395 protein-coding genes, 5 tRNA genes, 1 pseudogene and 1 riboswitch are annotated in these 453,712 nt (G+C 64.6%); of the genes and pseudogenes, 185 read left to right on the top strand and 216 right to left on the bottom strand.

Features of this window, described 5'->3' with window-relative positions; translation table 11 throughout:
- Window positions 1-325: 325 nt before the first annotated feature.
- From folE to JQK15_RS07310, 6 genes are all read left to right on the top strand, one after another.
- On the top strand, window positions 326-934 hold the full coding sequence (gene folE / locus JQK15_RS07335) for a GTP cyclohydrolase I FolE (RefSeq protein ID WP_017501203.1): 609 nt from the start codon (window positions 326-328) through the stop codon (window positions 932-934).
- Window positions 931-1,791: an SDR family oxidoreductase gene (locus JQK15_RS07330; RefSeq protein WP_010335387.1), complete on the top strand. Its 861-nt coding sequence runs from the start codon at window positions 931-933 to the stop codon at window positions 1,789-1,791. The genes folE and JQK15_RS07330 overlap by 4 nt, the downstream gene beginning before the upstream one ends.
- Before the next feature lie 84 nt (window positions 1,792-1,875).
- Window positions 1,876-2,652: an enoyl-CoA hydratase-related protein gene (locus JQK15_RS07325; protein ID WP_214864517.1), complete on the top strand. Its 777-nt coding sequence runs from the start codon at window positions 1,876-1,878 to the stop codon at window positions 2,650-2,652.
- Window positions 2,653-2,986: 334 nt separating this feature from the next.
- Entirely contained in the window at window positions 2,987-5,365 is a 2,379-nt protein-coding gene (locus JQK15_RS07320) for a TonB-dependent receptor (protein ID WP_214864515.1), read from the top strand.
- Window positions 5,365-6,606 carry a dipeptidase gene (locus JQK15_RS07315; RefSeq protein WP_214864513.1) on the top strand — a complete coding sequence of 414 codons (1,242 nt, stop codon included), beginning with the start codon at window positions 5,365-5,367 and terminating at the stop codon, window positions 6,604-6,606. The genes JQK15_RS07320 and JQK15_RS07315 overlap by 1 nt, the downstream gene beginning before the upstream one ends.
- A 119-nt stretch (window positions 6,607-6,725) precedes the next feature.
- Window positions 6,726-7,355, top strand: coding sequence for a class I SAM-dependent methyltransferase (locus JQK15_RS07310; RefSeq protein WP_010335391.1), 630 nt, complete (start codon window positions 6,726-6,728; stop codon window positions 7,353-7,355).
- 54 nt (window positions 7,356-7,409) lie between these two features.
- On the opposite strand, the gene JQK15_RS27260 is transcribed toward JQK15_RS07310, so the two are convergent.
- The gene (locus tag JQK15_RS27260; protein WP_214864510.1) at window positions 7,410-8,045 is read right to left on the bottom strand and encodes an RcnB family protein; all 636 of its coding nucleotides are present in this window, start codon (window positions 8,043-8,045) and stop codon (window positions 7,410-7,412) included.
- Window positions 8,046-8,204: 159 nt separating this feature from the next.
- Between JQK15_RS27260 and JQK15_RS07300 the strand changes: the two genes are divergently transcribed.
- A complete protein-coding gene (locus JQK15_RS07300; protein ID WP_214864508.1) occupies window positions 8,205-9,137 on the top strand; it encodes an ABC transporter ATP-binding protein in 933 nt (310 codons plus the stop codon).
- Window positions 9,134-9,904: an ABC transporter permease gene (locus tag JQK15_RS07295; protein ID WP_004212064.1), complete on the top strand. Its 771-nt coding sequence runs from the start codon at window positions 9,134-9,136 to the stop codon at window positions 9,902-9,904. Before JQK15_RS07300 ends, JQK15_RS07295 begins: the two co-directional genes overlap by 4 nt.
- 64 nt (window positions 9,905-9,968) lie before the next feature.
- Here JQK15_RS07295 and JQK15_RS07290 read toward each other — a convergent pair whose 3' ends face one another.
- The 5 genes from JQK15_RS07290 to JQK15_RS07270 form a co-directional block, all read right to left on the bottom strand.
- Complete coding sequence (locus tag JQK15_RS07290) at window positions 9,969-10,289, bottom strand: WYL domain-containing protein (RefSeq protein WP_214864506.1); 321 nt, start codon at window positions 10,287-10,289, stop codon at window positions 9,969-9,971.
- Between the two features lie 113 nt (window positions 10,290-10,402).
- The gene (locus JQK15_RS07285) at window positions 10,403-11,713 is read right to left on the bottom strand and encodes an MATE family efflux transporter (RefSeq protein ID WP_214864565.1); all 1,311 of its coding nucleotides are present in this window, start codon (window positions 11,711-11,713) and stop codon (window positions 10,403-10,405) included.
- A gap of 119 nt (window positions 11,714-11,832) precedes the next feature.
- Entirely contained in the window at window positions 11,833-12,762 is a 930-nt protein-coding gene (locus JQK15_RS07280; RefSeq protein WP_161733611.1) for a DUF808 domain-containing protein, read from the bottom strand.
- A gap of 118 nt (window positions 12,763-12,880) precedes the next feature.
- Window positions 12,881-13,123 carry a hypothetical protein gene (locus tag JQK15_RS07275; RefSeq protein ID WP_004212068.1) on the bottom strand — a complete coding sequence of 81 codons (243 nt, stop codon included), beginning with the start codon at window positions 13,121-13,123 and terminating at the stop codon, window positions 12,881-12,883.
- Entirely contained in the window at window positions 13,120-13,479 is a 360-nt protein-coding gene (locus JQK15_RS07270; RefSeq protein WP_017501193.1) for a hypothetical protein, read from the bottom strand. Before JQK15_RS07270 ends, JQK15_RS07275 begins: the two co-directional genes overlap by 4 nt.
- Before the next feature lie 104 nt (window positions 13,480-13,583).
- Here JQK15_RS07270 and JQK15_RS07265 point away from each other — a divergent pair, with 104 nt between their 5' ends.
- Window positions 13,584-13,853 (top strand): plasmid stabilization protein, encoded by a 270-nt coding sequence (locus JQK15_RS07265; RefSeq protein ID WP_214864504.1) that lies wholly within the window; start codon window positions 13,584-13,586, stop codon window positions 13,851-13,853.
- A 344-nt stretch (window positions 13,854-14,197) separates the two neighbouring features.
- Here the strand turns inward: JQK15_RS07265 and rplI are convergent, their stop codons facing one another.
- Genes rplI through rpsF form a run of 3 tightly spaced genes read right to left on the bottom strand, consistent with a single transcriptional unit; the run spans window position 14,198 to window position 15,450 of the window.
- Complete coding sequence (rplI, locus tag JQK15_RS07255) at window positions 14,198-14,794, bottom strand: 50S ribosomal protein L9 (protein ID WP_004212072.1); 597 nt, start codon at window positions 14,792-14,794, stop codon at window positions 14,198-14,200.
- A 13-nt stretch (window positions 14,795-14,807) separates the two neighbouring features.
- On the bottom strand, window positions 14,808-15,032 hold the full coding sequence (gene rpsR, locus JQK15_RS07250) for a 30S ribosomal protein S18 (protein WP_004212076.1): 225 nt from the start codon (window positions 15,030-15,032) through the stop codon (window positions 14,808-14,810).
- Window positions 15,033-15,045: 13 nt separating this feature from the next.
- Complete coding sequence (gene rpsF / locus JQK15_RS07245; protein ID WP_004212077.1) at window positions 15,046-15,450, bottom strand: 30S ribosomal protein S6; 405 nt, start codon at window positions 15,448-15,450, stop codon at window positions 15,046-15,048.
- Window positions 15,451-15,696: 246 nt separating this feature from the next.
- Here rpsF and JQK15_RS07240 point away from each other — a divergent pair, with 246 nt between their 5' ends.
- Window positions 15,697-17,100 carry a GntP family permease gene (locus tag JQK15_RS07240; protein WP_214864502.1) on the top strand — a complete coding sequence of 468 codons (1,404 nt, stop codon included), beginning with the start codon at window positions 15,697-15,699 and terminating at the stop codon, window positions 17,098-17,100.
- Between the two features lie 55 nt (window positions 17,101-17,155).
- Here JQK15_RS07240 and JQK15_RS07235 read toward each other — a convergent pair whose 3' ends face one another.
- The 7 genes from JQK15_RS07235 to JQK15_RS07205 form a co-directional block, all read right to left on the bottom strand.
- Entirely contained in the window at window positions 17,156-17,509 is a 354-nt protein-coding gene (locus tag JQK15_RS07235) for an RcnB family protein (protein WP_214864500.1), read from the bottom strand.
- Between the two features lie 177 nt (window positions 17,510-17,686).
- Window positions 17,687-18,403: a CPBP family intramembrane glutamic endopeptidase, BDIM_20840 family gene (locus JQK15_RS07230; RefSeq protein WP_069336820.1), complete on the bottom strand. Its 717-nt coding sequence runs from the start codon at window positions 18,401-18,403 to the stop codon at window positions 17,687-17,689.
- A gap of 25 nt (window positions 18,404-18,428) precedes the next feature.
- Window positions 18,429-18,605, bottom strand: coding sequence for a hypothetical protein (locus JQK15_RS07225; RefSeq protein ID WP_214864498.1), 177 nt, complete (start codon window positions 18,603-18,605; stop codon window positions 18,429-18,431).
- A 110-nt stretch (window positions 18,606-18,715) separates the two neighbouring features.
- Entirely contained in the window at window positions 18,716-19,921 is a 1,206-nt protein-coding gene (locus JQK15_RS07220; protein ID WP_004212085.1) for an ABC transporter permease, read from the bottom strand.
- Complete coding sequence (locus JQK15_RS07215; protein ID WP_214864496.1) at window positions 19,921-20,643, bottom strand: ABC transporter ATP-binding protein; 723 nt, start codon at window positions 20,641-20,643, stop codon at window positions 19,921-19,923. The genes JQK15_RS07220 and JQK15_RS07215 overlap by 1 nt, the downstream gene beginning before the upstream one ends.
- A gap of 4 nt (window positions 20,644-20,647) precedes the next feature.
- Window positions 20,648-22,195 carry an efflux RND transporter periplasmic adaptor subunit gene (locus tag JQK15_RS07210; RefSeq protein WP_214864494.1) on the bottom strand — a complete coding sequence of 516 codons (1,548 nt, stop codon included), beginning with the start codon at window positions 22,193-22,195 and terminating at the stop codon, window positions 20,648-20,650.
- Complete coding sequence (locus JQK15_RS07205) at window positions 22,185-23,636, bottom strand: efflux transporter outer membrane subunit (RefSeq protein ID WP_017501183.1); 1,452 nt, start codon at window positions 23,634-23,636, stop codon at window positions 22,185-22,187. The genes JQK15_RS07210 and JQK15_RS07205 overlap by 11 nt, the downstream gene beginning before the upstream one ends.
- 190 nt (window positions 23,637-23,826) lie before the next feature.
- Between JQK15_RS07205 and fabD the strand changes: the two genes are divergently transcribed.
- The 3 genes from fabD to fabG are packed head-to-tail and all read left to right on the top strand — an operon-like array spanning window position 23,827 to window position 26,307.
- Window positions 23,827-24,762 (top strand): ACP S-malonyltransferase, encoded by a 936-nt coding sequence (gene fabD, locus JQK15_RS07200; RefSeq protein ID WP_097382735.1) that lies wholly within the window; start codon window positions 23,827-23,829, stop codon window positions 24,760-24,762.
- Window positions 24,759-25,565 carry a crotonase/enoyl-CoA hydratase family protein gene (locus JQK15_RS07195; protein WP_214864492.1) on the top strand — a complete coding sequence of 269 codons (807 nt, stop codon included), beginning with the start codon at window positions 24,759-24,761 and terminating at the stop codon, window positions 25,563-25,565. The genes fabD and JQK15_RS07195 overlap by 4 nt, the downstream gene beginning before the upstream one ends.
- 1 nt (window position 25,566) lies before the next feature.
- Window positions 25,567-26,307, top strand: a complete 741-nt coding sequence (gene fabG / locus JQK15_RS07190) for a 3-oxoacyl-[acyl-carrier-protein] reductase (RefSeq protein ID WP_004212094.1) — start codon at window positions 25,567-25,569, stop codon at window positions 26,305-26,307.
- Between the two features lie 12 nt (window positions 26,308-26,319).
- On the opposite strand, the gene JQK15_RS07185 is transcribed toward fabG, so the two are convergent.
- The gene (locus JQK15_RS07185; protein ID WP_214864490.1) at window positions 26,320-27,543 is read right to left on the bottom strand and encodes a glycosyltransferase family 87 protein; all 1,224 of its coding nucleotides are present in this window, start codon (window positions 27,541-27,543) and stop codon (window positions 26,320-26,322) included.
- 207 nt (window positions 27,544-27,750) lie between these two features.
- Here JQK15_RS07185 and JQK15_RS07180 point away from each other — a divergent pair, with 207 nt between their 5' ends.
- The 4 genes from JQK15_RS07180 (at window position 27,751) to JQK15_RS07165 (ending at window position 31,637) form a co-directional block, all read left to right on the top strand.
- Window positions 27,751-27,984, top strand: coding sequence for an acyl carrier protein (locus JQK15_RS07180; RefSeq protein WP_004212096.1), 234 nt, complete (start codon window positions 27,751-27,753; stop codon window positions 27,982-27,984).
- Window positions 27,985-28,161: 177 nt separating this feature from the next.
- Window positions 28,162-29,421: a beta-ketoacyl-ACP synthase II gene (gene fabF / locus JQK15_RS07175; RefSeq protein WP_004212097.1), complete on the top strand. Its 1,260-nt coding sequence runs from the start codon at window positions 28,162-28,164 to the stop codon at window positions 29,419-29,421.
- Between the two features lie 109 nt (window positions 29,422-29,530).
- Window positions 29,531-30,502: an endolytic transglycosylase MltG gene (mltG, locus tag JQK15_RS07170; RefSeq protein ID WP_214864563.1), complete on the top strand. Its 972-nt coding sequence runs from the start codon at window positions 29,531-29,533 to the stop codon at window positions 30,500-30,502.
- A 60-nt stretch (window positions 30,503-30,562) separates the two neighbouring features.
- A riboswitch (SAM-I-IV-variant riboswitch) is annotated at window positions 30,563-30,671 on the top strand.
- Between the two features lie 39 nt (window positions 30,672-30,710).
- Window positions 30,711-31,637, top strand: a complete 927-nt coding sequence (locus JQK15_RS07165) for a homoserine O-succinyltransferase (RefSeq protein WP_214864488.1) — start codon at window positions 30,711-30,713, stop codon at window positions 31,635-31,637.
- Between the two features lie 10 nt (window positions 31,638-31,647).
- On the opposite strand, the gene JQK15_RS07160 is transcribed toward JQK15_RS07165, so the two are convergent.
- The gene (locus tag JQK15_RS07160; RefSeq protein ID WP_214864561.1) at window positions 31,648-32,067 is read right to left on the bottom strand and encodes a sugar transporter; all 420 of its coding nucleotides are present in this window, start codon (window positions 32,065-32,067) and stop codon (window positions 31,648-31,650) included.
- A gap of 107 nt (window positions 32,068-32,174) precedes the next feature.
- On the opposite strand from JQK15_RS07160, the gene JQK15_RS07155 reads away from it, so the two are divergent.
- Window positions 32,175-32,678 (top strand): 2'-5' RNA ligase family protein, encoded by a 504-nt coding sequence (locus JQK15_RS07155; RefSeq protein WP_164488926.1) that lies wholly within the window; start codon window positions 32,175-32,177, stop codon window positions 32,676-32,678.
- Between the two features lie 464 nt (window positions 32,679-33,142).
- Here the strand turns inward: JQK15_RS07155 and JQK15_RS07150 are convergent, their stop codons facing one another.
- From JQK15_RS07150 to JQK15_RS07125, 6 genes are all read right to left on the bottom strand, one after another.
- Window positions 33,143-34,369 carry an NAD(P)/FAD-dependent oxidoreductase gene (locus JQK15_RS07150; protein WP_214864559.1) on the bottom strand — a complete coding sequence of 409 codons (1,227 nt, stop codon included), beginning with the start codon at window positions 34,367-34,369 and terminating at the stop codon, window positions 33,143-33,145.
- Between the two features lie 123 nt (window positions 34,370-34,492).
- Window positions 34,493-35,530 (bottom strand): rod shape-determining protein, encoded by a 1,038-nt coding sequence (locus JQK15_RS07145; protein WP_004212110.1) that lies wholly within the window; start codon window positions 35,528-35,530, stop codon window positions 34,493-34,495.
- A gap of 144 nt (window positions 35,531-35,674) precedes the next feature.
- Complete coding sequence (locus tag JQK15_RS07140; RefSeq protein WP_214864486.1) at window positions 35,675-36,718, bottom strand: choice-of-anchor A family protein; 1,044 nt, start codon at window positions 36,716-36,718, stop codon at window positions 35,675-35,677.
- Window positions 36,719-36,940: 222 nt separating this feature from the next.
- Window positions 36,941-37,330 (bottom strand): DUF4440 domain-containing protein, encoded by a 390-nt coding sequence (locus JQK15_RS07135; RefSeq protein ID WP_214864484.1) that lies wholly within the window; start codon window positions 37,328-37,330, stop codon window positions 36,941-36,943.
- Window positions 37,331-37,473: 143 nt separating this feature from the next.
- The gene (locus JQK15_RS07130) at window positions 37,474-39,873 is read right to left on the bottom strand and encodes a TonB-dependent receptor (protein WP_214864482.1); all 2,400 of its coding nucleotides are present in this window, start codon (window positions 39,871-39,873) and stop codon (window positions 37,474-37,476) included.
- Window positions 39,874-40,105: 232 nt separating this feature from the next.
- Window positions 40,106-40,828, bottom strand: a complete 723-nt coding sequence (locus JQK15_RS07125) for a GntR family transcriptional regulator (RefSeq protein WP_214864480.1) — start codon at window positions 40,826-40,828, stop codon at window positions 40,106-40,108.
- 157 nt (window positions 40,829-40,985) lie between these two features.
- Here JQK15_RS07125 and JQK15_RS07120 point away from each other — a divergent pair, with 157 nt between their 5' ends.
- The 8 genes from JQK15_RS07120 to JQK15_RS07085 all read left to right on the top strand — a co-directional run bounded on the left by JQK15_RS07120 (window position 40,986) and on the right by JQK15_RS07085 (window position 51,646).
- Window positions 40,986-42,473, top strand: coding sequence for an aldehyde dehydrogenase family protein (locus tag JQK15_RS07120; protein WP_214864477.1), 1,488 nt, complete (start codon window positions 40,986-40,988; stop codon window positions 42,471-42,473).
- A complete protein-coding gene (locus JQK15_RS07115) occupies window positions 42,470-43,279 on the top strand; it encodes a carboxymuconolactone decarboxylase family protein (RefSeq protein ID WP_214864475.1) in 810 nt (269 codons plus the stop codon). Before JQK15_RS07120 ends, JQK15_RS07115 begins: the two co-directional genes overlap by 4 nt.
- A complete protein-coding gene (locus JQK15_RS07110) occupies window positions 43,276-44,031 on the top strand; it encodes an SDR family NAD(P)-dependent oxidoreductase (protein WP_214864473.1) in 756 nt (251 codons plus the stop codon). Before JQK15_RS07115 ends, JQK15_RS07110 begins: the two co-directional genes overlap by 4 nt.
- Window positions 44,028-44,837 carry an NAD(P)-dependent oxidoreductase gene (locus tag JQK15_RS07105; RefSeq protein ID WP_214864470.1) on the top strand — a complete coding sequence of 270 codons (810 nt, stop codon included), beginning with the start codon at window positions 44,028-44,030 and terminating at the stop codon, window positions 44,835-44,837. The genes JQK15_RS07110 and JQK15_RS07105 overlap by 4 nt, the downstream gene beginning before the upstream one ends.
- 20 nt (window positions 44,838-44,857) lie before the next feature.
- Window positions 44,858-45,643 carry an SDR family oxidoreductase gene (locus JQK15_RS07100; protein ID WP_214864468.1) on the top strand — a complete coding sequence of 262 codons (786 nt, stop codon included), beginning with the start codon at window positions 44,858-44,860 and terminating at the stop codon, window positions 45,641-45,643.
- Between the two features lie 238 nt (window positions 45,644-45,881).
- Window positions 45,882-48,167: a TonB-dependent receptor gene (locus JQK15_RS07095; RefSeq protein WP_251007620.1), complete on the top strand. Its 2,286-nt coding sequence runs from the start codon at window positions 45,882-45,884 to the stop codon at window positions 48,165-48,167.
- An 83-nt stretch (window positions 48,168-48,250) separates the two neighbouring features.
- Window positions 48,251-49,915, top strand: coding sequence for an amidohydrolase family protein (locus JQK15_RS07090; protein ID WP_502956793.1), 1,665 nt, complete (start codon window positions 48,251-48,253; stop codon window positions 49,913-49,915).
- 39 nt (window positions 49,916-49,954) lie between these two features.
- Window positions 49,955-51,646 carry an amidohydrolase family protein gene (locus JQK15_RS07085; protein ID WP_214864466.1) on the top strand — a complete coding sequence of 564 codons (1,692 nt, stop codon included), beginning with the start codon at window positions 49,955-49,957 and terminating at the stop codon, window positions 51,644-51,646.
- Window positions 51,647-51,688: 42 nt separating this feature from the next.
- Here JQK15_RS07085 and JQK15_RS07080 read toward each other — a convergent pair whose 3' ends face one another.
- The gene (locus JQK15_RS07080) at window positions 51,689-52,147 is read right to left on the bottom strand and encodes an Lrp/AsnC ligand binding domain-containing protein (RefSeq protein WP_017499923.1); all 459 of its coding nucleotides are present in this window, start codon (window positions 52,145-52,147) and stop codon (window positions 51,689-51,691) included.
- A gap of 304 nt (window positions 52,148-52,451) precedes the next feature.
- Here JQK15_RS07080 and JQK15_RS07075 point away from each other — a divergent pair, with 304 nt between their 5' ends.
- Complete coding sequence (locus JQK15_RS07075; RefSeq protein WP_214864553.1) at window positions 52,452-54,866, top strand: membrane-bound PQQ-dependent dehydrogenase, glucose/quinate/shikimate family; 2,415 nt, start codon at window positions 52,452-52,454, stop codon at window positions 54,864-54,866.
- A 92-nt stretch (window positions 54,867-54,958) separates the two neighbouring features.
- Entirely contained in the window at window positions 54,959-56,257 is a 1,299-nt protein-coding gene (locus JQK15_RS07070) for a carbohydrate porin (RefSeq protein WP_214864464.1), read from the top strand.
- A 26-nt stretch (window positions 56,258-56,283) separates the two neighbouring features.
- Here JQK15_RS07070 and JQK15_RS07065 read toward each other — a convergent pair whose 3' ends face one another.
- Entirely contained in the window at window positions 56,284-56,904 is a 621-nt protein-coding gene (locus JQK15_RS07065; RefSeq protein WP_214864463.1) for a TetR/AcrR family transcriptional regulator, read from the bottom strand.
- An 86-nt stretch (window positions 56,905-56,990) separates the two neighbouring features.
- Between JQK15_RS07065 and JQK15_RS07060 the strand changes: the two genes are divergently transcribed.
- Window positions 56,991-58,316: an NAD(P)/FAD-dependent oxidoreductase gene (locus tag JQK15_RS07060; RefSeq protein WP_214864461.1), complete on the top strand. Its 1,326-nt coding sequence runs from the start codon at window positions 56,991-56,993 to the stop codon at window positions 58,314-58,316.
- Between the two features lie 137 nt (window positions 58,317-58,453).
- On the opposite strand, the gene JQK15_RS07055 is transcribed toward JQK15_RS07060, so the two are convergent.
- Window positions 58,454-58,530 (bottom strand) — tRNA-Met (locus tag JQK15_RS07055).
- Between the two features lie 296 nt (window positions 58,531-58,826).
- Here JQK15_RS07055 and JQK15_RS07050 point away from each other — a divergent pair.
- The 4 genes from JQK15_RS07050 to JQK15_RS07035 all read left to right on the top strand — a co-directional run bounded on the left by JQK15_RS07050 (window position 58,827) and on the right by JQK15_RS07035 (window position 62,912).
- Window positions 58,827-60,236, top strand: a complete 1,410-nt coding sequence (locus tag JQK15_RS07050) for a circularly permuted type 2 ATP-grasp protein (RefSeq protein ID WP_004212139.1) — start codon at window positions 58,827-58,829, stop codon at window positions 60,234-60,236.
- Window positions 60,237-60,327: 91 nt separating this feature from the next.
- Window positions 60,328-61,260, top strand: coding sequence for an alpha-E domain-containing protein (locus tag JQK15_RS07045; RefSeq protein WP_004212140.1), 933 nt, complete (start codon window positions 60,328-60,330; stop codon window positions 61,258-61,260).
- A 20-nt stretch (window positions 61,261-61,280) separates the two neighbouring features.
- Window positions 61,281-62,147: a transglutaminase family protein gene (locus JQK15_RS07040; RefSeq protein ID WP_214864459.1), complete on the top strand. Its 867-nt coding sequence runs from the start codon at window positions 61,281-61,283 to the stop codon at window positions 62,145-62,147.
- Window positions 62,148-62,174: 27 nt separating this feature from the next.
- Window positions 62,175-62,912, top strand: a complete 738-nt coding sequence (locus JQK15_RS07035) for a proteasome-type protease (protein WP_004212142.1) — start codon at window positions 62,175-62,177, stop codon at window positions 62,910-62,912.
- 12 nt (window positions 62,913-62,924) lie between these two features.
- Here JQK15_RS07035 and JQK15_RS07030 read toward each other — a convergent pair whose 3' ends face one another.
- Window positions 62,925-63,641 (bottom strand): alpha/beta hydrolase, encoded by a 717-nt coding sequence (locus JQK15_RS07030; protein ID WP_214864457.1) that lies wholly within the window; start codon window positions 63,639-63,641, stop codon window positions 62,925-62,927.
- A gap of 201 nt (window positions 63,642-63,842) precedes the next feature.
- Here JQK15_RS07030 and trxB point away from each other — a divergent pair, with 201 nt between their 5' ends.
- On the top strand, window positions 63,843-64,805 hold the full coding sequence (trxB, locus tag JQK15_RS07025) for a thioredoxin-disulfide reductase (protein WP_159366519.1): 963 nt from the start codon (window positions 63,843-63,845) through the stop codon (window positions 64,803-64,805).
- 59 nt (window positions 64,806-64,864) lie between these two features.
- Here trxB and JQK15_RS07020 read toward each other — a convergent pair whose 3' ends face one another.
- Window positions 64,865-65,152 (bottom strand): acyl carrier protein, encoded by a 288-nt coding sequence (locus tag JQK15_RS07020; protein WP_214864455.1) that lies wholly within the window; start codon window positions 65,150-65,152, stop codon window positions 64,865-64,867.
- Between the two features lie 27 nt (window positions 65,153-65,179).
- Window positions 65,180-66,184: a GNAT family N-acetyltransferase gene (locus JQK15_RS07015; RefSeq protein WP_214864453.1), complete on the bottom strand. Its 1,005-nt coding sequence runs from the start codon at window positions 66,182-66,184 to the stop codon at window positions 65,180-65,182.
- 48 nt (window positions 66,185-66,232) lie between these two features.
- On the opposite strand from JQK15_RS07015, the gene JQK15_RS07010 reads away from it, so the two are divergent.
- From JQK15_RS07010 to JQK15_RS06915, 20 genes are all read left to right on the top strand, one after another.
- A complete protein-coding gene (locus JQK15_RS07010) occupies window positions 66,233-67,780 on the top strand; it encodes an acyl-CoA ligase (AMP-forming), exosortase A system-associated (RefSeq protein WP_214864451.1) in 1,548 nt (515 codons plus the stop codon).
- Complete coding sequence (locus JQK15_RS07005) at window positions 67,777-69,009, top strand: pyridoxal-dependent decarboxylase, exosortase A system-associated (RefSeq protein ID WP_214864449.1); 1,233 nt, start codon at window positions 67,777-67,779, stop codon at window positions 69,007-69,009. Before JQK15_RS07010 ends, JQK15_RS07005 begins: the two co-directional genes overlap by 4 nt.
- Before the next feature lie 130 nt (window positions 69,010-69,139).
- On the top strand, window positions 69,140-69,784 hold the full coding sequence (locus JQK15_RS07000) for an XrtA/PEP-CTERM system exopolysaccharide export protein (RefSeq protein ID WP_097382816.1): 645 nt from the start codon (window positions 69,140-69,142) through the stop codon (window positions 69,782-69,784).
- Between the two features lie 2 nt (window positions 69,785-69,786).
- The gene (locus JQK15_RS06995; protein ID WP_214864447.1) at window positions 69,787-71,307 is read left to right on the top strand and encodes an XrtA system polysaccharide chain length determinant; all 1,521 of its coding nucleotides are present in this window, start codon (window positions 69,787-69,789) and stop codon (window positions 71,305-71,307) included.
- Between the two features lie 14 nt (window positions 71,308-71,321).
- The gene (locus JQK15_RS06990; RefSeq protein WP_214864445.1) at window positions 71,322-72,260 is read left to right on the top strand and encodes an AAA family ATPase; all 939 of its coding nucleotides are present in this window, start codon (window positions 71,322-71,324) and stop codon (window positions 72,258-72,260) included.
- Window positions 72,257-73,861, top strand: coding sequence for a TonB-dependent receptor (locus JQK15_RS06985; RefSeq protein ID WP_214864443.1), 1,605 nt, complete (start codon window positions 72,257-72,259; stop codon window positions 73,859-73,861). Before JQK15_RS06990 ends, JQK15_RS06985 begins: the two co-directional genes overlap by 4 nt.
- A gap of 58 nt (window positions 73,862-73,919) precedes the next feature.
- Window positions 73,920-75,140, top strand: a complete 1,221-nt coding sequence (locus tag JQK15_RS06980) for an XrtA/PEP-CTERM system-associated ATPase (protein ID WP_037507928.1) — start codon at window positions 73,920-73,922, stop codon at window positions 75,138-75,140.
- Window positions 75,141-75,171: 31 nt separating this feature from the next.
- Entirely contained in the window at window positions 75,172-76,020 is an 849-nt protein-coding gene (locus tag JQK15_RS06975) for an XrtA system polysaccharide deacetylase (protein WP_214864441.1), read from the top strand.
- A complete protein-coding gene (locus JQK15_RS06970) occupies window positions 76,017-77,087 on the top strand; it encodes a FemAB family XrtA/PEP-CTERM system-associated protein (protein ID WP_214864439.1) in 1,071 nt (356 codons plus the stop codon). Before JQK15_RS06975 ends, JQK15_RS06970 begins: the two co-directional genes overlap by 4 nt.
- A gap of 60 nt (window positions 77,088-77,147) precedes the next feature.
- Entirely contained in the window at window positions 77,148-78,221 is a 1,074-nt protein-coding gene (locus JQK15_RS06965; protein ID WP_214864437.1) for a FemAB family XrtA/PEP-CTERM system-associated protein, read from the top strand.
- The gene (locus tag JQK15_RS06960) at window positions 78,218-79,447 is read left to right on the top strand and encodes a TIGR03087 family PEP-CTERM/XrtA system glycosyltransferase (protein ID WP_214864435.1); all 1,230 of its coding nucleotides are present in this window, start codon (window positions 78,218-78,220) and stop codon (window positions 79,445-79,447) included. The genes JQK15_RS06965 and JQK15_RS06960 overlap by 4 nt, the downstream gene beginning before the upstream one ends.
- Window positions 79,444-80,979, top strand: coding sequence for an exosortase A (gene xrtA / locus JQK15_RS06955; RefSeq protein WP_214864433.1), 1,536 nt, complete (start codon window positions 79,444-79,446; stop codon window positions 80,977-80,979). The genes JQK15_RS06960 and xrtA overlap by 4 nt, the downstream gene beginning before the upstream one ends.
- Window positions 80,980-80,989: 10 nt before the next feature.
- Complete coding sequence (locus tag JQK15_RS06950; protein ID WP_214864431.1) at window positions 80,990-82,885, top strand: XrtA/PEP-CTERM system amidotransferase; 1,896 nt, start codon at window positions 80,990-80,992, stop codon at window positions 82,883-82,885.
- A gap of 43 nt (window positions 82,886-82,928) precedes the next feature.
- A complete protein-coding gene (locus tag JQK15_RS06945; RefSeq protein WP_214864430.1) occupies window positions 82,929-84,299 on the top strand; it encodes a sugar transferase in 1,371 nt (456 codons plus the stop codon).
- Between the two features lie 2 nt (window positions 84,300-84,301).
- Complete coding sequence (locus tag JQK15_RS06940) at window positions 84,302-85,429, top strand: glycosyltransferase (RefSeq protein ID WP_214864428.1); 1,128 nt, start codon at window positions 84,302-84,304, stop codon at window positions 85,427-85,429.
- Between the two features lie 76 nt (window positions 85,430-85,505).
- A complete protein-coding gene (locus JQK15_RS06935) occupies window positions 85,506-86,258 on the top strand; it encodes a class I SAM-dependent methyltransferase (protein WP_214864426.1) in 753 nt (250 codons plus the stop codon).
- 14 nt (window positions 86,259-86,272) lie between these two features.
- Window positions 86,273-87,556 carry a hypothetical protein gene (locus tag JQK15_RS06930; protein ID WP_214864551.1) on the top strand — a complete coding sequence of 428 codons (1,284 nt, stop codon included), beginning with the start codon at window positions 86,273-86,275 and terminating at the stop codon, window positions 87,554-87,556.
- A complete protein-coding gene (locus JQK15_RS06925; protein WP_214864424.1) occupies window positions 87,553-88,692 on the top strand; it encodes a glycosyltransferase family 4 protein in 1,140 nt (379 codons plus the stop codon). The genes JQK15_RS06930 and JQK15_RS06925 overlap by 4 nt, the downstream gene beginning before the upstream one ends.
- Complete coding sequence (locus tag JQK15_RS06920; RefSeq protein WP_214864422.1) at window positions 88,689-89,435, top strand: FkbM family methyltransferase; 747 nt, start codon at window positions 88,689-88,691, stop codon at window positions 89,433-89,435. The genes JQK15_RS06925 and JQK15_RS06920 overlap by 4 nt, the downstream gene beginning before the upstream one ends.
- Window positions 89,435-91,177, top strand: a complete 1,743-nt coding sequence (locus JQK15_RS06915) for an MFS transporter (protein WP_214864420.1) — start codon at window positions 89,435-89,437, stop codon at window positions 91,175-91,177. The genes JQK15_RS06920 and JQK15_RS06915 overlap by 1 nt, the downstream gene beginning before the upstream one ends.
- 112 nt (window positions 91,178-91,289) lie before the next feature.
- Here the strand turns inward: JQK15_RS06915 and JQK15_RS06910 are convergent, their stop codons facing one another.
- Window positions 91,290-92,978 (bottom strand): amidohydrolase, encoded by a 1,689-nt coding sequence (locus tag JQK15_RS06910; RefSeq protein WP_214864549.1) that lies wholly within the window; start codon window positions 92,976-92,978, stop codon window positions 91,290-91,292.
- Between the two features lie 8 nt (window positions 92,979-92,986).
- A complete protein-coding gene (locus JQK15_RS06905; RefSeq protein ID WP_010339958.1) occupies window positions 92,987-93,856 on the bottom strand; it encodes an NAD(P)-dependent oxidoreductase in 870 nt (289 codons plus the stop codon).
- A gap of 97 nt (window positions 93,857-93,953) precedes the next feature.
- Between JQK15_RS06905 and JQK15_RS06900 the strand changes: the two genes are divergently transcribed.
- The 3 genes from JQK15_RS06900 to JQK15_RS06890 all read left to right on the top strand — a co-directional run bounded on the left by JQK15_RS06900 (window position 93,954) and on the right by JQK15_RS06890 (window position 98,811).
- A complete protein-coding gene (locus JQK15_RS06900; RefSeq protein WP_004212176.1) occupies window positions 93,954-95,201 on the top strand; it encodes a threonine ammonia-lyase in 1,248 nt (415 codons plus the stop codon).
- 123 nt (window positions 95,202-95,324) lie between these two features.
- Entirely contained in the window at window positions 95,325-96,143 is an 819-nt protein-coding gene (locus JQK15_RS06895; RefSeq protein WP_004212177.1) for an arginyltransferase, read from the top strand.
- A gap of 121 nt (window positions 96,144-96,264) precedes the next feature.
- Window positions 96,265-98,811 carry a sensor domain-containing protein gene (locus JQK15_RS06890; RefSeq protein WP_214864418.1) on the top strand — a complete coding sequence of 849 codons (2,547 nt, stop codon included), beginning with the start codon at window positions 96,265-96,267 and terminating at the stop codon, window positions 98,809-98,811.
- Here the strand turns inward: JQK15_RS06890 and JQK15_RS06885 are convergent.
- From JQK15_RS06885 to JQK15_RS06860, 6 genes are all read right to left on the bottom strand, one after another.
- On the bottom strand, window positions 98,792-99,169 hold the full coding sequence (locus JQK15_RS06885; RefSeq protein ID WP_214864416.1) for a VOC family protein: 378 nt from the start codon (window positions 99,167-99,169) through the stop codon (window positions 98,792-98,794). The genes JQK15_RS06890 and JQK15_RS06885 overlap by 20 nt on opposite strands.
- Before the next feature lie 66 nt (window positions 99,170-99,235).
- Window positions 99,236-100,090 carry an RcnB family protein gene (locus JQK15_RS06880; protein ID WP_251007618.1) on the bottom strand — a complete coding sequence of 285 codons (855 nt, stop codon included), beginning with the start codon at window positions 100,088-100,090 and terminating at the stop codon, window positions 99,236-99,238.
- Between the two features lie 136 nt (window positions 100,091-100,226).
- The gene (msrC, locus tag JQK15_RS06875; protein WP_004212182.1) at window positions 100,227-100,712 is read right to left on the bottom strand and encodes a free L-methionine (R)-S-oxide reductase MsrC; all 486 of its coding nucleotides are present in this window, start codon (window positions 100,710-100,712) and stop codon (window positions 100,227-100,229) included.
- Window positions 100,713-100,752: 40 nt separating this feature from the next.
- A complete protein-coding gene (locus JQK15_RS06870) occupies window positions 100,753-101,970 on the bottom strand; it encodes a glycosyltransferase family 87 protein (protein ID WP_214864413.1) in 1,218 nt (405 codons plus the stop codon).
- A gap of 87 nt (window positions 101,971-102,057) precedes the next feature.
- Window positions 102,058-102,483 (bottom strand): alternative ribosome rescue aminoacyl-tRNA hydrolase ArfB, encoded by a 426-nt coding sequence (arfB, locus tag JQK15_RS06865; RefSeq protein WP_010339963.1) that lies wholly within the window; start codon window positions 102,481-102,483, stop codon window positions 102,058-102,060.
- A gap of 16 nt (window positions 102,484-102,499) precedes the next feature.
- Window positions 102,500-103,180, bottom strand: coding sequence for an RluA family pseudouridine synthase (locus JQK15_RS06860; RefSeq protein ID WP_010339964.1), 681 nt, complete (start codon window positions 103,178-103,180; stop codon window positions 102,500-102,502).
- A gap of 86 nt (window positions 103,181-103,266) precedes the next feature.
- On the opposite strand from JQK15_RS06860, the gene JQK15_RS06855 reads away from it, so the two are divergent.
- Complete coding sequence (locus tag JQK15_RS06855; protein WP_214864411.1) at window positions 103,267-104,226, top strand: acyltransferase family protein; 960 nt, start codon at window positions 103,267-103,269, stop codon at window positions 104,224-104,226.
- Here JQK15_RS06855 and JQK15_RS06850 read toward each other — a convergent pair.
- On the bottom strand, window positions 104,223-104,909 hold the full coding sequence (locus JQK15_RS06850; RefSeq protein WP_214864409.1) for a TetR/AcrR family transcriptional regulator: 687 nt from the start codon (window positions 104,907-104,909) through the stop codon (window positions 104,223-104,225). The two genes, JQK15_RS06855 and JQK15_RS06850, sit on opposite strands and share 4 nt — an antisense overlap.
- A 119-nt stretch (window positions 104,910-105,028) precedes the next feature.
- Here JQK15_RS06850 and JQK15_RS06845 point away from each other — a divergent pair, with 119 nt between their 5' ends.
- On the top strand, window positions 105,029-105,775 hold the full coding sequence (locus JQK15_RS06845) for an SDR family NAD(P)-dependent oxidoreductase (protein ID WP_161732402.1): 747 nt from the start codon (window positions 105,029-105,031) through the stop codon (window positions 105,773-105,775).
- A gap of 12 nt (window positions 105,776-105,787) precedes the next feature.
- Here the strand turns inward: JQK15_RS06845 and JQK15_RS06840 are convergent, their stop codons facing one another.
- The 3 genes from JQK15_RS06840 to JQK15_RS06830 form a co-directional block, all read right to left on the bottom strand.
- Complete coding sequence (locus JQK15_RS06840) at window positions 105,788-106,342, bottom strand: hypothetical protein (protein ID WP_214864407.1); 555 nt, start codon at window positions 106,340-106,342, stop codon at window positions 105,788-105,790.
- A gap of 89 nt (window positions 106,343-106,431) precedes the next feature.
- A complete protein-coding gene (locus tag JQK15_RS06835) occupies window positions 106,432-107,292 on the bottom strand; it encodes a sigma-70 family RNA polymerase sigma factor (protein ID WP_214864406.1) in 861 nt (286 codons plus the stop codon).
- Window positions 107,292-107,747 (bottom strand): carboxymuconolactone decarboxylase family protein, encoded by a 456-nt coding sequence (locus tag JQK15_RS06830; protein ID WP_214864404.1) that lies wholly within the window; start codon window positions 107,745-107,747, stop codon window positions 107,292-107,294. Before JQK15_RS06830 ends, JQK15_RS06835 begins: the two co-directional genes overlap by 1 nt.
- A 171-nt stretch (window positions 107,748-107,918) precedes the next feature.
- Here JQK15_RS06830 and JQK15_RS06825 point away from each other — a divergent pair, with 171 nt between their 5' ends.
- The gene (locus tag JQK15_RS06825) at window positions 107,919-108,104 is read left to right on the top strand and encodes a hypothetical protein (RefSeq protein ID WP_251007617.1); all 186 of its coding nucleotides are present in this window, start codon (window positions 107,919-107,921) and stop codon (window positions 108,102-108,104) included.
- Between the two features lie 119 nt (window positions 108,105-108,223).
- Here the strand turns inward: JQK15_RS06825 and wrbA are convergent, their stop codons facing one another.
- A complete protein-coding gene (wrbA, locus tag JQK15_RS06820; protein WP_004212197.1) occupies window positions 108,224-108,823 on the bottom strand; it encodes an NAD(P)H:quinone oxidoreductase in 600 nt (199 codons plus the stop codon).
- A 130-nt stretch (window positions 108,824-108,953) separates the two neighbouring features.
- Window positions 108,954-109,673: a pirin family protein gene (locus JQK15_RS06815; RefSeq protein WP_069337233.1), complete on the bottom strand. Its 720-nt coding sequence runs from the start codon at window positions 109,671-109,673 to the stop codon at window positions 108,954-108,956.
- Between the two features lie 108 nt (window positions 109,674-109,781).
- Between JQK15_RS06815 and JQK15_RS06810 the strand changes: the two genes are divergently transcribed.
- The 3 genes from JQK15_RS06810 (at window position 109,782) to JQK15_RS27255 (ending at window position 112,445) form a co-directional block, all read left to right on the top strand.
- Window positions 109,782-110,675: a LysR family transcriptional regulator gene (locus JQK15_RS06810; RefSeq protein WP_214864400.1), complete on the top strand. Its 894-nt coding sequence runs from the start codon at window positions 109,782-109,784 to the stop codon at window positions 110,673-110,675.
- Window positions 110,676-110,963: 288 nt separating this feature from the next.
- Window positions 110,964-111,671, top strand: a complete 708-nt coding sequence (gene ctrA, locus JQK15_RS06805) for a response regulator transcription factor CtrA (protein WP_004212203.1) — start codon at window positions 110,964-110,966, stop codon at window positions 111,669-111,671.
- Between the two features lie 156 nt (window positions 111,672-111,827).
- A complete protein-coding gene (locus tag JQK15_RS27255; RefSeq protein WP_017502956.1) occupies window positions 111,828-112,445 on the top strand; it encodes a methyl-accepting chemotaxis protein in 618 nt (205 codons plus the stop codon).
- Window positions 112,446-112,536: 91 nt separating this feature from the next.
- Here the strand turns inward: JQK15_RS27255 and JQK15_RS06795 are convergent, their stop codons facing one another.
- Together JQK15_RS06795 and JQK15_RS06790 are read right to left on the bottom strand one after the other, a co-directional pair.
- Window positions 112,537-113,226 (bottom strand): hypothetical protein, encoded by a 690-nt coding sequence (locus JQK15_RS06795; protein ID WP_214864398.1) that lies wholly within the window; start codon window positions 113,224-113,226, stop codon window positions 112,537-112,539.
- Window positions 113,227-113,325: 99 nt separating this feature from the next.
- Window positions 113,326-114,648: a S8 family serine peptidase gene (locus JQK15_RS06790; RefSeq protein WP_214864396.1), complete on the bottom strand. Its 1,323-nt coding sequence runs from the start codon at window positions 114,646-114,648 to the stop codon at window positions 113,326-113,328.
- 87 nt (window positions 114,649-114,735) lie between these two features.
- Between JQK15_RS06790 and JQK15_RS06785 the strand changes: the two genes are divergently transcribed.
- Window positions 114,736-115,224, top strand: a complete 489-nt coding sequence (locus JQK15_RS06785) for an RNA polymerase sigma factor (RefSeq protein WP_004212209.1) — start codon at window positions 114,736-114,738, stop codon at window positions 115,222-115,224.
- The gene (locus JQK15_RS06780; RefSeq protein ID WP_214864394.1) at window positions 115,221-115,907 is read left to right on the top strand and encodes an anti-sigma factor family protein; all 687 of its coding nucleotides are present in this window, start codon (window positions 115,221-115,223) and stop codon (window positions 115,905-115,907) included. Before JQK15_RS06785 ends, JQK15_RS06780 begins: the two co-directional genes overlap by 4 nt.
- Window positions 115,908-116,063: 156 nt before the next feature.
- Here JQK15_RS06780 and JQK15_RS06775 read toward each other — a convergent pair whose 3' ends face one another.
- From JQK15_RS06775 to JQK15_RS06750, 6 genes are all read right to left on the bottom strand, one after another.
- Window positions 116,064-118,898, bottom strand: a complete 2,835-nt coding sequence (locus JQK15_RS06775) for a TonB-dependent receptor plug domain-containing protein (protein WP_214864392.1) — start codon at window positions 118,896-118,898, stop codon at window positions 116,064-116,066.
- 118 nt (window positions 118,899-119,016) lie between these two features.
- Complete coding sequence (locus JQK15_RS06770; RefSeq protein WP_214864390.1) at window positions 119,017-119,793, bottom strand: metallophosphoesterase family protein; 777 nt, start codon at window positions 119,791-119,793, stop codon at window positions 119,017-119,019.
- Window positions 119,794-119,826: 33 nt separating this feature from the next.
- Window positions 119,827-120,381, bottom strand: coding sequence for a dCTP deaminase (gene dcd, locus JQK15_RS06765; protein WP_004212213.1), 555 nt, complete (start codon window positions 120,379-120,381; stop codon window positions 119,827-119,829).
- A 7-nt stretch (window positions 120,382-120,388) separates the two neighbouring features.
- Window positions 120,389-120,862 (bottom strand): cytidine deaminase, encoded by a 474-nt coding sequence (locus tag JQK15_RS06760; protein ID WP_214864388.1) that lies wholly within the window; start codon window positions 120,860-120,862, stop codon window positions 120,389-120,391.
- Complete coding sequence (locus JQK15_RS06755; protein ID WP_004212215.1) at window positions 120,859-121,491, bottom strand: GH25 family lysozyme; 633 nt, start codon at window positions 121,489-121,491, stop codon at window positions 120,859-120,861. Before JQK15_RS06755 ends, JQK15_RS06760 begins: the two co-directional genes overlap by 4 nt.
- A gap of 64 nt (window positions 121,492-121,555) precedes the next feature.
- Entirely contained in the window at window positions 121,556-122,038 is a 483-nt protein-coding gene (locus JQK15_RS06750; protein WP_010339983.1) for a UPF0262 family protein, read from the bottom strand.
- A 121-nt stretch (window positions 122,039-122,159) separates the two neighbouring features.
- On the opposite strand from JQK15_RS06750, the gene JQK15_RS06745 reads away from it, so the two are divergent.
- Complete coding sequence (locus JQK15_RS06745) at window positions 122,160-123,647, top strand: replicative DNA helicase (RefSeq protein ID WP_010339984.1); 1,488 nt, start codon at window positions 122,160-122,162, stop codon at window positions 123,645-123,647.
- 37 nt (window positions 123,648-123,684) lie between these two features.
- Here the strand turns inward: JQK15_RS06745 and JQK15_RS06740 are convergent, their stop codons facing one another.
- The 10 genes from JQK15_RS06740 to JQK15_RS06695 form a co-directional block, all read right to left on the bottom strand.
- Window positions 123,685-124,080 carry an MAPEG family protein gene (locus tag JQK15_RS06740; RefSeq protein WP_004212218.1) on the bottom strand — a complete coding sequence of 132 codons (396 nt, stop codon included), beginning with the start codon at window positions 124,078-124,080 and terminating at the stop codon, window positions 123,685-123,687.
- Window positions 124,081-124,119: 39 nt separating this feature from the next.
- On the bottom strand, window positions 124,120-126,009 hold the full coding sequence (locus tag JQK15_RS06735; protein ID WP_214864386.1) for a CocE/NonD family hydrolase: 1,890 nt from the start codon (window positions 126,007-126,009) through the stop codon (window positions 124,120-124,122).
- A 76-nt stretch (window positions 126,010-126,085) separates the two neighbouring features.
- Window positions 126,086-127,897, bottom strand: coding sequence for a DUF885 domain-containing protein (locus JQK15_RS06730; protein ID WP_214864385.1), 1,812 nt, complete (start codon window positions 127,895-127,897; stop codon window positions 126,086-126,088).
- Between the two features lie 138 nt (window positions 127,898-128,035).
- Window positions 128,036-128,836 carry a phosphoadenylyl-sulfate reductase gene (locus JQK15_RS06725; protein ID WP_214864383.1) on the bottom strand — a complete coding sequence of 267 codons (801 nt, stop codon included), beginning with the start codon at window positions 128,834-128,836 and terminating at the stop codon, window positions 128,036-128,038.
- A complete protein-coding gene (locus JQK15_RS06720; protein WP_004212223.1) occupies window positions 128,829-129,269 on the bottom strand; it encodes a DUF934 domain-containing protein in 441 nt (146 codons plus the stop codon). Before JQK15_RS06720 ends, JQK15_RS06725 begins: the two co-directional genes overlap by 8 nt.
- Window positions 129,262-130,893, bottom strand: a complete 1,632-nt coding sequence (locus tag JQK15_RS06715; RefSeq protein ID WP_214864381.1) for a nitrite/sulfite reductase — start codon at window positions 130,891-130,893, stop codon at window positions 129,262-129,264. The genes JQK15_RS06720 and JQK15_RS06715 overlap by 8 nt, the downstream gene beginning before the upstream one ends.
- Window position 130,894: 1 nt before the next feature.
- Entirely contained in the window at window positions 130,895-131,191 is a 297-nt protein-coding gene (locus JQK15_RS06710) for a DUF2849 domain-containing protein (protein ID WP_004212225.1), read from the bottom strand.
- A complete protein-coding gene (cobA, locus tag JQK15_RS06705) occupies window positions 131,188-131,976 on the bottom strand; it encodes a uroporphyrinogen-III C-methyltransferase (protein WP_214864379.1) in 789 nt (262 codons plus the stop codon). The genes JQK15_RS06710 and cobA (JQK15_RS06705) overlap by 4 nt, the downstream gene beginning before the upstream one ends.
- A gap of 88 nt (window positions 131,977-132,064) precedes the next feature.
- Window positions 132,065-133,498: a succinylglutamate-semialdehyde dehydrogenase gene (gene astD / locus JQK15_RS06700; protein ID WP_125996973.1), complete on the bottom strand. Its 1,434-nt coding sequence runs from the start codon at window positions 133,496-133,498 to the stop codon at window positions 132,065-132,067.
- Between the two features lie 246 nt (window positions 133,499-133,744).
- The gene (locus JQK15_RS06695; RefSeq protein ID WP_026109459.1) at window positions 133,745-134,395 is read right to left on the bottom strand and encodes an RBBP9/YdeN family alpha/beta hydrolase; all 651 of its coding nucleotides are present in this window, start codon (window positions 134,393-134,395) and stop codon (window positions 133,745-133,747) included.
- A gap of 281 nt (window positions 134,396-134,676) precedes the next feature.
- On the opposite strand from JQK15_RS06695, the gene JQK15_RS06690 reads away from it, so the two are divergent.
- Window positions 134,677-134,925, top strand: coding sequence for a hypothetical protein (locus JQK15_RS06690; protein ID WP_214864377.1), 249 nt, complete (start codon window positions 134,677-134,679; stop codon window positions 134,923-134,925).
- A 1,407-nt stretch (window positions 134,926-136,332) separates the two neighbouring features.
- Here JQK15_RS06690 and JQK15_RS06685 read toward each other — a convergent pair.
- Window positions 136,333-137,730 carry a protein adenylyltransferase SelO family protein gene (locus tag JQK15_RS06685; protein WP_214864375.1) on the bottom strand — a complete coding sequence of 466 codons (1,398 nt, stop codon included), beginning with the start codon at window positions 137,728-137,730 and terminating at the stop codon, window positions 136,333-136,335.
- 37 nt (window positions 137,731-137,767) lie between these two features.
- Here JQK15_RS06685 and JQK15_RS06680 point away from each other — a divergent pair, with 37 nt between their 5' ends.
- The 8 genes from JQK15_RS06680 to JQK15_RS06645 all read left to right on the top strand — a co-directional run bounded on the left by JQK15_RS06680 (window position 137,768) and on the right by JQK15_RS06645 (window position 144,746).
- Window positions 137,768-138,637, top strand: coding sequence for an alpha/beta fold hydrolase (locus JQK15_RS06680; protein WP_214864373.1), 870 nt, complete (start codon window positions 137,768-137,770; stop codon window positions 138,635-138,637).
- 13 nt (window positions 138,638-138,650) lie between these two features.
- On the top strand, window positions 138,651-139,784 hold the full coding sequence (locus JQK15_RS06675; RefSeq protein ID WP_214864547.1) for a glycosyltransferase: 1,134 nt from the start codon (window positions 138,651-138,653) through the stop codon (window positions 139,782-139,784).
- Between the two features lie 93 nt (window positions 139,785-139,877).
- A complete protein-coding gene (locus tag JQK15_RS06670) occupies window positions 139,878-141,281 on the top strand; it encodes an NAD(P)H-dependent flavin oxidoreductase (protein WP_004212237.1) in 1,404 nt (467 codons plus the stop codon).
- Window positions 141,281-141,496, top strand: coding sequence for a DUF2093 domain-containing protein (locus tag JQK15_RS06665; RefSeq protein ID WP_048936921.1), 216 nt, complete (start codon window positions 141,281-141,283; stop codon window positions 141,494-141,496). The genes JQK15_RS06670 and JQK15_RS06665 overlap by 1 nt, the downstream gene beginning before the upstream one ends.
- 518 nt (window positions 141,497-142,014) lie before the next feature.
- A complete protein-coding gene (locus JQK15_RS06660; RefSeq protein ID WP_007712058.1) occupies window positions 142,015-143,127 on the top strand; it encodes an S-(hydroxymethyl)glutathione dehydrogenase/class III alcohol dehydrogenase in 1,113 nt (370 codons plus the stop codon).
- A gap of 26 nt (window positions 143,128-143,153) precedes the next feature.
- Complete coding sequence (locus tag JQK15_RS06655; protein ID WP_214864371.1) at window positions 143,154-143,534, top strand: VOC family protein; 381 nt, start codon at window positions 143,154-143,156, stop codon at window positions 143,532-143,534.
- A 14-nt stretch (window positions 143,535-143,548) separates the two neighbouring features.
- Entirely contained in the window at window positions 143,549-144,385 is an 837-nt protein-coding gene (fghA, locus tag JQK15_RS06650) for an S-formylglutathione hydrolase (RefSeq protein WP_214864369.1), read from the top strand.
- Between the two features lie 208 nt (window positions 144,386-144,593).
- Window positions 144,594-144,746, top strand: coding sequence for a hypothetical protein (locus JQK15_RS06645; RefSeq protein ID WP_010338958.1), 153 nt, complete (start codon window positions 144,594-144,596; stop codon window positions 144,744-144,746).
- Between the two features lie 164 nt (window positions 144,747-144,910).
- On the opposite strand, the gene purU is transcribed toward JQK15_RS06645, so the two are convergent.
- Together purU and JQK15_RS06635 are read right to left on the bottom strand one after the other, a co-directional pair.
- Complete coding sequence (gene purU, locus JQK15_RS06640) at window positions 144,911-145,780, bottom strand: formyltetrahydrofolate deformylase (RefSeq protein WP_017500643.1); 870 nt, start codon at window positions 145,778-145,780, stop codon at window positions 144,911-144,913.
- Window positions 145,781-145,832: 52 nt separating this feature from the next.
- Window positions 145,833-146,849: a DUF1338 domain-containing protein gene (locus tag JQK15_RS06635; protein ID WP_214864367.1), complete on the bottom strand. Its 1,017-nt coding sequence runs from the start codon at window positions 146,847-146,849 to the stop codon at window positions 145,833-145,835.
- Between the two features lie 88 nt (window positions 146,850-146,937).
- Here JQK15_RS06635 and gcvA point away from each other — a divergent pair, with 88 nt between their 5' ends.
- Complete coding sequence (gene gcvA / locus JQK15_RS06630) at window positions 146,938-147,837, top strand: transcriptional regulator GcvA (protein ID WP_069337259.1); 900 nt, start codon at window positions 146,938-146,940, stop codon at window positions 147,835-147,837.
- Between the two features lie 18 nt (window positions 147,838-147,855).
- Here the strand turns inward: gcvA and JQK15_RS06625 are convergent, their stop codons facing one another.
- Window positions 147,856-148,887: an SPOR domain-containing protein gene (locus JQK15_RS06625; protein WP_214864365.1), complete on the bottom strand. Its 1,032-nt coding sequence runs from the start codon at window positions 148,885-148,887 to the stop codon at window positions 147,856-147,858.
- A gap of 186 nt (window positions 148,888-149,073) precedes the next feature.
- Between JQK15_RS06625 and JQK15_RS06620 the strand changes: the two genes are divergently transcribed.
- The 3 genes from JQK15_RS06620 to JQK15_RS06610 are packed head-to-tail and all read left to right on the top strand — an operon-like array spanning window position 149,074 to window position 151,836.
- Window positions 149,074-149,793 (top strand): AAA family ATPase, encoded by a 720-nt coding sequence (locus JQK15_RS06620; RefSeq protein ID WP_004212248.1) that lies wholly within the window; start codon window positions 149,074-149,076, stop codon window positions 149,791-149,793.
- Window positions 149,794-149,808: 15 nt separating this feature from the next.
- On the top strand, window positions 149,809-150,405 hold the full coding sequence (locus tag JQK15_RS06615; RefSeq protein ID WP_214864362.1) for a hypothetical protein: 597 nt from the start codon (window positions 149,809-149,811) through the stop codon (window positions 150,403-150,405).
- Between the two features lie 33 nt (window positions 150,406-150,438).
- A complete protein-coding gene (locus tag JQK15_RS06610) occupies window positions 150,439-151,836 on the top strand; it encodes an SPOR domain-containing protein (protein ID WP_214864360.1) in 1,398 nt (465 codons plus the stop codon).
- Window positions 151,837-151,993: 157 nt separating this feature from the next.
- Here the strand turns inward: JQK15_RS06610 and JQK15_RS06605 are convergent.
- Both JQK15_RS06605 and JQK15_RS06600 read right to left on the bottom strand, forming a co-directional pair.
- Window positions 151,994-152,068, bottom strand: a tRNA-Asn gene (locus JQK15_RS06605).
- Between the two features lie 145 nt (window positions 152,069-152,213).
- The gene (locus JQK15_RS06600) at window positions 152,214-152,564 is read right to left on the bottom strand and encodes a cupin domain-containing protein (protein ID WP_199909659.1); all 351 of its coding nucleotides are present in this window, start codon (window positions 152,562-152,564) and stop codon (window positions 152,214-152,216) included.
- Window positions 152,565-152,748: 184 nt separating this feature from the next.
- Between JQK15_RS06600 and JQK15_RS06595 the strand changes: the two genes are divergently transcribed.
- Window positions 152,749-154,896, top strand: a complete 2,148-nt coding sequence (locus JQK15_RS06595; RefSeq protein WP_251007635.1) for a S9 family peptidase — start codon at window positions 152,749-152,751, stop codon at window positions 154,894-154,896.
- A 43-nt stretch (window positions 154,897-154,939) separates the two neighbouring features.
- On the opposite strand, the gene ilvD is transcribed toward JQK15_RS06595, so the two are convergent.
- The gene (gene ilvD, locus JQK15_RS06590; RefSeq protein WP_010338969.1) at window positions 154,940-156,793 is read right to left on the bottom strand and encodes a dihydroxy-acid dehydratase; all 1,854 of its coding nucleotides are present in this window, start codon (window positions 156,791-156,793) and stop codon (window positions 154,940-154,942) included.
- A 115-nt stretch (window positions 156,794-156,908) separates the two neighbouring features.
- On the opposite strand from ilvD, the gene JQK15_RS06585 reads away from it, so the two are divergent.
- Window positions 156,909-157,784 (top strand): LysR family transcriptional regulator, encoded by an 876-nt coding sequence (locus tag JQK15_RS06585; RefSeq protein WP_214864355.1) that lies wholly within the window; start codon window positions 156,909-156,911, stop codon window positions 157,782-157,784.
- A gap of 174 nt (window positions 157,785-157,958) precedes the next feature.
- On the opposite strand, the gene JQK15_RS06580 is transcribed toward JQK15_RS06585, so the two are convergent.
- From JQK15_RS06580 to JQK15_RS06545, 8 genes are all read right to left on the bottom strand, one after another.
- Window positions 157,959-158,513, bottom strand: coding sequence for a nuclear transport factor 2 family protein (locus JQK15_RS06580; protein ID WP_214864353.1), 555 nt, complete (start codon window positions 158,511-158,513; stop codon window positions 157,959-157,961).
- A 15-nt stretch (window positions 158,514-158,528) separates the two neighbouring features.
- A complete protein-coding gene (locus tag JQK15_RS06575) occupies window positions 158,529-158,942 on the bottom strand; it encodes an EthD domain-containing protein (RefSeq protein ID WP_214864351.1) in 414 nt (137 codons plus the stop codon).
- Window positions 158,943-158,958: 16 nt separating this feature from the next.
- Window positions 158,959-159,474: a nitroreductase/quinone reductase family protein gene (locus JQK15_RS06570; RefSeq protein WP_214864349.1), complete on the bottom strand. Its 516-nt coding sequence runs from the start codon at window positions 159,472-159,474 to the stop codon at window positions 158,959-158,961.
- A gap of 93 nt (window positions 159,475-159,567) precedes the next feature.
- Window positions 159,568-160,431 (bottom strand): SDR family NAD(P)-dependent oxidoreductase, encoded by an 864-nt coding sequence (locus JQK15_RS06565; protein ID WP_010338974.1) that lies wholly within the window; start codon window positions 160,429-160,431, stop codon window positions 159,568-159,570.
- A 79-nt stretch (window positions 160,432-160,510) separates the two neighbouring features.
- Entirely contained in the window at window positions 160,511-160,975 is a 465-nt protein-coding gene (locus JQK15_RS06560; RefSeq protein ID WP_214864347.1) for a VOC family protein, read from the bottom strand.
- A 3-nt stretch (window positions 160,976-160,978) separates the two neighbouring features.
- On the bottom strand, window positions 160,979-161,761 hold the full coding sequence (locus JQK15_RS06555) for a sterol desaturase family protein (RefSeq protein WP_214864345.1): 783 nt from the start codon (window positions 161,759-161,761) through the stop codon (window positions 160,979-160,981).
- Between the two features lie 98 nt (window positions 161,762-161,859).
- A complete protein-coding gene (locus tag JQK15_RS06550; RefSeq protein WP_214864343.1) occupies window positions 161,860-162,489 on the bottom strand; it encodes a TetR/AcrR family transcriptional regulator in 630 nt (209 codons plus the stop codon).
- Window positions 162,486-164,120, bottom strand: coding sequence for a Na+/H+ antiporter (locus JQK15_RS06545; RefSeq protein WP_214864341.1), 1,635 nt, complete (start codon window positions 164,118-164,120; stop codon window positions 162,486-162,488). Before JQK15_RS06545 ends, JQK15_RS06550 begins: the two co-directional genes overlap by 4 nt.
- A 199-nt stretch (window positions 164,121-164,319) precedes the next feature.
- Here JQK15_RS06545 and JQK15_RS06540 point away from each other — a divergent pair, with 199 nt between their 5' ends.
- From JQK15_RS06540 to JQK15_RS06520, 5 genes are all read left to right on the top strand, one after another.
- On the top strand, window positions 164,320-165,879 hold the full coding sequence (locus JQK15_RS06540) for an inorganic phosphate transporter (protein WP_502956796.1): 1,560 nt from the start codon (window positions 164,320-164,322) through the stop codon (window positions 165,877-165,879).
- A 67-nt stretch (window positions 165,880-165,946) separates the two neighbouring features.
- Window positions 165,947-166,906, top strand: coding sequence for a transporter (locus JQK15_RS06535; RefSeq protein WP_037519838.1), 960 nt, complete (start codon window positions 165,947-165,949; stop codon window positions 166,904-166,906).
- Between the two features lie 110 nt (window positions 166,907-167,016).
- Entirely contained in the window at window positions 167,017-168,189 is a 1,173-nt protein-coding gene (locus tag JQK15_RS06530; protein WP_214864336.1) for a hypothetical protein, read from the top strand.
- Between the two features lie 17 nt (window positions 168,190-168,206).
- Entirely contained in the window at window positions 168,207-169,400 is a 1,194-nt protein-coding gene (locus JQK15_RS06525; RefSeq protein ID WP_214864334.1) for a sulfotransferase family protein, read from the top strand.
- Entirely contained in the window at window positions 169,397-170,407 is a 1,011-nt protein-coding gene (locus JQK15_RS06520) for an alcohol dehydrogenase catalytic domain-containing protein (protein WP_214864333.1), read from the top strand. The genes JQK15_RS06525 and JQK15_RS06520 overlap by 4 nt, the downstream gene beginning before the upstream one ends.
- Here the strand turns inward: JQK15_RS06520 and pncB are convergent.
- The 3 genes from pncB to JQK15_RS06505 all read right to left on the bottom strand — a co-directional run bounded on the left by pncB (window position 170,404) and on the right by JQK15_RS06505 (window position 174,092).
- Window positions 170,404-171,708: a nicotinate phosphoribosyltransferase gene (gene pncB / locus JQK15_RS06515; RefSeq protein WP_214864331.1), complete on the bottom strand. Its 1,305-nt coding sequence runs from the start codon at window positions 171,706-171,708 to the stop codon at window positions 170,404-170,406. The two genes, JQK15_RS06520 and pncB, sit on opposite strands and share 4 nt — an antisense overlap.
- 84 nt (window positions 171,709-171,792) lie before the next feature.
- A complete protein-coding gene (locus JQK15_RS06510) occupies window positions 171,793-172,560 on the bottom strand; it encodes an enoyl-CoA hydratase/isomerase family protein (protein WP_214864329.1) in 768 nt (255 codons plus the stop codon).
- Window positions 172,557-174,092, bottom strand: coding sequence for a carboxylesterase/lipase family protein (locus JQK15_RS06505; RefSeq protein WP_251007616.1), 1,536 nt, complete (start codon window positions 174,090-174,092; stop codon window positions 172,557-172,559). Before JQK15_RS06505 ends, JQK15_RS06510 begins: the two co-directional genes overlap by 4 nt.
- Before the next feature lie 157 nt (window positions 174,093-174,249).
- On the opposite strand from JQK15_RS06505, the gene JQK15_RS06500 reads away from it, so the two are divergent.
- The 8 genes from JQK15_RS06500 to JQK15_RS06465 all read left to right on the top strand — a co-directional run bounded on the left by JQK15_RS06500 (window position 174,250) and on the right by JQK15_RS06465 (window position 184,006).
- Window positions 174,250-176,295, top strand: a complete 2,046-nt coding sequence (locus JQK15_RS06500; RefSeq protein WP_214864327.1) for a PQQ-dependent dehydrogenase, methanol/ethanol family — start codon at window positions 174,250-174,252, stop codon at window positions 176,293-176,295.
- 202 nt (window positions 176,296-176,497) lie between these two features.
- A complete protein-coding gene (locus JQK15_RS06495; RefSeq protein WP_010338988.1) occupies window positions 176,498-177,235 on the top strand; it encodes a TetR/AcrR family transcriptional regulator in 738 nt (245 codons plus the stop codon).
- A gap of 94 nt (window positions 177,236-177,329) precedes the next feature.
- The gene (locus JQK15_RS06490) at window positions 177,330-178,151 is read left to right on the top strand and encodes an enoyl-CoA hydratase/isomerase family protein (RefSeq protein ID WP_214864324.1); all 822 of its coding nucleotides are present in this window, start codon (window positions 177,330-177,332) and stop codon (window positions 178,149-178,151) included.
- A 3-nt stretch (window positions 178,152-178,154) separates the two neighbouring features.
- A complete protein-coding gene (locus tag JQK15_RS06485; RefSeq protein ID WP_214864322.1) occupies window positions 178,155-178,796 on the top strand; it encodes a flavin reductase family protein in 642 nt (213 codons plus the stop codon).
- Between the two features lie 141 nt (window positions 178,797-178,937).
- Entirely contained in the window at window positions 178,938-181,337 is a 2,400-nt protein-coding gene (locus tag JQK15_RS06480; RefSeq protein WP_214864321.1) for a CaiB/BaiF CoA-transferase family protein, read from the top strand.
- Window positions 181,338-181,373: 36 nt separating this feature from the next.
- Entirely contained in the window at window positions 181,374-182,381 is a 1,008-nt protein-coding gene (locus tag JQK15_RS06475; RefSeq protein WP_353047187.1) for an LLM class flavin-dependent oxidoreductase, read from the top strand.
- A gap of 2 nt (window positions 182,382-182,383) precedes the next feature.
- A complete protein-coding gene (locus JQK15_RS06470) occupies window positions 182,384-183,025 on the top strand; it encodes a nuclear transport factor 2 family protein (RefSeq protein WP_214864319.1) in 642 nt (213 codons plus the stop codon).
- A gap of 3 nt (window positions 183,026-183,028) precedes the next feature.
- Window positions 183,029-184,006, top strand: a complete 978-nt coding sequence (locus JQK15_RS06465; protein WP_353047186.1) for an NADPH:quinone oxidoreductase family protein — start codon at window positions 183,029-183,031, stop codon at window positions 184,004-184,006.
- A gap of 255 nt (window positions 184,007-184,261) precedes the next feature.
- Here JQK15_RS06465 and JQK15_RS06460 read toward each other — a convergent pair whose 3' ends face one another.
- From JQK15_RS06460 to JQK15_RS06415, 10 genes are read right to left on the bottom strand one after another with little or no spacing between them, the layout of a single operon-like run.
- Window positions 184,262-185,302 (bottom strand): SMP-30/gluconolactonase/LRE family protein, encoded by a 1,041-nt coding sequence (locus JQK15_RS06460; protein ID WP_251007615.1) that lies wholly within the window; start codon window positions 185,300-185,302, stop codon window positions 184,262-184,264.
- 1 nt (window position 185,303) lies between these two features.
- Entirely contained in the window at window positions 185,304-185,720 is a 417-nt protein-coding gene (locus JQK15_RS06455) for a Zn-ribbon domain-containing OB-fold protein (RefSeq protein ID WP_017500678.1), read from the bottom strand.
- Window positions 185,721-185,722: 2 nt separating this feature from the next.
- Window positions 185,723-186,871 carry a thiolase family protein gene (locus JQK15_RS06450; RefSeq protein WP_214864317.1) on the bottom strand — a complete coding sequence of 383 codons (1,149 nt, stop codon included), beginning with the start codon at window positions 186,869-186,871 and terminating at the stop codon, window positions 185,723-185,725.
- Window positions 186,871-188,946, bottom strand: coding sequence for a 3-hydroxyacyl-CoA dehydrogenase NAD-binding domain-containing protein (locus JQK15_RS06445; RefSeq protein WP_214864315.1), 2,076 nt, complete (start codon window positions 188,944-188,946; stop codon window positions 186,871-186,873). Before JQK15_RS06445 ends, JQK15_RS06450 begins: the two co-directional genes overlap by 1 nt.
- Window positions 188,933-191,020: a PQQ-dependent dehydrogenase, methanol/ethanol family gene (locus JQK15_RS06440; protein ID WP_214864313.1), complete on the bottom strand. Its 2,088-nt coding sequence runs from the start codon at window positions 191,018-191,020 to the stop codon at window positions 188,933-188,935. Before JQK15_RS06440 ends, JQK15_RS06445 begins: the two co-directional genes overlap by 14 nt.
- Window positions 191,021-191,025: 5 nt before the next feature.
- Window positions 191,026-192,561: an AMP-binding protein gene (locus JQK15_RS06435; protein WP_214864312.1), complete on the bottom strand. Its 1,536-nt coding sequence runs from the start codon at window positions 192,559-192,561 to the stop codon at window positions 191,026-191,028.
- Window positions 192,562-192,572: 11 nt separating this feature from the next.
- Entirely contained in the window at window positions 192,573-193,919 is a 1,347-nt protein-coding gene (locus tag JQK15_RS06430) for an MFS transporter (RefSeq protein WP_251007614.1), read from the bottom strand.
- Window positions 193,920-193,953: 34 nt separating this feature from the next.
- On the bottom strand, window positions 193,954-195,183 hold the full coding sequence (locus JQK15_RS06425) for an acyl-CoA dehydrogenase family protein (RefSeq protein ID WP_004212312.1): 1,230 nt from the start codon (window positions 195,181-195,183) through the stop codon (window positions 193,954-193,956).
- 44 nt (window positions 195,184-195,227) lie between these two features.
- The gene (locus JQK15_RS06420) at window positions 195,228-195,968 is read right to left on the bottom strand and encodes an SDR family NAD(P)-dependent oxidoreductase (protein WP_214864308.1); all 741 of its coding nucleotides are present in this window, start codon (window positions 195,966-195,968) and stop codon (window positions 195,228-195,230) included.
- 22 nt (window positions 195,969-195,990) lie between these two features.
- A complete protein-coding gene (locus tag JQK15_RS06415; RefSeq protein ID WP_214864305.1) occupies window positions 195,991-197,013 on the bottom strand; it encodes a phosphotransferase family protein in 1,023 nt (340 codons plus the stop codon).
- A 95-nt stretch (window positions 197,014-197,108) separates the two neighbouring features.
- Between JQK15_RS06415 and JQK15_RS06410 the strand changes: the two genes are divergently transcribed.
- The 7 genes from JQK15_RS06410 (at window position 197,109) to JQK15_RS06380 (ending at window position 204,496) form a co-directional block, all read left to right on the top strand.
- Window positions 197,109-197,828, top strand: coding sequence for a TetR/AcrR family transcriptional regulator (locus tag JQK15_RS06410; protein WP_214864303.1), 720 nt, complete (start codon window positions 197,109-197,111; stop codon window positions 197,826-197,828).
- Window positions 197,829-197,879: 51 nt separating this feature from the next.
- The gene (gene cofH / locus JQK15_RS06405; RefSeq protein ID WP_214864301.1) at window positions 197,880-200,300 is read left to right on the top strand and encodes a 5-amino-6-(D-ribitylamino)uracil--L-tyrosine 4-hydroxyphenyl transferase CofH; all 2,421 of its coding nucleotides are present in this window, start codon (window positions 197,880-197,882) and stop codon (window positions 200,298-200,300) included.
- Window positions 200,290-200,955: an NADPH-dependent F420 reductase gene (gene npdG / locus JQK15_RS06400; RefSeq protein ID WP_214864299.1), complete on the top strand. Its 666-nt coding sequence runs from the start codon at window positions 200,290-200,292 to the stop codon at window positions 200,953-200,955. The genes cofH and npdG overlap by 11 nt, the downstream gene beginning before the upstream one ends.
- 9 nt (window positions 200,956-200,964) lie before the next feature.
- Entirely contained in the window at window positions 200,965-201,738 is a 774-nt protein-coding gene (gene cofE / locus JQK15_RS06395) for a coenzyme F420-0:L-glutamate ligase (protein WP_214864297.1), read from the top strand.
- Entirely contained in the window at window positions 201,735-202,676 is a 942-nt protein-coding gene (cofD, locus tag JQK15_RS06390; RefSeq protein WP_214864295.1) for a 2-phospho-L-lactate transferase, read from the top strand. Before cofE ends, cofD begins: the two co-directional genes overlap by 4 nt.
- Complete coding sequence (gene cofC / locus JQK15_RS06385; RefSeq protein WP_214864292.1) at window positions 202,673-203,251, top strand: 2-phospho-L-lactate guanylyltransferase; 579 nt, start codon at window positions 202,673-202,675, stop codon at window positions 203,249-203,251. Before cofD ends, cofC begins: the two co-directional genes overlap by 4 nt.
- Window positions 203,252-203,323: 72 nt before the next feature.
- Window positions 203,324-204,496: an acetyl-CoA C-acetyltransferase gene (locus tag JQK15_RS06380; protein WP_214864290.1), complete on the top strand. Its 1,173-nt coding sequence runs from the start codon at window positions 203,324-203,326 to the stop codon at window positions 204,494-204,496.
- A gap of 46 nt (window positions 204,497-204,542) precedes the next feature.
- On the opposite strand, the gene JQK15_RS06375 is transcribed toward JQK15_RS06380, so the two are convergent.
- The 5 genes from JQK15_RS06375 to JQK15_RS06355 all read right to left on the bottom strand — a co-directional run bounded on the left by JQK15_RS06375 (window position 204,543) and on the right by JQK15_RS06355 (window position 209,661).
- The gene (locus tag JQK15_RS06375; RefSeq protein ID WP_214864288.1) at window positions 204,543-206,225 is read right to left on the bottom strand and encodes an acyl-CoA dehydrogenase family protein; all 1,683 of its coding nucleotides are present in this window, start codon (window positions 206,223-206,225) and stop codon (window positions 204,543-204,545) included.
- Complete coding sequence (locus JQK15_RS06370; RefSeq protein WP_007707227.1) at window positions 206,222-207,088, bottom strand: enoyl-CoA hydratase; 867 nt, start codon at window positions 207,086-207,088, stop codon at window positions 206,222-206,224. The genes JQK15_RS06375 and JQK15_RS06370 overlap by 4 nt, the downstream gene beginning before the upstream one ends.
- 12 nt (window positions 207,089-207,100) lie before the next feature.
- The gene (locus tag JQK15_RS06365) at window positions 207,101-207,883 is read right to left on the bottom strand and encodes an SDR family NAD(P)-dependent oxidoreductase (protein ID WP_214864285.1); all 783 of its coding nucleotides are present in this window, start codon (window positions 207,881-207,883) and stop codon (window positions 207,101-207,103) included.
- Window positions 207,880-209,133 carry a CaiB/BaiF CoA transferase family protein gene (locus JQK15_RS06360; protein WP_214864283.1) on the bottom strand — a complete coding sequence of 418 codons (1,254 nt, stop codon included), beginning with the start codon at window positions 209,131-209,133 and terminating at the stop codon, window positions 207,880-207,882. The genes JQK15_RS06365 and JQK15_RS06360 overlap by 4 nt, the downstream gene beginning before the upstream one ends.
- A 141-nt stretch (window positions 209,134-209,274) precedes the next feature.
- Window positions 209,275-209,661 (bottom strand): c-type cytochrome, encoded by a 387-nt coding sequence (locus tag JQK15_RS06355; protein ID WP_214864281.1) that lies wholly within the window; start codon window positions 209,659-209,661, stop codon window positions 209,275-209,277.
- A gap of 107 nt (window positions 209,662-209,768) precedes the next feature.
- Here JQK15_RS06355 and JQK15_RS06350 point away from each other — a divergent pair, with 107 nt between their 5' ends.
- On the top strand, window positions 209,769-210,665 hold the full coding sequence (locus tag JQK15_RS06350; protein WP_069338675.1) for a DMT family transporter: 897 nt from the start codon (window positions 209,769-209,771) through the stop codon (window positions 210,663-210,665).
- A gap of 67 nt (window positions 210,666-210,732) precedes the next feature.
- Here the strand turns inward: JQK15_RS06350 and JQK15_RS06345 are convergent, their stop codons facing one another.
- Genes JQK15_RS06345 through JQK15_RS06315 form a run of 7 tightly spaced genes read right to left on the bottom strand, consistent with a single transcriptional unit; the run spans window position 210,733 to window position 218,575 of the window.
- Window positions 210,733-211,932 carry an acetyl-CoA C-acetyltransferase gene (locus JQK15_RS06345; protein ID WP_214864278.1) on the bottom strand — a complete coding sequence of 400 codons (1,200 nt, stop codon included), beginning with the start codon at window positions 211,930-211,932 and terminating at the stop codon, window positions 210,733-210,735.
- A gap of 28 nt (window positions 211,933-211,960) precedes the next feature.
- Window positions 211,961-213,115, bottom strand: coding sequence for an acyl-CoA dehydrogenase family protein (locus JQK15_RS06340; RefSeq protein WP_214864276.1), 1,155 nt, complete (start codon window positions 213,113-213,115; stop codon window positions 211,961-211,963).
- Window positions 213,116-213,128: 13 nt separating this feature from the next.
- Window positions 213,129-213,953 carry an HTD2 family dehydratase gene (locus tag JQK15_RS06335; protein WP_214864274.1) on the bottom strand — a complete coding sequence of 275 codons (825 nt, stop codon included), beginning with the start codon at window positions 213,951-213,953 and terminating at the stop codon, window positions 213,129-213,131.
- Window positions 213,950-215,158, bottom strand: coding sequence for a CoA transferase (locus JQK15_RS06330; RefSeq protein ID WP_214864271.1), 1,209 nt, complete (start codon window positions 215,156-215,158; stop codon window positions 213,950-213,952). The genes JQK15_RS06335 and JQK15_RS06330 overlap by 4 nt, the downstream gene beginning before the upstream one ends.
- A 10-nt stretch (window positions 215,159-215,168) precedes the next feature.
- Window positions 215,169-216,188, bottom strand: coding sequence for an NADP-dependent oxidoreductase (locus JQK15_RS06325; protein ID WP_214864268.1), 1,020 nt, complete (start codon window positions 216,186-216,188; stop codon window positions 215,169-215,171).
- Window positions 216,189-216,195: 7 nt separating this feature from the next.
- Entirely contained in the window at window positions 216,196-217,347 is a 1,152-nt protein-coding gene (locus JQK15_RS06320) for an acyl-CoA dehydrogenase family protein (protein WP_214864266.1), read from the bottom strand.
- A gap of 46 nt (window positions 217,348-217,393) precedes the next feature.
- Window positions 217,394-218,575, bottom strand: coding sequence for an acyl-CoA dehydrogenase family protein (locus JQK15_RS06315; RefSeq protein WP_214864263.1), 1,182 nt, complete (start codon window positions 218,573-218,575; stop codon window positions 217,394-217,396).
- A gap of 370 nt (window positions 218,576-218,945) precedes the next feature.
- On the opposite strand from JQK15_RS06315, the gene JQK15_RS06310 reads away from it, so the two are divergent.
- The 3 genes from JQK15_RS06310 to JQK15_RS06300 are packed head-to-tail and all read left to right on the top strand — an operon-like array spanning window position 218,946 to window position 221,778.
- Complete coding sequence (locus JQK15_RS06310; RefSeq protein WP_214864261.1) at window positions 218,946-220,187, top strand: cytochrome P450; 1,242 nt, start codon at window positions 218,946-218,948, stop codon at window positions 220,185-220,187.
- Window positions 220,184-220,375 carry a ferredoxin gene (locus tag JQK15_RS06305; protein ID WP_004212347.1) on the top strand — a complete coding sequence of 64 codons (192 nt, stop codon included), beginning with the start codon at window positions 220,184-220,186 and terminating at the stop codon, window positions 220,373-220,375. Before JQK15_RS06310 ends, JQK15_RS06305 begins: the two co-directional genes overlap by 4 nt.
- Window positions 220,376-220,383: 8 nt before the next feature.
- The gene (locus tag JQK15_RS06300) at window positions 220,384-221,778 is read left to right on the top strand and encodes a M20/M25/M40 family metallo-hydrolase (RefSeq protein WP_502956790.1); all 1,395 of its coding nucleotides are present in this window, start codon (window positions 220,384-220,386) and stop codon (window positions 221,776-221,778) included.
- Window positions 221,779-221,800: 22 nt separating this feature from the next.
- Here the strand turns inward: JQK15_RS06300 and JQK15_RS06295 are convergent, their stop codons facing one another.
- Entirely contained in the window at window positions 221,801-223,276 is a 1,476-nt protein-coding gene (locus JQK15_RS06295; RefSeq protein ID WP_097382920.1) for an aldehyde dehydrogenase family protein, read from the bottom strand.
- Window positions 223,277-223,301: 25 nt separating this feature from the next.
- Complete coding sequence (locus tag JQK15_RS06290; RefSeq protein WP_251007612.1) at window positions 223,302-224,684, bottom strand: MFS transporter; 1,383 nt, start codon at window positions 224,682-224,684, stop codon at window positions 223,302-223,304.
- A gap of 364 nt (window positions 224,685-225,048) precedes the next feature.
- Between JQK15_RS06290 and JQK15_RS06285 the strand changes: the two genes are divergently transcribed.
- Window positions 225,049-228,054: a TonB-dependent receptor domain-containing protein gene (locus JQK15_RS06285; RefSeq protein ID WP_214864257.1), complete on the top strand. Its 3,006-nt coding sequence runs from the start codon at window positions 225,049-225,051 to the stop codon at window positions 228,052-228,054.
- 176 nt (window positions 228,055-228,230) lie between these two features.
- On the opposite strand, the gene JQK15_RS06280 is transcribed toward JQK15_RS06285, so the two are convergent.
- The 7 genes from JQK15_RS06280 to JQK15_RS06250 all read right to left on the bottom strand — a co-directional run bounded on the left by JQK15_RS06280 (window position 228,231) and on the right by JQK15_RS06250 (window position 234,279).
- A tRNA-Lys gene (locus tag JQK15_RS06280) sits at window positions 228,231-228,306 on the bottom strand.
- A gap of 59 nt (window positions 228,307-228,365) precedes the next feature.
- Window positions 228,366-228,441, bottom strand: a tRNA-Lys gene (locus tag JQK15_RS06275).
- A 121-nt stretch (window positions 228,442-228,562) separates the two neighbouring features.
- Window positions 228,563-229,675 carry a rod shape-determining protein RodA gene (gene rodA, locus JQK15_RS06270; protein WP_017499258.1) on the bottom strand — a complete coding sequence of 371 codons (1,113 nt, stop codon included), beginning with the start codon at window positions 229,673-229,675 and terminating at the stop codon, window positions 228,563-228,565.
- Entirely contained in the window at window positions 229,675-231,774 is a 2,100-nt protein-coding gene (mrdA, locus tag JQK15_RS06265; protein ID WP_214864255.1) for a penicillin-binding protein 2, read from the bottom strand. Before mrdA ends, rodA begins: the two co-directional genes overlap by 1 nt.
- Entirely contained in the window at window positions 231,771-232,298 is a 528-nt protein-coding gene (gene mreD, locus JQK15_RS06260; protein ID WP_017499256.1) for a rod shape-determining protein MreD, read from the bottom strand. Before mreD ends, mrdA begins: the two co-directional genes overlap by 4 nt.
- Window positions 232,295-233,215, bottom strand: coding sequence for a rod shape-determining protein MreC (gene mreC, locus JQK15_RS06255; RefSeq protein ID WP_004212358.1), 921 nt, complete (start codon window positions 233,213-233,215; stop codon window positions 232,295-232,297). The genes mreD and mreC overlap by 4 nt, the downstream gene beginning before the upstream one ends.
- Before the next feature lie 17 nt (window positions 233,216-233,232).
- Window positions 233,233-234,279, bottom strand: a complete 1,047-nt coding sequence (locus tag JQK15_RS06250) for a rod shape-determining protein (protein WP_004212359.1) — start codon at window positions 234,277-234,279, stop codon at window positions 233,233-233,235.
- A gap of 134 nt (window positions 234,280-234,413) precedes the next feature.
- Between JQK15_RS06250 and mutL the strand changes: the two genes are divergently transcribed.
- Complete coding sequence (gene mutL / locus JQK15_RS06245) at window positions 234,414-236,228, top strand: DNA mismatch repair endonuclease MutL (RefSeq protein ID WP_214864253.1); 1,815 nt, start codon at window positions 234,414-234,416, stop codon at window positions 236,226-236,228.
- A 10-nt stretch (window positions 236,229-236,238) separates the two neighbouring features.
- Here mutL and sppA read toward each other — a convergent pair whose 3' ends face one another.
- The gene (gene sppA, locus JQK15_RS06240; RefSeq protein ID WP_214864251.1) at window positions 236,239-238,122 is read right to left on the bottom strand and encodes a signal peptide peptidase SppA; all 1,884 of its coding nucleotides are present in this window, start codon (window positions 238,120-238,122) and stop codon (window positions 236,239-236,241) included.
- Between the two features lie 154 nt (window positions 238,123-238,276).
- On the opposite strand from sppA, the gene gpmA reads away from it, so the two are divergent.
- The 8 genes from gpmA (at window position 238,277) to JQK15_RS06200 (ending at window position 246,494) form a co-directional block, all read left to right on the top strand.
- Window positions 238,277-238,963, top strand: a complete 687-nt coding sequence (gpmA, locus tag JQK15_RS06235) for a 2,3-diphosphoglycerate-dependent phosphoglycerate mutase (RefSeq protein ID WP_017499252.1) — start codon at window positions 238,277-238,279, stop codon at window positions 238,961-238,963.
- Window positions 238,964-239,197: 234 nt separating this feature from the next.
- Window positions 239,198-239,686 carry a 5-(carboxyamino)imidazole ribonucleotide mutase gene (gene purE, locus JQK15_RS06230; RefSeq protein ID WP_010339039.1) on the top strand — a complete coding sequence of 163 codons (489 nt, stop codon included), beginning with the start codon at window positions 239,198-239,200 and terminating at the stop codon, window positions 239,684-239,686.
- An 8-nt stretch (window positions 239,687-239,694) separates the two neighbouring features.
- Window positions 239,695-240,765 (top strand): 5-(carboxyamino)imidazole ribonucleotide synthase, encoded by a 1,071-nt coding sequence (locus JQK15_RS06225; protein WP_159366387.1) that lies wholly within the window; start codon window positions 239,695-239,697, stop codon window positions 240,763-240,765.
- A gap of 124 nt (window positions 240,766-240,889) precedes the next feature.
- Complete coding sequence (locus JQK15_RS06220; RefSeq protein ID WP_214864248.1) at window positions 240,890-241,381, top strand: dihydrofolate reductase; 492 nt, start codon at window positions 240,890-240,892, stop codon at window positions 241,379-241,381.
- 188 nt (window positions 241,382-241,569) lie between these two features.
- Window positions 241,570-242,496 carry a bifunctional riboflavin kinase/FAD synthetase gene (locus JQK15_RS06215; RefSeq protein ID WP_214864246.1) on the top strand — a complete coding sequence of 309 codons (927 nt, stop codon included), beginning with the start codon at window positions 241,570-241,572 and terminating at the stop codon, window positions 242,494-242,496.
- Window positions 242,497-242,647: 151 nt separating this feature from the next.
- Complete coding sequence (ileS, locus tag JQK15_RS06210) at window positions 242,648-245,551, top strand: isoleucine--tRNA ligase (RefSeq protein WP_214864244.1); 2,904 nt, start codon at window positions 242,648-242,650, stop codon at window positions 245,549-245,551.
- Complete coding sequence (gene lspA / locus JQK15_RS06205) at window positions 245,548-246,060, top strand: signal peptidase II (RefSeq protein ID WP_214864242.1); 513 nt, start codon at window positions 245,548-245,550, stop codon at window positions 246,058-246,060. The genes ileS and lspA overlap by 4 nt, the downstream gene beginning before the upstream one ends.
- Window positions 246,060-246,494, top strand: coding sequence for a DUF3035 domain-containing protein (locus JQK15_RS06200; protein ID WP_004212371.1), 435 nt, complete (start codon window positions 246,060-246,062; stop codon window positions 246,492-246,494). Before lspA ends, JQK15_RS06200 begins: the two co-directional genes overlap by 1 nt.
- Window position 246,495: 1 nt before the next feature.
- Here the strand turns inward: JQK15_RS06200 and JQK15_RS06195 are convergent, their stop codons facing one another.
- The 11 genes from JQK15_RS06195 to JQK15_RS06145 all read right to left on the bottom strand — a co-directional run bounded on the left by JQK15_RS06195 (window position 246,496) and on the right by JQK15_RS06145 (window position 256,434).
- Window positions 246,496-246,828 carry an ArsR/SmtB family transcription factor gene (locus tag JQK15_RS06195; RefSeq protein ID WP_214864240.1) on the bottom strand — a complete coding sequence of 111 codons (333 nt, stop codon included), beginning with the start codon at window positions 246,826-246,828 and terminating at the stop codon, window positions 246,496-246,498.
- Window positions 246,815-247,270 (bottom strand): SRPBCC family protein, encoded by a 456-nt coding sequence (locus JQK15_RS06190; RefSeq protein WP_161733912.1) that lies wholly within the window; start codon window positions 247,268-247,270, stop codon window positions 246,815-246,817. The genes JQK15_RS06195 and JQK15_RS06190 overlap by 14 nt, the downstream gene beginning before the upstream one ends.
- A 64-nt stretch (window positions 247,271-247,334) precedes the next feature.
- The gene (locus tag JQK15_RS06185; RefSeq protein ID WP_251007611.1) at window positions 247,335-248,810 is read right to left on the bottom strand and encodes a DUF4403 family protein; all 1,476 of its coding nucleotides are present in this window, start codon (window positions 248,808-248,810) and stop codon (window positions 247,335-247,337) included.
- An 84-nt stretch (window positions 248,811-248,894) separates the two neighbouring features.
- A complete protein-coding gene (gene dxs, locus JQK15_RS06180; protein ID WP_037507026.1) occupies window positions 248,895-250,814 on the bottom strand; it encodes a 1-deoxy-D-xylulose-5-phosphate synthase in 1,920 nt (639 codons plus the stop codon).
- Between the two features lie 10 nt (window positions 250,815-250,824).
- Window positions 250,825-251,847 carry an AAA family ATPase gene (locus tag JQK15_RS06175; protein ID WP_214864235.1) on the bottom strand — a complete coding sequence of 341 codons (1,023 nt, stop codon included), beginning with the start codon at window positions 251,845-251,847 and terminating at the stop codon, window positions 250,825-250,827.
- Window positions 251,844-252,413, bottom strand: coding sequence for a nicotinamide riboside transporter PnuC (pnuC, locus tag JQK15_RS06170; protein WP_214864233.1), 570 nt, complete (start codon window positions 252,411-252,413; stop codon window positions 251,844-251,846). The genes JQK15_RS06175 and pnuC overlap by 4 nt, the downstream gene beginning before the upstream one ends.
- A 10-nt stretch (window positions 252,414-252,423) precedes the next feature.
- Window positions 252,424-252,891 carry a Fur family transcriptional regulator gene (locus tag JQK15_RS06165; RefSeq protein WP_017499240.1) on the bottom strand — a complete coding sequence of 156 codons (468 nt, stop codon included), beginning with the start codon at window positions 252,889-252,891 and terminating at the stop codon, window positions 252,424-252,426.
- Window positions 252,892-252,935: 44 nt separating this feature from the next.
- Window positions 252,936-253,265, bottom strand: coding sequence for a DUF423 domain-containing protein (locus JQK15_RS06160; RefSeq protein ID WP_125987811.1), 330 nt, complete (start codon window positions 253,263-253,265; stop codon window positions 252,936-252,938).
- Complete coding sequence (locus JQK15_RS06155) at window positions 253,262-255,064, bottom strand: cation:proton antiporter domain-containing protein (RefSeq protein ID WP_214864231.1); 1,803 nt, start codon at window positions 255,062-255,064, stop codon at window positions 253,262-253,264. The genes JQK15_RS06160 and JQK15_RS06155 overlap by 4 nt, the downstream gene beginning before the upstream one ends.
- Window positions 255,064-255,486, bottom strand: coding sequence for an iron-sulfur cluster assembly scaffold protein (locus JQK15_RS06150; RefSeq protein WP_214864229.1), 423 nt, complete (start codon window positions 255,484-255,486; stop codon window positions 255,064-255,066). Before JQK15_RS06150 ends, JQK15_RS06155 begins: the two co-directional genes overlap by 1 nt.
- Before the next feature lie 51 nt (window positions 255,487-255,537).
- On the bottom strand, window positions 255,538-256,434 hold the full coding sequence (locus JQK15_RS06145; protein ID WP_004212385.1) for a LysR family transcriptional regulator: 897 nt from the start codon (window positions 256,432-256,434) through the stop codon (window positions 255,538-255,540).
- Between the two features lie 99 nt (window positions 256,435-256,533).
- On the opposite strand from JQK15_RS06145, the gene JQK15_RS06140 reads away from it, so the two are divergent.
- From JQK15_RS06140 to JQK15_RS06130, 3 genes are all read left to right on the top strand, one after another.
- A complete protein-coding gene (locus JQK15_RS06140) occupies window positions 256,534-257,520 on the top strand; it encodes an aldo/keto reductase (protein WP_214864227.1) in 987 nt (328 codons plus the stop codon).
- Window positions 257,521-257,617: 97 nt separating this feature from the next.
- On the top strand, window positions 257,618-258,073 hold the full coding sequence (locus JQK15_RS06135; RefSeq protein WP_214864225.1) for a YaiI/YqxD family protein: 456 nt from the start codon (window positions 257,618-257,620) through the stop codon (window positions 258,071-258,073).
- Window positions 258,073-259,245, top strand: coding sequence for a BaiN/RdsA family NAD(P)/FAD-dependent oxidoreductase (locus JQK15_RS06130; protein ID WP_214864223.1), 1,173 nt, complete (start codon window positions 258,073-258,075; stop codon window positions 259,243-259,245). The genes JQK15_RS06135 and JQK15_RS06130 overlap by 1 nt, the downstream gene beginning before the upstream one ends.
- 164 nt (window positions 259,246-259,409) lie before the next feature.
- Here JQK15_RS06130 and JQK15_RS06125 read toward each other — a convergent pair whose 3' ends face one another.
- Window positions 259,410-261,128 carry an ATP-binding protein gene (locus JQK15_RS06125; protein WP_214864221.1) on the bottom strand — a complete coding sequence of 573 codons (1,719 nt, stop codon included), beginning with the start codon at window positions 261,126-261,128 and terminating at the stop codon, window positions 259,410-259,412.
- A 171-nt stretch (window positions 261,129-261,299) separates the two neighbouring features.
- Window positions 261,300-263,375: a transglycosylase domain-containing protein gene (locus tag JQK15_RS06120; protein WP_214864219.1), complete on the bottom strand. Its 2,076-nt coding sequence runs from the start codon at window positions 263,373-263,375 to the stop codon at window positions 261,300-261,302.
- A 107-nt stretch (window positions 263,376-263,482) separates the two neighbouring features.
- On the opposite strand from JQK15_RS06120, the gene JQK15_RS06115 reads away from it, so the two are divergent.
- Window positions 263,483-263,692: a hypothetical protein gene (locus JQK15_RS06115; RefSeq protein ID WP_004212393.1), complete on the top strand. Its 210-nt coding sequence runs from the start codon at window positions 263,483-263,485 to the stop codon at window positions 263,690-263,692.
- Here JQK15_RS06115 and JQK15_RS06110 read toward each other — a convergent pair.
- Window positions 263,689-265,008: an MFS transporter gene (locus tag JQK15_RS06110; RefSeq protein WP_136187142.1), complete on the bottom strand. Its 1,320-nt coding sequence runs from the start codon at window positions 265,006-265,008 to the stop codon at window positions 263,689-263,691. The two genes, JQK15_RS06115 and JQK15_RS06110, sit on opposite strands and share 4 nt — an antisense overlap.
- A 131-nt stretch (window positions 265,009-265,139) precedes the next feature.
- Between JQK15_RS06110 and pgsA the strand changes: the two genes are divergently transcribed.
- From pgsA to JQK15_RS06095, 3 genes are read left to right on the top strand one after another with little or no spacing between them, the layout of a single operon-like run.
- A complete protein-coding gene (gene pgsA, locus JQK15_RS06105; RefSeq protein WP_004212395.1) occupies window positions 265,140-265,703 on the top strand; it encodes a CDP-diacylglycerol--glycerol-3-phosphate 3-phosphatidyltransferase in 564 nt (187 codons plus the stop codon).
- Between the two features lie 5 nt (window positions 265,704-265,708).
- Window positions 265,709-265,969 (top strand): molybdopterin converting factor subunit 1, encoded by a 261-nt coding sequence (gene moaD, locus JQK15_RS06100; protein WP_214864217.1) that lies wholly within the window; start codon window positions 265,709-265,711, stop codon window positions 265,967-265,969.
- Window positions 265,966-266,409: a molybdenum cofactor biosynthesis protein MoaE gene (locus JQK15_RS06095; RefSeq protein WP_214864215.1), complete on the top strand. Its 444-nt coding sequence runs from the start codon at window positions 265,966-265,968 to the stop codon at window positions 266,407-266,409. The genes moaD and JQK15_RS06095 overlap by 4 nt, the downstream gene beginning before the upstream one ends.
- Before the next feature lie 4 nt (window positions 266,410-266,413).
- On the opposite strand, the gene JQK15_RS06090 is transcribed toward JQK15_RS06095, so the two are convergent.
- Complete coding sequence (locus JQK15_RS06090) at window positions 266,414-267,343, bottom strand: hydrogen peroxide-inducible genes activator (RefSeq protein WP_004212401.1); 930 nt, start codon at window positions 267,341-267,343, stop codon at window positions 266,414-266,416.
- Window positions 267,344-267,382: 39 nt separating this feature from the next.
- Window positions 267,383-268,156, bottom strand: a complete 774-nt coding sequence (locus tag JQK15_RS06085; protein ID WP_004212403.1) for a sulfite exporter TauE/SafE family protein — start codon at window positions 268,154-268,156, stop codon at window positions 267,383-267,385.
- Between the two features lie 188 nt (window positions 268,157-268,344).
- Between JQK15_RS06085 and epsC the strand changes: the two genes are divergently transcribed.
- The 4 genes from epsC to JQK15_RS06065 all read left to right on the top strand — a co-directional run bounded on the left by epsC (window position 268,345) and on the right by JQK15_RS06065 (window position 272,579).
- Window positions 268,345-269,061, top strand: a complete 717-nt coding sequence (gene epsC / locus JQK15_RS06080) for a serine O-acetyltransferase EpsC (RefSeq protein WP_097382942.1) — start codon at window positions 268,345-268,347, stop codon at window positions 269,059-269,061.
- On the top strand, window positions 269,061-269,408 hold the full coding sequence (locus JQK15_RS06075; RefSeq protein ID WP_069338373.1) for a DUF2794 domain-containing protein: 348 nt from the start codon (window positions 269,061-269,063) through the stop codon (window positions 269,406-269,408). Before epsC ends, JQK15_RS06075 begins: the two co-directional genes overlap by 1 nt.
- A 321-nt stretch (window positions 269,409-269,729) precedes the next feature.
- Entirely contained in the window at window positions 269,730-271,073 is a 1,344-nt protein-coding gene (locus JQK15_RS06070) for a UDP-glucose dehydrogenase family protein (protein ID WP_004212408.1), read from the top strand.
- Between the two features lie 360 nt (window positions 271,074-271,433).
- A complete protein-coding gene (locus tag JQK15_RS06065; RefSeq protein ID WP_010339068.1) occupies window positions 271,434-272,579 on the top strand; it encodes a family 16 glycosylhydrolase in 1,146 nt (381 codons plus the stop codon).
- Here the strand turns inward: JQK15_RS06065 and JQK15_RS06060 are convergent.
- The 18 genes from JQK15_RS06060 to JQK15_RS05975 form a co-directional block, all read right to left on the bottom strand.
- Window positions 272,564-273,499, bottom strand: coding sequence for a glycosyltransferase family 2 protein (locus JQK15_RS06060; protein WP_214864213.1), 936 nt, complete (start codon window positions 273,497-273,499; stop codon window positions 272,564-272,566). The genes JQK15_RS06065 and JQK15_RS06060 overlap by 16 nt on opposite strands.
- The gene (locus tag JQK15_RS06055; protein WP_214864212.1) at window positions 273,499-274,584 is read right to left on the bottom strand and encodes an acyltransferase family protein; all 1,086 of its coding nucleotides are present in this window, start codon (window positions 274,582-274,584) and stop codon (window positions 273,499-273,501) included. Before JQK15_RS06055 ends, JQK15_RS06060 begins: the two co-directional genes overlap by 1 nt.
- Window positions 274,581-275,702 carry an endo-1,4-beta-xylanase gene (locus tag JQK15_RS06050; protein ID WP_214864209.1) on the bottom strand — a complete coding sequence of 374 codons (1,122 nt, stop codon included), beginning with the start codon at window positions 275,700-275,702 and terminating at the stop codon, window positions 274,581-274,583. Before JQK15_RS06050 ends, JQK15_RS06055 begins: the two co-directional genes overlap by 4 nt.
- On the bottom strand, window positions 275,699-276,664 hold the full coding sequence (locus JQK15_RS06045; RefSeq protein ID WP_214864534.1) for a glycosyltransferase family 2 protein: 966 nt from the start codon (window positions 276,662-276,664) through the stop codon (window positions 275,699-275,701). Before JQK15_RS06045 ends, JQK15_RS06050 begins: the two co-directional genes overlap by 4 nt.
- Window positions 276,664-277,605: a glycosyltransferase family 2 protein gene (locus JQK15_RS06040; RefSeq protein WP_214864208.1), complete on the bottom strand. Its 942-nt coding sequence runs from the start codon at window positions 277,603-277,605 to the stop codon at window positions 276,664-276,666. The genes JQK15_RS06045 and JQK15_RS06040 overlap by 1 nt, the downstream gene beginning before the upstream one ends.
- Window positions 277,602-278,531: a glycosyltransferase family 2 protein gene (locus JQK15_RS06035; protein WP_017499216.1), complete on the bottom strand. Its 930-nt coding sequence runs from the start codon at window positions 278,529-278,531 to the stop codon at window positions 277,602-277,604. Before JQK15_RS06035 ends, JQK15_RS06040 begins: the two co-directional genes overlap by 4 nt.
- Window positions 278,524-279,906 (bottom strand): O-antigen ligase family protein, encoded by a 1,383-nt coding sequence (locus tag JQK15_RS06030; RefSeq protein WP_004212420.1) that lies wholly within the window; start codon window positions 279,904-279,906, stop codon window positions 278,524-278,526. The genes JQK15_RS06035 and JQK15_RS06030 overlap by 8 nt, the downstream gene beginning before the upstream one ends.
- Window positions 279,907-279,909: 3 nt before the next feature.
- The gene (locus tag JQK15_RS06025; RefSeq protein ID WP_010339075.1) at window positions 279,910-281,184 is read right to left on the bottom strand and encodes a polysaccharide biosynthesis protein; all 1,275 of its coding nucleotides are present in this window, start codon (window positions 281,182-281,184) and stop codon (window positions 279,910-279,912) included.
- Window positions 281,177-281,983: a WecB/TagA/CpsF family glycosyltransferase gene (locus JQK15_RS06020; RefSeq protein WP_214864206.1), complete on the bottom strand. Its 807-nt coding sequence runs from the start codon at window positions 281,981-281,983 to the stop codon at window positions 281,177-281,179. The genes JQK15_RS06025 and JQK15_RS06020 overlap by 8 nt, the downstream gene beginning before the upstream one ends.
- Entirely contained in the window at window positions 281,980-282,885 is a 906-nt protein-coding gene (locus JQK15_RS06015; RefSeq protein WP_004212423.1) for a P-loop NTPase family protein, read from the bottom strand. Before JQK15_RS06015 ends, JQK15_RS06020 begins: the two co-directional genes overlap by 4 nt.
- Window positions 282,882-284,237 (bottom strand): GNVR domain-containing protein, encoded by a 1,356-nt coding sequence (locus JQK15_RS06010; protein ID WP_214864204.1) that lies wholly within the window; start codon window positions 284,235-284,237, stop codon window positions 282,882-282,884. The genes JQK15_RS06015 and JQK15_RS06010 overlap by 4 nt, the downstream gene beginning before the upstream one ends.
- Complete coding sequence (locus tag JQK15_RS06005; protein ID WP_214864533.1) at window positions 284,234-285,646, bottom strand: AAA family ATPase; 1,413 nt, start codon at window positions 285,644-285,646, stop codon at window positions 284,234-284,236. The genes JQK15_RS06010 and JQK15_RS06005 overlap by 4 nt, the downstream gene beginning before the upstream one ends.
- A 5-nt stretch (window positions 285,647-285,651) precedes the next feature.
- A complete protein-coding gene (locus JQK15_RS06000; protein ID WP_214864203.1) occupies window positions 285,652-286,500 on the bottom strand; it encodes a polysaccharide biosynthesis/export family protein in 849 nt (282 codons plus the stop codon).
- Between the two features lie 19 nt (window positions 286,501-286,519).
- Complete coding sequence (locus tag JQK15_RS05995; protein ID WP_251007610.1) at window positions 286,520-287,677, bottom strand: hypothetical protein; 1,158 nt, start codon at window positions 287,675-287,677, stop codon at window positions 286,520-286,522.
- 261 nt (window positions 287,678-287,938) lie between these two features.
- Window positions 287,939-288,148 (bottom strand): hypothetical protein, encoded by a 210-nt coding sequence (locus tag JQK15_RS05990; protein WP_214864199.1) that lies wholly within the window; start codon window positions 288,146-288,148, stop codon window positions 287,939-287,941.
- A 168-nt stretch (window positions 288,149-288,316) separates the two neighbouring features.
- Entirely contained in the window at window positions 288,317-289,708 is a 1,392-nt protein-coding gene (locus tag JQK15_RS05985) for a sugar transferase (protein WP_004212431.1), read from the bottom strand.
- 286 nt (window positions 289,709-289,994) lie between these two features.
- Window positions 289,995-290,225 carry a hypothetical protein gene (locus JQK15_RS05980; protein ID WP_214864197.1) on the bottom strand — a complete coding sequence of 77 codons (231 nt, stop codon included), beginning with the start codon at window positions 290,223-290,225 and terminating at the stop codon, window positions 289,995-289,997.
- 97 nt (window positions 290,226-290,322) lie between these two features.
- A complete protein-coding gene (locus JQK15_RS05975; protein WP_214864195.1) occupies window positions 290,323-292,470 on the bottom strand; it encodes a TonB-dependent receptor plug domain-containing protein in 2,148 nt (715 codons plus the stop codon).
- Between the two features lie 75 nt (window positions 292,471-292,545).
- On the opposite strand from JQK15_RS05975, the gene JQK15_RS05970 reads away from it, so the two are divergent.
- Together JQK15_RS05970 and JQK15_RS05965 are read left to right on the top strand one after the other, a co-directional pair.
- On the top strand, window positions 292,546-293,073 hold the full coding sequence (locus JQK15_RS05970; protein ID WP_214864192.1) for a hypothetical protein: 528 nt from the start codon (window positions 292,546-292,548) through the stop codon (window positions 293,071-293,073).
- Window positions 293,070-294,056 carry a cytochrome-c peroxidase gene (locus JQK15_RS05965; protein ID WP_214864191.1) on the top strand — a complete coding sequence of 329 codons (987 nt, stop codon included), beginning with the start codon at window positions 293,070-293,072 and terminating at the stop codon, window positions 294,054-294,056. Before JQK15_RS05970 ends, JQK15_RS05965 begins: the two co-directional genes overlap by 4 nt.
- Here JQK15_RS05965 and JQK15_RS05960 read toward each other — a convergent pair.
- Window positions 294,051-294,428, bottom strand: coding sequence for a winged helix-turn-helix domain-containing protein (locus JQK15_RS05960; RefSeq protein ID WP_214864189.1), 378 nt, complete (start codon window positions 294,426-294,428; stop codon window positions 294,051-294,053). The genes JQK15_RS05965 and JQK15_RS05960 overlap by 6 nt on opposite strands.
- A 160-nt stretch (window positions 294,429-294,588) precedes the next feature.
- On the opposite strand from JQK15_RS05960, the gene JQK15_RS05955 reads away from it, so the two are divergent.
- The 3 genes from JQK15_RS05955 (at window position 294,589) to JQK15_RS05945 (ending at window position 299,142) form a co-directional block, all read left to right on the top strand.
- Window positions 294,589-297,030 carry a hypothetical protein gene (locus tag JQK15_RS05955; RefSeq protein WP_214864187.1) on the top strand — a complete coding sequence of 814 codons (2,442 nt, stop codon included), beginning with the start codon at window positions 294,589-294,591 and terminating at the stop codon, window positions 297,028-297,030.
- A gap of 62 nt (window positions 297,031-297,092) precedes the next feature.
- The gene (locus JQK15_RS05950; protein ID WP_099232697.1) at window positions 297,093-298,061 is read left to right on the top strand and encodes a magnesium and cobalt transport protein CorA; all 969 of its coding nucleotides are present in this window, start codon (window positions 297,093-297,095) and stop codon (window positions 298,059-298,061) included.
- A gap of 85 nt (window positions 298,062-298,146) precedes the next feature.
- Window positions 298,147-299,142 carry an AraC family transcriptional regulator gene (locus tag JQK15_RS05945; RefSeq protein ID WP_214864185.1) on the top strand — a complete coding sequence of 332 codons (996 nt, stop codon included), beginning with the start codon at window positions 298,147-298,149 and terminating at the stop codon, window positions 299,140-299,142.
- Window positions 299,143-299,146: 4 nt separating this feature from the next.
- Here the strand turns inward: JQK15_RS05945 and JQK15_RS05940 are convergent, their stop codons facing one another.
- From JQK15_RS05940 to JQK15_RS05925, 4 genes are all read right to left on the bottom strand, one after another.
- Entirely contained in the window at window positions 299,147-299,986 is an 840-nt protein-coding gene (locus JQK15_RS05940) for a TauD/TfdA dioxygenase family protein (protein ID WP_136187161.1), read from the bottom strand.
- An 18-nt stretch (window positions 299,987-300,004) separates the two neighbouring features.
- Entirely contained in the window at window positions 300,005-300,778 is a 774-nt protein-coding gene (locus JQK15_RS05935; protein WP_214864183.1) for an SDR family NAD(P)-dependent oxidoreductase, read from the bottom strand.
- The gene (locus tag JQK15_RS05930; protein WP_214864182.1) at window positions 300,775-301,530 is read right to left on the bottom strand and encodes an SDR family oxidoreductase; all 756 of its coding nucleotides are present in this window, start codon (window positions 301,528-301,530) and stop codon (window positions 300,775-300,777) included. The genes JQK15_RS05935 and JQK15_RS05930 overlap by 4 nt, the downstream gene beginning before the upstream one ends.
- 108 nt (window positions 301,531-301,638) lie before the next feature.
- Window positions 301,639-302,208 (bottom strand): TetR/AcrR family transcriptional regulator, encoded by a 570-nt coding sequence (locus JQK15_RS05925; protein ID WP_214864181.1) that lies wholly within the window; start codon window positions 302,206-302,208, stop codon window positions 301,639-301,641.
- 148 nt (window positions 302,209-302,356) lie between these two features.
- Between JQK15_RS05925 and JQK15_RS05920 the strand changes: the two genes are divergently transcribed.
- Genes JQK15_RS05920 through JQK15_RS05910 form a run of 3 tightly spaced genes read left to right on the top strand, consistent with a single transcriptional unit; the run spans window position 302,357 to window position 304,422 of the window.
- Window positions 302,357-303,529: an FAS1-like dehydratase domain-containing protein gene (locus JQK15_RS05920; protein WP_097382962.1), complete on the top strand. Its 1,173-nt coding sequence runs from the start codon at window positions 302,357-302,359 to the stop codon at window positions 303,527-303,529.
- Window positions 303,530-303,570: 41 nt separating this feature from the next.
- On the top strand, window positions 303,571-303,819 hold the full coding sequence (locus JQK15_RS05915) for a hypothetical protein (protein WP_004212448.1): 249 nt from the start codon (window positions 303,571-303,573) through the stop codon (window positions 303,817-303,819).
- Between the two features lie 12 nt (window positions 303,820-303,831).
- Entirely contained in the window at window positions 303,832-304,422 is a 591-nt protein-coding gene (locus tag JQK15_RS05910) for a TetR/AcrR family transcriptional regulator (RefSeq protein ID WP_214864179.1), read from the top strand.
- 38 nt (window positions 304,423-304,460) lie between these two features.
- On the opposite strand, the gene JQK15_RS05905 is transcribed toward JQK15_RS05910, so the two are convergent.
- The 4 genes from JQK15_RS05905 to JQK15_RS05890 form a co-directional block, all read right to left on the bottom strand.
- The gene (locus tag JQK15_RS05905; protein ID WP_214864176.1) at window positions 304,461-304,775 is read right to left on the bottom strand and encodes a hypothetical protein; all 315 of its coding nucleotides are present in this window, start codon (window positions 304,773-304,775) and stop codon (window positions 304,461-304,463) included.
- Window positions 304,776-304,900: 125 nt separating this feature from the next.
- Window positions 304,901-306,034, bottom strand: a complete 1,134-nt coding sequence (nagA, locus tag JQK15_RS05900) for an N-acetylglucosamine-6-phosphate deacetylase (protein WP_214864174.1) — start codon at window positions 306,032-306,034, stop codon at window positions 304,901-304,903.
- A complete protein-coding gene (locus JQK15_RS05895; protein WP_214864172.1) occupies window positions 306,034-307,077 on the bottom strand; it encodes an SIS domain-containing protein in 1,044 nt (347 codons plus the stop codon). The genes nagA and JQK15_RS05895 overlap by 1 nt, the downstream gene beginning before the upstream one ends.
- A gap of 8 nt (window positions 307,078-307,085) precedes the next feature.
- Window positions 307,086-307,829, bottom strand: a complete 744-nt coding sequence (locus JQK15_RS05890) for a GntR family transcriptional regulator (protein WP_010339098.1) — start codon at window positions 307,827-307,829, stop codon at window positions 307,086-307,088.
- 200 nt (window positions 307,830-308,029) lie between these two features.
- On the opposite strand from JQK15_RS05890, the gene JQK15_RS05885 reads away from it, so the two are divergent.
- The 4 genes from JQK15_RS05885 (at window position 308,030) to nagE (ending at window position 317,235) form a co-directional block, all read left to right on the top strand.
- Window positions 308,030-310,690: a TonB-dependent receptor gene (locus JQK15_RS05885; RefSeq protein ID WP_214864170.1), complete on the top strand. Its 2,661-nt coding sequence runs from the start codon at window positions 308,030-308,032 to the stop codon at window positions 310,688-310,690.
- A 130-nt stretch (window positions 310,691-310,820) separates the two neighbouring features.
- On the top strand, window positions 310,821-313,097 hold the full coding sequence (locus JQK15_RS05880) for a beta-N-acetylhexosaminidase (RefSeq protein ID WP_214864168.1): 2,277 nt from the start codon (window positions 310,821-310,823) through the stop codon (window positions 313,095-313,097).
- Entirely contained in the window at window positions 313,094-315,562 is a 2,469-nt protein-coding gene (ptsP, locus tag JQK15_RS05875) for a phosphoenolpyruvate--protein phosphotransferase (protein WP_214864165.1), read from the top strand. Before JQK15_RS05880 ends, ptsP begins: the two co-directional genes overlap by 4 nt.
- On the top strand, window positions 315,559-317,235 hold the full coding sequence (gene nagE, locus JQK15_RS05870; RefSeq protein ID WP_214864163.1) for an N-acetylglucosamine-specific PTS transporter subunit IIBC: 1,677 nt from the start codon (window positions 315,559-315,561) through the stop codon (window positions 317,233-317,235). Before ptsP ends, nagE begins: the two co-directional genes overlap by 4 nt.
- Here nagE and JQK15_RS27650 read toward each other — a convergent pair.
- Together JQK15_RS27650 and JQK15_RS27645 are read right to left on the bottom strand one after the other, a co-directional pair.
- Window positions 317,232-317,990, bottom strand: coding sequence for an ATP-binding cassette domain-containing protein (locus JQK15_RS27650; protein WP_502956795.1), 759 nt, complete (start codon window positions 317,988-317,990; stop codon window positions 317,232-317,234). The two genes, nagE and JQK15_RS27650, sit on opposite strands and share 4 nt — an antisense overlap.
- 330 nt (window positions 317,991-318,320) lie before the next feature.
- Window positions 318,321-318,713, bottom strand: a pseudogene (locus JQK15_RS27645) (ATP-binding cassette domain-containing protein); the annotation flags it as partial.
- A 393-nt stretch (window positions 318,714-319,106) separates the two neighbouring features.
- On the opposite strand from JQK15_RS27645, the gene JQK15_RS05860 reads away from it, so the two are divergent.
- The 7 genes from JQK15_RS05860 (at window position 319,107) to JQK15_RS05830 (ending at window position 330,740) form a co-directional block, all read left to right on the top strand.
- Complete coding sequence (locus JQK15_RS05860; RefSeq protein ID WP_037521545.1) at window positions 319,107-320,279, top strand: FAS1-like dehydratase domain-containing protein; 1,173 nt, start codon at window positions 319,107-319,109, stop codon at window positions 320,277-320,279.
- Between the two features lie 192 nt (window positions 320,280-320,471).
- Complete coding sequence (locus JQK15_RS05855; RefSeq protein WP_099230088.1) at window positions 320,472-320,819, top strand: hypothetical protein; 348 nt, start codon at window positions 320,472-320,474, stop codon at window positions 320,817-320,819.
- A complete protein-coding gene (locus tag JQK15_RS05850; RefSeq protein WP_214864159.1) occupies window positions 320,819-321,538 on the top strand; it encodes a ParA family protein in 720 nt (239 codons plus the stop codon). Before JQK15_RS05855 ends, JQK15_RS05850 begins: the two co-directional genes overlap by 1 nt.
- Window positions 321,535-325,911, top strand: coding sequence for a UDP-forming cellulose synthase catalytic subunit (gene bcsA, locus JQK15_RS05845; RefSeq protein WP_214864157.1), 4,377 nt, complete (start codon window positions 321,535-321,537; stop codon window positions 325,909-325,911). Before JQK15_RS05850 ends, bcsA begins: the two co-directional genes overlap by 4 nt.
- Window positions 325,908-329,276 carry a cellulose biosynthesis protein BcsC gene (locus tag JQK15_RS05840; protein WP_214864155.1) on the top strand — a complete coding sequence of 1,123 codons (3,369 nt, stop codon included), beginning with the start codon at window positions 325,908-325,910 and terminating at the stop codon, window positions 329,274-329,276. Before bcsA ends, JQK15_RS05840 begins: the two co-directional genes overlap by 4 nt.
- Window positions 329,276-329,740 carry a cellulose biosynthesis protein BcsD gene (gene bcsD / locus JQK15_RS05835; RefSeq protein WP_010339109.1) on the top strand — a complete coding sequence of 155 codons (465 nt, stop codon included), beginning with the start codon at window positions 329,276-329,278 and terminating at the stop codon, window positions 329,738-329,740. The genes JQK15_RS05840 and bcsD overlap by 1 nt, the downstream gene beginning before the upstream one ends.
- A complete protein-coding gene (locus tag JQK15_RS05830; protein ID WP_214864153.1) occupies window positions 329,730-330,740 on the top strand; it encodes a family 8 glycosyl hydrolase in 1,011 nt (336 codons plus the stop codon). Before bcsD ends, JQK15_RS05830 begins: the two co-directional genes overlap by 11 nt.
- 19 nt (window positions 330,741-330,759) lie before the next feature.
- On the opposite strand, the gene hutU is transcribed toward JQK15_RS05830, so the two are convergent.
- The 4 genes from hutU to hutI are packed head-to-tail and all read right to left on the bottom strand — an operon-like array spanning window position 330,760 to window position 335,968.
- A complete protein-coding gene (gene hutU / locus JQK15_RS05825; protein WP_214864151.1) occupies window positions 330,760-332,427 on the bottom strand; it encodes a urocanate hydratase in 1,668 nt (555 codons plus the stop codon).
- Window positions 332,428-332,433: 6 nt separating this feature from the next.
- Window positions 332,434-333,246: an N-formylglutamate deformylase gene (gene hutG / locus JQK15_RS05820; RefSeq protein WP_214864149.1), complete on the bottom strand. Its 813-nt coding sequence runs from the start codon at window positions 333,244-333,246 to the stop codon at window positions 332,434-332,436.
- The gene (hutH, locus tag JQK15_RS05815) at window positions 333,243-334,772 is read right to left on the bottom strand and encodes a histidine ammonia-lyase (protein WP_214864146.1); all 1,530 of its coding nucleotides are present in this window, start codon (window positions 334,770-334,772) and stop codon (window positions 333,243-333,245) included. The genes hutG and hutH overlap by 4 nt, the downstream gene beginning before the upstream one ends.
- Window positions 334,769-335,968: an imidazolonepropionase gene (hutI, locus tag JQK15_RS05810; RefSeq protein WP_214864531.1), complete on the bottom strand. Its 1,200-nt coding sequence runs from the start codon at window positions 335,966-335,968 to the stop codon at window positions 334,769-334,771. The genes hutH and hutI overlap by 4 nt, the downstream gene beginning before the upstream one ends.
- Before the next feature lie 96 nt (window positions 335,969-336,064).
- Here hutI and JQK15_RS05805 point away from each other — a divergent pair, with 96 nt between their 5' ends.
- Together JQK15_RS05805 and hutC are read left to right on the top strand one after the other, a co-directional pair.
- A complete protein-coding gene (locus tag JQK15_RS05805; RefSeq protein WP_214864144.1) occupies window positions 336,065-337,420 on the top strand; it encodes a formimidoylglutamate deiminase in 1,356 nt (451 codons plus the stop codon).
- Window positions 337,417-338,127, top strand: coding sequence for a histidine utilization transcriptional repressor HutC (gene hutC, locus JQK15_RS05800; protein ID WP_214864142.1), 711 nt, complete (start codon window positions 337,417-337,419; stop codon window positions 338,125-338,127). The genes JQK15_RS05805 and hutC overlap by 4 nt, the downstream gene beginning before the upstream one ends.
- A gap of 126 nt (window positions 338,128-338,253) precedes the next feature.
- On the opposite strand, the gene JQK15_RS05795 is transcribed toward hutC, so the two are convergent.
- Window positions 338,254-339,900, bottom strand: coding sequence for an amidohydrolase family protein (locus tag JQK15_RS05795; RefSeq protein ID WP_214864140.1), 1,647 nt, complete (start codon window positions 339,898-339,900; stop codon window positions 338,254-338,256).
- Window positions 339,901-339,973: 73 nt separating this feature from the next.
- Window positions 339,974-342,892, bottom strand: coding sequence for a TonB-dependent receptor plug domain-containing protein (locus JQK15_RS05790; RefSeq protein ID WP_214864138.1), 2,919 nt, complete (start codon window positions 342,890-342,892; stop codon window positions 339,974-339,976).
- A 294-nt stretch (window positions 342,893-343,186) separates the two neighbouring features.
- Between JQK15_RS05790 and JQK15_RS05785 the strand changes: the two genes are divergently transcribed.
- Complete coding sequence (locus JQK15_RS05785) at window positions 343,187-344,662, top strand: amidohydrolase family protein (RefSeq protein ID WP_251007609.1); 1,476 nt, start codon at window positions 343,187-343,189, stop codon at window positions 344,660-344,662.
- A gap of 42 nt (window positions 344,663-344,704) precedes the next feature.
- Here the strand turns inward: JQK15_RS05785 and JQK15_RS05780 are convergent, their stop codons facing one another.
- A complete protein-coding gene (locus JQK15_RS05780; RefSeq protein ID WP_214864136.1) occupies window positions 344,705-346,258 on the bottom strand; it encodes a S10 family peptidase in 1,554 nt (517 codons plus the stop codon).
- Window positions 346,259-346,363: 105 nt separating this feature from the next.
- Between JQK15_RS05780 and JQK15_RS05775 the strand changes: the two genes are divergently transcribed.
- Window positions 346,364-347,446, top strand: a complete 1,083-nt coding sequence (locus JQK15_RS05775) for an alpha/beta fold hydrolase (RefSeq protein ID WP_214864133.1) — start codon at window positions 346,364-346,366, stop codon at window positions 347,444-347,446.
- Window positions 347,447-347,450: 4 nt separating this feature from the next.
- On the opposite strand, the gene JQK15_RS05770 is transcribed toward JQK15_RS05775, so the two are convergent.
- From JQK15_RS05770 to JQK15_RS05755, 4 genes are all read right to left on the bottom strand, one after another.
- Window positions 347,451-348,953, bottom strand: a complete 1,503-nt coding sequence (locus JQK15_RS05770) for a peptide MFS transporter (RefSeq protein ID WP_214864131.1) — start codon at window positions 348,951-348,953, stop codon at window positions 347,451-347,453.
- On the bottom strand, window positions 348,950-349,381 hold the full coding sequence (locus tag JQK15_RS05765; protein WP_214864527.1) for a YybH family protein: 432 nt from the start codon (window positions 349,379-349,381) through the stop codon (window positions 348,950-348,952). Before JQK15_RS05765 ends, JQK15_RS05770 begins: the two co-directional genes overlap by 4 nt.
- A gap of 37 nt (window positions 349,382-349,418) precedes the next feature.
- Window positions 349,419-351,221, bottom strand: a complete 1,803-nt coding sequence (locus JQK15_RS05760) for a DUF885 domain-containing protein (protein ID WP_214864129.1) — start codon at window positions 351,219-351,221, stop codon at window positions 349,419-349,421.
- Between the two features lie 85 nt (window positions 351,222-351,306).
- Window positions 351,307-353,715: a glycoside hydrolase family 127 protein gene (locus JQK15_RS05755; protein ID WP_251007608.1), complete on the bottom strand. Its 2,409-nt coding sequence runs from the start codon at window positions 353,713-353,715 to the stop codon at window positions 351,307-351,309.
- A 115-nt stretch (window positions 353,716-353,830) separates the two neighbouring features.
- Between JQK15_RS05755 and JQK15_RS05750 the strand changes: the two genes are divergently transcribed.
- Window positions 353,831-354,847, top strand: a complete 1,017-nt coding sequence (locus tag JQK15_RS05750) for an Ldh family oxidoreductase (RefSeq protein WP_251007607.1) — start codon at window positions 353,831-353,833, stop codon at window positions 354,845-354,847.
- 15 nt (window positions 354,848-354,862) lie between these two features.
- Here JQK15_RS05750 and JQK15_RS05745 read toward each other — a convergent pair whose 3' ends face one another.
- Window positions 354,863-356,065 carry a M24 family metallopeptidase gene (locus JQK15_RS05745; protein ID WP_214864125.1) on the bottom strand — a complete coding sequence of 401 codons (1,203 nt, stop codon included), beginning with the start codon at window positions 356,063-356,065 and terminating at the stop codon, window positions 354,863-354,865.
- A gap of 3 nt (window positions 356,066-356,068) precedes the next feature.
- Window positions 356,069-357,319, bottom strand: coding sequence for an NAD(P)/FAD-dependent oxidoreductase (locus JQK15_RS05740; protein WP_214864122.1), 1,251 nt, complete (start codon window positions 357,317-357,319; stop codon window positions 356,069-356,071).
- A 69-nt stretch (window positions 357,320-357,388) separates the two neighbouring features.
- Between JQK15_RS05740 and JQK15_RS05735 the strand changes: the two genes are divergently transcribed.
- The 4 genes from JQK15_RS05735 (at window position 357,389) to JQK15_RS05720 (ending at window position 361,543) form a co-directional block, all read left to right on the top strand.
- Window positions 357,389-358,303: a dihydrodipicolinate synthase family protein gene (locus JQK15_RS05735; protein ID WP_125996849.1), complete on the top strand. Its 915-nt coding sequence runs from the start codon at window positions 357,389-357,391 to the stop codon at window positions 358,301-358,303.
- Window positions 358,303-359,310 (top strand): 4-hydroxyproline epimerase, encoded by a 1,008-nt coding sequence (locus tag JQK15_RS05730; protein WP_214864119.1) that lies wholly within the window; start codon window positions 358,303-358,305, stop codon window positions 359,308-359,310. The genes JQK15_RS05735 and JQK15_RS05730 overlap by 1 nt, the downstream gene beginning before the upstream one ends.
- Before the next feature lie 85 nt (window positions 359,311-359,395).
- Entirely contained in the window at window positions 359,396-360,046 is a 651-nt protein-coding gene (locus tag JQK15_RS05725) for a GntR family transcriptional regulator (RefSeq protein ID WP_004212495.1), read from the top strand.
- Window positions 360,047-360,097: 51 nt separating this feature from the next.
- Window positions 360,098-361,543: an amino acid permease gene (locus tag JQK15_RS05720; protein WP_214864117.1), complete on the top strand. Its 1,446-nt coding sequence runs from the start codon at window positions 360,098-360,100 to the stop codon at window positions 361,541-361,543.
- A gap of 52 nt (window positions 361,544-361,595) precedes the next feature.
- On the opposite strand, the gene JQK15_RS05715 is transcribed toward JQK15_RS05720, so the two are convergent.
- Window positions 361,596-363,461 carry a gamma-glutamyltransferase gene (locus JQK15_RS05715; protein WP_214864115.1) on the bottom strand — a complete coding sequence of 622 codons (1,866 nt, stop codon included), beginning with the start codon at window positions 363,459-363,461 and terminating at the stop codon, window positions 361,596-361,598.
- 80 nt (window positions 363,462-363,541) lie between these two features.
- Window positions 363,542-366,601 (bottom strand): TonB-dependent receptor domain-containing protein, encoded by a 3,060-nt coding sequence (locus JQK15_RS05710; RefSeq protein ID WP_251007624.1) that lies wholly within the window; start codon window positions 366,599-366,601, stop codon window positions 363,542-363,544.
- Between the two features lie 529 nt (window positions 366,602-367,130).
- Here JQK15_RS05710 and JQK15_RS05705 point away from each other — a divergent pair.
- The 11 genes from JQK15_RS05705 (at window position 367,131) to JQK15_RS05655 (ending at window position 385,012) form a co-directional block, all read left to right on the top strand.
- Window positions 367,131-369,020, top strand: a complete 1,890-nt coding sequence (locus JQK15_RS05705) for a gamma-glutamyltransferase family protein (RefSeq protein ID WP_214864111.1) — start codon at window positions 367,131-367,133, stop codon at window positions 369,018-369,020.
- A 13-nt stretch (window positions 369,021-369,033) separates the two neighbouring features.
- Window positions 369,034-371,988, top strand: coding sequence for an amidohydrolase family protein (locus JQK15_RS05700; protein WP_214864109.1), 2,955 nt, complete (start codon window positions 369,034-369,036; stop codon window positions 371,986-371,988).
- Window positions 371,989-372,062: 74 nt separating this feature from the next.
- The gene (locus tag JQK15_RS05695) at window positions 372,063-372,644 is read left to right on the top strand and encodes an ANTAR domain-containing response regulator (protein ID WP_010339138.1); all 582 of its coding nucleotides are present in this window, start codon (window positions 372,063-372,065) and stop codon (window positions 372,642-372,644) included.
- A complete protein-coding gene (locus tag JQK15_RS05690) occupies window positions 372,641-373,855 on the top strand; it encodes a CmpA/NrtA family ABC transporter substrate-binding protein (RefSeq protein WP_214864107.1) in 1,215 nt (404 codons plus the stop codon). The genes JQK15_RS05695 and JQK15_RS05690 overlap by 4 nt, the downstream gene beginning before the upstream one ends.
- A 219-nt stretch (window positions 373,856-374,074) precedes the next feature.
- Window positions 374,075-375,319: a nitrate/nitrite transporter gene (locus JQK15_RS05685; protein WP_214864105.1), complete on the top strand. Its 1,245-nt coding sequence runs from the start codon at window positions 374,075-374,077 to the stop codon at window positions 375,317-375,319.
- A gap of 81 nt (window positions 375,320-375,400) precedes the next feature.
- On the top strand, window positions 375,401-376,606 hold the full coding sequence (locus JQK15_RS05680) for a hypothetical protein (protein ID WP_214864103.1): 1,206 nt from the start codon (window positions 375,401-375,403) through the stop codon (window positions 376,604-376,606).
- 211 nt (window positions 376,607-376,817) lie between these two features.
- Complete coding sequence (gene nirB, locus JQK15_RS05675) at window positions 376,818-379,331, top strand: nitrite reductase large subunit NirB (protein WP_214864100.1); 2,514 nt, start codon at window positions 376,818-376,820, stop codon at window positions 379,329-379,331.
- Window positions 379,328-379,696: a nitrite reductase small subunit NirD gene (gene nirD / locus JQK15_RS05670; protein ID WP_004212514.1), complete on the top strand. Its 369-nt coding sequence runs from the start codon at window positions 379,328-379,330 to the stop codon at window positions 379,694-379,696. Before nirB ends, nirD begins: the two co-directional genes overlap by 4 nt.
- A complete protein-coding gene (locus JQK15_RS05665; protein WP_214864099.1) occupies window positions 379,696-382,305 on the top strand; it encodes a nitrate reductase in 2,610 nt (869 codons plus the stop codon). The genes nirD and JQK15_RS05665 overlap by 1 nt, the downstream gene beginning before the upstream one ends.
- Window positions 382,292-383,086, top strand: a complete 795-nt coding sequence (cobA, locus tag JQK15_RS05660; protein ID WP_214864097.1) for a uroporphyrinogen-III C-methyltransferase — start codon at window positions 382,292-382,294, stop codon at window positions 383,084-383,086. The genes JQK15_RS05665 and cobA (JQK15_RS05660) overlap by 14 nt, the downstream gene beginning before the upstream one ends.
- 192 nt (window positions 383,087-383,278) lie before the next feature.
- On the top strand, window positions 383,279-385,012 hold the full coding sequence (locus JQK15_RS05655) for a site-specific integrase (RefSeq protein WP_214864095.1): 1,734 nt from the start codon (window positions 383,279-383,281) through the stop codon (window positions 385,010-385,012).
- A 180-nt stretch (window positions 385,013-385,192) separates the two neighbouring features.
- Here the strand turns inward: JQK15_RS05655 and JQK15_RS05650 are convergent, their stop codons facing one another.
- A complete protein-coding gene (locus JQK15_RS05650) occupies window positions 385,193-385,552 on the bottom strand; it encodes a hypothetical protein (RefSeq protein ID WP_214864093.1) in 360 nt (119 codons plus the stop codon).
- 723 nt (window positions 385,553-386,275) lie between these two features.
- On the opposite strand from JQK15_RS05650, the gene JQK15_RS05645 reads away from it, so the two are divergent.
- Complete coding sequence (locus JQK15_RS05645) at window positions 386,276-387,604, top strand: hypothetical protein (RefSeq protein ID WP_214864091.1); 1,329 nt, start codon at window positions 386,276-386,278, stop codon at window positions 387,602-387,604.
- A 38-nt stretch (window positions 387,605-387,642) separates the two neighbouring features.
- Here JQK15_RS05645 and JQK15_RS05640 read toward each other — a convergent pair whose 3' ends face one another.
- From JQK15_RS05640 to JQK15_RS05625, 4 genes are all read right to left on the bottom strand, one after another.
- Window positions 387,643-388,452, bottom strand: a complete 810-nt coding sequence (locus tag JQK15_RS05640; RefSeq protein WP_214864089.1) for a PDZ domain-containing protein — start codon at window positions 388,450-388,452, stop codon at window positions 387,643-387,645.
- Window positions 388,453-388,737: 285 nt separating this feature from the next.
- Window positions 388,738-388,974: a hypothetical protein gene (locus tag JQK15_RS05635; protein WP_214864087.1), complete on the bottom strand. Its 237-nt coding sequence runs from the start codon at window positions 388,972-388,974 to the stop codon at window positions 388,738-388,740.
- A gap of 199 nt (window positions 388,975-389,173) precedes the next feature.
- A complete protein-coding gene (locus tag JQK15_RS05630; protein ID WP_214864085.1) occupies window positions 389,174-389,647 on the bottom strand; it encodes a Ros/MucR family transcriptional regulator in 474 nt (157 codons plus the stop codon).
- Window positions 389,648-389,902: 255 nt separating this feature from the next.
- Window positions 389,903-390,043 carry a hypothetical protein gene (locus JQK15_RS05625; protein ID WP_214864083.1) on the bottom strand — a complete coding sequence of 47 codons (141 nt, stop codon included), beginning with the start codon at window positions 390,041-390,043 and terminating at the stop codon, window positions 389,903-389,905.
- Window positions 390,044-390,217: 174 nt separating this feature from the next.
- Between JQK15_RS05625 and JQK15_RS05620 the strand changes: the two genes are divergently transcribed.
- Window positions 390,218-390,796, top strand: coding sequence for a recombinase family protein (locus JQK15_RS05620; protein ID WP_214864081.1), 579 nt, complete (start codon window positions 390,218-390,220; stop codon window positions 390,794-390,796).
- 26 nt (window positions 390,797-390,822) lie between these two features.
- Here JQK15_RS05620 and JQK15_RS05615 read toward each other — a convergent pair whose 3' ends face one another.
- The 6 genes from JQK15_RS05615 to JQK15_RS05590 all read right to left on the bottom strand — a co-directional run bounded on the left by JQK15_RS05615 (window position 390,823) and on the right by JQK15_RS05590 (window position 397,810).
- Entirely contained in the window at window positions 390,823-391,497 is a 675-nt protein-coding gene (locus JQK15_RS05615; protein ID WP_214864079.1) for a GIY-YIG nuclease family protein, read from the bottom strand.
- Between the two features lie 422 nt (window positions 391,498-391,919).
- Window positions 391,920-395,216 carry an NACHT domain-containing protein gene (locus tag JQK15_RS05610; RefSeq protein ID WP_214864077.1) on the bottom strand — a complete coding sequence of 1,099 codons (3,297 nt, stop codon included), beginning with the start codon at window positions 395,214-395,216 and terminating at the stop codon, window positions 391,920-391,922.
- Between the two features lie 65 nt (window positions 395,217-395,281).
- Window positions 395,282-395,680, bottom strand: a complete 399-nt coding sequence (locus JQK15_RS05605; RefSeq protein ID WP_214864075.1) for a plasmid pRiA4b ORF-3 family protein — start codon at window positions 395,678-395,680, stop codon at window positions 395,282-395,284.
- 173 nt (window positions 395,681-395,853) lie between these two features.
- Window positions 395,854-395,930: transfer RNA gene (locus tag JQK15_RS05600), tRNA-Pro, on the bottom strand.
- 135 nt (window positions 395,931-396,065) lie between these two features.
- The gene (locus JQK15_RS05595) at window positions 396,066-396,278 is read right to left on the bottom strand and encodes a hypothetical protein (protein ID WP_004212530.1); all 213 of its coding nucleotides are present in this window, start codon (window positions 396,276-396,278) and stop codon (window positions 396,066-396,068) included.
- 158 nt (window positions 396,279-396,436) lie between these two features.
- Window positions 396,437-397,810 (bottom strand): M20/M25/M40 family metallo-hydrolase, encoded by a 1,374-nt coding sequence (locus tag JQK15_RS05590; RefSeq protein WP_214864073.1) that lies wholly within the window; start codon window positions 397,808-397,810, stop codon window positions 396,437-396,439.
- A 102-nt stretch (window positions 397,811-397,912) separates the two neighbouring features.
- Here JQK15_RS05590 and ettA point away from each other — a divergent pair, with 102 nt between their 5' ends.
- Window positions 397,913-399,598 (top strand): energy-dependent translational throttle protein EttA, encoded by a 1,686-nt coding sequence (ettA, locus tag JQK15_RS05585; RefSeq protein WP_004212532.1) that lies wholly within the window; start codon window positions 397,913-397,915, stop codon window positions 399,596-399,598.
- 288 nt (window positions 399,599-399,886) lie between these two features.
- Here ettA and JQK15_RS05580 read toward each other — a convergent pair whose 3' ends face one another.
- From JQK15_RS05580 to JQK15_RS05560, 5 genes are all read right to left on the bottom strand, one after another.
- On the bottom strand, window positions 399,887-400,891 hold the full coding sequence (locus tag JQK15_RS05580; protein WP_214864071.1) for a cytochrome-c peroxidase: 1,005 nt from the start codon (window positions 400,889-400,891) through the stop codon (window positions 399,887-399,889).
- 238 nt (window positions 400,892-401,129) lie between these two features.
- A complete protein-coding gene (locus tag JQK15_RS05575) occupies window positions 401,130-401,573 on the bottom strand; it encodes a hypothetical protein (protein ID WP_214864070.1) in 444 nt (147 codons plus the stop codon).
- 495 nt (window positions 401,574-402,068) lie between these two features.
- Window positions 402,069-402,350 (bottom strand): acylphosphatase, encoded by a 282-nt coding sequence (locus JQK15_RS05570; RefSeq protein ID WP_214864068.1) that lies wholly within the window; start codon window positions 402,348-402,350, stop codon window positions 402,069-402,071.
- Complete coding sequence (locus tag JQK15_RS05565) at window positions 402,350-403,168, bottom strand: NYN domain-containing protein (protein WP_214864066.1); 819 nt, start codon at window positions 403,166-403,168, stop codon at window positions 402,350-402,352. The genes JQK15_RS05570 and JQK15_RS05565 overlap by 1 nt, the downstream gene beginning before the upstream one ends.
- 13 nt (window positions 403,169-403,181) lie before the next feature.
- On the bottom strand, window positions 403,182-403,820 hold the full coding sequence (locus JQK15_RS05560; RefSeq protein WP_010339375.1) for a carbonic anhydrase: 639 nt from the start codon (window positions 403,818-403,820) through the stop codon (window positions 403,182-403,184).
- 38 nt (window positions 403,821-403,858) lie between these two features.
- On the opposite strand from JQK15_RS05560, the gene lipA reads away from it, so the two are divergent.
- A complete protein-coding gene (gene lipA, locus JQK15_RS05555) occupies window positions 403,859-404,839 on the top strand; it encodes a lipoyl synthase (protein ID WP_010339374.1) in 981 nt (326 codons plus the stop codon).
- Between the two features lie 7 nt (window positions 404,840-404,846).
- Window positions 404,847-405,323 carry a type II toxin-antitoxin system RatA family toxin gene (locus tag JQK15_RS05550; RefSeq protein ID WP_026109377.1) on the top strand — a complete coding sequence of 159 codons (477 nt, stop codon included), beginning with the start codon at window positions 404,847-404,849 and terminating at the stop codon, window positions 405,321-405,323.
- Here the strand turns inward: JQK15_RS05550 and JQK15_RS05545 are convergent.
- Both JQK15_RS05545 and JQK15_RS05540 read right to left on the bottom strand, forming a co-directional pair.
- A complete protein-coding gene (locus JQK15_RS05545) occupies window positions 405,269-405,787 on the bottom strand; it encodes a CinA family protein (RefSeq protein WP_214864064.1) in 519 nt (172 codons plus the stop codon). The two genes, JQK15_RS05550 and JQK15_RS05545, sit on opposite strands and share 55 nt — an antisense overlap.
- A 7-nt stretch (window positions 405,788-405,794) precedes the next feature.
- A complete protein-coding gene (locus JQK15_RS05540; protein WP_214864062.1) occupies window positions 405,795-406,976 on the bottom strand; it encodes a bifunctional 2-C-methyl-D-erythritol 4-phosphate cytidylyltransferase/2-C-methyl-D-erythritol 2,4-cyclodiphosphate synthase in 1,182 nt (393 codons plus the stop codon).
- A gap of 116 nt (window positions 406,977-407,092) precedes the next feature.
- On the opposite strand from JQK15_RS05540, the gene dusB reads away from it, so the two are divergent.
- From dusB to hflX, 7 genes are all read left to right on the top strand, one after another.
- Window positions 407,093-408,115, top strand: coding sequence for a tRNA dihydrouridine synthase DusB (dusB, locus tag JQK15_RS05535; RefSeq protein ID WP_037506895.1), 1,023 nt, complete (start codon window positions 407,093-407,095; stop codon window positions 408,113-408,115).
- Window positions 408,112-409,221 carry a two-component system sensor histidine kinase NtrB gene (locus tag JQK15_RS05530; protein WP_069337056.1) on the top strand — a complete coding sequence of 370 codons (1,110 nt, stop codon included), beginning with the start codon at window positions 408,112-408,114 and terminating at the stop codon, window positions 409,219-409,221. The genes dusB and JQK15_RS05530 overlap by 4 nt, the downstream gene beginning before the upstream one ends.
- Window positions 409,221-410,663: a nitrogen regulation protein NR(I) gene (gene ntrC / locus JQK15_RS05525; RefSeq protein ID WP_214864060.1), complete on the top strand. Its 1,443-nt coding sequence runs from the start codon at window positions 409,221-409,223 to the stop codon at window positions 410,661-410,663. The genes JQK15_RS05530 and ntrC overlap by 1 nt, the downstream gene beginning before the upstream one ends.
- 98 nt (window positions 410,664-410,761) lie before the next feature.
- Window positions 410,762-413,017, top strand: a complete 2,256-nt coding sequence (locus tag JQK15_RS05520; protein WP_214864058.1) for a sensor histidine kinase — start codon at window positions 410,762-410,764, stop codon at window positions 413,015-413,017.
- The gene (gene ntrX / locus JQK15_RS05515) at window positions 413,007-414,380 is read left to right on the top strand and encodes a nitrogen assimilation response regulator NtrX (RefSeq protein ID WP_004212586.1); all 1,374 of its coding nucleotides are present in this window, start codon (window positions 413,007-413,009) and stop codon (window positions 414,378-414,380) included. Before JQK15_RS05520 ends, ntrX begins: the two co-directional genes overlap by 11 nt.
- Window positions 414,381-414,536: 156 nt before the next feature.
- Window positions 414,537-415,019 (top strand): RNA chaperone Hfq, encoded by a 483-nt coding sequence (hfq, locus tag JQK15_RS05510; protein ID WP_004212587.1) that lies wholly within the window; start codon window positions 414,537-414,539, stop codon window positions 415,017-415,019.
- 75 nt (window positions 415,020-415,094) lie between these two features.
- Window positions 415,095-416,426, top strand: a complete 1,332-nt coding sequence (gene hflX / locus JQK15_RS05505) for a GTPase HflX (protein WP_214864056.1) — start codon at window positions 415,095-415,097, stop codon at window positions 416,424-416,426.
- A gap of 99 nt (window positions 416,427-416,525) precedes the next feature.
- Here hflX and JQK15_RS05500 read toward each other — a convergent pair whose 3' ends face one another.
- From JQK15_RS05500 to JQK15_RS05455, 10 genes are all read right to left on the bottom strand, one after another.
- On the bottom strand, window positions 416,526-417,431 hold the full coding sequence (locus tag JQK15_RS05500) for a 5'-methylthioadenosine/S-adenosylhomocysteine nucleosidase (protein ID WP_214864054.1): 906 nt from the start codon (window positions 417,429-417,431) through the stop codon (window positions 416,526-416,528).
- On the bottom strand, window positions 417,428-418,759 hold the full coding sequence (locus JQK15_RS05495) for an NCS2 family permease (RefSeq protein ID WP_214864052.1): 1,332 nt from the start codon (window positions 418,757-418,759) through the stop codon (window positions 417,428-417,430). The genes JQK15_RS05500 and JQK15_RS05495 overlap by 4 nt, the downstream gene beginning before the upstream one ends.
- A gap of 124 nt (window positions 418,760-418,883) precedes the next feature.
- On the bottom strand, window positions 418,884-419,387 hold the full coding sequence (locus JQK15_RS05490; RefSeq protein WP_214864051.1) for a GNAT family N-acetyltransferase: 504 nt from the start codon (window positions 419,385-419,387) through the stop codon (window positions 418,884-418,886).
- Entirely contained in the window at window positions 419,360-420,130 is a 771-nt protein-coding gene (mazG, locus tag JQK15_RS05485) for a nucleoside triphosphate pyrophosphohydrolase (RefSeq protein ID WP_214864049.1), read from the bottom strand. Before mazG ends, JQK15_RS05490 begins: the two co-directional genes overlap by 28 nt.
- A gap of 135 nt (window positions 420,131-420,265) precedes the next feature.
- Entirely contained in the window at window positions 420,266-422,011 is a 1,746-nt protein-coding gene (locus tag JQK15_RS05480; RefSeq protein WP_214864047.1) for an ABC transporter ATP-binding protein, read from the bottom strand.
- Window positions 422,008-422,970, bottom strand: coding sequence for a phosphoenolpyruvate carboxykinase (ATP) (locus JQK15_RS05475; RefSeq protein WP_159366296.1), 963 nt, complete (start codon window positions 422,968-422,970; stop codon window positions 422,008-422,010). The genes JQK15_RS05480 and JQK15_RS05475 overlap by 4 nt, the downstream gene beginning before the upstream one ends.
- Before the next feature lies 1 nt (window position 422,971).
- Window positions 422,972-424,861 carry an asparagine synthase-related protein gene (locus JQK15_RS05470; RefSeq protein ID WP_214864045.1) on the bottom strand — a complete coding sequence of 630 codons (1,890 nt, stop codon included), beginning with the start codon at window positions 424,859-424,861 and terminating at the stop codon, window positions 422,972-422,974.
- Window positions 424,858-425,292 (bottom strand): lasso peptide biosynthesis B2 protein, encoded by a 435-nt coding sequence (locus tag JQK15_RS05465; protein WP_214864043.1) that lies wholly within the window; start codon window positions 425,290-425,292, stop codon window positions 424,858-424,860. The genes JQK15_RS05470 and JQK15_RS05465 overlap by 4 nt, the downstream gene beginning before the upstream one ends.
- A complete protein-coding gene (locus JQK15_RS05460; protein ID WP_004212598.1) occupies window positions 425,276-425,575 on the bottom strand; it encodes a PqqD family protein in 300 nt (99 codons plus the stop codon). The genes JQK15_RS05465 and JQK15_RS05460 overlap by 17 nt, the downstream gene beginning before the upstream one ends.
- 72 nt (window positions 425,576-425,647) lie before the next feature.
- Window positions 425,648-425,788 carry a lasso RiPP family leader peptide-containing protein gene (locus JQK15_RS05455; protein WP_004212599.1) on the bottom strand — a complete coding sequence of 47 codons (141 nt, stop codon included), beginning with the start codon at window positions 425,786-425,788 and terminating at the stop codon, window positions 425,648-425,650.
- Between the two features lie 167 nt (window positions 425,789-425,955).
- Between JQK15_RS05455 and JQK15_RS05450 the strand changes: the two genes are divergently transcribed.
- Window positions 425,956-427,116, top strand: a complete 1,161-nt coding sequence (locus JQK15_RS05450; protein ID WP_353047185.1) for a nucleotidyltransferase family protein — start codon at window positions 425,956-425,958, stop codon at window positions 427,114-427,116.
- Window positions 427,117-427,136: 20 nt separating this feature from the next.
- Here the strand turns inward: JQK15_RS05450 and JQK15_RS05445 are convergent, their stop codons facing one another.
- The 5 genes from JQK15_RS05445 to JQK15_RS05425 form a co-directional block, all read right to left on the bottom strand.
- On the bottom strand, window positions 427,137-427,922 hold the full coding sequence (locus JQK15_RS05445) for a class I mannose-6-phosphate isomerase (protein WP_251007606.1): 786 nt from the start codon (window positions 427,920-427,922) through the stop codon (window positions 427,137-427,139).
- Window positions 427,923-428,121: 199 nt separating this feature from the next.
- Window positions 428,122-429,219, bottom strand: a complete 1,098-nt coding sequence (locus JQK15_RS05440; RefSeq protein WP_214864041.1) for an acyltransferase family protein — start codon at window positions 429,217-429,219, stop codon at window positions 428,122-428,124.
- Window positions 429,216-430,439 carry a polysaccharide biosynthesis protein GumE gene (locus JQK15_RS05435; RefSeq protein ID WP_353047184.1) on the bottom strand — a complete coding sequence of 408 codons (1,224 nt, stop codon included), beginning with the start codon at window positions 430,437-430,439 and terminating at the stop codon, window positions 429,216-429,218. Before JQK15_RS05435 ends, JQK15_RS05440 begins: the two co-directional genes overlap by 4 nt.
- A gap of 40 nt (window positions 430,440-430,479) precedes the next feature.
- On the bottom strand, window positions 430,480-431,604 hold the full coding sequence (locus JQK15_RS05430) for a GumK N-terminal domain-containing glycosyltransferase (RefSeq protein WP_010335939.1): 1,125 nt from the start codon (window positions 431,602-431,604) through the stop codon (window positions 430,480-430,482).
- Window positions 431,601-432,623, bottom strand: coding sequence for a glycosyltransferase (locus JQK15_RS05425; RefSeq protein WP_234893225.1), 1,023 nt, complete (start codon window positions 432,621-432,623; stop codon window positions 431,601-431,603). Before JQK15_RS05425 ends, JQK15_RS05430 begins: the two co-directional genes overlap by 4 nt.
- A gap of 212 nt (window positions 432,624-432,835) precedes the next feature.
- On the opposite strand from JQK15_RS05425, the gene JQK15_RS05420 reads away from it, so the two are divergent.
- Entirely contained in the window at window positions 432,836-433,864 is a 1,029-nt protein-coding gene (locus tag JQK15_RS05420) for a glycosyltransferase family 2 protein (protein WP_214864036.1), read from the top strand.
- Here the strand turns inward: JQK15_RS05420 and JQK15_RS05415 are convergent.
- From JQK15_RS05415 to JQK15_RS05375, 9 genes are all read right to left on the bottom strand, one after another.
- The gene (locus JQK15_RS05415) at window positions 433,822-434,838 is read right to left on the bottom strand and encodes a polysaccharide pyruvyl transferase family protein (RefSeq protein ID WP_214864034.1); all 1,017 of its coding nucleotides are present in this window, start codon (window positions 434,836-434,838) and stop codon (window positions 433,822-433,824) included. The genes JQK15_RS05420 and JQK15_RS05415 overlap by 43 nt on opposite strands.
- Window positions 434,835-435,899 carry a glycosyltransferase family A protein gene (locus JQK15_RS05410; protein WP_214864032.1) on the bottom strand — a complete coding sequence of 355 codons (1,065 nt, stop codon included), beginning with the start codon at window positions 435,897-435,899 and terminating at the stop codon, window positions 434,835-434,837. The genes JQK15_RS05415 and JQK15_RS05410 overlap by 4 nt, the downstream gene beginning before the upstream one ends.
- The gene (locus tag JQK15_RS05405; protein ID WP_251007604.1) at window positions 435,889-437,934 is read right to left on the bottom strand and encodes a WecB/TagA/CpsF family glycosyltransferase; all 2,046 of its coding nucleotides are present in this window, start codon (window positions 437,932-437,934) and stop codon (window positions 435,889-435,891) included. Before JQK15_RS05405 ends, JQK15_RS05410 begins: the two co-directional genes overlap by 11 nt.
- Entirely contained in the window at window positions 437,820-438,530 is a 711-nt protein-coding gene (locus JQK15_RS05400) for a P-loop NTPase family protein (protein WP_214864030.1), read from the bottom strand. The genes JQK15_RS05405 and JQK15_RS05400 overlap by 115 nt, the downstream gene beginning before the upstream one ends.
- Window positions 438,527-439,888: an exopolysaccharide biosynthesis protein gene (locus JQK15_RS05395; protein WP_069337079.1), complete on the bottom strand. Its 1,362-nt coding sequence runs from the start codon at window positions 439,886-439,888 to the stop codon at window positions 438,527-438,529. Before JQK15_RS05395 ends, JQK15_RS05400 begins: the two co-directional genes overlap by 4 nt.
- An 18-nt stretch (window positions 439,889-439,906) precedes the next feature.
- Entirely contained in the window at window positions 439,907-441,052 is a 1,146-nt protein-coding gene (locus JQK15_RS05390) for an AAA family ATPase (RefSeq protein ID WP_214864028.1), read from the bottom strand.
- Window positions 441,053-441,244: 192 nt separating this feature from the next.
- Window positions 441,245-442,039 (bottom strand): polysaccharide biosynthesis/export family protein, encoded by a 795-nt coding sequence (locus tag JQK15_RS05385; protein ID WP_004207145.1) that lies wholly within the window; start codon window positions 442,037-442,039, stop codon window positions 441,245-441,247.
- A gap of 11 nt (window positions 442,040-442,050) precedes the next feature.
- Window positions 442,051-443,250 carry an outer membrane beta-barrel protein gene (locus tag JQK15_RS05380; RefSeq protein WP_214864026.1) on the bottom strand — a complete coding sequence of 400 codons (1,200 nt, stop codon included), beginning with the start codon at window positions 443,248-443,250 and terminating at the stop codon, window positions 442,051-442,053.
- Window positions 443,247-444,185 carry a glycoside hydrolase family 5 protein gene (locus JQK15_RS05375; RefSeq protein WP_251007603.1) on the bottom strand — a complete coding sequence of 313 codons (939 nt, stop codon included), beginning with the start codon at window positions 444,183-444,185 and terminating at the stop codon, window positions 443,247-443,249. Before JQK15_RS05375 ends, JQK15_RS05380 begins: the two co-directional genes overlap by 4 nt.
- Before the next feature lie 155 nt (window positions 444,186-444,340).
- Between JQK15_RS05375 and JQK15_RS05370 the strand changes: the two genes are divergently transcribed.
- Complete coding sequence (locus tag JQK15_RS05370) at window positions 444,341-444,916, top strand: hypothetical protein (protein WP_214864023.1); 576 nt, start codon at window positions 444,341-444,343, stop codon at window positions 444,914-444,916.
- Window positions 444,917-444,942: 26 nt separating this feature from the next.
- Here the strand turns inward: JQK15_RS05370 and JQK15_RS05365 are convergent, their stop codons facing one another.
- On the bottom strand, window positions 444,943-446,109 hold the full coding sequence (locus JQK15_RS05365) for an NAD-dependent epimerase/dehydratase family protein (protein WP_214864020.1): 1,167 nt from the start codon (window positions 446,107-446,109) through the stop codon (window positions 444,943-444,945).
- Window positions 446,110-446,379: 270 nt separating this feature from the next.
- On the opposite strand from JQK15_RS05365, the gene JQK15_RS05360 reads away from it, so the two are divergent.
- The 4 genes from JQK15_RS05360 to JQK15_RS05345 all read left to right on the top strand — a co-directional run bounded on the left by JQK15_RS05360 (window position 446,380) and on the right by JQK15_RS05345 (window position 451,258).
- Complete coding sequence (locus JQK15_RS05360) at window positions 446,380-446,946, top strand: acyltransferase (RefSeq protein ID WP_251007602.1); 567 nt, start codon at window positions 446,380-446,382, stop codon at window positions 446,944-446,946.
- Window positions 446,947-446,958: 12 nt separating this feature from the next.
- Entirely contained in the window at window positions 446,959-448,428 is a 1,470-nt protein-coding gene (locus JQK15_RS05355; protein ID WP_026109650.1) for a lipopolysaccharide biosynthesis protein, read from the top strand.
- Window positions 448,429-448,719: 291 nt separating this feature from the next.
- Complete coding sequence (locus JQK15_RS05350) at window positions 448,720-450,711, top strand: PAS domain-containing sensor histidine kinase (RefSeq protein WP_277788502.1); 1,992 nt, start codon at window positions 448,720-448,722, stop codon at window positions 450,709-450,711.
- Window positions 450,641-451,258 carry a response regulator transcription factor gene (locus JQK15_RS05345; protein WP_072894451.1) on the top strand — a complete coding sequence of 206 codons (618 nt, stop codon included), beginning with the start codon at window positions 450,641-450,643 and terminating at the stop codon, window positions 451,256-451,258. The genes JQK15_RS05350 and JQK15_RS05345 overlap by 71 nt, the downstream gene beginning before the upstream one ends.
- Before the next feature lie 3 nt (window positions 451,259-451,261).
- On the opposite strand, the gene JQK15_RS05340 is transcribed toward JQK15_RS05345, so the two are convergent.
- Window positions 451,262-451,483 carry a hypothetical protein gene (locus tag JQK15_RS05340; RefSeq protein ID WP_138984411.1) on the bottom strand — a complete coding sequence of 74 codons (222 nt, stop codon included), beginning with the start codon at window positions 451,481-451,483 and terminating at the stop codon, window positions 451,262-451,264.
- 318 nt (window positions 451,484-451,801) lie between these two features.
- Between JQK15_RS05340 and JQK15_RS26790 the strand changes: the two genes are divergently transcribed.
- On the top strand, window positions 451,802-453,187 hold the full coding sequence (locus tag JQK15_RS26790; protein WP_251007601.1) for a sugar transferase: 1,386 nt from the start codon (window positions 451,802-451,804) through the stop codon (window positions 453,185-453,187).
- Window positions 453,188-453,712 lie beyond the last annotated feature (525 nt).

The raw sequence follows: 453,712 nt of genomic DNA, 5'->3' as shown, positions 1-453,712 counted from the left end.
AAACCCGGCTGCCCTGCCATCATCGCCTCCGCTATCGTGCAAAGGCAGTGAATCACTTCAGGCCGTCAGGCGCCACGAGTTTTTCGAGGTGTCCAGCTTGTCTTCCTCGCCGAAGCGGGTCGACATGCCGGCTGCCAGAAGGACGGCGGCGATGCGTTCAGTGCGCATGATCTTGCGATTGTAATGACATTTTTATGTGGTGCGTTCCCGTTAGACTGTGATTTGCCACCACAGCGATGTTGTGTCCAGCCGGGGCAAAAGGGCTGGTCAGACGGGCACGCAGTCGCCATATGCCGGGGCCAACAATTATGGAGTGGCCCAGTTCATGGCATATGATCCCGATGCGGAAACCGTAGGCGAAGGCTCGAAGGAGCCGGTCCCGGCCGAAGTGTCGGAGGCGATCCGTACCCTCATCCGCTGGTCGGGCGACATGCCCGAGCGCGAAGGGCTGATGGAAACGCCCGAGCGGGTGGCGCGCGCCTGGCGCGAATATTGCCGCGGCTATAATGATGATCCGGCCTATCATCTCTCGCGCATCTTCCACGAGGTGGGCGGTTATGACGATGTCGTGCTGCTGAAGGACATTCCGTTCCAGTCGCATTGCGAACATCATATGGCGCCGATCGTCGGGCGCGCGCACATCGCCTATCTGCCCGGCGACTATGTGGTCGGCATTTCCAAGCTGGCCCGTGTGCTGCACGCCTATGCCAACCGGCTGCAGGTGCAGGAACGGCTGACCTCCGAAGTCGCCAATTGCATCTGGGAAAATCTCAAGCCCCAGGGCGTCGCCGTGGTGATCGAGGCGACCCATGGCTGCATGACAGGCCGCGGCGTGCGCACCCCCAATGTCATCATGAAGACCAGCCGCATGCTCGGCGTCTTCCGCGACGATGAAAAGTCGCGCGAGGAAGTGCTGAAGCTCATCGCCTCGTGAATGATGTGACCGGAGAGGGGGAGGGCGCCGAGCCCGCCTATCGCCCGATCGGCGGCGCGAAGAAGGATGCCGGGCCGACCGGCCCCTTGCCGCTGGCCTCGCGCCGGCTGGCGCTCGTGACCGGCGGCCATCGCCGGCTGGGCGGCATCATTTCGGCGGCGCTGGCGCAGGCCGGCTATTCGCTCGCCATCCATGGCAGCCATGACACGCGGCTGGACTCTCATCTGGCGATCGCGCTGGAGGAAAATGGCGCCGAGTGGGAAGGTTTCGTCGTCGACTTTGCCGATCCCGAAGCGGCCGAGGAACTGGTCGCGCAGGTCGCCGAACGGTTCGGCCGGCCGCCCGACCTGCTGGTCAACAGCGCGGCGATCTTCGGCCAGGACCGGATCGACAGCGTTACCGCCGACGATCTGATGCGCCATTATGCGGTCAATTGCGCGGCGCCCGCGATGCTGACCAAGGCGTTCGCGACGGTGCCGGCCGGGACCGGCGATCGCTGCATCGTCAATATCCTCGACCAGCGGATCGACCATCCCCATGGCGATCAGCTGGCCTATACGCTGTCCAAGCTGGCGCTGGCCGGCCTGACGAAGACGGCGGCCAGCAGCCTGGCGCCGCAGGTGCGGGTCAATGCGGTGGCGCCCGGCCTTACCATCGCCACGCCCGACTATGATGCGGAACAGATGGCGCGGCTGGAGCAACTGATGCCGCTCGGCCGGCTGCCGCAGGCGGAACAGATCGCGCAGGCCGTTCTCTATCTGGCCGGCGCGACGGCGGTGACGGGCCAGACCCTCTATGTCGATGGCGGCGCGCATATGCGCAGCTATGATCAGGATTTCATGCATCTTTGCCGATAGGATCGGCGAAATCGCCGCTCTGCAAAGGCTGGCGATCCGGTTTTGGCCGACATAGATCGGCGCTGACAGCTTAGGGAGACGGCAATGGCATATGAAACGATCCTGGTGGAACAGCAGGGCGCGGTGACGCTCATCACGCTCAACCGGCCGCAGGCGCTCAACGCGCTCAACAGCCAGGTGCTCGCGGATCTGGGCGCGGCCTTTGCCGCCTATGATGCCGACCCGACCCAGCATTGTGCGGTGCTGACCGGCAGCGAAAAGGCCTTTGCCGCCGGAGCCGACATCAAGGAAATGGTCGACAAGGAAGCGGCCGACTTCTTCCTGCAGGATTTCTTCTCCGACTGGCAGACCAAGGTCGTCGCCACCCGCAAGCCGTGGATCGCGGCGGTCGCCGGCTTCGCGCTGGGCGGTGGCTGCGAACTGGCGATGATGGCGGACTTCATCCTGGCGGCCGACACCGCCAAGTTCGGCCAGCCCGAGGTGAAGCTGGGCGTGGCGCCGGGCATGGGCGGATCGCAGCGGCTGACCCGCGCGGTGGGCAAGGCCAAGGCGATGGAAATGTGCCTGACCGGCCGGATGATGGGGGCCGAGGAAGCCGAGCGCGCCGGTCTGGTCGCGCGGATCGTGCCGGCGGCCGAGTTGCTGGAGGATGCGCTCAAGACGGCTGCGGCCATTGCGGCGATGCCGCCGATGGCGGCGATGGTGAACAAGGAAATGGTCAATATCGCGTTCGAGACCAACCTGGCCCAGGGCATTTTGACCGAGCGCCGCCTGTTCCAGATCCTGACTGCGACGCAGGACAAGAAGGAAGGCATGACCGCCTTTGTCGAGAAGCGTCCGGGCGTCTGGAAGGGGCGCTGAGGGATCCTTCTTCGAAAGAAGAGGGCATGCAATTTTTGATCCTCCCCAGGCCAGGCCTAGGAAGGATTTTTTGTGCGCGCGTGCGAGGAAGCGAGCATTGATTGCGAAATCTCAATGCTTTGAAGCGCCTCGTTCCGCTTGAGAAATCATCATAAGCGCGTGGTGGATTTTCCCGAAGGGCTCGTTTCAGATGACAAATGGATGACATGGCTGCGTTCGCCCGAAGGGATGATCGACAGGCCAGGGTCCGGAGGGGAATGGCGCGATAGCCCGAAGGGGCGGGCGCTCCTGATTGGCGCGAACTGCCCTTTTGCAGGGCCTACAGGGAGCCTCTATGCCTTCGATTTCGTCTGTTCGTCGCGTGTCTCGCGCTGCGCTGCTGCTTGCCTGCTGCGCGGGTGCCTTATCCTCTGCCGCCTGGGCGCAGGAGGCCGCTCCAACGGACGAAAATGACAGCATCACCGTGACCGGTCGTCGTATCTCGCAATCGTCGGAAGCGATCGGCGAAGACAAGATCAACAATGTCGTCGCCGTCACGCGCGAGGCGCTGCTGTCGGCGCCGTCGGGTATTTCGGGCCTGAAGATGCTGGAGCAGCTGCCCGGCTTCAACGTCCAGACCGATGGTGCGCTGGGCCTTTATGAATTTGGCAACAGCGTCCAGACCCGCGCCTTCAACCTCGACCAGATCGGCTTCGTGGTCGACGGCATTCCGACCGGCCGCAGCGACGCCTTCGGCGGCAGCCCTGTCTTCCGCTATGTCGACAATGAAAATCTGGGCGTGGTGGAAGCCTCCGTCGGCGCCGCCGATGTCGGCCTGCCCAGCTATTCCAGCCTTGGCCCGGTGGTGCAGTATAACAGCATTGCCCCGCAGGAGGAGATGGGCCTGTTCGTGTCGCAGAGCTTTGGCGACAATAATATGAAGCGCACCTTCATCCGCGCCAGCACTGGCCGGGTGGGGCCGTTCAAGGCCTATGTCAGCCGCACCAAGCTGGACAGCGACCTGTGGCGCGGTCCCGGTTCGGTCGATCGCGAACATTGGGAAGGCCAGATCCATGCCGATCTGGGCGGTGACAGCTGGGCGCGCTTCAAGTTCGTGTCGAACGACTTCTTCGATTATGACTCGCCGACGATCACCCGCGCCCAGTATAATTGCACCGCCACCAGCGTGGTCGGCGCCTGCGGCCGCGACTTCGCCTATATCGAGAATGTGCCCAATACCACGACCGGCTTCGCGCCGACGGCGGCGGGCGTCTATTATTCCAATTCCAACTACACCAATGTCTACAACCTCGCGATCAACGTGCGGAAGGACAAGCTTTATGGCGGCACCTTCCACCTGGGTATTGCCGATGGCGTGTGGGCGGAATCGACCCTCTATTATGAAGACAAGAATGGCTATGGCGTCTCGCCCGACAGCTATTCCAACTCGCTGAGCCGCTACACGGCGCAGGCGGCCGCGGGGCTGGACGTGACCGCGCCCAAGGGTGTGCAATATGGTCGGTCGGGCGTCGGCGGCGATCGCTATGGCGTGACCAGCAAGCTGCACTGGGAAAGCGGCAATAATGTCGTCGAAGGCGGCATCTGGGCCGAAGTCGACAAATATCACCGCACCCAGGCGCGCTACAACACGATGGACGGCGCCCCCGATGGCGAGCCCAATCTGGACGAGTTGGTCTATCTGCGCCGCGACTATCGGTCCAAGCGCGACACGCTTCAGATCTTCCTGAAGGATACGCTCAAGCTGATGGATGACCGGCTGGTTCTGGATGCCGGCTTCAAGGGGCTGATGCTGGACTACAGCCTTGGCGGCTATCGCGACTTCGACGACTATTATCGCGTCGTGGGTGGCACGGCGGTCGCAGGCTGGGGGCCACAGTATAACACGGCCCATTATCGCGACATGTTCCTGCCGATGGCGGGCCTGCTGTTCAAGATCAACGAGCGCAGCCAGATCTTCGCCTCCTATGCCGAGACGATGGCGCTGCCCAAGGGCATGGATGATATCTATGCCGTGACGCGCACCGGCACGTCGGCGCTGGTGCCCCAGCCCAAGGCGGAACGCGCGCAGAATATGGAAATCGGCTTCCGCACAAACCAGGGGCAGCTCTATGCGTCGATCGCGGGCTACTACACCAAGTTCAAGAACCGCATCCAGTCGATCACCACTTTCCAGGAAGGCGGCGGCAGCACCACCGAAACCTTCTACCAGAATGTCGGCCGGGTCGAATCCTACGGCGTGGAAGCCAGCGGCACCTACAAGCCGGCCTTCCTCAACGGCCTTGCCTATGCCAACGCCAACGTCACCTACAACAACGCCAAGTTCCAGGACGATATCGTCGCGTCGGTCACCTATGCGACCTCCGGCAAATATATCCCCGATAGCGCCAAGTGGATCGTCAGCGGTGGCGTCACGATCGAGCCGGCAAGCTGGCTGGTCGCCAACATCAGCGGCAAATATACGTCGAAGCGCTGGTCGACCTTCACCAACACGGCAGGCTCCAGCGTGCCGGCCTACACCGTGTTCAGCGGCTATGTGGATATTGGCGACGGCTGGAGCTTCGGCCCGGTGAAGAGCATCAAGGCGCGCTTCAACGTCGACAATATCTTCGACAAGGACACGCTGTCCTACATCTCCTCCTCGGTCACGGGTGACGGATCCTTCCGGCCGCTGTCCCCACGCACCTTCCAGTTCACCATTTCGGGCGAGATCTGATGCGGAATGCTTATCTTATGGGGGCAGCGCTGGTCGCGCTGCTCCCGATTGCGGCGCAGGCCCAGCCAAAATCTGCGACGGGGGGCGTGTCGAAACAGGTCTATCAGCTGCACCAGAAGCTGATCACGCTCGACAGCCATCTTGATACCCCGGCCTCGCTCGACCTGCCCGACTGGTCGATCGACGAGGAGCATGGCGTCCATAGCGACTATACCCAGGTCGACCTGCCGCGGATGAAGAAGGGCGGCCTGGATGGCGGCTTCTGGGCGATCTACACCGGGCAGGGGCCGCTGACGATCGAAGGCTTCCGCAAGGCGCGCGATTTCGCGTTGTTGCGTGGCATGTCGATCCGCTCGATGGTGGCGGCCGACCCCGACAATTTCACGCTGGCGCTGGAGGCGAAGGACGCGGCGCCGATCGCCGCGGCGGGCAAGCGTATCGTCTATATGTCGATCGAAAATGCCTATCCGCTGGGCGAGGATGTCTCGCTGATCAAGACATTCTACGACATGGGCGTGCGGGTGTCGGGCTTTGCCCATTTCGCGCATAACCAGTTCGCCGACAGCTCGACCGATCCGTCGAAGAAGCCGCGCTATGGCGGCCTCAGCCCGCTCGGCAAGGAATTGCTGAAGGAAATGAACCGCCTCGGCATCGTGCCCGACGCCTCGCACAGCAGTGACCAGGTGCTGGACGATCTGCTGGCGCTGTCGACCACGCCGGTGCTGCTGACCCATTCGGGCTGCAAGGCCGTCTATGACCATCCGCGCAACATCGATGACGATCATCTGAAGGCGCTGGCGGCCAAGGGCGGCGTGATCCAGATGAACGCCTATGGCGCCTATCTGCGCGCGTCCAAGCCCAATCCCGAGCGGCAGAAGGCGCTCATGGCGCTTTACAGCCAGATGCGGGAGGACGCCAAGGTTTCGCCCGAGGCGCGGACCGCGATGCTCGCCAAGCGGCAGGAGATCGACCGGCTCTATCCCGACACCGACCGGCCGACCTTCGACGATTTCATGGCGCATATGCTGCACGCGCTGAAGGTCGTCGGCCCCGATCATGTCGGCATCGGCCTGGATTGGGACGGCGGCGGCGGGGTCGTCGGCATGGAGGATGTGGTCGATCTGCCCAAGATCACCGACGCCCTGCTGAAGGCCGGTTATAGCGAGGCTGACGTACAGAAAATCTGGTCCGGCAATGTCCTGCGCGTGCTGGCCGCGGCCGAAGCGGGCAAGCAGAAATAAGGACTTGTGCCGGACCGGCCGTTGCTGGTCCGGCATGAAATCTTGTTAAGCCAATCGACGGGGGCGCTCCGGCCCGCTAAGGGGAGTCGGCACCAGAAAGGAGCGGTCGCATTTCGCCCATGCAGCACAAGCCGAAGCGCAGCCGGGCAATCGCCCTGCCGAACAGCGAGTTCCGCGCCCGCGCCACCGAATATCTCGATTTCCTCGCCGCCTGGGTGAAGAAGCCCCGGCAGACCGCCTCTGTCGTGCCCAGCAGCCGCTATCTGGCGCGGCTGATGGTAGCCGACATCGATCCGCAGGGCGGCCGCGTGCTGGAACTGGGCGGGGGCACCGGCGTCTTCACCCGCGCCATCCTGGAAACCGGACTTGCCGCCGACCAGCTGGAGGTGGTGGAGATCAACCCCGCCTTCGCGCGCGGCCTGCGGCGTCATTTCCCCCATGTCTCGATCCTGGAGACGCCGGCGCAGATCGTCTCGGTCGCGGCCGCCGGTGGCCCCGGCGACTATCAGACCGTGGTCAGCGGTCTGCCGCTGCTGGCGATGGACCGCGCGATGCACATCGACATATTGTCCGAAGCCTTCCGCATGCTGAAGCCGGGCGGCAGCCTGGTGCAGTTCACCTATTCGACACGGCCGCCGGTCAGCCGTGCGGTGCTGGACCAGCTAGGCCTGGAGGTCGTCCGCGCCGGCCATACGGTGCGCAATTTCCCGCCAGCGACGGTCTTCCGCTTCACTCGACGGGGCGAATGACCGGGGCAAGAGAAAAGGGCCGCATCGCATGATGCGGCCCTTTCTGTTTCTGTCTCAGTAGAAGGCGCCGTAGACGACATCGACCACGCGGCGCGATCGGACCTCGACCAGCAGCAGGTCGGGGCCATAGCGGATCCAGCGATAGCCATAGGGCGGCGCGCCCAGGCCCAGGCGCCAATAGTCGTTGTAATAATAATAGCTGGAGAAGAAGACCGCCGGCAGGAACAGGCCGACCGTCCAGCGGCGATAGCGATAGCCATGGGGATAGCGGAAGGCCGGGCCGGGGATCGGCCGGAAATTGGGCGGACGGCCGGCGCCGGGGCGATGCGGCTGGCCTGGCCGTGGTGGCTGGACGCCGGGACCACCGGGACGGGGCGGCTGCGGTGAAGGGCCACCCGGTCGGGGTGGTTGAACCGCCGGTCCACCTGGCTGGCCCGGACCGGGCGAAGGCTGTACGGGGCGGGGCGGTTGCGGGCGAGAAGCACCGGGCCGGGACGGCTGTGTCGACGGACCGCCGGGGCGGGAAGGCTGCGCTGATCCGCCGGGGCGTGAGGGGGCGGGGGCAGGGCGCGTGGACGGAGATGGTCTGGCGCCGCCATTGCCGGATGGCGGTCGGCCGCCCTGCTGGGCAATGGCGATATCGGGAACGACGATCAACGCGATCGACAGATAGAGAACTGCCTTTTTCATAGCCTTCTCCACATGGTGGGGTGTCAAGCCTATGCCCGCGCTTCACCGGCTTCAATCTTTTTCCAATATGTTGCCCGGCTTCGCTATTTGCCGCGCAGCCGGTTGCATGGCGCGGTCCGCCTCCTATCTTGCCGACACAAGGAAAGGGGGCGCTGCCGCATGGCATCCATCATCGAAATCAAGGGCCTGACGAAAAGCTATGCGTCGGGCTTTCAGGCGCTCAAGGGCATCGACCTGAATATCGAGGAGGGCGAGATTTTCGCGCTGCTCGGCCCCAATGGCGCGGGCAAGACGACGATGATCTCGATCATCTGCGCCAATGTCCGCCCCTCTGGTGGCACCGTGACGGTCGCCGGCCATGACATCATCCGCGACTATCGCGGCGCGCGCGCGGCAATCGGTCTGGTGCCGCAGGAGCTCAATACCGATCAGTTCGAGCGCGTGATCGACACCGTCACCTTCAGCCGCGGCCTCTTCGGCAAGCCGCGCAACGACGCCTATGTCGAAAAGGTGCTGCGCGACCTGTCGCTGTGGGACAAGCGCCACAACAAGATCCGCGAACTGTCCGGCGGCATGAAGCGCCGGGTGATGATCGCCAAGGCGCTGAGCCACGAGCCGCGCGTCCTGTTCCTGGATGAGCCGACCGCCGGCGTCGACGTTGAACTGCGCCGCGACATGTGGAAGCTGATCGGCGAACTGCGCCAGACCGGCGTCACCATCATCCTAACCACCCATTATATCGAGGAGGCCGAGGAAATGGCCGACCGGGTGGGCGTCATCAACCATGGCCAGCTGATGCTGGTCGAGGACAAGACCGCGCTGATGGAGAAGCTGGGCAAGAAGACGCTGTCGATCATGCTGGCCGAGCCGATCGAGGCGCTGCCGCCCGAACTGGCCGACTGGGATGTGGCGCTGAAGGCGCAGGGGCAGGAGATCGAATATCTGTTCGACACCCGCGCCGAACGCACCGGCGTCTCTTCGCTGCTACGCAAGCTGGGCGATCTCGGCATCGGATACAAGGATCTCAACACGCGGCAGAGCAGCCTGGAGGATATTTTCGTGAGCCTGGTCCATCAGGAGAAAGCGGCATGAACGGCCCCAATCTGCGCGCGGTCGCCGCCATCTACAAGTTCGAGCTGCACCGGTTCCGGCGCACCTGGCTGACCGGCCTGCTGGTGCCGGTCATCACCACATCGCTCTATTTCATCGTGTTCGGCGGGGCGATCGGCTCGCGCATGACGCAGATTGACGGCATTCCCTATGCCGCCTTCATCGTGCCGGGCCTCATCATGATGTCGATGTTCACGGAGAGCATCTTCAACGCCAGCTTCGGCATCTACATGCCCAAGTTCACCGGCACCATCTACGAACTGCTGTCGGCGCCGGTGTCGGCGATGGAGACGGTAATCGCCTATGTCGGGGCGGCGGCGACCAAGGCGCTGATCGTCGGCTTCATCATCTTTGCCACGGCGCATCTGTTCGTCGATCTGCCGGTCGCCCATCCCTTCGCCATGGTCGGCTTCATGCTGCTGATCGCGGTGAGCTTCTGCCTGTTCGGCTTCATCCTGGGCATTTGGGCGCAGGGGTTCGAACAGTTGCAGGTGATCCCGCTGCTGATCATCACGCCGATGACCTTCCTGGGCGGCGCCTTCTACTCGATCCACATGCTGGCCGAGCCGTGGCGCACCATCACCCTGTTCAACCCGATCGTCTATCTGATCTCGGGCTTCCGCTGGACCTTCTTCGGCAAGGGCGATGTCGGGATCGAGTTCAGCCTGTTGTTCGTGGGCGGCATGCTGGCGGTATGTCTCGGTATCATCGCCTGGGTGTTCCGCACCGGCTATCGGCTCAAGAAGTAAGGATACGAAAAGGGCGGCCAATGGCCGCCCTTCTTCATTCGGGTCGATGCGATGCCAGTGCCGGTCAGGCGGCGGCGCTCTGCGGATCGACCGCGAACAGGGTCACGCCCTTATATTTGTCGTCGCTCTGGTCATAGAGGCCGTGCATCGCCTCGAACGTCTCGTCCAGTATCTCGACGTCGCTCAGGCCCGCCAGCTTGAACGTGCCCAGCTTCAGCTCGCGCGGCGGGCGGCCGTCGCGGTCCGTGGTCACGGCGTCCATGAACATCTCGTCATGGCGCGTGTAGAGGATGTGCGGGGCCAGCGTGACGACCATCTTGTTATAGGTCGCCTTGAGGCACTTCTGAAGCGCGATCGCTTCGAAGATAGGGGTCGGAGAGTCCATGATGGGCCGCCCATATCAAGAAACACGGCCCCGTTTCAATTGCTTTGTGCGTCGCACCATGTGCCTGCCGTGCAACCGGCCGAATTTTCACGACGAATTGTGCGGCCGTTTTCCTAGCGCAGAACCAGCCCCAGCCGGTCGCGCAGCGACCAGCGCGCGATCAGCAGGATCGCCACCGTGCCGAGGCCCGCAGCCAGGCCGAACCAGATGCCCACGCCATGCAGCCCCATCGGGAAAGCGAGCAGGGCGCCGACGCCGATACCGATGATCCAGTAGCCGAAAAGGGCAAAGATCATCGGCACTTTGGTATCCTGGATGCCGCGCAGCACGCCGGCGCCGACGGCCTGGGCCGCATCGACCAGCTGGAACAGCGCGGCGACCGCCAAGAAGCTGACCATCAGATTGGCGGTGGCGAGATTGGCCGGATCATGGACGTCGAGGAAGATCGACACCAGCGGTCGCGGGATCAGGACCAGCATCAGCGCGGCCGCCATGGCGAAGCCGGTGCCGACGATCAGCGCCAGCCAGCCGGCACGGCCGATCACGGCGGGATCGGCCCGGCCATAGGCGACGCCGACGCGTACGGTCGCGGCCTGGCCGATGCCCATCGGCACCATGAAGACGAGCGAGGCGATCTGGATCGCCACGGCATGGGCGGCGAGCGATTCCCGGTCGATCAGCCCCATCAGGAAGGCCGAGGCGTTGAACACCGTGACTTCCAGCCCCAGCGTGATCGCGATCGGCAGGCCCAGCGTCCACACCGCGCGCTGCCGGTCGCGGTCGCGCGTCCAGAAGCGGCCCATCAGCCGATAACGGCGGAAGCGGCGATCGACCAGGATGACGGTCAGCAGGCCCAGGAACAGGAAGGTGGAGGAGAGGGTGCTGGCGATGCCGGCGCCCAGCAGGCCGAGCGCGGGCAGGCCGAGATGGCCGAAGATCAGCGCCCAGCCGACCAGCACGTTGAACGGGATGGCGAACAGCATGATGATGAGGCCCCAGAGCGGGCGCTCCAGTGCCGAGATGAAGTTGCGCAGCGTGGTGAAGCAGAGGAAGGGCAGCAGCGCCCATTGCATGCCGCGCATCAGATGGCCGGCTTCGCGCGCCAGGTCTGGCTCCTGCCCCATGGCGCGCAATATCGCCTCGCAATGCCACAGGATCAGCCAGGCCGGCAGCACGAAGAAGGCGGCGGCGCGCAGCGTCTGGTGGACGGTGCGGCGCACGTCGCGCACCGAATGGCGGCGACGGCCGCGTTCGCTGGCAATCAGCGGCGCGGCGGCGGTGACGAGGCCAAGGCCGAAGATCAGCAGCGCGTTGAAGAGATTGATCGCCAGCGCCCCGGCGGCGACCGCTTCCGCGCCCAGCCGGCCCACGAGCAGCAGATCGGTCGCGGCAATCCCCGACCAGGCGACATTGCCCGCGATCATGGGAATGGCGAGCGTGACGAGCGCGCGCGCCTCGATGCGCCAGGGGGAAAATTGGGTCACTTGGAAGGTCCGGAGCGAGGGAAGCGCCGGCAAAGGCGCGGGCGCTCCCCTTAATCGCCTCAGTGCTTCTTGAACAGATGCAGCACGGCAACGATGATGCCGCCGATCACCAGCCCGACAATGCCCGCGCCGATCGCATTCACCAGCCAGTCGATCACCGGACCGATCGCGGGCACGGCATGGGCGGCGCCCTCGGCCAGGTGATGGATCGTACCGGGGATCAGATCCCAATGGAATTCGTGCAGGCCATGGACGATCAGGCCGCCCCCGACCCACAGCATCGCCGCCGTACCCACGACGCCCAGCACGCTCATCACGACCGGCATCGCCTTTACCAGGCCACGGCCGATCGCGCGCGTCGCCGCGCCGCTGCGCTGGGCGAGGTGCAGGCCGATATCGTCCATCTTCACGATGAAGCCGACCACGCCATAGACGCCGGCGGTGATCGCGATGGCGACGACGACCAGGATGATCGCCTGTTCCCAGATCGGTTCGCTGGCGACAGTGCCGAGCGCAATCGCCATGATCTCGCCCGACAGGATGAAGTCGGTGCGGATCGCGCTGGAGACCTTCTGGTCCTCCAGTTCCTTGGAAGTTAGGGTCGCGGCGGCATCCGCCACCTCGTCATGGCCGCCCTGGATCGCCTCCAGCAGCTTCTCCGCCGCCTCGAAGCAGAGGAAGGCGCCGCCCAGCATCAGCAGCGGCGGCAGCAGCCAGGGGGCAAAGGCGCTTAGCGCCAGCGCCGCCGGCAGCAGGAACAGCAATTTGTTGCGCAACGATCCGCGCGCGATCTTCCAGATGATCGGCAGTTCGCGGTCGGGCGACAGGCCCATGACATAGTTGGGTGTCACGGCGGTATCGTCGATGACAACGCCGGCGGCCTTTGTGCCGGCCTTGCCGGCGGCAGCGGCGACATCGTCCAGCGACGTGGCCGCCATCTTGGCGATACCGGCAACATCGTCGAGCAGCGCGATCAGACCCGAAGGCATGGTTGAATAATTCCCCTGTTGAAACGGATGGATATCATCCGTGCGCGCTTCTTAATGCGCGGGCAGGGTGGGGGCAATGGAGCGATGATTGCCGGTTCGTGACCGGGCGTCGGCGATATCAGTAATTGCCGGGCGGATCGCTGGCGGGGAAGGATTCGTCGGACTGTTCATCGACCATGTCCCAATCGCTGTCGTCCGCCTGCGGCCCGGCGTCGCGGACGATGCCGGACGAGCCGACCGGGCCGCGATCGTCCAGATCATCGGCTGCGGCACCATCATCCTTGCCGGCCCGTTCCTTCAGGCTCTTCCAGGCAACGGCGCCCAGGCCGGTCAGAAAGGCCAGCTTCAACAATCCCTTCATGGTGTCTCCTTCGACGCGCTGTGGAGATGGACCCACTTGGCGGCGTCCTGGTCGATAGCCTCGGGCGAGAGGCGAATTTCGCCCTCTTCGTCCGCGCTGCCGGCATGATCCTCGTCCGCGCCGGTCATGCCGGGCGGAAAGATGGTCCAGCGCTGTTGCAGAGCGGTATCGATCATCGCCTGCCAGGCGGTCACGTCGCCCGTCTCGCGCATGGCGGGATCGGGCTCCTTGAGCATCGCCAATATGCTGGCGGCATCCTCGACCCAATAGGGCCAGTTATGCGTTGCCCCGGCGGCGAGATGCCGGGCGAGGCGCTCAAGCAGGGTGCGTTGCTCCATGATGTCCGGAACGTTCATGGCGACTCTCCGTTCCTCATTTTCTCGCCATGCAACTTAATGGCAATCCTCGGGAAATGCCTCTCGGTATTTGAACCGATATGGGACGAAAAAAGGAGGCAGACATGCCCAGAGGCGACAAGGATCGTTACACTGGCAAGCAGAAGCGTAAGGCCGCGCATATCGCGCAAAGCTATGAAGAGCGTGGCGTGTTGCATGACGAGGCAGAGGCGCGGGCCTGGGCGACCGTGAACAAGGATTCGGGCGGGGGTAACCTGTCGGGATCGGGGCGGGGCAAGCCCGACAGCCATGCTGCCGAACGGCGCAAGGCCGCGGATCGATCGGCTGCGGCGAAGAAGGGCTGGGAAACGCGCCGTCGCCGGGTGCAGGGCTGACATCAGGGCGAGAAGATATCGCCGTTGCTGAAATGGGCGGCGAGATGATCGATCCAGGCGCGCACCAGCGGCGGCAGCCCGGTGCGAGTGGTGAAGACGAGATGGACGATCCCCTCCTGCACCTGCCATTCCGGGAAAGGGTAGCGCAGGGCGCCCGACCGCGACGATCTGGACGTGGCCCTTGGGATAGAGCGTCAGGAAATCGGGCAATGGGGCGATGACGGCGATGCGGCACTGCTCATGGACCGACAGGCCAAGCTCGGTGAGCGTTCGATCAGCCGCCCACGGCAACAAAAAAGCCGCCCGGTGACGGGCGGCTTTCTCGTTTGTCAGAGCGAAGAGGCTCAGGCTTCTTCGGCCGGGGCTTCTTCCGCCTCGACGGCGATTTCGCCCGGCTCGGCGTTCGGATCGTAATCCTCGGTGAAGCCGGCTTCGTCCTTCTCGAACAGGTCGGCCATCACGTCGACGCCCTGCGCCTGCAGTTCGGCTTCTTCCGGCGAGCGGGCAACGTTCACCGTGATGGTGACGGCCACTTCCGGGTGCAGCGCGACCTTGACGTCGAAGACGCCCAGGGTCTTGATCGGACGCTCCAGCACGACCATCGCCTTGGAGACGTTGGTCACGCCATCGGCGTGCAGCGCGTCGACGACGTCACGGACGGCGACCGAGCCGTACAGGTGGCCGGCGTTCGACGACTGGCGGATCAGGACGATCTGCTTGCCGTTGACGCCTTCGGCAGCCTTTTCGGCGTCCGAACGACGAGCGGCGTTGTCGGCTTCGATCTTCGCGCGGTTGGCTTCGAACACAGCCTTGTTGGCGGCGTTCGAACGAAGAGCCTTCTTGTTGGGCAGCAGGAAGTTACGAGCGTAACCATCCTTCACGGTGACGACGTCGCCGATTGCGCCCAGCTTTTCGATGCGCTCAAGGAGAATGATTTCCATGGGTCTTTCTCCCTTACTTCACGATGTAGGGCAGCAGGCCCAGGTGACGGGCGCGCTTGATGGCCTGGGCCAGCTCACGCTGCTTCTTGGCGGACACCGCGGTGATGCGGCTGGGGACGATCTTGCCGCGCTCGGACACGAAGCCCTGCAGCAGACGGACGTCCTTGTAATCGATCTTCGGCGCATCCTTGGCGGCGAAGGGGCAGCTCTTGCGGCGGCGGAAAAACGGGCGTGCCATGTTTCAGATCTCCTTATTCGGCAGCCGGGGCTTCTTCGCGCTCACGGCGCGGGCCACGGTCACCACGGGGGGCACGGTCGCCACGTTCGGCGCGTTCCTGCTTGCGCATCATCACCGACGGACCGGCTTCCAGCTCTTCGACCTTGATGGTCATGTAGCGGATGATGTCTTCGTTGATCTGGGTCTGACGCTCCAGCTCGGCAATCACGTTGCCCGGTGCGTCGATGTTCAGCATGACGTAGTGCGCCTTGCGGTTCTTGGCGATCTTGTATGCGAGCGAACGCAGGCCCCAGGTCTCAACCTTGGTCACCTTGCCTTCATTTTCCTCGACGATCTTGGTGGCGGTTTCCGCCAGAGCGTCCACCTGCGCCTGTGCCAGATCCTGGCGCGCAAGGAACACATGCTCGTAAAGAGCCATGGGTATTGCCTCATCTGTTGGCCGATCGCTGACGCCCACCCCATGTGGAACGCCCCTCCGGCTGTCGTCTCAAGCATTCGAAATCGTCCGACGTCCGAATCCGGGGCCGAGCGAAGGCGCGCCTATGACGGAAAAGCGGGGGAAAGGCAAGCGGCATCGGTGCAGCCATGGGCGGCAGCGGCCCTTCTTGCAGTCAGGCTTCACCTGTCTCTATCCTGCGCTTCAGAAAATGAGAAGGAGAGACGGATGGCGGTCGCGATCGCGGCACTGGCGCTGATCTTGCTGATGCTGGCGGCCTATCGCGGCATGAGCGTCATATTGATGGCGCCTTTGCTCGCCATGCTGGCGGTGTTCCTGACCGATCCCACGGCAGTGCCCACCGCCTTTTCCGGCCTGTTCATGGACAAGGTCGCCACCTTCCTGAAGCTCTATTTTCCGGTCTTCCTGCTTGGCGCGCTGTTCGGCAAGCTGGTCGAGATATCGGGTTTTTCCCGCGCGATCGTGACGGCGGTGATCGGTTTCGTCGGCGCGGGGCGGGCGATCCCGGCGATCATGATCGTGACGGCGCTGCTGACCTATGGCGGGGTCTCGGTCTTCGTGGCGGTGTTCGCCGTCTACCCCTTCGCCGCCGAGATGTTTCGCCGCGCCGATATTCCCAAGCGGCTGGTGCCCGCGACCATCGGCCTTGGCGCGCTGACCTTCACCATGGATGCGCTGCCGGGCACGCCGCAGATCCAGAATGTCATTCCGGCCAGCTTCTTTGGCACCACTGCCTGGGCGGCGCCGGTGCTGGGCATGATCGGATCGGTGGTGATCGCGGCCGCGGGCCTTGTCTATCTCAACTGGCGGCGCCGGGCGATGGCGGCCGCGGGGGAGGGCTATGGCGCACCCGAAACGCTGGTCAACGAACCCGATCGGCAGGAAGAGGCGGTCACCGTCCACCCGCTGGTCGCCCTGCTTCCGCTGCTGGTGGTGGGGCTGGGCAATCTGGCGTTGACGCTGCTGATCCCGCGCATCACCGGCGGGGCGGAAGAGGTGAGCATTCGGCTGGCGGGTCTGCCCGATCCGGTGACAGCGAAGGTGACACAACAGGCGGCGCTGTGGGCGGTGGAGGGGGCGCTGCTGCTGGGCATCGCCACCATCCTGATTTTCGCTTTCCCGATCGTGTCACGGCGCTTTGCGGAAGGATCGAAGGCGGCGGTCGGCGGCGCCTTGCTGGCGGGGATGAACACGGCGGTCGAATATGGCTTTGGCGGAGTGATCGCGGCGCTGCCGGGCTTCCTGGTCGTCAAGGACGCGCTGAAGGCGGTGCCCAACCCGCTGATCAACGAAGCCATTACGGTGACGACCCTGGCCGGCATTACCGGGTCGGCGTCGGGCGGCCTGTCGATCGCGCTGGCGGCGATGGCGGACCAGTTCGTGGCGGCGGGCGACGCGGCGGATATACCGCGCGAAGTGCTGCATCGGGTCGCGTCGATGGCATCGGGGGGCATGGACAGCCTGCCGCATAATGGCGCGGTCATCACCCTGCTGGCGGTGACGGGCCTCACCCATCGCCAGGCCTATAAGGACATATTCGCGCTGACGCTCATCAAGACGATGACCGTCTTCGTCGTGATCGCCGTCTATTATCTGACCGGGCTGGTGTGAACGCGAAAGCGCCCCGGAGCGGTGGCTCCAGGGCGCTTTTCAGGAAGTGGGGCGCTTAGCGGATGGCGCCGGCGACGACCGCGCCGATGATCCCGCTGGTGATCGCGACCAGCACCGCGTCATTGCCCGAGCGGACCCAGTGATAACCGCGCGGCGGGGCCGACAGGCGATAGCCGCGATAATTGTCGACGACCCGGTAATTGGTCGCGTAGCGGCGATCGAAGCGCTGGCCCTTGGCCCAGTGGCGATCGTTGCGCACCACCGTCTTCTTCTGGACGACGGTGCGGTGCGGACCTTCCTTCACGACCCGGACGGTCTCGCGATGGGGCGCGGCCTGGGCCTGGGCGGTGACGATCGGGCTGGCGGCAACGGCGGTGGCGGTCAGGGTCAGGATGATCTTCTTGAACATGTCTTCACTCCTCTTGTTTCAATCGAGGGCGCCGCTTCCGGCGTCGAAGACAGAGATAGGCCGCGCTTGTCGCAAGCCTGTCCCAAGGGTGGGGCAGTTTTGTCGGAAATTGTATCAAAACCCGATTTAAGCTGAATATCGGTTCATAAATGGCAATTTTTCAATGCCTTGTTCGACTCATAGCATCAGCGAGATGGCATTGCCGAAATTGTGCAGCAGGATCGGCAGCAGCAGGCTGCCGGTACGCAGGCGCAGCCAGACAGCCAGCAGCGAGGGGATGGCGGTAAGCGCCATCACGACCGGATCGAAGCTGAAATGGCCGCCCGAATAGCCGAACGCATGGGCGAGGCCAAACAGGCCGCAGGATAGCAGAGCGCCCCAACCCCAGTCGACGCCCAGGAAGCGGACCCGCCGGGTAAAGGCGCGATCGAGCGCGAAAAGCAGGATGCCGCGATAGAAAGGTTCTTCCTCCAGCCCCGGCATGGTGAGCTGGAAGGCGATTTCCTCTGCGCTGCTGGGATCGTCGGGGAAATAGAGCGCGAGCGCGGTGAAGAAGGCGCAATAGAGCAGGGCCACCGGCAGGGCAGCGGTCAGGCTGCCGCGCGCCTGCCGGAGGGTAAGGCCGACCCGCTTCCAGCCGAAGGCGGGCAGGGCGGCCACCAGCAGCGTGAGCGCAAGGGCCAGCAGCTTGCCCTGCCAGTTCCAGTCGGCGGCGGGGATGAGATCGGGGATATGGCGATAGGCGCGGGTCAGCAGCGCATCATTGGCAGCGACCAGGGCGGCGGCGACCAGCAGCCAGCCGGGACGAAAGCCGCGCCGGTCGATCAGACCGATCGCGCCGCCAGCGGCCAGCAGCAGCGCCAGCGTGCCGAGCAGGCCGATGAGCCCGTTCACGCGCGCCGCTCCGGCGCGCGGTGTCTCAGTCGGCCGGGTCGGGCAGGGGCGTGGCGGTGACGGTCATGCGGGCGAGCAGGATGGGATGATCCTTGCCCTCCAGCAATTGTGCCGTCTGCGGTGCCTGCGCGTCGGCAAAGGGTGTGAGGCTGACCCCGAGCAGCAGAGCACTGCTGATGAGGCTGGCGGCGATCATCTTCATGGAGGCATTCCTTCCACGGCGCCGGGGCGGCACCATGGCAGGAGGGATTAGGCAGAAGATGTCGCAGCATTATCCCGGATAACCGCCCTTTTGTCGGAAAATGTATCAGCCTATTCGTGCCGCAGCGCATCGATCGGGTTGAGGCTGGCCGCCCGGCGCGCCGGGAAATAGCCGAACACCACGCCGATTGCCGCCGAAAAGAGGAAGGCGATCAGATTGACCTGCGGGTCGAAGGTGAAGGGGACCTTCATCAGCGGCGCGATGCCGACCGATGCGATGAGCGCAATGACCAGGCCGATCAGGCCGCCCATGCAGGACAGCACGATCGCCTCCACCAGAAACTGCATCAGCACTTCGCGTGCGACCGCACCGATGGCGAGGCGGATGCCGATCTCGCGGGTGCGTTCCGTCACCGACACCAGCATGATGTTCATGATGCCGATGCCGCCGACCAGCAGGGATATGGCCGCGACCGCCGCGACGATCTGGGTCAGGATGGTGGTGGTCCCGGTCAGCGTGTCGCTGATCTGCTTGGTGTCGAAGACGTTGAAATTATCCTCCGCGCCCGCCTTGATCTTGCGCCGCTCGCGCATCAGCTGCTCCAGGCTGTCCTGCACGGTCGCGCTGTCATAGGCGTCGTCGACCGCGACCATGATCTGGCTGATGTCGCGATCGCCGGTGAAGCGGCGCTGGACGAACTTGATCGGCATGACGACGACATCGTCCTGGTCGCCAAAGCCGCCCTGGCCGCGGGTCGCCAGTACGCCCACCACCTGACAGCTCACGCCCTTGATCCGCATCCGCTTGCCGATCGGGTCATTGCCCTGGAACAGGTTGGTGCGCACCGTATTGCCGATGATGCAGACCGATTTGCCGGCCTCTTCCTCGTCCGGCATGAACAGCCGGCCTTCCGACACATTCCAGGACTGGACCTGCGAATAGGCCGACGTCGTGCCATAGACGGTGGTCGACCAGTTATTGCCTTCATAGATGGCGGTGCCGCTCGACTGGACCACCGGCGCCACGGCGCGCACGCCGGTCAGCTGGTTCTCGATCGCGGTCAGGTCCGCTTCCTTGAAATTGGGCGGGCGCGGCCCGCCGCCGCCACGGCCAAAGCCCTGGCCGGGTCGCAGTTGCAGCACATTGGCGCCGAGCGAGCTAATCTGTTCGCGCACGGCGGCGGTCGCGCCATTGCCCAGCGTCACCATGGTGACGACGGCGGCGACGCCGATGATGATGCCGAGCGTCGTGAGGAAGCTGCGCATCTTGTGCCGGTTGATCGCCCGGAAGGCGAGGATGACGGTGGTGCCCAGCATCAGCCCACGGCTCCCTTCTGCGGTCCGCCCAGGCCCTTTTCGATCCGCTCCACCAGCCCGTCCTTGAAATGGACGATGGTGTGGGCAAATTCGGCCATGTCGGGTTCGTGCGTCACCATCAGCACGGTGATGCCGCTATTCTGGTTGAGGTCGGTCAGCAATTGCATGATCTCCACCGACCGTTCGGAATCGAGATTGCCGGTCGGTTCGTCCGCCAGCAGCACGTCGGGCTGGGTGACGATGGCGCGGGCGATCGCGACGCGCTGTTGCTGGCCGCCGGATAGTTCGGCTGGCGTATGGTCCCACCAGTCCTTCAGGCCCACCTTTTCGAGCGCGGCCATGCCCATGTCGTAGCGGGTCTTCTTGTCCTCGCCGCGATAGAGCAGGGGTAGCTCGACATTTTCGAGCGCGCTGGTGCGGGCGAGCAGGTTGAAGCCCTGGAAGACGAAGCCGAGATAGCGGCGGCGCAGCAGCGCGCGCTGGTCGCGGTCCAGCGTCTCGACATGGCGGCCCTTGAACAGGAACTGCCCGCCCGATGGCACGTCAAGGCAGCCCAATATGTTCATCGTCGTCGACTTGCCCGAGCCCGAAGGCCCCATGACGGCGACGAAATCGCCCTGTTCGATATCGAGGTCTATGCCCTTGAGCGCCTGAAAGGCGGTGGGGCCGCTGCCGAAGATCTTGGTGATCCCCCGCAGCGAGATGATGGGATCGGCGGCCATGGGATCAGGTTCCGCTCTGCCGGCCGGTGCCCCGGCTTTCCGCGCCGCCGCTGCCCTGGGGGGCGGCGGGCGTCGGGGCGACCGGGGCGGTCTGGGGCGCGGCGTCGCCCGAATTGCCCAGCGACTTGACGCTGGCGGGGCTGCCGTCGGCGGCGGGATTGCGCGGGCGATCCTTCGTGTCGCCAGCGGCGGGGTCTGCCTTCTGATCCTCGGCGGGCTGCTGCGCCCCAGCGGCAAGCTGGCCGGTGATGACCTTCATGCCGGGCTTCAGATCGCCGCCGGTGATGACGGTGCGCGATCCGTCGCTGGCGCCGACGGTCACCTGGATCGCCTTGGGATCGCCCTTTTCGTCGAGGACATAGAGGGTCTGGCTGCTACCCGCGCCGAAATTGACCTGGCGGTTGGCACCGCTGCGGCGCATGCGGCCGGGGCCGGGCAGGACGCTGGTGATGCCGCCGCCCGATCCGGCGCCGCTGCTGGGCTTGAAGCGCAGCGCGCTGTTGGGGACGAGCAGCACATCATGCAGTTCCTGGGTCACGATGTCGGCGGTCGCGGTCATGCCCGGACGCAGGGTTTCGTCCGCATTATCGACCGACAGCACGGCGGTATAGGCGACGACCGTGCCGGTCGAGCTGCTGGTCGTGCTGGTCGAGGACGAGGAGGACGAACTGCTGCTGGAGCTGTTCGACCCGACATTCACCCGCGTGACCTTTGCCGGGAAGGTGCGGCCGGGGAAGGCGTCGACGGCGAAATTGGCGGTCTGGCCTTCCTTGACCTGGCCGACATCGGCTTCGTCCACCGACACCTCGACCTCCATCTTGGTAAGATCCTCGGCGATGGTGAACAGCACCGGCGCATTGAGCGAGGCGGCGACGGTCTGGCCCGGCTCGATGTCGCGCGACAGGACCACGCCGGTGACGGGCGAGACGATCTGGGCGATCGACAGGTTGGTCTGGGCGGTCGACAGCTGGGCGCGCGAGACATTCACCTGCGCCTGGGCCGAACGAAGATTGGCGAGCGCGCCATTATAGTCGGCGCGGGCCGAATCCAGTTCGGTCTTGGCCGGCACCTTGCCACCAGAAAGCTGATAGACGTTGAGCTGGCGATCCAGTGTCGCCTTGGCCAGCGCGACCTGCGCCTGTGCCTGGGCGACACCGGCCTGGGAGGAGGCGACCTGGGCCTGCGTCTGATTGATCGTGTCGACCAGGCGGCGGGTGTCCAGCTCGGCGAGCTTCTGCCCCTTGGTCACGCGATCATTGACGTCGACATAGACGGCGGTGATCTTGCCCGACTGTTCGGACCCCACATCGACCTGGTTGATCGGTTTCAGATTGCCGGTGGCCGACACGCTGACCGTCAGGTCGCCCTGGCGCGCCTCGCGGGTGGCATAATTGGGTTTGTCGTCGCCGGCAAAGCAGCGGGCGACAAGCAGGACCAGGATCAGCAGCACGACGCCGATGGCGCCGCGGATCAGCCATTTGCGATGCGGCTTTTCCGGCTTGGCGCCCAGAAAGTCGTTGAGATCCTGGTCGGGGCTGGCGTCATTGCTCATGGGGGCGGTCATCCATATTCTGCCAGCCGCCACCCAGAGCATTATAGAGCTGGGCGATGGCCAGGATCTCGTCCGATTGGGCGCTGGCAAGGCTGTTGCGGGCGTTCAGCAACGTGGTTTCGCTGCTGGACAGGGTCTGGAAGTCGATCAGGCCGGACTGATACTGGCTGCGCGCCAGGATTGCGGCATTGTTCGACGCTTCATAGGCGGTGGCGAACTCGACCTTGCGCCGGCGGGCGCTGTCGAGCGAGGCCATGCCATTTTCGACATCCTCCAGCGCGCCGAGGACGCTCTGCTTGTAGGCGGCGAAGGCGGCATCGGTCGCCGCCTTCTGCGCGCGAACCTGTGAGGCGAGGCGACCACCATCGAAGATGGTCTGGGCGACATTGGCAAAGACGCCGCCGGTGATGAGGTCGAACAGATCCTTGAAGGCGTTCGACGTGGTGCCGATGTTGCCGCTGATGCCGAGCGAGGGATAGAGCTGCGCCTGGGCGACGCCGATCCGCGCGGTGGCGGCGGCCAGCGCCCGTTCGGCCGAGCGCACATCGGGCCGCTGGCGCAACGTATCGGCCGGAATGCCGGTGGCGATGTCGGTGGCGGCGGTCGGGATTGGTGCCGGCGTTTCCAGCGCGCGCGTTGCGTCGCCCGGCGCCTGGCCGGTCAGCACGGCGATGCGGTTGAGGCTGCCCTTCAGGCTGGCTTCGAGCTGCGGGATGGTGGCGTTGGTCTGGGCGAGCTGGGCCCTGGCCTGCTGCTCGTCGAGCGAGGAGACCAGCCCGGCCTGCAGCCGCCAGCGGGCAATGTCGTAATTGTCCTGCTGCACCTTCTGCGTCTCGCGGGCGATGCGCAGCTGTTCCTGCGATGCGCGCGCCTGGACATAGTTGGTGACCAGTTCGGAAATGATGGTCATCCGCACATTGGCGAGGTCATAGCCCGACGCGGCAAGATCGGCCCGCGCGGCTTCGGCCGAGCGCGACAATTCGCCGAACAGGTCGATCTGCCAGCTGGCATTGGCGCCGGCCGAATAGCTGCTGGACCAGTTGCTGGCGCCGGTGGAGATGACGTTGCCGCTGTCATCGACACGGGTGCCGCCGGCCTGGCTGCGGTAATTCTTGCCGCCGCTGGCCGATCCGTTCACCTGCGGCAGGAAGGCGGCATTGGCCTGGCGCAGGGATTCCCGCGCCTGCCGCAGCCGTGCCTGCGCCTGGACGATGTCCAGATTGCCGGCGATCGCCTGATCGATCAGGCCGGTCAGCGTCGGATCGTTGAGCCGCGTCCACCAGGTGGCAAGGGTGGCGTCGTCCAGCGCGGCGCCGCTGCCCTGGCTATAGCCGGCAGGCACGCCCAGCGCGGCGGATTGCGGCGCGTGATAGTTCGGCCCCGCCGCGCAGGCGGACAGGGCAAGCACCGATCCCGTGAGCCATGCAATGCGATATCGCACCTTTTCCTTGCACTCCGTCGTCGTTAAAGGGGCCAGCAATATTCCCCCGGAGAGACAGGGGGCAGGTATGTCAGGTCGTTACGTGCCGAAAAGCAATGTACGCCTCAATGCCATATATGTCTCAAAGTGTAACGTGCGTGAATTCCCGTGTTTTTCTCCGGAAAGACACCAGTAGATCAGAGGATGGAAGATGAGGGCATTTCTTTTCCCGGGCCAGGGTAGCCAGTCGGTCGGCATGGGCAAGGCGCTGGCCGAGGCAAGCCCGGCGGCAAAGGAACTGTTCCAGGAAGTCGATGACGCCCTGTCGCAGCATCTGTTCCGCATCATGGTGGAAGGCCCCGAGAGCGACCTGACCCTGACCGAGAACGCCCAGCCGGCGATCATGGCCAATGCCCTCGCCACGTTGCGCGTGATGCAGAAGGAAGGCGGCTTCAGCCTGGCTGACAAGGGCGATTATGTCGCCGGTCACTCGCTGGGCGAATATAGCGCGCTCTGCGCGGTCGAGGCGTTCGACCTTGGCACCACCGCTCGCCTGCTCAAGTTGCGCGGTCAGGCGATGCAGGCCGCCGTGCCGGTGGGCGAGGGCGCGATGGCCGCGCTGCTGGGCGCCGACATCGAGAAGGCACAGGCGCTGGCCGATGCCGCTGCGGAGGGCGAAGTCTGCACCGTCGCCAACGACAATGATCCCAGCCAGGTCGTCATTTCCGGCCACAAGGGCGCGATCGAGCGCGCGGTCGCGCTGGTCAAGGATTATGGCATCAAGCGCGGCGTGCTGCTGCCGGTGTCGGCGCCCTTCCACTGCCCGCTGATGCAGCCGGCCGCCGACGCGATGGCGGAAGCGCTGGCAAAGGCGACGATCAACGCGCCGCTGCTGCCGGTCTATGCCAATGTGCTGGCCGCGCCGATCAGCGACCCGACCGACATTCGCGAGCGTCTGGTCGAGCAGGTTACCGGCCGTGTGCGCTGGCGCGAGTCGATCGGCGCGATGTGGGACGCGGGCGTCACCGATTTCGTCGAACTGGGCGGCAAGGTGCTCGGCCCGATGGTCAAGCGCATCGCCCCCGACGCCACCGTGCGCAGCGTGGTGACGATGGACGATATCGAGGCGGTACTGGGCGCGCTGTGAGCGAGAGCCCGGTTCTTGCCAGCCGCGACGGGGCTGTCCTGACGGTCACGCTGAACCTGCCCGACCGGCGCAACCCCATCTCCGATCCGGCGATGGTGGATGCGCTGTGCGACGTGTTCGAGGCGGCGGACCGGGATGCGAGCATCCATGTCGCGATCCTGACCGGGGCGGGCAGCGCCTTCTCCTCGGGCGGCGATCTCAACGCGATGCGGCCGGATGCCGGCGGGCTGCGCGCCAGCCTGCCGGCGCAGACGCGGCGCAATTATCGCGCGGGCATCCAGCGCCTGCCCTTGCTGTTCCAGGCGATCGAGCTGCCGGTGATCGCGGCGGTCAATGGCCCGGCGATCGGCGCGGGGCTGGACCTGGCCTGCATGTGCGACCTGCGCATCGCGGGGCAAGGCGCGCGCTTTGCCGAAAGCTTCGTGAAGCTAGGCCTGGTGTCGGGCGATGGCGGGGCCTGGTTGCTGCCGCGCATCATCGGCTTTTCCAAGGCGTCGCACCTCTCGCTGACCGGCGAGACGATCGACGCGGGCGAGGCACTGCGGATCGGGCTGGTCGGCGATGTCGTGCCCGATGCGGAGCTGATGACGGTGGCGCGGGCGCAGGCCGATGCGATCGCCGCCAACCCGCCGCATGCGACACGGATGACCAAGCGGCTGCTGCGCGCGGCGCAGACGGCCGAACTTTCGCAAATTTTGGAAATGGCGGGCGCCATGCAGGCGCTGGCCCACGCGACCGCGGATCATGACGAGGCGATCACCGCCTTCTTCGACCGCCGGCCGCCACACTTCAAGGGAGACTAAAATGTTCGATCTGACGGGAATGACCGCGCTGGTGACTGGCGCTTCGGGGGGCATTGGTTCCTCCATCGCCAAGGCGCTGGCCGCGCAGGGCGCCACCCTGGCGCTGTCGGGCAGCAATGAGGAGAAGCTCAAGGCCTTTGCCGCTGAACTGGGCGGCGACCACAAGACCTTGGTCTGCAACCTGTCCGATCCGGCCGCCGTCGACGCGCTGGTGCCGCAGGCGGTGGAAGCGCTGGGCGGCAAGATCGACATTCTGGTCAACAATGCCGGCATCACCCGCGACAATTTGATCCTGCGCATGAAGGACGAGGAATGGTCGCAGGTGATCGCGGTCAATCTGGAAGCCGCCTTCCGCCTGTGCCGCGCCGCCGCCAAGCCGATGATGAAGGCGCGCTTTGGCCGCATCATCTCGATCACCTCGGTCGTGGGCGTCACCGGCAATCCGGGCCAGTCCAACTATTGCGCGTCGAAGGCCGGCATCATCGGCATGTCGAAGTCGCTGGGCCAGGAACTGGCGAGCCGCGGCATAACCGTGAACTGCGTGGCCCCCGGCTTCATCCGGTCGGCCATGACCGATGCGCTGAACGATGCGCAGAAGGGCACGATCCTGGCCAAGATCCCCGCTGGCGATCTGGGCGATGGCGACGATATCGGCGCAGCAGTCGCCTATCTGGCGAGCAAGGAAGCAGGCTATGTCAACGGCCAGACCCTGCACGTCAACGGCGGCATGGCGATGATCTGATCGATCGCCCGGTCAGGCGATCTTCGTCCGGCCGGGCAGACTATAAGCGAGCGCGCCGTCCAGCAGGATGGCGCGTCGCATCGCCAGCGCCAGCACCGCGATCGCGGCGATCAGGTTGACCGGCACATGGGTCCATTCCGACACGGCCCGGCCGAACAAAGGCGCCATCCAGGCATAGGCCAGCCAGCTTCGTTCCCAGCCAAGCACGCCGCGCTTGCCCATGTCGGCGGCGACGAAGGCGATCGCCATCCCCAGCAGCACATAGTCATAATCGAGCACATAGGGTGTGCAGAGCAGGGCGGCGCTGAGCGCGGCGGCGCCCCGCACTTCCATCGTCCCACGCCGGGCGACCAGCGCGGCGATAGTGATGGCGATGGCTGTCACCAGGCCCTGCACCACATAGGCGGCTGGAATGCTGCCGCCCCATTGGCGAATGGCGGCAAAGGGGCTTTGGATCTTTTCCCAGCCGGTGGCACCATTTTCGATGATGATATGCTGCGTCAGGGGCAGAGAATCGATGAACGCCTGCCACACCGGCCAGCCCCAGATCAGCAATGTCAGCAGGCACAGGCCGGCCGAGGTCAGACCGGCGGCCAGGAAGGCGCGGGCATTGCCGCGTGCGATGATCAGCACAGGGATCAGCACCGCAAATTGCGGTTTGTAGACGAGTGCGCCCAGCAGCATGCCGGCGATCCAAGGGCGTCGGTCGAGCAGGGCCATGCCACCACCCAGCAGGCCGGCGGTCATGAAGGCATTCTGGCCGTGGCCCAGGCACACCATTACCACAGGTGCGCCGAGTGCGATGAGCAGCGCGTCGCGCTGATCCGGCAGGACATGACGGATGACCATCAATGCTCCGCCAAGCGTCAATCCCTGCCACAGGATCAGGGCGGGGACGTAGGGGATTTGCGCCAGCAACGTGGCCAGGATCAGGAAGGGCGGGGGATAGTGCCAGCCATAGAAGGGGATGGCGGGATCATGATGGATCGCCTTCTGCACTTCATAATGGGCGGGCCAGTTCCATGCCTGCGCGGCCTGACCCTGATCGGCCATCCATCCCGCCGTCCAGACGTTGGAGAAGTCCGTGCCAAGCGGCCGGCCGAGCGAATCTACCGTGCCATGCGCCGTCGCGAACAGGTAGGCGAGGCCGATCAGCGTCGCAGCCAGCATCAGCCAGGCTGTCATTCGGACCCGTTCGGGGGTGATGAACTGGTCGGGGCACAGGCGGTCGATCATCGCTGTTGACTGGCACAAGCGGCTGAAATTTTGGTAAACAACCCGTTGTTTCCGGGTTTTTTCCGGCTTTTTATTGCCGAAACGCACCTGTCCCTCCATCTAGGGGCTTGGCGGCCTTCCCTCTTGCCTCTATCGGGGCTTGGCACTAGGGCAATGCCTTAACGGTTATTCAGAACCACCAACGATACCCAGTAAGAAGGACCACTCATGAGTGAGACCGCGGATCGCGTAAAGAAAATCGTCGTCGAGCATCTGGGCGTCGAAGCCGAGAAGGTGACCGAGGACGCCAGCTTCATCGACGATCTGGGCGCAGACAGCCTGGACATCGTTGAACTGGTGATGGCGTTCGAAGAAGAATTCGGCGTCGAAATCCCGGACGATGCGGCTGAGAAGATCGCCACCGTCAAGGACGCGATCGACTATATCGACAGCAAGGCCTAAGGGCTTCGCGGCCTGCCCCAGTGGCGGGCCGCCCTCCTTGCACAAGGATTGGCTCCTCCTGTCCGGTGATCCCGGAGCTTGGGGAGCCTTTTCGTATCTGGCCTGCCGTTCACAAGTGCGTGTGGAACGCCTAGATGAGCGGCACGGAACCAAAAATTGGAATTTCGGAGCAAGCATATGCGTCGCGTCGTCGTAACCGGCCTTGGCATGGTAAGCCCGCTTGGCGGGGATGTCGAAACCACCTGGAAGAACATCATCGCGTCGAAATCCGGCGCGGCGACGATCACCCGCTTCGACGCCACCGATTACAAGTGCCGCATCGCCTGCGAAGTGAAGCCCGCGGATCATGAATATGGCTATGACGCCTCGCTGGACGTCGACCACAAGATTCAGCGTCAGGTCGATCCGTTCATCGTCTATGGCATTTCCGCCGCCAGCCAGGCGCTGCGCGACGCGGGCCTGGACAATATGTCGGAAGAAGAGCGCCTGCGCGCCGGCTGCTCGATCGGTTCGGGCATTGGTGGCCTGCCGGGCATCGAAAGCGAATCGCTGGTGCTGGCCAACAAGGGCCCCAACCGCGTTTCGCCGCACTTCGTCCATGGCCGCCTGATCAACCTGATCTCGGGCCAGGTCTCGATCAAATACGGCCTGATGGGTCCGAACCATGCCGTCGTCACCGCCTGCTCGACCGGCGCCCACTCGATCGGCGACGCTGCGCGCATGATCGCGATGGACGATGCTGACGTGATGCTGGCGGGTGGCGCGGAAAGCGCGATCTGCCCGATCGGCATCGCCGGCTTCGCCCAGGCGCGTGCGCTCTCGACCGGCTTCAACGACACGCCGGAAAAGGCGTCGCGTCCCTATGACGTCAACCGTGACGGCTTCGTCATGGGCGAAGGCGCGGGCGTGGTCGTGCTGGAAGAATATGAGCGGGCAAAGGCGCGCGGCGCGAAAATCTATGCCGAAGTCATTGGCTATGGCCTGACCGGCGACGCCTATCATGTCACCGCGCCGCACCCGGAAGGCAATGGCGGTTTCCGTTCGATGCAGATGGCGCTCAAGCGCTCGGGCCTCAGCCTGGAAGATATCGACTATGTGAACGCGCATGGCACCTCGACCCCGCTGGGCGACGAACTGGAACTGGGCGCGGTCAAGCGTCTGTTCGGCGATCATCTGGGCAGCATGTCGATGTCGTCGACCAAGTCGGCGATCGGCCACCTGCTGGGCGGCGCGGGCGCGGTGGAGAGCATCTTCTGCATCCTCGCCATGCGCGACCAGATCGTGCCGCCGACGCTCAACCTCGACGAGCCGAGCGAAAGCTGCAAGGGCGTCGACCTGGTCCCGCACGTCGCCAAGGAGCGCAAGGTGCGCGCGGTGCTGAACAACTCGTTCGGCTTCGGCGGCACCAACGCCTCGCTCATCATGAAGGCGATCTGATACGCCTGATCCTCCCCTGAAAAGGGGAGGATCATGTAAGCCATAGCCGGTTGGGCATTATTTGGGTCGGGCAGTTGGGATGATGGCAAGACGATCCGGCGCAAATCCGGTGCGGCGACTGGGCTGCATCATCCTTCTGATCGGCCTGGCCGTTGTCGCCTTTGTCGGTTTCCGCTTCGTCCATGGCTGGACCGAGACGGGGCCGGCCACCCAGAATATCAGCATCGTCGTGCCGGAGGGATCGACCCTGTCCGATGCCGCGGTGCTGTTGAAATCGGCTGGCGCGGTGCGTTCGGCCGATGCCTTCCTGACCCGCGCGAAGGTCTTTGGCGGCGCCAAGCCGATCAAGGCCGGCGAGTTCGTGCTGCCCAAGGGCGCCAGCAATAGCGAGATCCTCTCGATCCTGCAGGGCGGCAAGACGCTGACCCGGCTGGTCACCATCCCCGAAGGCATGCCGTCGATCCTGGTGCAGGAACGGCTGATGGCCAATGACGAGCTGACCGGCGATGTCGCGGTGCCGCAGGAGGGCAGCGTGCTGCCCGACAGCTATGCCTTCGACAAGGGCGAGCCGCGCGCCGCCGTGCTGAAGCGGATGCAGGCGGCGATGGACAAGGCGCTGGCGAAGCTGTGGGCCGAACGCGCGCCCAACACGATCGCCAAGTCGCCCCAGGAGGCGATCATCCTCGCCTCGATCGTCGAGAAGGAAACCGCGATCGCCAAGGAGCGGCCGATGGTCGCGGGCGTCTACAGCAACCGTCTGCGCAAGAACATGATGCTGCAGGCCGACCCGACGATCATCTATCCGATCACCAGGGGCAAGCCGCTCGGCCGCCGGATCAAGAAGTCCGAGATCGCCGACGTCAATGATTACAACACCTATGCGATGACCGGCCTGCCCAAGGGGCCGATCGCCAATCCGGGCCGCCTGTCGATCCTGGCGGTGCTGCACCCGGCGGAGACGAATGCGCTCTATTTCGTCGCGGACGGGAAGGGCGGCCATATCTTTGCCGACACCTATCAGCAGCATAATGAGAATGTGCGGAAGTGGTTCGAAATCCGCCGCGCCCGGGGCGAGCTGTAAAGCCCGGCTTGGCCGATATATAGCCGGGCTTGCCACATGGCCCGGCGCGCGCTAGGGATAGTCCAGCATCAAGAGTTGGGGCGACGCCCAACGCCAACCTGCCGTTCCGGGCAAGGTGGCACTCCCGATCCGGGAGGATGTGGCCGATCCGGCAACAAAGCGGACCTCAGCCACCGATCGTCGCCCCGCCAGGAAGGACTGACGAGACGTGCCGATCAAGATTGCCGACGACCTGCCCGCCCGCCGCACCTTGGAAGCCGAGGGCGTTGCCGTGATGGGCGAGGCGGACGCGGTGCGGCAGGATATCCGCCCGCTGCGGATCGCGCTGCTGAACCTGATGCCCAACAAGATCGATACCGAGACGCAGCTTGCCCGGCTGCTCGGCGCCTCGCCGTTGCAGGTGGAACTGACGCTGGTGCGGATCAGCGACCATGTGTCGCGCAACACCTCCGCCGATCATATGCAGTCCTTCTACCGCGCCTGGACCGATGTGCGCGACGAGCGGTTCGACGGCTTCCTGATCACCGGCGCGCCGGTCGAGCATCTGCCGTTCGAGGAGGTGAGCTACTGGCAGGAACTGCGCGCCATCTTCGACTGGACCCAGACCCATGTGCATCGTTCGCTCAGCATCTGCTGGGCGGCGCAGGCGGCGCTCCATCATTTCCACGGGGTCGAGAAGCACGCGCTGGAGCGCAAGGCGTTCGGCGTGTTCCGCCATCGCAACCATGCTCCGGCCTCGCCCTATCTGCGGGGTTTTTCGGACGATTTCTCGATCCCCGTGTCGCGCTGGTCGGAAGTGCGGCGGGAATCGCTGCCGGTCGATCGCGGGCTGCAATTGCTGGCCGACAGCGCGGAGACCGGGCCTTGCCTGGTCCATGATCCGCGCCATGGCTTCCTGCACATGTTCAACCATGTCGAATATGACACGCGCACGCTGGGCGACGAATATGCGCGCGACGGCGGCCGCCAGATGCCGGCCCATTATTTCCCCGACGACGACCCGTCCCGTCCGCCGGAAAATCGCTGGCGCAGCCATGCCCATCTGCTGTTCGGCAACTGGATCAACGATCTCTACCAGACCGCGCCGTTCGACGTGGACATGATCGGCCAGGAGATATTGCAGAGCGCGGCCTGATCGGCGCCGATCAGCGCAGCAGACCCTTGGCCGCCTGACTGCGGGCGTAGAGCCACTGGCCTAGCCCGATCAGGACGATGACGGCCGGGAAGATCGCCGCGCCCGCGCCCTTCACCGCCAGCAGGTCGGTGCCGAGGAACGTGTATCCGAACTGGACGATCACCGCGAGCAGCGACAGCAGGAACAGCGGCACCGCGACGCGGCGGCGTAGCAGCAGGACGATCGCGCCCAGCGTGCCGGCGCCCACCGCCACCGCATAGACGGCCCAGGCCCAGCCGGGCATCTGGGCGAAGGCGCGGGCGGTGTCGGGATCGGTTCTGGCGAGTTCGCCCAGGTCGGCGCCATATTGCATGACGAAGGCGGCGACCCCCATCAGGTTCCATAGCAGCAGGATGACGGCGATGATGACGAAGGATGCCGGTGCGCGCATGATGCTTCCCCTCCTGGGCCGCGCCTGCTTGCCGGGCGCGGCATCTGTCATCATATAGCCTGTCCTGGCCGGGCGAAAGTCCACCATTGCGTTGCAGGGAGGCGGTCCTGGCTGACCCGATCATCGTCACCGCGCTGCTGGGCGCTGCCGATTTCGCCTGGGCGGATGGCTTGCGCCGCGCCCATTTCCCGCCTGAACGCAATCAGGTGCCGGCGCATGTCACCCTGTTCCATCATCTGCCGCCTTCGCTGCTGCCCGAACTCAGGACGCGGATGAAACAGATATGCGCCGGCCCGGCGCCACGGGCGCGACTGGGCGATGTGCTGCTGCTGGGGCAGGGGGTCGCCTATCGCATCGACAGTCCCGATCTAGCGGCGTTGCGTGGCGAATTGGCGGACGCCTTCACCGGCCTGCTGACGCCGCAGGACCAGGCCGGCTTTCGCCCGCATCTGACCGTGCAGAACAAGGTGGAGCCCAGGGTCGCGCGGGCGCTGGCCGACCGATTGCGCGCTGATTTCCATCCCCGCCCGATCGCAATCGCGGGCCTGGCCGCCTGGCACTATCGCGGCGGACCATGGGAACTGGCAAGCGAGACCCGGTTTCGGGGGTAGCGACGGCAGAATGGGAGCGATAGATAGCCCCTCCCTTTCAGGGAGGGGTTGGGGTGGGTTGCGAGTGCAGCGAGATTCTGCCCGATCGAGCGTAGGCCGCCGCTACGCGGCGCACTCACCCCCGGCCCCTCCCTGAAAAGGGAGGGGAGTAGGAAAGGTCAGCTTCTGCCCGCTTCCCGGCCGTCTTTCCTACTCAGCATATTTCTGGTCCACCCTGTGGGATGGAATTGGCCGCTCCCATTGCCCCGTTATCGACCTTGCTGCAGCGTCCTGCCGCAACCGCCCCGTCGCGTCATGGTCGCCTGATCGTCGCTTCGCTGGCGCGTCGGTGTCGCTTCACAGGCGCGCGATTGTCGCGTCGCCGTCGCTTTCCGATGACCCTATGCCGGGAAAATGGCGCAAAACGGGGCGACGACACTGTGAACTTCGTAGGAAAATCCGATTGTCGCGTCGTCGCCGACCGGTCAGGCGAGGCCCACTTCCTTGAGCGGAATGCCGGCATCGGCCAGTTGCGCCGGGTCGAGATGGGCGCCCGACAGCACATGGGCCCGGCCCTGGACATAGTCCTTGACCGCATTGACGCAATCGAGCGCGATCAGCTTGCCGCCCTTCAGATAGACGACCGAGAAACTGCGGGTGGCGGGATCGCCGCGCAGCACCGTCTGGTCGAAACCGGTCGACAGGCCCACGGTCTGGAGCTTGAGATCATATTGGTTCGACCAGAACCAGGGGACGGCGTCATAGGCTTCTTCCTTGCCAAGGATGTGGGCCACGGCGGTCTTGGCCTGGTCATTGGCGTTCTGGACGGATTCGAGGCGCATCTGCGCGCCGCCGGCAAAGCGGTTGGCATGGGACGCGCAATCGCCCACGGCATAGATGTCGGGCAGCGAGGTGCGGCAATATTCGTCGACATCGACGCCATTGCCACCGGCCGCGCCCGCCGCGATCAGCGGGCCGGTTTCGGGCACGATGCCGATGCCCACGATCACCATGTCGGTCTCGATCCGCTCGCCGTCCTGCATCAGCACTGCCGTCGCCCGGCCGTCCTTGACCTCTATACAGTCCATCTTCGCGCCCGTGCGCAAATCGACGCCATGGGCGCGATGCTCCGCCTCGTAGAAGCGCGAGAGATCCTCGCCCGCGACGCGGGCCAGCACCCGGTCGAGCGCTTCGAGCAGGACGACGGTCTTGCCGAACTTGGACAGGACGGCGGCCGCCTCCAGCCCGATATAGCCGCCGCCGATGATGGTGACATGGTTCACGCTGTCGATCTTCGCCATCATCGCGTCGACATCGTCGCGGCGGCGCACGGCATGGACATTGGCGGCTTCGGCGCCGCTGCAGGTGAGCATCCGGGGGCTGCCGCCGGTACACCAGATCAGCTTGTCATAGCCGATTTCCACGTCGCCGACGGTGACGAACTTGCCGACCGGATCGACGCTCTTGACCCGGCGCCCCAGCAACATGTCGATCTTGCGCTCGTCCCAGAAGGCGGCGGGGCGGATCAGGATACGGTCGAAGCTCTTGTCGCCGGCGAAATATTCCTTGGACAAAGGCGGGCGCTCATAGGGCGGATCCTTCTCGTCGCCGATCATGCCGACCGAGCCTTCGAAGCCGTGCTGGCGCAGCGAGATCGCCGCCTGCGCGCCGGCATGGCCGGCCCCCACGATCAGAACGTCATAATAGCTCATCCGCCCGCTCATCCTCTTTTATCCGGGGCTTTGCTTGGCGGCATTTGGCAGTGCTGGCAAGCGCCGATGTGGCGGGACGGGCAAGCGATGCCCGCCAACCATCGTCGGGGCGGTGCGCGCCGGTCAGGACATGGTCAGAACGCCCTCATAGGCGCGATCTTCCAGCGCCTTGCCGGCGCCCATGGCGACGCACATCAGGGGCGTGTCGGCGATCCGTACGGGCAGGCCGGTGGCTTCGGACAGCGCCTCGTCCAGCCTGCGCAGCAGCGCGCCGCCACCGGTCAGGGTGATGCCCTCATCGATGATGTCCGACGAGAGTTCGGGCGCGGTCTGTTCCAGCGCGGTCATCACCGCCATCACGATCTGGCCGACCGGTTCGGACAGGGCGTCGCAGATTTCCGCTTCGCTGATGGTCATTTCGGCCGGGCGACCATTCACCAGGTCGCGGCCCTTGACGATGATCCGCTCGCCCTCGCCATCGGGCGGGGTGGCGCAGCCGATCGCGCATTTGACCCGTTCGGCGGTGGCTTCGCCGATCATCAGATTATGGACGCGGCGGATGTGCGAGGCGATCGCGTCGTCCAGCTTGTCGCCGCCGACGCGGGCCGAATTGCTGTAGGCGATGCCGTTGAGCGACAGCACGGCCACTTCGGTCGTGCCGCCGCCGATATCGACCACCATAGCGCCGCGCGGTTCGGTGACGGGCAGGCCGGCGCCGATCGCCGCGGCCATCGGCTCCTCGATCAACTGCACCCGCGCCGCGCCGGCGTTGGAGGCAGCGTCGCGCAGCGCCCGGCGCTCGACCATGGTGGAACCGGTCGGCACGCAGATCACCACGTCGTAGCGGCGGCCGAAGCGCCCGCCGTCCTGCGCTTTCTCGACGAAATGCTTGATCATCTGCTCGGCCACGTCGATGTCGGCGATCACGCCGTCGCGCAGCGGGCGGATCGCCTGGATATTGGCCGGGGTCTTGCCCATCATCAGCTTGGCTTCATTGCCCACCACCTTGACCTTGCGGATGCCGCGAATGGTCTCGATCGCGATGACGGAGGGTTCGTTCAGCACGATGCCCCGGTCGCGGGCGTGGATGACGGTATTCACGGTGCCAAGATCGATCGCCATGTCGCAGGCGGTCGAGGAGAAGAAGCGGGGCATTTTCATGGGAAAGCGGCGATCTGCAAAGATTGTGAAACAATGGCTCCCTGTGCCGCCGCCCGGCGGCGATCAGAAGGGCGCTGCGCCAGTCCGTCCGTTTCCCGCGTCTGGCCGAGGCTGAAGGGACGGAAAAGCGCGATAAAGGGCGGTTCAGGCGGTCTTGCGGATCAGGCGGCGACCCAGCAGCACACCGACGATGCCGAGCAGGAACAGGGTCCAGCCCGGCGCTTCGGGCACCGGCGTGCCGCCCGAGCTGCTGCCGGTCGGCGGATCGATCGGCGGGGTATAGCCGCCCGTATAGGTGCCCAGATGCATCTCGCCATTCTGGGTCAGGTTGCCGAACACGGCCGATCCCTGGATATAGTTGGCGGTGGTCGCATCGGCCCAGGGCGCGAGCAGCGATCCGCCCCAGCTATTGGTGAGGTCGAGCGACTGGGCGTCGCCGAAATTCCAGATCACATGTTCGCCGAGATTGGCGGTGCCGCCCAGGAAATTGTCGTTGAGACTGACCGCGCTGCCGCTGACATTGACGATCGCGGTGTCGGCGCCGTTCAGGTTGAAGGCGATTTCGCCCACCTTGTCGAGGTCGGCGGCGCTGATCGAGAAGACGGCCAGGCCATTGGCGTCGGGGCTGGCGTTGAAGGTGGCGCGGTTGCCGCTGATCACCATGTCGCTGTTGGCGGCCAGGCCCGACAGGTTGGTCGACAATTGCTTCATGCTGCCGGCCAGCACCGTGCCCTGCGTCGCCAGGCTGGATGCGAAGCTGGGGTCCGATGTGGCCAGGCCGGACTGGACGCTATTCTGGTTGATATTGGTGTTGCTGATGGTGCCGCCGACCTTCACCGTCTGGGCCGCGCCATTGAGGTTGAAGCCGCTTTCGACATTGCCGCCGACCAGCGCGCCCGACCCGTTGTTCAAATTCTTGATGCCGCCGGTGACATTGCCGACCACGGTAAGGCCTGCCTGGCCGGTCGCAGAGGCGGCGGGCGTGCTGATCTGGTAGCTGGAGGATGTGCCGGTGAGGTCGCCGCCAACGAAGGTGCGGCCTTCGACTTCGGAGGAGGAACTGAGGTCGCCCAGCACGATCAGATTCCATTCGCGCAGCGCGTCGGTGCCGGTAACGGGTGAGGCATAAGCGGGGGCGGCAGCAAGCAGCGCCAGCGACGCCGAAATCATGAAACCGGTCTTTTTCATAATAGATAACGCCAAGTCTTCGCATGTCGTCACAATGGATTGCGTGACGCGTGGCGAAGTCCCCCCCTTCCGCTCTCTGGATTGTCGGCCCCGACTCCGACGCCGGAGCGCCAAGGACAGGGTGGGGGCGCCATAGTCCTGTCGGACCAGTGCGGCAATATTTTATTAACTATTGCACGAAGAGCGTGGCCGATCGTCTTGCAGCGGAAAGTTGCGGACTTTTCAGGCCAGGGTCAGGTAAAGTTCCGCCTCGATCAGCCACTCGCTGCCAAGCTGCCGCCATTTGGCGGTGTAGGCGCCCGAGGCGATGAGGATGCCGGACGATGCGGCAACGCCCTGCCACTGGCCATGCTCGAAGGCGATCGGTTCGACGGGCGAGACCAGGATCGTGTCGGGCGTGCGGGTGTAGATGCTGCGATCAGGCGCGGCAAATTCGCGCTTCCAGGCCATCAGCTGCGCCTTGCGCCCGGCGATGACGCCGCTGTCGGTGCCGGTCACCATCACGACATCCTGTGCCAGGATCGGCCCGATGGCGGCAAGGTCGGCATCGGCGAGTGCCCGGTTGAAGCTGGCGCGGCGCAGGCGGATGGCAAGATCGGCGGTGGCGGTCATGGCGCTTCCCTTAGCAGGCGGCGCTGCCATCGCCATGCCCGAAGGCCAAAAAAAAGAACGCCCGCAGCGGGCTGCGGGCGTTCCGTTCGCCAGACCGGGCCATGTCGAGGAGGGCATGGCCGGCCCGGCGGGGAGAGAGGTTGTTAGAGCTTGTAGCCCAGGGTCAGCACCCAGGAGCGACCTTCGCCCGGATTGGCCCAGCCATTGTTGCGGATGCTGGTATAATATTTTTCGTTGGTGAAGTTCTGAACGTTGAGCTGCGCCGTCAGCTTCTCCGCGAAGGTGTAGGACAGCATCGCCCTGTGAACGAGATAATCGTCCGAGTGGTAGATCGGGCCGATCGTCGTGCTGCCGGCCACCAGCGGTGTGACCAGGGCGCGATTGTTGAGCGCGAAGCTGCCCTGATAGGTCAGGCCATAGCCCAGTTGCAGCCCGAAGGGCAGGGTATAGGTGGTGAACAGGCTGCCCGAATGCGTGGGCGTATTGGTCATGTCCTGACCCTTCTGCACATCGGGGATCAGAACATTGTTGCCGCACGGGTTGGACGTAGCCGATCCGATCCCGGATGCAGTGCCCGTCCACGGGCTCGCAAGGCACGCATTGGACACGCTCTGGATGACCTTGCTTTCGAGATAGGTGTAGTTGGCGAAGATCGTCCAGGCTTCGGTGATGTTGCCGCTGGCGCCCAGGGTGACACCGTTCACGCGGTTGCGGCCATCATTGACGGGCAGCGCGCCGACGAACGGATCATTGCTGGTGACGCGATAATTTTTGCGCTCGTTGCGGAACAGGGCAGCGGTCAACTGAAGGCCGCCATCGAACAGGTCGATCTTGCCGCCGATCTCGTAATTGACTGCTTGTTCCGGATTGGCGTCGCAGGCGTCGTTGGAGCCATTGGTTCCGGTGATGATCAGGCCGCAGCCCGATCGCACCGTGGTGGCCGTCGGCGTCTTGCTGTTGGCATAGGCGACATAGAGGCTGGCATTGTCGGCCGGCTTGTAGACGAGGCCGATGCGGTAGGAGAAGAGATCGTCGCTCGCATTCTGCTGCGGGCCGGTGGTGTAGGCGCCCCCGGTGGCGGGGGTCGCGATCGTGTCGGAGCGGAAGCGGGCGCGGTTATGCTCCCAGCGGACGCCGCCATTCAGTTCGAGCCCATCGACGATCTTGGCCGCAGCAAAGGCATAGGTCGCGATGTTGAACAGGTCGCCCATCTGGTGGCCGGACCGGATCTTGTTGACCGGGCCGGTATAGATGCCGTTCGGATCGCTGATGCTGATCGGATCGAGCGTGGGGTTCGGCGTGGCGCCGTTGGCGTTGCGCAGGACGTTGCCATTGTCCAGCGTGTAATCTTCCTGCAGCATCGAGGTGCCGATGACCAGCGTATGGCCGCCCGGAATGTTGAAGGTCAGGTCGAGCTGATTGTAGAGTGTCTGGTTGACCGAGTCCCGGAAGCCGCCACGCGGGCCGCTGGGATAATACATGCCCGGCACCTGGCCGGCGGCGCAGGCCGCACCGGTCGGCAGTGTGCCGTTGGCGAGGCAATAGGCGCCCTGTGGCGGGTTGACGACCAGATTCTGCTCGACGCGCTGCCAGCGCGACAGGTTGCGGACCGACAGCAGGTCGCTGAAACGATGGTCGAAGATCGCCGTCGCCTGGTCGATCGTCTGATCCTGCTTGTCGAGATTCTTGTAGCCATAATAGCCGCTATAGGGCACGCCGGGCAGCGGCCCGTCATAGATCGCATTCTTGTAATAGGGGATGCCGTAAAGCGGCGTATTCTCGTCTTCCTGATGGGTGTAGAGCAGGGTCAGCGAGGTCGGCCCTTCCACGCCCAGCTTGACCGAGGGGGCCACGCCCCAGCGCTTGTAGCTGTCGACATCGCGCCGGGCGACGTCATTTTCATGATACATGGCGTTGAGGCGCACGGCGATTTGCTCGTTGACGCGGACATTGCTGTCGATGGTCGCGCGATAATAATCGGACGTGCCGATGCCGCCCTGCACCAGCGTTTCGCTGTCGGCCTTGGGGCGCTTGGTCACCAGGTTGATGTTGCCGCCGATCGCGCCCGAACCACCATAGACGGAGTTGGCGCCGTTGGTGACCTCGATCTGCTCCAGGTTGAACGGGTCGGTGCGGCTATATTGGGCGCTGTCGCGCACGCCATCGATGCTGATGTCGGTGTTGGCGCTCTGGCCACGCAGGTTGATGCTGTCGCCATAGCCGCCGCCGCCTTCGCCCGCGCCGAAGGTGATGCCCGGAACGGTGGACAGCACGTCGCGCAGGGTGAGGAGGTTCTGCTTCTGGATGGTCTGGTTGCCGATCACCGTGATGGTCTGCGGCGTGTCGAGCAGGGGGCGAACATATTTGGGCGATTCGGGCTTTTCCACCTTGATGGAACTGTCATCGATCGCCGTGTCGGTGACCGTGACGCCGCCCAGTGCCTGGCCCTGGCCATTATCCTGCGCGTGCGCGCCGGATGCGAAGGCCATTGCGCCGACGCAGCTCAGTGCGAGGAAGGATGGAGTGTTTCCATATTTCGCCATTGTTTCAGAACCCCTTTCGATTGTTGCAGGGGCTGCTATTGCGACCTATTCGCATTGTCAATGCTATTGCGAGTGGATATCTGTTCGACGATGCTTTTTTGCTAAATGATGTAAAAGTCGCACAGTTGGCAAAGTGGCTAAATGGCCGATGCATGGATCATGAAGGCGCCATCAGCGGCGCGTGCCTGTTGGCGGCACCCGAACGCATCGCTTTGTGGTGTGCGATGCTTCTTCACACGCGGTCGAATGCGCACAGGGTTGCCAGAACCTGCCGATTTTGCCGATCGGCCTCGAAATGGGCGAGGGCAGGGTCGCGATCGGCGATCGCGTCGATGATGCGCAGACGGCCGTGGCGCCATATGTTGAGGTCGAACATGTCGGCCCCGGTGCCGTCGCGCTCCACATCGCGCGCGCTCCCTAGCGCGACACGGGTCAACAGCTCGAACAGGGGCTGGCTGACCATTTTGAACAATATGTCCTGCAGTTCGCCTTCCAACGGGCCGAGCCCGTCCATGCTATCGCATGCATCGATCTGACTGCGCAGATCGAGTAATTCCCTGTGAAGGGCCCGGTCGTCGCATCGCGCGGCAGCGGCGCAGAGCCGGTTGAACAGCAGCGAGGTGATGTCGAGTATCTCGCGCCAGGAGCCCGGCTCTCCGCATAGATAGGCGCCCAGCATCCGTTCCAGATCGGCCATTTGCGGTCGCCGGCCATAATAGCCGCCGCCCGGCCCGCGCCGAACCTCCAGCAAGCCCTCATGCTCCAGGATGCGTGCAGCCTGCTGGACCGTGACGATGCCCACTTCCAACTCGCGGGCGAGGGTCTGTAGCGAACCGATCTGTTCGCCGGCCGGCGCGGCGAGGATGCGCCGGCGCAGGGCGTCGGCGGTATGGCGGACGATCTGCCGCTTGCCGGCCGCCGGTTCGGTCAGGTCATTTTGCTGGATCAGGCTCATATGAATTAATGTGCATGTTGATAGAAATTTCGCAAGGGCGATACTGAATGAGATCGCCTTGATGATCTAATAATATGCACATTAATATCGATCCCAAGAGACGCCGCCCGGTCCTGGAGCGGTGCCGCTGCGCTTGCCGCGCCGGAAGGAGAGAGCCATGGCGTTCAGGAATCCCGTGATCGACGCATTGCCGCGTCACCCCATCATCATTGGCGGACAGCGCGAAGTGCCCACCGGGCCGGCGCGCCACGCCCATGTCTATCCCGGCACCGGCAAGGTGACGCAGGAACTGGCCCTGGCGGACGCCGAGGATGTCGACCGGGCCACCGCCGCCGCGCGCAGGGCCTTTCCGGCATGGCGCGCGATGCCCGGCGACAAGAGGCGCGACCTGATGTTCCGCATCGCCGCGCTGCTGGAGGCGAAGTCGGCGGATTTCGCGCCGAGCCTGATCGCCGAAAATGGATCGGTGGCGATGGTGGCGCCCTATATGGGCTATGATGCCGCCCAGAAATTCCGTTATTTCGGTGGCTGGTGCGACAAGCTGCACGGGCGCACCATCCCGATGTGGGGCGCGCCGGCCCATGATTATGTCAGCTATGATCCTTATGGTGTGATCGGCATCATCGTACCGTGGAACGGGCCGCTGTTCGCCGCGACCATGGTGCTGGCGCCGGTGCTGGCAGCGGGCAATTGCGTGGTGATCAAGGCACCGGAACTTGCCCCCTACAGCGTCATGCAACTGGTCGAACTGCTGCATGAGGCGGGCCTGCCGGATGGCGTCGTCAACCTGGTCACGGGCGGCGCCGATGTCGGGGCGGCGATGGTCAGCCATCCTGGCATCGACAAGATCGAATTCATCGGATCGGGCGCGACCGCGCGCCAGGTGCTGGCCAATGCGGCCCAGTCGCTCAAGCCCGTTGGCCTGGAATTGGGCGGCAAGTCGGCCGTGGTCGTGTTCGATGATGCCGACCTGATGCTCGCGGCGAAGAAAGGGCTGACTGGAGCGATTTCTTCCAATGGGCAGGGCTGCATCAACGGCACGCGGCTGCTGGTCCAGCGCGGCATTTACGACCGCTATCTCGACCTGATCGGGGCGATGGCGGGCCATGTGCAGTCGGGCGACCCGTTCGATCCCGCGACGGTGCTGGGGCCGGTGATCAGCCAGAATGCGCTCGACCGGATCAGCGGGATGGTGGCGCGCGGCGTCGCCGATGGCGGCCGGATCATCGCGGGCGGCCAGCGACTGGACGGCGATTTTTCCGATGGCTTCTTCCTGCCGGTGACGATCCTGGCGGATGTGCCGGACCAGTGCGAGATCGCCCGGAATGAGGTGTTCGGCCCGGTCCTGGTCGTGACGCCGTTCGAGGAGGAGGAAGAGGCGATCGCGCTCGCCAACGGCACCGACTATGGTCTGGGCGCCTATGTCCACACGCAGAATTTGCGCCGCGCCCATCATCTGGCGCGCGAGCTGCAGGCGGGCATGATCCATGTGAACGGTTCGGGTGAGGCGATGCAGCCCAATTGCCCGTTCGGCGGCTTCAAGCAGAGTGGTCACGGCCGGCTGGGCGGGGTCGAGGGGCTGCATGAATTCCTCCAGCCCAAGAATGTCTGGATGAGCATGGCCGCGCCGGAGGGCGGGCAATGAGCCTGCGTGATCCCGCAGCGCGCAGCGCGTTGGGCAGCAGGCTGCAGGCTGAACTGACCGGGCGGGATGGCGCTGCGCCACGATCACCGGTTGGGGAAAGCTGGCGCGATTTCATCTATGCCGAAATCTGGGCACGTCCGGGGCTGGATCGGCGCGCGCGCTTCCTGATCGCGCTAGCTTCCGCAGCCGGCGCCGATGCGCCCGCCGACCGGCTGGACGGCTATGTGCGCGGCGCTCTGGCCACCGGCGTACTGACCCAGGCCGAATTGCGCGAGGCGGCGCTGCATGTCGCGGTCTATTCCGGCTGGGACAAGGGTGGCGCAATCGACGCGGCGATCGATCGGGTCGAGGCAGAGCAGGGGCTGGCGCCGGCTGTGCTGGCACCGATCCGGGCCGAACCCTGGGATGCGCAGCAGCGCATGGAGCAGGGCTTTGCCGAATTTCGCGCGGTGATGACCTTTGATGGCCCGCGCGTCGGCAATGGCCTGCCCTATCTGCAGGATGGCATATTGAACTTCGTGTTCGGCGAGATGTGGTGCCGGCCAGGCCTCGATCAGCGGTCGCGCCGCTTCCTCACGCTGGTGGGCGTTGCGGACTCGGCGGCCACCGTGCCGATCGCCAGCCATTTCCACGCAGCCATGGCGAGCGGCAATTGCACCGCCGCCGAACTCAACGAATTCGTCCTCCAATATGCGGTCCATGCCGGCTGGCCCAAGGCGTCGGTGATCCAGGGCGTGGTGCTGGAAATGGCGGGGAAGGTCGCCAAGGGCCTGGCGTGGAACGAGAAGGAAGGGGGCAAGCCATGAGCATTGCAATCGATATGGACGGCAAGGTTGCGCTGGTGACGGGGGCCGCGTCCGGGCTCGGCCGAGCGACGGCGGTGAAACTGGCACAGGCCGGCGCCCGGCTGTGGCTGGTCGACGTCAATAGCGAAGGGCTGAACGAGACGAAACGCCTGCTTCCCGAAGGCGATCATCAAGTTGCGATCGTCGACCTGGCCGATCCCGAGGCCTGCCACGCGGCAGTCGATGCCGCTGTCGCTCATTATGGTCAGTTCGATGCGCTGTGCAATGTCGCTGGCCTCATCTATCTCGCCAATTCGCCCGACATGCCCAAGCCGCTGTGGGACAAGACGCTGGCGGTCAATCTGACCGCGCCCTTCCTGCTGTCGCAGGCGGCAATCCCGCATCTGCTGAAGGCGAATGGCGCGATCGTGAATGTCGTTTCCTCGGCCGCCTTCATCGGCGAGGCTTATGCCGCCGCCTATTGCGCGTCGAAAGCCGGCCTCCTCAACCTCACCAAGGCAATGGCGATGGAGTATCAGAAGCAGCCGATCCGTATCAACGCCGTCGCGCCCGGCGGCATGATCACCAACATCGCCACCAATTTCCGACCGCCCGAAGGCTGTGACTTCGAATTGCTCAAGCGCTTTTCCGGGATGCGCGGCACGGTCGAGGTCGATGATGTCGCCGACATGGTCGCACTGCTTGCCTCGCCGGCAGGACGTGGCTTCCATGGCAATTGCATCTCGATCGATGCCGGGATCACCGCAGGATGAGCGGGATGGAACGGATCGGATTCATCGGCCTGGGTAGCCAGGGCGGCCCCATGGCTGAACGGATCGCTGCCGCTGGCTATCCGCTCATGCTCTGGGCCAGGCGCGCGGACGCGCTGACGCCCTTTCTGGAAAAGGGCGCCACAGCAGCGCCGGACATCGCGACATTGGGTGCGACCTGCGATCATGTCGGCATCTGCGTCGTCGATGACGCCGGCGTGGCGGAGATCGTCGGACAATTGCTGCCCGCGATGCGACCGGGCAGCCGGATCGTCATCCATTCGACGATATTGCCCGACCATTGCGTGGCGCTGGCCGAACGCTGCGCGGAACACGGTGTCGCCTTCCTCGATGCGCCGGTCAGCGGCGGCGGCCCGGCCGCGGCGGCCGGCACCTTGACCCTGATGTGCGGTGGTGCGGTCGATGTCTTCGAGGCCGCCCGGCCGGTGCTGGAAAGCTTTGGCGGCCTGATCGTGCGGATGGGCGATGTCGGCGCCGGGCAACGGGCGAAGATCGTCAACAACGCGCTGATGGCGGCCAATATGGGGCTGGCCCATGCCGCGATGGAGGCGGGCAGGGCGCTGGACCTGGATGGCGCAGCCCTGCGCGACCTCATCAAGGCGAGCAGCGGTCGGAGCTTCGGCTTCGAGGTCTATGCCCGCCTGCCGACGCCCGGCGCCTTTGCCCATGGCGCGCCGCTGCTGCGCAAGGATGTCGGTCTGCTGATGGCCAGCCTGCCCGATGATGCCGGTGCGGAGGCCCTGTTCCGTGCCGCTATGCCCTTCCTATCCGCTGCCTGCGGCGACTGACCTTTTCAGGAGATCCAATCATGTCCTTCACCCTTGATCAGTTCCGCCTAGACGGCAAAGTCGCGATCGTCACTGGCGCCGGCGGGCGCGGTAACTCCATCGGCCGGGCCTATGCGCTGGGGCTGGCGGCGGCCGGTGCCGCAGTCGTCGTCGCTGACCTCAATGGCGAAGGCGCGCAGGCGGTGGCCGACGAGATTGTGGCCGGTGGCGACCGCGCCATTGCCGTCAAGGTCGATGTGGCTGATGAGGCATCGACGCTGGCCATGGCGACGGCGGCCAGTGATGCCTTTGGTGGTGTCGATATCCTCATCAACAATGCCGCGCTGATGGTCGATATCAGCTACGACAATATCGAAGCCGTCAGCCTCAACGCCTGGAACCGGGCCTTTGCCGTCAATTTGAACGGCGCGCTGCTCTGTGCCCGCGCGGTGATCCCTTCGATGCGGGCGCGCGGTGGCGGACGGATCATCAACCAGACGTCGGGCGGGGCGTTTCCAGCGACAGGCCTCTACGGCATTTCCAAGCTGGCGCTGGTGGGTCTCACCACCACGCTTGCCAAGCAGTTGGGCAAGGACAATATCACCAGCAACGCGATCGCGCCGGGCAATGTCACATCGGACGCCGGCAAGATGCTGGTGCCCGATGATTCCCCGTTCATCCAGTTCCTGCAGATGAGTTGTGCCCTGCGCCCGCGCGGCGAGCCGGATGAACTTGTCGGCACGGCCCTGCTGCTCTGTTCGGACGCGGGGCGCTGGATCACTGGCCAGACGATCCATGTCGATGGCGGATGGGTGTTGCGCCCTTGAGCGGGCGCGGGGCGTCATGGCACAAATCGCGATCAGGCCAGATGCCCGTTGCCGGATCGGCGTCCGCGATTCCCGTTCGCAAGATCATCGGCATTTTACCGTAATCACCGAATAATCTGCGGATTATTTCCAAAATCGTCAAATGTTACGAAACACATTCGGCTGCCCCCTTGATACCGTTTCCTCCAGAAAAGAACAGAAATGTGGCGAGGAAAACAAATAAAAACAGGGGGTTTTTATGTTGTCATCTCACAAGGGCCGCCTTCTCAAGCTGTTGCAGGCCGGCAGTGCATTATCCTGCATGGTCGCCATGGCTGGCGGCGTTGCACAGGCCCAGGAACAGGATCAGGGCGAAATCGTCGTTACCGCGCTCAAGCGCAACACCCGCGTTCAGGACACGCCGATCGCCATTACCGCAGTCACCGGCGCCAGCCTGGAAGCGGCGGGCACCAGCAGCTTCACCGAACTGACCCGCGATACGCCCAGCCTGCGCATCGTCGATGGTGGCCCCGGCAACCGGCGCGTCATCCTGCGCGGCGTCACGGCGGCCGGCGAACCGACGGTCGGCGTCTATTATGACGAAGCGCCGGTATCCGGTTCGGTCGGCACCACCAGCGACGCCGCCGGCGCCACGCCCGATTTCCGCATCTTCGACGTGGAGCGCGCCGAAGTGCTGCGCGGGCCGCAGGGCACGCTCTATGGCTCGGGCTCGATGGGCGGCACGCTGCGCATCATCTTCAACAAACCGAGGACTGACCGGATCGAGGCGGCCTTCGCCAGCACCATGTCGGCGGTCGAGGGCGGATCGATGGGAGCCTCCTTTGACGGGATGCTGAACCTCCCGCTGATCGAGGACAAACTGGCCATCCGCATCGTCGGCAACGCCACCCAGGTCGCGGGCTATGTCGACAACAGCTATTATGGCTACAAGAATATCAACGATCCCTACACCTATGGCGGGCGCATCATGCTGCGCTTCACGCCGACCGAGGCGCTGACGCTGGACCTGAGCGCCAATTACGAGAAGGCATCGGGGGAGTCGCCGCGCTGGTATGCCGAAACCGGCAAGCGCTGGACCACCGACGCGCGATCGGAATCGGGCAATTACGACACCAACCGCATCTATAACGCGACGCTGAACTATGATTTCGGCCCGGTCGCGCTGACCGCCATCACCACTTACACCGACCGCGACCGCATCGTCGTCGGCGATGTCAGCGATACCTTCAACGGCCGCGACACGGCGGCCCGCTGCCAGACCTATCGCGGCAATGGCGCCGCCTGCTCCGCCGATGTGCTGGCCGATTATCTGTCCGACACCCGTGCCCTGCTGTCGTCCAGCCTGTACCAGCCGCAAACCGTCAAGAACTGGCTCAACGAAATCCGCCTGAGTTCGACCGGCGACGGTCCGCTCAACTGGACCGTCGGCCTGTTCAGCGAGGATCGCAAGACGGTGGTGCGCTCCACCCTGCTCAAGGCCAATCCAGAAACGGGCTTCCTCTACGATCCCGACGATATCGACAATCTCGCCTATGACCGCACCATCAACGACAAGCTGAAGCAGAAGGCGGCCTTTGCCGAAATCTCCTACAAGCTGTTCGACAAGCTGACGCTGACTGCTGGCGCGCGCTATTATGATTACAAGAAGACGGTCGGCGGCCGGATCGACATCGGCCAGGAACATTATGCCTCGGTCGTCACGCCCTACACCGAAGCGGAATCGTCCGAAGACGGCGTGCTCACCAAGTTCAACATCTCCTATCAGGCGACACCGGATGTCATGGTCTATGCCCAGGCCGCGCAGGGCTTCCGGCCGGGCGGCGTCAACCAGGTGATCGGCCTGTCGGCGGCGCTGGCCGCCTACACATCGGACAGCCTGTGGAACTATGAACTGGGCTTCAAGAGCAAGATCCTGCCGCGCACCTATCTCAACATGGCAGCCTATCAGATCGACTGGAGCAACATGCAGGTGTCTGCCCGCACGGCGGGCACGGGATCGGTCTTCGGCCTCATCTCCAACGTCGGCGCCTCGCGCATTCGCGGCGTCGAGGCGGAATTTTCCACCGAGATCGCCGGTATCAGCTTCAGCGCGAACGGTTCCTACACCAATGCCAAGCTGACCGAGGATCAGGTCAGCACCATCGTTGTGGCGGCGGGCCGCAAGGGCGACCGGCTTGCCAATGTGCCGAAATGGAATTTCGGCGGCTCGGCCGAATATAAACATATGCTGACCGATGCGATGGATGCCGTCATCCGCACCGACCTCACCTATAATGGCAGTTCCTACAGCACGATCAGCCCGACCGACACCTATCGGCGCCGGCTGGACGATTATACGCTGACCAACCTGCGCCTGGGCGTGCAGGCCAGCGACAATAATTGGGGCGCCCATTTGTTCGTGAACAATCTGTTCAACGAACTGGCAGTGGTCAGTTCCAGCTCCAGCAGCAACACCGGCGGCAAGACGGTGGTGTTTACCGCACCGCCGCGCACCTACGGCATCAACCTCACCAAGAAGTTCTGATCGCCTGGCACGGAGGCGGCCTGTCGGTCGCCTCCCTTTTCGGGGGCCTTTTGGCGGCCCCGTGATCGATACAGGGGGATGATATGTTCAAGCGACACATGTGTTTCGCCGGCCTTTCACTGCTCGCACTGGCTGCCGGCGGGGCGATCGCCCAGCCTGCCAAGGCGCCTGTGGAAGCGATCAAGCCACGCGCCGGCGCCAATCCCGCACCGGCGCGCGCTGCCGGCGAAGGCGCCGGCCCGTTCCGCAAGATGGTGATCCGCGGCGTCACCCTGATCGACGGCAGCGGCGCGCCGCCGCGCGGCCCGGTCGACATCGTGATCGAAAATGACGTCATCGCCGACATATTGCCGGCCGGAACGCCCGGCCTGCCGTTCAAGACGGGACGCGCGCCGACCGACGCCGATTATGAACTGGACGCGACCGGCATGTTCGTGACGCCCGGCTTCATCGACATGCATGTCCATGGCTCGACCGACGATAAGGCGCCGGACCTGTCCTATTCCTACAAGCTGTGGCTCGCCCATGGCGTCACCGCGGTGCGCGGCGTCGACCTTGCGCCGATGGAAGTGTCCCTGAGCGAACGGGCACGCTCCGCCCGTAACGAGATCGTTGCGCCGCGCATCTTCGCCTATCAGCGTCCTGGCCAGGGCAAGGGCTGGACCGGTGGCCGCACCAATACGCCCGAAAAGGCCCGCGCCTGGGTGCAATGGGCGGCCAAGCAGGGGATCGACGGCATCAAGCTGCTGGACGATCCGGACCAGCCGTCCGAAGTGATGGCCGCCATCATGGACGAGGCGAAGAAGCTGAAGCTCGGCACCACGGCGCATCTGTCGCAGATCGGCGTGGGGCGCATGAACGCCGAACAGGCGGGCGACGCAGGCCTGGGCACCGTCACCCATTTCTACGGCCATTTCGAATCCCTGCTGAAGAATGGCCCGGTCCAGAACTGGCCGGTCGACTATAATTATGCCGACGAGCAGGATCGGTTCGGCAATGTCGCCAATCTGGCGGAAGAAAGCGTCGAGCCGGGATCGGACCGCTGGTGGGCCTATCTGGAACATCAGAAGGCCAATCATGTCACCTTCGATCCCACCATGACCATCTATGCCGCCGGCCGCGATCTGATGTTGGCGCGCAATGCCGACTGGCACGACAAATATACCATGCCGCAGCTGTGGGATTTCTACATGTCCTCGCGCGAGAATCACGGCTCCTATTTCTATGACTGGACCACCGCGATCGAGGTTAAGTGGCGGAATTTCTACCACAAATATATGCGCCTGATTAACGACTACAAGAATATCGGCGGGCGCGTGACCACCGGCTCGGACTCCGGCTTCATCTTCAAGCCCTATGGCTTTGGCTATGTCCAGGAACTGGAGCTGCTGCAGGAAGCGGGCTTCAATCCGTCGCAGGTGATCCAGTCGGCGACGCTGAACGGCGCGCTGACGCTCTATGATCCCAGGGGTGAAGTGCCACCGATCGGCACGGTCCGCGTCGGCAAGCTGGCGGATCTCGTCATCCTCAAGGAAAATCCGCTGCAGAATTTCAAGACGCTCTACGGCACCGGCACGCTGCGCCTCAACGAACAGACCCAGCGACTCGAGCGGGTGGGCGGCGTCAGCTACACGGTCAAGGACGGCATCGTCTATGACGCGAAGAAATTGCTGGCGGATGTCGCGGACATGGTCGTTGCGGAAAAGCGGCGCATGGGCATGCCGGAACAGGGGCTACCCCATCCCTGACGGGGCGGGGCGTGATAATTCAACAGGGACGGGAAAAGAATGAAGAACAAGATGCTGATCCGGTCGGGCCTTGCTGCGCTCGCCCTCATGACGGTCGCCAGCGCTTCCCAGGCGCATGATCCGGACGAATGGTATGTCGGCGGCGCGGCCGGCATCGTCAACGGCAAGAAGCCGACCTTTGTGCCCGCGCCGGCGCGCGGCAGCGCTGACAATGTCGGCCCCTTCCGCAAGCTGGTGATCCGTGGCGCGACCCTGATCGACGGCACCGGCGCGCCGCCGCGCGGCCCCTATGACATCGTGGTGGAAGGCAACAAGATCACCGCGATCACCCAGGCCGGCTGGCCCGGCCTGCCGCAGGCGAAGGGGCGTGCGCCGACCGACGCCGATTATGAGATCGACGCGACCGGCATGTATGTGATGCCCGGTTTCAACGACATGCATGTCCACACCCCCGCCAGCGACAAGGCGCCGGACATGAGCTATGCCTACAAGCTGTGGCTGGCCCATGGCGTGACCACGGTGCGCGGCGTGCCGCTGGCCGATCCGGTCGTGGCCAGTTCGGAAAAGAACCGCTCCGCCGCCAACGAGATCGCTGCGCCGCGCATCTTCAACTATCAGACATTGGGCGCCGGCTGGGACGGCGGGCCGATCGACAGCCCGGACAAGGCGCGCGCCTGGGTCAAATGGGCCGCGGCTCATAACATCGACGGCATCAAATTCTTCAATCGACCCGAGGAAACGCCGCAGATCATCGCCGCCGCCATCGACGAGGCACACAAGAACAAGATGGGCACCACGGCCCATCTGTCACAGACCGGCGTCGCCAATTTCAACGCCTATGACGCGGCCGAGGCGGGGCTGGATACCGTCACCCATTATTATGGCCATTTCGAATCTCTGCTGAAGGACGGGACGATCCAGCGCTTCCCGTCCGACTATGACTATAACAACGAACAGCATCGCTTCGGCGAGGTGGCGGAAATCTGGAACCAGACGGTCGAGCCGGAATCCGAACGCTGGTGGGATTATCTGAAGCATCAGAAGGAGAAGCATGTCACCTTCGACCCGACGATGAACATCTATGCCGCATCCCGCGACCTGATGCGGGCGCGTAATGCCGACTGGCAAAATCTCTACACCACGCCGCAGCTCTGGGCCTATTTCCAGTCGACCCGCGACAATCACGGTTCCTATTTCTACGACTGGGGCACCGAGAACGAGTTTGCGTGGAAGAAATTCTACAACAACTATTTCAAGCTGGTGAACGACTATAAGAATATCGGTGGCCGGGTGACGGTCGGCACCGACTCCGGCTTCATCTACAAAGTCTATGGCTTCGCCTATATCGAGGAACTGGAACTGCTGCGGGAAGCCGGCTTCTCGCCGCTGGAAATCATGCGCTCGGCCACCATGTGGGGTTCGCAGACCCTCTATGAGCCCAAGGGCATGGCGCCGCCGACCGGCGTGCTGCGCGTCGGCATGCTGGCCGACATGGTGATTACCAAGGAAAACCCGCTGGCCAATCTCAATACCCTCTATGGCACCGGTCATTCGCGCCTGAACCCGGAAACCAACAAGCAGGAAATGGTCGGCGGCGTCAGCTACACGATCAAGGATGGCATCGTCTATGACGCCAAAAAGCTGCTGGCCGAAGTGGCCGAGATGGTGAAGGCGGAAAAGGCGCGCACCGGCCAGACTGGCGCCGGCCCGGCCAATCCCAACGCCATGTAATGGATCGAAAGCGGCGCTCTGGGAAAGGGCGCCGCTTTCATGTCACAGCGGCAGCGCCGTCGTCGACTTGACCTCTTCCAGCACCGCATAGGTCCGCGTCTCGCGCACGCCGGGCATGTCGACCAGTTCCTCGGCCAGGAATTTCCGATAGGCGGCCATGTCCTTCATCCGGACCTTGATCAGATAGTCGAAGCCGCCGGCCACCATATGGCATTCCAATATGTCCCGCTGCCGCCGTGTCGCTTCGGCAAACTGGCGGAAGATGTCGCCGGTGGTGCGGTTGAGCAGCACTTCGATGAAGATCAGCAGCGGCCGCTGGTTGAGGTGCGGATCGAGCAGCGCGACATAGGAAGAGATATAGCCATTGTCCCGCAGCTTGCGGGTCCGGTCGAAACAGGCCGATGGCGAGAGGTTGCAATGCTTGGCCAGATCCTGGTTGGTTATGCGACCATCGATCTGAAGCTTGTTCAATATCTTCCGGTCAGTTTCGTCCAGGTTCATCGAAACCCCCAAAACCCTAGCAGTTGGCCAAACCTCAACGATATCTGTGCAAGTCGCGGAAAATGCTGGGCTGCGATCCCATGGGCTCATGCCGGGGATAACGTATCGCTGTGGGAAACCCTCAGCGGCATCGGACGTCCCTCGCAGGATTAGCGCCCAACTTGCCAGCGAGGCAGGAGTGTACTAAATGGTACACAATGTCGCAGCCGTCAGGGCTGGGCGACTCGATCGGCCTGTGGACCCGTGGGCACCGCTCTCCGACGACCAAAAGAGATGAAGGAGGTGCCGCGTGTCAGGCACGAAAATGCACGGCCAGCCGCTCGTTCGCGGTTGGCTGCTTCTGTTGGGGGCGGTGATCCTTGCCGCTGGCCTCTTTTTCGCCATCGGCGGCGGCAAGCTCGTCAGCCTGGGCGGTAGTCCCTATTTCCTGATCGCCGGCATTGCGCTGGTTTTTGCGGGCGGCCTCATCGCCCTGCGCAAGACCAGCGGCGGCCTGCTGTTCGGCGCCACCTTCCTGGTGACGGTCCTCTGGGCGCTGTGGGAAGTCGGCTTCAGCTTCTGGCCGCTCATTTCCCGCCTGTTGGCGATGGGTGTCGGCGCGACCGTCGTTGCGCTCTCCTATCCGCTGCTGCGGCGCGGCGACGGTTCTGCGCCCGCCTGGCGGCCTGCATTGCTGATGGCAACGCTGGTCGGCCTGGGTTCGGCGGCCGGTGCGGCCGGCATGTTCATGGTCCATCCGACCGTGCCCTTTGCCGGGCAGGTGGCTTCGCTGGTGCCGGTCGATCCGGCGCGCGAGCAGAAGGACTGGACCGCCTATGGCAATACGCCAGGTGGCAGCCGTTTCGTCGCGCTCGATCAGATCACCCGCGACAATGTGAACAAGCTCAAGGTCGCCTGGACCTATCGCACCGGTGACATCGCCCAGAGCGACGGCAATGGTGCCGAGGACCAGAATACCCCGCTGCAGGTCGGCGACACGCTGTTCATCTGCACCCCGCATAATAATGTCATCGCCCTTGACGCCGATACCGGGCGCGAGAAGTGGAAGACGCTGATCAATGCCAGGGCATCGGTCTGGATGCGCTGCCGGGGCCTTGCCTATTTCGACGCCCATGCGCCGATCCAGCAGCCCAGCCTGCCCGGCGCGACGCCGGTGACCGCCGTGACGGTGCCGACGGGCGCCGCCTGCCAGCGCCGCATCCTGATGAACACGATCAATGCCGAACTGATTGCGCTGGATGCCGACACCGGCAAATATTGCGCCGATTTCGGCACCAATGGCCGGGTCGACCTGAAGGCCGGCCTCGGCGATGCACCCGATCCCCAATATCAGCTCACCTCCGCGCCGACGCTGGCCGGCACGACCGTCGTGGTCGGTGGCCGCGTCGCCGACAATGTCCAGGTCGACATGCCCGGAGGCGTGATGCGCGGCTTCGACGTCATTACGGGCAAGCTACGCTGGGCCTTCGATCCGGGCAATCCGGCCATCACCGGCACCCCGCCGGCGGGCAAGAGCTACACCCGCTCTACCCCCAATGTCTGGGCTGCCATGTCCTATGATCCGGCGTCCAACACCGTGTTCATGCCGGTCGGCAGCGCCTCGGTCGATCTCTATGGCGTCACCCGCAGCGCGCTCGATCACACATATGGTGCGTCGATGCTGGCGCTCGACGCCACCACCGGCCGCGAGAAATGGCATTTCCAGACGGTCCATAACGACCTTTGGGACTTCGACCTGCCGATGCAGCCGAGCTTCGTAGACTTTCCCGTCGATGCCGCCCAGAAGGTGCCGGCTTTGGTCTTCGGCACCAAGGCCGGGCAGGTCTATGTGCTCGATCGCGCCACCGGCAAGCCGCTCACCGACGTCAAGGAAGTGCCGGTCAAGCCTGCGAACATTCCAGGCGAGCCCTATTCGCTGACCCAGCCCAAGTCGCTTGGCATGCCGCAGATCGGCGTCGGTCCGCTGACCGAGGCGGACATGTGGGGCGCGACCCCGTTCGACCAGTTGCTCTGCCGCATCGCCTTCAAGGGCATGCGCTATGAGGGGCTGTACACCGCGCCGGGCACCGACAAGTCGCTGAGCTTCCCCGGATCGCTGGGCGGCATGAACTGGGGCGGCATCTCGACCGATCCGACCAGCGGCACCATCTTCGTCAACGACATGCGGCTGGGCCTGTGGGTGCAGATGTTCCCGCAGACCGCGGCGCAGAAGGGGCAGTCGGGCAGCGCGGGCGAAGCGGTCAATACCGGCATGGGCAGCGTTCCGCTGAAGGGCACGCCCTATTCGGTGGTGAAGGATCGCTTCCTGTCGGCACTCGGCATTCCCTGCCAGGCGCCGCCCTATGGCACGCTGACCGCGATCGATCTCAAGAGCCGAGCCATCAAGTGGCAGGTGCCGGTGGGCACCGTGCGCGACACCGGGCCGATGGGTATCCGCATGGGCCTGCCGATCCCGATCGGCATGCCGACGCTGGGTGGCACGCTGGCGACGCAGGGCGGCCTGGTCTTCATCGCCGGCACGCAGGATTTCTATCTGCGCGCCTTCAACGCGGCGACCGGTGCGGAAGTGTGGAAGGCCCGCCTGCCGGTCGGCAGCCAGGGCGGCCCGATGAGCTACAAGTCGCCCAAGAGCGGCAAGCAATATGTGGTCGTGACGGCAGGCGGCGCGCGCCAGTCGCCCGACCGGGGCGATTATGTGATCGCCTACACGCTGCGCTGAACCATGGGCGGGGCGGCCCGGCGCCGCTCCGCCTGCCTTTCGTCATCTTTCATGTCACTGCGCGCAGATGTGCCGCGCGGAAGGGAGGGGCTTTGGCCCAACATCTTCACCTCCATGCCCGCCCGACGCTGGCGGCATTGCTGATCCTGCTGCCGGTTGCGGGCGCCCATGCGCAGGACGTCGCTTCGGAAAAGCCCGTGGCGGCCCCGCGCGAGACGCTGACCGGCGACTGGGGCGGGCTGCGCACGCGGCTGAAGCAGGCGGGTGTCACCGTGCGCGCGGACTATGTCGGCGAAGCCTTCGCCGCGGTCGATGGCGGCGAGCGGCGGGGTAGTGCCTATACCCAGCAATTGCGCGCCAGCCTCGATTTCGACATGGACCGGATCGTCGGCATCTCTGGCGGCATCGTGCATGTCACCATCAACGACCGGCGCGGCGTTGGCCTCTCCTCCGACATCGTCGGCAATCGCCTGCCGATCCAGGAGGCGGCCGGCGGCAATTATACCCGCCTTTCGGAATTCAGCTACGAACAGAATATCGACAATGGCCGGCTCAACCTGCGCCTGGGCTATTTTGCCATGGGCAATGATCTGGGCGGGATGATCCTGGGCTGCAATTTCGTCAATGCGGCCTTCTGTGCCCATCCGCTGTCGGAATCGGGCAATAGTGGCTGGTATAATTATCCCAATGCCCGCTGGGGCGCGGCGGTGCGCTATCGCATCCGGCCGGATCTGGCGCTGCGCACCGGCGTCTATCAGGTCAATCCGCGCCTCAACGATCCCGACAATGCCTTCCGCCCCTTTGCCGGCGGCACGACTGGCGTTCTGCTGCCGCTGGAGCTGGAATATGATCCCGGCATCGCGCCGGGCAGCCATGTGCTGCCGGGCCATTACAAGATCGGCGCCTATTATGACACGTCACGCGCCGCCCGGCGCGGCGAGCAGGGCATGTTGCGTGGCCGATACGGCGTCTATGCGCTGGCCGACCAGATGATCCTGCGCGAAGGGACGGGCAATCGCGGCCTTTCCGTCTTCGCCCAGTTCACCGCCAATCCGGAGGCGTCGGCCCAGATCACCCACTGGTATGCCGCCGGCCTGGTCAAGACGGGCACTTTTGCCGGCCGGGACGCCGACAGCATCTCGATCGGCATCGTCCATGCGCAGGTCAATCCACGCCTGCGCCGTGCCGAGGCCGATGCGCAGGATATTCCCGGCGGCTATGCCGCGCTGCCGGTGGGCGAGACCGCGATCGAGATGAGCTATGGCATCCAGTTGCGGCGCTGGCTCAGCATCCGGCCGGACGTGCAATATATTCTCGATCCCGGCGCCTTTTCCTACCGCCGCACCAATGATGCGCTGGCGCTGGGCGGCCAGGTCAAGATGCAGTTCTGATCCGTCCCATGGTCTCGGCCCAGCCTTCAGGCGTCTGCCCGGCAGTAGCGCAGCACATTGTCGATAACCTGCGCGCGCCGCCGCTCGGCCGCCGCTTCGCTGGTCATGTCGACGCCGAAGATCGCGTGGAAGCTGTGGCGGTTGGACACGAAATAGAAGGCGAGGGCGCTGATCGTCATGTGCAGGTCGACGGCGTCCAGCCCGGCGCGGAAGCTGCCATCGGCAATGCCGCGATCGATCAGCGCCTGGGTCTTGGGCAGGACGATCTCATTATGCCCTTGCGAAATCTCGCCGACATGCGGGCCGCCCCGGATATTCTCGTCCATCACCAGCCGCACCAGTTCGGGATGGTTGAAATGATAGTCGAAGGTGAGGGCGGTCAGCCGCTCCAGCGCGGCGAGCGGCGGCAGGTCGCCCAGTTCGGCCTCAAGCTCGGCCGATCTGATACCGCGATAGGCTTCGGTCAGGACCGCGCGATAGAGCCCGTCCTTGCTGCCGAAATGATAATAGATCATCCGCTTGGACGTCGCGGTCGCCGCCGCAATCTCGTCCACCCGCGCGCCGGCATAGCCTTTTTCCGCGAAATGCCGGGTAGCGATCGTGACGATGTCGCGCCGGTTGTGTTCGGTGAAATTCTGCTTGTCCACGCCTCGCTTTGCGACGCCGGGCGGCCTATTGCAATGCACAACCGGCGCGCCGGATCGCGATCCGCCGGTCTGCCGATCGAGGAGGAATGCGCTTGATCCCCGACAAGAAGACCCAGATCGTCATCGTCGGGGGCGGCGCCGCCGGCCTCGAACTCGCGCGCAAGCTCGGCGCCCGCTATGGCCGCAAGCGGCATGACATCATCCTGATCGATCGCAACCGCACCCATATCTGGAAACCGCTGCTGCACGAGGTCGCGACCGGATCGCTCGACGCCAGCCTGGACGAGGTCGGCTATCGCAGCCACTGCCACCGCTGGGGCTATCGCTATCTTTACGGTACGCTGCAGGGCATCGATCGGACTGCACGGCGGGTCCATGTCGCGCCGGTGTTCGATCCCAAGGGGCGTGAGGTGGTGAGCGCCCATTCGGTGCGCTATGACTATCTGGTGCTGGCCTATGGGTCGGTCACCAATGATTTCGGGACGCCGGGCGTCGCGGACAATTGCCTGTTCCTCGACAGCCGGGCCCAGGCCGACAGTTTCCGGGACCAGTTGCTCGACCATTGCCTGCGCGTGTCGCGCGCCATGTCGGACGATCCCGCATCGGATGCGCGGGTGCGGATCGCGATCGTCGGCGGTGGCGCCACCGGGGTCGAACTGGCGGCCGAACTTTATAATGCCGCCGATGCGCTGGGCTATTATGGGCTGGAGGTGTTCGACCGCCAGCGGCTCGACGTCACCCTGCTGGAAGCCGGGCCACGCATCCTGCCGGCCTTGCCCGACCGACTGGCCGACGCCGCGCGCGAGGAACTGGAGGTGCTGGGCGTCAAGGTGCGCGCCGGCGTCGCCGTGACCGCCTCCACGCCCGAGGGGATGGAGACGAAAGATGGCGGCTTCGTCCCGGCCGATCTTCAGGTCTGGGCCGCCGGGGTCAAGGCGGCGGCGATCCGCGATGGCCTGGATGGGCTGGAACTGTCCCGCGCCGGCCAGGTGATCGTGCGCCCGACGCTGCAGAGCCTGGCCGACGACCGTGTCTTCGCGATGGGCGATTGCGCCTCTTACACGCCGCAAGGCGCCGATCGGCCGATCCCGCCGCGCGCGCAGGCCGCGCACCAGATGGCAGACACGGTGTTCGCCAATCTCGGCCGGCTGATGGCCGATCGCCCGCTCAAGACCTTCGTCTACAAGGATCATGGCTCGCTGGTGTCGCTCAGCCGCTATTCGACGGTCGGATCGCTGATGGGCAAGCTGGTCGGCGGGCGCATGGCGGTGGAGGGGCGGCTGGCCCGCTTCGTCTATATGTCGCTCTATCGCATGCATCTGCTCGCCGTTCACGGCAACATACGCGGTCCCGCGCTGATCCTGGTCAGCCATATCAACCGCTTCGTGCGCCCGCGCCTCAAGCTGCATTGAGGCGCCGGGCGGCTGCGGCGGCAAGCGACAGGGGCATCGCCACAGAATTACTGCGATCAAGTTGAGACGAGCGGCTGCCTGCGGCCTGGTCTGTCGCCTGAATGCGCCCCTAAGGGCCATTTTCGATGTCTTGGAAATGGTAGCGGAGGAGGGACTTGAACCCCCGACACGCGGATTATGATTCCGCTGCTCTAACCAGCTGAGCTACTCCGCCCCATGGGCCTCGCAGGGGGTGTTTCCCTGCGGTGAGGCGGCGCTATACGCAGGGGATGGACGGTGGTCAACGGGGCGATTGCAAAAATCTGCATTCTTTTTTGAACGCCCTGCCAGAGCCCCCGTCGCGCGCCCATTTGCGCGCGTAGAAACGATCGGCGCGACCTATTTCCGCAATCCTGGCATCGCCGAAGGAACGCTTTTTCCGCTCCGCCATTTTTGTCTTGCAATCGCAACGATGCGGCGCACTATTGTTGCAATGCACAACCGGCCGAGGGCCGAGGGAGGAACGACAACTTGCCCTTCCATGAAATGTTTGAGCCTGATGGTTCGCTGCGCCCCTGTTACGACGAAGTGCAGAAATGGGTGGAGCGGACAGGCATAGCCGGGCTCAATCGTCGCATGGATGAGGCGGAAGCGATCTTCCGGCGCATCGGTATCACCTTCGCCGTCTATGGCGAGGGCGGCGACCCGGAACGGTTGATCCCCTTCGACCTGCTGCCCCGCATCTTCACCGCGAACGAATGGCGCATCCTCGACAAGGGCATCCGCCAGCGCGCCCGCGCCCTCAACGCCTTCCTGCACGACGTCTATCATCGCGGCGAAATCGTGAAGGCGGGCATCATGCCGGCCGACATCATCTATCGCAACAGCGCCTATCTGGCCGAAATGGCCGACTTCACCCCGCCGGGGAAGGTCTATAGCCATATCGTCGGCATCGATATCGTGCGCACCGGGCCGGGCAGTTTCGAGGTGCTGGAGGATAATTGCCGCACCCCCTCGGGCGTGTCCTACATGCTCGAAAATCGCGAGATCATGACGCGCATGTTCCCCGAGCTGTTCGCGCAGGGCATGGTCGCGCCGGTCGACGATTATCCCGCCGAACTGCTAAAGAGCCTGAAGGAAGTCGCGCCGCCCGCCTGCAAGGGCGATCCGGTGGTGGTGGTGCTGACGCCTGGCTCGCTCAACAGCGCTTATTATGAGCATAGCTTCCTCGCCGACCTGATGGGCGTCGAACTGGTCGAGCCGGCCGACCTGTTCGTCGACAATGACCGGGTCTGGATGAAGACGACGCTCGGCCCCAAGGCGGTCGATGTCATCTATCGCCGCATCGACGACGAATATATCGACCCGCTGGTCTTCCGCCCCGACAGCCTGCTGGGCGTCCCCGGTATCTTCAGCGTCTATCGCAATGGCGGCGTGACGCTGGCGTCGGCGCCCGGATCGGGCATCGCCGACGACAAGGCGGTCTATATCTATGTGCCGGAAATGATCCGCTTCTATCTGGGCGAGGAGCCGATCCTCGACAATATCCAGACCTGGCAATGCTCCAAGCCCGACGAAATGGCCTATGTGCTGGAGCATCTGCACGAACTGGTGGCCAAGGAAGTCCATGGATCGGGCGGCTATGGCATGCTGATCGGCCCCAAGGCGAGCAAGGCCGAGGTCGAGGCCTATGCCGAGCGGATCAAGGCCAATCCCGGCGAATTCATCGCCCAGCCGACGCTCGACCTGTCGACCGTGCCGACCCTGGGGCCGGCGAGCGTGGTCGGCCGTCATGCCGATTTCCGTCCCTATTGCCTGGTCGGCAAGCAGTTGCGGCTGGTCCCCGGTGGCCTCACCCGCGTGGCGCTGACCGAAGGGTCGCTGGTGGTCAATTCCAGTCAGGGCGGCGGGGTTAAGGATACCTGGGTGTTGCAGGACTGATGGGCGCGACCGCTTCTCTCCTTCCGATTGCCCCTGATGATGCAGGGCCGGGCGCAACGACGCCGGCCCCCACGGTGAAAAGAGCCAAGACATGCTGAGCCGGACCGCCGAAAATCTCTTCTGGATGGCGCGCTATATGGAGCGCGCCGAAGCCACCGCCCGACTGCTGTCAATGGGGCAGCGCATGGCGATCCTGCCGGGCGCGCATCATCGCGACGAATGGCGGTCGGTCGTGCGCGCGACAGGCGCCGGGCATCAGTTTCCCGACGGCGTGCCGGTGACGGAAAGCGATGTCGTGTCCTTCCTGATGCTGGACGCGGACAATCCCAGCTCGATCCGTTCCTGCCTGCTCAAGGCCCGCGCCAATGCCAAATCGGCGCGCACCATGCTGACCCAGGACATGTGGGAGGCGCTCAACGACGGCTGGCGCAAGCTAGACAGCTATGACGTGGCCGAGGCCAAGGCGCAGCTGCCGGCGCTGATCGACTGGGTGAAGACCCGTGTCATGACCTTCCGCGGCGCGGCCCATTCGGGCCAGCTGCGCAATGAAGGCCATGACTTCCTGCGCTGCGGCTCTGCGCTCGAACGGGCGCAGATGACGCTGCGGCTGCTCGACGTGAAATATTATGTGCTGCTGCCCGAAACCGAAGTCATCGGCGGCAATCGCGATCATTATCAATGGACGTCGGTGCTTTATGCGCTGTCGGGCGCGCGCGCCTATCATCATGTCTATGGCGGCACCTACACGCCCTGGCAGATCACCGATTTCCTGATGCTCAACCGGCTGTTCCCGCGCAGTGTCGCCTATTGCTGCGATCAGCTCGCCTATCGGCTCAACCGGCTGGCCGGCTGGCACAATGCGCGCGGCACCTGTCATGACACGGTGAAGCAGCTGGTGAGCGAGCTGGAGGAACTGGACGCCGGCGAGATTTTCCGTCGCGGCCTGCATGAAACGGTGCAGTACAGCCTGATGATGAGCAACCGGCTCGGCGTCGAAATCGCCGAAACCTATCATTTCGGCTGAAGGGGGAGGGGAAGCGCGCCATGAAATTGCTCGTCCGTCACCAGACCGTCTATGGCTATCCCGCCTCCGCCGGCCGCGTCGCCATGCGGCTGAAGCTGGTGCCGGTCGATACGCCGGGCCAGAAGGTCCATGACTGGCAGGTCAGCATCAATGGCGAGGCGCTGACCAATTTCCGTCCCAACAGCTATGGCGAGATGGAGGCGGTCTGGGTCCGTCATGACAGCCTGAACGAGGCGGTGATCGTGGCCGAGGGGCTGGTCGAGACGCGCGAGACCCATGGTATTGGCGGTCTGCCGCAATGCCGGGTCGATGCCCGCTATTTCCTGCGCGACACGGCGCTGACCAAAGCATCCGATGCGATCCGCGCAATGGTCGCCGCTCTTCCCGAGGGCGACGGGCCGCTGGCGCAGCTCCATGCCCTGTCGGCCGCGATCAGCGATGCCGTCCACTATCGGCCGGGCGTGACCAGCGCCGACACGACCGCGGCGCAGGCCTTCGCGCTGGGTGCTGGCGTGTGCCAGGATCATGCCCAGATATTCCTTGCCGGTGCGCGCCTGCTGGGCGTCCCGGCCCGCTATGTCTCGGGCTATCTGCTCGCGTCCGAAGGCGATCTGCTGCACGAAACCCATGGCTGGGCCGAAGCGCTGGTGCCGGGGCTGGGCTGGGTCGGATTCGATCCGTCCAACCGCGTCTGCGTCACCGAACGCTATCTGCGCTTGGCCAGTGGTCTGGATGCCGACGAAGCTGCCCCGATACGGGGCTCCGTTACGGTCGCGGGCGATATCAGCATTGACGCCGATGTCCGGATCGCGCAGGCGGAAGACGGAGTCGAGGAACGGCAATTGCAACGCCAGCAACAGCAGAGCACGCCCACGCCCCGCTCCTAGGGTAGAGATAAGCAGGACTTCGGGGCGATGACCTATTGTGTGGCGGTACGCGTGGACCAGGGGCTGGTCATGCTGTCGGACACCCGGACCAATGCGGGCATGGACAATATTGCCCGCTTCCGGAAAAGCTTCACCTATCATGTCGAGGGTGAGCGGGCGATCACCTTGCTCTGTTCGGGCAATCTGTCGATCACCCAGGGTGTGAAGACGATGCTGTCGCGCGCGATCCGCGAGGCGGAGAGCGACCCCGAGGTCGAAACCATCCTCAATTGCGACACGATGCACCGCGCGGCGCAGCTGGTGGGCGACGCGATGCGCACCATGCAGGGCCGCTATCGTGAGAGCATCGCCATGGACGGATCGGCCGCCAGCGCCTCGATCATGATCGCGGGCCAGCGCAAGGGCGGCAAGCCGCGCCTCTATCTCATCTATTCGGCCGGCAATTTCATCGAGGCGACCGAGGACACGCCCTTCTTCCAGATCGGCGAGCATAAATATGGCAAGCCGATCCTCGACCGCATCATCCAGCGCGAGACGAGCCTGGAGGACGCGACCAAGGCAGTGCTGGTGTCGATGGATTCGACCCTGCGTTCCAACCTGTCGGTCGGCATGCCGCTCGACCTCACCGTGATCGAGACCGACACGTTCGACTTCCGCGTCCGCACCCGGATCGAGGCGGACAATGAGGAGTTCGCCATGATTTCGCAGGGCTGGTCCGCCGCGCTGCGGAAGGGGTTCGAGGATCTGCCCAACGTCCTCGATTAAGGGGAGGGGACTCTAACCCGCCACCTCCATCAACATTGTCGCGACCGCTTCCGGCTCGGTGATCATCAGGTCATGGCCGGTATCGATCTCGAAATTGCGATGCCCTTCCAGCTGGCGGGCGCGGGCCTCCTCCGGGCTGTTCTGCAACGCATGGGTGCAATTGATATTGGTGCGCGGCAGGCGAAATGCCGCGTCGCCATTTTCGAGCCGTAGCGGCTGGCCGAAACATTTCCACGGATGCGGCGTCAGCCGCGCGTCGGTCCACGCGACATCGGCCGGGTCAGTGATGCCGAAAAAGCCCGCCATGCCGGGGAAGGGCCACATCACCAGTTCGATCCCGTCGACGGTGCGGCCCATGGTACGCGTCGGCTCCATCTGCGCCGGTGCCACCATTTCCAGCGATTCCCCGTCCCTGGGGTGGGCGGCGTCCAGATAGACCAATTCGCGGATGCGCTCGGCCGCGCGATCGGCGACGCCGGTGATCACCATCCCGCCATAGCTGTGCCCGACCAGGATGACATCCTGGAGCCCCTCGAACGTCATCAGCGCCACCACATCCTGGATATGCGTGTCGAGATCGATGTCGGCGTTCAGCAGATGGGCGCGCTCGCCAAGGCCTGTCAGCGTCGGGCAATGGACCTCATGCCCCGTCGTGCGCAGCCGCCGCGCGACCTTCTGATAGCACCAGCCGCCATGTCCCCCGCCATGCACCAGCACGAATGTCGCCATGCTCCGTCTCTCCCATTCCATATCCACCCGTCATTTGTGATATATTGTGGATCATAAGGCAACGCGGCTTGTGCAACGCCTCGGCGATGCTGCGCCTCAACCTTTGGCCGTCCCAAGCAAATCTCCTGCCCAACTCCTGCTTGCGCGGGGGCTGGCAGGGCCTATCTCTGGCGGCCACACGAATCGCAGCTGGAATTATCGATGACCGCCACCCACTCCACCCGCATGCTCATTCTCGGTTCCGGCCCGGCCGGCCTGTCCGCCGCCATCTATGGCGCGCGCGCGGGCCTGGCGCCGATCGTCGTGCAGGGCATGCAGCCGGGCGGCCAGCTGACCATCACCACCGACGTCGAAAATTATCCGGGCTTCAAGGATGTGATCCAGGGCCCCTGGCTGATGGAACAGATGCAGGCCCAGGCCGAACATGTCGGCGCGCAGATGATGTATGACCAGATTGTCGACGTCGACCTGTCTGAACGTCCCTTCAAGCTGAAGGGCGACAGCGGCACCCTCTATGTCGCCGACACGCTGGTCATCTGCACCGGTGCCCAGGCCAAGTGGCTGGGCGTCGAGGGCGAGGAGCATCTGCAGGGCAAGGGCGTCAGCGCCTGCGCCACTTGCGACGGCTTCTTCTATCGCGGCAAGAAGGTCGTGGTCATCGGCGGCGGCAACACCGCGGTCGAGGAAGCGCTCTACCTCACCAACCACAGTCATGACGTGACCCTGATCCACCGCCGCGACTCGCTGCGCGCGGAAAAGATCCTGCAGCAGCGCCTGCACGCCCATCCCAACATCAAGGTGCTGTGGAACAAGGCGGTCGACAAGTTCGTCGGCGGCGGCACGCCCGAAGGTCTGGTCGGCGTCGATCTGACCGACACCGTCACTGGCGAGAAGTCGCACGTGCCGACCGATGGCGGCTTCGTCGCGATCGGGCATCACCCCGCGACCGAATTGTTCGACGGCAAGCTGCCGCTCGATGAAGGCTATATCGTGGTGGAGAAGGGCACGACCCACACCGCCATTCCCGGCGTCTTCGCGGCCGGCGACGTGACCGACAAGATTTACCGTCAGGCAGTGACCGCGGCCGGCATGGGCTGCATGGCCGCCCTCGACGTCGAACGCTTCCTCGCCGAAGCCGACTTCGAGCAGCTGGTCGAAGCGTAAGAAAAAAAGGGCTGGGCCGGAAACGGCTCAGCCCGAACTTTTTTGGGACAGGGCGGCTTTCAGCCCAGCTTGGCGCGCAGGAACGCGACCAGCGTGCCGAAGGTCTCGAACGTGTCGCCGTCGATATCCTCATCCTCGATCAGGATGTCGAAGCGATCTTCCATTTCGGTGAGCAGGCCGGCAACAGCCATCGAGTCCAGCTCGGGCAGGGCGCCGAACAGCGGCGTGTCGGCCTCGAACGCATCGGCCCGCTCCTGCGACAGGCTCAGCACATCGCGCAGCAGCGCCCGCACCAGGGTTTCGATATCGTCTGTCCGGTCGACCGGCTGAATGGATTGCGCCCGCATGATGGCGGCTATCTAATGGCTCGCCGCCTATCCGACAAGCGCGGAAATGCAGGTGCGCGCGGCGGGAATCCAGCTGGATGCGCGACGCGGATTGAACAGGTCGATCTGATGGAGGGGAATGCGCTCGTCCATCCATTCGCGCTTATAGTCATTGTCACCGGTGCCATAATCGATCGTTGCGACCCGATCCTGGTCGATGGCATGGGCGAAAATCGCATGGCTCAGCAAGGTGCCGGGCGATCCTTCGTCCTGGGCGCTGTCATGGGCCAGCTTGTGGATCAGCGCCGTGCCATGTTCCACCGTCCATAATTGGGTCGCCACGGCGCGGCCGTCCAGCCGGGCAAAGCCCAGCCGCAAGGTGCCGGCATCGCTTTCCCGCTGCGCCAGGACGCGCAGGAAGTTGAGGCCAGGCTCGGGTGCCTTCCAGCTGTGGGCCTGGACATCGACATAATCCTGCCACAGCGCGTCGGTCAGCTTGTCATGGATGCTGAGGTCGTAACGGCCCTGCCGGGCCTTGCGCCGCACCTGGTTGCGCAGCCGGCCGGGACGCTGCGCCCAATAGCTGGCGAAATCCCGGCCATCGACGTGCAGCAGATATCGGCCGCCCATCGGCCGCTGCACCGCGAACCAGCCTGCGCGGCGAAAGGCGCCGATCAGCGGGTCGGGCAGGGCAAGCGGATAGAGGTTGATCTGCGCCTGTTCGCGCAGCAGATGGCGGGCGATATTTTCCAGCAGCCGGGCCTGTTGCTGCGCGTCCGGCTCCCCCAGAAAAATGGGGCTCCAGGCGAAACTATACCAATTGGCAAGGGCAGTTAGGCGACGAGCCGAGGGCGCGAGAAGGAACAACCAGGCCTCGCAGGCGTCCTCAGTCTGTTGGAACACCCTGAGCGGGGTGTCGCCAAGGCAAAGGGGGTGCAATGTTTCAAACCAGTCCAGCCGGTCGAACAGGCTGTCGATATGGGCGCGGTCCATCCGGCCGCCGATCGCCGACCGCACTTCCGACAGCGTCCGATATTCCCTTGGGACCAGCAACCTATTATCTCCCGGCACCTTAGCTGCCCTTAGGACCTAATTCTGGACATGACGTTAAGCGACCCCCTGTTGGCTTCCAAGGCGCCAATCGACGATGCCGATGTGCAGCCGATAGACCATCTGCTGCTGCGTGGCGATCCGGAACGGCCGGCGCTCGCAGGGCGATCGGGCGCGCAGGATTATGCCGAACTGGAACAGGCGCTTGGTCGCCTCGCCGGATGGCTGGCGGGCTTTGGCCTCGCGCCCGGCGCGCGGGTGGCGAGCTGGGTGGCCAAGGGGCCGGTCGCGGCGCTGATGCCGCTCGCCGCGCCGCGCGCGGGGCTTGTCCATGTCCCCATCAATCCGCTGCTCAAACATGCGCAGGTCGCCCATATCCTGGCCGATAGCGGTGCGGCGCTGCTGATCGGCACGGCCAGCCGCCTGTCGACGCTGGCACCCGGCGATGTCCCGGCTGACTGTCATCTCCATCGCGAGGATGATGCGGCCGCGGGGATGAGCGGCGGCGCGGCGTTGCCGCCGTCCGATGCCGCGCCCGATGCTCTGGCTGCAATCCTCTATACCAGCGGATCGACCGGCCGTCCCAAGGGGGTGATGCTCAGCCACGCCAATCTCTGGCTCGGCGCGTTGTCGGTGGCCCATTATCTGGGTCTGGCGCCGGAGGACCGGACGCTGTGCGTGCTGCCCTTCAGCTTCGACTATGGCCAGAACCAGCTGCTTTCCACCTGGTATGCGGGCGGTTGCGCCTATCCGCTTGATTATCTGACCCCGCGCGACGTGGTGAAGGCGGTCGATCGCTGGGATATCACCACCCTGGCCGGGGTGCCGCCGCTCTGGGTGCAACTCACCGAACTGGACTGGCCGGCGGAAATCGCAGCCAGGCTCCGGCGCCTGACCAATAGCGGCGGGGCACTGACCCGGCCGCTGGTCGCGCGGCTGCGTGCGCTGTTCCCGCAGGCCGATCTCTATCCCATGTATGGCCTGACCGAAGCCTTCCGCTCTACCTATCTGCCGCCCGCGCTGGTTGACAGTCACCCGGATTCGATGGGGTCGGCCATTCCCTTTGCCGAGATATTGGTGGTCCGTCCCGATGGCTCGCTGGCCGAGGACGACGAGCCGGGCGAACTGGTCCATGCCGGGCCGCTGGTGGCGCAGGGCTATTGGCAGGATGCGGCGCGCACCGCCGAGCGCTTCAAGCCCGCTCCGGCCGCTTCGCGCCATGGCGGTACCGCCGTATGGTCCGGCGATACCGTTCGCCGCGACGCGGATGGGCTGCTCTATTTCGTCGGCCGCGACGATGCGATGATCAAGTCGGCCGGCAATCGCATCAGCCCCACCGAGATCGAGGAGGCGGCGGTCGCTGTTCCCGGCGTGGCGGAGGCTGTCGCTCTTGGCGTCAAGGATGAGCGGCTGGGGCAGGCGGTGCTGCTGCTGCTGCGCGCCGCCGATCCCGAAATATCTGCGGCTGTTGCCGTCCATCTGAAGGCCGAACTGCCCAATTTCATGCAGCCGCGCGAGACGCTAGTGCTTGCACAGTTCCCGCGTAACCCCAATGGCAAGATCGATCGAGTCGCGCTGGCCAAGGAGTATGCGTCATGAAGCCCATGGGCCCCATTCCCGCCTGGTTCGCCGAGGAAGAAGGCATGCTGCTGATCGGCGGCTGCGGCGCGGCGAGCCTGGTCGACGAAGCGGGCGACACGCCGCTGTTCGTCTATGACATGGGCATCATCGAGGCGCAGGTCCGCCGCTTCCGCGAGGCGATCCCCAAGCGGATCGATCTTCATTATGCGATCAAGGCCAATCCTTATGCGCCGCTGCTCTCGCGCATGGCGGGGCTGGTCGACGGGTTCGATATCGCATCGGGCGGCGAACTGGCGATGGCGCTGGAGGCCGGCATGGACCCGTCGCGGATCAGCTTTGCCGGACCGGGCAAGCGCAATGACGAACTGGAAGCCGCCATCCATGCCGGCATCACCATTAACCTGGAGTCCGAGTGGGAGGGCGCGCGCGCGCTGACCGTGGCGGAGCGCCTGGGGAAGGTGCCGCGCCTCGCCGTGCGGGTGAACCCGGATTTCGACCTCAAAGGGTCCGGCATGCGCATGGGCGGCGGCGCCAAGCCCTTCGGCGTCGATGCCGAACGCGCGGCCGCGCTGGCGCGTGCGATGATCGATGGCGGCGCGGACTGGCGCGGCTGGCACATCTTTGCCGGCAGCCAGGCGCTTGATCCCATGGCGATCATCGAGACCCAGGCGGCGACCATCGATCTGGCGGCGCGTCTCTCCGATGCGGTCGGCGCCGCGCCACCGCTCGTCAATCTGGGCGGCGGTTTCGGCATTCCCTATTTTCCCGGTGACGAGCGGCTGGACATCCGGCCGATCGGCGTCGCGCTCGACACTGCGCTCAACGCGCTGCCCGATATCCTGACCGACAGCGCATTCGCGATCGAGCTGGGCCGCTGGCTGGTGGGGGAGGCTGGCATCTATCTGACCCGTGTGGTCGACGTGAAGCAAAGCCAGGGTGAAACCTTCGTCGTCGTGGATGGCGGCCTGCATCATCAACTGGCGGCCAGCGGCAATTTCGGCACGGTCGTGCGGCGCAACTATCCGATCGCGGTGGCCAACCGCTTCGGGCGCGAGCCGACCACCCAGCCGGTCAATGTCGTGGGCTGCCTTTGCACGCCGATCGACCGGCTGGGCGAAAAGGTCGCGCTGCCGCCAGTCGATGTCGGCGATTTTATCGCGATCTTCCTTGCCGGTGCCTATGGCGCGTCGGCAAGTCCCGCGGCCTTTCTTGGCCACCCAAGTCCTCGTGAACTATTACTTGGCTAATCCATGTCCGACAGCAGGCCTAACCCTATCTTTACCCTTTTCCGGCATGACGAGGATGAAGCCATGGGCCTGCACGCGATCATTTTTTCCGGTCGCGCGTCGGCTATGATGGTATGAAGGGGTGAATTTTATGCGTTTCCAGCGGATTTCCAGGCTCCTGATCGGTGCATCGTTGCCTGCGGTGGCTCTGTCGGGCTGCGCTTCGACCGGCTCCGCGCCGCAGCTTCCCCCCGCATCCTTCGTCGCGACCCAGGAAGGGCCGGGCGAGGAATATATCATCGGTCCGCTCGATAATCTGACGATCTTCGTCTGGCGCAACCCGGAACTGGGCGCCAAGGTGCAGGTGCGTCCCGATGGCCGCATCACCACGCCGCTGATCACCGACATGCCGGCCGTCGGCAAGACGCCCAAGATGCTGTCGGATGACATCAAGCTGGCGCTGACCCAATATATCGAAAATCCGCTGGTATCGGTGATCGTCGACAATTTCTCCGGCACCTACAGCCAGCAGGTGCGGATCGTCGGCGCGACCGAAAAGCCGGCCTCCATCCCCTATCGCGCGAACATGACGCTGCTTGACGCGATGATCTCTGTCGGTGGCCTCAGCGAATATGCGTCCGGCAATCGCGCCCGGCTGGTCCGCTTCGACAAGGCGAGCGGCAAGCAGAAGGAATATCAGGTCCGCATCGGCGACCTGCTCAAGAAGGGCGACACCAAGGCCAATGTCATGCTGGCGCCTGGCGACGTCATCATCATTCCGGAAAGCATGTTCTGATCATGGCGGGTCTGTACGACGAGCTGCTGGTCCTCCTCCACGGCATATGGAGCCGGCGCTGGATCGCGCTGGCCGTGGCCTGGGGCGTGTGCATGCTGGGCTGGCTGGGCGTGTCGCTCATCCCCAATGGCTATGAATCCAAGGCGCGGGTCTATGTGAACACCCAGTCGCTGCTGGAGGACAAGATCGGCATCACCCAGGTCCAGTCCCAGCAGGATCTGGACCGGGTGCGCCAGACGCTGCTGAGCGCGGAGAATCTGGAAAAGGTCGTGCGCGGCACCGACCTTGCCCAGACCATTTCCGGGCCGCGCGACGTGGCGGGCAAGATCACCACCCTGCGTGAGCATATCACCGTGCTGGCCCAGGCCGACCCCAGCATGATCGACATCAGCGCGACCTCGGCCGACAGCGGCCTGTCGGATGGCGCCAATGCCCGCATCGCCCAGCAGGTGGTGCAGAAGCTGATCGACATCTTCCAGGAAGAAAATCTGACCGGCGGTCGCGCCGAGACCCGTCAGAGCCTGGCCTTCCTCGACCAGCAGATCGCCGGTCGCGGCAAGCAGCTCGAAGCCGCCGACAAGCGGCGCGTCGAATTTGCCCAGCGCTATGCCAGCGTGCTGCCGGGCGCCGGCACGATCAGCCAGCGCATGGATGCGGCCCGTCTGGAGATCAACAATATCGATGCCCAGCTGGTGCAGGCGCAGAGCGCGCTGAGCGCAATGAACGGCCAGCTCGCCGGCACCCCGGCGACCCTGCCGGGCGTGGCGGTCGGTGGCGGTGCATCCCCGCTGGCCCAGGCCCAGGCCGAACTCGCCGGCATGCGCGCACGCGGCTGGACCGCCAGCCATCCCGACGTGATCGCCGCCCAGCGGCAGGTCGATAATCTGCGTCGCCAGGGCGGCGCCAATGGCGCGGCCGCTGCCGGCACGCCCAATCCCGCCTATCTGTCGATCAAGTCGATGCAGGCGGAACGGGCCGCCACCGTGCAGGCGCTGTCGACCCGCAAGGCGCAGCTTCAGGCCGATCTCAACACCATGACCGCGCATCAGATCGATGAGCCGGGCGTGGCGTCCGAACAGGAAAAGCTGGATCGCGACTATGCCGCGCTCCAGACCCAATATGACAAGCTGCTCGCCGACCGCGAGGAGATCCGCCTGCGTGGCGACGTGAAGACCGAGACCGGCGCGGTGCAGTTCAGCGTGCTTCAGCCCGCCAGCCTGCCGACGGCGCCCGCTGCACCCAACCGGCCGCTGCTGTTGCTGGGCGTGCTGATCCTCGGCATCGGCGCCGGCATCGGCGTCGCTTTCGCGATCGGCCAGCTCAAGGGCACCTTCCCGACGGCCGCCCGTCTGGAACGGGCGGTGGACATTCCGGTCGCCGGGTCGATCACCCAGGTCGCCAGCACGGCCCAGGTCGCTCTCGACAAGCAGCGGATGAAATGGTTTGCGGGCGCCAGCGGCGGCCTGGCTGCCCTGTGTCTGTTGTTGATCGCCGTCGAATTCATCCAGCGCGGTACGGCGTGAAGGAGCCTGATCCCATGAACCAGCATAGCCCCATCAAGGGCCGCGGCTCGCTGATCGAACGCGCCACCGAGATTTTCGATTTCCAGGCGGCCCTGCGTGGTCGTGCGGCCCCGGCGGTCGACGTGCCGGCCGATGCGCCGCCACCGCCGCCCATGTTCGATCCCGCGGCGCCGGCTCCGGCCCCGGTCATGTCCGACGAAGCGCCGATCTTCCGTGCCCAGGCCTGGACCAGTCCGGCCCAGCCGGTCGATCGCGACCGACTGACCGAAGCCGGTTTCCTGGTGCCCGGCGCGCCGGTCACCGCGATGAGCGAGGAGTTCCGCCTGCTCAAGCGCGGGCTGCTGACCCATCTTCAGGACAATCCGCGCGGCAACCGCATCCTCCTCTGTTCGCCCCATAGCGGCGAGGGGAAGACCTTCTGCGCGATCAACCTGGCGCTCAGCCTGGCGGCCGAGCAGGATCGCGAGATTTTGCTGGTTGATGCCGATTTCGGCAATCCGGGCATCCCCGAAACGCTCGGCCTGCAGGCCGGTCCGGGGCTGATGGACGCGCTCGCCGATCCGTTGGTTGCGATCGAAGATTGCGTACTGCGCACCGACATTCCCTCGCTGTCGGTCCTGCCAGCAGGCCAGCGCAGCCATGCCGACACCGAATATCTCGCCTCGGCGCGCACCGAGATGCTGCTGCAACGGCTGACCGAGGGGCGGTCCGACCGCATCATCGTGTTCGATTCCCCGCCCTTGCTCGCGGCCTCGCCCGCCGCCGTGCTGGCCAGCCATGTCGCGGTCGCGCTGCTGGTGGTGCGCGCCGACAAGACGTCGGAAAGCGCGCTGCGGGAGGCGGCTGCACTGCTCAAGGGCGGGGCGCAGGTCCAGTTGCTGCTCAACGCCGTCCGCTACACCGGCGGCGCCCGTCGCTTCGGTTCCTATTATGGCAAGGGCGAGGCGGGATGACCGCGCGCGCCCTGATCGCCGGCACCTCGCTGCTGGTGCTTGCCAGTGTCAGCGCCCCGGCGCTGGCGCAAGGCACGCCCGTGTCGACCAAGAAGGTCGATGTCACGCCTTATCTGGGCATCGACCAGGTGGTGATGGTGCCGCTCAAGGGCGACGGCGACGTCGTGACCTACACCAATCTTACCGCCGGCGTGACGGTGGAAGTCCAGACCCGCCGGCTCAATGCCGCGGCGGACGTCCAGTATATGCACAGTTTCGGCTGGGGCCACGCGACCGATTCCGACGTGCTGAGCGGTATCGCCAATGCCGGCTACAAGTTGACCCCCGAAATCACCCTGCAGGCCGGCGGTATCGCCTCGCGCGTGCGGACCGACGGCTATTCGGGCGCTGCGGCGATCGACAACCGTTTTACCAGCCAGATCTGGGGCGGCTATATCGGCCCCAGCTACGCCACGAAGGTCGGCGATCTCGACATCAAGGCTTCCTATCGGCTGGGCTATGCCCGCGTCGATGATGATGTCGATGTGAATGTCCCCGGCGCCGCGATCGCCAATGGCTCCTTCGCACAAAGCTGGTCGCACGACCTCAAAGGCTCCGTCGGCTTCGCGCCGGGCACGGTTCTGCCGGTCGGCCTGACCGCCAGCGCCGGCTACAGCCGCGAGGATGCCAGCCAGCTCGACCAGCGGTTCGAGGATGTCTGGGGCCGGGTCGATGCGATCATGCCGGTCTCGCCCACGGTCGCGCTGCTCGGTGGCATCGGCTATGAGGATATCGAGATCAGCCAGCGCGCGCCCTTGCTGGACGAGGATGGCGTACCGACCATTCGCAATGGCCGCTATGTCACCGACAAGAGTTCGCCGCGCGAACTTTATTATGATTTCGGCGACCTGATCTGGGATGTGGGCGTGCTGTGGCGGCCCAATCGCCGTACCTCCTTGAAGGCGACGGTGGGCGAACGCTATGGCGGCATGTCCTATCAGGGCCAGTTCACCTGGCAGGGGCGCAATAGCAGCATCGGCATCGCCGTGTTCGATGGCATTGAAAGCTTCGGCCGGATGATCACGGCGGATGCGGCGGCCTTCACCGGCACCAACCTGATCGTGCCGCGCAATCCCTTCACCGGCGATCTCACCGGCTGCGCCTTCTCGCCGACCGGCGGGGGCGAATGCTTCAACGATGCGCTGGCCGGCATCACCGGCGCCAATTTCCGCTATCGCGGCGTCGCCGGCCAATATTCCACCCGGCGCGGCCCCTGGGGCTTTGGCCTGGGCGGCGGCTATTCCAACCGCAAATTCATCACGCCGACCACCCAGAGCGTGCTGATCAGCGGCACCCGCGACCAGAATTGGTATGGCAATGGCACCGTCACCTACGCGTTCAACGACCGCGATTCCCTGGATACGGCGGTCTACATCAATTATTTCGATGCCAGCGGCGCGCGCGCGGACGTCTTGAACTATGGTGCCTTCACAAGCTATTTCAGAGGCTTGACCAGGAAACTTACGGCATCGGCTTCGCTCGGCGTCGATGCGGCGAAGGCGGATGATTTTGACACGCTGATCAACGCGATGGGCCAGATCGGCCTGCGTTACAGCTTTTAAGGAAATTCGGGCTATAACGGCGTCTATGCGACGCCGGTCGGCCGGATGGAGACGACAGATGTACGATCAGTTCTATGGATTGCAGGGGCGCCCGTTCCAGCTGACGCCGGACCCGCATTTCTATTTCGAGAGCACGACGCATCGCAAGGCGCTGTCCTATCTGGGCTATGGCCTGGCGCAGGGCGAGGGCTTCATCGTCATCACCGGCGACATCGGCGCCGGCAAGACGACGCTGGTCGGCCATCTGATGAGCACGATCGATCCGGCGCGCCTGACCGCGACCAAGATCGTGTCGACCCAGGTTGAAGGCGACGACATGCTGCGCCTTGCCGCGCAGAGCTTCGGCCTGGCCACTGACGGCGTCGCCAAGGCGCAGATATTGCGCCAGATCGAGGCCTATTTGCAGGGGCAGGCCCGTGCCGGCCGCCGCTCGCTGCTGATCGTGGACGAAGCGCAGAACCTGCCGGTTTCGGCGATCGAGGAACTGCGCATGCTGTCCAACTTCCAGTTGGGCGGCCAGTCGCTGCTGCAGATATTCCTGCTCGGCCAGCCCGAATTTCGCGACCTCGTCCGCTCGCCCGAGCTGGAGCAACTGCGCCAGCGCGTGATCGCGACCCATCATCTCGACCCGATGCTGCCGCAGGAGGTCGAACCCTATATCAGCCATCGCCTGACGCTGGTCGGCTGGACCGGCAATCCCTATTTCACCGACGATGCGCTCGACGCCATCTATGCCGCCACCGGCGGCGTGCCGCGTCGCATCAACGCGCTGGTCAGCCGCGTGCTGCTGCTGGGCGCGCTGGAGCAACTGACCGAGATTGACGGTCAGGCGGTCCAGGCGGTGATCGAGGATATGGGCGTGGACGAGGATGTCAGCGCCGAACCGATTGCGCCGTCCGTGCTGGATACCGCTGGCGAAACCGCGCCGGAACCGATCGCACCGGCCGAACCGGTCGCCGCTGCCCCCGCACCGCAGGCGGTCGCCTGGCAGGCGCCGGCGCAGCCCGATCTCGTGTCGCCGGCCGTGCATGAGGAGATCGAGGCGCTGCGTGCCGAGATCGCCGCCCTGCGCGCGATGCAGAACCATGCCTCCTATGCCGCGCCGACGGTCGATCCCGAAGCGCTCAAGGGCTGTTTTGCCCTGATCGAGGAGCGCCTGTCGGGCCTCGAATTCCGCGTCGAGGAACAGGATGCGGCGCTGCGCCGCGTGCTGACCCTGCTGGTTGACTGGGTCGAGCGCGACGAACGCGCCGCCGATCCGGAGCGCAACGCCGCCTGATCGCGCCCGCGCGCACAACCGGGACAAGATCATGATGCACAATGCCCTGTCCGTCGATGTCGAGGACTGGTTCCAGGTCGGCGCCTTCGAGCGGACGATCGACCGTTCCGACTGGGAGGGGCTGACGCATCGCGTCGAACGCAACACCGATGCGGTGCTGGACCTGTTCGCGCAGGCCGGCGTCACCGCGACCTTCTTCACGCTGGGCTGGGTGGCCGAACGCTATCCCGCGCTGATGCGTCGCATCGCCGATGCCGGGCATGAAGTCGCCAGCCATGGCTATGACCATGCCCGCGTCTTCACCTTCACCCCCGAACAGTTTCGCGCCGACCTGCGCAAGTCCCGCGCGATCCTGGAGGATGCCAGCGGGCAGAAGGTGTCGGGCTATCGCGCGCCCAGCTTCTCGATCGACCCGCGCACGCCCTGGGCACATCCGATCCTGGCGGAGGAAGGCTATGCCTATTCCAGCAGCGTCGCGCCGATCCGGCACGACCATTATGGCTGGCCCGATTCGCCGCGCTTCGCCTGGAAGCCGGTGGCGGGATCGGATCTGCTCGAACTGCCGGTGACTACGGCAAAGCTTGGCCAGCGGACGCTGGCGGCCGGGGGCGGGGGCTTTTTCCGCCTGCTGCCCTATGGCTTTTCGCGCTGGGCGATCCGCCAGGTGAATGGGCAGGCGCAGCGGCCCGCCATCATTTATTTCCACCCCTGGGAAATCGACCCGGATCAGCCGCGCGTCGCCGGTGCGCCGCTGCGCTCGCGGGTGCGCCACTATACCAATCTGTCCGTCATGGCCGCCAAGCTGCGCCGCCTGACCCAGGATTTCGCCTGGACCCGCGTCGATGCGCTGGTGGCGCAGGAAGCGGCGCGCGCCGCATGATCGCGGGCAATCGGGCCGATCTGGCGATCACCACGCTGGACCTTGCCGATCCGGCACAGGCGCAGGCGGCCGATGCCTATGTGCTGGCCCATGGCGCCAGCACGCCCTTCCATCGCCCGGCCTGGCTGATCGCGATCGAGCGGGCGACCGCGAACCGGGCGCTGATGCTCGCGGCGGTCGCGCCATCGGGCCAGATTTGCGGCCTGCTGCCGCTCCAGCATGTGCGCAGTCGCCTGTTCGGGCAGGCGCTGGTATCCGCCGCCTTCGCCGTCGATGGCGGCATATTGGCCGATGATCCCGCCGTGATCGCCGCCCTGGCTGCTGCCGCCCAGAATGAGGCGCGGGCACGCGGCGATGCGCCGGTCGAACTGCGCGGCGGTGTCGCGCCGGGGGAGGGGTGGCGCGTCTGCGAGGGCGAGCATGTCGCCTTCGTCCGCCCGCTTGCCGTCGATGACGAGGCGGAACTGCTCGCCATTCCGCGCAAGCACCGCGCCGAACTGCGCAAGGCGCTCGCCAATCCCGCGCTGGCCGTCGATCATGGCCGCTCCTCGGCGCATCTGTGCGACCATTATCGCATCTATGCCGAATGCGTTCGTAACCTCGGCACCCCGGTCTTCCCCGCGCGCCTCTTCCGCGAGGTGATCGCCGCCTTTGGCGCGGATGCCGATATCAGCATCGTGCGCGATGGCGAACGCCCGGTGTCGGCCGTGCTCACCCTCTATCATGGCGACCGGGTCATGCCCTTCTGGGGCGGCGGCGGCGCCGATGCGCGCCGGCTGCGCTCCAACGAGTTCATGTATTACCGGCTGATGAGCCATGGCCGCGCGCGCGGCGCCCGCCGGTTCGACTTTGGCCGGTCCAAGGTCGGCAGCGGCCAGGCCGCCTGGAAAAAGAGCTTCGGCTTCGATCCGCAGCCGCTCGTCTATTATGACTGGTCGCCCACCGGCCAGTTGCGCGACGTCAGCCCGACCAGTGCAAAATATCAGCGGCGGATCGAACTGTGGAAGAAATTGCCATTGCCGGTCGCCAATCTGCTGGGGCCGATGATCAGTCGGGGTCTTGGCTGATTACCATATATTCAGCCCTTCGGGCCTATGTTGGTGCCAGGGTACTGAGGGAATGAGCAGATGAATGCGATTGTCGATCTGAGCGTCATCGTCGGAGAGGCGCGCCTCTCCGATCCGGCTGTCGTGGCGGAAATCGATGCCTGGGTCTGCGCCCAGCCGGGCTCGACGCCCTTTCATCGACCGGCCTGGATCATGGGTGTGGAGGCCGGCACCGGCCAGAAGGCGATCATGCTGGTCGCCCGCACGCCATCGGGCGAGATCAACGGCGTGCTGCCGCTCACCCATATCCGTTCGGCCCTGTTCGGCAAGGCACTGGTCGGCAGCGGCTTCGCGGTCGATGGCGGCATTCTCGCGTCCCACCGCAAGGCGATCGCCAAACTGGCCGACGCCGCCTGGTATCAGGCGGAAAAGCTCGGCTGCGACACGCTGGAACTGCGCGGCGGTGAAGCGCCCGGTGGCGCCTCATGGCAGAACAAGGCCGACGCCTATCTCGGTTTCTCGCGCGCGCTTGCCGCCGATGACGAGGCGGAACTGAAGGCAATCCCCAAGCGCCACCGCGCGGAAATCCGCAAGGGCCTCGGCAACGACCTCCAGTTCGAGACCGGCCGCGACCAGCGGCTGCGCGACATCCATTATCGCCTCTACTGCCAGAGCGTCCATAATCTCGGCACGCCGGTCTTTCCGCGCGCGCTGTTCGATGCGATCCTCGACCGGTTCGGGGCGGATGCGGACATCGCTATGGTATCGAAGGACGGCAAGCCCCTGTCGGCGGTCATCAGCCTCTATCATGGCGGCGCCTGCATGCCCTATTGGCATGGCGCCGGGTTGGAGGCACGGGCGATGCGCTCCAACGAAGTCCTTTATTTCACCCTGATGCGCCAGGCTCGCGAGCGCGGCCTCACCCATTTCGACTTTGGCCGGTCGAAGGTCGGCACCGGACCCGCCGCCTGGAAGAAGACCTGGGGGTTCGAGGGCGATCCGCTCGGCTATCATCTGCGCACCGCGCCGGGCAAGGAGACGCGTGACGTCAACCCGCTCTCGCCCCAATATCGGCGCAAGGTGGAATTGTGGAAGAAGCTGCCGTTGCCCGTCGCCAACCTCATCGGTCCGCATATCGCGCGGGGCCTTGGATGACGGGCGAGCTTCTTTTCCTCTGCCATCGTATCCCGTTCCCGCCCGACCGGGGCGACAAGATCCGGTCCTATCATCTGCTCCAGCGGCTGGCACAGATGGCGCCGGTCCATGTCGGCTGCTTTGCCGATGATGATCGCGACATGGGCTTTGCTGCGGACATGGCGCGACTGACGGCCAGCCAGTGCGTGCTGAAGCGCGACCGGTCGCGCATCGTCGCCGGCCTTACCGGCCTGGCGCGCGGCCAGTCGCTGCTGGTGTCGCTGTTCGATCATCCGGGCCTGCATCGCTGGGTCGCCCAGGTCATGGCCGAACGGCCGATCCGCGCCGTCATTGCCTATTCGGCGCAGATGGCGCATTTCGTGCCCATGCTGCCGGCGGGGGTGCGGTTTCTGATGGATTTCGTCGATTTCGATTCGGCCAAATATGCCGCTTATGGGACGCAGGGATCCGGCCCGATGGGCTGGATCAACCGGCGCGAGGGCCGCGTGCTGCTCGATTTCGAGCGGCAGGTCGCGGCCCGCGCCGACATCTGCAGCTTCGTCAGCGAAGCCGAAGCGGCGCTGTTCCGCGATGCCTGCGGCCTTGGCCCGGACCGGATCGTCGCGCTCGAAAATGGCGTGGCGCTCGACTATTTCGACCCGGCGGCCGATTTCCCCGCCGTCGAGAAGGGGGCAGGGCCGCTGATCGTCTTCACCGGCCAGATGGACTATCGCCCCAATGTCGAGGCGGTCGAGAGTTTTGCGCGCCAGACGCTGCCCGCCATCCAGTCCGCACGCCCCGACGCGCGCTTCGCCATTGTCGGCCGCAACCCGTCGAAGCCGGTGCAGGCGCTGGCCGATCTGCCGGGCGTCATCGTCACCGGCGGCGTGCCCGATGTGCGCGGCTGGCTGGCGGCCGCCGATCTGGTGGTCGCGCCGCTGCGCATCGCGCGCGGAATCCAGAACAAGGTGCTCGAAGCCATGGCGATGGCCCGTCCGGTCGTCGCCTCGCCCCAGGCCGCCGAAGGCATTGATGCGGTCGATGGCCGCGATTTCCTGATCGCGGCCGATCCGGCGGCCGAAGCTGGGACGATCCTGTCGCTGCTCGCCGATCCGGCGCGAGGGGCTCAGCTCGGCCTCGCCGCCCGTCGCCGTGTCGAGGCGCGTTATCGCTGGTCGGCGACGCTCGGTGGCTTGCCCGACCTGCTGCTCGGCGCGCCGGGCAAGGCCGATCCGCAGGCCGCATGACCGATCGCGCCCGTTCCCTTGCCGACATGCCGCGCATCGGCCTTGCCGGCTGGCGTGGTCATCTGACCGCGCTGGGCGTGGTCGCGGCTGCCATCCTGACGCTCTTCTTTGACGATCTCTATTCGATGGTCTCGATCTGGTGGAACGCTTCCACCTTCGGCCATTGCCTCTTCATCCCGATCCTCATCGCCTGGCTGGTGCAGCAGCGTCTGCCCGGCTTGCGCCAGCTGGAGCCGGTCGCCTGGCCGCCGGGCCTGATCTGGCTGGGCCTTGGCGCCTTCGCCTGGCTGCTCGGCGCGGCGGCGGGCGTCGCGATGGTCCGCCATGGCGCGCTGGTCCTGATGCTCCAGGGCGCGGTGATCGCGCTGCTCGGGCCGATGGTGGCGCGCGCCTTGCTCTTCCCGCTCTTCTACGCCTTCTTCATGGTCCCCTTCGGTGAGGAGATCGTGCCGCATCTCCAGCTGGTGACGGCGCATCTCTCGATGATGTTCCTCACACTCGCGGGCGTGCCCGCCCATATGGAGGGCATCTTCATCACCACCCCGACCGGCTATTTCGAGGTGGCGGAGGCCTGTTCGGGCGCCAAATTCCTGATCGCCATGACCGCCTATGGCGCGCTGGTCTGCAATGTCTGCTTCCAGAGCTGGCCGCGCCGCATCCTGTTCATGGCCGGGGCGCTCACCTTGTCGGTGCTGGCCAATGGCGTGCGCGCCTTCGCCACCATATTGGTCGCCCATCTGACCACGGTCGATGCCGCCGTCGGTTTCGACCATGTCGTCTATGGCTGGGTGTTCTTCGCGATCATCATGATCATCGTGATGGCGACCGCTTGGCCATTTTTCGATCGCAAGCCCGGCGATCCCTGGTTCGATCCCGTGCCGCTGCAGCGCCCTGTCTGGCGGCAGGCGCCCGCCGGCATGATGGCGGCTATCGCGCTTGGCATCATCGTCGCCGCGCCGCTCTGGCTGGCGGCCACCGCGGCCACTGCCCGTCCGCTGCCATCGCATATCGATCTGCCGGCGGTGCCGGGCTGGACCCGCACCAGTGCCGCCCAGACCTATCCCTGGAAACCGCGCTTCGATGGCGCCGATCATTTCATCTCGGGCCGCTATGCCAATGCGCACGGACAGGTCGTGGACCTCGTTGTCGCTGCCTTTGACCGACAGGAGGACAAGCGCGAACTGGTCGGTTTCGGCCAGGGCGCGGTCGATCCCGACAAGGAATGGACATGGTCCTCACCCGCACCGGCGCCCGCCGACGCACGCGGCGAGCAGATAACCGGCCCCGGCCCGCTCGTCCGCCATGTCGTCAGCTTCTATGTGGTGGGGCAGGGCGCACCGACCGGCAGCAAGCCGGAGGTGAAGGTCCAGACGATGCTCGCCCGCCTGCTGGGCCGCGATCCGCGCTCGGTCGCGATCCTGGTGTCGGCCGAAGAGCATCCCGGCCATCCCTCCGACGCGGCGATTGCTACTTTCCTGCGCGATCTGGGCAATGTGAAGGAATTGGCTGACCGCAGCGCGGGCATAGGCTAGGACCGTAACAATGTGCGGAATTGCGGGCATCTTCCATCTCGAAACGGCCAAGCCGGTCGATCCCGCGCGGGTGCGCGCCATGCTGGACGTGATGCTGCATCGCGGCCCGGACGGCAGCGGCATCTGGACCGCGCCGGGCGTGGGGCTCGGCCATCTGCGCCTGTCGATCATCGACCTTGGCGGCGGCGCCCAGCCGATGCTGACCGAGGATGAAAGCCTGGTCGTCACCTTCAACGGCGAAATCTATAATTTCGCCGAGGTCCGCGCCGAACTGGAGGCGAAGGGCCATGTCTTCCGCACTGACAGCGATACCGAGGTCATCCTGCACGGCTATCGCCAATGGGGCGAGGAGTGCGTCAGCCGCTTCAACGGCATGTTCGCCTTCGCCCTGTTCGATGCGCGTGCCCAGTCGCTCTGGCTGGTGCGCGACCGGCTGGGGGTGAAGCCGCTCCATTATGCCCTGTTGTCGGACGGCAGCCTGATCTTCGGATCGGAACTGAAGAGCCTGCTTGCCCATCCGCTGCTCCGCCGCGCGCCGGACCTGAGCGCGGTCGAGGATTATCTCGCCTATGGCTATGTCCCCGACGATGCCTGCATGGTCGCGGGCGTGCGCAAGCTCGGGGCGGGTGAGACGCTACGCCTGGTGCGCGGCCGTCCGCTGCCCCATCCGCAGCGTTACTGGGACATCAGCTTTGCCGATCGCAGCAAGTCCAGGCCCGAGGCGCTGGAGGAGGAGCTGGTCGCCCTGATGCGTCAGGCGGTGCGATCGCGCATGGTGTCCGACGTGCCGCTCGGCGCCTTCCTGTCCGGCGGCGTCGACAGCAGCAGCGTCGTAGCGCTGATGGCGGAAGCCTCGAACCAGGCGGTCAAGACCTGCACCATCGGCTTCGATGTCGCCAGCCTGGACGAGACCGCCTATGCCGACCGGATCGCGCGGCGCTTCGCCACTGATCACCGCACGCGCATCGTATCACCCGATGATTATGGATTGGCCGACACGCTGGCCTTCCATTTCGACGAACCCTTTGCCGATGCCTCCGCGCTGCCCACCTACCGGGTCTGCGAACTGGCGCGCGAACAGGTGACGGTGGCCCTGTCCGGCGATGGCGCGGATGAGGCGTTCGCCGGCTATCGCCGCCACCGTTTCCAGATGCAGGGGGAAAGGCTGCGTGGCCTGATCCCCGCATCGGTGCGCGAACCCTTGTTCGGCACGCTCGGCCGCTATTATCCCAAGGCCGACTGGGCACCGCGCCCGCTGCGCGCCAAATCGACCTTCCTCGAACTGGCCGGCGACGGCGGGGAGGCCTATGCCGCCTCGGTCGGGGTGACGCCCCATGCGCTGCGCCAGCGCCTCTTCAGCCAGGATATGAAAAGCCGGCTGGGCACCTATCGCGCCGAGGATCGCTATATCAAGGCGATGGCCAATGCCCCGGCGCGCGACCCGCTCGATCGCGCCCAATATGCCGATATCCGCATCTGGCTGCCCGGCGACATCCTGACCAAGAGCGACCGGATGAGCATGGCCGTCAGCCTGGAAGCGCGCGAGCCGCTGCTCGACCATCGGCTGGTCGAATTTGCTGCCCGCCTGCCAGTAGCCCAGCGCATTCGCGGCAATAGCGGCAAGTACCTCATGAAGAAGGCGATGGAGCCCTTCCTGCCGCAGGATATTCTCTATCGCCCGAAAATGGGCTTCGTGACGCCGATCAGCGACTGGTTCCGCGGCGCGCTGGCGGGCGAGGCGACTGCCGTCGCGGGCGGCTCTGCGCTGGCCCGCACCGGCTGGTTCGACACGAAGATGCTGGCCAAGGTCGCGGCCGACCACAAGGCCGGCGTGGCCGACCATGGCCGGCTGCTATGGCAAATGGTGATGCTCGACAAGGCGCTCGGCCGGCTGTTCGGCGCGTGATCCCCTTGCAACCGGCCCCGCCCGGTGCCAACGGGACAGCATAATGATCATGCAGGGCGCCTCATTGACTGTCTCGAAGGAAATTGTGCGGCTGCGCCTTTATGCGCTGTGCCTGGCCGGCGACATGGCGGGGCTGTTCATCGCCTTCCTCCTCGCCAACTGGCTGGTCGTCGGCGCCTTCCTGGGCGAGCCGGGCAAGCCCCATGGTCTGGTGATGTTCTCGATGGTCGCGCCGCTCTATGCGATCCTCGCGGTGCAGGGCGGTGCCTATGGCATCAACACGCTGGATCGCGTGCGGCGCGGCATCTTCCGCGCCCTGCTGGCGCTGGCGCAGGCGGCGCTGCTGATGCTGCTGATCGTCTATCTGGGCAAGATCGCCGAACAGCTGTCCCGTCTGACCTTCCTCACCGGCCTGCTGCTCGGCGCGGCGACGCTGGCGCTGGTGCGCCTGGCTGTCGCGCGCCTCGCCGTCCGGCTGCTGGGCGACGTGCCGCACCTCACCGCCGTCATCATGGACGGGGTCGCGATCGAAACCGGCACCCATATGGAGGTGATCCAGGCGGACACCGCCAATCTCCACCCCGAACGCCATGATGCCGACATGGCCGCGCGCCTGGCCGCTGCCGTCGGCATGGCGGAGCGCGTGATCGTCGCCTGTCCGCTCGAACGGATGGACGACTGGTCGGCGGCGCTCAAGTCGCTCTCGGCGCGGGGCGAGATCGTCGTCCCCGAACTGCTGCGCTTTGCGCCTGCGCGGGTGGATGAGTTTGACGGCCAGCCGACGATCATCGTCGCCGGCGGCCCGCTGCAATTCCGCGATCGCCTGATCAAGCGGCTGTTCGACATCATCGTCGCCACCATTGCCACCATCGCGCTGTCGCCGGTCCTGTTCGGCGCCGCGCTGGCGGTGAAGCTGACCAGCCCCGGCCCGATCCTGTTCCGCCAGCCGCGCATCGGCAAGGATGGGCGGCCCTTCTCCATCTACAAGTTCCGCTCGATGCGGACCGAGGCCAGCGACCACAAGGCCGCAACGCTGACCAGGCGCGACGATGATCGCGTGACCCGCGTCGGCGCCTTCCTGCGCAAGACCAGCATCGACGAACTGCCCCAGCTCTTCAACGTGCTGAACGGCGACATGAGCGTCGTCGGACCGCGCCCCCATGCCGCCGCTGCCAAGGCCGGCGACAGCCTTTATTGGGAGGTCGACGCACGCTATTGGGAACGGCATTGCATCAAGCCGGGCATGACCGGCCTTGCCCAGGTGCGCGGCCATCGCGGCGCGACCGATCATCATCAGGATCTGATCGACCGACTCCAGTCGGACCTGGAATATGTCAGCGACTGGTCGATCTGGCGCGACCTGCGCATCATCGTCGCGACGCTGGGCGTGCTGGTCCATCACAAGGCCTATTGAGCGTGACCAACCTGCTGCTCGCCCTCGTCCTGCTGGCGTCACTGATCGCCGTCGCCTGGCCCTTCCTCTGCTACCCGCTGATCCTGCGCATGCTGCCGACCCGCGCGGAAACGCCCGTCGCCGGCCCGATGCCCAGCGCCTCGCTGCTTTTCTGCGCCTATAATGAAGCCGGCGCGATGCCGGAAAAGCTCGCCAATCTGGCGATGCTGAAAAGCCGGCATCCCACGCTCGAAATCCTCGCATTCGACGATGGATCGGCCGACGATACCGCCGCGCTGATCGCGGCGCAGGGCGATCTGGTCACATTGCTGCGTGGTCCCGGACGCAGCGGCAAGGCGCATGGCATGAAATTGCTCGCCGCCCGCGCGCGCGGCGACATACTGATCTTCACCGACGCCAATGTGCTGCTGGATGCCGACGCGATCGATAATCTGCTCGCCCGCTATGCCGATCCCGATATCGGCGGCGTGCTCGGCTCGCTCCATTATCTGGGCGAGGGCGACAGTGCGACCGCCGCCGTCGGCTCGCTCTACTGGCGGATCGAGGAACGGCTGAAGGACGAGGAGTCGCGCACCGGCAATGTGCTGGGCGCCGACGGCTCGATCTTCTCCATCCGCCGCAGCCTCTATCCCGAATTTCCCGACAGCGTGCTGGATGACCTCACCGTCTCGATGGCGGTGGTGTTCGCGGGCAAGCGGCTGGTGAAGGCGAAGGATGTGATTGCGCGCGAGCGGCTGGTGACGGGGCGCAAGGACGAATATCGGCGCAAGGTTCGGATCGCCGCCCGCGCCTGGCACACGCACAGCCATTTGCGCCCGCAACTGCGCCGCATGGCGGCGGTCGACCGGTTCAAATATGCCTCGCGCAAGATCGTCCGCTGGTTCGGTGGTGCCTTCATCCTGACCGGCGCGATCGCCGCTGGCGCTCTGGCGCTGCGCCTGTCGCCCATGCTCTACATGGCCGGCGCGATCGGCCTTGCGCTGCTCGCCTGGATCGGCCTGCGGTCGCGCGGCGGACCTCTGGCGGCACTGGTCGACATACTGATCGCCTATGCCGCGACCTTGCAGGGGGTGCTCAAGGCCGTGCGCGGCCGCACCGTCACGATCTGGAATCCGGCCCAGTCGCGATAATCTTTCGCGCTGATCCCCCTCGCCAAAGCCGCGCCATATTGTATAGGCCGGAAGCTGATACCGAGCGGAGAATGGCGTGATTACTGTCCAGCGGGTGGCCAAGGCCGCCGGCAAGCATCTGACCAAATTGGGTCTCGACCTGCGCAAGGCGCTGGGCGCGCGCGCCAATCGTGGCTGCCCGGCCTGCGGCACGACGGTCGTCGGCTTCTTCCGCTATGGCGACAATGGCGAATGGGGCTGCCCCAATTGCAACGCCTCGCCGCGCGAGCGGCTGATGAACTATCTCATCATGAAGGGCGTGTTGACCGTGCCGACCGACGGCGCGATCCTGCACATGGCCCCCAATGAGGGGAGCCTGGTCAAGCGCTTTTCTGAAGCGGCCGACTATGTCCCGGCCGATCTTGATCCCGCGCGCTATACCGTGCCCGGCATGCACAAGGTCGACCTGATGGCGCTGTCCGACAGTGACCGCTACGACCTCTTCTATGCCAGCCATGTGATGGAGCATGTGCCCGACGACATGGCCGTGCTGCGCAATATCCTGCGCGCGCTCAAGCCCGGCGGCGAAGCCTGGCTGATCGTGCCGCTGTGGGACAAGCCGACCGAGGATGGCAGTTTCGACATCCCCCCGCGCGAGCGCGAGCGCCGCTTCGGCCAGTGGGACCATGTCCGCCAATATGGCCTCGACTTTGCCGATCGCATCCGGGCTGCCGGCTTCGAGCTGGAGGAGATCGACGCGCGCGACATCGACGCCGACACGCGCCATTTCTATGCGCTCGATGATCGGCTGTTCCGCGCGCGCAAGCTGCTGGGAACTGCGACGCAGTGAGCATGCTCGCGCGGATGGAGGCATCCGCCCGCATCCTCGCGCTGGTCAAGCTCGCCAATGTCGGGCTGGTGATGATCTGGGGCTTCGCCGTCACCTTCGTCTTTGTGCGGGTGCTGCCGCTGGCGGAGTTCCAGGCCTTCCTGCTGCTCGTCGCCTTCGGCAATTTCACCATCTCGGCGGAATTCGGCCTCACCAGCATCATCTATGCGCGCCTGCGCCGCTTCTGGCTGGGCAGCGATGAAGAGGCGGCCGATGGCGGCTTCCGGCTGGAGGAAATGGGCGTGCTCTTCCTCTTCCTCGGGCTGCTGATTGCCGGCGCGGTCGCTATCCTGCTCGGCGCGCTGGCGCTGGGCGGGCTGCATACGGCGATGCCGGCGCTGTTCCTGCTCTTCTTCCTCACCGCCTGCCTCAACCTGCCGGCTTTGCTCGCCAAGCGGGCGTTGGCGGCGATCGACGGCAATTTCCTGTGGGAAGGGCTGGACTGCGCCCGCCGCCTGGTGACGATCGGCCTGCTGGCGGCGATCCTGTTCGGGCTCGATCCGCGCCTGTCCGTCGTGCTGCAACTGGCGGTCAGCGTCGCGGTGATCGGCTATGCCATCGTCCATGTCCATCGCCGCCTTGGCATGCGCCGCAGCCACTGGTTCGCCTTCCGGGTTGGTGGTGGGCATGTGCGCCGCCATTATCTGCGCGATATCGGCGCGTCGGCGGCCTTCACCGTGTCGGACATCGTCGCTTATAACGCCCCCTATTTCACCATCGCCATGGCCACCAGCGATGCCCGGCCGATGCTGCTGTTCGACTTCTTCTTCAAAATGTCGCGCTCGCTCTCGATGCTGGTGCGCGCGATGGTGGAGGCGGCTCTGCCGCGCATCACTCGCGCCTATCATGCCGGCGAAAGCGCGCGGGTGCGCCAGCTCCTGATCCGTGCGCTTGGCGCTGCGCTCTTCTTCGCGCTCGCCGGTTCGGCGTTGCTGATGCTGACCGGCGGTTGGCTGTTCGACAAGCTCTTCGACGGCCGCGCCGCGATCGACCAGGCCGACCTCGGCCTCACCGCGCTGGCGCTGGTCGCGCTCTCGGTCATCTGCGTCTCGGTCTATGTCCAGGCCGCGCTCGGCCGCTTTGCTCTTCTGCTCCAGCGCTCGCTGCCTTTCCTTGCCGGTTCGCTGCTCAGCGTACCGCTCGCCGGCGCGTTCTGGCCGGATCGCTTCGATCTCGGCTTCCTCGGCCTCTATGCCCTGACCCTGATGCTGGCCGCCGGCCTGCATCTCGTCTCGCTGCGCCGGCTGGTGCGCGCATGAAGATTGCCATGCTCGATCCGTCGCTCTTCACCGGGCGCTATGATGACGGGCTGTGCGCGGGCCTGGCGCAGGCGGGCGCAGATGTTACGCTGCTCGGCCGGCCGATGCGCGCCACCGATGCGATCGTGCCGCAGGGCTATAGCTACGCGCCGCGCTTCTTCCGCCACAGCGAGGCCCTGCGCGATCGGCTGGGGGAGGGGCGGGCCTTCCGTCTCGCCAAGGCGGCCGAATATGGCCTGACCTGCGCGCTCGGCAATCTCGATGCGATGACCGGCGCGGACGTCACCCATGTCCAGTGGCTGCCGCTGGCGCCGGCCGACCGGCTGATGCTCGATCGGCTCAAGGGCCGCACCGCGCTCGTCCACACCGTCCATAATGCCGATGCCTATCATGCCGACAGCGGCCTGCAGGGCCGCGGCTATCGCGCCCTGCTCGATCGCTTCGATGCGCTGATCGTCCATGGCGACACGACGCGCGCGGCGCTGGTCGGGCAGGGCGTCGATCCCGCCCGCATCCATGTGACGCCGCATCCGCCGATGCGGCTCGCGCCTGCCACCCCGGCAGGCCTCGCCGCCATTCCCGCACCCGCCGCGCCCCGCATCCTCTTCTTCGGCACGATCCGCCCCTATAAGGGCGTCGACCTGCTGGTGGAGGCCTGCCTGTCGCTCTGGCGCGCAGGCCATCCCTTCGAACTGGTGCTGGCCGGCAAGCCCTTCATGGATGTCGCCCCGATCCTCGATCCGGTTCATGCCGCCGGCTTCGGCGACCGCCTCATCACCGATTTCGGCTTCCTCACCGAACCCCGGCTGGACGCGCATATGGCAAAAGCCGACCTCATGGTCTTTCCCTATCGCCATATCGATTCGAGCGGCGCTTTCCTGTCGGCGCTGCACCATGGCAAGGCGATGGTGACGTCCGACGCCGGCATGTTCGGCACCCTGCCGGACGGCGTAACCACGCGGGTTCCGGCCGGAAATGCGGCGGCGCTCGCCCAAGCCCTCTTGCCGCTGATCGAAAGCGCGGCCATCAGGCAGGCAGCGGGTGCGCGGGCGCGCGCCTATGGAGATATTATGGGCAATTGGAAGGACATGGCCTTGGCGACAATGGATATTTACCGCCAGGTGCTGCGCGCATGAACCGCTATGTCCGCGAATTGTCGGACCGCGCGCTGGCCCTGCGCCTAGCGCTGGCCGGCCGCGTCCATCAATATCCCGAAATCCAGGCGCTCAAGCGCTTCCTGTCCGCCTTCGCCATCGACTGCCTGTTCGACGTCGGCGCCAATCGCGGCCAATATGCGACCATGGCGCGCAAGGATGCGGGCTTTGCCGGCACCATCCTCTCCTTCGAGCCGAACCCGGACGTCTTTGCCGAACTGAGCAAGGCCGCCGCGTCGGACCGCAACTGGCATGTCTTCAACATGGCCCTGTCCGATTTCGACGGCACCGCCAGCTTCAATATCATGGCCGCCGACCAGTTCAGCTCCCTGAAGGCCCCCTCGGGCGCACAGGACGCGATCTTCGCCGATCGCAACAAGGTGACGAAGACGGTGGAGATGCAGTGCCGCCGGCTCGACAGCCTGCTGCCCGAACTGCGCGCCGCCCATGGCTTTGCCCGGCCCTTCCTCAAGATGGACACGCAGGGGCATGACCTGTCGGTCTGCGAAGGGGCGGGGAGCGTCATCGCCGACATGGCCGGCATCCAGACGGAACTGGGCGTACGTCCCATCTATGAAGGCGGCACCGGCTATCGCGCGATGATCGACTGGCTGGAGGCCCGCGCCTTCGTCCCCTCCGCCTTCTTCGCCAACAATAAGGGCCATTTTCCGCTGCTGGTCGAAATGGATGGCATCTTCGTCAACAAGGCGCTGCTGGACAGCTGATGCCGAAGGGAATGCCCTTCGTCAGCGCACGGCGCCTGTTCCTTGCCGGGGCGATCGGCCTCGCCCTGTGGCTGGGCGCGACCTTCCTGTGGCACGTGACCTGGCGTCAGGGTGTCAGCCTCGCTGTCATCCTGTTCCTGGATCAGGATTTTCCGGCGCTGATGATCGGCCTGTTCCTGCTGGCGCTGGCCGCGCCCTTTGCGGAAGGGATGGGCTTTCGCCTGCCGCAACCGCGCGCCCGGATCATCGTGCCGATCATCGTCCTGCTGGGGCTCGCCGCCTGGGCCGGCCATTATGCCCTGTTCCAGGATTATTCGGTCTCCCGCGATGAGGAGGTCGCGCGCTTTGCCGCCGCCTATATGCGCGAAGGCCTGTTCGCCCGGCCGATCCCGGTCGAATGGGAACCCTATCGCCGGGCGATCATGCCCGAATTCTTCTCGCCCTTCGGTGCCGCCGACTATTGGACCGCCGCCTATCTGCCGGTGAACAGCGCGATCCAGGCCTTGTTCTGGCAGATGGGCGACCCCAATCTCGCCGGCCCGGTCTTGCTGGTGCTCGGCCTCTTCTCGCTGTGGCGGGTGGCGCTCCATCTCTTCCCCGACCGGCCCGATGCCGTCTGGGTAACGATGCTGCTCGGCCTCTCCTCGGCCCAGCTCTGGGTCACGGCCATGACCCCCTATGCCATGACCGGCCATTTCGCATTGAACATGGTCTGGCTGGCGCTGGTATTGCGCGGCGGCATTGCCGGCCATCTGTCGGCCGGCGTGGTCGCGCTGATCGCGGCGGGCCTGCACCAATGGCATTTCCCGCCCATCTTCATCGCCCCCTTCATCCTCTGGATGCTGCTGGCGCGGCGCTGGACCGTGGCCGCCTTCCACGCGCTGACCCTGGTCGCGATCGTCATCGTCTGGGCCAAGATCTGGCCCGGATTCCTGCTTCATGCGCTGGGCGCGCCGACTGATGTGCGCCCATCCGCGGGCGTCGCCGACAAGGTCGGCAGCCTGTTCCAGCGCCTGGGCGATCGCTGGCAGCCGCTGGTCAATCTCAGCCGCTATGCCGCCTGGAACAATATATTGATGGTGCCGCTCGCGGGCCTTGGCGTGCTGGCGATGCGCTGGCGCGATGCGATCCGCGGCCGCGAGATCGCCCTGCCGCTGGCGCTCGGCTGCCTGGCGGGCTGTGCGCTGGCGCTGGCGCAGGGCTATGGCTGGGGCTTCCGCTATGCCCATGGCTTCATCGGCCCCTTCTGCCTGCTCGGCGGACTTGGCTGGGCGCGCTTCCGGCCACAGGGCGCGATGCGGCCGATCTTCATCGGCTTCCTGGTGACGCTGCTGACCGCCGGCTTCCTGGTCTGGCGCACCCATGTCTTCGTTGAGCCCTATGCCGCCAGCCACCGCATGATCGACGCCTCGCGCGCGGACGTCGTGCTGGTCGATCCGCGCGGTGGCCTTTACGTCACCGATCTGGTGCGTGGCCGCAATGGTGTGCCGGGCAAGCCGATGGTCATGAACCTCGGCATGCTGACGCTCGATCAGGTGGATGAACTGTGCAAGACCTATGTGGTCGAGCTGTTCGACCGCGCTGAATTCCGCCCGCTCGGCGTGCCGCTTGCGCGCTGGAATCTCGGGCGCATGGACACGCTGCGCGCCCATATGAAGCTGGCCGGTTGCGATCGCCCGGTCCAGCCGCCGCTGCCCGAGACGATCGACGACGCCATGAACGCCGCCGATAACGCGATGTAAGCGAAGAGGCTAGAGCATCGTGCGCAAAAGTGGGAACCGGTTTTGCGCTTAAAACGATGCGACAACAAAAATTTAGAGCGCGCGATCTGCGTCGGATTTAACGCAGCGCGCTCTATTGCCCCTTCACATAGACCCGCTTGCCGTTGATCCAGGTTTCCAGCACCTGCGTGCCGCGAATGTCGGTCGGGCTGGCCGTCTCGATATTGCGGTCGATCAGCAGGAAGTCCGCCCGCTGCCCCGGCACCAGGCTGCCGAATTTCTTCTCGGCAAAGCCGGCAAAGGCCGCCTGCCGGGTAAAGCCGTCCAGCGCCGCTTCGAAGCTTACCTTCTGCTCGGGCATCCAGCCGCCGGCCGGCTCGCCCCTGGCGTCCTGGCGCGACATGGCCGCGGCAATGCCGGGGAAGGGATTGGGGCTTTCGACCGGCACGTCCGAACCGAATGCCAGCGGCACCTTATTGTCCAGCATCGCCTTCCAAGCATAGGCGCCCTTCAGCCGTGCCTCGCCCAGCCGTGCCGTTGCCATGCGCCAGTCCGACGTTTCATGCACCGGCTGCATCGACGCGATCGTGCCATAGCGGGCAAAGCGCGGCAGGTCGGCCGGATCGATGATCTGGGCATGTTCGACCCGCCAGCGCCGGTCGCCTGTATAGGTGTCCGACATTTCCTGGATCGCGTCGAGTATCTCGCCATTGGCGGCGTCGCCGATCGCGTGGACCGCGACCTGGAAATTGTCCATCGCCGCCCGGCTCATGATATTGCGCAACTGGGTCGACGGAATCATAGGCAGGCCGCGCTGGCCCGGCGCGTCGCTATAGTCCGCCTTCAGCCAGGCGCCGCGCGATCCCAGCGCGCCGTCCAGCAGCAGCTTGATCCCGCCCATGCGCAGATGATCGTCATACAGCCAGGGCGTGGGTTCCGGCCCGGCGATCAGCACCATATTGTCGAGGCCATAGGCATAGGACATGATCCGCACGCGCAGCGCGCCGCGATCGGCCGACCGGCGGAAGGCCTGCCAATCCTCGATGCTGGTGCCCATGTCGGCAATGCCGGTGATGCCCACCGCCAGCAGTGCGCGCTGCGCCTTTTCCAGCGCATTGTCGCGATCCTTGGGGGCAGGGGCGGGCACGACCTTCTGGATCAGGTCCATCGCCTTGTCGACGAAGACGCCCGCAGGCTTGCCCGCCGCCATCTCGATCCGTCCGCCAGCCGGTGCCTTGGTCGTCGCGCTGACGCCGGCCGCGCGGATCGCCGCACTGTTGGCCCAGCCGGCATGGCCGTCGATCCGCTCCAGCCAGACCGGAATGTCGCCCACGGCCGCGTCCAGTTCGGCGGCGGTCGGGAACCGGCCCAGCCCCCATGTCTCCTGGTTCCAGCCGGTGCCGATGATCCATTTGCGGCCGGTATTTTCCTGCGCATAGGCGCGGATCTTCGCCTGCGCCTCGGCCAGCGATTTCGTGTCGGACAGGTCCAGCGTGATCAGCGACAGGCCAAGCCCCATGACATGGCCATGCGCGTCGATCAGGCCGGGGATCAGCGTCTTGCCGCCTGCGTCCAGCTTGAAGCTCGGGCCTTTCGGTCGCTCGGGCCAGGGCTGGCCGCGCTTGGGCTTCTTGGGCTTGTATTCGGGCTCCTGATAGCGGCCCTGGATCAGCTTCTCGACCTTGCCCTCATCGTCGATCATCAGCGCGCCGAAATGGACGATCTTGCCATCCGGCCCGATGGCGATGCCGTTCACATTGTCGATCACGCCCGACGCATAAGCGGGCATGGGCAGTGCAAGCGCGGCGATCGCCGCCAGCATCATCTTCCTCATGCGCGGGTGATCCGCCGCACCAGCGCGCTGGTATCCTGCCGGTGGCCGCCCATCGCCTGCACGTCGGCATAATATTGATCGACCATCGCCGTCACCGGCAGGGTCGCGCCATTGGCCCGCGCTTCCTCCAGTGCCAGCCCCAGATCCTTGCGCATCCAGTCCACCGCAAATCCGAAATCGAAACTGTCCTGCGCCATCGTCTTCCATCTATTGTCCATCTGCCAGCTTTGCGCTGCGCCCCCCGAAATCGCCTCGAACACCTTGTCCAGGTCCAGTTCCGCCGCCTGGGCAAAGCGCATCGCTTCGGCCAGGCCCTGCAGAACGCCGCCGATGCAGATCTGGTTCACCATCTTTGTCGTCTGGCCCGCGCCGGCCTTGCCGACATGGACGATGCGCGCGGCATAGGCCTGCATCACGATCGTCGCGGCCGCCACCGCCGGGGCGGACCCGCCGCACATGATCGACAGCCGGCCATTTTCGGCGCCTGCCTGCCCGCCCGACACCGGCGCATCGACGCAGTGCAGGCCCAGGCTCTCGCCCTCGACGGACAATTGCCGGGCGATCCGCGCCGACACGGTCGTATGGTCGATGAACAGGCCGCCCGGCTTCATCGTGCGGAACGCGCCCTCGCGCCCCAGCGTGATCTGGCTCAGGTCATCGTCGGTGCCGACGCAGCTGATGACGATGTCGGCCTCCTCGGCGGCCTTGGCCGGGCTGATCGCGACCTCGCCGCCATAGGCCTCGGCCCAGCTCTTGGCCTTGCCGATCGATCGATTGTAGACGGTCAGATGATGCCCCGCCTTGGCCAGATGCCCCGCGATCGGGCCGCCCATGACCCCCAGGCCGATAAACGCGATATTAGCCATAAGCCTCGTACATTTCGTGCGTGCAACCAAGCCATAGGGCCAGTTTTCGGCAAGTGCCAGTTTCTTCACCGGCAATTTTGCGTTAGGGCGCTGCGCCATGAACACGCTGAGCAAGATAGAGGGCGCCCTGCCGCTGCCCGTCACCGTCGATGACATCCTTGCGGCCCGGACACGCATTTCCGGGTCGATCGTCAAGACGCCGACGCTCATTAGCCAGACCTTCTCGCAAATGCTTGGCTGCAACGTCTATCTGAAGTTCGAAAATCTCCAGTTCACTGCCGCCTACAAGGAACGCGGCGCGCTCAATCGTCTGCTGCAACTCGATGAAGCGGCCAAGGCCAAGGGCGTGATCGGCGCCTCGGCCGGCAACCATGCGCAGGGCCTTGCCTATCATGGCAAGCGCCTTGGCGTGCCCGTTACCATCGTCATGCCTACCACGACGCCGATCGTGAAGGTCACCCAGACCCAGGGCCATGGCGCCACCGTCGTCCAATATGGCGAGAAGTTCGACGACGCCTATGCCCATGCCCGCAAGCTGGAGGTGGAGCAGGGCCTGACCTTCATCCATCCGTTCGACGAGCCCGACATCATCGCCGGCCAGGGCACGGTCGGTCTGGAAATGCTGGAGGATGCGCCGCAGATCGACACGCTGATCATACCGATCGGCGGCGGCGGCCTCTTCTCGGGCATTGCCACCGCGGCGCGCGCGATGAAGCCGGATATCCGCCTGATCGGCGTCCAGGCGGAGCTGTATCCGTCGATGTATGATTTCATCAAGGGCGCGGACCTCGCCTGCGACGGCGACACGCTGGCCGAGGGTATTGCAGTGAAGCAGCCGGGCGAACTCACCCGCCGCTTCGTCGAGCGTCTGGCCGACGATGTGCTGCTGGTCACCGAACGCCGGCTGGAGGAGGCGGTCAGCCTGCTGCTCCAGATCGAGAAGACGGTGGTGGAGGGCGCCGGTGCCGCTGGCCTGGCCGCGCTGCTCAGCTATCGCGAGCAGTTTGCCGGTCGCAATGTCGGCCTGATCCTGACCGGCGGCAATATCGACACCCGCCTGCTCGCCAATGTGCTGCTGCGCGATCTCGCCCGCTCGGGCCGTCTCGCCCGCCTGCGCATCATCCTGCAGGATCGGCCTGGCGCGCTGTTCCATGTCGCCCGCATCTTCGATCAGGAGGCGGTCAACATCCTGGAACTGTCGCACCAGCGCATCTTCACCAATCTGCCGGCCAAGGGGCTCAGCCTCGACGTCGAGTGCGAGACCCGCGATGGCGCCCATCTCCAGCGGCTGATCACGGCGCTGGGCGCGGCGGGTTATGAGGTCGCGCCGATCGAGGTTGCCTGATTTTGGGACATGCTTAACCATCGGTAAAAATTTCGTGGTAAATGACCTTTTCATGGTTGGGCCGGGACGGCATAGTCCGACCATGAAAAGGCAAATTCGCATGACTGAATCGGGGGGAGAGGCATGAGCGCACCATTCCGCTTTCCGCGTTTCTTCGTGACGAACCCCAGCCCTTGCCCCTATCTGCCGGGCAAGAGCGAGCGGAAGGTCTTCACCGAACTCAACGGCGACAATGCCTCGGAACTCAATGATGCGCTCGGCCGCATCGGCTTCCGCCGCAGCCAGAATGTCGCCTATCGTCCCAGCTGTGCCGATTGCTCGGCCTGCGTGTCGGTCCGCGTCGTCGCGCAGGAGTTCAAGCCCAACGCGACCCAGCGCAAGCTGATCCGCCGCAACAGCGACCTCGTCGTCACCGCCTGCAAGCCCTGGTCGACCGAGGAGCAGTTCGAATTGCTCCAGCGCTATCTGCGCGCGCGGCATCCCGGCGGCGGCATGACCGAAATGGACGAGATGGATTTCGCCGACATGGTCGAACAGACCCCGGTCGAAAGCCATGTCGTCGAATACCGCCTGCCCGGCGAGGATGGCCGCCCCGGCAAGCTGGTCGGCGCCTGCCTGACCGATCGCCAGGGCGACGGCCTGTCGATGATCTACAGCTTCTTCGACACCGAACTGGAAGATCGTCCGGGCCTCGGCAACTTCATCATCATGGATCATATCCAGCGCGCCGCCCGTGCGGGCCTGGCCTATGTGTATCTGGGCTATTGGGTCGATGGCTCGCAGCGGATGCAGTACAAGATCCGCTACCGCCCGCTCGAAAAGCTCAGCCGTGCCGGCTGGGTCCGCTTCGATCCGGAGGAGCAGGCGCAGGCGATCCGGGTCGTCATGCCACGCGATGAGCCGCCGCTGCCGGTCGAACTGGCCGCCATCCTGCGCCGCTGACGGGGCAATTTCTGTAAATTACAGATTCTCGATCATTCCGGTTACGTGCAGGCTTGTTTAAGCTTTTCCTGCATCATCGCTGCCATGACGAACAGGGCGGCACGGCAATCGGGGATGGGCGATGGATCGCTTCGCTGATCGGCGCTTTGCCGATGGCGCCCGCGAACTTGGCGGGCCAGCGGCCCATATGCCGTCCGGCGCCCATGTCGCGCACAGGACATTATCGTCCAAGATCAAGCATGTCCGCCCACCCGTCATTCACTGGTTCGCGGATTATCGCGGTCGCCTGCTGACTTACTGGGTCGAGGGCGAGGTGCGGGGCGGGGGGCTTCGCATGGGGCTGATGCGCCATGGTTGGCGCAAGGGCTTTGATTCGGTCGATATCGGGATCATCATACGGGCCGCCGCCGCCTCGTCGCAGCCGGAACCGCTGGTCGTTCGCCTGCGTTGCGCAGATGGCGCAAGCCGCTGGTGCCTGCTCCGCATGACGCGGCAGGCAATGCCCGCAGGGGCATGGCGCTGGTATGGAACGGTCGAGGATATGCATGATCGTCGCGACAAACAGGCTGAATTGCTGGAAACCGCACTGGCGGAAAGTCGCGAACATCATCGCTGGTCGGTAGAACTCAGCCCCCAGGTTCCCTGGACCGCCACGCCCGATGGCGCGATCGAGGAGGTCGGGCCGCGCTGGCGCGATCTGACCGGCAGCTCGCCCGAACAGGCGATGGGCGCCGGCTGGATCAACGCCCTGCATCCCGACGACATGGACCGGACGCTGGCGCTATGGCGCGAGCGGCTCCAGTCGGGCGATCCGGTCGATGTCGATTATCGCCTGCGCCTGCGCGACGGCAGCTATCGCTGGATGCGCGCCCGCGCTGCCGCCCGGCGTGATAGCCGGGGCGCGATCATCCGCTGGTATGGCACGCTGGAGGATATCCATAATCAGAAGCTGGCGCAGCAGGCGGTGGCAGAGAGTGAGGAGCATTTCCGCCTCGCGGTGCAGTCGGCGCGGCTCGGCATCTGGGACTATGACGCCCGTTCGGGCCAGCGTAGCTGGTCGGCGGAGTTCCGTGCCATGCTGGGCCTGTCGGCGGATGCGCCGGCGACCACCGAACTGGCCCTGTCGCTGGTGCATCCCGATGATCGGCACAAGCTCAAGGCGATGATGGACGGCGTCGCCGCCAATGTCCTGCCGCCGCATTTCGAGGCGACCCTGCGCGTCCATCGCGCCGACAATGGCGCACTGCGCTGGATCCGCAGCACCGGTTGGGCGACTCGCACCGAAGTCGGCCAGTTGCGCCGGATCATCGTCACCTTCCTGGATGTCACCGAACAGCGCGATGCGGAAGAACGAATCCGCTGGGCCGCCACCCATGATCCCATGACGCGGCTGCCCAACCGGACATTGTGGCAGGGCGTGCTGGAGGAACTGGCGGATCAGGCGCGCCCGACCGGCGCGGGCTTCGGCCTGATGCTGTTCGACATCGATGACCTCAAGCGGATCAACGATTCGCTTGGCCATGACGCGGGCGATGCGCTGCTCTGCGGCTTTGCCGAGCGTCTGGCTGCGGCGGCGCCGTCCGATGCGGTGGTCGGGCGCCTCGGCGGCGACGAGTTCGGCCTGATCGCTGCCTCGCTGGTGGATAGTGCGACCGTGCAGGCGTGCAGCCAGGCGATATTGGACAAGATGCGGGTGCCCTTCGCCTATCAGGGGCAATTGCTCGAAGCCGGGGTCAGTGTCGGGGGCGCCGTGTTCGGCGAACATGGCGACGATGCGCACGAACTGTTCAAAGCGGCCGATCTGGCGCTCTATGCGTCGAAGGCGAGCGGCCGCAGCCGGCTCACCATGTTCCATTCCCAGTTGCGCGCCGACGCGCAGCAGCGCAGTTCGATGATCCACATGGCGCGCCAGGTGATCGCCGAGCGGCTGGTCGAGCCCTATTATCAGCCCAAGGTCGACATGCGCAGCGGGCAGGTGCTGGGCTATGAGGCGTTGCTGCGCTGGCAGCATCCCCGGCTCGGTGTCCAGGCGCCCGCCACCATTGCTGCCGCCTTCGAGCATGGCGAACTGGCCATCCGCCTGACCGACCTCATGCTCGACGCGGTGCTGCACGACATGGCGGCCTGGCTCGGGATAGGCTTCGATCCCGGCCGGGTGGCGGTCAATGCCTCGGCGGCGGATCTGCTCCAGGCCGATTTCGCCGATCATGTCCTGGCCCGGCTGGACCAGCATGGCGTGCCGGCTCAGAATTTCGAGATCGAAGTGACCGAGTCGGTCTTCCTCGGCCGCGGCGCCGATCAGGTCGCGCGCGCGCTTGATCGGTTCGCGCGCGGCGGGGTACGCATCGCCCTCGACGATTTCGGCACCGGCTTCGCCTCGCTCAGCCATCTCAAGCAATATCCGGTCAATGTGCTGAAGATCGACCGCAGCTTCGTCAGTCATGTCGACAGCGATGCCGGCGACGCCGCCATCGTCGACGCCGTCATCAAGCTGGGCAGCAGCTTCCGCATGGAGGTGGTGGCCGAAGGCGTGGAGACCGCCGAACAGGCGGCGCTGCTGCTCCAGCATGGCTGCCATATCGCGCAGGGCTATCATTATGGCCGGCCGCAGCCCGCCGCCTCGGTCCTGGCTGCGCGCGGCGTCGCGCCTATCGCGCCGAAAAAGTGACCGCCTCTATCTTGTTGCCGTCGGGATCGCGCACGAAGGCACCATAATAATGCTCGTCATATTGCGGCCGCACGCCCGGCGGTCCGGCATCACTGCCGCCCAACTCCAGCGCCAGTCGATGAAATCCGTCGACCGCGCCGCGATCGGCCGCGACGAAGCAGATATGGATGCCGTTGCCGGCGCTCGCGGGCGCGCCATCGACCGGCGTCTCGACGCTGAACACCACGTCGGTCACGCCATAGTCGAGCGAATGGGGGTGGTCGCGCAGGCTGCGATAGCCCAGCAGCGCCATCAGCGGGTCGTAGAAGGCCCGCGCCCGCACCACATCATTGGTGCCCACCGATACATGATGCAGCATTGTGCCACTCCCGTCGCCTGATCCCGCCCGTCAACGCACCAACCCATGGTTGCGGTTCCGGACGGTTCAGCGCGGCGCGGCCTCGGTCGCGTAGCGGGTGGTGGCCTGGGTCGTGCCGTCGGGATTGATGATGATGGTCGTCACCAGCGGCGGCGGATAATAGAAGCCGCCCGAAATATAGCCGCCCGGCGGCAGGCCGGGCACCGGCGGGGCGGCCGACACGACGGTCGTGGTCGCCGGCTGGTTCGACCAGTGCGTGCCGCTCGTCGCTGCCACCGGAACTGGCGGAGCCGTTGGAGCCGCCGCAACAGTCTCCACCGTCGTTGCGCTCGGGCTGACGGCGCTGCTGGCATAGGCCGGCGCATCATAGTCCACGCCGGGGCGGCTGGACGGGGCGGGCTGCGCCGCGGGGCTATAGGTCACCATGTCGTCGGGCGCACCATAGCCGGCCTCGCCACCGGAACTGGCGATGACGGCCGGCTGCGCCGTACCCTCTTCATAGCCGCCCTCATAGCGCGACCAGTCGATGCCACTGCGCACGTCGCGGACCCGGCCATATTGGTCGGTCATCACCGCATCGTCATAATAGCGCGACCAGCCATAGCCGGTGGTCGGCGCCGGCAGGCCATAGACGCCATAATTGGCGATGAAGAAGCGCGGATGGACCCAGTAAGCGGGCAGGGCAAAGCCCACGCGTGGCCGCTGATAGCTTTGCCAGCCGCCTGGTGCTGCCCAACCGGCATACCAGCGCCCATCATAGCGCGGCCCCCAGCGATGGGCGGTGGCAGTCGTTGTCGTCGCCGTGGTGGTGGTGCGGACCACGCTGGTGCCGGACGTCGCTGGCGCCTGCGCGGCAACCGGTCCTGCAAGGCTGGCGATCAGCGCCATGGCGCTGCTGGCGAAGAATAAGCGCGCGGCCATCATCATGCTCCCTGTTCCTGCAGGGGCGTCAGGCCGCCCGCACGGTCATCATGCTAACGCGGAAATTAGCATGACGATCCGTGCAACGCCATGTTCGGCTTACGAAATCCTGTCCCGGAACGGGGCAGGGCAGCGATCAGCCGATGCGGCCGGCGACCCGCGCGACCAGCGCTTCCAGCCCCTGCTGGTCGGCACTGTCGAACCGGGCGGGGCGGGGGCTGTCCAGGTCCAGCACGCCGATCAGCCGGCCGTCATGCACCACCGGCACGACGATCTCGGACGCGCTCGCCGCGTCGCAGGCGATATGGCCGGGGAAGGCATGGACATCGGCCACCAACTGCGTCTCGCGCGTCTGGGCAGCCGTGCCACACACGCCGCGGCCCAACGGGATGCGGATGCAGGCCGCCTTGCCCTGGAACGGGCCAAGCACCAGCTCATCCTCGACCATGCGATAGAAGCCTGCCCAGTTGAGGTCGGGCAGGAACTGCCAGATCAGCGCCGACAGGTTCGCCATATTGGCGACCGCATCGGGCTCGTCGCGGGTCAGCGCATCGGCAGCGGACAGAAGATCGGCGTAAAGCGTCGCCTTGTCGGCGTCGGCAGCGGGGGCGAAATCATACATGGGCACGCATATAGGATGGCCCGCACCGCTCGGCCAGAGGCTAGGATGTCGGGAGGGGATTATCGATCAATCGCCGCTTGAGAGGGGCCGGCAACAGCAGATCTGCGTAGGACATGCCCGTGTAGCAGCGTATCTGGACGACAAGGCCGGCAAGCAGGGCGATCGGCGCAATGAGGTTCCACGCCATCACCAGCAACGGCGCGGCAAAGGCCATCCACAGGATGATCCGCTCGTTGCGATGAAGCGCGTGCCATTGGCCATAAAGCAGGATCGCGAAGCCAAGGCAGCAAACCGTCAGATCATAGTTGAAGATATAGGGGGTGATCAGGGCCGTCGCGCTGGCCGTGATGAAGGCCAGTTGATGGACGGTGCAGTGACGCGCGCGCCAGACCAGGTAGAGCGCGTTGCCCGCAAACAGGGTCTGGGCCAGCAGCGGCAGCCAATAAGGCCCCTCGCGCAGCGCGACATAGACCGATGTCATCATGAAGAAGTAGAATTTCTCGCCCTCTGCGGTCATGATCCGGGTCTGGAGGGCCGAGGTATCCGTCAGCCAGGTGGGCCAGAGATCGAAGCCGAATGCCATGCCGCTCAGCCCGATCAGCCCCAGGGTGACGGCGAGTGCAGCGCCTATCGCCCGGAAGGCCCTGCGATGGACCAGCGTCAGGGCAATCAGCAGGCCCAGATGGGGCTTGAGCGTCAGCAGCCCGGCGACAAGGCCCGCGCGGACCGGCGCATGGCGCAACTGGGCGAAGAACAGCAGCCACAGGCCGCCAATGACGAACCCATAATGGCCGACCCAGATATTGACGATCGCCGCCGGCGTCAGCAGCGCAAGCCAGGGGGACAGGCCGGCCGGTATGTAGGGACGGGCCGCCCAGGCAAAGAAGATGGCGCCAAGGCCCGTCCACAGGGCGAGCGCAACCGGATAGGGAAACAGCGCAAAGGGTATCGCCAGGAACAGGCTATGCGGAGGATAGGAGTAGTTCAGCATCTCCAGCGGGCCGAAAAGCCCGGCCTGCCAGTCCATATAGGCCTGAAAATCATAGAGACGCTCAAGCTGGCCGGTCAGTGCGAGCGTTCCGCCGGACCAGACATTGAGGAAATCGCGGCCGATCAGAAGTCGGGCTTCGGGCAGGTGCAGGCCGTCAAGCTGGCGCAAATCCGAGAGGATCAGGAAGACGCCCAGGAAGGTGGCGGCAACCCACATGAACCAGTTCCAGGGGCGCGGTGGCAGAAGAATAGGGCGTTCGGCCGGCATGGCATCCTCGGGAAGCTGGGAACGCGTTCCTGCGTCCCATTCTCCCTAGCAAGGCAATGATGGTTAATTCGTAAATGGCCGCTAAATTCAGTCCATCCTGACCCGGCCGCGTCCCTGTTTCACGGCTGCACGCTTGACCTTGCCGTCGACGCGGCGCTTCTGCGATGCCTTGGTCGGCTTGGTCGGGCGCCGCTTCTTGGGCACGATCGTCGCCTCGCGGATCAGCGCGAACAGCCGCTCGCGCACCTCCTGCCGGTTGAGCAGCTGCGATCGCGCGCCCTCGCTGCGCAGGATCAGTACGCCGTCGCGGGTCATGCGCGATCCGGCCAGATCCGCCAGCCGCTGCTTCACTACATCGGGCAGGCCGGGCGAAGCGGCGACGTCGAAGCGCAGCATCACCGCGCTGTCGGTGGTGTTCACATGCTGGCCGCCAGGCCCCGACGCACGCGCGAAGCTCTCGACAATCTCGTCGCTGTCGATCGCGATGGAGCGGGTGACGGGGATGGCGACCATGGCGCAGGGCCGGGGCTTACAGCCCGGCTTCCTCCAATATCTCGGGGCCGAAGCCTGCATCGACGAAGCTCTGCGGCAGCGGCGCGGTCGCCTGCGCGGGCGGCTTGTTGTCGCCGCGCGGCACGCTCAGGAAGCGGCTGTGCAGCAGCATCGCGCCCTGTCCGTCGCCATAGACCGGGTCGCCGACGATGCCGAAGCCCAGCCCATGCTGGGCATGGACGCGGATCTGGTGAGTGCGGCCGGTTTCCGGCGTGAAGGCGATCAGCGCGCGGCCGTCCTTCACCGCCAGCTTGCGCCAATGGGTGACGGCGGGCTTGCCGGCCTTCGCCGCGATCATGCGCCAGCCCTGGCTCGGCGTGCTCACCTTCTTGAGCGACAGGGCGATAGTGCCCTCATCTGCCTCGGGCACGCCCTCCAGCACCGCGACATAGCGCTTCTCGACCGTGCCGGCCTCGAACGCGGCGGCAAAGCGCTTGTGCGCCTTGGGATTGCGCGCCAGCAGCAGGCAGCCGCTGGTGTCGCGGTCCAGCCGGTGGACCGCCAGCGGCCAGCGCTGGAAGCCGAAGGTCAGCGAGGCGAGGTGGTTTTCAAGGCTGATCGATCCGTCGCGCGGCGCGTCGACCGGCAGGCCGGCCGGCTTGTCGAGGATGATGGCCTCGCCATCGATGAACAGCACTTTGTCGCTAAGCAGGGTCAAATATCAATCCGATCGGGAAATCTGGCGTCCGGGTAATCTGGTTGGGCGATTGACGCCCACGTCGCATCCTATAGGGCGTGGAACCGATGGAGAATAGGGGCCTTGCCTATCAACATGCGCCGCAGCGGCTCGACTGGGTCGATGTCGCGCGCGGCATCGGCATCATCGCCGTGGTGGTCGGCCATGTCTGGACGCGCGGACCCTTGCGCGACGCCATGTACAGCTTCCACATGCCGCTCTTCTTCCTGCTGTCGGGCATGCTCTCGCGGCCGCATCCCGTCGGCCCCTTCACCCGGCGGCAACTGGTCAGCCAGATGCGGCCCTATGCCATCTTCCTCGCGCTGCTGATCCTGGCCGATCAGATCATCGAACCGGCCAAGGGCAATCTGCCGATCTTCCACCAATGGCCGCGCGATCTGCTGCCGATCCTGCTTGGCGGCTATTGGCTGCGCGGGCCCTATACCATCTTCTGGTTCGTGCCCTGCCTGATGCTGGCGCGCATCCTGTTCAACCTCGCGCTCAACCGCTGGCCCGATCCGCGCGATCGGCGCTGGGCATTGCTGCTGATCCCGGTGCTGCTGCTCGCCTATGCCATTGGCTATGTCACGCCGGCTTCGCCGATCGGCCTGCTGAGCGTGCCGATGGCGATGATCCTGCTCTGGGTCGGCGCGCTCTGGCCCCGACTGCACTGGCGCAATTTCTGGATAGCGCCACTCGGCCTGCTCGCGCTGGCGGGCCTTGCCGGCTGGCTACCGACGCTCAACATGAAGGCGGCCGACTATGGCTGGCCCTTGCTCTCGATCGGATCGGGCATCGCGACGTCGCTGCTGCTGTTCCGCCTCTCTGCACGGCTCGCGCCAGTCGCCACCCCGCTCGCCGCGCTTGGCCGGGCGTCACTGGTCATCATGTATCTGCACGTCGCGATCATCCATTATGGCACGCCCTATCTGACCAGGCCCTGGCTGTTGGTTCTGGCGCTGCTGGCACCCTTCGCCCTGTGGCACCTCATTCGCCTGTCCCCGCGCCTCAGCCGTTGGATGCTCTAGGGGAAGGACGGCGTCGACGCTGGCCAGGATCGCCAGCCGGCCAGGAAGAAGGCGATGGCCGCCATGGCGCGCGCATGCGTCCGGTCTGAAACGCCGGCCGGCTCGATCCCCTGCGCCGCCCGGTCCAGCGCCTCGCCGGCAACCAGCCGCACGAACATGTCCGCGCCCAGCCTGACGGTCTCTGCCGGCCGGCCGCCATCCTCGGCCAGGATGGCCGCGATCGCCGTGCTCGCCCGCTGGAACGGGCCATCGACGCTGAGCGCGAGCCCCGGCTGACGCGCAGCCTCGGCCACGATCATGCGATACAGCGCGATCGCATGGGGATTGAGCAGCCAGCCGAGCAATATCTCGCCCGCCGCCTGCAAGCGCTGTTCCAGCGGACCGGCCTCGACCCGCGCCAGATTGGGCATGCCCGACTGGCGGGCCAGGCGCTCGACCACCTCTACGAACAGGTCCGACTTGGTCCGGGCGCGGCGATAGAGGGTGCGCTTGGTCACCCCGGCGCGGCGGGCGATGGCCTCCATGCTGGCCCCCTGGAAACCGGCCTCGATGAAGGTCGCCAATGCCGCATCCAGCATCGTCGCTTCAATCTGTTCGGCCGCCTCGCGCGATGGCCGGCCGGTCGGCCGCGCCGATCCGTCGCTTCCTGATCCGTCAGCCCGCTGGCTGGTGTCGGCGGCCATCCCTGCTTTCCTTCCATTTGGCTCCGGCATAAAAGGATACGGAACCGGATACTTTGAGTCGAGTTTATTTCCCATCGGTCATGCCGTCGCCCGGCGGCGATAATCAAGGAGCAGTTGGAATGGCGTTGTTTCAGGATCGGGTCGCGATCGTCACCGGCGGTGCATCGGGCATCGGCGAAGCGGTGGTGAAGGATTTGCTGGCGGAAGGGGCGAAGGTCGTCATCGCCGATTTCGACGAAGCGGGGGCACAGCGTCTCGCGCAATCCTGTGGCGAGGATCGGGCGCGCGCCTTCAAGGTCGATGTCAGCGATGCACAGGCGGTCAGCGCCAGCGTCGATTTTGCCGTCAAAACCTTCGGCGGACTGCATCTGGCGGTCAATAATGCCGGGATCGGCGCGCCGTCCACGCCGCTGGCCGACATCGCCATCGATGACTGGCACCGGGTCGTCGGCGTCGATCTGCACAGCGTCTTCTACGGCATGAAATATCAGATCCCGGCGATGCTGAAATCCGGTGGCGGCGCGATCGTCAACATGGCCTCGATCCTGGGCGCGGCCGGTTGGGCCGGCTCCGCCGCCTATGTGACGTCCAAGCATGCGGTCGTCGGCATGACCAAGACCGCCGCGCTGGACTATGCCGGCCAGGGTATCAGGGTGAATGCGGTCGGGCCGGCCTTTGTCGAAACCCCGGCGCTCGGCAAGACCATGACCGATGCGGAACGGGCCGTCCTCGCCGGCCTGCATGCGTTCGACAGGCTGGCGCGCCCGGAGGAGATCGCTGCCATGACCAGCTTCCTCCTGTCCGACCGCGCCTCCTTCATGACCGGAACCTATTATCCGGTCGATGGCGGCTATCTGGCGCGCTGACGGCGCGGGGCGTCAGCCCTGCTGGATCAGCGACAGGCGGTGATCCTCGCCGGCGCGGGCGACCAGGGCATAGGCGGCCTGGGCGATCACCTGAGCCTGGCTCAGCGCGGCGGCATCCTCCTGCTGGGCGGGGGCGACCGGGTCGGCGACGGCCGATGCCGCCGGCGACGCATAATAGCCCGCGTCGGACAATTGCGTGTCCAGCGTGGTTTCCGGCGCCGCGACGGCCTGCGATCGCGGCGCTGGCATGGGCGCGCTATAGGTCAGGGGCGACAGCGAAGGTGACACGGAAACACCGTCGCTGACGACGGCGGCTGCTTCGCTCGCGATCACCGGCGCCGGCGCGGTCGCTGCGGCAGTTGGTGTCGTTTCGACCGCCGGCTGGACGCTGGCGACCGGCTCGCTTGCCGCAACCGGCGTGGTGGCCGCCGGTGTGCTCGCCTCTGTCACTTTCGCTGTCGTGCTGCCGCTATTCTGGTTCGCCTGCCGAACCTTTTCGGCAAATTCTTCCATCGCCTTCTTGAACTGGCCCCAGCCATTGCCTGAGCCGCCGATCGCACCAACCATCTCTGTTTCGCTCCCGGTCCCCGATCCTGCCATGGCGCGGCGGGGGCTGCGAATTTGACAAGGAACGGGCTTATCCGGCGATTAAGCATTCAGTGCAGATGGCGCAGCTTGTCCGGGTTGCGCATGATGTAGATGGCGGTCACCTGGCCATCCTCTATGTCCAGTGCGGTGGTCTGCAACTCGCCATCGGCCTCGCGCGTGACGAAGCCGGGCAGGCCGTTGACCATGCAGGTGCGCAGCAGGGTCGATCCATATTTGCCGAACAGCACCGCCAGCGCCTTGTGGACCTGCATCACCTGGCCATGGCCGATCGCCGGGCGGATCGCGGCCGGGCGCTTGCCGCCGCCATCGCTGTGGAAACTGACATCCTGCGCCAGCAGTGCACCCAATGTGCTCATGTCGCCGCTGCGCGACGCGGCGAAGAAGGCGCCGGCAATCTCCAGCCCGCGCTGTTTCTCGATCTGGAAACGGGGGCGGGCGTCGCGGACATGATCGCGCGCGCGGGCGGCGAGCTGACGACAGGCGGCAGCATCGCGCCGGATGGTCCTCGCCACCTCGTCAAAGGCGAGGCCGAACACATCATGCAGCAGGAAGGCGGCCCGCTCCAGCGGCGACAGTCGCTCCAATGCCAGCATCAGCGGCAGGGTGACGTCCTCTTCCTCATCAGCCTCTTCGACCACCGGCTCGGGCAGCCAGGGGCCGACATAGGTTTCGCGCTGCGCCCGCGCCGATTTCATCTGGTCGAGGCAGAGCCGGGTGACGATGCGGCGGAGAAAGGCTTCGGGCTCGCGCACCGCGCCATGGTCGGTGCCCATCCAGCGAATGAAGGCATCCTGCACCACATCCTCGGCATCGGCGACCGATCCCAGCATGCGATAGGCCACCCGGATCAGGCGAGGACGCAGCGGGTCGAAGCGCGCCGCCGCGTCCGTCTGCGTCCCCCGCGCCATCAGGCTGCTGCCTTCATCGGCATGTCATACCAGAGGTTGAAGCCGACGGCGATGCGGTTCCAGCCATTGATGATGTTGATCATCAGGGTCAGCTTCACCTGCTCCTCCTCGGTGAACTCCCAGTTCAGCGCTTCCCTGGCGGCTTCATGGGCATGACCCTTGGCAATCTCGGTCAGCGCCTCGGTCCAGGCCAGCGCGGCGCGCTCGCGGTCGGTATAGCAGGGCGCCTCGCGCCAGGCCGACAGCAGGTAGATGCGCTGTTCGCTCTCGCCCTTCTCGCGCGCTTCATAGGTGTGCATGTTGATGCAGTTGGCGCAGCCGTTGATCTGCGACGAACGGATCTTCACCAGTTCGATCAGGCTCGGCTCCAGGCTGTCGGCGATGGCGGTGGAGAGGGCGGTCCAGCTCTTCATCAGCTGCGGCGCGGCGGCATAGGGATTGATCTTGTCGGTCATGATACAGCTCCTTTGCTTGCTATTGCTGACATGACGAGACGGCCGTGCCCGATGTGACATGGGCAGCAATTTTTTTCGCAAGGGTCGAAAATATTTTGCCGATTCCGGCTCTGGACAGGGGGCAGGGGCAGGCGCTAGCGGCCGCGCCCTATGTCTATCATTGCCACCATCATGAACACGGCCACCGGCCAGCCCATCCAGAAGATGAAGTTCGAGCGCATGCCCAAGCCCTGGGTCTCGCTGAACCTTGAAAATGGCGAACTGGTCGCCGCCGACCGCGTCGTCGTCGGCAAGCCCGCGCCGGGCAAGTTCATCACCCCGGTCGAAGTCTGGGTCACGCCCAAGACGCTGGGATAATAAAACGCAAAAGGAGCTGGCGCGCAGTCCCGGCGTGCCAGCTCCCTACAACCTGATGGCGCACCCATGCGACCGAAGAACGCAGCCAGGCTGCGTTCCCCAGACGGCGCGGGTTGCGATTAACCGTGCAATTTGATCGCGGTTTCGGCGATCCGGCGGCCCTGATAGCGGGCGCCGTCCAGTTCTTCCTCGCTCGGCTGGCGGCTGCCGTCGCCATCGGCCAGGGTGGTCGCGCCATAGGGCGAACCGCCGCGTACCTTGTCGACGCCCATCTGACCGGCAAAGCCATAGTCCAGGCCGACGATCGTCATGCCGAAATGCAGCAGGTTGGTGATGATCGAGAAGAGGGTGACCTCCTGGCCGCCATGCTGCGACGCGGTCGAGGTGAAGGCGCCACCGACCTTGCCATTGAGTGCGCCGCGCGCCCACAGGCCGCCGGCCTGATCCAGGAAGGCCGCCATCTGGCTCGACATGCGGCCAAAACGGGTGCCGGTGCCGATGATGATCGCGTCATAATCTGCCAGTTCGGCGACGGTCGCGACCGGGGCGTCCTGGTCCAGCTTGAAATGGGCCGCCTTGGCGACTTCCAGCGGTGCGGTTTCGGGCACGCGCTTGATGTCGACCTGCGCGCCGGCGGCGGCGGCACCTTCGGCCATGGCCTTGGCCATCGTTTCGATATGCCCGTAGGACGAATAATAGAGAACCAGAACCTTAGCCATTGTCACGTCTCCTCATCTGAAACTGAAAAGTTGAAAGGGTGGTCGCCCGCACAAGGGAGGGAGCATGCGGGCGACCCGGACCGGTCCGTCTGGGGGAGGGGATTAACGAACCGGCGCGTAAGCTTCATGTCTATTCGCTGTCGACCAGGACGATTTCGCTGTCCTCGACCGCGGTGATGGTGATGGGCGCGCCGCCGATGATGGCCGCGCCGTCCCGTGCCTCGAAGGTCTGGCCATCGATCTCGATCCGGCCCGTCGCCGGGACCAGATAGAGATGGCGACCTTCGCCGGCCTCATAGGTCACGCTGTCGCCGGCCTTGATCGTGCCGCCCAGCAGCCGGGCGTCGGCCCGGATGCGCAGCGCTTCCTTGTCCTCGTCATGGCCGCTGGCCAGCACGACCAGCTTGCCGGAGCGATCACCCTTCGGGAAGGGCTTGGCGCCCCAGCTGGGCGATCCGCCGACCGAGCGGGGAATGACCCAGATCTGGAACAGGGTGGTGGTCTCGTCCTCCAGATTATATTCGGCATGGCGGATGCCGGTGCCGGCCGACATCACCTGGACATCGCCCGCCTCGGTGCGGCCCTTGTTGCCCAGGCTGTCCTGGTGGGTGATCGCGCCGGTGCGGACATAGGTGATGATCTCCATGTCGCTGTGCGGGTGCGGCGGAAAGCCCGAGCGCGGACCGATCTCGTCGTCGTTCCATACCCGGATCGCGCCCCAGCCCATGCGGGCGGGATCATAGTAATTGGCGAAGGAAAAATGATGCCGTGCGTTCAGCCAGCCATGGTCGGCATGGCCGAGCGACGCGAACGGGCGGCGCTCGATGCGGCTCGCGGTTGTCGTGCTCATGGGGTCTGCCTTTCGATTGCGATGCCGGATGCTTCCGGCTTGCTTTCCGACAATCTAGCGATCAGGTTCGTTTCTTGAATAAGCAGTGTTGAAACGGATTGTTTCCCTATGCGCCTACCTGATTTCGAGGCCTGGGCGATGTTTGCCGCCGTGGTCGAACATCGCAGCTTTACCGACGCAGCCAAGGCGCTCAGCGTCTCCAAGGCCACCGTGTCCAAGGCGGTGACCCGCCTGGAGCAGCATCTCGATACCAGCCTGTTCAGCCGCACCAGCCGCCGCCTGGCGCTGACCGAGAGCGGCCGTCGGCTGGCCGATCATGCCCAGCGCATCCTGGCGGAGGGGCAGGCGGCGGAGGAGGCCGCGCGCGACGAGACCGCCGAACTCTCCGGCACGGTGAGCCTGGGCGCGCCGATGAATTTCGGCCTGCTGCGGATCGCGCCGCTGATCGCGCAGTTCACCAAGGAAAATCCGCTGGTCGATGTCGATCTGCATCTGTCCGATGCCAAGATCGACATCGTCGAACTCGGCCTCGACGCCACCATCCGCATCGCCGACATGCCCGACAGTTCGCTGCGCGCGCGCCGGCTGGCCGACGTCCATATGCATGTCGTCGCCTCGCCCGCCTATCTGGCCGAGCGCGGCCGCCCGACCCATCCGTCCGACCTCGGCAGCCATGACTGCCTCTGCTATTCCAACGTCACCGCGCCCGATGTCTGGCGCTTCACCGGGCCGGGGCAGCAGAATGTGACGGTGCAGGTCCGCCCGCGCATCACCGTCAACAGCGGCGAGGCGATGATGCCCGCGCTGCGGCTAGGTGTCGGCATTGCCCGTTTGCCCGATTTCATCGTCGGCGATGCGATCCGCTCGGGTGAACTGGAGGAGATTTTGCTCGACTGGCGGCCGCCGCCCTTCGGCCTGCATCTGGTGACGCCGCCCTCGCGCCTGCGCCCGGCACGGGTGGAGGCGCTGCTGGACTTCCTGACCCGCCACCATGGTTGCTGAGGCTGGTTTACGAAGTGCAAATTTTCGCCTTGTGATCGCCACGGATCGCCCCTGCGAAAGGCGGAACCAGGGCAGGACTTTGCTCGTTTCGTCCCGGAATCCAGCTTGACTCGATAGGGATCGTTACGGGGTCAACGCTTTGTAAATAGATTCGTTTTTATACGACTCGCGGATTCCTGCGGGTTAGCGAAAAATTAACCTTTGTCCTTCAGAAGTTTTTTGGTTAATGATTGCGAGCAGAAACCGTTCTGGTGGGGTGAACGGACCTGCGACACGAAGGGGCTTCCAATGCGCGTGCTGCTGATTGAGGACGAACCGACCACCGCCAAGGCGATCGAGCTTATGCTCACGACCGAGGGCTTCAATGTCTACACCACCGATCTCGGGGAAGAGGGCCTCGATCTCGGCAAGCTGTATGACTATGACATCATCTGTCTCGACCTGAACCTGCCCGACATGCACGGCTATGACGTGCTGAAAAAGCTGCGGGCGGCACGGGTGCAGACCCCGGTGCTGATCCTGTCGGGCGTCGCCGAAATGGACAGCAAGGTCCGGTCCTTCGGCTTCGGCGCCGACGATTATGTCACCAAGCCGTTCCATCGCGAGGAACTGATTGCGCGCATCCACGCCGTGGTCCGCCGCTCGAAGGGCCATTCGCAGTCGGTCATCCGCACCGGCAAGCTGGCGGTGAATCTCGACGCGAAGACCGTGGAAGTGGACGGCAACCGCGTCCATCTGACCGGCAAGGAATATGCGATGCTGGAGCTGCTCTCGCTCCGCAAGGGCACGACCCTCACCAAGGAGATGTTCCTCAACCATCTCTATGGCGGCATGGACGAGCCCGAACTCAAGATCATCGACGTGTTCATCTGCAAGCTGCGCAAGAAGCTGGCGCTGGCCTGCGGTGGCGACAATTATATCGAGACCGTATGGGGCCGCGGCTATGTGCTGCGCGATCCCGATGAGGTCGAGGCGCTCGAAGCGCGGGTTGCCTGATCGACCGCTGATTGCATGTCAGGGGGTGGAAAGGCCGGCGGTCCGATGGGATCGCCGGCCTTTTCCGTGTCCGCCATATTGTTACAAATTATGTAATTTCCATAGAATTAAGCTGCCATTTACCATCGATGCCTAGGCCGGGGGTGAAGGAGTTTTATGTTCATGGGCCAGGCCATTCACCCCCACAGCCGCGATGCCGTCTGGGACGCCATCTGCCGTTCGCAGGCGGTGATCGAATTTGCGCCGGACGGCACGATCCTCTGGGCCAATGACCTGTTCCTGGCGACCATGGGCTATGCGCTGGGGGAGATTGTCGGCCGCCATCATCGCATCTTCTGCGACGAAGGCCAGGCGCGCTCGGCCGCCTATGCGGCGCTGTGGGACAAGCTGGCGCAGGGCGATTTCGATGCCGGCGAATATCGGCGCCTCGACAAGCATGGCCGCGACATCTGGCTTCAGGCCACCTATAACCCGGTCTTCAATGCCGAAGGCCGGGTCGAGCGAATCCTCAAGATCGCGACCGACACCACCCCGTCCAAGATATTGCGCGCGGAACTCAAGAGCACGGTCGACGGGCTGGTCGACATTGTCGACACGATCAGCGGCATCGCCAACCAGACCAATCTCCTCGCCCTCAATGCCACGATCGAGGCAGCACGGGCGGGTGAGGCGGGGCGCGGCTTCGCGGTGGTTGCGGCCGAAGTGAAGAAGCTGGCGGGGGACACGCGTGCGGCGACCGATCGCGCCCGCGCCATGGTGGTCGCGTCCAGCTGATCCCGTCGTCCGATTGCGGACATGATGCGGCCGGCGATCCGATGGGGATCGCCGGCCGCTTCCGTCAGGCGACGGCTACGGGGTTATGGGGTCAATCCGTGGCCTGATCGGAAGAGGAGGAAGGCGCGGCGGCATCGCTCTGCGGCTGGCTGGTGCTGCCATGGGTCTCGCCGCTGCCCGAAACCTGCCCGCTGGCGTCGATCGAGGCGGCGCTGCCGACGGCATTGGTCGCGCTGCCCGCGACATTGCCCGCCGCCGATCGTGCGCCGCTGGCCGTCGAACCGGCCCGATCGCGGGCGGAGGCAACCGTGCTGCCTGCCCGATCACGCGCCGATGCCACGGTGCTGCTGGCCCGATCGCGCGCCGTCGCGACGCCGCTTTCCGTCCGGTCCCGTGCGGCGCCGACCGTGTCGCTCGCCCGGCTGCGCGCCGCATCGGTCGCGCCGGTCACATCGCTGGTGCCCAGCGTATCGACCGCCAGATTGCCGCTGGCCGATCCCGATCCGCTGGCCGAGCGGCTCTTGCCATGACGGGTTGCCGATCCTTCGGCGCGGCCATTGCCGTTGCCGCTGGCGCCGACCCGGCCATTGTCGAGGTCGATGCTGCGATCCAGACTCCCCGATCCGCCGAACGAACCGCCCAGCGTGCCACCCAGGCCGCTGGTCATGCCGCCCAGCCCGCCACCACCCAGGGCGCCGCCACCGCCCAGCAACTGGGCCGATGCGGGGGCCGTGGTGAGCGCCGCGAGGCAGGCGGTTGCGATGATAATCTGCGTCTTCATGGACCGTCTCCTTGGTCATCTTGATCCGATGACAGGACAACGGCGGGGCGTTTCGCTTTAATCCCGAACGTCTGAATTTTTCTCACAAGCCACGGAAATTCAGTCCATATTTCTGCAGGTGTCGCACAATATGCCGGCGCCATAGCCCTTGCCGCGGGCGGGTTTCGCCTCCCGCCGCAATGCCTCGACCGATCCACCCGCCATCAGCCGCCCGGCCACCAAAGGCGCGGCAAAGGATGTGCCGCGCACCTTGTCCCGGCCGCCGTCCATGTCGGCGGCCATCATGTCCGCACCGGGCGCGGCAAAATCGACATGGGCCGCGCGCCCGGCCTCGGGCAGCAACCGGCCCCGCCCGTCCACGCCGGTCACGGCGATCACCTGCGGGTAGGATGCGGGGTAGGCGGGCGGGGCGGCCGGGCCGTCATTGCCGACCGCCGCGACCAGCATCACCCCCTTGTCGCGCACCAGCCGGATCGCGCCGGCCAGCAAGGGGTTGTCCGGCCCGACCAGGCTGATCGTCACCACCTTCGCGCCACGCGCCGCCATCCAGCCCAGCGCGCGGACGATGGCAAAGCTGCTGCCACCGGCCGGATCGTCGCCATAGACATCGGCGATCAGCAGCGGCGTGCCCGGCGCCGCGCCCTTCACACTGTCATTGCCACCGATCAGGGATGCGACCGCCGTGCCATGGGCGCTGGCCCTTGGCGCGCCGGCCACGAAGCCGCGCTGCTCGATCGGGCCGGCCAGCGCCGGGTGCGCGGCCACACCGCCGTCGATCAAGCCCGCCGCGCCGCGCCCAACGCTACCATGGCTCGCCAGTGCGGCCGATTTTCCCGCCGCAGCCGCACCGCTCGGGAAATAGAGATTGTCGGCGCTGGCCTGCGCCTGCGGGGCGATCTTGCGCACGCTGCGCAGCGCGCGCGCCAGGCTCTGGCCATCCGGCACGGTCAGGCGGGTGATCGCCATGTCGATCCCCTCCGCCTCGATCCGTTCCACGCCATAGCCGGCCGCCCGCAGTTTCTCGATCGCGGCCGCGTCCGCCCCGGTCAGCAGGATGATGCCCCGCCGCGCCGGCTCTCGCCGGTCGTCCAGTTCGATCTGGTCGCCATGCTGGCGCAGCAGCGCGTCGATCCGCGCCGTGCGCGCCGCTGCCAGCCGATCGGCCAGCCGCGCCGGCGACAGCCGGTCCAGCCCACTCTGGTCGACGATACTGCCCAGCCGGTCGAGCGTGTCGGGCACTATCTGGCCGACCCCGCCCAGCGCACCGCCCCCCAACGCGCTGGCGGCCGGGGCGGGCAGCAATTGCGCCTGCGCACCCGGCGCTGCGAGCCACAGCCCCGCGATCAGCAACGGGCGCGTCCATCTCATCTCTGTCTCTTCCCGCCGGTCATCGCCGGCCTTTTCAGCGTCAAAATCGTCCATCGTCAAAAAAATCCGGTTGCTGGACTTTCTGAAGGATGAAACGGCCGGGCAGGGACGTTTCATCCCTGAAAGCAATTTGGAGAAACCATGTCGTTCGAGCGCGACCTGCTGGCGATCCTGCCCCGGCTGCGGCGTTTTGCCGCCAGCCTGTCGCATGATCGCGCCGATGGCGACGATCTGTGCCAGGCGGCACTGGAAAAGGGGCTGCGCGCCCGCGACCAGTGGCAACCGGGCACGCGGCTCGACAGCTGGATGTATCGGATCATGCGCAATCTTTGGATCGATGAGGGCCGCGCTCGTCAGCGGGCCGCCAGAACCTTCGCCCCGGAAGAGGCGGGTGCCGATGTCGGCTATGCGGGCGACAAGGCGGTGGAACAGGCCATGACCCTGTCCGACGTCGATCGGGCGATGCAGGCATTGCCGCCCGAACAGCGCGAGGCGATCGCGCTCGTGCTGGTGGAGGGGCTGTCCTACAAGGAGGCGGCTGCGATATTGAACATACCGATGGGCACGCTGACCTCGCGACTGGTGCGCGGTCGCGGCGCGCTCATCGAACTATTGGGGGAAGCGGCATGACCGACATTGACGAAGCCATGCTGATCGCCTGGGTGGATGGTGAATTGGACGAGGTGACGCGGCGGCGTGTCGACCGCGCGGTGGCGGAAGACCCCGCGCTGGCCGCCCGGCTGGAGCAGCATCGCCGGCTGCGGGTGCGACTGGCCGGCCATTTCGCGCCGATCGCGCAGGAGGATGTGCCTGCGTCGATGCAGGCCATGCTGGTGCCGCCGACGGTGGTGCCGATCGTTCGGCCGTCGCGGCGCTGGGCGTGGGCGACGGGCGGAGCGATCGCCGCCAGCCTGCTGCTGGGCCTTGGCATCGGCCATATGTCGGGCGAGCCGGTAGGGCCGATTGCGGTAAAGGACGGCGCGATGCTGGCACAGGGATCGCTCGCCACCGCGCTCGACAGTCAATTGGCCTCGGCCGGGGAGGATGGCCCGGTCCGCATCGGCCTCAGCTTCCGGCGCAAGGGCGGCGGCTGGTGTCGCAGCTTCGACGGCGCGGCCATGGCCGGCGTCGCCTGCCGCACCGATGCCGGCTGGCAATTGCTGCAGGCGGTGCCCGGCAAGGGCCAGACGAGCGAATATCGCCAGGCCGCCTCGGCCGATCCGCGCCTTCTCGCCACCATCGACGGCCTGATCGACGGCGCTCCTGCCGATGCGCAGGGCGAACGGGCGGCGCAGGCGGCGGGCTGGCGTTAATCGTCGCTTCGCTGTCGCCTGACTGTCGCCTCAGTGTCGCTTCACCGTCGCGTGACTGTCGCTTCGGTGGCGCGTCAGGAACGCGTGGCAGGCGCGCCAGGCCGCAAAAACGGCTGATTTCACGTCGCACGACACTGTGAACTTTCAACTGTCGCGTCAGAATTCCAGGTTCAGCCGGCCATAATAGAAACCGCCGCTGATCCCATAGGGGGCATAGGCATTGTAGAGGCTTCCGGCCGTCCGGTTCACCGGCTTCAATTTGTTGGGATAGGTGTTGAGCAGATTATTGGCCCCGACCGAAATCTTGACCCCTTGGGTCAGCTTGTAGCCCAGTTCGAGGTCGAGGATCGTCTTGGGGGTCAGCTTCTCGTCGACATAGCCCAGGGTGCAGCCGGCACTGCCGGCGGTGCAGGCGGCAAAATCCTCGGTATGATAGACGGCGGCGCTCGCCCGCTGATAGATTTTGCCATAGCGCGTGGCGCGCAGGTTCAGGTTGAAATCGCCCTTTTCCCACAGGATGTTGCCGATCAGCTTGTCGCGCGGCGTGCCTTCGGAAAGGTCGCCCTGCTTGGCCCGGCCGATCAGCACCAGCCCGGATGCGGCGATCTCGTCGGGGACCGGGTCGATATGGGTGAAGATCGTCTTGTTGAAATTGGCCGACAGGCTGATCGTCGCGGTGCCAAGGTCGCCCAGCCCCGCCCGATAGGTGCTGACGATGTCGAGGCCGCGGGTGCGCGTGTCGGCCGCGTTGGAGAAGATGAGGCCGCCGGCAATGCCCTGGATGCCCGCTGCCGCCAGCGCGTTCATGACCACCGGGCCGCTCAGCGTTTCGGACAGCAGGATACGGTCCCTGACCTTGATCTGATAGGCATCGACCGTGACGTTGAAATTGGGCGCCGGGGTCAGGACGATACCGGCGGACAAGTTGGTCGACTTTTCCGGCTTCAGCGGCTGCGCCCCCAGCGCCCGCGCGGCGACGCCATCGACCGGCAGCGCCTGCACCGGCAGCAGCTGGTTCACGCCGTTGACGGTGACGTTGATCGTGGAGGAGGAGGCATAATGTTGTTGCTGCAGCGTCGGCGCGCGAAAGCCGGTGCTGGCGGTGCCGCGAATGGCAAAGCCGCGAAACGGCTCGATGCGCAGCGACGCCTTGCCGGTATCGGTGGTGCCGAAATCGGAATAATCCTCATGCCGTCCGGCAAGGCCGAACTCCAGCCCCTCGACGATCTGGCCTTCCAGATTGATATAGGCGCTCCAGTTGTCGCGGCTCCAGCTGCCCGATCCTTCGGGCAGGAAGCCGGTGACGCCCTGCGACCCGACACCGGTCCGCGTCGCCCCCGCGAACCAGCTGCCGGCCGGCGAGACATAGCCGCCATCGATATAGGATTCCGGGTCGCCCGGACCGATCAGGAACTTGTTCTTCTTATATTCGGCGCCCACCGCGACCGACAGCGGGCCGGCGAGGCCGATGTCGAGCTCCTTGCTGAAGTCGAGATTGCTTGTCCATTCGTCGAAGCGAATCTTGCCCAGATAGAAATGGGTCGGACTGGCGGGCCCCATGGAGGGGTTGAGCGAGGTGGTCTGCGCATATTTGACCTCGTCCTGCGCATAGCTGGTCGACAGGTCGACATGGATGCCGCCGCCAATCTCGCCGCGCAGGCCGCCGGCGACCTGAAAATCCTCGTCATAGACGTGGATGCGCGGGATATAGCCCTCGGGGTAGATTTCCAGGATATTGTTGAGCGCCGCCGGGTTGCGATAGGTCAGCCAGCCGGCGGCATGGCGCTTGGAATAGGTGCCGAAGCTGTACAGCTCCATGTCGCCGCCGACCGGCATCATCGCGTCATAGCTGGCATTGCCGCCGATCACCTGCGGCTGGCCATATCTGGCGCGAATGCGGTCCGGATCGGCATTGCGCGCGTCGCCGGTGGGGTAGAAGGGATTGCTGGTGATCGGGCTGCTGTTGACCACCGTATTGTCCTGCAGCACGCCTTCGCCCGACAGGTGGATATAGCCGCCGTCCGGCCCGATCGCGAAGCCCTTGTCGATCTGCCAGCGGCCCTGCCAGCCGCCATTGTCGGCGGTGCTGCCCATGGTCAGCGCCGCGCCGCCTTGGGTGTCGTTCTTCAGGATGATGTTGACGACACCGGCGATCGCATCCGACCCATATTGGGCCGACGCGCCATCGCGCAGCACTTCGATCCGCTGGATCGCATTGCCGGGGATCAGGTCCAGGTCCGGCGGCGACTGGCCATTCTGGACCGACCCGTTGATGAACAGGGTGGCGGTATTGTGCCGCCGCTTGCCGTTGACCAGCACCAGCAACTGGTCGCCGCCCAGGCCGCGCAGCGACAAAGTGCGTACCGCCCAGCTGGCGCCCGCGCCATTGTTCGACACATTGATCGACGGGACCAACGTACCCAGCAGATCGCGCACCGACTGCTTGCCGCTCGCTTCCAGATCCTTTTCGCCCAGCACGTCGATCGGCGCCAGGCTTTCGGCGACGGTGCGGGTCGTCTGGCGGGTGCCGGTGACGATGATGGGCGCGGATTCGGCGGCCGGCTCCGGCGCAGGCGCCATGGCGAGGCTATCGAGCGTCGCCGTGCCGCTCGCCTGCGCGAACTGGATGGCCAGCGGGCGGCGGCGCACCGCGCTGCGGTTGGGCGGGGTGACGAGGGCGATGACGCCGGCGCCGGCCGGGGATCGGCGCAATTCGGTGCCGGCCAGCAACTGGCTGAGCGCATCGTCGGTACTCAGCCATCCTTCGACCCGGCGGCTGCGGATATTGGCGACTTCATCATAGGGGAACAGGATGCGAATGCCGGCCTGCGCCGACAGCGCCCGCAGCGCGCCGCTAAGGGGCTGCGACGGAATGGAGAATTTGTGTCGCTGCGACAGGCTGGTGTCCGGCGCAGGGGCGGCAAGCAGTTGGGTCGGCGCAACAAGGCATGTGGTGAGCGAAAGCCCCGCCAGAACATGGCGTTTCTGCATGATATGTCCCCTGCTGTTCGGCATTTTTTGCCGTTGGTCATGGGAACGAAATATGGCGGGCGATCCGCCATGGGCCGGCAACAAAAGCGCCAGGCCATGGCTCTCGCTCAGGAAGGGCTCAGGTCTCGCCGGTCTGAAGGAACCAGCGGTCCGCGCCTTCCAGGCCGATGGCGGTCAGCCGGCCGGAATAATAGGCTCCGGTATCGATGCCGATGCGATTGGCCAGATTTTCGACCTCGGGCGTGATGCTGTGGCCATGGACCACCATCTTGTCATGCCGTCCGCCATGGTTGAGGAAATCGCCGCGTATCCAGCGCAGATCGGACGGTCGCTGCTCGGCGATCGGCACCCTGGGGCGGATGCCGGCATGGACGAACAGATAGTCGCCGACCGTCAGATGATCGACGAAGCTGTCGAGGAAATCGACATCCGCGCGCGGAATATAGTTCATCATCCAGTGGGCGATCGCCCCATCATCCATGTCGGCGCTCAGCGAAAGCGGCAGGCCGTAGCTGGCGAGCGTTTCCATGCCGCCGATGCGCCGGAAGAAGCCGACCGCGCCCTGATCGCCGCGCGCAGCCATGACAAAAATCTCTTCATGATTGCCCTTCAGCAGCCGGATGTCGCTGCCCGATCCATGCAGTGCCCGGACCCGCTCGACCACCTGCGCCGAATGCGGCCCGCGATCGATCAGGTCACCGAGCAGGATGAGGCATCGCCGCTTTCCAGGCCGCAGCGCATCGTCGGCGACCAGCATGCCGAGCAACTGGTCGAGCAGGTCGAGCCGGCCATGAATGTCGCCGATCGCATAGACGCGCCAGTCATCCCCCACGCTGGGAGGCGTACCGTCCTGGTTGTCGGATCGGCGCAGGAATTTCAGCATCGGGTGGGCCATGAGCGCTTCATGGCCCGCGATGCTGCCACAGCGTCACAGGCGCGGCAATGTCACGCCCTGCTGTCCCATATATTTTCCGGCCCGGTCGGCATAGCTGACCTCGCAAGGCTCGTTGCCCTGCAGGAACAGGAACTGGCAGGCGCCTTCATTGGCGTAGATCTTGGCGGGCAGCGGCGTAGTATTGGAAAATTCCAGCGTCACATGGCCTTCCCAGCCCGGTTCCAGCGGCGTGACGTTCACGATGATGCCGCAGCGGGCATAGGTGGATTTGCCAAGGCAGATCACCAGCACGTCGCGCGGGACGCGAAAATATTCGACCGTGCGGGCAAGCGCGAAGCTGTTGGGCGGGATGATGCAGACGTCGGTCTTGCGGTCGACGAAGCTGTTGGCGGCGAAATCCTTGGGATCGACCACGGCGCTGTCGACATTGGTAAAGATCTTGAACTCGTCGGCGACGCGCGCGTCATAGCCATAGGAGGACAGGCCATAGCTGATGCAGCCGTCGCGGCGCTGATTCTCCACGAACGGCTCGATCATGCGGTTCGACTGGGCCTGCTTGCGGATCCAGCGGTCGGAAAGGATGGACATGGGTCTGTCAGCTCTTCTGTGCAGGGGTGATGCCAAGGTCGGCCGGGCCGAAGGCGTGGGGCAACAGGTCGGCAACGCGATGTTCGACCAGGCCGTCACCTTCGGGCGCGACGCAATAGATGGCCAGGGTGCGGCCGGCCATCTGTTCGGCCTCGTTGATGACCTGGCGGCATCGGCCACAGGGGCTGACGATCGCCTCGCCGCCGACGCTGCCGTCCGCCGACATGCCGCCGCCGACGACCGCGATCTCGGTGACATCGGCCAGACGGCCCTGCGCGTTGACGGTCGCCAGCGCGACCGTTTCGGCGCACAGCGACAGGCCATAGCTCGCATTTTCGAAATTGCTGCCGGTGACGATGCTGCCATCGGTCAGACGCACGGCGGCGCCCACGGCAAAGCGGCTGTAGGGCGCATGGGCATAAGCCAGCGCGCCGCGCGCTGCCGCGACCAGCGCGGCGATATTCTTGTCTTCTGCACTCATGGTGCCACCACATCCCATCTGATCGGTCCGTCGACGCCGTCGATATGCCGCATGTCGCTGGCTGTCCACATCACCCAGGGCCGTTTGGCATAATCGGGCGCGAAGAAATTGCCATCGACCCACAAGGTCCGGTTGATGCCGCTGGCAATGTCATATTGGGCATCGAAATCGGCGCTGATGTTGAGCAGGGCGGGCTTGCCGGCATGGCTTTCGACCAGATTGACCAGCGTGTTGAGTTCCGACAGCACCTGGTCGCGGCCCGGCCGCGTGGCGCAGGACGGATCGAACCCCAGCCGGATGACCGGGGGCAGGGCGGCATTGTCGCGCGGCACGGTGGTCATGAACTGGGTCGCCTGATCGACGGCCTTGGCACACAGGCTATAGTCCAGCGCCGCGCCATAGCGCATGCCCGCGCCGCGTGCGCCGCGCCAGTTGGCGGCGAACAGCGGGTCGCGCAGGCTGGCGCCCCTGGCCGCGCGAATATAGGCGAAATCCGCCCCCTGCGCCGCCAGCGTGCCCCATTCGACCAAGCCGGTGTCGGATGTCACCGATACGCCCTGGGTCGGATATTCGTCACGGTTCGGAGCCCATCCGCGTGCATAGATCCACAATGCCGAACCCAGCACCATGATGATTGCCAGAACCGCCCCCAAGCGGACCAGCAAGCCCCCCAAAGTCAAACGCCCGATGATATTACCCCTTGATGTGCAGGACGCAGATAAGTGTGAACAGGCGGCGCGCAGTGTCGAAATCGACCGCGATCTTCCCCTCCAGCCGCTCCTTCAGCATGTCCGCTGCGTCGTTGTGAATGCCCCGCCGGGCCATGTCGACGGTTTCGATCTGCGCTGGCGAGGCATTGCTGATCGCCTGATAATAGCTGTCGCAGATCGCGAAATATTCGCGGATCGGCCGGCGGAAACGGCCCAGGCCCAGGATGATCGCCTCCAGCGGGCTGTCATCCGCGCGATTGATCTCGATGACCAGGCGCCCTTCCTCGACCCGCAGCACCACCTTGTAGGGGCCGGCATAGCCGTCGGCATGGACGCGCTCAGGCGCGAAATGATTATCCTCCAGCAGGTCGAAAATGGCGATGCGCCGTTCCTGCTCGACATCCGCGTTGCGCCACAAGATGGTGCGCTCGTCGAGCTTGATGTCTATGATGCGCGGATCGGCCATGGCGGGTCTGCTGTCAGTGCGGCGGCGGGCCACGAAAAGCAAGCGGGACTTGTGGCGGAGGAGATGCGGTTGTTTCAACCTTCGCCCTTGCGCGACCCGCGTCGTGGCGCGATGAGGGCCCATGGTCGAACTCGTGAAACTCAATGCCGCTCCCGAAGAGGGCGGGCTGGAACTGCCGCGCAACGTCGAAGCGGAGGCTGCGCTGCTCGGCGCGCTGATGATTGACAACCGCATCGCGGAGGATGTGCAGCTCAAGCTCAAGCCCGAACATTTCTTCGAGCCACTGCATGGCCGTATCTATGAGGCGGTGATGCGCCTGATCGAGCGCGACATGATCGCCAATCCGGTGACGCTCAAGCCGATGCTGGAACAGGATCCGGCGCTCAAGGAGCTGGGCGGCGCGGCCTATCTGGCGCAGCTCACCGGCAGCGGTGCCGCGCTGCTGGGTGCGCGCGACTTCGCGACCCAGATCTATGACCTTGCCCTACTTCGTCAACTTGTGAACGTTGGTCGAGAACTGGTTGATAATGCTTTGGATACCAGTGAGGATGTCAATCCGCGCGAGCAGATCGAGCTGGCCGAAGTTGCGCTTTACAAAGTGTCGGAAGGCGAGGGCGAGAGCGGGTCGGTCAAGAGCTTCCTCTCCGCCTCCACCATGGCGGTACAGGTGGCTGAACGTGCGCTCAACAGCGGCGGCCATGTGTCGGGTATCACCACCGGAATCAACAGCCTCAACGAGAAGATCGGTGGTCTGCACAATTCCGACTTGATGATCCTGGCCGGCCGTCCGGGCATGGGCAAGACGTCGCTGGCGACCAATATCGCCTATAATGCGGCGTCGCGCTGGCTGCGCGACCATAATGACGGCATTCCGCCGGAAAAGAATATGGGCGCCAAGACCGCCTTCTTCAGCCTCGAAATGTCGGCCGACCAGCTGGCGACCCGCGTTCTGGCCGAACAGTCGGGGATCAGCGGCGAAGCGCTGCGTATGGGCAAGATCAGCCGGGCGGACTTCCAGAACCTGTCGCGCGCCGCGCGCGACCTGCAGGAACTGCCGCTGTTCATCGACGACACGCCGGGTCTGACGATCGCGGCGCTGCGCACCCGCGCGCGCCGGCTCAAGCGCCGTCATGATGTCGGTTTCATCGTCGTCGACTATCTCCAGCTGCTGCAGGGCAGCGGCAAGGCGGGCGATAGCCGCGTCAACGAAATTTCGGAAATTTCCCGTGGTTTGAAGACGTTGGCGAAGGAACTTCATGTCCCTGTGCTGGCGCTGTCGCAGCTCAGCCGTGCGGTGGAACAGCGCGAGGACAAGCGTCCGCAGCTGTCCGACCTTCGCGAGTCGGGCTCGATCGAGCAGGACGCGGACATGGTCTGGTTCGTGTTCCGCGAGGATTATTATGTCGCCGCCAAGGAGCCGGGAAACAAGGAAGGGCCCGAGCATCAGGAATGGGTGCAGGAGATGGAACGCATCTACGGCCTGGCCGAAGTGATCGTCGCCAAGCAGCGTCACGGTTCGACCGGCCGTATCCGCATGAAGTTCGACGCCAAGATCACGCGCTTCTCGGATCTGGCCGAGGGCAGTTCCTACCTCGAAGACCTCGAATAAGAAGGCATGGCGGCGGACATGTCCGCCGCCACCGGGTTCAGCCGGCGACGAACGCCTTGAAGACGATGCACAGGCCGATCATGCTGGCGAGATAGGCGAGCGAGCGGACCACTGGCACGCCCAGGCCATAGAGCGGCAGGTAGAGCGCGCGCGACACCAGCCACAGCCAGCCACCGATCGCCGTCCATTCGCTGGTGCGGCCGGCCACGACCACGCCGAACAGGACGATGATCGCGATCGGGAAGGTTTCCAGGAAATTGGCCTGGGCGCGGACAAGCCGGCCGCCGACCGGATCGAGCGGGGGCAGGTTTTCGTCCCGCGCCCCGGTATTCCATTTCAAACCATATTGTTTCGTCTTGAGATGCGCCGCCGCGAAGATATGGACCAGCAGCAGGACGCAGGCCCAGGCCAGGATCTTCAGTTCAACCGCCATCATACCCTCCCTTTATCGCGGCGGCGTCATGCCATCCGCTTATTTGACGATTGGCAACCATATCGCGCTGGCGCCCGCCGCGCCATATTGCACGCTCTGGGTCGCCGGCTTGTAGTCGCCCGGCTTGGCGTCGAAGATCGAGGGCACATAGGTCTGCGGGTTGCGGTCGTAGACCGGGAACAGGCTGGACTGGATCTGCACCATGATGCGATGGCCTGGCTTGAACACATGGTTCACGTTCGGAAGGCCGAATTTGTAATTTTCCGCCTTGCCCGGCGTCAGCGCCTGCGGCTTGTCGAAGCCATGGGCGTAGCGGCCCCGGAAAATGTCGATGCCGATCGGCAGTTCATAGCCGGCCATCACCGGATTGGCGGTGTTCTCTTCCGGATAGACGTCGATCAGCTTCACCACCCAGTCGCTGTCGGTGCCACTGGTGGCGGCGAACAGGTCGACCATTGGCTGGCCGGCGATATGGACCTCCTTGTCCAGCACCGGCGTCACATAGGTCAGCACATCGGGCCGACCATCGACGAAACGCTGATCCTTCACCAGCCAGGTGCGCCAGGCCTCATTCTGGTCCTGATGGATCGGGCGGGGCAGATAGGGCACCGGCTTGGCTGGATCGGACACATAGGAGTCGCTGCCCGCCGCTGCCGGCTTGGCCCAGGACAGGCTGTAGCTGGCGCCGAGATAGAGCGGGGTCGGCGTGCCGCCCGGCCATTTGGCGCGGGTTTCCCATTTGTCGATGCCGGTCGCATAGGTGAGCGAGCCGGGCATGGTGTAGCCGGCGGGCGGATTGTCCTTGAGATAATGGTCGAGGAAGGGCTTCATCGTGCCGACGCGGAACTGGCGGCCGGTATCGCCCTCGAACTGAAGGTCACCGAGGCTCCGGCCCTCATAATTGACGCCGCTATGGCGCCAGGGACCGATCACCAGGCTGACCATGTCATTCTTCTTGTCCTGCGGTTCCAGCGCCTTGTAGACCGCCGGCGCGCCATAGCTGTCCTCCTGGTCCCACTGGCCCACGACCAGCATCGTCGGCACGGTCAGGGTGCGCTTGGCCAGCAGCTTGTCGACCGCCTGTTCCTGCCAATAGGCGTCATAGGCCGGATGTTCGAGCAGCTTGCGGACCGAGGGGAAGGCGTCGAGGCCATAGGTGCGGGCGAAGTCGCCGGCCGATCCGGCGTTCAGCATCGTCGTATATTCGTCGCCATTGCCCATCGGGATGGCGCCGCCGCCCTTCTTGGCGGTCTGCGACAGGCTGTAGCCGAAGCCGAAATTGCGGAAGGCGCCATTGTGGAACCAGTCATCGCCCATCCAGCCATCGACCATCGGGCTCTGCGGTACGGCGGCCTTCAGCGCAGGATGCGGATCGATCAGCGCCATCAGCGAGGTGAAGCCGGGATAGGAGGAGCCGGTGATCGCGACCTTGCCGTTGGTTTCCGGCACATTCTTCACCAGCCAGTCGATCGTGTCATAGGCGTCGGTGCTGTTGTCGACATCGGTCTTGTTGAGCGGGCCACGCAGCGGGCGGGTCATGACATAGTCGCCCTCCGACCCGTGCAGGCCGCGCACGTCCTGATAGACGCGGATATAGCCGTCATTGACGAAATCGGCATCCATGACCGGCAGGATCTCCTCGATCTTCTGGCTGCGGTTGCGGCTGGTCGCCTTGCCCGCATCATAGGGGGTGCGGGTCAGCAGGATGGGGCCGTGGCGCGTGCCCTTGCGCATGACGATCACGGTGAACAGCTTCACCCCGTCGCGCATCGGGATCATCACTTCCTTGCGCACATAGTCCGCCTGTGGCCGGGCCGGATCATAGACATCGACCTTGTCCGGGGTCATCGGATCGGTCTGGGCGGCGATCGGCGCGGCGAGCGCAGCGATCATCAGGGCGGCAGTCGAAATCTGTGCGGCACGAAGCATGGCGATACCCCTTTGTTCTTTTGTAATCATGCAACGGGTCCGGCCTTGAGGGAAGGCCGGACCCGCTTGTCCTTTGTCAGGCCTGCGCGAGGGCGCGGGCGCGATCCTCGATCCGCTTTTCCAGGATCGACAGCGGCATCGCGCCTTCCTCAAGAACGGCGTGGAACTGCTTGATATCGAACTTGTCGCCCAGCAGCGCCTGCGCCTTTTCGCGGGCCTTGGTCCAGCTGCCATGGCCGACCTTGTAGCTGGTCGCCTGGCCCGGCTGGGTGCAGTAGCGCTCGACCTCGCGCTGGCAGCGGGGGCGGGCAAAGCCGGTCTTCTCGACCATGTAATCGGTCGCCTGCTTGACGCTCCACTGCTTGGAATGGATGCCGGTGTCGACCACCAGGCGGGCGGCGCGGAACAGGAAGGACTGGAGATAGCCGGCACGGTCGATCGGCGTCGCATAGCCGCCCAGTTCGTCGGCCAACTGCTCGGCATAGAGCGCCCAGCCTTCGCTATAGGCGCTCATGAAGGCGATCTTGCGCAGCATCGGCACATCGCCGGCGGTCTGCGCGGTCGAGATCTGGAGGTGATGGCCGGGCACACCTTCATGATAGGTGAGGGCGGGCAGACCATATTTCGGCCAGTCGCCGACATCCTTCAGGTTGATGAAATAGATGGCCGGGCGCGAGCCGTCGAGCGCAGCGCGATTATAATAGCCGTTGGAGGCGCCGTCCTGGATCTCGACCGGCACCGCGCGGATTTCGAGCGGGGTATTGGGGATGGTCGTGAACGCCTGGGGCAGCTTCGCCTTCATGGCGTCGAGGTCGCGGTTGAGCTGGGCGAGCAGGGCGGCGCGGCCGTCCGGGCTGTCAGCATAGAGCTGGGCCGGGTCGACATTGAGCGCGGCGAGCTTTTCGCCGACGCTGCCCTTGGTGAAGCCGGCGCCGTTCAGGATCACGTCCAGCTTGGCGCTGATGTCGGCGACCTGCTCCAGCCCCATGGCATGGATCTGGTCGGCGCTAAGGTCGGTGGTGGTCGCCTGCTTGAGGGCGGCAGCATAGATTTCGTCGCCGCGCGGGGTGCGCCATACGCCGTCACCGGCGGCGGTCTTGGGCTTCAACGCGTCGATCGCGGCGATCTGTTCGTCGAGCGCGGGATAGATCGACTTTTCGACGATCGCGGTGGCCTGCGCCTGCCAGTCGCCGGTCACGCCCTTGGCGGCGGCGCGCTTCACCAGCGACTGGACCAGGCTGCTGGTCGCGGCAGGCTGGCCGCGCAGCTTCTTCATCTGGCCCAGCGTCAGGTCGAGCGACCAGCCGGGGGCAAGATAGCCGCGCGCGGCCTCGTCCCGCTGCAGCGCGGTGTCGGTCCGCAGGTTCCGGGCAAAGGCGTCGAGCCGGGCGACATAGGCCTCGCAATCACCGGCATTGTTGATGGTGTGCGCGGTGTTCAGGAAATCGGGCGTCTGGAAATAGCTGCCGCCCTGCTGGAAGATGCGATAGGGGCGCTGGACGCTGTTGAGGCCGAACTTGGCCGGCGCGACGGTCTGCTGGTCGAGCGAATAGAGGATGACCTCCAGGTTCAGGCGCTGCGCATCCGACAAGGCGGCGCCCTCATAGCCCTTGAACTCCTTGATCGCGGCCTGGGTGGCGGCCAGCTTCTTCATGGTGCCGGACTTGCTGTTGTCGTCGAGCTGGCTCTTGGCGGCGGAGCGGGCGCCCTTGTCGAGGCCGAGGCTGGTGACCATGGCCGGCGACAGGTCGAGCTGGCGCTCGAAGGCGGTGGCGAAGGCGGCCGACAGGCGGGCATCATCGGCGCCGGCCGTCTGGGCCAAGGCGCGGGGCGCGGCGGTGGCGAGCGCGACCGCGCCCGAGGAAAGCAGGAATTGACGACGATCCATGGGGCGACTCCCTTAAGTCCCGTTGGAAAGGGGGGAGTGTATTGCGCTGCTGACACGACAGGTCCAGCGCGCGCCCGCGCTTGTTACGCAATGTTACAATAAGATAAGGGACGGGCGCCCCGCAGGGCGCCCGCGCGATCAGAAGGCGGGCAGGTTTGCCGGGTCGTCCGGATCGATGACGGGGATCGGCGTCACCGGCGAATGGATGCCGCATTCCACCTTGTCCCATCCGCGCCAGCGACCGGCGCGCGGGTCTTCGCCCGGCAGAACCTTGGACGTGCAGGGTTCGCAGCCGATCGACAGATAGCCCTGTGCCTCCAGCGGATGGCGGGGCAGTTGTTCGGCCTCGAAATAGGCTTCCAGATCGGTCTTGGTCCAGTCGCCCAGCGGATTGATCTTGAGCCGGCCATCCTCGACCTCGAAGCGCGGCAGGTTCTGGCGCGTGACCGACTGGAAGGCCTTGCGGCCCGAAATCCAGGCGTCCAGGCTCGCCTTGGCGCGCTTCATCGGTTCGACCTTGCGGATTTCGCAGCAGCCGTCGGGATCATAGGACCAGCGCAGGCCGGTTTCGTCCTTCTTGGCCAGCACTGCCGCGTCGGGCGCGACCACGCTGCTGTTGGTGAAGCCCAGCCGCGCAACCAGCGTGTCGCGATAGTTGAGCGTTTCGGCGAACATCTTCTGTGTGTCGACGAAGATCACCGGGATGGCCTTGTCGGCCTTGGCCACCAGATCGAGCAGCACCGCGCTTTCCGTGCCGAAGGAGGAGACGACGCCGACATTGCCGGCGAGGCCTTCCGCGAACACGGTCTTGAGCATGGTCAGCGTATCGACGCCCTCGAAACGCGCGTTGAGCGCATCGGCATCCCCCTGGGTAAAGACGGGGCGGGCATCGATCACATCTACTAGCCGCTCTGGGATCTGGCGGGCAGGTTCAGCCATCAATTTTCTCCGGATGCCGTTTCGCCCAGACGGGCTGACGGCCATCGATCGTCTTCTGATAGACGTCGGCATAGCGGGTGAGCGCACGCTCCACGGCGGCGTCATCCAGGGCTTTGGCGGGGTGGAAACTGTCGAAGCCGCAGCGGCGCATGGCGTTGATCTGGTCGACCAGCACATCGCCCACGGCGCGCAATTCGCCCTGATAGCCCGATTCCCGCAGGATGCGCGCGGCCGAATAGCCGCGCCCGTCGCCATATGCGGGGAAATTCACCTCGACCAGCGAGAGGCGATCGAGATGCGGCAGCAGTTCGCGCGCATCCTCGCCCGGCTCGATGCGGACGGCGGTGGCGTTGGACTGGCCGGTGAAGGATTCGACCGTGACGGCCGGCTCCTGCGCGGCTTCACCGTCGCGGAAGGAGAGGAACTCAACCATAGATCGCCTCCTTGAAGGGCTTCATGCCGATACGGCGATAGGTGTCGAGGAAGCGCTCCCCGTCGGTGCGTTCGGCGAGGTAGATGTCGGTGACCTTCTCGATCGCGTCGACCACGCCGTCTTCGGAGAAACCGGGCCCGGTGATCTGGCCGAGCGAGGCGTCCTCCGCGCCGGAACCGCCGAGCAGCAGCTGGAAATTCTCCACGCCCTTCCGGTCCACGCCCAAAATGCCGATATGGCCGGCATGATGGTGGCCGCAGGCATTGATGCAGCCCGAAATCTTGAGCTTCAGCTCGCCCAGTTCGGCCTGACGCGCATTGTCGGCGAAGCGCTGCGCGATCTTCTGCGCCAGCGGGATCGAACGGGCATTGGCCAGTGCGCAATAGTCGAGGCCGGGGCAGGCGATGATGTCGGTGATGAGGTCAAGGTTTGCCTCGGCCAGACCCGCTTCCTCCAGCTTCTGCCAGATGGCGTAGAGATCCGCCTTCTTCACATGCGGCAGGACCAGGTTCTGCGCATGGGTGACGCGCAGTTCGTCGAGCGAATATTGCTCGGCCAGCGACGCGACCAGTTCGATCTGTTCCGCCGAGGCGTCACCGGGAATGCCGGTAAGCGGCTTCAGGCTGATATTGACGATCGCATAGCCCGGCTGCTTGTGCGCCGCGACCTGACGGTCGACCCACAGGGCAAAGGCCGGATCGGCACGGTCGATCTCTTCGCTCAGGCCCGTTTCATAGGCCGGGTTGGCGAAGAAGGCGCGGATGCGGTCCAGTTCCTCAGTCGGCGGGTTGAGGCCCAGTTCGCGCATATGGGCGAACTCTTCCTCGACCTGGCGCTTATATTCCTCGACGCCGATCTCATGGACCAGGATCTTGATCCGGGCCTTGTACTTGTTATCGCGGCGACCGTAGCGATTATAGACGCGCAGGCACGCTTCCAGATAGGAGACGATCTCCTCCTCCGGCACGAAATCGCGGATCTGCGGCGCGACCATCGGGGTGCGGCCCATGCCGCCGCCGGCATAGACTTCGGCGCCAATGACGCCATCCTTCGACACCAGCTTCAGGCCGATATCGTGCAGGCGCATCGCCGCGCGGTCGTCATCGCTGGCAATCACGCAAATCTTGAACTTGCGCGGCAGGTAAGTGAATTCCGGGTGGAAGCTCGACCATTGGCGCAGCAGTTCGGCCCAGGGGCGCGGGTCCGCCACCTCGTCGGCGCTCACACCGGCATATTGGTCCGACGAGATGTTGCGGATGCAGTTGCCGCTGGTCTGGATCGCGTGCATCTTCACCGTCGCCAGTTCGGCGAGGATGTCGGGCGCATCGGCCAGCTTGATCCAATTATATTGCAGGTTCTGGCGCGTGGTGAAGTGGCCATAGCCCTTGTCATATTTCGCCGCGATCTCGCCCAGCTTGCGCATCTGCTTGCCGGACAGCGTGCCATAGGGGATGGCGACGCGCAGCATATAGGCGTGGAGCTGCAGATAGAGGCCGTTCATCAGCCGCAGCGGCTTGAACTGATCCTCGGTCAGCGCGCCGGTCAGGCGGCGTTGCACCTGGTCGCGAAATTCATCGACGCGGGCGTCGACGATGGACTGGTCATAGCTGTCGTAGCGATACATGTCAGATCACCCAGTTGCCGGCGTCGGCGTCATTCGGTTTCAAATTGAGGTCGGGGCGCACCGTGGGGCCAAGGGCGCGAATGCGGTCCTTGATATGGGCCGGGCGCACGCCCTCGTCGGTGACGGTCGCGTCGATCACATAGGCGCCGACGACACGCAGCGCCGCTTCCTCGGTGCGGGCGAGGTCATCGCCCTGTTCACCGACATCGGCGCTGTCGCCGACCTGGCGCGACCAGCCATCGCCGGCCCACCAGATGACATCGCCGGTCACCAGATCATTGCCCGTCAGGATCTTCACGAACGCATCTCCGAAATACTCTCCCCTTTTGCCGCCCAGTCCGCCAGCACATCGCGTGCCAGGGCATGGGCAGCCACGTCGCCGACCACGATCAGGGCCGGGCTTTTGACTTCTTCACGCGCCACCATGTCGCCCAGATCGGCGAGCAGGGTGCGCAGGCTGCGCATATCGGCGCGCGTGCCATTTTCCAGCACCGCGACCGGGATCGCCGGCGACACGCCGTCGGCCATCAGCTTGTCGGCGATGTCGGCGGCGGTCGCGACGCCCATATAGATGACGAGCGTGCGGCCTTTTCCCGCAAGGCCCGACCAGTCCTGATCGGTAAGACCCTTGCACTGGCCGGCAACGAAACTGACCGCGCTCGACGCTTCGCGATGGGTCAGCGGCAGTTGTGCCTGCGCGGCGGCGCCGATCGCGGCGCTGATGCCCGGCACGACCTCGACCGGCACGCCGGCGGCGCGGCAGGCATCCACTTCCTCACCGCCACGGCCGAAGATGAAGGGGTCGCCGCCTTTCAGCCGGACGACCGGCTCGCCAGCCAGGGCAAAGCGGACCAGCAGGGCGTTGATCGCCTCCTGCGGCATGGAGTGGCGGCTGCGCTGCTTGGCGACCGAGACCAGTTCGGTCTGCGGGCTGGCCAGCGCCAGGATTTCGTCGGATACCAGCCCGTCATGCACGATCAGGCGCGCGTCGCGGATCAGGCGCACGGCCTTGATGGTCAGCAGTTCCGGGTCGCCCGGTCCCGCGCCCACCAGGTGGACGGTAGCAGGTGCAATGTCAGCCATGCTCGCCACATGGCGAAAGGGCAGCGGAGTTTCAATTCAGAATGGATATGGAGGGGCTTAGGAAAAGTTTTGTCCAGTAGCCGGGTTGTCAATCGCCCATGGCGCTGACGTCGATGTCCTTGAGGCCGATCCCGATCGTGGCGCGGGGCTGTTCGATCTCGGCCGAGGCGACCGGATAGGCGCAATAATCGGCGGCATAATAGGCGCTGGGGCGGTGGTTGCCGGATACGCCGACGCCGCCGAACGGGGCGGTGCCCGATGCGCCATTGGTGGGCCGGTTCCAGTTGATCACGCCGGCGCGGACATTGCCCCAGAATTGTGCATATTGTTCGGGACTGCCGCCGACGAGCGAGGCGGACAGGCCGTAGCGGCTGCTATTGGCTTCGGCGATGGCGGTTTCGAAATCGGGCACGCGCACGATCTGGAGCAGCGGGCCGAACAGTTCGACATCGGGCCGTTCCTGCATCGCGGTCACGTCGATGATCGCGGGCGTCAGGAAGGGCAGGCCCTTTTGCGGCCGGACCATATGCTTGATCGGCCGGCCGCCATGGCTCATCAGATAGAGGAAGCTTTCGGTCAGGCCATCGGCGGTCGGATTGTCGATGACCGGCCCCATATAGGGCTGCGGATCGGCATGGGGGTGATCGACGATCAGCCGGTCGGCAAGCTTCTTGACCTCCGCGATCAGGGCGTCGGCCATGGCGTCGCGCACGATCAGCCGGCTGGCGGCGGTGCAGCGCTGGCCGCTCGACAGGAAGGCGGACTGGATGACGAGCGCGGCGGCGGCGCCGATTTCCGGCGTGTCCCAGACGACCAGCGGATTGTTGCCGCCCATCTCGAGCGCGAGGATCTTGCCCGGCTGGGTGGCGAACTGGCGGTTGATGGCGATGCCGGTCTGGGCCGATCCGGTGAACAATATGCCCGCGACATCGGCATGGGCGGCCAGCGCCTTGCCTTCCTCCGCACCGCCGAGCAGCAACTGGACGGCATCGGTCGGTACGCCCGCCTCATGATAGAAGCGCACCAGCATCTCGCCGACCGCCGGGGTCTTTTCCGACGGCTTGAAGATGACGGCATTGCCCGCCAGCAGCGCCGGGATGATGTGGCCATTGGGCAGATGGGCCGGGAAATTATAGGGGCCAAGCACCGCCATCACGCCATGGGGCTTGTGCCGCACCGACTGGCGGGCGCCCAGATTGGCCTCCAGCCGGCGCTGGCCGGTGCGTTCGGAATAGGCGGCGACCGATGTGTCGATCTTGGCCATGACCGCCGTCACCTCGGTCCGGGCGTCCCATAGCGGCTTTCCGGTTTCGCGGGCGATCAGGTCGGCCAGTTCCTCCTCATGGGCGCGCACGACATTGACGAAGCGGCGCAGCGTCTCGATGCGGAAGGCGACCGGCTGCGCGGCCCAGCGCGGCCAGCCGGAGCGGGCGCGGGCGACGATGTCGTCCACGTCGCCGCTTTCGCCCTGCCATAGCAGGGCGCCGGTCGCGGGTTCATGGGACGTCAGCGCGGCGGACATGGTGCAGGATATGACCGAAAATGGTTAACGAAGGAAGAGCGGGGCATGGAGGGCGCTCTTCTACGTTCGGCCAATAGGAAATGTTCCGCTTAACTTCCCATATTTCCCGCATATTTGGACATTTAAGAACCGAAGTTGGAAATTTTATGATGCTGGGTCGATCCGGCCGGGGTGGGCGCCCATGCCGGATCGATCCTGTACCATCCTGCCGTCGAATAGGACAGCGCGGCGGCCTGACGGCGGTGATCAGAAGCCGTAGCGGATCGACATTTCGGCGCTGCGCCGGGCTTCTTCGTTGCGAACCGCGGCAAGATCGGCCGGCGCTGTCCGATCGGTCAGGCGGTGGAGCAGGAACTGGCCGAAGCTCCATTCGCCCAGATCCGACGCGGCGTTGATATGGCCGCTTTCGCCCGCGTCGGCGAACTGGCTCCCCCAGAATTGGGCGAGCCGCCGGGCGCTGGCAAAGTCGATATAGGGATCGTTGCGACTGGCAACGACGATCGAGGGGAAGGGGAGCAGCCCCTTGGGCGTGGGGCCGAAGCCGACGAGGCGGCGATCGACCGCGCCGCTGTCCACTTCCGGCGGCGCCACCAGCAGGGCGCCGGCCACCTTGTCCCGTAACTGTCCGGTTTCGAACGCTGCCCACCAAGCGACCGCATGGCAGCCAAGGCTGTGCGCGGCCAGGATCACCGGCCCGTTTACCTGGGCGATGGCATGGCCCAGATTGGTGATCCAGGCATTGCGATGGGGCGCGTCCCAGCTGCCCAGTTCGACCCGATGGCAGTCGGGAAGCGCCTTTTCCCAAAGGCTTTGCCAATGGCCCGGACCGCTGTTCATCAGGCCGGGCACGGTCAGGATGGTGGGGGTCTGGTCATCCGACAGGGTGTGAATCGTCATCTGCACCTCCAAATCTATAGGGCGATAGTATCACTACTGATTTGATTGACAATAAAGCTTTGCTGATGCGTGGCGAAGCTGCGGTGGATTGCGTTGCGCGAAAAATGCCAAATATAAAAATGTTCTACCGACTGTTGGTGTAATTTTCGTACGATAAATGTGATCTGCGCGAACTGAAGCCCGATTTTCTGGGCTTTCGGCAAATTGGCACGGCCCCTGCAATGCTCCTGGCACGACCCGATCGGGGTCGCGGAACGAGATTTCAGGGAAGGAATTTGCTCATGAAGACCATCGCCATCATCGCCGCCGCTGCCGCCATGACCGTTGCCGCTGCGCCCGCCTTCGCCCAGCCCGAAGGCAAGTTTGGCAACGCCAAGGTCCGCTATGAAGAAAAGACCGACCGCTACTGCTTCCGCGAAGTGCAGCCCAGCACGCTGGTGCCGCGCGTCGATTGCCGCAGCAGGCAGGACTGGGCCGATGCGGGCCTGATCATCAGCCGCAAGTCGGCCGTCCAGCTTGCCCGGCGCTGAGGCGCAGTGCCTCCCGGCGAGAGAAAGCCGGGAGGCTGCCCAGTTGGGGCAGATTTTGCGACGGATCGCGGCAGGGGTGCGATCAACCCAGGAACGACCCTTTGCCCATACCGTTGGTTCGATGGACGCGGCCCGCGCATGGTTATCACGGGGCGGCCTGCGACCGATGGAGCGTCCCGTCCCGCCTTCCGGGGCAAAGGCGGGACGCTTTTTCCGTGTTACGCTGCTGCGAGCTGCGGTAATTGGCCGGACCGATCCGGATTCTTTCTGAAAATTGATGGCGGGTCTCGACCGGAAATCGACGCGACAGTCGAAGTTCACAGTGTCGTGAGGCTGATTTCGGGGAAAAGCACCGGTGATGCTCCTGCGACGCGCCGACGGCGCGCCTGTGAAGCGACACGCGCATCGAAATCGGGTCATTACCACGCCTCGGTGACGCGATAGTGGGGCGACAGTGAAGCGACGCCCATGCGCCAGCAGGCGGTTGCGGAGCGACCGCGAGATGGCGTGAAGATCGTGCGATTGATCCATTTCCAAGGGTAGATCAGAGAAAGGCGGAATAGGACAGGGTGGGAATGGCCATTTTCAGCCAATCCGATGCGGGATGCGCTTTCCGCAAAGCTGCCGTCAGCGGCCCCATTGCCCTGCAAGTATCGACCGGCCTGAGCGGCGGACTGCGCTGCTCTTGCTCATGTCTACCGCGCCTGACACGATGACTGCATGAGGATATGCTGCCTGCCGCTGATCGTGATTGCATTGGAAGCCTGCACACCGGCCGTAAGCGAACCGGCAGGACCATGCACAGAGAATTTCTGCCTCCCCGATGGGGCTAAGATCACCCGCACCCAAGAAGGGCCAGATTTTAACGTCCATGATGTCTCATGGATGGGCCAGAGGTTCGGCATCTACGAGGGCAATCATCCCCAAAAGAGGGATCAGGGCAGCCGCGCAGCCGTCAAGCTCCGCATTGACCCCAGGGCCCGCATTGGCGTCGCGGAGGGGCGTGGCAGCATCATCGTCGCCACCGGGAAAGGCTGGCCCGCCTTTTTGGACGTAATGGGGCCATGCAGGTCGGATAGGGACTGCACGCTCGTGCAGTTTGCCGAGGGGCTAAGGGGGCGGTGAAGTCTGAATGGGCCAGAAAGACTGGACGGTCGCGCATCGACCACCGACGGACATTCCTTCTCCCGCTAGCGGGAGAAGGATACGAAGCCTTGCCGGCAAGGCCGGCTAGGCGAAGTTGGATGAGGGGCGCTCGCTTCATAAGACCCTCACCCTCCCACGCCTACGGCGCGGGCCCCTCCCTCTCCCGCAAACGGGAGAGGGTAAGCAGACATTCGGCAACCCACCGAATTCCGCCACGCGATCAGGTGTGGTGACACTCGCTTTGCCGGGCCTCGGCCCTTTTCACGGCAGTTCCGGCGCTGCCCCATGCGCCTCGCCCATGCGGCGGATGGCGGTGACCTTGGCGTGGAGCGGGGACCAGTCGTCGGACTGGTCGATCGCGCTCCAGATCGCTTCCACCTCGTCGATATGCATGGAGCAGGGGGCTTCGTCCGACCAATAGGCGTGGTCGCGGGCGCCAGGGATGGGCGGGTGGTCGGCCAGCGTGTCGCGCAGTTCGGCCCAGATCGGTTCGCTGTAACGCGCCGGATTGCGGGGCGTGCCGCCGCGCCAGTCGTGGAAGAAGATATCGATCGGCGTCGCGGTGGTCATCATCGCACGCACGGCGGTTTCGGTCATGGCGGCGCTGTCCGTGTCTGGCTGGACGCCGAGGCGCCAGCAGAAGCGGCGCTGCATCGCCTGGGCATAGAGGGCGGGGAAGCGTTCGAGCTGTTCGATCAGCGGCGGCGCTTCGGTCAATGGTCGCAGCGATACGGCGAGCTGGGCCACGTCCCAATGGATCGCCTCGGCCTGGCGGGCGAAGGCATAGAGGCCGGCATGGTCGAAATAGGCGGCAGTGAAACCCGCGTCCCAGAGCGGCGTGAAGCGCCACGGGCCATAGTCGAAGCTTTCGCCGGTCACATTGATATTGTCGCTGTTGAGCACGCCATGGACGAAGCCGGCGACCATGTAGCTGGCGGCAAGGTCGGCGGTGCGATCGACCACGCGGCCGAGCAGCTGGGCGGGCGGGTTGTCGCCGGGTTGCTCCCCATAAAGGCGGGTGAGGGCATAGTCGGTCAGCCGCTCGAGCAACCCATTATCCTCGATATAGGCGGCGCGCTGGAAGCTGCCGATGCGGATGTGCGAATGGCTGAGCCGGACCATCGCCGCGCCGCGCGTGGGCGAGGGTTCGTCATTGCGCTCCAGCGCTTCGCCGGTCTCGATGATCGAGAAGGTTTTTGACGTGTTGACGCCCAGCGCCTCCAGCATCTCGGTCGCCAAAATCTCGCGCACGCCGCCCTTGAGTGTCAGGCGCCCGTCGCCGAAGCGGCTATAGGGGGTCTGGCCCGATCCCTTGGTGCCAAGGTCGAGCAGGCGGCCGTCCGCGTCGCGCATCTGGGCGAAGAGGAAGCCGCGGCCGTCGCCGATATCGGGATTATAATGGCGGAACTGATGGCCATGGTAACGCAGGGCGAGCGGCTGGGGGAGGTTGTCGGGCAGGGGCGCGAAGCGGCCGAAATGGGCTATCCATTCGGCGTCGCTCAGATGATCGAGGCCGACCGATGCGGCTGCGCGGTCATTGCGGAAGCGCAACAGGGTCTGTGGAAAGTCCGCAGCATGCACCGGATCGGCGATGTCGGGCATCAGCGCGGTGATTTCCGTGGCGGGGTGGTAATTGGCGGCTTGCGGCTTGTTGTCCATGCGGCGATATGGGGGAGCATGGGCGGAAGGATCAAGCTTGACCGGCTATAGTGACGCATATTGGTGGTCCCCGGATGGACTGCGGCTGCATTATCGCGACTATGCGGGCGGCGAGGACGGGCGGCCGCCCGTGCTGTGCCTGCCGGGACTGACCCGCAATGCGCGCGATTTCGAGCCGCTGGCGCAGCGGCTGGCGGGCGAGTGGCGGGTGATCTGCCCGGATATGCGGGGGCGCGCCGAAAGCGCCTATGCCAAGGATCCGATGAGCTATGTGCCGCTCACCTATTTGCAGGATATCGGCCGGTTGCTGGCGGACCTGGCGATCAGCCGCTTCGTGGCGGTCGGCACGTCGCTGGGCGGGATCATCACGATGCTGATCGCCGCGACCCATCGCGAATGGCTGGCGGGCGCGGTGCTGAACGATGTCGGCCCGACGCTGGACGAGGCGGGGCTGGACCGGATTCGCGGCTATGTGGGCGTGGGCCAGTCGCACCCCAGCTGGGTCCATGCGGCCCGCGCGCTGGAGGAAGCCAATGGCGATGTCTATCCGGCCTATCGGCTGGAGCAGTGGCTGGCGATGGCCAAGCGGCTCTATCGACTGAACAGCGGCGGGCGGATCGTGCTCGACTATGACATGCGCATCGCCGAGCCGCTGCGCGCGCCGGGTGGCGAGGCCGGTGTCGACATGTGGCCGGTGATGGCGGCGTTTCAGGGCATCCCGACCCTGTTGCTGCGTGGCGGCCGGTCGGACCTGTTGAGCGCGCCGACGGCGGAGCGGATGGCGCGCGAGGTGGGGGCAAGCGCGGAACTGGTGACCGTGCCTGATGTCGGCCATGCGCCGGCGCTGGACGAGCCGGAGGCGGCGGCCGGGATCGACCGTTTGCTGGAACGCGTGCTGCGTGGCTGATGGCGGCGGCGTGATGCGGGGCGACCCGCCGCGCATCCTGCATATCCATGGCAGCTTCACGCTGGGCGGCAAGGAAGCCCGCGCGATCCGGCTGATGAACATCTGGGGCGACAAGGCGCGGCACAGCATCGTCAGCGCCGCGCCCGAGGCGCTCGGTGCCCGCAGCGCGATCGAGCCGCAGGTGCCGGTCGATTTTCCCCAAGCGCCGCCCTTTGCCGGGCGGCCGGGGCTGGCGCGGTTCCGCGCGATTGCGCAGTTCCTGTCCGGCTATGACCTGGTGCTGGGCTATAATTGGGGCGCGATGGACGGGGTGATGGCGCACCGGCTGTTCGCCCGGTCGATGCGCCTGCCGCCGCTGATCCATCATGAGGATGGCTTCAACGCCGATGAGGCGGCCGGGCTTAAGCCGCAGCGCAATCTCTATCGGCGCATGGCGCTGGGGCGGGCGCAGGCGCTGGTCGTGCCCTCGGCGCGGCTGGAGCGGATCGCGCATCAGGCGTGGAAGCAGCCGGCCGGCAAGGTGCATCTGATCCGCAACGGCATCGATGTGGCGCGCTATGCGCAGGCGCCGGCACCGGATGTGATACCGGGGCTGGTGCGCAATCCGGGCAAGCTGCTGGTCGGCACGCTGGCGGGGTTGCGGGCGGTCAAGAATATTCCCCGGCTGGTGCGGGCGGTGGCGGCCCATCGCGCGCGGCTGCAACTGGTGGTGGTGGGCGAGGGGCCGGAGCGCGACGCGATCCTGGCCGAGGCGGCGGTGCAGGGGCTGGACGATATCTGCCTGGCCGGGTTCATGACCGACCCCTGGCGCTTCGTCGGACTGTTCGACATTTTCGCTTTGTCGTCGGACAGCGAGCAATTCCCGATCTCGCTGGTGGAAGCGATGGCGGCCGGACTGCCGGTGGCGTCGACCGATGTCGGCGACGTCGCCAATATGGTCGCGCCGGCCAACCGCCCCTTTGTCGCAGCCGATGAGGAAGGGCTGGCGGACGCGCTGGGGAAGCTGGCGGCCGACCCCGAATTGCGCGCTGCGCTGGGCGCCGCCAACCGGGCGCGGGCGCAGCGCGATTATGACGAAAAGACCATGGTCGACGCCTATGCCGCATTATATGGCGAGGCTCTGGCCAGCCCCCACATTTTGCGCTAGGGCGCCCTACAGTTCGTCATCCCTGACAAAAACTGTTATAGGACGACATTTCAACCGGTCTGGGGAGGCCGGTTCATTTCGCGGGAGAAGTCGTTGTTCAAGGGTTTGAAACCCATCGTCTATGGTGGCCGTGAAGTCTGGCCGCTGGTCGAAGGTGGCAAGGGTGTTGCTGTTTCCAACCATGCCAGTTCGGGCGCCTGGGCGGCTGCCGGGGGCATCGGCACGGTATCTGCGGTCAATGCCGACAGCTATGACTCCATGGGCAATATCATCCCGCAAATCTATCATGGCCGCACCCGCCGCGACCGCCATGAGGAACTGATCGCCTATGCCATCGACGGTGCCGTCGAGCAGGTGAAGCGCGCCTATGAGATTGCCGGCGGCAAGGGCGCGATCAACATCAACGTGCTGTGGGAAATGGGCGGTGCGCAGCGCGTGCTGCACGGCGTGCTGGAAAAGACCAAGGGCATGGTCGCCGGCGTCACCTGTGGCGCGGGCATGCCCTACAAGCTCAGCGAAATCGCTGCCTCCTACAATGTCAGCTATCTGCCGATCGTGTCGTCGGGCCGGGCCTTCCGCGCGCTGTGGAAGCGCGCTTATTCCAAGGCATCGGAATGGCTGGGCGCGGTGGTCTATGAAGATCCCTGGCTGGCCGGCGGCCACAACGGCCTGTCGAACGCGGAAGATCCGCGCGCGCCGCAGGATCCCTATCCGCGCGTGCGCGACCTGCGCGCCACGATGCGCGAAGGCGGCATTTCCGACGACGTGCCGATCGTCATGGCCGGCGGCGTCTGGGCGCTCAAGGACTGGAACGACTGGATCGACAATCCCGAGCTGGGCGCGATCATGTTCCAGTTCGGCACCCGTCCGCTGCTGACCCAGGAAAGCCCGATCCCGCAGGATTGGAAGGACCGGCTGATGCAGCTGGAACCGGGCGACGTGCTGCTGCACAAATTCTCGCCCACCGGCTTCTACAGCTCGGCGATCCGCAATCCCTTCCTGCGCTCGCTGGAGGCGCGGTCGGACCGCCAGATCCCGTTCAGCACCGAGCAGGCGGGCGACCATACCCATCAGCTCGACGCGGGCGTGAAGGGCAAGAATTTCTGGGTGACGGTAGGCGACCTGCTGCGCGCGCGCGAATGGGTGGGCCAGGGCTTCACCTCCGCGCTCAAGACGCCGGACAACACGCTCGTCTTCGTGACCGAGGAAGAGAAGGCGGAAATCCGCAAGGACCAGACCGACTGCATGGGCTGCCTGTCGCAGTGCAGCTTCTCCAGCTGGATGGACAGCGAGACCAACTCCACCGGTCGCCTGGCCGATCCGCGCAGCTTCTGCATCCAGAAGTCGCTGCAGGAATCGGTCCATGGTGGCGACCTGGACAAGAATCTGCTGTTCGCCGGCCATGCCGCCTATCGCTTCAAGCAGGATCCCTTCTATTCGAACGGGTTCGTGCCGACCGTGAAGCAGCTGGTCGACCGCATCCTGACCGGCGACTGATGGCGGCGGATATTCAGGGGCTGGCGGTGCTGCAATATGACACGCCGCATTTCGACGTGGTACGGCCGGGGCAGTTCGTGCTCTGCGCCGTATCGGGCGCGCGAATCGACCTCGACGACCTGAAATATTGGAGCGCCGAGTTTCAGGAAGCCTATCGTGGCCCGGAGGAGGCGACCGCCTCCTTCCTGCGCCACCGCGGTGCAGCATTTCGCTGAACCGCGGTAAGTGCCTGCCACTATTCGGCTTTTTGGCATCGTTCTATTAGTTGAATGATCGCTGTGCGCTGCAGCGAAAATTTCAAGATGTTGCGATTTCCATTCATCGCCCTGGCGGCACGTTTTGTCGTGAGATTGCTGTTCCCACGTCCATTTATCTGATGTATTCTTCCTCAACAGGCGGCGCAGATCGTCTTTTGGGTGAAGGATGTGTCAGATGTCTCGAATTGATGTCTTCGGCGATCGTATCTGTCTGGTGAGCAGCCTGCTGATCCTGGGCTGGTTCATTTACAACGTGTCCTTCTAAACAGGGCGCGACCGGGAAAGGCAGGGCGATCTATTTGGCGATGCAAGTCGCTGGATGCGCTTTGTTTTTTTCGGATCCTGCTGGATTTTCCTCTCCTTTTGACAGCGGTATCGGCTGGCAATTGCTGCCGGAACCGATATGAACGCCGGGAATGCTTTTAACAGGGCGTCCTCGGGGCGTCCGTTCACGCTAGTCATGGGAGTTGCCCGTCGTGAAAACCCGCGCCGCCGTCGCCTTCGAAGCGAAGAAGCCCCTCGAAATCGTCGAAGTCGATCTGGAAGGCCCCAAGGCGGGCGAAGTCCTGGTCGAGATCATGGCGACAGGCATCTGCCATACCGACGCCTATACGCTGGACGGGTTCGACAGCGAGGGCATCTTCCCGTCGATCCTGGGTCATGAAGGCGCGGGTATTGTCCGAGAAGTGGGTGCTGGCGTCACCAGCCTGGTGCCGGGCGACCATGTCATCCCGCTCTACACCCCCGAATGCCGCCAGTGTAAGTCGTGCCTGAGCGGCAAGACGAACCTCTGCACCGCGATCCGCGCGACCCAGGGCAAGGGGCTGATGCCCGACGGCACGACCCGCTTTTCCTACAAGGGCCAGCCGATCTTCCATTATATGGGCTGCTCGACCTTCTCCAACTTCACGGTCCTGCCCGAGATCGCGCTGGCCAAGATCCGCGAGGACGCGCCGTTCCAGAGCAGCTGCTATATCGGCTGTGGGGTGACCACGGGCGTGGGCGCAGTGATCAACACCGCCAAGGTGCAGGTGGGCGACAATGTCGTGATCTTCGGCCTGGGCGGCATTGGCCTCAACGTCATCCAGGGCGCGCGCCTGGCTGGCGCGAACAAGATCATCGGCGTCGACATCAATCCCGATCGCGAGGAATGGGGCCGCAGGTTCGGCATGACCGAGTTCCTCAACTCAAAGGGGATGAGCCGCGAGGAGGTGGTCGCCGCGATCGTCGCGATGACCGATGGCGGCGCGGACTACACGTTCGACGCCACCGGCAATACCGAAGTGATGCGCGTTGCGCTGGAAGCCTGCCATCGCGGCTGGGGCACCAGCATCATCATCGGCGTGGCGGAGGCCGGCAAGGAAATCAGCACCCGTCCGTTCCAGCTGGTCACGGGCCGCAACTGGCGCGGCACGGCCTTTGGCGGCGCCAAGGGCCGCACCGACGTGCCCAAGATCGTCGACATGTATATGACCGGCAAGATCGAGATCGACCCGATGATCACCCATGTCATGGGGCTGGAGGACATCAACAAGGGGTTCGACCTGATGCATGCGGGCGAGAGCATCCGCAGCGTCGTCGTCTTCTGAAGCGATAATTCAACAGGAGAGTGACCATGTTCAGCCATGTGATGGTGGGATCGAATGATCTCGACGCTTCGCGCGCCTTTTATGACGCGCTGTTCGGTGCGGTCGGCGGCAAGCCGGCGATGCAGGACGACAAGGGGCGGCTGATCTACATGCATGACGGCGCGCTGTTCATGGTCACAAAACCGATCGACGGGGAGCCGGCCTGCCACGCCAATGGCGGCACGATCGGTTTCCGCATGACATCGACCGAGCAGGCCGATGCCTGGCATGCGGCTGGGGTCGCGGCGGGCGGCACGGGTTGCGAAGATCCGCCGGGCGTGCGCGAGGGCGGCTTCGGCAAGCTCTATCTCGCCTATCTGCGCGATCCCGCCGGCAACAAGCTGTGCGGCCTGCATCGGATCGGCTGAGGAAGGAAATACAGGTGGAAACGGTTTCGACCAACAGGGCCTTTGGCGGCGTCCAGGGCGTCTATCGCCACGCCTCGCGCGAGACGGGGACGGAGATGACCTTCTCCGTCTTCGTGCCGCCGCATGCGCCGGGCGCGAAGCTGCCGGTGGTCTGGTATCTGTCCGGCCTTACCTGCACCCATGCCAATGTGACGGAAAAGGGCGAGTTTCGCCGGGCCTGCGCGGAACTGGGGCTGATCTTCGTCGCGCCCGATACTTCGCCGCGGGGCGAGGGCGTGGCCGACGATCCGGACGGCGCCTGGGACTTTGGCCTGGGCGCGGGTTTCTATGTCGATGCGACGCAGGCGCCCTATGCCGCCCATTATCGCATGTGGTCCTATGTGACGCAGGAATTGCCGGCGTTGATCGCAGACCAGTTTCCCGCCGACATGGATCGCCAGTCGATCATGGGGCACAGCATGGGCGGCCATGGCGCGCTGACCGTCGGGCTGACCTATCCCGAGCGCTATCGTGCGGTCTCCGCCTTCGCGCCGATCGTGGCGCCGGGGCAGGTGCCCTGGGGCGAGAAGGCGCTGGGCGGCTATCTGGGCGAGGACCGGGCGGCGTGGCGCAAGCATGATGCGGTCGCGCTGATCGAGGATGGGGCGCGGACCGATGCGCTGCTGGTCGACCAGGGCGCGGGAGACAGCTTCCTGGAGGAACAGTTGCGCCCTGAATTGCTGCGCACGGCCTGCGACGCGGCGGGCATCGACCTGACGCTCCATCTGCGCGACGGCTATGATCATAGCTATTATTTCATTTCCAGCTTCATGGACGATCATCTGCGCTGGCACGCCGCGCGGCTGGGTTGATCGTGGGCCGTCCGGGCAAAGCCCGGATGGTCGCGGCACAAGATAAGCTATTTTGCCTTTCTCTATTTGATAGGTAGATAGAGTGCCGAGCGTTTCGCTCCGCGGCTTTTGAAGGATGTCAGCTTGCTCCGCGTCACCAACGGCTAAAGCGCACGGTACCCAAGCGACAACGCCCGGTTTCGTGTTCCTCCCGCACAAGGAGAAGACGATGACCCATAAGCAAGCCCGTGTCCGCCAGCAGCGACAGGACCAGACCCCGCAAATCCATATTCCCCATAGCAGCTGGTCGCGCGTCGAGCGCAATCGCAGCGCTGAGGCCGTGCTGGCGCCGGGCGATTTCTGGGCGCGGCTGGGGCTGTAGGGGCTCGAACCGAGCGGCCTCTTTGCTTTCCAGAACCGCATTCCCCGCCGTCATCCTGACGAAAGTCAGGATCCATTCTGCGCTATGCTCGAAAGCGAGCGCGGAATGGATCCCGGATCAAGTCCGGGATGACGTCAGGCCAAAGAGGGGAGCGCTCGGCCTTTCTAGCGGAACACCACCGTCTTGCCGCCATTGCGCAGCACGCGCCGGTCGGCGAGCCAGCCGACGGCGCGGGCCAGCACCTGAGCCTCGATATCGCGGCCGATGCGGATCATGTCGTCGGCGGTGGCGCGATGGTCGACGCGCTCGACCGCCTGCTCGATGATCGGGCCTTCGTCGAGGTCTGCGGTGACGAAATGGGCGGTCGCGCCGATCAGCTTGACGCCGCGTTCATGGGCGCGGTGATAGGGGCGGGCGCCCTTGAAGCCGGGCAGGAAGCTGTGATGGATGTTGACGCAGCGCCCCGCCAGCCGATCGACCAGATTTTCCGACAGCACCTGCATATAGCGGGCGAGGATCAGATATTCCGACCGGCTGCGATCGAACAGGTCGAGCAGGGCGGCCTCCTGCGCGGCCTTGTCGCCATTGGGCGGCAGCTCATGATAGGGGATGCCGTGCCATTCGGTGATGCGGCGCATGTCGGGATGGTTGGACACCACCCCCATGATGTCGACCGCCAGCGTGCCGGTCTGCCAGCGATGAAGCAGGTCGGCGAGGCAGTGCGACCCCTTCGACACGGCGATCAGCATGCGCGGGCGTTCGGCCGCTTCGGTCAGGCGCCAGTCCATGGCGAAGCGGGTGCCGATGTCGGCAAATTCGTCGCGCAGGCCGGCAGTGTCGAAGCGCATGCCGGTATCGGTCGCCTCGAACGCGACGCGCATGAAGAAGAGGCCGGCCTCGCGGTCGGCATATTGCTGGCTGTCGGTGATGAAGCCGCCCCGTTCGGCGAGGAACTGGCTGACCGCCGCGACGATGCCGACGCGGTCGGCGCAGACCAGGGTCAGGATCCAGGACGGGATGGTCTTGTCGTTCACTCTGCGGCTCCCAGCAATTCTGCCGAGGCGTTGCCCCAAGCCGGGGCTGCGATCAAGCCTTGGCGCTGGTCATGGCGAAGATGCCGGTGGCATTGCCGGTGTCGAAGGCGAGGTCCAGCCGGCCGGTATCCGGGTCGATATCGCGGCTGATGAATTCGTAGAAGGAGCCGGGGACGCTGCGCAGATCGCGGTCGGCAAAGAGGCGCTCGACGCTGTCGGCACGGAAGGCGGTCTGGCGGACGCGGCCGGTGGCGGAGATTTCGAGCTTGGGCTTCATCGGCCGGTCTTCCGCCTTGAGGCGATCGGCCAGCGCCGCGACATCGGGCACGCGGTCGGTCGCATGGTTGAAGGCATTGCCCTCGGTCGCGATCCAGGCGGCTTCGTTGGAGCGGGAGAGCAGCAGCTCATAATCGGCAAAGGCCGGCGGTTCATGCTGGCGGTCGAAGGCCGAGACGATGACGGGCAGAGCAGCGGCGGCATCATCGAAGCTGACTGGCTCACCGGCGGCATAGCGGTCGAGCAGGGCGATGGTCGGGGCATCGAGCGGATCGCGCGAGGTGCCGAAGATGCGGGTCGCCGCTTCGCCAAATTCTGGATCGAACCGGTCGACGTGCAGTTCGGACAGGAAGAATTGCGGGATCGTCTCGGGCGCGTCGACATGGACATAGGCGCGGCCGGTCATCTTGAGGCGATCAAGCGGATAGAGGGCGGCCATGCGGTAGCCCAAGGGCAGGAAGATGCGGGTGAAGGCATCCTCGCCAGCGGGCAGGGTGCCGGTCGGCCCCTCGGCAAAGCGGATGGTGCGCAGCGCGCCATGGTCGAACATCACCCGGCCGCCGCGCGCCAGCGTGTCGGCGACATAGGCCGCGCCGCTCGGCACCCGTTCGAGCAGGTCGTGGAACAGGATGACGTTCATCGCCATGGCAAAGGCGGCGCGGCTGACGGTCGGGCCGCTTTGCGCCAGCAGCGCGGGATCGATCGCCAATGCGTCCAGTGCGGCCTTGCCGACGTCTTCGCCCAGCACCGACTGGACCAGGGCGACGATGCTTCCTTCATTCTGCGACGACATAAGAACGCTCCACGATGACAGCGCCCTTATCGCAGGATAGGGTGGGTCGCGCAAATAGGGAGCTGTCATCACTTGATGCGGAACGGGAATGGATAGGGCGCGCAAATGGCTGCCGCCGATGAGCGCGCTCAACAGTTTCGATGCGGCCGCGACCCATGGCAGCTTCTCGCGCGCCGGGGTGGAGGTGGGGCTGACCCAGAGCGCGGTCAGCCGCCAGATCGCGCTGCTGGAGGATTGGTTGCAGACGCCTTTGTTCGACCGGGTCGGGCGGCGGGTGCAACTGAACGAGGCGGGGCAGGCCTATGCCGAGGAGATCCGTCCGGCGCTCGATAGGATCCGGCGGGCGACCCGGCGGGTGGCGGCGCGGCGGGCGCAGGGGGCTCTGCGGATCGCGACCCTGCCCAGTTTCGGCATGCGCTGGCTGGCGCCGCGCCTGCCGGGCCTCAGTGCCCTGCATCCCGATCTGGTGGTGGATTTCGCGTCGCGATCCGACCCGTTTGATTTCGCGCAGGAGGAGTTTGACGCGGCGATCCATTATGGCCTGCCGGAGGAATGGCCCGGCGTGGCGCAGGATTATCTGTTTCGCGAACAGATGGTGCCGGTCTGCGCGCCGGACTGGCTGGCGGCCAATGTGCTGCGGTCGCCGGCCGATCTGCTGGGCAAGCCGCTGCTGAGCCAGAGTTCGCGGCGGGACGCCTGGGCGCGCTGGTTCGCGGCAGCGGGCGTCGAGGCCGGGCCGTTGCCGCCGGGGCCGGCGTTCGAGCATTTCCTGATGCTGGCGCAGGCGGTGGTGGCGGGGGCGGGCGTGGCGCTGATCCCCAGCTTCCTGATCCAACCGGAGCTGGAGGCGGGCAGCTTGGTCATCCCGTTCGATCGCCCCTTGTCGAGCGAGCAGGCCTATTATCTGGTCTATCCCACGGGGCTTGGTGGCCATCCGGGACTGGCACGGTTCCGCGCCTGGATGCTGGCGAGTGCGGGCGCGGATTAGGCGCCCGCGCTCGGGTGCCTAGTTCTTCTTCGGCATGCAGTCCGCGCCGGCGGCCTTGATGCTGCTGCACAGGCGCGAGGCGTCGGCGCTGGTGGCGATCGGTCCGGCCTGAAGGCGGGTGATGCTGCCGGCCTTGACCAGATAGGGTTGATAGCCGGAGAGGCCGCTGACCTTGCGGGTCAACTGGCTCCACAACGCACGGGCGCGGCCTTCGTCGCCGAACGCGCCAAGCTGGACGCGCCAGTCGCCGCCGGCAGCCGGTGCCGGCATCCTGGACGGCGCGGGCTTGGGTGGCGTGGGCTTGGAGGGCGCCGGTTTTGCTGCCTCCGGTGCCGGCTTGGGCGCGACCGGCTGCGGCTTGGCAACCGCGACCTGGGTCATGGGTGCGGGAGCTGGCTTTGCTGGTGCCGGGGCGGGAGAAGCCGGGCGGGGCTGTGCCGCTGTCGCCGGCAGGGTCAGGCTGGCGCTGGCCAGGCTCTTTTCCTGCGCCTCCATCGACGAGGCCAGGGCAAGGCCCTGCTTGCGCTGGTCGGCGGGGATATATTTGTCCATCTGCTGCAGGCTGGTGGTCGCCTGTGGCAGGCCGGAGGCGGAGGCGCGGGTCATCATCGCATAGGCGCGGACCCAGTCCTTGCCGATCATGTCGCCGTTGAACAGGGCGGTGCCGACAATATATTGCGCGCGGGTTTCGCCGCGGGCGGCGGCATGCTGCAGATAGGGCATGGCCCCGGCGCGATCGCCTTGCTGGAACATCAGCAGGCCCAGATTATCTTCGGCCCGCGCATGGCCCTGCGCCGTCGCCTTGCGATACCAGTCGACCGCACTGCTGAGATCGGCCGGAACGCCGCGGCCAAGCTTGTAGGCCTGACCCAGATTGAACTGCGCATCGGGATCGCCGGCATTGGCGAGCGGGCGCCATTCGGCGATCGCCTTGGCATAATCGCCCTGCTGCCAGGCATCGACGCCGGCCTTCACATCGGCAAGCGCCGGCAAGGCGGCCGTCAATAGCGTGCCGAACGCAACGGCTCCCCAGATAGGCTTCATATCCATGCTCCAGACCGGAATATTCGTCCGGCACTATCGTCAAACAAGGTTAACGTCTTCTTAGCATTGCCGGATCCATGATGTGAAACCGGGGATAGGTGATCCTCAACAAGGTTGCCAGACCAGTTAACCGAATTTTAGGCGGCGCCATGCCAAATCGTTTCGGAACTGGATTTACCTGGGGGAAGGCGCGTGCGCATATTGGCATTGGCATCGCAAAAAGGCGGATCGGGCAAGACGACCCTGTCCGGTCATCTGGCCGTACAGGCCCAGTTGGCCGGGGCCGGTCCGGTCGTGCTGATCGACATCGATCCCCAGGGTTCGCTGGCCGACTGGTGGAACGAGCGCGAGGCCGAATATCCCGCCTTTGCCCAGACCACGGTTGCGCGGCTGGCCGCCGATCTCGAAATTCTGCGCCAGCAGGGGTTCAAGCTGGCCGTGATCGATACGCCGCCGGCGATTACCATGGCGATCCAGAGCGTGATTTCGGTTGCCGAACTGATCGTCGTGCCGACCCGCCCGAGCCCGCATGACCTGCGCGCGGTCGGTGCCACGGTCGATCTGTGCGAACGCGCCGGCAAGCCGCTGATCTTCGTCGTCAATGCCGCGACGCCCAAGGCGCGCATCACCTCCGAAGCCGCTGTCGCTTTGTCGCAGCATGGCACGGTGGCGCCGGTGACGCTGCACCATCGCACCGATTTCGCAGCCTCGATGATCGACGGCCGCACGGTGATGGAGGTCGATCCCAAGGGCAAGTCGGCCGCCGAAGTGACCGGGCTGTGGAGCTATATCTCCGATCGCCTGGAAAAGAATTTCCGCCGCACGGTCTTTTCCGTGCCCCAGAACAGCGTCGGCACCGCCGCCGCTTCGCGTCCCGCCGGTGGTGGCTTCGGCCGCCGCGTCGTGCAGTAAGAAAAGGGGGCTATCATGGCTGAAGCCAAACCGATCGCTTCCCTGACGTCCGGCCTGCTGGCGCGCAAGGGCGCCGCCACGCCGGCGATGCGCCGCCCGATGCTGGGCTTTGGCCGCCCGACCAATGGCGGCATGGTGTCCGACGATCTGGGCTGGAACGACATGGGTTTCGACGTGCCGATGCACGATGACGAGCCTGCTGCGCCGACCGCGCCCGTTGCCACCGGCCTGACGCCGATGACCACGGTGCTTGCGCCGGTTCCGGTGCCGGCGGTCGTGACCGAACGCGAGGAACTGGCCGAGCGCGTGGCGCAGGTCGTTCTGCCCGAGACGGTGGAAGCCGAGCCGGAACCGGCCGAACTGGTGATGGCTGCCAAGCCGATGCGGGCAAAGCCGGCGCCGGTGCGCGCTACGCCGGCCAAGCCGATGGCGGTCGACAACGCACGCAAGGCGGCCTTCACGCTGCGGCTGGACGCGGGGCGTCATCTCAAGCTGCGTCTGGCGGCGGCGGTGACCGGTCGGTCGGCGCAACAGGTTGTTACCGAAGCACTGGATGCTTTCCTCGAAGGGCTGCCCGAGATTGATCGGCTTGCCCAGCAATTGCCGCACTGACGCGGCGATCTTTGATTATAGGTGGGTAAGGTCATGAAACGAACGGCATTTGGCAAGGCGGCCGTTTCCTCCTTGATGGTGGCGACGACGATGGTCGGCTGCACCGGCGCGGCATTCCATCCGCGTTCGGCGGCGGTCAAGCACGCCAATCCCGGCAAGCCGGCCGAGGCGGCGGAAAAGGCACTGGCCGATCGCGACGGCGCAAAGGCCGTGCAGGCGGCGGAAGCGGCCGTGCAGGCGGCGCCCGACAATGCGCAATATCGCCAGCTGCTGGGCCGTGCCTATGTGCTGGATGGCCGCTTCGTTTCGGCGGAGACCGCTTTCACCGACGCGATGACGCTGGGTAACCGCGATTCGCGCACCATCGTCAGCCTGGCGCTGGTCGAGGTGGCGCTGGGCAAGAATGATGCCGCGCGCGATCTGCTGGCGGCCAATACCGACAATGTGCCGGCGGGCGATTATGGCCTGGCGCTGGCGATGGCCGGTGATCCGACCGAAGGCGTCCGCATCCTGTCCGCCGCGATCCAGGATCCGTCGGCCAATGCCCGCACCCGCCAGAACCTGGCCTATGCCTATGCGCTGGCCGGTCGCTGGAAGGATGCGCGGCTGGTCGCCGGACTGGATCTGGCACCGCTTGCCGCCAATCAGCGTATCGCCCAATGGGCCGGCATGGCCGACCCGGCACTGGCGCCGCAGCGCGTCGCCGCGCTGATGGGCGTTACCGTCAACGGCGCCGATCAGGGCCAGCCGGCGGTGCTGGCGCTGGCGCCCGCTGCGCCGGATGCCGCACCGGTGGCGTTGGCCGCCGCATCGACCGAGCCGGCACCGGTACTGGACCTGCCGACCGGATCGCCGATCGAGATGGCGGCGGCCGAGCCGGCGCCTGCCGCACCCGCGCTCAACACCCGGATCATCGAAACCGCCGTGCCCGCGTCCACGCCCGCACCCGCGGTCAAGGCTGCGCCCAAGCCGGCGCCGGTGCGCGTCGCCGCCAAGCGCGACTTCGTTGTCGAAGGCCCGGCGGCCAAGGCCAAGCCGGCCAAGGGCAAGGCTGCCCCGCTCGCCAGCCCGGCGGCGCGGATGCAGCAGGTTGCCTATATCAAGCCGGTGACCACGGGCGCGAGCGCCTGGGTCGTCCAGCTTGGCGCCTTCAATTCGCCGGCCGTCGCCAAGGAAAAATGGACCAGCATGGCGCGCGTCAACGGACGCATCGCCGCCTTCCCGGTGCTTACCAGCCAGGCGACCGTCAATGGCCGGACCTTCCACCGGATCGCGATCAGCGGCTTTGGCAGCCGTGCGGATGCGCAGACTTTGTGCCAGTCGATCAAGGCGCAGCACGGCCAGTGCTTCGTGCGGGAAGGGGCACCGAACGCGATGCCGCAGCGCTGGGCCGTGGCATCGACCCGCGGCCGTCAGTTCGCATCGCGCTGATCGCACGGCGCCTTCGGGCGTGACCGTGACTTCATGCGGGCCGGGCCGAAAGGTTCCGGCCCGCAATGCATTTGCGCGCCGCGAGTGCTGCAATCGTGCGATGCGCTGAATTTCGGATTGTCTGGAGCCAGCCCGGCCTTGCCAAGGGCTGAAATAGTGGCTCCCCGAGTAGGATTCGAACCTACGGCCATTCGATTAACAGTCGAATGCTCTACCGCTGAGCTATCGGGGAGCAGCCCTGCTTGCGCCGGGCAGGCCGCGCATATGCAGCGGCTTGTCCCAAATGGCAAGCGCTGCTTTTGCCATTCCTGAAAAAAATCTGTGCATATGCATGCGCTTGCGGAACGGACGCATTTTCGTCCTTTTCCGCCGGTTTTTCAGGTTTCGCCGATGTGGATGGCGAGCCAGATGGTCGGCGCGTCCGTATGGGTGACGCGGTGCGGGATGCCCGCTCGAATCAGTCGATGATCCCCCGGTTCCAGGCGATAGGTGCCGATCCCTTCCAGCAGCAGTTCGGCGGTCCCGGTCAGCACCAGCACCCATTCATCCCAATGCTGGACATAGGGGCGCTCCGGCGGTGTGCTGTGGCCGTGGGATATAATCCGTTCGATCCGCACGCCCGGCATCGACACAATATCCTCGAACAGTTCTTCGGCCGCATGTCCGGACGGGATATCGAGCAGGTTGGTCGGCGCATCGACCGGCAATGCAGGAGGTGGGCATGTCATCGGCGCATGATGCCGATTGGCGGAAAATTGGAAATGGGGGTTTTTACCGGGGCGGCAGCCTATGGGACGGGCGTGTCATCTCCGTTGTCGCCGCGCTTGTCGCTTGAAATCCTGCGCCTATCGTGCTGACCATGCGGCCTGGCCGTTCGGCCCAATGTCAGAACAGGGGTTTGATACCGTGACAATGATATCCCGTTTGCTGCTGTCGGCGGCAATGGTGGCGGGCGCGTGCGCCGCGCCGGCAATCGCGCAGCCCAAGCAGGTGCTGACCCACGAAACGCTGTGGATGATGAAGCGCGTCGGCGCGCCCGTGGCAAGCCCGGACGGCAAGTGGGTGGTCTATTCGCTCAGCGAACCATCCTATGAGAAGGATGGCGCGGTCAGCGACCTGTGGATCGTGCCGGCCGACGGATCGGCTGCGCCGCGCCGCCTGACCGCGACCAAGGCGGGCGAGGGCGATCCGGCCTGGGCGCCCGACAGCCGCCGTATCGCCTTTTCCGCCAAGCGCGAGGGCGACGATGTCGCGCAAATCTATGTACTGGACCTGGCCGGAGGTGAAGCCCGCCGCGTGACCAGCATCCCGACCGGCGCGGGCAAGCCGATCTGGCGGCCCGATGGCCAGGCGATCCTGTTCGAAAGCGCGGTCTATCCCGGCACGATGGACGCCGCCGCCAACAAGAAGACGGCCGAGGAACGCAAGGCGCGCAAATATAATATGCGCGTCTATGAGCATTTCCCGATCCGCTACTGGAATGACTGGCTGGACGACAAGCGGCCGAGCCTGTGGCTCCAGCCGCTGGCGGAAGGTGCGCCGGCGCGCGATATCCTGTCCGCCACCAAGCTGGCGCAGGCCGATGGCTTTGGCGGCAATGCCCAGAGCGACGGCGGCATGACGCTGGCGCCGGTCTGGAGCCCGGACGGCAAGGACATCATCTTCACCGCCACCATCGAGCGCTGGAACGCGGCGCATGCCCGCGTCAATTTCGGCCTCTATCGCATGCCGGCTGATGGCGGCGAGCCGGTGCTGGTGACGCCGACGCCGGGCGAATATGGCGACATGAAGTTCACGCCGGACAGCAAGAGCCTGATCTTCCAGTTCAACACGCAGGGGCAGGAGGTCTATGATCTGGCCAAGCTGCACCGGGTTGCCTGGCCGGCGGGCGGGGCAGCGACGCTGCTGACCGGCGGCTTCGATCGCGCGGTGGACAGCTATGCCGTGACGCCTGACAGCCGCAGCCTCTATCTGACCGTGCCGGACGCGGGGATGGAAAATCTCTATCGCGTACCCGTGAGCGGCGGCACGCCCGAACTGGTGATCGCGCCCAAGGTTGGCGGCTATGCCGGGATCGACATTCCGTCGGATGCCAAGTCGACGCAGATCATCGCCAGCTATGGCAGTTCGGTGAACCCGGCGGAAATCGTGCGGATCGACCCGGCGGCCAAGCGGCACAAGAACCTGACCAACGTCAACACCGCGCTCGCCGCGACCATCGACTGGGCCAGCCCGGACCATTTCTGGTTCACCACCGACAAGGGCCGGCGCATCCACAACATGATCGTCACGCCCCCGGCGTTCGACCCGGCGAAGAAATATCCGCTGATGGTGCTGATGCATGGCGGCCCGGCATCGTCCAACATGGACCAGATCGGCCTGCGCTGGAATTATCACCTGCTCGCCAGCGCCGGCTATGTCGTGCTGATGACCGACTATACCGGCTCGACCGGCTATGGCGAGGCCTTCTCGCAGGCGATCAAGCTCGATCCGCTGCGTGGCCCGGCGAACGAGATCAATCAGGCGGTGGATGAGGCCGGCAAGCGCTATGCCTTTATCGATACGGCCAATGTCTGTATCGGCGGCGCCAGCTATGGCGGCCATCTCGCCAACTGGATGGAGGCGACCACCACCCGCTACAAGTGCATCGTCAGTCATGCCGGCGAAGTCGACCTGCTGACCCAGTGGGGCACCAGCGATTTCAACTATGGCCGCGAAGTGGCGAGCGGCGGTCCGCCCTGGGGCGACAGCCCGGTGTGGCGTGACCAGAGCCCGATTACCTATGGCAAGGACTGGAAGACGCCGATGCTGCTGACGGCGGGTGAGCGCGATTTCCGCGTGCCGCTGGCGAACACGCTGGAAACCTGGTCGACCTTGCAGCGGATGCAGGTGCCCAGCCGCCTGCTGATCTTCCCCGATGCCTGGCACTGGATCACCAAGCCCGAGGATAGCCGCCAATTCTACCGCGAGGTGCAGGGCTGGCTGGCCCATTATCTGAAAGGCGCGCCGGAAGTGAAGGGCGGCCCGATCGCCGCCCCTGAGGCGGCCAAGGCGCAATAAGCAAAGAAAAGGCCCGGTCGATGGACGACCGGGCCTTTTTCTATCAGTCCTTTTCGACCTGGCTGACGTCGCGCACCGCGCCGCGCGCGGCGTTGGTGGTGAGCGCCGCATAGGCGCGCAAAGCGGGCGAAACGTTGCGCTTGCGGCCGAACGGTTTCCACGCCTTCTTGCCGCGGGCGACCATCTCTTCATGGCGCTTGGCCAGTTCGGCATCGTCGACCAGCAGTTGGATGCCGCGATTGGGGATGTCGATCAGGATCGGGTCGCCGGTGGCGACCAGCGCGATCAGGCCGCCCTCGGCCGCCTCGGGCGAGACATGGCCGATCGACAGGCCCGACGTGCCGCCGGAGAAGCGTCCGTCGGTGATGAGCGCGCAGGCCTTGCCCAGTCCCTTCGACTTCAGATAGCTGGTCGGATAGAGCATTTCCTGCATGCCGGGGCCACCCTTTGGCCCTTCATAGCGGATGACGACGACGTCGTTCGCCTTGACTTCATTGCCCAGGATGCCGGCGACCGCCGCGTCCTGGCTTTCATAGACACGGGCCGTGCCGTGGAAGGTCAGGATGCTGTCGTCGACACCGGCGGTCTTCACGATGCAGCCCTCGGGCGCCAGATTGCCGAACAGCACGGCCAGGCCGCCATCCTTGGAGAAAGGATGTTCGGCACTGCGGATCACGCCGGTCTGGCGATCCATGTCCAGTTCCTTCCAGCGGTTATTCTGGCTGAAGGCCTGGGTGGTACGCACGCCGCCGGGCGCGGCCTTGAAGAACTCCTGCACCGCCTCGCTGTTGGTACGGCTGATGTCCCAGCGGTTGATCGCTTCGCCCATGGTGGTGGCGTGGACGGTCGGCAGGCTGGTGTCGAGCAGGCCGGCGCGTTCGAGCTGGCCCAGGATCGCCATGATGCCGCCGGCGCGGTGGACGTCCTCCATATGCACGTCCTGCTTGGCCGGGGCGACCTTGCACAGGCACGGCACGCGGCGCGACAGCCGGTCGATATCGGCCATCGAGAAATCGACGCCGCCCTCATGCGCGGCGGCGAGCAGATGCAGCACCGTGTTGGTCGAACCGCCCATCGCGATGTCGAGGCTCATCGCATTTTCGAAGGCCGCATGGCAGGCGATGTTGCGGGGCAGGGCGGAGGCGTCGTCCTGCTCATACCAGCGGCGAGCGAGGTCGACGATGGTATGGCCGGCCTCGCGGAACAGCTTCTCGCGATCGGCATGGGTCGCCAGGATCGAGCCATTGCCCGGCAGCGACAGGCCCAGCGCTTCGGTCAGGCAGTTCATAGAGTTGGCGGTGAACATGCCCGAGCAGCTGCCGCAGGTGGGGCAGGCCGCCTTCTCGATCGCGGCGACTTCCTCGTCGGTGTAATTTTCGTCGGCGGCGACGACCATCGCGTCGACCAGGTCGAGCGCCACGGTCTTGCCGCGAATGTCGGCCTTGCCGGCTTCCATCGGGCCGCCCGACACGAAGATGACGGGGATGTTGAGGCGCATCGCGGCCATCAGCATGCCCGGCGTGATCTTGTCGCAATTGGAAATGCACAGCAGCGCGTCGGCGCAATGGGCATTGACCATATATTCGACGCTGTCGGCGATCAGATCGCGGCTGGGCAGTGAATAGAGCATGCCGTCATGGCCCATGGCGATGCCGTCGTCGACCGCGATGGTGTTGAATTCCTTGGCGACGCCGCCGGCCGCCTCGATCTCGCGCGCGACCAACTGGCCCAGATCCTTCAAATGGACATGGCCGGGCACGAACTGGGTGAATGAATTGGCAATGGCGATGATCGGCTTGCCGAAATCCTCGTCCTTCATGCCGGTGGCGCGCCAGAGGCCGCGCGCGCCCGCCATGTTACGGCCGTGGGTGCTGGTGCGTGAACGATAATGAGGCATTTTGCGCCGTTCCTGTAATCTTGTTTCCCTGCAATGGCTGCCCCCTACGCCTTTGCGCAAAGGTTGTGAAATATATTATTGAAGCAGTATAAGGTCGCAAGGAGACTTTGTTGCCATGGACCTTCGCCCGCTTCGTCATTTTCTGGCTGTTGCCGATACACTGCATTTCGGCCAGGCGGCGCAGCGCCTGGGCATGACCCAGCCGCCGCTGAGCCAGTCGATCCTCGCGCTGGAGCGGGAGCTGGGCGCGCCGCTCTTCACCCGGTCGAAGCGCAATGTCGCGCTGACCGCCTTTGGCCGCCAATGGCTGGAGCATGTCCGCCCGGCGGTGGAGGCGGTGAGCGCGCTGCCGGACATCGCCCGCCGCCTGCGCGACGGCAGCGCGGGGCAGATCGGCCTCAGCTTCGTGAGCACCGCCGACTATAGCCTGTTGCCCGCGCTGGTGCGCGATTATGCCGCCCGTTTCCCGGAGGTGGAGATCGCACTGACCGAGGCGACCAGCGACGTGCAGATTGCCGATCTGATCGACGGGGTGAATGATGCCGGCATATTGATCGCGCCCGATGGCGCGCTACCCGACGCGCTCGCCTATATGCCCTTGCTGCGTGAGCCGCTGGTGGTGGCGGTGCCGGAGGGCTGGGTGGCCGATGAGCAGGCGCAGGGCGTTCCTTTTCTCGACCGACCGCTGATCCTGTTCCCACGCCGGGTGGCGCCGGCCTTTCATGATCTGGTGAGCGGCTATCTGGCCGGGCGGGGGCAGCCGCTGCTGATCCGGCAGGAGGCGATCCAGATGCAGACGATCATCAGCCTGGTGTCGGCGGGCATGGGTATTGCGCTGGTGCCCGCATCGCTGCGCAACCTCGCGCGAACCGGGGTGCGCTATCTCGACCTGCAGGATGCGCCGATCCTGGAGACCGGCCTTGCCTGGCGGCGGCACGATGATGGCGCGACGCTGGCGGGGCTGCTGGGCGTCGCCCGTGCCATGGCCTGAACAGAAAGAGACCCCGTCGCACAAGGGATGCGACGGGGCCGAGGTTCAGGGAGGTGTCACTCCAAGGGGGGAAAGAAGTGACAGCCACATCTATAGGTCCGGTCCATGAACCTTATGTGAAGCAAGCAGAATTTTTCTGCGGGGCGGTTTTGCGCTGATATTCGCCACGCCGGGCTACCAGCGTTCGCCTTGGGGCGAGGCGATGACGGGGCGCTGGTAGGAGGCGTCTTCCCTGCTCCAGTGGGGCTTGAGGAAGCCCTTCACATTGGCGGAATAGACCCAGCTCGCATCGGTGTCGGCGGTCATCTCGATCGTGCAGCGACGGGTGAGCAGCCGCCATTCGCCGCCGCGCCGTTCCAACTGGTCGATATAGCGGCCAAAGGCGATCGTCGTGGTCTTGCCATCCTGCCAGAACAGGCCGCCGACCGTGTAGCTTTCGCAATAGGCGGTGTCGCCGTCGATCTCGCACAGATGGTTGGTGATGTTGTGGCTGGTCGACAGGAAGAATTTGCCATGGCCCATATTGGCCCGCGCCGCATAGTCGGGCGCGCGGGTGATGATGGGGCCATGTTCGTCCACGCCATCCTCCCACCAACAACTGTTGATGATGTCGACATCCTGCCGGTCGCGTCCGCGGCATTCGCGCAGGATGCAATCGCGGATCGCCTGCCGGTCCTGCAGGTCGCGCACGGTGGCGCGCAGCGCGGCGACTTCCTGTTCTAGGTCCATCTCCAGCTCTTCCTTTCAGTCCTGCGGCACCAGTTGCACCTGCATCATCTCGCCATTCGGCCCCATCGGGCTGTCATGTTCCTCGACCAGGCAGACGGGGTTGCTGTTGCTGGCGAAGAGTTGCAGTTCGTCGGCCTTGCGGATGTCGAGCATCGCAGGGTCTGACAGGCCCTTCATCGCGGCCTGATAATCGGCCAGGCTGTTCCACCATATTTCCATGATGCAGTCATAGCCGGGATCAATGACCTCGCCGGTCAGCGGGTTGGGCTGGGGCGTGACATAGCGGCGGACATAGCGCTGGGCGTTGGGCAGGGCGGGATTGGCGCCCATCTTCTGCGACAGGCGCGAATGCTGGTTCTCATAATAGTCCATGAACTGGTCCATGGAGAGGTCGTCGCGCTTCCTGAGGAAGACGATCTGCTTGATCATGGCTCTCCTCCCGCGCTCAATATTGCCGTTCGCCGGTAGCGTCCGACGCCTTGAAGCCGTCGATCGGCTCGATCGCCTTCATCATCACCAGCGGGATCAGGCGGTCGGTCGACTGCTGATAGCCGGCATAGGCCGGGAAAACCTGGCACATGAAGGCCCAGACCCGGTCGCGTTCCTCGCCCTCCGGCTCGCGCCAGGTCGCGCGGAAGGCCTGGGTCGCGACCTGGAAGTCGACCGTCTCGCTGTCGCGGATGTTGAGATACCAGGCGGGATGATGGTCGGCGCCGCCCTTGGACGCGACGATCACCACTTCGCCACCGATATCGCCATAGATGAGGGTGGTGATGAAGGTCTTGCCGCTCTTGCGGCCGGTATAGCGGATCATGCAGTGGGTGGTGAAGCCATGGCCGCCGACGGCGCTGATGTCCATGATATGGCCCTGCGCCCCACCCGATCGCAGATACATGTCGCGATGCTCGCTGATCCAGTCCTTGCGCGTGTCGCGGATAGCGGCGGAACTGTCGTCGCTCATGACGGCCTCCTCTCTGTCAACTTCGGTGTAAACCAGCCGGGCGCCCGGCGGACCTGAAAAGGGCGTCGCCATGGCGATGCTTGGCCGATCGGGTCAGCGGATAATCCGGTCATATTGCGGCAGCGGCGCGACGCCATAGCTTTGCCGATAGGAGGGCGGCTGGCGATCGCCCACGTCGCGCAGCCCATAATGTTCGGCGAGTTCCGCGCCGATCAGCGTCTGGCCGGCATGGTCCGCCAATGCCGGATCCTGCGACAGCGCCCAGATGACATGGCCGGTGAACTCGGGCGTTTCGACCATCTTTTCCAGATAGGCATATTTGGCCGGGTCCGACGCGATCAGTTGCAGCAGGCGTCCGGTGCGCAGCGCGCCCATCCAGATCGACAGGGCGGTGACGCCGGTATCGCGCAGGTCGACGGCCATGTCGGCCGCCATCTTGTCCTGGCTGACCTTGTGCGCGCCATAGCCGGGACCATAGACATAATGGGAGGCGCCCGACCCGGATGTGAAGACGATCAGCCCCTGGCCGCGATCGACCATCATCGGTGCGGCATGATAGCTGGCGACATAGGAGCTGCGGATGCCGACGGTGATGATGTCGGCCAGCTTCAGCGGCTTTTCCCAGAAGCGGCCGGGCAGGGTGAGTTCGTCATGGATGGCGGCGACATTATTGACCAATATGTCAATATGCCCCTGTTCGGCGCGCACCCGGTCGAACAGCGCGCGGGTCTGCTCGTCATCGCCATGGTCGACGCGCACGGCAATGCCCTGACCACCGGCGGCCGTCACGGCGGCGGCGGTTTCGTAGATGGTGCCGGGCAGGGGGGCGTCGCCGGCCTTTTCCGACCGGCCGGTGACATAGACGATGCAGCCATGCTGGCCGAGCGCGGTGGCAATGCCCTGGCCTGCGCCTCGGCTGGCGCCGGTGACGACCGCGACCTTGGGTGTCTGGCTCATCCATTCTCTCCTTGAGGCATCGGGCTAACCCAGGCCACCCGCACCTGACCATGCAGGGGGCGGAGATATCGCTTTGGCGTTAGGCCGGGTTCGGCGGATTGCCGACCAGTTCCAGTTCATGGCCGTCGAGGTCATGGATCATCAATATGGCCGGCCCTTTGCCCGAGGCACGGATCGCGCCGACCGGATAGCCTGCCGCCTGCATGCGGGATGCAACGCCCGACAGGTCGGGCACGCGCAGCACGATCTTGGCGATGCCGCTGTCGGCCGGCGGCGCCTTCTGCGCCTTGTCGTGCAGCAGGATCAGGGTCAGCCGGCCGCCCTTGCCGTCGGCGCAGAGCATGACTTCCGTCACAGGCCCATGTTGCAGCATGGTGGCAGGGACAAGGCCGAGCGCGACCTGATAGAAGCGCAGCGCCTTGTCGAGATCGGCCACGGGCAGGCCGGGCGCCATCAGGGTCGCGCCGACCGGCGGCAGCGTCTGGGCATGAAGCGGGGCCGCGCCAACGGGCAGCAGGGCGAGCAGAAGGGCGATGTCGCGCATGGATCAGGCAGTTTCGCTGGCGGTGCTAACCGGGGCGTCGTCCGCCTTCCGGCGCTGCTTGATCTTGTCGAAATCCGCCTCGAACTTCGGGCGCATGGTGCCGCACAGCCGGTCCCAGATCGTCGTGTAGCCACCGAAATTGCCGGTGAAATAGCGATGATGCTGATCGTGGAAGGTGGCGGAGATGAACCATTTGGTCGCCCAGCTGCGGTTCCACCAGCGCGGCAGCATCTCATAGCCGGAATGGACATAGAGGCCCATGATGATGTTGGTCGGCACGATCAGCGCGACGGTCGCGTCATGGACGGTGAAGACGGTCAGGAACAGCGGCACGAAGCCGCCATTGATCAGCGATTCCAGCGGGCTGACCGACAGGGTGGTGAGCAGGTTGGGGGATGTCGACTTGTGATGCAGCTTGTGGACCCAGCTATAGACCGGTTCCTTGTGCATCCAGCGGTGCAGCCAGTAGAAATAGGTGTCGAACAGGAAGAAATAGAGCGCATATTCAAGCGCGATCGTCCACCAGGCGGCGGGCGCCGGGTTGAAGCTGATCGCGCCGATGTCGACCAACTTGGTCTTGATCGTGCCGAGCAGCAGGCCGGTGATGGCGAGGTTGATGACGGCAAAGCCGGCCTCGTTCCTGAAAATCTTCCACTTGAACCCGCGCGGCTGGATCTTGCGCGCCTTGAAATAGCCGCTGACGATGCCTGCGCCGATCCCGGTCGCGACAAACAGGCCAAGCCATAGCGAGAGAAGATGCTCGCCCTTTCCCAGATATTCCAGCACGCCGGTCCTTCCCGTTGCAGACAGAAGGGCCTGCTATCACGGGATGGGCTGGGGAATTTGTCGGCGCTGACACATAGGCTGGAAATGCGGGCGGACGCTCAGCCGCGATTGGCGTTGATCCCGTCCAGCACGAAATCGGCGATCGCTGCGTCGATGCTGGCATCGTCCGCCAGGCCCGCCGGGTAGAGCCAGTCGCGAAACAGCCGGTTGGCGAGTACCGCGGCGAAGGCGGCGCGGACCATAAGGCGCGGATCGACGCGCGGCGTACCCTCGATCCGGGCCGACTGGACGGCGGCGCCCTGCTCGAAATAGGCGGCCAGGCTCTCGATCGGATTGCCGCTGTCCCCCGCCGGGCCTCCGGCCAGCATCATCGCCCGCAGCAGCGCCTCATGCTCGGTGACGAAACGTTGCAGTTCGGCGATGTAGAGACGCGCGGTGTCGGCGCGGCTGGCATCGTCCTGCGGCACCGGATGATCGGCATTGAAGCGTTCGAGATGCAGGCTGAGCGGGCGGAACACCGCTTCCTGGAACAGGGCGGCCTTGGACGCGAAGCTGCGAAACAGTTGCGCCTCGGTCGTATCGGCGGCGCGGGCGATGGCGGCGGTGGTCGCGCCGGCATAGCCATGGCGACGAAATTCATCCTGCGCTGCCTGGATCAGCCGGCTGGAGACCTCCGCCGAGGATCGGCGCGGCCGTCGGGTCGGCTTGTCAGCCTTGTCCCCACTCATGTGCGCAGGCGCGCTTCGGACAGGTCAAGCTCACGGGTGAGCTTGCGCCCGACCTCGCTGCCGATCTTGCGGCTGCGCAGCAGGGTGAGGAGAGCGGCGCGTTCCGCCGCGACGCCGACCATGCGGAAATCGCGGAACAGGGCGCCCTGCGCGCGCAGGCTGTCGGCTTCGGCTGCGCCCAGGGCCTCTATCCGCTCGCGATACAGGTCCATCACGCGGGCCCCAGCCTCGGCATAGCGTTCGGCATGGCCATGGGTTTCGGCCAGGTCATGCTGATGCCGCTCGATCGCCTGGATCGCTGCCTCGGCGGTGACGATGCGGGCGGCGTCCTCTTCCGCGGCCTTGTTGGCTTCGGCCGGCATGTCGAGATTCTTGAGCAGCAGCGGCAGTGCGACACTGGCCAGGATCAGCGACAGGATGATGACCCCGGCGGCCAGGAAGATGGCAAGATCGCGCGCGGGGAAGGGCGTGCCGTCGTTGAGCGCGAGCGGCAGGGTGAGCACACCGGCAAGGGTGATGGCACCACGCACACCGGCGAACGATGTCGCCGCCACCAGCCGCCAGTTGGGCCGGCGCGGGCCATCGACGCCACGATACTGGTTGCGCAGGATGGTGAAGCGCAGCGACAGCCACACCCAGAGGAAGCGCAGCGCAGCTAGGCCAGCGACGATCGCGACCGTGTAGAGTGCCAGCCAGCCGGGTTCGCTATGGCCGGTCAGCGCCACCGTGCGCTTCGCTTCGGCAAGGATGCCGGGCAATTGTTCGCCCAGCAGCACGAAGATGATGCCGTTCAGGGTGAACTGGATCGTGTCCCACACCGAATTGCGGCGCATCCGGGTTTCGGCCATCGCCTCACGCGAGATTTCGGCGAAGGTCATGGTCACGCCCGCGGCGACGGCGGCCAGGATGCCGGAGGCATGGACATGTTCGGCCAGGATATAGGAGCCGAAGGGGATCAGCAGGCTGACCAGGATCTGCGATCCGGTTTCCTCGCCCCAGCGACGCGTGACCCAGGCCTTGGCGCGTGACACGACCAGCGTGACCCCGACGCCGATCGCGATGCCGGCAAAGGCGAGCCAGAGGAAGTTGAGTGCAGCATCGCCGGCGGAGAAGCTGCCGGTCAGCGCCGCAGCAATGGCGAAGCGCAGGCAGACCAGGCCGGATGCGTCGTTGAGCAGCGATTCCCCTTCGAGGATGTGCATCATGCGCTTGGGAATGGGCACGCGCGCGGCGATGGCGGACACGGCGATCGGATCGGTCGGCGAGACCACGGCGGCGAGGGCGAAGGCGACGGCGAGCGGCATCGCCGGGATCATCCAGTTGATGAAAAAGCCCATGCCGATGACGGTGGTCAGCACCAGCCCCAGCGCCAGTTCGACCACGGTCGAGGCGTCCTTGAGCAGTTCATCCTTGGGAATGCGCCAGCCGTCGAGGAACAGCAGAGGCGGCAGGAACAAAAGCAGGAATATTTCGGGATCGAGCGCGACCCTGTGCGATGTCGACAGGCCGATGATCGCGCCAAGGGTGATCTGGACCAGAGGTGTCGGGATGGAAATCGGCATCATGCGCGACAGGGCGCCACTGACGACGACAGCCAGCAACAGGAATAATACGACCGAAATGACGTCCAAATCTTCGCTCCAACTTATATGCCGGGCGACCCTAGGCGGACGGATTGCCGATGGGCAAGCGCCGGGCGCGAATTTTCCTTCGATTTCAGCACCGCAACGCGGCTGTCATGCAGCGAACCTAGAGGGTTAACATTATTTGCCGTTCGGGGACGATTCGATGAATGCAAGCGTGGCGATTGGCGGGGCACGCCGGCCCGAGATGGACAAGGGGCTGGGCATGGCTGGCTCGATCGGCTTTGGCGCTGCCATCATCGCCGCGCTGATCTATGTCGTCTACAGCGTCTATAACGATGCGACGGCGGTGGGCGTGGCGCCGACCGCCTATCTGCCCTTCCTGCTGCTGTTCCTGGCGCTGTTGATCGCGCTTGGCTTCGAATTCGTGAATGGCTTCCACGACACCGCCAATGCGGTCGCGACGGTGATCTACACCAATGCGATGCCGGCCAATATCGCGGTGGTCTGGTCGGGCTTCTTCAATTTCCTTGGCGTGCTGCTGTCGACCGGCGCAGTCGCGTTTGGCATCGTGTCGCTGCTGCCGGTCGAACTGATCCTGCAGGTCGGCTCCAGTGCCGGTTTCGCCATGGTGTTCGCGCTGCTGATCGCGGCGATCATGTGGAACCTCGCCACCTGGTGGCTGGGCATCCCGTCGTCCAGCTCGCACACGCTGATCGGATCGATCATCGGCGTCGGCGTCGCCAATGCGCTGTTGCACGGCAAGAGCGGCACGTCGGGCGTGGACTGGAGCAAGGCGACCGAGATCGGCCAGGCGCTGCTATTTTCGCCGCTGATCGGCTTTGGCCTGGCGGCGCTGCTGTTCGTGGCGATGAAAGTCCTTGTCCGCAATAAGGCGCTCTATCGCGAGCCGCAAAATGGCATGCCGCCGCCATTGTGGATCCGTGCGCTGCTGATTTTTACATGCACCGGCGTCAGCTTCGCCCATGGCTCCAATGACGGGCAGAAGGGCATGGGCCTCATCATGCTGATCCTGATCGGCACGGTGCCGACCGCCTATGCGCTCAACCGCGCGGTGCCGGCGCGCTATACCACCGAATTCCACGCCAATTCGATTGCCGCCACGGCGGCGCTAGGCCAGCGCGCGCCCGCCATGATGCAGCCGGTCGAGGCGCGCGCGCAGGTCACGCGTTATATCGCCGACAAGCGCTTTGCCGACACGACCATGCCGGCGCTGTCGCTGCTGATCGCCGATGTCGATCGGCAGGTGATGAATTATGGATCGCTGGCGCAGGTGCCGGCCGCTGCCGTCTCCAACATCCGCAATGACATGTATCTGGCGTCCGAAGCGATCAAGCGTCTGGGCAAGGAGAAGACGGCGGGGCTTTCCGAAGCGAAGATGACGGCGCTGACGACCTACAAGGGCTCGCTCGATGCCGGCACCCGCTTCATCCCGACCTGGGTGAAGATTGCCGTCGCCTTTGCGCTGGGGCTGGGCACCATGGTCGGCTGGCGGCGGATCGTGGTCACGGTGGGCGAGAAGATCGGCAAGACGCACCTCACCTATGCGCAGGGTGCCTCGGCCGAACTGGTGGCGATGGCGACGATCTTCGGCGCGGACCATATGGGTCTGCCGGTATCGACCACCCATGTCCTGTCGTCGGGCGTGGCCGGCACGATGGCGGCCAATGGGTCGGGCCTGCAGATGGCGACGGTGCGCAACCTGCTGATGGCCTGGGTGCTGACCTTGCCTTGTTCGATCCTGCTCGCAGGGCTGCTATATCTGGTCTTCGCACAGATATTCTGATCGACAGGAGCGGCATATCGGCGACCGGAACGACCCGCTGATCCCCATCATATTGCCGGTTCCGGGCATGGGGCCGGGGCTGATCTGGGGGCTGGACTTCGCGCCTGACGCGATCAGGCCGGTGGATCATTGCGATGGCGGGGCGACGGGCGGCTTTCGCTGGCTGCACCTGAACCTGGCCGATCATGGCACGCGGCAATGGATCGAGGGGGCGGCGATGCTGCCCGAGGCGGTGCGTGAACTGATCCTGTCACCCGATACGCATCAGCGGGCGCTGGTCGATGGCGACACGGTCGGCTGCGTTCTGCATGATTTCGAACGCGACTTCGATGTGGCCGATACCGCGCGGGTCGGTGCGCTGCGCATGGCGTTGACGCCGACATTGATGCTGACCACCCGGCTGCATCCGCTGCGCTGCGCCGACATCGCGCGCCATCGGCTGGAGCGGACGAAGGGCGTGATCGGCGGTGCGCAGGCGCTGGACCTGCTGGTCGGCGCCATTGCCGAGAATATCGCCGATATCAGCCGCACCCTGTCGGCTGATATCCAGCGCGCCGAGGACGCCTTTCTGGAGGGGCATCATCCGCCCCAGCCGCGCGACCTGGTCGGTATTCGCCGCCGGCTGGCGCAACTGCATCGGTTGCTGTCGGGCGCGCGCGGCGTGTTCCAGCGGCTGGAACGGGACGAGGAACTGCCGGACGCGCTGCTGCCCACCGTCGAGAAGCTGACCCAGCGGCTGCAGGCGCTGGACGCCGACATATTGGAAGGACAGGCGCAATTGCGATTGCTGCGCGACGAACTGGACATACAGGCGGCGCAACGGACCAACCAGAATCTCTACATCCTGTCGATCATCACCGCGCTGATGCTGCCGGCGACCCTGGTCACCGGACTGTTCGGGATGAACACCGGGGGCATGCCCTTTGCCGGTGCGTCGCACGGCACGCTGACCGCGACACTGGTCGCGGCAGGGGCTGCTGGCGTCAGCTATTGCCTGCTGCGCTGGATGGGGTTCATGCGGCGCTGAACCGCGATCCATCGCGCCGACGATCTTGGGCCGGGGCCTCTCCTAAAATCAAATGATAGTGAATACTATCTATATGCTGCCCGCCAGTGGCAGAGGAGAGGCATGCCATCATGATCATTGAACCCGACATCCTGGCCTATCTGACTGATCTGGAGAGCGCGGTCGCCAATCTTGGTGACACCTGGCACCCCGACGATCCGGCCTATCGCGCCGACGTCTATCGCCAGACGATGACCAGCCTGTCCTATGCCTATTTCGCCTATTTCCATGCCACGCCGGAGCATCCCGATTGGGCCCCCTTGTGGAACCCGGTCTATACGCTCCAGCCCAATCCGGACGATATCTACCTCCAGTCGCCGATCCGCGGGGATCTGACCTACCGCATCGCCGGCAATCGGGGCAGTTGCAAGATATTGAGCTTCACCACCCAAAGGGCCTTGTCCGGGACGGTCGATGAAATGCCCCGACCCAATGGCCATCATGAGGTGGACGACAGCGATCTGGGGCTGGAGCCGGGGGAGCATTTCGAACTGATCCTGAGCGCCCGGCGCCCGGCGGGCTATGCTGGCAAATGGGCGCCAATCGATCCCCAGGCGGGCGGGCTGATGGTGCGCTATCGCAGCTATGACTGGCTGAACGAGGTTGATCCGCAACTGACGATCGAATGTCTGGATCCAGTGCCGCCCAAGCCGCGCCTTTCGCCGGAGGAGATTGTCGCGCGCATCCGGGAAATGGCCAAATTCCCCGGTCGCAAGACGCGGCTTTATTATCCGATGCAGAATGGCGTGAAGGAGCGGGTTGGCTTCAACCGGTTCGAGCCGGTGCGGATGCCCGGTGCGCTTGCCAAGCAGGTCTATTGGCCGGCCTGCTTCCAGTTCGACGCCGATGAAGCGCTGATCATCGAGACCGACATCCCGGCCCGTGCGCCCTACTGGAATATCCAGCTCAACGACCCCTATTTCAACGCGCTGGAATATGTCTATCGCCTGTCCAGCAGCAACGGCCATTATGCGAAGCTGAGCCGTGACGGCAAATATCGGGCCGTCATCGCGCTGGAAGACCCCGGCGTGCCCAACTGGCTCGATCCTGCCGGCTATCGCGAAGGCGGCATCTATGGCCGCTGGTATGATTGCGACAGCGCGCCGGTGCCGAGCATCACGCGGGTGAAGCTGAACGCGTTGCGCATCCATTTGCCCGCCGACACGCCGATCGTCACGCCGCAGCAGCGCGCCGAGGAGTTGCGGCTGCGGGTGCGGGCCTGCCAGCGTCGACGGCGCTGGTGAAGGGGAGGGGATTGCGAATGATGTCGAACGGATATGAACCGCCGCTACGCTTCGCCGCCGCGCTCGGCCAGTTGCACGATCTGGTGACGGCGGAAACCGGCCATGATGATTTTGGCCCTGACGATTATCTGCCGGGGCTTCGCGTGCTGCTCCGGTCGATGGATTATGATCCGCGCTTTACTGCGGCGGGACGGCGCACCGCCTGGGGCCATGTGGTGGGCGTTCTGCGCGGCCGGGCAAGTGCGATCGCGGCGATGAAGGCGTATCCGGGCTTCGATGCCCGGCCGATCCTGAGCCCTGTCGTCATCACCGGCGTGCCGCGCACCGGGACCACGGCGCTGCATCGGTTGATGGCGGTCGATCCGCGCTTCCAGGGTCTGCAAAGCTGGCTGCTCGATACGCCGCGTCCGCGTCCACCGGTCGAAAGCTGGCAGGACGATGCCGATTTCCGCCGTTCGGTCGCCTTGCTGGAGCGGCGCTATGTTGATGCGCCAGCCAAGCGGGCCGCGCATCATGTCGCGGCCGAGGAAGTGCATGAATGCTGCATGCTGCTGCGCCAGTCCTTTGTTTCCAACCTGTGGAGCTGCGGCTGGTCGGCGGCAAGCTATGACGCTTGGTGGTGCGGGCAGAGCGAGGCGGCGGGCTATGACCATTATCGCCGCTGTTTGCAGTTGATCGGCGCCAACGACCCGGACAAGCGCTGGCTGCTCAAAAATCCCGGCCATATCGAAAATCTAGACCTGCTCTTTGCCGTCTTTCCCGATGCAAGGGTGATCCAGACCCATCGCGATCCGGCCAAGGCATTGCCTTCGCTCGTATCGCTGCTGATGGCGGGGCATGGCGCGATGGAGGACGGGCGGGCGGCCGAGCGCGGCGCGCTGATGCTGGCACGCGAAACGGCCAAATGGTCCCATGCCGTGCGCAAGGCGGAAAAGGTGGCGGAACGCCATCCGGGCCAATTGCTCGATATCGTCCATGGCGATTTCCATGCGCAGCCCATGGCCGTGCTGGAGCGCATCTATGCCTTTATCGGCATGGAGATGCCCGATGCGACGCGCATGGCCATGGCACAGCGGATCGCGGACAAGCCCGAGATGCAGCATGGCGTTCATCGCTATTCGATCGCCGACTATGGCATGGGTGCGCAAGAGGTGCGGTCGGCGTTCGGCGATTATGTGGCGCGCTTCGACCTGGCGGAGGCAGGGCGATGAAGGCGGCCATCTATCCGGGCGATGGCCAGCCGATCGTCATCGCCGACCTGCCCGATCCGCGACCGGCCATGGGGGAATTGCTGATCCGCGTCCACCGCTGCGGCATCTGTGGCACCGACCTTTCGATGACGAGGGGCGGCATATGGGATTATGGCCGCGGCGTGCAGATCGGCCATGAATATGCCGGCGAAGTGGTGGACGTCGGCGCGGGTGTCGATCGCTTTCGGGCTGGCGACCGGGTCGCGGTCATGCCCTCGATCGGCTGCGGCCAGTGCACTCCCTGCCAGGAACATGGCAATCCGGTATTGTGCGGGGCAAAGCCGGGCGGCGCGATGCGGGGCTTTGCCGAATTTGCGGTGGTGCCGGCCGGTGCGGCGGTACGCCTGCCCGAAACCCTGTCCCTGGCCGATGGCGCGCTGATCGAGCCGCTGGCCGTCAGCCTGTATGGCGCGCGCTTTGCCGATATCCGTCCCGGCGACCCGGTGCTGGTGCTCGGCGGGGGCACGGTCGCTCTCTATGCCATCTATTGGGCGCGGCGATTGGGGGCGGGGCGGATCGTGGTCCTGTCGCGATCCGACCGGCGGCGTGATCTGGCGATCGCCATGGGTGCCAATGCCTTCTTCTCTTTTGGTGACGAGGAAAAGGGGCAGGTGATCGAAGCGCTGGGCGGCGCGCCCCGGATCGTGTTCGAGGCTGTCGGGGTGGACGGAATGCTGGGGCGGGCGGTGAACCATGTCGCGCCATTCGGGCGGATCGTGTCGCTGGGCTTCTGCACGGCGCCGGATGCGGTCATTCCGGCGCTGGCATCCTATAAATGCGCCAACCTGCAATTTGCCGTCGGCTACCGCATGGCGGAATTCATGCACATCGCCGACCAGATGGACAAGGGGCATGTCGACCCCAAGGCGATCATCAGCAACGCGATCGCGCTGGATCAATTGCCGGCGATGATGGCGACTCTGCGCGGGACCAATGAAGAGACCAAGGTGCATGCCCGTTGTGGCTAGACCTGGACGGCGACCGCCTTTCGCCCGTCGCCGCCGAACACGCGTAGATAGCGGTCGATCTCGGCCGGATCGCCGGTCGCCTTGGCGGGATTGTCCGACAGCTTCACCGCCGGGCGGCCATTGGCGTCCACCACCTTGCACACCAGTGAGATCGGATCGAGCCCGTCGGTTTCGAACGGGGCGCAGCCGCGAAAATCATTGGTGAGATTGGTGCCCCAGCCAAAGCTCATGCGCACGCGGCCATGGAAATGGCGATAGGTCGCTTCGATACTGTCGACATCCATGCCATCGGAAAAGATCAGCAGCTTGCTGCACGGGTCACGCCCCTTTTCCTGCCACCAGCTTATGATCTGCTCACCCGCCTCGATCGGTGGCGCGCTGTCGGGGCGGAAACCGGTCCAGTCGGCCACCCAGTCCGGCGCGTCCTTCAGGAAGGCGGCGGTGCCGAACGCGTCGGGCAGGGCGATGCGCAGATTGCCGCCATAATGGGCCTGCCACTGTTCCAGCACGCTATAGGGTGCGCGGGCCAGTGCTGTATCGTCCGGCGCCAGTGCCGCCTGGACCATCGGCAATTCATGTGCATTGGTGCCGATCGCCTCCAGGTCGGCATCCATCGCCAGCAGCACGTTGGACGAGCCGATGAAACGGTTGCCCAGACCTTCCTTGAGCGCCTCGACGCACCAGCGCTGCCACAGGAAGCCGTGGCGACGGCGCGTGCCGAAGTCGGAGATGACGAGATCGGGCAGGGTGCTCAGGCGCTCGACCTTCTCCCACAATTTCGCCTTGGCACGGGCATAGAGCACGTCGAGCGCAAAGCGGGCACGCCCCTTCATCGCCGCGCGCGATCGCAATTCGTTGATGATGGCGAGGGCCGGGATCTCCCACATCATCGTCTCGATCCAGAGCCCGTGGAAGCGCAGCTCATATTGGCCGTCGACCTGGCGCAGCTCATATTCCGGCAGTCGGAAGTCGGCGAGCCAGGCGATGAAATCCGGGCTGAACATCTGGGTCCGGCCATAGAAGCTGTTGCCCGCCAGCCAGATCAGTTCCTTCTTGCCGAACCGTAGGGACCGGGCGTGGTCAAGCTGGGCGCGCAGTTCGCCTTCATCGATGATGTCGGCCAGGCGCACATTGTGGGTGCGGTTGATCAGCTTGAAGGTGGTCTGGACATCAGGATGCTGCTGCCGGATCATCTGCAGCATCAGCAGCTTGTAGAAGTCGGTGTCGAGCAGGCTGCGCACGATCGGGTCGAGCCGCCAATTATGATTATAGGTGCGCGTGGCGATATCGGTGAAGACCATGAAGAACCTGATGGACAGCAAAATTGACAGGGGCGTGCTGCACCGTTCCCCATGGAGATCATGATGGCAAGGCTGATGAAGGGATTATCGGCCGGTAAAGTTCGGGGCGCGCTTGTCTCGCGCTGCGGCCAGTCCCTCGCGATGATCGGCGGTGGTCGCCAGCAGCGGCTGGACCATGAACTCGCGGTCGAGGAACTGGTCGAAGGATAGCGTGGTCGCCTCGAACAACTGCTTGCTCATCGCCTGTGCGACTGGCGGCCCCTGCGCAAGGCGGGTGGCCAGTTCGATCGCCGCGTCTCGGATTGGGCGGTCCGCTTCGATCGAGAGGATGAGGCCGAGCTGCAAGGCTTCGTCTGCGCCGAGCGTCCGGCCGCTATAGACGATTTCCTTCGCGCGCATCGGGCCGACCAGCCGGGTCAACTGCCAGATGGCGCCGGCGTCGGGCGCATAGCCGATCCGGCCGAAGAGTTGGGCAAAGCTGGCATTCGGGCTGGCGAGGATCAGGTCGCAGGCGAGCGCCAGGCTCCAGCCGGCGCCGACGCAGACGCCGTCGACCGCTGCGATGACCGGCTTGGGCATGGCCATGATGGCGCGGATCATGCGGTGGAGCGCGCGCATTCGTTTGAGGAAAGTAGCACTGTCGGCGGCGCCCATTTCGCCGGTATCGGCGCCCGAGCAGAAATAACCGCCTGCGCCGGTCAGGACGACCGCCCGAACCCCGTCATCCTGCGCCAGATTGTCGAACAGCGTGGCGATCTCGCCGCGCATCGCCATGGTGAAGGCATTGCGCCGGTCGGGGCGATCGAGCGTCACGATCGCCACTGCGCCGTCATGCTCCAACCGCAGGGTCATGGCGTGGGCGTCCAGCCGAAGGTCTGACCGCTTTCCCGCTGCCATTTGTCGAACCAGGGGGTGAGCTGGCGGGCGCGGAAGTCGGGGTTGGCGGCGATATGCCGGCCGATGACCAGCGGGTTGGTGCGGCCGTCCTGGGTGGCGGGCCATGGCGGCAGGCCGGGGCCGTTGGGGTCGCCGCTGCGCACATAGTTCAGCATCCAGCCCGACATGGTTCTGGCGAGCGCCTGGCTTTCCGCATCGGCCGAGGGGGATTGGCCGAGCCAGAACAGCCGGTCGGCGCAATGGTCCGCACCGGGCTTCGAACTGCGCTGGTCGGGCGGCACGAAATCGAACTGATAGGCGCGTGTCGGCAGGCCGGCGCGGGCCGCCAACTGGGTCATGCCGAGCGCCGCCGAGGTGAACAGGAAGTCGGTCTGCACCTGGCGCAGCAATTCCGCCTCGTCGGACAGGCCGTAGCTGGCGGACACAGCCGACAGATCGATGCCGAAGCGCAGTGCCATTTCCGCCCGGCCAAAGCCCATCAGGCCAAAGACGCTGGCTTCGTTGCTGGTCGATCCGCTGATCAACGGGACATGCGCGATCTGGCCCCTTGCGAACAGGGTGGAAAGGGGAGCGGGTAGCCAGCTGCCATCGACGGTTGCGCCAAAGTCCGGCGCGCCGCTGTCGCCGGCCAGCACCTGTGCGACGCTGAGCCTGCGCAGGGCAGCGAGCGATGGCGCGCCATCGCCGGTCACGCCGGTGCGCTGGGCAAAGGCCAGTCCCTGTTCCTGTGCCTGGGGCAGGGGGCGGTTGGCGTTGAACAGGCCGCCGGCCGAATGGGCGCTGGCGCGCGCGAACAGGCCCCCAGCCATCGGCGTCGCCATCAGCGCATTGATGCTGGAGCCGCCCGCCGAACAGCCGATGATGGTTACATTGTCGGGATCGCCGCCGAAGCGGGCGATGTTCTGCCGGACCCAGTGCAGCGCTGCGACCTGATCCATCAGCCAGAAATTGGCGGTTGCCTTGGGCGCTTCGGCGGTCAGGGCGGGATGGGCGAAGAAGCCGAGCCGCCCGATGCGGTAATTGGGGGCGACAAGGACGACACCCTGCTTGACCAGCGGCGGCATACCGTTGCGGAACGGCTCCCGACCCGAGCCGACGAAATAGGCGCCGCCATGGACGACGAACAGCACCGGCAATTTGCGGGCGCCAAGGTCAGGCGAGGCGACGTTGAGGGTCAGGCAATTTTCATCCTGGGGGAAGGCGGCGTCCTCTTTGCGCTGTGGCTGGGGGCAATCGGCCGCAAAGCCGGTAGCGTCACGCTCGGTCTTCCAGGCGCGGACCGGTTGCGGTGCGCGCCAGCGATTGGCGCCGACCGGGGGCGCGGCATAGGGAATGCCGCCAAAGAAGCGGACATCGTCGCGCACCACGCCGCGGATCGGACCGGACGCGGTGGACAATCGGGGTGGTGCCGAAGAAGGGGCGGCATTTCCAAGGCTTGCCCATAAAGCGACGGCCGTAGCCGCGCAGGCGACAGGACGCTGCACCATCTCCATCATCCCCTCATCAATTTTGCCCTATGGTGCATAATAATGTTGGAGAGGATTATCGCTGTCAAGCGCGCAGGCGCGTTGACAGGGTCATGAATCTGCACCAAGGTGCAATATAAAGAGGCGCGAACAGGGGCGCACGGAGAAGGATGAGAACATGAAGGGAAGAGTGTCGACGGCCGTGGCGATCCTGGCCCTGGCAAGCGGGCTGGTCGCCTGCGGCGCGGACAGCGCAGCGCCGGGCGGTCCGACCGCCAACTGGTCCAGCTTTGGCGGCGACGACAAGGAGCAGCATTATAGCGCGCTCGACCAGATCAGCGCCGACAATGTCGGCAAGCTTGGCCTCGCCTGGTCCTATGATATTGACACCTATGACAGCTATACCCAGCCGTTGGCGATAGATGGCGTCCTCTATTTTGCGGTGGGCCTGTCGGTCGTCCATGCGCTCGACGCCAAGACCGGCAAGCTGTTGTGGCAATATGATCCCGACGTGGCGAGCCAGCCCGAGGCGAAATGGCGGATGCGCGCCGGCTGGGGTACGCGCGGCATCGCCTATAAGGACGGGCTGATCTATACCGCCACGCGCGAAGGCCGGCTGATCGCGGTCGACGCCAAGACCGGCAAGCCGCGCTGGTCGGTCCAGACGCTCGACGAGGCGGGAAATGGCTATATCACCGGCCCGCCATGGGTCGCCGGCGACAAGGTCGTGGTCGGCTTTGGCGGCGCGGATTACAGCCCCACCCGCGGCTATGTGACCGCCTATGATGCCAAGACCGGCAAGAAGGCGTGGCGCTGGTTCGTAGTGCCGGGCGATCCGGCCAAGGGCTTCGAGAACAAGGCGATGGAGGCGGCGGCCAAGACCTGGACCGGCGAATGGTGGAAGTTCGGCGGGGGCGGCACGGTGTGGCATGCCATGGCCTATGACGCAAAATATGACCGCATCTACCTTGGTACCGGCAATGGCTGGCCGTGGAACCAGAAGATCCGTTCGCCCGGCGGCGGCGACAATCTCTATCTCGCCTCGATCGTGGCGATCGACGTGAAGACCGGGGAATATGCCTGGCACTATCAGGTGAACCCGGAAAACAGCCACGATTTCAACGATGCGATGGATATCGAGCTGGCTGATATCGAGATTGGCGGCAAGATGCGGTCGGTGCTGATGCACGCGCCCAAGAATGGCTTCTTTTATGCGCTGGACCGCGAGACCGGGAAGTTCATTTCGGCCGGCGAGTTTGCCAAGCAGAATTGGGCCAAGCGGATCGACCCGGTCACCGGCCGGCCCGAGATCAATCCAGAGGCGCAATATCCGAACGGCAAGCCGTTCATGATGTACCCCTTCCCCAATGGCGCGCATGGCGTCCAGGCGATGGCGTTCAGTCCCAAGACGAACCTCAGCTACATTCCGGTGATGGAGGGCAGCCGCGTGTTCGTCGATCCGGACAATGTGAAGGACTGGACCTACAAGCCGGGGATGATGGTCAATACCGGTCTGGGCGCGCCGCCGGCCAATCTGGTGCCGCCCGCTGCGGTGAGCAAGCTGGTCGCCTTCGACGTCGCCAACAACAAGGTCGCCTGGTCGGTGCCGCAACCTGGCGTGTTCAACGGCGGTATCATGGCGACGGGCGGCGGCCTGCTGTTCCAGGGAACGAATGACGGCAATTTCAACGCCTATTCGGCGACCGACGGGCGCAAGCTCTGGTCCTTCCCTGCGCAGAACGGCATATTGTCCGCGCCGATCAGCTACACGGTCGGCGGCAAGCAATATGTGTCGGTGATCACTGGTTTCCGCAGCAGCTTCCCCAACGTCCCCAACTGGGATTATCGCCAGCAGCAGCGACGGGTGCTGACCTTCGCGATCGGTGGCACCAAGGCGCTGCCCAAGTTCGAGCCGGTGGACGAGCCGATCCAGGATGATCCGGCCTTCACCGTCGACGCCGCAAAGGCCAAGGTCGGCGGCGGCATATACAATAGCAGCTGCGTCATCTGTCATGGCGCGGGCATGATGGCGGGCGGCGCCGCGCCCGACCTGCGCAAGTCGGCGGTGCCGCTGGACGCGGAGACGTTCAAGTCGGTGGTGCATGACGGGGCGCTGATGGCGCGCGGCATGGGCGCCTTCGAGCAGTTGAGCGACGCCGATCTGGAAGGGCTGCGCCACTATATCCGCCAGCGCGCGCGGGAAACCGCGCCCAAGGCAAACTGACCTCCCATGGCATCCGTCCCCTTGTGGCGGATGCTGCTTCGCCCCGCTTCCTTTCATCGGGAGGCGGGGCTCCTTGTCTGCACCGAGCGGGGGCTTGCACAAAGTCCAGCCGTGCGGCATCAAATTTGCACGTTCATGCAATTGCGTTATGATCGTCGGTTACGTGCCCCCGCCGGGCGCGCCTCGGGGAGGATGAGCGAATTTGACGACGGACAAGGACATGGCTGACCTCAAGGAAAATGGCGATCGGCCGCAGACCTATTCCAGTCCTGCGATCATCGAACGCCGTCGCCGGATATTGGAGGAAACGCGCAAGGTGATCGCCGAACAGGGGATCGCGGCGCTGAGCATGAACGAGATCGGCCAGCGCGCGGGCGTCGCCAAGCGGACGCTCTACAACGCCTTCCAGACCCGCGAGCGGATGATCGCCACCGCGATCCAGGAATATTTCGACGAATATGTCAGCCGGATCGTCTATTCGAGCCCGCCCGGCACGATGCAGCATAATCTGGAGCGGATGATCTCGGTCGTCCAGCGCAACCGGAAGATCCGTAATTATATCAAGGCGATCATGGCGCTCTATTTCAGTTCGGATGTCGACCGCGACATCTGGACCGCGATGCACTCGCCGGCCATCCATCATAACAAGCAGTGGATCGAGGCGCTCGACGCCACGAAGCAACTGCAGCCCTGGGTGCAGGTCGACAAGCTGGTCGATGATCTGGTGCGCTTCGAATATGCGACCATCAACGACTGGGCGCAGGGCCGCATACCCGATGACGAGGTGATCGTCCGTCTGGTCAGCAGCTATCTGTCCTGCCTGCTCGGTTCGCTGAAGGGCGCGGCGCGCAAGGAAGTCGAAGCGCTGATCAAGGACATTGCCGAACGCGGCATGGACGCGCTGCCGATGTCGCCCAAGACCAAGACGAAAGCGGCCTGAATCTGCACCATGATGCAAATTTTCTTGCATCATGGTGCGCGCCTCGTCTAGGCATGCCCCAGGCCCGACATGGGCATCAGCATGGGAGAGTGAGATGAGCGCGCCGAGCGAAGACCCCGAACTGTTGTTCGAGCTGCGCGCGGATGGCGTGGCCGTCATCACCCTCAACCGGCCGCGCGCGAAGAACACCGTCTCCTTCACCATGTGGGAGCAGTTTTCCGCTGCGCTTGACCGGCTGGAAAATGCGACGCCGGCGCGGATGCTGCTGCTCTGCGGGGCAGAAGGCTATTTCAGCAATGGCGGCGACGTGAAGCTGCCGCCGGCGCGGGGCGAGGGAGCGTTGCGGCTCGCCGCTCGGCTGGAGATGGGGCAGCGGATCATCCGCCGGTTGCGCGCGCTGCCGATCCCGACCGTGGCGGCGGTGGAGGGCGGCGCCTATGGCGTGTCCTGGAGCCTGGCGATGGCCTGCGACATGATCTTCGCTGCCGACAATGCGCGGTTCGGTGCGCCGTTCCTGGATTTCGGGCTGGTGCCCGATGGCGGGGCGGCCTGGTTCCTGACCCGGCAACTGGGGCGGGCACGCGCGGCCGAGATCATCTTTTCGGGGCGGACATTGGAGGCGGCCGAGGCATTGAGCCTGGGGCTGGTCAGCCGGCTGGTGCCGCCGGGCGAGGCGGTCGCGCAGGCATTGGCGCTGGGTGCGACGATCGGTGGCGGCAATGCCCATGCGGTCGAACTGACCAAGCGGCTGCTGGATCAGGCGGAAAGCGGCGACCTGTCGGCCAATCATGCGCTGGAACTGGTCTATTGCCATACCTGCCAGGCGGGGGAGGAGGTGCCCCGCGCCCGCGAGGCGTTCAAGGCGCGCGCAGCGGCGAAGGCTGCCGCGAAGATCGCAACTGGGGCGAAGGAATAAGTCATGCAGTTCGACATGCGCAGCCTGCCGATGGCGACCCGCTACAAGATCGTCAATTCGACCATCACCCCGCGCCCGATCGCCTGGATCACCACCCGGTCCGAAGCGGGCGTGGTCAATGCAGCCCCCTACAGCTTCTTCAACTGCGTCGGCACCGAGCCGCCGCTGGTGGCGCTGGGCCTGCTCAAGGAACCGGTGTCGCGCGGCCTGAAGAACACGGCCGCCAACATCATCGCCACCGGCGAGTTCGTCGTGAACCTGGTGTGCGAGGATGATGCCGAGAAGATGAACCATTGCAGCGTCGATGCGCCGGCCGATGTCAGCGAGATCGACTATGCCGGGATCGAGACCGCGCCGTCCGTGGTGGTGGCACCGCCGCTGATCGCCAGCAGCCCGGTCAGCTTCGAATGCCGCAAGGTCGCGGCGATGGACATCGGCACGATGCAGACGGTGATCATCGGCGAGATCGTCATGGCGCATATCCGCGACGAGTTCATCACCGATCGCGAGCGGGTCTATTTCGACACGCCGGCGATGAAATTGATCGGCCGCACCCATGGCAGCGGCTGGTATGTGCGCAACGGCGACAGTTTCCAGATGGACCGGCCGCGTTATGATCCGGCGCGGCTGACGGGCAAGGAATGAATTTGAACCTATAGTGCAATATTACTTGCGCTGCCGGGAAAAAGCGTGTCTGTTTCAAGGGCAAGGTCGGAGGCGCGATTCCGCGCACTACCGGCCAGATCCGAACAAGAGGCGGCGCAGACCGCCAAACAGGAGTGCGTGATGCCCGGCCCTCTGGACCATCTTGTCGTTATCGAGCTGTCGACCGAAATGCCGGTCGCGATCGCGGGCATGCTGCTCGCCGACCATGGCGCCGACGTGCTGAAGGTCGAGCCCAGGGGCGGCGCCTATTTCGCCCATGAACTGACCCGAAAAAGCTGGGACCGCTCCAAGCGCAGCGTCGAGCTGGACGTTGCCGATGCGGACGACCGGGCGGCGCTGCGCGGACTGCTCGGCGGAGCGGACATCTTCATCCATGCGCTGGAGGAGGGAGAAGCGAAGGCGCTCGGCCTGGACGGTGAGAGCCTGGCGCCCGACTATCCGGAGCTGATCGTGTCGGCGCTGACCGCCTATGGCGCGGACACGCCCTTTGCCGATCGACCGCGCGGCGAGGGGCTGGCGGCGGCGCTGCTCGGCACGATGATCGACAAGTCCAGCCCGTTCCGCGAAGGACCGGTCTATCTTGGCCATCCCGCGCTTCATTATGGTCAGGCGTTTCTGGGCGTGATCGGCGCATTGACGGCGATCCGGGCGCGGCGAACGAGTGGCAAGGGGCAGAAGGTTGAATCCTCGCTGCTCGACGCGATGCTGGCCCAGTCGCCGATGAACAATTGGTGGCAGGAAGAGGGGATTTCCTACATCAAGGCGGGGGATTCCGGCGCGGTCGACCGGTTTGGCCGGACCCGGCTGGTGACCGGCATGTTCGAATGCGGCGACGGCCTGTTCCTGCAGATCCATACCGGCGGCCAGGGCGGCTTCAAGGCGGCGATGGACCAGCTGGGCTTTGGCGACCGGGTGTCGGTGGTCAAGGGCGCGGCGGAAATGTCGGTGCCATTGAGCGATGACGAATATCATATCGCCCGCGTCGAGATTTTCGATGCGTTCAAGGCGCGGCCGCGCGCCGAATGGATCGCGCTGTTCCAGACGGCCGATGTGGCGGCTCTGCCGGTGCTGGAACCGGCCGAAGTGCTGCTGGACGAGCAGGTGGAGTTTGTCGGGCAGCGGATTGCGCTGCCGGATGCGGAATTCGGCACCATCTATCAGGCGGCGCCTGCCGTGCGGTTCGATCGCACGCCCTGCGCCGCGCCGCGCCCGGCGCCGGCGATCGGCGCCGACAATGATGCACTGGCCGATCTGATCGCGCGCAAGCGGGGCGAACTGGCGGCGGCGGGCAAGCCGCTCGATCGGCCGCTCGACGGCATCAAGGTGGTGGACTTCTCCTCCTTCTTCGCGGTGGGTTTTGGCGGGCGGCTGTTGTCGGATCTGGGGGCTGATGTCATCAAGGTGGAGACGCCCGACGGCGACCAGATGCGGCCGCTGCCCGACTGTTTCGACGCGGCACAGCGCGGCAAGCGCGACATCGTGCTGAACCTCAAGCAGCCCGAGGCGCTGGAGGCGGCGTTGAAGCTGGTGGCTGAAGCCGATGTGGTGACCCATAATCTGCGCCCCGGCAAGGCCGACAAGCTGGGCATCGGCTATGAGGCGCTGTCGAAGATCAATCCGCGCCTGCTCTATGTCTATCTGCCCGGTTATGGCTCCAAGGGGCCAAAGTCGCTGCTCAAGAGTTTTGCGCCTTTGGTATCGGGCTGGACCGGCCTGCTTTATGAAGGCGGCGGCGCGGGCAATCCGCCGACCCGGTCGGTGTTCGGCAATGAAGATTATAATAACGGCTTCCTGGGCGCGGCGGGCATATTGATGGGACTGGAGCGGCGCGCGATCAGCGGCGTCGGCGACTATATGGAGATACCCCAGCTTCATTCGAGCCTGTGGACCACGTCTGAGCATTTCCTGGATGCCGACAAGCAGGTCGTCTACGGCTTCCGCCTCGACAAGGATCAGGCGGGCTATAATGCGCTCGACCGGCTTTACCGCACCAGCGACGGCTGGATCTGCATAGCCTGCCGGCAGGACGGGCGCTTCGCGGCGCTGGCGCACGCGGTCGGTCAGGCCGGGCTGGTCGACGATCCGCGCTTTGCCTCGCCAAAGGAACGGTCGCTGCATGACGCGGCGCTGCTGGCGGCGCTGGAGCCCTGGTTTGCCGACAAGACGAGCGCGGAGGCCTTCGCCCTGCTCGATGCGGCGGGTGTGCCGTGCGAGATACCCGCGGCGAAGAGCTGGGTGCGCGAGGCGCTGTGGCAGGACTGGGCGGTGACCAGCAACCGGGTGATCGAGAATTTCGATTCCATGTATGGCCATGTGCGCCAGTTCGGCAGCTTCATCCATCTGAGCGATACGCCGGGATATGCGCGCAAGTCCGCGCCGCGGCTCGGCGAGCATACGCGGCAGATATTGGCCGAGATCGGCTATGCGCCGGACGCGATCGACGCGCTGATCGACAGCGGCAAGGCGATGCAGGCGGCGGACGTGACCGGCCGTATCCAGTCGCGCGTCTCGGCCGCCTGAACCAACAACAGATAATCGGGAAGAGGAACCCAAAGGGTGCAGTTGAACCTTCGTTACGACATGAACCGGCCGGATTTCGGTGCGCCGCATCCCGTGCTCTACCGCACCGCGATCGAGCAGGCGCAATGGGCGGACAAACTCGGCTTCACCCAGGTGTTCCTGGCCGAGCATCATGGCGCGGAGGGCGGCTATTGCCCGTCCTCCATGGTGCAGGCGGCGTCTATTCTGGGGGCGACGGACAACATCGTCGCGCATCTTTCGGCGCTGGTCGTCACCATGCATGATCCGCTGCGGCTGGCCGAGGATCTGGCGGTGCTGGACAATATCGCGCCCGGCCGGGTGTGGCTGACCGCCGGCATGGGCTATCGCCCGCATGAGTTCGAGATGTTCGGCAAGGACATCAGCAAGCGGCTGGCGATCATGAACGAGGCGATGGCCACGCTGAAGCAGGCCTGGACCGGCGAGCCGTTCGAGTTTCGCGAGCGCACCGTGCGGGTGACGCCGGCCCCGGCAACGCCGGGTGGTCCCAAAATCTACATGGGCGGGTCGACCGACAAGTCGGCGATCCGCGCAGCCAAGGGCGGCTATCAATATTTCCCCGGCCATCCCGACCTGTTCACCCTCTACAAGGAAGAGCGGGAGAAGGCCGGCTTCCCGCCGCCCGAGGAACTGCGCAAGCCGGCGGCGAGCTTCCTCTATGTGTCCGACGATCCGGACCGCGACTGGCCGCTGGTGGCGCCGCATGTCGCCTATGCGACCAACGCCTATGCCGAATGGGCCAAGGAGCGGGGCACCGGCCAGACACGTTACCAGCCCGCCGAGACGATCGAGGGGCTGAAGGCGATGCCGAACATCAAGGTGCTGACGCCTGACGAATGTTTTGAATATCTGAAAGGTCTGGGCCGGGGCACGGCCGTCACCTTCCACGCGCTGCTGGGCGGGCTGGACCCCGAAGTGTCGTGGCGCAGCCTGCGCCTGTTCGAGAAGGAAGTGCTGCCGCGCCTGCGCGCCGAGCCGGGCCTGCTGGAAAATCCGGGAGAATGAGCATGGAAGAACGCAATCGTCGCGGCACGCTGGCTGCCATGCTGGCGCTGCCGATCGGCATGGCGGCCGCCGCCGAGGCATCGGCCGCGGCGCCCAGGGGAAAGGGGAGCGGCATGGACATGGCCCAGCGGCTGGACATCATCGAGTCCAAGCAGGCGATCACCGAACTCCTCTATTCCTATGCGCGGGCCAATGACCGGGCGGACGAGGCGCTGTTGCGATCGCTCTTCTGGCCGGAATCGACGCACAAACATGGCAAGTTCGAGGGCAAGTCGTCCGATTTCGTCGGCTTCGCCTTCAAGATCGTGTCGACGCTGAAATATGCCTGCCACCACATCACCAATGTCTCGGTCGATGTGAAGGGGGACAAGGCCTTTTCCGAATGCTATTATTTCGCGCAGCATCGGCGCGACCGCAAGGAAGGCGGGGGCGAGGAGGATGTCTTCTTCCAGGGCCGCTATCTCGACGATCTGGAACGGCGAAACGGGGTGTGGAAGATCATCCGTCGCCGGGGCCTGTCCGACTATACCTCGCCGCCCGAACCGGCGCAGACACCCTATGCCGACTGGCCGGCGGGACAGCATAGCGAGAAATATCCGAGCGACGATTATTACAAGATGCGCCAGCAGTTTCTGGGCAGCTGATCCGTGCGGGCGCTGATGTGCGAGGCGCATGGCGCGCCCGAGCAACTGGCGTTTCGTGACGTGCCCGTGCCCCAGCCGGGGCCGGGCGAGATCAGGCTGGCGGTGCGGGCGGCGAGCGTCAATTTCCCCGACGCGCTGATGATCCAGAATCTCTACCAGACCAAGCCGCCATTGCCGTTCATTCCCGGCGGCGAGGCGGCCGGGGTGGTGGACGCGATCGGCGAGGGCGTCAGCGGCTTTCGGATCGGTGACCGGGTGGCGGCGATCCCGTTTCAGGGTGCCTTTGCCGAGCAGGCGGTGGCGCCGGCTTTTCGCACCAGCATCATTCCCGACGCGATGGGCTTCGACGTCGCGGCCGGTTTCACCATGGTCTATGCGACGGCACTGCACGGGCTGCGCCAGCGTGGACGACTGCAGGAGGGCGAGACGCTGCTGGTGCTGGGCGCAGCGGGCGGCGTGGGACTGGCGGCGGTGGAGATCGGCAAGCGCATGGGCGCGCGGGTGATCGCGGCGGCCTCCAGCGCGGAGAAGCTGGATCTGGCGCGGGCGCATGGCGCGGACGAGACGGTCAATTATGCTGAGGTCGACATCAAGCAGGCGGTGAAGGCGCTGGCCGGAGAGCGCGGCGTGGATGTGATCTTCGATCCGGTCGGCGGCGACCTGGCCGAGCCGGCCTTCCGCACCATGGGCTGGGACGGGCGCTATCTGGTGGTCGGCTTTGCCGCCGGGACCATTCCGGCGATCCCGTTGAACCTGCCGCTGGTGAAGACGGCGTCGATCGTCGGCGTGACATGGGGGATGCACAGCCGGCGCGAGCCGGACATCCATGCCGCCAATATGGCGCAGCTTTATGACTGGTATGAACAGGGCGGATTGCGGCCGGCGATCGGCGCGCGCTTCGGCTTTGACGAGAGCCGGGCGGCGATCCGCTGGATCATGGATCGCAAGGCGCAGGGCAAGGTGGTGATCGAGATGGCCTGATCGGGTCATTACAGGGTCATGCTCAGGTCATTGCCGCGAAGTTCACACCGTTGATCATCGAAAATCTGGGCGGTTTGACGCGCAAACGCGCCGCCAAAGTCACGCCGACGCGACAGTCACGCGACATTGGGGTCACGCCCGCGCGCTTGTGCCGCGACACGAACGCGCCCCTTGGGTCACGCCTGGCATTGAAGCAGATCGGCTGGTCCATCGTGGAGTATGGAGCAGAAAAGCGCGCAGTAGGAAAGCGGTGCGTCAGCCGGTCGGCCAGTTGGCGAGCGGGGCGCCGGCGATCGTAGTCCGCGCCTGGACGATCATGCCCTTGCCGCGCGAGACCACATAGAGCGTGCGGCGATCCGGCCCGCCCCAGCAGAGATTGGTGGGCATCGCGATCTTTTCGCCGGCGGGATCGTGGAGGATGTCGATCTGGCGGCCCTGCGGCGTCAGCGCGACCAGCCGGTTGGAAAAGGGCAGGGTGATCCAGAGATTGTCGGCCATGTCGAAGGCGATGCCGTCGCAATAGCCCAGCGCCGCCTTTTCCTGCGGCGGCAGGGCGAGGATCGCCTTGACCGTCTGGTCGGGAACGACGGTGCCGAGTTGCGGGCCGAAATCCTGCGGGTCGGCTAGGGTGCCGTCGGCGTTGCGGCGCCAGCGGCGGATGCGGCCTTCGGCGGTCAGCGAGGCGTAGAGATGGCGTTCGTCCCGGTCGAGGCAGAGGCCGTTGACCCCGCGCAGGGCGCGCGCGACGATCGTGGCGCTGCCATCGGGCCGGACCATGTAGATGAAACCGGCCGGCGTGGTGGTGCCGATGTTGGCGACCGGCCCCCAACTGCTGTGCGTGCAATAGATGCTGCCATCGCGCGCGGTGGCGGGACCGTTGGAGGCGACCAATTGGCGCCCCTCCAGTTCCGAGACGAGCGTTTCGACCGTGCCGGTTTCGAGGCTGATGCGCTGGAGCGGGCCGGGCTGCTGCTTGAGCAGGCCCATATTCGCGACGATCACGCGGCCCTGCGTATCGACGGCGACGCCATTGGCGGCGAGCGAGGCGCCGACCTGCTGCAGCGGCTGTCCGGGCGTCAGGACACCGATCGCGCCGCCGCTGTTGGATAGGAACAGGCGGCCATCGGGCGCGCTGGCGACACCCTCGGCATGGTCGAGGCCGTCGATGACCAGGCTGAAATTCGCCGGGGTCAGGGGCGCCGGGACCGTGGAGGCACGCGACGGGCCGGCGCGGGTGCAGCCGGCGAGCGCGAGCGCCGCGCCGCCGAGCATGGCCGTGCGCCGGTCCAACTGCATGTCAGCGAACCGGCGCAAAGCCGGCGATGCGGTGATCGCCCGCCTCGACCGGGCGGAAGCGCAGGCGCATGTCGCAGGCCGGATCGACGCCGTCGTCATCGACCAATATGCCCGCGATCCGCACGCCCGGCGCATCGTCGGGTTCGAACAGGATGACGGTGTAGGGGACTTCAGCCTTGTGATCGCCGGGCAGCAGGCTGCGGATCACGGTGGTGAAGCTATAGGCCTTGCCCTCGGCCGAGACCGGGCGCCATTCCAGCACGGCATCGGGCTTTCCGGGGACGACCTCTGGCGGATACCAGACCCATTCGCCGGTTTCGGCGTCGGCGGTGATGCGCAGTTCGCCGGCATCGAGGCCGTCGTAGAAGCCCTGGAACAGCGGATCTTCCAGATGGACGGGATAGATGGGAATGCCCATGGTCAGTCCCTCGCAAGGATGGTGGTGGAATGATTATTGCCGCCCAGGCCCGCGACCGCGCAGACGCGGGCGTCGGGCACCTGGCGGTCGCCCTCCTGCCCGCGCAGCTGGCGCACCGCCTCGATCAGCAGGTTGATGCCGGGGACATAGCCGCCCGACATATGGCCGCCGCTGGTATTGACCGGCATCCGCCCGCCCGGTTTGGCGTGGCCGGCGGCGTAGAAGCGCGCGCCTTCGCCGCGATCGCACAGGCCCAGCATCTCGGTCTGGACGATGGCCGAGATGGAGAAGCCGTCATAGACCTGGGCGAGGTCGAGATCCTTGGGATCGACCCCGGCCATGGCATAGGCCTGCGCGGCCGAATCCCAGCCGGGATAGTCGAAGGTGCAGGGTTTCTGCGTGAACAGCACGCCATGGGGGTAATTATTGTAGCCGATGCCGACGCCCTGCACCGATATTACCGGATGGGGCAGGTCGCGGGCGGCCTCCACCGCGCTCACCACATAGGCGCCGCCGCCATCGGTGGTGAGGCAGCAGTCGGCGACCCGCAGCGGGGTCGAGATCATCGGCGTCTGGCGATAGGCGTCGAGGTCCATCGGATCGCGCTTCTGCGCGCTCGGCGTGAGCGCCGCCCAGGCACGATATGTCATCGAGACCGAGGCCAGTTCCTCCTCGGTCATGCCGAATTCATGGGCGTAGCGATTGGCCATGGTCGCGAAATAGGTGGGCTGGCCGAAGAAGCCGGCGGGCATTTCCAGCCCGGCCTTTTGCGGCTCGCGCGCGTGGAAGCCATAGACGCCGCCAGGCTTGGTCGAGCGGATGGCATAGGGGACGAGGACATGGCGGGCGAGCCCGGCCTCGATCGCGAGTTGCGCCAGCCGCAGCGCGTCACCGGTGGTGGCGGTGCCGCCGGCCGTGTCGGCGACGGCGGTGAAGCGCCGGGTGGCGGCGCCGATCGCATGGGCGACCTCCTCCGACGGGTGGCCGACATATTTGTTGCTGACATGGCCGTCGATATCGGCGGGGGTGAGGCCCGCATCGGCGATCGCGGCCAGGCTGGCGCGGGTCATCATCTGCATCACCGTTTCCTCGCCCTTGCGCAGGAACGCGGTTTCGCCAATGCCGGTGATGGCGATTTTGTTGCCCTTCATCATGCGTCCTTGAACCCCTTGCCCTGTGCCACAAGTCGCTCGATCAGCGGCGAAGGGGTGAAGGCAGCGCCATGCGCTGCCTCCAGCGCCTTCAATCGGTCGAGGACGGTGGGAAGCCCCTGGAGATCGGCCCAGAACATCGGGCCGCCGCGATATTTCGGCCAGCCATAGCCGGTGATCCAGACGATATCGATGTCAGACGCGCGCGAGGCGATGCCTTCGTCGAGGATGCGGGCGCCTTCATTCACCATGGCGAAGAGGATGCGGTCCTGGATTCCCGCGTCGCTGACATCGCGGCGGACGATGCCCTGCTTCGCGGCGAAATCCTCGATCACCTGCATCGCGACCGGCGAGGGGGTCTGTTTGCGGTTCTCGTCATAATCGTAGAAGCCGCCCTTCGTCTTCTGTCCGTGGCGGCCCATTTCGTTGAGAATCTCGCGGACATTGGCGGAGCTGGTCGTCTTGGGATTCCAGCCGACATCGAGCCCGACCAGGTCGCGCATCTGGAAATGGCCCATGGCAAAGCCGAAGTCATAGAGCACCTTGTCGACCGCCCAGGGCGTGGCCCCTTCAAGGATAAGCTGGTCCGCTTGCGTATTGCGGGCGGCGAGGATGCGGTTGCCGACGAAACCATAGCCATTGCCGACCAGCACGCCGATCTTGCCGATCGTCTTGGCGAGCTTCATGGCGGTGGCGATGATTTCCGGCTTGGTGTCCCTGGTGCGGACCACCTCCAGCAGCTTCATGACATTGGCGGGCGAGAAGAAATGGAGGCCGACGACGGCCTCGGGCCGGCTGGTGGCGGCGGCGATGTCGTCAATGTCGAGATAGGAGGTGTTGGTGGCGAGGATGGCGCCGGGCTTGGCGATCCGGTCGAGCTTGCCGAACACCTCGCGCTTCACGTCGATCTGCTCGAACACCGCTTCGATGATGAGGTCGCAATCGGCCAGATCCTCCATCGCGATCGACCCGGTGAGCAGGCCCATGCGGGTGTCGACATCCTCGGGCTTCATCTTGCCCTTCTTGGCGGTCGTATCATAATTGCCGCGGATGATGCGCAGGCCGCGGAACAGCGCCTCCTTGTTGGTTTCGACCAGGGTGACGGGGATGCCGGCATTGGCGAAGTTCATCGCGATGCCGCCGCCCATGGTGCCGGCGCCGATGACGCCGACCTTGCCGATCGGCAGGATCGGGGTGTCGGCAGGCAGGCTGTCGACCTTGGCGGCCTGACGCTCGGCGAAGAAGACATGGCGCTGGGCGGCGGACTGGCTGTCGGCCTGCAGTTCGTTGAACAATTGGCGCTCGAAGGTCATGCCCTCGTCAAAGGGCAGGTCCAGGGACGCCTCGACGCAGCGGATGATCGTTTCGGGGGCGTTGAAGCCACGGAACTTGCGGGCATTGGCCTTGCGGAAATCGGCGAAGATTTCGGGCTTGCCGCGCGCTTCGTCCAGCTTCTCGTTGCGGTCCCGGACCTTGAGCAGCGGGCGCCCTTCATCAAGCACGCGCTGGGCGAAGGCGATGGCGTCGGCGCGCAACTGGCCTTCGGTGGCGAGTTCGTCGATCAGGCCCATTTCCTTCGCCGCTTTTGCCGAGACGGGACTGCCGGCGGTCATGAGGTCGAGCGCCTTTGCGACGCCGACGATGCGGGGCAGGCGCTGGGTGCCGCCGGCGCCGGGCAGCAGGCCCAGATTGACTTCGGGCAGGCCGCATTTGGCCGAGGGGACGGCAATGCGATAATGGGCGACGAGCGCGAGTTCCAGGCCCCCGCCCAGCGCCGTGCCATGGATGGCGGCAATCACCGGCTTGGTGGCATTCTCCACCACCAGTTGCAGGTTGCGCAGCGTGGGTTCGACCGGCGGCTTGCCGAATTCGGTGATGTCCGCGCCCGCAAAGAAGGTGCGGCCTTCGCAGATCAGCACCATCGCGCCGACCGCCGGATCGCCGATGGCGGTCTCGACCGCGCTGGCGACGCCCTGGCGCACGGCGTTGGAGAGGGCGTTCACCGGCGGCGAGTTGACCGTGATGACCGCGATGGAGCCTTCCACCGCATAGGTGACGACGTCATTGACCTTCATTCAAGCCTCTGTGCGTTTGGGCGCCCGGCTGGCCGGCGGACTGCGCGGCCAGCACCTGACGGGCGCGTTGGCGGAAATAATGCTGGAGCCCGGCGATCTCTTCGTCGGTCAGTTCCTGGAAGCGCGGCATGCCCCGTTCGCGCAGGATGCCGTTGTGCAGCACATCCTTCATGCTGGCGGTGTCGAGCGGGACGCCCGACTGGAGCAGGTCCGGCGCGGCGCCGCCCGACACGGCGTTGGCGCCATGGCAGATGGAGCAGCGCTGGCCAAAGACGGTGGCGCCGATGGCGGCCTTGGCCGGATCGACGGCGAAGGCGGGATCATCGATCACCGGCATGTCGACGGGATCGACTTTCGGCAGCGCCGCCTTGCCATCGAGGGCGAAGGTCAGGACGCGCCATTGCTGGGTGCGGTAATTCCATTCGCGCGGCAGGCCGATGGCGCTGGGGAAGCGGGAGCCGGCGATGACCGTCACATATTGCCTGCCGCGGGCGCGATAGCTGATCGGTTGGGCCATCACGGCGGTCTGGGCGTCGAACGACCAGAGCGGCTTTCCGCTGGTGGCGGCATAGGCGACGAACTTGCCGCCGGCATTGCCCTGGAACAGCAGGTTGCCGGCGGTGGTCGCGGTGCCGCCGCCGCCGCGCAGGCCGGGCATGGGAATGCGCCAGGCCTCGCTCTGCGTCACCGGGTTCCAGGCGAGTAGGAAGCTGGTGGCGGGGCGATCGGGCGTGACGCCGGGCGGCGGCGCGCCGGTGCCGACGCTGATGCGCTGGCCGTCGAGATGCTTCCAGCCCGCGAGCGGTTCGGCCGGGTCGATATAGACGCGGCCCTGGTCCATCGTCGGGATATAGACGAGGCCGCTGCCCGGATTGAAGGACATCGCCTCGATATTATGGGCGCCGAAGGGCGAGGGATAGACGATCGCCGCCTTGCCGCCGGGATAGCGGGCGGCGGGGTTCTCGATCGGTCGGCCGCTCTTCACGTCGATGCCGCTGGCCCAGTTGACCGGGACGATGTTGCGGGCGGAGATCGGCTTTCCGGTAGCGCGGTCGATGACGTAGAAGAAGCCGTTCTTGGGCGCGTGCATCAGCACGTCGCGTTCCTGCCCGTCGATCTTCAGCCGGGCGAGTTCCATGTCCATCGCCGAGTTGAAGTCCCAGGTTTCGCCCGGATTGGTCTGATAGTGCCAGACATATTCGCCGGTGTCGGCGTCGAGCGCAACGATCGAGCAGAGGAAGAGATTGTCGCCGCCGCCCGGACTGCGGATCTTCTGGTTCCAGGGCGAGCCATTGCCGACGCCGATATAGATGCGGTTATATTTGGGGTCATAGGCCATGGCGTTCCAGGCGGTGCCGCCGCCGCCATATTTCCACCATTCGCCGGTCCAGGTCTTGGCGGCCATCGCCATCGCCTTGTTCTCGAAGCCGAGCTTCGGGTCGCCGGGCACGGTGTAGAAGCGCCAGAGCTGCTTGCCGGTCTTCTGGTCATAGGCGGTGACATAGCCGCGGATCGGGGCGAAATCGGCGCCGCCATGGCCGATCAAGACCTTGCCGTTGAACACCCAGGGCGCGCCGCTGATATAGCGTTCGTCATCCTTGCCGATGGTCTGGGTCGACCAGAGCCTGTGCCCGGTGCGGGCATTGATGGCGATCAGCCGGCCGTCGATCGTGCCGACATAGACGGCTCCATTGTCATAGGCGATGCCGCGACTGCCCCAGGCGCCGCGCATCTTCTGGTCGGCGACCTTCCAGCTTTGCGGGTCATAGGTCCAGAGTTCATGGCCGGTGGCGGCGTCGACCGCGTGGACGACGCTGTAGCCCGAGGCATAATAGAGGATGCCGTCGACCGCGATCGGTGCGGTCAGGCTGGAGCCGCCGCCGTCGATATCCTGATACCAGGCAAGGCCGAGCCGGCCGACGTTATGGTCGTTGATGTCTTTCAGCGGGCTGTAGTGATTTTCATCGATGCCGCCATAGCCGGGCCAGTCGGTACCATCGCGCCGGGCCTGGCCGGAGGGTGTGCAGGCCGCGAGCAGGGCCAGAAACGGCAGAGTGAGGGACGCAAGACGCATGAAGATCAGCCCCCGATCGTCCGGTCGGACGGCCAGAAGCGCTGGCGCAGCGCCTTCTTGTTGACCTTGCCCATGATGGTGCGGCCGATATCGTCGACCATCTCGTAGCCGCGCGGGCATTTATAGCTGGCGAGGCTGGCGCGGCAGAAGGCGTTGAGTTCGTCGGCGCTGGGCGGATCGGCCGGATCGCGCGGGATCACCAGCGCACGGGCTTCCTCGCCCATCTCCGCATTGGGGGCGGCGACCACGGCGATGTCGGCCACCTTGGGATGGCGCAGCAGCACATGTTCGGATTCCGCCGGATAGATGTTGACGCCGCCCGACACGATCATGTCGGACACGCGATCGGTGATGAAGAGATAGCCGGCATCATCGACATAGCCCATCTCGCCCAGGGTGAAGATGCCCGGCGCGATATGGGCGGCGGCGGTCTTTTCCGGGTCGCCGCGATAGACGATGCCATGGCCGCTTGTGTCGCGGAAATAGACCTGGCCGACTTCGTTGGCGCCCAGCTCCGCGCCGTCGTCGCCATAGATGACGGTTTCGAACGGGGCCAGGGCGCGGCCGACCGATCCGGGGCGCTCCAGCCATTCGGGCGAGGTGATGAAGGTGGTGGAGCCGGCTTCGGTGCCGCCATAGGCCTCCACCAGCACCGGGCCGAACCAGTCGATCATCGCCTGCTTGACGGCGCGGGGGCAGGCCGCGCCGGTATGGGCGAGGCGCTGGATGCTGGAAATGTCGTATTTTGCGCGCACCTCTTCCGGCAGGGCGAGCATGCGCTGGAAATGGGTGGGGACCATGACCGATCCGGCGACCCGATATTTCTCGATCAGCGCCAGCGCCCTTTCCGCGTCGAAATGCTCGACCGTGATGAGGCTCATGCCGCCGAACACGTTGCGGGCCATGCCGAGCGGGCCGGTATGGTAGAGCGGGCCGACGGCGATGCCGGGCGAGGGGGTGATGCGGGCGCGCACCGTTTCCGCCAAAGCCTGCACCGTGGCGACGCGCGGGAAATATTGCGGCGGGGTCTCGGTCGCCTTGGGCCGACCGGTGGTGCCGGAGGTATAATGGAGATGGGGCAGCGGTGGCACGCTGGGGTCCGGCTCGGCGGTCGAGGCGGCGGCGAGCCACTCTTCCCAATGGATCACCCCTTCGCGATCGGGGCAGCGCCAGCCGACGACGGTGGCGACGCCAGCCTCGGCCGCGGCGGCGAGGCCCGCCTCCATCGTTTCCGGGCCGACCAGCAGCGCGACGGCGCCGCTGTCCTTGAGGATATAGGCGGCCTCCGACGGGGTGAGGTGGAAGCTGACCGGGACGCTGGAAATGCCGGCCTCCAGACAGGCGACATAGGCGATCACGGTTTCGGCGCTGTTGGGCGCGAAGACCGCGACCCGGCGTTCGTGCAGGTCGAGGCCGTTCAAGGCGTTGGCAGCGCGGTTCAGCAGGTCATCCAGTTGCAGCCAGTCGAGCGAGACGCGCTCGTCGGTCAGCGCCATGTCGGTGCGACGGTCGGGCGCGACAGCCTGGAGGGTGAGTGACATCAGGCGTCCTTTCAGGCGGCCGGCGCGTGGACGGCACGCGCGGCGATGGTGGGGGCGAGATAGCGCAGGGCCATGCGGAAGGAGAGGAGGGCGACGACCGAGCAGACGGTGACGACCACCGCCAGCGACTGGCCCAGCGCGGCTTCCGACCGGAAGACATATTGAGTGAGCGCGGCGACGATCGCCGGGCCGGCGCCCAGGCCCAATATGGTGAAGACGAACAGGAAGAAGGCCAGCATCCGCGCGCGGATCGTGGCCGGCGCGATCAGCCCCATGATCGAGGAGACATAGACCATGAAGGGCACGGTGATGAACTGCGCCACGCAGTAGCAGACCAGGAAGACATAGACGTTGGTGGCGAAGAACATATAGGCGATCACCGGCAGGAAGCCGAGGATCAGCCAGCTGTAGAAACGCAGATGGGCGTCCTTCATGCCGCGCGTGAACAGGCGGTCGACGATCCAGCCGTTGATCACCAGCGACACGGCCGAAACGATGTTCATCAGGCTCAACGCCACGCCATATTGCACCGGCTTCCAGCCGAAATGCCGTTCGATATAGGCGGGCACCCAGTTGGTCATCGAATAGCCGCACATGGCAAGGCAGGATGTGCCGACCAGCATCAGCGCCAGCAGCCGCCAGTTCTGGCGCACGAAGCCGGCGATCGCGCCCTTTTCTGCGACCGGGCGCGCGGCACTGGTCGCGCCGCGGCGGCCGGGTTCGGGGAAGGTGAAGACCAGCAGGGCGATGAGCAGGCCGGGCACGCCGACCATCATCATCACCAGCTGCCAGGGCTGGGCCGGGCCGTGGAAGGGGATATGGATGCCGCTATGCGCGGCGGCGAAGGCGATCGCGACGCCGCCCAGGGCAAATGCTGTCGCTGAGCCGACCTTGCCCGCCATCTGGAAGGTGGAGGTGGCGCGGGTCAGCAGGCGCGGCGGGAAGGCGTCGGCGATCAGCGAATAGGCGGCGGGCAGCAGCGCCGCTTCCCCCACGCCGACGAAGATGCGGCCGACCAGCAGCGCCTCATAGCTTTGCGCGAAGCCGCAGGCCGTGGTGGCGACGGCCCAGAGCGCGACCCCGCCGAATATGATCCAGCGGCGCGAATAACGGTCCGCAGCCCAGCCCAGCGGCAGGCCGAAAATGGCGTAGAAGATGGCGAAGGATGTCGAGGTGATCATGCTGACCTGCACATCGCTGAGCAGCAGATGCGCCTTGATTGGCGTGACCAGCATCGACACGATCAGCCGGTCCACCCAGGACAGGACATAGAGGCCGAACAGCACGGCCACCATCCACCAAGCGGTGCCCAGTTGCTGGGTATCGCGGCCGTCCGGGGCTTTCTCCTGGCTGGTCATTAGCATGATCCTTCCCTTCGCCCTCTTGCGTCTCTCAGCGTTGCGGCAGTGCGTTGAGTTCGGCGATCTTGAGCTTGCCGAGTTGGGCCATGTGGACCTCGTCCGGCCCGTCGGCGAGGCGCAGATAGCGCGCGTTCATGAAGGCGGCGGCAGGCGGGAAGTCGCTGGCCATGCCGATGCCGCCGAACACCTGCATCGCCCGGTCGGCGACCGTCTGGGTCATGCGCGGGGCGACGATCTTGATCGCGGCGATCAGATCCTTGGCGACCTTGTTGCCGTGGCGGTCCATCGCGTCGGCAGCCTTGAGCGTCAGCAGACGGGCCTGTTCGATCTCGCAGAAGGACAAGGCGATATCCTGGCGGATGCTGCCCTGGTCGGCGAGCTTGCGGCCAAAGGCGACGCGGCTGTCGACGCGGCGGGCCATATATTCGAGCGCGCGCTGGGCCTGGCCGATGAGACGCATGCAGTGGTGGATGCGCCCCGGCCCCAGGCGGCCCTGGGCAATCTCGAACCCGCGTCCTTCGCCCAGGATCAGATTTTCCCTGGGCACGCGCACATCCTTGAAGACCATTTCGGCATGGCCGCCGGGCGAGTGGACGGCGTTCATCACGTCGAGCGGGCGGACGATCTCTATCCCCGGCGTGTCGGCCGGGATCAGTATCTGCGAATGCTGCTGGTGGCGCGGCCGGTCCGCATTGGGGGTGCGGCCGAGCAGGATATAGACTTTGGTCAGCGGATCGAGCGCGCCCGAAATCCACCATTTGCGGCCGTTGATGACATAGTCGTCGCCATCGGCGACGATCGTCGTTTCGACATTGGTGGCGTCGGACGAGGCGACGCCCGGCTCGGTCATGACATAGCAGGAGCGGATATCGCCGGCGAGCAGGGGCTTGAGCCACTTCTCCTGCTGCTCGGGCGTGCCGTAGCGGGCGAGCACTTCCATATTGCCGGTGTCGGGCGCGGAGCAGTTATAATATTCGGACGATCCGATCACCCGGCCCATCAGCTCGGCCAGCGGCGCATATTCTAGGTTGGTGAGGCCGGGGCTCCATGCCCCATATTCATGCGGCAGGAACAGGTTCCACAGGCCCGCTTCCTTCGCCTTGGCCTTGATCGTCTCGGTGCCCGGCCAGCGCTGCCACAGATGGGCGGGATCATGGTGGAAATGATCCCGTTCCTTCTCGATCGGATAGACATGGGCGTCCATGAAATCGGTGAGCTGCGCCCGCAGCGCCTGCACCTTGTCGGAATATTCGAAATCCATGCGATCGGTCCTTTTGGGAAATGGGGCGAAGGCGGGCAGGGGGATCAGGTCAGCGTGAGGCCGCCGTCCACGATCAGCGTCTGCCCGCAGATGTAGGTGGAGAGGGGGGAGGCGAGGAACAGGGCGACGCCGGCCATCTCGTCCACCGACCCGAAGCGGCCGAGCGGGATGCGCGACAGCGCGCGGTCGCGCCGCTCGTCATTCTCCATCGTCACCTTGGTCATCTTGGTATCGACCAGGCTGGGGGCGATGCCGTTGACGCGGATGCCCTCGCCCGCCCAGGCGATGGCGAGCGCGCGGACCAGATTGACGGCGCCGGCCTTGGACGCGGCATAGGCGGGGTTGCCGAAGGTCGCCTTGAACCCGCCGATCGAGCTGACGACGATGACGGCGCCCTTCGTGGCGGCCAGCGCATCCTTGAAGCGGTTGGAGATATGAAGGATGGAGTCGAGATTGACCGCCATCACCTTGTTCCAGCCGTCGACCTCGAACTCCTGGCGGCGATAGAGGACGGCGCCCTGCGAATGAATGAGGACGTCGAGCGCATCGAAGGGGGCGGGTGCGGCGGCGATTGCGGCGGGATCGCTGACATCGACCTGGGTATAGCCGATGCCGTCCAGCTCCGATCCCTCCTCGCCGGCATAGTCGGCGGCGCTGGCGCGGGTACCCCAGACATGGACGTGGGCGCCGCGCTTCAGGAAGGCCTGGGCCATGCCATTGCCGATGCCGCTCGATCCGCCGACCACCAGCACCGTCTTTCCGGTGAAGTCCAGTTCATTGCCCAAGGGGGAACATCCTTCCTGCATGTCAGCGGATCAGCGCCTGGGCGCGGTCGAAAAGGTGGATGGCGCGGCTGTGCAGCCGATCGCCGGTGTCGCGTGGGGCCTTGCCGGCGCAGGCGCGGGCATGGGTGCCCTCCAGCAGGATGCCGAGCTTGTAGCAGGCGAGGACATGATACCAGTCGACCGCGGACAGATTGCGCGCGGAGCCGGCGCCATAGCGCGCGACCAGTTCGGCGGGCGTCGGGAAGCCCTCCCACGGCGTGACCGACACGGTGCTGGCGCCGCTGCCGTCGGGCCAGGTTGCCAGCACCCAGCCGAGGTCGAGCAGCGGATCGCCGATCGTCGCCAGTTCCCAGTCGATGATCGCGGCAAGATCGCCGCTGTCGGGGCGGTACATGACATTGGCGAGATGATAGTCGCCATGCATGATGCCGGGCGTGAAATCGGCTGGGCGGTGCCGTTCCAGCCAGGCGGCGATGGCGTCGACGCTGGGCAGCGCCTGCGTCCCGGTCCAGTCGGCAAATTCGCCATAGCCGGCAAGCTGGCTGCGCCAGCGATCGACCTGGCGGCCGAGGAAATTGTCGGGCCGGCCGAAATCGGCGAGGCCCAGCGCCTGATGATCGAGCGCGCCCAATGCGGCGATGCCGTCGACCAGCGCCAGGCCCATAGCATGGCGCATCGCGGGCGACCCGGCATGGGGCATGGGCAGCTGGCCGACCGGATTGAAGCCGTCGACCGGCTCCATCAGGTAGAAGGCGACGCCCAGCACATCCTCATCGCCGCAATCGGCGATCAGCGCGGGATGGGGGACATTGGTGCCGGCGATCGCGCGCAGCAGCCGCGCCTCCCGCCGCATCGTTTCATTGCTGTTGGGGCGGGGGTGTGCCGGCGGGCGACGGAAGATATAATCGCGGCCGTCGCGGGTCAGGCGCAGCAGGATATTCTGCGTCCCCCCGGCAAGCGGCGTCACGTTGTCGATCGGACCGGCGCCAAGCCCCTGATCCGTCATCCACGCCGCCAGCGACTCGATGTCGACCGCTGATTCCACTTAGGCATCCCTCGCTTTTTTCGACTGTTGGCCGTCGATTAGGTCAATTGGATAATGCACTTGACGAACCATCATTGCAATGAGAAATTGCACTCATGGTCAGACTTCAACTCGCCAAGGCCGATGATGCCACCCGCGGATCCGCTGCCGAGCAGATCAAGCAGGTGGCATTACGCCTGTTCGCCGAAAAGGGCGTCGATGGCGTGACCGTGCGCGAGATTGCGGCGGCGGCGGGGCAGAAGAATCACGGTGCCGTCAGTTACTATTTCGGGTCGAAGGAGGCGCTGGTCCGGGTACTGGTGATGGACGGGGCGATGGCGCTGGACCGGGAGCGCAATGCGGCGCTTGACGGGCTGGAGGCGCAGGGCGGGCCGCGCTCGATCCGCGAAGTGGTGGAGATATTGGTGCGGCCGGTGCTGGCGCTGCCCGACCGCCATTATGTCCAGTTCATCGTCATCTTTGCCATGACCCATCGCGACATGATGCTGGATGCGATCGATCCGGCCTGGAACAATGCCTATGGCCGGTGCCTGGACCATTTGCGGGGGATGATGGCGGACCTGCCGGTGGCGCTGCAGAACCAGCGCTTCGTGTTCATGGGGGCTTACCTCAGCGCCGTGCTGTCGGCCCGGCAGCGCGCGCTGGCGGACGAGAGCCGGGCGCATCCGATGTGGGGCAGCGAGGCGAGCGTCGAGCATTTCCTGCAGACGCTGGTAGCGTTGCTGGAAGCGCCAGCGGACCTGCCGGCGGCGATGCTCAGGCAATTGGGACAACGCGGCGGCGCTATTCCGGATCGACCTGGCCCTGTCGGTTGAACCGGGGCGCAATCACAATCAGAACATAGAAGACGAAACAAGCGGAGCGGGATGATGGCAGTTACGGAAAGGATCGGCGAAGCGGAGCACGCGCGCACGGCAGAACTGCTGGCGATGCCGCTGGCCGAACTGATGGCGCAGGCGGCGGCGCTGCGCGACGAAGGCCATGGCCGGGTACAGAGTTGGTCGCGCAAGATCTTCATTCCGCTGACCCAGCTATGCCGCAATCTCTGCCATTATTGCACCTTCTCGCAGCCGCCCCGGCCGGGCGAGAATGCCTATATGACGCGCGAGGAGGTGCTGGCAGTGGCGCGCGCCGGCAAGGCGGCCGGCTGTACCGAGGCGCTGTTCACGCTGGGCGACAAGCCGGAATTGCGCTTCGTCGCCGCGCGCGAGGAACTGGCGCGGCTGGGCCATGACAGCACCCTGTCCTATCTGGCGGAAATGGCGGCGCTGATGCGCGATGAGACCGGCCTGTTGCCCCACATCAATGCCGGGGTCATGAGCCGCGAGGAAATGGCCGGTCTGCGCCGGGTGTCGGTGTCGCAGGGGCTGATGCTGGAGTCGGTGTCCGACCGGCTGTGCCGCAAGGGTGGCGCCCATTATCGCTCGCCCGACAAGGAGCCGGCGGCACGGCTGGAGACGATCCGGCTGGCCGGTGAACTGGCCATCCCTTTTACCACCGGCATCCTGATCGGCATAGGCGAGACGCGCGAGGAACGGATCGAGGCGCTGGAGGCGATCCGCGACCTGCAGGACGGCTATGGCCATATCCAGGAAGTGATCGTCCAGAATTTCCGGGCCAAGGAACGCACGGTGATGGCCGATGCGCCCGAGCCGGACATGGACGATCTGCTGTGGACGATCGCGGCGGCGCGGCTGATCCTGGGGCCGGAGATGAATATCCAGGCGCCGCCCAACCTGTCGGCGGCGGACTTCCCCCGGCTGATGGCGGCGGGAATCAATGACTGGGGCGGGGTATCGCCGGTGACGCCCGACCATGTGAACCCGGAAGCGCCCTGGCCGGCGGTCGAACGGCTGCGCGCGGCGACGGAAGGCGAGGGACGGATGCTGGTGGCGCGGCTGCCCGTCTATCCCGCCTATGCACAGGATAATGACCGCTGGCAGGACCAGGCGATGGTTCGCCATGTGCTGGCCCATGCCGATGCGATGGGCTTTGCGCGCGAGGATGACTGGTCGCCGGGCATCGCGCTGGAGCCGCGCATCACGCGCCCGTCGGCGCTGCCGGTCGATCCCGTGATCGCGGCGATCGTCGACCGGGCGATGACCGGGGCGCTGCTGGAAGAAGCCGAGATCGAGGCGCTGTTCACCGCGCGCGAGACCGACCTGGAACATGTCTGCGCCAGCGCGGACGCGTTGCGGATGCAGGAGATGGGCGACACGATCAGCTATGTCGTCAACCGCAACATCAACTACACCAATATCTGCGCCTATAAGTGCCGCTTCTGCGCCTTTTCAAAGGGCGACAAGGCGGAGGCGCTGCGCGGCAAGCCCTATGACCTGGACCTGGAGGAAGTGGTCCGCCGCACCCGTGAGGCGTGGGAGCGGGGCGGCACCGAAGTCTGCCTGCAGGGTGGCATCCACCCCCATTATACCGGCGACACCTATCTGAACCTGGCCCGCGCGGTGAAGGCGGCGGTGCCCGAAATGCACATCCACGCCTTTTCCCCGCTGGAAGTGTGGCAGGGCGCGGCGACGCTGGGCCTGCCAGTCGAGGATTTCCTGCGCCGGCTGAAGGCGGTGGGCCTCGACACGCTGCCCGGCACGGCGGCCGAGATACTGGATGACGAGGTGCGGGCGATCATCTGCCCCGACAAGCTGGACACGGCGCAATGGCTGGAGGTGATCGAGACCGCGCATCGCGTCGGCTTCACCACCACCGCGACGATCATGTTCGGCCATGTCGATACGCCGCGCCACTGGGCAAGGCACCTGATCCGCATCCGCGACCTGCAGCGGCGGACCGGTGGCTTCACCGAATTCGTGCCCTTGCCCTTCGTCCATATGGAGGCGCCGATGGGCGTGCGCGGCCAGTCGCGCCATGGCCCGACCTTCCGCGAGGTGCGGCTGATGCACGCGGTCGCGCGGCTGGCGCTGCACCCGCATATCCGGTCGATCCAGACCAGCTGGGTCAAGCTGGGGCCGGAAGGGGTGAAGGCCTGCCTGGAGGGCGGTGCCAATGACCTGGGTGGCACGCTGATGAACGAGAGCATCTCGCGCGCGGCTGGCACCCAGCATGGCCAGGAAATGCCACCCGCCGCGATGGAGGCGCTGATCCGGTCGATCGACCGCACGCCCCGGCAGCGCAGCACCGCCTATGGCGGGGTGAGCGAGGATATCCATGCACGCGGAATGACCGCGGCGGAACTGACACCCATGGTCCTGACGCCCCCGCGCAAGCGGCGGCGCGAGGCCGATACGAACCAGGAGAGGTTTGAATATGCAGAATGAGGCTTTGGCGACGATCGCCGTGCTTGGCGGGACCGGTAAGGAAGGCGGCGGCCTGGCGCTGCGCTGGGCGCACAAGGGGCACAAGGTCATCATCGGCAGCCGCACCGCCGAGCGGGCGCAGGAAGCGGCCGACGCGATGAACGCGACTTTGGGTGGCAATTCGGTCGTCGGCGCCGCCAATCCCGATGCGGCGGCGCAGGCCGACATCATCGTGCTGGCCGTGCCCTATGCTGCGCAGCAATCGACGGTGAAGGATGTCGCCGACGCGCTGGCGGGCAAGATATTGATCGACGTGACCGTGCCGCTGGTGCCGCCCAAGGTCAGCCGGGTGCAGTTGCCCGAGGGCGGATCGGCGGTCGAGGCGGTGCAGAAGATGCTGGGCGATGGCGTCCGCGTCGTGTCCGCCTTCCAGAATATCAGCGCGCATCATCTGACCAAGCTGGACGAGGAGATCGAGTGCGATGTGCTGGTCTGTGCCGACGACAGCGAGGCGGCGGACCAGGTGGTGGCACTGGCGCAGGAAATCGGCCTGCGCGCCTGGAATGCTGGACCCTTGTGCAATTCGGTTGTTGCAGAAGGACTTACGTCGGTCTTGATTGCGCTCAATCGGCGGTACAAGGTGCCCGGATCGGGTATTCGCATCACCGGAGTGTAAGCTGCATCCATGATAGTCGCACCGGCCGCCGTCACATTATCGGCCCTGAACGGGGTTCCCATGGTTGCGCCGGGCGACGATCTGTCGGCCATGCTGCTGTCGGCCTGCCATGCCAATGGTCTGTCGCTGCAGGATGGCGACATCGTCGTGCTGGCGCAGAAGATCATATCCAAGGCGGAGGGGCGCGCGGTGCCGCTGGCCGGCGTGTCGCCCTCGGCCGAGGCGATCGATCTGGCAGCGCAATGCCACAAGGATCCCCGGCTGGTCGAACTGATCCTGTCGGAGAGCGAGAAGTTGATGCGCGTCCGGCCGGGCGTGCTGATCGTGCGCCATCGGCTGGGTCTGGTGCTGGCCAATGCCGGGATCGACCAGTCCAACATCGCGCAGGATGGGGATGGCGTCGCGCTGCTGCTGCCGCTCGATCCCGATGGTAGCGCTGCGGCGCTGCGGCGGGCGGTGCGTGAGGCGCTGGGCGTCGACATCGCGGTGGTCATCATCGACAGCCTGGGCCGGGCCTGGCGCAAGGGCACCTGCGGCGTGGCGATCGGCGTGGCCGGCATGAGCGGCCTGCTTGACCTGCGCGGTGAACTGGACCTGCATGGCCGGCCGTTGCAGACCAGCGAACTGGGCCTGGCCGACGAGGTGGCGGCCGCCGCCTCGCTGATCATGGGGCAGGCCGGCGAAGGCCGGCCGATCGTCGTGGCGCGGGGCATTGCGCGGGGCCGCAATGAGGGCAGCGCGGCCGAACTGATCCGCGAACCGGCAATGGACCTGTTCCCATGAGCGTGCTGGCCCTGGCCGGGGGCGTCGGCGGCGCCAAGCTGGCCAATGGCCTGGCCGGCGTCGTGCCGTCGGGCGCACTGACCATTGCCGTCAACACGGGCGATGATTTCGTCCATATGGGCCTGCATATCTCGCCCGACATCGACAGCGTCACCTATGCGCTCGCCGGCATGAACGATAGCGTGCGCGGTTGGGGCGTGGCCGATGAAAGCTGGGCCTTCATGGACGCGACAAGGCGGCTGGGCGGCGAAAGCTGGTTCAACCTGGGCGATCGCGACCTGGCGACCCATGTGCTGCGCACCGCCTTGCTGCGCGAGGGCACGCTGTCTTCGGTCACGGCCGACATCGCCGTGCGACTGGGCATCGGGCCGGCGATCGTGCCGATGAGCGACGATCCGGTCCGGTCGATGATCGACACCGACCAGGGCGAAATGGCCTTCCAGGATTATTTCGTGCGCCATCAATGCGGGCCGCGCTTTCGGTCGATCCGGTTCGACGGGGCGGCGGCCGCGCGGCCGAGCGCCGGTCTGCTGGCGGCGCTGGATGATCCCGCGCTGGAGGCGATCATCCTCTGCCCGTCCAACCCCATCCTGTCGATCGACCCGATCCTGGCGGTGCCGGGGGTGCGCGACAGGCTGGCGGCGCGGCGCGTGCCGTGCGTGGCGCTGTCGCCCTTCATCGCGGGACAGGCGGTCAAGGGGCCGGCGGCCAAGATCATGACCGAACTGGGTCTGCCGACGACCCCGGCGACGATCGCCCGCCATTATGACGGATTGATCGATGGACTGATGGTGGATGCTGCCGATGCGCAGGGCTGGTCCGACGATGGAATGGCGGTGCGCAGTGCCGACATATTGATGCGCAATGTCGATCAGCAGCGGGCACTGGCCGCTCAGATGATCGATTTTGCGGCGGCGTTACGGCGCGCGGCGCCATGACCCTGTCCATCCTGATCCCGGCCAAGAGCTTCGCGCAGGGCAAGAGCCGGCTAGCCGAGGTGCTGGGGCCACGGGATCGGGCGGCGCTGTGCCGGCAATTATTGGGGCATGTGCTGGCGGTCGCACGCGATGCGATCCCGGATACGGCCGTGCATGTCGTCAGCGCCTGCCCGGAAGTGCGCGGTTTCGCGACCGAGCGGGGCGCGAGGGTTCTGACTGAGCGGGAACCCGGCCATGTGCCGGCGCTGATGGCGGCGATGCAGGCATTGCCGGCCGATCGCCCGGTGCTGATCCTGAGCGCGGACCTACCGATGCTGGCGGCCGCGGACCTGCGCGCGATGGCGCAGGAACCCGCCGATGTGGTGATCGCCACCGACCGAGAGGGGCAGGGAACGAATGCGCTGTTGCTGAAGCGGCCCGGCCTCATCCCGCTGCGTTTCGGGCCGAACAGTTGTGCTGCCCATGTCAGGGAAGCGGAACGAGCCGGGCATCGCGTGTCGATCCTCCGGCGGCCCGGTCTCGCCGACGATGTCGACCTGCCCGAGCATCTCCAAATATTTTCCGTTGGTGCATAATTGCCTTGGTCCTGCCGAACGGGCGGGGTAAGGCAATAAAATTGCATCTAGGTATATAATTGGAGGAGTCGGATGGCGGAGGCATATATTGCGGCCGTGGCGCGCAGCGCCGGTGGCAAGCGGGGCGGCAGGCTGGCGGGGGTGCACCCTGCGGATCTGGCCGGGCGCGTGCTGGCGGGACTGGTGGGCCGCAGCGGGATTGATCCGGCCGCGATCGAGGATGTCATCATGGGCTGCGCCTGCCCCGGCGGCGAGCAGGGCGCGAACATCGCCCGCAACGCCGTGCTGGCCAGCGGCCTGCCCGAATCCGTGCCCGGCACCCATGTCGACCGCCAGTGCGGTTCGTCGCAGCAGGCGCTGCATTTCGCCGCCGCGACGGTGATGGCTGGGGTGCAGGACGTGGTGATCGCCGCCGGTGTCGAGAGCATGACGCGCGTGCCGATGGGCCTGCCCTGGACGCTGGCGGCCAAACATGGGTTCGGCACCTATCGCAGTCCGGGAATCGAGGCGCGCTATCCCGACACGCCGTTCAGCCAGTTTGGCGGGGCCGAGATGATGGCCCGCAAATATGGCTTCGACCGTGCGGCGCTCGACGCCTATGCGCTGGAAAGCCATCATCGCGCGGCGGCGGCGACGCAGGCCGGCAAGTTCGATGCGGAGATCGTGCCGCTGGAGGTCGAGACTGCCGATGGCGAAATGCTGGTCCACAAGGTGGATGAGGGCATCCGCTTCGACGCCAGCCTGGAGAAGATTGCCAGCGTCAAGCTGTTGCAGGAGGGCGGGGTGATTTCCGCCGCCAATGCCAGCCAGATCTGCGATGGGGCCGCGGCGCTGCTGATCGTCAATGAGCGGGGCCTCAAGACCCATGGCCTGACGCCGCTGGCGCGGGTGCATGAAATGACTGTGCTGGGTCATGATCCGGTCATCATGCTGGAGGCGCCGATCCCGGCGACCGAGCGGGCGCTGGCGCGGGCCGGCATGACGCTGGGCGAGATCGATCTTTATGAAGTGAATGAGGCGTTCGCGCCGGTGCCGCTGGCCTGGGCTAAGGCGCTGGGCGCCGATCCGGCGCGGCTCAACGTGCATGGCGGGGCGATTTCGCTGGGCCATCCGTTGGGCGGATCGGGCGCCAAGCTGATGGCGACGCTGGTCAGTGCCCTCCACGATCGTGGCGCGCGCTATGGCCTCCAGACCATGTGCGAGGCCGGCGGCATGGCCAATGTCACGATCGTGGAACGGCTTTGAGGGGAAAGGATCGGCCCTTCCCCGGTGGCGGGGAAGGGCCGATCCTTCAATTGGCTTCGTCGAGCAGGCGGCGGGCGATGACCTGGGCCTGGATTTCGCCGGCGCCCTCGAAAATGTTGAGGATGCGCGCGTCGGCCAGCAGGCGGCTGACCTGATATTCGGTGGCGAAACCGTTGCCGCCATGGATCTGCAGCGCATTGTCGGCTGCAGCCCAGGCGACCCGCGCGCCGATCAGCTTGGCCATGCCGGCCTCCAGATCGCAGCGCTTGTCCTCATCCTTGCGCCGGGCGGCGAAATAGGTGAGCTGGCGCGCGCCCATGATCTCCGCCGCCATCATCGCCAGCTTGTTGGCGACGCGCGGGAAGTCGAAGATCGGCCGGCCGAACTGCTTGCGGTCGAGCGCATAGGAAAGGCCGATGTCGAGCGCCGCCTGGGCGACGCCGATGGCGCGGGCGGCGGTCTGGATACGGGCGCTTTCGAAGGTCGCCATCAACTGCTTGAAGCCTTGGCCCTCGACTCCGCCGAGCAGATTGGCGGCGGGCACGCGGAAATCGTCGAAGCCGATCTCATATTCCTTCATGCCGCGATAGCCGATCACCTCGATCTCGCCGCCGCTCATGCCGGGCATGGGGAAGGGGGCGTCGACGGTGCCGCGCTGCTTAGGCGCGATCAACATCGACAGGCTGCTATAGTTGCGGGTGTCGGGATCGGTGCGGACCAGAAGGGTCATCACGTCGGCGCGGGCCGCATGGGTGATCCAGGTCTTGTTGCCACTGACCCGATATTCGCCGTCGGCAAGCGTCGCGCGGGTGCGCAGCGCGCCAAGGTCGGACCCGGTATCAGGCTCGGTAAAGACGGCGGTCGGCAGGATCGCGGCATTGGCGATCTGCGGCAACCAATGGGCCTTCTGTTCGGCAGTGCCGCCGGTCAGGATCAGTTCTGCCGCGATTTCCGACCGGGTGGCGAGGCTGCCGACGCCGATCCAGCCGCGCGACAATTCTTCCGACACGACGCACATCGCGGTCTTGCCCATGCCAAGGCCGCCAAACTCTTCTGGAATCGTCATGCCGAACACGCCCATCTCGCCCAGTTCCTGGACCAGCGGCAGCGGTATCAGCTCGTCCTTGAGATGCCATTCATGGGCGAAGGGCGCGACCTTCTCGTTCGACAAAGCGAAGAACTGATCTCGCACCATGTCGAACATTTCGTCGAGGCCGCAATTTTCCAGCGTCGCCCGCCCGCGCGCATCGACCAGATGGCCGGCAATGGCGCTCTTCACCGCCTGGCCGCCGCCGCTGCGGATGAGGGTGCGCAGGGCCGGTGCGTCGAGCGCGGACAGATCGTCGGTAAGGTCGGTGGGGCGGATCACCTCGCCCTGGTTCATCGGGATGCCGCCCAGCATCTGCGCGCCATATTCGGCGAAGAGCAACTGGGCGAGCAGTGCCTCGATCTCGCCAAAGCTGCCCTGAGCGTCGAGACTGGCGGCCCAGCTGGCGACTTCGCGCAGCATTTCTGCATAGGCGGCAAACCAGCCAAAGCCGTGGACGACATGCTGCTCGACATCGGCGAGGACGCGATCGACCTTGCCGCCGTCATTGCTGATCCGCGCCTTCACATGCGGCCGGGCGGCGGCGACAAAGGCGTGCGCGGCGTCGGCCGCACCCGATAGCAGTGCCGGCAGATCGGGCAGGACCAGGATATTCTTGTCCATCTCCATGGTCGCGCTCATCCTTCCCCCGCCTGCTTCTTGTTCGCCGATGCCATTGCCTTGGCATCCAGTCCGCCGACCAGATTGCCGGTCATCAGCTGATTATGGGCATGGGCGAGATGGTGCATGTGGAACACGCTATCCATCACCTGCCGCTTGCCGCGCGCATCCTCGACAAAGTTGAACGCCTGCTTGGTCAGGGCCAGGCCGAACCGCTCATGCTGGGCGATTTCTGCGGCGATCTTGGCCACTTCCTCGCGCAGGGTCTCGCGCGGGAAAATTTCGTTCACCATGCCGAAATTATAGGCACGCTGGGCCGGCATGCGGCGGCCGAGCAGCAGCAGTTCGCGCGCGACGCGGGTCGGCAGTTCGAAGGCATGGGCGAAATATTCGACGCCCGGCTGGGCCATGCGCTGCACCGGATCCTGGAAGAATGCGTCTTCCGACGCGATGATGAGGTCGCAGACCCAGGCCAGCATCAGCCCGCCGGCAATGCAGGCGCCCTGGACCATGGCGATCATCGGCTTGGGAATGTCGGCCCAGCGCCGGCACAGGCCCAGATAGCCGTCCTGTTCCAGCACATATTGGCGTTCGGCGCCGCCCTTGTTCAGATGGTCCCACCACATGCTGGTGCGCGTGCGCGGCATGTGGCTGTCCTTGTCCGGCGTGCCGATGTCATGGCCGGCGGAGAAATGCTTGCCCTCGCCACCGAGTACGATCACCTTGACCCCGTCATCCTCGACCGCGCGCTTGAAGGCATCGTCGAGCTGGCCGAGCAGCCGGTAATTCTGGGCATTGCCATATTGGGGGCGGTTGAGCATCACCCAGGCGACGCCGTCCACCACATTGTAGGTCACGAATTCGGGCTGCGCTTCTTCGGACATCGTCCTTCTCCCTCAGCGCGGCGGCATGCGCAGGCCACCGTCGAGCCGCACATATTCGCCGTTCCAATAGTCATTCTCGATCATCGCCAGCGCCATCGCGGCAAACTCCTCGGGCTTGCCGAACCGCTTGGGGAAGGGAACGGTGGCCGACAGCGTATCGCGCACCTTGTCGCTGGCCCGCGCCATCAGCGGCGTGTCGAAAATGCCGGGCAGGATCGCGTTGACGCGGATGCCTTCGCCCATCAGGTCGCGCGCCATCGGCAGGGTCAGGCTGACGATGCCGCCCTTCGACGCCGAATAGGCCGCCTGGCCGATCTGGCCGTCGACCGCCGCCGCGCTGGACGTGTTGATGATGACGCCGCGCGCCTTGTCCTCCAGCGGGTCGAGGCTCAGCATGCCGGCGGCCGACTTGGCGCAGCAGCGGAAGGTGCCGATCAGGTTGATCTGGATGATCCGTTCGAACTGGTCGGTCGGGAAAGCCTTGATCTCGCCGGTCTCGCGGTCGCGGCTGGCGGTCTTGATGACATTGCCGGTGCCGGCGCAATTGACCAGGATACGCTCCTGGCCATGAGCGGCGCGCGCCTTGGCAAAGCCGGCATCGACCGAGGCCTCGTGGGTGACATCGACCTTGCAGAAGGTGCCGCCGATGTCTGCCGCGACCGTCGTCCCGGTTTCCTCGTTGAAATCGAACAGCGCGACCTTGGCGCCCTGCGCCGCGATGGCGCGGGCCGTGGCCTCACCCAGACCCGATGCCCCGCCGGTGACGATGGCGGATACCCCCTGATCGATCTTCATGCCTGTGTCCTCTCCTTCACGGGGCGTTGGGCGATCGCGCCGTCGCTCGTCAGCGCGTCGAGCGCGCCGTCGTCGAGGCCCAGCCATTCCCCCAATATTTCGCGGCTATGTTCGCCCACGCGCGGTGGGCAGTGACGATAATCGGCCGGCGTCGCCGACAGTTTGCCGGGATAGGCGACGGTCGGTATCTCGACCCCGTCCTCTTCCCGGCGATAGCGATGGACGGTCTGGCGGGCGCCGATGAAGGGATCCTCGAACACGTCCTGGATGCTGTTGACCGGGCCGGCGGGGACGCCCGCGGCGACGAAGCGCGCCATCAGGTCGTCGCGGGCGAAGGGGCGCACGATTTCCTGCACCTTCGCCTCGATCGCGTCCCGGTTGATGAGGCGCTGGGCGCTGGTGGCGTAGAGCGGATCGGTGCCCAGTTCCGCATGGCCCATTTCCGTGCAGAAGGCGCGGAACTGGCGATCATTGCCGATCGCGATGATTATCATGCCGTCGGCGACCTCGAACGTCTTGTAGGGGACGACGGTGGGATGACGATTGCCCAGGCGCCCGGGCACGATGCCGCCGACCAGCCAGTTCATCCCCTGATTGGCGAGCATCGCGATCTGGGTGTCGAGCAGCGACACGTCGATCTGTTGCCCTTCGCCAGTGCGTTCGGCATGGCGCAGGGCGGCGAGGATCGAGACTGTCGCGAACATGCCGGTCGACAGGTCAGCCATGGCGACGCCGGCGCGCAGCGGGCCACCATCCTCTTCGCCGGTGATGCTCATGAAGCCGCCCATGCCTTGGGCGACGAAATCATAGCCGCCCCGGTCGGCATAGGGACCGGTCTGGCCGAAGCCGGTGATCGAGCAATAGACGAGGCGCGGGTTGATCGCCTTCAGGCTGGTATAGTCGAGACCATATTTGTTGAGGCCCCCGACCTTGAAATTCTCGACCAATATGTCGGCTTCCGCCGCCAGCCGGCGGATCAGCTCGGCGCCCTGCGGCGTCGCCAGGTTGATCGCCGCGGAGCGCTTGTTGCGGTTGCAGGACAGATAATAGGCGCTGGTGCCGATTTCCGGCTGGCCATCGGCGCCGGTCAGGAAGGGCGGGCCCCATGCGCGGGTATCGTCGCCATGGCCGGGCAGTTCGATCTTGATGACGTCGGCACCGAAGTCGGCGAGTATCTGGGTCGACCATGGCCCCGCGAGCACGCGCGACAGGTCGAGAACCTTGATCCCTTCAAGTGCGCGGCCGCTCATCGCCTGCCCGCCTTGTCCGTCATGACCGCTGTCATCGCCATCCGCTCCTGTCCCCGTCTATCTGCTGCATCGGTTGATGATTCTGATAGCGGGTGCAGGAATGGAGGGCAAGAATTATTGCACTATGGGATACTTTTGGTGCTATTTCTTGGTGGCGCCGGCGAGATAGGCGAGCAGGTTGGCGCGATCGGCCGGGTTGGGCAGGCCGGCAAAGACCATGCGGCTGCCGGGGACGGCGGCGCTGGGCTTGGCAAGGAAGCCGTCGAGCGACTTGGCATCCCAGCGGATCTTGGCCTTCTGCATCGCCGGCGAATAAGTGAAGCCGGGGACGGTGCCCGACGTGCGTCCGAATACGCCCGAGAGCGAAGGGCCGAGCTTCTTCACGCCCGGATCGACCGAGTGGCAGACGGCGCAGCGGGCGAAAACCGCCTTGCCCTTGGTCGCATCGCCCGCCTGGGCCAGCGCCGGGGCGGTAGGGGCGACCGCCATAGCGAACATCATCACGCGCGAAACATGCTTCATCGACATCCTCAATCCTCTTCCCTTCTTCTCTGGCTAAAATCTATACCAGTGTGCATAAATAAACCAATAGCCGTCTGAGTCTGAACGGCGGTTGAAGCGGGAAGGATGCGGAAATGGCCGATGGCGGACCCATGGCGAACCATCGGTTCGGGCCGGGCGGCATGGCGCTGGCGTTGCTGGTGAACATCATGTTCGCGCTGAATGTCATCGCGATGAAGGTGGTGGTGGATGCGACCGCGCCGCTATTGTCGGTGGCGCTGCGGATGGGAACGGTCTTCCTGATCTGTGCGCCGGCGCTGCGTCCGCTGCCGGGGCGGACGGGCTGGCTGATGCTTTATGGCTTCCTCAATGGCGGGCTGTTCCTGCTGCTGCTGAACCTGGCTTTGTTCATGGCGACCAATGTCGGGGCACTGGCGATCGCGGGGCAATTGAGCGTGCCCTTCTCACTGCTGCTGGGCGCACTGCTGCTGGGCGAGCGGCTCAACCGGCGCAAGATTGTCGGCGTGCTGCTGGCCTTTGCCGGGGTCGTGGCGCTGGTGTTCGACCCGCATATATTGGCGGAGGTGCCCGCCGTATTGGTGATGGCCAGCGCGGCGATGGTGTGGGGCGGCGCGACCTTGGTGCAGCGCAAGCTGACCGGGGTGAGCGTGATGAACGGCCAGGCGTGGAACGGACTGATGGGCGCGGCGGTGCTGGCGCCCTTTGCCCTGATTTTCGAACGGCCGGCGATTGCGGGGCTGGCCCATGTCGGCTGGGTGCCGACCGGTTGGTTCGCCTTTTCCTGCCTGGGCGCGACGGTGCTGGGGCAGGGGACGCTCGCCTGGCTGCTGCAACGCTATCCGATCTCGACCATCATGCCGCTGATGCTGGCATCGCCGGTCATGTCGACGGTCTTCGCCTCGCTCTATTTCGGCACGCCGATCACGGTCGGCATGATTGCAGGTGGGACCGTGGCGCTGCTGGGCGTGACGATCATTGCCTTCTCGCCCGACCGCAGGCCGGTCGACTGACCACATAAAAAATGGGCCGGCGTCGCATGCCTCGACGCCGGCCCAGGGGGCTTCCGAAAGGCGGTGGTCAGACCGCCCGTTCGAAGATGGCGGCCAGGCCCTGACCGCCGCCAATGCACATGGTTTCCAGGCCATAGCGGCCGTCGCGCCGCTGCAGCTCGCGCAGCAGATTGGCGAGGATGCGTCCGCCGGTCGCGCCGATCGGATGGCCGAGCGAAATGCCCGATCCATTGACGTTGAGCTTGTCGCGATCGTCCCAGTTCCAGCCCTTGAGGCAGGCCAGAACCTGCGGCGCGAAGGCTTCGTTGAGTTCGACCAGATCGATGTCGTTCCAGCCAAGGCCATTGCGGGCGAACAGCTTTTCGACTGCCGGCACCGGACCGATGCCCATGCGCGAGGGATCGCAGCCCGCCGCCGCCCAGCTGTGCAGCCAGGCCATGGGTTCAAGGCCCAGTTCCTCCAGCTTGTCCTCCGCGACCACCAGACAGGCGGCGGCGGCGTCATTCTGCTGGCTGGCATTGCCGGCGGTGACTACGCCATCCTTCTCGATCGGCTTCAACAGGGCGAGCGATTCCGGCGTGGCGTCGGCACGAATGCCCTCATCCATGGCGAAGATCAGCGAATCGCCCTTGCGCTGGGGCACGGCGACCGGGACCAGTTCGTCGTCGAACTTGCCGGCGGCCCAGGCGGCTGCGGCGCGCTGATGGCTCATCGCCGCATATTCGTCGCAGGCCTCGCGGCTGATGTCATAATCCTTGGCGAGATTGTTCGCCGTCTCGATCATGCCGCTGATGATGCCATAGCGGGCGATCGGCTGCGACATGACGCGGCCGCGGGTCAGGCGGTCATGGAACTGGGTCGATCCGGAACGGGCACCCCAGCGATGGTCCATCGAATAATATTCGACATTGGACATGCTCTCGACCCCGCCGGCGACGACGATGTCGGCGGCGCCGGTCTGGATCCGCATGGCCGCGTCGATCACCGCCTGAAGCCCCGAACCGCAGCGCCGGTCGAGCTGAACGCCGGGGATGCTCTCGGGCAGGCCGGCGGCCAGCGCCGACCAGCGACCGATGCAGGGCGCCTCGCCATTGCCATAGCCTTGGGAGAAGACGACATCGTCGATCCGTTCCGGATCGATCTTCGTCCGCTCCATCAAGGCCTTGATGATGACCGCGCCCAGATCGCCGGCGCTGAAGGATTTCAAAGAACCGCCATATTTGCCAACGGCGGTGCGGATGGGGGCGACGATGGCGGCTCTGCGCATGCGATGTCCTTTGCGGGAATGGAGAGGATCAGGCGGCCGCTTCGGCCTGGCGGATCATCTGCTTGGCGATGATGGTCTGCTGGATCTGGCTGGTGCCTTCATAGATGCGCAGCAGCCGGACATCGCGATAGAAGCGCTCGACCTTATATTCGGCCATATAGCCGGCGCCGCCATAGATCTGGACGGCGCGGTCGGCGATCCGGCCGACGGCTTCGGAGGCGTAATATTTGAGCGCGGCGCATTCCAGGCTGACCGGCTCGCCCGCGTCGAACTTGGCGGCGACCGACTGCATCAGCGCCTCGGTGGTCAGCATGTCGACCTTCATGTCGGCGAGCATTGCCTGGACCAGCTGGAAATCGGCGATGCGCTGGCCGAACTGCTTGCGCTCCATGGCATATTGCAGGGCCATGTCGATCAGCCGCTGGCACATGCCGAGCGCGACCGCGGCGATATGGATGCGGCCGCGATCCAGCACCTTCATCGCGGTCTTGAAGCCGCGACCGGGTACGCCGCCGATGATGTTGGCGGCCGGCACGACGACATCGTCCAGGATCACATCGGTGGTGATCGACCCCTTCTGCCCCATTTTCTTGTCCGGCTTGCCGAAGCTGATGCCGGGGGTGTCGGCGGGCAGAATGAAGGCGGAAATGCCGGCCGCGCCCTTCACATCCGGTTCGGTCCGGGCCATCAGGGTGAAGACGCTGGCGCGCGGGGCATTGGTGATATAGCGCTTGGTGCCGGTGATGCGGTAAGTGTCGCCGTCGCGGACCGCCACGGTGCGCAGTGAACCGGCGTCGGACCCAGCCTCCGGCTCGGTCAGGCCGAAGCTGGCGATCGCCTCACCGGTGGCGAATTTGGGCAGCCATTCGCGCTTCTGTTCCTCGGTCCCGTCCATGACGATGCCCTGGCTGCCGATGCCGACGGTGGTGCCGATCACGGAGCGGAACACGACCGACGCGCGGGTGATCTCGCGGATGATCGCCGCTTCCTCCGCCATGGTGCAGCCGATGCCGCCAAACTCTTCCGGCACGGACAGGCCGAACAGGCCCATGTCGCGCATCTGCTGGATGATGGTTTCGGGAACCGCATCCGCTTCCTCGACGGCGTCCTCGGCCGGGATCAGCTTTTCACTGACGAAGCGGCGGACGGTGGTGCGGAACAGGTCGAACGTCTCGGCGTCCATGAAAAATCTCCTCTCAATATCCGATGTCGGCGACCATCGCGTCGCTGCCGTCGCAGCGGATCGCGCGGCAGCGGCCGGCTTCATCCTCGCGCAGCAACACCGGCTGGCCGGCGAAGACCGGCGCGACCGCGCGGAAGGTGAAGCGGGTCGGGCTGCGGCCACCGCGCCGGGCATGGCCGAACAATCTGGCGGCGGTGAAGGGGCCGTGGATCACCAGGCCTGGATAGCCCTCCTCGCCGTTCGCATAGGGTAGGTCATAATGGATGCGATGGCTGTTGAAGGTGACGGCCGAGAAGCGGAACAGGTCGACGCTGTTCGGCGCCCAGTTCACATCATCGGGGGCGTCGTCAAAGGCGGCGGGGACGATCGCGGGCGTCGGTGTCCCGGTGTCGCGATAGACGATGGTCTGCACCTCGCTCACCCGTTCGCGATCGGCCTGGACGATGCTGTGACCGACCTTCACGAGGACAAGCTCGCCGCTGCGGCCGCTCTTGTGGGCGATGTCGAGCACGGTCGAGGTGCGGGTCGCTTCCCAGTCGAGCATCAGGGGCGCATGGAACTGCATCTCGGCGGCGGCGAACATGCGGCGCGGCAGGCTGATCGGCGGCAGGAAGCCGCCGCGTTTGGGATGGCCGTCTGGGCCGATCTGGTCGGCGGCGGCAACCGGCAGGAAGAAGGCCCAATGGGCCAGCGAGGGCTGAACCGCCTCGACATCGAGCGGCTCGCCGATCGCGGCGGCAAAGCGGCGCAGCGCTTCCCGGTCGAGCATTTCGGTCCGGCTCTCGGTCCTGCCGGCCCATGTCTGCCAATGGGCGATATCGGATGGGGAAAGTGTCATGCGACCAGTCCTTCGTCATGGAGGCGGCCGATCGCGCCGCTGTCGAGCCCCAGCAGCTCGCTCAATATCTGGTCGCTATGCTCGCCAAGGCGTGGGGCCGTACCGACGGCACCGCGCGCCTCGCCGGCCAGCGTGCCCGCCGGGCCGGATGTGGGGTAGGTGAGGCCGCTGGGATGGGCGATCGTCTTGAACAGAGGATTGTTGGTGAACAGCCGTTCGTCCTGCGTCACGGCCTGATGCAGCGACTGATATTCGCCCCAGGTGACGCCGCCTGCGTCGAAAGCGGGTTTCAGCGCATTGCTGCTGCGGGCGGCGAAGGCGGCCTCGAACAGCGGGAATAGCCGGGCGCGATGGGTGAAGCGGGCGCCTTCATCCCTGGCGAAGTTGGCACCCGTTTGGCTTTCGATCGCGGCGATCGCCTCGCCAAGGTCCAGCGTCTTGAGGAGGCCGGTCCATTGGCGCGGGGTAATGGCAACGACGATTAGCCTTTTGCCGTCGGCGGTCAGGAAATCCCGGCCGAAGGCGCCGAACAGGTCATTGCCCATGCGCGGCCGGTCGCCAGCTGACAGCACTTCGGCCACGGAGCCCAGATGCGACAGGGTGGAGGCCGCGAGATCGGACAGGGGCACGCGGATTTCAGCGCCCTGGCCGGTCGCGCGCCGGCGCAGCAGGGCGGACGTCATGGCAAAGGCGGCATAGGCGCCGCCGAGCAGATCCCAGGCCGGCAGGACATGGTTGACTGGACGGTCATCGTCGGCCGGGCCGGTCATCATCGGCACGCCGGCGGCGGCGTTGATGGTGTAATCGACCGCCGGTGACCCGTCGGCCCAGCCCATCACGCGGACGCTGATGATGTCGGCACGGCGCGCGGCCAGCGCCTCATGGCTGAGGAAGCCCTTGACCGGATAATTGGTGAGGAACAGGCCGGCATTGTCGCCCGGTGCGGTGGCGATGGCGACCGCCAGTTCGCGCCCTTCGGGCCGGCCCAGATCAATCGCGATCGATTTCTTGCCCTTGTTGAGCCCCTCCCAATAGAGGCTGGCGCCGGACGGCGCGACCGGCCAGCGGCGATAGTCCGGGCCGCCACCGATAGCATCGAAACGGATCACCTCCGCCCCCATCTGTGCCAGGTGCAGGCCGCAGGACGGGCCGGCGATGAAGGCGGCGCCCTCAACCACGCGCAGGCCCTTGAGCATGTCGTACATGAAATTCCTCCTAGCCCAGCCTGACCATCGTGCGGCCGATATTGGCGCCCGAGAACAGGCCCCAGAAGGCGTCGAGCGCCTTGTCGATGCCGTCATAGACGGTTTCGGCCGAGGCCATCTGCCCGGCCTGGTTCCAGGCGGTCATGCGCTCCAGCATCTCCGCCTCCAGATCCATATGGTCGAGCGCGATATAGCCCTGCATGCGGATGCGCTTGGTCATCAGCATGGTGAGGTTGCGCGGCACGGTCGGCGCGTCGGTAACGTTATATTGCGAGATCATGCCGCAGATGGCGAAGCGCGCGAAATCATTGGCGAGCGACAGCGCTGCCTGCAGATGATCGCCGCCGACATTGTCGAAATAGACGTCGATGCCGCTGGCACCGATCGCCTTGACTTCGCGGGCGAGCGCTTTGGTCAGGTTCGGCTCTGCCTTGTAATCGATTGCGGCGTCGACCTTGAGCACATCGCGCAGGAAGGCGGTCTTGTCCGGGCCGCCCGCCGATCCGATCACCTTGCACCCCATGTTGCGGGCGATCTGGCAGGCGATCGATCCGACGGCACCGGACGCGGCCGACACGAAGACGGTGTCGCCCGGCTGCAATTCGGCAATGCGGATGAGCCCGGCATAGGCGGTGAGGCCGGTCATGCCGGCGAAGCAGAGATAGGCCTGGGGTGGCAGTGCCTGGCGATCGCGATGCTGGAGCGCGGGGCCTAGGGCGTTGAACGCCTCACGCCAGCCAAGCCGGGAAAAGACGAGGTCGCCAGGCGCGAACGCCGGATCATTGGAGGCGATCACTTCGCCGATCGCCGGCCCCTCCATCGCCGCATCAAGGGCAAAGGGCGGGACGTAGCTCTTGGCGTCGCTCATCCGCCCGCGCATCGCCGGGTCGACCGCCATCCAGAGATTACGGACCTGGACCTCACCGGGGCCGGGCGGTGGCAGAGCCTGTTCGACGGTGGCGAAATCCTCCGCCACCGGGGCGCCGACCGGGCGGCGCTTCAGCTGTATTTCGCGCGATTGCATGGTCATTGGCCCTTCAATAGCCATTGAGACGGGCCCAGCGCTCGCGGTGCCAGGCGGTGCTGCCATAGCATTGCTCCGCGACGCGGGCGCGCTTCAGGTAAAGGCCGGCATCATGTTCATGGGTCATGCCGATGCCGCCGTGCAGTTGGACCATCTGCGAAGATATGCGGTGCAGCGTTTCGCCGGCGGTCGCCTTGGCGAGCGAGGCAAGGCCGGGGAGCGCCGGATCATCGGCATCGATCGCCGCCAGCGCGGTTTCGACGGCAGATCGCGTCAGCTGCAATTCGCCGAACAGTTCGGCCGCGCGATGCTGGAGCGCCTGAAAGGAGCCGATGATCGCGCCGAACTGGACGCGGGTCTTGAGATAATCGAGCGTGGTGTCGAAGGCCTGGGTCGCGCTGCCGAGCATTTCGGCCGCCATGCCGATCGCGGCCCGGTCGCGGATCGCGTCGATCAGGTCGGCGGCCTTGCCGACTTCGCCCAGCACATCGTTGACAGCGATGTTGACACTCTCGAAGCGGTAAAGGGCCGGGCGCCGGGCGTCGATCTGGTCGAGCACCTGCCGTTCCAGTCCGGCGCTGTCGGTCGGCACCAGGAACAGGGTCAGGCCATCGCGATCGCCCGGCGCGCCGCTGGTGCGCGCGGCGACGATGGCGAGGCCGGCGATCATGCCGTCCTGCACCGGGCGCTTGGTGCCGGACAGGGCCCAGCCATCGCCTGAGGCCGTGGCCGCCAGCGCGGTGCGCTCGGGGGCATGATGTGGCCCTTCGTCGAGCGCCAGCGTGCCGATCAGCGATCCGTCGGCGATGCCCGGCAGCCAGCGGGCCTGCTGATCCTGCGTGCCCGCGAGGCGGAGCGCAGACGCAGCGACCAGCGCGGAGCTGATGAGCGGCGAGGCGGCCAGAGTGCGCCCCAGTTCCTCGATCACCAGGCCAAGGCTCAGATAGCCGAAATCTGCGCCGCCATGGTCTTCCGGCACGATGATGCCGCACCAGCCCATCTGCGCCATTTCGGCCCAGGCCTCGGCATCATAGCCGTCCGATCCGCTGAGACCGCCGCCGCCATGATCGTACAGGCCACGCAGCGCGGTCACGGGCAGGCGGTCGCGCACCCATTCCGACGCCATGTCCTTCAGCATCGTCTGTTCTTCGTTCAGCACCGCCACGGCGCGTCCTCCCGCATCCTGTCTTTTCTCTCGTCCTCGCCCATGCTCAGCCCGGCAGGCCCAGCGTGCGCTTGGCGGTGATATTGTTCTGCACCTCGTAGCTGCCGCCGTAGATGGAGAAGGCCTTGCTGTGCAGCCAGGCGCGCGTCGCCTCCGTCTCGGCCGCGCTATAAGGATCGCCGGCCCAGCCCAGGCCATCGGCGCCCATGATCTCGACCAGCAGCTCGGCCCGTTCCTGGATGATGCCGGACCACAAATTCTTGAGTGCTGACACGCCATGGCTGGGGCCGCCATTCTTCGCTTCGGCTGCGAGCCGACGAACGGTTGCCATATAGGCTTCATGCCGCATCGCATTGCGCACCAGCCGGGCGCGCAGGTCCGGGCTGTCGATCCGCCCGAGCGCGTCCGTGCCCAGATAATCGTGGGCGAGCGGGGCTAGGGGGGTGATGTCGGCCTTCACCTCCGACAGGCTGTTGCGTTCGAACTGCAGCAGCCGCTTGGCGATGGTCCAGCCTTGGTTGACCTCGCCCACCAGATTGCCCTTGGGCACCTTCACATCGTTGAAGAAGACTTCGCAGAAATGGGTCGATCCGCTGATGAGGACGATCGGCCGGGCCTCGATCCCTTCGGATTGCATGTCGACCAGCAGAAAGCTGATGCCGCCCTGCTTGCGCTCGGTATCGGTGCGGACCAGGACGAAGCACCAGTCGGCCTGGTCGGCGCCCGATGTCCAGATCTTCTGCCCGCTGACCAGCCAATGGTCACCCATGTCGATGCATTTGGTCTGGAGCGCGGCCAGGTCCGATCCCGCGCCGGGTTCGGAAAAGCCCTGGCACCAGCGCCGTTCATGGCTGGCGATGAACGGCAGATGTTCCAGCTTCTGCGCTTCGTCGCCATATTCCAGCAAGGTCGGGCCAAGCATCATCGTGCCATAGCTGCGGATCGGGTTGAAACCGCCGATCGCCGTCAGTTCCTCGCCGATGATCTTGCCATGGGCTTCGGTGAGGCCGGCGCCACCATAGCGCGGCGCCCATGTGGGCACGCCCCATCCCTTGTCGGTCATGCGCTGGCGCCAGAGCTGGTAGTCGGCATTGGCGGCGGCGGCGTGGGCGTCGCCCTGGAAGAGGAGGCCGGGCACATTGGTCAGCGCCGGCGGAAAATTCGCCTTCAGCCAGGCGCGCGCCTCCTGCCGGAATTCTTCTCTATCGATGGGCTCCATTTCCGCCATCCACTCACATCCCTGTTCTGCTCGAAAGGCGAACGCGCCGTCCGGGTGTTACCCGTCGGGCTGCTCGCGGCTTTCGGATGGCCGCTTGCGATCCATGAGCGATTCCTTAGGTCAATATTGCACAGGTGGCTAGTTATATTTTGCACTCAAGGATAATTTTCATCCGCAACGGAAATCGCGAATTTTGCGCAATGTGGCGGAAAAGCGTGGAAATGCGGCGGCGCCCGTGCGCCGCGCAAGGGAAAATATCGTAACGACGATTGTCCGATTGACAGCCGGTCACCTGTTCATAAACTATACCATAATGCAAAATTGATAAGGCCGGTCCGTCTTGGCGCGAGAACTGGCTACCGCTGCAGGAGAGCGTAGTATGGAAACCATGGCCGCCCGTCCGATCCCGGCGCATGTGCCGCCCGACATGATCGGCAATTTCAGCCTGTTCAGTTCGCCGGGGCTGGAGCCGACGCCCAATGGCGATCCGCAGGCGGCGAGCGCGGTGGTGCATGATGGGCCGCGCATCTTCTATTCGCCGGTCAACACCCGCGACGGCAAGGGCACATGGGTCATCACGCGCGCGCAGGACCAGCGACGGGTGTTGCAGGATCCCGAAACCTTCTCCAGCCATCGCAGCATCTTTGCCTCGGCACTGGGGGAAAGCTGGCCGATGATCCCGCTGGAACTGGACCCGCCCGAACATGGCAAGTTCCGCTCGCTGCTCAACCCGCTGCTGTCGCCCAAGCGGGTGATGGCGCTGGAGACCGCGGTGCGCGAAAGGGCGAGCGTGCTGATCGACCGGATCGCGGCGTCCGGCACCAACTGCGACGTGATGACCGATTTCGCCTTCCCCTTCGCGGTCAATATCTTCCTGCGCTTCCTGGGCCTGTCGGACGATCGGCTCGACGAATTTGTCGGCTGGGCCAATGACCTGCTGCATGGCGACAATGTGAAGCGACCGGCGGCGGCGCGCACTATCGTTGCCTTCATCGACGAATTGTCGGCGAACCGACGTCGGCAGCCGGTGGATGATTTCATGTCCTTCCTGGTGCAGTCGCGGATCGACGACCGGCCGCTGACCGACATGGAGATCAGGGGCACGGGCGTGCTGCTGTTCATCGCCGGGCTGGACACGGTGGCGGCCGCGATCGGCTTTGACCTCAACTATCTGGCGCGGCATCAGGCCGACCAGCAATGGCTGCGCGACGACCCCAAGCGGATCGTGCTGGCGGCGGAGGAATTGCTGCGCGCCTATCCGACGGTGCAGATGATCCGGGTCGCAACGAAGGACGTGGATTTCGAGGGCGCGCCGATCCGCAAGGGCGATTATGTGTCCTGCGCGACGATGATCGCCAATCGCGATCCGCTGGAATTTGCCGATCCCGCGCGCATCGACCTAGCCCGCGAGGATAATCGCCACACCGCCTTTGCCTATGGTCCGCATCGCTGCCTGGGGTCGCATCTGGCGCGGCGCGAGATCGTTGTGGGGCTGGAGGAATGGCTGAAGCGCATCCCGACCTTCCGCATCAAGTCCGGTACCGCGCCGGTCACCTATGGCGGCCATGTGTTCGGGATCGAAAACCTCATCCTCGACTGGTCACAGGAGGATGCGGCATGAAGATTATCGTGCATCGCGAGAAATGCCAGGGCCATGCCCGTTGCTGGGCGATGGCGCCCGACATCTTCGAACTGGATGACGAGGGCTATATCATGCCCGGCGACATCGACGTGCCGGAAGAGCAGGAGAGGCTGGCCTGGATGGGCGCCAAATCCTGCCCCGAACGCGCGCTCGACATCCAGAAATGAGAAGCTCCATGCTGGCCCTTGGTGGCCTTGTCGCGCTGGCATCCGGCCCGGCTATGGCGGCGGAACTGCGCCCCGACCAGATCGCCTTTCGCGATATCTATCGCGAACTGGTGGAGACCGATACCAGCGCGCCGACCGGCAGCTGCACCGTGGCGGCGGGCCGGATGCTCGATCGGCTGCGCAAGGCCGGGTTCGGGCCGGATCGCGCCGAGGTCTTCGTGCCGGAGGGGCATGACAAGGATGGCGGCCTGATCGCCCGGATCGAGGGGAGCGATCCGCGCGTCGCGCCGCTGCTGCTGGTCGATCATATCGATGTGGTTTCCGCCCGGCGCGAGGATTGGCCGCGCGATCCGTTCCGCCTGACCGAGGAGAAGGGCTATTTCATCGGGCGCGGGGTGATCGACGACAAGGCGCTGTCGGCGATCTGGATCGACAGCCTGATCCGGATGCAGGCGGCGGGCTTTCGTCCCCGGCGCACGATCAAGGTGGCGCTGACCTGTGGCGAGGAAAGCGGCGAGGCGGTGAACGGCGTCGACTGGCTGCTGCGCAAACGACGCGATGCGGTGCAGGCGGGCTTTGCCCTGAACGAGGGCGGCTATGGCATCAGCGACAAGGATGGCCGGCCGATCGCCCTCTATCTGGCGGTGGGCGAGAAATATGCGCAGAGCTTCACGATCGAGGCGCGCAACAGCGGCGGCCATAGCAGCCGGCCGCGCCCCGACAATGCGATCTATGACCTGGCCGATGCGCTGGCGGCGGTGCGGCGGCTGTCATTCCCGATCCAGCTCAACCCGACCAATCGCGGCTATTTCACCCGCATGGGGCCGATCGTCGGCGGCGCGATGGGGCAGGCGATGGAGCGGCTGGGGCAGGGGCAGGACGATGCCGCAACGATCGCGACGGTGACGGGCGACGTCACCTATAATGCGATGCTGCGCACCACCTGTGTCGCGACGCAGGTGGAGGCGGGCCATGCCGAAAATGCGCTGCCGCAGCGGGCGCAGGCGACGATCCAGTGCCGTCTGTTTCCCGGCGACAGGGTGGAGGATGTCGAGGCGCGGCTGCGCGCGGCCCTGCCATCCGGGATCACCCTGACCCGCAAGGGCGACAAGGGCGCGCCGGCCGTGCCGCCGCCGCTCGACCCCCGGATCATGGGACCGGCCGAAAAACTGGCGCAGCGGCATTTCCCCGGCATTCCGGTGGTGCCCAACCTGCTGACCGCCGGCACCGATGGCCGCTATCTCAGCGCGGCGGGCATTCCGACCTATGGCGTGCCGGGCATCTTCCTCGATCCCGACGGCAATGGCGCGCATGGGGTGGACGAGCGCATCCGGGTGAAGAGCGTCTATGATGGACGCGACTATCTCTATGCGCTAATCCGCGCCTATGCCGAGGGGCGCTGACCGGCCCCTCGGTTGGCGCCGCTCAGGTGCGGATCCACACGCCCTTGGTCTGGAGATAGGCGTCGATATGTTCGGCGCCGCCCTCCCGGCCATAGCCGCTCATCTTGTAGCCGCCGAACGGCACCGACGGGTCCATGGCGAAATAATGGTTCACCCAGATGGAGCCGGCGCGGATGCGCTTGACCGCCGTCATGGCCTTGCCGATGTCGCGGGTCCAGACCCCGCCGGCGAGGCCGAAGCGGGTCGCGTTGGCGCGGCCGATCACCTCGTCCAGGCTGTCGAAGGGCAGGATGCAGGAGACGGGTCCGAAAATTTCCTCACGCGCGATCCGCATCTCGTCGGTTACATCGGCGAAGATGGTCGGCGCCACCCAATGGCCCTTGTCGAGCGCGCCGCCGGTGACGCGATGGCCGCCGGTGACGAGCCGGGCGCCCTCCTGCGGGCCAAGGTCGAGATAGGAGGAGACGCGGGCGAACTGTTTGGCCGACACCAGCGGGCCGATCACGGTTTCGGGATCGAGGCTGGGGCCGATCTTGAGATTGGCGGCGAAGGCGGCGATGCGCTGCACCATCTCCTCATAGACAGGCCGTTCGACGAACAGGCGGGTGCCGGCGGCGCAGACCTGACCCGAATTGTTGAACACGCCCATCGCGGCGGCTGGGGTCGCAGCGTCGAGATCGGCGTCGGCGAAGATGATGTTGGGCGATTTGCCGCCCAGTTCCATCGTCACCTTCTTCACCGATCCGGCCGAGGCGGCGATGATCCGCTGGCCGGTCTCGCACGAGCCGGTGAAGGCGATCTTGTCGACGTCGGGATGGGCGGAAAGGGCCGCGCCGGTCTCGCCCGCGCCGGTGACGACATTGACGACGCCCGGTGGCACGCCGGCCTCCAGGCAGAGTTCGGCAAAGCGCAGCGGGCTGAGCGAGGCATCCTCGGCCGGCTTCAGCACGATGGTGCAGCCGGTGGCGAGTACAGGGCCGATCTTCCAGGCGGCGCTGAACAGCGGCCCGTTCCAGGGGATGATCGCGCCGACGACGCCGACCGGCTCCTTGAGCGTGTAGGACAGGAGATCGACCGGAAAGCTGTTGGACAAAGTCTCGCCATGGATGGCGGTGGCGGCGCCGGCGAAATGGCGCAGCGATCGCTGCAACATGCCGCGCAGCCCCATGGCGGCGGTGATCGGCCGGCCCATCTCGATCACGTCGAGCAGGGCGAGATCCTGGAACTCGGCATCGACCAGATCGGCGAGGCGCAGCAGCACCGCCTGGCGCTCGGCCGGCTTGAACCGGCTCCATGGCCCTTCGAAGGCGGCGCGCGCGGCGCGCACGGCGCGGTCGACATCCTCGGCGCCGGCCAGCGCCAGATCGGCGACCAGTTCGCCAGTGGAGGCGCTGAAGCTCTGGAATGTCTTGCCGGACAGGGCGTCGACATGCTGGCCGTCGATCAGCAACTGCTTGGGCTTGCCGTCGATGAAGGCGGGGCGGCGGGTTTCGATCATCTTTATGTCCTTTCGGGAAGGCCGGTCAGACCGGCTCCCCTTCATGGGCGCGGCGCATCGAGGCGCGGCCGAGGGCGAAGAGAAGGGCGGCGGGCAGCAGCACGCAGAAGACGCTGGTGATGAGCGAGAGGCCCACCTTCATCTCGTCGCCCCACAGCTTGTCGGTGACGAGGCCGATGAAGGCCGGGCCGCCGGCCATGGCGATGAGGCCGGATGCCAGCACATAGAGGGCCGAGACGCGGCCGCGCAGATAGGCCGGGGTGACGACCTGGACCGTGGCCGGCCCCATGCTGGCGGTCGAGAGGATCAGCGCCATGAAGCACCAGTAGCAGGCGACCGTAGCCCAGGGGCTGGCGACCAGGAAGGCGGCGATGCCGAAGGGGGCGGCGGCCAGCACGGTCATCAGGCACCAGAAGAGATGCGCGTCCTTGCGTCCCCGGCGATAGAGGCGATCGACGGTCCAGCCATGGAGCGGGATCAGCGCCGCGGCGGCGATCTGGGCGATGCCGATCACCGGGCCGATCTGCGCCGGCTGCCAGCCATGGACGCGGGCAAGATAGACCGGGGTCCAGAGCTGGAAGCCGATGGTGGCGGCATAGGCCAGGCCGAAGCCGACAAAGGCGGTGGTGTAGAGCGGCTTGTGCCGGCGGATATAGGCCCATGCCTCGCCATAGCCCGCGCCCGCGCTCACGGCCTTGCGGCGGGGCGGTTCGCGGAACAGGAAGACGAGGAAGGCGAGCAGGATGCCGGGCGCGCCGGTCATGATGAACACCTGCTGCCAGGGCTGGAGCGTGCCGAAGATCGGCCAGGCGGCAGGACCGGCCTTCATCGCCGCGCCGACGATCGGGCCGCCCAGCAGGAAGACGATGCCCGCGCCCATGACGCCGCCCATGATGAAGACCGACATGGCGAGCGAGACACGGTGCGGCGGGAAGCTGTCGCCGACGACCGAATAGCTGCCGGTACCAAAGCCCGACTCGCCTGCGCCCACCCCGGCCCGCGCCATGGCGAGGCCGATGAAGCTGCCGGCGAGGCCGCAGGAGGCGGCGGCGATGCTCCAGGCCGTGACCGACAGATAGAGGACGATGCGGCGGCTGAACCGGTCGAGCGCCATGCCGAGCGGAATGGCGCAGAGGCAGAAGAGGACGGCGAAGGCCGGCCCCTGGAGCAGGCTGATCTGGAGGTCGGAGAGACCCAGATCCTGTTTGATCGGGCCGACCATCAGCGCCATGATGTTCCGGTCGGTCAGCGACAGGATATAGAGCAGGAACAGGATCGCGACCGTCAGCCAGCCCATGAAGGGGCTGGGATAGTCGGCGGTGGCCGGAGCAGGAGGCGGTGGCGCGGGGCTGTCGATCGGCGCGGAGGATGACGGCGAAGCTGACAGGGACAAGGCAGGTTCGCTCATCGCCGGAACGCCCTGATTATCACCGATTCTCTGTTGCGCAGGCTCGACACCGACCTTCTCCATGCTGATCGCCGTGCCTGGTCCGCGGAGCGGCACGATCTGTTGCCGGCATAACGCACATTTTTGCACCATAGGTCAATATATGATGCGCCGCTTTTCGCGGCTTTATCCCCTGTCCCTAATAAGAAGGCCGGATTTCCGTTGCGGCAAGGGGGCAAATTCTTTTCGATCAAACATTTACCACTGGTGCAAAATTAGTTGACATCCACCGCTGGAGCGATAGAAATAAAAATGCACACCGGGATAATAATGACAGGTGTGGGCCAACGAGCCGACACATTGCGTCCAGGGAGAGGAAAGACCAATGTCCAAGCACAAGATTTTTGCGTCGTCGCTGGCGATCGGCGCCAGCATCGTCGCGATGACGGGCAGCGCGCTGGCGCAGGATGCGGCGCCGCCCGCACCGGCACCGGAGCAAGCCGCCGAACAGGGTGGTGCCGCGCCGGTCAGTACATCCGACATCGTCGTTACCGGTTCGCGCATCGTGCGCGACGGCTATACCGCGCCGACGCCGGTGACGGTCGCCACGACCGAGGAATTGTCGCGCACGACGCCGTCGAGCATTCCGGACGCACTCAACAAGCTGCCGCAATTCTCCAATTCGCTTAGCCCGTCCAAGTCGGCGTCGAACTTCTCGAACGCGCCGATCCACGGCAATGTGCTCAACTTGCGTGGCCTGGGCACGCCCAGCGCCAATCCCAAGGGGCCGCTGCGCACGCTGATCCTGTTCGACGGCATGCGCGTGTCGCCGACCGAATATATCGGCACGATCGACACCAACGTCCTGCCGCAGCTGCTGATGCAGCGGGTCGACGTGGTGACCGGCGGCGCCTCGGCCCAATGGGGCTCTGACGCGGTCGCGGGTGTCGTCAACTTCGTGCTCGACAAGAAATTCACCGGCATCAAGGGTGTCGCCCAGGCGGGGATTTCCGACGAGGGCGACAATGCCAACCAGCGCCTGGGGCTGGCGGTCGGCCAGGATTTTGCCGGCGGACGCGGGCATATACTGCTTAGCGGCGAATATTCCAACAATGAAGGCATGCTGCGCAGCGATCGCGACTATGCGACCAAGGGCTATAGCTATGTCGGTAGCGTCGTGGGTTGCACCAAGCTGGCGAGCGAGCCGGCGTCGGTCTGCGCGCCGGGCGGCGCGCGCAACCCCTATACGATCGGGTCGAACATCCTGATTTCGGCGCTGGCGCCCAATGGCCGCATCACCGCCTCCAGCGTGGCGGGCAATCCCTATGTCGGGCAGGTCATCAATAATGACGGCACGACGCGCCCGTTCAATACCGGCACGGCGGTCGGCACGACCGGCTTTCAGTCGGGTGGCGACGGTTACCAGATCCCGACCACCGGCGCGGCGGTCATCCCGCTGACCACCTATCAGGCGTTCGGTCGTCTGAGCTATGATCTGACCGACGATATCAACGCCTTCGTCCAGGGTAGCTGGTCACGCTCGGACCTGGAATATTCGACCCAGGTGAATGCGCTGGTTCCCGCGTCGCAGGGTGTCACCATCTACAAGGGCAATCCCTATCTGTCGTCCGCGCTGAATTCGGCGCTGACGTCCGCGACGGACAGCTACACGGTCGGCCAATATGATGCCGGCCAGCCGACCGCCATCGCCAAGGAACGCACCGATTACTGGATGGTCAATGCCGGCTTCACCGGCAAGCTGGGCGGGCTAGACTGGAGCGCCACCTACTCGCATGGCGACTCCAAGCACATCCTGGCCAATTCCGGCCTCTATGACAGCAAGAAGCTCTATGCGGCGGCCGACGCGGTGGTCGATCCGAGCACCGGCCAGATCACCTGCCGCGTGCTGCTCGATCCGACCTATGCCAGCCAATATGCGGGCTGCAAGCCGATCGACGTGCTGCATGGCGATCCGTCCAAGTCGACGCCCGAAGGCTATGCCTATGCCACCGGCACATCGCGCTACCGCGCGAACATCCGTCAGGACAGCTTTGCGGTGAACCTGAGTGGCAGCCTGTTCGACCTGCCGGCCGGGCCGGTCGACTTCGCGGTCGGCGCGGAATATCGCAAGCAGACGCTGAACCTCACCAGCAATGCCGATCCCTCGCTGCTTGACACGGCGGCCGAGCGCAGCGCCTATTTCGCCGGCCTGCGCGGGGTGCCGGCCACCACCAACTTCTACTGGCTGACCAATGTCGGCACCGCCCATGGCAGCCTGAACGTCAAGGAAGCCTATGCCGAACTGGCGGTGCCAATCCTGAAGGACAAGCCCTTCTTCCGGGAACTGAGCATCAACGGCGCGGGCCGCATCACCGACTATTCGACGTCGGGTACGGTCGAGACCTGGAAGGTCGGCGCAACCTGGAAGCCGGTCGATGACCTGCTGCTGCGTGCCACCCTGTCGCGCGACATCCGTGCGCCCAACCTGTTCGAACTCTATTCGGGGGCGCAGAGCGGCATCGGCATCGTCAATGATCTGCAGACGGCCGATGGCAGCTATGGCAGCGGCCTCAACCAGAATGTGAACACGGTCACCAGCGGCAACGCCAATCTGAAGCCGGAAAAGGCCAAGACGCTGACGATCGGTGGCGTGCTGACGCCGTCCTTCTTCCCCGGCTTCTCGCTGTCGGTCGACTATTACAAGATCAAGGTCACGGGCCTGATCGACACGCTTTCGTCGCAGCAGATTATCACCAACTGCTATAATGCGGGCGGATCGGGCGTGGCCGAATGCGGCCTGATCGATCGGGCGACGCCGACCAGCCTGCCCTCGCTGGTGCATATCGTGCCGGCCAACATCGCCTTTCTGAAGACCGCCGGCATCGATTTCGACGCCAGCTATCGCACGGCGCTGGGCGACGGGGCGCTCAGCCTGCGCCTCTACATGAACTATCTCGACAAGTTCGATGCCCAGCAATATGCGGGCGCGCCGATCGCCCATTATGCGGGCGTCAGCGTGGTCGGCAGCAACCCGGCCGGCTTCCCGCGATGGCGCGGCAATTTCTCGATCGATTACAGCAACGGGCCGTTCGGCATCACCCTGTCCGAACAATATATTCACAAGATGCGGCTGGATATTCCCGGTGGGCCGGTGCCGATCGAGTTCGTCGATGATAAGGTGAAGGCGGTCTGGTATACCGACCTGGCCATGCGCTTCACCGTGCCCCAGGGGAATGGCAATTTCGAGCTGTTCGCCAACGTCAACAACCTGTTCGACAAGCAGCCGCCGATCATTCCGGGCACCGTGCCGGGGGTGAATCTGCCCACCAATATCGCGGTCTACGACTTTATCGGCCGGGCCTTCACGGCGGGCGTCCGCTTCAAATTCTGATAAAAGCCGAAGAGCCATTCGGGGCAAGCCGCTGGGGGCCGGATCATCCGGTTTTCAGCGGCTTTTTTCGTGCCGATGGGGTGAGCAGCCAACTTTGAGAAGCCGGCGCGAAATAGCCGCAAAAGCGCCCAATGGCGGATCTGCGCTTGGCTATCAAATCTGGAGATGGGAAGGGGTGGTGGACGCACTTGGGCTCGAACCAAGGACCCGCTGATTAAGAGTCAGCTGCTCTACCAACTGAGCTATGCGTCCACACTGGCCTATAAGCGATCCGCTGGGGGATCGAACCTGCATCAGGCCGATGCAGGATTTGGTGGACGCACTTGGGCTCGAACCAAGGACCCGCTGATTAAGAGTCAGCTGCTCTACCAACTGAGCTATGCGTCCATCCCGTTGTCGGTCAGTCTTGGTGGCTGATCGCTTCGGTGTGGGCGGGCTGTTAGCAGGCACATTTGATTCTGCAAACAGTAAATTGCGTTATCGCACAATTTTTTCGCGAGAGGCCTGTTCAGGCCCAGTTGCCGATGCGCGTGGTGCGCTTGGTCGAGCGGTCGATCGACATGATGATGCCCACGCACAGCATGACGGTCAGCATCGACGAACCGCCATAGGACATGAAGGGCAGGGGGATGCCGACCACGGGCGCAAGGCCCATGACCATCATCAGGTTGATCGCCATGTAGAAGAAGATGGTGGTGGTGAGGCCTGCCGCGACCAGGCGCGCGAACTTGTCGGGCGTGCGCAGCGACACGCGGATGCCCCAGCGGAACAGCAGCATGAAGGCGCCGATCAGGAACACGCCACCGGCCATGCCCCATTCCTCCGCCATGGTGGCGAAGACGAAGTCGGTATGGCCTTCGGGCAGATATTGGAGATGGCTTTGCGTGCCCTGGAGGAAGCCCTTGCCCCAGATGCCGCCGGAGCCGATCGCGATCTTCGACTGGCTGATATGATAGCCCGCGCCCAGCGGATCGCTTTCCGGGTCCATGAAGATCAAGACGCGCTTCTTCTGATAGTCATGCAGGAAGCTGAAGGCGATCGGGATGATCGCGGCGACGGTGAGGCCGGAGCCGATGAACAGGCGCAGCGGCAGGCCGGCCAGAAACATGACGGTGATGCCGCCCGCCAGGATCATCGTCGCAGTGCCCAGATCCGGCTGTACCAGCACCAGCGCCCAGGGAACGCCGATCAGCACCAACGCGGGCCAGATGGCGTTCCAGCGGCGGATTTCCCCCACTGGCAGCATCGCATAGAAGCGGGCGACCGCCAGCACGATGATCGGCTTCATGAATTCCGACGGTTGCAGCTGCATGAAGCCCAGGTTGATCCAGCGCTGGCTGCCACCGGCAACGCCACCGATCAGTTCCACAAGCACCAGCGAAACCAGCACCGCGCCATAAGCAGGGAAGGCAAAACGGGCGAACAGCTCCAGCGGGATGCGGCTCAGCACCAGCGCCATGACGGCGAAGATGACGAAGCGCACCCCCTGGTTGATTGCCCAGGGGGTGATGCTGCCACCCGCTGCGCTGTATAGCACCAGCGTCCCGAACAGGGCGATGGCGGCAAGCAGGCCCAGCACGCGCCAGGGAAATTCGGTGACGGACTGGGGTATGATGCTCATTACGGGGTTCCAGGGCCGGGGGGCGCGGGCAGGTCGTCGCCATCATCGGGCTCAGCCGATGACGGGGCCGGTGATGGCGGGCTGGCGGCCGGCGTGCTGGCGGTCGGCGCGGTCGCATTGGCCGCCTCGCTGCCATTGGCGGCGGCCGCCGGCGGCGGCGCCTGTCCCTTCTCGATCGCCTTGGCCAGGCGGAAAGCGGCCATCTGCCGGGCCTGGCGTTCGGCCGGGGTGCCGCCCCAGCCCTTTTCCAGCGTGACCAGCTTCTCCATCGCCTTCTGCGGATCGAACAGATAGGACATGGTGTCGCTGGCGATCATCGGCGCATCCTCATTGCGGATGGTGTGGCCACCATGTTCGATGATGCAGGCGATGGCATAGCGAGGATTGTCGAACGGCGCGAAGCCCTGGAACAGGGCGTGGTCGCGCAGCTTGAAGGGCAGGCCGGCATTGCCGCGCACGCCGCCGGCGCGCTCCGCCATGGTGATGCGACGCACCTGCGCAGTGCCGGTCTTGCCGGCGATCAGCACATCGGGGATGCTCATGCGTGCCGCGCCGCCGGTGCCGCCGCCATTGACCACCGCGCTCATCGCGTCGCGGATCGTCACCAGATGCTCCTCGGGCACGCCGACCAGTGCCGGTTCGGGCCGGGCCGCACCATGCAGGAAATTGGGCATCAATTGCCGTCCGGTCGCCAGCCGCGCTGCCATCACCGCCATCTGCAGCGGATTGATCAGCATATAGCCCTGACCGATGGTCGCATTGACGGTGTCGTACACCTGCCATTTCTGGTTATATTTCTTGAGCTTCCACGCCGGGTCCGGGACCGTGCCATAGCTCTGGCTGGGGAAGGGCAGGTCGAAGCGCTGGCCCATGCCGACGCGCCGGGCCATGCTGGCGATGCGGTCCATGCCGATCCGCTGGGCCATCTGGTAGAAATAGATGTCGCAGCTCTGGGCGATCGCGCCGCGCATGTTGAGCGGACCGTGGCCGCGCTTCTTGTGGCAGTGAAACAATGTGTTGCCGACGCGGATCGCGCCGCCGCAACTGACCGTCTCGGCCGGCGATACGCCCGCCTCCAGCAATGCCAGTGCCACCATCGGCTTGACCGTCGATCCGGGTGGATAGAGGCCCTGCAGCACCTTGTTGCGCAGCGGGACATGGTCGTCCTTCGACAGCATTTCCCATTCCAGATGGCTGATGCCGTCGGAAAAGCTGTTGGGGTCGAAGCTGGGCATCGACGCGCAGGCCAGCACGTCGCCATTGTGGCAGTCAATCACCACCACCGCGCCGCTCTGGGTGGCGAGGCGCCGGCCGGCATATTCCTGCAGGCCCGCGTCGATCGTCAGCTTGATCGGATTGCCGGGCGTGTCCGGGCGGGTGGTGAGTTCCCGCACGATCTTGCCGCGCGCGGTGACTTCCACCCGCTTGGCGCCGGGCTTGCCGGTCAGATGCTCGTCATAGGCGCGCTCCAGCCCGTCCTTGCCGACCTTGAAGCCCGGCGTGATGAGCAGCGGATCCTTGCGCTTCTTATAGTCTTCCGCGGTCGCCGCGCCGACATAGCCGAGCAGATGGCCGACCGTGGCACCGGCCGGATAATGGCGCGAAAAGCCCTGGCTCGGCGCGACGCCCGGCAGGTCGGTCAGGCGGACGGAGACGGCGGCGAACTGGTCATAGGTCAGCTTGTCGGCGACCTGGACCGGGCGGAAGCCGGCCGACTTGTCCAGTTCCTCCTTGATCCGCTCGACATCGTCGGGCTGGAGCGAGAGGAGTTGCGCCAGATGGCCGACCGTCGCCTCGGCATCGACGATCCGCTGCGGGATCAGGTCGACGCGGAAATCGGTGCGGTTATTGGCCAGCGGACGGCCGTTGCGATCAACGATCCAGCCGCGCCGGGGCGGGATCAGCGTCAGGTTGACGCGATTGCTTTCCGACAGGAGCTGATATTTCTCGTTCTCGGCAATGCTGATCCAGCCCATGCGGCCGACCAGCAGCGCGCCGATCGCGCCCTGCAGCCCGCCGACCACCATGGCCCGGCGGCTGAAGGTGAAACTCTGGGTGGCTTCGGTGACGATCTTGCGCTTGGGCGTCGGGAATTTCATGCCATCACGCGCCAGCGGTCGATCCGGGCGCATTGCCGGACGACGAAGGGAAAGAGCAATATCGTCCAGAGCATTTGGGGCGCGACCAGCAACAGTTTCACAGGACCTCCGCCGGTAATCCGCGCGAAGAAGACGCCGCCGGCGAGGCAGAAGATAATCGCCATGGTCGCGATTAACCAGTCCTGACGATAGCTGCGCCAGACGAGCCGATGCTCGATCGCGTCGATCCCGATCAGCATCACGGTCCACAGGAACATGGCCGAGCCGATCGGCTGGCCGCTCATCATGTCGTCGAACAGGCCGAGCGGCAGGCCGACCCAGGCGCGCCACAATTCCGGGCGCAGCAGCCGCCAAGCCAGCAGGACCAGCAGGCCGAAGGGCGGCATCGCCGGCGACTGGGCGATGACGGGCAGGATCGTCAGCATCGACCCCAGCATCACGGTCACCACCGGCGTTCCCGCCAGGCGCCAGCGCGACGGATGGCGGCCCAGGCGGGGAACCGGCGGCAGATTGCGATCGATCATGGCGTCGCGGCGTTCCCGGCGGCCAGGCCATTGGGGTCGCTGGTCGCGGCCACGCCCGGATCGGGGCGGGTCACGATCTGCTCGAAGGCGCGCTCCACGACCACGGCATCGACCTTGGTCGGGTTGGCGAGCGGCACGCCATAGGCGATCTCGCCCTGGACGCGGACGACCACGGCGACCGGGATATTGGGCTGGAAGATGCCGCCAATGCCCGACGTCACCAGCAGATCGCCCGGCTTGAACGGGTTGCGACCGGCCGCCAGCGCGCGGATCTCCAACGATCCGTCGCCGCCGCCGGTGGAAATGGCGGGGACATTGTCGTTGGCGCGGCGCACCGGCACGATATTGCTCGTGTCGGTCAGCAGCAGCACCTCGGCGGTGTTGGGCGTGGTGGTATGGACGCGGCCGATCAGCCCTTCGGCCGCGCGGACCGGCATGCCCGGACGCACGCCCTGCCAGCTGCCGGCATTGAGCCGGGCGAAGCGACGCGCGCTGCTGGCGGACGAACTGATGAGGCGCGCCGACAGCAGCGCGCTGCTGTCGACATCGACCAGCTTCAACAGCTTCTTGAGCCGCGCATTTTCCTGCGCGATGCCCTTTGCCTCGATGATCCGGTTGCGATCGGCCTCGACCTGACGGCGCAGGCCGACATTCTGGGAACCGGCGCGCCAATAGGCGGCCAGAACCTCGTCGATCGAGCTGACGCCGCTCACCGTCCGCTTCATGCCGGTGGACAGGGGGCGGGTGATTTCCGCCGTCCCTGTCCGGATCGCGGCAAAGCCGGTCGGATCGAAGATGGCGACAACGATCAGGAGCAGCGCGATCGCTGCCCCGGCCATTGCCACCACATAGCTGGCGAAGAGGCTATATTGCGCCTTCCGGTTATGACCGGGGCGTCGGCTGGGTGGCCGCGCCATCGTCTATGTCCCCCGGATCAGGCAGTCTGCAACACGCCCCGGAAGATCGGATCCTCCATCGCGCGGCCGGTGCCGATCGCGACGCAGGTCAGCGGATCTTCCGCGATGGTGACCGGCAGGCCGGTCTCGTCGCGCAGTTCATCGTCCAGCCCCTTGAGCAGCGCGCCGCCGCCGGTCAGGACGATGCCCTGATCGACAATGTCGGCCGCCAGTTCGGGCGCGGTGTTTTCCAGGGCGATGCGCACGCCTTCGACGATCGTGCTGATCGGCTCGGCCAGTGCGTCGGCGATCTGGCCCTGGTTGATGCTGATTTCCTTGGGTACGCCGTTGACGAGGTCGCGACCCTTGATGTGGATCGTCTCGCCGACGCCGTCTTCGGGCGGCTGGGCGACGCCGAACTGCTTCTTGATGCGCTCGGCAGTGGCTTCGCCGATCAGCAGATTATGGTGGCGACGCACGAAGCTGACGATCGCCTCGTCCATCTTGTCGCCGCCGACGCGGACCGAGGTGGTGTAGGCGAGGCCGCGCAGCGACAGCACGGCGACTTCGGTGGTGCCACCGCCAATGTCGACGACCATCGAGCCGATCGGTTCGGTCACCGGCATGTCGGCGCCGATTGCGGCGGCCATCGGTTCCTCGATCAGGAACACCTGGCTGGCGCCGGCATTGCTGGCGGCGTCGCGGATGGCGCGGCGCTCGACGCTGGTCGAGCCCGACGGCACGCAGATCACGATCTCGGGCGCGCGCCAGGGGCTGTGCTTGCCGCCATGCACCTTGTTGATGAAGTGCTTGATCATCTGCTCGGCCACGTCGATGTCGGCGATGACGCCGTCGCGCAGCGGGCGGATCGCCTCGATCGAATCCGGGGTCTTGCCCATCATCAGCTTGGCATCGTCGCCGACCGCCTTGACGCGTTTGACGCCGTTCAGCGTCTCGACCGCGACCACGGAAGGTTCATTGAGGACGATGCCGCGGCCACGGACATAGACCACGGTGTTGGCGGTACCCAGGTCGATGGCCATGTCCTGGGAGGAAAATTTGAAGAGGCGCGAGAAGATCGACATGCTTCATCCTGTTTCGCCCGGTTGCGCCGGGACGGCAGTGTTCGTGTCCGCGCTCCGTCCCGCCCAAATCTATGCTGGAATATTTTTGGGGTCGCGGCTCGCGGAAAGCGCTCGCTTGGGCTAGTCACTAATCAATGTCAATACGCCGTCTGCCCGAACATCTGGTCAATCGCATTGCCGCAGGCGAAGTGGTCGAAAGACCCGCCAGCGCGCTCAAGGAAATCGTCGAAAACGCGCTGGATGCCGGCGCGACGCGCATCGCCGTGCGCCTGTCGAGCGGCGGGCTCGACCGGATCGAGGTCAGCGATGACGGCTGTGGCATGGATTCGCAGGACATGGCCCTGGCACTGGAGCGCCATGCCACCTCCAAGATGCCCGACGACGCGATCGAGAATGTCGCGACGCTCGGTTTCCGGGGCGAGGCGCTGCCATCGATCGCCTCGGTCGCGCGCCTCTCGATCGACAGCCGGCCGCGTGGCGCCGACGGCTGGAACCGCACCGTCGACAATGGCGTGCTGGTGGCCGAAGGGCCGGCCGCACTGCCGCCGGGCACCCGCGTCACCGTCGACCAGCTCTTCGCCAGGGTGCCCGCGCGGCGCAAATTCCTGCGCTCGGGCAAGTCGGAATATGCTGCCTGCCTCGACGTCATGCGTCGCCTGGCCATGGCCCATCCGTCGGTCGCCTTCTCGGTCGAGCATGATGGCCGCCGGGTGCTGGGCGTGCAGGCGGGCGAGGCACGGGAAGAGCGGGTCGCCGCGCTCACCGACCGGCAGCTTGCCGACAATCATGTGATCGTCAGTCTGGAGCGGGACGGGGTGCAGCTTTCCGGCGTCGCCTCGCTGCCGACCTACAATCGCGGCGTGGGCGATCATCAATATCTGTTCGTCAATGGCCGCCCGGTCCGCGACCGGCTGCTGATCGGCGCGCTGCGCGGTGCCTATGCCGACATGCTGGCGCGCGATCGCCATCCGGTCGTCGCCCTGTTCCTCGACGTCCCGCCGCTGGAGGTGGACGTCAACGTTCACCCGGCCAAGACCGAAGTGCGCTTCCGCGACCCGGCGCTGATTCGCGGCATGATCGTCTCGGGCCTGCGCCGCGCGCTCGACGCGGAGGGCTTTCGCGCCGTGCAGCATGCCGATCCCGCCGCGCTCAACGCCTGGCGGCCCGAACCGCTGTCGCCCACGCCGATCGGTGCCATGCCGATCTTCGAGGCGGCGGCCACGCCCTATGCGCCGCCCAGCTACAGTCAGTTCGCGCCATCCTCGCCCGTCGGCTATCAGGGGGTAGGGGATCGGCGGCCGAATTTCCTGACCCCGCCGCCCCAGGCGCGCGCGGAACCCGCCGCCGCGCCGGCACCCGAAGGGCACAGCTTCCCGCTGGGCGTCGCGCGCGGCCAGGTCGCGCGCACCTATATCGTCGCCGAGGCCGAGGATGGTCTGGTCATCGTCGACCAGCATGCCGCGCATGAGCGATTGACGCTGGAACGGATGCGCCGGGCGATGGAGGGGCAGGGCGTGGCATCGCAGGCGCTGCTGCTGCCCCAGGTGGTCGAACTGGACGAGCCGGCTTGCGACCGGCTGGAGGCGCGGGTTGCCGAACTCAAGGAATTCGGCCTGGAGCTGGAGCGCTTCGGTCCCTCCGCCATGCTGGTGCGGGCAACCCCGGCGATGCTGGGGCAGGGGGATGTGCAGGGGCTGGTCTCCGACCTAGCCGATGATCTTGCCGCCTATGACAGCGCCTTGTCGCTCAAGGAGCGGCTCGATCTGGTCGCCGCAACCATGGCTTGCCACGGCTCGGTCCGTGCCGGCCGTATCCTCAGCGTCGCGGAAATGAACGCCTTGCTGCGCGAAATGGAGGTGACCCCGCGCTCGGGCCAATGCAACCATGGCCGGCCCACCTGGGTGAAGCTCGGCCATGGCGATATCGAGAAGCTGTTCGGGCGGAAGTGACGGCCTGGCGTCAGTGCCAGGCTGTCCCCAGTAACGCCAGCCATCCGCGCGCATCCGCCTGGCTTGCGGGCCTGGGCGCGCCATAGCCGCGGCATTCCAGGCAGTCGGCGCGCACGCCCGCACCGCTCACCAGCCCGCGCACATCGGCGACGGCCTGCAGCGCCCAGCGCTGCTGCAGCTTCGCCTCGCGGCCGATCAGGTCACGCGGGGCGCCCGCATCATCCTTCTCACGATCGGCGATCGACTGGACGAACTCGGCGAACTTGTCCGGCTGCTTCTCGATCCAGTAGGGCTTGGCCTTGGCCGGATCGATCTTGGCGCGGCGGGCCGCCTCGGCGATCGCGTCGTTGAGGTCGCCGAACCGGTCAATGAGGCCGATCTGGCGGGCGGTGCCGCCGTCCCAGACGCGGCCCTGGGCGATGGTGTCGATCTGCGCCGGCGTCTTGTGCCGGGCCTGCGCGACCAGGCCGACGAACCGGCGATAGATATCCTCGACCCCCATCTGCATGATCTGGTCGAATTGCGGCGTGGTGCCGCCGGCAATGTCGGGCTGGCCCGACAAAGGCGTGGTGCGCACGCCGTCGGTGGTGATGCCCATCTTGGCCAGCGTGCCCTCGAAGCTCGGAATGATGCCGAACACGCCGATCGATCCGGTGATGGTGTCGGGTTCGGCAAAGACGATGTCGGCCGGGGTCGAGACCCAATAGCCGCCGCTCGCCGCGACATTGCCCATCGACACGACGATCGGCAGGCCGCCGGACTTGGCCTCCATGATGGCGCGGCGGATTTTTTCCGACGCCTGCACCGATCCGCCCGGCGAATCGACGCGCACGACCAGGGCCTTCAAGTCCTTCTCGTCCAGTGCCTTCAACAGCAAGTCGGAAATCGTGTCGCCCGCCGCGGTGCCGGGGCCGGCCTCGCCATCGACAATGTCGCCGGCCACGGTCAGCACGCCGACCTGCCCGTCATTGGCGGGCTTCCTGGCCTTCACATAGGCGGCATAGTCGATCGCGGCATAATCGGTCTCGTCCTTGTCGGACGGATCGCCTGCAACCTTGGCGACGCGCTCTTCAAAGGCTTCCTGATCGCCCAGATGATCGACCAGCCCGGCGGTCAGCGCAGCCTTGGCCATGTCACCGCCGGCAGCACTGGCGGCGGCGGCCGGGTCGGCGGCATAGGCCGCGACCTTGGCCTTGGGGCGTGCCTTGGTCACGTCATCCTGCCAGTTCTGCCACAGTGCGCCGGCCAGTTCCTGATTGGCCTGCTTGGCGGCCGGCGACTGGTCGGCGCGGATATAGGGTTCGACGAAGCTTTTGTAGGTGCCGACGCGATAGACATGGGTGTTGACGCCCAGCTTGTCGATCAGTCCCTTGTAATAGAGGCCCGATCCGCCGCGCCCGGCGATGGCGACGCCGCCCATCGGGTCGACCCAGGCTTCGCTGGCATGGGCTGCGAGCTGGTAACTGTCGTCGCTATAGAGGGTGGCGAAGGCAAAGACCGGCTTCTTGGCGGCCCGCACCGCGTCCAGCGCCTTGCCGACGCGGGCGATGGCGACCTGGCCGCCGCCGGTGAAATCGTCGAGGTCGAGGACCACCGCCTTTACCTTGTCGTCGGTGCGGGCGGCGTCGAGCGCGGTCAATATGTCGGACAGGCGATATTCCTTCGCCTGGTCGCCCGAGCCCGACAGGATGGCGGTGGCGCTGACCTCGGTCGGCTGTTCGACGATGCTGCCGTCCAGGTCCAGCAACAGCGCGCCGCTGCCGATCGGCTTGGCCGGCTTGGGCGAGAAGGACAGGGCGGCATAGAGCAGCCCGAAGAAGAGCAGGAGGAACAGGAGCACCAGTCCGTCCTTGATCGCGACCAGGATGCGCCACGCGCCCTTCACAAATGCCAAATCGCCGTTCCTTTTCCGTTGGTCGTCCCGAGCTATCGCATCGCCGGTTTGACTGCAATGTGGGCTTGTCCTGACCCGCGACAAGCTTGCGCGCATAATTTTGCCCGCTATGGCAGGCGCATCTTTCGCCCTTATCGTGCAGGAGACACGCCCGATGCCCACGCTCGTCCTCATCCGCCATGGTCAGTCGACCTGGAACCTGGAAAACCGCTTCACCGGCTGGTGGGATGTCGACGTAACCGAAAAGGGCGTGGAAGAGGCGCGCGCCGCCGGTCGCCTGCTCAAGGAAAAGGGGCTGGATTTCGACCAATGCTATACCTCGGTCCAGAGCCGCGCGATCAAGACGTTGAACCTGGTGCTGGAGGAAATGGGGCGGCTGTGGCTGCCGGTCGAGAAGGACTGGCGCCTGAACGAACGTCATTATGGCGGCCTGACCGGCCTCAACAAGGCCGAGACCGCGGCCAAGCATGGCGATGCGCAGGTGAAGATCTGGCGCCGAAGCTTCGACGTTCCGCCGCCGGTGCTGGAAGCGGGCAGCGAGTTCGACCTGTCGAAGGACCGCCGCTATGACGGCATCGCCATCCCGTCGACCGAAAGCCTGAAGGATACGATCGCCCGCGTGCTGCCCTATTGGGAATCGGTCATTGCGCCCGACCTGAAGGCCGGCAAGCGCGTCGTCATCTCCGCCCATGGCAATTCGCTGCGCGCGCTGGTCAAGCATCTGTCGAACATCCCCGACGACGAGATCACCGAGCTGGAAATCCCGACCGGCCAGCCGATCGTCTATGAGCTGGCCGACGATCTGACCGCGACCGATCGCTATTATCTGTCGGAACGCTGATCCTCCCCGGAACGGGGAGGGGGACCGCGCCGCGAAGCGGCGTGGTGGAGGGGCACGCGCCCTCTTGCGCTCCTCTTCTTCCCTTGTGTCAGACGGCACCTGCCCCTCCGTCAGGCCTTTGGCCTGCCACCTCCCCAGAAGGGGAGGAATAGCATTGCCCCTTGGCGGCCCGGCCGCTAAGGGGCTTTGCTTTCCGGGCAGGCCGGTGGGCCGCCCCATCAGGGGAAGCGATTTATGAGCGGGGCAGTGGAAGTCGGCATCATCATGGGCTCGCGCTCCGACTGGGAGACGATGCGTCATGCCGCCGAGACGCTGGAAGCGCTGGGCGTCGCCCATGAGTGCAAGGTCGTGTCCGCCCATCGCACCCCGCAACGCCTCTATGATTATGCCACCAGCGCCGCTGGCCGCGGCCTCAAGGTCATCATCGCCGGTGCCGGTGGTGCCGCCCATCTGCCCGGCATGGCCGCGTCGATGACCCGCCTGCCGGTGCTGGGCGTGCCGGTGGAGTCCAAGGCATTGAAGGGCATGGATTCGCTGCTCTCCATCGTCCAGATGCCCGGCGGCATCCCGGTCGGCACGCTGGCCATCGGCAAGCCCGGCGCGATCAATGCGGGCCTGCTCGCCGCGTCGATCCTGGCGACGCATGACGATGCGCTGGCGCAGCGGCTGGACGCCTGGCGCGCGCGCCAGACCGACGCCGTCGCCGAAACCGTCGAGGACTGATCCCGATCATGACGACCATTGCCCCCGGCGCCACCATCGGCATCCTTGGCGGCGGCCAGCTCGGCCGGATGATCGCCATGGCCGCGGCCCAGCTTGGCTATCGCACCCATATCTACGCGCCCGAAACGAGCGGCCCGGCCGCCGATGTCTCGCCGAGCTGGACCCAGGGCGCCTATGAGGATGCCGCCGCGCTCGCCGCCTTTGCCGAGGGCGTGGACGTCGTCACCTATGAGTTCGAGAATATCGATCCGTCGGCGGTCGAGGTGCTGGCAAGTCATGGGCTTGTCCGCCCCGGCGCCGGTGCGCTGCGCGTCGCGCAGGATCGTCTGGCCGAAAAGCGCTTCGTCGCCGATCTGGGCGGCCTGACCGCGCCGTTCGCGCCGGTCGACAGCCTGGACGATCTGGAAACCGCGATCGAGACGATCGGCAGTCGCGCGATCCTCAAGACCAACCGCATGGGCTATGACGGCAAGGGTCAGGCCCGGATCAACGAGCCGGGCGACGCGGTCGGCGCCTGGAACGCGATTCAGCGCCAGCCGGCGATCCTCGAAGGCTTCGTGACCTTCGATCAGGAATATTCGGTGATCCTGGTGCGCGGCGCCGACGGCGCGGTGCGCTTCTGGGATTCGGCCGCCAACGTCCATGTCGACGGCATCCTCGCCACGTCGACCGTGCCGGCCGGCTCGCTGATCGAGGGGCAGTTGCCCGCCGCCCGCGCGCTGGCCAAGCAGGTCGCCGACGCGCTCGACTATGTCGGCGTGCTGACGCTGGAATTCTTTGCCAGCGCCGACGGCCCGGTGTTCAACGAAATGGCGCCGCGTGTCCATAATAGCGGCCACTGGACGACCGAGGGTGCGCTCACCAGCCAGTTCGAGAACCATGTCCGTGCGATCTGCGGTCTGCCGCTTGGCGATACTGGCCTGGCCGCCCAGCGGGTCGAGATGCGCAACCTGATCGGCGATGATGCGGCGGAATGGCTGGCAATCCTGTCCGACCCGGAAAATCATCTCCACCTCTATGGCAAGCATGAGGCGCGTCCGGGCCGCAAGATGGGGCATGTGACGCGGCTCAGCCTGTGAAGGCCGCTTGCTTTCTTTTCGCCGTCATCCCCGCGAAGGCGGGGATCCATCTCCTAAGCCATGTTTATTCGCAAGCTTGTGAGGTGGATTCCCGCCTTCGCGGGAATGACGGGAGTGTTGACGGATGAGCCGACCCGACATCGTCCTGATCCTGGCCCGCGCCGACAATGGGGTGATTGGCCGGGATGGCGACCTACCCTGGCGGCTGCCGGCTGACCTCAGGCATTTCAAGGCGCTGACCGCCGGCCATCCGATGCTGATGGGGCGCAAGACGTTCGACAGCCTGCCTGGCCTGCTGCCCGGCCGTCGCCATATCGTGCTGACCCGCGATCTGGAATGGATGGGCGAGGGGGCGGAGGTCGCCCATGATGTCGACGCGGCGATCGCGCTGGCCGACGCGCCGGTGCTGATGGTGATCGGCGGCGCGGAAATCTATCGGCTGTTCCTCGATCGGGCCGACCGGATCGAACTGACCGAGGTGCATGTCGACGCCGAAGGCGACACCCATATCGGCTATCCCGATCCGGCGGACTGGCGCGAGACGGCGCGCGCGGATCATCCCGCGCTGGACGGGCGCCCGGCCTACAGCTTCGTGACGTTCGGGCGGAAGCCATAAACTTTCCTTCCGTTCGCCCTGAGCGAAGTCGAAGGGGCCCGTCGAGCGCAGCGAGACGCCCCCCTCCAGTTAAGTTTGGCGTTGAGGTGCACTTCGCTCCGCTCAGTGCAAGGCTTCGACTTCGCTCAGCCCGAACGGGAGGTGGTGATCCATTGCCACGCCCTGTGTGTCACCCTATAGCCCCGGCCATGGAGCGGCTTACCAGCAATGCCCCGATCCCTGCGCATCTGCGCGGCGGCGTCATGGCGCTTGGCAATTTCGACGGCTTTCATGCCGGCCATCAGGCGGTGGTCGGCCGCGCGATCGCGCGTGCGCGGGCGGAAGGACGGCCGGCGATCGTCGCCACTTTCGATCCGCATCCCATGCGCCTGTTCCAGCCCGATACACCGCCGTTCCGCCTGACCACGCTGGACCAGCGCCAGGCGCTGTTCGCCGCCGCCGGGGCCGACGCGATGCTGGTGTTCGACTTCACCCGCGAACTCGCCGCGCTCGACCCGGCCGGCTATGTCCGCCTGCTGGTGGAGCAACTGGGCGTCGCCGCCGTCGTTACCGGCGAGGATTTCACCTTCGGCAAGGGCCGCAGCGGCACGATCGCCAGCTTCGCCGAACTGGGCCTGCCGGCCGAGGCGGTCGCGCCGGTCACGGACGCGGAGGGAGTGATCAGCTCCAGCCGCATCCGCGCCGCATTGCAGGCCGGTGATTGCGCCACCGCCACCCGTCTGCTGACGCGTCCCTTCACGATCCAGGGCATGGTCCAGCATGGCGACAAGCTGGGCCGCACCATCGGCTTCCCGACCGCCAATATCGACCTTGGCCCCTATTTGCGCCCGGCCTTCGGCATCTATGCGGTGCGCGGGCTGCTGGCCGATGGCCGGGTGCTGGACGGCGCCGCCAATCTGGGCATCCGCCCGACCTTCGATCCGCCCAAGCTGCTGCTGGAACCGCATTTCTTCGATTTCGCCGAAAGCCTCTATGACCAGAGCATCGAGGTGCAGTTGATCCACTATCTCCGGCCGGAGGCGAAATATGACGGCCTCGACCCGCTGATCGCGCAGATCGCACGCGACTGCGACGACGCACGGCAAATCCTTGCGGGAACGCCTTACCTCGCGTAGGGCGACGCTTCCACTTTTCCCGTTCGTGTCGAGCGAAGTCGAGACACGCGGCCGAGCGGAGCCGAGGCCCGGTTAGAGCCCTCGCTTCCCTCGGGCCGGCCCTTCGACTTCGCTCAGGGCGAACGGATTCATAAACTTGCACGGACATTCGATGACCGACCAGCCCGATTACAAATCCACCGTCTTCCTTCCCGTCACCGACTTTCCGATGAAGGCCGGCCTCGCGCAGAAGGAACCGGCGATTGCCGCGCGCTGGGCGGCGATGGACCTTTACGGCAAGCTGCGCGAGAAGCGCGCCGGCCGCGAACGCTTCATCCTGCATGATGGCCCGCCCTACGCCAATGGCGACATCCATATGGGCCATGCAATGAACAAGGTGCTCAAGGACATCATCGTCCGCAGCCAGTCGCTGCTCGGCAAGGACGCGCCTTACGTGCCCGGCTGGGACTGCCACGGCCTTCCGATCGAATGGAAGATCGAGGAGGAATATCGCAAGAAGAAGCTGAACAAGGACGAGGTGCCCGCGTCCGAGTTCCGCGCCCAGTGCCGCGCCTATGCCGACAAGTGGGTGGACGTGCAGAAGGAGCAGTTCAAGCGCCTGGGTGTGATGGGCGACTGGGCCGATCCCTATCTGACCATGAAGTTCGACGCGGAAGCGACGATCGTCGGCGAGTTGCTGAAGTTCGCGGAAAGCGGTCAGCTCTATCGCGGCGCCAAGCCCGTCATGTGGTCCCCGGTCGAAAAGACCGCGCTGGCCGAGGCGGAAGTGGAATATGAGGACATCACCTCGACCCAGATCGACGTGGCGTTCGAGATTGTCGAAGCGCCGAACGCGCCGGAACTGGTCGGCGCCCATGCGGTGATCTGGACCACCACGCCCTGGACGATCCCGGTCAACCAGGCTTTGGCCTATGGGCCGGAGGTTGAGTATGTTGCGCACAAGGGGCGGCAGCAGCGTCTCGTAGATGTCACCCAACCGGCATCGCCCGAAAATCTAGAAACGGTCTGGGAAGGCACGGTTGTCATCGCCGCAGCACTTTTCGACGACTTCCGTGGCAAAACTGCCTTTGTGCCGGACGATATGTTCGCACCCCTTTGGGCTGGCAAAGGCTCGGACCTCGCCGGCGCCGTCGCGCGTCACCCGATGCACGCGCTCGGCGGCTTCTTCGCCAAGCCGCGCCCGTTCCTCGCGGGCGATTTCGTCACGACCGATGCGGGCACCGGCCTTGTCCATATGGCGCCCGACCATGGCGAGGACGACTTCGCGCTGTGCAAGGCGAACGGCCTGAACCCCGTCTTCGCGGTCGAGGGCGATGGCAAATATCGCGCCGACTGGCTGTGGCTGGGCGGGCAGGGGAGTGTCATCAACCCCAAATTCGTCGGCAAGGATGGCCCGATCTGCACCGATCTGCGCGAAGCGGGTGCGCTGCTCGCCGCATCGGACGATTTCAAGCACAGCTATCCGCATAGCTGGCGCTCCAAGGCTAAGATCATCTTCCGCTGCACCCCGCAATGGTTCATCCCGATGGACAAGCCGCAGGAAGGCGTGGTGGCCGATGTCGATGGCGGCGTGATGCCGACCCCGATCGTCACCGGCAACGGCCCGACCCTGCGCGAGATCGCGCTCGACGCGATCGAGCATACGCGCTGGGTGCCTGAGCGTTCGACCAACCGCATCCGTTCGATGGTGGAAGGGCGCCCCGACTGGGTGATCAGCCGCCAGCGCGCCTGGGGCGTGCCGATCGCGCTCTATGTTCATCGCAAGACTGGCGACTATCTCGTTGATAAAGCAGTCAATGCCCGCATCATCGAGGCGTTCAGGGGCGCCGGTGCGGATGCCTGGTTCGGCGCCGATCATCAGGCGCTGCTCGGCCCCGATTATGACCTCAATGACTATGAGGTCGTGAACGACATTCTCGACGTCTGGTTCGACAGCGGCTCGACCCACAGTTTCGTGGTCGAGGGCCGCTATGGTGAAGGCACGCGCGCCGACCTCTATATCGAAGGCTCCGACCAGCATCGCGGCTGGTTCCAGTCGTCGCTGCTGGAAAGCTGCGGCACCCGTGGCCAGGCCCCCTACAAGGCGGTGCTGACCCATGGCTTCGCGCTCGACGGCTCGGGCAAGAAAATGTCCAAGAGCCTTGGCAATGTCGTCGATCCGCTCAAGATCATGGCCGAAAGCGGCGCCGACATCCTGCGCGTCTGGGTCGCAAGCACCGACTATTTCGATGACGTCCGCATCGGCAAGGAAGTGCTGGCCGGTTCGTCCGACGCCTATCGCAAGCTGCGCAACACCTTCCGCTACATGCTCGGCGCCCTGTCCGATTATGATGAGAGTGAGGCCGTGTCCTACGCCGAGATGCCGGAGCTGGAGCGCTACATGCTCCACCGCCTGGCCCAGCTCGACGCGGAACTGCGCGCGGTGGTCGACAAGGCGGCGAAGAGCGAGAATTGGCTGGAATTCAGCCGTTATACCCGCGCCATCTTCGACTTTGCGAACAGCGACCTCAGCGCCTTCTTCTTCGACATCCGCAAGGACTGCCTCTATTGCGATGCGAAGTCGGATCCCAAGCGTCGCGCCTATCGCACCTTGCTCGACACTTTGTTCCATGCGCTGGTCCGCTATGTCGCGCCGATCATCCCCTTCACCGCTGAGGAAGTATGGCAGAGCCGCTTCCCAAGTGACGAGGATAGCGTCCATTTCCTGGAATGGCCGGAGGTCGACCATCGCTGGATCAACCAGCATCTGAACGACAAGTGGGCGGAGCTGCGCGACCAGCGCGAGCAGGTGAACGAGGCGATCGAACCCTTCCGCCGCGAGAAGGTGATCCGCTCCAGCCTGGAGGCCGATGTCACCATGGGCGAAATGCTGCCCAGCGACGGTGTGAACTTCGCCGAAATCGCCATCGTCGCCCGGATCGAGATGGGCGTGGGCGACGGCATCATCGTCAAGCCCAGCGAGTGGCACAAATGCGGCCGCTGCTGGCGCCTGCTGCCCGAGGTCGAGGAAGATGGCACGCTGTGCAATCGCTGTGATGAGGTGTTGAAGGCATGAGTGCCATCAACCATCGCCCGCTGGGGCTGACGGTCGCGATCGTCACCCTCGCGCTCGACCAACTGGTCAAATATACCGTCACCTATCCGCTCGCGCTGCAGAGCCGGGCGGATGCGGGGATCGAGATACTGCCCTTCTTCCGCCTGCGCTGGCTGGAAAATCGCGGCGTCTCGATGGGCTTCTTCCATGCTGACAATGATACGATGCGCTGGATGCTGGTCGGCATGACCATGTTGATCGCCGGCTTCGTGGGCGTGTGGATGTGGCGCGAAAAGGCGCGGTCGGACATCGCGGCGCTCGGCCTGGTGCTGGGCGGCGCAATCGGCAATATCGTTGACCGGATGCGGCTGGGCTATGTCGTCGACTATGCCGACCTGCATTTCGGCGAATGGCGGCCGTTCCTGATTTTCAACCTGGCCGACGCGGCCATCACGTTCGGCGTGCTGATCCTGCTTGCGCGGGCGCTGCTGCTGCGCGAGAAGGGCGCAAAGACGGAGACCCTGAAGTAATGCGTAAACTGATCCTCGCCGCCGGCCTTGTTGCAACCCTGTCGGCGTGCGGCGGCGGTGGTAACGGCCTGCTCAATCGTGGCCGTCCCGACGAGTTCGCTGTGACGCGCCAGGCGCCGCTGGTCGTGCCGCCCGATTTCGCGCTGGTCCCGCCCGCGCCGGGCACCCCGGCTGCTGCCACGGTCGATTCGAGCCGCGCCGCACAGGAAGCGCTGTTCGGCGGTCCGGCCCCGCGCAGCGCATCGGAAAGCGCGGCGCTGAACTCGGCCGGCCGTGGCACGGCCGCCGCCGGCATCCGCTCGCAGGCGGGTGATCCGGGTACCGAAGTGGTCGACAAGGGCGCCACCACCCGCGACATCATCGCTGCGCCGGAAGGCGACGGCCAGGACGCCCGCGCCGCCACCGGCACGCAGACGACCCCGCCGCAGCAATAATCTATGCGGCAGGGGGCGTCTGATCGTCCCCTTCCGCAAAGGCCTTGAGCCGGGCGAGCGTGCCATCCCATTGCGCGCCGACTCGGCCGAGCCAGTCCTGCGCCGCCGCAACCGCCTCCCGGCGCAGCGCGAAATGCACTTCCCGCCCCTGCTTGCGCCTGCGCACCAGTCCGGCACCGTGCAGCACATCCAGATGCTTGGCCACCGCCTGACGGCTGATCGGCAGGCCTTCGCCCAGTTGCACGATCGACCGGCCATTGCCGTCGCCCAGCCGCGCGATGAGCCCCAGGCGCGTGGGATCACCCAGTGCCGCGAAAATCTCAGCCGGTGACATGGTCGCGGATATTCTTCACCTGTTCCGCCCAGCCGCCGTCATTGTCGCGCATGACATTGGTGCGGCGCGGTTCGGGCACCGCATCGAACCCGCTTTCGGTGACGGTCAGGCGGGTGCCGCCGTCGATCGGTTCCAGCACGAACTCCACCAGCGTCCATTCGGGGACCGGCACGCCGCTCTCCATCAGCGCCTTGTCGCCGCCGGTCGCAGGCCATTCATAGGCAAAACGGGTCATCGGTTCGATCGCCACGACCCGCGCTTCCCAGCGATAATCCTCATAGCCCGGATAGGTCATATGCCCGGTCGAAGGCTGGCCGATGGCAAAGGGCTGGTCGAGCGCGACGCGGAACCAGGTGCCGAATTGCGCATGGTCGGTCAGGGCGTCCCATACCCGCTCTACCGGCGCGGCGATGTCGATCGTCTTGATGATGCTGTCGGTCATGATAGGCAACCTCCTGATTGCCTATATGCGCCTCATGCCAGAAATATGCAACTATATAGTTGCTCTATAGCGGCCCGCCAGCGTAGCGGATCGAGGCCCGGCCGGTCGCCCGCACGGGCAGATACAAGCCCTGACCATGGGCGCTGATTTGGCCGATTTCCGTGCTGTCCAAATTGGTGCGGATGCGGAAATGCGGGGTTTTGCGCTCGCCGATGGCGCGCCGGATCTTGCCCTTCAACTCCTCCAGATCATGGGTGAAATTCTGGCTGAGCGCGCCAGCGATGGCGGCGGAAAAGGCGGGGCTTCCCGCCAGCGCGATCAGGATGTCGCCGCCGATCCCGTCGCTGGTGCCGGTCACCTGCAGATCCTCGAAATGGACCAGTGCCGAATTGGGCTGGTTGACCGGGCGGGCGGTCAGCCAGACGGTGCCATGGGTATCGCCCAGCTTGCCGCTTGCCGGACGCGCCGCGAGCGTGACGCCCACGGCAATGCGGTTGCCCGTCGTGCCATAGGCGGTCAGCCCGTCGAAGCGCGCGATGATAGGGCCCAGCTTGGGCAATTCGAACGGGCACGCGGCGCGCTTATGCAGGGCACGCAGGATGACCGGCTCCAGCTGCGCATAATCGGCCCGCACCGGCAGGAAGAAATGCAGCGCGTCGTCGATCGGCGCACGCGCGGGAGATGGCAGTCCGGTCGGCTGCGGATCGACCGGCCGGTCACCGACCACGGTTTCGGTCAGCGCCTCGATGCCGAGCCGGAAGCGCAGTTGGGCGCCGCTGTTACCATAGCCGTCGAACAGGAAGCGTTGCGGGGTGATGCGCATCCATACCGGCGGATTATGGTCGTTGAGCGAAAGGCTGGTAAAGGCTGCGCGCCATAGGCGCTCGATCTTGCTGCGCAGGTCGAGCTTGGCCAGTTCGCGCGGCAATTGCCGTTCGAGGTCGCGGATGACCGGTGCGATCTTGCGATCCACCTTGTCGGCAAAGGTGATGCGTTGGCCCAGAAAGTCGATGCCGGGCGTCTGGGTCCAGTCATAGCTGAGCTTCAGCGTGCCATGGGGGCGCCACTGGTCATCGATGCCGAGCTGAATCCGGGCATGGGCCATGGCGTCGCCGGTGGCGGTCTCGCCCTTCAGCAATCCCGCAATGTCACGCGCGCTGACCTGCGCATGGATCGGGATGTCGGCGATCAGGTCGCGCCCATTGCCGCGCAGGCGGATCGGCCCGCGCGTGACCGCGCCGATGATGTGGCAGTCGATCGGCGGCGTCACCCTGATCTGCTTGCCGAACAATTTGACCCGCTTGGGCTGGACGCAGCGCGTGCCTGGCCGGTCGATCCGCCAAAGCTGTCGCGGCATGGCGCGTTCGATCGCCTGGGCAATCAGGGCGCGGTCGATTTCCACCGGAACGCTGATGATGGAAGATGCGCTGGTCGCCGGCACGGGATCATTGGCGCGCGGCGGCGGCTCCACCGCCGGTTTCTGCGAACAGGCGGCGAGCAGCGGCAGGAGCAGCAGCCAGCGATGATGTCGACCCGGCAATGCTCTGCCCAACCGCCTTCTCCCGGACATGGTCCAGCGGAAGGCAGGCTAGGGCAGTTGGGTGAGGAGGTCCAGCGCGGACCTTCAGGCCCGCGCTTCCTCCACGCCGGCGCTGTTGTGGCGCAGCGCCGTCAGCACCGTGTCGACGATCGCATCGGCATCCAGCCGCGCGTCGGCATATTGCTGTTCGGGCTTGTCCTGATCCTGGAAGATGTCGGGCAGGCGCATGGTGCGGATCTTGAGGCCATTGTCGGTCAGGCCAAGATCGCTCGCCAGCGTCAGGACATGGGCGCCAAGGCCGCCGATCGACCCTTCCTCGATCGTCACCGCCACCTCATGGGTGGTCAGCATCCGGCGGATCAGCGCCTCGTCCAGCGGCTTGGCGAAGCGGAGATCGACGACGGATGCCGACAGGCCCTTGGCCTCCAGCGTGTCGGCGGCCTTCATCGCTTCTTCTAGTCGGGTGCCGAGCGACAGGATCGCGACCTGGCGCCCTTCGCGCACGACGCGGCCCTTGCCGATCTCCAGCGCTTCGGGAACCTCGGGCATGGCGACGCCGGTGCCGTTGCCGCGCGGATAGCGGACCGCGATCGGCCCGCTGTCATGCACGGCGCAGGTATGGACCATGTGCGTCAGCTCCGCCTCGTCGGCCGCAGCCATCACGACGAAATTCGGCAGGCTGGCGAGATAGGTGACGTCGAAGCTGCCGGCATGGGTGGAGCCGTCGGCGCCGACCAGGCCGGCGCGGTCGATGGCGAAGCGCACGGGCAGGTTCTGGATCGCGACATCATGCACCACCTGGTCATAGGCGCGCTGCAGGAAGGTGGAGTAAATGGCGCAGAAGGGGCGCATGCCCTCCGCAGCGAGGCCCGCCGCGAAGGTCACGGCATGCTGTTCGGCGATGCCGACGTCGAAGATGCGGTCGGGGAAGGCCAGTTCGAACTTGTCGAGGCCCGTGCCCGACGGCATGGCGGCGGTTATCGCGCAGACGCGCGGATCGCGCTGCGCCTCGGCGATCAGCGCCTGAGCGAAGACATTGGTGTAGCTGGGCGGCCCCGGAGGGGCCTTCGCCTGGGTGCCGGTGATGACGTCGAACTTCTGCACGCCATGATATTTGTCGGCGGCCGCTTCGGCCGGGCCATAGCCCTTGCCCTTCTGGGTCACGACATGGATCAGGCACGGCCCTTCGGCCGCGTCGCGGACATTTTCCAGCACCGGGATCAGATGCTCGAGATTATGGCCGTCGATCGGGCCGACATAATAGAAGCCCAGTTCCTCGAACAGAGTGCCGCCGGTCGCCATGCCGCGGGCAAACTCGTCGGTCTTCTTGGCCGCCTTGTGCAGCGGGCGGGGCAGCTTGCGCGCCAGCTTCTTGGCCATGTCGCGCAGGCCCAGAAACTCGCGGCTCGACACGAGCCGGGCGAGATAGGCGGACAGGCCACCGACCGGGGGCGCGATCGACATGTCATTGTCGTTGAGGATGACGACCAGACGGTTGCCGGCCTCGCGCGCATTGTTCATCGCCTCATAGGCCATGCCGGCCGACATGGCGCCGTCGCCGATCACGGCGATGCCCTTGCCGGGCTTGTCCTGCATCTTGTTGGCGACGGCAAAGCCGAGCGCCGCGCTGATCGAGGTCGAGCTGTGCGCCGCGCCGAACGGGTCATATTCGGATTCGGCGCGCTTGGTGAAGCCGCTGAGGCCGCCGCCCTGGCGCAGGGTGCGGATGCGATCGCGCCGGCCGGTCAATATCTTGTGCGGATAGCATTGATGGCCCACGTCCCAGACCAGCTTGTCGTTGGGCGTGTCGAACACATAATGGATGGCGGTGGTCAGTTCCACGACACCCAGGCCCGACCCCAGATGGCCGCCGGTCACGCCGACGGCGGCGATGGTTTCGGCGCGCAGTTCATCGGCCAGCTGGCGGAGCTGGTCGGGCTGCAGCTTGCGCAGGTCGGCGGGGATCTTGACGGTGTCGAGCAACGGCGTGGACGGATTGGACATGGGGAACTGCCTACTCGCTTTCCTGCGCCAAGTCGAACCCTGACGTCATGCAGGGGGGCGCCAAATCTTCAATCAGGGAAACGGCGCGGGTGAAACGGCTGTCCCAATCCCCGCCGACCGAAGCCCAGTTAACGCCGCTGTCGATCAGCACGTTCCGGCTGATATCGGCAAATCGCGCCCGCACCGGATCGTCGCCATAGATACGCGTGCCATCGTCGATCCAGGCGACATCGGGTTCCAGCAGTAGATAGAGGTCGGCCTTCGGGTAGGCGAGCAGCGCGTCGGGCGCATGGCCGATCATCATCTCGGCCCAGGCCGCCGTCATCAGCGCGTCGGTGTCGGCAAACAGGCGACGGTTCGCCAGCCGCTGGCCGGCGGCAATCGTCGCGGACTGGGCGGCACCGATCAGCAGCAGGTCGGCCTCGTCCATATCGACACTGTGAACTTCAGCCTGGGCGCGGCCATATTCGGGCACCCAGATCGTGTCGAAATGCCGGGCGAGCCGTTCGGCCAGCACCGACTTGCCGGTGCTTTCGACGCCATGCAGCACGATCGTCCGGGTGAAATGCGCGCGGACCGGCGGCGCGATCCAGCGCCACTGATCCCAGGGATCGGCACGCACGGCGCTGGCGGACAGGCCGCCCAGTCCGTCCTGGTCCGCGCCCAGGATGCGGGCACCCAGCGGCACGAAGCGGCCGCCGACTTCCTGCGCCAGCCGCAGCCCATAGGCTTCGCCGGCGAACAGCAGGTCGATCGGCTCGGGATGGGCCTGCGCCACGATGGCCCGCCAGATCGGCCAGAAGTCGGCGGAGTCTTCAGGCGCCTGCGGCACGACCGCATCATGGCCGATGACCCGGCACCCCGGCGCCAGTTCGCGCATCCATTGCAGCCGCAGCGGGCCGGGGATCGGATCGTCGGGCAGCGAGCAGACTAGGATGGTGAGTTCATCCACCATCGCCCGCGCGCTGTCGATCAGCATCTGATGGCCGGCATGGGGCGGCATGAACTTGCCGAGCAGGAAACCGCGGGTCATGCCGCTGCCTGGTCCATCGTGCGGCGCCAGGCGATCAGGCCCCATAGCGCGATGAAGAAGAAGATGGCGTAGAGGATCGACGTCGCGATCAGGCCGCGGCTCCAGAACAGGCCGGTGGCGAGGGCATCGACCGCCACCCACAGCACCCAGCTTTCGACCTTGCGCTGCGACTGCAATATCTGTGCGGCGACGCTCATGCCGGCGATCATGGCGTCGGCAAAGGGCGCGGCGGCGTCGGTGAAGCGGGCCATGCCCATGCCCCAGGCCAGGCTGGCGAGCGCTGTGCCCCCGATCCAGGCGAGGCGGGCCGGCGTGCCGAGGCGCACCACCGCGATGCCGCCGTCGGCGACCTTCTCGCTATGCACCCAGTTCCACCAGCCATAGGCATTGATCACCAGGAAGAAGATTTGCAGCAGTGCGTCGCTGTAGAGCTTCGCCTCGAAGAAGACGAAGAAATAGAGCGCGACCATGACGATGCCGAACGGATAGTTCCACAGCGAACGGCGCGCCACCAGCGCGACATTGACCAGGCCGAGCGCCGCTGCGACCCATTCGATGATGGTCATGAACCGCCCGTCAGTGGCAGGCGCTACAGGTGCCGCGCACCTCGATCACTGGACGCACCGGCGCGAATCCGGCCTTTTCCGCCACCGACCGCAGCGATCCGGTGATGGGATCATTGTCGATATGCGTCACCTGGCCGCAGCTGTCGCAGACCAGGAAGATACAGTCATGATGGCAACCGGGATGGGCGTTGGCGATATAGGCGTTCGCGCTTTCCACCCGCATCGCGATATTGTTCGCCACGAACAGGTCGAGGATGCGGTAGACGCTGTTGGGCGCGACCCGCTTGCCGCGCGCCTTGGACACAGTGTCGGCGATATCATAGGCCGATGCCGGCTTTTCTTCGGCCGCCAGTGCGTCGAAGATGGCGGCGCGCATCGGCGTCCACTGCTCATCCTTCGCCTCCAGCGTAGCCTGCGCCGCGTCGGCCAGCTTCTTGCCGGTGGGTTCCTGATGATGATGGTGGGAATGATCTGCCATGGCGATTATCTAGGCGTGTCCAACTGCGGCGGCAAGTGGCTGGCTCAGCCGCGCTGCCAATAGGCAATGGCCGCCCAGAGCCAGCCGCCGATCATCATCGCGCCGCCGATCGGCGTCACCGCGCCCAGCCAGCGCGGGCAGCCCAGCGCCATGGCATAGAGGCTGACGGCAAAGATCGCCGCGCCGATCAGCAGCAACAGGGCGCCGCCGCGCGTGATGCCCATGATCGTCAGGACCGCGACGGCATGGATCAGCTGATAGAGTCCGCCGGTGCGCAGCCACTCCGCCGCCTGCGGGCTGGCGGCGCCATGGGCGCCAAAGGCACCGGCAGCAATGGCAAGCGCTGCCGACAGGGCGGCCAGAATGGCGATCATGCTTCTTCTCCATCTCCGCGCGCGCGCAGGCGCATGCCCCGGCCGGGGCGGTACATCAGGTCCTTGGCCGCCAGCAAATTTCCATGCTCGATCTGCAGGGCGAGCCGCTGGCCGTCATTCTCGCGATATTGGCGTTCGACTTCCTCGACCTCTTCCGGCGGCACGCCCAGCGTCTGCATCGCCTGGACGCCCATGCAGATGGCCGATTCGAACACTTCCCGCACCACGCCGGCCAGTTCGATATCCTGCATCGCCAGGATCTGGCGACGATCGAACACGCGCGCCATCAGCGCGGCCTGGGGGAAGGCTTCGGCAATGGGCTGCAGCACACGGCCATCCAGCGAAGGATCGTCGATGCAGAAGGCGATCAGCCGGGCTTCGTCGGCACCGGCGCGGCGGAGCAGGTCGATCCGCGTGCCATCGCCATAATAGACCTTCATGTCGAAGCGGCTCGACACCTCGATCTGGGCAGGCTTCTTGTCGATCAGCACCACGCCGAAGCCATGGCCCATCAGCATCTGGGCCACGGTCTGGCCGAACCGGCCATAGCCCACGATGATGGCGCTGCCGCGCGGCGCATCCTCCGGCCCCGGCAGGTCGTCGCGATCCTTGGGCTGGGCGAATTCGAAGCGGCGGGCAAACAGCATCAGGAAGGGCGTGGTCGCCATCGAGAAGGTGACGATCGCGCTGAACAGGCTCGCCGCCTGCGGTGCGATCAGATAGGCATTCTGCGCCTGGGCGAACAGGACGAAGCCGAATTCACCGCCTTGGGAGAGTAGCAGGCCGGCGCTCAGCGCCTGTTGCCAGGCCATGCCGAACAGCCGGGCGAGCAGGGCGATGATCGCGGTCTTGGCGGCCACCAGCATCGCCGCCATGCCGATGACGAACAGGGGATTGGCGGCGACGGCGCGCAGGTCCAGCACCATGCCGACGGCGAGGAAGAAGAGGCCGAGCAGGATGGAGCGGAAGGGTTCGACATCGGACTCGATTTCGTGCCGATAGGGCGAGTCGGCCAGCATCACGCCGGCGACGAAGGCGCCTAGCGCGGTCGAGAGATGCAGGCTGTGCATTACCGACGCGGCGGCCAGCACGGTGAACAGCCCCACCGCGACGAACAATTCGCGCTCGCCCTGCCGACCGACCAGGTTGAGCAACGGCCGCAGGATGAAGCGGCCGGCCAGCACCAGCCCGGCGATCGCGGCGACAGTATAGCCGGCCAGCACCCATCCGGGCGGGCCGCCCGCGTCGGCCGGATTGCGGGACAGGGCGGCGACGATGGTGATCAGCGGAACGATCGAGAGATCCTGGAACAGCAGGATCGAGAAGACCTTCTCGCCAAAGGGCGAGTTGATGCGGCCGCTGCTCTTGAGGCTGGGCAGCACCTGTGCGGTCGAGGAGAGGGCGAGCGGCAGGCCAAGCGCGATCGCGGCGCCCCAGGTGAAGCCGGTCGAATAGAAGATGATGGCGATGAGGGCGAGGCCGCACAGAACGACCTGCGCCAGGCCGAGCGCGAAGATGTCGCGCTTCAGTCGCCACAGGCGCGCGGGATGGAGTTCGAGGCCGACGAGGAAAAGCAGCAGGACGATGCCGATTTCGGCAATGGCGAGTTTCGATTCCGCGCCGCCGACGAGACCCAGCCCTTGCGGGCCGACCAGCGCGCCGGCGACCAGATAGCCCAGCACCGCACCCAGGCCGAAGCGGCGGAACAGCAGGACGAAGGCCACGGCGACGCCGAGCAGGATCACGCCTTCGGACAGGAGGACGTCGGTGGCCGACATGGCGGTTTCGGTGACCGGCATCAGGCGTCCGCCATCCGCGCGGCTTCGGCGATCGCTTCGAAACCGAGCCGGATCGAGGGATGGCGCGCGGGATAGCCGCGGGCCGGCGCCAGCACCGCAAGGCCGGGCCAGAAATCGAGATCCTCGCTCTTGCCCGACAGATAGGCGGCCAGCTTGTCGCGTGCCTCTGCCAGTTCGTCCGCAGTGAGGCCGATCGCCTGCGCCGCCATCAGCGCGGCGGAGGCCTGGCCCAGGGCGCAGGCCTTCACGTCCAGGCCCATTTCGGCGAGCCTGCCGTCGGTCATGCGGACATCGGCGGTGATGCGCGAGCCGCAGGTCGGTGACCGCTTCTCCACGCTGGCCTGCGGATCGGCCAGCCGCTGGTGGTGCGGGATGCTCGCCGCGAGGCGAAGAATGTCGTTATTGTAGAGGGATGCGCTCATTATCCCTCCCTGTAGGACAGTTATCGCCGCGGGAGAAGGCGGCAAAATGGCCTAGGGGCCGCGATAGCGCAGCGCGTCGACCAAGATGCTGAACGCAGCGGCCGGCTGGCGGCGGCTGGGATAATAGAGATGATAGCCGGCAAAGGGCGGGCACCAGTCCTCCAGCACCGGGATCAGCCGGCCTTCGTCGATATCCGCGCGCACCTGATCCTCCATCACGAAGGCGAGGCCGAAGCCGGCGAGGGCGGCGCGGCGGATCATCTCGATGCTGTTGAACGCCAGTTGCCCCTCCACCCGCACCCGGATTTCATGGCCGTCCTTTTCCAGTTCCCAGGCGTAAAGGCCGCCGGCGCTGCGCAGGCGCAGATTGATGCAGTCATGCGCGGCCAGATCCTGCGGCGTGCGCGGCACCGGGCGGCTGGCGAAATAGGCGGGCGCGCCGACCACGATCATGCGCAGGTCCGGGCCGATGCGCACGGCGACCATATCCTTGGCGATCGCTTCGCCCAGCCGCACGCCGGCATCGAACCGCTCCTTGACGATGTCGACGAAACCGGAATCGATGCTTAATTCGACATGGATGTCGGGATAGCGCGGCAGCAGCCGTTGCAATGCTGGCCAGACGACCGTGTTGCTGGCATGTTCGGCGGCGGTGATGCGGATGGTGCCGGCCGGCCGTTCGCGCAGGTCACCGAGCGAAGCCAGTTCGGTCGCGATGCTGTCGAGTGCCGGGCGTAGCGTGGCGGACAGGCGATCGCCGGCCTCGGTCAGGGAGACGCTGCGGGTGGTGCGGGTGAGCAGGCGGACGCCCAGGCGCGTTTCCAGCCGCCTTATGGTATGGCTGAGCGCGGATTGCGACGTGCCGAGCAGCGCGGCCGCTCGGGTGAAATTGCCGGTGTCGGCGACCATCAGGAAGGCGTTGAGGTCGACCAGCTCTTCGCGCCGCATTCATGAACTCCAGATATAAAGTCTTGCCGCTTTTATGATCTAATCCGCCGCTTGGCGACAGCCTATCTTCCGTTCGGACATCAAATCGGAGTGACCGCTATGGAAAAGCGACTTTTGGGCAAGAGCGGGCTGGAGGTTTCGGCCATTGGCCTGGGCTGCATGGGCCTCAACTTCGGCTATGGCACAGCCGTCAGCCAGGATGAAGGGATCAAGCTGATCCGCGCAGCTGTCGACTTCGGTGTCACCTTCTTCGACACGGCGGAGGTCTATGGCCCCTATACCAACGAGGAAATGGTCGGCGCCGCGCTGGCGCCGGTGCGCGACCAGGTGGTGATCGCCACCAAGTTCGGCTTCGACATCGGCGCCGGTCTTGGTGCGCTCAATAGCCGGCCGGACAATATCCGCGCGGTGGCGGACGCCTCGCTCAAGCGGCTGGGCGTAGAGGTGATCGATCTTTTCTACCAGCATCGCGTCGATCCGGCCGTGCCGATCGAGGATGTCGCCGGCACGGTCAGGGATCTGATCGCCGAGGGCAAGGTCCGGCATTTCGGCCTGTCCGAACCGTCGGCTGCGACGGTCCGCCGCGCCCATGCGGTGCAGCCGGTCGCCGCGCTCCAGAATGAATATTCGCTCTGGACCCGTGGCCCGGAAACCAACGGCATCCTTGAAACCTGCGAGGAACTGGGCATCGGCTTCGTGCCCTACAGCCCGCTCGGCAAGGGCTTCCTGACCGGTGCAATCGGCAAGGATACGGCGCTGGCCGAAGGCGATTTCCGCAACAGCCTGCCGCGCTTTGCCGCCGAGGCGCGCGAGAAGAACCTGGCGCTGGTCGATCTGCTCAAGGGCATCGCGGCCGAGAAGGGCGCGACCCCGGCGCAGATCGCGATCGCCTGGCTGCTGGCGCAGAAGCCTTGGATTGTGCCCATCCCCGGCACCACCAAGCTCCATCGGCTGGAGGAAAATCTGGGCGCGGCCACGGTCGAACTGAGTGATGCCGACCTGACTCGGATCCGCGCGGCGGCCGATGCCATCCCGGTGGAGGGCGAGCGCTACCCGCCGCATCTGCTCGAAATCGTCGGGCGCTAACTACGGATGGGCCGGGGTGTTTCCCCGGCCCATTGCGCGTTGGTCCCTGTCCGCCTATCGCCGCCGCGAACGGCCGGAACGAAAGGATAGCGCGGCGATGCACATATTGGTCGATGCCGACGCCTGCCCGGTGAAGGAGGAAATCTACAAGGTTGCCTTCCGCCATGGCGTGCCGGTTACCATCGTGAGCAACAGCCCGATCCGCATTCCGGCGCATGAACTGATCGACCGTGTGGTGGTGAGCGACGGGTTCGACGCCGCCGACGACTGGATCGCCGAGCGTGCCGGCGCCGATACGCTCTGCATCACCGCCGATATCCTGCTTGCGGATCGCTGCCTGAAGGCCGGGGCCGGGGTGATCGCGCCCAATGGCAAGTCCTTCACTAGCGCCTCGATCGGCAGCGCGATCGCGGTGCGGGCGATCATGGCGGACCTGCGCGCCGGCGCCGTGGGCGATCCAGTCGGCGGCCCGCCGCCTTTCTCCAAGACGGATCGATCCCGCTTCCTGTCCGCGCTGGACGAGGCCATCGTGCGGATGAAGCGGGGGCGGTGATGGGCGATTATGACGCGATAATCCTGGGCGCCGGCGCCGCCGGCATGATGTGCGCAGCGACCGCCGGCCAGCGCGGCCGCCGGGTGTTGCTGACCGACCATGCCGATGCGCCGGGCAAGAAAATCCTGATCTCCGGCGGCGGCCGCTGCAATTTCACCAACATCCATACCGCTGCCGATCGCTATCTGTCGGCCAATCCGCATTTCGCCAAATCGGCACTGGGCCGCTACACGCCGCAGGATTTCCTTACCCTGATCGGCCGTTATGGCATCGCCTGGCATGAAAAGACGCTGGGACAGCTTTTCTGCGATGGATCGGCGAAACAGATCGTCGCCATGCTGGCAGAGGAGTGCGCGGCCGGCGGCGTGACCATGGCGCTGGGCCAGCCGGTGACGGATATCAGCCATGGCGATGGCCTGTTCCGCGTCAAGCTGGGCGATCGCATCGTGTCGGCGCCGTCTTTGGTACTGGCGACCGGTGGCCCGTCCATCCCGAAATTGGGCGCTACGGACTTCGCTTATGAGGTCGCGCGCCAGTTCGATCTCAAGGTGGTGCAGCCCCGTCCGGCGCTGGTGCCCTTCACCCTGGGGCCGGACGACGCGCTGTTCCAGTCGCTGTCGGGCGTCTCGGCCGAGGTGGAGGTTCGCTGGAACAAGACCCGGTTCCGCGAGGCGGCGCTCTTCACCCATCGCGGCCTCTCCGGCCCGGCGATGTTGCAGATTTCCTCCTATTGGGAACATCGCACGCCGATCCACGTCAATTTCCTGCCCGATCTCGGCGTGGACTGGTTGCTTGCCGAGAAGCGCAACCGCCCGCGCACCGGCCTGCGGCGCGTGCTGGTCGAGCGCTTCCCCGAGCGCATGGCGGATGCCCTGCTCGAACGGATCGGCGCCCAGGGCGACCTTGGCAATCTGCCCGACAAGACCTTGCGCCAGATTGGCGAGCGGCTGGCGGGCTGGCCTTTCATCCCCTCTGGCACCGAAGGCTATGCCAAGGCGGAGGTCACGGTCGGCGGCATCGCCACCGCCGGCCTGTCGTCGCGGACGATGGAAGCCGCAAAGGTGCCGGGCCTCTACGCCATTGGCGAGGCGGTCGATGTCACCGGCTGGCTCGGCGGCTATAATTTCCAATGGGCCTGGGCCAGCGGCTGGGCGGCCGGGCAGGCGCTCTAGGGGCAATCGACATTCGGCCCTGACGGCCTGCAAATGGCGGTTCTCCGCGCTTCCGGTGCTCACGTACTTTGAGTACGCTGCGTTGAAACGAGGCACGTGACTCGTTTCAAGGGTCACGGAAAACCACCATTTTCGTCACGTCATCATCTGAATGTCGATCGCCCCTAGGCGCGCCCCACCGTCTGGGCCTGCGCGGCTGCGATGCTGGCCTGAAGATGCTGGCGGCGGAAGGGCTTGGAAAGGCGCGGAATATCCGGTGCGATCAGGTCGACGCCTTCATAGCCGGATATGATGAGCAACGCGATCTCGGGATGGTCGACGCGCAGCCGCAGCGCCAGTTCGGCGCCGGTCATGCCGGGCATGATATGGTCGGTGACGACGATGTCGGGCCGGAAATCGGCGGCGATCATGCTGAGCCCCAGTTCGGCATTGTCGATGTCGACCACGTCATAGCCAAGGTCGGTCAGCATTTCCCGCGTGCCATGGCGGACCAGGGCATTGTCGTCGATCAGCAGCACCTTGCCTTGCGTTGCTGCGATCTCGCCGTCATCGCCATCCGCCACGACAGCCGCCGGCTTCTGCTTCTCGATCGGCAGCCAGAGCTGGATTTCCGTGCCCTGGCCCACTTCGCTGACGATTTCCAGCGCGCCGCCCAACTGACCGGCCAGACCATGGGCCATGGACAGGCCAAGGCCGGTGCCATGGCCGACCGGCTTGGTCGTGAAGAAGGGCTCGGTTGCGGACGCCTTGACCGCCGGGGTCATGCCGATGCCGGTGTCGGTGATGCGCAGGCAGACGAATTGGCCGGGGATCAGCGGCACGGGAAGGCGGCTCTTGCATCGTTCGGCGGAAATGATGACCTGCCCGCCGTTCGGCATGGCGTCGCGCGCGTTGACCACCAGGTTGAGGATGGCCAGTTCCAGCTGATGTCGATCGGCGCGCACCGGCGGCACGTTCGGCGCGGCATCGACATGGAGAATGATCTGCGGGCCGACCGTGCTGACCAGCAAGGTCTGCATATTCTCCAGCGTCTCGGAAAGATTGACCGATGTCGGTTGCAACGGTTGGCGACGGCCGAAGGCGAGCAGCCGCTTGACCAGCGTCTGCGCGGTTTCCGCCGCCTGCATCGCGATATTGGCGGTGCGGGCGACCGCTTCGGGGGATCGGCCGCCGGCGATGATCTGGTCCAGCCCGCCGATGATCGGCGTCAGCAGATTGTTGAAGTCGTGCGCGACATGCCCGGTCAACTGGCCCAGCACGTCCATCTTCTGGATTTGCCGCAGCTTGTCCTGCGCGCTTTCCAATTCGCTCGTGCGTTCGCGCACGCGCTGGTCCAGATGATCGTTCAGGGATTCGAGTGCGCTGAAGAGCCGGCCATTTTCGAGTGCGGTGGACGCGGCCCGTGCCAGCGCTTCGAGCAGCGAAATCTCGTTGTCGGTCGGCATCGCCGGTTCGGACCAATAGGCGCCCACGGCGGCGATCGGATCGACCCGGCCGATCGGCACCATGATCATGCTGCGGACGAAGGTCTGGCTATAGGCATCGACCGGCACCCGGACATCGTCGAATATGTCGGCGATGACCGCGGTTTCCTGGTTCAGCATTGCCCAGCCGGACACACAGGTTTCCGCCGGAAATCGTTGCCCGGCCCATAAAGGCGCCTTGGCGTCCTCGGCGATATAATGGCATTTATCGCCGTCGCGCAGCACGACCGCAATACCGTCTGCGCCCACTGCGCGGCGGGCGAAGGCGCGCAGGACGGCGACCACCGCATCCAGGGACCGCGCGCCGGCCAGGGCTTCCATGGCCTCGGCCGCTATGGTCCAGCGGGCCGCGAGCGCCTTCTGCGTCGAATGGTCTTCCCGGCCATATGCTCCATTCATCGTGTGACCTCTGAAGTGGAAGGGAATCGCACTATATCATCGATCGGACGGGCAGGGGAAATGGAGATTTGTCAGTAGGTTAAGACTAGGTATGATTACATAATATACGCAATTTTGCGGCCTGTTCGCGCGGGGCGCGGAGCCATGAAATGCGGGTTGTCGAAATCGCCGTCATGGCTGCGGCGGTTCATTTTCCTGTGGCTGGGTCGGCGCGATCCGCGGTGGGGGCACGCCCTGCGGCGGCAGCGGCAAGGGCTGGTCGGACGGAATGCGAAGCTGGTTGCCATCGATGGTGACGGTCATTCCGCCCTGATCCATGCCGACGCCGACATTGCCGATGCCGGTTTCGACACTGACATTGGCGATGGCGTTGACCAGGTCGGGATCCTGCTCTTCCTCGGGCACCTTCTCGACCGGCTCGTTGATCGCGCCAGCCATGAAATTGCGCCAAATACGTGCGGGCACACCGCCGCCGGCCGCGCCGCCAGGCAGCGGGGCATTGTCGTCATTGCCGATCCACACCGCCGTCACCAGGCCGCCGGCATAGCCGACGAAAATCGCGTCGCGACTATCCTGGGTCGTGCCGGTCTTGCCAAAGGTGCTGGTGCGCAGCGCTGCCGCGCTGCCGGTGCCGCGATTGGCGGCGGACGACAGGAGGTCGCGGATCATTTCGAGTTGGTCGTCGCTGAAATGACGCTGGCGCTTCATCAGCCGGTCGAACCAGCCCTGTTCCTCGGGCGGCAGGCCATGGGCGAGCACCGGATAGGCGCCGGCCGCCACCGACGCATAGGCCTCGGCCAGTTCCACCAGCGGGATCTCCGACGTGCCGAGCGCGAGGCTGAGATCTTCGGTCAACGGCGCGGTAACGCCCAGATCGCGGGCAACCTTGATGACATTGTCGACGCCGACCTTCTGGGTCAGGCGCACCGCTGCCACATTGCTCGACGCGGCAAAGGCCTGACGCAACGTGATGCGGCCGCGATATTTGCCGCCATGATTGGCCGGGCGATAGGTGCCGGTGGTGATCGGCGTATCCTCGATCATGTCGTCGGGCGTCATGCCGGCGCGGAACGCGGCGAGATAGACGAACAGCTTGAAGGTGGAGCCGGGCTGGCGCTTCGCCTGCACGGCGCGGTTGAAGCTGCTCTTCTCGTAATTCTTGCCGCCGATCATGGCGACGACGCTGCCGTCGGGCTTCATCGCCACCAACGCCACCTGCGCCCCGCCCAGCGGCGCGCGCCAGATCGCGGCTTCGGCGAGGCGCTGGATGCGCCAGTCGAGCGTCGTCTTCACCTCCTGCGCGCCATAGACGGCGCCCGCCCGGTCGCGCGCTTCGGGCAGCACCCAGTCGGCAAAATAGGTGCCGCTGGTGGCATCCGGGGACTCGCGCACATCAAGGCGGGCCGGGGCGAGCTGATCGCGCTGGGCCTTGCTGATATAGCCGGCCTCGACCATCGCCTGCGTCACCAGTGCGGCGCGAGCACTCGCGCCCTTCAAGTTGCTGGTCGGCGCGAGGCGCGAGGGCGCCTTCAGCAGGCCGGCCAGCATCGCGGCCTGGGATATGGTCAGCCGTTCGGGCTGACGATCGAAATAATGGAGCGAGGCGGCGCGCAGGCCATAGACATTGTCGCCGAAATAGACGTTCGAGAGGTAGCGTTCGAGGATCTGGTCCTTGGTCAGCCAGGCCTCCAGCCAGAAGGCGATCAGCGCTTCGCGCGCCTTGCGGCCCATGGTCCGGTCGCTGGACAGGAATACGCCCTTGGCCAGCTGCTGGGTGATGGTGCTGCCGCCCTGCGACGATCCGTCGGACCAGATATTGTGCCACATGGCGCGGGCGATGCCGCGCGGATCGACACCCCAATGGTCATAGAAGCGACGATCCTCGATCGCCATGAAGGCCTGGGGCACATGGGCGGGCAGCTTGGCCACCTCCACCGGCTTGTCGATGATGGCGCCGCGCCGCGCGACCAGATGGCCGTCGGCCGACATCAGGCTGATGCTGGGCGGGGCAATGGGCTGCAGTGAGCGCGACATCGGCGCCGTCACCGCCAGCCAGGCGATGATCAGCATCAACAGGGCCAGACCCGCCGCCACGATCCAGCCGAAAATCTGCAGCCGCCGCTTCCACGGGGTGGGCGGGGCAAAGGCGCTGGGCGGGCCGGCGCCGAACGGGCGCGCTTCGTCAGCGGCCGGGGCAGGCGTGCCGGTAGGGGCGGGGTTGGGCAATTCGGTCATCGGCACGGCCATGCTGTATTATGTTGTTGATACGGTCAAGTCTGTCCCGCGACGGGACATCCCGGATTTTACGAAATTTGCCATGGAACTAATGGTAAATATCGCGTTAACCAATCCTTATGAGAAACCGAGTCCTCGTCCTCACCAACGAAGCCGCCCGGCACCCCTTTCGGCAGCGGCTGCCCCGTCACATCTTCCAGCTGACGGACGATGCGTCGTCGCAGGCGCGTCGCCGCCGCGATGTGGCCGTCTCCGACGACAATGACTGGAAGCTGTTCGTGCTGAGCTTCTCGGCCTTCTTCACGGCGTTCTACAGCTTCATCTTCTAAAGTTCGCTGCTGCAGGCCGGGCCGTCACAGGCCTTGTGCAGCCGCCAGGCAAGCCAGGCGCAGGGCAGGCACATCGCCGCCACCAGCAGCAGCTGATAGACCACCTCCAGGCCGGCCAGGGTCAGGCCGATCGCGATCAGCGATCCGACCACCATGGCGCCGGAATTGACGATATTGTTGGCCGCAACGGTGCGCGCCGCTTCGCACTTCTCGACCGTGGTCGTGAGGAAGGCGTAGAGCGGCACCACGAACATGCCGCCAAAGGTCGCCACGCCGAGCAGGCAGAGCGACAGCGGGATCGCCATCGGATGGGCGAGGAAGCCGGCGAGCGGCAGCATCTGGCCACCGGGCGCCGGCGTCCACAGGTCGCACACCACATGGAAGGCGATGATGCAGCAGCCCATGCCGATCACCGACGCGGGCGCATATTTGGCCGAGACATGGCCGGCGAGCAGCCGGTTGATCGCGATCGATCCGATCGCGATGCCGATCGAGAATATCGCCAGGAACAGGCTGGCAACCGACTTGTCGGCGGTCAGGACATTCTTCACCAGCGGCGGGAACTGGATGAACAGCACCGACCCAACGGCCCAGAAGAAGCTGATCGACATGATCGCCAGATAGAGGCGCGGAATGTGCATCGTGCCCCGCACCAGCGCGACCGAGGATCGGATGACGTGGAAGTCGATCGGCTGCTTGGCGAGCAGCGACGGGGCGGGCGGCACGGCCCGGCTGGCAAAATAGCCGATGAAGGCGGTCACCACCACGCCGATGGCCGCAGCCTCGATCGGGATGATGCCGGCCAGGATGGTGCCGGCCAGGATCGCGATATAGGTGCCGGCCTCCACCAGTCCGGTACCGCCCAGAACCTCGTCATCGTGCAGATGCTGGGGCAGGATCGCATATTTGATCGGGCCGAAGAAGGTGGAGTGGATGCCCATCGCGAACAGCGCGGCGAGCAGCAGCGGGATCGCCAGGATATGGACGGCGATGCCGCTCCAGATCAGCGCCAGGCCGGTCGCGCCGACCGTCATGATGACGATTTCAGCTGCCTTCACCCAGCGGATGATGACCGCCTTGTCGCGCTGATCGGCCAATTGGCCCGACAGGGCGGACAGCAGGAAGAAGGGGATGATGAAGATTCCGGTGGCCAGCGCACTGAACCAGGTTTCGGACCGCTCGTCATTATAGACCTGATACACCACGAACAGCACCATGGCGTTCTTGAACAGGTTATCATTGAAGGCGCCGAGAAGCTGGGTGATGAAAAGCGGCAGAAAACGGCGCTTTTTGAGGAGCCTGAGTGAGGCTTGCATGAGTGCGTTTGGCTTTTCGCTGTGGACGACCGGGGGGCGGTCTAGCCGCTGCAGGCGGGCCTGTCCAATTTCCTGTTCACTTCTTGCTGCCTTCGCTTGTGCCCGATGCGTGACTGTGGCAGGTCGCCCTGATGCTGACGCTGCCCAATTTGCTGACGCTTTCGCGCATCATCACCGTGCCCTTGCTGGTGGCCCTGTTGTGGCCCGGCGAGATGGGCGCGCGTTGGACCACGGGCTATGGCTTGGCCTTCGGTCTCTACTGCCTGATGGGCATCACCGATTATTTCGACGGCTACCTGGCCCGTGCGCAGGGTGCGGTGTCGAAGCTCGGCGTGTTCCTTGATCCGATCGCGGACAAGATCATGGTCGGCGCGGTCATCCTGATGCTCGCCGCGACGCGGGACATCGCCGGCATCCATATCGCAGCCGCGATGATCATCCTGCTGCGCGAGATCGCCGTGTCGGGGCTGCGGGAATTTCTGGCCGGCCTTCAGGTGTCGGTCCCGGTGTCGCGCCTGGCCAAGTGGAAAACCACGTTCCAGTTGATTGCGCTGGGCGCCCTGATCCTGGCCGGCGCCGTGCCGCAATTCCCCTTCGTGCAGAGCGTCGGCATCCTGACGCTGTGGGCCGCCGCGATCCTGACGCTGATTACCGGCTGGGATTATCTGCGCGTCGGCATCAAGCATATGGACTGACCGGCATGGCCGCTGTGACCCTCGTCTATTTTGCTTGGGTGCGCGAAGCCATTGGCCGCGATGAGGAGCGGGTCGAACTGGCTTCGCCGGATGAGACCATAGCGGAACTCGTGGCGCGACTGGCGGCGCGGGGTGGTGGCTATGCCGAGGCGCTGGCCGATCCCGATCGATTGCGCGCGGCGCTGGACCAGCAGTTTGTCGGTTTCGATCAGGCAATCGGCACGGCGCGGGAACTGGCGCTGTTCCCGCCGGTCACGGGTGGATGAAACGGGTCGCCATCCAGGCGGATGATTTCGATATTTCGGCCGAACTTGCCGCGCTCGAAGCGCTGGGCGGCGGCGGGGTGGCCAGTTTCACCGGTATCGTCCGCGGCGAAGAGGGGCTGGTGGCGCTGGAACTGGAACATTATCCGGCGATGACGCAGCGCCAGGCCGAACGGATCGCGGATGAGGCGATGGCGCGCTGGCCGCTGCTGGGGCTGTCGATCATCCATCGCCATGGTCGGTTGCTGCCGGGCGAGCGGATCGTTTTCGTCGGTACGGCGTCACGGCATCGCGCGGCGGCGCTGGAAAGCTGCGCCTTCCTGATCGACTGGCTGAAATCGCGCGCACCCTTCTGGAAGAAGGCGCATTATGCCGATGGCGCAGGCGCCTGGGTCGCGCCCCGCGCCGAGGATGAGGCCAAGGCGCAGGGCTGGGATCGCTGATCGATCAGGCGGCGTTGGCGCGGATTGCGGGATGGTCCGCCGCGTCGCGCAATATCTCGGCGAGCAGATGGAATTCCTTTTCGCGTGGGCTGTTCTTGCGCCAGACCAAGGCAATGTCGCGCCAGGCATGATCGGACTGCAGCGGGCGCGCGGTAATGTTGGTATGTTCCAATATGCCGCCGGCCAGCGCCATTTCCGGCAGCATGGTGACGCCCAGGCCATTGTCGACCATCTGGATAAGCGTGTGGAGCGAGGTGCCCATCATCGTCGCGCTGGCGCGCAGGTCGGGGCGATTGCAGGCCGCCAGCGCATGGTCCTTCAGGCAATGCCCGTCCTCCAGCAGCAGCAGCTTGTTCTCGTCGATCATGTCCGGCTTGATCCAGTCCGGCGGATTGGTCGGATCGTCGCGCGGGAAGGCGACATAGAGCGGATCCTGGAACAATATCTCGCTGTCCAGTTCGCCGGTCGGATAGGGCAGGGCCATCAGCACGCAGTCGACATTGCCATGGCGCAGCGAATCGATCGCCGCCTGGGTCGTTTCCTCGCGCAGATAGAGTTTCAATTCCGGTCGGTCGGCGCGCAGGCGGGGCAGCAGGCGCGGCAGCAGGAAGGGCGCGATCGTCGGGATGACGCTCATCCGCAATTCACCGGTCAGCGGCTTGCCCGACGCCTCGGCGATCGCGGCAAGCTCCTCCGCCTCGCGCAGGACGCGGTGCGCCTTTTCGACGATGCGATCGCCCAGCGCCGTGAAGCGCACGACGCGCCGGGTCCGCTCGACCAGCGTGACGCCGATCAGGGATTCCAGTTCGCGGATGCCGGCCGACAGGGTGGACTGGGTCACATAGCAGCTGTCGGCCGCCTTGCCGAAATGGCCATGTTCCTTCAGCGCAACCAGATATTGCAGCTGTTTGAGCGTGGGCATGTAGTTCGACATTTATCGGATTCCTGAATTAGAAATCCGAATATAAGCGAATTATCCGATATAACCAAGATATTTGGCGATGCCGAAGGCGGAGGTTAGGGTCAGAATGATGCCGACGGCCACGAACAGCACCTTGGGCGCGACATGGCGGGCCAGCATGGCGCCAAAGGGGGCTGCCACCACGCCGCCGATCAACAGGCCGATTGTGTAGGTGGTGAAGCTTTCCCAGCCCAGATGGAACAGGAAGGTCAGGCTGATCGACAGGGTCAGGATGAATTCGACGCTGTTGACCGTGCCGATGGTGTGGCGCGGGCTCGATCCCTGGATCAGCAGGTTGGACGTCACGACCGGCCCCCAGCCGCCGCCGCCCGACGCGTCCATGAAGCCGCCGACCAGGCCTAGCGGTGCAACCCATTTGGGGCTCTTGCTGTGCGGGGGGAAATGGAAGCCGCGCCAGATCAGGTAGATGCCGATCGCTGCCAGATAGAATTGGACGAAGGGCTTGATGATCGCGCCGTCGATATTGGAGAGCAGATAGGCGCCGGCCACGCCACCGATCACGCCGGGAATGACGAGCCGGGCGAACAGGCCCCAGTCGACATTGCGGTGCAGGATATGGCTGATCGCGGACACACCGGTGGTGAAGGTTTCGGCGGCATGGACGCTGGCGGACGCACGGCTGGGCGGCACGCCCATGGCCAGCAGCAGGGTGCTGGAAATCACGCCATAGGCCATGCCAAGGGCGCCATCGATAATCTGCGCGCCGAAGCCGATTAGGATGAAGGGCAGTATTTCGCCAAAATGGGCGATAAATGTGTCGATCATCCAACCACCTTCGTTCTAATTGTCTACCTCAATGATTGGTATATCTTGAGGCGCCAAGCAAGTTTCTGTTTTGGGCCGGGAAGGCGAATTAGGGCGCGCTCTGGAAAAATTGCCGCTTAATCTCTATGTTGCTGGCAACAGGGTAAAAGGGGCGCGCCAGCAGGGCGGGTCCGTTCAGGGACGTTTCGATGCTGCGTAATCTCATCGCCTATCTGGATTCGGTCAAGTCGCGCGACCCTGCGCCGCGATCGCGGGCGGAAATCCTGCTCTATCCCGGTATCTGGTCGCTGGCCTTCCATCGCGTGGCGCATCGTCTCTATCGGGCGCGGCTCTATTTCCTGGCGCGGGCAGTCAATCATCTGTCGCGCTTCCTGACCGGCAATGACATCCATCCGGGCGCGAAGATCGGCAAGCGCTTCTTCATCGACCATGGCTTCACCGTGATCGGCGAAACGGCGGAGATTGGCGACGACGTCACCCTCTATCAGAATGTGACGCTGGGCGGGACGGATCCCGCTAACGGGATCGCCGGAAAGCGCCATCCGACGCTGGAGAATGGCGTGATCGTGGGATCGGGCGCGCAGGTGCTGGGGCCGGTCCGTGTCGGCGCCCGTGCCCGTGTCGGCGCCAATGCGGTGGTCACCAAGGATGTGGCGGAGGCCGCGACCATGGTCGGCATTCCCGCGCGCGCGATGCTGGTCGATGTCACCGCCTATCAGCGCGACTTCCTGCCCTATGGCACGCCCTGCTCCGATTGCTTCGATCCGGAAAAGCAGAAGCTGGAATTGCTGCAGTGCGAAGTGGAGCAGTTGCAGAAGCGGCTGGCCGAGTTGCTGGCGCAGAAGCAGACGCCCGAACTGCCTGCCGATGACGTCGCCCTGTTCAAGGAGCGTGGCCGGGCCTGATGTCCAATGTGACGCCGTTCCCAGCACCCAACGGCCAGCAACAGGGGCAGGTCGGGTTCGATCGCCTGGAATTGCAGAGGATCATGGATCTCTATGGCCGAATGGTCGCCGCCGGACATTGGCGCGACTATGCCATGGACCTGGGGCGCGAGGCGGCGATTTTCTCCGCTTTTCGGCGCTCTGCCGAGCGTCCTGAATATCGGATCGAGAAGCGGCCGGCGTTGCGCAATCGCCAGGGCATGTGGACGCTGGTGGGGGAAGCGGGTCATGTGCTGAAGCGCGGGCAGGAGTTGCAGGGCATATTGGCGCCTGTCGAACGCAAATTGATGCGCATCGTCGAGGATTGACCCGCAGATCCGGTTAATTGCGCCCGCGCGCTGCGGCAGTTCGGCGCATTTTCCATTCGCCCCACGTCCACATGTGCCCGCGTAGCGCCAAGTCGCGTTGCAACAGCGTCATGACCCGACTTATGCTGCATCGCGTCAACAGGTGGCTGGTTCCACTGACGCGGCAACTGTCCGAACAGGCCGGGGGCTTCGATCTTTGTCAGGGCGAGAGGTGCGCGCATCCGGATTTTTCGGAGCGCTCTGTCGCGTCCTGTCCGGATCGGGGCGATCGGTTGCGGGCATATTGTCGATTAGCTTGCACATTGGACAAGGAGAATTGTCATGCGGATCGTGATGACCGGATCTGGTTATGTTGGTCTGGTATCGGGCGCCTGCCTCGCGGATTTCGGCCACGAAATCATCTGCGTCGACAAGGATGAGCGCAAGATCGCCAAGTTGCGCGAAGGCGGCGTGCCGATCTATGAGCCGGGCCTGGCCGATCTCATCGCGCGCAACGTCAAGGCGGGCCGGTTGAGCTTCACGACCGATCTGGCAACGTCCGTGGCAGACGCCGATGTCGTCTTCATTGCGGTCGGTACGCCGGCGCGTCGGGGCGATGGCCATGCCGACCTCAGCTATGTCTATGATGCCGCGCGCGAGATCGCCGGGGCGCTCAAGGGCTTTACCGTTGTGGTTACGAAGTCGACCGTGCCGGTCGGCACTGGCGACGAGGTCGAACGGATCATCCGCGAAACCAATCCCGACGCCCAGTTTGCGGTCGCCTCCAATCCCGAATTCCTGCGCGAGGGCGCCGCGATTGAGGATTTCAAGCGCCCGGATCGCATCGTCGTCGGCATCGAGGACGAGCGCGCACGCCCGGTGATGGAAGAGGTCTATCGCCCGCTCTATCTCAACCAGGCGCCGCTGCTGTTCACCGGTCGTCGCACCAGCGAACTGATCAAATATGCCGCCAATGCCTTCCTGGCGATGAAGATCACCTATATCAACGAGATGGCCGAACTGTGCGAACGGGTCGGCGCGGATGTGCAGCAGGTGGCGCGCGGCATTGGCCTGGATAACCGGATCGGTTCGAAATTCCTGCATGCCGGACCCGGCTATGGCGGCTCCTGCTTCCCCAAGGATACGTTGGCGCTGGTCAAGACGGCGGAAGATTCCGGCGCGCCCATTCGCCTGATCGAAACCACCGTCGCGATCAACGAAAGCCGCAAGCGTGCCATGGCGCGCAAGGTGATCGGTGTATGCAACGGATCGGTGCGGGGCAAGACGATCGCGGTGCTGGGCCTGACCTTCAAGCCCAATACCGACGATATGCGTGATGCCCCGTCGCTGTCGATCATCCAGGCACTGCAGGACGGCGGTGCGCAGATCCGCGCCTTCGACCCCGAAGGGATCGAGGCGGCCCAGCCGCTGCTGCAGAATGTCGATTTCTTCCACGATCCCTATGCGGCGGCGCAGGGAGCCTCGGCCGTCGTACTGGTCACCGAATGGGATGCGCTGCGCGCGCTCGACCTGTCGCGCCTGCGCGGCGTGATGGCTGGCAATGGCCTGGTCGACCTGCGCAACATCTATCGGCCCGAAGTCGCTGAAGCGGCTGGATTTATCTATGACAGCGTTGGCCGTGGCATGGCGCCGGAGCCCGAAATGCTGGTTGAAGCTGCCGAGTAAAAGTTCCTCGCCTCGTCGCAAAAATGGCTGATTTGCGACGAGGCGAGCTTGCCTGGAAGCATTTGTTAACCCTCGTGGCGGACCCTTTAGGGACACCAAAACGGGGGTTGCATTATGCGCAGCAAATCGGCCGGCTCCATGATCGGAGCCGGAGCAATCATTACGTCTGTCTTCGCGGCAGGCGCCGCCACGATCCTGTCGGGCGGAACCAGTACGACCAGCAGCTCATCGACCAGCACGGCCGATAGCGGCACGGTCACCATCTCCAGCAGCAGTGCGAGCAGTGCGACGACCAGCACGGCGACGACCAGCAGCACCAGCAACAGCTTTGCCGATTTCGACTTCGCCAACGGCACGGTGTTGCCGGGCAAGGCGACGCTCTGGATCGGCAACGCCACCTACAAGCCGGGCAGCAGCACCGCCTATGTCCCGGTCTATCTCGATCGGGCGACGCCCAACACGGTGATCGCGCGGATCACCACGGTCAACGGCACCGGCACGCTGAAGGCCACGTCCGGCACCAACTACAAGACGGTCGATACCGTCGTCATCTTCCGGCCGGGCGACCCGCTGGAACAGACGGTGGAAGTGCCGGTTATCAGCGCGACCGAAGGCCAGCAGTTCAGCGTGAAGCTGCGTGAGGCGCCCTGGGGCGCATTGCAGGGGCAGTCGACGGCAACCGTCACGGCCAAGGCCTATGTCGCGGCGACCGAGAAGGCGAGCGGCACCTTCCGCGAAGCGCGGACCTTCGCGGCCTCGGGCACGCTGCAGTTCGAACTGCTCAAGGACACGCACAAGCGGTCAGTCGATGGCGGCTGGGACCGCTGGGCCACGACCCTGTCGCATGGCCGGGCGCAGACCGGCAATGGCGAGACCGGCCTCTATGTCGACACCACCACCTATCCGGGGATCGAAGGGCCGGTCTACTGGAGCAACAAGGGCCTGGTGCTGCACAGCCAGGTGCTCAAGACGCCGATCAGCTATCAGGGCGTAACTTATAATTATGGCGCGTCGATCCTGGATGGCCGCAACTTCCTCGCCTCTCAGATCGGCTATGGTCAATATGAGTGGGAAGCGAAGATGCCCAACCGGCGTGGTTCCTGGCCCGCTTTCTGGCTGATCTCGACCAGTGGCTGGCCGCCGGAAATCGATGTCTATGAAGGCTTTGGCTATCAGAGCTATTGGGATTTCGATCGCCATGTAGGCCAGACGATCCATGTCGGTGCCAACAGCACCCGCTATGACCAGCGCGGTATCGTCATCCAGACCGAACAGGCCTATGGCCTGTCGGGCTACTCACAGGACTTCCACAAGTTTGCGGTCGATATCCAGCGTGACTACATCACCTGGTTCGTCGACGGCAAGGAAACCTACCAGTCGGTCAACCCGTTCAAGGGCTTCCGCTTCTATCCGCTGATGAATGTCGCGGTGAAGACGACGGGTGCCTATGACGATGGCAGCGGCGACATGACCATCCGCAGCTTCAAGGTCTATTCCGCGCCATAATAAGCCCGGCTGCCCCGGCCCGTCAGGGCATAGAGGCGGCCCCAGCATTTGATCCACTGCCCGGCGATGTCGACCCGTCGCGCGCCGGGCAGCAACAGGGCGAGGAGGCCGGCGGTGCGCATCGCGAACACCGCCAGCGTCCGGCCGAACAGGGTGAGGGTGCCGAGGATGCCGGGCCGATGCTTCCGGCGGGTCAGCGTCTCGGTAAAGCCGATCCGCCACATGCGGGACAGTATCCAGCCGAGCCGGACCCGTTCGGGCGGCACCCATTCGCTGACGCGCGCATCTGCGGCCCAGCCGAAACCGATGCCGGCATCGCGCAGGCGCGTCAGATAATCCAGATCCTCGCCGCCGCTGCGGTTGAAACGCCGATCGAACCAAGGGGCGGGCAGCGCCTCAAGCGCCGTGCGGCTGAGCAGCAGATTGTTGCTGGCCCATAGCATGTCGGTGGCGCCCGAGGCTCGATCCTCGGCCCGAAACACCAGCGCGTCGCGTGCCCAGCGCGGCGGCGGCCGCAGGAAATGGGCATCGACCGGGCCACCGATCACATCGGCGCCGCACATCTCGCGACAGGCCAGCAGCGCGTCGAGCCAGCCGGGCTGCGGCCATTCATCATCATCGATCATCGCCAGATAGTGCATAGCCGGAGCCGCGAGCGCGGTGGCGACGATCGCGTTGCGGACCGAGCAAAGGCCTGGCTCTGGCACATGCAGGATATGGATCGGCAAAGGATAATCGGGGTCATCCTGCATCTCGTGCGCGACCAGCGCGCCTTCCTGCCCGACGGGGTCGTTGTCGGCGACCAGCAACTGGACATCGTCATGCGGCACGACGGCGGCCAGGCTTTCGAGCAGGTGGCGCAACTGCCCCGGCCGGCGGAAGGTCGGGATCGCGATCCAGATGGTCGGGGCGGGGGGCATCAGGCAGCAACCTTGACCGGGGCCGGGCGGGCACGCCCGCCGCGTTGCAGCCATTTGATGATCTTGTGGCCCGGCACCTCGATCAGGCGATAGCTCGCCCAGCAGAGCAGCCAGGTGGCGACCAGCATGGCGGCGATGAAGATCCAGTCATGGCCGACAAAGCCATGGCGATGGGCGATCCCCATGACGCGGGCCATGATGTCGCGCACCAGCGGATGCCACAGATAGATGGAATAGCTGATCAGGCCCAGATGATAGCTGACCGGGTTGGCCATCACCGCGCGGGCGGCGGCGCCATCATAATAGCAAGTGAGGACCAGCGCGGGCATCAGGCACACGACCAGCACGTCGGCGGCTCGGGGCAGCATCAGGGCGACAGCGATGGTGACACATATGGCGGCAAATCGGCCGGGGCCGGCAAGCAGGCTGCGGGTCAGCGCCATGTCGCGGATGCGATAGGTCAGGACGCCCAGGGCAAAGCCGGCAAGGCAGCGCAGCAGCGTCAGCACCGTGTCATAATCGTTGACGTCCAGGGGACCACTGGCGCCCCGGCCGGAACTGGCGACCAGCACCAGGATGCCGACGCACAGCGCCAGTTGCGCCCAGGCCCAGCGGGAAAAGGCCATGATCGCGATCAGCGGGTAAAGGAGATAGGCGGCGACCTCGGTGCTGACCGACCAGCTGTTGCCCGCAATCGGCTGCGTGCCCCATCCCCAGCTCTGGATCATCAGCAGGTTGGTGAGGATGTTGGGCAGGTCGAGCGGGATAGCCTGCGTCCCCGACACATTGACCAGGATGCGGGCCATGAACACCAGCGTCACGATCAGATGCAGCGGCCAGACGCGGGCGGTACGGTTGATCAGGAAGTCCATGTAACTGGACCGCCCCAGATTGTGCATCAGCCGGTCATAATAGCCGTAGGAAATGACGAAGCCGCTGAGAATGAAGAATAAATCGACTGCCAGATAGGCGCGCGAGAAAAGCGGGATCGCGAAGGCCTGAAAGGCCGGCGCATGGGGAATATGGTAGAGCAGGACCGAAACGGCGGCGATGCCGCGCAGGCCCGTGAGCGAGGAAATTCTCATGCGGCATTTCTCCCGGCCGGCGGCGCGTCGTCGAAGGCGGCGGCGATGGCGTCCCACAGCGGCTTGCGGCGCAGGGAACCGTCCAGCGGCAATCCGCGCGACAACTGGCCGTCGGGCCATTTATAATCCTTGTAGTTGGACAGCCAGGAATAGCGGTCCGACAGGCCCCAGCAGAGCACCGCCTGCATCGCCGGATTGTCGAGCGCGACATCGATGAAGGCGCGGCCGACACTGGCAACTTCGCTGTCACGTTTGGCGGGGTTGGGCGGCCCGCCAATGTCGGCAATGTCGAACTCGGTAATCTCCAGCTTCAGGCCATAGCCGCGCAACTGGTCGAGGAAATCGGCGAAGCGGCGCTCGTTGAACCCTTCCTTATAGGGTTTGAGATGCCCCTGGATGCCGATCGCGTCGATCGGCACATCGCGGGCCTTCAACCGGTCAAGCAGCTTCAGCATCGCGGTCCGGCGCCGTTCGCAACGCGGCGAGTCATGTTCGATGCCATAATCGGTCAGGAACAGGGTCGCCTTGGGATCGGTCTCGCGCGCGGTGTGGAAGGCGATGTCGATATAATGTTCGCCCAGCGCCTGCATCCACATGCTGTCGGCGCGCATCCCGTCGGCGCGGCCGTCATTGGGCTCCAGCGCCTCGTTCACCACGTCCCATTCCTGGATGCGGCCGGCATAGCGGGGCATGGCCGTGGTGATATAGCTGGTCATCAGCTTCTGGCGGCCGCGATCGCTGGCGGCCTGCAGTGCGGGTTCCAGCCATTTGGGCTGGGCGGCATACCAGACCAGGGCATGACCGCGCGCGCGCATGTCATGCTTCTGGGCGAAATCGATGATCTGGTCGGCACCGCTGAAATCATATTGGCCCGGCTTGGGCTCGGTCGTGCCGCGCTTCAGCTCATATTCCTGCACCAGGATATTGCATTCCTGCGCCACCGCCTGGGTGAAGCCCGCATCCTCGCGCAACTGGCGCGACTTGACCGCCGCGCCGAAATAGCGGCCCTTGGCACGGGCATGGGTGGCGAGGCCGGGCGGCATGGCGGCCGCCGCCACGCCAGCGGGCAGCGTCGCCGCCAGCGCCATGCCGCCGGCCAGAAATTCGCGACGCTTCACAGGCGCGGCCTCCCGCCCACCATCTGGGCCATGTCGATCCAACGGTCGGAAATCCGGCGATAGACGGGATCGGGCAGGATGATCTGCATCAGCACGGTCGCAGCCAGCCGCGGGCCGAAGGCGCCGCGCAGCACGGCGCCGATATAATAGCGCATCGCCTGAAACCGACTGGTCGGCCAGATGCTCTTGGCCGCATGCCAGCCCATATAGGCGGAAAAGGCGCGGGCCGAGATATGCGGGCGCAGGTCGCGCAGCCAGATGAGGCTGCCGACGCTGCCGCGAACCGCCGACAGCCGATGTTCGGCGTCGCGGTCGGCCCAGATGGTGCCGGGCCGCGCGGTCATCTGGAACTGGCCGCCGGCCAGCGCAAGGCGAACGGCAAAGTCGGTATCGTCCCCGAACTTCACATCCTCGCGATAGCGGACCTTGTTGGCGAGGCCGCGACTGAGCGCCAGGCTGCTGGTCTGGATGAAACCCCGATCGCACATGAGATAACGGTCGATCGTCTCGCCGGTCGCGATCGCGCGCGGGGGCTTCAGGAAATTGCGGCCCTGGCCGCGATCGACCAGCACCTGGCCATAGGCGACCACATTCTCGTCCTGTTGCAGCAGGGGCAGCAGGTCGGCGAGATGATGGGGCAGGAAACGGTCATCGCAGTCGAGAAAGGCGATATAGCGCCCCCGCGCCTGCGCGATCCCGGTGTTGCGCGCCGCCGATGCGCCGCGATTGGGCTGGACGATGACACGCAGGCGCGGGTCTGCGATCCCGGCCAGCACCTGTTCGGTGTCGTCGGTCGATCCGTCGATCACGACGATCACCTCGATCAGCGCGATCGTCTGGTCGAGCGCGGACAGCACCGCTTCGACCACCTTGTCGCGGCGCTGATAGGTCGGGATGACCACGGAAAAGAGCGGCGAGGCCGCCTGTTCCTGCAGCGCGGACGGAGGTTGCCAGGCCGCCATCACGAACGGGCGCCGCTACTGAGGGCATCGGCCTTGCCGAAGCGCAGGACGAAGCCGTTGACGAGCGAGCGATAGAGCGACTTGGGCATGTAGGAGCGCAGCACCTGGCGCGCGATCACCCGTGGCGGAACACCGCCCGCGGTCAGGCCGATGGCGAGGTCGCGGATCGCCGCGACCGGGCGGATCGGCGCCATATGATAGGCGAGCACCGTCGCGCGATAGCCACGCCGCGCCCGGTTGGTCAGCATGTGGCCGCAGCGATCGAGCCAGTCGAGCGAGGTTTCATAGCCGCGCACATAGGAGGTGCGGCCGACTTCGGTCGCGTCGAGCCAGATGGTGAGCGGGCGGTCGATCATCCGGAAGCGCGCGCCTGCACCCTGAAGCCGGACGCAGAAGTCGAGATCCTGCCCCTTCTTGAGCGCGGGGTCGAACAGTACCTGCTGGGCCATCCGGGTCGGTACGACCATCGTCGAGGTCTGCATGAACTGGTTGGCGCAGAAGAGATATTCGCCGACATCCTCATCTTCCCGAATGCCGCGGTCGGGGCGGATCCAGTAGCGGTCGACGCCTCGATCGACCTTCATGCGAGAATAGAGCACGGCATGGCCGTCGTCACCTGCCAGCGCTTCCGCCATGGTCGACAGCTTGCCGGGCAGGAACAGGTCGTCGGAATCGAGGAAGGCGATGTAGCGCCCCTCGGCGGCGAGGATGCCCCGATTGCGCGCCGCGCCACCGCCGGCATTGTCCTGCCGGATGTAACGCAGGCGCGGGTCGCCGATCGCTTCGATCACCGGGCCGGGATTGTCATGCGAGCCATCATCGACGACGACGATCTCGAAATCGGTCCAGTCCTGCGCCAGCACCGACCGGATCGTGTCGGTGACCACGTCGGCGCGGTTGTAGAGCGGGATGACGACGGAGAAGAAGGGGATGTTGGTCATGCGCCATGGACCTTTCGATATTCTTCATAATGGATGCCGGTGAGGCCGGCGATTTTGCCCGCGGCGCGATAGAGCTTGCCGAGGCGCTCCACCCGCTTGCCGCGGTCCAATGTGGTGAGGGGGCCGACCGCGCCGACCAGGAAGCCGACCGCGATGCGGGGGCTTTCGCTGAGCGCCGCACGAAGGGCGCCGCCATGGGTGCGGGCGACGATCATGTCGGTCATGCCGACGCGATAGCCGCGCATCAGCAGCCATTTGGCGGTGACCCGGCTGGCCGGGATGAGTTCAGTGACCAGCGCTTCCTCCGACCAGGCAAAGCGGAAACCGGCGCGCTGCATCCGGGTGAAGAGCTGCTTGTCCGACCCGCCGGTGAGCGCCATGCGCTCGTCGAACGGGCGGGCGCCGATGCGGCGCAATGCGTTGGCCGACATCAGGACATTGGCGGTGCTGTCGACCAGCGAGACCGGGCCGGATTTGTCGCGGCGCTTGGGCTGGAGCAGCGGATGACGCGAGGCCCAGGCGGGCAGCGGGCTGTCCATCTCGCGCAGCACCGCGCCGCCGACGACATCGGCGTCCCAGCGATCGGCGGCCGTCACCAGCGCGTCGATCCAGCCGGGACATGCCGCCTCGTCATCGTCCATCATCGCCACATGGGTGACGCCGGGCCGGGCAAGAGCCGCCTCGACCAGCGCATTGCGGACCAGAGGGATGCCGCGTTCGCGCACCAGCAGCGCCTCGATCGGCCAGCGATAGCCCGATGTCGCCAGCGCCTCCACCACGGCCAGCCCCTGCTGCTCCCTGGCATCATTGTCGGCGACCAGCACATCGATCCGGTGGCGGGTTTCGAGCGTGGTGAGCGAGGCAAGCGTGCGCCGCAGCCCCTGGGGGCGATTGCAGGTCGCGATGCAGATGACGACATTAGCCATGGGAAGCCTCCGGGCGGGCGAGAAAGCGGCGGCGCCACTGCGGAAGCGGGCGCGCCTTGTAGGTGGCGTGGGCGGCGGCGATGGCCGCCAGGAAGATCACCCAGACCTGCCGATCCTTGTCAAAGAACGAGGTTTCCAGCAGATTCTGGTAAAGGACGAAGACCCAGATCGCGAAGCAGGGCACCATGATCGGCCGGTTCTGCGGCGTTGCCCCGGTCAGGAACCAGATGGCGGGCAGCGCCAGGAAGGTGAGCAGCAGCATGATGAGACCGAGCGGTCCGGTGGTCACCAGGATTTCCAGATAGCCATTGTGCGAATGGGCGGTCAGCGTCTGGAACGCCTGGTTGAGATAATCGAGCGAGGGGCTGCGATCGCCGACCTGCCAGAAGCCGCCGAAACCCGCGCCCAGGAAGGGATGATCCTTGAGATAGGCGAGGTCGACTTCCCAGATGGACACGCGGCCGGTGAAGGAGGTGGGGTCGGCGAAGATCCGCTCCACCACGGGCTGGAAAGCGACATAGAGCCACAGCACCCCGACCATGCCGAGCGCGACCATGATCAGCAGTACTGCCCGTTTCTGGGTGGAATCGCTCAGTGCCCGATAGACGGCGCAGACGCCCAGGATGGCGAAGGACAAGGCGAGCGAGGTCTTGCTCTTGGTCCCGATCACGAAGACGAAGGCCATCACCGAGAAGAGGGCATAATACCATTTCTTGGTATCGACCCAGGCATTGGCCGCGACCATGAAGGTGAGCGCCATGACCGCGCCGGCAATATTCTTGTGGAAGAAGAAGCCGCGCCAGGCGCCGATCAGTGCCTTGTCGCTCTCGGTCGGCGGATGGACTGCCGCGGAGGTCAAGGGCAGCGAGACCCAGCAGATGATGAGGGACAGGATCAGGGCGTAGCGCAGCGCCTGGAGCAGCCTTTCGGGGCCGATCAGGCTGAGCGCGCTGAAAGTGATGTAGATCACGATCAGCTGCTGCATCGCCCGCTTGAACGATACGAACGGATCGACGCCCCAGCTGCAGGTGATGAAGAACCAGGCGAGCATGATGGCCAGCGGCCAGAGCGTGAAGCGATAGCGTGGCGGATAGCGGCGGATCAGCTGCACGCCGGTCAGCAGCATGGCAAAGCCGATGAACAGCGCCTGCTTGAACAGGTCCGACCCGTTATTTTCCTGCGCCATGGCGACCAGTTCATCCTGGGTGCGCGAGGCGAAGGGCTGCTGGCCGATGAAGACCAGCATCAGGAAGGTGAAATAGAAGATCTGGGCGACCAGGATCAGCCGGGCGCTTTCGGTCTTCTTGATGGCGGCGACGCCCGGCCGGGTCAGGACCGGCGCGGGAATGTCACGGTGCCAGGGGGTGCTTGCCATCGCTCAACCCTCCGCCTGGTTGCGGCGCCAGCTGCGGTCGAGCTGCCAGATGCCGAGCATCATGACGAGCTGCGACAGCACGACGCCGGCGATCGAGAAGACGGGCGCTACCAGCAGGGTCAGCAGCGTAACGGCGGCAATGCCGACGCCGCAGCTGCGCAGGCTCTGGGCGGCGAGCGGACGGAAGGCCTTGCGGGCCTGGGTCATGACGCTCATCGGCGTCTGCACGCACTGGACCAGCGAGAGCAGCGCGCAGAGCGCCACGGCAGTGATCACCAGCTGATGGTCGAGCGTGGGCTTGAGGATCAGGCCGGGGAAGAAATAGAGCGCGCCGGCCGCGACGACGCAGGTGCCGAGCCACAGGAAGACAAGGGCGCCCATGAAGATGCGTTCCGACTGGATCGCGGCCTGATGATCGCCGCGCGCGACGGCACGGGTCATGCGCGGGCGTTCCAGCTGAGTGAGGGCGGTGATGCAGACATTGACCGGGCGGAAGAACAGCATGCCGACGGCGATCGGCGCGAAGGCGGTCGGTCCCGCCAGCAGGGTCACGGCATAGCTGTGCGCGTTCGACGTCGCCTCGGTCGACAGCACGCCGACCAGCGTCCAGGCCGATTGTTCCTTCCACACCGGGCGATAGGCGCGCAGGGCGGCCAGCGGCGACATGGCGACATGGCGGCGCAGATAGGGACTGCCGAAGGGCAGCAGGCCAGCGAGGCTGGCGGCGACCAGCATGGTGCCGATGCCGGTGAGGTCCGCGCCGGTGCGCATCGCGACCAGCAGGCCAATGAGGATGGTCGCGGCATAGGCGATGTCGGAGCGGGCCGCCTGCATGGGTGCATGATGGGCATAGGCGTTGGACCGGCCGAACCAGCGGATCAGCGACAATGTGCCGGCGAGGCCGAAGACCAGGGCGGCCTGCGGCGTCGCGGTGGTCCAGGCGATGGCGGCGCAGATCAGCCCCTGGCTGAGTGACAGCAGCAGGTTGACCGGAAAGAAGAAGCCATGCGCCGCGCGATCGACATCCTCGCCCTGATTGACGGCGATCGTATAGGGCGTCGACACCAGCGCGTTGGACAGGCTGTAGCCGAACTGGATGATGACCAGCAGGAAGGCGAGCACGCCGATGCCGGTGGTTGCAAGGTGATGGATCGAGAAAAGCTGGACCAGCAGGTGGCTGACCGAGACGATCGCCGAGGAGAAGCTGGCGAGGCCGAAGCGGCCGAAGATGGTGCCCAGGCGCTGGGTACGGCCGGAAGCCGCCTGCGCCTCAGCCATGGCGGTGCTTCCAGATCAGCCACAGGGCATGGGGATTGGTGGTGATATAGCGCCAGGCCAGTTCCTTGGGCCGGGTGCCCATGCGGTGCAGCCATTCCAGGCCATTGCGCTGCATCCACATCGGCGCGCGCGGATAGTCGCCGGTGATATAGTTGAACAGGCCGCCGCAGGTGACGATCCAGCCGGCCTTGATCCGGTCGCGATTGCGCACGCAAAAGGCCTGCTCGCGCGGCTTGCCGGTGCCGACCCACAGCACATCGGGCGCGGCCGCGTTGATCGCGTCGATCACCGCATCTTCCTCCTCCGGCTTCCAGAAGCCGTTGCGGCGCCCCGCGACGGTAAGGCCCGGTGCCATTTCGACGATCCGATCGGCGCAGGCGGCGTTCACCTTTTCCTCGCCGCCGAGCAGATAGTAGCTGACCCCCGCCTTCGCTGCGGGCACCAGGCTGTCGATGAACATGTCGGTGGTGCTGGATCGATCGGCGATCGGCGGCTGGCCGACCCAGCGCGACGCGGCGACGACGATCTGGCCATCGGCATGGATCAGGTCCGCCTGCGCCAGATTGTCGCGAAAGCCCTTGTCCGTGGCGTTCATCGACAGGCCCTGGCCGTTGCAGTCGAAGATCAGCAGCGGGCGCTGGTCGAGCGCGCGGCGCAGCGGCGCCTCGCCCAGCATCCGGTCGATCAGCGCATCGAGCGACAGGGTCGACACCGGAATGCCGCCGACCAGGGCGATCTCCTCCGGCGTGGGCACGGGCTGTTGCAGCGGCTGACGGGGAATAGCCTGCTCCAGGCTCATGCGATCACGCTCCCTGCGATGCTGATATTATGACGGTCCAGATCGTCGATCACGCGGCGCATGTCGGCGATCGCGGTCTCGCCGCGCCGGGCGACGATAGTGACGGCATCGAAGCCCGCGAGGATAGAGCCGAACGGCGTCTGCTCGCCGCGCCGCTGGGCGAGGTAGAAGAGCATCGACGTGTCATGCAGGCCCCAGCCGGCGGCGGTGTCCGCCAGCGGCCCCTTGGTCACCAGGCTGGATGCGCTGCCCGATGCCCGGCCGGCGGTCATCAGCCAGAGGCCATCGACCGCCGTGCGTGCGGCAGGCAGAAGCGCGGCGCTGCCCAGCAATTGTTCGGCCAGACCCGCCTTGTTGGCGACGCGGAACAACCGATCGAGCGAGGGGCGGTCGATATCGACATCGACCAGCATCGTCTGCCCGTCCATCTGCGCCATCACGACGGCCAGATTGGCGGCAAGGATCGCGGCCTCGTCGCCGGCGTCGATCGACAGGATGGCAAGGCGCAGGGCTGCGCCGTCGCTGTCCTTGGCCGCCGCGCGCATCTTGGCGCGGATGGTGCGGACCTTGGCGGCATAGGCGTCCGCCGGGTCGAAGGCGCTGACCACAAGCGGATCGACCCGCTGGTCGCCGGCCGCCAGCAGCGGGAAGCCGCCCTGCATGGCCAGAATGATGCCCGCCGTTTCGGGATCGAGCAGGCCGAGGTCGATCGCCGCCTGCTGGAAGGGCTGGCCGGCGGCATGGCCATGGGCTTCGATCCGGCCGATGTCGGTTTCGGCGAGGAAGCCATGTTCGACCGCGAGCTGCGCGAAATCCTTGGTGTCGCGGGCGCGGGGCTTGAGGCCGGTCGTGGCGCCGGCGGTCAGATGGGGATGGGCACTAGCCGTGGAACGCAGTCTCATGCGGCCTCCTGTCGCTTGGGGAGCCAGCCGCCCCGTGCGGGGGCAGGCAGCAATTCGGTGATGACTTCGACCTCGGTCGCGCGGGCCACGCCGGCGGCGGAGCGGACGCGGGGCTGGGCGATTTCGATCAGGACGACCGCCGCAATGCCGCCGACCAGGCCAAGGGCGATGCCGCCCACCAGCCAGAGCAGCAGGTTGGGCTTGGCCGGCAGCAGCGGCACGGTCGCCTCGTCGAGCAGGCTGGCATTGGGCTGCGAGATCTGGCTCTTGAGCGCCGCTTCGTTGAAGCGCTGGCGCACCGTGTCATAGGTCTGGCGGGCCGCATCGACGTCGCGCTGCATGACCATCAACTGGTCCTGCACGTCGGACATGCGGATCATGCGGTCTTCCTGCGACGCCATGTTCGACTTGAGATCGCCCTCGCGGCGGCTGGCGGCGACGCTGTTGGCGCTGACCGCACCGGCCTGGCTGGCGCGGGCGGCGCCAAGCTTGGTCTGGAGTTCGGACAATTGCGCCGAAGCGGCCGCCATGGTCGGATGGTTCGGACCAAGCGTCTTGCCCAGTTCCTGCACCTTGGCCGACTGGGCAGCAACCTGTTCCTGCAAATTCTGGACGATCAGCGATCCTTCGATGTCGGACACCGAACCGGCGCCGGCCTTGCCGCGCGCGGCGGCGGCTTCGGCCTGGGCCTGGGTCAGCTGATAGGACATGTTCTTCAGCTTTTCGGCCTCAAGATCCATGCGGTTGATGCCGATGATGTCATGGGCGCGCTGGAAGTCGGACAGGCGCTTCTGCGCATCCTCATAGCGGCGGCGCACGTCGGCGGTCTGTTCGTTGAACCATTTGGCCGAGGTGCGCGCCGGCGAGGCACGCAGTTCCACCTGCTCGCGCATGTAGATCTGCGCGGCGAGGTTGGCGACGCGGGCGGCGACCTGCGGATCGGGATCGAGATACTGGATCTGCAGCACGTTGCTCTGGCGGCCGGTGGTCACCAGCAGCCCGGCGCGCACGCGCGCGGCGGCCTGTTGCAGGCGGGCATCGGCCGGCATGTCCGCGGGCAGCGCGTCGATGAAGCCCGCTTCCTTGGCGACCGCATTGATCACCTTGGCACTGCGGATGATGTCGGTCTGGGTGCCCAGGATCGAGTCCACCTCGACCCGGCCCTGATTTTGGGTCGTGTCGGTCGGATCGGTCTGCGACAGGTCCAGCATCAGCGAGGTCGTCGCCATATATTGGCGCGACTGCATGAAGGCCGTGACGGCGATCAGCAGGAACAGGGCGCCGCCGATCATCGCGGCGACCCGCCAGCGCGCCTTGACGGCGGCGGCAAGGTCCAAGGGGTTCATCGTCATAGTCCGTCCACTCCTCGGAGCATGGCGCGCATTTCCTCGGCCGGCGTCGGCGCGACCGTGCGCGGCGCGGGCTGCTTGGCCATCAGCAGCAGGAATTGCGGCGCCAGCGTATCTTCAAACATCCACAATTCGCCGCCCGGCGTGGGCGTAAGGGCAGGCTCCAACCGGGCCAGTGCATCGCTGGCATCGGCTTCCATGCCCGGATATTCGCCCAATATGTCGCTGCCGACGCGCAGCAGCCGCTCCAGCGAAATCGCCGACATCTGCGACGCGACGATGCCGGCCAGCGCGATCATCCGGCGCCCCGATGCGCTGTCGCGCAGGGCGCGGGTGAACAGGCCATGGCTGGCGCTGCTCATTTCCGCCCAGTCGTCCAGCGCGCTGGCCAGCCCCTGTTCGACATCGCTGGCGGTCACCTGCTCGCGGCCGCCGGCCTCGGTAACAAGCGCCGCCTGCATGCCGAACAGCCGGGCATGATAGGGCGACCCCATTGCCGCGCCGGCCAGCGCCTCCACGGCTTCGGGCGTGATCGACAGTCCGGCCTTCTCGCCGCAGCTTGCCAGCAGGAGTTCCAGTTCGGGGCGGGCGATCGGGCTGACCCGTTGGGGCGCGATATGACGGCGCAGCGAGGGATGGGCGGCGATCAGGCCATCGACATCGCCGGCGATGCCGACCAGCACCACCTGCACCGGCGAATGGATATCGGTCAGCAGCTTGAGCAACGTTGCGACATCCTGCTTGGCAGTGTCGGAGCGGACCCGGTCATATTCGTCGAGGATCAGGATGGAGCGCTGGCGCACCTCCTCGACCAGCAGGGTGGCAAGGCCATTCACGTCCAGCGGACCGGTGGCGAGCTTGCGGGCCCGTTCCTGACCCGTGCCGCTCATCGGCAGTTCCGTCAGGAAGGGGCGGAACAGCGAGTCGAAATCGGCCTCGCCGCTCGCCGACCCGTAAAGGGCGACGCAGCCGGCCTCGTCCGCCAGATCGCCGAAGACCCGCGCGAGCGAGGTCTTGCCCGATCCGCGCGTGCCGAAGATGATCGCATGCTTGCGCTGGACCACGATCGCTTCGACCAGCTTTTCCAGCTCATTGTTGCGGCCGGCCAGGCCATGGCGGTCGGTCACCGGCATGGCGGTGTTGAAGGCGCTGTAGATCGAATCCCGGCGCAGGCTGATGGGCTTGAGCGGCGTTGCCATCGCGCCCATGGCCAGCGGTCGTGGGGTGTCGTCCGGCGCCGGTTCGGGCTCGGCCGCCCGGTGGAAGCTCGGTGCGACCGGTTCCTCCAGCAGCAACGGAGCCTGATCGGGGATGACGCGGGCGGAGGGGCTGGACCCGCCGGCCAGTCGGCGTGGCAGGGACCAGAGCCAGTCGAGCGTGCCCGTGGAACGGGCGCCGAAATCATGTTCCATCGCGGTCAAAACAGCTTCTCCCGGATGATGAGGACGTCTTCGGGCTTCACCGGATCATCCAGCTTGGCCTGGACCTCCTGGCCGCCGCGCTTCACCTTGATGCTGCGGGTCGAACCGGCGAGGGTCGGACCACCGGCCAGGGCAAGCGCCTGGCGGAAGGTCTGGCCCGCAACATAGGAGAAGGCGCCGGGCTGCTGGACCTGGCCATAGACATAGACCTTCTCGGCCGGCGGCACGAACAGGATGTCGCCGGCCTGGAGCGGCCGTCCGGCGCCGGCGCTCATGTCGGTGAGCGAGATGCGCACCGCGCCGCTGCCATCGGCCGGGGTCAGGATGACGGCATTTGCGCCGGCCGTGGTCGCGCCGCCAGCCTTGGCCAGCATCGACGCCACGGTATAGTTGCGGTCGAGCGGGTAATTGCCTGCCTGGGGCACATTGCCCAGCACCGTGACCGAGCGGCTGACATAGTCGCTCACCTCGACGCTGACCGAGGGCTTGGTCAGATAGCCGCCACCGGCATAGCTGGCGGCGATGTCGGACGCGAGCTGGGACGTTGTCTTGCCCTTCGCGTCCACCGGCCCGACCAGCGCGAGTAGCACCGTGCCATCGGCCTTGATCCGGGTTTCGGTCGACAGGTCGGGCTGGCCGAAGATCGAGATCTTCAGTTGATCGTCCGGGCCGAGCAGGTAGCCGGCTGGCGCGGGCGTCGCCGGCCGCGCTGGCGTGGCGGCAACCGCCGCCGCTGCCGCGGCACCGGCAGGCGCTTGTGCGGTTTGGGTTTGGGCCGACAATGCGGTCGGCACCGCCAGCAGGGGGAGGGCGGCAAGGATATGGAAGCGTGTCGCTATTCTCATGGGTCAGGCTCCCTTCGGGTCAAAAGCGCAGCAGGGCTGAGAGCGTCACCTGCGTGCCGCTATAGTTGGAGACATCGGTGTCGGTACGGCGGCGGTAATGCTGGGCGTCGAGGCTGAGGTCGAAGCGATCGGTCAGCTTGCGCTTGAGCGTCGCGCCGAACTGGCGATTGCGGTCCGCCTCGATCGAGAAGGGGCGCAGCGCCGCATCCTGCCGGAACTTGCGCCTCTGCCAGTCGGCGTAGAGGCCGGCCGAGGTCAGTTCGCTGATCGCGAACTCCCCCTCGATCCGATAACTGGAACGGATCGCGAAGCCGCTCGCGATCAGGCTGTCATTCATGATGTCGCGGGCGGTGGAAGCGGTCAGCTTCACGCGCGGGATGATGCTGGTCGACAGCCGCACATCCCAGCCCATGCCATTATAGTTGCCGACGGCGGCGGAATCGCTGCTGACATCCAACCATTGCAGGTCGGCATCAATCTGGGTGATCGGCGTCACCGACCGCTGGAAGCGCAGGCCATAGGCGTTGATGCGGTTCTTGATGCCCAGCGTGCGCCGGTCGCTGACCGTCCGCTCATAATAAGTGGTGAGCGTGCCGAAGCTGGGCTTGTTATAGCCCAGGCCGACCTTGAAGCTGTCGCTGTCCTGGTCGGCATAGTCGAAATCATCGGCGTTGCGCGTCGTGTCATGCTGGTAACCGGCGACCGGGAAGAGACCTGGCCGCTCGCACGACAGGTCGGCCCCCAGCGTCGAGAAGCGCTGGAGATTTTCGGTCGCGGCGTTGATGTCGCCATAATCGGCCCGCTGCTGACGATAGCTGGCGCGCGGCGTGATGCCGCAGGTGGCTCCGAATCGAATCGTCGCGCGGGCTTCCGCATCGAGTCGCAGCTTGCTGCGCTGGGTCTCCGACACGAACTGGTCATAGCCAGCCTTGGCCCGGATCTGGATGTCGTGCCGCCCGATCGGATGGGCATAGGTCGCCTCGATCGAGGGTGTGACGATCAAGTCACCGGTGGGGTCTTCGACCCGGTCGTCGACGCGATAGACATTGTCGTCATAGAGAAGATCGAGCCCGGCCGTCAGGTGCAGGCCGAGCGTATCTATGCGCTTGTCATCATCCTGGGCCTGCGCCGTGGAGGGCAGGCCGGCGAACAGCATTGCGCCGCCAAGAGCGGCCATGGCGGCCGCATGCGGCCATGCAAAATCATTTGCTGCGGGCGCACAGGGGCGCGCCCGCAAACACGGGTTATGGGCATTATCCAAACGCATGAATCCTTATTGCATTGCAGCAACAAGGGGCATGCTAATCGTATTTTTACGTAATGCACACGGGTCCGGACGCGACTTGTCGCGCCAAAACAACGGCTCGTTTCATCGACGAAAGGAGCCGTTAACAGCCGATCCTGGCTGTTAATCTGAGGGCAAGGAAACTGGCCCCGATCAGAAGATCAGATAAGCGATCGCGCCGATTGCCGCGCAGAAGGCGAGGATGCCCGCCCAGCGCGAAACAAACTGAATCGGCCCTTCCGCGCGGTCGGCGATCGACAGCACATGGCCGTTTTCGGGGAGATCGCGGACGGCGATGCCCGCATCGGAAAAGGAGGTTTTCGCTGCGGCAACTGCCGCCAATTCATCAGCCACGACCGTCATCCTGGGAACTTTATGAACGGTCGTTAATATAGGATTTTAGGGTTCACAAATAGTTTACATCGGCATGAAAGCCGGCTCAGCTCATCGCAAAAGCCGGCTTCTGATGCTGAAAATCCTCAATCCTGGTCAAAGCCCCTGTAAACATTGGGGCTTCGCCAGCAGGCGGGATCAATAGGCGTTGCGGTGAACCAGCACGCGGGCCGTGCCGACCAGGATGCCGATGTCGCGCATCAGGCTCCAGCCATGCAGATATTCCAGATCCGCCTCGACCCGGTTCAGAATGTCGCGACGGGTTTCGGTCGCGCCGCGGAAGCCGCGGATCTGGGCCAGGCCGGTGATGCCGGGCTTGAGCGCATGGCGATGCCAATATTGGCGGTCGACCTGCCAGAACAGCTGGTCCTCGGCGGTCGAGCCCAGCGCATGGGGGCGCGGGCCAACCAGGCTCATCTCGCCAAGCAGCACGTTGAGGAGCTGGGGCAGCTCGTCGATGCTGGTGCTGCGGATGAAGCGGCCGACGCGGGTGATGCGGTTATCGTCGCGCTGGGTCGAGGTGGCGCCGGCGGTGTCGCACTGTTCCACCCGCATGCTGCGGAACTTGAGGATGTGGAACAGGCGGTTGCCGCGGCCGATCCGTTCCTGACGGAAGAAGACCGGGCCCGGCGAGTCCAGCCGGATGGCGACGGCAACGGCGATCATCAGCGGCGCCAGCGCGATCAGCACCGGCACGGTCAGGATGATGTCGAGCAGCCGCTTCTTGGCGCGGTTGGCAAGATTGAGCGGGCCGCGGGCGACCACCAGCGTCGACACGCCGCGATGGCTCTGGACCGCGAGCGGCGCCATCGGGTCGAGCTCCGGCACGATGATCTCGCCCAGGATATTGCCGCCCTTGAGCATCTGCGCCCAGTCGGCCTTGCGCTCCAACGGGCAGGAAATGACCACCCGATCGAAATCGCGCAGCAGCATGCCCAGGCGATGCAGCATATAGGGATCGTCCAGATCGGCGCGCAGGCCGAGCGTCGGTGCATCCACGATCGTCATGCCGTTGACATCGTCGGGGATCAGGCCGTCGTCGATGATCAGCAGCTGGGCGAACAATCCTTCCGCGAAATGGCGACGAACGGCGCGGACGACCAGCACCCGCTGCATCACGATCAACGCGCCGCTGAAGAACAGGCCGGTGCTGATCCCCAGGCGCGAGAAATTGTCGGTGACCTTCAGCGAGAAGACGACCAGCAGGAAGATCAGCAGGGTTCCGGCGAAGGCCATTACTGCACTGCGGCATGAAGCCGTCATGCTGGTCAGGCAACGCGGGTTATAGGCCTGGTTGTGAAAGGCGATGGTGCCATAGACCAATATCCCGCCGGCGAGCGGTTGCCAGACCTCCATCGACAGGATCGGAATGCCGGCCACGCGCAGGCCGATGACGAACCCTGCGGCCAGGGCCATCATGTCTGCAAGCAGCAGAACCAGGCTAAGCCACAGGCGCGCGTTCCGCTGGAAAGCGGCGGTGGCGGGCTGGCGACTGGGGGTTCCTGCAATCGCCAGATCTATTTTGGACATCGGCAACCCTTTAAATGCGTCGTGACGTCATGGTCCGCCCGCCCGTCATCAGACGGTGGCGATCTTTCCCCAGGACATCCGCTGCCTTTGATTTATGTTGCGTAGCAGCAGGACATAGTTGCTCGGTTGTTACAATTGGCGGAGGGATATTCGGACGCACATTTCCGACGATCCGTTGAACGCACAATTTTCATCCTGCCGCCCCTTCGTTCTGTCGCAGGGAAAGTCGATCAGACGCGGTGAGAGGCCTTGCCGGCCTGATGGAAACGACGTCGAATCAAATCGCTCAGCGAAACAGCCACCAGCCGATCAGAAGCAGTGCGCCGACAAGGGCTATGGGGCCGGCCCAGCGCGACAGGAACTGCACGCCGGCTTCGGCCAGATGATGGGGGAAAGGCCAGATTCTGGGGCCATCCGCATCCTCGCCATGATGCGGGACGGGATCATGCCGTGGCGCCGACCGGGCGCTGTCGTGTCCGGCGTTGCGATCCTGTGGTGGCGGAAACAGATCGACCATCATCATTCCCGATGCGATGCGAGAATAGCGACCGCAGATCACGATAACCTGCGGCCGGGCAAAGATAAACCATTATCCCCACCCGGCCGCGTTCGGTTCAATAGCGGAAACGGGCCGACGCATAGACGGTGCGTCCCGGTTCGGGAAAACCATCCGTCAGCGTGTAATAGTCATCGAACAGATTGCGCCCACCAATGCTGAGGTCGATCTGGTCGGTCAGCGCCAGATCGACGCGCAGGCTGGCATTCACATAGGCGCCGGTGCGGTAATAGCGGGCTGGCTGCGACGCCGGGGTTGCGGTGAACAATGTCCAGCGGTTCGACGCCAGATCAACGCTCGGGGCGATGTGCAACCGTTCGACCGGTGCCCAGTCGAGATAGGCAAAGCCCTTGTGCGTGGGAACGCCGGTGGGGCGGAAGCGCGCGTTGGACGGATCGGTCAGGTCGCGCTTGATGCCGGTATAGTTGATGCCCGCGTCCAGCCCCGGCAGCAGCGACGCCGACGCCGACAGTTCGATGCCATAATATTCACCCTTGCCGACATTGCGGCTCTGGCTGAGGTTGGTGAGGGCGCAGCCCGTGGTCGGCACGGCGGGCGGCGTGGTCGATGCCGTGCAGGGATAGGCCGGCGTCGGCACGCTGAAGATCGCGTCCCGCACCCAGCTGTAGAAGAGCGCGCCTTCCAGGCGGATGGATCCCTGGCTCCAGCTTCCGCCGATCTCCGCATTGGTCGCCCGTTCCGCCTTCAGGTCGGGGTTGGGAATGGCGGTGTTGAAGCGCTGGCTGAACCGTTCAAAGATGGTCGGGAAGCGGGCACGCGATGACAGGCTGGCGTGGAGCGACAGCGCATCGCTCGCCTGCCAGTCGAACCGGCCTTGCGCATTCCAGGTGTCGGCGTCCCTGCGCGGATAATTGTAGATGACCGATGGCGTGCCCGACGTGCCGAGCGGGGCGCCATATTCCTCGGCCCGTTCAAGATTGCGCCAGTCATAGCTGCCACCCAGGGTGAAGCGAAGCGTCGGGCTCAGCGCCAGCTCATTTTCCAGTGCGATGGAATAGGTGGCCTCGCTCTGGGTCTGTTTCGGCTCCGTGGTGGCGACGCCGGCCGTCGAAAAGCTGGTCTGGAACTCGACATGCTCATCATGGCGATAATGGAAGGCGAGGCGCAGCGTGTCCGCGTCGGTTGCGGTGAAATCCAGTTGGGCCGATCCGCCCCAGGCCTTGTCCTCATAGGGGCTGTCGAAGGCGTAGGGTCGGCTCTGCGTGGTTTGCGTCCGGTCGTTGAAGGAGCGGAGCATCGAATCGAACTGGTTGTAATAGGCGCGGGTCTTGAGCGTCGCCCGGTCGCCCAGCGCCGTGGTCGACAGGAAATAGACGCTGGTGATGTCCCAGGACGGCCAGTCCCAGAAACGGGCCGTGGTGACCGTGTCGCTGATATGCAGCGGCGCGCTCTTCGATCCTTCCTGATGGGTATAGCTCAGCGCATATTCGTCGGTGGCATTGGGGGTGAAGCCGAGCTTGGCATTGACCCGCCAGTCTTCCGCCCGTGAAAAGTCGCGCGCGCCGCCATCTTCCAGCGTGGGCACACGCGGTGTGAAGCCATTGGGCAGGTCCCAATGATCGGTGAAGCTACGGGCATAGCTGGCCTGCGCATACCAGAGATCGTGCCGGGTGCCGACCTTGGCCGACGTGGTATAGCCAGCATAGTCCATGTCATTGTCGAAGCTGACCTGTCCGCGAAGATCGATGTCGAGCGCTTTGGTCGGTTTGCTGGTCACCAGATTGATGGCGCCGCCCATGGCGCCGGGTCCGTCCAGCACGGAGGCATAGCCCTTGGCCACCTGGACCTCGGCAATGTCGGTGGTCAGGAAGCGGCCATAATCGAGCCGGTTGTCGGCGGGCAGATAGACACGGATACCATCGATCGAGAGCGGCACCTGGAACCGGTCGAAGCCACGCACGAAGACCAGCCGCTCGTTGCGGGTGCCGCCGCTGTTGCCGGCGGACACGCCGGGCATGAGGTTGACGGCATCGTCGAGCGAGGTGCGGTTGAAACTGTAGATGGCATCGGAGGACAGGGTATTGCCGTCAATCTCTATCCCGCTGGTGCGGGGGGCGGTGACGATGATCTGGCCGAGCGAGAAGCGATCGCTGTCGCCGGTCGCGTCGGGCGCGCCCTGCGCCGCTGCCGTCGCGGTCCAGCAGCAGGCGCTGGTCAGCAAAATGCGCATCATGGTCTGTCGCATGAAAATCCCCCTATTCTTGGTCGTTCGACTCGCTATATCCCGCCGTATATAGTTTTGCTTTCGGGAGGGAAGCCCGTGCGTCAGCCTCTGTTCCTGCTGTTCCCGGCCCTGTGCGCGGCCTTGGTGCCGGCATCGGCCTTCGCGCAAATGTCGGGCATGCCGGCCTGCGCTGCCCCGGCCGATCCGCCGGCGGAGATGGCATCCTGGCGCGCGCCGCAGCCGATGAAGGCGGCGGCCGATGCCAAGGGAGCCGGCAAGGCTGGCCTGAAAGCCGGGCAGGCGGTGACGCTGACCCTGCTGCCGACGCCCAGGATCAGCTATCCGCTTCGGCCGGCCAAGCCCGGCGGCAGTGTCAGCTTCGGTGGCATCGTCCATTTCACCGTCGATCAGCCCGGCACCTGGCGGGTGGCGCTGAGCAGTGGCGCCTGGGTCGATGTGGTGAAGGACGGCACCGCCGCGACCTCGACCGCGCATGGCCATGGCCCCGATTGCACCGGCATCCGCAAGATGGTCGATTACAGCCTGGAACCAGGCGACTATATCCTGCAACTCGCGGCCAATGGCGATCCGCAGATGACGATGCTGGTGACCCGCCTGCCGTGAAGCCGGCGCGCTGGCCGCTATTGCTCGCGACGCTGCTGCTGATCGGGGCGGGGCGGCCGTGGCATTGGAGCTTGGCCCTGGGCGAAGCACCGCCCCCGGTCCCGGTCGGCAACGCAATGAGCGGGGCGAAGGTCGAGCTTGGCCGCCGCCTTTTCTATGACGCCGACCTGTCGGCCAATGGCACGTTGAGCTGTGCCGGATGCCATGAGCAGCATCGCGGCTTTGCCGACGGCAATCGCACGCGGCCCGGCGTCCATGGTGATCCGGGCCTGCGCAATGTGCCGGGCCTGGCCAATGTCGCCTGGTTTCCGCGCCTCACCATGGCTGATCCGGCGATCACCAGCCTGGAGGCGCAGGTCGCCGTGCCGCTGCTCGGCGAGCATCCCGTCGAAATGGGGATGAAGGGGCTGGAGGCGGAACTTCCGCGTCGGTTGGGCGCCGATGCCTGCTATCGCCGGATGTTCGCGCGCGCTTTCCCGGACCGTCGCGGCCGGATCGACATCTCGACGGTGTCGGCGGCGCTGGCGGCGTTCGAACGCACGCTGATTTCGCGTGACAGCCCCTATGATCGCGATCGACGGGGGCAGGCCGATGCCCTGTCGATGTCGGCCCGGAAGGGCGAGCGGCTGTTCGCGGACAAGGGCTGTGCGTCATGTCACGCGGGTCGAGATTTCAGCGACGGGGCCTATCATCGGCTGGAACCGGCGACGACCACCGATCTGGGGCTGGCGGAGAAGACGGGGCTCACCAATGATGCCGGGCGTTTTCGCACGTCGCCGCTCCGCAATGTCGCGGTGACCGGTCCCTGGTGGCATGATGGGTCCGCGCAGACGCTGGATGCGGCGATCCTGCGCCATGGCCAGAAACTGACCGACGCCGAACGGATCGCGATCAGGGCTTTCCTCGACAGCCTGACCGATCGGACTTTCCTCACCGATCCACGCTTCGCCATGCCGGACGAAGCCTGCGGCAAGAAACTATGAAAGAACGACGGGCAGGGGGATCGGCCGCAGCAGGGCGTCAAGCTGGCCCTGCGCCCGTCCTCCCGTCGCGGTGAGCGCCGCCTCTTCCAGCGCGCGATAGGCGGCCAGCACGGCCTGCCCTGCTTCCGTCACCCGCGCGCCACGATCACGGCCGCCGCCAGCGACCGTCTCGACCAGCCGGTCGTTCCAGCAGCGGTTCATCGTATCAACCAGCAGCCAGCTGCGCCGATAGCTCATGCCCAGCGCCCGCCCGGCCGCCGATATGGAGCCGTGCAGCGCGATCGCGTCTAGCAGATCGGCCTTGCCCGGTCCCATGGCGATCTCGTCCCCGCAAAGGATCTGGATCTTGAGCTTGAGCGTTCCGGTCTGCATGGCCCTGCCTGATTGCGTGCGATTTTCTCCTCTTAGCCCGTTGTCGCAGGTTCAGCGAGGGGGTGGCATGGCCCGCATTTGCTGCCGCCTTGGAATTGCCGAATTCCTGTGGGACAGGCGCAATGGTCGCCGAAAAACATAGATAGCCGGATAGAGAGACATGCCCCAGCCTTCCGCCCCGATCCAGATTGCGCGCCTGCGCCAGCCGATCGGCCTGTTGATCGGAACGGCATTGGGGGCTGCATTGCTGACGCCGGGCCTTGCGGCCGAGCCTGCCCCGTTCGAGCTGACCGGGCCGGACCTCAAGGTCAGCGTGACCCGTGGCACGACCAGCTTGCCGATCAGCCAGGTGCCGAGCCTGCGGGCCGGCGACAAGCTGCTGATCGAGCCGAACCTGCCCAAGGAACAGGGCGCCAATTTCGTGCTGATGTCGGCCTTTCTGCGGGGCGCGACCAACCCGCCGCCCAAGGACTGGATCGACAGCGCGGAGACATGGAAGAAGAAGGACAAGGATCGCCGCCTCGCCCTGACCGTGCCGGACGGCGCACGACAGATGGTGCTGTTCCTGGTGCCCGAGACCGGCGGTGGCGAGGGCACGGTCAGTGATGCGGTGCGCGGCAAGCCGGGCGAGTTCGTGCGGGCTACGCAGGAACTCAATCAGGCGTCGCTTGATCGCTCGCGGCTGGATGCCTTCATGACGGCGATCCGGACACAGGAAAACAGCCATCCCGAATTCCTGCGCAGCGTCGCGCCGGCGCTCGCGCGCAGCCTGTCGATGAAGCTCAACGAGGATTGCCTGTCCAAGGTGATCGAGCTTCAGGCGGCCTGTCTGCTGGAGAATAAGGATCAGCTGGTCCTCGCCGATGTTCACAGCAGTTCGATTGCCGAGACGCTGAGCGGCACGCCGACCGACCTGGCCCTGCAACTCGCGTCCACGCGTGAGGCGGGCTATGGCTATTACAGCCCCTATATCGGCGTGGTGCGCGATCTGGCCCGGATGTTCGGGGCCTTCAGCAGCCCCAGCTTCGAATATCTGCCGACCGTCAGCCTGCGCCGCGACGACAATATCGGGCTGATGCTGAACAAGGCGCCGTCCTTTGCCAAGCCCAAGTCGGTGATGGTGGTCGGCATGCCCTCGATCGAGGCGGACAGCCCGCCACGCTTGCGCAGCGGTGCGCAGGCGCCGATCTGCGCGGCATTGCCCGGCACGGTGCTGCCGGTCGAGGGGGCGCCGCTCATTTATTCGACCAGCTATGCGCGCGGCATGACGGTGCAGTTGAAGGCGGCGTCCGGCCAGACGATCGAATATCCGCTGGAAGCGCGCGCCGATCGCGGCGGTTATGTGATCCGCGCCGATGGTCCCTGGCCGGCTGACTTCAGGGGATCGATCGAGGCTCATGTCTATGGTCAATGGGGGTTCGACCGGTTCGAAGGCCCCGATTACATCCTGCAGCGGCCCGATGATGCGGCCTGGCAGGTGAAGGGCGAGGCGCCGACGCTGGTGGTCGGCCGCGACAATGGCCTGACGCTGACGGGCGGTGCGCCAGCTTGCGTCGAAAGTGTCACCCTGCGTCAGGGTAATGCAGCGGCCCAGGCGATCGGCTGGAAGGTGCAGGGGCGCGACGCGCTGGACCTGACCCTGCCGCTTGCCGATCGGCGCACCGGACCTGTCACTGTCGATGTCAAATATCAGGGCGTCGCCAAGCCTTTCTCCGTGCCACTGCGCGCTTATGCCCAGGCGAGCAAGCTGGACGGGCTGACCGTGCATCAGGGCGATAATTGGGGAGAAATGACGGGGCAACGGCTCGATCAGGTGGCGAGCGTCGACCTTGGCGGGCGTAGCTGGAAACCCGATGGCCTGACGCGCGACGGTTCGGTCGATCGGCTGCGTCTGACGGCCGCCGGCGAGGGGGCTGTGCCCGCCGAAGGCGCCAGCGCTCGCGTGCAGCTGGAGGATGGGCGGACGGTATCCGTTCCGGTCACGATCGCTCCCGCGCGGCCCCGTGTGACCCTGCTCAACAAGAGCGTCACGCCCGCTGCGGCAACGGGGCTGCCGGTGACGCTGGGCGGATCGGATGTGCTGCCCAATAACGGCCGCCTGGTCTTTTCCGTGCAGGCGCAGGACGGCACCAGATTGGCCATGACCGATGCGATCGAGGTGTCGACGCAGGATGGCGGCGCCAGCGTCCGGCTGACGGCCGGTTCCGGCCTGCAACTGCAAAGTCCGCAGGTGATGGTGGCGACCCTTGATCCGGCGGCGCTCGGCCCCGCCTTTGGCCCGCTGCAATTCCGCATCGTGCGGGGCCGCGAACAGGGGGATTGGCAGCCGCTGATGCCGCTCGCCCGCCTGCCGCGGATCGAGGCGGTGGATTGCGCGGGCCAGGAGCAGAAGGATCAGGGCTGCACCATCAAGGGACGCGACCTGTTTCTGGTCGATGCCGTTGCCGGCAATCCCGCCTTCGATCAGCCGGCGCCGGTGGCGCAGGGCTTCACCGGATCGACCCTGACGGTCCCGGCGCCGACGGATGGCAAGCTTTATGTCCGCCTGCGCGACGCGCAGGGCGCGATGCTGGTGGTGCAGGCGCCATCACCCGCCGCCTGATCGCCTTCCCGATCACGGCTGGCCACGCTAGGCTGGCCGAATAGAATGATTTCGAGGCCCGAATGACCGTCATTGCCGCCTATCTCTATCGCAACGGCCAACGCGTGCGCGAAGTGTCGATCACCGAACGGATCGACTGCGCCGAAGACAAGTCGGAATTCGTCTGGATCGGCGTTGCCAGCCCGACGGCCGAGGAAATGCGGACGCTGCAGCAAAATTACAATCTCCATCCGCTGGCGGTGGAGGACGCGATCAAGGCGGATCAACTGCCCAAGGTCGACATTTATGGCGAGCAACTGTTCGTGGTGGCACGGACTGCCCATGTCGAGGAGCGGGCGATCGCCTATGGCGAGACCGCGATCTTCGTCGGCCACAGCCATATCATCAGTGTCCGCCATGGTTCGGCGCGCGGGCATATCGAGCTGCGTCATGCGCTGGAGGCGGTGCCGGACCGACTGGCCCATGGCGTCGATTATGTGCTGCACGCCATCCTCGACTTCATCGTCGACGGCTATCTGCCGATCGTCGAGGGGATCGAGGAGGAAGTGCTGACGATGGAGCAGCACACGGTCGACAATTTCCTCGGCCGCGACGAGATCACCCGCATCTTCAACCTGCGGCGCCAGTTGATCCGTTTCCAGCGCATATTGGGGCCGATGCAGGAGGTCGCGACCAAGTTCGTCAAGATCGACCTGCCCTGCATCGACCCGGAAACCCGACCTTATTTCAGCGATGTGCGCGACCATGTGAGGCGGGTACAGACGATGGTCGACGATCTGCGCGAGGTGCTGAATTCCGTCTTCGAGTTCAGCAATTTGCTGGAACAGCAGCGCACCGGCACGATCACCCGTCAGCTTGCCGCCTGGGCCGCGATCCTGGCGGTGCCGACCGCAATCGCCGGCATCTACGGCATGAATTTCGAGCATATGCCCGAGCTCAAGACCCGCTACGGCTATTTCGTCGTACTGGCGGTGATCCTGCTGATCTGTTCGATCCTCTACCGGCGTTTTCGCAAGCTCAACTGGCTCTGATCGCATCGCCCCGCCGAAATGGGGCCGCGGTCACTTGACCTATTCGGACAGGCGGTGCCAGCCTGTCCGAATGGAAGGTCAGGCGATGGATGAGAGGCGCGACGCGTTCGAGGCGATCAATGCGCATATGCTGCGGTTCCTGCCGGAGCTGGTGGCGGAACTGGGCGGCGAGGCGCCGGACAGCGGTGATGCGTTGCCCAGCTATCGCCAGACGATCGCGCTGATCGAGGATGCGGCGCATCGGCTTGGCTGCCCGGATTTCGGCATGCGTCTTGCCCTGCGGCAGCGCGGCGTTGACCTGTTCGGGCCGCTGGGCGACGCGATGCGCAACGCGCCGACCTTTGGCGCGGCGATCGATTATGTGTGCAGCCATAATTATGCGCACAGCCTGGCGGCTTCGGTCTGGCTGCGCCGCTTTCCCTCGGTCCGCCATGTCTTCGTCGGGCACGACATATTGCTCGACGGCGTGCCCAACCGGGCGCAGGCGATGGAGCATATCCTGCTGGTCGGCCATCTTTTCGCGATGGAACTGACCGGTGGCCGGGCACGGGCGCGACGGGTGCATTTCCGTCATCAGCCAATCTCGCCGGCGCGCATCTATCGCCGCTATTTCGGATGCCCGGTCCATTTCGGCCAGAATGAGGACGGGATCAGCTTTTCCGAGCGCGACATGGCAAGCCCGGTGATCGACCGGGACGCTGCGGTCTTCGCCGCCGTCACCGCCTATATCGAACGCGAATTTCCCTATCGCCACCCGCCGCTGCATGCGCAGGTGCGCGGCATCGTCATGCAATGGCTGTGGACCGCCCATTGCTCGAATGATCGGGTCGCAGCCGAACTGGGGCTGCACCCACGCACGCTGCACCGCCGGCTGGCGACGGAGGGGACGAGTTTCCAGAAGATCAAGGACGAGGTGCGACGTGACATATTGCGCTACTATCTGGAGCAGACCGACATGGACTTCGCGCATGTGTCGGAGAAGCTCGGCTTTTCCGAACAGTCGGTGATGACGCGCAGCTGCAATCACTGGTTCGGCGCGTCACCCACGCGGTTGCGGGCGCGGTTGCACGCGCCCGCCTGATCCTTCAGCCCGCAATCGAGGTGCGGTGCATCATCCGCCCGGAATCGCGGGCATAGGGCACCACCCGGTGCAGCGCGCCGGTATTGCTCCAGATGACGAAATCGCCGGCCTGCCACTGATGCTGATAGACGAAATCGGGCTGGGTCGCCCATTCGTTGAGCCGGGCGATATAGGCGCGGCCATAGGCCAGCTCCATGCCGACGATCCGGTCGGCGGTGGACCCGACGATCAGGCTCTTGCGGCCATTCTTGTGGGTCTGGACCAGCGGCCTTTCCTTCTCGACGCCGATCGCCAGCTTGCCCTTTTCCGCTTCGGGAATGGCGTCGGCGATCGAGCGCAGGCTGGCGGCGACGCTGTGGATGATGCGCAGATCCTCGATCTCGGCGCGCTGCGCTTCGGGCATCTGTTCATAGGCGGCGAAGGTGTTGGCGAATTCGGTCTGGCCGCCCTTGGGCGCCAGGCGCCGGGCCGAGAGCAGGGTCGCGAGCGGTGGCGGCATCTCCATCGGCATGCCGTCCATGTGCCAGAAGAAGGTGCCCAGCACATATTCGGGCGCGCGGTTGATCTTGCGATCGAGCGTCACCTGATAGACGTCCTCGTCCTTGTTGGTCGTCGCCTCGCTGGTGAGGTTGAGCCGCCCGCCGAGCAGGTCGGTGAAGGCCAGTTGCTCCTCATTGGTGAAATGGACCTGCGGCATGACCAGCACGGTCCGTTCCTCCAGCATGTCGCGACACTGGGCGACAACCTCGGGATCGAACAAGGCCTCCCGATCGGCCTCGACCAGCGCGCCGATCAGCGGCTTGACCGGGCGGAAGGTGACGCGGCTCTTGTGAATGACGTTCATGATCCTGCTCCTTCGATCTCAACCCTGTTCGGCGGCCATGCCGGAAAAGCCGATGCAATAGCCGCCATCGACCGGCAGCAAGGTGCCGGTGATGTAGGACGCCTCGTCACTGGCGAGGAACAAGGCGGCATTGGCGATCTCGCTGGCGAGGCCCCATCGGTCCATCGGGATACCGGGCACGCGGAAGATGCCCGGCGGCGGTTCGGGATGGTCCTTGGCCATCGGCACCAGCCCGGTCCAGATCGATCCGGGCAGCACGGCGTTCACGCGGATATTGTGCGCGGCATAATCGAGCGCGGCGCATTTGGTCATCTGGCTGACCCCGCCCTTGGCGGCGGCATAGACGCCATGCCCCTTCCATCCGACCATGCCAGTGGCCGATCCGATATTGACGATCGCGCCGCCGCCGCTCTCCAGCATGGCGATCACGCCATATTTCATACCCAGAAACACGCCCTTCAGATTGACAGCATGGACTCGGTCCCAATTATCGCTGCTCTGTTCGTGCAGCGGCATGATGCCGCCGCCGAAGCCGGCATTGTTGACGAGGATGTCGACCCGGCCAAAGGCGTCGCAGGCGGTGGCGATCATCGCCTGCACGTCCGCTTCCTCGGCCACGTCGACATGCAGGCCGATCGCGCCGTTGCCGATCGCCGCAGCCACATCGTCCTGCGCGCCGCTGATGTCGGCGCACAGCACCCGCGCACCTTCCTGTGCGAAGCGCTGCGCCATCGCCTTGCCCATGCCTGATCCTGCGCCGGTGATGACCGCGCTCTTGCCCGCCAGCCTCATGGCATCGGCTCCGTGTCGATGGTCGGCTGGATCAGGATGCGGCTCACATTGGCGCGGCGCGGCAGGCTGACGGCCAGCAATATGCCCGCAACGATATCGTCCGGCGCCATCGCCCCGTCCTTGTGGGTGTGCTGCTGGATCATGTCGCGCCATTGCGGGTCGGAGATGGAGCTGGCGATCTCGGTCGCGGTGGCGCCCGGTTCGATGATCGACACGCGGATGCCGGCCTGGCCGCCCTCCTGCCGCAGGCTTTCGGTGAAGCCGGTCAGGCCGAACTTGCTGGTCGAATAGGCGGCAAAGCGCCAGCCCGAGCGGCGCCCGGCGGTCGAGGAGATGTTGACGATGTCGCCGCTGCCCTGTGCCTTCATCACCGGGAAGGCGGCGCGGCAGGCATGGATGGTGCCCATCAGGTTGATGTCGATCACCCGCTGCCACTGGTCGCTGGTCAGGCTTTCGATCCCGCCCGCCTCGTTGACGCCGGCGGAGTTGATGAGAATGTCGAGCCGGCCGAACCGCGCCACCGTGTCGGCGACGGCGGCTGCTGCATCTGCCTCGACCGAGACGTCGCCGGGCAGGGCGAGCGCGGTGCCGCCTGCTGCCTCGATCCGGGCGACCAGCGCGTCGAGCCGATCGCGACGCCGTCCGTTGACAGCGATGTTGACACCCTCAAGCGCCAGCGCGAGCGCTGCCGCCTCGCCAATGCCGGAGGATGCGCCGGTGATCAGCGCGACCTTGTTTTCCAGTGCTGCCATGACCTCTCCTTGCCCCGCTGGCCTGTGCTCGACCGCGATGCTGAACAGGTTATTAGCAGGTGTTGGGTGAGGGGGGCGATGGTGGAGCCGGCGATAGCGCCGGGGCGATCATTTGGCTTCGAGCTGGTCCAGCATGGCCTCGATCATCGCCAAGGCTTGGTCATGGCCTTCGGTCAGGCCAAGCGCCGTTTCGCTGACCAGCATGCGGGCGAGCGAAGCGGCGATCATCACCAGGCCGCTGGCCTGACCTACCTGATCGGCGGGGAGCAGCGCCGCGACGGCCTGCGCCTGATGCGCGCGGAACGCCTGGGCGGCGGTGACGATCTCGGCCCGCACCGCCTCGCGATGATGGGCGATGGCGCTGAGTTCGGCCGCGAGCGCAGCGGTGGAGGGATCGCGCATCATGTCCCACATGGCGCGCAGCGGGCTAGGCGCGGCGAGGGCCTCGGCGAAGCGGGTCATGCGCCGCTCGTTGATCCGCTGCACCACGGCGCGGAGCAGATCGTCCATGGTGCGGAAATAATAATAGAGAAGCTGGGTCTTCAAGCCCGCCTGCTGCGCCACCTGCCGCGCGGAAATGCCATGTTCGCCGACCTCTGTCAGGATCGCTTCGGCCGCGTCGATGAAGCGGGCGCGGTTCTGCGATCCTTCGGCGCCAAGTCTGCGAGCGGTAGCCATATCGTCCTTTCCATCCTTCTCCGCCTTCGCTTCTGGGCAATTTTGCGAGGCGCGGCAATGGCCGGGCGCCTGTCCATTTTGGTCAAGTCGCGGTGCCGGGGCGTCGCTAGCCTTGGCGTCAAACAAGGCATTTGCGGAGAGACGATCCATGACCAGCCCGACGCTCGATTGTTCGGATATCGACAATTATCTGGGCAAGCCGATCCAGCCCGCGCGGATGGTCGAGCCGATCAACAATGGCGATATCCGCCGCTGGGTGCAGGCGATGCATTATCCCAACCGGCTCCATTATGACGCGGGTTATGCCGCGCAGAGCCGCTGGGGCGGCATGGTCGCGCCGCAGAGCTTTGCCGTGACGATGGACTGCGCCCATGGCTCCGCGCCGTCCTGCATCGGCCGCGTGCCCAATTCGCACATGCTGTTCGGTGGCGATGAATGGTGGTTCTATGGCCCGCGCATGGTGGCGGGCGACCGCATCCTCAACGAACGCATCCCGTTCGACTATACGGTCAAGGATACCAAGTTCGCCGGCCCCACCTGTTTCCAGCGCGGCGATAATTTCTATTATAACCAGCAGGGCGACCTGATCGCCAAGCAGCGCTCCACCTCGATCCGCTACAGCCAGGAAGCTGGCAAGGACAATGTGCCGACCGAGGGTTTTGACGATCCGGTCTGGACCGATGATCAGCTGGAGGAACTGGAAGCGCGCAAGATGCAGTGGATCCAGATGCTGCATGACCTTGGCCATGACCGGCGCTGGTGGGACGATGTGACGGTCGGTGCGGCGCTGCCAGAACGGGTGGTCGGCCCGCATTCGATCGTGTCCTTCGCGACCGAATGGCGATCCTATATCTTCACCCAATGGGGCGGCACCCACCGGCGCACCGACCTCGACATGGAGGCGCTGGGCTTCGTCAAGGAAATGGCGGGGCATGAGAATGACCCGGTGATGGAGGCGATCAATCCCGAATTCACCGACGGTGCCTATGTCGGCCCGTCGCGTGGCCATCTCTTCCCGCGCTGGGCCCGCTTCATCGGCATGCCGCGCGGCTATGGCTATGGCGCATCGATGGGGGCGTGGATCACCGATTATTTCGCCGGTTGGGCCGGGGAATGGGGGATGATCCGCCATTCCGCCTGCAATTATCGCAGCCCGGCGCTGACCGGCGACATCACCATCACCACCGGCACCATCCTCGACAAGTTCGTGGATGAGGACGGCCGGCACATGGTGCAGGTCGATTGCCGCATGGCCAATCAGGCGGGGGCCGTACTGGCCACGGCCAAGGCGGAGATCGAACTGCCCAAACGGCCGGCCTGATCCGTCTGGTCAAGCGCGCCGCGCTGTGGGATAGCGCGGCGATGGATTTAGACGATCAGTTTCGCCATTATTTCGGCACCGACGACCTGGCCAGCGTACCGCCCGAGGGCATGGCGGCCGGGATCGAGCGGATGCAGGTGGCCTTCGGGCTGGAGACCGACCGCCCCCGGCGCTTCGCCCTGTGGACGTTGCTCTACATGCTGGGCGCGGCGCCTGATCTGGATGTCGCCTTCGAGGATGAAGCCGATCGCAATGCCGCGCGCGACGTGATGGACATGCTGGACGAATAGGCCGCAGGCGCGATGGAGAAAGGCATAACCCGCGCCGGCAGGAAGGAACGCGCATCGGCGCGCGGCGCCCTATTGGCCGCGACCGAGAGGCTGATGGTCGAGGAGGGCTATGCCGCCGTCACCACCCGGCGCGTGGCCAAGATCGTCGGGGTAACACCGGCGCTGGTCCATTATCATTTCGCGACGACCGACGACCTGCTGCTGGCGCTGTTCCGCAGCCTGTCGGCCCGGTTCAAGGAGGAACTGGCGAACCGGCTGGATACGCCCGATCCGCTACGCGCGCTGTGGCAGCTCAATTCCGATCCGGATGGCAGCGCGATCGTGCTGGAGTTCATGGCGCTGTCCAACCATCGCAAGGCGATCCGCCAGGAAATCGCCGCCTTCGTCGAGGAATTGCGCGATATCCAGACGCGGGCGATCGGCGCGGCCGATGGCGCGGGGCTGTCGCCTGTGGGGCTTTCCGTGCTGGCGGCGGGCATGGCCCGGTCGATCGTGATGGAGCAGAGCCTGGGCGTGACGCTGGGCCATGACGAGGCGCTGGCCATGGTGGAGGCGCTGATGCGCCATGCGACCGGCAAGGATGCCGATGGGCGAGGCACCTGACAGATTAGCCGGCGCGACAATGCGCGCCGGCCTTACTCTTATTTCTTCACCGGGATCTTGTTGAGATCGGCCTGCACCTTGGCAAGCGCGGCGTCGGTCAGCGTGTCCGCGGCATATTGCTGCACGCCCTTCAGCGTCATCGAACGCGCCATGTCGATCTGCGGATTGGCGGTGAAGCCCGGCAGATTCTTGTCGAGGACGGCCTTGGTCGCCGGATTGTCGAGCAATGTGCCGATGTCGGTCGTCTCCACGCTATAGGCCGGGGCGGGCGCGGCGGCAGGGGCCTGCGCCATGGCGATGTGCGGCGTGGTCGCAGCGAAGATCAGGCTGGTGGCGATCAGGACAGTTTTCATCGGCATCCTCTCAAGGCAACAGGTCTGGTCCCGACGTCCGGTGGCCGTGAGACGATCTGTATCATAAGCGCGCCCGAGCAGGCAGGGAACCGGGGCGTGATCCAACCGCCCCGGCGATGTTTGGTTCAGTAGCTGCCGCCGATCCAGCTGCGCACGACGGCGCCCTGGGCATCCAGTTGCAGCAGGTCGGCGCGCAGGCCGGGCGCGATGCGACCGGTTTCGGCGGCAAGGCCGAGGAAGGCGGCCGGGGCCGCCGATGCCATGGCGATGGCGCGTTCGATCGAGACGTCCAGCATGGCGACGCTGTTGTGGACGGCGGCGATCATGTCGAGATTGGAGCCCGCGAGCGTGCCGGCATCATCGGTGCAGGCGCCGTTGCGGACCAGGATATGGCGACCCTGGAGCATGAACTCGTCCGCGTCGGAGCCGACCGAGGGCATGGCGTCGGTGACGAGCATCAGCGTGCCTTCCGGCTTGCAGCGCAGCGCGATCTTGAGCGCGGTGGCGCTGACATGATGGCCATCGACGATGATACCGCAGGTCACGCTGTCCTGTTCCAGCGCGGCGCCGACGATGCCGGGCTTGCGCGATCCCAGTGGCGACATGGCATTATAGAGATGGGTGACGCCCGACAGGCCGGCCTCGACCGCGCCGATCATGTCCTCATAGCAGCCATTGCTGTGGCCTGCCGCGACGATCACGCCGCGCTCCACAAGCTGGCGCACCATGTCGGGCGAGGTCCGCTCGGGTGCCAGCGTAACGAGGGTGCTGCCGCGTTTGAGCGAAGACAGCACTTCCAGCCCCTCGGCATCGAGCGGGCGGATCTTGTCGCCGTCATGAATGCCCTTGCGCTCGATATTGAGATAGGGCCCTTCGATATGGATGCCGAGCACGCCCGGCACGCCGGCCTCGATCGCGGCGTCGACGGCGGCGACTGCCTGGCGGATGACGGCCAGATCGTCGCTGATGAGCGTCGGCAGGAAGCCGGTCGTGCCGAAACGCCGATGGGCGGCGCCGATCGCGGCGATGCCTTCGACCGTCGGAGCATCATTGAACAGCACGCCGCCGCCGCCATTGACCTGCGTATCGATGAAGCCGGGCACCAGCCGGTCGCCGCCCAGATCTCGCCGCGCGACATCGGCCGGGACATCGGCGTCGGGCAGGATCGCAGCAATGCGATTGCCCTCGATCAGCAGCGCCTTGCCGGCATGGAAGTGGCCGTCGATCAGGATCGACCCGTTGACCAGAGCGTGACGCATCAGAGGGTCTCCGTCACCTTGGCAAGGTGCGGGGGCTGGTCCGGGTTGAAGCCGCGCCGGACCGACAGTGCGTTGACCGCGCGGTAGAAGGCCTGGACCTGCAGCATCGGCTCGATCGCCGAATGGGCGGCGGGCACCGGCAGGTGGATGGCGCCATCCACCGGCTCGCCGGCGATCAGCACCTGGCCGCCGCGCGCAACGACCTCGCGCACCAGTTCATCGACGCTTTCGGCGGTCTCGTCCGCCTGGCGGAACACCAGCAGCGGGAAATCTGGACCGACCAGCGCCATCGGGCCATGCTTGACCTCGGCCGCGCTGAACGCTTCGGCATGGAGGCCGCTGGTTTCCTTGAATTTGAGCGCCGCTTCCTGCGCGATGCCAAAGCCGATGCCGCGGCCGATGACGTAGAGGCCGCGCGCGGTGGCGAGCTGTTCGACGAGCGGCGTCCAGTCGCAGGCCCAGGCCTGGGCGAGGAGGGCTGGGGCAGTCTCCAGCGCCGCCAGCAATTCCGCATCCTCGCTCCAATGGGCGGCAAGGTTCAGCAGGCTGGCGATCGATGCGATGTAGGATTTGGTGGCGGCGACGCTGCATTCCGGCCCGGCATGGAGCGGAAGCAGCGTATCGACCTGGCCGGCGAGCGGCGAGTCGGCGACATTGACCATCGCGACGGTCCTTGCGCCTGCGCTTTTGGCGGCATCGACCGTGGCCAGGATGTCGGGGCTCTTGCCCGACTGCGAGATGGCGATGGCCAGCATGTCGGCGAGCGCCGGGGCGGTGCCATAGACTGAGGCGATCGAGGGTGCGGCCGAGGTGGTCAGCAGGCCCAGGCGTGTTTCGAACAGATATTTGGCGAAGGTCGCCGCATGATCGGAACTGCCGCGGGCACAGGTGACGATGCCGCGCGGCGGATTTGCACGCAGGCTGGCGGCTAGCGCCTTGACCGTTTCGGCGTTGGCGGCGAACTGGCGGGCGATGACGGCGCCGGCCTCTGCGGCCTCGGCGAACATCAGGGTATCTTGCGGATTGAGCATCGTGTCAGGCATCTTTTCGGTCAGGCGCGCATGTCGAGTTCGGCAACAAAGTCATAGGCATCGCCCCTGTACCAGCTTTGCGTCGCTTCGATGACGCGGCCATCGTCCAGGAAGCCGCGCCGTTCGATGTAGAGGCCGGGCGCCCCTGCCTCGATGCCCAGCAGCTTGGCCTGCTCGGCGTTGAACAGGACGGCGCGCAGGCGCTGGAGGGCACGGACCGGACGGTTGCCGGCGGCTTCCAGGGCGGCATAGAGCGAGGCGCCGACGACATCGACACCGTCGAGGCCGAAGCCGGGAATGGTCGAATATTCGAGTGCCATCGCGACATCGTCGGCATAGCGGATGCGGTTGAAGCGGTAGACGGCTGCGCCGGGGCTGAGGCCCAGCGTCAGCGCGTCGTCGGGCGTCACCGCGCCGACGCTGCGGCCGAGCCACTCGCTGCGCACGGTGCGGCCGCGCGCAGCCATATCCTCGGAAAAGGAGGAGAGTTTGGCGAACTGCTTCTCGACCCGGTTGGCGACGAAGGTGCCGGCGCCCTGCTTGCGCACCAGCAACCCTTCCTCGACCAGGGAATCCAGCGCCTTGCGCAGGGTGATGCGGGACACCGAGAGTTCCGATGCCAGGTCGCGTTCGGGCGGCAGCGCCTCATTGGGCTTCAGTCGCTGGGTGCGCAGCGCTTCGCGCAGCGCGTCTTCGAGCCGGCGATAGAGCGGGCCACCGCCCAATGCGTCGAGCGGTCCAATCTGTTCGGCAAGCAGCGGCATCTCGTCTCCACCAGCATCTGTGTTGTTTGCACATTAAGACCAATTAAATACCATATGCCAGTGAAAAATTTCAAACGCCGTCACAATTTTGAAAATATCCCTCTTGACGGCGATATGACTTCGGCGGATGGTCTGCTTATTGGTATGCAGTTGGTCCGCCCAATTGGTGCCATGCATCAAATATAAATAAGGGGTGAGATATGGGGATTCGGACTTTTCTGGTCGGTACCGCCAGCGCCATCGCGCTGTTTTCCGGTGCCGCGCATGCGCAGGGAAGCGATGCTTCCGCGCCGGACGCCGATGCAAATGCCAGCGATATCGTCGTCACCGGCTATCGTGCCTCGCTCGCCAAGGCGATCGACGTCAAGCGGAACGCTGACGCGATCGTCGACAGCATTTCCGCCGAAGATGTCGGCAAATTCCCCAATACCAATGTCGCCGAAGCGCTGACGCTGGTGCCCGGCGTCACCGTCGACCGCCAGTTCGGCCAGGGCGAAAAAGTGTCGATCCTGGGCACCGATCCGGCGCTTAACCGCACCCTGCTGGACGGCCAGACCGTGGCATCGGCCGACTGGTTCATCCTCGACTCGCCGGGCCGCACCTTCAACTATGCGCTGCTCGCGCCGCAGCTGGTCGGCCGGGTCGATGTCTACAAGTCGCCCGAACCGCGCATCGACGAAGGTTCGATCGGCGGCACGGTCAATGTCGTGACCCGCAAGCCGCTGGACCTGAAGCCCTTCACCATGGCGGGCCAGCTTGGCTATCTCTACAATGATCGCTCGAAGAAGGGCGATATCCAGGGGTCGGCGCTGGTCAGCTGGCATAATGAAGAGGGTACGTTCGGCATTCTCGCCTCGTTCCAGCGCGCCAAGGACCGGCTGCGCCGCGACGGCGTCGAAACCTATGGCACGATGAAGGCCGACCAGTGGGCCGGCGGCAATGCCGACAATCCGGTGGACTCGCGCGACAATGGTTGCGTCGGCGAATGCGCCACCACGCTGAGTAATAATCTCGACGCGATCAGCCCCAACGCCTTTGGCACCTCCTATTTCGAACAGGGCCGTGAGCGCCTGACCTATTCGGCCACCGCCCAGTGGAAGCCGGTCGACGAGCTGACCCTGGAAGCGAGCTGGCTCAAGATCGACGCCACCTACAACAACCTCAACCAGTCCATGTATGCCTTCCAGGGCAATACCTGGAACAGCCTGGGCGCGCTGACCGGGCTGGAGGTCAATAACGGCATCGTCACCAGCGCGACCTTCAAGAATGCGCTGTCGGTGCTGGACGTCCAGTATCGCGAGGCGGAGATGAAGTCCGACACCTATCGCGGCAAGGCGCGCTGGGACGGCGGCACCTGGGATCTGACGGTCGAAGGCGGCCTGTCGGACGCGGACGGCGGCACCAAGCGCCAGGTCTTCCTCGAATTCCTGAACTGGGCGGATTATACCGTGAATATCGGCGGCGCGCCCAAGTCGCCGGGTTCGCTGAGCTATGCCACCGACGTTCAGGGCAACCCCAATGCCTTCGTGACCGATCCGGGCTGGAGCGGCAACACCGTCACCAAGCCGACCAGCGACAAGGAGCGTTACGGCCAGGCTGACCTTGGCTTCGATTTCGACGGTGCTTTGAAGCGCATCCAGATCGGCTATAAATATCGCCATCACGAGACCGGCCAGCAATATGCGGGCATCGCGCTCAATGGCCTGGGCGTCGCCGCGGCGCAGTTCGATCCCAAGACGGTCGCGGGCAATTATCTGCGCGGCTTCAGCGGCGTGAACGATCAGATGACCGACCGCTTCATCATCAGCGGCCCGTCGATGGTCGACTATCTGGAAGGCCAGACGCTGCCGACCCCGTCGATCTTCGCGGCGGCGGAATTTACCGCCGGTAACTGGAACATCCAGGAGGATATCAACGCGGTCTATGCCCAGGCCAATTTCGACACCGGCACGCTGCGCGGCAATTTCGGCGTGCGCTATGTGAACACCAAGACCGACAGCGCTGGCTATGTCTGCAATCCGGGCGCGCCCTGCAACAGCGCAGCCGACTGGACCTGGCAGACGACCAAGCGCAGCTATGACAACTGGCTGCCCAGCGCCAACATCGCCTGGACCGCGCAGCAGGATCTGATCGTCCGCTTCTCCGCCGCCAAGGTGATGTCGCGTCCCAACTATGCCGACATGACCAATTATTTCTGGCTGTCGGACACCGTGCTGACCGGCGGTGGCGGCAACCCGAACCTGAAACCCTATACGTCGGGCAATCTCAACGCCTCGGTCGAATGGTATTTCAAGCAGGGCTCGATCCTGTCGGCGGAAGTCTTCTACAAGGATATCAGCAACTATATCCTGCAGAAGACGGCTCCCGAGAGCTATTTCAACCAGTCGCAGGGCCGGGTGACGACCTATCAGATCAGCCGTCCCTACAATGCCGGCTCGGCCGAGGTGAAGGGTTTTGCCGTCGCCTATCAGCAGAACCTGCCCTATGGCTTCGGCATATTGGCCAACTACACCTATTCCGACGGTTCGGGTGAAGGCGGCCAGGCGCTGCCCTATAATTCCAAGCATCAGGCCAGCGTCAGCCCCTTCTTCGAAAGCGGCCCGGTCGCGCTGCGCGCCACCTATACCTGGCGGTCGAAATATTTCACCGGCATCGACCGTGGCGACAATATGTTCGTGCGGGACTCCGACAATCTGGACGTGTCGGCGACCTATAATGTCACGCCGCAGATCGGCATCACCCTGTCGGGCATGAACCTGACCGACGCGGAATATTATGCCTATGCCAACACCACGGCACTGCCGCGCGGCGTCTATCGCTCGGGCCGCAAGTTCCTGGCGACGGTGAACTTCAACTATTGATTGCCTCGCCTGTCAGAAGGCGCATGACTTGAAGACGGCGGGACGGAACGCAACAGCGTCCGCCCGCCGCACGTCCCTTGTCGCGTCCGCGCGGCGCGGCAAGGGCACGCTATTTTCGGGAGCCTGTTTCGTGATCCGTGCCCGCCGCCTGACGCTGCTTGCGTCGCTGATGCTGTCCGGCATCGCCACCGCCCCGGCCATGGCCGAACTGCCCCGCCTGTTGCCGGTGCCCGCGCAGATGCGGGAAGGGCAGGGCAGTTTCCAGATTACATCCGCCACCCCGATCCGGGTGCCTGTCGATGATGCTGCGGCCCGTAACGCGGCCGAGCGGTTCGCCGATCTGGTCGCGCGCAGCCGGGGTTTTCGTCCCCGGATCGAGACGGGCGCTGACGCCAAAAATGCGATAGTGTTCCGCCGCGCCAAGACCGGTGCTGCGGAATCCTACACCCTCGACGTGACCGGCAAGGGCGCCACGATCGCCGCTGGCGACGATGCTGGCCTGCTCTATGGCGCGGTGACGCTGTGGCAGGCGATGACGCAGGATCAAGCCGCTGGCCCGGTATCGGTCGCGGCGATGCACATTGCCGACGCGCCGCGCTTCCAGTGGCGCGGGCTGATGCTCGACAGCGCCCGCCATTTCCAGTCGCCCGCCTATGTCCGCCAGTTGATCGACTGGATGGCGGTCAACAAGCTCAACCGGCTGCACTGGCATCTGGTCGATGATCAGGGCTGGCGTATCGAGATCCCCAAATATCCGCGCCTCACCGAAATTTCCGCCTGGCGTGCGCCCGCCGGGGCGCCCGGCGCGCCGCCACTGCCCAAGGTCGGCGGCTTCTACACCCAGGCCGAGATTCGCGAGATCGTCACCTATGCCGCTGCGCGCGGCGTCATGATCGTGCCGGAGATCGAGATGCCGGGCCATGCGCTGGCGGCGATCCGCGCCTATCCTAAGCTCGGCATGGGCGTGCCGATCCCGCCGGGCGCGGAGTCCGACTGGGGCGTCTTCCCCTGGCTCTACAATGCCGATGATGCGACATTTGCCTTCCTCGAAGATGTGCTGACCGATGTGATGGCGCTGTTCCCGTCGCCCTATATCCATATCGGCGGCGACGAGGCGGTGAAGGACCAGTGGAAATCCTCGCCCGCGATGCAGGCGAAGATGAAGGCGCTGGGCATCAGCAGCGAGGATGCGATGCAGGGCTGGTTCATGCACCGCATCGACGATTTCCTGACGAAACATGGCCGCAAGCCGATAGGCTGGGACGAGATATTGGAAGGCGGCGCCTCGCCCCATGCCACCATCACCTCCTGGCGCGGGATCGAGGGTGCGGTGACGGCCGCCAAGTCGGGCCATGACGCGATATTGAGCCCGGCCCCGATCCTCTATTTCGACAATCGCCAGGGCTTCGGGCCGCTGGAACCGCCGGGGCGTGGCCATCTGTCCGACCTGCACAGCGTCTATGACTTCAATCCCGAGCCCGAAGGACTGAGCGCCGCCGAGCAGCAGCATATTCTGGGGCTGCAGGGCAACCTGTTCACCGAGCATGTCCGCACCGAGGAACGCGCCCAGTGGCAGCAATTTCCGCGCGGCAGCGCCGTCGCCGAAATCGGCTGGTCGCCGGTAACAAGCCATGATTTCGCCAGCTTCATGGACCGGCTGGTGCCGCAGATGACGCGGATGGGGACGCTGGGCCTGAAGCCCGCGATCAGCGCGCTGACGGTGACGGCGAAGACCGACTATGCGCCGGGTGACAAGAGCACGCGGGTGACGCTGGAAAGCCAGTCGGGCTTCCCGATCCATTATACGCTGGACGGCAGCGCGGTGACGCCGCGCGCGCCGCTCTACAAGGACGGTCTCAGCTTGCCGGTTGGTACCCGGCTGCGCGCCGGCACCGCCTGGCACGGCGGGATGATGCCGGGCGCGATCGACATTGGCCTCGACGCGTCCTTCCTGCGCCGCCGCACCGACGAGCAACTGGCAAGCTGCGCCAACAAGGTGGTGTTGTCGCTGGAGGATGATGCCCCGGCGCAGGGCGAGCGGGCGCATTTCCTGACCGATATCCTTGAGCCCTGCTGGCTCTATGCCGACGCTCCGGTCGGCGGCGCGTCGAAGATTGCGATCGATGTCGGCCAGCTGCCGTTCAATTTCCAGATCGGCAAGGATCGCGACGCCATCCATTTCCGCGCCCCGGCGACCCCGGCGGGCGAAGTGGAGGTGCGCGCCGGCGGTTGCGAGGGCAAGCGCATCGCCGTGCTGCCGCTGGCGCCGGCGGTCGGCAATCCGGAAGTCACCCGCCTGGTCGCGCCGATCACGCCGCGCAGCGGCAAGGAGACCTTGTGCATCACCTATACGGCGAAGGATGTTGAGCCCCTATGGGCGATCAAGCAGGTGGAACTGATCCCATGAGCGGCATGATGGCCAGCGTGACGTTGCGCGCGCCCCTGGCGGGCTGGCTGGCGCCGATCGAAAGCGTGCCCGACCCGGTCTTTGCCGAGCGGATGATGGGTGAGGGCTTTGCCATCGACCCGATCGAAGGCGAAGTGCGCGCGCCGGCCGACGCGACCGTGCTGACGGTGGCGCCGACCGGCCATTCGGTCTCGCTGCGGCTGGCCAATGGCGCCGAACTGCTGATCCATGTCGGGCTGGAGACGGTGACGCTGGGTGGTAAGGGTTTTACGCCACAGGTGAAGCCGGGCGATGCCGTGGCGACCGGAGACCTGCTAATAGGCTTCGATCTCGATGCGGTAGCCGAGGGGGCCAAGGCGCTGATCACGCCGATGGTGCTGGCGGGCGAGGGTTATGCCCTGTCGCTGGAGCCGCTTGACCGGCTGGTCGGCTGGCAGGATGGCGTTGCGCGGATCACGGCGCTGGCGCCTGGAGCGGTCAAAGATGACAGCGAAGGTGACAGCCATGAGCGGGTCGTGCGGGTCGATGCGCCCCATGGCATCCATGCCCGCCCGGCCGCGCGGATCGCGGCGCTGCTGCGCACCTTCGTCGCGCCGGTGGCGATCGTGCGGGACGGCAAGAGCGTCAATGCGCGCAGCACCGTTGCGCTGCTTGGCCTGGGCGTGCGTAGCGGCGATGAGATCATCGTCCGGGGCGAGGGCAGCGATGCCCGCGCGGCGGTCGAGGCGCTGGTGGCGCTGATCGCAGCGGGGCTGGGTGAGGAGGCGAAGGCCGATCATCCCGCGCCCGCGCCGGTCGTGCCGCAGCACGGCCCGGTGACGGCCGCGCCGGGCCTGGCGATCGGACAGGTGGTGCAGCTGCGCGTCGCCGATGTCGACGTGCCGCGCGACGGGCAGGGCGGAGCGGCCGAACATGCCGCGCTCGCGCGGGCTATGGCGGCGGTCGATGCCGAATTGTCGGCCGGCCATGGTCTGGCGGCCGAGATTGCGGCGGCGCATCGCGCGCTGCTGGCCGACCCGGAATTGGCCGAGGCGGCGGGGCGCCAGATCGATGCCGGGCGCAGCGCAGCCTTTGCCTGGCGCCATGCGACTGCGCAGGCGGCCGAGGCGATCCGCGCGACTGGCGATCCACTGCTGATGGAGCGTGTCGCCGATCTTATCGACATCGAGCGGCAGTTGATCGCCGCGCTGCTTGGCACCGAGGCCAGCGCGGTGCCGGTGCTGCCCCCTCAAAGCATATTGATCGCTGAGGATCTGCTCCCCTCGCAGTTCCTGGCGCTCGATAGGGACCGTCTGGCCGGAATCTGCACGGCGGCCGGCGGTCCCACATCCCATGTCGCGATCCTCGCGGCGTCGGCCGGCATCCCGATGCTGGTGGCCGCCGGTCGGGACGTGCTGGCCATTGCCGATGGGCGCACGGTCATTCTTGACGCGGACGGCGCGCGACTGGACGCCGATCCGGGCGTGAACACATTGTCGGAGGTCAGCGAACGGATTGCCGCCGCGCGGGAGCAGCGCAGCCGTGATCGGGCGCAGGCCCATGCCGATTGCCGCATGGTCGACGGCACCCGGATCGAGATTTTTGCCAATCTGGGATCGCAGGCCGATGCCGCCGCCGCCGTGGCGGCCGGGGCGGAGGGGTGCGGCCTGCTGCGCACCGAATTCCTGTTCCTGGAGCGGGAGGAGGCGCCGGACGAGGCCGAGCAACGGGAAATCTATTCCGGTATCGCAACGACATTGGGCGATCGCCCGCTGATCGTCCGCACGCTCGACATTGGCGGCGACAAGCCCGTGCCCTATCTGCCGATGGCGGCCGAGGACAATCCGGCGCTGGGCCTGCGCGGCGTGCGCCTGAGCCTCGCCCGGCCGGACCTGATGCAGGTGCAGTTGCGCGCGATCCTGCGCGCCGTGCCGGCGGACCAGTGCCGCATCATGCTGCCGATGATCGCCGACCTGTCCGACTATCGCGCGGTCAGGGCGATGCTGGACGCGGAAAAGGCGGCTCTGGGCATCGATGCGCCGGTGCCGCTCGGGGTGATGATCGAAACGCCGGCGGCGGCGATGCTGGCCGACATGCTGGCGGTCGAGGCCGATTTCCTGTCGGTCGGCACCAATGACCTGACCCAATATACGCTCGCCGTCGATCGCGGCAATGCGGCGGTGTCGCACCGGATCGATGCGCTGCATCCCGCCGTGCTGCGCCTGATCCGCGAAGTCGGCCGCGGCGCACAGCGTCATGGCCGCTGGGCCGGCGTCTGTGGCGGCCTTGCCTCCGACCCGCTCGCCGCACCGATCCTGATCGGCCTCGGCATCACCGAATTGTCCGCCACGCCCGCCGCCATCGCCCGGCTGAAGGCGGTGGTGCGCACGCTCGACATGGGCCGCTGCATCGACCTGGCAGAGCGCGCCTGCGCCGCCGAAAGCCCCGCCGCCGTGCGCGAAATGGCCCAAGGAGTCCTGGCATGAGCTTCCGTCCCGCCACCCTGCTGGCCCGGCTGCAACCGCTTGGCCGGGCGCTGATGCTGCCGATCGCGGTGTTGCCGATCGCCGCGCTGCTGCTGCGCCTTGGCCAGCCCGACATGCTCGCCATTCCCTTCGTCGCGGCGGCGGGCGACGCGATCTTCTCCAATCTTGGTCTGCTGTTTGCGGCCGGTGTCGCCGTGGGTCTCGCCCGCGAAAATCATGGCGCGGCGAGCCTGGCCGGCGTGATCGCCTATCTGGTGACGACCGAGGGCGCGAAGGTGCTGCTGGTCCTGCCGCCCGACGTAGCGGAGGCGGCGCAGGCCGCCTGGCGCGCCAAGGAAATCGCCAAGGTCTCCGTGCCCGCCGGCATCCTGTCGGGCATCGTCGCGGGCCTGCTCTACAACCGCTTTTCCGACATCAAGCTGCCCGATTATCTGGCCTTCTTCGCGGGACGGCGCTTCGTGCCGATCGTCGCGGGGCTGGCCGGCCTGTTCGGCGCGCTCATGTTCGGCCTCGGCTTCCCCTGGATAGAGGCGGGGATCGATCGCCTCAGCCAATGGGTGGTGGCGGCCGGGCCGCTCGGCCTGTTCGTCTATGGCCTGCTCAACCGGCTGCTGCTGATTACCGGGCTGCACCACATCATCAACAATGTCGCCTGGTTCCTGCTCGGCGATTTCCATGGCGCGACCGGCGATATCAAGCGCTTCTTCGCGGGTGATCCGACCGCTGGCGGCTTCATGTCAGGCTTCTTCCCGGTGATGATGTTCGGCCTGCCGGCCGCCTGTCTTGCCATGTATCGCACCGCCTTGCCCGATCGGCGCAAGCGGGTCGGCGGCCTGCTGCTCAGCCTGGCGCTCACCTCTTTCCTCACCGGCGTGACCGAGCCGATCGAGTTCAGCTTCATCTTCCTGGCGCCGATCCTCTATGTCGTCCATGCGGTGCTGACCGGCCTGTCGATGGTCGTCATGGACGCGCTGGGCGTGAAGCTGGGATTCGGCTTTTCCGCTGGCCTGTTCGACTATCTGATGAACTATGGCCTCACGACCAAGCCGCTGATGCTGATCCCGGTAGGGCTTGTCTATTTCGCTGTCTATTATGCCACCTTCAGCTGGTGCATCCGCCGCTTCAACCTGAAGACGCCGGGGCGCGAGGATGAACCCGCCGCTGCGGCCGAGGTGCCAAGCGTGACCGGTGCGCGCGGGCCGGCGATGGTCGCGGCGCTGGGCGGGAAGTCCAATGTACGATCGGTCGATGCCTGTACCACCCGACTGCGGCTGGTGCTGGGCGACAGCGCAATCGCGGACGAGGCGCGGCTGCGGGCATTGGGCGCACGCGGCGTCGTCCGCCTGCGCGATGGCGGTTTCCAAGTGGTGCTGGGGCCGATCGCCGATCAGGTCGCAGCGGAGATCCGCAGCGCGCTAGCCGGGCATGATCCGGCGCCGATCGCAGGCACGTCCGATCTGGTCGCGCTGCTCAAGCGCGCCGGCGTGCGCGCCGTCGAGCCGCGCGGCACGCGTCTGCTGGTGCGCGTCGATCGGCCCGCTGCCGTGGATGCGGCCGCGTTGCAGGGCGCCGGGGTCAAGGCCTGGGTGCTGCCGGCATCGGCCGATGGCTGGCTGCACCTGATCCTGGGTGACCAGGCGGAGCCGTTGGCGGATGCGTTGCGGGCCGCCTAGCCGAGTGCGATTCGGCGCGTGATGCCGATCGCGTCGAGGAAGCGCTCGTCATGGCTGACGACCAGCAGGGCGCCGTCATAGCCGCGCAGTCCCGCTTCCACTGCCTCGATGGCTTCGAGGTCGAGATGGTTGGTCGGCTCGTCGAGGATCAGCAGCGGCGGCGGTGCGCTGCCCAGCACACAGGCCAGGCCCGCGCGCAGCATCTGCCCGCCGCTGAGGCTACCGACGCGCTGCAGCGCGGCGTCGCCGCGAAAGCGGAAATGGGCGAGCAGGGCGCGACGGCCATTTTCGTCCAGTTCGGGATGCAGGCGCGCGAGATTGTCCGCGATCGACAGCGCGGGATCGAGCAGTGCGGCGGTCTGGTCGAGCACGGCGTGACGCACCGGCCGGTCGATCCGCCCGGCCAGCGGCGGCAATGTGCCGGCCATGGTCGCAAGCAGGCTGGTCTTGCCCGATCCATTGGGGCCGGTGATGGCGATCCGTTCCGGCCCTTCGACCAGAAGGTCGACATGCGCCAGCAAGGGCGTTGCGGGATCATGGCCGACGCTGACATCGGTGAGGCGCAGGACGATCCGATCCGGCGCAAGGCCGGTCGAGGGCAGGGTGATGCGGATCGGTTCCAATATCTCGATCCGGCTGCGTGCGGCCTGCGCCTGGTCCTCCGCCTCGGCGCGCAGCCGCTCCGCAACATGGCGACCGGCGGCGGAGGATGCCTCCGCCTGGTTCTTGCGGGCGCCGATCAGGATGCGGGGCATGTCGCCGCGCGCGCCCTTGCGGGCGCCGGCGGCGTCGCGTCGCTGCTGGCGCTCGGTCGCGACCTGGGCCTTGCGCGTGGCCTGCTTCACCTGTCGTTCCGCGATGTCGAGATCATGCTCGGCAGCGGAAAGTTCGACCGCCTTGCGCTCGCGATAATGGGACCAGTTACCGCCATAGCGCTGGGCGCCGAGGCCGGTGAGTTCGACGATCGCGTCGACCCGCTCCAGCAATTCGCGATCATGGCTGACGAGGATCAGGCCGGCGCGCCAGCCATCGACCAGTTCGGCGACCGCCGCGCGCCCGGCCCGGTCGAGATTGTTGGTCGGTTCGTCGAGCAACAGGAAATCGGGTGCGTCCAGGATCGCGCCGGCAAGCGCCGCGCGGGTGCGCTGGCCGCCCGACAGGGTGCAGAGCCGGGTATCCGGCCCGGCAGCGAGTCCGACCCGCTCCAGCGCGGCGTCGATCCGGCTTTCCAGCGTCCAGTCGGCTTCGGCCAGTTGCTCGGCCGTGGCATCGCCGCTTTCGGCGAGGCGCAGCAGGGCGATGGCATCGGCCACGCCCCACAGATCGGCGATCCGCTCATCCGCGCCGAACTGCACGGCCTGGCGCAGGCGGGCGAGCCGGCCCTGCACGGCGATGCTGCCGCTGCTGGGTGTGAGATCGCCGGCGATCAGGCGCAACAGGGTCGTCTTGCCGACGCCGTTGCGGCCGACAAGGGCGGTGCGTTCGCTCTGGAAACGAAGGTCTAGGCCGGAAAGGACGGACTGGCCGTCAGGCGTGGTCCAGCCGAGATTGGAACAGGATATTGCGGGCATGAGCATGAATTTCCCTGGCAGCGTTGCGGATCGGCATTGCGGTCAGGTTGAAATCCACGGCACGTCTCTTTTCTTGTGAATTGAGGCATCAATCTAGCTGCAATCGCCACCCTGTTCAAGCTCCGGGCGGCACAGGACAAACATCGGCATCGCGATAAACGGCGAAAAACCGCGCTTTTCTGCGGCCTGACGGGATGTTCCCGCTTGTCGGTGCGCATGCTGTCGCCGGCCGTGGACTTGTGCCGTCGGGCGCTGCTCCGCCATGGCAGGGCAGAACAAAGATTTCCTCGGAGGGGAACCATGAGCATAGCCGTCTTCGACTGTTCGGACATCGACCAATATCTCGGCAAACCGATGCAGCCTGCGCGGATGCGCGAGCCGATCCACAATAATGACATCCGCCGCTGGGCGCAGGCGATGCATTATCCCAATCTGCTCCATTATGATGCCGATTATGCCGCCGAGGGGCGCTGGGGCCGGCTGGTCGCGCCGCAGAGCTTTGCCGTGACGATGGATGACGGCCATGGCGCCGGGCCGGCCTGCGTGGGTGCCATCCCCAATTCGCACCTGCTGTTCGGCGGCGACGAATGGTGGTTCTATGGCCCGCGTATCCAGGGCGGCGACCTGGTCCATAATGAGCGCATCCCGTTCGACTATACGGTCAAGGATACCAAGTTCGCCGGGCCGACCTGTTTCCAGCGCGGCGACAATAATTATTACAACCAGAATGGCGAGCTGATCGCCAAGCAGCGCTCGACCTCGATCCGCTATCTGGCCGAGGCCGGCCGCGAGAAGACGACCGATGTGGTCGAGGGCACCGAAGATCCGGTGTGGAGCGACGAGGAACTGGCCCAGATTCAGGATCGCAAGTTCGACTGGGTGCAGATGCTGCACGAACTGGGCCATGGCAAACGCTATTGGGACGATATCCAGATCGGCGCCGCGCTGCCTGAACGTGTCATCGGCCCACACAGCATCGCCAGTTTCACCACCGAATGGCGCGCCTATCTCTTCACCATCTGGGGCGGCACGCACCGGCGCACCGATCTCGACATGGAGGCGCTGGGCTTCGTCAAGGAAATGGCGGGGCATGAAAATGACCCGGTGATGGAGCGGATCAATCCTGAACTGACCGATGGCGCCTATTTCGGGCCATCGCGCGGCCATCTCTTCCCGCGCTGGGCCCGCTTCATCGGCATGCCGCGCGCCTATGGCTATGGCGCGTCGATGGGCGCCTGGATCGTCGATTATCTGGCGGGCTGGGCCGGCGAATGGGGCATGGTGACCCATTCTGTCGCCTCCTATCGCGGGCCGGCCTTCACCGGCGACATCACGATCATGACCGGCACGGTGGTCGACAAGTTTGTCGATGATGACGGACGCGACGTGGTGCAGATCGACTGCCGCATGGTCAATCAACTGGGCACGACCCTGGCGACCGCCAAGGCGGAAGTTGCATTGCCGCGCAAATAAGTGGGGCAATGGCCGCGGCGCGTTTTTGCGGCTCGCGGTGCCAAGATGTTGAAGCAAAAAGGGGATTTTCCTGCGTGCGACGAACGGTGCGTCGCACGCAGCGCCCGCAATGCCGCAACTTCTTCGAATTTCTAAAGATTTTGTTAACCATTTTACTCTAGGTTTTCCTTGGATATCAGGGAGAACAGGGCCATGCGCTCCGACGCAGAAAGCCTTCTGGCCCGGCTGGGGCGCCGGGATTTTCGCTATCGCGAGTTCGCGGACAGTTTCGCGGACATGGAATTGTGGCCGATCTTCGAGGCCCTGCTGACCGACCCGCGCGTGGTCGGACGCCCCCTGTCCAAACTGGAAGCGCGCGAGGCGGAAGCCGTGCTGGCGGTCCGCCGCGCCGAGCCCGAGCAACATGCGCCCGCACCCCGCGCCAATGTGACCAGCATGTTCGACGCCTATCAGGACGCGCCACCATCCGCTGCGCCGCGCGGCAATCTGCGCGATTTCCTGGGCCATCTGTCGAACGATCCCGACAAGCGAGATTATTGATGCCGCTGATCCTCTGTCATTCGCCCAAGGGCGGCGTCGGCACCAGCTTCATCGCGGCGCAACTGGCGATCGATCTGGCGCAGCGCGGGCATGATGTCAGCGCGCTCGACTTCACCTATCAGGATTCTCTCAAGCTCTATTTCGGCCTGACCCCGGCCCAGGGCCTGCCGGAACTGAACGATGGCAGCGCGGACCAGATCGCGGTGTCGGGCGTCGCGCTCTTTTCCGCCTATGGCCTGCGCCGTGACGCGACCTTCCAGGATCTGCTGGGCAAGCCGGATCATTCGCCGTTCGCCGGCAAGAAGATCTTCATTGCCGATGTGGCGGCGGGGGACCGCGAGACCAAGGACATGTTGCTGCCGCATGCTGCCCTGCATGTCTGCCCCCTGCATCCGCGTCCCGGATCGCTGGCGGCCCTGCCCAAGGTCGAGCCGGGCACCGCGACGATCGATCTCGCCAAGACCGGGTTCGTGCTCAACCATCTGGACGATACGCATCGCCTGTCGCGCCACACCCATATCTTCCTGCGCGAACTGTTCGGCAGCAAGCTGCTCGGCACGATCCGCCGTGACGAGGCGGTGAATGAGGCGAGCGCGATGTTCGAGCCGCTGGCCCGCTTCGCGCCGGCCAGTGTGGCGCTCAACGACCTGCGCAGGCTGGTGACGACCGTGGAACAGGCGGCCGGCCTGGTCGAGGCGGCCGAGGAGGCGGCTTCGTGAAGGGCCGGCAGGCGATCCTGAGCAACGGACTGCTGGTGCTGGCCGGGCTGTTCGCCCTGCTGGCGATCACCGTGCCGCTCGATCTGGAAGCACAGTGGATCTTTGCCGGCATCACCATCGTGGGCGCGACCATATTGGGCCGGTTGCGCAGTCGCCGCGCGCTGCTGGTGCTGGCGATCCTGTCGATGATCGTATCGACCCGCTACATGTTCTGGCGCACCACCGAGACGCTCGAATTCGGCACATTGGCAGAATTTCTGCTGGGGTCGGGCCTGTATCTGGCGGAAGTCTATGCCTGGCTGATCCTGGTGCTGGGCTTCCTGCAGACCGGCTGGCCCCTCGACCGCGAAGTGGTCGAGATCGAGGGGGAGCCCGATCAATGGCCCAGCGTCGACGTCTATGTCCCGACCTATAATGAAAGCCTGGAGATCGTCCGCAACACCGTGTTCGCGGCGATGGACATGGACTATCCGGCCGATCGCTTTCGTGTCTTCATCCTGGATGACGGCCGTCGCCCGGAGTTTCAGGCGTTCGCGCGCCAGGCCGGTTGCGGCTATCTGACCCGCGGCGACAATCTTCATGCCAAGGCCGGCAACCTCAATGCCGCTATGAAGAAGACCAATGGCGAACTGATCGCCATCTTCGACTGTGACCATGTGCCGACCCGCGCCTTCCTGCAGATGACCGTCGGCTGGTTCCAGCAGGATCCCAAGCTGGCGCTGATGCAGACGCCGCACCATTTCTATTCGCCTGACCCCGCCCAGCGCAACCTGGGCACGGTGCGCGACCTGCCGGGCGAGGGCGACCTGTTCTACGGTGCCGTCCAGTCCGGCAACGACCTGTGGAACGCGACCTTCTTCTGCGGTTCCTGCGCCGTCATCCGCCGTGATGCGTTGGCCCAGACCAACGGCTTTGCCGGTGAGACGGTGACAGAGGACGCGCATACCGCGTTGAAGTTGCAGCGCATGGGCTGGAATACCGCCTATATCGGCGCGCGCCTGTCCGCTGGCCTTGCGACCGAGCGGCTGGTGCTGCACATCGGCCAGCGCATCCGCTGGGCGCGCGGCATGACGCAGATCTTGCGGATCGACAATCCGCTGTTCGGGCGCGGCCTCAATTGGCAGCAGCGGCTTTGCTACCTGAATGCGATGCTGCATTTCCAGTTTCCGCTGCCGCGCATCGTCTTCCTGACCAGCCCGCTTGCCTATCTGATCTTCGGCCAGAACATCATCCATGCATCGGCCTCGCTGATCTTCGCCTATGCGCTGCCGCATCTGGTCTGTTCGATGACCTCGTCGGCGAACACGCAGGGCGGGGATCGCCGACCGTTCTGGGGCGAAATCTACGAGACGATCCTGGCCTTTCACCTGGCGCGCCCCACGGTCATGACCTTCTTCCAGCCGCGCAAGGGCAAGTTCAACGTGACGGACAAGGGCAGCCTGCTCGACCGGACCTATTTCGACCTGTCGACGGTGCGCCCGCACCTGATCTGCATCGGCCTCATCATCTTCGGCATCGGGCTGGCGATCGTGAAGCGGGTCTTCTTCCCGCATCTGTTCAACATCCAGACCGATACGCTGGTGCTGAACGTCGTCTGGGCCGTGTTCAGTCTGATCATCCTGATTGCCGCCGTTTCGGTCGCGCGCGAGACGCGGCAGGCGCGCGAATATATCCGCATCGTCACCGAATTGCCGGTCACCCTCTACATGGCCGATGGCTATGTGATCGACGCGACGACGATCGACATTTCGATGGGAGGCGCGGCGATCGCCGTGCCGCCCGACTTCCCGCTGCGCGACCGGCGCGTCGCCTATATGTCGCTGCCGATGGGTGACGAGAAGCTGACGATTCCGGTCGAAATGGTCCGGTTCGATCGGGGCGAGGTCAATCTGCGCTTCCAGGAACTGGACATGATCTCTTCGCGTCACCTTGTCCGCGCGGTGATGGGCCGTGCCGATGCCTGGCAGCCCGCTGCCCCCCGCAAGCCGGTTTCGGCCCTGCACTCTCTCTGGGATATCATCGTGGTCGACTATATGACCCTCAAGCGCCTGTTCCGCCTCAACCGCACGGAGCGCCGCAAGCAGAAGAAGGCCGTTCGCCTGGCCGCCGCGGCGAAAGCCGCCAAGCAGGCTGCGACCGCATTGCTGGGCCTAGCCGCGATCGGGACGCTGCTGCTCGCAGGCAGCGGTCACGCCTTCGCGCAGGCGGCACAGGCACCTGCCGCGACGCTGGCACCCGCCACCGCAGCGGGCGTGCAGAAGCAGCGGCTCAGCTTCCGCGACCTGCAGGTCAAGATGCCGATCCGCCTGGCCGGCACGCGCGGCGAAATCGGCATTCCCTTTGGCATGCGCCGCAACGAGGTGGTGACCGACAGCAGCCTGACGCTGAACTTCGCCTGGTCGCCGGCGATGCTGGGTGACCTCAGCCAGCTGGTCGTGCTGCTGAACGGCGAAGTGGTGCGCACCATTCGCCTGACCCCGGCGGAATCCGGTGGTCAGAACATCACCATTCCGGTCAATCCGGCGCTGTTCCTGCCGGGCGACAACCAGCTCAACCTGCGCCTGGTCGGCCATTATGCGCGCGATTGCGAGGATCCGTTCCACAGTTCGCTCTGGGCCAATATCAGCAATGTCCGGTCCTGGTTTGACCTCAGCGTCCAGACGCTGCCGATGGCGCCGGATCTGGGCCGTCTGCCCGGTCCCTTCTTCGACCGGCATGACAATCTGCCGTTGCGCCTGCCCTTCGTCTTCGCCGGCACGCCGCGCGCTGGCGAACTGGAGGCGGCCGCCAGCCTGGCCTCCTGGCTAGGCGCCCAGGCGAGCTATCGCGGCTTCTCCTTCAAGCCGGTCTACAACCAGATCCCGACCGGCAACGCGATCCTGTTCGCGACGCCGGACCGGCCGATTGCGGGTCTGAACCTGTCGATCACCGGGCCGAGCGCGACGGTCATCCGCAATCCGCGCGACACGTTCGGCGAATTGCTGGTGGTGATGGGTCGCAATGCCAGCGAGTTGAAGCTGGCCGCTGCGGCGATCGCCAGCGGCCGCGGCGTGCTGAGCGGCGCGCGGATGAACTTCGACGGCGTCCGCATCCCGACCTATGCGCGCTATGCCGCGCCGCGCTGGCTGCGCACCGACCGCCCGGTCCAGTTGGGGGAGATCATGGATGCCAATGCGCTGCAGGGCATGGGCCTGCCGCCCGGACCGCTGTCGGCGCGCTTCCGGGTCGCGCCCGATCTCTTCTTCTGGCCGCGCCAGGGCGGTCGCCTCGACCTGCGCTACCGCTATCCGGCAGCCAAATGGCTCGATCGTCGTGCCTCGCGCCTCGATGTCTCGATCAACAACCAGTATTTGCGCACGCTGCCGCTCGCCGGGGCGGGCTGGTGGGACAGCCTGTTCGGGGCGCAGGGCGCATCGTCCAACGATTCCAGCGCCTCGATCGTGCTGCCGCGCTACAATCTGTTCGGCCAGAACGAGCTGATCTTCGACTATAATCTGATCATTGCCGACAAGAAGAAATGCGAAGGGACGCTGCCCGAGAATGTCCGGGTCAGCGTGCGTCCGAGCAGCAGCATCGACCTCAGCCGCGCCTATCACGCGCTGCACATGCCCGATCTCGCCACCTTTGCGGGCGCCGGCTATCCCTTCACCATTCGTCCCGACCTGTCGGAGACCACGGTGCTGATGGGTGGTCAGCCTTCGGCCGGGGCGGTCGAGGCCTTCCTGGTGCTGATGGGCCGTATGGGCGATTCCACCGGCGCGCCGGTCACGGGCGTCGTGGTCGCCAACGCGGTCGATGGCGAGCGGCTGAAGGGGCGTGACATCATCGTTATCGGTGGCAGCAGTGTCGCGGGTTCCGACCAGCTCTTCGCTGGCGCACCGGTCCGTTATGAAAATGGCCGGCTGCAGGTGACGGAGATGAGCCCGGTCCAGCGCATCTTCGCCTTCTTCTCGCCGTTCGATCGATCGGGGGATGGCGAAGCGGACGCGTTCGTCACCTCGTCCAGCGGCTTTGCCGGCATTGTCGGCTTCGAATCCCCGTTCGAAGGTGGCCGCAGCGTCGTGGCCCTGCTGGCGGACGATCCGCGCGCCTTGCCCGATCTGGTCGGCGGCATGGCCGATGCCAAGATCAACGCCCAGATCCAGGGCGACCTGGCCGTCACCAGCGGCGACGGGATGAGCAGCTTTGCCGTCGGGCCTGGCTACTGGGTCGGCTATCTGCCCTTCTGGATGAAGGCCGCCTTCTGGCTGAGCCAGCGTCCTTTGCTGATGGCCGCCTGCGGCCTGCTCGCGGCGCTCATCCTCGCCGGACCGCTCTATCTCTATCTCAGCCGGCAGCAGCGCCGTCGCCTGAGCAAGGAGGATGAGGCATGAGCCCCACCCTCCGTCTGCGTATCACCTGCGCCGCCCTGGCGCTGGCCTGCATGGCGCCGATGCCCACGCTGGCCGATGTGCCGGGCGTTGCGCCGCTGATCCAGCAGGGCCGCTATTGGCAGTCCAAGGGGCGACAGGATCTGGCAAACCAGGCCTATCGCCGGGCGCTGGCGCTCGATCCCAATAATGCCGAAGCGCGCAAGGGACTGGCCGGCCCGTCGCCCAAGGCACAGCCGGCACCGAAACCCACGCCCGCGCCGGCACGGCGCGCCGAAGCGACGCCACGCCCGACGCCCACGCCGGCTGCGGCCCCCTCGGCGGCAAATCGGACGCAAGCAGCGCGCCCAAGCGGCAATGCTGGCGGCGGCGCGTCGCGCGCGAGTGGTTTCAAGGCGCTCGACGCCAATGATCTGGATGGCGCGGAGCGCGCGTTCGAGCGCGCCGTGGCCGCCAATCGCAACGATGCCGACGCGCTGGGCGGCCTTGGCCTGGTGCGCCTGCGCCAGGGGCGCTTTGGCGAAGCGCGTGACCTGCTCGATCAGGCGTCGCAGCGCGGTTCAGCGGCGCAATGGGCGCAGGCGCTGGCCTCCGCCCGCTTCTTTGGCGGGCTTGCCGATGCCCGCGCGGCGCTGGCGCAGGGCCGGCTTGGCGAAGCGCAGGCCGATGCCGAGGCGCTGGTCCGTTCCGGCTATCCGCAGCGTGGCCCGGCGCTCGAATTGCTGGCCGATATCTATGAGCGGCAGGGGCGCTATGCCGATGCGGCAGATCTCTACCGGCAGGCAAATGAAGGGGCCAAGCAGTCCGATGGTCGGCTGGCGAGCCGGGCCGCGCGCGATCGCGCCCGTGCCGCGGCTGCGCGCGGCGATGATGTCACCGCCGAACAGGAATTTCATTCCGGCCTGTTGCTGGACCAGCAGGATCCGTGGATCCGTTATGAATTCGCCCGCTATCTGATCCAGCGCCAGCGCCTGCCCGAGGCGGAATCGCTGATCAACTCGCTGGGGTCGTCGAGCGACCCGGACTGGCTCTACGCGGCAGCGCTGCTCAACGCCGATCGCGGCCGGGCGTCGGCCGCCGATACGCTGATGGCGCGGATTCCCGAAATGCAGCGCACGGAACAGATGCGCAATTTCGCCGTCGGCCTGAAGGTGGATGGTGCGATCGAGCGGGCCAAGGCGATGGCCGCGCAGGGCCGGCAGGCCGATGCGCTGATGGCGCTGCGCCAACTGGCCGCTACCCCCGGCATCGACCCGACCAAGCAGGCTGCGGTGGCCGATGCGATGTTCGAACTGGGTGACCGGGAAGGGGCGGCGCAACTGGCGCAGCAGGCGCTGACCGCCGGGACCATCACCGACCCGGCCGGCTATGAACCGATCGTGCGCGTGCTGGCCAAGACCGGGCGCGATGCCTTTGCCACCAGCGCCGTGCAGCGCGCCGCGCAACTGGCGGGCAATACGCCCGACGGCCAGCGTGTCGTCGCGCGGATGAACGGCATCATGGCAGCGTCGCAGGCGGATCGGCTGCGGCTCGCAGGCCAGAACGCCCAGGCCTTCGACCTGTTGCAAGGCGCGTGGAACGCCGCGCCGGGCAATCAGGAAGTGCTGGCCGCGCTGGCGCGGCTCTATCAGTCTGGTGGCATGCCGGCCCAGGCGGCCCAGACCTACCAACTGGTCCTGGCCCAGTCGCCCAATGACAAGGGCGCGCTGATGGGCCTGATCGAGACGGCGGGGGCAGCGGGCGACAAGGGTCTGGCGCGCGCCACGATCGAGCGCGCCTTGCAGCAATCGCCCAATGATTATCAGATCTACATGGCGGCGGCGCGGATGGAGCAGGCGCGGGGCGACGAGGGCGCCGCGCTGCGCTACCTGAAGCGCGCGAAGGAAGTCTATGCCGCGCAGAGTGGCGCAGGCAATGTCACTGCCAGCAATCCCTTTGCCGCGACGATGCAGGGCAACAACCCGTTCCGTAACCAGTCGGCTGCGGCCGCCCCGGCGGCGGTCAATCCGTTCGCACTGGGATCGGGCGCGCGGCTGGCCGGACAGGCGCCGTCACCGGCAGGCATGGCGTTCGCGCCGATGCCGCAGGTTGGTGAAACGGGTGGCTTCCCGCCCGCTGTCGTGGCCCAGTCCGCGCCGATGCCGGGCGGCTATCCGGCGGTTGGTGTGCCGGCGTCCGCGCCCGGCGGATCGATGATGACAAGCGGCGATCCGGTGATGGATCGCATCCAGACCGAGATCCGCACCCTGACCCGCGACAGTGGCCCGCGCGCCGAACTGCGCACCGGCTATCGCGAGCGATCGGGTGAAGCGGGGCTGAGCGAACTCAAGGAACTGACCGGATCGGCCGAAGTCTCCACCAGCCTTGGCAACGGCCGGATCAAGGCGAGGGCGGAAGCCGTGGTGCTGGATGCCGGCCGCCCCAGCCGGTCGGGGCTTGCCCGCTTCGGTCGCAATGCGACGCCCGAAGCGCAGGGGATCGTCGATCAGGAAGAATCCGCACTGGTGGACGCCGATACCCAGCATGCGTCCGGCGTGGCGCTGTCGGCCGCTTATGAGACACCACTTCTGAAACTGGAGGTCGGCGTCACGCCACTCGGTTTCGAGGATAGCGACGTCACCTGGCATGCAGCGATCAGCCCGCGCTTCTCGCCCTATGCGACGGCGCGCGCCTGGTTTGAGCGCAAGCCGGTGACCGACAGCGTCCTGTCCTATGCTGGCACACGCGATCCCGTGACCGGGGCGATGTGGGGCCAGGTGATGCGGACCGGTGGCGGCGCATCCTTCTCCTATGATCAGGATGGGGCGGGGGTCTATGGCGACCTGTCCTATTATAAATATGCCGGGCATGATGTTCGCAAGAACCATGGTTTCCAGGCCAATGTCGGTGGCTATCTGCCCTTCTATCGCGGCGATCGCTCGTCGATCACTGGCGGCGTCAATGTGAACTATCAGGATTTCGACAATAATCAGAACTACTTCACCTACGGCTTTGGGGGCTATTTCAGCCCGCAGAGCTTCTTCAGCATCAGCCTGCCGGTGCGGTATGCCTATGCGTCGGACCTGCTGGAGGTGAAGGCCGGCGTGGCACCGGGTTATCAGAGTTACAGCCAGGATCAGGTCAATGTCTATCCGACCGATCCGGCGGCACAGGCGGTGCTGGATGGCCTCAAGGCCCAGAACAGCGATGTGCGGTCTTATTATGACAGCCTGAGCAAGACCGGCTTTGCCCTTTCGGCGGACGGCTCGATCTATTATCGTGTCAGTCCCAGCACGCGGGTCGGCGGTGAAATGAGCATCAACACCTTCGGCAGCTATGACGAATTCAAGTCGCTGATTGGGATCAAACAGTCTCTGGGAGGCAATTGATGATCCGGGAAGCCGTGGAATATCAGCCCGCCGAAACCGATCAGTGGACGATGGACGGGCTGTCGCTGCTGACCGCGATGATTGGCAGCGAGGTGTTCGGCACCGCGACCCGTGGCCAGGCCGACGCCTTTTTTGGCGCAGTCGGTCGGCGCATCGCGTCGCTGCTTCAGGTCGCCGACATTTCGGACGGGGATGCGCTGATGGCGCGGATCAACCGGCTGTGGCGGACGTTGGGCTGGGGTGAGGCGCAATTGCGGATGACGGACGATGCAATCATGATCCAGCATGTCGGTTTGCCCGAAACGCTCCAGGGCGATGTCGATGGCCGCTGGGCCGACATGGCGCCGCCGCTGCTGCGTGGCGCCTATGACGCCTGGTTCCGGGCGCTGGGCGGCGGCGCGGACCTGCATACATCCGTGCTGCAATGGCGCGACGGCATCATGGAAATACGCCATGGGCGTTGACCGGCGTGCGTTGCTGGTGGGGATGGGACTGGTTTTCACGGCAGCCTGCGCCAAGGCGCGCCAGCCGCGGGGCAGCAGCGTGACCAATGGCGACTGGGCCCGGTTCAAGGCCGCCTTTCTCGATCCGTCGGGCCGCATCGTCGACAATGGCAATGGCGGTGTCAGCCATAGCGAGGGGCAGGGCTATGGCCTGGGCCTGGCATTGTGGAACGATGACCGGGAAGCGTTCGACGCCATCCTGCGCTGGACCGATAGCAATCTGGTCCGGCCCGACATGGCGCTTTACGCCTGGCGTTATGATCCCCGGCAGCCCAATCCGGTGGCCGACACCAATAATGCGACCGACGGCGACTTGTTCATCGCTTGGGCACTGGCCGAAGCCGCGAAAAGCTGGGGCGAGGGGCGTTATGCCAGTCGTTCGGCCGAGATCCGTGCTGCGATCCGCCAGCATCTGGTGCTGGAACGCCATGGGCGCAAATTGCTGCTGCCCGGCCTTCAGGGCTTCGTCACGCCGGAAGCGGTGACGCTCAACCCTTCCTATTTCGTCTGGCCCGCGCTCGACGCCTTCCGTCGCCTGGATGGCGAGGCTGCCTGGGGGCGGATCATCAGTGACAGCGAAGCGCTGATGGCGGCGGCGCAATTCGGTCCGCTCAAGTTGCCGACCGATTGGGTCGATGTGACGGGACATGACATGGTCGTGCCGGCCATGGGCAAGCCCGCCCGTTTCGGCTTCGACGCGATCCGCGTGCCGCTTTATGCCCAGGCCGGGCGCCGGGCGGCGCTGCTGAAGCCGATCCGCGACTATTGGCAGGGCTATGTCACCCGGCAACAGCCGATCCCGGCCTGGGTCGATGTCCAGTCCGGGGAGGTCGCGCCCTATGCGCTGTCGGCGGGTGGCATGGCGATCGCCGGCAAGATCATGGGCCTGCCGCAACCGGCAGGCCTGTCGACCGATTATTTTGCGGCCTCGCTGCAGATGCTGGCCGGTAAGCTCGCCTGATCGGGGCTGAGCCGGCGGCTCAGCCCAATATCCCTGGCAGATCCAGCCCCTTTTCACGGGCACAGTCGCGCGCGATTTCGTAGCCCGCATCGGCATGGCGCATCACGCCGGTTGCCGGGTCGTTCCACAGCACCCGTTCCAGCCGTGCGGCCGCTTCCGCCGTGCCGTCGGCGACGATCACCATGCCGCTATGCTGGCTATAGCCCATGCCGACGCCGCCACCATGGTGCAGCGATACCCAGGTCGCACCCGATGCGGTGTTGAGCAGCGCGTTGAGCAAAGGCCAGTCGCTGACTGCGTCCGACCCGTCCATCATCGCTTCGGTCTCGCGATTGGGGGAAGCGACCGACCCGCTGTCGAGATGGTCGCGCCCGATGACGACCGGTGCCTTCAGTTCGCCCTTCGCCACCATCTCGTTGAAGGCGAGGCCAAGGCGATGGCGATCGCCCAGGCCCACCCAGCAGATGCGGGCGGGCAGGCCCTGGAAGTGGATCTTCTCCCGCGCCATGTCGAGCCAGTTATGGAGGTGAGCGTTGTCGGGCAGCAATTCCTTCACCTTGGCGTCGGTCTTGTAGATATCCTCCGGATCGCCCGACAGCGCCGCCCAGCGGAACGGGCCGATGCCCCGGCAGAAGAGCGGGCGGATATAGGCGGGCACGAAGCCGGGGAAGTCGAAGGCATTCTCCACGCCCTCGTCCTTCGCCATCTGGCGGATATTATTGCCATAGTCGGTGGTGGGGACGCCGGCCGCCTGGAAATCCAACATGGCGCGGACATGAACCGCCATGCTGGCCTTGGCGGCCTTTGCCACCGCTTCGGGCTCGCGCTCGCGCCGCTCGATCCATTCGGCGACGCTCCAGCCGGCGGGCAGATAGCCATTGACCGGATCATGGGCACTGGTCTGGTCGGTCAGCAGGTCGGGGCGAATGCCGCGCGCGAACATTTCCGGCAGGATCTCGGCCGCGTTACCGAGCAGGCCGACCGAGACGGGTTTCTTGTCGGCGCAGCTTTTCTCGATGATCGCCATGGCTTCCTCGATCGTCGCGGCCGCGACATCCAGATAGCCGGTGCGCAGGCGCATCTCGACGCGGCTGAGCTGGCATTCGATCGCCAGGCAGGATGCGCCGGCCATGACGGCGGCGAGCGGCTGGGCGCCGCCCATGCCGCCCAGGCCCGCCGTCAGCAGCCATTTGCCGCTGAGGCTGCCGCCATGATGCTGGCGCCCCATTTCGACGAACGTCTCATAGGTGCCCTGCACGATGCCCTGGGTGCCGATATAGATCCAGCTACCCGCGGTCATCTGGCCGTACATGGCCAGGCCCCGCTTATCGAGTTCGTTGAAATGCTCCCAATTGGCCCAGTGCGGCACCAGATTGGAGTTGGCGATCAGTACGCGCGGCGCATCGCGATGGGTGCGGAACACGCCGACTGGCTTGCCCGACTGGACCAGCAAGGTCTGGTCGTCGTCCAGCCGCTTCAGTGTCTCGACGATCCGGTCATAGCTTTCCCAGTCGCGCGCGGCGCGGCCGATGCCGCCATAGACCACCAGTTCCTCGGGCCGCTCGGCGACATCGGGATGGAGATTGTTCATCAGCATGCGCAGCGGCGCTTCGGTCAGCCAGCTCTTGGCGCTGAGATCGGTGCCGATGGCGGGCTTGATGATGCAGCTATTGTCGATGCGGGTCATGGAGGATCAGCCTTCCTGGCGGGTGAAGGCGAGGCAGGCCTTCAAGATGGCGGTGAGGGTGGCGGTCAGCGGCCCGGCATGGGCCGGGTCCAGCGGCGGCGGCCAGTTGGCCTCGGTCCGCTCGGTGGGCTCGTGGAGATAGCCGCGCATCGCAAGCTCCATCTGGATCGCATGGACGCCCTGTTCGGGGCGGCCATAATGGCGCGTGGTCCAGCCGCCGCGGAAACGGCCGTCGACGACATGGCTCATGCCGCTTGCCGCGCAGAGCCGGGCGATTTCGGCGGTCAGGTCCGGCGAACAGGTCGTGCCGAAATTGGTGCCGATATTGAACTGCGGCAATGCGCCGTCGAACAGACGCGGCACAATGCTGCGGATCGAATGCGCGTCATAGACGACGACCCGGTCGTGCCGGGCGCGCAGCCGGTCGATCTCCGCCTGCAGCGCGGCATGATAGGGCGTGAACCAGTTGGCTCGCCGCCGGTCGATCTCGGCCGCGTCGGGGGCGGCGCCGGCATAGAGCGGTGCGCCATCGAAATCGGTCGTTGGGCAAAGTTCGGTCGTCGCCTGTCCCGGATAGAGCGAGGCACCGGAAGGATCGCGATTGACGTCGATCACGCTGCGCGAGATGGCGGTGCGGATCGTCGTGGCGCCGAGGTCGGAGGCGAAGGCGTAGAGCTGATCCACCCACCAGTCGGCATCGGCGCGCGCAATCCAGGGCGAGCGGAAGGCATCACCGACATCGGCGAGATCTGTCCCGGTATGCGGGAAGGCGACGATCAGCGCCGCCTCGCCCCGCTGGATGTCGAGCCAGTCGTTCATCCCAGCACCGGGAGGGCGTGACCAGCGGCCGCCACCAGCGCGCCCGATCGGACGATGCGGTTGGCCGCTTCCATATCGGGATGGAAATGACGGTCGTCGGTCAGATGCGGCACCTGATCCCGGACGCAGGCGCGGGCCGCTTCCAACGCGGTGCTGGAGGTGAGCGGAGCGTGAAAGTCCATGCCCTGCACCGCCGCCAGCAATTCGATACCGATCACCGCGGTGGCATTTTCCGCCATGTCGAGCAGGCGGCGGGCGCCATGCGCGGCCATCGAGACATGATCCTCCTGATTGGCACTGGTCGGGATCGAATCCACGCTGGCGGGATAGGCGCGCTGCTTGTTTTCCGACACCAAAGCGGCGGCCGTCACCTGCGGGATCATGAAGCCGGAATTGAGACCGGGGCGCGGGGTCAAGAAAGCGGGCAGGCCGCTCAGCGCCGGATCGACCAGCATGGCGATACGCCGCTCGGCGATCGATCCGATCTCGCAGATGGCGAGCGCGATCATGTCGGCAGCGAAGGCGACCGGCTCGGCATGGAAATTGCCGCCCGACAGCGCCTCGTCGCTTTCCGGGAAGATCAGCGGATTGTCGGACACGCCATTGGCCTCGATGGCCAGCGTGGTTGCTGCCTGACGCAGCAGGTCGAGCGCGGCGCCCATCACCTGCGGCTGGCAGCGCAGGCAATAGGGATCCTGCACGCGTTCATCGCCCTTCAGATGGCTCGCGCGGATGGCGCTGCCTGCCATCAGGCCGCGCAGCGCATCGGCGGTCTCGATCTGCCCAGCATGGCGGCGCAGCGCGTGGATGCGCGGATCGAAGGGGGTGTCGGAGCCCTTGGCCGCTTCGGTCGAGAGCGCGCCCGTGACGAGCGCGGACTGGAACAGCGTCTCCGCCTCGAACAGGCCAGCGAGCGCATTGGCGGTCGAGAATTGGGTGCCGTTGAGCAGCGCCAGCCCTTCCTTGGGGCCAAGTTCCAGCGGGGCGAGGCCGGCACGGGCCAGCGCTTCGGCGGCGGGCAGACGTTCTTCGCCCAGCATGATCTCTCCGACGCCGATCATCGCGGCGGCCATGTGCGACAAGGGCGCCAGATCGCCGCTGGCGCCGACCGATCCCTGGGCCGGGACCACAGGGGTCAGCCCCTGGACCAGCATCGCCTCCAGCAGGGCGACGGTCTGCGGCTGCACGCCCGATGCGCCCTGGCCAAGGCTGGCAAGCTTCAGTGCCATCATCAGGCGGATGACCGGCACGGGGGAGGGGGCACCGGTGCCGGCAGCGTGGCTCAGCACGATATTGCGCTGGAGCGTGGCGAGGTCTTCGTCACCGATCCGCATGCTCGCCAGCTTGCCGAAGCCGGTGTTGATGCCATAGACCGGCTCGCCCTTCGCCAGGATGCGCGCCACCGCCGCCGCGCTTTGCGCGATGCGCGGGGCCGATGCGGCATCGAGGCGCGCCGTCGCGCCGCGATAGATGGCGCGCCAGTCAGCCAGCGAGGCTTCGCCGGGGACGAGGATGATAGCGTTCATTGACCACTCCAGATGCGGGCATGGAGCGGGTTATACCCCATGCGATAAACCAGTTCGGCGGGGCGCTCTATGTCCCAGATGGCAAGGTCGCAGCTTTTGCCGACCTCCAGCGTGCCGATGTCGGCGGCAAGGCCGAGCGCGCGGGCCGCATTGCGGGTGACGCCCGCCAGACATTCGTCGATGGTCAGGCGAAACAGGGTCGCGCCCATGTTCATCACCAGCAGCAGCGAGGTGAGCGGCGAGGTGCCGGGATTGCAGTCGGTCGCCAGCGCGATCGGCACGCCGGCGCGGCGCAGCCCGTCGATCGGCGGCAGCTTCGTCTCGCGCACGAAATAATAAGCGCCGGGCAGCAAGGTTGCGACCGTGCCGGCGCGGGCCATGGCGGCGATGCCGTCCTCGTCCAGATATTCCAGATGATCGGCCGACAGCGCGCCATGGCTGGCGGCGAGCGCCGCGCCATGCAGGTTGGAAAGTTGTTCGGCATGAAGCTTGACCGGCAGGCCGAGCGCGCGCGCGGCGATGAACAGGCGGTCGGTCTGCGCCGACGAAAAGCCGATCCCCTCGCAAAAGGCGTCGACCGCGTCCGCCAGCCCTTGGGCCGCGACGGCGGGCAGCAGGTCGTCGCACAGCATCGCGATATAGCCATCGGCATCGCCGGCATATTCGGGCGGCAGGGCGTGGGCGCCGAGGAAGGTGGTGACGATCCGCACCGGCCGTTCGCGGCCCAGTTGGCGCGCGGCGCGCAGCATCCGCAGCTCGGAGGCGGGATCAAGGCCATAGCCGGACTTCACCTCGACCGTGGTGGCGCCTTCGGCGATCAGCGCGTCGAGCCGGGGCAGGGCGCTCGAGACCAGTTCCGCCTCGCTCGCTGCGCGGGTGGCGCGCATGGTCGAGACGATACCGCCGCCGGCACGGGCAATCTCTTCATAGGAGGCGCCGGCCAGGCGCAGCTCGAACTCGGCGGCGCGATCGCCGCCATGGACCAGATGGGTGTGGCAGTCGACCAGGCCCGGCGTGATCCAGCGGCCGGCGCAGTCGATAGTTTCGGTGGGGGCGAAGGCAGGCGCATCGGCACGCGAACCGGCAAAGGCGATGCGGCCGTCGCGCGCGGCAATTACGCCATCCTCGACCGCGCCGATCCCATCGCCCGCCATCGTCGCCAGTCGGGCGTTGGTCCATAGCCGGTCGCATATCATCGTCATCGCCAGCCTCCCTTCACGGCCTCCCGCCCAGATTGCATGATTCGATATTTAATGTATAGACATTATATCGGTCCGGGAGATTTGCAGTCCATGACGTCCCTGTTTTTCGACCATGTGTTGCTGCCGGAGGGCTGGGCGCGGGACGTCCGCATGCAGTTGCAGGGCGGCGCGATCGCATCGATCGAGCAAGGCGCCACCCCGCAGGCCGAGGATATTCGTCACCCTGTCGCGCTGCCGGGCGTGCCCAATCTGCACAGCCACGCCTTTCAGCGGGCGATGGCGGGGCTGACCGAGGTGCGCGGCCCGGCGGGCGACAGTTTCTGGACCTGGCGCGACCTCATGTACCGCTTCGTCGGTCGCATGGACCCGGACGACATCGCGGCGATCGCGGCCCAGGCCTATGTCGAGATGCTGGAAAGCGGCTTCACCCGCGTCGGCGAATTTCACTATCTGCATCACGCCCCGGACGGCGCGCCCTATGCAAACCCGGCCGAAACCAGCCTGGCGATCATGGCGGGGGCGGCGGAAAGCGGTATCGGCCTGACGCTGTTGCCGGTCTTCTACGCCTGGTCGGGCTTCGGCGCGCAGCCACCGAGCACGGGCCAGCGGCGCTTCATCACCGATCTCGATGGCTTTGCCCGGTTGCGTGAGGCGGCGATCACCGGTGCGCGGGCACTGCCTGATGCCGTGGTCGGCGTGGCGCCGCACAGCCTGCGCGCGGTCGCGCCCGACGAACTGGCGCTGCTCGCCCGGATCGCGGGTCATAATCCGGTTCATATCCATATCGCCGAGCAGCAGAAGGAAGTGATCGACTGCATTGCCTGGAGCAGCCAGCGGCCGGTCGAATGGCTGCTCGACCATGCGCCGGTCAGCAACCGCTGGTGCCTGGTCCATGCGACGCACATGACCGAGGATGAGGCGCGATCGATGGCGGCCAGCGGCGCGGTGGCGGGGTTGTGTCCGATTACCGAGGCCAATCTGGGCGACGGTCTATTTCCAGCGGAGGCCTTCCTCGACGCTGGCGGCGTCTATGGTGTCGGCAGCGATTCCAATGTCCGCATCGATGCCACAGAGGAACTGCGACTTTTGGAATATGGCCAGCGCCTGGGCCTGCAGCAGCGCAATGTGCTGGCGCGCGAAGCGGGTATGTCGACCGGCGATCGCCTTTATCGTGCGGCAGTGGCCGGCGGCGCGCAGGCGCTGGGCGCCGCGGCCGGATTGCGGATCGGCGCATCGGCCGATTTGGTGACGCTGGACCTTAATCATCCCTCACTAGCCCATCGCCCGGTCGAGCGCCTGCTGGATGGGCTGATCTTCGGCGCCGGGCGCGAGGCGATCGATACGGTCTGGCGCCGGGGCGTGCAGATGGTAAGCGGCGGGCGGCATCGCGCCCGCAACGCCATCGCCACCCGCTATCGCCGGACGCTGGAGAAACTGACCGCGTGAAACAGCCGCTGCACGAGAAGATCCGCGCCGATTTCGAGGCCCGCATCCTGGCCGGCACGCTGGCGCCGGGCGACCGGCTGCCGACCGAGCAGGAACTGATGCAGGCGCATGGCTGTTCGCGCATGACCGTAAACAAGGCGCTGTCGGCGCTGCAATCGGCTGGCCTGGTCGAGCGGCGCAAGAAGGCGGGCAGCTTCGTCGCGCGGCCGCGCGTCCATTCGATGGTGCTCGATATCCCGGACCTTGCCGTCCAGATCGGCGAGCGCGGCCAGCGCCACAGCTATCGCCTGACCCGGCGGCAGCTGCGCGGCCCGATTGCCGGGCGCGACGAGGAAGCGGCGCTCGCCAATGGCGCGCAACTGCTGGAACTGGATGGCATTCATTGCGCCGATGATCGACCGCTGGCGGTGGAGCATCGCCTGATCGCGACCCGCGCCGTGCCGGCGATCGTCGATGGCGATTTCGACAGCATCTCGCCGGGCACCTGGCTGTTGCAGCATGTGCCCTGGACCGAGGCGGAAAACCGGATTTCGGCGGCGGGCGCAACGCGGGAGGAGGCGACCCTGCTCGGCATCGCGCCCGGTGCGCCCTGCCTGTGCGTCGAGCGCCATACCTGGCGCGGCGGCGATCCGATCACCTATGTCCGCCAGGTCTTCCTGGCCGACGCCTATGACATGGTGGCCCGCTTCGGTCCGGCGGGCGGTTGACGGGGCAAAGGCAAATCGGCGCTCTTCCCCGCAGCTGACAAGGGCTGTCGGCGACAGGAAAGAGCGCCCGTCGACAGGCTCCGGTCAGGCCTCAAAGGCCGCCTTCTGCCTGTCGCTGCGAAGACCTCATGGTAGCGTAGAGGCCTCCGCATTCTCGATCGTCATGATGCCCGGTGGCATGCCGCGTTCGGCCTTCTGCCGGGCGACCATGGCGCGGACTTCAGCGCGCAACGCCTTTGCATCATAGATGATGCCGTCCTTGATCGTGTAATCGACGCCGCCGACCCGATCGACCTTGCCGGTCGCGTCATTGAGCCTGATCGATCCGGTGCCGAACAGCAGCTTCATGTTCGCCAGCGGGTTCCCCTTGATGACCACGAGGTCCGCCTTGCGGCCGACGCGGATGGTGCCGATCTGGTCCTCATGGCCCAGCAGCCGGGCGCCTTCCTGCGTGGCGGCATGGATCACCTCCAGCGGGCTGAAGCCGGCTTCGCGCAGCAACTCCATCTCCTGAATATAGCCAAAGCCATAGAGATTGTAGATATAGCCGCTATCGCTGCCCACGGTGACGCGGCCGCCCCGGTTCTTGTAATCGTTCACGAACCGCATCCAGCGGCGATAATTGTCCTTCCACGCCATTTCATGCTCGGTGGTCCAGTCGAACCAATAGGCGCCATGATTGGTGCGGCTGGGGCGATAATAGTCCCACAGCGCCGGCATGGTGTAATCGGCATGCCATTGCGCCCGGCTCATCCGCATGAAGTCCCGGCTGGTGAGATAGGCGGTGAAGGTCGGGTCCAGGGTGAAGCCGCGTTCCAGCAGCGTGTCCATCACCTTGTTCCACTGGTCCGATCCCGGTTCGGCCGCCTGCGCCCACAGCCGCCCGGCCTCGCCGAAGCGCATCTGTTCGTCATTGTTGATGAAGTCGGTGGGGAAGGCCTGGATACGCTGGTCGGTAAACATCGCCTCGGGCAGGCCATACCAATGTTCCATGCTTTCCAGACCCGCGCCCGACGTGCCCAGCACATTAGCATAGGCGACCAACTGCTGGGCATGGTGCATGGTGCTGTGCAGGCCGAGCTTCTTCGTCTCGTCGAGTGCTGCGTAGAGCACGTCCTCCGGCGCGCCGCCGATGAACTTGATGCCGTCGGCGCCGCGCTTCTTGGCTTCCTGGATCACCGCGCGGGCGGTGGCGGCGTCGTTCACGGGGCCGCGTATCTGGTGGAACATCGGGTAGATGTCGATGCGTGGAGCGACGATCTCGTTGCGGGCACTGCGGGCCTTGATGTCGGCCAGCCATTCGATCGGATGGCCGCTGCCCAGGTCGCGGACGGAGGTGATGCCATGCGCCATCCAGAGCTTGAGGATATAGTCGGACGGCACTTTCTGCGCGTCGCTCAGCGAATGGAGATGGACATGGGCATCGACGAAGCCGGGCATGACATAGGCGCCGGCCAGGTCGATCTCATGGTCGCCGGGCGCGGCGCGCAGCGCGGGATTGATCGCGCCGGGCGCGCCGATCGACTTGATTTCGGCGATGCGGTCGTTCGACAGGACGATGTCGAACGGCCCCTGGGCCGGGGCGCCGGTGCCGTCGATCATATAGACATGGCGCAGCACCGTGCGCTGAAACGGGCCTACGCCCTGGTTGCGGGCGGGAATGGGATCGGCGGCCTTTGCCGCCGGCGCATTGGATGCTTCGGGCGCCGCCAGCGCGCTGCCGCTCAGGAGCAGCGCCGCCAGGGCGAGAATGGGACGGGACCGGACGGCCATGCGACGCTCTCCTCTATAGCTGTTGTAAGTGGCGGGCCGGAGCGCCACGGCTCCGGCCCGCCTATCGGCCGGATCAGAACTTCATTCGTGCGCCCACGAAGTAGCGGCGACCCAGCGTGTCATAGAGCGACACGTCGGTATTGGCGTCGCCGACCAGGGTCGTGCCCAGGATCGGCGGCTGCCGGTCGAGCATATTGTTGACGCCGCCGAAGAAGGAGAAGGTCTCCGTCGCGTCGATCGAGAAGCTGGTGTCGAGATACCAGACCGGGTCCACCGACTTCACCACATTGGTCGCGGTCGGATAGAGCTTCAGATCGCCGATCATCCGGCCCTGCAGGCGGAAGCTTAAGGGGCCGCTGGCATAGGTGGCACCCAGGTTCAGCTTGAAGTCCGGGGTGATGAAGCCGCCGGTGCCGACCGAACAGCCCGCACCATAATAGCCGGCGCAATCCTGCGGGGCGGAGGTGGCGAGCACCTGCGTCGTGCGCTCGAACAGCCAGCTGGCGATCGCCTGCAGCGACAGGCTGGCATCGTCGCCCAGCGACAGCGCACCGGGCAGCGGCACGCGATAATCGACCTGCGCGTCGATGCCGTTGACCTTGAGCGAGCCGATATTGTTGCTCGACACGCTGACATAGTCGAGCTGGCCATTGCCCAGGCGCGTGATCGCCCGGCAGGTGGCGCTGCCGGCATCCATCATCGTGTAGCAGTCGTTCATCGTCTGCTGCGCGTTGACGGTCATGATCGCGTCGTCGACCTTCACGTTGAAATAATCGACCGTGATGTTGAGGCGCGGGATGAAGGGCGGCGAGATGACCGCGCCGATCGTGTAGGTCTTCGACTTTTCCTCGCGCAGGTTCGGATTGCCGCCGCTGTCCTGGTTGAGGCCGAGCGTCGCCTGGGTGAAGTTGGCGATCTCGCCGGCCGGTACGCCAGTGGCGACGCAGAAATTCTTGAGCGCGTCGCTGCGATTGTCGCCGCCCGAGGTCGGGATGGCGCAGGGATCGGTGCCGCTGGAATAGCCGCGGGTCACCGCCGTGTAGAGTTCGGCGATATTGGGCGCGCGGATCGCGCTGTTATAGGCGCCGCGGATGCGGATCCAGCTGACCGGGGCATATTCGCCGCCCAGCTTCCAGGTGAAGACCTTGCCGACCGAGCTGTAATCCGAATAGCGGGCCGCGCCTTCGATCGCGAGCGTATCGAAGAAGGGCATGTCCGCCAGGATCGGGATGCGCAGTTCGCCGAACAATTCCTTGACGTCATAGGCACCGGCCAGCGCCTTTTGCGACACCGCGCCATATTCATTGGCCAGGTCGAGCGGGCTGGGGCTGAACGTATATTTGTCCTTGCGATATTCGGCACCCAGCGCGACCGAGACCGGGCCGGCCGGCAGTTCGAACAGGGTGCCGGCGATGCTGGCGCCCGCGACCTGGCGGGTGAAGATGTCATGGCTTTCGCGGACCGGGGTCAGGAAGGCGCCGGCTTCCGGGCTGATCGAATTGAGGCCCAGGATCGACACGGGGACGCAGCCCAGCGACTGGTTGCGGCAGACGACATTGCCCGAGGAATCGATGACCGCGTCCAGGCCCATCGACAGGCGGGTCTGCGAGATCAGCCCTTCATTCCGGGTGTCGGTGCGGTTGCGCATATATTGGTAGAAGGCGTCCCACTTCCAGTCGCTGCCCAGCAACGATACGTCGCCGCGCAGGCCGGTGGTGATCTGGTAGGATTGCCGTTCATAGCGATAGTTGCGCGTGCCCAGTTCGTCGGCGCGGCGGCCGCCGCCGACGATTTCCGCCGTGCCGTCGCCATTGGTGTCGAAGATGGCGGCATTGTTGGCGAAGAATTGGCGCAGGCTTTCGGGCAGCACCGGATTGCTGGCATAGTTGGGGATCAGCAATGTCGAGGAGGCGGCGCCGGGCGTTAGCGGGGTGAAGCTGTCGGGCGCCAGGATCATGTCATTCTTGGCGTTGACGAAATAGGCCTCGGCATAGGCGGTGATCTTGTCGGCCACCTCATAATGGGCGTTGGCGGCGACGTTGAAGCGATCGAGCGGACGCTGCAGCAGATTATAGGGCGCGTAGTTGTAGGTATCTTCCGGCTGGCAATAGGGCAGGACGGTGCCATTCTCGCCAAAACGAATGCCGGTGACCGACGTGCAGCTGCCACCGGGGGTCAGGTTGACGCCGGTCAGGGCGGCGCGCTGCGCGGCGCTCAGCGGGACGCGCGTGCCGGGGATGCTGCCCGACCCCGAATAGACCAGCTGGCCGTTGACTTCGCCCAGCGGCGTGCGGCTGAAACCACGATCATTCTGGGTGATTGACGACTGGCGCGTCCAGCTGCCCGACAGGGTGATATTGCCCCGGCCATCGGCCGTGCTGGTGCCGAACGTCAGGTCGAGCTTCTTCGATTCGGCGTCGCCGCGATCAGAAATGCCATATTGGGCGCTGGCTTCCACACCTTCGAACTTGTCGTCGAGGATGAAGTTGACCGCGCCGGCGATCGCATCGGAGCCATAGACGGCCGATGCGCCGCCGGTGATGATCTCGACCCGCTTGATCAGGGCGTCGGGAATGGAGGCAAGGTCGACATTGCCGTTGGAATCGGCGGGGATGAAGCGGCGGCCATTGACCAGCACCAGCGTGCGGGTGTTGCCCAGGCCGCGCAGATTGGCGGTCAGCACGCCCGATCCGCCGCCATTATTGACGGTGGAGGTGGTGCCCGACGCCAGCTGCGGCATCTCGTTCAGGGTCTTTTCCAGCGTGACGTTGCCGGACAGCTTCACATCCTCGCTGCCCATGACCGAAATCGGGCTGGGCGCGGTCAGATCGGTGCGGACCAGGCGCGACCCGGTGACGACGATGTCGGTGGAGGGCTGGGCCGCCTCCTGGGCCTGGGCGGTGGAACCCAAGCCGCCGCCGGCCAGGATGGTCGACAGCAACAGAAAGGCATTGCGGCGGCCGTACAGGCCCGCCGGTCGGATCGTCATCATTGGTCTATCCCCTTGTAATCGCTAGGATTCAATTCATTCGACACAGATTATGATTTTGCATGCGCAGCAATGTGGGATGCTGCGCCGATGTCGGCTCCTGCGTACCGGACCGCCTGACGGTCCCCCGGACGGGTGTTCAGCTCCTCTCTCTGTCTTTGCAGCTCTTTGACCGCTTCAATGTATATTGAATATCGTATACTTTAATCATGCTGAGGCTGCAGGAGGCTGTCAAGATTGCAGTTAAATGTCAGTCCGCAGTCGCCGGCGAAAAGCGTCGAACGGGGAGTTAGTGATATGAAAATAAATAGAAAAATTGTTCGTGCCCTGCTGCTGTCTGGAGCGGCTCTGGGGCTGTTCCGGCCCGATATTGTTGCAGCTGAAACAATATGGATACGCGACGTAACCGTCATCGACGGCACCGGGGCCGCAGCAAAGGCGGGGCAGGACGTGCTCGTTGCGGATGGGCGCATCGCAGCGATCGGCGCAAAGCTGAAGGCGCCGGCCTCGGCCCGGCAGGTCGACGGCCGCGGGCGCTATCTGCTGCCCGGCTTCATCGACTCCAATGTTCATGCGACCGTCTATGGCAACCCGGCGCGCCGCGACACCTCATCGCGCTATGCCGACCGGAACGAGGAACTGGCGCTCGAATTTGCCCAGCGCCAGTTGCGCGCGGGCGTCACCACCATGCGTGACAGCTATGGCGTGCTGCCGCCGCTGCTGGCGGTGCGCGACCGGATCGCCAGCGGCCAGGCGATCGGCGCGCGCATGCTGGTGGCGGGCAATATATTGGGTTGGGGTGGGCCATTTTCGCTGACCTATTCGCTGACCGGCGATCGCGACCTGACCCTGTTCCAGGAACAGTGGAACGACCTGCTGGCCCAGGGCGTGGGCGAGGAACTGATGGACATGACGCCGCAGCAGTTGCGCGCTGCCGTCAGCGCCTATCTCGATCGGGGCGTCGATTTCCTCAAATATGGCGGCACCAGCCATTTCATGATGCCCTCGCTGATCGGTTTCTCGCCGCGCCAGCAGGCGGTGATCGTGGCGGAGGCGCACAGGCGCGGCAAGATGGCCGAAACCCATGCCACCAGTTCGGAAGGGCTGCGCCTGGCGGTCGAGGCGGGGATCGACCTGATCCAGCATCCCGAGATATTGAGCCGCGACTATCCCGACGATCTGATCGCCCTGATCCTGTCAAAGGGAACGCTGTGCGCGATGCGCTCCAACATGGTCACCGGCGCGGTGCGACAGAAGCAGATCGCCCGGCGCGCCAGGGCGGTGGCGGACATTGCGCAGATGCCGCCGGCGCTGACCAGCACCGAACTGCGTCGCCGGGCAGCGATGCGCGGCGACGATGCGGAGATCGAGCGGCGCAATGCCGAGCGGCTGGTCGCGGCCGGATGCCCCGTCACGATCGCGACGGACAATTATCTGGGCGATGCGCCCGAGTTTCGCCGCAGCCCCAAATCGCCGGAGCAGGAGCCGGGCGAGGGGAGCCTGCTGGCGATCGAGGGGCTGGTGGAACTGGGCATGACGCCGATGCAGGCGATCGTCGCGGCAACCCGCAACGGCGCGCGGGCGGCGGGCCGGCTCCAGGATCTGGGCACGGTGGAGCCGGGCAAGATCGCCGACCTGCTGCTGCTGGACGCCGATCCGCTGGCCGACATCCATAATATCCGCCGCCTCGGCCGGCTGTTCGTTGCGGGGCAGGAGGTCGATCTTCAGACCCTGCCGCAGACGCACCTGTTCATGGTCGCGGACAAGCGCTGAGCATAATCGGCGCCGCATCCTCATGGACGCGGCGCCCATAGATCACATGGCGCTGTCGTAGAAGGCCAGCAGGTCGCGGCGCAGGCCCTTCATCGACTCCGGGTGGATGTAGATCATGTGCCCGGATTCATAATAGCGATAGCTGATATTGGCCTGCAGCGCCTTGTCGAGCTGCATATGCTTCAGGTCATATTCGGCGCCGGCAAAGGGCGTCGCCATGTCATAATAGCCGTTGAGCGACAGCACTTTGAGATGACTGTTGGTGCGCATCGCGCGGGCCAGGTCCAGCGCGGTGTCGGCCGCCGGCATTGGCCGGCCGCCGCCGCCCGGCGCGCGATGGCGCTGGTCCCAGGCCGGGCTGATCTCCTTGTAGAAATTCGGGCGGTAACTGAGCGGCGTCTTGTAGCCCAGCGTGCCGAACAGATAGGAATTGAGCGCCGCGATATAGGCGCCGCTGATCGAGGTGTCGGCCGCGTCAAATTCGGGATCGGCGGCGCTGTCGTCGACATCGATGCCGACGAAGCGGGAATCCAGCCGGCCGACGGTACGGCTGCTGTCGCGCATCAGTTCCTTGCGGAACCGGCCGAGATCGATGCGCAGCTTGTTCTGCAGGATGAAGCCCTTCGACAGGCCGGTATAGGCGGCGAGCTGGGTGGCGATCGCATCGCGCTCACCATCGGGCAGGTCGTCGCCCTTGGCCAGTGCGGACAGATAGGGCCCCAGGGCAAAGGCGCGCACTTCGCTCAGGAACGGCTCCAGCGTCGCCGGCCGGTTGGGCAGGCGGTTATGATACCAGGCGGTGGCCGCATAGCTGGGCAGATAGGTGACATTGATCTGGTCATAGCCCGGATTGCGGATGCCATAGTTCAGGATCGACGACAGCAGCACCACGCCGTTCATCTGCACGCCGCGTTCCTGCAGCGTGTTGACCAGGCCCGCGGCGCGCAGCGTGCCATAGCTTTCGCCGAGCAGGAATTTGGGTGCATTCCAGCGATTGTTGATCGTCAGATAGCGCTGGATGGCGCTGGCAAAGGCGTCGATGTCCGGATCGACGCCCCAGAAATCCTTGCCCTGCGCCTTGCCGAGCGGGCGCGACAGGCCGGTGCCGATCGCGTCGATGAAGACCAGGTCGCTGCGGTCGATCAGGCTGTCGGGATTGGGGCCGATGGCGAAGGGGGCGGGGCGAGCCGTGTCGGGCGTCGGCGTATCCACCCGGACGGGGCCAAAGGAGCCGACGTGCAGCCACATGGTCGACGACCCCGGACCGCCGTTGAACAGGAAGGTGACGGGGCGTTCCTTCGCGCCCTTGGCCCGATCGGCGACATAGGCGGTGTAGAACATGCTCGCGATCGGTTCGCCGGCATCATTGCGGATCGTCAGCGTGCCGGGCGTCGCGCTATAGTGGATCAGCTTGCCGGCGACCGTCACCGACGCGCGGCTGGGCATCGCCTGTTCCTCGACCGGGGCGACGGCGCTATCGTCCTTCTTGGCCTCATCCTTCTCCGCCGGGGCGGGCTTGTCGGCGGCGATCGACGGCGCAGCCAGCGCCGTCAGCAGCAGGGGAAGGGCGGAATATGCGATGTTTTTCGGGATCATGACTCTGCCTGTTGCCTAAATTTGCGGCGAACCGTACATCGTATACCAAATCTGTCAAATGCGCATATGCGTCATCTTCGTAAAGTTCCAAGGGAGGACCAGAACATGAGAAACCGTTGGCCCCGGCTCGCCGCCGCTGCCGCACTGTTGCTCGCCACGCCGGCACTGGCGCAGGGCTTCGATGCCGCGCAGGTCAAGCAGGGCGACCATGTCATTCGCGACTTTGCTTTCCGTTCGGGTGAGAAGCTGCCCGAACTGCGGATGCATTATCGCACCATCGGCACGCCGCATCGCGATGCCAAGGGGCGGATCGACAATGCGGTGATGATCCTGCACGGCACCGGCGGATCGGGCGCGCAATTCCTGCAACCGCAATTTGCCGACGAACTTTATGGTCCCGGCCAGCCGCTCGACGTCAGCCGCTATTTCATCATCCTGCCCGACAATATCGGCCATGGCGATTCTTCCAAGCCCAGCGACGGCCTGCGCATGGCCTTTCCCCATTATGATTATGACGACATGGTCGAGGCGCAGCGCCGCATGCTGGTCGACGGGCTGAAGGTCGATCATCTGCGGCTGACCTTCGGCACCTCGATGGGGTGCATGCACATCTTCGTCTGGGGCGAGAAACATCCCGGCTTTGCCAGTGCGCTGATGCCGATGGCGTGCCAGGCAGCGCCGATCGCCGGGCGCAACCGGATGTGGCGCAAGGCGGCGATGGACGGCATCCGCGCAGATCCCGCCTGGCAGGATGGCAATTACAAGGCGCAGCCGCTGCTCGGCCTGCGTACCGCATCCAGCCTGTCGCAGATCGCCGGTGCCGCTGCCTGGTACATGCAGGTGCAATTTCCCACGCGCGACGCGGTCGACGCCTATTGGAAGGAGCGGTTCGATCGCGACATCGCCAGCCGCGACGCCAATGATTATCTCTACCAGCTCGATTCCTCGCGCGATTATGATCCGTCCGCCGATCTGGAGAAGATCAGCGCGCCGATGACCTGGATCAACTCCTCCGACGACTTCATCAATCCGCCGGAAATGGGCATGGCCGAAACGGCGGCCAAGCGGCTGAAGACCACCCGTTACAAGCTGATCCCCTATTCGCCCGAGACGCGGGGGCACAGCACCCATACCTGGGCGAAATTCTGGAAGTATGAACTGGTCGCGCTGCTGGCGCGGAGTAACTGACCTCTTATTGGCCGCCTTGTTGCATGAGGCGGCCGATACGCGGCGATACGATCAGGATGATGAGGCCGATCAGCATGGCAAGGCCGCCGATCCGGCCGTAGGCGGCGAGCACCGTGCTGGCCTGGTCTGCCCCTGCCGATGCGCCGATGGCGGCGGCGATCACGCCCGACATGAAATTGCCGCCCGCCGTCGCCAGGAACCAGGTGCCCATCATCAGCCCCAGCATATGGGGCGGCGACAGGCGCGACATCGCTGCCAGCCCGACCGGCGACAGGCACAGTTCACCCATGGTGTGAAGCAGGTAGAGCAACAGGATGAAGAGCATCGGCATCTTCGCCCCCGGCAGCATCATGCCCGCGCCGACCAGCAGCAGGAAGCCAGCCCCGACCTGGATGATGGCCAGTCCGAACTTGGCTGGGGTGGATGGCTCCAGCCCGCGCCGGCCGAGCTTCAGCCATAGCCAGGCGAAGAAGGGCGCGAGCAGGAAGATGGAGAAGGGGCCGACCGCCTGGAACAGCGAGGCTGGCACGGTGATGCCGAACAATGTGCGGTCGACATGCCGATCGATGAACAGGTTGAGCGAGGAGCCGGTCTGTTCGAACAGGCCCCAGAAGACGGGCTGCACCACCAGCAGGAAGATCGCCACCAGCAATCGCCCGCGCGCCGCCGGATCGAGCTTCAGGCAGGCATAGGCGACAAGGCCGATGCCCATGGCTACCCCGCTGGCGCTCAGCAGATAGCCGACCGTCGCGGGGCTGGCGAGCAGGGCCAGCATCGCTGCGGTGAAGGGCAGGGCGCTGGCGTAAAGCCAATATTCGCGTCGGATGCCGAACAGCGGGCTTGCCAGCCAGGCCGGATCGGGCGCCTCGCCCTGGCCCTGCAACAATGGCCTGCCCATGACGAAGACGATGATGCCCAGGATCATGCCTAGCGCCGCCGCGCCAAAGCCCCAGGACCAGCCGATCGTTTCGCCCAGCAGGCCGCAGACGAGCGGGCCGAGTGCGCCGCCAAGGTTAATGCCCATGTAGAAGATGGTGTAGGCCGGGTCGCGGCGCATGTCGTCGCGCGGATAGAGCTGGCCGACCAGCACCGAGACATTGGCCTTGAGGAAGCCGGTGCCGACCACGATCACCGCCATGCCGGCGAGAAAGATGCGGGTCGCGCTCTCACGGTCGCCGCCCAGCGCATCGAGGCCGAGCAGGATATGGCCGCAGGCGATGACGATGCCGCCGAACAGCACCGCCTTGTGCGCGCCGAGGTAGCGATCGGCCAGCCAGCCGCCGACCAGCGGGCTGACGAACACCAGCGCGATATAGGCGCCATAGAGCATGCCCGCGCGCTCGTCGGAAAAGAGGAACTGCTTGGTCAGGTAGAAGATCAGCAGCGCCCTCATGCCGTAGAAGGAGAAACGCTCCCACAATTCGGTGAAGAAGAGGATGAACAGGCCGCGCGGATGGCCGAGGAAGGTGGCGGTGGCGTGATGATCGGCTGGGGGCATGGCGCTCATTGGCAATAGGCGGGGTGGGTCGCGTCCGGCTCGAACGCGGACACATGGTTGAGAGCGATCACCCAGCGGCCCTCGACCTTGCGCATCAGCCGCGTGTTGATGCCGGACTGGCCGGGTTTGGCTGCAAGGTGGAAGCGGCTGATCAGCTGGGCCGCGTCGGGTGCCAGCATCTCGATCCTGATGTCGCAGAAATGGAGCGTACCGCGCGTTTCGGGCGAGGCGCCATAGTCGCGGACATAATGGTCGAGCGTGCCCTGCCAGTCGCGCTGGAACTGGCCGCGCGACACGAAGATGACGCCGGGGTTGAGGAAGCCCGCCATATAATCGCGAAAATCGCCTCGGTTCCAGGCGACCTCCATGTCGGCGATCACCTGCCGGATCGCCGCCTTCTCCGTCTCCGCCGAAGGGGGGATCGGCGCGGCGCCCATGCAGAGCGCCGCGCCGATCAGGGGGAGGAGAATGCGCTTACTGCGCCGCACCGGAAGCCCCGGCTGCGGCCTTGGCCTTTTCCGCCTGGATGAAGCGGTCAAGCTCCGCCTCCATCACCGGCAGCGGCACCGACCCCATGGTGAGCAGCGTGTCGTGGAACGGGCGCTGGTCGAACTTGTCGCCCAGTTCCGCCTCGGCCTTGGCGCGCATCTTGCGGATCGACAATTCGCCCAGCTTGTAGGCCAGCGCCTGCGCCGGCCAGGCGATATAGCGATCGACCTCATTGGTGATGTCGAGCTTCGCAAGCGCGGTATGGCTGGCCATATAGTCGATCGCCTGCTGCCGCGTCCAACCCATGGAGTGCATGCCGGTGTCGATCACCAGCCGCACTGCGCGCCACATTTCGAACGTCTCGCGGCCGAACTCCTCATAGGGCGTCTCATACATGCCGAGCTTGGTGCCCAGCCATTCGGTATAGAGGCCCCAGCCTTCGCCATAGCCCGAGAAATAGGTCTGGCCACGGAAGGCCGGGCGATTGGGGGCTTCCAGCGCATAGGCGGCCTGGAAGCTGTGGCCCGGATTGCATTCGTGCAGCGTCAGCGCGGTCAGATTGTAGAGCGGGCGCGAGGGTAGGTCATAGGTGTTCATCAGGCAGGATTCGAGCCCGCCGCGACCCGAGGTGTAGATGGGCGCGATCTCGTCCGGTACCGGCAGGATGGTGAAGCGATAGCGCGGCAAATTGTTGAACGTGTCCTTCAGCCTGCCGTCCATCTTCTTGGCGACATAGGCGGAATAGGACAGCAGCTCGCGCGGCGTCTTGGCATAGAATTGCGGGTCGGTGCGCATGAACTCCAGGAATTCGGCGAAGCTCCCCTGGAACTTGGCATCCGCCATCGTCTTCTTCATGTCCGCGTCGATGCGCGCGACTTCCTTCAGGCCGATCTCGTGGATCTGCTGCGGCGTCAGGTCCAGCGTCGTATATTCGCGGATCTGGTCCTGGTAGAAGGCTTTGCCGTCGGGCAGCGAATAGGCGTCGATCGTCTTGCGTGCCTTGGGCATATATTCGCCGCGCATGAACGTCAGCAGCTTCTGATAGCTGGGCGCGATGGCGTCGCGGATCAGTGCCTGTGCCTGTGCCTGCATCGCCTGGCGCTGGTCGGCCGGGATGGTGTCCGGCATCGCGGCGAACGCCTTGTAGAAGGGATTGTCGGTGCCGGCGGCCAGGAACGGCTCGATCGTCTTGTCACGCCCTTCGATCGACACGCGCGGCACGGTATAGCCGCGCTTCAGGCCCGCCTGCATATTCGCGATCTGCTCGTCGAAATAGCGCGGTATGTCCTTCATCCGGCCGAGATAGCGGCGATAATTGTCGGCGCTGGAAAAGGGCGTGCGCGGGTTGAGGCCGGTCCAGAAGAAGGTGTCGCTGTTGAACGGCGCCTCATAGGTCTTGTATTTGATCTTGGTCGCATTCTCCCAGACCGATGTCTTGAACACCGCCTTGTTGATATATTCCTCATGCGACAGCTGGGCGTCGGGGATCTGGTCGAGCTGTTTGAGAATGTCGCTCCAATAGGCATAGCGGCGCTGCTGGGTGGCGGCCGTCACGCTGGGCAGATGATCGTCGGCGCCGCCTTCTGTCCGGCCGCTGCCGGGCAGGCGGGCGAATTCCTTCTGGCGCCAGCTCCATTCAGCGTCATACAGTGCCTTGAGCTTCAGGTCGGCGGCGGTCGGCTGGGCGGCCGGTGCGTTGGCGGCCGGAGCTGTCTGGGCGAGGGCGGCCGGGGCCGTGCCGGCGAGCCAGGCGATGGCGAGCAAGGATGCGGCATGGGGCATTTTCATGAATGTCTCTCTTCCCTGTTCGGCGAAGCGATCCGGCGCCCCGCTTCTATCAATAATGTATACGATATACCTTGATTAAGGCGGGTCAAGTGCGCGTTTCGCCCGCGGGCGTGAAAATGCGCGCGCCGAACATCGGGCCGGCCCGCGTCATGCCGGGGGCCGGCTGGACGCGGATGACCACCGCGCTCTTGCCGCGCGTCAGTCCCTCGGGAATGGCATAGGTGACGTCGAAAAATTCGCCCGGCCGGTCGGCATCCAGTTTCTGCGTCGCGATTTTCTGGCCATCGACCAATATGTCGAACAGCCGGTTTCGCTCCTCGCCCCAATAGGTGGCCTGCAGGATCAGCGGGCCGGGCTTCACTTTCATGCGGAATTGGAAATGGCCGTCGGTGCGCGCGTCGCGCCCATGCCGTCCGCGATAGGTGGTGGTGTAGGAGAGTTTCGCTTCCAGCCCATGGTCGCGTTCGGGCTGCATCTCGCCCAGATGCATGACGTCGACTGAGCGTCGCTCCAGGTCACGGAGCCGGGCCTGCTCGATGGCAAAGGCCTGCTGTTCGACGCCCCATTCGTCTTGAGTGAAGCGCTTGAAATAGACGGCGGTGCGGCGGTCGCGCTGCTGGAAGAAGGGCGCGAAACTGAGGTCGGCGGGCTTGCCGATGCCGGCGGTGCGATAGGCGGGGACGGCGCTGGGGGTGGCAGCAAAGCCCTGCGTCACATCGGCGGCGACAAGCGCCGGGGATGGACCGTCAAAGGGCTGGTCGGCCGCGCCCAGATCGGCCGCCAGCACGACCGGGCCGTGCAGCAGCGCGATGGTGCGGGCATCATCCGGCGTCGCTTCGATCCGCAATGCCATAGGCAGGTCCAGCGTCACCTGATCGCCGGCCTTCCACTTGCGATCGATCAGGGCATAGCCATCGGCGATGCGCGGGGCGGGCAGGGGCGTGCCGTTGACGGCGACGCGCGCGCCCTGGCACCAGCCGGGGATGCGCAGCGCCAGGGTGAAACGGCCGGCCCGCGCCAGTTTCGGGATCGACAGGGCGATGTGGCCGTCGAACGGATAGCCGCTCTCGATCCGCAGCTTCGCGCCCCGCGCCGCCCAGTCGGCTTCGCTGGGGATATAGAGATTGGCGATCAGCATGTCGGCTGGCCGGTCGGCATCTTCCCACCAGATGGATTCGCCATGCTTGGCATGGCTTTCCATGCCGCTGCCGACGCAGCACCAGAAATCGTTGAACGGTTCCGACCAGACGCGATGCGACCCCGACATCAGCGGCACCATATAAGCGAACATGCCGGTGGCCGGGTTCTGATGCGCCAGGATATGGTTGATATGGGCGCGCTCATAATAGTCGAACAGGCGCGCCTCGGGCTTCCAGGCATAGAGATGCCGGGTCAGCTTCAGCATGTTATAGCTGTTGCAGCTTTCGCAGGTCTGTTCGGTGATATGCTTGGAAATTGTGCCGGGATCGGGGAAATATTCCCGGTCGGCATTGCCGCCGATGACATAGCTATATTGGCCGACCACCGTCTCCCAGAAGAAATTGGCGGCGATCGCATCGGCTGCATTGCCGGTGATCTCGTGCAGGCGGGCGAGGCCGATCAGCTTGGGGATCTGGGTATTGGCGTGGATCCAGGGCAGGCTGTTCTGCCGCTGGGACAGCGGATCGAGCACCTTGCGATGGCGCAGCCGCGTCGCCAGCGCCAGCCAGCGCGGATCACCGGTGCGGGCGTGAAGTTCGGCGAAGCTCTCGTTGATGCCGCCATGTTCGCAGTCCAGCACCTGCTGCACCTGCGCATCGTCCAGTTTCGCGAACACGCCGTCGATATAGGCGGCCAGGGCCAGCGCGACGCCGCGCGCCTGGTTGTTGCCCAGATGGGTTTCGGCGTCGAAGAGGCCGGCGAACAGCTTGTGCCAATTATAGAAGGGCACCCAGCAGCCGTTGAGGTCAAAGCCGGCCGATCGGATGTCGCCGCGCATGATCTCCGGAAAGATCAGCCTGCCATCCTCGATCACATCGTCGCGACGGCGGGTGAAGCCCGCGACATAGCCATCGCCGGCCGCCGCCTGGCACTCGGCCAGTTCGGCGATGATATAGGCGGCACGGCGGGCGCATTCGGCGTCGCCGGTCTGGGCGTGCATCAGCGCCAGCGCGGTCAGATAATGGCCCAGCGTATGGCCGGCGATGGTGTCATTTTCCCAGCCGCCATAGATGGCGCCCTTGGGCGTCAGGCCGGCATGTTTGCGGAAATTGTGCAGCAGCCGGTCTGGCTCCAGCCGCAGCAGATAGCGGCGATTGCCCTCGACCGCGTCGGCAAAGGGGGAGGGGAGAAGCCGGGTCGCATTTAGCGGCAAGGCGCGCGCCGATTCGGGCAGCGCACTGCCGGTCGCGGCATGGGCGACGCTGCTCCATCCCTGCCAGGCGGGGGCCGTCGCGGCGGCTGTCGCGGCCAGCAACATGGCCCTGCGGCTGAGGGGCGTGTGACGGTGGGACATGGCGGCTCCGGCTTGTCTGTAATCGTTATACCGTATACGATATTGCGATTATGGTTCGGTATCAAGACGGAGGATGCATGTCTATCTTCAACGCTGCGGCAGGGGCAATAAAGGCATGAGCGCGGATGAAAGCGTCACGCTGACGCTGCAGCAGGTCGCGGATCTGGCCCATGCCGTGCTGCGCCGCCATGGTCTGGCGGAGGCGCATGTCGGCCCCGTCGCCGCGACGATCATCGCCGGCGAGCGCGACGAATGCGCGTCGCATGGCGTCTATCGCCTGCTCAACTGCGTCCACACGCTGCGCAGCGGCAAGGTCGTGCCGGACGCCGTGCCGGTGGTCGACCCTGTCTCGCCCGCACTGCTGCGCGTGGATGCGGCCGGCGGCTTTGCCCAACTGGCTTTCGCCAACGGCCTGCCGCTGCTGGTGGAAAAGGCGCGGACGATGGGCATCGCCGCCATGGGCATCAATCGCTGCGTCCATTTCGCCGCGCTCTGGCCGGAGATCGAGGCGCTGACCGATCAGGGTCTGGTCGCCTTCGCCTGTACCCCCAGCCATGCCTGGGTCGCGCCAGCCGGCGGCACCTCGCCGCTGTTCGGCACCAACCCGATCGCCTTTGGCTGGCCGCGTCCCGGCGGCGATCCCTTTGTCTTCGATTTCGCCACCAGCGCGGTCGCGCGCGGCGAGATCGAACTGCATCGCCGTGCCGGCAAGCCGATCCCGGAAGGCTGGACGATCGATGCCCAGGGCCATCCGACCACCGATGCGGAAGCGGGCCTGGCCGGCGCCTTGCTGACCTTTGGCGGGCATAAGGGATCGGCCCTGTCGGCGATGGTCGAACTGATTGCCGGGCCGCTGATCGGTGACATGACCAGTGCGGAATCGCTGGCGCATGATGATGGCGCCAAGGCATCGCCCTTTGGCGGCGAACTCATCATCGCCATCGATCCCGCCGGCTTCCTGGGCGCGGCGGCCGCCGAGCATATGCAGCGGGCCGAGGCGCTGTTCGACGGCATTACCGGCCAAGGCGCGCGCCTGCCATCGCAGCGGCGCTTCGCGGCGCGTCGTCGCACCCCCGATCAGGGCTGTCGCATTCCCCGCGCGCTCTATGAGGAACTGGCGGCGCTCAACTGAGCGCCGCCAGCGATTTCAGGCGAACGGCTGGTCGATCGCGACCGAGGGCGGGGTGAACCAGGCCGCCCCGGTATCGGTCACGTAAAAATGATCCTCCAGCCGCACGCCGAAGCGATCCGGCACGACGATCATCGGCTCGTTGGAGAAGCACATGCCTGGCTCCAGCGGCGTCATGTCGCCGCGTACCAGATAGGGCGCCTCATGGATCGACAGGCCAATGCCATGACCGGTGCGATGGGGCAGGCCGGGCAAGCGATAGTCGGGGCCAAGGCCCGCCGCTTCCAGCACGCGCCGCGCCGCCGCGTCGATCGCGCTGCAGGGGAGGCCGGGCTTGACCGCGTCGAACGCGGCCTGCTGCGCCTCCTTTTCCAGCGCCCAGATGCGTCGCTGTTCGGCATCCGCCTCGCCATAGACATAGGATCGGGTGATGTCGCTATGATAGCCGCCGATGGTGCAGCCGGTATCGATCAGCACCATCTCGCCTTCGGCCAGCACGCTCTCGCCCGGCAGGCCGTGGGGAAATGCGGTCGATCGGCCGAACTGGACGATGCAGAAGCTGCTGCCCGATGCACCCAGCGCCCGGTGTGCGGCCTCGATGAAGCGACGCACCTCGGTCGCGGTGATGCCGGGGCGCAGGATGCGGGCGGCGCGGCGATGCACCTCCAGCGTCATCGACTTGGCCTGCTGCATCAGGGCGAGTTCGGCGGCCGACTTGCGGCTGCGGCAACCATCGATCACGGCCGAGGCGGCGATCAGCGTCACGTCCGGCGCGGCAGCACGAATGCGCTCGACGAACAGGAAGGCCATGGCTGGGTCGATCCCCAGCCGGGCGACGCCCAGCGTCTGGAGCGCATCGGCGACCAGGGCGGACGGGCTTTCATCCTCTTCCCACAGGCGCAGGTCGCCGGCATCGATCTTGAGGTCGGCTTCCAGCGATCCGCGCTCGAAGCGGGGGCAGATCAGGATCGGCTCGCCGCTGAGCGGCAGCAGCATCGCCACCAGTCGTTCGCTCGCGCCCCAGGGCACGCCAGCGAAATAGGCAAGGCTGGTCCCGGCATCGATCAACAGCGCGTCCAGCCCTTCCTGCGCCATCAGGGCGCGGGCCTTGGCGATGCGCGCCTGATATTCGGCGGCGGCGATGGCCGGCGCACGATTGGACCAGGGGGCAAGCCCGGCCAGTTCGGTGGCGGCGTCGGAGCCGCCGATCTGCTGTGTCATACTCTATCCTTCAAAGCGGCGGAGCGAAAAGGGCGTGGCGTCGACCGGCGGCGGCGCGCCGGTGGCAAGCGCGGCGATGATTTCCCCGGTCAGTGGTCCCAATGTCAGCCCCAGATGCTGGTGGCCGAACGCATAGAGCAGGTTGTCCGCCCGGTCACTCCGGCCGATCGCCGGAAGATAATCGGGCAGGGTCGGGCGGGCGCCGATCCACGGCTTTGCATCCGCCTCGATCGGCAGGCCCAGAGCGGCGGCATGGGTGCGCAGCCTTTGCCATTTGCGCGGATCGGGCGGGGCGAAGAGGCTGGAAAATTCGACGAAGCTCGCCGCGCGCAGGCCGCTCTCGAACCGGGTGACGATCATCGATCGATCCTCGAACACCACCGGCGGCATGTCCATCGGCCAGCCTTCGGGCGGGTTCGGCGTCTGCAGATGATAGCCGCGTTCGGCGATGATCGGCACCTTGTGGCCCAGCGGGCGAAGCAGGACGTCCGATGCGGCACCGGTCGTGACGATGACATGGTCCGCGTCCAGCGTCCGGCCGTCGGCCAGTTGCACCTGCGCCTTTCCATCACGAGTGGGAAGCGCGCTAACCTCCGCCTGCTCGATCCGCCCGCCTGCCGCCAGCAGCGCCTCTTTCAGATCCTGCGCCAGTCGGGTCGGGTCGGCGATGCGGCCACTGCCCTCGCAGCGAATCGCGCCGATGATCGGATGCGGGAACAGGGTTTCGAGCAGGGCCAGCTCGCGCGGCGTTGCGTCACGGAAGCGCGCCGTGCCGCAATCGGCCGCCATCCAGGCGCGGCGCCCGGCCAGCGCGCTCGCCTCGCTTTCCCAGACGATGAAATGCCCATCCTCGATCAGACGGCTCGGGCCCGCGCACAGCGCGTCGATCCGTTGCCAGGCAGGCATTGCTCCTTTCAACATTGCCTTTAACGCGGCGCGTCCTGCCGCAAAGCGCGATGGGCGCGCGGCGTTCAACAGGCGCAGTGAGAAGGGTAGCCAGCGGCCGATGTCGCGCCAAGGCAGACCGAGCGCGCCGCCGCGCCAGAACAGCCGCCGGGGAAAGCTGCGTATCGTTGCCATCGATGCCAGCGGATCGATCTGCTCCACCGCGACGTGGCCGGCATTGCCCCAGGATGCGCCGCGCAGCGGGTTTTCCCGTTCGATCAGCAGCGTTGAAATTCCCTTTTCCTGCAATCGGATAGCGCAGGATGTTCCGACGATACCGCCGCCGATGATGATTGCGTGTTGGGTCAATTGACTTCTTTTCACTTGGCGTTGACAATTAGATACCGTATACGATCCTCAGTTTCAACGGAGGCTTATGTGAATTCCTCAAAATTGACGTGGCGTGGTGTCTACCCTGCCGCCACCACCCAGTTCACCCCCGATCTGGACGTTGATATCCCCGCAACCCAGGCTGTCCTGGATGCGCTGGTGAAGGATGGCGTCGACGGCCTCATCATCGCCGGCACCTGCGGGGAGAACAACTCGCTGGAAGCCGAAGAAAAGCGCGCTGTCGTCAAGGCGGCGGTCGAGGTCGTGGATGGCCGCGTGCCGATCCTGGTCGGCGTGTCCGAATTCACCACTCGCCGCGCCGTCACCTTCGCGCAGGACGCGGAAAAGCTGGGTGTCGATGGGCTGATGCTGCTGCCCGCCATGGTCTATGTGCCGACCGTGGGCGAGCTTTGCACCCATTTCGAGACGGTGGCCAAGGCGACGTCGCTGCCGATCATGCTCTACAACAACCCGCCGGCCTATCGCGTGAATATCGGCATCGACGCGCTCACCCGCCTCGCCGACACGCCCAACATCGTCGCGGTCAAGGAAAGCGCGCCCGATCCGCGTCGCTTCACCGACCTGATCAACGCCTTTGGCGACCGCTATATCCTGATGGCGGGCCTGGACGATGTCGCGTTCGAGGGCTTGTTGCTCGGCGCCCATGGCTGGATTTCCGGTCTCACCAGCGCCTTCCCGCGCGAATCCGTGGCGCTGGTCGCGGCGATCAACCGGGGCGATCTGGAAGAAGCACTGCGCATCTATCGCTGGTTCATGCCGCTGTTGCACCTCGATGCCGATCATGATCTGGTCCAGTCGATCAAGCTGGCCGAAAGCATCATGGGACGCGGCACCGAGCATGTTCGCCTGCCGCGCATGCCGCTGGAAGGCCAGCGTCGCGCCGACGTCATCCGCTGGGTCGAGCAGTGCGCCGCTACCCAGCCCAGCCTGACGGCGGCCTGATGTCCGCGGTGCGCCACACCTTCTTCTGTATAGACGGCCATACGGCGGGCAATCCCGTTCGTCTGGTCGCGGGCGGCGCGCCGCTGCTCAAGGGAAAGTCCATGGCGGAACGCCGCCTGGACTTTCTCGACCGCTTCGACTGGATCCGGACCAGTCTCTGCTTCGAGCCGCGCGGCCATGACATGATGTCGGGTGGCTTCCTCTATCCGCCGACGCGAGAGGATACCGACATCGGCATCCTCTTCATCGAGACCAGCGGTTGCCTGCCGATGTGCGGTCATGGCACGATCGGCATGGTGACGTTCGGCCTGGAAAATGGCCTGATCCAGCCGGCGACGCCGGGCAGGCTGCGGGTCGAAGTGCCAGCCGGCGTCATCGACATCAATTATACGAGCGACGGCAAGCGCGTGACATCGGTCAAGATCCGCAACGTCCCCGCCTATCTGGCGGCGGAGGGCATCGCAATCGACGTGCCGGGCTTCGGCCCGCTCAGCGTCGATGTCTCCTATGGCGGCAATTACTACGCGATCGTCGAACCGCAGGGCGCCTATACCGGCCTCGACGATCTCGGCGCATCGCGCATCGTGGAACTCAGCCGCACGATCCGCGAACTGGTGCGCGAACAATATCAGCCGGTCCATCCGCTCGAACCCAGCATCAAGGGGGTGAGCCATGTCCTGTGGGCCGACAAGCCCAAGGGCGAGGGCGCCGATGGCCGCAATGCCGTCTTCTATGGCGAGCGGGCGATCGACCGCAGCCCCTGCGGCACCGGCACGTCGGCGCGGCTGGCGCATCTGGCGGCCAAGGGCAAGCTGAAGGTCGGCGACCGGTTCGTGCATGAAAGCTATATCTGCAGCCGCTTCATTGGCCGGGTCGAGGCCGAGACGATGATCGGCGACCAGAAGGCGATCATCCCCTCGATCGAAGGATCGGCGATCGCCACCGGCTTCAACACCATCTGGGTCGATCGCGAAGACCCGTTCTGGGCCGGCTTCACGGTCGTATGAAACCCAAGGCGCAGAGCGGACGGACGGGATCGTCCATCATATACGAAGTTGTATTCCGTCGTTCGCTCTGTGCTATGTTCGCTGCATGAGCCTAGTCATCCGAAACCTCTCCGACCAGTTGGTCGACCTTGTCCGCGAGCGCATATTGTCCGGCCGGGTGCCGCCCGACGGGCCGATCCGCCAGGACGCGCTGGCCGCCGAACTGGGGATCAGCAAGATTCCGCTGCGCGAGGCACTGGCCCGACTGGAGCAGGAAGGACTGCTCAAGTCGCAGGCCAATCGCGGCTTCTTCGTGCGCAGCCTCAACCGGGTGGAGGCGGACGAAGTCTATGCGCTGCGCCTAAAGCTGGAACCCGATGTGATGGCGTTGGCCGCCGAACGGGCGGACGAGGCGGAGCATCAGGCGGCGATCAACACGCTGGCCACCCTCTATCAGGTCACCGACGAAGGCGGTGACGGGGTGGGGGCGTTCAACCGCGCCTTCCACATGGCGCTGCTGCGTCCCAGCAACCAGCCGCTGTCGGTCAATATTCTCGAACGGCTCCATATTCTGTCGGAACGCTATGTCCGCAAGCATCTGGAGCCGCTCGGCCGCGACGAACGCGCCAATGACGAACATCGCGAGATGCTCGATGCCTGGCTTGCCCGCGACGGCCAACTGATCCGCGAACTCACGGTCGCACATATCCGCAAAACCATGGACGATCTCATGGTTCAGCTCGACGCCGACGACTGAACCATAACCGAGCAACCGGAACGTCCATAAGAACAGGGAAGGAAATTTCGGTTGAGCACTGGATTTTGGGGACCGATCAAGCCGATCGGCGCCGGTCATCATGCGCAGCATCAGCAGTTGCGCAAGACATTGTCCTGGCCGCATCTGATCGCGCTGGGGGTCGGAGCGATCGTCGGCACCGGCATCTATACGCTGACCGGCGTGGGCGCCGACCGAGCAGGGCCGGCGGTGATCCTGGCCTTCGCCATTGCCGGCGCGGTGTGCGCCTGCGCGGCGCTGGCCTATGCCGAACTGGCCACGCTGATCCCGACCGCGGGTAGCGCCTATACCTACACCTATTCGGTGCTGGGCGAGACGCTGGCCTGGGTGGTGGGGTGGAGCCTGATCCTGGAATATTCGCTGGCGTGCAGCACCGTGGCGGTCGGCTGGTCGGGCTATCTGGTCGGCTGGATCCAGCAGGCGGGGATCAGCCTGCCGCCGATGCTGCTGGCCGGGCCGCATGGCGGCGGCATCGTCAATTTGCCCGCCGTGCTTGTGGCACTGGCGATCGCCGGCATGCTGATCGCGGGCACGCGGGAAAGCGCGACGCTCAACATCGTCCTGGTCGTCATCAAGCTGACCGCGCTTGCCGCCTTCGTCGCGCTGGCGCTGCCTGCCTTCCAGTCCGACCATCTCCAGCCCTTCATGCCCTATGGCTTCGTCAGCCATGTGGAAGGTGGCATGACGCGCGGCGTGATGGCGGCGGCGGCGATCGTCTTCTTCGCCTTCTACGGTTTCGACGCGGTCGCGACCTCGGCCGAGGAAGCGCGCAATCCCGGCCGTGACCTGACCATCGGCATCGTCGGATCGATGGCGGTCTGCACCCTCATCTATATGGCGGTCGCGGTAGCGGCGATCGGCGCGCTCGATTATCGGGCGCTGGCCGGTTCGTCCGAACCGCTGGCGCTGGTGCTGCGTACGCTGGAGCATCCGGTCGCCGCCTGGCTGGTGGCGGGCGCTGCGCTGGTGGCGCTGCCCTCCGTCATCCTGGTCATGATGTATGGCCAGAGCCGCATCTTCTTCGTCATGGCGCGCGACGGCCTGCTGCCGCGCTCGCTCAGCAAAGTGTCGGAAAAGACCGGCTCGCCCGCCCGCATCACCGCGATCACGGGCCTCTTCGTCGCGGCGGTGGCCGGCTTCTTCCGCCTCGACGAGATTGCCGAGCTGGCCAATGCCGGCACGCTGATCGCCTTCATCGCGGTCGCCGGCTGCATGATGGCGCTGCGCCGGAAGGCGCCGGACATGCCGCGCGTCTTCCGCTGCCCGCAGCCCTATCTGGTCGGTACGCTGGCGATTATCGGCTGCATCTATCTGCTGATCAGCCTGCCGGAAAAGACGCTGCTGCGCTTCGGCCTGTGGAACCTTGCTGGCCTGGCCCTCTATTTCGCCTATAGCCGCGGCCGCAGCCTGCTGCGCACGACCGGTTATGCGGCAAGCGAGGAAGGCCTGCCCGAATAGAGCAGTCGTGACCCGAGCCGGTCAGCCGCGTCGCCGCGACTGGCCGGCTTGTTCAATAGCCCACAGCATAGCCCATGCGGCGGGGATCGGCGCCGGCCATGCGGGCGCCCGATGGGTCGGCCAAAATGCCTTGCACGCTGCCGATCGCATAGGGGCCGACCAGTTCGATCTTGTGCCCCATCGCGGTCAGGCGCTGGATTGTTGCGTCGGGGAATCGTCGTTCCGCCTGCACGGTGATCGCCGCGCCGGGCTTGTAGAAATTGGGATCGGCGTCGAGCGCGAAGCGCGGTGCTTCGATCGCGGCCTGGATCGGCAGGCCGCGATCGACGACATTGACCAGGAACTGGAACTGGGTCTGGCCGATCGTCTCGCCGCCAGGCGATCCGAAGACCAGTTTCAGCCGGCCCTTGTCGAGGACGATGGTCGGGCCATTGCCGAGCAGGGCGACCTTGCCCGGTGCGACCTTGTTGGGATGGCCGGCATAGGGGGCGGACGAGCCGAGGCGCAGGCCGTTGTTGAACAATATGCCGGTATTGCCCATCACCAGGAAGGTGCCGAAGCCGCCGCCGACCGTCGTCGTGACCGCGATGGCATTGCCGTCGGCATCGACCGCCGACAGGCTGGTGGTATCGCCGCCGCGCGTATGGTCATCGCCCTGATGCGCGAAATCCTGACGTGCCCGCTCCAGCGCGGCGAGGTCGAAGGCGGCGGCATTGCCGCCCTGCGGATAGAGGCCTGCGCGGGCCGCATCGATCAGCTTGCGTCGTTCGGCGGCGAAGCGCTTGGACAGCAGTCCCTCGACCGGCGTTCTGGCGAATTTGGGATCGGCGGCATATTTATAGACATCGGCCTTCGCGACCTTGATCGCCTCGATCAGATAATGGGTGAAGAGCGGATCGTCGGCGGGCAGTGCGGCCAGGTCGAACCCCTCGACCAGATTGAGCTGCTCGCACAATTCGAGCCCCGTGCGCGAGGTGAGCGGGCTGCAATAGACGTCCAGCCCGCGATAATTGGTCGTCACCGGATCGTCCCAGCGTGGCTGATAGGCCTTGAGGTCATCGAGCCGCAGCCAGCCGCCGGTCTCCTTCGAGAAGCGGGCAAATTCCTGCGCGATCGGGCCGGTGTAGAAATAGTCATGCGCCGCCTGCAACGCGCGATCCCGATCGGCGCCGCCCTTGAGCGCCTGGCTTTCCGCGTCGGCAAGGGCCTGAAAGCTGCGGGCCAGATCGGGATTGCGGAAGATGGATCGCGGGGCGGGGGGCTGGCCACCGGGCAGGAAGATCGCCGCGCTGGTCGGATAGAGCGCCAATGTCTTTTGCGCCCGCGTGATGAACATCGCGATGGAGGCGTCGAGCGGATGGCCGTCGCGGGCATAGCCGATCGCCGGTTCAAGCAGGGTCGAAAGCGGCAATTTGCCGAACCGGCGGGCCAGCGCGATCCAGCCGCCAAAGGCGCCCGGCACGGTCAATGCCTTGGGGCCATGGTCCAGCGCCTTGGGATCGCCATCGGGATCGAGCAGGCGCGGCGCGCCGCCGGTGAAAGCCAGTGACTGGACCTTGCCGGTCTTGCGATCGAGGCAGGTGGCAAAGCCGTTGCCGCCCGCGCTGGATGCCCAGGGTTCGACCACGTTCATGACCGCCATTGCCGCGACCACGGCATCGGCGGCGGTGCCGCCCTGCATCAGCATGCGGGTGCCGGCCATGGCCGCCAGCGGATGGCCCGCCGTCACGCCGCCATGCGGCATGGGCACTTCGACCCGGTGCGCGGCGACGCTGGCGCTGCCGGTGCGGGGCGCGTCGGGCGCGCGTGCGCCCGATTGGGCCAAAGCGCGGCCGGGCAGGGTGGTGAGCGCCATGCCGGCAAGGCCGGCGGCCAGCATTTCGCGGCGATCCAGGAAGGATGGGGGCGTATCGGACATGGCGGAGCGACCTTGCAGGGGAAGGGAAAAGGAAAAAATGGGCACGGCAGCATCGCGCCGTGCCCATGTCTTGCAAGCCTTTAGAAGACCTTCTTCAGGCTGGTGTACCAGTAGCGCGCCTGCGGCTGGTAGAGGTTCGACAGATAGCCGCCCGATGCCAGCGGCGGATCCTTGTCGAAGATGTTGCGCGCGCCGATCTGAACGGTGGTGCCGTTCAATGGGCCGTCATTCTTGAACGTATATTGGCCATAGAGATTGACCGTCGTCTGGCCCTTCACCGTCCAGGGATTGGCGGACGCATCGCGCACGCCATTTTCATAGACGCTGTCGATATACTGCGTGAAGGCGCCGATCTTCCACGGGCCGAGCGACCAGTCGAAGGTTGCCGAAAGCCGCCAGCGCGGCTGGCCATCGCGGCCGATGACGTCGCCGCCGCCCTGGATCGGCACGCCGGCATTGATCTCGCCAGCGGCCTGTCCCGCGATCACCTGCTGCACGCCCGCCGGGGCGTCGACATAATAGCTGATCAGGCGCGAGGCATTCACGTTGAGCGAGAAGGTGCCGACCGACGTCGTGGGCAGGAAATAATCCAGATTGAAATCGATGCCCTGGACGGTGACCGGCAGCAGATTTTGGAAATTGGCCACGACGTAGAGCAGCTCGCCGACTGGTGCGAGCCCGGTGCCGGCGACGCGGGCGATATCGTCCGCCGTCGGATCGCGGCGGATGACGTTGGGATTGCTGCTGCCCTGGGTGCGTAGCAGATAGTCGAGGTTGAGCGCATTCTGATAGTCGAGCAGGCCCACGACATTCTTCTGCTGGATCTTCCAGCGGTCGACGGTGAAGGTGACCTTGCCCAATCCGTCGCCCAGTTTCGGCGACAGCACCGCGCCGAAGCTCCAACTGGTCGATTCCTCGGGCTTCAGGTTCGGGTTGCCGCCGCTGCGACGCAGCACCGACACGTTGCAGACCGCGCTGGAGAAATTGGCCGCGCGGCCCGAACGGGCATCCGCTTCGCACAAAACATAATCGAAGCCGCCATTGACGCGATCAAGCGTGGAGGTGTTGATGACCTCCAGGTTCGGCGCACGGAAGCCCTGTGACCAGGAGCCGCGCAGCATCATGCCCTCCAGCAATTCCCACGATCCCGCGACCTTGGGCTTTGCCACCGAACCGACGTCGCTATAATCTTCGTAACGGCCGGCGACCTGGAAATTCAGGCGACGGAACATGGGGATTTCCATTTCCGGGCTGAAGATCGGGATGGCGAGTTCGGCATAGGCGGACTTCACGTTGCGCTTGCCGCGCACGTCCGGGCTGGGGCTGGCGCCGCCAAGGTCGGAGCCATAGAAGACGCCGGTGACCGCGTCGGTATAGGTGGTGTCGACCCCGGCAATGCCGCCCTGATAGGTGGAGCGATTGTCATGATAGGTCTCGCGCCGCCATTCGATGCCGGCCGCGACGCCGATGCTGTTGTCGGCCCACAGGCCCAGCAGATTGGCGTTCGACACCTTGAAGTCCCACAAGGCCAGCGAGGTGCGGGTTTTGCGGGTCGCCTCGATCATGAAGCTGTCGATCGTGGACTGGCTGTTGGGCGTGCAGTCGCCGATCGACGGCGTATCGACGCAGCCGCCGTTGAACGGATTATAGGCGTCGGGCGTGGTCTTGTTGATCGCCTGTTGCAGCAGCGTGTTCGAGAAATTCTCCTGCGTGTCCTTGGCCGTGGCCCAGGTGTAGAGGCCCGCCGATTCCCAGTCGAAATCGCCGATACTGCCGCGCAGGCCGCCCAGGAAACGATATTGGTAATTGGTCACGTCGACCTTGCGCGATCCCACGTCGACATAGCTGAGCGACGTGATCTGGACCGGCAGACCCTCGGCCGGGACCACCGAAAGGTCGAGGCCGGGCAGGCGGTTGGGCGATCCGACCGGGCCGAGCGGGTTCCAATAGGCATTGGCTGCCACCGTGATCGGAATATTGGCGAGCGAGCCGGGCGCGCCGATCGTCGAACTGGTCTTGCCGCGATAGAAGCCGACTTCACCGAAGAAGGACAGGGCGTCCGACAGTTCATAGTTGATGTAGGAGAAGATATTGATGCGCTTGACCGAAGGCTGGGCGGTCAGATCCTTGAAGGTCGCCGGTGAATCGAAGCGCAGGTTGGAATCCGCGCCCGACATTTCCGTGGCGCCATTGCCATCGTCATAGCAGGTGTCGGGCGTGCCCGACGCGATCCGACAGCCGGCATTGGTGCTGGGCTGGATGTGGAACTGGCCCGAGCTGTTGGTGAAGGCGGTGCCGTTGCTGCTGATCGTCTGGTTGAGGAAATTGGCGCCGCCGCCGGGGCGGACGACGCGGAAGGTGCCCCAGGGCGTGCTGGTGCTGGTGCCGTTCCAGGCCGCGACATTGGCGAAGGAGGTGCCGGCGACATAGCCGCGCCGGTCGACGCTGGCGGTATAGTCCTGGTCGCTGAGATAGAGTTTCGATTTTTGCGCATAGCCGCCGAAGATCGAGATATTGCCGCGGCCTTCGTTGAAGTCGAAGCCGACCAGGCCATTGGCGGCAAATTCGCGCAGATTGGTGCCTTCCGCGCCGCCATATTGGACGTCGAACTTGGCGCCCTTGTAGTCGGACTGGAGCACGTTGTTGACGACGCCGGCAACCGCGTCCGAACCATAGAGCGCCGCCGCGCCATCGCGCAGCACTTCGACGCGCTCGATATTGCCGACGGGAATGGTGTTGGCGTTGTAGCCGAAGGTCGGGACGCCGGAATCGACGACGCCGGTGATCGCTTGGGATGTCGGGTGCAGCACGGTGCGACGGCCGTTGATCAGCAGCAGCGTGTTGCCCTGGCCAAGACCACGCAGCGAAACGGTCGATACGTCGCCGCGCGCGGCGTTGGCATTGCCGCCGCCCAGCACCTGTTCGTTGAAGGTAACGCCGCCCAGTTGCGGGATGGAGCGATAGAGATCGGCGCCCGAAACGGCGGCCACGGCCTCAATCTGCTCTTCGCCGACCAAGCTGACCGGCAGCGCGCCGGCGGTGTTGGCGCCCTTGATCTGGGAGCCAATGACGACGATTTCCGCGGCGGCAGGTTCACTCGCCTGCGGGGCGGCTTCTGTGCTGGACTGGGCCTGGGCCATGCCGGCCGTCAACGCCCAGAGACTGGCACTGGTTAGGGCGGTGGTTAAGGCGAAAAGCGTCTTTCCTCTTTCTTTCGTCATTATTGTTCCCCTGTGATGAAGCCTGAAGCTTCGCGCCGTTAGGCAAAGGTGCCTTTCCGGTTCAGAGTTTGGGGAGGTCGGCAAATGTCGGCGCCGCACGACGCGTGCAGCGACCCATGCTTATTGATGACCGTTCAGATAGTGCATTTGCAGGCCCTCCCGAAAAACTGGAGTTCCGGCATCATCCCTTGCGTGGGAAATCGTTGCTGCTGTCGCCCTCACGACGGCAAGGCTTTTTCCGGGCACAACACCCACCATTGTGCGCGTTCATTGCGCTAGAACTGATGGGCGTGAAATTTCCACCATATGTTTCGAAATATTTTTGAAATAAAATCGGATTTACCGGCATATAGCGGAAAAATCGGGTTGGCTCGTTGTTGCGCGTATCGGCCGGCAAACGCCTTCCCTCGGGTGATGCCGGACAGGCCGAAAACAGGGGATTCCATCGATGAGCGATAACGCAAAGCAGGGGGTGACCCGGCGGGAGTTCGCGGCGTCGGCCATGGCCGGTGCGGCCTTGGTCGCGGGCGCCGGGCCAGCCTCCGCCCAGGCGGGCAATGCGCCCGCAAAGTCCGGCAAGGCAGCGATTGAGCCAACCAGGTTGGTTAGTGCAGGCGAAACGCTGCGGCCGGAAATCGTCGGCCAGTTCGGTATCGTTGCGGCCGGGCGCCATTATGCCGTGGCGGCGGGGACGCGCATCCTGCTGGCCGGCGGCAATGCGACCGACGCGGGCGTGGCGGCGGTCTTCGCTGCGGCCGTGACCGAGATTTCGCATTTCGGCTTTGGCGGCGAAGCGCCGACCATCATCTATGACGGCAAGACGAAAAAGGTGTCGCTGATCAGCGGCCAGGGCGTCGCGCCGGGGCTGGCCACGCCCGACAAGTTCGCCGATGCCGGAGTCATTCCGGGCAATGGCCCCAATGGCGGCACCGTGCCGGCGATGGTCGATGCAATGGCGCTCGCGCTCCAGCTCAACGGCACGATGGGCCTGCATGACGTGATGCAGCCCGCCATCGAACTGGCCGACGGTTTCGTCATGTATAATTTCCTGGCCGAAGTGTTTGTCAGCCAGCAGAAGGCGACGTCCAAATATAAGGACGCCTACGACGCCTATTATCCCGGTGGCCAACTGCCCAGGACCGGGGAGATTTTCCGCCAGCCCAATCTCGCCCGCACGATGCGGATCATTGCCGACGCGGATGCAGCGGCGTTCAGGAAGACCAAGGATCGCAAGGCTGCGATCCAGGCCGGGCGCGACGCCTTCTACAAGGGTGACATCGCCCGCCGGATCGGCGCCGCGATGGAGCGGGACGGCGGCCTGATGCGCTACGAGGATCTGGCCAAGTACAAGGGCAAGGTCGAGGCGCCGGCGATGACCAGCGTCTTTGGCTATCAAGTCTGCAAGGCGGGGTTCTGGAGCCAGGGGCCGGCCATGCTGATGGCGCTCAACATTGCCGAGGCGGCCGGGATCGCGACGATGGAGCCGGGCTCGGCGCCCTATCTCCACACCGTTGCCGAGGCGATCAAGCTCGCCTTCGACGATCGCAACATGTATTTTGGCGACCCCGATTTCGCCACAGTGCCGATGAAGGGGCTGTTGTCGAAGGACTATGCGGCGCAGCGGGCCAGGCAGATCGGCCCGCGCGCCTCGCTGGAGCATCGCTTCGGCAATCCCTGGGCGTTCGAGGGCAGGGCGCGGACCACGCCGCAATTCACGCCGCATATGCTGAAAGCCCCGTCCAAGCCGACCGCCGACACGACCGCGATCGAAGTGGTGGACAAGGACGGCAACCTCTTTTCCTGCACGCCCAGTTCCGGCTGGATGCTGGGCGGCGCCTATATTGCAGGCGATACCGGCGTGCCGATGAGCAACCGCCTGACCGTGTTCGACCTTGATCCGGAAAGCCCCAACGTCCTGGTACCCGGCAAGCGGCCGCGCACGACCCTGTCGCCCTCGATGGTGCTCAAGGACGGCCAGCCCTATCTGGCGATCGGGACGCCGGGCGGCGACAATCAGGATCAGCAGATCATGAACGTGCTGCTGCGGGTGCTGGCCTTCAACCAGCCGCTCCAGGCCGCGATCGAGGCGCCGCGCATCAACTCCAATCATTTCCACGGCTCCTTCGGCATCAAGAAGGATGAGCCGGGCGTGCTGGAAATCGAGGATCGCGTGCCGGAGGCGGTGCGCGACGATCTGGCCGCGCGCGGTCACAAGCTGGACGTGCTGGGGCCATTCGCGGTGTCGACCGGCATCGTCGCGACCGGTGTGATGCCGGGCAGCGGCACGCTGCGCGGTGGCGCGGACGTGCGCCGCGAACGCTATATATTTGGTTGGTAAGGGGATCGATCCGATGAAATCTGCCTTCAAGCTTCTGTCGCTGGCCCTGTTGTCGGCCGGCGCCGTCCAGGCCTATGCCCAGCCGGCCAATCTGCCCCCGCCCGGCGGCGAGACCCCGATCGCCTTCGATGTGCATGAAGGCACCTCCATGGAGGTGTCGGTATCGCCCGACGGCAAATCGCTGGCCGTGGACCTTCAGGGGAGCCTCTGGATCATCCCGACCAGCGGCGGCAAGGCGAAGCGGATCACCGACTATTTCAACGATGCGCGCCAGCCGGTCTGGTCGCCCGACGGTTCGCGCCTCGCCTATTTTTCCTATCGCGACGGCAATTATGATCTCTGGACGATCAAGCCGGACGGCAGCGACATGCGCAAGCTGACCGAGGGCGCCTATGATGATCGCGAGCCGGCCTGGTCGCCCGATGGCCGGACGATCGCCTTCTCGTCCGACCGCAGCGGCAATTACGACATCTGGACGCTGGACATCGCCAGCGGCGCGATGAAGCAGGTCAGCAGCAACGGGCGCGAGGATCGCATGCCCAGCTGGTCGCCCGACGGCGCGCGCATCGCCTATTCCGGGACGGATGGCGCCAAGACCGCCCTTTATGTCACGGCCCTCGCCGATGGGCAGGAAAGCCTGTTGAAGCAGGTGCAGGGCAAGATAGATGCGCCGTCCTTCGGACCCGGCGGCGAGCTTGCCTATGTCGTGCAGGACGCGCAGGGCAGCCGTCTGGAAGTCGATGGCAAGGCCGTCAGCGGCGCCGAGAATGTCTTCCCCTTCCGTGTGTCCTGGGGGAAGGGCGGCTATTATTATGTGTCCGACGGCAAAATCCGCAGCCGCAAGGGCACCAGCCTGTCGACCGTCAACTTCGCCGCCACGCTGGAGGTGGTGAAGCCCAGCTACACCCGCGCCAAGCGCGACTGGGATTCGACCGCGCCGCGCAAGGCGCTGGGCATCGTCCATCCAACCCTGTCGCCCGACGGCAGCCGCATCGCCTTTGCCGCGCTCGGCGATCTCTATTTCATGTCGTCCAAGGGCGGGGTGCCGGAGAATCTGACCAAGGATGGCGCGCTGGACACCGATCCGGCCTGGTCGCCCGACGGCCAGAGCCTGGTCTATACCTCCGACAAGGGCGGCGGCCTGCCACAGCTGTGGATCCGCGACCTGAAGACCGGCAAGGATCGCCGGCTGACCGACATCGACACCCAGCCGTTGGGCGCCGCCTGGTCGCATGACGGCACGCGGATCGCCTATATCGATGTCGACGGGCGCTGGGGCGTTGCCGGCCTGTGCGTGGTCGATGTCGCGACTGGCAAGATCACCCGCCTTCAGGGATCGCTGGGCCAGCCCGGCAGCCCCAGCTGGTCGCCCGACGGCAAATATGTCGCCATCCCGCTATCCTACAAATATTCCAACAGCTTCCGCGAGGGCACCAACCAGGTCTACATGGTGCCGACCGATGGCGTGGGCAAACCCTTCTGGCAACTGCCCGAACCGAATATGTCGATGGATACCCGCGCCGGCGGCGGCCCTGCCTGGTCGCCCGACGGGACGAAGATGGCCGCCATCTATGAGGGGCTGCTGAAGATCTGGCCGGTGGCCGCCGACGGCAAGCCGCTGGGGCCGCCGCGCTCCTACACCTCCGACATCTCCTATTTCCCGAGCTGGGCCGGCGACAACAAGACGATCCTGTTCCAGTCGGCCGACAAGCTGAAGTCGCTCGACACCGAAACCGGTGCGATCACCGACATTCCGCTGGACCTGACATATCGCATCGCCAACCCGACCGGGCGCACGGTCATCCATGTCAGCAATCTGGTCGACTCCGTCCATGACGTGACCCAGCATGACAAGGACATCATCGTCGACGGCCATCGCATCGCCGAAATCCGCGACCATGATCCAGCGCTGCATCAGGCGGAGCATTTCGTCGACGGCACCGGCCTCACAGCCATTCCCGGCCTGATCGAACATCACTCCCACGCCCAGAAGGATTTCGGCTCCAATCTGGAACGAGCCTGGCTTGCCTATGGCATCACCACGGTGCGCGATCCGGGTACGCAAATCTATGATGCGGTGGAGGATCGCGAGGCGGCGGAATCGGGCGTGCGCCTGTCGCCGCGCCTCTATGTCGCCGGGCCGCTGCTCGAATGGCAGCGTGTCTATTACAAGATGGGCGTGGCGGTCTCCAGCCCGGCCCATCTGGAGCGGGAATTCACCCGCATGCGCGCGCTTCATTATGACATGATCAAGAGCTATGTGCGCATGCCCGACCTGTTCCAGCGGCAGATCGTGCGCGCCGCCCATGAAATGGGCATTCCGGTCAGCGGTCATGAAATCTTCCCGGCGGCCTTTTCCGGCGTGGATGGCACCGAGCATATGGGCGCGACCAGCCGGCGCGGCTATTCGCCCAAGCAGGGACCGCAAGGCATGGCCTATGAGGATGTGATCCAGCTTTTCGGCCGCAGCGGCCGGACCCTGACGCCGACCCATTTCGGCGCTATGACGCCTTATCTGGCCAAGCATCCCGGCTACAAGGACGACCCGCGCCTCAATCTCTATCCGGTCTGGGCACGGGAAACGATCACCGAAGCCGATCCAATGGCCAGCATGCTGCGCCCGTTGCTGGAGGGGCAATATAAGAGCCTGAAGAAAATGTATGACGCCGGCACGCTGGTGACGGCGGGCACCGACACGATGATCGCCAACAATCTCCATGCGGAGATTTCCTCCTATGTCGACGCCGGCCTGACGCCGTTCCAGGCGCTTCAGACCGCGACCGTCAATTCAGCGAAGGATCTGAACCTGGATGCGGGCACGCTGGAGGCCGGGAAGCTGGCCGACATCGTGCTGGTCGATGGCGATCCGCGCGCCGACATCGCCAACACCTTCAAGGTGAAGAAGGTGATGATGAACGGCGTCATCCATGACGTGGACGACATCGTCGCCGGGGGCATGGGGAAATGATCCGGCGATTGCCGTTCGCTTTCGATTGACCTGAGCCGTCGGACTGCTGCTATGGGCGTATCCAAAGGGGCGCCATGCGAATTGTCATCATCGACGACAGCGGATTGAGAGCGACGGTCCTGGAAGAAGGGCTGCGTGAGGCGGGCTATGACGATATTCATATCGTCCCGCCCCGCGGCGCCTTCGTTGCCCGGCTGGAGCGGATGGCGCCCGATGTGGTGCTGATGGATCTTGGTAGCCCCAGCCGCGACACGCTGGAGGAGATGCTGACGGTAAGCCGCGCGCTTGCCCGGCCGATCGCGATGTTCGTCGATCAGTCCGATGATGCGATGATCGGCGCGGCGATCGATGCGGGCGTATCCGCCTATGTCGTCGATGGTCTGCGCAAGGAGCGGGTAAAGCCGGTGCTGGAACTGGCGGTGCGGCGCTTCAACGCCTTTGCCCGGATGCAGTCGGAACTGGACGAGGCGCGCACCGCGCTCGCCGACCGCAAGGTCATCGACCGGGCGAAATCGATCCTGATGAACCAGCGCAGCCTGTCCGAGCAGGATGCCTATGCGCTGCTGCGGTCGAGCGCGATGAACCAGGGCAAGAAGATCGTGGACGTGGCGCAGGCGCTTATTACCGCCAGCGACCTGTTGGGAGGGGGCATATGAGCGAGTTGCTGCGGATAGCCTTTCTGCCGCTGACGGACGTGGCCGTGCTGGCGGTCGCGCGCGAACGGGGCTTTGCCGAGGAAGAGGGGATCGCGCTCGATCTGGTGCGCACCACCAGCTGGGCGACGCTGCGCGACCGGCTGGTCTATGGCCAGGTGCAGGGCGCGCAGATGCTGGCGCCGCTGGCCGTGGCGGTGACGCTTGGCCTCAGCCAGCAGCCCGCCGCACTGGCCGCGCCCTACAAGCTCAACGTCAACGGCAATATGCTAGTGATGGCACCGGACTTCGCCAAGGCACTCGAACCGGACATCGCCCGGCGGCTCGCTGATCCGCTGGGCACAGCCCATGATTTCGCCGCCGCGATCGGGCTGTGGCGGCGCAAGCCGGTGATCGGCGTCGTCCACCGCTTTTCCAGCCATGCGATCATGCTGCGTTACTGGCTGGCGAGCGCGGGCATCGATCCCGATCGGGATGTCGTGCTGCGCGTGCTGCCGCCCTCGCTGACGGTCGAGGCGATGCGGGCGGGCGAAATTGACGGCTTCATCGCCGGCGAACCCTGGGGCAGCGCGGCGGTTGAGGCCGGGCTCGCCGAAACCGTCGCGATCGGCGAACGCATCTGGCAGCGGGGGGTGGAGAAGGTTCTGGCCTTTCGTCAGGACTGGCTGGAGGCGAACCCGGAAACGGTCGATCGCCTGTTGCGCGCGCTCGCCCGGTCGGCCGCCTGGTGCGACGATCCTGCACATCATGAGGCACTCGCCGATCTCCTGTCCGACCCGCGCTATGTCGACCAGCCGGCCGATTTGATCTTGCGTGCCTTGTCCGGGCAGATCGGCGCACGGCTGGGTCAAGCACCGGTAATCAATCCCGATTTCATGCTGTTCGCGCGCGAAGCGACCGCCTTCCCCTGGCGCAGCCAGGCGCTGTGGATCTATTCGCAGCTGGTGCGCTGGGGCATGGTTGCCCATGATGCGGAAACAGCGGCGCGGGCCGCCGCCGTCTTCCGGCCGGATATTTTCCGCCGGGCGCTGGCCGATAGCGGCCTGCCGATGCCGGGCGCTAGTATGAAACTGGAAGGGGCGCTCACGACCCCGATGCCGGTCGGTGCCCATCGCGGCGACCTGACGCTTGGCCCGGATCGCTTTTTCGACGGGCGAATCTTCGACCCCGAACGGATTGAGGATTTCCTGCGGGATTCTGCGCCCCTCCGTTGAAATGAAGGGCGAATTTGTGCCTTGCAACATAACGCATTCTACGGGATAAGATAAAGGATCGCGCGACGAGGCGCGTCCAGACGAATGCGCCGTCCCAAGGGTGGGATCGCCATTCCATCCATTTTTCGCAGCAAAGCCGCTGACCGGACCACGCCATGAGTGCGCGCGTCCGGCCTGCGGCTTTTTTCGTTTCCAATTCCAATGGTTGGGGGACGCATCATGGCTACTGCTTATTGGGACCGCGAAGGGGAGGCCGCATCGGCCGCCGCCACGACAGGCTTCTGGAAGGCCGGCCACGCGCCGACCCTGATTGCCGCCTTTCTCTATTTCGACCTGGCCTTCATGGTCTGGGTCTTGCTGGGGCCGCTGGCGCCGATGATCGCCAAGACGCTGGCGCTGACGCCGGCGGAAAAGGGGCTGATGGTGGCGACACCGACGCTCGCCGGCGCGCTGCTTCGCGTCGTCAACGGCCTGCTGGTCGACCGCATCGGCCCGAAGCGCTCGGGCGCGATCAGCCAGATTATCGTCATCGCCGGCCTGTTCCTGGCCTGGCTGATGGGTGTCAACAGCTTCGGCGGCACATTGGTGCTGGGCGTGATCCTGGGCTTTGCCGGGGCGAGCTTCGCGATCGCGCTGCCGCTCGCCAGCCGCTGGTATCCGCCCGAGCATCAGGGCAAGGCGATGGGCCTTGCCGGCATGGGCAATTCGGGCACGGTGCTGGCCTCGCTGTTCGCGCCGATGCTGGCCAAGGCATTCGGCTGGAATGCGGTGCTGGGCCTTGCCTGCATCCCGCTGTCGATCGTCTTCGTCGCCTATATGATCATGGCCAAGGATGCCCCCAACGCGCCGCCGGCCAAGCGGCTGGTCGATTATTTCGAACCGCTCAAGACCGCTGACGCCTGGTGGCTGATGGCCTTCTATGCCGTGACCTTCGGTGGCTTCGTCGGGCTGGCGGCGTCGCTGCCCATCTATTTCACCGACCAGTTCGGGCTGACCCCGATCATCGCGGGCTATTGCACCGCAGCCTGCGTCTTCGCCGGGTCGCTGGTACGGCCGATGGGCGGCGCGCTGGCGGATCGGATCGGCGGCGTGAAGGCGTTGATGATCGTCTATGTCGTCGCAGCACTGGCGCTGGCCGGCGTGTCGCAGGCGACGACATTGGCCAGCGCGCTGGCCCTGTTCGTCCTGGCCATGCTGGCGCTGGGCACCGGCAACGGTTCGGTCTTCCAACTGGTGCCGCAGCGTTTCCAGGCGGAAATCGGCGTGATGACCGGCCTTGTCGGCATGGCCGGCGGCATTGGTGGCTTCTACCTCGCCAGTTCGCTGGGCCTCGCCAAGCAACTGACCGGCAGCTTCGCGCCCGGCTTCCTGATCTTCGCCGGGCTTGCCGTGCTGGCCCTGCTGGGCGTGGCGCTGGTCAAGGCGAAGTGGCGCGCCAACTGGACCAGCGGCGCCCGCATCTGAGTTGGAGAGGAGGGCGGCGGCCTCTTTTGAGGACTGCCGCCCCGAGCCACGCTCTTTCCGTCCGAGGGGGGACGATCATCCATGAAATATCTTCTCGCAACGACGGCCGCGCTGGCCGTCGCCGGGCCCGCTTGTGCCCAGCAGATCGACCTGAAACCCGTCGCCGAGGCGCGGCTGCGCTACGAACATGTCGACCAGCATGGCCTGGCGCAGCAGGCCGATGCGCTTACCGTCCGGGCCCGCGCCGGCCTGACGGCCACCAGCGGCGCGCTGTCGGCGACATTGGTGGGGCAGGGGACATTGGCGGTGATCGACCGCTATTTCGACGGCTTCGACAATGCAGCGACAAAGCCGCTGGTGGCCGACCCACAGAATGTCGCCCTTTATATCGCCCAGTTGCAATATCGGACCAAGTCACTGACCCTGACCGGCGGGCGGCAGAAGATATTGCTGGATGACGAGCGCTTCGTCGGCAATGTCGCCTTTCGCGACAATGGCCAGACCTTTGACGCGGTGCGCGCCGAACTGACGCCGGCCAAGGGGCTGAAACTGGACGCCGCCTATGCGTGGAGCGTGCGGACCATCTGGGGCTTTCAGGGCAAGGGTGCGCGCCAGCAGGCGGTCAGCGGCGACAATATCTTCGCCAATCTTTCCTATGCCACGCCGCTGGGCACGCTCAGCGGCTTTGCCTATCTGGTCGATCAGGACGAGGCGGCGGTGCAGGCCTATCGCCTGTCGAGCCAGACCTATGGCGTGCGTCTGACGGGCAGCCAGCCGCTCTCAAGATCGGCCAAGATCGCCTATCAGCTCAGCTATGCCCGTCAGTCGGACTATCATCGGAATCCCAATGACTATGCCGCTGATTACTGGCTGGCGGATGCGACGCTCGACCTGCATGGCTGGAAGCTCAATGCTGGCTATGAGGTGCTGGGCGCCAGCCATGGCACGGCGCTCACCAGCTTCCAGACGCCGCTTGGCACCAATTTCAAGTTCCAGGGCTGGGCCGACAAGTTCCTGACCACGCCCGCCAACGGCATGCGCGACCTCTATGTTGGCACCGGCTATGGCTGGAAGCAGATAGGGCCGCTGTCGGGCGTCGCACTGGCCGCCACCTGGCACCGGTTCGAGAGCGACCGGCTCGACCAGCATTACGGCAATGAGTGGGATCTGATCGCATCTGCGAAGCTACGCAGGACGGCCCTGTCGGTGCGCTACGCCCATTATGATGCGCGAGCGATGGCGACCGATACCGAGAAATTGTGGCTTCAGGCCGACTGGAGCATCTGATTGAAAAGCCATGAGAGGAATCGCTTGAGCGTTCGGGCGATTCCCCATATGCTGCACTGCAAGGGACAAGGATGTCCCGCTTCACATCGCTGCGACGGTTCAGGGTAGGATCGGCAAGGCACTAGATGATGGCAAAGCCGCCATCCAGACTCTCGGGTTTCAATCCCCGAGGGTCTGGATGGCGGCTTTTTTCTTTTCTGGAGTAACGGGGATGGACTTTCAGGACGGGATCGACCCGGTCACGCAGGATGAGGACAATGTCCTGCCGCCCTTGGGGCAAGCACGGGAGCATCTGGTCGTCATCGGTAACGGCATGGCCGGCTGCCGCGCGGTCGAGGAATTGCTGGCCCGTGATGCAGGACGCTATCGCGTCACCATCTTCGGCGCCGAACCCTATGTGAACTATAACCGCATCATGCTTTCGCCGGTGCTGGCGGGCGAAAAGACGTTCGAGCAGATCGTCATCAACGACGCCGCCTGGTATGCCGACAATGGCATCGAACTGATCGCCGGCGATCCGGTAAAGGCCATCGACCGGGCCGCAAAGACCGTTTCCAGCCAGTCGGGCCGCACCATCGGCTATGACAAGCTGCTGATCGCGACCGGCTCCGATCCATTCATCATTCCCGTGCCCGGCAAGGACCTGCCCGGCGTCATCAGCTTCCGCGACATGAAGGATGTCGACACCATGCTCGCCGCCGCTGCCGATGGCGGCAGCGCGGTGGTGATCGGCGGCGGCCTCCTCGGCCTCGAAGCCGCCCATGGCCTGACCCTGCGCGGCATGAAGGTGACCGTCATCCACCTGATGGACACGCTGATGGAGCGGCAGCTGGACGAGGCGGCCGGCTGGCTGCTCAAGACCGCACTCGAAGGACGCGGCCAGACCATCCTGACCGGCGCCAATACCGAAGCCATCTATGGCGACGGCAAGGTCGAGGGCGTACGGCTGAAGGACGGTCGCGAAATTCCCGCCAGCCTGGTGGTGATGGCGGTCGGCATCCGCCCCGCGACCGCGCTGGCCCGCGACGCCGGCCTGGCCGTCAATCGCGGCATCCAGGTCGACGATCATATGGTCACCAGCGATCCCGATGTGCTGGCCGTGGGTGAATGCGTCGAACATGACGGCAATGTCTATGGCCTGGTCGCGCCACTGTGGGATATGTGCCGCAGCCTCGCCGATGGCCTGACCGATCAGCATTCGGGCTACAAGGGCTCGGTCACCTCGACCAAGCTCAAGGTCGCGGGGCTGGACGTCTTCTCCGCCGGTGACTTTTCCGGCGGTGAGGGGTGCGAGGATATCGTCCTGCGCGACGCCTCGCGCGGGGTCTACAAGCGGGTCATCGTCAAGGACGACAAGCTGATCGGCGCGGTGCTTTATGGCGATACCGTCGATGGCGGCTGGTATTTCGATCTCCTCAAGCGCGAGGAAAATGTCGCGGACATGCGCGACATGCTGATCTTCGGCCAGGCCTTCGCCTCGGGAGGGGGCGCGCTGGACCCTAAGGCGGCTGTTGCGGCGCTCTCGGACGAAGCCGAGATTTGCGGCTGCAACGGCGTCAGCAAGGGCCAGGTCGTCTCGTGCATCGCCAAGGGTGCGCACAGCCTGGATGCGGTCCGCGCCACCTGCAAGGCGTCGGCCAGTTGCGGTAGCTGCACCGGCCTGGTCGAAACCCTGCTCGCGCTGACGCTGGGCGAGGATGTCCAGTCCGGCCCCAAGACCATGTGCAAATGCACCAGCTTCACCCATGACGATGTCCGTCGCGAGATCGTGGCGCAGGACATGCGCTCGATCCCCGAAGTCATGCAGAAATTGAACTGGTCGACGCCGGAGGGCTGCTCCTCCTGCCGCCCCGCGCTCAATTATTATCTGCTCTGCGCGCTGCCCGGCGACTATCAGGACGACCAGCGCAGCCGGTTCGTCAACGAACGCATGCACGCCAATATCCAGAAGGATGGCACCTATTCGGTCGTGCCGCGCATGTGGGGCGGGCTGACCAACCCCAGGGAACTGCGCGCGATCGCCGATGTGGTCGAAAAATATAACGCCCCGATGGTCAAGGTGACCGGCGGCCAGCGGCTGGATATTTTCGGCATCAGGAAGGAAGACCTGCCCGCCGTCTGGGCCGATCTCAATGCTGCCGGCATGGTGTCGGGCCATGCCTATGGCAAGTCGCTGCGCACGGTGAAGACCTGCGTGGGGTCGGAATGGTGCCGGTTCGGCACGCAGGATTCGACCGGGCTGGGCGTCAAGTTGGAGCATATGACCTGGGGATCGTGGATGCCCCACAAGTTCAAGATCGCGGCGTCCGGCTGCCCCCGCAACTGCGCGGAGGCGACGATCAAGGATTTCGGCGTGGTCTGCGTCGACAGCGGCTATGAACTGCATGTCGGCGGCAATGGCGGCATCCATGTCCGCGCCACCGACCTGCTCTGCAAGGTCGCGACCGAGCAGGAGGCGATGGATTATTGCGCCGCCTTCATCCAGCTCTACCGCGAGGAAGCCCGCTATCTGGAGCGCACCGCTCCCTGGATAGAGCGCGTCGGCGTCGATTATGTGAAGAGCCGCATCGTCGCCGATGATGTCGGCCGCGAAGCACTGCGCGCCCGCTTCCTCTTCTCCCAGCAGTTCATGCAGGATGATCCCTGGGCGCGTCGCGCCGCCGGCGAGGACGCCGAACTGCACCAGCATCTGGCCGAAGTCCGCCCCATGGAGACGCTCGCATGATCCCGAACACCCAAGTTGGCACCTGGCTGGATATCGGCCCCGTCGACCAGATCTCGCCGGGCAATGCCCGCACCCTGCCGGTGCGCGGCGGCGAGGAAATCGCCATCTTCCACACGCAGGACAATCAGTTCTACGCGCTGGTCAACAAATGCCCGCACAAGCAGGGGCCGCTGAGCCAGGGCATTGTCCATGGATCGGTCGTTGCCTGTCCGCTGCACAATTGGAACATCTCGCTCAAGACCGGCAAGGCGCTGGGCAGCGATGAAGGCTGCGTGCCCACCATCCCGCTCAAGGTGGAGGCGGGCCGCATCTTCCTGCTGCGCGAGGCAGTCATTCCCGTGCCCAGTGCGGCAAAGGCGGCCTGATGGCACAGGCGATCCGCACCACCTGCGCCTATTGCGGCGTCGGCTGCGGCATCGCCGCCACGCCGACCGGGCCGCGCTCGGTGATCATCAAGGGGGACGAGGCACATCCGGCCAATGGTGGGCGCCTCTGTTCCAAGGGCACGCATCTGGGCGAGACGGTGGCGCTGACCGGCCGGCTGCTGCACCCGATGATCGGCAAGCGCCGCGCCAGTTGGGACAAGGCGCTGGATCTGGTCGCGAAGAAATTTCGCGAGACGATCGAGCGTCACGGCCCGGACAGCGTGGCCTTCTATGTCTCGGGCCAGTTGCTGACCGAGGATTATTATGTCGCCAACAAGCTGATGAAGGGCTTCATCGGCTCGGCGAACATCGACACCAACAGCCGCCTGTGCATGTCGAGCGCGGTCGCCGGCCACAACCGCGCCTTTGGCGAGGACGTGGTGCCGGCCAGCTATGACGATCTGGAGCAGGCCGACCTCATCATCCTCGTCGGCTCCAACACCGCCTGGTGCCATCCGATCGTCTATCAGCGTATCCAGGCTGCCCGCGCCGCGCGCGGCACGAAGCTGGTGGTGATCGACCCGCGCCGCACCGAAACCTGCGAGGGCGCGGACCTGCATCTGCCGATCCGCCCCGGCAGCGACGTCGCGCTGATGACCGGGCTGCTCGCCTGGTGCGATGCGCAGGGCGTGACCGATCCGGCCTATCTGGCCGATCATGTGAACGTGCCCGACGGATTCTGGGATCATGTCCGCACCGGCCATGACCTGTGGACGACGGCCCAGGCCTGCGACCTCGACCCGGCGCTGCTGAAGGCCTTTTTCGAGCTGTTCGCGGCGACCCCGCGCACCGTCACCCTGTTCAGCCAGGGCATCAACCAGTCGATCCGCGGCACCGATCAGGTCAATGCGATCATCAATGTCCATCTCGCCACGGGGCGCATCGGCAAGCCGGGCGCGGCGCCCTTTTCCATCACCGGCCAGCCCAATGCGATGGGCGGGCGCGAGGTCGGCGGGCTGGCGTCCACGCTTGCCGCGCATATGGACTTTGCGCCGGAAAATGTCGCCCGCGTCGGCCGCTTCTGGGCCGCGCCGCAGATGGCGAGCAAGCCGGGGCTGAAGGCCGTCGACCTGTTCCGCGCCATCGATGAAGGCCGGATCAAGGCCCTCTGGATCATGGCGACCAATCCCGCCGTCTCGCTGCCCGATGCCGGCCGGGTGCGTGACGCGCTGGAGGCGATCCCGTTCCTCGTCGTGTCGGACATCATCGCCGACACTGACAGCTCTACCCATGCCCATGTCCGCCTGCCGGCCGCCGGCTGGGGCGAAAAGGATGGCACGGTCACCAATTCGGACCGCACCGTCAGCCGCCAGCGCCCGTTCATGGCATTGCCCGGCGAAGCCCGGCCCGACTGGTGGATCATCACCCAGGTCGCCCGCCGCATGGGCTGGAAAAACGCCTTCGCCTATGATCGGCCGGCTGACATCTGGCGCGAACATGCGCGCATGACCGCCTATCAGAATGAGGGGCAGCGGTTGCTCAACCTGCGGGCGCAGGCGGCAATCGGCAACGACGCCTATGACGCGATGGACAGTTTCCGTTGGGGCGGGAGGCCCTTTGCCGATGGGCATTTCCCCACTCCGGACAGTAAAGCGCGGTTGGTGCTGACGAGGCAAATGGATTTGCAGGGGCCGCTGCGCGACTGGCCGCTGACGCTCAACACCGGTCGCTATCGCGATCAATGGCATACGATGACCCGCACGGGTCTGGCGCCCAAGCTGGCCCGCCATCGCGAGGAACCGCTGGTCGAAATCCACCCGCAGGATGCCGATGCGCTGGGCCTGGCCGATCGCGATCTGGCGCGGGTGTCGACCGCACAGGGCAACAGCCTCTTCCGCGTCAGCATCAGCGACGGCCAGCGGCCGGGCGAAATCTTCACCCCGATCCACTGGACCGATCAGATATCGAGCGGCGGGCGTACCGGCCTGTTGCCGCGTCCGCTGGTCGATCCGCATTCGGGCCAGCCCGGCTTCAAGTCGACTCCGGCCGCGCTCGAGAAGGTCTCGACCCAATGGCAGGGCTTCCTGATCCTGCGCGGGCAGGAGCCAGTGAATCTGCCCTGCCTGTGGGCGACGCGGGTCGCGGTGCCGGGCGGCGCGCTCTATGAACTGGCCGGCAATGGCGATGCCGCCCGGCTGGAAGCCTGCCTGCCCAGGGGCGAGCGGGTCGAGGCGATCGATCATGTGCGCGGCAGCCGACGGGTCGCGATCATCCAGGACGGCCGGCTGGCCGGCGTGCTGTTCGTCACCCGCACCGGCCTGTTGCCCTCGCGCGACTGGCTGATCGGCCAGTTGGCGGCGGACGATGTCGGTGCAACCGTGCTGGCCGCCCGCGGGCCGGGCAGCCAGCCGGACAAGGGCGCCACCATCTGCGTCTGTTTCGATGTCGGCCTCAACCAGATCGTCGCGGCGATCCGCGACCAGAAGCTGGTCGACGTGCCTGCCATCGGCAAGGCGCTGGGCGCCGGCACCAATTGCGGTTCCTGCCGCCCCGCCATCGCCAATATCCTGGCCCAGACCTCGCAGGAGACATTGCATGCAGCCGAATGACCTCATCGCGCCGGGCGACGTCTGGCTGGTCGGTGCCGGGCCGGGCGATCCCGACCTGCTGACGCGCAAGGCCGAAAGGCTGATCCGCGCGGCGGACATCATCTTTCACGACGCGCTGGTCGGGCCGGGCATATTGGACCTCATTCCCGATCATGCGGAACGGGTCAGCGTCGGCAAGCGGTCGGGCCGCCATTCGAAGGACCAGCAGACGATCGACGAAATGCTGGTGGAGGCGGCGCTGGCGGGCAAGCGCGTGGTTCGGCTGAAGGGCGGCGACCCGGCGATGTTCGCCCGTTCGACCGAGGAAATGACGGCGCTGCGCGCGGTCGGCGTTCGCGCTCGGATCTGCCCCGGCATCACCGCGGCCAGCGCCGTCGCGGCGGCGGCGGGCATTTCCCTGTCGCTGCGCGGCATTGCGCGCCGGGTCCAGTTCGTGACGGCGCATAGCCGCCGGGGCCAGGCGCTGGATCTGGATTGGGATGCCCTGGCCGATCCGGCCTGCACCCTGGCCGTCTATATGGGACGCGAGGCCGCCCCGGAACTCAGCCGCGCGCTGATCGCTGCCGGCCTGCCGGGCGCGACCCCGGCGCTCATCACCTGCGATGCGTCGCTGCCGCAGGAACAGCAGTTGCGCACGCGCCTCGATCTCCTGCCGCTGGTGACGCAGGCTTTTGCCGATGATCGCCCGACCCTGATCCTCATCGGCGAGGCGGTGGCTCAGGCCGACATGGCCATGGCTGGCGGAACGGACGATGTCCGCCGATCGATGGCGTCGCGCTGAAGTAGTAACAACGGCGCCGTATATCCGGCTGATAATATTGGAAAGTGGTCGGGGAGACAGGAGGGCTAAGTCGGCTACTAACTGAGGTAGGTTGACGCTTAGAAGCCCATGGACTGGGCGTTTTCATCGGGTTCTGGGTGTGGCAGTGCTACGTGCGAGTGCTACATTATTTCGACCCCGGAACAAATATTCATGCTGAATCACTATCTTCGCAAACGTCCCCGATCCCAAAACTGGCAGCTTCGGATGATGGTCCCCGCCGCTGCTCGCCCTGTCATAGGCAAGCGCGAATTCACCAAGTCTTTGGGTGTCACTGATCGACGGCGCGCGGAGGCAACTGCGCTGCCGATTTTGATGGCATGGAAAGCTAGGGTAGAGGCTGCGCTGCTATCAGACAAAGCCGAAAAGGCTTCAAGGTTGCTGATCCGTCCAACAGACGTGGAACTGGAAGAGGCGGCTCTTATTGTCGGTTACGAACGCGCAAGCGAACGTGTCGGGCAACTCATCAAGGTAAAGGCTCGCCTTGGGGAGGCCAGCTATCAAGCCCTGCGATCCGAATTTGAACGTCGGCATGTCGATGCCGTTCGGCGGTTGAAAGGCGAAGATTATTCATACTGGCGTAGCCGTGCGGTTCGTCAGGTCGAAATGCGCGGATGGGATTTGCCGCACGACAGTCCGCAATTCGATGAGTTTGTGCATCAGTTGGCGCGGGCAGGGACTGACACGTTCGCAAAGGCTGTAGCAACTATCAACGATGCCGAACATACATTCGTCCCATCTGCGCCGGTTCAAGCGGCTATCAGAAGGAAAAGCGAACGTGCGCGTGATGGCGAACGGATTGCCCAGCTATATGAAATCTATCAGGCGCAGCGCATAGCAGAAGGGAAAAAGCGCGCTGACAGTCTGGATCAAGACGGAAAGATCGTTAGCGAATTCTCGCAGTTCATTGGTGTTGATCGCAGCCTGCGGTCAATCCAGCCATCAGACGTTCGGGAATGGCGGAACCTGCAAACTTCTCTCCCTATCAGCTACAGAAAGCGAAACGAGTTTAACGGGATGCCTCTGCGGCAGATCGCAGCCATTGCCAAAGAAAAGGGCATCAAGACGCTTGATCCGGTGACTGTTAACAAAAAACTGTCTGCTGTGTCTGCGCTGTTTTCGTGGGCCAAGCGCGAAGGGTATGTCGAAGATAACCCCGTAGCCGGACTGTTCTATCAGGTCGATAAACAAAAGAACGCTCGCCCTCCGTTTACCATTGACCAACTCAATTTCATTCTGCGGTCGCCCCTTTTTACGGGCTTTCTATGCGATGGAAAAGAGTTCAAAGCAGGCAATGTGCGGTCGAGAGACTGGCGTTTCTGGCTACCCTTGGTTTGCCTGTTCACCGGTGCTCGACTTGGTGAGATTGCTCAACTGAGACTAGAAGACGTTCGCGAAGAGACTGGCATTGATGTCATAGATATTAAGAACGAACCTACAAAGGGGCAGGCTACTAAGTCAGGTAAAAACCGGGTTGCGCCGATCCACTCGACGCTAAAGGCCATCGGGTTTATAGACTACGTGCAATCGCAAAGGGATCGTGCGGCATCCGATGGCGACCATCGCCTGTTCCCTGAACTATCGAAGAATGAACGAGGGCAGGCCGGTAAAGCGTCGCGGTTCTGGCGGGTGTATCTGGAACGTATCGGGTTGAAGGATGCCGGGGACGGATTTGGCTCGCACTCATTTCGCCATGGTTTAGCAGATCAGTTGCGAATGGCGGGCTACTTCGATCTAGATATTGGAGTGGTCCTCGGACACAGCCAGAAGACAATCACTTCGGGCTATGGAAAGTTGCGTCAAGGCACTGTGTCGCGGTTGTCGGAAATCATAGAGTGCGCCCAATTCGAGGGTGTCGATTTTAGTCATCTGATCCCAGCGCCATAGGGGGCATTTGAGAGGGTTCTGCACACTAGGCTGCTGAGGCAAGCTAAATTCCCGAATCGCGCTCCACGACCCCTCCACGGCCGAAATAATAGGCATTCTATCGGCGATACCTACCACATAGATGCAATGAGCGGTGCGCTTTATACCGGCGCACCGGCTCTACTTTGCCCTGAACCGCCATCAATCGAACAACCAAGCCTCTGCGTCCTCAATGCGGTCGAAGAACTCCACCCCCTCCCGATCCGTTAACCGCTGCGCCTGCAACCGCGCCAAAGAGGAACTACAGACGAAGGCCAGCCGCCTTGAACGAACATCGGGAGAAGCAAGGAGGGCTGCAAAGGCCCCTACGATATCCTGCGCCTGTATGTTCATACCGGTGATATCTACCAGCGTCAGATGACCGGGCGCTTTTAGGTGGCTTAGAACCTGCCGATAGGTAGCGGCAAACTCCTGAACGTCCTCCTGATCGAAGAAACCCGCCATCTTCACGCGAGCAAGGTTCCGGCTCTTATCCGGCGTTACTGTGTAGCTGGCTTCCATGCATTCTCTCCCGCCGTCCTAACCGATCAGCCTACCGATTGTTCATAGCCGGGTGAGGTTTGGGTTTTGGTAGCTGGATTGCTGATCGATCATCCGTTCCAACCGACCGACCGGATATCAAAGCCCAGCGATTGCGGGCGTGTCATTATTCAACTGTATTAAATTGGCAATACATTTAATTGATTTCACCTTCAACTTAACCAGGATATTAATCTGTTAGATAAATATACGTCATACTTGTCTTAACTTGCCTAAATAATCTGATATTAAATGTCATATTCACCCCTAACACAAGTCAGGATAAATCCGGTGCGTCAACAGAACCTATTATGACGGGTGGCAACTGTGGCACTAGCTGTTGGTTCACATGATTTTTTGTGTATCTGGACTTCCTCATTCATACAGAAATGAGGATTACCTATGCGAACTCTACAGCTACAGTTTTCATTCATGGAAGAGGTTGAGCCTCGTCCGACACCTTCCAACGACAATTTCCCCTCCGATGAGGGGCAGGTTCCCGGTCAACCGGCAAAGCCTCTGTGCGTCTCTGTAGCGCCCCCATGCTCATCGCATCTTCCTCACTTGATGAATGAGTAGATACCCTTCTCATTTCAAGCATGGTTAGGGCGGGCATACCAATGCCCATTTATATGTAATCAAAAAGGTTACTCTAATGCCCCTCCTTTCCTCCCCCTTTTTAGTTATAATATATAGATATTGGTTATGTTAATTAATAAACAGATTAAGCAAGAAGCATTATATACAGATGTTGAATTAGAAGAGGAAGGGGTTGGCTTCTACAATATGAAGCTCAATTGGCACTGCTCTTCTGAAAAGGCTGAAACCATGACCCAAGCCTTAGCGTTGGACCTCTATCAGAGCGTTGGGAATAAGCGAAAGCCAACCGAGAAGGCATCTGCTGCATTAGCCGCTACAGTTCGCGACCTATTGAAGGGACATTCCTACAGCCCTTCAAAGCCTTGTGGGCGCTATATGTCGCCTAACAGCTTTTCCCATCTACCTGTGGGCTATAAAGCCTTCAATGGCATCAAGGCCAAGATGGAGAGGGCGGGCTACATCGCCGTCAATGTCGGTGAATGGTGGCGGGTTGCCAATGATGGGGTAGGAAAGGTGACGACGATCCAGCCTACGCCCAAGCTGCTGGAATTCGCATTAGCCTATGGCATTACACCGGCCAACAGGTCGATGCACTTTGCAAAGCACCCTCGTCCTGCTGCGATATGGAACCCGGTTAGGGTGGCAAGAGCGCGGACATGGAAAGGCAATAAGAAGACCCCAAAGGTCTATATCAAGGTCGATCCGCATCATCCTGGACTCCTGCTGGAAGCCGCACGGATAAACAGGCTCAACGCCTACTGGTCGAAACAGGTCATCACGCCCGATAAGCATTATGCCTTCTACAGGGCATTCGCCAACGGTGACGCCAATGACTTCTTTTTCGACAAGGGCGGACGCATCTGCTCCGAAGGCGGCGGCTATCAGAGCATGTCGGAGAAGAACAGGGCAGATATCAGGATTAATGGCTGGCCTACCTCTGAGCTTGATATTACCTCATGCCATACCCGGATATTTTGCTCACTGATGGGCCAGTCGATAGACCCGGCCGTTGACCCCTATAGTCTTACGCGCTTTCCGCGCGATGTGGCCAAAGCCTATGCGGCCATGCTGATGGGCCGGAAGACCACAAATGGCGATTGGGCCGACAAGACTAAGGCGGCATTATCGAAAAAGAAGAAGATAGACCTCAACAAATACCCGATCGAAGAGGTCAAGGCAGCAGTCTTTGAATCCATTCCTCCGTTAGCAGGTTGGGATAGCAGCCCTTATCGCTGGGATGGCCTTCAATACATCGAAAGCTCCATTATACTGGATACAATCGAAACTCTGGCCTACGAATACGACGTCCCGGCGCTCCCGGTCCATGATAGCATCATCGTCCCGACCAAGGACATCGATCTTGCTAGTGAAGTGTTATCGTATTGCTTCCAAAGCCATGTCGGATGCCTGCCTATGTTGAAGGTAAAAGGCTAGCGATCGACCTATGAGGCGACTGCTAGCCTTGGATCGCCCTACTTTTGCTGCTCGGAGAGAAGGGGCAGGCTATCGCCCTTGCCGGTAATGGTCGGCCTTTGCTGGGCTAAAGAAGTTAGCTCGACTATCTTGCCCTCGCGAATGACGGTGAATTTTACGGGTGCCCCAATAACCACCCGGCGTAGCCGGTCATAGAATTCATCATGATTCTGGAAGGTCTTACCATTGATCGATACTAATGTATCGCCGATTTTGGCTCCCGCGTTTTGAAGTGTCCCGCCAACCACCAAATCCATAAAGGTAATACCAAGCGTGGTTTTTCCTTTGAATGTTGTTGGCTGGTCATCAGATAATGCTTTTCCAATAAATGCTTGATTTGGAAAGCTTGTGCCGGAGAGATACTTTCCTCCGGCTGTCTCCATCATATTCATGAGGCCATTGTATATTGCGTCACCGTTGAGGGGTTCACGGCGAACCTGCCCAAGCGCCATTTGTGTTTCGACCCATGCCGATCCTTGTGCGCGCACATCAGCATCCAAATTGACCAAGGCGAACCGAACGAACTGCCTAGGCGTTGTGCTGTAGGAATTGCCAATTGCAGCTTGAACTAGTGCGCCCTTTACGACACCCATGGGGACCTCGCAAACAACCTCCGTAGGCAGGTTGGAAACGATGGTCATGCGGCGGTTCATGCATTCGTTGGCAAGCTTGCCAGCAACAGCGGCGGCTTCGCTGGAGGGAAAGGCCATATCTGCCAGCCCACTAGGCGTCACAGCGACCATGTCTTTGCCAGCATGAGCAACACTGCCCAGCGATGCGATTACGCAAATTGCTACGAGCTTTTTCAAATCTGCCCCCTATTTAGAGTTGGAGGCATCCGTCCGGTCAAAGCCGGGCGTTCGTAACCTGTAGGAGTCCCGCAGGCGCATGTGCCTTTACCGGTAAAACCGGTTGGACATGCGCACATGCCACCCGGCCGAGAAACTCGACCGGCTGACTCCATTATGAGGTTACGACGCCTCACAGCCGGGACTCACCGGACTGCTCGATCCTCATCGCAAATCAGATGCTTGCAGTAAATGGGGATCGCTTCCCACGTTTGCATTTCAGTTGTGCGGAGCGATACCTGACTGTCACTGATGCTTCTTCCATTCAAACTCGCGCTTGCTAATTTTCTTCACTTCTACAACCCCGCCATTCTTACCGACGCCAGAGACATTCCGTTGGAGACTCGCAATATCTAACGACCGCTGAATGTAGATTATCGAGCCATCCGTATGATCGGGAGGCCGCCAATCAGGATACATGTCTTTCAACTCTGCCAAATCGGCATCATCTCCGCTTGTCACCCTCAACGAAAAGTAAGCCATTCTGTCTCCTTTTTCACGATCCACCTCGCTAAGTGTCGCTTCTTTAACGTAGCGTTAGGCTTCAACCATCCGCATTTTGCATGACCACGCATCCACATCGCCAGCTCCCCAATACGAGTAGCCACGATGACCGGCGCATGATCGCCATGTCGCTTAAGGAGCATAGCCGTCACACCCCAAGCGACATGGCGCTGTTCCATTATTCAGCAGCAGCCTTAGCTGCCTTCTTGGCCGGTGCCTTCGGCGTAGCAGCCTTACGACCCTTGCCGGCCTTCCCCAACCCGATCTTAACCGCCAACTCCTTCCGCTGCTGCGCATAGCTGGGGGCGGTCATCGGATAGTCGGCCGATAGGCCCCACTTGGCGCGGTATTCGTCAGGCGTCATCTGATAGTGTGTCATCAGATGGCGCTTAAGCATCTTAAGCTTCTTACCGTCTTCAAGGCAGACGATATAATCCGGCTTCACCGACGCACGGATAGAAACAGCAGGCTCTTGCTTCTCTACAGGAGCTTCCGCAGGCGTCGAAAGACCGGTTAGGGCGCTATGGACGTTGGCGATGAGGGTGGCGACATCGCTAACCCCGACACTGTTATTAGAAACATGGGCAGCAACGATATCTGCGGTCAGCGTCACCAGCAGTTCATTGGCATTGTTGTTTTCTTCGGCGTCCATATGCGATCCTTTTATCGTTGGTATCGCACATATAGCGGCAGATGATCTTAAATCACCCTGTGAGGATCATTAAATTTTGGCATAAATCTGTGAATGGGTTGGCATGGTTAGTAGGGCGAATTTCTAAGACTTCGACCTACCGTATATTCTTACCCGATCATCCTACCCGCATCTCTTTGACAAGGAGCTTTTGGTCATCTGTCAGGCCGGTCGATGCCTACACTTCTGGACCTGCCACTGCCACGCATCTTCGCTTCAAAAGATCCCTAAGTCAGGAATTGAAATGGCCTCTTCATCGGTCAACGGTATGCCCAGCATGACGTCCGCGTCATGCGCATCAGGATCGGGATCGGCGCAATATCGGCTCCAAGCCGCGAGTGGATCATCATCGCTCATTTCTGCAATGTGGCAACCATTCCCTCCAACGCAATGGGGCGGCCTGGCACAGAAGTTCTAACTGCTAGGCCATCTTCCTACGTGACCTGTTACATGGCTTATTAGATACCCGCTTGCTATATTGATACTAGCTCATATTATTATCGTATCTTATGAGCGAGTCGAAGGGGCCATATGTCTAAGCTTTGCTATCTGCGCTGCTCCACCGACAGCCAAACGATTGACGCTCAACGTGCATCACTGCCGGGGCCGTTCGACAAAGAGTTTCTGGATGAGGGTATATCAGGTGCGATCCTTGCTGCTGATCGACCGGGCTTTGCTGCCTTGCTTGCTTATGCCCGCGAAGGTGATGTGGTTCATATCGCTGCCATCGACAGATTAGGCCGTGACGCACTTGATATACAGGCTACCGTGCGAAAGCTCATCGCCAAGGGTGTCACCGTAGACGTTCTGGGCCTTGGTCCTATCGGCAAGGGCGTGGGCGAACTAATCGTAGCGGTGCTGGCTCAGATCGCGGATATGGAGCGCAACCGGATCAAGGAGCGCTGCGATGCAGGCAGGGAGGCTGCTAGAGCTTCTCTCGCCGCTACCGGGCGCACTCATAGGGGGAAAGCCAGCCTAGGGCGTCCTTTTGCTGCTGATGCTGCCCATGTCGCACAGTGGCGTAAGGACAATAAGGCTAGCATCAGCAAGACAGCGAAACAGTTCGGATTGTCGGATGCTACGGTAAAGCGCTATTGTGCCTCGCAATGAGGGGGAGCGCGATGGCCATTAGCCGCCTATTCCTCTCCACCTTCATGAGGGTAGGTCGCCTCGTAGAGGTCGCCGATACTGGTGCCATTGAACAACCAGTGTCGGCCCGGCTGAACCGCATACGGTGCGCCGGACACAATCCTTTGTGCCATAGTCAGGGAAACCATTTCTCCCCGGAGAAGCACCTTTTTGGCTTCCACAACCTCCACGGTTTCCCCGCTCGCTACGTGGACCAGTGTCGAACCTAACGGCACACCCATTTCTTCAAAGTTCAGGGGCGGGCGGCGCTTCTTTTCGAAGGTCTTAACCGCTGCCATCGTGCCCGGCTCTGCCGCCTCCACTTCCCGTTCGACTGCGCGTTCAGTTTGCGGGGTAAGGTCTTCGCCGGGAAAGGCGTTGATGATCGCGACGGCTCGATGTTCGGCGATAGAGAAGAATTCTCGCGAAGGATTCACACGGTCTGGGCCGAAGGCAATGTGGAGAGCCTTCTCGACCTTATGGGCATCATGAACCGTTCGGGCGACTGCCACCTTAAAGGGCAACGGGACGCCCGTTGCACGGCTAAGTTCTGTAACTCTGCGCTCTACGCCTTCGCCCGACGTCCGGCCGATCTTTACCATGCCCGGCATAGCGTCATTGGTAAGAACATAGATGATGCCACCGGCAGGTTCATGGCCAGTGGTGTTCTGATGGTCTTGCATGTCGCCCCTTGCCGCCAAAGATCGCTTGCAAACTCCCATGTTTGGTATCGCAGCAGGGATCAAGGCATGGAGCGCAGATCGTCTCAGAAAGGAGGCTCGCCTCTAAGCCTGCATCGAAAGGCAGAAAGGCTGATCTTCGATGCGGCTACTGGGCTGCATTCAAACCGAACGATATCGGGCGCCTCACATGATGGAGCGTCGCATTGCCGTTCGGAAGGCTGCTAGGACTTCCCTTGCTGTCACCGGGCGCCAAAGACCCGCTATGGAGTTCGTTCGCTGCTGATGCCGCCCAATGGCGTAAGGACAATGAGGCTAGCACCAGCAGGACAGTGGCAAAATTCAGTTTATCGAATGCCCCGATTAAACAGCATCACACAATTACAAGATAGAGTATATAAACATATAGATGATTAAATTATGCATTAATACGGCGCATGTCGAATAACTATTCCCAAGTCAAGATTGCGAAATTTTTTCATCATTCCAGCATTTACAGTTATTTTTCTTAGGCTTTTCATACTTTTAATAACGGACAAATCAACGTCATCTGACTTAAATGTCAAATGTAATTCGTTTAGATTAACGAGATTTGAAATATGATCCAGATCGAAAAAGTTTTCTACCCTTGCTAAGGTTAGGGATCGAATATTTCTAGCAAGCTTCAAATTAGAAATACTATTTAGTTTATAGCAATTGTGAAGTGAAAGCCTATCAATATTATTGAAGTATTCTAGAAAATCCAGATTTTCCATGTCCTCGCATCGGTTAATCCAAAGATTTCTAATAGAGGATCTCTTGACTTCTGTATCAATGAACGATTTTAAAAGGCCAAATTTAAAAGCCACAGCCCTTAAGCCGACCGCACTCTTTAGCGGAGAGAAGTCAAAACTATCTGACGAGTCAAGCAAATGAAAAAGATTCAAATCCCTACCAATGGAAATAGGAATAGAATTCCAATGAAAATCTCCCGAAAATCTTACAGAATAAGCATTGTCAAGAGATATGCTATCGGAGCCAATGACGTTAGAGCAGTTAATATCAACTACTCGTAAATCATTCATTGAACCTATTTCATGTGCATTATGTAAATCTGTGCATTTTACCGTAATTGACTTTAGCTTATTAAGCTTACTGATGTGATATATATCAAAACTGCCCGTCAAGAAAAGCTGTAGATCTTCGAGAGAAACAAGGCCTTGCAATTCTGCCATGTGGGCAAATGACATTGGTTGCCGAGAGAAAATAAAAAGACGGGAGAGCTGTTTTAGAAATGACAGTCCCTCCATGGAATCCAGATCACTAAGTCGCAATCCGCCCCAGAGACCTTTAGATTGGGACATTACGCGCTGAGCATATTCCCTTCGATCATAAAATGGCCATGCCGAAAGCAGTTCTTTAACTACGGTGGCACGGGCGTCAGCTCCGTATCCTTCGAGAAGCTCAAGTGAGAGCGGGGTTCCGATCAGGCGCAACGTGCGCACGCAAGCTGCCGCCGTTCTTGCATGTTGGTTGGTGGTTTTGCGCACCAGCTCCGCCGCAAGATCGCCCGCTGCACTCAATGCTTTCGCCTCCGCTACCGACTTCGGGGGCTTCAACCCTTTAATGCGGTCGAGAATGTCGGTTTGCAAATCGGGATCGAGTTGCGTGCAAGTTTCTAGGCACCGAACTGCGAGCAGGTGATACATCGCCTTTTTGCCTGATGAAGCATCTCCACGCCGGAGCAGTTGCCGTAAAAATCCCGACCGTCGTATATCATCTGTAATGGCGGCCGCCATAGGCGCTATCTCACGCCAGCTTTCGCTCACCACGACCTGCGTTTCTAAATATCCGAATTTATCACCATCTGATATCGCGCGAGCGCAAAGGTATTCCTTAAATGCATTGTGGATGAAATCGCACTTGTCCTCGACAGGAGAGCGTAACAATCCACTTCTTATAATTAAACTTCTAACGATATCTTGCGCTGAATAATTGCTGTGAAGTCGAGGAAACCGAGGAAGATTATTAGATATTAAATCCACTATCCTCCATTCGTCGGCCATGGAGACGTAATTCTCCATCATCCATAACGATATTATTTGAAGCAGATCTCTTTTTGTTTCAAAATCTAGGGAAGGAAGATCTTCGACGACAATCTTTCTTTGCTCGTCTCGGTTGTGGAGAACCAATTGGACTGCTGACTCGTAAAGGCTTATTCTATTAGAGGGCAGGACTTCCTTCCTGTCACGATTCATGGCGCACAACATCGCGCAAAGAAGCGGGGTTGCTGCCAGCTCTCGTAACGCGCGATCGGCCCGAATCCGGGCCTTTAGCTTCACTGCCAAGCTAAGGGTTTGCGCAATGTTCGTTTGATCGTTCTCTTCTTTGGCAACCGCATCATGCCAATGGTCAATAAAGGATGATACGTCCTGCGGGCTCATCGGCAGCAATTCTATTTCAGAAAAATTCTGCTTCGCAAGCCAGCCATCTGGAATTGCCGGTGGTCGAGAGGTGATCAAAACTCGGCAAACCGGATAAGCTTCAAGCAATTCTTCGATCCACTTTCGGGTCAGTTGCCGTCGCTCATCAGAAACTTCGTCTAGGCCGTCTATCAATATCAAGCCGCGCCCTAACGTAAGCTGCTCATGGACCCATCCAACCGGCATAGTGCCCGCAATCACAGATGCGATTTGCTTTGGAAAATCTTCGGGGGCTGGAAGATTTGCCCCCGATATTTCTCGCAGAGATATAAAGAATGGAATTAAATGATTCCATTCACTCATGTCTTCTGTGAATTCTCCACTGGCAGACCTAACAGCCAAAGACTGCAAGAGCGTTGTTTTCCCTGATCCAGCTTCGCCTTTTATTACTATCCTAGGAGATATGCACGCAGCATCTTCAACTCTAATTGATGGAGTTGATCCCTGCTGAATAGAATTAGATGTAGTGTCGCTAGATGGATATTGAGAGGCGGATTCATTATCATTATCACTAATAAAAGATTCGCCACTAACAGATAAGCTTATGTATGCTGTGCTGAGATTGTGCTGACGGCTGCTTGGACTTGCTGATGAATTCAGTCCAAAAAGCTCGATTCTATCGAGCCTTCTTATTACGGCGCGACGATACGATTGCTCAAATTCTTTAGCATTTGCGCTCGAAGACTGAGCGGCTGAATTTTCGCGAATTCTAACAATTTCGTCAAATATCTTATCAACAGAATCGATAATTACATTCTCTCTCTGGAGAATCTCCGCATAAGTATCTCGATGGAAATTTGGAAGTGTCCCACTTAAATCCACGATCATCTGGACGCATTCGCTTATCAAGCGATAACCAAGCTGCTTAGCTGAGCTATTTAGTGGAGAAAGGTCGGCGTTATCCAATACTAGTTTGTATAATTTTGATGTGTCGAAATCACATTTAGAAATCAGCAGGGAATTTATTCCGGTTGCATCAATCGCTTTCTGGACTTGAAAAACACAAGTAGCCTTCTCGCCATTTTCTAAATTCATGAATTCGTTTTCGATCAGGGGCTCAAGGGCCTCTGTCGCTTTCTCACTCAAGCGCTCCATTTGTCGACGCGCAGCCGATCGTGTTTTCCAATCAGGTATCGCGCGTGTGATTAGGTCGCTGAGGCTATCGCTTACACTCGAAACGAATTCATTGTCTTTAAACCAAGACTTGAAGACAGCCTTCCCTACGGCCATTCCCAGAACGAAAGTGATCGGCTCCGACATGCAATTTCCCCTTTAGGATATTGTAATGCGTGGAAATTGTTGGATCAACTAATGCAAAGGCAAAATCAGGCACGCATAAGTGCATTTTTCGGTCGGCTAGGAGACGGTGCCATGAGTTTTCTAGAAAGGCAGCGGCAGCGGCGGATAAAATCGGTAATGCCGCGCTCTACGAGCTTCCCAAGGCGCATATTACCGGCATCGCGTGTCGGGGGGCCTGACCATTCCTCATCGAAGGGGATGCCGTATCGGGTATCGCCTACCTCGAACTGGAACAGGTGGTAGTTCTCGAACAGCATCGCAGCTTGGATCGCTAGGTGCAGCGTCTTGAGGCTGTTAGTTAAAGGTAGTTCGACCCTGCGCCAAACGGCAGGATTGGTATCGTCAAGGGTGATGCGGATACGGGCAATCTGTTCGGACATGGCCTGATCGTGGCAGCCCGACGAAAAGGTGTCCAGCCGCTGCATGTGGTGCTGCTGGTTCCATTCTCGCCTGCTGACAAAGAATCAATCGTATCGCTTGATCGCCCGAATGCCACGGCTGGTCCTTTGTGGGAGGTTCAACCGGTGCTACGTTCAAGTGCTACGCCGCTCCATTGCAAACCGACGTAATGAGCTGAAATTTAACGATAAAAAGTAAGTGGTCGGGGAGACAGGATTCGAACCTGCGACATCCTGCTCCCAAAGCAGGCGCGCTACCAGACTGCGCTACTCCCCGATGCACGCGCGCCTTAGCGGTCGATCGCCGCCGGCGTCAATGCCCGAAAATCATGTCGGGCCACATATATTGCGCGGACAAATAAAAAGGGCGGACCATATAGGCCCGCCCTTCGAAATCTCGCCGTGGCAGAGATTAGTGCGCGTTCGCAACGTTCTCAGCAACGTTAGCGGCGTTAGCAGCTTCGTTGGCGGCGTTGGCGGCGTTGTCAGCAGCGTTGGCGGCGTTTTCGACAACGTTCTCGACGACGGCGTTCGAAGCGTTCGCGGTTTCGTTGGCCGGCTTCTCACCGCAAGCGGCGAGGGCCATCAGGCTGGCCGAAGCGAAAACAACAGCGATCTTCTTCATTGTGTACGGCTCCCATAGCATTATGCCGCGTCTGGCACGTTACAAATGTGACCCTACGCGAGCGACCCGCATTAACGTGTGCGCTGCACAAATCAATGCTTTTCTGACGTCGGTGAAGCGGCAGAATCACGCGACGGGGCGTTCTCTACTATAAAAGTTCAGTTAATGCCCAATGTTTCTGTCGCATTCGCAGCAATGTTGAGCGTGACCGCCCAGGCGGCGACATTCTGGCGCAGCTGCGCCGGATCGATCTTGTCCAGCGTGTCGTCAGGCGTGTGGTGAATGTCGAAATAGCGCGTGCCATCCTGCTGCAGGTCGATCACCGGGATGCCCGCGTCCACCAGCGGTTCGATGTCCGACCCGCCATGCGCCTTGTCACGGCTCGGCACGATGCCCAGCGGTGCCAATCCCTGTGCGATCCGGGCCGACAGCGCTTCATGGCTGGCAGGCAGGGTGAAGTCGACCTTCCACACCTTGTCGGCGCCAAAGTCCGATTCCAGCACCAGGGCATGTGGCTCCTTGCCATGGGCGGCATAATAAGCGCGGCCGCCATTACCGCCCACTTCCTCGGCACCGGCGAAGAGTACGCGGATCGTGCGACGCGGCGCGCCGGCCTTGGCGACCTGCAACGCGGCAGCGGCGACGATGCCGCAGCCCGACGCATCGTCGATCGCTCCGGTGCCCTGGTCCCAGCTGTCGAGGTGACAGGCGGCGACAATGACGCCGGCCTTGGGATCGCTGCCGGGGATTTCGGCGATGACATTGCCCGACGGTTGGTCCTTTGCCGTCTTCGACACGGCGGTCAGGTGGACGCGGACCGGCTGGCCGCGCGACACGACGCGGGCCATCTGCTCGGCATCGGGTACGCTGACGGCCACGGCCGGGATCGGCGTCACGCCATCGGCCCACATCTGTACGCCGGTATGGGCGATGCGATGATGATCGGTGCCGATCGACTTCACCAGGATAGCGATCGCGCCCTTCTTGGCGGCGATGCTGGGGCCCTGGCGGCGGGCGGCACCATAATAGCCATAGCCCGACCCGTCCTGGGCGGCGACCATGTCATGGCTGACGAACACGATCTTGCCCTTCACCGCGCTGTCCGGCGCGGCCTGCAGGTCGGCGATGGTCGGGAAATAGGCGATTTCGCCCTCGATCCCCTGGGCCGGGGTCGATCCGCTGTTGCCCAGCGCCGCGACGACCAGCTTCTGCGGGAAGGGGGCGACGATCGCTGCTTCGTCATGGACGCGTTCCCACAGCGGCATCTTATAGGGTTCGATGCGGACGTTGGCGAAGCCCAATGCCTTGAGCTTGGCGGCGGCCCATTCGCGCCCGCGTGCTTCCTGCGGCGTGGCGGCCGGGCGCGGACCGACTTCGGTCGTCAGCCCTTCGGTAATGTCCCAGGCGACATCATCCTTCAGGGCGGCTTCGCGAATCGCGGCGTCGCTGGCCGGGGCGGCCTGGACCAGAGCGGGGGTGAAGATGCTGCCAAGGAGCAGGGCGGCGAGCGGGCCCGATCGGATTTTCTGCATGGCTGAAGGCTTACTCAGACATACCCCATTTGCCAATGGCTTCCGCCTTCGCTAATTCGGCGCAAATTTTCCTGTCCATACCCTTTGGAGCTGCGCGAACCCATGTCCGCCTCATCGCAATATGCCTATGTCATGAAGAACATGACAAAGACCTTCCCCGGCGCGCCCAAGCCGGTGTTGAACAACATCAATCTGCAATTCTATCGGGGGTCCAAGATCGGCATCGTCGGCCCGAACGGCGCGGGCAAGTCGACCCTGATCAAGATCATGGCCGGGATCGACACCGACATCAGCGGCGAAGCCTGGCCGGGTGAGAATGTCACCGTCGGCTATCTGCCGCAGGAGCCTCAGCTCGACCCGACCAAGAATGTGCTGGAAAACGTCAAGGACGGCGCCCGCGAGATGGCGGACAAGCTGGACCGCTTCAACGAGATCAGCATGATCATGGCCGATCCGCCGGAAGACGTCGATTTCGACGCGCTGATGGAGGAAATGGGCACGCTGCAGGAACAGATCGACGCCGCCGATGGCTGGACGCTCGACAACCAGCTCGAAATCGCGATGGAAGCGCTGCGCTGTCCGCCGTCGGACTGGTCGGTGGAAAGCCTGTCGGGCGGTGAAAAGCGCCGCATCGCGCTCACCCGCCTGCTGATCCAGAAGCCTGACATCCTGCTGCTCGACGAACCGACCAACCATCTTGACGCCGAAAGCGTCACCTGGCTGGAAAATCATCTCAAGGAATATGCCGGGTCGGTCTTGATGATCACCCACGACCGCTACTTCCTCGACAATGTTGTCGGCTGGATCCTGGAGCTCGATCGCGGGAAATATTTCCCCTACGAAGGCAACTACTCCACCTATCTGGAGAAGAAGGCCAAGCGTCTGGAACAGGAAGACCGCGAGGCCACGGGCCGCCAGAAGGCGATCAATGACGAGCTGGAGTGGATCCGTCAGGGCCCCAAGGGCCGCCAGACCAAGTCGAAGGCGCGTATCGCCAAGTTCGAGCAACTGGTCGCGTCCCAGGAAAACCGCGCGCCCGGCAAGGCGCAGATCGTCATTCAGGTGCCCGAGCGCCTGGGCGGCAAGGTGATCGAGGCCAAGGGCATTTCCAAGGCCTATGGCGACAAGCTGCTGTTCGAGGATCTGTCCTTCATGCTGCCGCCCGGTGGCATCGTCGGCGTCATCGGTCCGAACGGCGCGGGCAAGTCGACCCTGTTCCGCCTGATCACCGGCCAGGAAACCCCCGATTCGGGCGAGATCGACATCGGTTCGACCGTGCGTCTGGGCTATGTCGACCAGAGCCGCGACCATCTCGACGCGTCGAAGAATGTCTGGGAAGAAGTCTCGGACGGCCTCGATTATGTCAAGGTCAACGGCCATGACATGTCGACCCGTGCCTATGTCGGCGCCTTCAACTTCAAGGGCCAGGACCAGCAGAAGAACGTCGGCAAGCTGTCGGGTGGTGAGCGCAACCGCGTCCACATCGCCAAGATGCTGAAGCGCGGCGGCAACGTGCTGCTGCTCGACGAACCGACCAACGACCTTGACGTCGAAACGCTGGCCGCACTGGAAGAGGCGATCGAGAATTTCGCCGGTTGCGCCGTGGTCATCAGCCATGACCGCTTCTTCCTCGATCGTCTCGCCACCCACATCCTCGCCTTCGAAGGCGACAGCCATGTCGAATGGTTCGAAGGCAATTTCGAAGCCTATGAGGAAGATAAGCGCCGTCGCCTGGGCGATGCTGCGGATCGCCCGACGCGCCTTGCCTATAAGAAGCTGACGCGCTGATCTGATCGGGAGGCTGGAAACGGCCTCTCGCAAAATGGCGTCAGAACAATGACTTGAAACGCCCGGTGCCCCTCGAGGCACCGGGCGTTTTGTCGTCCCATCGCCCTGGCGGTAATGAAGTTGCAATATCTGCAACGCCGGCGCCGCCCTTCGCAATTGCGAAAGAATGCGCTGCGCTGCACATAGGAGAGGCCTTTCAGGCATCCTCTCCTAAAACTTATCAAGGCCGGCCTTTCGGGGCTGGCCCTTTTTTTGTCCGTCGAACGCGTGTTTTCAGGCTGGCACAGCTCATGCGGGAATCGGGCAGGGCGCGGCCGGCCGGCCCAGCGCGGCATTCTTCAGGAAATCATGGTCCGTCAGCGCGTCGAGAAAGGCGAGCAGGGCGGGCATGTCGACATCAACCAACATCGGTGCGGCATGGCGGCGGATGGCCGATTCGATCGTCGGCGACTGGCCATCGTGCAGCCAGGGGCCAGTGACGGCGACATTGCGCAACGACGGCGTGCGGAACTGCTCAGGCGGCGGCTCGAAGCCCGGCGGCAGGGGCTTGCCGCCATAGGCGGCCGCATCGACCTCCTGCGGCGCAGCGGTGCCGACATAATGGGTCTTGCTGTCGGTGAAGTCCGGCCCGGAATGGCAGCTGCCACAGCCCGCTGCAGCGAATTGCCTGGCCCCACGCTGCGCCAGTGGCGACGATGTGCCGCGATCATGGGCGCTACCGAAGGAGATCATCGTCCGCTGGAACGCGGCAAGAGCCGCAGTCACCCTTGCGAATCCCAGGTCATTCGGTGCGCCGGGGAAGGCGGCCGCAAACATCCGGCGATAGCAGGGATCGGCGCCGATCCGTCGGGCCAGCCCGACATCGTCCTGCGCCAGCCCCATCTCGACCGGCTTGGTCCCGGTCATCGGCACCATCGCCTGCTGCTCCAGCGTCGAAAGGCCGGCCTCGGTCCAGGTCAGGCCGCTGCGCCACGCGACATTGGCAAGGCCGGGCACATTGCGCACGCCTATCTCGCCCATCACACCCCTATGGGTGGCCAGGCCATCGGCAAAGCCCTTCTCCTGCTGGTGGCAATCGGCGCAGGCCATGCTGTCATCGGCCGACAGGGTGCGATCATAAAAGAGCCGGCGGCCAAGCGCCACCTTGGCAGCGGTCATGCCGTTGTCGGACGGTATGGCGGGCGCTGCAACGCCAGCGGGCAGGGCAGGCCAGCGCCAGGCGGGGCGCGCAGCCCCCAGTCCCGTCGCCAGCAACGCCGCCGCCCCGATGATCGCCCCTCCACCCACTCGCATCCGCCGTCCCCTTTGCCGCGCATGACGAACCAAGGCTGACCGATCCGCAGGCCGGGGTAAAGGGGGGCAATGCAGGTTGAGGATGGTGATCATCGCCAGATGCCATTGCTTCGGGCGACGTCGGATGCCCCCCTGCCGACCAGAAGGTTGTTGAGGTCTGGTTAGGGGAATGACAACTTCGGGTGGGAAGCGGAATGGCAGGTTTCGAAATACGCCGGGCGGAAAGCGGACAAAAGCGCTAATGATTCACGCCGTATCCAGCAGTTCCGAATGCGACTTCGACTATAACCTGTTTTTTCTTGCCACTTACCGCATCAACCGGGGCGTAAAGATTGGCTCGATAATCAAAATATTTTTTCAGAAAATCCCGCGCATTCCAGAGTCCTTCAATCTCTGTATTCGAGTCAAACCCTCCGCTAACAGCCCAGAGAATTATCGAGGTATGGGCGGTGCGATATCTTTTGCTCTCTTCGTCGGTCATCAATCGAACGGATTGCGAGCAGAAGCAGAGAATGCGACAGAGCGGGTTAGCGTTCGAGCTTATCAGTTTGGTTTCATGGCAGATTAGTAGTGTATCCCCATCGCGCCCGCCACGATAACTGAGGTAATAGCCGGTGCTTCCGCAACTGATCGAATAATCTGGACGTAAGTGGAAAAAGTCGTCTGGGATGAGTGATTGCATAGAACTATCTTGCCAGTCAGATCATAAGTCTGCCAGATCATTATGGCCGCTATTGGGAAGCGCTGGCAACGGCTCTTATGGCAAGAAATGGTCGTTAGATACCATTGCAAATCCGTCAGCCATGCGAGGCGGGTCTGTCCTATTTTGCCCAATCCTGATCTATTTGGGCCATGAAAAATCGCCCCCGATCTCGGCCGTTCAACCAACTCTGTCGCTTTGCTGCCGCCTGACTGTCGCGTCAGCGGCGCGCGGGGGGTGACCCAGGCAATGACCCCGCTGGCGCGTCGCAGGCGCGTGGGTGTCGCGTCATGGGCGCGTGGCTGGGGCAAAAGGCCCGAAATGGCCCGACGACACTGTGAACTTCGGACGAAAACATACTGTCGCGTCGATTGCTGCGCTGAGCGCCGGATGTTTCCACTGTCCTACAGGCCGTCACCCAGCCTAAATTCGATCGGCTCTTTGATCTGTCGAGACCATCTCGCGCGCCATGGCGCGTCAGGCTGTCGGACTCTTCTCGAAGCCGTTCAGCGCTTCGACCGGCACATCCGTCGCGTCGATCCGCGCGACCTTTGCTGCGGGCGGGCCATTCTGTGCCAGCGTGATGAAGTGGGCGACCGCATCCGCTTCGCCCTGCACCAGCGCCTCGACACTGCCATCCATGCGGTTGCGAACCCAGCCGGCGAGGCCCAGGCCGCTGGCGGTCTCGACCGTCCAGTTGCGGTAGAAGACGCCCTGCACCCGGCCGAGGATCATCAGGTGGCGGGCGATGACCGGCATCAGCGGATCCGCTTGATCCAGGTCTGGCCGCCTTCGCGCACTTCGGTGGTAAAATTGGGGATGGCGGCGACCAGATCAGACAGTCGCTTGAAGCCGTAATTGCGCACATCGAAGCTGGAGCGGTTGCCGACCCGCTGGCCGACCGGTCCCAGGGCGACAAAGCCGCGCTCGTCCCGCTTCGCCTCGTCATAGGCGTCGATCAGTAGGCGCACGACTTCCGGGTCCACCGCCGCGCCGGTGCCCGCGGGTGCGGGCGTTGCAACTGGCGGGGGCGGGGGCGCCGTTGCGGGAGCTGGTTTGGCGGCCGTGCCACTCTTGGCGGGCACCTTCTTCTTGGGCGCGGCCGCGGGCTTGGCCACCGGCACTTCGACCGGCCGCAGCGCCGCCACGTCGATGAAGCGGGTGCAGGCGCGGCGGAAGCCCTCGGGCGCATTGGCGTTGCCGAAGCCATAGACCGGGATGCCGTCCTGACGCAGGCGCGTCACCAGCGGAGTGAAGTCGCTGTCGCTCGACATCAGGCCGAAGCCGTCGACGCGTCCGCTGGACAGCAGGTCCATCGCGTCGATCGTCATCTTCATGTCGGTGGCATTCTTGCCTTTGGTCAGATCGAACTGCTGCTGCGGCTCGATTGCCTGCGCGACCGACAGCGACGCCCAGGTCTTGAGCGTCGCCTTGTTCCAATTGCCATAGGCGCGGCGGATATTGACCGTGCCCAGCTCCGCCAGCACGGTCATCACCGCGTCGAAATGGGCCGCCGACGCATTGTCCGCGTCGATCAGCAGGGCGATATTGCCGCGCCCTTCCTGCCGCATGGGCATGGTGCGCCTCCCGTCAGGCTGCGGCGAAGACGCCGGTCTGTTCGTCCAATATATGAAGCTGGCCGTCGGAAATGGCGAAGAAGCTGCCGACCAGCTTCAATTCGCCCGACTTTTCCTTGGCTCGCACGCAGGGGAAGCTGCGCAAATTGGTAAGGCTGACCTTCACGCCTTCCTGCTCCATGGCGCGCTCGACATCCCGGTCGCGCTGGTCACCATAGCGGTCCACCACCACGTCGCGGGCATCGTCAAGCAGTTGGATCCAGTTATGGATGAAACCGCCTTCGCCCGGAGGCGCGTCCTTGAGGTCATGGCTGAGCGCCGCCTTGCAGCCGCCGCACTTGCCATGGCCCATGACAACGATCTCGCCGACCTTGAGCACCTGCACAGCGAATTCCAGCGCGGCCGACACGCCGTGCCAGCCCGGATTGGTCTCGAACGGCGGCACCAGCGCGGCGACATTGCGGACGACGAATATTTCGCCGGGGCTGGTGTCGAAGATCTGGGCCGGGTCGACTCGGCTGTCGGAGCAGGCGATCACCATCACTCGGGGGCTCTGCCCTTCGTTGAGTTCGTCCCATCGCTCGCGCTGCTGGGACCAGCCGGTGTCACGGAAGCGGCGATAGCCTTCGAGCATGTCTGCAAAGTCGGTCATGATGATTGATGTGCCGCACAAAGAGAGGGCTGGCAAGTATGGTCCTGCATCGCTATCTGGGGCCGATGAACGACATTGCCCCGATCCCCGTCCCCGGTCAGCCCGCCACGACCGAGCGTGCCCGCAAGCCCGACTGGATCCGCGTCAAGGCGCCGACCAGCCCCGCTTATCACGAGACGCGCAAGCTGATGCGGGAAAAGGGTCTGAACACGGTCTGCGAGGAAGCGGCCTGCCCGAATATCGGCGAATGCTGGACCAAGAAGCACGCCACGGTGATGATCCTGGGCGATGTCTGCACCCGCGCCTGCGCCTTCTGCAACGTCAAGACCGGCATGCCGCGCAAGGTGGATGTCAACGAGCCGCAGAACCTGGCCGATGCCGCCGCCGAGATGGGGCTGGAACATATCGTCATCACCTCGGTCGACCGCGACGACCTGCCCGATGGCGGCGCCAGCCAGTTCGTCAAGGTGATCGAGGCGCTGCGTCGCACGACGCCGGGCACCACGATCGAGATCCTGACGCCCGACTTCCGTAACAAGCATGAACGTGCGGTCGCGATGATCGTCGAGGCGCGCCCGGACGTCTATAACCATAATCTGGAGACGGTGCCTCGGCTCTACCCGACCATTCGTCCCGGCGCGCGCTATTATGCATCGCTGCGCCTGCTGGAGAGCGTCAAGAAGCTCGATCCGTCGATCTTCACCAAGTCGGGCATCATGCTGGGCCTGGGCGAAGAGCGCCTGGAGGTCCACCAGGTGATGGACGACATGCGCTCGGCCGATATCGACTTCCTGACCATGGGCCAATATCTGCAGCCCACGCCCAAGCATGCCAAGGTGATGGAATTCGTCACTCCGGCGGCGTTCAACGCCTATGCTGCGATTGCGCGGGCCAAGGGCTTCCTGCAGGTGGCATCGAGCCCGCTGACCCGGTCGAGCTATCATGCCGGCAAGGACTTCGCCGAGATGCGCGCCGCGCGCGAGGCGAAGCTGGCCAAGGCGGCCGTCGCGAAGGCCTGATTGGCGAATGCCCAAGCATAACGAGACCCGTCAGCTGCCCTATAGTCCGGAACAGATGTTCGACCTGGTGTCGAACGTCTCGGCCTATCCGCAATTCCTGCCCTGGGTCAGCGCGATCCGTATCCGCTCTGACAGCGAGAGCGAGATGGTCGCGGACATGATCGTCGGCTTCAAGGGGATCAGCGAGAGCTTCACCTCGCGCGTCCACAAGCATCGCCCGGACCATGTCCGCGTCGACTATCTCAATGGCCCGCTCAAGCATCTCCATAATGAATGGCGCTTCCGCGACGACGGGCAGGGCGGCGTGCTGGTGGATTTCGAGGTCGAGTTCGAATTCAAGAACCGTATCTTCGAGATGCTGGCCGGTCAGTTCTTCGACAAGGCGCTGCGCAAGATGATCGGCGCGTTCGAGACGCGCGCGGCGGCGCTTTATGGCGCCGGCGAATCGGGCAGCAGCAGTTCGAGCGCACACAACGCCGCCTGAAGGCGGACGCCGCCCCGGCCATTATCCTCGAAATGATGCATGTCGGCCACGACCTTGTCTGGGCTGCCGCCGCGTTCTGCGCGCGCGAAGACGACGGTGCCGACTGGCTTCTGCTCGCTCCCGCCGCCCGGCCCGGCGATGCCGGTGATGGCGACCGCGACATGGGCGTGGCTCTTCTTGAGGGCGCCCTGCGCCATCGCCCAGGCGGTTGCGATGGAAACCGCGCCAAAGGTTTCCAGCACGTCATGCGAAACTTTCAGAAGTTCCGCCTTCATATCATTGGAATAGGTGATGAAACCGGCCTCGAAGACGTCCGATGAGCCGGCAATTTCGGTCAGCGCTGCGGATACCAGGCCGCCGGTGCAGCTTTCAGCGACCGCAACGGTGCGACCGGCGCGGCGGTTGGCGATGATGACCTTTTCGGCAAGGTCGACGAGCTGAGTGGGCAGGATGGTATTGGGCATGGTCGGCTCAGAATAGCGTGGGGAGGGAGAGGGTGGCAACCGCCTGTGCGGCAATGCCCTCGCGCCGACCGGCAAAACCCAGTCGCTCGGTCGTGGTCGCCTTGACGCTGATGCGATCCAGCGAAACGTCCAATATCTCGGCGATCCGGGCACGCATGGCGTCGCGATGCGGCCCGATCTTGGGTGCTTCGCAGATGATGGTGAGGTCGACATGGTCGATCCGGCCGTCCCGTTTCAGGACCAGATCGCGGGCATGGGCCAGGAAACGGTCGGAGGAGGCGCCGCGCCATTGCGGATCGGACGGCGGGAAATGGCTGCCGATATCGCCATCGGCGAGTGCGCCGAGGATCGCATCGACGATGGCATGGAGCGCGACATCGGCATCGCTGTGGCCGGCGAGGCCCCGATCGTGCGGGACCAGTACGCCGCCCAGCCACAATTCTTCGTTGGGCGCGAGGCGATGGACGTCATAGCCCATGCCGACGCGGGTGGTGCGGGCGCTGCCCAGACGGGCCTCGGCACGGGCGAAGTCCTGCGGGTAGGTCAATTTCTCTAGCCTTTCATCGCCTTGCACCAAGATGACGTCATGGCCCCAGGCGCGCAATATTTGGGCATCGTCGGTGGCTTCCTGTTCCTCGTCCCAGTCGCGATGGGCGGCCAGGATGGTGTCGAAGCGGAAGGCCTGCGGCGTCTGCACGCGATGAAGACTGGTGCGATCGACGCCGTCGCCCATCCGCGCGCCATCGCTGCGAACCAGCGTATCGGCGACGGGCAGGGCGGGGATCGCGCCTTCGGCATCTTCCAGCGCGGCCAGCAGCCGTTCGATCACAGATGCTGGCAGGAACGGGCGGGCGGCATCGTGGATCAGCACGATATCTGCGCCGCCGGCCGCCGCGATCGCCTCCAGTCCGGCCCGGACCGAACCGCGCCGGCTGTCGGCGCCGGTGACGAAATGGGCGACCCGGTCGCCGAGCATGGCCTGGGCGCGGTCTTCCTCGCCTTCGCCCAGAACAATGTGGATGGCCGACACGCCGCCATGCGCCGCCAGCGCGTCATGAGCATGGGCGAGCACGGCCTGGCCGCCGATCTGCCGATATTGTTTGGGAATGTCGCCACCCACCCGGCTTCCCTGCCCGGCGGCGACGATCAGCGCGACGATCCTGCTGTTCGATGTCATGCAGCGGCGCATAGACGCTCTGCCCCATGCTCGCCAACTACTAAAGCGCGATGGATGGTCCGGGGCCTGCCTTGTCGTCGCGGCCATTTTCGGCTAAGGGCTGCCTATTTTTTAGGCAGTGATAGAAGATGACGCGCAGGCTTTCCCCCATTTCCGTTGGACCGGTGACGGTCGACATGCCGGTCATATTGGCGCCGATGACGGGCGTAACCGACATGCCCTTCCGCACGCTGGTCCGCCGTTTTGGTTCGGGTTTGAACGTTACCGAGATGATCGCCAGCGCGGCGATGATCCGCGAGACGCGCCAGTCGCTGCAGAAGGCCGCCTGGCATCCGCTGGAAGAACCGGTGTCGATGCAGCTGGCCGGTTGTTCGCCGACGGAAATGGCCGAAGCCGCCAAGCTCAATGCCGATCGCGGCGCGGCGATCATCGACATCAACATGGGCTGCCCGGTGAAGAAGGTCGTCAATGGCGATGCGGGGAGCGCGCTGATGCGCGACCTGCCGCTGGCGGCGGCGCTGATCAAGGCGACGGTCGAGGCGGTCGATGTGCCGGTGACGGTCAAGATGCGCATGGGCTGGGATCATTCGAGCCTCAACGCGCCCGAGCTGGCACATATCGCCGAAGATCTGGGCGCGAAGCTGATCACGGTTCACGGCCGCACCCGCTGCCAGATGTACAAGGGCAGCGCCGACTGGGGCTTCGTCCGCTCGGTCAAGGATGCGGTCAAGCTGCCGGTAATCGTCAATGGCGACATCTGCTCGATCGAGGACGCCGAGACTGCGCTCGACCAGAGCGGCGCCGATGGCGTGATGATCGGCCGTGGCGCCTATGGAAAGCCCTGGCTGCTGGGCCAGGTGATGCACTGGTTCGCTACCGGCGAGCGTCGCGCCGACCCAAGCCTTGCCGAACAATATGATCTGATTACAGAACATTATCGCATGATGCTCGATCATTATGACAATATGACCGGCGTCAACATGGCGCGCAAGCATATCGGCTGGTACACCAAGGGCCTGACCGGATCGGCGGAGTTCCGCAACACGGTCAATCAGGAGGCGGACGCGCAGCGGGTGCTGGATATGCTGGCCGCCTTCTACGAGCCGCTGATTGCGGCGGATGAACCGGCGGTGGCACTTCAGGCTGCATGACCATGCCATTGCCGTCCCTCCCGCCGCTTCAGATGCAGCAGGATGGACCATCCCTGTCGGAACTGATGACGGCGTTGCCGGTCGCAACATTGGTGGTGCGGCCGGATAACGGCATTGCCGACGCCAATGTGCGGGCGGAAACGCTGCTGAATATGGCGCGGTCGGCGATCATCGGCAGTGACGTGGCGCGTACGGTGCGGATCGCGGAGGCCGGCGCCCGGTTTGATATCTGGCACAGTAATAAGCCGATCGCCGCCTATGACATCAAGGTCCATGCCGGGCGCACCGCCGAGATGGAAGTGGATCTGATGATTTCCCCCATCGTCGATCATGATGGCTGGCGGGTGGTGTCGATCCATGCGCAGGGGCAGGCCCGCAAGATCGGCCATCGCGGCACGGCGGGCGGCGCGCGATCGGCGGTTGGCGCGGCGGCGATCCTGGCGCATGAGATCAAGAACCCGCTGTCGGGCATTCGCGGCGCGGCGCAGTTGCTGGAGACGAGCAATGGCGGCAGCGATGCCGCGCTGACCCAGTTGATCTGCAACGAGGTAGACCGGATCGCCGCGCTGATCGACCGGATGCAGGATTTCACGACCGACCGCACGCTGGAATGCGGCCCCGGCAACATTTATCCGTTGATCGATCGCGCATCACATATTGCAGCGGCGGGATTTGCCAAAAATGTAAAAATTATAAAGCGTTATGATCCATCCCTGCCATTTGCGATCATCAACGACGATGCGCTGGTGCAGGTTATGATCAACCTGCTGAAGAATGCGGCGGAAGCGCTTGAGCATGTCGAGCACCCCTGCATTCGCGTCGAGACGGCTTTCCGGCATGGCATGTCGGTCCTGGTCGGCGATCGCAAGGGCAGCGCGGTGCTGCCGATCGAGATCGTGGTGATCGACAATGGGCCGGGCGTGCCCGAGCATATTCTGGACCACCTCTTCAACCCGTTCATCACGGGCAAGCGGGACGGGCAGGGCCTCGGCCTGGCATTGGTAGACAAGTTGGTGAGGGACATGAGCGGTTTCGTGCAATATTCCCGCGATCAGGAAGCCGGGGAGTCGACCTTCCGCATCCTGCTGCCGATGGGCATGGGCTGATGGCCGCGACGGGCACGGTCCTGGTCGTCGATGATGATCCCGCCATCTGCGTTGTCGTGGGGGAGGCTCTGCGGCGCCAGGGGCACAAGGTGAAGATTGCCGGGTCGATCCGCGAGCGCACGGCGCTGATGGAGAGTTTTTCTCCGGACATTCTGATCACGGACGTCATGTTGCCAGATGGCGATGGGCTGGATGGCGTGGCGGAGATTATCGAGCGCAAGCCCGACCTGAATGTTATCATTCTTTCTGCACAGAACACCCTGAACACCGCGATCCGGGCGACCGAGAAGGGGGCGTTCGAATATCTGCCAAAGCCGTTCGATCTCAATGAGTTGGCGCGCGCCGTTGCGGACGCCTTGGGGCATCGATCGGGCGGTGCGGATGCGACGGAACAGGGGCTGCCGCATGATGGCCTGCCGCTGGTCGGTCGCTCGCCTGCGATGCAGGAAGTCTATCGCACCATCGCCAGGGTTCTTTCCAATGATCTCAGCATATTGGTGCTGGGCGAGTCGGGGACGGGCAAGGAACTGGTGGCCGAAGCCATCCATAGCCTGGGCCAGCGACGCACCCGTCCCTTCGTCGCGATCAACATGGCGGCCATTCCGCGCGAACTGATCGAAGCGGAACTGTTCGGCTACGAAAAGGGGGCCTTTACAGGCGCGCAGGCGCGGACCGCTGGCAAGTTCGAGCAGGCGCAGGGCGGCACCCTGTTCCTGGATGAAATCGGCGACATGCCGATGGAAGCGCAGACAAGGCTGCTTCGCGTGCTCCAGTCGGGCGAGGTGACCACGGTCGGCGGGTCGAAGCCGGTGCGGGTCGATGTCCGCATCATCGCCGCCACCAACAAGGATCTGCCGCGGCTGATCGAGGAAAATCGGTTCCGCCAGGATCTCTATTATCGGCTCAATGTCGTGCCGGTGTCGCTGCCGCCTTTGCGCGAACGACGCGAGGACGTGATCTTGCTGGCCCGCCATTTCCTGGATCGTGCGGCGCAGGACGGCTTGCCGCGCAAGGCGCTGGCCGAAGATGCCGCGCAATTGCTGATGGCCTATCATTGGCCGGGTAATGTGCGCGAGTTGCAGAATATCATGCAGCGGCTGGCCGTGCTGAGCCGCGAGAATGTGATCGCGGCAGACATGCTGCGCCACGCGCTGCCGCTGGATGCCGTGCCGGCCGACCATGCCGCGCCCGCGGGGCAGCTTGCGCAGGCCGTGCGGGAATGGACCAAGCGGCAACTGGGCGTCGGGCTGGGGCAGGCCAATCCCCAGTTGCATGATAATCTGCTGGCGGTGATCGAGCCGATCCTGCTGCAGGAAACGCTGGCAAGCGTCGATGGCAACCAGATCCGTGCCGCCGGCCTGCTCGGCATCAATCGCAACACGCTGCGAAAGAAGCTGACCGATTATGGCCTCGACCCGCTGCAATTGCGGCTGAGCGACTAGCAAGGGCGAGACGAAGCGCCCAATCGCATCGACCAGCGACATGGTTTTATGTAAAAACTGTGTTTGATCGGGCACGGCATTGTTGTAACGAAGCCACTATGACTGGTGCGGTGACAATCCCCCGACGGGGGCAGGCTTGGGCAAGGCTGATCCGGCCTTACCTGCGCAACGGTCGCCTGGCCGCCGCGATCGAAGCGGTCACGCTCATCCTGTTCCTGGGCACCGCTGGCCTGACCTATCGCCTGTTGTCCGGGCAGGACCAGTCCTACACCCTGTTGACCCCGCCGATCGTGGCGCTGTTGCTGGTCGCCAATCTGGTGCCGGCGATTGCGCTGCTGATGCTGCTGGGGCGCCGCGTGGCCAAGCGTCGGGCTGCAAAATCGGCGATCGGCAGCGATGGCCAGCTTCACGTCCGCCTGGTGGCGATCTTCTCGGTCGTGGCCAGCGTGCCGATGCTGCTGGTCGTGATCTTTGCGTCGCTGCTGTTCCAATATGGCGTGCAATTCTGGTTTTCGGACAGTGCGCGCGGCATGCTGCAAAATGCCAGCGATCTGGCGCGTGGCTATTATGAGCAGAATTTGCGCGAGGTCCGCGACGAGACGCTGACCATGGCGAGCGATCTGCGCGACTATCTGGGCCAGTCGAGCGTTTCCAGCCCGCGCTTTGCCGAGGGCTATATCTATCAGGTGGTGACGCGAAAGCTGAACCGGTCGGCGATCATCGAGATTGGCAAGGACGGCGTGGCGCGGACCGCTGCGACGGTCGATCCCGAGAGCCGGCCAGCGTCTGAAATGCTGTCCGCCGATGTCGTGAAGCGCCTGGCGTCCGGCGAGGATGTGGTGGTGGCCGCCAAGCCGAACCAGATCGAAGCGGTAACGCTGCTTTACCCCAATTCCAAAATCTACCTCTATGCCACGCGCAATGCCGGCAGTTCGTCCTTCTCCAATGTGGAGCGGGCGCAGAAGGTGTTGGGCGATTATGATCTGTTCGCGGCGCAATCCCGCGCGTTGCAATTACGGTTCAACCTGTTGCTGTTCGTGGGATCGCTGTTGCTGGTCGGCATCGCCGTCTACATCGCGCTGGCGGTGGCGGACTGGATGGTGCGGCCGGTCAACGAACTGGTGACAGCGGCCCGCAAGATCACGGCGGGCGACCTGTCCGCGCGCGTGACCAGCCCGGCCAGCCGGGATGAAATCGGCACGCTCGCCTCAGCCTTCAACCGCATGACCCAGCGGTTGGAAGCGCAGACCGGCGCGCTGGTCGCGGCCAACAGTCAGCTTGATGAGCGGCGTGCCTTTATCGAGGCGATCCTGTCGGGCGTGAGTGCCGGCGTGCTGTCGGTGGACCGCGGCGGCGTGATCCAGTTGCTGAACAGCTCGGCCGCTGCGATCCTGGTGCGTGAAGGCGATGATCCGGTCGGACGGCCGCTGGCCGAGATTTCGGCTGAGCTGGCCGAACTGGTTGCTTCGCAGGAGGATGCCGGCATCGTCCAGGTGCGCGCGCAAGGCGACCTGCGCACGCTGGCGGTCAAGGTGTCCGAGGATGTGTCCGGCCATATTCTGACCTTCGACGACATCACCCAGCAATTGTCGGATCAGCGCCGTGCGGCCTGGTCGGATGTAGCGCGCCGCATCGCGCATGAGATCAAGAACCCGCTGACGCCGATCCAGCTGGCGGCCGAACGCCTGCAGCGCCGTTATGGCGAGGAGGTGACGAGCGACAAGTCGACCTTTGCACGCCTGACCGGCACGATTGTGCGGCAGGTGGGTGATTTGCGCCGCATCGTCGACGAATTCTCCTCCTTTGCGCGCATGCCCAAGCCGGTGTTCCGGCGCGAGGCGCTGGGCGACATCGCCCGCCACGCGCTGTTCCTGCACGAGGTGGCTCATCCCGATATTCGCTTCGCCTTCGACGCGGATGCCGGGGAGATGGAGATGGTGTGCGATCGCCGCCAGCTTGGCCAGGCGCTGACCAATATCGTCAAAAATGCGGTCGAGGCGATCGAGCCGAAGCCGGCGCCCGAGGATGGCGGGGTGCGCGGCCATGTGCGCATGCGCCTGCATGAGGCTGATGGCGCGCTGGTAATCGAAGTGTGCGACGATGGCATCGGCCTGCCGCCCGAGCGTGAACGTATCCTGGAGCCCTATATGACCACCCGGTCGAAGGGGACGGGTTTGGGCTTGGCCATCGTCAAGAAGATTGTCGAAGAACATATGGGCGAAATCCGCTTCGATGACGCGGAAGGCGGGGGCGCGCGGGTGACGCTGCGCTTCCCTGTCGCGGCCCTGGAGAAACTGGAAGAGGGGCAGGTGGTTGCCTTGCCCAAAGGAAAAGTGACGGCCAATGGCGCTTGATATTCTGATAGTCGACGACGAAGAGGACATTCGCGATCTGGTTGCGGGTGTGCTGGAAGATGAGGGTTTCACGACCCGCACTGCCGCCAACAGCGACAGCGCGATCGAGGCGCTGGACAGCCGGCGCCCCTCGCTGGTGCTGCTCGATGTCTGGCTGCAGGGCTCGAAGCTCGACGGGCTGGAACTGCTAGACGAGATCAAGCGGCGTGACGCGACCGTCCCGGTGCTGATGATCTCCGGTCATGGCAATATCGACACGGCGGTGGCGGCGATCCGCAAGGGTGCGGCCGATTTCATCGAGAAGCCGTTCGAGGCGGATCGGCTGCTCCATCTGGTGGCGCGCGCCACCGAGACCGAGCGGCTGCGGCGCGAGAACCAGACGCTGCGCGCGCGCTTTGGCCAGGATGATGAGCTGACCGGCACGTCGGCATCGATCAACGGCGTGCGGGCGACGATCAAGAAGGTTGCAGGCACCGGCAGCCGGGTGCTGATTTCCGGGCCGGCGGGCGTCGGCAAGGAAGTCGCCGCCCGCATGCTGCACAGCTGGAGCGGTCGCGCCGATGCGCCCTTCATCATTGTCGCCGCGGCGCGGATGGACCCCGACCGGGTCGAGGAAGAACTGTTCGGCGTCGAGGATCCCAGCGGGCTGGTGCGTCCGGGCTATCTGGAACAGGCGCATGGCGGCACGCTCTATCTGGACGAGATCGCCGACATGCCGGTCACCACCCAGGGCAAGATATTGCGGGTGCTGACCGACCAGAGCTTCACCCGCGTCGGCGGGCAGCGGCAGGTGAAGGTGGACGTGCGCGTCATTTCCTCGACCGCGCGCAACCTGACGGCGGAGATCGAGGAGCGGCGCTTCCGCGAGGATCTCTTCTATCGGCTCAATGTCGTGCCCTTGCAGATCCCGTCACTGTCCGAGCGGCGCGACGATATTCCGCCGCTGGTCGAGCATTATCTGGCGCGCTTCGCCGCCGATCGTCGGGTCAATCCGCCCGAGATCGCCAGCGATGCCATGGCCGCGCTGCAGGCCAATGAGTGGCCGGGCAATGTCCGTCAGCTGCGCAACGTGATCGAGCGGACGATGATCCTGGCACCGGGGGACCGGATCGGGCGGATTGAGCTGGACATGCTGCCGGCCGAACTGACGAGCGGCGGCGGCGGGGATGGCATTGGCCAGTCGGCGATCATGGGCGCCCCGCTGCGTGAGGCACGCGAAAGTTTCGAGCGGGAATATCTGCGCATCCAGATCCGCCGCTTTTCCGGCAATATCTCGCGCACCGCGACCTTCATCGGCATGGAGCGGTCTGCGCTGCACCGCAAACTGAAATTGCTGGGTATTACCGACGGAAAGGACGGCTGACGCTAGGGAAAATCCGGATGGCGATGTCAGGCATGGACGCCCCTTCGCAATTGCGGTAGGATTGCCCCGCCCTCGACAAGCGGGGGCAGGCAAGACACCTCCGCCCAGAGGTGCGAGAGCGGGTAACGTCCCGCCAATAAAGGACTGGCAAAAACCATGGCCGACAAAGTGAACAACCTTCAGGATATTTTCCTCAACAGCCTGCGCAAATCGAAGACCCCGGTGACCATGTTCCTGGTCAAGGGCGTTAAGCTGCAGGGCATCATCACCTGGTTCGACAATTTTTCCGTGCTGCTGCGCCGGGATGGTCAGTCGCAGCTGGTCTACAAGCATGCCATTTCGACGGTCATGCCGGCCCAGACGATGGACCTGACCGATCTGCGCAAGGCCAGCGACGGCAATGGCAAGCCGCGCCTGCTGCAGGAAATCTTCCTGAGCGCCGTGCGCAAGTCGGGCAGCCCGGTGACCATGTTCCTGGTCAACGGCGTGATGCTCCAGGGCGAGATCGCCGCCTTCGATCTGTTCTGCATGCTGCTCGAACGCGACGGCATGGTGCAGCTGGTTTACAAGCACGCCATTTCGACCGTGCAACCGCTCCATTCGCTCGACCTGTCGGGCGAGAACGAGCAGGACGACTGATCGTCCACGCCGCATCCGGTCTTCCCGCCGATCCGCGCGGGTAGACCGGAGCGCGGCCAGATGCTCTAAGCTGACATGGCCATATTCAATCGCGACTCCGAGGACGAAGTGGCGCGCGGTGCGCGTGCCGTCGTTGTGCATGCCGAAACCCATGGCGGTGACCGCCGCGACAGCGACGCCCGGCTGGAGGAAGCCCGTGGCTTGGCGCTTGCGATCGGCATCGATGTGCGCGCCGCGCAGAGCTTCCGCGTCCGCGACCGCAAGCCCGCCACACTGTTCGGTAGCGGCCAGGTCGACCAGATCGCCACGCTGGTGAACCAGGAAGAAGCCGAACTGGTCATCGTCGACAATGCGCTGACCCCGGTGCAGCAGAGCAATCTGGAAAAGGGAACCGGCGCCAAGGTCATCGACCGGACCGGGCTGATCCTGGAAATTTTCGGCGAGCGCGCGGCCACCAATGAAGGGCGGCTGCAGGTCGAACTCGCCCATCTCGACTATCAGGCGGGCCGGCTGGTGCGCAGCTGGACCCATCTTGAGCGCCAGCGCGGCGGCTTCGGCTTCCTGGGCGGTCCGGGCGAAACCCAGATCGAGGCGGACAGGCGCATGATCCGCGACCGTATGGCCAAGATCCGGCGCGAACTGGAACAGGTGACCAAGACGCGCGGCCTGCATCGCGCGCGGCGCCAGCGTGCGCCCTGGCCGGTGATCGCGCTGGTGGGCTATACCAATGCCGGCAAGTCGACCCTGTTCAACCGCCTGACCGGCGCCGAGGTGATGGCCGAGGATCTGCTGTTCGCCACGCTCGACCCGACGATGCGGCAGATCGTGCTACCGGGGCTGGACAAGGCGATCCTTTCCGACACGGTGGGGTTCGTCTCCGACCTGCCGACCCAGTTGATCGCGGCCTTCCGCGCGACGCTGGAGGAAGTGCTGTCGGCTGATATCATCGTCCATGTCCGCGACATCGCTCATCCCGACACGGATGCGCAGCGCGACGACGTGCTGGATGTGCTGAGCGAACTGGGCGTAGCCGGCGAAGGGGCGCTGGAACGTGGCGATGGCGAGGCTGATCCGCCGCCGATCATCGAGGCGTGGAACAAGCTGGACCTGCTCGAGACAGAGAGTGCCGCGCAGGCGCGCGAGATTGCGGCGCGGCATGATGATGTCGTCATCATCTCGGCCTTGACCGGCGAGGGTGTCGAGGGGCTGCAGCGGGCGATCAGCAGCCGGCTGACGCGCGGTGCGCGGGTTCATAGCCTGCGCCTGCCGATCGCCGATGGAGCTGCCCTCGCCTGGCTGCATGAGCATGGCGAGGTGCTGGCAACGCGGCCGAGCGAGGCGGAGATGCAGGTGGATGTCCGGCTGTCCGACTCCGGCCTCGCCCGCTTCCTCAAGCGCGATCGTTAGAGCAAATTCCGATCCGACTGCGTCAGATCGGTTGCTCTAAGTTTTTGGTTTAACGCGTTTTCCGAGCCATCAGGTGATTCCACCTGATTAGAAAACGCTCTAATCGGGCAGTCGCGCCACGAAATCCTGGACGACGCGGGCCGAATTGGCCGAGGCGAGCGCCATGAAGACGCTCATCTGGTTCTGTTCGGCGTCGCCACCGGCCAGGTCCGACAGGCTGCGAAAGGCCAGGAAGGGTACGCGGTTGGCATAGGCGACCTGCGCCACCGCCGCGCTTTCCATGTCCAGCACCTGCGCCTGAAAGGTCGCGAACAGATATTGGCGATAGGCGGCATTGTCCATGAAGGCCGGGCCGCTGATACCGCGCCCGCCGACATGCAGGCTGGGCTGATGCGGCAGGCATTTGGCGGCGGCCGCATCGGCGCAACGGGCCAGGCTTTCCGAGGATGACAGGGCGCGGGCGATGGCGAGCAGGGCGGGATCGGCCGGGAAGGCGCGGTGCCAGCTCTTGGCTTCGGCTTCATTGCCGACCTCCACATCGCGCGGGAAGATCATGCCATAATTGGGCAGGTCGTTGCCCGGCGTGCGGAAGATCGGCGCATAGCCGCCCGGCGCCTCGCGCGCGATCGTGCTTTCCATGAACTGGCCCCAGTCGGCCGCGACTACGACATCACCGATATGCAGCGATGGATCGATGCCGCCGGCAATGCCGGAAAAGAGGATGCGCTTCACCGCGAATCGATCGACCAGCCACTGGGTGGTCATGGCGGCATTGACCATGCTGACGCCGCTTTCGACCAGCAGCACCGGCTTGCCGGCCATCTGGCCGAGCATCACCGGCACACCGTTCACGCGGACGGTCCGCGGCTGCTCGATCCGGCCGACGAGCGCGGCATGTTCGGGTGGGAAGGCGGTCATGATCGCGGTGCGGGGCCGCTCATCGAGCTTCTGGGCGAGGGCGGGGGTAGCGGTCAGCAGGCCGACCAGGGCGAGGAGGAACTTCATGCGGCGGCAACCCAGGCAAAGCGGATGACGATCAATATGGCGAGCAGGAAGAGCAGCCAGTCGGCGCGGCTCATCTTGCCGCGCAGCAGTTTCAGGATCGCATGAGCGACAATGCCGAAGGCGATGCCGTTGGCAATCGAGAAGGTGAGGGGGATGAGTGCCAGGGTAAGGAAGGCGGGAACGGCCTCGAACGGTTCTTCCCAACTGACCTCGACCAGCGGCGCCATCATCAGGCTGCCGACCAGGATCAGCGCTGGCGCCGTCGCATAGAGCGGCACCAAGCCGGCATAGGGCGCGGCGAAGATGGTGACCAGGAAGAGGAGGCCGGTGACGATGGCAGTAAGCCCCGTGCGCCCGCCGGCCGCGACGCCGGCTGCGCTTTCGACATAGGAGGTGACGGTGCTGGTGCCCGCCGTCGCGCCGACCATGGTGGCGGCCGCGTCGGCGATCAGGATGCGGTTGAGATTGGGCACGCTGCCGTCCGGGCGTGCGAGGCCGGCGCGCTTGGTCACGGCCATCAGCGTGCCGAGATTGTCGAACAGGTCGACGAACAGGAAGACGAAGATGATTTCCAGCACGCCGATGCCGTGGCTGCCGGCGAAGACCGCACCGAGATCGAGGTGGAAGGCGGTGCTGCCAAGCGCCGAGACATCATAGGGCATCGGCGTGAAATGCAGCGCGCCGACCAGCCAGCCGAGCAGGGTCGTGGCAACGATGCCGATCAGGATCGCGCCGCGCACCTGGCGGATCGAGAGGCCGGCAATCAGCGTCAGGCCGAACAGGGTGAGCAGCACCGGCGCGGAGCGAAGGTCGCCGAGCGCCACCGAGGTGGCGCTGTTGGAGACGACGATGCCGGCATTGCGCAGGCCGATGAAGGCGATGAAAAGGCCGATGCCGCCGGCAACCGCCGCCAGCAGGTGCGGCGGAATGGCGGCCAGGATCATCTGGCGGATGCCCGCCAGGGTCAGCGCCAGGAAGGCGACGCCCGAGAGAAAGACGCAGCCGAGCGCGACCGGCCAGGGGATGCCGAGGCCCAGCACCACCGAATAGGTGAAATAGGCATTGAGCCCCATGCCCGGTGCCAGTGCCAGGGGCACGTTCGCGACCATCCCCATCAGGATGCTGGCGAAGGCGGCGGCGAAACAGGTCGCAGCGGCGACGCCGACCAGCGGCATGCCGGCTTCACCCAGGATCGCCGGGTTGACCAGCACGATATAGGCCATGGTGAGGAAGGTGGTGATGCCGGCGACGATTTCCGTGCGCACATTGCTGCCGCGCGCGGCTATCTGGAACCGGCTGTCGAGCCAGGACGACAGGGGAGCCGTCATTGCGCGCAACCGGCCAGGAAAAGGGAAGGGGCCATGGCCGGCCCGGACAGCGAAGTTGACACCAGATACCCCCTATGCGCGATGGTCGCGATTGCGCGCCCTATGCCGCTGCGCACGCGCCGCGTCAAAGGTAACGATGCATCACAAATGTGTCGACCAGCCCCAGCGTTGGATGGGCAAAGGCATCTGGCACGCGGCCGACAATGGCAAAGCCCATTGCCTGCCACAGCGCGACTGCGCGGCTGTTGGAGGAAACCACGAAATTATATTGCATGGCGCTGAAGCCCAGATCGCGGGCCAGATCGAAGGAGGCGGCGCACATGCGCCGGGCAACGCCACGCCCGGTTGCGTGGCCCGCCGTGACATAGCCGGCATTGGCGACATGGCGGCCGCCGCCGGCCTGGTTGGCCCGGACGTAGAAGATGCCGAGCAGGGCGCCATCCTCCTCGACGACGCGGACGGTGCGGTCCGGGGACAGCCAGAGGGCAAGGGCGTCTTCGCGGCTGATCGCGCGATCGACCGCCAGGGTTTCACCCGCGCGCAGCACGGGTTCCAGGATATCCCAGATCGCATCATGATCCGCCGGCGTGACCGGCCTGATTATTCCACCTGCTTCGCCTGCTGCCATAGCGCTTCCTTCTCGTCGAGCGACAGGCCGACGAACGCGTCGCCGGCGATTGCCTCCATCTGACGAAAACGACGATCGAACTTGGCATTTCCGCCACGCAATGCGACTTCGGGGTCGATCTTCAGATGGCGTGCGAGGTTCACTACGGCAAAGAGCAGGTCGCCGACCTCTTCCTCCCGATGGGCATGGCTGGTCGCGCTGGCAACCTCGTCCAGTTCCTCATGGATCTTGGCGATCGCGCCCTGGGCGTCGGGCCAGTCAAAGCCGGTGCGGGCAGCCCGCTTCTGCAGTTTTTCGGCGCGCAGCAGCGCGGGCAACGCCTGCGCGACACCGGCCATGGCGCTAGGGTCCGGGATCTTGTCGGCGCGTTCGGCCGCCTTGATGCTTTCCCACTGGGCATGGCCATCCTCGCGCCGAGCGCCTTCGCCAAACACATGCGGGTGACGCCGGATCATCTTGGCCGCGATGCTGTCGATCACATCCTGCAGGCGGAAATGGCCGGCCTGTTCGGCGATGCGGCTGTGGAACACGACCTGGAGCAGCAGATCGCCCAGTTCATCGCGCAGGTCGGCCATGTCATTGCGCTCGATCGCGTCCGCCACTTCATAGGCTTCCTCGATCGTGTAGGGGGCGATGCTCGCGAAATCCTGCTCTATGTCCCAGGGGCAGCCCGTTTCCGGATCGCGCAGCCGCGCCATGACATCGGCGATCGGCATGATATCGGCGGGACTGGCTTTGGACATGGGAACCTTCGCATTGGCTGCTGATGGGCCTGCGGATAGGCGTTTGCCGGATACAAGGCCACCCCCGATGTCGAACGGGGCGCCGATAGGCGGATATGGTGCCCATGGCGATGCGCGTCGGAGCCTGTGGGAGGGCTATTCCGCTGCGGCGACGACATCCTCGTCCTTGACCGGATTGTTCGTCCGGACCTGTACGACCCGACCCCGGTCAAGATGAACGGTGATATCGGCAAGTGCGACGAGCGATGCCGTATGGGCTATGGCCAATATGGTGATATGGCCCCGTAAACCGGCAATCGCGGTTTCGATCTTGGTCTGTGCGTCGATGTCGAGCGCGCTGGTCGCCTCGTCCAGGATCAGCAGCCTGGGATGGCGCAGCAGCGCGCGCGCGAGGGCAATGCGCTGCCTTTCCCCGCCGGACAGACGGCTGCCACGATCGCCGACCACGGTATCGAGCCCCTGGGGCAAGGCGCCGACGAACTGGAGGGCGTTGGCGGCGTCGAGGGCGTTCCACAACTCCTCATCGCTCGCATCCGCCTTGCCGATGCGCAAATTGGTTGCGATGCTGTCATGCAACAGGAAGACGTCCTGGGGCATATAGGCGATCTGGGACCGCCATTGCCGATCATCCTGGGCAAGGTTGACACCGTCGACCAGAATCTGGCCTTCGCTGGGATCGAGCAGCCCCATCAGCATGTCCGCTATGGTGCTCTTGCCTGCACCCGAAGGCCCGACCAGGGCAATGATCTTGCCGGCGGGCAATTCCAGATCGAGGTTCGCGATCGTCGGCGTGCCCGCGCCCTGATGGGTGATGGATACACGGTCGAAACGGACATGCCGGGTCAGGAGGGGCATCTGCCCGCGCTCCGGTCCTTCGGTGCGGTTCTGCTCTGCCGTGAAGATGCGCAGCAGCCTGGCGACATTCTCATAGCCTGGCAGGCAGAGGAGCAGTTGCTGGAGCGTGCTTTGCAGGGCGTTGAAGCGCGGCGCGAGGCGCATGAACAACAGCAGCATCGTCATCAACTGCGGCAGCGGCAGCGCGATGACGGCATAGGCCACATAGACGAACAGGGCTGCGGCCGCACCGCTTGCCAACTGGAACAGGGCGGTGCTGTTGGATGTCAGCCGGGCGAACTCGACAGTGCCGACGCGCAGCGTTTCCAGCAACCGATCCAAACGTTGAAGATAATAGGGTTCGCTGTTGAAAGCCTTGGCGATCTTCATGCCGGTGATGAATTCGAACGCGACATATTGCCGTTCCTGCAGGGAATTCGACATGGATTGCGCATGGCGGGCGATCTTCCGGCGCACCGGGTACAGGCCGAACAGGGTCGCTGCGCCAACGGTCATGGCGAACAAGGTCATCTGCCAGGATATCAGCGTGGACAGCAGGCCATAGAGCGTCAGCCAGATGATATTCTGGCCAAATGACATGAGGCTGAAGACCGCGACCTGGATGCGATCGACATCGTTGCTGAGCGCATGGTTGAGATCGGACCCGCGCATGTTCGCGACCAGTGACCAGCGACCATAGCCGATGGCCGTGAACAGGCGCATGCGGATGTCGTCCACCGCCTGTTGCATCGTGCGGGTCATGAGGAGGAGACGGCGGCGGGACACCAAAGCCTGAAAGACCATGAGGCACAGCATCGCCGTCAGCAACCAGCCGAGCGATATGCTGCCAATCCAGGGCAGTTGAATGCTGCTCTGGGCCGCACCATGATTGGTGCCGATCAGTTTCAGCAACGGGATCATCGCCAGCAAGGAGCAGCTTTCCAGAATGCTGCCGATCAGGATCAGCAACAGGATGACGGACACTTGCCGCCGATAGCCGCCAAGGGAAAAGCGCGCGAATTCGCTGATCTGGCGGAACTGGCTCACCTATGGTCCTCGCAGTCGGCGCGGACGAGTTCGACTGTCTCTTCCAGTCGATTGAGGGCATGCGGGACGTGCAGCGTTGCCACCTGGACGCAACGGGCCAGGGCAGCGCAGCCCTGCATGTGACGGGCCTCGTCGGCGGGCGAGAGCGCTGCCTTCCCGAAACGGGTTATGTAGGAGTAGCGCAGGATCGCCGACAGGGCCTGGGTTCCGGCAAGTCGGGTGAGGCCGGGCTGATCCCCCACGCGGTCGAGAACATAGAGGCGTTCGGGTTGAAGCTGATCATGGCGGAAATCGCCCATCAAACGATGCTGGCGTTTGGAAAAGCCGGGATAGACCAATGGCAATGGCTGCGCTTCGGCCAGTTGCATGGCGTCTGCGGCCTCTTCCGCCAGCTTGAGTTGGCCATAGGCCGGCAGGATTTCGAGCGTGCCGTCCGGGTTTGCGCGGATCGCCAGGAGGTCGTCCGTCAGCAGACGATGGCCCGCCCGGAGGAAGGCTGCGGCGGTGGTGGATTTGCCCGCCAGCTTATCGCCAACGAAGATGACGCCATGCCCGTCGAGGTCGATCGCGCTGGCGTGGAGCGTGATGTAGCCGCGCATGTGCAACGCCAGCGCCATGATCGGCCCCAGCAGAGGAAAGGGGAGGTAGGTCACCGGCGTATCGGGATAGGGCTGAATCTCGATGAGGTCGGGGCCATGGAACTGGAAGGCTGCAACGTCGGGCCATGCCAGGAAATGCGTCCCGTCCGTGCGGAACTGCGTGATCACGCCCTCCTCGCGCGACGGCAAGGGCAGGTCGCGGCTGTAGATGATGCGGATGTCGGGCACGGATCCCGCCGGGGCGGTCGTCAGTTCCGGCAGCGGAACATCCGATTCGATCGTCAGCCCAAAGGCACGATAAAAGGACGAGGCCTTGCCGGCGGGGGCAAGGGCGGGCTGAGGCGTTGGGCCCATCTTCATGTCATCCTCCTGCATGTACGATGTGAAATTTAGCCCTCGGAGCGGCGGGCCGGGATCGTCTTGCAAGCCAGCGGCCCAGGCTTGCGACCCGGTAGGCAGCGAATAAGGGGGCGGCATCATTGGCCATGGACTGATCGAACTGCGTGATGGCCGCGCGGGCGACATCAATGTCGACAAATGGCGCCAACATGTCAGCCTGCGCATCCAGCATCGTCAGCAAGGATGCCCGGTGACGCGCCATGCCTGTTCCCAACTGGCCGGCAAAGTTGAACTTGTCGCGCCGCAGCCGGACCTGCTCTGGCAACAGGCCTGCCATGGCGTTCCGCAGAGATGCGCGCGGATAGCCATTGTCGAGCTTGGCGTGGGCCGGGAGCGATACGCAGAATTCGACGAGACGGCGATCATAGAATGGGAAGCACAGGCGCACTCCGGCTGCAGCGGCCGAACGATCGAGCACTTCAAACGCATAGGGTTGTTGTGGCGATGTCAGGGTCGACAGGTGGCGCTGCTGCTCGGTCTGATAGGCCGAGCGGCTGGGCATTGTCGCTGCGCGGCGCAAACCTATGTCCGTACGACGGGCGAGGTCTGGTGCGACGAGCGCGGTCGTGAAATTCGGTGAGGTGCGGGGCGGATGTGCATGGTGGACGATGCGCCGCCAATTCTGCCGGAATCGCCGTATCGTCGCGATATGATCGAAATGGGGGGACGCTGCCTGCCAGGTCGAACAGCGGAGAATATGGGCCAAGCCATGTGCTTCGCGCAACAAGGTGGCCCAGCGTCGTTCCATCGCCAGTTCGTTCAGCCGCCCAAACCCGTGGGAAACGACTTCATCGCCGCCATGTCCGTCCAGAAGGCGGGGAAGCCCCAGTTGCCGGGCCCCGTGATAGAGGCGTCGTGAGCTGCCGAGATTGTAGGCGAGGCAGGGGCCGTCCTGTTCAGTCAGGATCATGTCCAGTTCCTGTAGCGGATCCTGATGCTCAGTGGGCAGGAAATGGGGAGCAAAACGCCCTGCTTGCAGAATGGCCTCTATGTGCGGGCCATCCGTCCAGTTGGGACTTGTGTCGAACGTCATGGACAGGCTTGGCACGGGCGGTCCCGCCGCCTCCGCCCGCAAACGCGATGCCATCATGGCGATGGACGAGGAGTCCAGTCCACCGCTGAGCAGCACGCCGGCTTGTTCGCTGATCCGACACGAGACCGCCTGTTCGAACAAATGCCGAAACTGCTCGGCGGTTTCCTCATCCTTGGGCGGCTGCGATGCCGCCAGATGCCAGTAACGGCTGATGGTGAGTTCGTCGCGCGTGACCTGAATGATGTGCCCTGGCGGCAGACGCCGGATTTCGCGATAGAGCGTCGTCTGGGCATCGCCGACTATGCCGGCGACAAAATCTGCTGCACCAACTTCGTCGATGGCGGATGAAATCTCCGAACCGAGCAGCGCGCCAATCGTTGTCGCGGCCATGAACAGTCTGGGCGAAGCATGATAGTAGAACGGGCGGACGCCGAAATGGTCACGGGCGCCAAATAATGTCTGTGTCGCTTCGTCCCAGAGCACAAAGGCGAAGTCGCCCAGCAACATGGAGGCGCAGTCTGCGCCATAGCGCTCGTACAGCGCGGCTATCAGGCTGGCTTCAGGGAGGGCCGGGCGGGGAGGAAGGCCGAGCCGTGCCTCGATTTCCGCGCGATTGTCGAGCCGGACATCAGCGGCCACAATAAGGCCCGGACGCCGCTTCTCATGGTCCAACGCCTCCATGCCAGCCCCGGCAAGAATCGTCGGGCCGCTATCGATCGCGCAACGAACCCCGCGTGATACCAGGGAGGCGATGCCTTCACCGGGCCAATGCCGTGCCGGCCGGCCATCGCGGTGGAACAGGCCGGCAAAAGCATTCATTGCCGGACCAGTCCGTCCAGGTCCGCCAGGACATTGAAGCCGGCCAAGTCCTGTCGTCCGCCGCCAATAATGGGCCTTGCGTGATGGTCGAGCAGCCAGGCATGGGCCTGGAAGCTGCCATCTTCGGAGCGGCGTACACCGATCCGGATCCAGCTTTCATGTCCCATCCAGGCGAGCAACGTCCGTGTGGCCACGGCCTGGGTCAGGCACGTGGCGCCGGGAACAAGTCGTGAGGCGATGCTGACAGCGCGGGCGGCCTGGCGCACCCAGAGCGGATTGCGCTGGCCAGTGGATTGCGGCAACCATTCGCACAGGCGCGCATAGCTGGTGAGGCTGAGGGCAAGACGGACAGCCAATACCACAGGCAGTGCGACCGGCAACAGGAGTGCCAGAAGCAGCCCTGCCAAAGTGCGATCAGGACGCCGGCGCATGCTGGACGCTGATCAATGTGAACTGCGACAGGTTGCTTAACAGGCTCTCCAGATCCTTGCGGCACTGTTCGGGTCGGACGTCAAAGCGTTGTTCGATATTGTCCTGCAGTGCGCCGACACTGGTGGGGGTCGCGATCGTTTCCCAGACATGGACGCCGACGCGATTGAGCGCGAAATAGCGGCTGGAGGTCAGGTCCAGCAAAACTCTCTCATTGTCCAGGTCGCAAAACACGATGTTGGGATCTGCTGCCACGATTGTCGCGGATGGCCAGGCGATCGTCATCTTTCTTCCCCGCTTCCAAGGGCCTTGCAGGAGAATGGACGCCCCCTCTGTCCGAGAAGGGCGTCCACCCTGTCAGGAGAACGTGAGCTCGCCGCGCGGCGTACCGTCCGGGAAGGTCGCGTCCAGGCTTTCGCCATAGGACGTGCCCTGCGTCAGCGATTCGAACGAGCCGAGTTCGACGAGCTCGGGCGATTCATAAGACTCCTTTTCCATACTCAACTCCTCATCATCTGCTGAACCATTCAGCGGATATAAATTGATCGTAAGTAAATGTTTAAGTCAAATTCCAATCCATCCGCGGTAACACCTATAGGTATAAACACATATCGCCATGATTTAACTTTGTAGGGCAATGTTTTGCATAAGCTAACATTCAAGGCGTGACTGATGTGTTGTTAGATCCCTCCCGCAAGGCACGGAAAATCGTGGATATCGTGAGGTGCCATGTGGCCCTGTCCGTTCCGCAGATGATCGTTCGCCCCCCTTCTCCGGCGATCGACGCGGACGATTGGGCGGACATCATAATGGTTGGGAAATCCTGTAAACTTCTGCTGCATCTTGGTGCCGGGCTCCGCGCCGCTGGGCAGGATATTCCGGACGCCTTCTCGCGCGAGGAAGATAGGTTCAGGAAGTTGACGCTCGCGATGAACGGCGTGAACATCGCTACAATAACCAATATATCTAAAGCTCTAATCCATGATGATCTGCGATTTATAGTTTTCAAAGGCCCGCTTGCGCAGAGAAGAATTTATGGCGGATACTTTCATCGTCCCTCATCGGACGTCGATATCCTGATCGATCGCGGTGATCTGCGTCGCTGCACTGCGCTTCTCCAGGAGGCAGGTTATTTCCTGCCCGCGGAATGTGATCGTATCTGGTGGCGTGCCTTTCTGGGAGAGCAGCATTTCTTCTCGCGTTCGGCGAACCAGGCAACGGTCGACGTTCATCACCGGCTCCAGCAGCCGGGTTGTCCGCACCCCATGGACGTGGGCGCGTTTCTGCGTGAGCCGGCGGATCAGGAACTGGGGCAGGTGAAGGTTCCCTGCATATCGCCAATCCACGAAATCCTGCTGGCAAGCCTGAGCTTCGTGAAGTCTTTGACCCAGCATTGCCACGCAGCGGCCTATCTTCTGGACTTCTGTGCCGCAATTGCCGGGCTCGATCATGCGGCCTTGGCGATTTTGCATCAACGGGCAACGGAGCAGAATATCGAGCATAGCCTGCGCATCACCTTGGCCTGTGCCGAAAGCATGTTCGGCTTGGAAGTACCGGAATTTGCGGAGCCACTGCCGATCTCGGACCTATTTGGCGCGGATTTGTCCCTGGCCGTCTTCACGCCCGATGATCCGTCCATTGCCTGGCCGCGCTTGCGGCATTTGCTGTGGCGGCTATGCGATGACCGGCGAGCCGGCCAGAAACTGGGAACATATATGTGGGTCGGTGGCAGCTTCCTGGCGTCCAAGGCAGCGCGCAAGATACCGGGATGGCCGAAGGAAGATCCCACCATTATCCATGTTGCGCCTGTTGCCGCATCGGGCTGATCGCTCTGCGTGAAAAAGCATTACACCGTTGCGAACAGATAGTCGGTGTCACTGGCCGCGCGGATCAGGGGAGTGGGTTGGGTCAGCAACCAGCACTCCCCCGCCCGCCAGGTCAGGCCATCGATGTCTCCGCGCCCCCGCAACGGAATGAACCAGGCGAGGCCGCTGTTGGTCACGTGCAGCGCGTCTCCGCCCTGCATATGTGCCAGTCGCAAACCGAAAGGCCCATCATCTAGCAGGACGCCGCTGCAGCCAAGTGGACGATGCAGGGCAACAGCAGGGCGCTGCTCGGTTTGCAGATCTCCGGCGATCGCCTTCGTCTCAAGGACGCGAGTGCGGTCATGTCCATCGCGATTGCAGGTCAGGTCGATATTCTGCTGCACTTCGACAAGAGATATGCCGGCGCCAATGGCATATATGGTGCCAGCCGGCACGAAATAGAAATCGCCGGCGCGAGCCGGCCGCCAATCGATGAACTGCGCCCATGCTTCAATTTCCGCCGCATGGTGCTGCAGCGGCTGTTTCAGCGGAACGATCGTGCCGATGCCGATCATCGATGCAGGCTCCGCCTCGAGGATATACCAGCATTCTTTCTGCCCGGTGGATTCGCGGTGGGCGTGAATATGGGTCGACAATCTAACGCTGGTATAGATGTACCTAACCTGTAGCGGGGGCCTGGTTCCAGACGGAGATCCAAACCACAATTCGCCGATGCGCTTGCCCAATTTGTCGACAGGGTGGTTAGGGACGACGTCCTTTCCCCAGATCTTTTCCACGAAATTTGGCTGAAGCTTAATACTTGGCATCGGGTATGCCTTTGCGTTGTACCTTTTCGCAGGGCGATCGATTGCCTCCGAGGTCTCATGCTCGTCTCCCGCAAGGAATGAGTTCATGAGAGTGATTGATTGGCAGCGGATTGAAATCCGTTCGAACACCTAACCGACTGGCAGGATTGCGCAAGGCAAGCTTGTCCATTCTTCCAGTTGGCCGCGCCTGTTTGACTGGTCAGGAAGAAGGGCTTTCTGCCGCTAACGGCAACGGTCGTGTCGGGGCATGGCCGTTCAGGGCATCGGTCAGCTTGCGACGGACCCAATTGCCGACGGGGCGTTCAAACATCTCGTGAGACAGGCCGGCGACGGCCAAGGACAAGATTGTCGCGATCAGGATCTGCATGGGCATGCTGATGCCCCATGCAGGCCCGGCGAGGCGAACCAATTGAAGGATGGGCATGTGGAGCAGATAGAGCGAGAAGCTATATGCACCCAGTCGGCGCATCAACGGATTGCCCCATAGCATGTCGTTGAACGGATGACGGATTGCTGTGCCCAGAATGACCAAGGCGCAGGCAACGATCTTCAAAGGGTCTGCATAGTAGATGATGTGTTTCGGATCGTTGGTCACGGGCGGGAATACCCATGCGCTGACTGAAGCAGGGGGTGCGATGAGGACCCAGATAAAGGCCGCGGTGAACAGCAGCAGCGGCGGGAATAATCGCGTCATGCGGTCTTCCGGGATCTGTCGGACCAGTACTGCGCAGAGAATTCCGGTCATGAAGATGTGCATCTTAGCCAGGGCAAAGATGCCCGGCAGCCAAGGGCTCGCTGCATAGCAGCCTGCCACGATCAGCCCGATCAGCACATATAGCCAGCCGCGTAGCGGTTGCTTCGCATGGGTGGCCGCCCAGATCGCCGGGAAGAGAAAGTAGAATTGGAACTCCGGCCCGATCGACCAGAAGACCGATACGGTACTGGTGAATGTTCCCTGCCGGACCAGTTCGATCAGTCCGATCGGATAGATGAAATCGGCGTAGACGAAGCGATAGATCAGGAAGGATAACAGCGAGACACAGGCGTAGAGCGGCACGATGCGGGCTATGCGCGCCGCAGCGTAGGATGCCAACGCATCTCGGTCGGGCGATCTGGGGAGGTAGAGATGGCCCATGAGAAAGCCGCTGAGCGTGAAGAACAGCAGGACGCCATAATCGCCGGCGCGCGGATGCAGAAGTTCGGGATAGCCGAACGTGCGGAAGTGGCAGAATACGACGAGCAGGGCAGCAAAGCCTCTGATGCCGTCGAGCGCCGGTATATGACGGCCAGGGCTCATGCGGCGTTTCCTTCCATGCGCGTCAGGCGTCCGCGGGCGTAACAGAAGCCGTAGACGACCCACATCAGAGCGGCTGTCTTGATTGACAGCAGTGAATTGCTGATGGGCAGGCAGAGTGCGAGGAAGAGCATAATGCCATGCTTTGCCATCCGGTTGCCGGGATCGCGGCCGAAGCTGCTGCAGGCGAGTGCCAACCAGAGCCCGATCGCGATCACCACGGATTGGGCCTGGACGAAATCGGCCCAGCCGGCGTCATCGAACCGGACCCGATCCGCGCGGATGCCCAACAACTGGTCAAGGTCCATCGACCGCAGCGCATCGAGCCCGACGCTGAGCCGTCCGGGAAGATTGTCTTGATGCTCCGCCAAAATTCCCAGCGCTTCGCCCCCGACCAATGCGACAAGCAGCAACGGCAGATAGGCGACGCTCCATTGATCCGGAACATAGGCGCTGATCGGCAGATAGAGGCAGAAGAGCAGGATCACGCTGAGCGCAAGCCTGCCATCGCAAGTGACCAGCAGCACCGCCGTCGAAACCAGCATGAATAGTCGCGCACCATTCGACAGAGACCGCCACATGGCCGCCGTGAAGATGGTGCCCACGATGGCCCAGTTGCCGAGCGATACAGGTTCCAGAAATAGCGATGATCCGCGATGCAGGCCAAGGCCATCGAGCAGCATGCGGCCGCCGGGACGTTCCGAACTGAGAAACAGGTCGCCGCCGGCCCAGAAGGCATCCGCGTCATAGCCACGGGTCTGCACATAATAGTCGATCACGCGAAAGGTCGAACCAAAGCCGCCAGGGCTCGCCAGCTCCCACAGGCCGACCAACATGATCAGCAATTGCAACGACAACACTGTCTGACGCAGCAACGCGCCTTCAATCCGGGTTCCAAGCAGAATGAAGGCCGGGATCAACAATATGTCGCCCAGAATCTTGGGTTCGAAATATCCCTTGATCGCGCTCGTCAGCAGCGCCGAAAGGACCATGATCCAGGTCAGCGCCAGCCACCGAAAACTATGTTGGACCGGTTGCATGGTCCCGACCAGCAGCGCGGTCAGAACGATGCTGCCCTGCGCGGCGGACACGATGCCGGCGGTCATCGGGAATAGATGCGCGTTGACCCAGGCCAGGGCCGGATTGAAGAGGACCGTGGCGACAAGCAGTCCGGCGGCGACATAGTTGACGAGCCTGTCATGGATCAGGCTGCGTCGATGCACCGCGTCGCGCCGCGCGCGAGCCGATAGAGAAAGGGCAATCTCAGCCAAGAGAAGCCTCGACGAGCCTGGCGGCAACATCGCTCCAATCCTTGCTCGCCACCGGGCTGCGGCCAGCGTTCAGTGCCCGATCAAAAGCCTCGACCATTTCCTGCGGGTGATCAGGCCGGTAACCAAAGCGCAGGGCATGGTCGCCAACGGCGAAATCGGGGCAAACGGCGGGCAGGCCGATTGCCTTATATTGCAGGAGCTTGAGGCTGGAATCGGCGAGATAGGCGGCGGCAGCTGCGCGCTGATAGGCCGCGATCCCGACATCTGCATGCTGGAGATAGGGCAGCGTTTGCGCAAAAGGCATCTCGTCATGCTGGATCACATTGGTCGGGAAGACGCTCTTGGGCGATCCGATGGTGTGGAAGGTGAATTCCGGGCGTGCCAGCGCGAGGGTGCGGATCGCCCCGGCATCGAACAGCATCGATCCGACTGTGACTGCGTTGCGCTTGGTCGCGTAGGGACTGTCTGTTGCCTGATTGAGCAAAGCAGTATCGACGCCATGCGGAATGAATAATTTGGGGCAGCTGAAGGCCTCGAAATGCGGGAGCATGGAGCGGGCGACGACCACGATCAGGTCGATATCGGCCTCCGATTGCCAAAGCATGTCTTCAATGCATTCAGGCACGCCGGCGGTGGATAGAAGATCCGTGGCCCGATAGACGATCCGCGCCGAGGGTGCGACGGCTCGGATGCGCTTCAGCAATGCCGGCGCAATGCCGGATTCGACGATGATGATGTCTGCCGCGCCTGCCGCTTCGTCCAACGCGGTGCAGCGGTTTCTGGCCCATTTGCTGTAAAGCCAGGATTCCACCTTGCCCGAGACCGGCAACTTCACAGGGTGCCATGCACTGCGCCACAGATAGGCTTGCAGCCCGTCCACCTGTTCCCAGGCATTGGCGCGATCAAACAGATCAGCCCGGCTGTCACCACGCAGGCGCGACAGCCAGCTGTAGCCGATCGACATGAAGGTCACCTGATGGCCCTGTTGCGCCATATGGCGCGCCACGAAATGCACGCTCGCGCGGCGCCGGGTCCGATAGTCATGGCGCGAGATGATGAGGACGCGGCGCCCTTCGGCGTGAACCGGGTTTGGCTTTGCGGCGGATTGTCCGATCATGAACGGGCCTCCGTGCTGGCAAGGATCTCGTCATAATAGTCTTCCAGGGCGGCTACGCGGTTGCGGAGGTCGAACTTGGCGGCCACATGGGACCGGCCGGCTCGGCCAAAATCGCCGCAAAGGTCCGGCGCACCCAGAAGCGTTTGCAGATGGTCGGCAAAGTCGTGGCTGTTGCGTGATCGTGCGAGCAAGCCGGTCATGCCGGGTTTGATCGCTTCGCGCATCGGGCCATCGTCAAACGCTATCACCGCCATGCCCATCGCCTGCGCTTCCATCAGCACGATAGGAAGCCCTTCGGAATCGCCGTTTGCCGCGCGCACGCTCGGCATCGCGAAGATGCGGTGACGGGCCATGGCCGCGAAGACTTCCGCGCGAGATCGTGCGCCCAGGAAATGCGGCTGGATGCCAAGCCGGTGGGCCTGGGCGACCAGGGTGGGCATCAGGGGGCCGTCGCCGATGATGGTGAGCGGTTCGCTTCGAATGCGTTCGGGCAACTTAGCCCAGGCATCCAGCAGGAAATTGACCCCCTTCTTTTCGACCAGACGGCCGACGAAGAGGGCGCCCCGGCGGCCATGGGCGGCGGGTGGCGGCGGCAGGCTGGACGTGTCGATGCCCAGCGGAATGACGCGCAGCTTGTGGTCGGGATAACCTGCGTCGAGCAGGCACTGCTTGATCCACTGGGATACGCAGATGATGCCATGGGCGTAACGCAGAAGGAAGGGCTTGAGCATCAGATACCAAAGTCCCTCGGTCCGGCGCGCATGTTCGCGCGCCGTCACCGTTGCATCATAGCCATGGGCGGTGACGACCAGCGGTATGTTCCGTCGCGCGGCAAGGGACAGGATGTTCGCCCCATCCTGCAGGAAATGCGCGTGGATCAATCGCGTCGAGGGAGCCGACAGGACATCGCCGACATGGCGATATCGGCCGGTCAGTCGATTATAGACTTTTTCATATTTGCCCGCCTGGGCGCGATGCAACAGATGGGGAGTGTGGCCGTTAATAGAGTATCCGTTCAATATGTTCTCAGTTATTATGATCGGATTATATCTATTAAGACCCTGTATGTGATCTGATATGAAGGTTTCAGAAAGAGGAAGGAAGCCTCTTCTGTATATTGCAACGTTGGGTGTGTCAGATAATTCCACTAGGTGAAATTCCTCAATTCGTTGCGGTTTCATCGATTGGTATATCGAAGCTTATTATCGCTTTCGAGTAAGGCATAACACCTATGCAAAATCCCGCGATTGCTCCTGTGCTCCCCCTTGTCAGTGTCGTGATTGCGGCGTTCAACGCCGAGGACAGCCTGGATCGCGCGGTGCAATCTGCGCTTGCGCAGAAACTCCCGGTGGAGGTGATCATCGTCGATGACGCGTCCGGCGACAAAACCGTGGCAATCGCCGAACGGTTGATGGAGCAGGACTCACGGGTGCGACTGGTGCTAAGCGAGGCCAATGGTGGCCCTTCGGTCGCGCGGAATCTGGGGATTGGGGCCGCGCGGGGCGAATGGATCGCGATACTGGACGCCGATGATGCGTTCGCACCGGGCAGACTGGTTTATCTGACCGCGCTCGGCGATCGGCATGACGCCGATCTGGTCGCGGACAATCTGTTTTTCTATGATTGGCACGCCGGAACAGTCGTCGGCACGGCATTGTCGCGGACAGCGCAGCCGATCCGGCATATCCGACCGGCCGAATTCGTCCGCAACGCGATCACCGGACGCTCGCCGTTCGATTTCGGCCAGCTCAAGCCGATATTTCGTCGCCGTTTCCTGACGACCCGTTGCTTGCGCTACCCGCCCCAGTTGCGGCACGGCGAAGATTTCGCCTTCATCATCGATTGCCTGCTGGCAGACGGTCGTTTCATTCTGAGTGCAGAGCCGCATTATCTGTTCACTCAGCGGCAGGGCTCCATTTCGGATCAGGGATCGGGGCAATCCCGGACATTATTGAACCTGGATGCAATGCGCGCCCATAGTCTTGCCATGCTGGATCTGCCCCGCGTTCGCGATGATCGTGTTCTGTCACGGTTGTTAGCCCGTCGCGCCAGCGCCATTAGGCAGCAGCATAGCTGGAACCGCGTCTATCCGCATCTTCGCGCACGCAAGCCGATGGCATTGCTGGAGGCGATGATGACGGACTGGAGCAACTGGCCCATGCTGGGACGCCATCTGATCCGTCGCTGGCATCATCGCGCGCAGATGGCGCGGATCGCTCAGCCCGATCGCACCAGCTTGTCGAACTCGACGCTGAGCTGATCGACACGGCTTGCAAAGATCCGATCGTCGCTCAGAAATCCCGCCTCGCTCTTCAATTGTTCAAGTGCGGAGGCGATGCGGCTGTGTTGCCGTCGGTTCCATGTGGCGATACGCCGCGCGACCGTGGGTGGTTGTGGCAGACGCCGCGGCAGGGCGAGCAGATGATGTTTCAGTTTGGGCCGCACGGACATCCACCAGCCGCGCTGTTCGCGACGGGTCATCTGCCTTTGATGCGCAAGCGCGCCTTCTGCATCAGGATGCGCAAGTCGATAATGTTCACCGACCAGACGCCGGACTCCGTCGCGATAGGCAGTGTCCAACGTCGCGGTAGGCAATATTCGCGGCTCATAGGGCAAGTTGAGGGAAAGTGACCAGTCGAGCCATTTGAAGCTGTTGATCCTTCCCGAACTGGAGACCGGAATCCAGGGAACGCGCAGCGTATCGGCGATGATCGCTGCGTGCATCGAATCGGCGATCACCAGACGTGACCGGCGGATTTCGTCGATGACCTGATGCGCGCATTGCCGTGGGTCCACCAGCTTTACGTCGGCGGTAGCGCAGGCCGCAGCCCAGTCGCCTTCATCCATCGCCTCGTAGTGGGGAATGAAGATGGGCCGGCCGCGCTCAGCTTCGGGTAGGGGCTTGAGCCGATCCAGCGTGGAAAGCAGCAGCGCGCCATCGGCAATCGCCCGATCTGGGCGGTTGACGACGCGCGCCGTGAGCGGGCCGCGTAACGCCACCACATCCCAGCGATCGGTCGAGAAATCCTCGGGCACAGGCCTATAGCCCAGGCCACTGGAGAAAATTCTGATCCGCGATGCGGGCGGCATATGATTGCCGATGATCGTGCCGATGCCGCAGAACAGCGTATCGGCTTCGTCGGACCAACGGCCGGGAGCAAGCTCCTCCCACAGCCAGCCGTTGAGGTCATCGCCAAAATTCCCTTCCTTGGCGCGATAATAGAAGAGTTTCATGTCATGGCCTCGTCCAGGCGGGGGCTGTGCCAGCGCATCTTTCGAATGATGATGTCGCGCCATAATGGCAGCAGCGAGACGTTCATGAGCCGATAGGCGTCCAGGATGATGCGACGCTGCTCACCATTTTTCAGGCCCTGATAGACACGGGGGTGAAGCAGGATCGCCGCCATCTCTCGGCGCAAGATCATGATGCGCTGGTCGGTCAGGCACGCGGCAGCGGCGCTGATGCCCGGCGTGATCTTCATCAATCGATTGGCGAGTACCATCGACATGAGGCGGCGCAGATTTTTGGCACCAAGGCGCTCATGCGCATCGCGATAAAGATTGATACCTTCTCCACGCTGGGCCTTGGCCAGCTTGGAGAAGCAGATCCCCTCAACGCTGTGCGCCAGCCGCACCCACATCAGCCAGTCTTCGCCGGCATAGCGAAGTCGTTCCTCGAACCGGAGATCGCGCATCGCCCTGCGGCGCAGGATTACGGCAGATGTCTGGCAGAGATATTCCTGCACCATGAATTGCCCCGCGCGGTCGGGCTGCAGGCGATAGATTTGCCCGCCCAGAGGCAGGGGTTCGAACGCATCCTCATTGGCGCCCTGCGCAAAGAGTGTCAGCGAGGCGAACAGGCTGGACGGCGGCATGGCGCTATCGCAGAAATAGAAATCATGCCCCAGTTCGAGCGCGTCCACGCCTTGTTGCAGATGATCTGGCGCCCAACTGTCATCGGAGTCCAGGAAGGCGACATAGTCGATGTCGGGTCCGATCTGATCAAGGCCGCGATTGCGCGCAGCAGCGGGCCCGGCGTTCGATTGCTGCATGGTTCGGAGGTTCAGCCAGGGTGGCAATTCCATGTCTGCCAGTTCGTCCTGCGCCGGAATGGGCGAACTATCGTCGATTATGAGGAGTTCCACCTCGGTGGGCGCGGTGAATGTTTGCGCAACGATCGAGCGGAGGGCCTGTTGCAGGATACCCCGTTCACGCTGGAAATAGGGGATGATGACCGCGATCCGGCGTACGGCCCGCAGTTCACTTGGGTAGGGCTGCACAGGATCAGGCGGCATCGGCGTTGCGGACAGCGTGGGAGTGGGGTGATGACGGCGGGATCGGGCCGTCCGAGTAGCCACTCCTGGCGTCACGGATGGCATTCATGAGGAAGGTGACATTGCCGCGCAAATAGCGGTCTGCCAGTCGGGTCGGTTCGTTCATGAGCCGGAATATCCATTCCATGCGCATGCGGCGCAGCCAGACAGGCGCGCGCGGGACATGGCCGGCGGTGAAATCGAGCAAGGCGCCCGCGCACAATATGGGGCGGCCGATATGGGATGCCCATTTGGCCGCCCACAATTCCTGGCGGGGGTTCCCCATCGCCGCGATCACCAGATCAGCGCCGCTCTCCCGAATGTGGCGGCTCAGATGCTCCTCTTCTTGCGGGTCGAAGAAGCCATGGCGGGTGCCGACTATTCGAATATGGGGATGGCGCTCTTCCAGGATCGCGGCTGCGCGCTCCGCAATACCGGGGGTTGCGCCTACCAGGAATAGCCGGAGGCGGTCCGGATAGTTCTTCAGGAGTTGGGGAATGAAGTCGGTGCCGTTCAGATTGTGAGGGAAAGAGTTCCCGTAGCGGAGGCGACTTGCGATATCGACGCCGACGCCGTCATTAAGGACCAGCGCGTCGTTCAGCGCGGCTGCGACGCCCTCGACCCGCCGTGCCTGGTTGATCAGATGGGCATTGCCGAATGCTACCACGCGCGGCGCCTGGTCCCTGATCAGGCCCGAAACGGCTTTCAGCGCGTCGCTCTCCGAAAGAACGGCAAGGCGAAGCGGCCCAATCTGGCGGGTCTGACGTCCCAGAATATGTTCGTAGATGGCCGAGATCCTGGCGCTCACGCCCGGCCAGCCATAAGCCAGCAGACCTGCGGCAGTGGTCGGGGAGGGCGAGCGTTGCTGCGCCTTGCGAATGTCCTGCAGGGTGCGGGCAGCGGACAACGGATCGGTGAAATCGATCAGGCTGCCGGTATCGAGCTTGACGCAGGAGCGACGATGCGCCGGAATGTCGCTGACGACCGGATATAGTCCGGCGGACACCCCCTCGATCAGGGAAATACCGAAACCTTCATAGGCGCTGGGCGATGCGAAGATGGTACTCCGGGCAATCAGTGCCTGCAGGGCCTCGTCGCTGGGGCTATCATGAAATTCCACCAGATCGCCCAAGCCGAGTTGTTCGACGATCTGTTGCAGATCGGCGAAGGTGACACCCATCGGCTTTCCCGCGATGATCAGCCGGGCCTTGCGGTCCAGCCGGTGCAGATGCGCAAACCAGCGGATCAACAGGTCGATCCGCTTGTTCGGCGCGATCCGGCCGAAATAGATGAAGCGATGCTCGGCGGAAGGCGATTGCGCAAGACCGGCGAACTTGACCGTGTCCACGCCGTTTTCGACCAAGGTAAGTGCGCGACGATTGACCTTGGCGAACGTCTCATAGTCCGCTTCGCTGCAGGCAATGATCGCCCGATATCCAGCCAGTGAAAGGCGGGTCATGCTGTGAAAGTAGAATTGCTTCAATCGACGGGCATAGCCGGTATGAAAGAAGCCGCCATGCGTGGACAGGACCAGCGGTTTGCGGTGCAGCAGCCGGGTCAGTGCCAGATAGTCGGCGAAGAAATCGACGGCGTGGACATGGACGATGTCGCAATCGTCCAGATGGTGCAGCACGGATGGTGCGAGCGGATAGCGACGTCCACCTAGATAGGGTATCCGGACCACCTCGACGTCGTCGATGATTTCGCATCGTGGCAAGGGCGCGTCGTCGCCGTCGAAGATGCGGTCCAGGGTGATCATCCTGACCTGGTGCCCGGCGCGAGCCTGTTCGCGGCACAGATTTCGGGTGAAGCTTTCCAGCCCGCCGAGTCCGGGATGATATTGTCGGGAAATATGGGCGATTTTCATATCATACCCCCTTGGTGCCGACCGATCGCTGACCGCTAGATCAGCATGATGGTGCCGATCAGCACCGTGTTCAGCATGGTCATCTTGTTGATCACGGCCTTGAGCTCGCTGGTCGATGTCTGATCGCGCTGGACCGCAACTATCGCGCAATCGGCGCTGCCTGCCGCATGAGCGAGATCGTCGATATGGCTGGCGTCGACCAGGCACAGATCGAAATGAGCCGTCAGCGACGACAGGCGTTGCGACAGTGGCGCAAGCGGACTGCCGTCGATGGCACAGCCATCCTGTTGGGGAGCGGCCATGACGAACAGCGACCGGATACTGCTCGGCTGCACCAGCTGAAATGGCTCATCCATGTCGTCCGGCGAGCCTGTTCGTGCATTCATGCCAAGCAGGCGATGTTGAACGAAGCCGGAATGCTCCATGTCGACGATCAAGGTGCGCAGACCGCTCAGGGCTGCCGATACGGCGATATTCGCCGTCAATATGGCCGCCTGCTCGCTCGCCTCGATTGCGATGATCGCGATAGACCCGGGCGCGCGACCGTCGGGATGGCGCATTGCAGACAGGGTCGACTGGATGTCCCGCGCTTGTTCCGCCAGCATTGCGCTGGGGGCGTGGATCACCGCGATTGCGGGATCGACATTGGCGTGGACCGTCCCCGTTTCCTCGCGCGTATCGCCATCGTAAGGCGGCGGCAGGCCGGGATAGACATCCTCTACCGGTTCAGTCGAGCGAAGCCTCATGACCAATTGCCTCCTTCGATACGGAGTTGCTTGCCGTTGACGCGCAGGTCTGCCTGACCAAGCAACGGCACGCCGGTAAGATAGGTGACGGTGTTACGGCTGCGGACGCGCGGACTGAGCCATTCGGCTAGGATGACCGAGCCGATTGCGAGCATGAGGGCCACCATCGTCATCATCAGGAACCGCACGCCGATATTGGGCGCGTTGGGGATCATCGGCGGTTCTGCAATGTCGAGCCGCACGATGTTGAGCGACGGAGCCGTGCTGGTGGCATGCAACTGCGAGAATTGTTCGGTCTGCGCCTCATATTCCTTGCGCGCCGATTCCACATTGCTTTCCAGCACGGCGAGCTTGCCGCGATCGGCCGCGAGCGACAGCATGCGCCCGCGATGCTGGTCGAGCAGGGCCTGCATCGTGCCCTGATTGGCCGATGCCGCCGAACTGGCGGCCGCCAGCGTGCCCGACATCTTGCCGGTTTCCTGGGCCAGACTGTCCTGCATCTGGCGCAACTGCTGCTGGGCGGCACGCATCGTCGCATGATTGGGGCCGAGTTCGGCAGCCATCTGGCTGATTTCCGCTGATTTGGCTGCGATCTGCGCCCTTAGCCCCTGGATCACCCCGCTCGATTGAATGTCGGGCATATTGGCGCCGCCCGCCGCGCGCGACCGGGCCTCCGCAGCAACGGCTTCGGCCGACGACAGTTTCGACGACAATTCGCTGAGGCGCGTGCTTTCCGCATCGATGGCGCCAGTGGCGACAATGCCATGGGCGCGCTGGAAATCGGCGAGCCGTGCCTGCGCCTCTTCCATTCGCTGTTCGGACGCGGCGATCTGTTTCTTGTACCAGGCAGCAAAGCGCTGGGCGAATTCGTTGCTGATGCCCAGGCGCGCATCATTGAAGGCCTGGGCGAAGCTGTTGGCCATCAACGCCGAGCGCTGTGGATCGAGGCTGCGGTAGGAGACGTCGATCGTATTGCCGGTCGCGCTGGGCGAAACCTGCAAACCCGACTGGACGCTGCGGCTGATCCAGCCTTCGAAACTCTGGTTGCCGTTTGTCTGCTCCTGCCAACGTGCGCGCATGGCCGGATTTTTGAAAAGGCCAAGCCGCTCGGCCACCTTGCGGGCAATCACCTCGCTCTGCAGGATTCTGGACTCCGTCGCGAGCATGGATTCGCCGGTCGCCTCGTTCGATTTGCCGCCGGTCGGGTCCGGTGCGCGGTTGTCGAACAACAAGGTGGCGGTCGCGCGATATTCGCGTGGCGTGATCGCAATCCACAGGACCGTCAGCGCCATGACGCAGCAGAAGATGGCGGCTGCCATTCTCCAGCGCTGCAGGATGGCTCGCGTTATGTCGAACATGTACATCCTATCGGTCCCTTACGATGCAGCGCTTTGGCGCTGCCCTTCTACAAGGCTGACGACACGCCGGGTCAGGTGGTCGCCGTGGCGGCTGGCAGACAACATGCCGAGCAGGAACTGGGGGGCGAGGCTGTCCCGGAACATGAGGGCGGTGCTGCCCGGCCGGGCGTGCATGGCGCGGCGCAGGATTTCCAGGACCGGACCGTCGCGGTCGATATGCGGCGCCTGCTGTTCCGGTGCGAGTCCGGGAGGAACGATCGCGGCGCGGACGACCTGCTCGATCACCGGCCAATGGCCAGCACCCAGATCGATGGCCTCATGGAACAGCGCAGCATCTGTCGGATTGGTGATCGTCCAGTCGTCGACCGCCCGCATCATCCCCGCGAGCGTTGCCGGCATTTCGACCACTGTCTTGCGCTGCCTGAGGGTCTCAAGGCAGGCCAGCGCGCAGAACAGGCGGACATGATAGGGGGAGCCGCATGCGACATGGGCAATTGTCTCGCGCGCGGCATCGCTGAAGTTGAGGCCGGCCTGGGACGCGCCGCGGTCGATCAAGTCGAACACGGCGGCCGTGTCAATCCGCACGATGGGAACGGCGGTCATGTGCCGTCGCAGCGATTCATGGCCTTCGATGAGCTGGCTCAATCCGGACGCGATACCGACCGCCAGAATATGAACCGGGAGGGCCGCGTCGGAGAGCAGCTTCATGGTGCGCGACAATTCGCCAAGAACAGCCGGATCGGTGATGCGGTCGAACTCGTCGAGGATGAAGATGAATTTTCGCTGCCCATGTTCGGCGAGCGCTTCCACGACATCGCGCGGTCCAACGACGATCGGCGTATCTGTCGCGGGTGAGCGCGGCAGGTTTCCGCGGGCGGCATCGAGGAACGGCGAGATCAGGCTGGTAAAATCCTGCCCTGGCTCGCATGCCATGTAGAAGACCAGATAGCCGCGATTGTCGGCAACATTGGCGAAGACGCGCGCTAGCGAGGTCTTGCCTGTTCCACGGCCGCCAAAGATCATCGCATGATTGCCGCGGTCCAGCACCCCCTCCACCAGCAGGTCCATCTCCTGCTGCCGGCCATGAAGATGGCGGGCGGCCGTGACGGGCTGGGTCGCATTGAACCCCTTGCGTATCGCTGATCGGACAGCGTCAGCGGACATGGCTGCATTTGTAGATGGTGTGATGGATGCAGCACCGGTCGATTGCGCATTTTCAGGCACGCCGCCCGTAGCTCGGGAACGCCGGCCAGGCGCTTCTCGGCGACGCTCGGGCTCGGGCGTTCGTCGGAGCCAACGGGCAATTCTGGTGAAGATATTCACGCAATGCCTCCTGTCAGGATACCGGATCGCATCTCAGAAGGTCCGCTCGTTGACGGTGTAGACGTCACCAGGCTTGACCAGCATATCGAGGCTGGCCTTCTTGATGATCTCCGTGCCACGGTGCAGCGTGATCTTCTTTTCCGATCCGCCCAATGTCGGCCCGCCGGCCTGGGCCAGCATCTGGCGAAGGGTCATGCCGGTTTCGAAGGCGACGCGGCCGGGCTTGTTCACCTGGCCGTAGATGAATACCTCCTCGGCCTTCGGCACGAAGATGGAATCGCCTGCGCGCAGGAACTGACCGGTCCCGCTTTGCGGGTCGAGATCGCTGAGGGCAATCCGCCGATCCGCTTCTCCCGTTCGTTGCAGGATCGCATAGTCCGCCGCGTCCGCGCGGGCGCCGCCGGTGCGCGCCAGCATCATCGCGATCGTCTGAGGTCGATCCAGGGGGTAGAGCCCAGGGTTCTGGAGGTTGCCGAACATCGTGACCGATCGACTGACGAAGCTCACGACTTCGACATTGACGATCGGATCGACGAAATATCCGCCCGTCTGCAATTGCCGGCGGATATTGTTTGCAAGGGCGTTGGTCGTGGATCCCTCCGCAACCACGTCGCCGATGCTCGGCAGGGTGATGCGCCCATCTTCCTTGATCCGCGTTTTGACTTCGATCGGATAGGCGCCGAATATCGAGACGCGGATCTCGTCATTGGCGCCCAGGACATAGGCAGCGACCGCTTCCTTGTTGTCGACGCCGGCCAATACGGGATTGGCGAGCGTGGCCAGAAGAAGGGAACTGCACAGGTTTCGCATCGCACGGGGTAAGAACATGGCCATGCTCCTCACAATGTAAGGCCAAGGGACAGCATCATCGATGTCGATTTATATCGGTAGCGCTCGACTGCGCTTTCACGCCATTCGTGGCGAACGTCCACGCCGGCCGTCAGGCGGCTGCGCAGTGCAAATCGATATCCGGCGTTGAGCGCGATCGTTTCGTCGGTACCGCGCATCATGTCGGTGTCGATCAACAGCTCGCCCTTGAACTGGCGCCTGGCATAGCTCGCGCCAGCCTGGATCGAAGATCGCGAACTGAGGGGCGCATTGCCGCGCAGCGAAAAATTGGTCAGGACGATATAGGTCGCGCCGGTGTTGCTCTGGTTGCTGGTGCTGCGGCTGCCGTCGAATACCAGGGATGTGCGCGGCGATGGCCGATAGACGGCACCGGCATGATAGCCCAGACCCGAATAGTCATCGACCCGTTCATCACGCGCCTTGGTATGAATATAGCCAATTCCGGCACTCCAACTGAGACGCGGAGCGACGGCGCGTTTGAACTCGATCCCAACCCGATAATTGTCGGCACCGCGGCTCATGCGCAGTTCGGACGTCTCGCCTGACCAGTGGGGGCGGCGGAAAGCTTCGACGTTGAACATCAGTCGGATGTCGCCAAGGCTTGCCTTGCTATAGGCGATACCAATGCCCGCGCTGCGGGTGCGGATGTCGAACGGCCGGCGTGAATCGACGCTATTGTTCGTTTGCAAATAGCCGAGCTTGATGACGGGATAGTAACCATAGGGCTTGTCGCACTCGGCCGTGACCGCATAGTCCTGGGTGCGTTCGCTGTTGCCGACGATCATGCCTTGATCGGCCAGATCGGCCTGTGCGAAATTCAGTCGGGCGCTTGGACGCAGATAACAGAGTGCGCTGACCTTAACATCGCCCTTGGCGGTGAGCGTAACGCGCTCACGATCGAGATTGCTGTAGCGCTGATGGAAGTCATAGCCCAACGATCCCACGACCGTGACCTGGTGGACACCGAGATTTTTCCTGAAGGTGACATCGAGCGCCGGGGTGATGCGAATATCGTCCTTGTCACCGGAGACGAGATCATCGCTCTGGCGCAGGACATTGTCGTCGTAGAGCATCCGTACCGTGGGTGCCACGGTCAGGCCGTCAGGCGGCACTTCGACCTGCGCAAAGGCTGGGCAGACCAAGATGATCGAGCAGGCAAGGGGAAGGCGCGCATAATGCAGGCGGGTCATCTTGCGGCTCCCGCCTGGCTGTATTTTGCAACAATGGCTGCCTGTGGCCGGGCTTTGCCTTGTACGGGTTGCAGGCTCATGGGATAGTTTGCGCCCCACCATGGGCCGCCGGCCCAATAGGCCCAACCCATCCAGACATCGGCATTGGCATCGAGATGCTTGAGCAGGGCGTCTAGGCTGTCGAGGCAGGCGGCATTTGCTGGGGCGCCGAACTCGCCAAGGAAGCCCTTGTGGCGGTTGTCCCGAAGCCATTTTGTCGCCGCTTCCATGCGGCGTTGGATGACCGGCGGTGCTTCGCATTGCGCCTTCATCCCGGAACTGTCCGAGTCCAGATATTGGTGCATCTCGATCGCATAATTGCCGGCTGGATCGCGGAAGTTCTGGAAGGCGGCAGCGTTGGAGGCGCGGCCGCCAGCGATCCAGCTATGCGCGCCGGTCCAGTTGGAGCCCGGCACGAACAGCATGTTGCGCGCACCCGCCTTTCGGATGGCGACGATGCTTTCGTCCACCATCGAGCGCCAGCGTGCTGGGGCCATGCCGTTCGGCTCATTCATCAGGCCGAAGGCCACCTGCCTGTTCCCGCGATAATGCTCGGCCAGCCGGCGCCAGAGATCGGCAAGTTTCGCACTCCCATCTGGCGATTGATCCAGTCGCTGTCCCCCGTTGGCGCCATAATTATGGATGTCGAGGATGATGATCCGGAACGGAGCGAGGGTTGCCACGACCTTGTCCAGACGCGCCTGTTCGGCAGTCGAAAGGGGCTGCAGCGGGACGGGTTGGATCCGCTCCCACAATATCGGAACCCGGACGATCTTCATGCCCATCGCAACGAAGGGCGCCGCGGTGCGCGCGTCGGGATAGATATAATCCTTCCCGAAAATACCCGGCTTCCTGCCCGAGTTGAACTCTCCGCCCGCGAGGTTGATTCCCGACAACGGTGGCTCCGCGCAGGCCATCCATGGGCATGCCGTCAAGAGCAGGGCAGCACATCGGATCGCAAGGACCGTCCGTCTCGGGCGCTGAGGGGCACTCATGGTCAGCGCTGCCCGCCTGTGCTAGCAGAGCGCCGCAAAGGAATAGATTGTAGGGCATGGCACCGATCGGGAACAGGCAGGCGAGCGTGGATGTCGCTATCGCGCCCGCGTCGCGACATGCGGCGCGGGCCGTCGCCGGACGTGAACGACATGCCGCGTTGCTGACTCATTTCGGCAGCGTCGGATTGTTGTTGATGCGGGGCATCGTGACCGACGTTGGGCAGTCGGGCGATGCGGAAACGCGCGTGATCCATTATCGCCGGCAGGTTGATGGAAAATATTGCGTCGAACTGCCCGCGCGCATCGATGTCGATATCGGAGATATGATCATGATCCGTGCGCTGACGCTGCCCGACGGGGCGGTGCGGCCGATCATGGCGCGGGCGAAGAGCCAACGGGAATGGATAATGCTCGATGATGTCAACGTGATCGTCGACGATTATACTCGTGCCACACGCCGGTTCGTTCGTTGGGGCACAGGGGCCGGATCGGCTCTGGCAATGCTGGCGGTTTGTGGCATCGCGGCTCCTCTCGCGCTGACCACAGCGGTATTTTCCTTTGCCGGTGCCTGGAGCTTGCATCGCCGCGATCGCCGAGATCGGACGAGAATCGGCCGCTGGCTTGCCCGTTAGGTCGGCAAGAGTTCCAATGGACATGGTCATGCGAGCATCCCCTGCTGCCGATACCAGGTGATGGTGCGACGAAAGCCTTCCTCCAGATTGATCAGCGGCTGATAGCCGAGGACCGTCTGCGCCCGCCTGATGCTGAACGCGCGGTTGTGCCTGAAGATGGTCAGCCGGCGACGAGGTAGAGGGGGTTGTAATCCTAGCGGCGCATAAAGTGCTTCGCACAGGCGTGCGGCCATTAGCGCGAGGCTGTAGGGGATGGTCGCCTTGGGTGGTGGCACATCCAAGGCGGTCGCGACGGCCCTCACATAGTCGCGCAGCGGCAGGAAGACGCGATCGCCCAGGATGAAGGTGCCCGATGGCGCATCGGGATGAACCATCGTCAATATGTAGCCGGCGACCAGGTCATCAATATAGACAGGATGGAAATTGGGCGTTTGCCGGCCCACAAACAGAAACCGGCGGCGCTGGACCAGGCGGAACAGCTTCAGCATCCGGGTGTCGCCTGGGCCATAGGTGGAGCAGGGGCGAACGATGACGACGCCCATGCCCGGACGGCCCATTTCGTCACGGCAAAGATCTTCGGCTCGCAACTTGCTTTCCTGATAGGGATCGCGCGGGTCGAATGGCGCATTTTCGTCCGCAGGGGCGTCGGCCACATTGCCGTGGACGCCAATCGACGAGCAATAGATGAAGCGCTCGATTCCGGCTTGTCGGCTCGCTTCAAGCAGGGTCCGAGTAGCATCCCGATTGACCTGCATGAACGCCTTGCGCGGTCCTTCGGTACGGAACATCGCGGCGATGTGAAAACAATAGCGTGCGTCCCGAAGCAGCGCGTCGAAACGATCAGTGTCGGTCAGCGAGCCCTCGATCCACTCTATGCCGCTCTCGCGCTCCGCTTCGGTCAGGGGCCTGCGGCACATCGAGCGGACGCGGTAGCCCATTTGCAGGAGTTGACGGGCGAGCGCGCCGCCAACGAAGCCAGTCGCGCCGGTCACTGCTATGATGGGCTGATAACCGATTTCGTTCATGTAAATAGCTTCCAGTCGACGACGAGAGGCGATGCATTCATCATCGCTATCTTGCCTCCAGGCGCATTGATCGGCGAAAGCAATTGCGTCTCCATTGAAGAAACGATCATTCCGTTGCCCGATCGCGATAATATTGCCTCGATCTTGCTTAAGGAAATTCTTACGCAACTGCGGTATTAGTCAACATCAGGGGTAACACCTATCAATTAGGTGCAAATACATAATGGAACATGATTTTGTTATGTGTGAATTTGGTGTTTGTTCGGGTGAGTGACGCGAGCACTCGATGCACGTGCCATCTTGTCCGACGCGGACGCGTTTTCATGAGTGGATCTGCATGGTGCGTTTGGTTCTTGGCGCCCATTCGATCGTGGAGGCGCGTCGCTATTCAGGCTTTCGGCTCATGCTTGCCGCGTGAGCGCCAGTCGGAGAACGGGTTTGGCATTGCAATTTCTGTCTGCACAGCTGGATCATCTTTACGCGCGACTGACCGTGATGCGACTCCGCGCGCAAGGCTGCCAACCGGGGCGGGGCCTGCGCGTGCGAGGTGGCGTGCCTTATCTCCGGAACCCCGGATCCCTGGTCATTGGCAACAATGTCCGCCTGCGGAATGAACCGACCCGGATTCGCCTGGCTACGGTTCCGCAGGGGGCCATCATTCTTGGCGACGAGGTTTCGTTGAACACGGGAGTTCATATCTTCAGCGCTGCGCGGATCGATGTCGGCGGCGGTTCGCGTATCGGTGATAATGTCGCGATGTTCGACACGAGCTTCCATCCCGTTCATGAAGGGCGCTCCGTAAGGCCCCGTCCGATCACGATCGGTCGCAACGTCTGGATTGGCCGCAACGCCATCATCTTGCCCGGCGTGTCGATTGGCGATCATTCCGTGGTGGCAGCCGGATCAGTGGTCTTTGATGATGTTCCCGCCCGACAAGTGTGGCGGGGCAACCCCGCGGCATTCGTGAAGCATGTCCGGGCGACCGACGATTTTCGACGTAGCTAGGGGGAGGGCGATATGTCAGGTCCGGCGTTGGGGCGCGCAGTCCGTTCAGGCATGGCCTGGTCCATCCTGGAAAGTTGGGGTGTGCAACTGTTGCAGTTCCTGACCTTCCTCGTGATTGCGCGCTATGTCGATGCGACGATGCTGGGCATCGTCGCCATGGCCCTGCTGGTAGGGCAATGGTTCCAGATGATCATATTGTCGGGGATCAGTGCATCGCTTGTGAGCAAGGGCGGCGCTGCCGATGCCGACTTGGATGATACGGCCTTCTGGATTTCTGCTGCGGCCGGCGCGCTGCTGCTGATCGCGACCTTCTTGCTAGCCGACTTGGTTGAGCGGACCGCCGCCCATCAGGGCTTGGGCATGGTTTTGCGATGGCTGAGCGTCGCGAATTTCCTGGGTGCGCTGAACGTCGTGCCACAGGCTTGGCTGACGCGGGCCTTGCTGATGCGGCCATTGGCCACGCGCTCGACAATCTCGACCCTGGTGGGCGGCCTTGTCGGAATAGCACTGGCCGTGGCCGGTTATGGCGTGATGGCGCTGGTGGCACAAAATCTGGCCGTAGCGGTCATCGGAACGATAATCCTGTGGGCCGCCTGCCCGATGCGACCCCGACTGCGTTTTTCACGGGAAAAGGCAAGGGACGTGCTTTTCTATGGCCGTCATGTCGGCGTGACGGGCGCTGCGAATTTCTTCAACGCCAATGCTGACATCATGGTCATCGGCCTGGCGCTCGGCGGCGCAGCGACAGGCATTTATACCGTCGGCAAGCGGGCTTTGCTGGCCGCCAATCTGATGCTGGCGCGTGCGCTGTCCCGTGTGGCACTTCCGGTCTTCTCGCAACTCAAGGGGGATCCGCCCCGCCTTGCAAAGGCTTTCCTCAGAATAGTGTCGGCGACATCGTCCATAACGACCCCGGCCTTTGTCGGCCTGGCGATCGTATCGGACGAGTTTATTTTCCTGTTGTTCGGTCCGCGTTGGGCGGCGGCAGCCGATGTGATGCGCTATCTCAGCCTGTTCGGCGCGCTCCAGGCGATCGGCATTTACAATCAGTCGCTGATGCTCGCCATGGGAAAGCCGCAATGGCAGACTTGGCTGGCGGGCATTTATGCGCTGGTCAATATTGTCACCTTCTTCTTTGCCGTTGAATATGGGATGGCTGCGGTCGCTGCCGCGTTCACGGCGCGCGCCTATATCCTCTATCCCCTGTCCGTCTGGCCAGTTGTGGTTCTGCTGCCGCTGGGATGGCGGGATTATTGGAAGGCGCTGCGGCCCAGTGTCGTCGCATCGCTGGTCATGGCTGTTTTTCTATGGGGGTTCCGGTTCGCATTGGCCGGCCAAGCGCCGATTCCGATGCTGTTGTCGACGGTCATCGCTGGGGCAGCGGTCTATATGGTCGTCCTCGGACTGGTCGGACGGACCATTGTCATCGACATGTTCCATTTCGCACGGGCAGGGGGCAAACGCGTGTCCTCCACCAGTTAAATTTCCGAAGTGGACATTTTTGGAAATCCTCCGGCAATGACATTTTGCAGCTGCGGAACGAAATTTCTCAAAATGTGTAAAACTACCTACTATACTTCCCCTAATGCCGATGTTAAAAATTGCGCATTGCAGCAGAGAATTATGTAAACCTCCAACTGGATCAATAATCGGTCAGGGGTGAGCATGGGGCAGACGTCCGATTGAAGACGTGAGCCGGTTTCTGCCATCCCTTTCAGGGTGACGGTCGCAGCATATGAAATAATTCTGGGCGTTAAGCGCGGGGTTTGAGTTATGTTCGCAGCCGTCAGACGATTTAACATCATGCCGATCTCCAAGGCGGGCCAAGTCCGCGCCAGCTTTTCGCTGGTCAGATTGCGTTGCCTCAGGCGCCACGTCTCGTGGAGTGGGGTCAGTCGCTATCTGGTCGGGTTGGCCATGGTCGCGATCGCGCTCGCCGCTTTTCAGGCCGATGAATATCCGTCCTTCTCCAGCGAATTTTATGTGATATTCACATTCGTTGCATTGTTTACGACGATGCTGTTCGGCGCCGGACCGGGCTTTCTGGCTGGTATCGCCGCCTTGGCGGTCACTTATCTGCTTGAAGGCTTTCATGGCGGGCTGCTTGCGGCGGGCGCCTTCCTCATGGCCCTGGTTGCCGCCAACGTTGTGGCGCTTCGCGCGACATTCTGGCGCGCTAGGGCGGAATATCAGGCTGCCCATGTCGGCCGGCTGATGACGCAGATGAAGCTGCTGACCGACGGCGCGGCGCATTATGCCCTCTACATGACCGATGTTTCGGGGTTCATCCTGCATTGGAATCGCGGTGCCGAGCGCTTTACCGGCTGGTTGACCGGCGAGGTGATGCATCGCCATGTCGCGCTGCTCTACCCAGGGCGCGCGGAGATCAAGGCGCGCATGGCGCAGGCCTTCGCCTTCGCCCGCCAGCATGGCAGCTGGGAATTCGATCATGAATGCTGCCGCAGCGATGGCACGATCTATCTGCAAAATTGCGTTGTCACGGCATTGTACGACAATGACGGAGCGTTGCAGGGCTTTGCCAACCTGATCCGCGACGTCACGCTGGAGCGCGCGCATGAGCTTGCGCTGCAGGAGCGGGAGCATGAGTTGCGGTTGATATTGGAGACCGCGCCGGACGCCGTCTTCGTATTCGATGCCGACGGCTGCATCGAATATATCAACGAAGCGGCCTCCCGCATGTTCGGCTATGATCTGGTGGATCTCAAAGGCCAGAATTTCGAGAGCCTGCTGCTGGTCTGTCCTTCTGAAGACGAAGTGCCTGACGAATATCCATTCCGGATCGTCGATGTTTCGGAAAAGATCGAGCGGCAGTTGATCGGCCGGCATCATAATGGCTCGAATTTTCCAACCGAGATGACCTTCGTGCGGATGGAAGCGAACGGCGGCACAAGGTTTACGGCCTTTGTGCGCGACCTTTCCGAACAGGAGGCGACGAAGGCCCGGCTGGAAACCCTGCAGGCGGAAATGCTGGATGGCACCCGCTATAGCGCAATGGGCGCGATGGCGTCGATGCTGTCGCACGAGTTGACCCAGCCATTGACAGCGCTTGCAGCCTATATGGAGGGGGGCAGCATCCTGCTCAACAATCTCAACGGCGGGAGTCGGGCGAAGCTGGACGAGATTTTCCATCTCGCGTCAAGCGAAGCGGTGCGGGCGGGGGCGATCATGCGCCATTTGCGCGATTTCACCAGTAGTGGCGAAGCGCAACTGGAGGTGCAGGATATCGGCGAAATGGTGCGCAGCAGCATTGCGCTCGTCCGCCCCGCAGCTGCCCGTGCGCAAGTCCGCGTCGTGCTTCGGGTTGCGCCGGACGCGGGGCCGGTATTCGCCGATCCGGTCCAGATCCAGCAGGTGATCGGCAATCTTTGTCGCAATGCCATCGATGCGATGCGCAACATGGATGAGCGGATCCTGACGATCCACGCATCCCGCGTCGATGAGCTTACCACCCAAGTCATGATTACCGACACCGGCTCGGGCATCGCTGCGGAAATCCGCGAGCGGCTGTTCGACGCCTTTGTCACTACCAAGGAAGAGGGAACTGGGGTCGGATTGTCCATTTGTCGAACAATTGTGGAGGCCCATGGCGGCCGGATCTGGGTTGAGCCCGCGCCTGCCGGCAGCTGCTTTTGTTTCACATTGAAGCGTAAGAAGGGGATTCTTTGTGGAGGAAATGAAGACGATTCACATCGTGGACGACGAATATTCCGTCAGAGCGGCAACGGCATTCTTGTTGGAGCTTGAAGGATATTCGGTCCGCACTTGGCAGAGGGGCGCTCATTTCCTCGCCGCCGCGCCGACCGAGCCGCCGGGTTGCGTCATCCTGGACCTGCGCATGCCCGACATGGATGGACTGGAGGTACAGCGCCGGCTCAATGAAGCGGACCTTAATTTTCCGGTCATCATGCTGACGGGGCATGGCGACATTGCCGTGACGGTCGCGGCAATGAAGATGGGCGCCGTGGATTTCCTGGTGAAGCCGTTCGAGCGGCAGAGCCTGCTGCAGGCGGTCGAGAACGCCTGGTCGGTGCTATATGATAATGGTGCGCGCCGGCAAAGGGTCGCGCAGGCGCAATCGCTGGTGGAAAAGTTGACGCCGCGCGAGCGCGATGTGCTGGCAGGCCTGACAATGGGGCTGCCGAACAAGCACATCGCCCTGCAATTGGGCATCAGCCCGCGCACGATCGAAATTCATCGCGCAAACCTGATGGCAAAGCTCAAGACGCGCAATCTTTCGGATGCTCTGAGAGTTGCATTTGCGGCGGGAATAGGCCGGAGGCTGGACGGATGAGCGTCAATATTTCTGCCGCCGTGGTGCTTTTTTTCGCCATAAAGAGGGGATTGTCGCGATGAGCGCCAATAGTGTGATCGGGAGCCAGAAAATTGCGAAAAGGCGATCCGGCCATGCTGGCTTGATTTCCACGAGCGACGCATTTTGACGTTGCCAGAGATGATAAAGGCCGATCGCCCAAACGACCAATATGATTGTCGCACTGGCATAGAGTGCAATGGTCATATTCCCCTGGACCTCCCATTTTTGGATGAAGGGACGATGATCTGGTTCGCTTAATTTAACAAAAGCAAGATGATATTAATATAAGTGAAATTACGCTGTTAATAGAATTGCAAATTGAGTTAAATTCGTTCTGATATAAAATTTAATTTCTGATAATTGATTGGTTAATATTAATTAGGTGTTGTCACGGATTGATGCTTTTGAGGCGTCCGTGCTCTTGTTGGTTGAACTAATTTCGCTCCTCTGCGTGCTGCGGAACTGGGAGCGTCCGGCCATTGCTGTGCCAGTGGTCGACAATCGACGAGAAAAGGACAGGGCATGGCAAATCCGGATTTGGCGGCGCGTTTCCACAGCGCGAGCGGAACGGGGGCGTTAATCGCCAGGCGCAACGCGCGCTTATGGCTGTGCCTGCTCTTGCTGTCGGCTGATTGCTTGGCGCTGCTGATTGGCTTTGGCGTAGGCGCGCGCCTCTCGCCGGCATCCTCATCGGACATGATCGGATCATTATCCGCAGGCATTCTCGTCTTTGCGATCATCGCCTTTCACAGCCAGGCTTACAGCATGTCCTGTCTGACCAGCGCGACGATCAGCTGTCGTGCAGCGACATTGGCATTTGGTGCCACCATGCTGCTGTTCTTCCTTGTAATTTTTGCATCGAAGGCGGTGGGAACCTTCCCGCGCTCAGGCATGTTGTTCGGCGTCTTTGGCAGCCTGGGGCTGCTGGTCGTGCAGCGCTCACTGATGGCCTATGCGGTCCGGCGTTGCTTCGGAAATCAGCTATTCGCGGAAATATTGATCCTTGATGGTATCGCGCGCCCCAATGATTGCGGTGCGGCGGCCGTGATCGATGCGCGCCAGATCGGGCTGCGCCCCGAAGAGGACGATCCGCACAAGCTGCACCAATTGGGTGTGCTGCTGCGTGATTATGACAGGGCGATCATCCTTTGTCCGGCTGCGCGCCGGGCGAGTTGGGCGGAGATATTGAAGGGCAGTAATGTCCAGGGCGAAGTCGTCGTGCCTGAGGTCGGGGAGACTGCACCGCTCGCGGTGGGGACCTGGCTGGACACGTCGACCCTGGTGGTCTCGCGCGGCCCGCTCAACCTCGCTGACCGCGCGCGCAAGCGCTTGCTCGACATTGCCTTGACTGTGCCCCTGGTCATTGCGCTGCTGCCGTTGCTGCTTCTGGTGGCGATCGCCATCAAGATCGACAGCACCGGGCCGGTCTTCTTTCGCCAACAACGGATCGGTCGCGGCAACCGCTTGTTCCGGATTTACAAGTTCCGCAGCATGCGGACCGATTGCGGCGACGCGTTGGGGAGCCGTTCCACTGGTCGAAGTGATGACCGTGTGACCCGCATCGGGCGCTTCATTCGCAGCACAAGCATCGACGAACTGCCCCAGCTGTTCAATGTTCTGCTTGGCGAAATGAGCCTCGTCGGGCCGCGGCCGCACGCTTTGGGCTCGACCGCTGACAACGCCTATTTCTGGCAGGTCGATCGGCAATATTGGCATCGTCACGCGCTCAAGCCCGGCATCACGGGACTGGCCCAGATCAGGGGTTTCCGTGGCGCGACGGAAACACGCGGCGACATCTTGCGGCGGATCGAGGCGGATCTGGAATATCTGCACGGCTGGAGCCTGGCGCGGGATGTCGGCATCCTGCTGCGGACCTTCAACGTGCTCGTTCATCACAAGGCGTTCTGAAACCGGGGGGCATGATCGATCATGATCGGCCGCAAATCACCTCAGGATGAGCCGGCCATGGCGACGAAGCTGGAATGAGGCATGCGTCGCCACCCGCCTATATCATGATGGGCGCGGCCTCCAATTCTCCAATCTGGATGATGTCGCCTGGTGCCAACCCGGAATTGTCGAACATCGGAAGGATCACATCGGCGTGGCTTGGCCGTGGTTCATGTGGGCAGGCAAGAAGGGGATGTTGCGGTGTAATTTTTGTTTTGGTTCATTTTTTGCGAGAAAGGTGTTGACGGGTTCGCCTGACGGGCCTAGATGCCACTCCACCGACGCGGTGATGACCAACGGTTCTCGCCACGCACGGTCGCCAACATAGCAGGACAGTATGTCCCCCGATAGAGATAGCGGGGGACGATCACTGTCCGCTTCGATGTTTGGACGGCTCTTTGACATTGTGATTTAGATGAAGGGACATGTGGGCGGCGGCCCTGGGTTCTTACGGCTTTCAGGCGTAGGGATTCAGATAAATTTAGG

The organism is Sphingobium sp. BHU LFT2, from assembly GCF_018604485.1.
GTDB classification, from domain to species: Bacteria; Pseudomonadota; Alphaproteobacteria; order Sphingomonadales; family Sphingomonadaceae; genus Sphingobium; species Sphingobium yanoikuyae_A.
This window is presented reverse-complemented; position numbering and strand designations above follow the sequence as displayed.

Coding starts and splice junctions, on each gene's coding strand:
- folE (WP_017501203.1), top strand. CDS start 326: ATGGCATATGATCCCGATGCGGAAACCGTAGGCGAAGGCTCGAAGGAG.
- JQK15_RS07325 (WP_214864517.1), top strand. CDS start 1,876: ATGGCATATGAAACGATCCTGGTGGAACAGCAGGGCGCGGTGACGCTC.
- JQK15_RS07320 (WP_214864515.1), top strand. CDS start 2,987: ATGCCTTCGATTTCGTCTGTTCGTCGCGTGTCTCGCGCTGCGCTGCTG.
- JQK15_RS07315 (WP_214864513.1), top strand. CDS start 5,365: ATGCGGAATGCTTATCTTATGGGGGCAGCGCTGGTCGCGCTGCTCCCG.
- JQK15_RS07310 (WP_010335391.1), top strand. CDS start 6,726: ATGCAGCACAAGCCGAAGCGCAGCCGGGCAATCGCCCTGCCGAACAGC.
- JQK15_RS27260 (WP_214864510.1), bottom strand. CDS start 8,045: ATGAAAAAGGCAGTTCTCTATCTGTCGATCGCGTTGATCGTCGTTCCC.
- JQK15_RS07300 (WP_214864508.1), top strand. CDS start 8,205: ATGGCATCCATCATCGAAATCAAGGGCCTGACGAAAAGCTATGCGTCG.
- JQK15_RS07295 (WP_004212064.1), top strand. CDS start 9,134: ATGAACGGCCCCAATCTGCGCGCGGTCGCCGCCATCTACAAGTTCGAG.
- JQK15_RS07290 (WP_214864506.1), bottom strand. CDS start 10,289: ATGGACTCTCCGACCCCTATCTTCGAAGCGATCGCGCTTCAGAAGTGC.
- JQK15_RS07285 (WP_214864565.1), bottom strand. CDS start 11,713: ATGATCGCGGGCAATGTCGCCTGGTCGGGGATTGCCGCGACCGATCTG.
- JQK15_RS07280 (WP_161733611.1), bottom strand. CDS start 12,762: ATGCCTTCGGGTCTGATCGCGCTGCTCGACGATGTTGCCGGTATCGCC.
- JQK15_RS07275 (WP_004212068.1), bottom strand. CDS start 13,123: ATGAAGGGATTGTTGAAGCTGGCCTTTCTGACCGGCCTGGGCGCCGTT.
- JQK15_RS07270 (WP_017501193.1), bottom strand. CDS start 13,479: ATGAACGTTCCGGACATCATGGAGCAACGCACCCTGCTTGAGCGCCTC.
- JQK15_RS07265 (WP_214864504.1), top strand. CDS start 13,584: ATGCCCAGAGGCGACAAGGATCGTTACACTGGCAAGCAGAAGCGTAAG.
- rplI (WP_004212072.1), bottom strand. CDS start 14,794: ATGGAAATCATTCTCCTTGAGCGCATCGAAAAGCTGGGCGCAATCGGC.
- rpsR (WP_004212076.1), bottom strand. CDS start 15,032: ATGGCACGCCCGTTTTTCCGCCGCCGCAAGAGCTGCCCCTTCGCCGCC.
- rpsF (WP_004212077.1), bottom strand. CDS start 15,450: ATGGCTCTTTACGAGCATGTGTTCCTTGCGCGCCAGGATCTGGCACAG.
- JQK15_RS07240 (WP_214864502.1), top strand. CDS start 15,697: ATGGCGGTCGCGATCGCGGCACTGGCGCTGATCTTGCTGATGCTGGCG.
- JQK15_RS07235 (WP_214864500.1), bottom strand. CDS start 17,509: ATGTTCAAGAAGATCATCCTGACCCTGACCGCCACCGCCGTTGCCGCC.
- JQK15_RS07225 (WP_214864498.1), bottom strand. CDS start 18,605: ATGAAGATGATCGCCGCCAGCCTCATCAGCAGTGCTCTGCTGCTCGGG.
- JQK15_RS07220 (WP_004212085.1), bottom strand. CDS start 19,921: ATGCTGGGCACCACCGTCATCCTCGCCTTCCGGGCGATCAACCGGCAC.
- JQK15_RS07215 (WP_214864496.1), bottom strand. CDS start 20,643: ATGGCCGCCGATCCCATCATCTCGCTGCGGGGGATCACCAAGATCTTC.
- JQK15_RS07210 (WP_214864494.1), bottom strand. CDS start 22,195: ATGAGCAATGACGCCAGCCCCGACCAGGATCTCAACGACTTTCTGGGC.
- fabD (WP_097382735.1), top strand. CDS start 23,827: ATGAGGGCATTTCTTTTCCCGGGCCAGGGTAGCCAGTCGGTCGGCATG.
- fabG (WP_004212094.1), top strand. CDS start 25,567: ATGTTCGATCTGACGGGAATGACCGCGCTGGTGACTGGCGCTTCGGGG.
- JQK15_RS07185 (WP_214864490.1), bottom strand. CDS start 27,543: ATGATCGACCGCCTGTGCCCCGACCAGTTCATCACCCCCGAACGGGTC.
- JQK15_RS07180 (WP_004212096.1), top strand. CDS start 27,751: ATGAGTGAGACCGCGGATCGCGTAAAGAAAATCGTCGTCGAGCATCTG.
- fabF (WP_004212097.1), top strand. CDS start 28,162: ATGCGTCGCGTCGTCGTAACCGGCCTTGGCATGGTAAGCCCGCTTGGC.
- JQK15_RS07160 (WP_214864561.1), bottom strand. CDS start 32,067: ATGCGCGCACCGGCATCCTTCGTCATCATCGCCGTCATCCTGCTGCTA.
- JQK15_RS07150 (WP_214864559.1), bottom strand. CDS start 34,369: ATGAGCTATTATGACGTTCTGATCGTGGGGGCCGGCCATGCCGGCGCG.
- JQK15_RS07145 (WP_004212110.1), bottom strand. CDS start 35,530: ATGAAAATGCCCCGCTTCTTCTCCTCGACCGCCTGCGACATGGCGATC.
- JQK15_RS07140 (WP_214864486.1), bottom strand. CDS start 36,718: ATGAAAAAGACCGGTTTCATGATTTCGGCGTCGCTGGCGCTGCTTGCT.
- JQK15_RS07135 (WP_214864484.1), bottom strand. CDS start 37,330: ATGACCGCCACCGCCGATCTTGCCATCCGCCTGCGCCGCGCCAGCTTC.
- JQK15_RS07130 (WP_214864482.1), bottom strand. CDS start 39,873: ATGGCGAAATATGGAAACACTCCATCCTTCCTCGCACTGAGCTGCGTC.
- JQK15_RS07125 (WP_214864480.1), bottom strand. CDS start 40,828: ATGAGCCTGATCCAGCAAAATGACCTGACCGAACCGGCGGCCGGCAAG.
- JQK15_RS07120 (WP_214864477.1), top strand. CDS start 40,986: ATGGCGTTCAGGAATCCCGTGATCGACGCATTGCCGCGTCACCCCATC.
- JQK15_RS07115 (WP_214864475.1), top strand. CDS start 42,470: ATGAGCCTGCGTGATCCCGCAGCGCGCAGCGCGTTGGGCAGCAGGCTG.
- JQK15_RS07110 (WP_214864473.1), top strand. CDS start 43,276: ATGAGCATTGCAATCGATATGGACGGCAAGGTTGCGCTGGTGACGGGG.
- JQK15_RS07105 (WP_214864470.1), top strand. CDS start 44,028: ATGAGCGGGATGGAACGGATCGGATTCATCGGCCTGGGTAGCCAGGGC.
- JQK15_RS07100 (WP_214864468.1), top strand. CDS start 44,858: ATGTCCTTCACCCTTGATCAGTTCCGCCTAGACGGCAAAGTCGCGATC.
- JQK15_RS07095 (WP_251007620.1), top strand. CDS start 45,882: ATGTTGTCATCTCACAAGGGCCGCCTTCTCAAGCTGTTGCAGGCCGGC.
- JQK15_RS07090 (WP_502956793.1), top strand. CDS start 48,251: ATGTTCAAGCGACACATGTGTTTCGCCGGCCTTTCACTGCTCGCACTG.
- JQK15_RS07085 (WP_214864466.1), top strand. CDS start 49,955: ATGAAGAACAAGATGCTGATCCGGTCGGGCCTTGCTGCGCTCGCCCTC.
- JQK15_RS07080 (WP_017499923.1), bottom strand. CDS start 52,147: ATGAACCTGGACGAAACTGACCGGAAGATATTGAACAAGCTTCAGATC.
- JQK15_RS07075 (WP_214864553.1), top strand. CDS start 52,452: ATGCACGGCCAGCCGCTCGTTCGCGGTTGGCTGCTTCTGTTGGGGGCG.
- JQK15_RS07060 (WP_214864461.1), top strand. CDS start 56,991: ATGCGCTTGATCCCCGACAAGAAGACCCAGATCGTCATCGTCGGGGGC.
- JQK15_RS07045 (WP_004212140.1), top strand. CDS start 60,328: ATGCTGAGCCGGACCGCCGAAAATCTCTTCTGGATGGCGCGCTATATG.
- JQK15_RS07040 (WP_214864459.1), top strand. CDS start 61,281: ATGAAATTGCTCGTCCGTCACCAGACCGTCTATGGCTATCCCGCCTCC.
- JQK15_RS07035 (WP_004212142.1), top strand. CDS start 62,175: ATGACCTATTGTGTGGCGGTACGCGTGGACCAGGGGCTGGTCATGCTG.
- JQK15_RS07030 (WP_214864457.1), bottom strand. CDS start 63,641: ATGGCGACATTCGTGCTGGTGCATGGCGGGGGACATGGCGGCTGGTGC.
- trxB (WP_159366519.1), top strand. CDS start 63,843: ATGACCGCCACCCACTCCACCCGCATGCTCATTCTCGGTTCCGGCCCG.
- JQK15_RS07020 (WP_214864455.1), bottom strand. CDS start 65,152: ATGCGGGCGCAATCCATTCAGCCGGTCGACCGGACAGACGATATCGAA.
- JQK15_RS07010 (WP_214864451.1), top strand. CDS start 66,233: ATGACGTTAAGCGACCCCCTGTTGGCTTCCAAGGCGCCAATCGACGAT.
- JQK15_RS07005 (WP_214864449.1), top strand. CDS start 67,777: ATGAAGCCCATGGGCCCCATTCCCGCCTGGTTCGCCGAGGAAGAAGGC.
- JQK15_RS07000 (WP_097382816.1), top strand. CDS start 69,140: ATGCGTTTCCAGCGGATTTCCAGGCTCCTGATCGGTGCATCGTTGCCT.
- JQK15_RS06995 (WP_214864447.1), top strand. CDS start 69,787: ATGGCGGGTCTGTACGACGAGCTGCTGGTCCTCCTCCACGGCATATGG.
- JQK15_RS06990 (WP_214864445.1), top strand. CDS start 71,322: ATGAACCAGCATAGCCCCATCAAGGGCCGCGGCTCGCTGATCGAACGC.
- JQK15_RS06985 (WP_214864443.1), top strand. CDS start 72,257: ATGACCGCGCGCGCCCTGATCGCCGGCACCTCGCTGCTGGTGCTTGCC.
- JQK15_RS06980 (WP_037507928.1), top strand. CDS start 73,920: ATGTACGATCAGTTCTATGGATTGCAGGGGCGCCCGTTCCAGCTGACG.
- JQK15_RS06975 (WP_214864441.1), top strand. CDS start 75,172: ATGATGCACAATGCCCTGTCCGTCGATGTCGAGGACTGGTTCCAGGTC.
- JQK15_RS06970 (WP_214864439.1), top strand. CDS start 76,017: ATGATCGCGGGCAATCGGGCCGATCTGGCGATCACCACGCTGGACCTT.
- JQK15_RS06965 (WP_214864437.1), top strand. CDS start 77,148: ATGAATGCGATTGTCGATCTGAGCGTCATCGTCGGAGAGGCGCGCCTC.
- JQK15_RS06960 (WP_214864435.1), top strand. CDS start 78,218: ATGACGGGCGAGCTTCTTTTCCTCTGCCATCGTATCCCGTTCCCGCCC.
- xrtA (WP_214864433.1), top strand. CDS start 79,444: ATGACCGATCGCGCCCGTTCCCTTGCCGACATGCCGCGCATCGGCCTT.
- JQK15_RS06950 (WP_214864431.1), top strand. CDS start 80,990: ATGTGCGGAATTGCGGGCATCTTCCATCTCGAAACGGCCAAGCCGGTC.
- JQK15_RS06945 (WP_214864430.1), top strand. CDS start 82,929: ATGATCATGCAGGGCGCCTCATTGACTGTCTCGAAGGAAATTGTGCGG.
- JQK15_RS06930 (WP_214864551.1), top strand. CDS start 86,273: ATGGAGGCATCCGCCCGCATCCTCGCGCTGGTCAAGCTCGCCAATGTC.
- JQK15_RS06925 (WP_214864424.1), top strand. CDS start 87,553: ATGAAGATTGCCATGCTCGATCCGTCGCTCTTCACCGGGCGCTATGAT.
- JQK15_RS06920 (WP_214864422.1), top strand. CDS start 88,689: ATGAACCGCTATGTCCGCGAATTGTCGGACCGCGCGCTGGCCCTGCGC.
- JQK15_RS06915 (WP_214864420.1), top strand. CDS start 89,435: ATGCCGAAGGGAATGCCCTTCGTCAGCGCACGGCGCCTGTTCCTTGCC.
- JQK15_RS06910 (WP_214864549.1), bottom strand. CDS start 92,978: ATGCTGGCGGCGATCGCCGCGCTTGCACTGCCCATGCCCGCTTATGCG.
- JQK15_RS06905 (WP_010339958.1), bottom strand. CDS start 93,856: ATGGCTAATATCGCGTTTATCGGCCTGGGGGTCATGGGCGGCCCGATC.
- JQK15_RS06900 (WP_004212176.1), top strand. CDS start 93,954: ATGAACACGCTGAGCAAGATAGAGGGCGCCCTGCCGCTGCCCGTCACC.
- JQK15_RS06895 (WP_004212177.1), top strand. CDS start 95,325: ATGAGCGCACCATTCCGCTTTCCGCGTTTCTTCGTGACGAACCCCAGC.
- JQK15_RS06890 (WP_214864418.1), top strand. CDS start 96,265: ATGGATCGCTTCGCTGATCGGCGCTTTGCCGATGGCGCCCGCGAACTT.
- JQK15_RS06885 (WP_214864416.1), bottom strand. CDS start 99,169: ATGCTGCATCATGTATCGGTGGGCACCAATGATGTGGTGCGGGCGCGG.
- JQK15_RS06880 (WP_251007618.1), bottom strand. CDS start 100,090: ATGGCCGCGCGCTTATTCTTCGCCAGCAGCGCCATGGCGCTGATCGCC.
- msrC (WP_004212182.1), bottom strand. CDS start 100,712: ATGTATGATTTCGCCCCCGCTGCCGACGCCGACAAGGCGACGCTTTAC.
- JQK15_RS06870 (WP_214864413.1), bottom strand. CDS start 101,970: ATGCCGGCCGAACGCCCTATTCTTCTGCCACCGCGCCCCTGGAACTGG.
- arfB (WP_010339963.1), bottom strand. CDS start 102,483: ATGGTCGCCATCCCCGTCACCCGCTCCATCGCGATCGACAGCGACGAG.
- JQK15_RS06855 (WP_214864411.1), top strand. CDS start 103,267: ATGGAGAATAGGGGCCTTGCCTATCAACATGCGCCGCAGCGGCTCGAC.
- JQK15_RS06850 (WP_214864409.1), bottom strand. CDS start 104,909: ATGGCCGCCGACACCAGCCAGCGGGCTGACGGATCAGGAAGCGACGGA.
- JQK15_RS06845 (WP_161732402.1), top strand. CDS start 105,029: ATGGCGTTGTTTCAGGATCGGGTCGCGATCGTCACCGGCGGTGCATCG.
- JQK15_RS06840 (WP_214864407.1), bottom strand. CDS start 106,342: ATGGTTGGTGCGATCGGCGGCTCAGGCAATGGCTGGGGCCAGTTCAAG.
- JQK15_RS06835 (WP_214864406.1), bottom strand. CDS start 107,292: ATGGCGCGGGGGACGCAGACGGACGCGGCGGCGCGCTTCGACCCGCTG.
- JQK15_RS06830 (WP_214864404.1), bottom strand. CDS start 107,747: ATGACCGACAAGATCAATCCCTATGCCGCCGCGCCGCAGCTGATGAAG.
- JQK15_RS06825 (WP_251007617.1), top strand. CDS start 107,919: ATGAACACGGCCACCGGCCAGCCCATCCAGAAGATGAAGTTCGAGCGC.
- wrbA (WP_004212197.1), bottom strand. CDS start 108,823: ATGGCTAAGGTTCTGGTTCTCTATTATTCGTCCTACGGGCATATCGAA.
- JQK15_RS06815 (WP_069337233.1), bottom strand. CDS start 109,673: ATGAGCACGACAACCGCGAGCCGCATCGAGCGCCGCCCGTTCGCGTCG.
- JQK15_RS06810 (WP_214864400.1), top strand. CDS start 109,782: ATGCGCCTACCTGATTTCGAGGCCTGGGCGATGTTTGCCGCCGTGGTC.
- ctrA (WP_004212203.1), top strand. CDS start 110,964: ATGCGCGTGCTGCTGATTGAGGACGAACCGACCACCGCCAAGGCGATC.
- JQK15_RS27255 (WP_017502956.1), top strand. CDS start 111,828: ATGTTCATGGGCCAGGCCATTCACCCCCACAGCCGCGATGCCGTCTGG.
- JQK15_RS06795 (WP_214864398.1), bottom strand. CDS start 113,226: ATGAAGACGCAGATTATCATCGCAACCGCCTGCCTCGCGGCGCTCACC.
- JQK15_RS06790 (WP_214864396.1), bottom strand. CDS start 114,648: ATGGACGATTTTGACGCTGAAAAGGCCGGCGATGACCGGCGGGAAGAG.
- JQK15_RS06785 (WP_004212209.1), top strand. CDS start 114,736: ATGTCGTTCGAGCGCGACCTGCTGGCGATCCTGCCCCGGCTGCGGCGT.
- JQK15_RS06780 (WP_214864394.1), top strand. CDS start 115,221: ATGACCGACATTGACGAAGCCATGCTGATCGCCTGGGTGGATGGTGAA.
- JQK15_RS06775 (WP_214864392.1), bottom strand. CDS start 118,898: ATGCAGAAACGCCATGTTCTGGCGGGGCTTTCGCTCACCACATGCCTT.
- JQK15_RS06770 (WP_214864390.1), bottom strand. CDS start 119,793: ATGGCCCACCCGATGCTGAAATTCCTGCGCCGATCCGACAACCAGGAC.
- dcd (WP_004212213.1), bottom strand. CDS start 120,381: ATGTCCATCCTTTCCGACCGCTGGATCCGCAAGCAGGCCCAGTCGAAC.
- JQK15_RS06760 (WP_214864388.1), bottom strand. CDS start 120,862: ATGAGTGCAGAAGACAAGAATATCGCCGCGCTGGTCGCGGCAGCGCGC.
- JQK15_RS06755 (WP_004212215.1), bottom strand. CDS start 121,491: ATGGTGCTGGGTTCGGCATTGTGGATCTATGCACGCGGATGGGCTCCG.
- JQK15_RS06750 (WP_010339983.1), bottom strand. CDS start 122,038: ATGGCCGATCCGCGCATCATAGACATCAAGCTCGACGAGCGCACCATC.
- JQK15_RS06745 (WP_010339984.1), top strand. CDS start 122,160: ATGGTCGAACTCGTGAAACTCAATGCCGCTCCCGAAGAGGGCGGGCTG.
- JQK15_RS06740 (WP_004212218.1), bottom strand. CDS start 124,080: ATGGCGGTTGAACTGAAGATCCTGGCCTGGGCCTGCGTCCTGCTGCTG.
- JQK15_RS06735 (WP_214864386.1), bottom strand. CDS start 126,009: ATGCTTCGTGCCGCACAGATTTCGACTGCCGCCCTGATGATCGCTGCG.
- JQK15_RS06730 (WP_214864385.1), bottom strand. CDS start 127,897: ATGGATCGTCGTCAATTCCTGCTTTCCTCGGGCGCGGTCGCGCTCGCC.
- JQK15_RS06725 (WP_214864383.1), bottom strand. CDS start 128,836: ATGGCTGAACCTGCCCGCCAGATCCCAGAGCGGCTAGTAGATGTGATC.
- JQK15_RS06720 (WP_004212223.1), bottom strand. CDS start 129,269: ATGGTTGAGTTCCTCTCCTTCCGCGACGGTGAAGCCGCGCAGGAGCCG.
- JQK15_RS06715 (WP_214864381.1), bottom strand. CDS start 130,893: ATGTATCGCTACGACAGCTATGACCAGTCCATCGTCGACGCCCGCGTC.
- cobA (WP_214864379.1), bottom strand. CDS start 131,976: ATGGCTGACATTGCACCTGCTACCGTCCACCTGGTGGGCGCGGGACCG.
- astD (WP_125996973.1), bottom strand. CDS start 133,498: ATGTCCGCCGCGCTGACGTCCCATGAACCCGCGACCGGCGCCCTGCTA.
- JQK15_RS06695 (WP_026109459.1), bottom strand. CDS start 134,395: ATGACGATTCACACCCTGTCGGATGACCAGACCCCCACCATCCTGACC.
- JQK15_RS06690 (WP_214864377.1), top strand. CDS start 134,677: ATGAAGACCATCGCCATCATCGCCGCCGCTGCCGCCATGACCGTTGCC.
- JQK15_RS06685 (WP_214864375.1), bottom strand. CDS start 137,730: ATGGACAACAAGCCGCAAGCCGCCAATTACCACCCCGCCACGGAAATC.
- JQK15_RS06675 (WP_214864547.1), top strand. CDS start 138,651: ATGCGGGGCGACCCGCCGCGCATCCTGCATATCCATGGCAGCTTCACG.
- JQK15_RS06665 (WP_048936921.1), top strand. CDS start 141,281: ATGGCGGCGGATATTCAGGGGCTGGCGGTGCTGCAATATGACACGCCG.
- JQK15_RS06655 (WP_214864371.1), top strand. CDS start 143,154: ATGTTCAGCCATGTGATGGTGGGATCGAATGATCTCGACGCTTCGCGC.
- JQK15_RS06645 (WP_010338958.1), top strand. CDS start 144,594: ATGACCCATAAGCAAGCCCGTGTCCGCCAGCAGCGACAGGACCAGACC.
- JQK15_RS06635 (WP_214864367.1), bottom strand. CDS start 146,849: ATGTCGTCGCAGAATGAAGGAAGCATCGTCGCCCTGGTCCAGTCGGTG.
- gcvA (WP_069337259.1), top strand. CDS start 146,938: ATGGATAGGGCGCGCAAATGGCTGCCGCCGATGAGCGCGCTCAACAGT.
- JQK15_RS06625 (WP_214864365.1), bottom strand. CDS start 148,887: ATGGATATGAAGCCTATCTGGGGAGCCGTTGCGTTCGGCACGCTATTG.
- JQK15_RS06615 (WP_214864362.1), top strand. CDS start 149,809: ATGGCTGAAGCCAAACCGATCGCTTCCCTGACGTCCGGCCTGCTGGCG.
- JQK15_RS06610 (WP_214864360.1), top strand. CDS start 150,439: ATGAAACGAACGGCATTTGGCAAGGCGGCCGTTTCCTCCTTGATGGTG.
- JQK15_RS06600 (WP_199909659.1), bottom strand. CDS start 152,564: ATGACATGCCCACCTCCTGCATTGCCGGTCGATGCGCCGACCAACCTG.
- JQK15_RS06595 (WP_251007635.1), top strand. CDS start 152,749: ATGATATCCCGTTTGCTGCTGTCGGCGGCAATGGTGGCGGGCGCGTGC.
- ilvD (WP_010338969.1), bottom strand. CDS start 156,793: ATGCCTCATTATCGTTCACGCACCAGCACCCACGGCCGTAACATGGCG.
- JQK15_RS06585 (WP_214864355.1), top strand. CDS start 156,909: ATGGACCTTCGCCCGCTTCGTCATTTTCTGGCTGTTGCCGATACACTG.
- JQK15_RS06580 (WP_214864353.1), bottom strand. CDS start 158,513: ATGGACCTAGAACAGGAAGTCGCCGCGCTGCGCGCCACCGTGCGCGAC.
- JQK15_RS06575 (WP_214864351.1), bottom strand. CDS start 158,942: ATGATCAAGCAGATCGTCTTCCTCAGGAAGCGCGACGACCTCTCCATG.
- JQK15_RS06570 (WP_214864349.1), bottom strand. CDS start 159,474: ATGAGCGACGACAGTTCCGCCGCTATCCGCGACACGCGCAAGGACTGG.
- JQK15_RS06565 (WP_010338974.1), bottom strand. CDS start 160,431: ATGAGCCAGACACCCAAGGTCGCGGTCGTCACCGGCGCCAGCCGAGGC.
- JQK15_RS06560 (WP_214864347.1), bottom strand. CDS start 160,975: ATGCGCGACATCGCCCTTCTGCTCGCCCTGCTGCCCGTTGGCGCGGCC.
- JQK15_RS06550 (WP_214864343.1), bottom strand. CDS start 162,489: ATGAGTGGGGACAAGGCTGACAAGCCGACCCGACGGCCGCGCCGATCC.
- JQK15_RS06540 (WP_502956796.1), top strand. CDS start 164,320: ATGGACAAGGGGCTGGGCATGGCTGGCTCGATCGGCTTTGGCGCTGCC.
- JQK15_RS06535 (WP_037519838.1), top strand. CDS start 165,947: ATGGGGCCGGGGCTGATCTGGGGGCTGGACTTCGCGCCTGACGCGATC.
- JQK15_RS06530 (WP_214864336.1), top strand. CDS start 167,017: ATGATCATTGAACCCGACATCCTGGCCTATCTGACTGATCTGGAGAGC.
- JQK15_RS06525 (WP_214864334.1), top strand. CDS start 168,207: ATGATGTCGAACGGATATGAACCGCCGCTACGCTTCGCCGCCGCGCTC.
- JQK15_RS06520 (WP_214864333.1), top strand. CDS start 169,397: ATGAAGGCGGCCATCTATCCGGGCGATGGCCAGCCGATCGTCATCGCC.
- pncB (WP_214864331.1), bottom strand. CDS start 171,708: ATGGTCTTCACCGATATCGCCACGCGCACCTATAATCATAATTGGCGG.
- JQK15_RS06510 (WP_214864329.1), bottom strand. CDS start 172,560: ATGACCCTGCGGTTGGAGCATGACGGCGCAGTGGCGATCGTGACGCTC.
- JQK15_RS06505 (WP_251007616.1), bottom strand. CDS start 174,092: ATGGTGCAGCGTCCTGTCGCCTGCGCGGCTACGGCCGTCGCTTTATGG.
- JQK15_RS06500 (WP_214864327.1), top strand. CDS start 174,250: ATGAAGGGAAGAGTGTCGACGGCCGTGGCGATCCTGGCCCTGGCAAGC.
- JQK15_RS06490 (WP_214864324.1), top strand. CDS start 177,330: ATGAGCGCGCCGAGCGAAGACCCCGAACTGTTGTTCGAGCTGCGCGCG.
- JQK15_RS06485 (WP_214864322.1), top strand. CDS start 178,155: ATGCAGTTCGACATGCGCAGCCTGCCGATGGCGACCCGCTACAAGATC.
- JQK15_RS06480 (WP_214864321.1), top strand. CDS start 178,938: ATGCCCGGCCCTCTGGACCATCTTGTCGTTATCGAGCTGTCGACCGAA.
- JQK15_RS06470 (WP_214864319.1), top strand. CDS start 182,384: ATGGAAGAACGCAATCGTCGCGGCACGCTGGCTGCCATGCTGGCGCTG.
- JQK15_RS06460 (WP_251007615.1), bottom strand. CDS start 185,302: ATGCAGTTGGACCGGCGCACGGCCATGCTCGGCGGCGCGGCGCTCGCG.
- JQK15_RS06455 (WP_017500678.1), bottom strand. CDS start 185,720: ATGGGCATTCCCATCTATCCCGTCCATCTGGAAGATCCGCTGTTCCAG.
- JQK15_RS06450 (WP_214864317.1), bottom strand. CDS start 186,871: ATGAAGGGCAACAAAATCGCCATCACCGGCATTGGCGAAACCGCGTTC.
- JQK15_RS06445 (WP_214864315.1), bottom strand. CDS start 188,946: ATGAAGGTCAATGACGTCGTCACCTATGCGGTGGAAGGCTCCATCGCG.
- JQK15_RS06440 (WP_214864313.1), bottom strand. CDS start 191,020: ATGCGTCTTGCGTCCCTCACTCTGCCGTTTCTGGCCCTGCTCGCGGCC.
- JQK15_RS06435 (WP_214864312.1), bottom strand. CDS start 192,561: ATGTCACTCACCCTCCAGGCTGTCGCGCCCGACCGTCGCACCGACATG.
- JQK15_RS06430 (WP_251007614.1), bottom strand. CDS start 193,919: ATGACCAGCCAGGAGAAAGCCCCGGACGGCCGCGATACCCAGCAACTG.
- JQK15_RS06425 (WP_004212312.1), bottom strand. CDS start 195,183: ATGGATTTCGAATATTCCGACAAGGTGCAGGCGCTGCGGGCGCAGCTC.
- JQK15_RS06410 (WP_214864303.1), top strand. CDS start 197,109: ATGGTCAGACTTCAACTCGCCAAGGCCGATGATGCCACCCGCGGATCC.
- cofH (WP_214864301.1), top strand. CDS start 197,880: ATGATGGCAGTTACGGAAAGGATCGGCGAAGCGGAGCACGCGCGCACG.
- npdG (WP_214864299.1), top strand. CDS start 200,290: ATGCAGAATGAGGCTTTGGCGACGATCGCCGTGCTTGGCGGGACCGGT.
- cofE (WP_214864297.1), top strand. CDS start 200,965: ATGATAGTCGCACCGGCCGCCGTCACATTATCGGCCCTGAACGGGGTT.
- cofD (WP_214864295.1), top strand. CDS start 201,735: ATGAGCGTGCTGGCCCTGGCCGGGGGCGTCGGCGGCGCCAAGCTGGCC.
- cofC (WP_214864292.1), top strand. CDS start 202,673: ATGACCCTGTCCATCCTGATCCCGGCCAAGAGCTTCGCGCAGGGCAAG.
- JQK15_RS06380 (WP_214864290.1), top strand. CDS start 203,324: ATGGCGGAGGCATATATTGCGGCCGTGGCGCGCAGCGCCGGTGGCAAG.
- JQK15_RS06375 (WP_214864288.1), bottom strand. CDS start 206,225: ATGAGCGCGACCATGGAGATGGACAAGAATATCCTGGTCCTGCCCGAT.
- JQK15_RS06370 (WP_007707227.1), bottom strand. CDS start 207,088: ATGTCCGAAGAAGCGCAGCCCGAATTCGTGACCTACAATGTGGTGGAC.
- JQK15_RS06365 (WP_214864285.1), bottom strand. CDS start 207,883: ATGAAGATCGATCAGGGGGTATCCGCCATCGTCACCGGCGGGGCATCG.
- JQK15_RS06360 (WP_214864283.1), bottom strand. CDS start 209,133: ATGAGCGGCCGCGCACTTGAAGGGATCAAGGTTCTCGACCTGTCGCGC.
- JQK15_RS06355 (WP_214864281.1), bottom strand. CDS start 209,661: ATGTCGATGAAGCATGTTTCGCGCGTGATGATGTTCGCTATGGCGGTC.
- JQK15_RS06350 (WP_069338675.1), top strand. CDS start 209,769: ATGGCCGATGGCGGACCCATGGCGAACCATCGGTTCGGGCCGGGCGGC.
- JQK15_RS06345 (WP_214864278.1), bottom strand. CDS start 211,932: ATGCGCAGAGCCGCCATCGTCGCCCCCATCCGCACCGCCGTTGGCAAA.
- JQK15_RS06340 (WP_214864276.1), bottom strand. CDS start 213,115: ATGGACGCCGAGACGTTCGACCTGTTCCGCACCACCGTCCGCCGCTTC.
- JQK15_RS06335 (WP_214864274.1), bottom strand. CDS start 213,953: ATGACACTTTCCCCATCCGATATCGCCCATTGGCAGACATGGGCCGGC.
- JQK15_RS06330 (WP_214864271.1), bottom strand. CDS start 215,158: ATGTACGACATGCTCAAGGGCCTGCGCGTGGTTGAGGGCGCCGCCTTC.
- JQK15_RS06325 (WP_214864268.1), bottom strand. CDS start 216,188: ATGACCATGCAATCGCGCGAAATACAGCTGAAGCGCCGCCCGGTCGGC.
- JQK15_RS06315 (WP_214864263.1), bottom strand. CDS start 218,575: ATGGCGGAAATGGAGCCCATCGATAGAGAAGAATTCCGGCAGGAGGCG.
- JQK15_RS06310 (WP_214864261.1), top strand. CDS start 218,946: ATGGAAACCATGGCCGCCCGTCCGATCCCGGCGCATGTGCCGCCCGAC.
- JQK15_RS06305 (WP_004212347.1), top strand. CDS start 220,184: ATGAAGATTATCGTGCATCGCGAGAAATGCCAGGGCCATGCCCGTTGC.
- JQK15_RS06300 (WP_502956790.1), top strand. CDS start 220,384: ATGCTGGCCCTTGGTGGCCTTGTCGCGCTGGCATCCGGCCCGGCTATG.
- JQK15_RS06295 (WP_097382920.1), bottom strand. CDS start 223,276: ATGATCGAAACCCGCCGCCCCGCCTTCATCGACGGCAAGCCCAAGCAG.
- JQK15_RS06290 (WP_251007612.1), bottom strand. CDS start 224,684: ATGAGCGAACCTGCCTTGTCCCTGTCAGCTTCGCCGTCATCCTCCGCG.
- JQK15_RS06285 (WP_214864257.1), top strand. CDS start 225,049: ATGTCCAAGCACAAGATTTTTGCGTCGTCGCTGGCGATCGGCGCCAGC.
- rodA (WP_017499258.1), bottom strand. CDS start 229,675: ATGAGCATCATACCCCAGTCCGTCACCGAATTTCCCTGGCGCGTGCTG.
- mrdA (WP_214864255.1), bottom strand. CDS start 231,774: ATGAAATTCCCGACGCCCAAGCGCAAGATCGTCACCGAAGCCACCCAG.
- mreD (WP_017499256.1), bottom strand. CDS start 232,298: ATGATCGATCGCAATCTGCCGCCGGTTCCCCGCCTGGGCCGCCATCCG.
- mreC (WP_004212358.1), bottom strand. CDS start 233,215: ATGGCGCGGCCACCCAGCCGACGCCCCGGTCATAACCGGAAGGCGCAA.
- JQK15_RS06250 (WP_004212359.1), bottom strand. CDS start 234,279: ATGTCGATCTTCTCGCGCCTCTTCAAATTTTCCTCCCAGGACATGGCC.
- mutL (WP_214864253.1), top strand. CDS start 234,414: ATGTCAATACGCCGTCTGCCCGAACATCTGGTCAATCGCATTGCCGCA.
- gpmA (WP_017499252.1), top strand. CDS start 238,277: ATGCCCACGCTCGTCCTCATCCGCCATGGTCAGTCGACCTGGAACCTG.
- purE (WP_010339039.1), top strand. CDS start 239,198: ATGAGCGGGGCAGTGGAAGTCGGCATCATCATGGGCTCGCGCTCCGAC.
- JQK15_RS06225 (WP_159366387.1), top strand. CDS start 239,695: ATGACGACCATTGCCCCCGGCGCCACCATCGGCATCCTTGGCGGCGGC.
- JQK15_RS06220 (WP_214864248.1), top strand. CDS start 240,890: ATGAGCCGACCCGACATCGTCCTGATCCTGGCCCGCGCCGACAATGGG.
- JQK15_RS06215 (WP_214864246.1), top strand. CDS start 241,570: ATGGAGCGGCTTACCAGCAATGCCCCGATCCCTGCGCATCTGCGCGGC.
- ileS (WP_214864244.1), top strand. CDS start 242,648: ATGACCGACCAGCCCGATTACAAATCCACCGTCTTCCTTCCCGTCACC.
- lspA (WP_214864242.1), top strand. CDS start 245,548: ATGAGTGCCATCAACCATCGCCCGCTGGGGCTGACGGTCGCGATCGTC.
- JQK15_RS06200 (WP_004212371.1), top strand. CDS start 246,060: ATGCGTAAACTGATCCTCGCCGCCGGCCTTGTTGCAACCCTGTCGGCG.
- JQK15_RS06195 (WP_214864240.1), bottom strand. CDS start 246,828: ATGTCACCGGCTGAGATTTTCGCGGCACTGGGTGATCCCACGCGCCTG.
- JQK15_RS06190 (WP_161733912.1), bottom strand. CDS start 247,270: ATGACCGACAGCATCATCAAGACGATCGACATCGCCGCGCCGGTAGAG.
- dxs (WP_037507026.1), bottom strand. CDS start 250,814: ATGTCCAATCCGTCCACGCCGTTGCTCGACACCGTCAAGATCCCCGCC.
- JQK15_RS06175 (WP_214864235.1), bottom strand. CDS start 251,847: ATGACCCGCGGTTTCCTGCTCGGCAAGTTCATGCCGCCCCATGCCGGC.
- pnuC (WP_214864233.1), bottom strand. CDS start 252,413: ATGACCATCATCGAATGGGTCGCAGCGGCGCTCGGCCTGGTCAATGTC.
- JQK15_RS06165 (WP_017499240.1), bottom strand. CDS start 252,891: ATGGCAGATCATTCCCACCATCATCATCAGGAACCCACCGGCAAGAAG.
- JQK15_RS06160 (WP_125987811.1), bottom strand. CDS start 253,265: ATGATCGCCATTCTGGCCGCCCTGTCGGCAGCGCTTGCCATTGCTGCC.
- JQK15_RS06155 (WP_214864231.1), bottom strand. CDS start 255,064: ATGCCGGTCACCGAAACCGCCATGTCGGCCACCGACGTCCTCCTGTCC.
- JQK15_RS06150 (WP_214864229.1), bottom strand. CDS start 255,486: ATGAGCGCATCCCTCTACAATAACGACATTCTTCGCCTCGCGGCGAGC.
- JQK15_RS06145 (WP_004212385.1), bottom strand. CDS start 256,434: ATGCGGCGCGAAGAGCTGGTCGACCTCAACGCCTTCCTGATGGTCGCC.
- JQK15_RS06140 (WP_214864227.1), top strand. CDS start 256,534: ATGGAAAAGCGACTTTTGGGCAAGAGCGGGCTGGAGGTTTCGGCCATT.
- JQK15_RS06135 (WP_214864225.1), top strand. CDS start 257,618: ATGCACATATTGGTCGATGCCGACGCCTGCCCGGTGAAGGAGGAAATC.
- JQK15_RS06130 (WP_214864223.1), top strand. CDS start 258,073: ATGGGCGATTATGACGCGATAATCCTGGGCGCCGGCGCCGCCGGCATG.
- JQK15_RS06125 (WP_214864221.1), bottom strand. CDS start 261,128: ATGAATGGAGCATATGGCCGGGAAGACCATTCGACGCAGAAGGCGCTC.
- JQK15_RS06120 (WP_214864219.1), bottom strand. CDS start 263,375: ATGGCCGTGCCGATGACCGAATTGCCCAACCCCGCCCCTACCGGCACG.
- JQK15_RS06115 (WP_004212393.1), top strand. CDS start 263,483: ATGAGAAACCGAGTCCTCGTCCTCACCAACGAAGCCGCCCGGCACCCC.
- JQK15_RS06110 (WP_136187142.1), bottom strand. CDS start 265,008: ATGCAAGCCTCACTCAGGCTCCTCAAAAAGCGCCGTTTTCTGCCGCTT.
- pgsA (WP_004212395.1), top strand. CDS start 265,140: ATGCTGACGCTGCCCAATTTGCTGACGCTTTCGCGCATCATCACCGTG.
- moaD (WP_214864217.1), top strand. CDS start 265,709: ATGGCCGCTGTGACCCTCGTCTATTTTGCTTGGGTGCGCGAAGCCATT.
- JQK15_RS06095 (WP_214864215.1), top strand. CDS start 265,966: ATGAAACGGGTCGCCATCCAGGCGGATGATTTCGATATTTCGGCCGAA.
- JQK15_RS06090 (WP_004212401.1), bottom strand. CDS start 267,343: ATGTCGAACTACATGCCCACGCTCAAACAGCTGCAATATCTGGTTGCG.
- JQK15_RS06085 (WP_004212403.1), bottom strand. CDS start 268,156: ATGATCGACACATTTATCGCCCATTTTGGCGAAATACTGCCCTTCATC.
- epsC (WP_097382942.1), top strand. CDS start 268,345: ATGCTGCGTAATCTCATCGCCTATCTGGATTCGGTCAAGTCGCGCGAC.
- JQK15_RS06075 (WP_069338373.1), top strand. CDS start 269,061: ATGTCCAATGTGACGCCGTTCCCAGCACCCAACGGCCAGCAACAGGGG.
- JQK15_RS06070 (WP_004212408.1), top strand. CDS start 269,730: ATGCGGATCGTGATGACCGGATCTGGTTATGTTGGTCTGGTATCGGGC.
- JQK15_RS06060 (WP_214864213.1), bottom strand. CDS start 273,499: ATGCCCCCCGCCCCGACCATCTGGATCGCGATCCCGACCTTCCGCCGG.
- JQK15_RS06055 (WP_214864212.1), bottom strand. CDS start 274,584: ATGAGAATTTCCTCGCTCACGGGCCTGCGCGGCATCGCCGCCGTTTCG.
- JQK15_RS06045 (WP_214864534.1), bottom strand. CDS start 276,664: ATGGCGGCCTGGCAACCTCCGTCCGCGCTGCAGGAACAGGCGGCCTCG.
- JQK15_RS06040 (WP_214864208.1), bottom strand. CDS start 277,605: ATGACCAACATCCCCTTCTTCTCCGTCGTCATCCCGCTCTACAACCGC.
- JQK15_RS06035 (WP_017499216.1), bottom strand. CDS start 278,531: ATGGCTAATGTCGTCATCTGCATCGCGACCTGCAATCGCCCCCAGGGG.
- JQK15_RS06030 (WP_004212420.1), bottom strand. CDS start 279,906: ATGGCAAGCACCCCCTGGCACCGTGACATTCCCGCGCCGGTCCTGACC.
- JQK15_RS06025 (WP_010339075.1), bottom strand. CDS start 281,184: ATGGCTGAGGCGCAGGCGGCTTCCGGCCGTACCCAGCGCCTGGGCACC.
- JQK15_RS06020 (WP_214864206.1), bottom strand. CDS start 281,983: ATGAGCCTGGAGCAGGCTATTCCCCGTCAGCCGCTGCAACAGCCCGTG.
- JQK15_RS06015 (WP_004212423.1), bottom strand. CDS start 282,885: ATGAGACTGCGTTCCACGGCTAGTGCCCATCCCCATCTGACCGCCGGC.
- JQK15_RS06010 (WP_214864204.1), bottom strand. CDS start 284,237: ATGACGATGAACCCCTTGGACCTTGCCGCCGCCGTCAAGGCGCGCTGG.
- JQK15_RS06005 (WP_214864533.1), bottom strand. CDS start 285,646: ATGGAACATGATTTCGGCGCCCGTTCCACGGGCACGCTCGACTGGCTC.
- JQK15_RS06000 (WP_214864203.1), bottom strand. CDS start 286,500: ATGAGAATAGCGACACGCTTCCATATCCTTGCCGCCCTCCCCCTGCTG.
- JQK15_RS05995 (WP_251007610.1), bottom strand. CDS start 287,677: ATGGCCGCTCTTGGCGGCGCAATGCTGTTCGCCGGCCTGCCCTCCACG.
- JQK15_RS05990 (WP_214864199.1), bottom strand. CDS start 288,148: ATGACGGTCGTGGCTGATGAATTGGCGGCAGTTGCCGCAGCGAAAACC.
- JQK15_RS05985 (WP_004212431.1), bottom strand. CDS start 289,708: ATGTCCAAAATAGATCTGGCGATTGCAGGAACCCCCAGTCGCCAGCCC.
- JQK15_RS05980 (WP_214864197.1), bottom strand. CDS start 290,225: ATGGTCGATCTGTTTCCGCCACCACAGGATCGCAACGCCGGACACGAC.
- JQK15_RS05975 (WP_214864195.1), bottom strand. CDS start 292,470: ATGCGACAGACCATGATGCGCATTTTGCTGACCAGCGCCTGCTGCTGG.
- JQK15_RS05960 (WP_214864189.1), bottom strand. CDS start 294,428: ATGCAGACCGGAACGCTCAAGCTCAAGATCCAGATCCTTTGCGGGGAC.
- JQK15_RS05955 (WP_214864187.1), top strand. CDS start 294,589: ATGCCCCAGCCTTCCGCCCCGATCCAGATTGCGCGCCTGCGCCAGCCG.
- JQK15_RS05950 (WP_099232697.1), top strand. CDS start 297,093: ATGACCGTCATTGCCGCCTATCTCTATCGCAACGGCCAACGCGTGCGC.
- JQK15_RS05945 (WP_214864185.1), top strand. CDS start 298,147: ATGGATGAGAGGCGCGACGCGTTCGAGGCGATCAATGCGCATATGCTG.
- JQK15_RS05940 (WP_136187161.1), bottom strand. CDS start 299,986: ATGAACGTCATTCACAAGAGCCGCGTCACCTTCCGCCCGGTCAAGCCG.
- JQK15_RS05935 (WP_214864183.1), bottom strand. CDS start 300,778: ATGAGGCTGGCGGGCAAGAGCGCGGTCATCACCGGCGCAGGATCAGGC.
- JQK15_RS05930 (WP_214864182.1), bottom strand. CDS start 301,530: ATGGCAGCACTGGAAAACAAGGTCGCGCTGATCACCGGCGCATCCTCC.
- JQK15_RS05925 (WP_214864181.1), bottom strand. CDS start 302,208: ATGGCTACCGCTCGCAGACTTGGCGCCGAAGGATCGCAGAACCGCGCC.
- JQK15_RS05920 (WP_097382962.1), top strand. CDS start 302,357: ATGACCAGCCCGACGCTCGATTGTTCGGATATCGACAATTATCTGGGC.
- JQK15_RS05915 (WP_004212448.1), top strand. CDS start 303,571: ATGGATTTAGACGATCAGTTTCGCCATTATTTCGGCACCGACGACCTG.
- JQK15_RS05910 (WP_214864179.1), top strand. CDS start 303,832: ATGGAGAAAGGCATAACCCGCGCCGGCAGGAAGGAACGCGCATCGGCG.
- JQK15_RS05905 (WP_214864176.1), bottom strand. CDS start 304,775: ATGAAAACTGTCCTGATCGCCACCAGCCTGATCTTCGCTGCGACCACG.
- nagA (WP_214864174.1), bottom strand. CDS start 306,034: ATGCGTCACGCTCTGGTCAACGGGTCGATCCTGATCGACGGCCACTTC.
- JQK15_RS05895 (WP_214864172.1), bottom strand. CDS start 307,077: ATGCCTGACACGATGCTCAATCCGCAAGATACCCTGATGTTCGCCGAG.
- JQK15_RS05890 (WP_010339098.1), bottom strand. CDS start 307,829: ATGCCGCTGCTTGCCGAACAGATTGGACCGCTCGACGCATTGGGCGGT.
- JQK15_RS05885 (WP_214864170.1), top strand. CDS start 308,030: ATGGGGATTCGGACTTTTCTGGTCGGTACCGCCAGCGCCATCGCGCTG.
- ptsP (WP_214864165.1), top strand. CDS start 313,094: ATGAGCGGCATGATGGCCAGCGTGACGTTGCGCGCGCCCCTGGCGGGC.
- nagE (WP_214864163.1), top strand. CDS start 315,559: ATGAGCTTCCGTCCCGCCACCCTGCTGGCCCGGCTGCAACCGCTTGGC.
- JQK15_RS27650 (WP_502956795.1), bottom strand. CDS start 317,990: ATGCCCCGCATCCTGATCGGCGCCCGCAAGAACCAGGCGGAGGCATCC.
- JQK15_RS05860 (WP_037521545.1), top strand. CDS start 319,107: ATGAGCATAGCCGTCTTCGACTGTTCGGACATCGACCAATATCTCGGC.
- JQK15_RS05855 (WP_099230088.1), top strand. CDS start 320,472: ATGCGCTCCGACGCAGAAAGCCTTCTGGCCCGGCTGGGGCGCCGGGAT.
- JQK15_RS05850 (WP_214864159.1), top strand. CDS start 320,819: ATGCCGCTGATCCTCTGTCATTCGCCCAAGGGCGGCGTCGGCACCAGC.
- JQK15_RS05840 (WP_214864155.1), top strand. CDS start 325,908: ATGAGCCCCACCCTCCGTCTGCGTATCACCTGCGCCGCCCTGGCGCTG.
- bcsD (WP_010339109.1), top strand. CDS start 329,276: ATGATCCGGGAAGCCGTGGAATATCAGCCCGCCGAAACCGATCAGTGG.
- JQK15_RS05830 (WP_214864153.1), top strand. CDS start 329,730: ATGGGCGTTGACCGGCGTGCGTTGCTGGTGGGGATGGGACTGGTTTTC.
- hutU (WP_214864151.1), bottom strand. CDS start 332,427: ATGACCCGCATCGACAATAGCTGCATCATCAAGCCCGCCATCGGCACC.
- hutG (WP_214864149.1), bottom strand. CDS start 333,246: ATGAACGACTGGCTCGACATCCAGCGGGGCGAGGCGGCGCTGATCGTC.
- hutH (WP_214864146.1), bottom strand. CDS start 334,772: ATGAACGCTATCATCCTCGTCCCCGGCGAAGCCTCGCTGGCTGACTGG.
- hutI (WP_214864531.1), bottom strand. CDS start 335,968: ATGATATGCGACCGGCTATGGACCAACGCCCGACTGGCGACGATGGCG.
- JQK15_RS05805 (WP_214864144.1), top strand. CDS start 336,065: ATGACGTCCCTGTTTTTCGACCATGTGTTGCTGCCGGAGGGCTGGGCG.
- JQK15_RS05795 (WP_214864140.1), bottom strand. CDS start 339,900: ATGGCCGTCCGGTCCCGTCCCATTCTCGCCCTGGCGGCGCTGCTCCTG.
- JQK15_RS05790 (WP_214864138.1), bottom strand. CDS start 342,892: ATGATGACGATCCGACCGGCGGGCCTGTACGGCCGCCGCAATGCCTTT.
- JQK15_RS05785 (WP_251007609.1), top strand. CDS start 343,187: ATGAAAATAAATAGAAAAATTGTTCGTGCCCTGCTGCTGTCTGGAGCG.
- JQK15_RS05780 (WP_214864136.1), bottom strand. CDS start 346,258: ATGATCCCGAAAAACATCGCATATTCCGCCCTTCCCCTGCTGCTGACG.
- JQK15_RS05775 (WP_214864133.1), top strand. CDS start 346,364: ATGAGAAACCGTTGGCCCCGGCTCGCCGCCGCTGCCGCACTGTTGCTC.
- JQK15_RS05770 (WP_214864131.1), bottom strand. CDS start 348,953: ATGAGCGCCATGCCCCCAGCCGATCATCACGCCACCGCCACCTTCCTC.
- JQK15_RS05765 (WP_214864527.1), bottom strand. CDS start 349,381: ATGGGCGCCGCGCCGATCCCCCCTTCGGCGGAGACGGAGAAGGCGGCG.
- JQK15_RS05760 (WP_214864129.1), bottom strand. CDS start 351,221: ATGAAAATGCCCCATGCCGCATCCTTGCTCGCCATCGCCTGGCTCGCC.
- JQK15_RS05755 (WP_251007608.1), bottom strand. CDS start 353,715: ATGTCCCACCGTCACACGCCCCTCAGCCGCAGGGCCATGTTGCTGGCC.
- JQK15_RS05750 (WP_251007607.1), top strand. CDS start 353,831: ATGAGCGCGGATGAAAGCGTCACGCTGACGCTGCAGCAGGTCGCGGAT.
- JQK15_RS05745 (WP_214864125.1), bottom strand. CDS start 356,065: ATGACACAGCAGATCGGCGGCTCCGACGCCGCCACCGAACTGGCCGGG.
- JQK15_RS05730 (WP_214864119.1), top strand. CDS start 358,303: ATGTCCGCGGTGCGCCACACCTTCTTCTGTATAGACGGCCATACGGCG.
- JQK15_RS05725 (WP_004212495.1), top strand. CDS start 359,396: ATGAGCCTAGTCATCCGAAACCTCTCCGACCAGTTGGTCGACCTTGTC.
- JQK15_RS05715 (WP_214864115.1), bottom strand. CDS start 363,461: ATGTCCGATACGCCCCCATCCTTCCTGGATCGCCGCGAAATGCTGGCC.
- JQK15_RS05710 (WP_251007624.1), bottom strand. CDS start 366,601: ATGGCCCAGGCCCAGTCCAGCACAGAAGCCGCCCCGCAGGCGAGTGAA.
- JQK15_RS05705 (WP_214864111.1), top strand. CDS start 367,131: ATGAGCGATAACGCAAAGCAGGGGGTGACCCGGCGGGAGTTCGCGGCG.
- JQK15_RS05700 (WP_214864109.1), top strand. CDS start 369,034: ATGAAATCTGCCTTCAAGCTTCTGTCGCTGGCCCTGTTGTCGGCCGGC.
- JQK15_RS05695 (WP_010339138.1), top strand. CDS start 372,063: ATGCGAATTGTCATCATCGACGACAGCGGATTGAGAGCGACGGTCCTG.
- JQK15_RS05690 (WP_214864107.1), top strand. CDS start 372,641: ATGAGCGAGTTGCTGCGGATAGCCTTTCTGCCGCTGACGGACGTGGCC.
- JQK15_RS05685 (WP_214864105.1), top strand. CDS start 374,075: ATGGCTACTGCTTATTGGGACCGCGAAGGGGAGGCCGCATCGGCCGCC.
- JQK15_RS05680 (WP_214864103.1), top strand. CDS start 375,401: ATGAAATATCTTCTCGCAACGACGGCCGCGCTGGCCGTCGCCGGGCCC.
- nirB (WP_214864100.1), top strand. CDS start 376,818: ATGGACTTTCAGGACGGGATCGACCCGGTCACGCAGGATGAGGACAAT.
- nirD (WP_004212514.1), top strand. CDS start 379,328: ATGATCCCGAACACCCAAGTTGGCACCTGGCTGGATATCGGCCCCGTC.
- JQK15_RS05665 (WP_214864099.1), top strand. CDS start 379,696: ATGGCACAGGCGATCCGCACCACCTGCGCCTATTGCGGCGTCGGCTGC.
- cobA (WP_214864097.1), top strand. CDS start 382,292: ATGCAGCCGAATGACCTCATCGCGCCGGGCGACGTCTGGCTGGTCGGT.
- JQK15_RS05655 (WP_214864095.1), top strand. CDS start 383,279: ATGCTGAATCACTATCTTCGCAAACGTCCCCGATCCCAAAACTGGCAG.
- JQK15_RS05650 (WP_214864093.1), bottom strand. CDS start 385,552: ATGGAAGCCAGCTACACAGTAACGCCGGATAAGAGCCGGAACCTTGCT.
- JQK15_RS05645 (WP_214864091.1), top strand. CDS start 386,276: ATGTTAATTAATAAACAGATTAAGCAAGAAGCATTATATACAGATGTT.
- JQK15_RS05635 (WP_214864087.1), bottom strand. CDS start 388,974: ATGGCTTACTTTTCGTTGAGGGTGACAAGCGGAGATGATGCCGATTTG.
- JQK15_RS05630 (WP_214864085.1), bottom strand. CDS start 389,647: ATGGACGCCGAAGAAAACAACAATGCCAATGAACTGCTGGTGACGCTG.
- JQK15_RS05625 (WP_214864083.1), bottom strand. CDS start 390,043: ATGAGCGATGATGATCCACTCGCGGCTTGGAGCCGATATTGCGCCGAT.
- JQK15_RS05620 (WP_214864081.1), top strand. CDS start 390,218: ATGTCTAAGCTTTGCTATCTGCGCTGCTCCACCGACAGCCAAACGATT.
- JQK15_RS05615 (WP_214864079.1), bottom strand. CDS start 391,497: ATGCAAGACCATCAGAACACCACTGGCCATGAACCTGCCGGTGGCATC.
- JQK15_RS05610 (WP_214864077.1), bottom strand. CDS start 395,216: ATGTCGGAGCCGATCACTTTCGTTCTGGGAATGGCCGTAGGGAAGGCT.
- JQK15_RS05605 (WP_214864075.1), bottom strand. CDS start 395,680: ATGCAGCGGCTGGACACCTTTTCGTCGGGCTGCCACGATCAGGCCATG.
- JQK15_RS05595 (WP_004212530.1), bottom strand. CDS start 396,278: ATGAAGAAGATCGCTGTTGTTTTCGCTTCGGCCAGCCTGATGGCCCTC.
- JQK15_RS05590 (WP_214864073.1), bottom strand. CDS start 397,810: ATGCAGAAAATCCGATCGGGCCCGCTCGCCGCCCTGCTCCTTGGCAGC.
- ettA (WP_004212532.1), top strand. CDS start 397,913: ATGTCCGCCTCATCGCAATATGCCTATGTCATGAAGAACATGACAAAG.
- JQK15_RS05580 (WP_214864071.1), bottom strand. CDS start 400,891: ATGCGAGTGGGTGGAGGGGCGATCATCGGGGCGGCGGCGTTGCTGGCG.
- JQK15_RS05575 (WP_214864070.1), bottom strand. CDS start 401,573: ATGCAATCACTCATCCCAGACGACTTTTTCCACTTACGTCCAGATTAT.
- JQK15_RS05570 (WP_214864068.1), bottom strand. CDS start 402,350: ATGCCGGTCATCGCCCGCCACCTGATGATCCTCGGCCGGGTGCAGGGC.
- JQK15_RS05565 (WP_214864066.1), bottom strand. CDS start 403,168: ATGCCCATGCGGCAGGAAGGGCGCGGCAATATCGCCCTGCTGATCGAC.
- JQK15_RS05560 (WP_010339375.1), bottom strand. CDS start 403,820: ATGACCGACTTTGCAGACATGCTCGAAGGCTATCGCCGCTTCCGTGAC.
- lipA (WP_010339374.1), top strand. CDS start 403,859: ATGGTCCTGCATCGCTATCTGGGGCCGATGAACGACATTGCCCCGATC.
- JQK15_RS05550 (WP_026109377.1), top strand. CDS start 404,847: ATGCCCAAGCATAACGAGACCCGTCAGCTGCCCTATAGTCCGGAACAG.
- JQK15_RS05545 (WP_214864064.1), bottom strand. CDS start 405,787: ATGCCCAATACCATCCTGCCCACTCAGCTCGTCGACCTTGCCGAAAAG.
- JQK15_RS05540 (WP_214864062.1), bottom strand. CDS start 406,976: ATGCGCCGCTGCATGACATCGAACAGCAGGATCGTCGCGCTGATCGTC.
- dusB (WP_037506895.1), top strand. CDS start 407,093: ATGACGCGCAGGCTTTCCCCCATTTCCGTTGGACCGGTGACGGTCGAC.
- JQK15_RS05530 (WP_069337056.1), top strand. CDS start 408,112: ATGACCATGCCATTGCCGTCCCTCCCGCCGCTTCAGATGCAGCAGGAT.
- ntrC (WP_214864060.1), top strand. CDS start 409,221: ATGGCCGCGACGGGCACGGTCCTGGTCGTCGATGATGATCCCGCCATC.
- JQK15_RS05520 (WP_214864058.1), top strand. CDS start 410,762: ATGACTGGTGCGGTGACAATCCCCCGACGGGGGCAGGCTTGGGCAAGG.
- ntrX (WP_004212586.1), top strand. CDS start 413,007: ATGGCGCTTGATATTCTGATAGTCGACGACGAAGAGGACATTCGCGAT.
- hfq (WP_004212587.1), top strand. CDS start 414,537: ATGGCCGACAAAGTGAACAACCTTCAGGATATTTTCCTCAACAGCCTG.
- hflX (WP_214864056.1), top strand. CDS start 415,095: ATGGCCATATTCAATCGCGACTCCGAGGACGAAGTGGCGCGCGGTGCG.
- JQK15_RS05500 (WP_214864054.1), bottom strand. CDS start 417,431: ATGAAGTTCCTCCTCGCCCTGGTCGGCCTGCTGACCGCTACCCCCGCC.
- JQK15_RS05495 (WP_214864052.1), bottom strand. CDS start 418,759: ATGACGGCTCCCCTGTCGTCCTGGCTCGACAGCCGGTTCCAGATAGCC.
- JQK15_RS05490 (WP_214864051.1), bottom strand. CDS start 419,387: ATGGCAGCAGGCGAAGCAGGTGGAATAATCAGGCCGGTCACGCCGGCG.
- mazG (WP_214864049.1), bottom strand. CDS start 420,130: ATGTCCAAAGCCAGTCCCGCCGATATCATGCCGATCGCCGATGTCATG.
- JQK15_RS05475 (WP_159366296.1), bottom strand. CDS start 422,970: ATGAAGATGGGCCCAACGCCTCAGCCCGCCCTTGCCCCCGCCGGCAAG.
- JQK15_RS05470 (WP_214864045.1), bottom strand. CDS start 424,861: ATGAATGCTTTTGCCGGCCTGTTCCACCGCGATGGCCGGCCGGCACGG.
- JQK15_RS05465 (WP_214864043.1), bottom strand. CDS start 425,292: ATGCGCCGGCGTCCTGATCGCACTTTGGCAGGGCTGCTTCTGGCACTC.
- JQK15_RS05460 (WP_004212598.1), bottom strand. CDS start 425,575: ATGACGATCGCCTGGCCATCCGCGACAATCGTGGCAGCAGATCCCAAC.
- JQK15_RS05455 (WP_004212599.1), bottom strand. CDS start 425,788: ATGGAAAAGGAGTCTTATGAATCGCCCGAGCTCGTCGAACTCGGCTCG.
- JQK15_RS05445 (WP_251007606.1), bottom strand. CDS start 427,922: ATGCCAAGTATTAAGCTTCAGCCAAATTTCGTGGAAAAGATCTGGGGA.
- JQK15_RS05440 (WP_214864041.1), bottom strand. CDS start 429,219: ATGAGCCCTGGCCGTCATATACCGGCGCTCGACGGCATCAGAGGCTTT.
- JQK15_RS05430 (WP_010335939.1), bottom strand. CDS start 431,604: ATGATCGGACAATCCGCCGCAAAGCCAAACCCGGTTCACGCCGAAGGG.
- JQK15_RS05420 (WP_214864036.1), top strand. CDS start 432,836: ATGCAAAATCCCGCGATTGCTCCTGTGCTCCCCCTTGTCAGTGTCGTG.
- JQK15_RS05415 (WP_214864034.1), bottom strand. CDS start 434,838: ATGAAACTCTTCTATTATCGCGCCAAGGAAGGGAATTTTGGCGATGAC.
- JQK15_RS05410 (WP_214864032.1), bottom strand. CDS start 435,899: ATGCCGCCTGATCCTGTGCAGCCCTACCCAAGTGAACTGCGGGCCGTA.
- JQK15_RS05400 (WP_214864030.1), bottom strand. CDS start 438,530: ATGAGGCTTCGCTCGACTGAACCGGTAGAGGATGTCTATCCCGGCCTG.
- JQK15_RS05395 (WP_069337079.1), bottom strand. CDS start 439,888: ATGTTCGACATAACGCGAGCCATCCTGCAGCGCTGGAGAATGGCAGCC.
- JQK15_RS05390 (WP_214864028.1), bottom strand. CDS start 441,052: ATGTCCGCTGACGCTGTCCGATCAGCGATACGCAAGGGGTTCAATGCG.
- JQK15_RS05385 (WP_004207145.1), bottom strand. CDS start 442,039: ATGTTCTTACCCCGTGCGATGCGAAACCTGTGCAGTTCCCTTCTTCTG.
- JQK15_RS05380 (WP_214864026.1), bottom strand. CDS start 443,250: ATGACCCGCCTGCATTATGCGCGCCTTCCCCTTGCCTGCTCGATCATC.
- JQK15_RS05370 (WP_214864023.1), top strand. CDS start 444,341: ATGGCACCGATCGGGAACAGGCAGGCGAGCGTGGATGTCGCTATCGCG.
- JQK15_RS05355 (WP_026109650.1), top strand. CDS start 446,959: ATGTCAGGTCCGGCGTTGGGGCGCGCAGTCCGTTCAGGCATGGCCTGG.
- JQK15_RS05350 (WP_277788502.1), top strand. CDS start 448,720: ATGTTCGCAGCCGTCAGACGATTTAACATCATGCCGATCTCCAAGGCG.
- JQK15_RS05345 (WP_072894451.1), top strand. CDS start 450,641: ATGAAGACGATTCACATCGTGGACGACGAATATTCCGTCAGAGCGGCA.
- JQK15_RS05340 (WP_138984411.1), bottom strand. CDS start 451,483: ATGACCATTGCACTCTATGCCAGTGCGACAATCATATTGGTCGTTTGG.
- JQK15_RS26790 (WP_251007601.1), top strand. CDS start 451,802: ATGGCAAATCCGGATTTGGCGGCGCGTTTCCACAGCGCGAGCGGAACG.